The sequence below is a fragment of the Cronobacter malonaticus LMG 23826 genome (assembly GCF_001277215.2).
In the GTDB taxonomy this organism is placed as follows: Bacteria; Pseudomonadota; Gammaproteobacteria; order Enterobacterales; family Enterobacteriaceae; genus Cronobacter; species Cronobacter malonaticus.
Map to the genome: position 1 here is coordinate 911626 of NZ_CP013940.1, position 461373 is coordinate 1372998.

Genomic DNA, 461373 nt, shown 5'->3' on the forward strand with positions numbered 1-461373 from the left:
GCTGTTGCAGCGCGTTCGGCGTAAAACCAGTGATGGCGAGAATACGCGCGCCCACGCGCAGCGCTTCGTCGGCGGCGAGATTGATTTCGCGCCGCTCGCCGGAGTAAGAAAGCGCCACCAGCAAATCTTCCGGCTCCATCGCCTGCACGGTGGCCAGCAGCGCATGCATATCCTGTTCGGCTACGGCGTTAAGGCCAATTTTCATCAGCTTCCAGGAGAAATTTTTCGCCACCAGCCCCGACGCGCCGATGCCGGTCAGCACGATGCGCCGCGCGTTGCGCAGCAGCCCGACGCTCGCCAGCAGTTTCTCTTCCGGGTTGATATCCAGCGACGCGTGCATCGCCGCGACATTCTCTTTGATGAGCTTTTCGCCCACCAGACGCAGCGGGTCATCGCCCAGGATCTCATTATGCACTGCCACCGAGTGAATGTTGCTTTGGCTCGCGAGCGCTTCGCTGATGGCGAGTTTCAGCGCCGGGAAGCCTTTATACCCGAGCTTCTGCGAAAACTTCACCACGCTCGACTGGCTGACACCCGCTTCCGCCGCCAGCTGCTGCGAGCTTAAATGGCGAGCGTAGTCGGGAAACTGAAGCAAAAAGTCGGCAAGCTTTCGGTCGCTTTGCGCCAGCGTCGGGTATCGCTGGCGGATAAGGATCAGGGTATTCATCAACGCCTCCGGCTGGATTAAGTGTGATCGGCTTTTCAATGCCGGGAAATTTACTCGCCACTTTGAATTTTATATTCCATTATAGCGCCATCATTATGAATTAAAAATTCAGAGGTGCAATATGAATCTTGGCTCGCTGGTCTCAGAAACCCGCAATCCCGATACGCTGGATCTCGACGCGCTCCCGACGCTTGAGATGCTGAGGCGTTTTAACGAAGAAGACAAGCGTGTGGCGCACGCCGTCAGTGAAACATTGCCGGATGTGGCGAAGGCGGTGGACGCGGCGGCGGCGGCGCTCACTCGCGGCGGGCGGCTCATCTATATGGGGGCAGGCACCAGCGGACGTCTTGGCGTGCTGGACGCCTCGGAATGCCCGCCAACGTTCGGCGTGCCGCATGGTGTGGTGGTCGGACTTATCGCAGGCGGCCCCGGCGCGCTGCTGAAAGCCGTCGAAGGCGCGGAAGATAACGCGCAGCTTGGGAAAGACGATCTCAAAGGCATCGGGCTTACCGCGCGCGATATGGTGGTGGGGCTGGCGGCATCGGGGCGCACGCCGTATGTCATCGGCGGCCTGAAGTACGCCCGCGCGCTGGGCTGTGCGACGGCGGCCATCTCCTGTAACCCCGGCTCGCCGATAGCCGAAGCGGCGGAAATCGCCATTTCGCCGGTGGTCGGCCCGGAGGCGCTCACTGGCTCCACCCGCCTGAAATCCGGTACGGCGCAGAAACTGGTGCTTAACATGATCTCCACCGGCGCGATGGTGAAGTGCGGCAAGGTCTACCAGAACCTGATGGTGGATATGAAAGCGACCAACGTCAAACTGGTGGATCGCGCCTGCCGGATGGTGATGGAAGCGACCGGCGTGACGCGTGAAGAGGCCGAAGCGGTGCTCACACAGACCGATTATGAAGTGAAACCCGCCATTTTAATGGTGCTGACCGGGCTGGACGCGCAGGCGGCCCATGCGCGTCTCGCGGCGCATAACGGCTTTTTAAGAGCGGCGTTGCAGCCGTAAGGGGACGTAACGTATGGAAAAATCAGCGACGCTCGCCACGCACATCCTCAACGGCGTGGGCGGCGAGGGCAATATTTTACGGCTGGAAAACTGCATGACGCGCGTACGCCTGGAGCTGCGCGACGAGAGCCTGATGGATCTCCCGGCGCTAAAGGCGCTGCCCGGCATCAGCGGCTATGTGAAACAGGGCGAACAGCATCAGCTGATTGCCGGCCCCGGACGCGCCGCGCAAATCGTCGATGCGATGCGCGCGCAGATGCAGGGCGCGACGTCCACCGAACCGGCGATTGATGACGCTGCACGCACGAAAGCCCAGGCGAAAGCGCGCTATAAAGCGCCGATGAGCGACGCGCTGCGCCAGCTTGCGAACGTGTTTATTCCGCTGATCCCGGCATTTATTGCCTCGGGGCTGATTACCGGGATTATCAATATCCTCAAACGCCCGGATATCGTCGGCGGCTTCGCCACCAGCTATCCGAACCTGCTGGGGTTGCTTGGCATTTTCGGCAGCGCCGTGTTCGCCATCATGAATATCCTGGTCGGCGTTAATGCCGCGCGGGTATTCGGCGGCTCGGTGGCGATGGGCGGCGTCATGGCGGGCATTCTCTCCAGCCCGCAGCTGGCGCAGATTACGCTCTTCGGCGAGCCGTTACAGCCGGGGCGCGGCGGTGTTATCGCCGTGCTGCTGGTGGTGATGCTGATGTGCTGGCTTGAGAAAAAACTGCGTAATCTGCTGCCGGTGTCGGTCGAACTCATCCTCAATCCGCTGCTGACGACGCTCATTACCGGCGCGGTCGCCATTGTGGCGCTGCAACCGCTCGGCGGCTGGATTTCGGAAACTATCGCGCATGGCGCGTCGCTCGCTATCGATAAAGGCGGGCTGCTGGTGGGCGCGGTGCTGGCGGGCACGTTTTTACCGCTGGTGCTCACTGGCCTGCATCAGGGGCTGGTGCCCATTCACGTCGAGCTGGTCCAGGCGCATGGCTATAACGCGCTGTTCCCGATCCTGGCGATGGCGGGCGTCGGGCAGATTGGCGCGTCGCTGGCGGTGCTGCTGAAAACCCGCAACGCCCGGCTGAAAAAGGTGATCAAAGGGGCGCTGCCGGTCGGTTTGCTCGGCATCGGTGAGCCGCTGATTTTCGGCGTGACGCTGCCGCTCGGCAAGCCGTTTATCGGCGCGTGCCTTGGCGGGGCGGCAGGTGGCGCGATTATCAGCTACTTTAAAGTGGCGACGGTTATCACTTTCGGCATCTCCGGGCTACCGCTGGCGCTTACCATCGTGACCGGAAAAGTGATGCTCTATCTGTTAGGCTATCTGGTAGCGGTGATCGCCGGTTTTCTGTTTACGTGGTTCCTGGGCTTTAACGATCCAGAGGAGTAAGGTTTGGCCAATAACGAGCGTCGGGTAGTGTTTTTCGATCTGGATGGCACATTGCATCAACAGGATATGTTCGGTACCTTTATGCGCTATCTGCTGCGGCGTCAGCCGCTCAACCTGCTGCTGGTTATTCCTCTGCTGCCCGTCATCCTGGGCGGGCTGTTAATCAAGGGGCGCGCCGCCCGCTGGCCGATGAGCCTGCTGCTGTGGGGCTGTACCTTCGGGCACAGCGAGGCGCGTCTGAAAACGCTGGAAAAATCCTTCGCCGGGTGGTTTCGCACCCATGTCGTCACCTTTCCGGTGGTGCATGAGCGCCTGACGGGCTACCTCACCAGCACCGACGCCGACGTCTGGCTCATCACCGGCTCCCCGCAGACGCTGGTGGAGCAGGTCTATTACGATACCCCGTGGCTGCCGCGCGTGAATGTTATCGCCAGTCAAATGGAGCGGCGCTTCGGCGGCTGGGTATTGACGCTGCGCTGCCTCGGCCATGAAAAAGTGGCGCAGCTGGAGCGCCAGATTGGCACGCCGCTGCGTCTCTACAGCGGCTACAGCGACAGCAAGCAAGACAACCCGCTGCTTTACTTCTGCCAGCACCGCTGGCGCGTCACCCCGCAGGGGCAGCTCCAGCAGCTCGAATAAGGCGCGTTTCGCAACCCATAAACGGTGTGTATAATGCCGCCCGCCTTATACTCCCGGAGAAGCTTGTGTCACAGACTGAACTCACCCATGAATACTGGATGCGCCACGCGCTGACGCTGGCGCAGCGCGCCTGGGACGAGGGGGAAGTGCCGGTAGGCGCGGTGCTGGTACACAACAATCAGGTCATTGGCGAAGGCTGGAACCGCCCGATTGGCCGCCACGATCCGACCGCACACGCCGAGATCATGGCGCTGCGCCAGGGCGGGCTGGTGCTGCAAAATTATCGTCTGCTGGATACCACGCTGTATGTCACGCTTGAGCCGTGCGTCATGTGCGCAGGCGCGATGGTACACGGGCGTATCGGCACGCTGGTGTTCGGCGCGCGCGATGCCAAAACCGGCGCGGTCGGTTCGCTGATGGATATCACCGGGCATCCCGGCATGAACCATCAGGTGCAGGTTATCGAGGGGATACTGGCGACAGAGTGTTCGGCAATGCTGAGTGCGTTTTTCCGCCAGCGCCGGCTTGAGAAAAAGGCCCTAAAGGAAGCGACGAAAAGGGCGACGGGAACAGACCCTGCGGCGTAATGTTCGTCGGGTAACTCTGTACAAGCTTAGGCTGCGCTGCCGCAGCGGCCTGTTTCTCCTTCTCCAGCAGATAACCGACCAGGCTTATCTGATACTTGCGGATATTCTCCACATAGGCGTAAGCCTCGTGCCCGCGTGCGTAGCCATAGGTGAGCTTGCTGTAATAGGGCCGCTGGCTTAACAGCGGCAGCCGCTGTTTTACGTCCGACCAGCTATCCGGGTTGCCTTTCTGTTTTGCCGTCAGCGCGCGGGCGTCCAGCATATGCGCGTAGCCCATGTTATACGCCGCCAGCGCAAACCAGATCCGCTCCTCTTCCGGTACGCTTTCCGGCACTTTGCTCATCATATCTTTCAGATAGCGCGCGCCGCCGCTGATGCTCTGTTCGGCATCGAGGCGATCGGTCAGCCCCAGGCTTTGCGCCGTATTGCGCGTCAGCATCATCAGACCGCGCACGCCGGTAGGTGAGGTGGCCTGGCTGTCCCAGTGGGATTCCTGATACGAGATGGCCGCCAGAAGCCGCCAGTCGATATCGGTCGCGTATTTCTCAAAGAGCGGCTGTAGTTCCGGCAGCACGCTGTCCACGGCGCGCAGGAAGCTGCGGGTGTCCACGTAATCGAAATCGTTGCCGTGGCCCAGATACTTCTCTTCCAGGCGTGCCAGCGTGCCGTCTTCGTTGATCTGATTATAGAAATCGAGCAGCGCGGCGGAGAGCGAGTTATCGCTGCTGCGGCGGCTGAACCACGTCACCGGCTGTTCATCGCTAAGGTCGAGCGCGACCGCAAGCTGCGGATGGACGCGCTGGAGCAGACCAATCGCCACCGAATCGGCGATGGTGTAATCCAGCGTGCCCTGCGCCACCTGCAACATCAGCTCGTTGCTGCTGAGCTTCGGGTCGACGCGCCAGCGTAAATCCGGGTATTTGCTCTTCTGAAGTTGTTCCAGCTCGCTTTGCGCCACGTGGCCAGGCGCAATCGTCAGTTGCCCCTCTTTGATACTGGCGAGGCTTCGCGGACGCAGGCTGCCGACGCGGTAAACCATCTGCTGCGAGACGGAATAATAGATAGGGCCAGCCTGATAGTGCTGGCTGCGCGCTTCGTTATACACCAGCCCCGCGGCGAGCAGATCGGCGTTGTTATTGTCGAGATCGTCAAAAAGCTGGCTGATGTTCTGGCGCACGGTGATTTTAAGCTTCACGCCCAGATAGTCGGCGAAGGCCTGGCTTAGCTCGTAATCAAGCCCGGACATGGTGTCACCGGCGCGGTACATGGTCAGCGGCGTGGCAATAGTACTGACGCGCAAAACCCCCCGCGCCTGAATCGCGGCGATACGGTTATCGGCTTTGCCGGACCAGGGAATGGCCGGCCATAAGGCCACTGCCAGCAGCAGGGTAACGACGCCGATGAGCAGATAATTAAGCTTTAATTTTTTCAATTAGTTAATTCTCTGCGTTGCCTTGTGGCTCAGCGAACAATCGTTAGTAAACCGTTTCGTTTGAATGGCATGGAGCGGCATTTTGCGTAACAAAGCGCCACTTGGCAACTAATTAGAGGAATCGGCCACACCAAACGTTAACGCGACGGCGGGATTTTATTTCTACGCAAACGGTTTCGTCAGCGCGCCGGATTCTCTATAATGACGCCCGTTTTCCCCCTTGCGCCCACTGAGGTGCCCTCCGGCGCTTCGAAGACGAGAGATTAGATGATGGAAATTCTGCGTGGTTCGCCCGCTCTGTCGGCATTTCGTATTAACAAACTGCTGGCTCGTTTCAAAGACGCTCACCTCCCGGTGAAAACCCTTTATGCCGAGTATGTTCATTTTGCTGACCTCGCCGCACCGCTGAATGCCGAAGAGCACGCGCGCCTTGAGCGCCTGCTGCAATATGGGCCGAGCCTTACTGGCCACGCGCCGTCGGGCCGCCTGCTGCTGGTGACGCCGCGCCCTGGCACCATCTCTCCCTGGTCCTCCAAAGCGACAGATATCGCCCATAACTGCGGGCTCGCCCAGGTGAAACGCCTGGAGCGTGGCGTGGCGTATTACCTTGACGTTGATCCGACCGCGGGCGACGACGCCTGCCGCCAGATTGCGGCAGAGCTGCATGACCGCATGATGGAGAGCGTGTTCGGCGCGCTGGAAGACGCCGCACAGCTTTTTGCGCACCACGACCCCGCGCCGGTACAGAGCGTGGATCTGCTGGGGCAGGGCCGTCAGGCGCTGGCGGACGCCAACGTGCGTCTGGGGCTGGCGCTGGCAGAAGATGAAATCGACTACCTGCATGACGCGTTTACCCGCCTGGGGCGCAACCCGAACGACATCGAACTCTACATGTTCGCGCAGGCCAACTCTGAGCACTGCCGCCACAAAATTTTTAACGCCGACTGGGTTATCGACGGCGAAAAACAGCCGAAGTCGCTGTTTAAAATGATTAAAAACACCTTCGAGAAGACCCCGAATTTCGTGCTCTCCGCGTATAAAGACAACGCAGCGGTTATGGAAGGCTCTTCCGTAGGCCGTTTCTACGCCGACCACGACGCGGGCCGCTACGCGTTCCATCAGGAACCGGCTCACATCCTGATGAAAGTGGAAACACACAACCACCCGACCGCCATTTCACCGTGGCCGGGTGCCGCGACAGGCTCCGGCGGCGAAATTCGTGACGAAGGCGCGACGGGCCGCGGCGCGAAGCCGAAAGCGGGCCTGGTGGGCTTTTCTGTTTCGAACCTGCGCATTCCGGGCTTTGAGCAGCCGTGGGAAGAAGATTTCGGCAAACCGGATCGTATCGTTACCGCGCTTGACATCATGACTGAAGGCCCGCTCGGCGGCGCGGCGTTCAACAACGAATTTGGTCGTCCGGCGCTGAACGGCTATTTCCGTACCTATGAAGAGAAAGTGCCCAGCCACAACGGCGAAGAGCTGCGCGGCTACCATAAGCCGATCATGCTGGCAGGCGGCATCGGCAACATTCGCGCTGACCATGTGCAGAAGGGCGAAATTCCGCCAGGCGCGAAGCTGATTGTGCTCGGCGGCCCGGCGATGAATATCGGTCTTGGCGGCGGCGCGGCGTCCTCGATGGCGTCCGGCCAGTCTGACGCCGATCTCGATTTCGCCTCGGTACAGCGCGACAACCCGGAAATGGAGCGCCGCTGCCAGGAAGTGATCGACCGCTGCTGGCAGCTTGGCGAGGCCAACCCGATCCTCTTTATTCATGACGTTGGCGCGGGCGGCCTTTCCAACGCCATGCCGGAGCTAGTGAGCGACGGCGGACGCGGCGGGCGTTTTGAACTGCGCGACATTTTAAGTGACGAGCCGGGCATGAGCCCGCTGGAAGTCTGGTGTAACGAATCCCAGGAGCGTTACGTGCTGGCCGTGGCGCCTGAACAGCTGGCGCTGTTTGACGAACTGTGCCGCCGCGAGCGCGCGCCGTACGCCGTCATTGGCGAGGCGACTGAAGCGCAGCACCTGACGCTTAACGACAGCCACTTCGACAACCAGCCGGTGGATATGCCGCTTGACGTTCTGCTCGGCAAAACCCCGAAAATGACCCGCGACGTCACGCGTTTACAGGCCGAAGGCCAGCCGTTTGACCGTACAGGCATCACGCTTGCCGACGCGGTGAAGCGCGTGCTGCATCTGCCGACAGTCGCGGAGAAAACCTTCCTGGTGACCATCGGCGATCGCACCGTGACCGGCATGGTGGCGCGCGATCAGATGGTCGGCCCGTGGCAGGTGCCGGTGGCGAACTGCGCGGTCACGACCGCAAGTCTCGACAGCTACTACGGCGAAGCGATGGCGATGGGCGAGCGCGCGCCGGTGGCGCTGCTGGACTTCGCGGCCTCCGCCCGTCTGGCGGTGGGTGAAGCGCTCACTAACATCGCGGCGACCCAAATCGGCGATATCAAACGCCTGAAACTTTCCGCCAACTGGATGGCTGCGGCGGGGCACCCTGGCGAAGACGCCGGTCTCTATGCTGCCGTCAAAGCGGTGGGCGAGGAACTCTGCCCGCAGCTCGGCCTGACCATTCCGGTCGGTAAAGATTCGATGTCGATGAAAACCCGCTGGCAGCAGGATGGCGAACAGCGCGAGATGACCTCGCCGCTGTCGCTGGTGATCTCCGCCTTCGCCCGCGTGGAAGATGTGCGCCGCACCGTGACGCCGGAACTCACTACCGAAGATAACGCGCTGCTGTTAATCGATCTCGGCAACGGCCAGAACGCGCTGGGCGCGACGGCGCTGGCGCAGGTTTATCGTCAGCTTGGCGACAAGCCTGCCGACGTGCGCGACGCCGGGCAACTGAAATGCTTCTACGACGCTATCCAGGCGCTGGTGGCGCAGCGTAAACTGCTGGCCTACCACGACCGCTCCGACGGCGGCCTGCTGGTGACGCTCGCGGAGATGGCGTTTGCCGGTCACTGCGGTATTGACGCTGATATCGCCGCCCTCGGCGACGACGCCCTGGCGGCGCTGTTTAATGAAGAGCTGGGCGCGGTGATTCAGATTGCCGCCGCCGAGCGCGAGCAGGTAGAGCGGGTGCTGAAAGATCACGGTCTTGGCGAATGCACGCACTATCTCGGCAAGGCGGTCGCGGGCGATCGCTTCACGCTGACGGCGGGCGACAACGTGGTGTACAGCGAAAGCCGCACCCAGCTTCGCATGTGGTGGGCGGAAACCACCTGGCAGATGCAGCGCCTGCGCGACAACCCGGCGTGTGCCGATCAGGAACACCAGGCGAAAGCCAACGACAGCGATCCGGGCCTCAATGTGAAGCTGACGTTCGATATCAAAGAAGATATCGCCGCGCCGTTTATCGCCACCGGCGCGCGCCCGAAAGTCGCGGTACTGCGCGAGCAGGGCGTGAACTCCCATGTGGAGATGGCGGCCGCGTTCCACCGCGCGGGCTTTGACGCTATCGACGTGCATATGAGCGATCTGCTCACCGGTCGTCGTGGCCTCGGCGATTTCCACACGCTCGTCGCCTGCGGCGGCTTCTCTTACGGCGACGTGCTGGGCGCGGGCGAGGGCTGGGCGAAGTCCATTCTCTTCAACGACCGCGTGCGTGACGAGTTCACCGAGTTCTTCCACCGTCCGCAGACGCTGGCGCTCGGCGTCTGTAATGGCTGCCAGATGATGTCCAACCTGCGCGAGCTGATCCCGGGCAGCGAACTGTGGCCGCGCTTTGTGCGTAACCAGTCCGATCGCTTTGAAGCGCGCTTCAGCCTGGTGGAAGTGACCGCCAGCCCGTCGCTGCTGCTGGACGGCATGACCGGCTCCCATATGCCGATTGCGGTTTCCCACGGCGAAGGCCGCGTGGAAGTTCGCGACGACGCGCATCTGGCGGCGCTTGAAAGCAAAGGCCTGGTGGCGCTGCGCTATATCGATAACTTCGGCGCGGTAACGGAAACCTACCCGGCGAACCCGAACGGTTCACCGAACGGCATTACTGCCGTGACCAGCGAAAGCGGGCGCGTCACTATCATGATGCCGCACCCGGAGCGCGTCTTCCGCACGGTGGCGAACTCCTGGCACCCGGCGAACTGGGGCGAGGACAGCCCGTGGATGCGCATTTTCCGCAATGCGCGTAAGCAGCTCGGTTAATCTTGTTCGTTTTATCCTGATAAAGGCCTCGCAAGAGGCCTTTTTTCTTATAAGCGTTTTTCCCGGTGAGTATGAATCCGGCATGTGTCGGTAAATTGCGACAGCGGCATAATCGTGGTGTCGCTGATTTGCGACACTTAACTCATTGATTTATATGACACCTAAAAAGCTACACAGGAAGTGTTGGGGTTTAGCGACACTATGGTGAAAAATAACGCAAAAGTTTGAAGCATCTCATATAATTAAATTTGTTATATAACAGGTGTTTATGATTTATGTGGTAAACCTGGCACGGTTACTGCATAATAATACCCAGTGGCTCATTCACCTTCTTATGTCAGCCCCATTGCGAGCGCTACATAAACTTCGAATGACGCACTCAAAGGTGCCTGCCGTCCAACTGCTGATCATAGCGCTGCTATTTCAGAACCCGGGCGACACGTTGAGTAAGGCACCGCCTGATTCCATCACAAAGGCAGGGTTAATCCCCTGCCTTTGTTGTTTTTTGCGTTTGGCTTTGCTCCGGCGCGGCTGTCGGTTAGCATCAGGCTTTTGCAATCACTTCGGAATAACGCCGTGAAACGCTGGCCTGCTTTTCCCCGCTCGCTTCGCCAACTGGTGATGATGGCTTTCTTACTGGTGATGGTGCCGCTGCTCTTTCTCGCCTGGCAGGCCTGGCAGAGCCTGAATACGTTAAGCGCCCAGGCCGCGCAGTCCAACACGCTCACCCAGATGGATGCCCGGCGCAGCGAGGCGATGACCAATATCGCGCTCGAAATGGAGCGCAGCTACCGGCAGTACTGCGTGCTGGATGACGTTACGCTGGCGAAAGTTTATGAAAGCCAGCGCCAGCGCTATTCCCGAATGCTGGAGGCGCAGGCGAGCGTGCTGCCTGACGCGAGACTCTATAAAGCCCTGCGCCAGAGCCTGGTGGATCTGGCGCAACTGGAGTGTCATAACAGCGGCCCGAAGCCGGGTGCCGCCGCGCGTCTGGAAGCCTTCGCGGACACCAACACCCGGCTGGTGCAGGCCACCCGCGCGGTGATTTACGCCCGCGGCCAGCAGCTTCAGCAGGAAATCGCCTCGCGCGGGCGACTGTTCGGCTGGCAGGCGCTGGCGCTGTTTCTGGCAAGCCTTGCGCTGGTGCTGCTCTTCACGCGGATGATTATCGGCCCGGTAAAAGGCATCGAGCGGATGATCAACCGGCTGGGCGAAGGGAAATCGCTCGGCACTGCCATGATGTTTAAAGGCCCGCGCGAACTGCGATCGGTAGGCCAGCGAATCATCTGGCTCAGCGAGCGTCTCGCCTGGCTTGAATCCCAACGTCATCAATTCTTGCGCCATATCTCCCATGAATTAAAAACGCCGCTCGCCAGTATGCGTGAGGGCACCGAACTGCTCGCCGATCAGGTCGTCGGGCCGCTGACTGCGGAGCAGCGCGAGGTGGTGGAAATTCTCGATACCAGCAGCCGCAACCTGCAAACGCTGATAGAGCAACTGCTTGATTACAACCGTAAACTGGCGGGCGGCGCGGTAGAGCTTGAGAAAGTAGAGCTGGCGCCGCTGGTGGATATTGTCATCGCCTCACACAGTCTGCCAGCGCGGGCTAAAATGATGCATACCGAGGTGTCGCTTGCCGATGCGCCTTGCCTCGCGGAGCCGATGCTGCTGATGAGCGTGCTGGATAATCTCTACTCCAATGCGGTGCACTACGGACGCGAATCCGGTACCATTTATCTGCGAAGCCGCCGCCTTGCCAGTACGTTATGTATTGAGGTGGCGAATACCGGCACGCCCATTCCTGAGGCGGAACGGCAAATGATTTTCGAGCCCTTTTATCAGGGAAGCCATCAACGTAAAGGGGCGGTGAAAGGCAGCGGCCTGGGCCTGAGCATTGCACAGGACTGCATCCGGCGTATGCACGGCGAACTGCGTCTGGTTGAAGATGACACCGCCGACGTCTGTTTTCGTATCGAATTACCGCTCTTTGACCCGGAACGATTAAAAAAATGAATTCACGTCTGGTAAGCGCATGGCGCAGCCTGCGCTCGCGCGGCACACGGTTTTTCTCTCTTCGCTCGCGGGCCTGTTCCGTGCTGTTGCCATGCCTTCTGGCCGGTTGCGTGCAAAGCCCGGTTTCCAGCCATATCAAACAAACGCATGACCCAAAGCTGCCCGAACAGCAACTGGCGGATTTTCTCTTTACCGACTGTTCAGGCATCTGGCAGCTCTCCGGCACCAGTGTCGAAAATAACCCGCTGTTCTGGCTGCGCGGCATGGACTGCGCGGAACGCCTTTCGCCCGCCGAGGCGCGCGCGCAGGCGCGTCGTTTCCCGGACGACACCTGGCAGCATGCCTTCCGGCGTGGCATTTTGCTGGCTAACGCCCGCATTACGCCTGCTGAACGCCGCAGCTATCTTACCACGCTCAGCACTACCTCCGGCGCGATCCCGGCGCACGTGCGCCCGCTGTATGAGGCCTGGCGTGACGGGCAGGCGGCGCAGCTTGCACTCTCAGAAGAGCGTGGCCGCTACAGCAAGCTTCAGGAAAGCACTGACAGCGAACTCGATGCCCTGCGCGAGCAGCAGCGGCACCTGCGCACTGAGCTTGAACTCACCACCCGCAAGCTGGAAAACCTGACCGATATTGAACGCCAGCTCTCCACGCGTAAAAGCGCGGGCGGCTATATTCAGGACAACAGCCACAGCCCGGATGCCGAGAAAGAGGGCGCCGCGCCGGCTGATAAGGACACCGCACCCACGCAGGAGGAGACCAAACCATGACGCAGCATAAACCCGCGCGCCTGTTGCTGGTGGATGACGATCCGGGCCTGCTGAAACTGCTGGGCCTGCGGCTCACCAGCGAAGGATTTACCGTTGAGACCGCCGAAAGCGGTCATGAAGGGCTGCGCATTTTAGCGCGTGAGAAGATCGATCTGGTGATTAGCGATCTGCGGATGGATGAAATGGACGGCATGCAGCTTTTCGCCGAGATCCAGAAGCTCCAGCCGGGCATGCCGGTGATCATTCTGACCGCGCATGGCTCGATCCCTGATGCGGTGGCGGCGACCCAGCAGGGTGTGTTCAGTTTTCTTACCAAACCGGTGGATAAAGACGCGCTGTATAAAGCTATCGATGATGCGCTGGCGCATGCCGCGCCCGCAGGCGACGAACAGTGGCGCGAGACGATTGTCACCCGCAGCCCCGTGATGCTGCGGCTGCTTGAGCAGGCGCACATGGTGGCGCAGTCGGACGTTAGCGTCCTGATTAACGGCCAGAGCGGCACCGGCAAAGAGATTCTGGCGCAGGCCATCCATAACGCCAGCCCGCGCGCCAAAAACGCCTTTATCGCCATTAACTGCGGCGCGCTGCCGGAACAGCTGCTGGAATCCGAGCTGTTCGGCCATGCGCGCGGCGCGTTTACCGGCGCGGTCAGCAGCCGTGAAGGGCTTTTTCAGGCAGCCGAAGGCGGCACGCTGTTTCTCGATGAAATCGGTGATATGCCGGTACCGTTGCAGGTAAAACTGCTGCGCGTCCTGCAGGAGCGCAAAGTGCGCCCGCTCGGCAGCAACCGCGATATCGAAATCAACGTGCGGATTATCTCCGCCACTCATCGCGATCTGCCGAAGGCGATGGCGCGCGGCGAGTTCCGCGAAGATCTCTTTTATCGCCTGAACGTGGTGAATTTAAAGATCCCGGCATTGCAGGAGCGCGCCGAAGATATTCCGCTGCTCGCGAACCATCTGCTGCGTCAGGCGGCGGACCGGCATAAGCCGTTCGTACGCAGCTTTTCTACCGATGCGATGAAGCGACTGATGGCGGCGAGCTGGCCGGGCAACGTGCGCCAGCTGGTGAACGTGATTGAGCAGTGCGTGGCGCTGACCTCCGCGCCGGTCATTAGCGAGGCGCTGGTAGAGCAGGCGCTGGAGGGCGAAAACACCGTGCTGCCAACGTTTGTCGAGGCGCGCAATCAGTTTGAGCTCAACTATCTGCGCAAGCTGCTGCAAATCACCAAAGGCAACGTGACCCACGCCGCGCGTATGGCAGGGCGTAACCGTACCGAATTCTATAAACTGCTGGCCCGCCACGAGCTTGAGGCGAATGATTTTAAAGAGTAGTTTTTGGTGCCCAAACCGCTGCAAGGTATGGTAATTTGAGCAACCGATTTCGCGAACTGAATCGCCGTGCAGGCGCTGGCAGGAATTAAGGATCCACCATGAAAAAGATTGATGCGATTATTAAACCCTTCAAACTCGATGACGTACGTGAAGCGCTGGCGGAAGTCGGGATCACCGGGATGACGGTGACCGAGGTGAAAGGGTTTGGTCGTCAGAAAGGCCATACCGAGCTCTATCGCGGCGCAGAGTATATGGTGGATTTCCTGCCGAAGGTGAAAATAGAGATCGTGGTGACCGACGATATCGTCGATACCTGTGTGGATACGATTATCCGTACCGCTCAGACCGGTAAAATCGGCGACGGGAAGATTTTCGTTTTCGATGTGGCGCGCGTGGTGCGTATCCGCACCGGCGAGGAAGACGACGCCGCGATTTAAGCGTGCGCGATGGACAAAAAAGCAGGTCAGTGGACCTGCTTTTTTTATGCCCGGCGTTCATGGGGCGCGCAAGTAAATGGTGGGTGCGCTTCGCTTACCCACCCTACATAAAACCGCAAATCTCTATCGTAGGGCGGGTAAGCGCAGCGTACCCGCCGAACCGCTCTCAAAACAGCCGGACGCTTACAACACCTTGTGCGGGCCGAAACATTCGTAATGAATGTTCTCTTTATTCACGCCCATGCTCACTAACTGCTCCGCGGCGAACTGCATAAATTTCACCGGGCCGCAGACATAAAACTGCATGCCGGGCGTGGTCACATGTGCCTCGCGATCGCGAAGCGCCATCAACCCTTCACTGTCATAACGGCCCGCGCTGCGATCGGCGTCGGTCGGCACGCGGTACCAGACGTGGCGGGTAAAGCGGGGGAGCTTCGCGCCGAGCTGCGCCACTTCATCGGTAAACGCATGTACATCGCCGCTTTCCGCCGCGTGATACCAGTTCACCTGCGCCGGATGCTGCGCGCTTGCCAGCGTATCAAGCATCGCCAGCATCGGCGTCTGGCCCACACCCGCCGAGATAAGCGTCACCGGCGTCTGCGGCTCGACATCCATAAAGAAATCGCCCGCAGGCGCGGCAAGATTAACCACATCGCCCGGCTGCGCATGCTGATGCAGCCAGTTCGACACCTGGCCTTCGCCTTCGCGTTTCACCGCGATGCGATAGCTTTTGCCGTTCGGCTTGCGTGTGAGCGAATATTGGCGAATCTCCTGGTGCGCAAACTCCTGCGGTTTGATCCAGACGGCGGTGTACTGGCCGGGCAGGTAATCAGCAACCGGGCCGCCATCTACCGGCTCCAGCTCAAAGCTTGTGACAATCGCGCTCTGCGGCGTTTTACTCACGATGCGGAATTCGCGCGTGCCTTCCCAGCCGCCGGTTTTCTGCGCGTTGCTCTGGTAAATCTCGGCTTCGCGGTTAATAAACACGCCCGCCAGCACGCCATAGGCTTTACCCCAGGCGTCCAGCACTTCCTGGCCTGGGCTGAACATCTCGTCGAGCGTCGCCAGCAGGTGCTCGCCCACAATGTTGTACTGCTCCGGTTTGATATTAAAGCTGGTGTGCTTCTGGGCGATTTTCTCCACCGCCGGCAGCAGGGCCGCGAGGTTTTCGATATTGGTGGCGTAGGCGCAGATGGCGTTGAACAGCGCTTCACGCTGATCGCCATTGCGCTGGTTACTCATGTTGAAAATCTCTTTGAGTTCCGGGTTGTGCGTAAACATCCGGTCATAAAAGTGCGCGGTGAGTTTCGGGCCAGTCTGCGCCAGCAGCGGGATGGTGGATTTCACGACGGCGATGGTTTGACTATCCAGCATGGTTGCTTCCTTCCGTTTTTCTATAAAATGTATTTTAAATGCATCTTATAAAAAATACCTGCACGCTGTAAATGGTTTTATCAAGCAGGAGAAAACGGTCGCGTATGAAAAAAAGACAGGTTGAAAATGAAAATAAGTCGCGTAAAGCGCGCGTTTGCTTAATCGTTCAAACCCTTGCGCCACGCCATGCCAAACGTTTGCGTAAAAACCTCTGTCAAGCCCTATCTTCACGCTGCCAATCGGTTTACACTGTTGGCCGTCGCCCAAAAGGGCCCCTAATTGCAGTACATTTTATTGTCAGCTGAGTCAGGAGATGCGGATGTTAAAGCGTGAAATGAACATTGCCGATTATGATGCCGAACTGTGGCAGGCTATGGAGCAGGAAAAAGTACGTCAGGAAGAGCACATCGAACTGATCGCCTCCGAAAACTACACCAGCCCGCGCGTCATGCAGGCGCAGGGCTCTCAGCTGACCAACAAATATGCCGAAGGTTATCCGGGCAAGCGCTACTACGGCGGCTGCGAATATGTGGATATCGTTGAACAACTGGCGATTGACCGCGCGAAAGAACTCTTCGGCGCTGACTACGCCAACGTGCAGCCGCACTCCGGCTCCCAGGCCAACTTCGCGGTCTACACCGCGCTGCTGCAGCCGGGCGATACCGTTCTTGGTATGAACCTGGCGCAGGGCGGCCACCTGACTCACGGCTCTCCGGTCAACTTCTCCGGTAAGCTCTACAACATCATTCCTTACGGTATCGACGAGTCCGGCAAAATCGATTACGACGATATGGCGAAGCAGGCGAAAGAGCACAAGCCGAAGATGATCATCGGTGGCTTCTCCGCTTACTCCGGCATCGTTGACTGGGCAAAAATGCGTGAAATCGCCGACAGCATCGGCGCATACCTGTTCGTCGATATGGCGCACGTGGCGGGCCTGATTGCCGCAGGTGTTTACCCGAACCCGGTTCCGCACGCGCACGTCGTGACTACGACCACCCATAAAACGCTGGCTGGCCCGCGCGGTGGTCTGATCCTCGCCAAAGGCGGCAGCGAAGAGCTGTACAAAAAACTGAACTCTGCCGTGTTCCCGAGCGCGCAGGGCGGCCCGCTGATGCACGTTATCGCGGCGAAAGCGGTCGCGCTGAAAGAAGCGATGGAGCCGGAGTTCAAAACCTACCAGCAGCAGGTGGCCAAAAACGCCAAAGCGATGGTGGAAGTGTTCCTGAACCGCGGCTACAAAGTGGTCTCCGGCGGTACGGAAAACCACCTGTTCCTGCTGGATCTGGTCGATAAAAACCTGACCGGTAAAGAAGCGGACGCCGCACTTGGCCGCGCCAACATCACCGTTAACAAAAACAGCGTGCCGAACGATCCGAAAAGCCCGTTCGTCACCTCCGGCATCCGTATCGGTTCTCCGGCGGTTACGCGTCGCGGCTTCAAAGAAGCGGAAGTTAAAGAGCTGGCCGGCTGGATGTGCGACATCCTGGACAACATCAATGACGAAGCGGTTATCGAGCGCGTCAAAGGTAAAGTACTGGATATCTGCGCACGCTTCCCGGTTTACGCGTAAGCGTTCACATCTCTCAGAAGGCCGCCTCGCGCGGCCTTTTTTTATGGGGCAACGGTAGACAGGAGGCGGCCATGCGTATTCAGGCATTCGCGACGCTGACGGGGCTTGGCGTTCATACGCTGCGCTATTACGAAAAGCTGGGGCTGCTGGTGCCGGCGCGCAACGCCAGCGGGCATCGCGACTATTCTCGTTCGGATCTCGACTGGGCGGCGTTTATTAAACGTCTGAAAGTGACCGATATGCCGCTGGAGGAGATCCAGCGCTACGCCAGGCTGCGCGCACAAGGGGAATCGACCGCTGGCGCACGCCGTGAACTGCTGGCGCATCACGCGCAGCGGCTCGAAGCCCGGCTCGCGGAGCAGGCTGACCATCTGGCGCGCCTGAAAGAGAAAATGGCGTACTACGATGAAACGCTGTTAAAAAACAGCGCTTGACCTGGAGTTAACTCGAAGTCTTACCGTTATCTCAACCACACAAAAGGAGAACGGTATGACCTCATCACGTTATGAAGCAGGCCTTGCGCGACTGTCGGAAATCGACGGCGCGGCAGGAGAAAATGTCATTAAAGCGCTGGCCGATATCGCGCCGGATCTGGGGCGCTACGTCATAGAATTCGGGTTTGGCGATGTTTACAGCAGGCCAGGTCTGTCGCTAAAAAGCCGGGAGCTCGCGACCGTCGCGGCGCTCACCGCGCTTGGGCACGCGCAGCCGCAGCTGGCGGTGCATCTACATGCCGCGCTGAACGTCGGCTGCACCCGCGAAGAGATTATTGAAGTCATCATCCAGATGGCGCTCTATGCCGGTTTTCCGGCGGCGCTGAATGCGATGTTCACCGCCAAAAAGGTCTTTGCCGAGGCGGGCGTCTGACAGGACAGGCCGCCGTGGCGGCCTCATTACACAGTAAAAGCGAATTGTTATTAACGTGTTATGCATCGCTTGCAACCCCTGCGCTTTCCCGCCAGACTAACGCCTGCGAAACGGGAGGGACTCATGGTGTTGCAATCCACGCGCTGGCTGGCGCTCAGCTATTTCACCTATTTTTTCAGCTACGGTATTTTCCTGCCGTTCTGGAGCGTCTGGCTCGCAGGCGTTGGCGTCGCGCCGGAAACTATCGGCCTTTTGCTCGGCTCCGGGCTGATCGCACGTTTTCTTGGTAGCCTGCTGCTGGCGCCCCGCGTCAAAGACCCTTCCCGTTTAGTGTTTGCGCTGCGCCTGCTTGCGCTGCTGACGCTCGTTTTCGCGCTTGGCTTCTGGTTCGGGCATCAGACCGCCTGGCTGTTTGTCGTGCTGGTGGGCTTTAACCTCTTTTTCTCGCCGCTGGTGCCGCTCACCGACGCGCTCGCCGCCACCTGGCAGCGCCAGATAGCGATGGACTACGGGCGCGTGCGCCTGTGGGGATCGCTGGCGTTTGTGATTGGCTCGGCGCTCACCGGCAAGCTGGTGAGCGTCTACGATTACCGCGCCATTCTGGCGCTGCTGTCGCTCGGCGTGGCGTCAATGCTTATCGGGATGCTGCTGAAACCCTCGGTCATGCCGCAGGGCGAAGCGCGTCATAACGAGGCCGCCGGCTGGCCGGTATGGCGCAGGTTGATCGTTGAAAACTGGCGTTTTCTCGCCTGCGTAAGCCTGCTTCAGGGGGCGCACGCTGCCTATTACGGTTTCAGCGCCATTTACTGGCAGAGCAAAGGCTATTCCGCCTCGGTCGTGGGATATCTCTGGTCGCTCGGCGTGGTAGCGGAAATTATTATCTTCGCGCTCAGTAAACGGCTGTTCAGCCGGTTTGGCGCGCGCGATCTGCTGCTGCTCTCCGGCGTGCTGGGGATTATCCGCTGGGGAATGATGGGCTGGACGACCGCGCTGCCGTGGCTCATCGTGGCGCAGATCCTGCACTGCGGGAGCTTCTCCATCTGTCATCTGGCGGCGATGCGCTATATCGCCGCCCGCGAAGGCTCGGAAGTCATCCGGCTACAGTCGGTCTACTCCGCCGTCGCGATGGGCGGCGGGATTGCGGTGATGACCGTCTTCGCAGGCTTCCTGTATCAACACCTTGCAGGCGGCGTCTTCTGGGTGATGGCGCTGGTTGCGCTGCCCGCGCTCTTCCTGCGCCCGAAAGTCGTGGCGCGCGCTTAAGCTTCCAGAATCTCGCGTATCCGCTGCTGCTGGTGTTCACCGAACGGCAGCGTCGCGTGAATGAGCGGCGGCGAGAAGAGCGGCAGCGAGGTGGTGTATGGCGTCACAATCAGCGCCACCTCTTTCGGCGCGCCTTCCTGCTGGAAGGTATGCAGCGTGAGGTGTTTAATGTTGAGCGGCAGCAGGGTGAGTTCCCGTAGCTGCTGCTCGATTTCTGCCTCAAGCGCAGGGTCGTTGCCCGTCAGCAGCAGCACCTGTTTTTCATGCAGATCCGCCTCCTGCATCAGCCACGCGCCGAAAATCACCGCCACAAGCCCCACTTCTTCATCAGAAAACGTCACCCGGTACTCTTCTTCAAAGCTATCAAACGCTTTGCGCGTGGTGCGCATCAGGCGCGGATAGAGACGGTTAATCTCTTCCGGCAGCGCGTTATCGATACCGATGCCGAACAGGCTGCGGTCAAGCGCCTGGCAGAGATGAATATAGAGCTGATCCGCAAGCCCTTGTTCATCGCTGAACGCCATGCCGGAGAGCTCGCGAAAGCGGGCAATCAGCGAAAGCACGGCGTGACGCAGACGATGATCTTCCGGGTGTGCGTCGCGCAGCGGATCGGGCGTGCGCAGCATCATAAACAGCAGTGCCAGGAAGCAGTGTTCGTTCACGTGCGGCGACTGGGCGACGCGGCGCTGCCAGTGGCGGACTATCTCCTGCGCGGCGAGAAACTCGGCGCGGGCGCGCATCCAGAGCTGTTGTGGTTCGGTGAATTCCGGCGTCTGGCCGTAATGATGCTGCACCAGGCAGTATTGCAGGTAGAGACGCAGGAACTGCACGTCGCGCGGCTCGAACTGTCGGTTCAGACGGCGCGCGCAGAGGTTGACCAGCGCGTGTAAATTCGTATCGTCATACAGCGCCGTCGCGATGCCGTGCTGGCGCAGTTCGTTTTTCAGCGCGGGCGTGAAATGCTGCTGGATAAACTCGGGGCACAGGCGCAGCGCCCGGCGCAACCAGTGCAGCAGGCAAAGGCGTCTGTCTAACGCTGTGCCTTCAATCCGGTAGCTGCCGTCCTGCTGGGTGATAATACTCAGGCGGTGATACCGCTTAATTTCGTCGTCGGTTTCGGCAATGTCCTGACGGGCGATGGCGCCGTCAACGCCATTCAGCCGGCCTAACATTTCCGGCGTGATGGTTTGCCCCGGCAGATAGAGCATTAAAAGTACCTGGCAGCGGCGCTGCGGACTGGAAAGCACAGATGGTGGAGGGCAGAGCAGAGTCATCATCCGTTTAGTCCAGTGAGTGAGAATATTGCTAAGAATAGCTAAAGGATTATTGAATGCCGTTCAGGGTGCCCAGTTTGATCGCGGAATTCTGGCTGGCTCACAGAATTTTTCGCCAGAGGAAGATAATGAGCGCTCGTCTTTACCGGTTAATGTGTGCTGCGGCTGTAGTATCGCTGGTTCCGGCGCGGGAGGCGCTGGCACATCCGCACAGCTTTATCTCGTTGAAAACCGACATCGTCAGCGAAGCGGGACAGATAACGGCGCTGAAAATGCGCTGGAAAATGGATGAAATCACTTCAGCGGATCTACTGTATGACGCAGGCGACGCCGCGCCCGGTTCGCCGGTGTGGAAAAAGCTGGCGGCGGAAGTGATGGCGAATGTGATCGGACAGCACTATTTCACCGAGTTCTGGCATAACGGGCAGAAGGTGAAATTCGCCGCCACGCCGCTGGCGTATGGTCTGGCGCGGGAGGGGCATCAGGCGGTACTGACCTTTACGCTGCCGCTTGCGCATCCGCAAAAAGCCTCGGGCGCGCGCTATACGTTCGCCACGTTTGATCCCACCTATTATGTGTCGATGAGTTATGACGCACCAGGCGATGTGACGCTCAGTGATGAACTGCGGGAGCGCTGCAACGTGGCGGTGAAAACGCCGCAGCCGGATGCGGCCGTGCAGGATTTCGCGCTGTCGCTCGATAAATCCGATGCGCCGCCGGAAGATATGGATTTGGGTAAACAATTCGCTCAGGAGGTGACGTTGCAATGTCAGTGATTTCAACGCCGCTCGCGACCCGCCGCTGGCTGCACTTCTGGCCGCTGGCGCTGTTTGTTGTGCTGGCGATCGGCGCGGGCGCCTGGCTGTGGCTTGAATGGCCGCAGGTACTGATGAAAAGCACCGTCTGGCAGCGCGATATTAATCGCGAGATGAGTGCACTGCTTCAACAGGTGGCGGAAAACCCGACGCGCGCGGGCAGTTCGCTGCTGCTGTTTAGCTTTGTTTATGGTGTGCTGCACGCGCTGGGGCCGGGCCATGGCAAAGTCGTGATCGCCACCTGGCTTGCCACGCATCCGTCGCGCCTGAAAACCAGCCTGCAACTGACGTTCGCGTCGTCATTGCTGCAGGGGCTGGTGGCGATTGCGCTGGTGACGGTAGTGCTGACGGTGCTGGCTCTGCCCGCGCGGCAACTGCATCTGAGCGGCTACTGGCTGGAGAAGGGGAGCTATCTGATGGTCGGCGCGCTGGGGTTGCTGCTTTGCTGGCGTGCGGTGAAAACGCTGCGCGGGCTGGTGCGGCGTCCGGTGTTTACCGCGTTTACGCCACACCATACGCACAGCAACACCTGCGGCTGCGGGCATCAGCATGTGCCGTCGCAGGCGCAGCTTGAGCGCGGTGAGGACTGGCGCGCGAGGCTGATGGTGGTGCTCTCGATGGGGATGCGGCCCTGTTCCGGCGCGCTGATGGTGCTGTTGTTCAGTAAAGTGATTGGGGTGTTTAGCTGGGGTGTGGCGTCAGCGCTGGCGATGGCGGCGGGAACGTCATTAACTATCTCAGCCATCGCGCTGTTTGTGCACAGCTTCCGGCATCTGGCGGCGCGGCTTGGCGGGCAGAAAACGCCCCCGTTGTGGCGGCGAACGGGCGGGGCGACGCTGGCGCTCGCCGGCGGCGTGGTGTTGGTTGTCGCCGCGCTGGTGATGTGGTCAGGCGCAGCGCCCGTCGCGCAAGGGTTACGGCCGTTTTAAACGCGGCACGGCGGGTGCGCATTCGCTTACCCGCCCTACGAGATTAGCGGGTTGAATGTAGGGTGGGTAAGCGCGGCGCACCGGTCAGTAAGTAGGGTGGGTAAGCGTAGCGCACCGGTCAGTAAGTAGGGTGGGTAAGCGTAGCGCACCCACCGGGTCACGAAATCTCACGCGCCATAAAAAAACCAACAAAAAAGGCAGGCCGCTCTCGCGTACCTGCCTTTTTCTTGCCGGGAAGCGATTAACGCTTCAGCGCTTCGCTCAGCTCATCGCGCATATTGCTAAGCATCGCTTTCACGACGCGCGGGTTGCCAGCCACGATGTTGCCGGTCGTCAGGTAGTTATGACCACCGACGAAATCGCATACCAGACCGCCAGCCTCACGCACCAGCAGCTCGCCTGCGGCGAAATCCCATGGCTTCAGGCCAATCTCAAAGTAACCATCCACACGGCCTGCGGCCACATAGGACAGATCCAGCGCGGCAGAGCCGGTGCGGCGGAAATCAGCGCACTGGGTAAACAGTTTGGTCACGATATTCATGTACGGCGTGGCGTGCTGTTTGGCTTTGAACGGGAAGCCGGTCGCCAGAATGGTGCCGTCCAGATCGCGAGCGGTGCTGCCGCGCAGACGGTAGCCGTTAAGCTGCGCGCCCTGGCCGCGAACGGCGGTGAAGAGTTCGTTACGCATCGGATCGTAAACCACGGCGACTTCCGCGCGGCCTTTAATGCGTACAGCGATAGAAACCGCGAAGTGCGGGAGACGTTTAACGAAGTTGGTGGTGCCATCCAGCGGATCGATAACCCATTGAATATCCTGCTCGGTGCCGGCGTGTTCACCGCTTTCTTCGGTGATGATGGTGTGTTGCGGGTAGGACTGGCGAATGGTGTCGATAATAATGCGCTCTGCGCCTTTATCCACGTTCGTCACAAAGTCGTTGCTGCCTTTCTGGCTGGTCTCTACGGCGTCCGGGGTTTCGTAGTTTTTGGCGATAAAATTTCCGGCCTTGCGCGCAGCACGCACGGCGATGTTGAGCATCGGATGCATCAGGTTTCTCTCACTGGATGTTAAAGAACGGGAAAACGGCGCGGATTATAGCAGAGGGTTCGGAATATGTCTCAGGTTTATGATAAGATGCGTGGATATTCTTTTCGGATACTGAGTCGCTATGCTGCAAAACATTCGTATCGTGCTGGTTGAAACCTCACACACCGGCAACATGGGTTCTGTTGCCCGCGCCATGAAAACCATGGGCCTCACCAACCTGTGGCTGGTTAATCCGCTGGTGAAACCGGATTCCCAGGCCATCGCGCTCGCCGCCGGTGCCAGCGATGTGATTGGCAACGCCAGCATCGTCGATACGCTGGATGAAGCGCTGGCGGGGTGCAGCCTGGTCGTTGGTACCAGCGCGCGTTCGCGCACGCTGCCATGGCCGATGCTCGATCCGCGCGAATGCGGGCTGAAAAGCGTCTCTGAAGCGGCGCACGCGCCGGTGGCGATTGTGTTTGGCCGCGAGCGCGTGGGGCTGACTAACGACGAACTGCAAAAGTGCCACTATCACGTGGCAATCGCGGCGAACCCGGAGTACAGCTCGCTCAATCTCGCGATGGCGGTGCAGGTAATCGCCTACGAAGTGCGCATGGCGTGGCTCGCCACGCAGGACGCCCAAACGCCTGCGCATAATGAAGAAGAAACCCCGTATCCGCTGGTGGACGATCTGGAGCGTTTTTACGGTCATCTTGAGCAAGTTTTGCTCTCAACTGGCTTCATTCGCCCGAATCATCCCGGCCAGGTGATGAACAAATTACGCCGTCTTTTTACCCGCGCACGCCCGGAAAGTCAGGAACTTAACATCCTGCGCGGCATGCTGGCGTCGATAGAAAGCAGCCGTAATGAGAAGCCGTAATACTTGAGTAAAATACTCGGGTAAATAGTTGACCATTTTACTCGGGAATGTCAGACTTGCGCCTGCTATGCAATACCCCCATTTTCATAAAAACCCCCGCGTCGAGGGGCGAGCTTGAGGTTAAGTAAGACATGAGACTGACATCTAAAGGGCGCTATGCCGTGACCGCAATGCTTGACGTTGCGCTCAACTCCGAATCCGGTCCGGTACCGTTGGCAGATATTTCTGAACGTCAGGGTATCTCCCTTTCTTATCTGGAGCAGCTGTTCTCTCGTCTGCGTAAAAATGGCCTGGTGGCCAGCGTGCGTGGTCCGGGCGGCGGTTATCTGCTGGGTAAAGACGCGGGCCAGATTGCGGTTGGTGAAGTGATTAGCGCCGTTGATGAGTCTGTCGATGCGACCCGTTGTCAGGGCAAAGGCGGCTGCCAGGGCGGCGATAAATGCCTGACCCACGCGCTATGGCGCGATCTGAGCGACCGCCTGACCGGTTTTCTGAACAACATTACCTTAGGTGAACTGGTGAACAACCAGGAAGTGCTGGACGTCTCTGACCGTCAGCATAATGAAGCCCATCGCCCGACCCGCGCTCAGGACGCTATCGACGTCAAACTGCGCGCTTAAAAAAATAATACGCTTTTCCCGAATCAGGCCAGGAAGCTCCGGCATCCTGTAGACTGCGGCGTACATCCAGCCGGCTGCCTGATTCACCGCTTTGAGATGTACGGAGCTTAAGAGCAATGAAATTACCGATTTACCTCGATTACTCCGCGACCACGCCGGTGGACCCGCGCGTCGCCGAGAAAATGATGCAGTTTTTAACGATGGACGGAACCTTCGGTAACCCGGCCTCCCGCTCCCACCGTTTCGGCTGGCAGGCGGAAGAGGCGGTGGATATCGCCCGTAACCAGGTGGCCGATCTGATTGGCGCCGACCCGCGTGAAATCGTCTTTACCTCTGGCGCGACCGAATCCGACAACCTCGCTATCAAAGGTGCGGCTAATTTCTACCAGAAAAAAGGCAAGCACATCATCACCAGCAAAACCGAGCATAAAGCGGTGCTGGATACCTGCCGTCAGCTGGAGCGCGAAGGCTTTGAGGTGACTTACCTCGCCCCGCAGAGCAACGGCATTATCGATCTTAAAGAACTCGAAGCCGCGATGCGTGACGACACCATCCTGGTGTCCATCATGCACGTGAACAACGAAATCGGCGTGGTGCAGGATATCGCGACCATCGGCGAAATGTGCCGCGCGCGCGGTATCATCTATCACGTTGACGCTACTCAGAGCGTGGGCAAACTGCCTATCGACCTGACCCAGCTGAAAGTGGATCTGATGTCCTTCACTGGTCACAAAATCTATGGCCCGAAAGGCATCGGCGCGCTCTACGTGCGTCGTAAACCGCGTATCCGCATCGAAGCGCAGATGCACGGCGGCGGTCACGAGCGCGGTATGCGTTCCGGTACGCTGCCGGTTCACCAGATAGTCGGCATGGGCGAAGCCTATCGTATCGCGAAAGAAGAGATGGCGAGCGAAATGGAACGTCTGCGCGGTCTGCGTAACCGTCTGTGGAACGGCATCAAAGATATCGAAGAAGTTTACCTGAACGGCGATCTTGAGCAGGGCGTTCCGACCATCCTGAACGTGAGCTTCAACTATGTTGAAGGCGAGTCGCTGATCATGGCGCTGAAAGACCTGGCGGTATCCTCAGGTTCCGCCTGTACCTCTGCGAGCCTCGAGCCGTCTTACGTGCTGCGCGCGCTGGGTATGAATGACGAACTGGCGCACAGCTCTATCCGTTTCTCTCTGGGCCGTTTCACGACTGAAGAAGAGATCGACTACACCATCGAACTGGTTCGCAAATCTATCGGCCGTCTGCGCGACCTCTCTCCGCTGTGGGAGATGTTTAAGCAGGGCGTGGATTTAACCACCATCGAATGGGCTCATCATTAATCGGTATCGGATTCAGGAGAAATAACACATGGCATACAGCGAAAAAGTCATCGATCATTACGAAAACCCGCGCAACGTCGGCTCTTTTGATAACAACGACGACAACGTCGGCAGCGGCATGGTCGGCGCGCCGGCGTGCGGCGACGTGATGAAGTTGCAGATCAAAGTCAACAATGAAGGTATCATTGAAGACGCACGCTTCAAAACCTACGGCTGCGGCTCCGCTATCGCGTCCAGCTCGCTGGTCACCGAGTGGGTCAAAGGCAAATCCCTGGACGAAGCGCAGGCAATTAAAAATACCGACATCGCAGACGAACTCGAACTGCCGCCGGTAAAAATTCACTGCTCTATCCTGGCGGAAGACGCCATCAAAGCCGCTATTGCGGACTATAAAAGCAAACGTGAAGCAAAATAATCATTGATGAGTTGAGGTTGTAGTATGTCGATTACCCTTAGCGACACCGCCGCCGCGCGCGTCAACGCTTTCCTGGCCAACCGCGGTAAAGGTTTTGGCCTGCGTCTTGGCGTGCGTACGTCCGGCTGTTCCGGCATGGCCTATGTGCTGGAATTTGTTGACGCGCCGCAGCCAGAAGATACGGTGTTCGAAGACAAGGGCGTGAAGGTGGTGGTCGATGGTAAAAGCCTGCAATTCCTTAATGGCACTCAGCTGGACTTCGTCAAAGAAGGCCTGAACGAAGGGTTTAAATTCACCAACCCGAACGTTAAAGATGAGTGCGGCTGCGGCGAAAGCTTTAACGTCTGATAATCTTTCCCGCCTCTCCCCGTCTGCACCAGCCGCAGGCGGGGTATTTGCTTTATCACGTTGACTGACCCCGAGACTGTTATGGATTACTTCACCCTCTTTGGGCTGCAGGCCCGTTATGCGCTGGACAGTGCCCAACTGGCGGCTCGTTACCAGGATCTGCAACGTCAGTATCACCCCGATAAATACGCCAGCCGCTCCCAGGCCGAACAACTGGCGGCGCTCTCGCAATCCGCCACTATCAATCAGGCATGGCAAACGCTGCGCCATCCGCTGACGCGCGCGGAATATCTGCTCTCTCTGCACGGCTTTGATCTGGCGAATGAACAGCACACCGTGCGCGACACCGCGTTTCTGATGGAGCAACTGGAGCTTCGCGAAGCGCTGGATGAGATTGAGCAGGCCAAAGACGCCGACCGCCTCGAAGCCTTCGTCCGTAACGTCAAAGCAATGTATCAGGAACGCCATCAGCATATGGTCACGGAGCTGGATGACGGCGCGTGGGCGCAGGCGGCCGATACGGTACGCAAGCTGCGTTTTCTCGACAAGCTGTTAAGCCAGTCAGAACAACTCGAAGAAAAGTGGCTCGATTTTTAATTCTGGAAGCTCAACATGGCCTTATTACAAATCAGTGAGCCCGGCATGAGTAGCGCGCCGCACCAGCGCAGACTGGCGGCGGGCATCGATCTTGGCACCACGCATTCGCTGGTCGCAACGGTTCGCAGCGGCCAGCCGGAAACGCTGGCCGACCATCAGGGGCGTCACCTGCTGCCGTCCGTGGTGCACTACCAGGCACAGGGCTATAACGTAGGTTATGACGCCCGCGCCCAGGCGGCGGACGATCCGGTAAACACCATCAGCTCCGTGAAGCGTCTGATGGGCCGCTCCCTCGCCGACATTCAGGCGCGCTACCCGCATCTGCCGTATCAGCTGCGCGCGAGCGAAAACGGCCTGCCGATGATCGATACCCCGGCAGGGCTGTTGAACCCGGTACGCGTCTCCGCCGATATTCTCAAAGCCCTGGCCGAACGCGCGCGTGAAGCGCTGGCGGGCGATCTCGACGGCGTAGTCATCACCGTTCCGGCCTACTTTGACGATGCGCAGCGCCAGGGCACCAAAGACGCCGCGCGTCTTGCCGGGCTGCATGTGCTGCGCCTGCTGAATGAACCGACCGCGGCGGCGATCGCCTACGGCCTCGATTCCGGTCAGGAAGGCGTTATCGCCGTCTACGATTTAGGCGGCGGCACGTTTGATATCTCCGTGCTGCGCTTAAGCCGCGGCGTGTTTGAAGTGCTGGCGACGGGCGGCGATTCCGCGCTCGGCGGCGACGATTTCGACCATCTGCTGGCGGATTATATTCGCGAGCAGGCGGGTATCACCGATCGCAGCGACAACCGCATTCAGCGCCAGCTGCTCGACGCCGCCACCCAGGCGAAAATCGAACTCAGCGACGCCGATGTCGCGCAGGTGAACGTGGCAGGCTGGCAGGGCAGTATTACCCGCGAGCAGTTCAATGAACTTATCGCGCCGCTGGTCAAGCGCACGCTGCTCTCATGCCGTCGCGCGCTGAAAGACGCGGGCGTGGAAGCAAGCGACGTGCTGGAAGTGGTCATGGTAGGCGGTTCAACCCGCGTGCCGCTGGTGCGCGAGCGCGTCGGCGAGTTTTTTGGCCGCACGCCGCTTACCTCCATAGACCCGGATCGTGTGGTCGCCATTGGCGCGGCTATCCAGGCCGATATTCTGGTGGGCAACAAGCCGGACAGCGAAATGCTGCTGCTGGACGTTATCCCGCTGTCGCTCGGTCTTGAAACCATGGGCGGCCTGGTGGAGAAAGTCATCCCGCGCAATACCACGATCCCGGTGGCGCGCGCGCAGGAGTTCACCACCTTTAAAGATGGCCAGACCGCGATGGCGATTCACGTCATGCAGGGCGAGCGTGAACTGGTGCAGGATTGCCGATCGCTTGCGCGCTTTACGCTGCGCGGCATCCCGGCGATGCCAGCAGGCGGCGCGCATATCCGCGTCACCTTCCAGGTAGATGCTGATGGCCTGCTGAGCGTGACGGCGATGGAGAAATCCACCGGTGTGGAAGCCTCCATTCAGGTGAAACCGTCCTACGGGCTGACCGACGGCGAAATCGCCAGCATGATTCAGGACTCCATGAGCTTTGCCGAGCAGGACGTGCAGGCACGTATGCTCGCCGAGCAGAAAGTGGAAGCCGCACGAGTGCTGGAAAGTCTCGACGGCGCGCTGAAAAGCGACGGTGCGCTGCTTAGCGCGACCGAGCGCGCCGCCATTGATGACGCGATGGCGCAGTTGCGCGCCGCCGCGGAAGGCGACGACGCCAGCGCCATTGAAGACGCCATAAAAAATACAGATAAACAGACCCAGGAGTTTGCCGCTCGCCGCATGGATGAATCCATCCGTCAGGCGCTGAAAGGCCACTCCGTTGACGAGGTTTAATAATGCCTAAGATTGTTTTTTTGCCTCATCAGGATCTTTGCCCTGATGGCGCAGTACTGGAAGCGCAAAGCGGTGAAACCATTCTTGACGTTGCGCTGCGCAACGGCATTGAAATTGAACACGCCTGTGAGAAATCGTGCGCCTGCACCACCTGCCACTGCATCGTGCGTGAAGGTTTCGATTCGCTGCCGGAAAGCACCGAAGATGAAGACGACATGCTGGATAAAGCGTGGGGTCTGGAGCCGGAAAGCCGTCTGAGCTGCCAGGCGCGCGTCACGGACGAAGATCTGGTGGTGGAGATGCCGCGTTACACCATCAACCACGCCAGGGAGCATTAATATGGGACTGAAATGGACCGACAGCCGCGAAATCGGCGAGGCGCTGTATGACAGCCGCCCGGACGTGGATCCGAAAACCGTGCGTTTTACCGATATGCACCAGTGGATCTGCGACCTCGAAGATTTCGATGACGATCCACAGGCCTCTAATGAAAAGATTTTAGAGGCTATACTGCTGGTCTGGTTAGACGAAGCAGAATAACGCAACGGGCTGCCAGAAGGCGGCCCGTTTTCGTTGCGCATCAGGCAATATAAGGAAAATAAAATGACCGAAGCCATGAAGATTACCCTTTCCCGTGAGCCTGCCGATGCTCGCTGGGGCGAAAAAGCACTGTACAGTTTTACGCAAGACGGTATCGCTCTGCACCTGACGGGCAAAGACGATCTCGGTTTGATTCAGCGCGCCGGGCGAAAAATCGACGGCCAGGGGCTCAAGCACGTTGAGCTTGCCGGCGATGGCTGGGATGTGGAGAAAAGCTGGGCGTTCTGGATGGGCTATCGCGGCCCGAAAGGCAAACGCACCGTCACCTGGGCGCCGCTTGACGACGCGCAGCAGAAAGAGCTGAACAACCGCCTGAAAGTCATCGACTGGGTGCGCGATGTTATCAACGCCCCGGCGGAAGAGATGGGGCCAGAACACCTGGCGCAGCGCGCGGTTGATCTGCTGGCGGATGTCGGCGGCGAGCGCGTGAGCTACCGCATCACCAAAGGCGAGGATCTGCGCGAGCAGAACTACATGGGCCTGCACACCGTAGGCCGCGGCTCTGAACGCCCGCCGGTACTGCTGGCGCTCGATTTTAACCCGACGGGCGATGCGAACGCGCCGGTCTATGCCTGCCTCGTCGGCAAAGGCATTACGTTTGACTCCGGCGGTTACAGCATCAAGCAGACCGCGTTTATGGATTCGATGAAGTCCGATATGGGCGGCGCGGCGCTGGTGACCGGCTCGCTGGCGTTCGCCATTACGCGCGGCCTGAACAAGCGCGTGAAGCTTATCCTCTGCTGCGCGGATAACATGATTAGCGGCAACGCCTTCCGTCTGGGCGATATCATTCGCTACCGCAACGGCAAAACCGTGGAAGTGATGAACACCGACGCGGAAGGGCGTCTGGTGCTGGCGGACGGGCTGATCGACGCCAGCGCTCAGAAGCCGGAGCTAATTATCGACGCCGCGACGCTGACCGGTGCTGCCAAAACGGCGCTCGGCAACGATTACCATGCGCTGTTTAGCTTTGACGACGCGCTGGCGAACCGTCTGCTGCAAAGCGCGCAGGCTGAAAACGAAGCCTTCTGGCGTCTGCCGCTGGCGGAGTTTCACCGCAACCAGTTGCCGTCGAACTTTGCCGAGCTCAACAACACGGCGGGCGGCGCGTATCCGGCGGGCGCCAGCACCGCGGCGGGTTTCCTGTCGCACTTTGTCGAAAACTACCAGCAGGGCTGGCTGCATATCGACTGTTCCGCCACGTATCGTAAAGCGGCGGTGGAGCAGTGGGCGGCGGGCGCGACCGGCATCGGCGTGCGCACGCTGGCGAATCTGCTGACCGGCGAGTAAGGGCGGGCGTGGCGGGTACCCGCCCTGCAAACAACGTGTTATTCCTGTAGGGTGGGTAAGCGAAGCGCACCCACCAACGCGATAATAATGTGAAGCGATGATTGCGCTGCTTTATCCGCCTTACATCACCATTAACGCTTCCCCCTCTCCGGCAGGAGAGGGCCGGAGCGAGAGGCTTTCCTCTCGCTCATCAATGACAAATTAAAAGCTATGTCCGAAACGAAAAACGAAAACAACGCAGAAAAAAACGAACTCGAAATCCTGCTGGAAAAGGCCGCGGCGGAGCCTGCGTTCCGTCCGGCGTTTTTCCGCACGCTGCTGGAATCCACCGTCTGGGTGCCAGGCGAAGCGGCGGATGGCGAAGCGGTGGTCGCTGAAAGCGCGGTGGATCTTCAGCACTGGGAAAAAGACGACGGCACGTCGGTGATCCCTTTCTTTAGCTCTCCTGCTGCGCTGGAACAGGCGGTGGAAGGCGAGCAGGCTTTCGTGGCGATGCCGGTGCGCACGCTCTTTGAAATGACGCTTGGCGAAACGCTGTTCCTTAACGCCAAACTGCCAACCGGCAAAGAGTTTACGCCCAATGAGATTCGCCACCTGATAAGCCCGGAAGGTTCGGCGCTCAGCCAGCAGGAAGTGCTGGAAGGCGGCGCGTCGCTGCTGCTTTCCGAAGTGGCCGAACCGCCTGCGCAAATGATCGAATCATTGACCGTACTGTTCAAAGAGATGAAAACGGTAAAACGCGCGTATTTGTGCCTTTTAAAAGAGCACGCCGACGAGCCCGCGAACTATCTTATCGGCATTGAGGCGGACGGCGACATCGAGCCGGTGATTAACGCCGCTGGCAGCGTAGCGACCGACACCCTGCCCGGCGACGAGCCGGTGGATATCTGCCAGGTGGTGGAAGGTGAGAAGGGCATCAGCCACTTTATGATGGCGCACCTGACGCCGTTCTACGAACGCCGCTGGGGCAGCTTCCTGCGCGATTTCAAACAAAACCGCATTATCTGACATACCCTTCACGCGGCACTCAATGCCGCGTTTTTCTTTCCCGTTAACACATTGTTTTTAGTAGCAAGCCAAATTCTGGTAGGCCGCGCCTGCGGGCTCGCTTTGTTAAGCTTTCCCGTTCGTATCCTCCCTGCGAATGCAATCTCGTTAACTGTGTTAATCACAGGCAGGGAACTATTCTCTCAATTAATGGATTAATGCCGGGATCGCCATCATGACCAAAAAGAGTTTCGCTTATCTCTTTTTATTGCCCCTCGCTATTTTACTGTTTGCCGTTTTGCAATATCACCGTGTCGCCACACTTCTGGACCGGGCAGAATATGAACAAGAGATTCTCGTTAAAGCAGAAAAGCTCGTAAACCATAACTTTACCGGGCCGACAGAAATAGAGTACCAACGCGAAGGCGCGGATAAAGCCGAACTGATAGATGCAGGCAATGCGCAGACAGATGCCTCGATTTTTCTGTCGCAAAACAAAAAAGCGCTCTCTGTTGCCAGACCGATGCTTTATCTGGCTTACGCGGGGCTCGGCCTATCCTTGCTTTATTTACTGATCAATAGCGCCCTGATAGCGCTGGGCTATCTGGGAGCGAAAAAAGGAAGACGTTCCCAGCACGATCTTGTCCAGGCCTTTGATTTTTGCCGAACCTGGCTGCCATTTATGCTGGCGGCGCAGGTGCTTTTTCTTACGCTTTCAATAAGCTGTCTGATTTTTTATGAATTAACCGGCTTGATGAGCACCGCGAAGGATGGCGGCGATATTCTGGCGGGCGGTTACTTCTTCCTGCTGGGGATCGGATATATTATTTTTATTATCTGGCGGCTGGTGAAAATGCTGTCAAAAAGCTTCTCGCTTTTTCAGCCTGAACCTAAGCCGGTGATGGGACGTAACCTCAGCCGCGACGATGCGCCAGCATTATGGGCCAGGGTGGAAAGGCTCGCTCTCAGGCTTGAAACCATTACGCCGGATAATATCGTGGCAGGGTTAACAGAGAATTTTTATGTAACGGCCAACCCTGTCCGGCTGAATACAGGCGAAATACTGACGGGACAGACGCTTTATTTTTCACTCCCGTGGGCATCGTTACTGAATGAAGCGGAAATTGACGCCGTGTTAGGGCATGAGCTTGGGCATTTTGCCGGGAAAGATACGGAATATAGCCTTCGCTTTGCGCCGCTTTACGCGCGATTTAGCAGCAGTATTGACGCTGTGTTCGGCTTAAGAAAAAACGCGCCCGGATATATGAATGTCGATTTTAATACGGCGATGAGTAGTTGCTACTATGTGCTCGGACAGTTCCACGATACGGTCATGTACTGGCGCCAGCGCCGCGAGCATGGGGCCGATGAAATGGGCGCGAAGGCAAGCACGCCGCTGGCGCTCTCCTCATCGCTGCTGCGTATCGCTGCACTCAGCAATCCGGTAGATGAATATCTGAATGAGGTTTATCACGCGCGTGTTGCGCCTGATGACGTTGTCGCCGCTTTGCTCGCCCATCTTCAGACGTTGCCCTTGCCCGATCCGCGGGCATTTCTTGAGAACGAAACGGCGCATCCCTACGACACGCACCCCAGCTGTCGGGCGCGTATTGAGGCGTTAGGCTGCACAACCGATGAGGCGGCCTTGATTGCCGCGCGTCCGGTGACAGGCGATTCCTTCGCGCATTTATTTCTGCTGGTTAATGATTTTCAGGCGCTTTGCCGCACCCTTAGCGCTGAACTGACCGGCGAAATCACGCAATACCGCGATAACTATAAACAGTCTCTGGAAACCGTTTTAAACCGTGCCGCCAAAGAGACTGTCATCTACGCACGCCCTAAAATTGCTATCGGGGGAGTGCTGGTCTTTTTGTACTTCCTGTACGCCACGCTGAGCGGACTGTTTAATCCCGACCTGACATTCCCCCCCAATGACAAGAGTTATACCCTGATGGGACTGTTGCTGGCGTGTGCTGTCATCGCCGGGCTTGGCCTGCGTCGCGTCATAAAGGTCTGGAAGCGAGGCAAGCAGCCCGTCATGGTTCTGCGCCACGGTAGTGTCAGCTTTCATATGCTGGGCGCTCCGGTGCCGTTGGCAGCGCTCACGGGCTATGCGTTTTTTAAAACCCGCCGCGGCTTGCGGATTGGTTTTACCTATAAGGAAGGCTATGAGCCGCCGAAGCGTACTGATAATCGCTGGCTTACCTATACGCACTGCTCCTCGACCGAACCTTTCTTTTACGTGACGGCTTACGGCAAGCTCAGAGACGCCAGCGGCGCGCCTGTTTCGCAAGAACAACTCGCTGAACTGCTGGATACTTATCTCAGCGCTTCTGTCGCCGAGCATGAAATCAAAGACTTTCAATAAAAATCAGGGGGCCACAAAGGCCCCGTTCACCTGAGGCCATACCTCAATTCTGGATGGATTAACAAGGAAACGACGTAACAATGAACAGGAAGCATCTCGCTTATCTTTTTCTGGTGCCGCTGCTGGTGGCCTGCTATGCGGTCTGGCAGCACTGGCGCGTCAGCGACATTCTGGAGAGCGTCGACAGCTCCAACAGCCTGATCCAGACGGCGAGCGACGCGCTGAAGCAGGACCCGAAAGCGATCATTGAATTCACCAGCGACGGGAAAAACTACCGCGTTCCCGCGACAGAAGTCATTGAGAGCGAACGGAGCGTTCAGAACGAATACGCGGGCCAGATCATGCTGGCGCGCACCCAGAGCGGGCTGGCGTCTTTCGCCGTCGGGCTGGCGCTGCTGTGCATGGTGCTGAACGCCGGAGCGATCGCGCTGTGTCGGCGCAGCGTGACCATCGCGAAGCAGTCGCAGGATGCGCTGGTACAGGCATTTGATAAGTGCCGCAAACTGCTGCCGTGGCTGATGGTGTCGCAGATTGTCTGCTGCGGCCTGGCGCTGTTCGCGGTCGTCGGGTATGAGACGCTCTGGTTCGCCACGCATTACAAAATGAACGCCGGCGGCATCAAAGTGATGCTGTTCGCGCTGGTGATCCTGTTCGGTATTCTCTGGGTGCTTTATAAAAGCCTCGGCAGCATTCGCCGCTGCTTCGCGCTATTCCAGCCGGAGCCGAATCACGTGGTGGGCTATAACCTGACCCGCGAGCAGGCACCCGCCCTCTGGAGCATGGTGGAAGCGCTGTCGCAGAAAACCGGGGCGATGATGCCGGATAACATCGTGGTCGGGATGCTGGAAGGCTTTTATGTCACCGCCAACAGCGTGCAGCTGGAAGACGGCCCGCTGCTGACCGGCCAGACGCTCTATTTTCCGCTCACCTGGGCGGCGCTGCTCGATAAAGACGAAACCTGCGCGGTCATCGGCCACGAACTGGGCCACTTCGCAGGCCAGGATACGCAATACAGCCTGCGCTTCGCGCCGCTGTACGCGGGGATTACCAACAGCATCAATACCATGGCGCAAAACCAGCAGAGCGCGCCGTTTATCGATCACGTGGTGCTTTACCCGTCGCTCTATATGGGCGTCTATTTTATCGAGCAACTGCATGAAACGGTGAGCCACTGGAGCCGCATCCGCGAACACGCCGCCGATGAGATGGGCGCGCGCGCCAGCTCCCCGCAGGCGCTGGCGTCATCGCTGCTGCGTATTTCCGCCGTCAGTGAGCCGCTGAACAATACGCTTGAGGATTTCTTTAACGGCAAACCGGGCTTTGAGGATCTGGTGGCCGCGCTGGTGACCCGCCTGCGCGAAGAGGGCTTTGGCGATATCCAGGCTTATCTGGAGCACAAAGCCGCGCACCCGACCGACAGCCATCCGCCGTCACGCGCGCGTATCGAAGCGCTTGGCTGCGCCATCGACGACACGCTGATTCAGCACGCGACCCGCGCGGTGCCGCAGGACCCGTGGGAAAATCTGCGCCTGTGGTTCGCGCAGCCTGAGGCGCTTTCCGGCAAAATGACTGGCGAGCTGGCCGGGAAAGCCGCCGAGCATCGCGAAGAGTTCCGCCGCGAGCTGGAAGAGGTGGTGCAGCAGTCTGGCGAGACCGTCACGCTCTACTCCGGCAAAAAAGTCTTTTTCGTCGGCGGGATTCTGGCGGTGGTGCTGTTTATCGCCACGGTCGCCATGCTGAAAATCGTGGATCCGTTTAATATTCAGGGCATTGCCGACGGTAAAATCGTCGCCATCGCGATTGGCACAGGCTTGCTGGGCTTACTGACCTGTTACGTGCTCTGGCAGCAGTGGCAGAAGCGTGAGATCCCGTTCCTGACGATGACGCCCGATTCGCTGCACTGCCGTCAGTTCACCGCGGGTATTCCGCTGAGCGCCATTGAAGATTTCTCGGTGCAGACCGCCAACGACACCACCACCGTGACGCTGATTTATCGCGAAGGGTTTGAGCCGCCTCGCGCCGTCGGCGGCCGCTGGAAAAACTACACCCGCGTGAAACGCGGCAAGCGTAAGCTGGCGTTTGTGTTTATCGGCGGGCTTCGCGAAGGGGAGAGCCGTAAGGCGTACTCCGCCGATATGCTGGTGGAGCTGCTGGTGCGTAACCTTAACGCTATCCACGCGCGCGACGCGCTGTCGCGTTTCTCCTAAGAGAGGCGGCGCGGCCTGCGGGCCGCGCCGTTACGCCTGCGCCTGTAACAGCAGCAGGTCGATAAGCATCACCAGATTGGATTCAAACGAGGTGATCCCCGCCGCTTCGGCGGCGAAATGGATAGCCTCGTCATAGAGTGGAAAATGCAGCCCGGACAGTGCCGCCAGCGGATTTGGCGACGCGCGGGTAAACGCCACCACCTCCATACCGACATTGCGGGCGATGCGCGCTTTGTCGAGTACCTGCTCCGTTTCGCCGCTGCGCGATACCGCAATAAACACTTCATAGCGCGCCGCGTTGCTGAGAAAAATATTACGGCTGTCGCCGGGGCCGGAGATAAACGCCGTCTTGCCGAGCACCTGTAGCTTTTTGGTCAGATATTCCGCGAAGAGATACGAAAACCCCGCGCCGTAGAGAAAAAAACGCTCCTTTTCCCGCAACAGTTCGCTGAAAGCCGCGATCTTTTCGGGCGTCACCCAGCGAAAGGTCTGCTGATAATTGCCGACAAAGCGGTTAAACAGGGCGGGCAGGGCGTCGGGCGCGGCATCGGGTTTGATGGCGAGATGGGGCGTATCAGTGAGCAGTTGCTTACAGTGCCAGATAAGCTCACTGTAACCGCTGAAGCCAAGCTTATGGCACAGCCGCATGATGGTGGCGGTGGAGACAAACGTCTCCTGCGCCAGCGCCCGCACCGTGATATTCCCCACCCGCAGCGGATGCGCCGTCAGGTGGGAAAGCACGCGATACTCGGCGCGCGTCAGCGACTCGCCGCGCATCAGCAGCGGGGTCAGGCGGTTATCCATTATGACGCCGGTTCGATGGGCAGATCGTCGCGCGCGCCCCATTCACTCCAGGAGCCGTCATAGAGCTTCACATCGCTGGCCTCAAGGGTGGCGAGAGCGAGCATCACGACCGCCGCCGTCACGCCGGAGCCGCAGCTGGCGATAATCGGGCGATGCAGATCCACGCCCTGGGCCGCGAATATTTCGCGCAGTTCGTCGGTGGTTTTCAGCTGGCCTTTGACCACCAGATCGGTCCACGGCACGTTCAGCGCGCCGGGAATATGGCCGCGCCGCAGGCCCGGTCGCGGCTCGTCGGCTTCGGCGTTAAAGCGCGCCGCCGGACGGGCGTCAACAAGCTGTGCGGTTTTCTCATGGCTTGCCAGTAAGACATCCGTCAGGCGTTTGACCAGCCCGTCGTCAAATTTGGCTTCAAAGTCGCCTTCCGGCGCGTCGACCATACCCTCTTCCAGCGGAAAACCGTCGCGCTGCCATTCGGCAAGGCCGCCCGCCAGAATCGACACATTTTGTACGCCGAAGGCGCGCAGCATCCACCAGGCGCGCGGTGCCGAGAAGAGGTTGCCTTCGTCATAAACAATCAAATGTTTGTCGTGGCTGACGCCCAGCTCGCGCATCGCGACCGCGAACGCTTCCGGGCGCGGCATCATATGGGGCAGGGGCGTTGAATGATCGGACAGCGCCTCGATATCGAAAAAGCGCGCACCGGGAAGATGGCCCGCGCGATACTCTTGCGCCATATTGCGCAGGTGCTCCTGGCCCGCAGGGGCCATACGGGCGTCGAGGATCTGAATTTCCGGGTCGTCGATATGCTCTGCAAGCCAGTGGCTCGCGACAAAAAAGGATGTGGACATGGCGTTCTCCGTGTCATCGCTGAGAAACGGATTGTCAGCGCTTTTTCACCTCGCCACAAGCCATCATTATTGATGTCGCGAGCAGGCTCCGGTTATGACGCCGCTTCTCCGTTCACCCAGGCTTTTTGCAGCGCCGGCCAGTAATCGCGGTTCGCCTCGATCATGTCGTCAAGGATCGCTTTGGCGTGCTGCATCGTGGGGACAGTACGGTTAAGTGTAAACGCCTGCAGCGCTTTTTCGTAACTGCCTTCCAGTGTGGCTTCTACCAGCAGTTGCTCGGAGGCGAGCTGCTGCATCAGCAGCGTCTGGTGGAACAGCGGCACCGCGCCCATACGCACCGGCTCCGGCCCGGCGGCGGTGATATACGCCGGCACTTCCACCATCGCGTCGTAAGGCAGGTTGGCGATAGCGCCTTTGTTTTCGACAATCACCAGATGCCGCTGGCGTAAATCAAACGCCAGCGAGCAGGCGACATCAACAATAAACGCGCCGTGGACGCCCACATGGAACGCATCCGGCAGGATACCGGTACGCTTGTACTCTTCCGCCGCCGCGAACAGTTTTTTCTCGCGCCCGTCCATCACTTCATTAGCGCGGGTGTAATCCGGGTTCTGATTCTCGACGATGTCGTTTGGCATCAGGTAATACTGTAAATATGGGTTCGGCAGATAATCCGGGAAGTGATCCATAATCGGCTTAATGTTGCGCCAGGTTTTCACCCATGACGGATCGGAGTGCTGCGGATCGGTCTGCGCCGCGTCTTCGGTCAGCAGGCCGAATCTCGCGATATGACGGCGCAGCGCGGGCAGTTGATCCTCGCCATCCACCAGCACGCGGGTGAACCAGCCGAAGTGGTTCAGGCCGAAGTAATCCACTTCAAGCTTATGGCGGTCGACCCCGAGAATCGCGCCCATGTTGCGCATCGCCGCCACCGGCATGTCGCAGATATTCAGCACGCGGGCGGTGGGGCGCAGGCGTCGCACGCCTTCCGCCACAATCGCCGCCGGGTTGGAGTAGTTCACAATCCAGGCCTTGCTGTCGGCGTAGCGTTCCACCATGTCGATAAGTTCTACCATCGGCAGAATGGTGCGCAGGCCGTAAGCGAGGCCGCCAGGTCCGCAGGTTTCCTGGCCCACCACGCCGTGACGCAGCGGGATTTTTTCATCCTGCTCGCGCATTTTGTACTGGCCGACGCGCATCTGGGCGAAGACAAAATGCGCGCCGCTGAACGCCACTTCCGGGGCGCTGGTGGTGGTGAATTTAATGGTCTGGCTGTGATCGCGGATCACTTTCTCCACCACTGGCGCGATCGTCTCCTGACGCGCGCTGTCGATGTCATAGAGACGAATTTCGGCAAGCGGAAAATCGCTTAAGCGCACCATCAGGCTTTTCACAATACCCGGCGTATAGGTGCTGCCGCCGCCGGCGATAGCAAGAATAAAGGGAGGTTTCAACATCATCAGCTCCTGTCAGAGAAACATTTCAACGGCTTCACGCATTTTTTTCACATGCAGCCCGTAGACCACCTGAACGTTATTACCTTGTTTTATCACCGCTTTCGCGCCGGTCGCTTTCAGACGCGGTTCATCGATAACGGCCACGTCGCGCACCGTGACGCGCAGACGGGTGTAACAGTTATCCACCACTTCGATATTGGCCCGGCCGCCCAGCCCTTCGATAATCGCTTCGCCCAGACCGTCGTTTGTGCCCTTCGCCTGGTATTCCTGTTTGCTGTAGAGGCGCGTCTCCTGGTCGTCATCCTCGCGGCCCGGCGTTTTCATGTTGAAGCGCAGGATCAGGAAGCGGAACACGGTGAAGTAGAGCACCGCCATAATCAGCCCCACCAGCAGATACATCGGCCAGTTCGATTTCGTCGTGCCGAGCGGCAGGTTGTAGAGAATGAAATCGATAATGCCGTTAGCGCCGATGGCGTGAACGTCCAGCAGATAAAACAGCATCATGCCGATGCCGGTCAGCACCGCGTGCACCACAAACAGCAGCGGGGCGATAAACAGGAATGAAAATTCGATAGGTTCGGTAACGCCGACCAAAAGCGACGTCAGCGCCGCCGGGATCAGAATCGCTTTAGCGGCGGCTCTGCGCTCTGGTTTGGCCGTCATATACATCGCCAGCGCCGCCGCGGGCAGGCCGAACATTTTGCTGATGCCGCGCGCGTCCCAGACCACGGTTGGGCTTAACTGCGTGACGGAAGGGCAGGCCATCTCGGCAAAGTAGATGTTGCGCGCGCCCTGGTAGACCGTACCGCAGACCTCCTGGGTGCCGCCGAGTTCGGTATAGAGAAACGGGGTATAGACAAGGTGATGCAGGCCGGTGGGAACCAGAATGCGCTCCAGGAAGCCATACACCGCCACGCCAAACGGGCCTGCGCCTTTAATCGCCAGCGCCATCGCGCTGATGCCGTGCTGGGCGAAGGGCCAGATCTCACTCATCACTACGCCTAATACCATCGAGACCGGCAGCATAATGATGGCGACAAAGCAGTGGCCGGAGTAAATCGCCATCGCGCCCGAGAACTGCACGCCGGAGTAGCGGTTATAGAGCCAGCCGGAGAGCGCGCCAGTCAGAATGCCCGCGAACACGCCCATCTCCAGCACCTGCACGCCAAGCACCATGCTTTGCCCGGCCGCGCGCATCTGATCGGCCGGTGCCAGTTCGCCCTGCAACTGTAACGTCACATTCATGGCGTTGATAAAAACAATAAACGTCACCAGCCCTGTCAGCGCCGCGTAGCCTTTGTCGCGCGCCGCGAGACCAATGGGAATGCCGACGGCGAAGACCAGCGCCAGGTTCGCCAGCACCGAGACCGCCGATTTGGCGATAAGCTGGCCGGTGTGCTGCAGCGCCGGATGGCCGAGAAACGGCAGATAACCCGCCAGGCTGCCGTTGCCGAGTACGTTACCGAAGGCGATAAACAGGCCGACAATCGGCAGGATTAATACCGGTCCGTAAAGGGACTTGCCAAAGTTTTGTAGGGCGTTTACGGCGTATCTCATTTAGCTCTCTCTTTTTTATCGTCTGGCTAAACCACCTGATGTGCAGAGGCACCGCTCAAAGGTAGCAACCCGCCGCCTTCAAAATCCAGTTATCTGATTGTTTTAAAAACAAATAACTCCAAAAGTAACATGTAACGTTATGCACTGTGATCGCGGTAACATCCGGGGGCAGGTGAAGAGAAAGGCAGCGTTTTGCAGGTCGTTGCAAGGAATTTGCAAAGCATCTTCCGCTATTCATTTTTGGTGGTTTTTTTTTGTCACAGCTTTTAAGCATAATAGCCGCCGTTACCGGCAACCGACGGCCACTACGGCCAGGGAAAACTATGAAATCATTGCGTCTGGCTGTCATCGCGACAGCGTTACTGGCGTCTTTCACTCTCGGCGGGTGCGACGACAAGGAGAGTGCTTCCGCCGATTCCACCGCGCCTGCGGCCCAGAGCAGCGCTCCGGCGTCCCAGGCAAAGCCCCAGGCGGCTGACCTGCAAAAACTGGCGCAGCAAAGCGCTGGCAAACCGCTCAAATTACTGGACGCCTCCGAGGTTCAGCTTGATGGTGCCAGTACGATGGTGCTCACCTTCTCTGTGCCGCTCGATCCCAACCAGGATTTCGGCCGCGTGGTGCATCTTGTCGATAAGAAAGAGGGCAAGGTGGACGGCGCGTGGGAGCTTGCGCCGAATTTAAAAGAGCTGCGCCTGCGCCATCTGGAGCCGAACCGTGAACTGGTGCTGAGCGTCGATCGTGAACTGCTGGCGCTCAATAAAGCCACTTTCGGCATAGCGTATGAAAAAAACCTGACCACGCGCGATATCGCGCCAAGCGTCGGGTTTGCCAGCCGCGGCTCGCTGCTGCCGACCAAAGTCGTGCAGGGGCTGCCGGTGATGGCGCTCAATATCTCAAGCGTTGACGTTAACTTTTACCGGGTGAAACCGGAATCGCTGGCGGCGATGGTGAGCCAGTGGGAATACCGTAATTCACTCAGCAACTGGGAATCAGACCAGCTGCTGAAAATGGCGGATCTGGTCTACACCGGGCGTTTTGATCTCAACCCGGCCCGCAACACGCGCGAAAAACTGCTGCTGCCGTTAAGCGACATCAAGCCGCTGCAACAGCCGGGCGTCTATCTGGCGGTGATGAACCAGGCGGGGCACTACAACTACAGCAACGCCGCGACGCTCTTTACGCTAAGCGACGTCGGTCTTTCGCTGCACCGCTACCACGACCGCATGGATATCTTCACCCAGAGCCTGGAGAACGGTGCGGCGCAAAGCGGCGTTGAAGTGCGTCTGCTGAATGACAAAGGGCAGACGCTGGCGCAAGCGACCAGTGACGGCACCGGACACGTGCGTCTGGATAACCCGAAAGAGGCGGCGCTGGTGCTGGCCCGTATGGGCGAGCAGACCACGATGCTCGATCTCAACCTGCCAGCGCTGGATCTGGCGGAGTTTGATATTGACGGCGATCGCGGCTACAGCAAACAGTTCTTTATGTTCGGCCCGCGCGATCTTTACCGCCCAGGCGAGACGGTGATCGTCAATGCACTGCTGCGCGACAGCGACGGCAAGCCGCTGACGGCGCAGCCGGTGAAATTCGAAGTGGTGCGCCCGGACGGCCAGGTGGCGCGCACGCAGGTGGTGGAGCCGAATAACGGGCTTTATCAACTGACCTGGAAACTGGATGCTCAGGCCGCCACCGGCCAGTGGGTGATCCGCGCCAATACCGGCGACAACCAGAACCGCAACTGGCTCTTCCATGTGGAAGACTTTATGCCGGAGCGGATGGCGCTCAACCTCAACGTGCAGAAAACGCCGCTGGCACCTTCTGATGCTGTTAATTTCGGTATCGAAGGTCATTACCTCTACGGCGCGCCTGCGGCGGGCAACAGCCTGCAGGGCCAACTCTATCTGCGTCCGCTGCGTGACGCGGTGGCGCAACTGCCGGGCTTCCAGTTCGGCAATATCGCGGAAGAAAACCTCTCCCGCAGCCTGGATGAAGTGCAGCTCAATCTTGACGATGCGGGTGTCGCGCAGGTCGCTACCGAAAGCCAATGGCAGGATGTACGTTCGCCGCTGCGTCTGATTTTGCAGGCGAGCCTGCTGGAATCAGGCGGTCGCCCGGTGACGCGTCGCGTTGAACAGGCCATCTGGCCTGCCGATGCGCTGGTGGGCATTCGCCCGCAGTTTGGTGAGAAAGCCGTCTACGACTACCGTACCGACGATACCGTCAGTCAGCCGATGGTCGATGAAAACGGCAATGCCGGTTTCGATATCGTCTATGCCAACGCGCAGGGTGAAAAAGTCGCGGTCAAAGGGCTCAAAGTGCGCCTGGTGCGTGAGCGCCGCGATTACTACTGGAACTGGTCAGATTCTGAAGGCTGGCTGTCGCAGTTCGATCAGAAAGATCTGGTGGAAGCCGAGCAGACTATCGATCTGGCAGCAGGTGAAACCGGCAAAGTCAGCTTCCCGGTGGAGTGGGGTTCCTATCGTCTGGAAGTCGTCTCGCCTGACGATCTCGTCAGCAGCGTGCGCTTCTGGGCGGGTTACAGCTGGCAGGATAACAACGACGGTGCCAGCGCGCCGCGCCCGGACCGTGTGACGCTGAAAATTGATAAGCCGTTCTATCAGCCTGGCGACACTATCAAGCTGCACATCGCCGCGCCAGCCGCAGGCAAAGGCTATGCGATGGTGGAATCCTCTGAAGGCCCGCTGTGGTGGCAGGAGATCGACGTGCCGGAGAAAGGGCTCGATCTGGACATTCCGGTGGATAAAGCCTGGAAGCGCCACGATCTCTATCTCAGCACGCTGGTGGTGCGTCCGGGCGATAAATCCCGCTCCGCGACGCAAAAACGCGCGGTCGGCCTGCTGCATCTGCCGATGGGTGATGAAAACCGTCGTCTCAATTTGTCGCTGGAAACCCCCGCGAAGATGCGCCCGGACAGCACGCTGTCGGTGAAAGTGAAAGCCAGCGTGAAAAACGGCGAGCTGCCGAAGCAGATCAACGTGCTGGTTTCCGCCGTAGACAGCGGCGTGCTTAACATCACCGACTACGTCACGCCGGATCCGTGGCGTGGCTTCTTTGGCAAGAAACGCTATGGCGCGGATATCTACGATATCTACGGCCAGGTCATTGAAGGACAGGGCCGTCTGGCGGCACTGCGCTTTGGTGGCGACGGCGATGAGCTGAACCGCGGCGGCAAACCGCCGGTCAACCATGTGACTATCATCGCTGAACAGGCGGTGCCGGTGCAGTTGAACGACCAGGGTGAAGGTACGATTACGCTGCCTGTCGGCGACTTTAACGGCGAACTGCGCGTGATGGCGCAGGCCTGGAGCGACGACCGCTTCGGCAGCGGTGAAAGCAAAGTGATTGTGGCGGCACCGGTGATTGCCGAGATGAGCACGCCGCGTTTCCTGGCGGGCGGCGATACCTCGCGCCTGGCGCTGGATGTCACAAACCTGACCGAACAGCCGCAGCAGCTTAACGTCACCTTTAGCGCCAGCGGGCTGGTGCGCCTGGACGCACAGTCGACCCAGCAGGTGAACCTGAGAGCGGGCGGGCGCACAACGCTGTTCGTGCCGGTCGCTGCCAGCAACGGGTTTGGCGACGGCGCGGTGCAGGCCCAGATCACGGGCCTTTCGCTGCCGGGCGAGCGTTTCGCGCCCATCAACCGCGAGTGGAAAATCGGCGTGCGTCCGGCGTATCCGGCGCAGACTATCAACAGCGGCGCGATGCTGCGCGCAGGCGAGATCTGGACCGTACCCGCCTCGCATCTGCAGGGGCTTAACACCTCCACGCTGGAAGGCCGGTTGCTGTTAAGCGGTCGTCCTCCGCTTAACATTGCCCGATACATTGAGGAGCTGCGCGCGTATCCGTACGGCTGCCTTGAGCAGACCACCAGCGGCCTGTTCCCGTCGCTTTATACTAACGCCGCGCAGCTTAAAGCGCTCGGCATCAAAGGCGACACCGATGAACAGCGCCGCGCGGCGGTGGATATCGGCATTGCGCGCCTGCTGGAGATGCAGCGTGAAGAGGGCGGTTTCGGGCTGTGGGATAAAGAAAGCCCGGAAGAGTACTGGGCGACGGCCTATGTGACCGACTTCATGGTGCGCGCCGGCGAACAGGGCTACAGCGTGCCGGCTGACGCTTTAAATAAAGCTAACGCGCGCCTGCTGCGTTATCTCCAGGATCCGGCCACCATCGCGCTGCGCTACAGCGAAAATAACGCGGCCTCGCGCTTTGCGGTGCAGTCCTATGCCGGACTGGTGCTGGCTCGTCAGCAGAAAGCGCCGCTCGGCGCGCTGCGCGACCTCTGGGAGCATCGCGCGCAAGCGGGCGGCGGTCTGCCGCTGGTGCAGCTTGGCGTGGCACTGAAACTGATGGGCGATGCGCCGCGCAGTAAAGCCGCGCTGGATCTGGGGCTTAAAACCGAGCGGCCACACAACGACGTCTGGATTGGCGACTACGGCAGCGACCTGCGTGACGATGCGCTCAAGCTGAGTCTGTTGCAGGAATATAACCTGCAGGCTGACACACAGAGCACGCTGCTTAACGCGCTCTCCGATGAAGCGTATGGCAAGCGTTGGCTCTCGACTCAGGAAAGCAACGCGCTGTTCCTGGCGGGCCGCAATCTGGTAAACCAGCCGGGGAACTGGCAGGCGCAAACCACGCTGGCAGGACAGTTCATGAGCGGCGACAAAGCGCAGAGCGTGGTGCTCAACGCCGATCAGCTTGGCGCGTTGCAGGTCACCAACACGGCGCAGACCCCGCTCTGGCTGCGTCTTGACAGCCAGGGTTACCCGGACGTCGCGCCGCAGCCATCGAGCAACGTATTGCATATTGAGCGTCACTACCTCAACAGCAAAGGCGAGTCGATTTCGCTCTCAAATCTCAAGAGCGGCGAACTGGTACTGGTGTGGCTTGAAGTTTCAGCCAGCAAAACGGTGCCTGACGCGCTGGTGGTCGATCTTCTCCCGGCCGGGCTGGAGCTTGAAAACCAGAACCTGGCGAACGCCAGCGCCAGCCTGAGCAGCGCGGGTGAGGCGAGCGATCTCATTAACCGGATGCAGCAGATGGATATTCAGCATATGGAGTTCCGTGACGACCGCTTCGTTGCGGCGCTGCCGGTAAACGAAGGCGTTAACGCTACGCTGGTCTACATGGCGCGCGCCGTGACGCCGGGCACCTATAAAGTGCCCGCGCCGCAGGTCGAGTCGATGTATGTGCCGCAATGGCGTTCGACCGGTGCGACGATTCCTGCGCTGACCATCAACCCCTGACAGGTGAGCTGTGATTAAAAGCCTGTGTAAAAGGCGCCGCCGCTGGATAATTCTGGCGGCGGCGCCGCTTTTATTGTGCGCTGCGCTGTGGCTTGCCGATAAGTGCTGGCCGCTGCCGTTGTATGAAGTGCAGCCCGCGCGCGTAGTGGTGGCCCAGGACGGCACGCCGCTGTGGCGCTTCGCCGATAAAAACGGCATCTGGCGCTACCCGGTCACCATTAACGATGTCTCGCCGCGCTATCTCGAGGCACTGCTGAACTACGAAGACCGCTGGTTCTGGCGTCATCCGGGCATTAACCCGCTCGCGATCGCGCGCGCGGCCTGGCAGGATTTGCGCTCCGGCTCGGTTGTCTCCGGTGGCAGTACGCTCACCATGCAGGTGGCGCGACTGCTGGATCCGCATCCGCGTACCTTTGGCGGCAAGCTGCGCCAGGTATGGCGGGCGATGCAGCTCGAATGGCATCTCTCCAAAACCGAGATCCTCACGCTCTATCTGAATCGCGCGCCGTTTGGCGGCACGCTACAGGGAATCGGGGCCGCCAGCTGGGTATATCTCGGCAAGCCGCCTTCGCACCTGAGCTATTCCGATGCTGCGCTGCTGGCGGTGCTTCCACAGGCCCCGAGCAGGCTCCGGCCTGACCGCTGGCCGGATCGCGCGCAGGCAGCGCGCGACAAAGTGCTGCGCCGCATGGCGACGCAGGGCGTCTGGAGTGAAAAACAGGTACGCGAGTCGCTGGAAGAACCGGTCTGGCTGGCTCCGCGTCAGATGCCGCAGCTGGCGCCGCTGCTCTCGCGGCGGCTGGTGACGCAGCGTCGCGACACCAAAATCACCACTACGCTTGACGCCGCTTTACAGCGCCAGCTTGAAGATCTCGCGCTGAACTGGAAAGGCCGCCTCCCGGCGCGGACGTCGCTGGCTATCCTGGTGGTCGATCACACCACCATGGAAGTGCGCGGCTGGGTTGGTTCAGCGGATATCAACGATGATGCGCGCTTTGGTCATGTCGATATGGTGACGGCGATTCGTTCACCCGGTTCGGTGCTTAAGCCGTTTGTCTACGGACTGGCGCTGGATGAAGGGCTTATTCATCCGGCGTCGCTGTTACAGGATGTGCCCCGTCGCTTCGGTGATTACCGGCCTGGCAATTTCGATAGCGGTTTTAACGGGCCGGTGAGCATGAGCGAGGCGCTGGTGCGGTCGTTGAACCTGCCCGCCGTTCAGGTGCTGGAAGCCTACGGGCCGAAACGCTTTACGGCGAAGCTGCGTAATATCGGGCTGGCGCTGCGTTTTCCGCCGACGGCGCAGCCAAGCCTCGCGGTGATCTTGGGCGGCGCGGGCGCAAGACTTGATGAGATTGTGGCGGCCTACAGCGCCTTCGCCCGTCACGGTCAGGCGGCGCGTCTGCGCGTGGTCAAAGGCGATCCGCTGGTGGAGCGTCCGCTGATGTCGCCGGGCGCGGCCTGGATTATCCGCCGCATCCTTGCGAACGAGGCGCAGCCGCTGCCGGACGGTTCGCTGCCGCAGGTGGTGCCGCTCGCCTGGAAAACCGGTACCAGCTACGGCTACCGTGACGCCTGGGCCGTGGGCGTGACGTCGCGCTATCTGATTGGCGTATGGACCGGTCGCCCGGATGCGACGCCGGTCGCCGGACAGTTTGGTTTTGCAAGCGCCGTGCCGGTGCTGAATCAGGTCAATAACCTGTTACAGGCGGGGGCCGCCTCGGCGGTGCAGCAGGCGAGACAGCCTGTCGATCCGCGCCCGGCCTCGGTGTCCGCTGGCACCATCTGCTGGCCGGGCGGGCAGCATTTACCGGCGGGAGACAGCAACTGCCGCCGCCGGTTATCGACGTGGCTTCTTGATAACAGCGAACCGCTAACGCTGCTTGCCGAAGGGCAGGAAGGAAGCCGGGGCATTCAGTTCCCGCTGTGGCTGAATGCGAAGGGCGAGCGGGTGGCGGCGGATTGTCCGCATGTTTCCGAAAGCCGCCTGTTGCTCTGGCCGTTGCCGCTTGAACCGTGGCTGCCGCCCGCCGAGCGGCGGGCTGCCCGCCTGCCGCCGGTTTCCGCCCAGTGTCCGCCAGTTCATCAGCAGGATCAGGTGCCGCTGCTGCTTACCGGCGTGCGCGAAGGGGCGGTGCTGAAACGGCTGCCGGGGCAAGCCGCGCTGTCGTTGCCGCTGCGCAGTCAGGGCGGCGGTGGACGCCACTGGTGGTTTTTAAACGGCGAACCGCTCGATAAAGAAGGCGATAGCGTGACGCTGACCTTTGATAAAAGCGGGGATTATCAGGTCTTGCTGATGGATGAAGCCGGGCAGATTGCCGCCGCGCAGTTTAGGGTGGAATAAGAAAAGACGCCTGAAAAGCACGCTTTTGGCATGAAGTGTTGCCGAAGCTCATATTATTTTAAAAAAATGTTATCCCCGAAGGTAGGCAAGGCTTTCGATGCTCATTATAATCGCCGCCAATTCTAAACTTGCCTGTCGGGCAAACAGAACAACTTACAGAGGTAATCATGGCAATCGAGCGTACTTTTTCCATCATCAAACCGAATGCAGTCGCTAAAAACGTTATCGGCAGCATTTTCGCGCGTTTTGAATCCGCTGGCTTCAAAATCATCGGCACCAAAATGCTGCACCTGACCGTTGAGCAGGCGCGCGGTTTCTATGCCGAGCACGAAGGCAAGCCGTTCTTTGACGGTCTGGTGGAATTCATGACCTCTGGCCCGATCGTGGTTTCCGTACTGGAAAGCGAAAACGCGGTACAGCGTCACCGTGACCTGCTGGGCGCGACCAACCCGGCCAACGCGCTGGCAGGCACCCTGCGTGCTGACTACGCAGACAGCTTCACCGAAAACGGCACCCACGGTTCCGATTCCGTTGAGTCCGCTAACCGCGAAATCGCGTACTTCTTCGGCGAAGGCGAAATCTGCCCGCGCACTCGCTAATAAGCGAAACGGCAAAGAGACATTTACATTTTATTTTCATGATGTCGCTTTAAGCCGTGGCGTCACTGCCATAGAATTTGTACAATGCTGCGCCCCGGATGAGCCTGCTCTGACCGGGGCGTTTCTTTTTTATCAACCCTCCAGAGGCCGTAACGTGTAACAACGAGGCCAGGATCGAATATGTCTGAACACATTGTCACGCCTGAGGATGCCTCAGCGGCGCCTGCTATTAAATCTGAAAAAATTAACCTCCTCGATCTGAACCGCCAGGCGATGCGCGAGTTCTTCAAAACGCTGGGTGAAAAGCCGTTTCGCGCCGACCAGGTGATGAAATGGATGTATCACTACTGCTGTGATGATTTCGATGAGATGACCGACATCAACAAAGTGCTGCGCGGCAAGCTCAAGGAAGTGGCGGAAATCCGGGCACCGGAAGTGGTAGAAGAGCAGCGCTCTTCCGACGGCACGATTAAGTGGGCGATTGCGGTCGGCGATCAGCGCGTCGAGACGGTTTATATTCCTGAAGATGACCGCGCCACGCTGTGCGTTTCTTCCCAGGTAGGCTGTGCGCTGGAGTGCAAATTCTGTTCGACGGCGCAGCAGGGCTTTAACCGCAACCTGCGCGTATCAGAAATTATCGGCCAGGTGTGGCGCGCGGCAAAAATCATCGGCGCGGCGAAAGTGACCGGCCAGCGTCCTATCACTAACGTGGTGATGATGGGCATGGGCGAGCCGCTGCTGAACCTGACCAACGTCGTTCCGGCGATGGAAATCATGCTCGACGATTTCGGCTTTGGGCTGTCTAAACGCCGCGTCACGCTCTCTACCTCCGGCGTTGTGCCGGCGCTGGATAAGCTTGGCGATATGATTGACGTTGCGCTGGCTATCTCCCTGCATGCGCCGAACGATGAAATTCGCGATGAAATTGTGCCTATCAACAAAAAGTACAATATCGAAACGTTCCTGTCGGCCGTGCGTCGTTATCTCGATAAATCCAATGCCAACCAGGGCCGCGTGACTATTGAATACGTCATGCTGGATCACGTTAACGACGGCACCGAGCATGCGCATCAGCTGGCGGAACTGCTGAAAGATACGCCGTGCAAAATCAACCTGATCCCGTGGAACCCCTTCCCGGGCGCGCCGTATGGCCGCAGCTCCAACAGCCGTATCGATCGCTTCTCTAAAGTGCTAATGAGCTACGGTTTCACCACCATCGTGCGTAAAACGCGCGGTGATGATATCGACGCGGCCTGCGGACAGCTGGCGGGCGATGTTATCGACCGTACCAAACGCACTATGCGCAAGCGTATGCAGGGTGAGCCGATCGCCATTAAGGCCGTCTGACACCGAGCCAAAAAGCCGGTAAGGTCACGCGGGCAGGCTATCGCGTGACCACTTATCGCACAGGCGCAGCAATTGCTGCGTAAAGAAGCGTGCAGGGTAAATAATTACGGTGCGTTTCTCTGTGCTTTGAGGCAGTATGTAGCGTTGCAACAACATGTTAGCTGGGGCTTTCTGGCTTATCTGGCGTCACTTAACAGACACCGGATAAAAAGCTGGCTATGGTTAACTAACGTTTCTGATTATCGCCTGCGGTATTATGCCGTCTCAGGCGTTAAAATACGAAAACGGGTAACGGATGACGCGCAGCGCGTGCGTCCGATGAGAATGATTTCGCGGTATGGGCAGACAGGGCAGCGAAACGTTGTCTTATTCCTGCCGGTGCCAGTTCCTAATGAAAACAGTACCAGCAGTTGTAGCTAATGAATACTGAAGCCACTCACGAAGAAAATGCACCACACACCACGGGTGAGCGTCTGCGCCTGGCCCGTGAACAACTGGGACTCAGCCAACAGGTTGTGGCGGAACGTTTATGCCTGAAGGTATCGACTGTTCGCGACATTGAAGAGGACAAAGCGCCTGCCGATCTGGCTTCCACATTCCTGCGCGGCTATATCCGTTCTTATGCGCGTCTGGTGCACGTTCCGGAAGAGGAACTGCTGCCGATGCTCGCCAAACAGGCACCGGTGAGAACCGCTCAGGTCGCGCCGATGCAGACCTACGCGCTTGGCAAAAGCCGTAAAAAACGTGACGGCTGGCTGATGAGTTTCACCTGGCTTGTGCTTTTTGTGGTGGTTGGCCTGACAGGCGCCTGGTGGTGGCAAAACCACAAAGCGCAGCAGGAAGAGATCAGCACCATGGCGGATCAGTCCAGCGCCGAGCTGAGCCAGAACGCAGCCAACAACCCGCAATCCGTTCCTCTGAATACCGATACTACCGCTGACGCATCGCAGGATCAGGCAACGCCGCCTGCCGATCTGCCGTCTGGCGATACGCAAAGCACCGCGTCTAATAACTCACAGCCGACGCCGATGCCGTCGCCGAATACGGCAAGCCAGCAGCCAGTGGTGGTGCCGCCGAGCCAGGCGAACACTGACACCGCGGCGCAGCAGAATACGACGCAGCCGGCACAAAGCCAGCTGCCGGTAGGCCAGGCTTCCACTGCGCCTGCGGCGGACGCCAACGCGCTGGTGATGAATTTCACCGCCGATTGCTGGCTTGAAGTGACTGACGCGACCGGTAAGAAATTATTCAGCGGTCTGCAACGTAAAGATACTAATCTGAATCTGTCCGGTCAGGCGCCGTACCGCCTTAAAATCGGCGCGCCGTCGGCAGTGCAGATTAAGTACCAAGGCAAACCGGTGGATTTGAGCCGTTTTATCAGAACTAACCAGGTTGCACGTCTGACCCTCAATGCCGAACAATCAGTAGCGCAGTAACAGACGGGCAATGAGGGAGATTTGTCATGCATAATGAAGCGCCCATTCAGCGTAGAAAATCGAAACGGATATACGTCGGTAACGTCCCCATCGGCGATGGCGCCCCCATCGCCGTGCAGTCGATGACCAATACCCGCACGACGGATGTCGAGGCGACGGTAAACCAAATCAAAGCGCTGGAACGCGTGGGCGCGGATATCGTTCGCGTCTCGGTGCCGACGATGGATGCCGCCGAGGCGTTTCGTCTCATCAAGCAGCAAGTCAGTGTGCCGCTGGTCGCGGATATTCACTTTGACTACCGCATCGCGCTTAAAGTCGCGGAATACGGTGTCGATTGCCTGCGTATTAACCCCGGCAATATCGGCAATGAAGAGCGCATTCGCACCGTCGTGGATTGCGCGCGCGATAAAAACATTCCGATCCGCATCGGCGTGAACGCCGGATCGCTTGAGAAAGATCTTCAGGAAAAATACGGCGAGCCGACGCCGCAGGCGCTGCTGGAATCCGCCATGCGCCATGTCGATCATCTCGACAGGCTGAACTTCGATCAGTTTAAAGTGAGCGTGAAAGCCTCTGACGTTTTCCTGGCGGTCGAGTCTTACCGCCTGCTGGCGAAACAGATCGATCAGCCTCTGCATCTGGGGATCACCGAGGCGGGTGGCGCCCGTGCTGGCGCGGTGAAATCCGCGATCGGTCTTGGGCTGCTGCTCTCTGAAGGGATCGGCGATACATTGCGTGTTTCGCTCGCGGCCGATCCGGTGGAAGAGATCAAAGTCGGTTTCGACATTCTGAAATCCCTGCGTATTCGTTCGCGCGGCATTAACTTCATCGCCTGCCCGACCTGTTCCCGCCAGGAGTTCGATGTTATCGGCACCGTGAATGCGCTGGAGCAGCGCCTGGAAGATATCATCACGCCGATGGATGTTTCTATCATCGGCTGCGTGGTGAATGGCCCGGGTGAAGCGCTGGTTTCCACACTTGGCGTCACTGGTGGCAACAAGAAAAGCGGCTTCTATGAAGAAGGCGTGCGCAAAGACCGCCTCGATAACGACGACATGATTACGCAACTCGAAGCGCGCATTCGCGCTAAGGCGTCAATGCTCGACGAGAGCCGTCGTATCAGCGTGCAGCAGCTGGAAAAATAACGCAAACGTGGGAAGCGGCGTGCTTCCCGTGTATGATTGAACCCGCGAACCGCCCCAGCCACACCGGAGCGGTCTGTTTCGGGTTCATTTTTTGTATAGAAAAAGAGAATAAACGTGGCAAAAAACATTCAAGCCATCCGCGGCATGAACGATTACCTGCCGGGCGATACCGCCATCTGGCAGCGCATTGAAGGCACTCTCAAGCAGGTGCTCGGCAGCTACGGTTACAGCGAAATCCGTTTGCCGATTGTAGAGCAGACCCCGTTGTTCAAACGCGCTATCGGTGAAGTGACCGACGTGGTTGAAAAAGAGATGTATACCTTTGAGGACCGCAACGGCGACAGCCTGACCCTGCGTCCTGAAGGCACCGCGGGCTGCGTGCGCGCCGGCATCGAACATGGTCTGCTGTACAATCAGGAACAGCGCTTGTGGTACATCGGCCCGATGTTCCGTCACGAACGTCCGCAGAAAGGGCGTTACCGTCAGTTCCATCAGCTGGGTGCCGAAGTTTTTGGCCTGCAAGGCCCGGATATCGACGCCGAACTCATTATGCTGACGGCTCGCTGGTGGCGAGCGCTGGGCATCGCCGAGCACGTGTCGCTGGAGCTGAACTCTATCGGTTCGCTGGAAGCGCGTGCTAACTATCGCGATGCGCTGGTTGCCTTCCTTGAGCAGCACATCGATAAGCTTGATGAAGACTGCAAACGCCGCATGTATTCGAACCCGCTGCGCGTGCTCGACTCCAAAAACCCGGACGTACAGGCGCTGTTAAACGACGCGCCAGCGCTCGGCGATTATCTGGATGAAGAGTCCCGCGAACATTTCGCGGGCCTGTGCGCGTTCCTTGATGATGCCGGTATCGCTTATACGGTCAACCAGCGCCTCGTGCGCGGCCTCGACTACTACAACCGCACCGTGTTTGAGTGGGTGACCACGAGCCTCGGCTCGCAGGGGACGGTGTGCGCGGGCGGTCGTTACGATGGTCTGGTTGAGCAGTTAGGCGGCCGCGCGACTCCGGCAGTGGGCTTCGCGATGGGCCTTGAGCGCCTCGTTTTACTCGTTCAGGCGGTTAATCCGGAATTTACGGCGGATCCTGTTGTCGATATATACCTGATTGCGTCCGGCAACGGCGCGCAGTCGGCGGCAATGCAACTGGCCGAGCGGGTTCGTGACGCGCTGCCGGGCTGCAAGCTGATGACCAACTATGGCGGCGGCAACTTTAAGAAACAGTTCGCGCGTGCGGACAAATGGGGCGCACGCATCGCGCTGGTTCTTGGCGAGGACGAAGTCGCCAACCGTCAGGTTGTGGTGAAAGATTTGCGCTCAGGTGAGCAGCAGGCGCTTGCGCAAAGCGAGCTGGCCGCGCATCTGCAGACGCTGCTGGGCTGATTTCCCGGCGATATATCGTTAAGGAGAAGGACTGCGTGGAAATTTACGAGAACGAAAACGAGCAGCTCGACGCGGTAAAGCGTTTCTTTGCTGAAAATGGCAAAGCGCTGGCGGTGGGTGTGGTATTAGGGATTGGCGCGCTGGTCGGCTGGCGTTTCTGGAACGGTTCGCAGGTCGATTCCGCCCGTGAAGCTTCGCTGCATTATCAGAATGTAATGACTGATGTGCGCGCAGACGATCCGAAAACCCTGAGCGCGGCGCAGCAGTTCGTCGCCCAGAATCAAAACAGCTACGGCGCGCTGGCCGCGCTGGAACTGGCGCAGCGTTATGTGGATAAAAACGATCTCACCAACGCGGCGCAACAGTTACAAAAGGGCCTTGAGAACACGAAGGACGAGAATCTGCGCTCGCTGATTAATCTGCGCCTGGCGCGCATTCAGATCCAGCAGAAACAGGCGGATGCCGCGCTGAAAACCCTGGAAAGCGTCAAAGGCGAAAACTGGTCGGCGATGGTGGCCGATCTGCGTGGCGATGCGCTGCTGAGCAAAGGTGATAAGCAGGGCGCGCGCGATGCCTGGAGCAAAGGGGCGGACGATAAAAATTCTCCGGCGCTTGGCGATATGATGCAGATGAAAATCAATAACTTGTCCATCTGAGAGGGACCCGATGCAATTGCGTAAATTAGTTCTGCCAGCGATGCTTTCCGTCACGCTGTTAAGCGGTTGCTCACTGTTTAGCGGTGAAGAAGACGTGGTGAAAATGTCGCCGCTGCCGACCGTCGAAAACCAGTTCTCGCCGGAAGTGGCGTGGGATACCTCCGTGGGCAGCGGGATTGGCGATTTTTATTCCAACCTGCACCCGGCGTTTCTTGATGGCAACGTCTACGCGGCCGATCGTCGCGGTACGGTGAAAGCCGTGAATTCGCAGGATGGCAAAGAAATCTGGAGCATCGATCTCTCTGAGAAAACCGGCTTCTTCTCCCGTAACCGCCCGGCGCTGCTCTCAGGCGGCCTGACCGCGGTCGGCGCGCACGTTTACGTGGGCAGCGAAAAAGCGCAGGTTTACGCGCTGAATACGTCTGACGGCTCCATCGCCTGGCAGACCAAAGTGGCGGGCGAAGCGCTTTCCCGCCCGGTGGTCAGCGACGGCCTGGTGCTGATTCATACCAGCAACGGTATGCTGCAGGCGCTGAACGAAAGCGACGGTGCGATTAAGTGGACCGTCAACCTGGATATGCCGTCGCTCTCGCTGCGCGGCGAATCTGCACCGGCGTCGGCCTTTGGCGCAGCCATTGTCGGCGGTGATAACGGCCGCGTCAGCGCGGTGCTGATGCAGCGCGGCCAGATGATTTGGCAGCAGCGTATTTCGCAGGCGACAGGTGCGACCGAAATCGATCGTCTGAGCGACGTCGACACAACGCCGGTTGTCGTCAACGGCGTGGTTTACGCATTGGCATATAACGGCAACCTGACCGCGCTGGATCTGCGCTCCGGTCAGATTATGTGGAAACGCGAGCTGGGCTCGGTGAATGATTTCATCGTTGATGGCGGGCGTATCTACCTGGTGGACCAGAGCGATAACGTGCTGGCGCTGAACGTGGAAGGCGGCGTAACGCTCTGGACACAGACGCAGTTGCTGCACCGTAATCTGACCGCGCCGGTGCTCTATAATGGATCGCTGGTGGTCGGCGACAGCGAAGGTTACCTGCACTGGATGGACACCGATAACGGCCGTTTCGTGGCTCAGCAAAAAGTGGACAGCTCCGGCTTCCAGACCGAGCCGGTCGTGGCGGATAACAAGATCCTTATCCAGGCCAAAGACGGTACGCTTTACGCGATTACGCGTTAACAGACAGGCGTAGCACAGCTAAAACGGCTCCTGATTATCGCAGGGGCCGTTTCCTGTTTTCTGAAGCCCGTGGATTTTCTGCGGGTTTAACAATGATTTATCAGTAATGAGGCTTTAAGAATGATACCTGTGGTCGCGCTGGTCGGGCGCCCTAACGTCGGAAAATCCACGTTGTTCAACCGTTTAACCCGCACCCGGGATGCGCTGGTAGCGGATTTCCCGGGGCTGACGCGTGACCGCAAATATGGTCGTGCCGAAGTGGAAGGACGTGAATTTATCTGTATCGATACCGGCGGTATCGACGGCTCGGAAGAGGGCGTGGAAACCCGCATGGCGGAACAGTCGCTGCTGGCGATTGAAGAAGCCGATGTGGTGCTTTTCATGGTGGATGCCCGCGCTGGCCTGATGCCGGCGGATGAGGCCATCGCCAAACATCTGCGCAGCCGCCAGAAACCGACCTTCCTGGTCGCCAACAAAACCGATGGTCTCGATCCGGATCAGGCGGTCTCGGATTTCTACTCGCTTGGCCTGGGTGAAATTCATCCGATTGCGGCTTCTCACGGCCGCGGCGTGACGTCACTGCTGGAGCATGTGCTAGTGCCGTGGATGGACGATGTCGATCCGCCGGAAGAAGTGGATGAAGAAGCCGAATACTGGGCGCAGTTTGAAGCCGAGCAGAACGGTGAACTCGTCGAAGAAGAAGAGGACGATTTCAACCCGCAGGATCTGCCGATTAAACTGGCTATTGTTGGTCGTCCGAACGTAGGTAAGTCCACACTTACCAACCGTATTCTGGGCGAAGACCGCGTTGTGGTCTTTGACATGCCGGGCACTACGCGCGACAGCATCTACATTCCGATGGAGCGTGACGGACGCGAGTTTGTTCTCATCGATACCGCGGGTGTGCGTAAACGCGGCAAAATTACCGATGTGGTAGAGAAATTCTCGGTTATCAAAACGCTGCAGGCGATTGAAGACGCCAACGTGGTGCTGCTGGTTATTGATGCGCGTGAAGGCATTTCCGATCAGGATCTCTCGCTGCTGGGCTTTATTCTCAACAGCGGCCGCTCGCTGGTTATCGTCGTCAACAAGTGGGACGGCCTGAGCCAGGAAGTGAAAGAGGAAGTAAAAGAGACGCTGGATTACCGTCTCGGCTTTATCGACTTCGCCCGCGTACACTTCATCTCCGCGCTGCACGGCAGCGGCGTTGGCAACCTGTTTGAATCGGTACGCGAAGCTTATGACAGCTCCACGCGCCGTGTCAGCACAGCGCTGCTGACCCGCATCATGAAAATGGCGGAAGAAGACCATCAGCCGCCGATGGTACGTGGCCGCCGCGTGAAGCTGAAGTATGCGCATGCGGGCGGTTATAACCCGCCGATTGTGGTGATTCACGGCACTCAGGTGAAAGACCTGCCGGATTCCTACAAGCGTTATCTGATGAACTACTTCCGCAAATCGCTGGATGTGATGGGCACGCCGATTCGCATTCAGTTTAAGGAAGGCGCGAACCCGTTCGCCAACAAGCGCAACACGCTGACGCCAAACCAGCTGCGTAAGCGTAAACGCCTGATTAAGCACATCAAGAAAAGTAAATAACCGAAGCGGGAGTCATCATGACTCCCGCTGTGTTTTTAAGGAGGTCTCACGTGGAATTACGTTGTCCGAACTGTCAGAACGATCTTGAACAAAGCGAGCACGGCGCGCACTGTGCTGTCTGCCATCAGGATTACCAGGTCGAGGCGCGCTGCCCGGAGTGCCATCAGCCGCTGGAAGTACTGAAAGCGTGTGGCGCGGTGGACTATTTCTGCCGTAACGGCCACGGTCTGATTTCCCGTAAACGCGTGGAATTTACGCTGCAGGCGCACTAGTCGCAGATGCAGTCTTCGCCGTTTTTCCACAGCTCGCGTAGCCCTTCCGGCGCGGCGTTTTCCGGCACCAGCAGAACGATGTCGGCGTAGCCCGCCTGATTATGCTGCGTCCAGAGGATCTGGATGCGGAAGTAGCGCTGATCGCCGCGCCCGGGCGAATCGGCCTGTCCGGGCGGGAACGCCTCGGGCAGAGCCTGATGCAGAATATCGATAAGCCGTTGACGCTGCTGTGCGTTTAACTCAGCGACGGCGATGCGCCGCTGACCGGCCAGGCGTGGCATATACGCCACGCCGCCTTCACGCGCCAGCTCCACGACGGCGTCATCCGTCAGATCTGGCAAATCCATCACAACACCCCTGTGGTTTTCCACGCCTGTTCAATCGCCTTCGCCACGCTGTCGCCGGAGCGTTTACGCCCATGCTCGATAGTCAGCTTTGCGAAGCTGGCAAAATCCGCATTTTGCGAGAGTGAGCGGTCACAAACCGTGTCATACCACGCATAACCGGCTTTTTCCCAGGCGTAACCGCCGATGGCTGTCGCTGCGAGATAAAACGCGCGGTTCGGAATGCCGGAGTTAATATGCACGCCGCCGTTATCCTCGCGGGTTTTCACATAGTCTCTCATGTGGCCGGGCTGCGGATCTTTACCGAGCAGCGGGTCGTCATACGCGGTGCCAGGCTCTGACATCGAGCGCAGCCCTTTGCCGTTGATGCCTTCCGCCAGCAGCCCTTCGCCGATGATCCAGTCCGCCTGATCTGCCGTCTGCTGGCGCTGATATTGTTTCACCAGCGAGCCGAAGACGTCAGAAAGCGATTCGTTGAGCGCGCCGGCCTGCTCGAAGTAAATAAGCCCGGCTTCGGTTTCCGTCACGCCGTGGCTAAGCTCATGGCCCACCACGTCAATGGCGATAGTAAAGCGATTAAATATTTCGCCATCGCCGTCGCCAAAGACCATCTGCTGGCCGTTCCAGAAGGCGTTCTGGTATTCCTGTCCGTAATGGACCGTACCGCTGAGCACGAGGCCTTTGTTGTCGAGCGAATCGCGCTTATACGCTTTCCAGAAGAAATCGTGCGTCACGCCCAGATAGTCGTAGGCTTCGTCCACGGCGACGTCGCCGTTGGATGGCGCGCCTTCGCGGCGCACAAGCTCGCCTGGCAGCGTTTCGCGGTTCTGCGCGTCATAGATATCGCGCTCCAGCTTGCCTTTGGCAGAGACGTGCGCGGCAGCGGTCTCTTTGGGCTGATGCGCCATCAGGGTCTGGACGTGGGTGAGAGTCTGGCGCGCTTTCTGCTGCTGTGGCTCTGAGCCATGATCGATAATACGGCGCAGGATGTACGGGGGAATAACGGTTGGATAACGTGACTGGTTCATTAGGGTCTCCTTACACGGCAAGTGCCGTTGAAAAAACCAACACTTGCAGTATAGTTCGCGACCAGCCCGGTGCTCCTGAGGTTTATCCGGTTTTCTTTTTGCGCGTTTTTTTGGCGGGCGTAATCAGGCGGACTTCGCTTTCCACCCAGCCGTCGGCAAGCCGCGTAGTCAGCGTATCGCCGGGCTGCACCTGCTTCGTCGCTTTCAGTACGTTGCCATCCTGTGCCGTGGTGACGCTGTAGCCGCGTGCGAGCGTCGCGAGCGGGCTGACGGCTTCCAGGTGTGTGATGGCGTTGCCGAAGCGCTCACGCGTGTGGCTAAGGCGGGCCGCGACAATCTGCCCGAGGCGATATTCCAGCTGCTGAACGCGGGCCGAGGCGCGATGCAGGCGCGGCAACGGCTGCTGCTGGTTCAGGCGTTGCATCAGGCGGGTCTGACGCTGCGTTGCCTGGCGCATCCGGCTGTCCAGCGCGTTGTCCATACGCTGGCGCAGGCGCATCAACAGCGTTTGCTGGCGGGCAAGACGTAACTGCGGGTGTTGCTGCTCAAGGCGGTGATGCAGGCGCGTAAAGCGCTGCTGGCGGTTAGCCAGCGAGTAATCCATCGCCATTTCCAGACGCTGCTGTAATGCCTGCACCTGACGCAGCAGTTCAAGCTGGTTGCGGCTGACGATCTCGGCGGCGGCAGACGGCGTCGGCGCGCGCAGATCCGCGACGAAATCGGCAATAGTGACGTCGGTTTCATGGCCGACCGCGCTGACGACCGGAATGCGGCTTGCGAAAATCGCCCGCGCGACGCGCTCGTCGTTAAAGCTCCATAAATCTTCCAGCGAGCCGCCGCCGCGCCCGACGATTAACACGTCGCATTCGTCACGCAGGTTGGCAAGCTCAATGGCGCGCACAATCTGTGCAGGCGCGTCGTCGCCCTGTACCGCTGTGGGGTAGATAACCACCGGCAGCGACGGATCGCGACGGCGTAAGACATTCAGCACATCATGCAGCGCCGCGCCGGTTTTCGACGTAATCACGCCCACCTGGCGCGCCGGGGAGGGCAGCGGCTTTTTCAGCGCCGGATCGAATAACCCTTCGGTGGCGAGCTGCTGCTTGAGCTGTTCATAGCGCTGTTGCAACAGGCCTTCACCGGCAGGCTGCATGCTTTCGACGATGATTTGATAGTCGCCGCGCGGCTCGTAGAGGGTGATATTGGCGCGCACCAGTACCTGCTGACCGTGCTGCGGCCGAAACGTCACGCGGCGGTTGCTGTTGCGGAACATCGCACAGCGCACCTGGGCGGTGTCGTCTTTCAGCGTAAAGTACCAGTGACCGGACGCGGGCTGGGTGAAGTTAGAGATTTCGCCGCTGATCCAGACCTGGCCCATCTCCTGCTCAAGCAGCAGACGCACGCTCTGGTTAAGGCGGCTGACGGTAAAAATTGAGGGTGTCTGAGTAAGCGGCATGTGAGCTGGATCAAATTTTAAATCAGCGGGTTATTCAATCGATAGTAACCTGCGCGCAGGCCAGCGCAACCTTTTTTCGCAAAAAAATGTAGAAGCAATCGGTTACGCTCTGTATAATGCCGCGGCAATATTTTATCTGTTCTCATTCACCCCAGGTTGAGATATTGCCCATGCTACGTATCGCTAAAGAAGCACTGACGTTTGACGACGTCCTCCTCGTTCCCGCTCACTCTACCGTTCTGCCGAACACCGCAGATCTCAGCACGCAACTGACCAAAACCATCCGCCTGAACATCCCGATGCTTTCAGCGGCGATGGATACCGTCACGGAAGCGCGTCTGGCGATTGCCCTGGCGCAGGAAGGCGGCATCGGCTTTATCCACAAAAACATGTCTATTGAGCGCCAGGCAGAAGAAGTTCGCCGCGTGAAAAAACATGAATCCGGCGTCGTGACTGACCCGCAGACTGTTCTGCCGACCACCACCCTGCGTGAAGTGAAAGAGCTGACCGAGCGCAACGGCTTTGCAGGCTACCCGGTTGTGACCGAAGAGAACGAACTGGTGGGTATCATCACCGGCCGCGACGTGCGCTTCGTGACCGATCTGAACCAGCCGGTCAGCGTTTACATGACGCCGAAAGCGCGTCTGGTGACCGTTCGCGAAGGCGAATCCCGCGACGTCGTGCTGGCGAAAATGCACGAAAAGCGCGTTGAGAAGGCGCTGGTTGTGGATGAGAGCTTCCACCTGCGCGGCATGATTACCGTAAAAGATTTCCAGAAAGCCGAACGTAAACCGAACGCCTGTAAAGACGAGCAGGGCCGTCTGCGCGTGGGCGCGGCGGTGGGCGCGGGCGCCGGTAACGAAGAGCGTGTTGACGCGCTGGTTGCCGCAGGCGTTGACGTGCTGCTGATTGACTCCTCCCACGGCCACTCCGAAGGCGTGCTGCAGCGCATTCGCGAAACCCGTGCGAAATACCCGGATCTGCAAATCATCGGCGGTAACGTTGCGACGGCCGCAGGCGCGAAAGCCCTGGCGGATGCGGGCGTCAGCGCGGTGAAAGTGGGTATCGGTCCTGGCTCCATCTGTACCACCCGTATCGTCACCGGCGTGGGCGTACCGCAGATCACCGCCGTGGCGGACGCGGTAGAAGCGCTGGAAGGCACCGGCATTCCGGTAATCGCTGACGGCGGCATTCGTTTCTCGGGCGATATCGCCAAAGCGATCGCGGCGGGCGCAAGCGTCGTGATGGTTGGCTCTATGCTGGCTGGTACGGATGAATCCCCGGGTGAAATCGAGCTGTACCAGGGCCGTGCGTATAAATCCTATCGCGGCATGGGCTCGCTCGGCGCGATGTCCAAAGGCTCTTCCGACCGCTACTTCCAGACTGATAACGCCGCTGACAAGCTGGTGCCGGAAGGCATCGAAGGCCGCGTGGCGTATAAAGGCCGTCTGAAAGAGATTATTCACCAACAGATGGGCGGTCTGCGCTCCTGCATGGGGCTGACCGGCTGCGCCACGATCGACGAGCTGCGTACCAAAGCGGAATTCGTGCGCATCAGCGGCGCGGGCATTCAGGAAAGCCACGTTCACGATGTGACCATCACTAAAGAGTCTCCGAACTACCGTATGGGTTCTTAATTTTCTTCGCCCGGCGTTCGCGCCGGGCGTTTACTTTGTATCAGCTACTTTCTGGAAAACGCGTCAATGACGGACAACATTCATAAGCATCGTATCCTTATCCTCGACTTCGGTTCTCAGTACACCCAACTGGTGGCCCGCCGCGTGCGTGAGCTGGGCGTTTACTGTGAACTGTGGGCCTGGGACGTGACGGAAGAGCAAATCCGCGGCTTTAACCCGAACGGGATTATCCTTTCCGGCGGCCCGGAGAGCACCACTGAAGAAAACAGCCCGCGCGCGCCGGAATATGTCTTTAACGCCGGTGTGCCGGTGCTTGGCGTTTGCTACGGTATGCAGACCATGGCGATGCAGCTGGGCGGCCATGTGGAAGGTTCTAACGAGCGTGAATTCGGGTATGCGCAGGTAGAAGTTAAAACCGACAGCGCGCTGGTGCGTGGTATTGAAGATGCGCTGAGCGCCGACGGCAACCCGCTGCTGGATGTCTGGATGAGCCACGGCGATAAAGTGACCGCCATTCCTTCCGATTTCGTGACCGTCGCCAGCACCGAAACCTGTCCGTTCGCGATTATGGCGAACGAAGAAAAACGCTTCTACGGCGTGCAGTTCCACCCGGAAGTGACCCACACCCGCCAGGGCCTGCGTATGCTGGAGCGCTTCGTGCGCGACATCTGCGAGTGCGAAGCGCTGTGGACGCCGGCGAAAATCATCGACGACGCGGTTGAGCGCATTCGTCAGCAGGTGGGCAACGATCGCGTGATCCTGGGCCTCTCGGGCGGTGTGGATTCCTCCGTGACCGCGATGCTGCTGCACCGCGCGATTGGCGACCGTCTGACCTGCGTCTTCGTTGATAACGGCCTGCTGCGCCTGAATGAAGCCGAGCAGGTGATGGATATGTTCGGCGACCATTTCGGCCTTAACATCGTTCACGTCCCGGCGGAAGCGCGCTTCCTTGACGCGCTGGCGGGCATCGACGAGCCGGAAGCCAAGCGTAAAACCATTGGTCGCGTGTTCGTAGAAGTGTTCGACGAAGAAGCGCTGAAGCTGGAAGATGTGAAGTGGCTGGCGCAGGGCACCATCTACCCGGATGTGATTGAATCTGCGGCATCTGCCACCGGCAAAGCGCACGTAATCAAATCTCACCACAACGTGGGCGGCTTGCCGAAAGAGATGAAAATGGGCCTCGTTGAGCCGCTCAAAGAGCTGTTTAAAGACGAAGTGCGCAAGATTGGTCTGGAGCTGGGTCTGCCGTATGACATGCTCTATCGCCACCCATTCCCGGGGCCGGGTCTCGGTGTGCGCGTACTGGGCGAAGTGAAAAAAGAGTACTGTGACCTGCTGCGCCGCGCCGACGCTATCTTCATCGAAGAGCTGCGCCGTGCGGATCTGTACGACAAAGTGAGCCAGGCATTCGCAGTGTTCCTGCCGGTGCGCTCTGTCGGCGTCATGGGCGATGGCCGTAAGTATGACTGGGTCGTCTCACTGCGCGCGGTCGAAACCATCGACTTTATGACCGCTCACTGGGCGCATCTGCCATACGATTTCCTGGGCCGCGTTTCCAACCGTATTATCAATGAAATCAACGGTATTTCCCGTGTGGTTTATGATATCAGCGGTAAACCGCCCGCGACGATTGAGTGGGAATGATTCCCGGCAACGCTTTCTGCTGTATGTAACGTTACAAGCAGGACACGACTTCTGAACCCGCATCGCTGCGGGTTTTTTTATTTCTTAATTATCATGCCCACTGCGATAAAGCTTTTCATCAACCTTACCCTGGGCCATCTGCACAATGCGCGGTATTGCATCAGATGAGCCATTATTTGTAGCGTTGGCAGACACTTTTTCTGAACACTAATGAAGCCTTCTCATTATGCAGGAATAGGTCGTTATGCATGAGGACGTTTGATCCCGGATGACGCGGCATAAACTTTCGTCGGATGCAGAATATTCTGTCTGGCGGGATCTAAGATAACGCCCGCTCATCATCGATTGCGGGCGTTTCTGGCGTCGCAAGGGGAGCTTAAGACACTAGCGCTGCTGCTGTTGTTGCGAGGAGACGTCAAGAGGCATGCTGATTTGCTGGGCCTGGACTTTATCCTGGTGGTGGTACCACGCGCCGATGGCGGAGTAGATAAAGCGACCAAAGAAGAAAAGAAAACTGATAAGCAGTACAATACGGGTCATTCGACCGTTGAATCTGTCCCGTCTTCGTATGCTGGTGGCCTGTGACACGCCTTTACCCTTCAGATTTACCCGTCAACTGCGGGCGACGTAAATATTAAGGCATAGCGAGACGAAGAGGTCAATTATTCATCATGTAAAATTCCGTACGAATCTGCTGAATCTGTTTTTTATTAATATATTTAAGCAGTTGATGCATAAAGCGATAAAGGTCTTTTTCTGCAAATGCCGGTTCGCGTCTGGTGCGGTCGTATTACTTGATGTATATCAAAGGAAAGCGGTTTCCTGTGGCTAAGATTGGCTAACCGCGCCGCGTCCGGCCCAGGTCTGTCGCGCTTCTCAACAGCCAGGTCGGATGCCTGCCTGAAATTCTTGCCCGGGAACGGGAATCTGGTATTGAGCATCTATGTTATCGGTTGAAACACTCAAGAAAAATAAAGACCAATGGTGGGCACTGCCGCTGGTGTTACCGCTGTTGTTATTACCGCTCGCGCGTGTTGGTAATACCTACGTGCATATTGAAGGCGGTTTGGTGGTGCTTTATTACCTGCCGCTGTCGCTGTTTAGCGCCTTCATCATGATGTATGGCCGTCGCGCGCTGCCCGGTATCGCGCTTGGCGTCGTGGTCTATTACCACCGCAACGTCGGGCTGTTAGATCTCACTGTTACGCTGCTCAATTTCTTTGTGCCGACTACGCTGAGCTGGGCAGGCTACCGTATCTTCGCGCCGGGCCAGCATGCGGTTTCCTGGTGGCACGCTCGCAGCGGCGCGCAGCGTATGTTCTGGCTGGTATTCTTTAACGCCACGGTGTTTATGCTGTTTTACCAGATAGCCGCGTTTCTCGGGCTGTATGAACGGCCGACATCACTGACGGGCGAGAATCCTTTTACCGTACTGACGCTTATCAGTTATCAGGCTGTGCTGGTCGGCTGCCTTACGGGGACGCCGGTTTTCTATCTGCTTATCCGTGTGCTGCGCCACCCGCGCTATCTGAAGAGCTTTCTCTCGCAGGCGCGTGCGCAGCGCGATAAGAAAGTCAGTAAAGTCGAAGTGGCCGTCTGGCTTGGCATTATTCTGTTCCTGCTCGGCTGTCTGATGCAGCCAACGGGCGATAGCAGTTCGCTGTTCAGCACCACGTATACGCTCTCGCTGCTGTTGCCGGTGATGCTGTGGGGCGCGATGCGGTTTGGCTATTTCTTTATCACTACCGTCTGGACGCCAGTACTGGCGCTGTTATGCCATTACTACTATCTCTATTTTCCGTCGGTGCCCGGCTACGAAACCCAGATGGTGATAAATACTTCCAGCTACGGCGTCTTTTCGCTGGTAATCGTCTTTATGGCGTTAACCGCCACCCGCCAGCGCATAATGCATCTGCGCGGCCGTCGTCTGGCGTTAATCGACCCGTTAAGCCACATGCCGAATCTGCGTGCGCTGAACCGGGATCTTGGCAAAGCGCCCTGGTCGGTGCTCTGTTTTATGCGTATTCCGGAGCTTGAGCTGCTCGGGCGTAATTATGGCGTCATGCTGCGCATCCTCTATAAGCAGCAGATGGCGGCGTGGTTGCGCCAGATCCTGCTGCCGGATGAGCTGGCGTATCAACTTTCCGGGCACGATTTGGTGCTGCGCATTCATACCGAATCGTACCTTGAGCGCATCGACGCGTTGGATAAACGCGTGCGGCAGTTTCGCTTTATGTGGGACGGCATGCCGTTGCAGCCGCAGGTTGGCATCAGCTACAGCTTCGTGCGTTCGCCGGTCACGCATCTGCATCTGCTGCTTGGCGAAATGAGCACCATGGCGGATCTGTCGCTCGCCACCAATCAGCCCGAAAGTCTCCAGTGTCGCGGTGCAAACCACGTGCAGAAAGCCGTTAAGCTCAAAGTAGATATGCTCAATCGCTTGCAGCAGGCGCTGGATAATCATCATTTCCGATTGATGGCACAGCGTATCGAAGGGATGCGCGGCGACAGCTACTACGAGATCCTGCTGCGTATGCGCGGTGATGATGGCGAACTGATCGCGCCGGAGATTTTCCTGCCGGTAGCGCATGAGTTCGGCCTCTCGTCGCGCATCGATCTGATGGTGCTGGAAAGCACGCTGCAATTTATGGACGAGTGGCGTGAACAACTCCCCGCCAGCCGTTTCTCTATCAACCTGACACCCGCCACCGTCTGTCGTGTGCCGTTTCCAGGCGAGGTACAGCGGCTACTGGCGCGTTATCACGTTGAGCCATGGCAGCTAATTTTTGAAATCACCGAAAGCCAGTCGTTTACCAACGTGGAACAGACGCAGGTGACGCTCTCGCGACTGCGTGCGATGGGGTGTCGCATTGCGATTGACGATTTCGGCACCGGCTACGCCAGCTACGCGCGGCTGAAAAGCATCAACGCCGATATTTTAAAAATCGACGGCAGTTTTATTCGCAATATCGTGACCAGCAGCCTGGATTATCAGATTGTTGAATCAATGTGCCATCTGGCGCGGATGAAAAATATGCAGGTGGTGGCGGAATATGTCGAAAGCGAAGAGATAAAAAACGTCGCCTGTTCGCTGGGTATCGACTATCTGCAGGGCTATGTGATTGGTAAGCCGCAACCGCTGGAGTCGCTAATCGCGACGAAACCGGAGAGGACAGCGCAGGCATAAAAAAACGGTGAGCCAGGCTCACCGTTTCGCGTTTCAGGCGGCCACTTCCGGGCTCGCTTCTTCTTCAATATTCAGCTTCCAGCCGGTGACGCCTTCCCAGTATTGCTGCTCGCGTTCGAGATCCAGCAGCACCAGCGCGTTCTGGCTGAACCAGTCGTGCGGGAAACGCAGAGTCCAGTGATTCTCATCGGTGTTCAGCACCAGCGTCGGCGGCGTGGTGGTCGCCTGGCGCTGATTATTCAGCAGCACGCCGAGGCGCAGCAGCTGGATCAGCGGCAGGAACTGCTTTTTCTTATACAGCGTAAAGCGCGGCAGCTCGTCGAGCTTAATCGCCTTACGGTGATAGCGCACCATCGTCGCCATCATCATCTGCTGCTCCTGGTTAAAGCCCGGCAGATCGCTGTTCTGGAGGATATACGCCGAATGGCGGTGCAGGCCGCTGTGGTTAATGCCAAGCCCGACTTCATGCAGCATCGCCGCCCATTTCAGGAGCGCCGCCAGCGACGGGTTCGCAAGCTTAGGGTTCTGCTGCTCCCACTGTTCATACATCAGCATCGTGGTATCCAACACCCGGTGCGCCTGCTCTCTGTCGATATGGTACTGGTTAGCGAGGCTCTGTGCTGTACGAATGCGGATATCCTGATGGCGGAAACGGCCTTCCATCTCATACAGCACGCCTTCGCGCAGCGCGCCGTCTGACAGACGCAGCTCGCGAATAGCCAGCGCGTCAAACACGCCGCAGAGAATAGCCAGCCCAGGCACGAAGACGACTTTGCGCTCTTCCGACAGGCCCGGCAGGGTAAGCGCGGAGAAGTGGCCGAATTTCAGCACTTCATCGCGCAGCATATCGAGACGATCCGGCGTGATAAAACCGTCTTTCTCGCCCATCTCTACCAGCACTTCATGCGCGGCTTTAATGGTGCCGGAGGCGCCCAGTGCCACGGTCCAGCCTTTCAGGCGGTACTGCCAGGCGAGGCTTTCAAGCTTTTGTACGGCGGCGAGGCGTGCGCGGCGGAAATTATCCGGCGTGATTTCACCGTTCGGGAAGAAATGCTGCCCGAAGCTGACGCAGCCCATACGGCGGCTTTCGACCAGCTGCGGCTCGAAATCTTCGCCGATCACCAGCTCCGTCGAGCCGCCGCCGATATCAATAACCAGCTTGCGTCCGCGTTCCGGCTGCGTATGTTCCACGCCCATAAAAATCAGGCGCGCTTCTTCATTGCCGGAGATAATTTCGATTGGGTAAGGGATAACCTTTTCCGCGCGACGCAGGAAATCCGTCGCGTTAGACGCCTGGCGCAGCGTGTGGGTGCCCACGATGCAGACGTTAGCCGCGGAAAAGCCCTGCAGGCGCTCGGCGAACAGGGAAAGACAGGCGAGGCCGCGCTCCATGGCCTCTTCGGTCAGCATATTGTTTTCATCCAGCCCATCGGCCAGGTGTACGCGTTGTTTCAGACGACCAATGATTTGCATGGCGCCATCCACCACACGGGCAATCACCATATGGAAGCTGTTAGAGCCGAGATCGACCGCAGCAAATTCCTCCGGTCGTGGAGCATCAGAAGTTATCGGCATAGATTATTCAGGCTGTTCCAGAGATTTTATGTAATCGTAAATCGCCAATTGTGCGCGAACTTTGCGGCGATTACCACGCGGCACATAGCGATTACTCAGTTCTTTATCCACATAACGGGCTTTTACCGTATCACTGAACAGGATATCAATAATATCCAGAATGCGCTGTTTCAGGCGCGGGTCCAGCAGCGGCGCGGCCACCTCAATGCGGTAGTCGATATTACGCGTCATCCAGTCGGCAGACGACAAATAAACGCGTTTATCGCCGCCGTTTTCGAAAATATAGACCCGGTCATGTTCAAGATAGCGGTCAACGATACTGATGACCTGAATATTATCGCTCAGGCCCTCAAGCTGCGGGATAAGCGAACACATGCCGCGGATCAACAGGTTGACTTTTACGCCGGAGCCGGACGCCGCGTAGAGGCGATCCACCAGACCTTTATCGACGAGGTTATTGAGCTTAAGCGTGATCCCTGACGGCAGCCCCTGCTGCGCGTTGGCGATCTCCTGGTCGATCATCTCGTAAAGCAGGCGGCGCGAGTTTTGCGGCGACACCAGCAGGTAATCGAAGCTCACCGGCCGGTAAGGGTTCTCGATAAAGTTAAACACACGGCGCACTTCATTGGTGATACGCGCGTCGGCGGTCAGCAGCGAGTAGTCGGTATAGAGGCGCGCGGTTTTCTCGTTAAAGTTGCCGGTGCCGATATGCGCGTAGCGCACCACGTCGTCACCCTCTTTACGCGAGATGAGAAACAGCTTGGCGTGAATCTTAAGGCCAGGCGCTGAGAAGATCACATGCACGCCCGCTTCGGTGAGGCGTTTCGCCCAGTGAATATTCGCCTCTTCATCGAAGCGCGCCTGTAACTCCACCACCACGGTTACTTTCTTGCCGTTGTGCGCGGCGTGGATCATCGAGTCGATAATGCGCGAGTCTTTCGCCACGCGATAGATATTGATTTTGATGGCCAGCACGCTCGGGTCGAACGACGCCTGGCGCAGCAGTTCCAGCACATGCTCGAACGTGTGATACGGGTAGTAGAGCAGCACGTCGCGCTCGCGAATAGCGTCAAAGCCGTTGCGGAATTGATCGAACCAGATGTGGCGCAGGCGCGGCAGCGGTTTGTTGATCAGATTCGCTTTCCCGACATTCGGGAAGCTAATGAAATCTTTAAAGTTATGGTAGCGACCGCCCGGCACGATGGAGTCATAGCGCGAGATAGAGAGCTTCTCGCGCAGCATCTGCACCATCGCGTCCGGCATGTCGCGCTGGTAGACGAAACGCACCGGTTCGGCGGTGAGGCGCTGCTTGAGGCTTGAAGACATCAGCTCCAGCAGGCTCGATTCCATCTCATGCACCAGATCGTATTCCGCATCGCGCGTCATCTTCATGGAATAGGCGTTCAGCGCGTCGTAATCGAAAAAGCCTTTGAAAATGTCATCCAGGCAGAAGCGCAGAATGTTATCCAGCAAGATCATCGGTTTGCGGCGGCGCGGGGTTTCGGGCGGGAGATTCACGAAGCGCGGCACTTTATCGGCCGGGATCTCCAGCAGCGCGTAGCGAATCGATTCGCCGCGGATAATTTCGACCGCCAGATAGGTGTAATCGTCTTTCAGGAACTGCACCAGATCGGTGTCGCGATTAATCAGCGTCGGGGTGACGTGCTGGCGCAGATAGTGTTTGAAGTAGTGGCGCAGCCACACCTGCTGGTTTTCAGAAAGCTGGCGTTCGTTAATCAGGAAGATTTGGTTACGCGCCATCTCCAGCAGCAGATCGTTATACAGGCCGTCAAACTCCTGATCCGCTTTCAACACCCGCGACTGGATCTTGCCCAGCAGGTGGCGCGAATGGGAGTTAGAACCCTGCTCTTCGCTGATGATAATGCGCCGCTTAAGCTCGGCAAACCGGACCTTATAAAATTCATCAAGGTTATTGGAGTAGATGCCCAGAAAGCGCATGCGCTCGATAAGCGGGTTGGTTTTATCCGCCGCCTCCTGCAATACGCGTTCGTTGAACGATAACCAGCTCAGTTCTTTTTCGATATAAAGCTTTTCCTGACCCATTACTACTCACACTCCGGTTGATTAACTCGGGACGTGTCAAATCCGTCTCGGGGTTATTATGGCGAGCTTTGTCATGCTCTGTCCAACTGTGCCAGAAAAGTATGACAGTTATCCGCAGGCTTTCGAGAAAGCGGCAAAAAAGCCTGTGAAACCGTGAAGTTGCCGGACAAGTTTTCCGTGCCGATGATGGAATTAACGGCCGGGGAGAGAAAAAATAAAGGGCCTTTCGGCCCTTTAATCACTCGTCAGAAGCGTAACCCTGCGGCGGGAGCGGCTGCCCGTCCAGCCAGGCGCGGCCCTCGCGCATCGCGAGGCGGCCATCGATAAACCAGCTCACCACCAGCGGGTAGATGGCGTGCTCTTGCGCCTGAACGCGCGCGGTGACGTCTTCTTCGCTGTCGCCGGGAAAGACCGGGACGCGGGCCTGTAAAATCACCGGGCCGCCGTCCAGCTCGTCCGTGACGAAATGCACCGACGTGCCGTGCTCGTCATCGCCATTAGCGAGCGCCTGGCGGTGCGTATGCAGCCCCGGATATTTCGGCAGCAGGGAAGGGTGAATATTCAGCAGCCGTCCTTCATAGTGCGCCACAAAGGCCGGGCTCAGAATACGCATGTAACCCGCCAGCACCACCAAGTCCGGTGCGTAGGCGTCTATCTCCTGCATCAGCTCGCGGTCAAACGCCTCGCGGCTGGCAAAATCGGCTGCGCTTAACGCATGGGCGGGAATATCGGCCTCGCGGGCGCGCTCGAGGCCGAACGCGTCGGCCTTGTTGCTGAAAACGGCACTAATCACACCGTTGATTTTCTTCTGCGCGCAGGCGTCGATAATCGCCTGTAAATTACTGCCGCTGCCGGAAATCAGCACTACGATGCGCTTCATTACGCAATAACCACGCGTTCCTGGGCATCGGAGGCTTTAATCGCGCCGATTTTCCATGCGGTTTCGCCGAGGCTGTTGAGCAGGGCTACCGCGTTATCCGCTTCTGCGGCTGGCAGGGCGATGACCATGCCAACGCCGCAGTTAAAGGTACGGTACATTTCATGACGGCTGACGTTGCCCGCCTGTTGCAGCCAGTTGAAGACCGCCGGCCACTGCCAGGAGGCCTCATCAATCACCGCCTGGGTGTTGTCCGGCAGCACGCGCGGAATGTTTTCCCAGAAGCCGCCGCCGGTCAGGTGGGCGATGGCGTGAACTTCAAGCTTCTCAATCAGCTCCAGCACCGGTTTTACATAGATGCGGGTAGGGGCCAGCAGGTGATCGGCGAGCGGTTTGCCGTCAAGCTCGGTGGTTTGCGGGTCCGCGCCGCTCACTTCAAGAATTTTACGCACCAGCGAATAGCCGTTGGAGTGCGGGCCGCTGGAGGCCAGCGCCACCAGCACGTCGCCGTCGGCGACTTTCGAGCCGTCGATAATCTCTGATTTTTCCACTACGCCGACACAGAAACCGGCCACGTCGTAATCGTCGCCGTGATACATGCCCGGCATTTCCGCCGTTTCGCCGCCCACCAGCGCGCAGCCGGATTGCAGGCAGCCTTCGGCGATGCCGTTAATCACGCTTGCCGCGGTATCCACATCCAGCTTGCCGGTCGCGTAGTAATCGAGGAAGAACAGCGGCTCGGCGCCCTGTACCACCAGATCGTTCACGCACATCGCCACCAGGTCGATGCCAATCGTGTCGTGACGTTTCAGATCCATCGCCAGACGCAGCTTGGTGCCGACGCCGTCCGTCCCGGAGACCAGCACCGGCTCGCGGTATTTCTGCGGCAGCGCGCAGAGGGCGCCGAAGCCGCCCAGGCCACCCATCACTTCCGGGCGACGGGTTTTTTTCACGACGCCTTTGATTCGGTCGACCAGAGCGTTACCAGCATCAATATCAACACCGGCATCTTTATAGCTGAGAGAGGTTTTGTCGGTCACTGCTAAGTCCCCACGCGGTTGCGGTTGGTGGTAGTAGAGAAAACGCGGCAATTCTAACAGTCCAGGCAAACGTTTGCGAGCCCTTGTTGCGTTGAATAAAACACACTAATAAGATGACTGACTTCTGTTCGGTTGATCCCGATCAAGCCCATTACGTATGGCGCGGCCCGCAAAAAGCGGTATAATCCGGCGATTTTTTTTGTGGCTGCCATCTTGCTGGGGAGAAAGAGAATGAAGATCGTTGAAGTGAAGCACCCGCTGGTTAAACACAAGCTGGGCCTGATGCGCGAGCATGACATCAGCACCAAGCGTTTTCGTGAACTCGCCTCTGAAGTGGGCAGCCTGCTGACCTATGAAGCCACGGCGGATCTGCTGACGGAAAAAGTGACCATCGAAGGCTGGAACGGCCCGGTGGAAATCGAGCAGATCAAAGGCAAGAAAATTACCGTTGTGCCTATTCTGCGCGCCGGTCTCGGCATGATGGAAGGGGTGCTGGAGAACGTACCGAGCGCGCGCATCAGCGTGGTTGGCGTTTATCGCGATGAAGAAACCCTGGAGCCGGTGCCGTATTTCCAGAAGCTGGTTTCTAATATCGACGAGCGCATGGCGCTGGTTGTCGACCCGATGCTGGCGACAGGCGGCTCGATGATCGCCACCATCGACCTGCTGAAAAAAGCTGGCTGCACCAGCATCAAAGTGCTGGTTCTGGTTGCCGCGCCGGAAGGCATCAAGGCGCTGGAGAAAGCGCACCCGGACATTGAGCTTTATACCGCGTCTATCGACAAGGGGCTGAACGAGCACGGGTACATCATCCCGGGCCTCGGCGATGCGGGCGATAAAATATTTGGTACGAAATAAACATTAAGCCGACTTATTAGTCGGCTTTTTTTTGGTCTCACACTTAAACATCACACATCAACACTCTTGAGGAAAACGCTATGACGCGCCGTGCTATCGGGGTAAGTGAACGTCCGCCGCTCTTACAGACTATCCCGCTTAGTTTGCAGCACCTGTTCGCCATGTTTGGCGCAACTGTGCTGGTGCCCATCCTGTTTCATATCAACCCGGCCACCGTACTGCTGTTTAACGGCATCGGAACGCTGCTGTATCTCTTTATCTGTAAAGGCAAAATCCCGGCGTATCTGGGTTCAAGCTTTGCCTTTATCTCACCCGTGTTGCTGTTGTTGCCACTCGGTTATGAGATGGCACTTGGCGGGTTTATCGTCTGCGGCGCGCTGTTTTGCATCGTGGCGCTGATTGTCAAAAAAGCAGGCACCGGCTGGCTCGACGTGATGTTCCCGCCTGCGGCGATGGGCGCGATTGTCGCCGTTATCGGCCTGGAGCTTGCGGGCGTCGCCGCCAATATGGCGGGCCTGCTGCCGGCGGAAGGCCAGACGGCGGATTCTACCACTATTACGATTTCGCTGGTGACGCTGGCGGTGACGGTGTTTGGCTCGGTGCTGTTCCGTGGTTTTCTCGCGATCATCCCGATTCTTATCGGCGTGCTGGCGGGCTATGCGCTCTCCTTCGCGATGGGCGTCGTGGATACCACGCCGATTGCCAATGCCCACTGGTTCGCGCTGCCGACGTTCTACACGCCGCGCTTTGAATGGTTTGCCATCTTCACCATTCTGCCTGCGGCGCTGGTGGTAATAGCCGAGCACGTCGGGCATCTGGTGGTGACGGCGAATATCGTGAAAAAAGATCTGATCCGCGATCCGGGCCTGCACCGCTCGATGTTCGCGAACGGTTTCTCGACGATGATTTCCGGTTTCTTCGGCTCCACGCCGAACACGACCTATGGCGAAAACATCGGCGTGATGGCGATCACCCGCGTCTACAGCACCTGGGTTATCGGCGGCGCTGCGATCATCGCGATTTTGCTCTCCTGCGTTGGCAAACTGGCGGCGGCGATCCAGATTATCCCGGTACCGGTGATGGGGGGCGTTTCGCTGCTGCTGTACGGCGTGATCGGCGCTTCCGGTATTCGCGTGCTGATTGAATCCAAAGTGGATTACAGCAAGGCGCAGAACCTGATCCTGACGTCAGTCATCCTGATCATCGGCGTCAGCGGCGCGAAAGTGCATATTGGCGCGGCCGAGCTCAAAGGTATGGCGCTGGCGACGATAGTCGGCGTGGCGCTGAGCCTGATTTTCAAACTTATCAACGTATTGCGCCCGGAAGAGACGGTGCTTGACGCTGACGAGCACGAAAAATCGCCACACTGATCCGCCTGCCGGGCGGCGCTGTCCGCCCGGTTCAACAGCGAAGCGATTGTGTGATAGACTCAATGCGTTTTTTCGTATGTCCTTGAAGAGGTCCTTCTGAACACACCGGCACAGCTCTCCTTGCCGCTCTGGCTGCCCGATGACGAAACGTTTGCCAGCTTCTGGCCGGGCGACAACCCCTCTTTATTAGCCGCACTCCAGACGATGCTACGTCACGACCGCAGCGGCTACATCTATTTCTGGTCCCGGGAGGGAGGTGGGCGAAGCCATCTGCTGCATGCCGCCTGCGCTGAGCTTTCGCAACGCGGAGACGCGGTCGGTTATGTGCCGCTCGATAAACGCACCTGGTTTGTCCCGGAGGTGCTGGAGGGTATGGAGCAACTCTCGCTGGTGTGCATCGATAATATCGAATGCATCGCAGGCGATGAGCTGTGGGAAATGGCTATCTTCAATCTCTATAACCGCATTCTGGAATCGGGCAATACCCGGCTGCTCATTACCGGCGACAGGCCGCCGCGCCAGCTCAACCTGAAGCTGCCCGATCTCGCCTCGCGACTCGACTGGGGGCAAATCTACCGGCTCCAGCCGCTTTCCGATGACGATAAGCTCCAGGCGCTGCAATTGCGCGCGCGGATGCGCGGGTTCGAGCTGCCGGAAGATGTGGGGCGTTTTCTGTTAAAACGGCTCGATCGCGAAATGCGCACGCTGTTCCTGACGCTCGATCAGCTCGATCGCGCCTCGATCAGCGCCCAGCGTAAGCTGACGATCCCGTTTGTGAAAGACACGCTCGGGCTGTAAAAGCCTCGCAGAAAGAAGAACGCCGCGAGGAGTGCCCGCGGCGTTTTTTTTAGAGGATCTCCAGCACCTGTTCCGGCGGGCGCCCCAGTCGCGCTTTGCCGTGGCTAATCACAATCGGGCGCTCAATCAGTTTCGGGTTATCCACCATCGCCTGAATCAGCGCCTCTTCGCTAAGCGACGGGTCAGCCAGATTCAGTGTCTTATAGAGATCTTCTTTCGTGCGCATCAGCTCGCGCGCCTCGCTGAAACCGAGCTGGTTCAGCAGCGTTTTGATTGTCGCCGCATCCGGCGGCGTCTCCAGATACAGCACGACATCCGGCTCAATGCCGCGTTCGGTCAGCAGGCTCAGGGTTTCGCGGCTCTTTGAGCAGCGTGGGTTATGGTAAATCGTCACGTCCCGGGACATGGTCTCTCCTGTTACATTTTTTCGTAAGGGCGGAAGCGCTGTTGCAGCTGGCGGATCTGGTCGATACGGGCGTCATAACGCGCCTGTTGCAGACTGCCAAGCTTCACCTGCGAACTGGCGCTGCTGAGGAGCGTTATCGCCTGATCAAGTTTACCCAAAAGCGCCATCACTTCGGCGCGTGCCGCCAGCTCCTGATCGCGATTGCCGAGCGCCGCCTGCGCCTGCGCCAGCAGATCCCAGCCGTTGGTGTCATCCGGCCAGGTGAAGGTGTAGCGGTTGAGGATAGTCACCGCCTGCGCCGGCTGGCTGCCTTCCAGATACGCGTTAGCGAGGTTCAACTGCAACACCGGGTTGGTTTTCAGATCCGGCGCGCTTTTCAGACGGTCAATCGCCTCCTGCGCTTTGTGCTCGCCAAGCGAAATATCGGTGGCGAGGTCGAGATACCAGGCGTTGCCCGGCTGCGCGCGTAACAGCGGTTCCAGCTGCTGGCGGGCTTCGGCGAAGCGTTTATCCTGCATCGCCTGCAGGGCGCGGCCATATTGCGCGGCGTGCTGTTCACGCTGGTTGCCTTTGGCGAGTGAATCCAGAATATCGCTGGTGAGCTGGTTGCGCCCGGAGTTATACATGCCCAGCGTGCGCACTTTCGCCATGTAGAACGCTTCCGAGGATTGCGATACGACGGGGCGCATCTGGTTCGCGCGGTTACGGGCATCCGACAGACGGCTTTCCGGTAGCGGGTGAGTCAGCAGAATTTCCGGCGGGCGCGTGGAGTAGCGCGCCTGGTCGAGGAGTTTCTCAAGGAAAGTCGGCATCGCCTGCGGATCAAAACCCGAGCGTTGCAGCACCTGAATACCGATGCGGTCGGCTTCCTGTTCATTCTGTTGAGTAAACGTGATAACGCCCTGCTGCGTACCGGCGAGCGTGCCGGTCAGCGCCGCCATACCCGCCTGCGGGCTTGCCATCGCGAGCAGTATGGAGCCGAGCGCGCCGACCCAGGTGAGCGGGGCGCTGCGCTTTTGATCTTCCATCGCACGCGCCAGGTGACGCTGGGTGACGTGGGAGATTTCGTGGGCCATTACCGAGGCGAGCTGGCTTTCGTTATCGGCATAGCGGAACAGCGCCGAGTGCAGCACCACGTTGCCGCCGAAAAAGGCGAAGGCGTTAATTTCATCGTTATTAATGAGATAAAAGTGGAAAGGGGTTTTTACCGAATCGGCGTGCGAGACCAGGCGCATACCCAGCCCGTTGATATATTGCACCAGCAGCGGGTCGTTGATCAGGGGCGCGCTGCCGCGCAGCTGACGGACATAGTAATCGCCCATCTGAAGCTCCTGACCAATAGAGAGCGTGCTGCCCGCCGAGGTGCCCATATCCGGCAAACCGTCGGCCGGGTCCGCTGCAAAGGCGGGCGCAAGCGGGCCTGCCAGCATGCCGCCGATAAGCGTTGCAACCAGTGTCGTTTTCAACTGCCTGAACATAGCCTCTTTCCCGTCTGTATAGAGTCTCTTTTGACCCGCCCGGCATCGCTTTGTTCAGTCCGCGCGCCTGGCTGGGAAGTCCGTTTTACAAATGCGTCGGGAAATCATATTCATCCGGTGACGGGTTGTCTTGCGGGGGGCACAAAAATCACGGTCTTTTTTGTGACATTTCGATACAATTCGCCCTCACGCCCGTGCCGTAACCCGTAAGGGAAGGTTTTTTATGCTTGAAATGTTAACCCAGTGGTATCGTCGTCGCTTCAGCGATCCGGAGGCGATAGCGCTGCTGGCGATTCTGGTCGCCGGTTTTTGTATCCTCTTCTTCCTGCATGGTTTGCTGGCACCGCTGCTGGTCGCTATCGTCCTCGCTTATCTGCTGGAGTGGCCGACGTCGCGGCTGCAGCGCATCGGCTGTTCGCGCGGCCTTGCCGCAACGCTGGTGCTGGTGCTCTTTATCGGTATTGTGCTGGTGATGGCGTTTGTCGTGGTGCCGGTGGCCTGGCAGCAGGGGATTTACCTGATCCGCGATATTCCCGGCATGCTCAATAAGCTCTCCGATTTTGCGGCGACGCTGCCGAAGCGCTTTCCGGCGCTGATGGACGCGGGCATTATCGACGCCATCGCCGAAAATATGCGCACCCGCATCATCACGCTTGGCGATTCCGTCGTGAAATATTCGCTCGCCTCGCTGGTGGGGCTGCTGACGCTCGCCATCTACCTGATTCTGGTGCCGCTGATGGTGTTCTTTTTAGTCAAAGATAAAGAACAACTGCTGAACGCGGTGCGGCGTGTGCTGCCGCGTAACCGCGGTCTCGCAGGACAGGTGTGGGTGGAGATGAACCAGCAGATCACCAATTATATTCGCGGCAAAGTGCTGGAGATGATTGTGGTCGGCGTCGCGACCTGGATAGGCTTCCTGATTTTCGGCCTTAACTACTCGCTGTTGCTGGCGGTGCTGGTCGGCATCTCTGTACTGATTCCGTATATCGGCGCGTTTATGGTGACTATCCCGGTCGTGTGCGTGGCGCTGTTTCAGTTCGGCATGGGCACGGAGTTCTGGAGCTGCTTTGCGGTCTATCTGATCATTCAGGGGCTGGATGGCAACGTGCTGGTGCCGGTGCTGTTCTCCGAAGCGGTCAATCTGCATCCACTGGTGATTATTCTCTCGGTGGTGATTTTCGGGGGGCTGTGGGGCTTCTGGGGGATTTTCTTCGCCATTCCGCTGGCGACGCTGATTAAAGCGGTGGTTCACGCCTGGCCGGAAACCACGCCGACGGCACAAGAGTAACGTCATACGGGCCGGGCAGGCGTTACGCCTCCCGGCAATTTGTCTTCAGGCGTGTTCTTTCAGCCAGGCCAGCACCACATCGTGGTGATTACTGGTTTTGAAATCGTTGAACACATGCTCGATTTTTCCTTCGGCATCGATCAAAAAGCTGATGCGATGAATGCCGTCGTAGGTTTTCCCCATAAAGGATTTTTCACCCCAGACGCCAAACTGGTCGCTCACCTGATGATCTTCATCCGAGAGCAGCGTGAAATTAAGCAGCTCTTTTTCAGCGAAACGCGAGAGCTTTTCAGGTTTGTCGGTGCTGATGCCCAGCACTTCCACACCCGCTTTTTTCAGGTCATCCATATTATCGCGCAGCCCGCATGCCTGGACGGTGCAGCCCGGCGTCATGGCTTTGGGATAGAAATAAACCAGAACACGCTGTCCCTGGAAGTCGGTCAAATTTACTTGTTCACCGTCCTGATCGGGCAAGCTAAATTTCGGTGCGATATCACCGGCTTTCAGTGGATTCATCACTACACTCCATCCTGTTCATCTTGCTGTGGATAATTAACCACGCTAATAGTGCCTTGCGCGCCCAGCTCTGTACAGAGTTGACGGAAAGGCTGTTCGATAATCGTCGCATCCTGTGTAGCCGGACTGTGCGCCGTTATCTGAATATAGAGCTGTGCGGACTTATTTTCCTGCGCAGGCTGCGTGCGCGAGATAAGTTCAGCGATATTCATATCGTGGGAATGGAACAGCTCGGTGAAGCGCTCAATAAGGTGTGGCGAGTCTTCCACCTCGACCTGCACCCAGACGGACGCCGGCATCGCCTGGCGCGGGCGGGCGGTGGTGCGTTTCATCACAATCAGCAAATCCAGCTCGGCGCCCTTGAGCGGCAGCGTGGATTCAATCAGCGTAATCGCGTTCCAGCTCCCGGACAGCAGCATGATGAACGTGAACTCCTCTCCCAGCATCGCCAGACGGCTATCTTCGATATTGCAGCCGCAACTGCTGACATGGCGGGTGATAGTGTTAACGATACCCGAGCGGTCGGCTCCCAGCGCGGTAATCACCAGATAATGGGGGGATGAGGATGTCAAACCTGTGCTTCCTGTTGAAACGATGAATTATTCCTTAGGAAACCATAAAAAAATCCGCCATACAACCGCATAGCGCGCCCTGGCCGCTTGCTTTTATTACGGCACCAAACGTACCATTGAGGCTCTTGTTTGCACAGAGGATGGCCAATGTTCACGGGAAGTATTGTCGCGCTTATCACGCCGATGGATGAAAAAGGTAATGTCTGCCGGGCGAGCCTGAAAAAACTGATTGATTACCATGTCGCTAATGGAACGTCGGCGATTGTATCGGTAGGGACGACCGGGGAATCCGCTACGCTTAGCCATGACGAACATGCTGACGTGGTGATGATGACGCTGGAACTTGCCGACGGCCGCATCCCGGTTATCGCAGGCACGGGCGCGAACGCCACTTCCGAGGCCATCAGCCTGACTCAGCGTTTCAACGACAGCGGCATCGCAGGCTGTCTGACCGTTACGCCGTATTACAACCGTCCGACCCAGGAAGGCCTGTTCCAGCATTTTAAAGCTATCGCGGAGCATACCGACCTGCCGCAGATCCTCTATAATGTGCCGTCCCGTACCGGTTGCGATATGCTGCCGGAGACCGTGGGCCGTCTGTCGAAAATTAAAAATATTGTCGGTGTCAAAGAAGCGACCGGGAACTTAAGCCGCGTTCATCTGATCAAAGAGCTGGTCAGTGATGATTTCGCGCTGTTAAGCGGCGACGACGCCACAGCGATGGATTTCATGCAGCTTGGCGGTCACGGGGTGATTTCTGTTACCACCAACGTCGCGGCGCGCGATATGGCCGATATGTGCCGGCTCGCGGCGGAAGGGAAGTTTGACGATGCGCGCATCATCAATCGTCGCCTGATGCCTTTGCACCATAAATTATTTGTCGAACCCAATCCTGTCCCGGTGAAATGGGCCTGTAAGGAGTTGGGACTTGTGGCGACCGATACGCTGCGCCTGCCAATGACGCCGATTACCGATGCCGGTCGCGACATTGTTGGCTCCGCGCTTAAGCATGCCGGCCTGCTGTAAAGTTTAGGGAGATTTGATGGCTTACTCAGTACAGAAGTCGCGTGTGGCGAAAGTAGCAACCGTATCGCTGGTGATGCTGCTCGCCGCCTGTAGTTCCGATTCGCGCTACAAGCGTCAGGTGAGCGGCGATGAGTCCTATCTGGACGCGGCTCCGCTGGCAGAACTGCACGCGCCGGCCGGTATGATCCTGCCGGTGCAGAACGGCGACTATAACATCCCGACCCCGCTTACCAACGGCCCGGTTGGCAAACAGCTTGATATTCGCCCGCCCACGCAGCCGCTGGCGCTGGTCAGCGGCGCGCGTACGCAGTTCACGGGTGATACCGCCACGCTGCTGCTGGAAAGTGGCCGCAACGGTGCGCTCTGGCCGCAGGTGGTCAGCGTCGTACAGTCGCTCAACTACACCATTGAAAAACGCGACGACGCCGCTCAGACGCTCAACACCGACTGGGTACAGTGGAACCGCGCCGATGAAGACCAACAGTATCGTGGTCGCTATCAGGTCAGCGTGAAGCCGCAAGGCTATCAGCAGGCGCTGGTGGTGAAGCTCGTCAATCTTGAGCAGGATGGCAAACCGGTGGCGGATACTGCCTCATTGCAGCGTTACAGCGCCGAAATGCTGAACGCGATCGCCTCCGGTCTTGATAAAAACGAAACCGCGCGCCAGAACGCCGCCGACAACCGCAGCGCGTCGCAAATCGACGTGACCAGCGGTTCCGACGATGTTGGCCTGCCGGTACTGGTGGTGCGCGCGCCGTTCAACGCCGTGTGGAACCGCCTGCCGGATACGCTCGCCAAAGTGGGCATGAAAGTGACCGACTCCACCCGTTCAACGGGCAGCGTCGCCGTGACCTACAAAGCGCTGTCTGACAGCGACTGGCAGGCGCTGGGCGCACGCGATCCGGGCCTCTCTAACGGCGATTACAAACTTCAGGTCGGCGATCTCGACAACCGCACCAGCCTGCAGTTTATCGACCCGAAAGGCCATACGCTGACCCAGTCGCAGAACGATGCGCTGGTCGCCGCCTTCCAGGCTGCATTCAGCAAGTAATACGCAGGGCCGGATCACTCCGGCCCTTTTTTCTGTGGTAGACGCAAACGTGTGCGTCGCCGGAAAATGGCAAGTTTTGTGATAAATCCTCAGGCCGCGCGAGCGGTCACCACACCTGGAGTAATAAAGATGCAAAAGCAAGCTGAGTTGTATCGTGGCAAAGCGAAAACCGTATACAGCACGGAAAATCCGGATCTGTTGGTGCTCGAGTTCCGCAATGATACGTCAGCAGGCGACGGCGCCCGCATTGAGCAGTTTGACCGTAAGGGAATGGTGAACAACAAGTTTAACTATTTCATCATGAGCAAACTGGCCGAAGCGGGTATCCCGACGCAAATGGAACGGCTGCTTTCTGATACCGAAGCGCTGGTGAAAAAGCTCGATATGGTGCCGGTGGAGTGCGTTATCCGCAACCGCGCGGCGGGATCGCTGGTGAAGCGTCTCGGCATTGAAGAGGGCATCGAACTCAATCCGCCGCTGTTCGATCTGTTCCTGAAAAACGACGCGATGCACGACCCGATGGTTAACGAATCCTACTGCGAAACCTTCGGCTGGGTGAGCCAGGAAAACCTCGCGCGCATGAAAGAGCTGACCTACAAAGCCAACGATGTGCTGAAAAAGCTCTTTGACGACGCGGGGCTCATTCTGGTCGACTTCAAGCTGGAGTTTGGTCTTTTCAACGGCGAAGTGACGCTGGGCGATGAGTTCTCGCCGGACGGCGCGCGTCTGTGGGATAAACAAACCATGGACAAAATGGACAAAGACCGCTTCCGTCAGAGCCTGGGCGGCCTTATCGAAGCCTATGAAGAAGTCGCGCGCCGTCTTGGCGTGAATCTCGACTAACCGCTTTTTCCTTCGCATTTCGCAGGGTATGGCTTTCATACCCTGCGCCTTCCCCCGTTTTCTTATGGTAAAGCGCGCCTGAACCACCTACGATCATTATCATAAAAATTGAGAGTGATGAGGTCAGAGTATGCGTTGGCAAGGACGTCGCGAAAGCGACAACGTTGAAGACAGAAGAAACAGCAGTTCGCCGATGATGGGCGGGCGCGGATTCCGCCTGCCTGCCGGGAAGGGCGGGCTGGTACTGCTGGTGGTGGTCGTCGTCGCGAGTTATTACGGTGTCGATCTCACCGGGCTTCTCACCGGCGGCGCGCCGGTCAGCCAGCAGGCGTCGCGCTCCATCAGCCCGAACGAAGACGAAGCGGCGAAATTCACCTCGGTTATTCTCGGCACCACCGAAGAGAGCTGGGGCCAGCAGTTCCAGAAAATGGGCCGTACTTATCAGGAGCCGAAACTGGTGATGTACCGCGGTGCCACCCGCACCGGCTGCGGCACCGGCCAGTCGGTGATGGGCCCGTTCTACTGCCCGGCGGACAGCACCGTGTATATCGATCTCTCCTTCTATGACGAAATGAAAGAGAAACTTGGCGCGGGCGGCGATTTCGCGCAGGGCTACGTCATCGCTCACGAAGTGGGCCACCATGTGCAGAAGCTGCTCGGCATTGAGCCGAAAGTGCGTCAGCTTCAGCAAAACGCCTCTCAGACCGAAGTGAACCGCCTCTCGGTGCGCCTGGAGTTACAGGCGGACTGTTTTGCGGGCGTCTGGGGCAATGCGATGCAGAAAGAGGGCGTGCTGGAAACCGGCGATTTGCAGGAGGCGCTGAACGCCGCGCAGGCGATCGGCGATGACCGCCTTCAGCAGCAGAGCCAGGGGCGCGTGGTACCGGACAGCTTTACCCACGGCACATCCGAGCAGCGTTATAGCTGGTTTAAACGCGGTTTTGACAGCGGCGACCCGGCCCAGTGCAACACCTTTGGCAATGCGCTGTAACGCAGGCAGGCTGACGTGAATGAAAGCTTCGCCACGCTGACGGCGCAGATGGCGGCGGCGGGCATTCGTCGCCTGCTGGTGCTAAGCGGCGATGAGTTCTGGTGCTCGCAGCAGGCGCAACAGCTGGCGAATGCTCTCCCTGGCGACTGGCTGTGGGTAGGCACCGCGCCGGAGATGGCGCTCAAAGGCGCGCCTGGCGCTATCAATACGCTGCTCGGGCGCGAATACCTGCATGCGGTCTTTGACGCCCGCAGCGGTTTTGACGCCGCGGCGTTTGCCGCGCTCGCCGGCACGTTGAAAGCCGGCAGCTGGCTGGTGCTGCTGGCACCACCGTGGAAGGCCTGGCCCGCGCGCGTGGATAACGACTCCTGCCGCTGGAGCGACAGCCGGGAGCCCATCGCCACCCCGCATTTTATTCATCATCTTCAGCGGCTTTTTCTTGATGATCCGGACGTGATTTGCTGGCGTCAGGAGCAGCCGTTACCGTTAAGCCCGTCTGCGCCGCGCCCACGCTGGCACCCGGCCTGCGGCGAGCCGCAGCAGGAGCAGGCGCGGCTACTGGATGAGCTGTTAACCACCACTAATGGCGTGACGGCAATCACCGCCGCGCGCGGTCGCGGCAAATCGGCCCTCGCCGGCATGTTTATTCGCGCGCTGCCGGGCAGAGCGCTGGTAACCGCGCCGTCGCGCGCCTCGGCGGACGTTATCGCCGTACACGCGGGCGAGAAATTTGTCTTCATGGCACCAGACGCGCTGCTGGCTGCGCTTGAGGATGGCACGCTCACTCCCTGCGACTGGCTGGTCATTGATGAAGCCGCGGCGCTCCCGGGCCCGGTGCTGCAAAAGCTGGTGCGGGCGTTTCCCGCCACGCTTCTGACCAGTACCGTGCAGGGCTATGAAGGCACCGGGCGCGGTTTCTTGCTGAAATTCTGCGCGGGCATCGACGGCCTGCGCTACCGCACGCTGAGTACGCCGGTGCGCTGGGCGCAGGACGATCCGCTGGAGCGGCTGGTCAGTCAGGCGCTGCTGTTTGACGATGACGATTTTGCGCACACGCCCGCAGGCGACGTTCGCTTTTATCCGGTTTATCAGGACGATTGGCACACCCGGCCCGATCGCGCGGCCGCGCTGTATCGGCTGCTGGCAGGCGCTCACTATCGCACCTCGCCGCTCGATCTGCGCCGGATGATGGATGCGCCGAATCAATCTTTCATCGCCGCCGAAGCGGGCGGCGAGGCCGTCGGCGCGCTGTGGTTAGTGGCGGAAGGCGGTCTTGATACGGCGCTGAGCCAGGCGGTGTGGGCCGGTTATCGCCGTCCGCGCGGCAACCTGGTGGCGCAGTCGCTGGCGGCGCACGGCGGCGATCCGCTCGCGGCCACGCTTGTTGGTCTTCGCGTTAGCCGCGTGGCGGTGCATCCGGGTCGCCAGCGTGAAGGCACCGGACGCCAGTTGATTGAGCAGGCGCGCGCGCAGGCGCCTGACGGCTGTGATTATCTTTCCGTGAGTTTTGGTTATACGCCTGCGCTGTGGCGCTTCTGGCAGCGCTGCGGTTTTACGCTGGTGCGTTTTGGCAGCCATCGCGAGGCCAGCAGCGGCTGCTATAACGCGATGGCGCTCGTGGCGCTGAGTGAGGCGGGCGCGCGGCTTGTGCGTGAAGAACACCAGCGGCTGGGGCGCGATGCGGCGATGCTTCAGCGCTGGGTGGATGAAACGCTGCCGCTAACGCCCGTCCCCCAGGCTACCCTTAATGATGATGACTGGTTAGCGCTCGCGGGATTCGCGTTCGCGCATCGTCCGCTGGAAACCTCTTTCGGTCCGCTCTACCGGCTGCTTGAGGCGAGCCCGCAGACGTTGCAGGCGCTGCGCGGGCGGCTGGAGCTGCAAATGCCGGTGGACGCGCTCTGCCGTAAGCTCGGGCTTTCCGGGCGTAAAGCGTTGCTCGCCGCGCTGCGTCAGGAAACCGCGCTGGCGCTGGATTCGCTTGATGCGCCGCGTGCCGCGACCTTAAACGCGCAACTTATGCAATGGCAATTTTTCCACTAAGTCCATCAATGAATTGCGATGGTCATCTGTTCAGGCCGGCGTAAACTGGCTGTAACCCATGAAGGAGAGTGCCATGAGACATGATCATTTTGTGGTTCAGAGCCCTGAACTGCCTGCCAGACAACTGCTGCTGCTGTTCCACGGCGTCGGGGATAACCCGGTGGCCATGGGCGAAATAGGCAGCTATTTCGCGCCGCTGTTCCCGGATGCGCTGGTGGTGAGCGTGGGCGGCCCTGCGCCGAGCGGTCCGGCACCGGGAAGAGAGTGGTTTTCCGTGCAGGGCGTCACCGAATCCAACCGCCAGCAGCGGGTGGATGAGATAATGCCTACATTCATCGACACCGTGCGCCACTGGCAGCGTGAAAGCGGCGTCGGCCCGGCCGCCACAGCGCTGATCGGCTTTTCACAGGGCGCGATTATGGTGCTGGAAGGGGTAAAAGCCGCGCCTGGCCTGGCTTCTCGCGTCATCGCGTTTAACGGACGCTTCGCTGAGCTGCCGACGGCGGCGACAACCGCCACCACGGTGCATCTGATCCACGGCGAAGAGGATGAAGTGATCGATTCCCGCTACGCTCAGGCGGCGGCGGATGCGCTGCTGCGCGCCGGTGGCGACGTCACGCTCGACATCGTTGAGGATCTGGGGCATGCAATCGATAACCGCAGCATGCAATTAGCGCTCGATCATCTGCGCTATACCGTGCCGAAGCACTATTTTGATGAGGCGTTAAGCGGCGGTAAGCCTGGCGATGACGATGTGATTCAGATGATGTAACGCGGGGGGCTCCGTCAGGCGGGCTGCCTGACGGAGAGGCTGGAGAGAATAAGCAGGCGCTTACTTCTTCTTCGGCCAGTCGTCTTCGTCGTCCCACTTATCGTTAAAATCGCGGTGGGGCGGGAGTTCCGGGCGGTTGTCCATAAACTTCTTATGATCCACCCGTTTTAAATCTTTAATCACGTTCAGCAGGACGCCGAGCAGAAACACCAGCACCAGCACCCACCAATATTTTCCAAGCCATTCCATGACGTTATCCTCGTCTTGAGAGCGCGCGTCAGGCGACGAGCTGCTCCATAATGCGTTGATACATACGAGCCAGCAGCTGCAGGTCGGACGCTTTCACGCATTCGTTAATCTTGTGAATCGTCGCGTTGACCGGCCCAAGCTCAACCACCTGCGCGCCCATGCGGGCGATAAAGCGTCCGTCGGACGTGCCGCCGGTGGTCAGCAGTTGCGGTTTAATTTCATTATAGTGGTGAACGGCGTTCACCACCGCATCGACCAGTTTACCGCGCGCGGTTAAGAACGGCTGGCCAGAGAGCCACCAGTCCAGCGTATAGCGCAGCTGATATTTCTCAAGCAGCGCCACCACGCGCTGTTTAATCATCTCGTCGGTCAGCTCGGTGCTGAAGCGGAAGTTAAACTGCACATGGAGATCGCCCGGAATCACGTTATTGCTGCCGGTGCCCGCCTGAATATTGGCGATCTGCATGCTGGTGGGCGGGAAAAATTCATTGCCGCGATCCCACTCAATACCGACCAGCTCATTGAGCATCGGCGCGGCGCGGTGTACCGGGTTATCCGCCAGATGCGGGTACGCCACGTGGCCCTGCACGCCGTGAATGGTCAGGTTGCAGGTGAGCGAGCCGCGACGGCCGTTTTTCACCACATCGCCGACCACTTCGCTGCTGGAAGGCTCGCCCACCAGGCAGTAATCGAGACGTTCGCCGCGCGCCATCAGCGCTTCGACCACTTTCACGGTGCCGTTGGTGGCGCTCGCTTCTTCATCAGAGGTGATCAGAAATGCCAGACGCCCGCGATGGTGCGGATGCTGCGCCACAAAACGCTCCGCCGCGACAACCATCGCCGCCAGGGAGCCTTTCATGTCCGCCGCGCCGCGGCCAAACAGCATCCCGTCACGAATGGTCGGTTCAAACGGCGGATTGATCCAACGATCGACATCGCCCGCCGGCACCACATCGGTATGCCCCGCGAAGGCCAGCGTTTCGCCGGTTCCTCGCCATGCCCAGAAGTTCTGCGTGTCGCCAATATTCATCGGCTCTACCGTAAACCCTACCGCACGCAGCCGCTCGATCAGCAGCGCCTGGCAGCCCGCGTCATCGGGGCTAAGAGAAGGGCGACGAATAAGCTGCTGCGTCAGCTCAATAACCGGGCAAGACATAACACTAGACCTCGTTAAAATAGTGCTGGTAAGTGGATTCGCTAAAACCAAGCAGCATAGGCTTACCCGGCGCGCAGAGCAATGGTCGTTTGATGATTGCCGGCATTTCCAGCATCAGCGCGGCCGCGCTGTCGGCGTCGGTAATCGTCGCGCGTTGCGCCTCGTCGAGCTTGCGCCAGGTGGTGCCGCGGGTATTCAGCAACGCCTCCCAGCCCAGCTCTGCGATAAATTTATGCATTAATTGTGCATCAAGGCCGTCGGCGCGGTAGTCGTGAAATTGATAATCTACGTGATTATTTTCAAGCCAGCGGCGGGCTTTTTTGATGGTGTCGCAGTTTTTTATGCCGTACATCACGACCATAATTGAATCCTTTTGTCCAAAACCGGTTCAGTTAAACAAATTATCCGAACAGATAATAGGGTAAATAATAGCCTGCTAATATAACGTATCACTGACAATTATGGTTAGCGTATATATCCCTGTTCGTGCATTTTGAATAATTTTTCATCGGTGGCGCACACCATTCCGCTGGTTAATTCGCGGAATTGATATTTTTTATAAAAAGCGACCTTATCTAAAACTGCATAGATAAAAACTTTACCAAAAGGTAAAAGCGTTGCGAGGATCTCGTCCATTAATTGATTCCCGAATCCCCGGCCCTGGTAATCGGGATCGACAACAATATCGGCGACGTAACTGGACCATGTCAGATCGCTAATCGCATGCGCGGTCGCGACCAGCTTTCCCTCGTGAAATCCGTACCAGCAGAAGGTGCTATTGCGGTAGCAGCGTTCGACCTCCTGCGGGTCACGCGCGCCCAGCCCTGCGCGTTCAATTAGCGTCGCCAGCGCCTGCCAGTCGGGCGTTTCATGGTTTTGATTTGTGATGATGCGCATGCCAGGTTGCCTCTTTTTCAGTAAAAATTTCCCGAATATTGCCAGCCGTCACACAACAGAAAACTTATCCTCGTCATATTGAACTGTAAGCCGATAAGAAATACATGAGGGAGGCTTATCAATTCGATTGGTTAAATTGTCTTCACTCCGCGTCATTATTTTTGTACCATGCAAACAATAATAAGAGAGGTCATTATGATTGAACATGAACTGGGGAACTGGAAAGATTTTATTGAAGCGATGCTTCGTAAATAAGTCCAGCAATAAGCAAGAGCACATCGCTTTAATAGACACACAGCAGTGATTTTGCTCACTGAACATGCCAAAAGGCGACCTTAACGGTCGCCTTTTTTCTTTCACGATTATTCTTCCGGTGCTGGCTTAAGCGGAAAACGTCTGCGGATCAGCACAAAAAACAGCGGCACGAAGAAAACTGCCAGCAGCGTTGCGGAGATCATCCCGCCCATCACGCCGGTGCCGACCGCGTGCTGGCTGGCGGAGCCTGCGCCGCTGCTGGTCGCCATCGGCAAAACGCCGAAAATAAACGCCAGCGACGTCATTAAAATCGGCCGCAGGCGCTGGCGGCAGGCGTCGAGCGTCGCGGCGATAAGCTCGTGGCCTTTACTGTTCATCTCGTTGGCGAATTCGACGATCAGTATCGCGTTCTTGGCGGAAAGCCCGATGACCGTCAGCAGCCCCACCTGGAAATAGACGTCGTTCTCAAGCCCGCGCAGCCAGGTGGCGAGCAGCGCGCCAATCACGCCGAGCGGCACCACCAGCATGACCGAGAACGGCACCGTCCAGCTCTCATACAGCGCGGCGAGGCACAGGAACACCACCAGCAGCGAGAGCGCGTAAAGGGCCGGTGCCTGCGAGCCGGAGAGCCGCTCCTGGTACGACATCGCCGTCCACTCAAGGCCAAAGCCGGTCGGCAACTGGCTCACCAGTTTTTCCATGATGTCCATCGCGGTGCCGGTACTGACGCCCGGCGCCGCCTCGCCGACAATCTCCAGCGCCGAATAGCCGTTGTAGCGTTCAAGGCGCGGCGAACCGGTTTCCCAGCGCGACGTTGCAAAGGCCGAGAACGGCACCATCGTGCCCGCCTGGTTGCGCACATACCAGCGCGTAATATCTTCCGGCAGCATCCGGTATTTCGCGGCGGACTGCACATAGACCTTTTTCACGCGCCCGCGATCCATAAAGTCATTCACATAGCTTGAGCCCCACGCGGTTTGTAGCGTGTCGTTAATATCGTCGATGGAAACGCCAAGCGCCTGTGCTTTGCGCTGGTCAATGTCTATCTGCAACTGCGGGCTGTCATCTAGGCCGTTGTGGCGCACGCGGGTCAGCGCAGGCTCCTGGCTTGCCATGTCGAGCAGGCGATCGCGCGCCTGCATCAGCGCGTCATGCCCAAGCCCGGCGTGATCCTGAAGCTCCATATCAAACCCGGCGGAGCTGCCAAGGCCGCTGATGGCAGGCGGGCTGCTCGCGAACACGCGCGCCTCTTTAATATGGCGAAAAGCCTGCGTGGCGCGCTCAATGATGGCATCCGCGCTGCCGGTGTCCGGGTCGCGTTCCTCCCAGGGTTTCAGGCGTACAAACATACGCGCCACGTTCTGACCGTTGCCGCCGGGGCCGGAGCCGACGGTGGCGAACACCGAGGTCACGTTGGCTTTTTCTTTCTCAAAGAAATAACGCTCCACATGCTGTACCACTTTCAGCGTCTGCTGCTGGGGGGAGCCAGAGGGCAACTGAACCGACGTAATAAACATGCCGCGATCTTCCTGCGGCAGAAACGAGGTAGGCAGGCGCAAAAAGAGAAACACCATGCCGCCGAGCAGCAGGGCGTAGAGCAAAATCCAGCGCAGGCTGCGCTGCAAAATCTTCCCGACGGCGGATTCATAACGCAGCGCGCTGCGCTCAAAGGTGCGGTTAAACCAGCTGAAAAAGCCGCGCGAGCCGTGATGTTCGCCTTTTTTCAGCGGCTTAAGCAGCGTGGCGCACAGGGCAGGAGTGAGGATCATCGCGACGAGCACCGACAGTACCATCGATGAGACAATCGTGATGGAGAACTGGCGGTAAATCGCGCCAGTGGTGCCGCCGAAAAACGCCATCGGGATAAACACCGCCGAGAGCACCATCGCAATGCCCACCAGCGCACCCTGGATCTGGCCCATTGATTTACGGGTGGCGGCGCGCGGCGACAGCCCCTCTTCGCTCATAATGCGCTCGACGTTTTCCACAACCACGATAGCGTCATCCACCAGCAGACCTATCGCCAGCACCATTGCGAACATCGTCAGCGTATTAATGCTGTAGCCGAAGCTGTAGAGCACCGCGAAAGTGCCGAGCAGCACCACTGGCACCGCGATGGTCGGGATCAGCGTGGCGCGGAAATTCTGCAAAAAGAGATACATCACCAGAAATACCAGCGCGATAGCTTCGAGCAGCGTTTTTACCACGTCGATAATCGAGGCTTTCACGAACGAGGTTGTCTCATACGCGACTTTATATTCCAGCCCGTGCGGGAAATAGTGCGACAACTCGTCGAGCCGGTTGAGCACCAGCTGTGCCGTTTCCATTTCATTCGCGCCTGAGGCAAGCTTCACGCCAAGCCCCGACGCCGCTTTGCCGTTATAGCGGCTCAGATAGTCATATTTTTCGGCGCCCATTTCGACGGTCGCCACGTCGCCAAGCGTCACGGTCGAGCCGTCCTGATTCACGCGCAGCGTAATGGCGCGAAACTGCTCCGGCGTCTGTAACAACGACTGCGCGTTAATGGTGGCGTTCAGCGCCTGATTATCCACAGACGGCGTGCCGCCGAGCTGGCCGACCGCTATCTGGCTGTTCTGCGATTTAATCGCCGCCACCACATCCGCCGTGGTGAGCTGAAAGCTGGTGAGTTTGTCCGGGTCAAGCCAGATGCGCATGGCGTACTGCGAGCCGTAAGCGTCGATATCCCCGACGCCGTTGATACGGCTCAGCGGCTCCTGAATATTACTCGCCACGTAGTCGGCGATATCCTGCTTATCCATGCTGCCGTCGGTGGAGACAAACGCGATGGTCAGAATGTTGGTATCGCCGGTTTTACGCACCGTCACGCCCTGTGTCTGTACGGCCTGGGGGAGCTTGCGCAGCGCCGATTGCAGCTGGTTTTGCACCTGCTGGACCGCTTCATCCGGGTCGGTGCCCGCCTTGAAGTTCAGCGTGACGGTCGCCTGGCCGGTGGCGCTGCTCTGTGACGACATATACATCAGGTTATCGAGGCCGGTCATGTTCTGCTCGATAACCTGAGTGACGGTATTTTCCAGCGTCTGGGCCGAGGCGCCAGGGTAGTTTGCCGTGATGCGTACGTTAGGCGGCGCCAGTTCGGGATATTGCTCAACGGGAAGTGAAAAGATCGCCAGCGTGCCGGTCAGGCAGATGAGAATGGCCAGCACCCAGGCAAAAATCGGGCGATCGATAAAAAAATTCGCCATGCGAGTCAGAACCTCTTACATGCTTAGCATCGTTATTATTGGTAGCCGCAATCACTGTAGCCTCAGGGGGCACAACAAACGTGGAGAAAATAAGGAGATAATGTAAATTATCTCGCGCCACTTCCTGCAACACATCAGGCACGCGCGCCCGCACCCCGGCACGGTATACGCCCGTACCCGCCGCACCAGCGGATAGTCCGCGCCAGGTTTACGCACGCCCGGGGCTGCGATTTGTTCGCTGTGGCTGGATAAACCATAGCCTGTGCGTAAGCTTAACCGCCAGAGGCCGCACGCAATAACGGAAATTCCGGCGGCGCGCCGGGGGCGACAAATGACGTTTCGGGTCGTACTATTCACCCACACCAGGCGTTTATGGAGTCGCTATGTCGTTAAATGTCGAACTGATAAAAGATAAAATTCTGTCGGAAAACTACTTTGTTTTGCGCAATATTACCTACGATCTGACGCGAAAAGATGGCGAAGTCGTTCGCCACAAGCGTGAAGTCTACGATCGCGGCAATGGCGCTGCGGTGCTGCTATATAACCGCGAGAAGAAAAGCGTGGTGCTGATTCGTCAGTTTCGCGTTGCCACCTGGGTGAACGGTAACCCGGACGGGATGTTGATTGAGGCCTGCGCGGGTCTTCTTGACGATGACGAGCCGGAAGTCTGCATTCGCAAAGAGGCCATCGAAGAGACCGGCTATCGCGTGAACGCGGCGGAAAAAGTCTTTGAGCTTTATACCTCGCCTGGCGGCGTTACCGAGCTTATCCATCTGTTTATCGCGGAATATGACGATGCCTCACGCGCTAACGAAGGCGGCGGCGTGGAAGATGAAGAGATTGAAGTGCTGGAAATGCCCTTTAGCGAAGCCCTGGAAAAGGTAAAACAGGGCGTTATTCGCGATGCGAAAACGGTGCTGCTGCTTCAGCATCTTCAGCTACGCGGAATAATGGACTGATTTCCCTCACAATGAGAGGCGGTATTACGGATATTGCTATCCGATAAATCCGATTGAGCCGCCCGTGCAGGGCAACGAAGATAGGCGCGTTTCTTCTTACCGCTGTTTACGCCCGGGATACGCGCCGTTCATGCTTTTTCGTCTGCTGTCACTGCTTAGCTGTTCTCTGCTGCTCGCCTCGCCGCTGTATGCCGCGCCCGCGCAGAAGATCTTCAGTGACTGGCAGGTGACCTGCAATAACCAGAATTTCTGCACTGCCCGTAACGTGGGCAATCATCAGGAGCTTGTCATGACGCTGTCGCGCAGCGCCGGTGCCAAAACCGACGCGTCGCTGCGCATCGAGACAGGCAAGCCGGAGGCTGCCGTAAGCAAAGCGCCGCCGCTTGCGCCGCGCCTGCTGCTGGATGGCAAAACGCTGGTGCCGGCGGGCAGCAAATGGCGCGCCGCGCCGCGCCGCCTGCTGACGGACGATCCGGCCACCATCATCGATTTTCTCGATCAGATTAAAGAGTCGTCGGTCATTACGCTGAAAGACGGGCCGGGGCGTTTGTCGCTCGACGGGCTAAAAGCCGCGCTGCTGTTTATCGACGCCCAGCAAAAGCGCGTCGGTAGCGAAACCGCCTGGATTAAAAAGGGCAACAACCCGCCGCTCAGCGTGCCGCCTGCGCCTGCTATCCGGGGCGTTAAAATCACCAACCCGACGCCGACGCCGCTCTCTCACGACGAGCTGAACGAGCTGCTCGATTACGGCACCTGGCGGATGACTAACAGCCAGTGCTCGCTCGACCCGATGCGCCGCGAAGTGCGTATTTCCGCACTCTCCGACGACACGGCGCTGATGATAATCAGCTGCGAAGCGGGCGCTTACAACACGGTGGATCTCGCCTGGCTGGTATCGCGCCAGAAGCCGTTTGCCTCGCGCATGGTGCGCCTGCGCCTGCCTTTTGTGCCTGCCGATAAAGAGCAGGAACTGGAGCTGATGAACGCGAGCTTTGATGAAAAAACCAAAGAGCTGATCACGCTTTCCAAAGGCCGGGGCCTTGGCGACTGCGGCGTCGCGACGCGCTGGCGCTTCGACGGGCAGCGGTTTCGCCTGGTGCGCTACGCCGAAGAGCCAAGCTGCGACAACTGGCACGGCCCGGACGCCTGGCCGACGCTCTGGGTGACTCAATAATCCCGCTTCTGGCGGCGCGCGTTTTTGCGTATATTCCTGTGGCTTAATATAACCAATAACAATGGCAGGGAATGTATGGCTTACACACAGGGGCTGCGCGCGGTTCTCGGGCTGGCGCTGGCAGGGCTTGCGCTCAGCGTCAGCGCCGCGATGACATCGCAGGACGAGCGCGACGCGAACGCGCTGGTCGCGCGCTGGAACGAGTTTAAAAATCATCCCTCCGCCCAGGCAGGCGCGGCGCTTTATGGCGAACAGGTAAGCTGGTACGGCAAAGCGCTCGCGCGCGATGTGGTTATCCAGGAAAACGCCGCCTTCGTGCAAAAACATCCGCACTACGCGCAGACTATCATCAGCAATATTACGCTCACCGAACAGGACGGGCAGCCGCTTGCCGTACAGGCCACGTTTGTGAAACAGGCGGGGCTTGAGCCGCAAACGCCGCGCAACTACCCGGCGCAGCTCACCTTAACGAAACAAGCCGCAGGCTGGCGCATCAGCGAAGAAACCGACTGGATAACCGAGGCGAACCGCCAGAAAACGCGCGATTACCGGCTGGCGGGAGGGCGGTTTAACGGCACGGCAAAAAGTTATGCCTGGCTTACGGCGCACGACCCGAAAACCAACGGCGTCTGCGATGAGAGCGGTGACTGCGAGTGCCAGCTCTGGAACAGCGATCCGGCGATCAACCCTGCGTCCATTCCCTCCTGCATCGGCGGCGGCGTGGAGACGCTCTCACACCTTGACGACAGCGGACGCGACCGCGCGCTGATTTATCCCGAATGGTGGAGCAGCGCCTGGCGGGCGACCTATCTTTATGACGTGCAGCAACAGCAGTGGGTAAAAGCGATTCCCTCGTTTTCCATGAACCTGAACGTGCAGGAAGATGTGGACGGCATGTCGCTGATAGCGCGCGATCCGCAGCATCCGGGGCAGGTGATTGTCGCGCAGGCGCAGTGGGATGAGAAAACGGAAGATATCGTGATAAACAAAAGCGCCGAGACGCTGAAAGTCCTGAAATAACACCGCGCCGGAAATAAAAAAGCCAGCCCGTTAAGGCTAATTTAAAGCCCTTGCGCCGAGGGGCGAGTGGCACCCGTTCGATCCTGTTTGCTTGCAGGCGAATTTTGCCGAGCCGAATCCGGAAATAATCATTTTACGTGGGATAATTTCAGCATTTTTTATCCCACAAAATATTTATGGTTAACGCAATAATTCCATTTTTCATGCTTAAAGGAACTAAGAATGAACTGGAATAAAGACGTTGCTATTTCGCATCTCCGGTCCCGCGCGCTCGGCCATTCACATAATGAATGTGCGACCTTTACAAGGGAGGCTATAGCTGCTGGCGGCATACGGCTGGAGAGAACGCTAAACGCAAAAGATTACGGGCCTGCATTACTGCGCGCTGGATTTCATGAAGTCCCGCCGGGCTCAACATTATTGAGCGGTGATGTTGCTGTGATTCAGCCGTATCCTGGAGGAAACCCGAGCGGGCATATGACGATGTATGATGGCACGCAGTGGATCTCCGATTTCAGACAGCGCAGCATGTACCCGGGCCCAGGGTATCGCGCCGCTCAACCGGCTTTCAAAATATACAGGATGAATTGATGCGAACTGCAATAGTGTTATGCGCTTTCTTGCTCTCCGCTTGCGCAGTTAAGCCGGATCAGAGCGCGCCGACGCGAGTACATTCTTTTTATTCCACTTATTTGATGTCTCTAACGAGTAGCGATAATCAATATTCGCCGTCTGATTTGCGCGAATATGTTTCTGCCGACACGCTCAAGAGACTGGAGGATATCGAGTCGATATCAGAACAAGACCTGATTGGATCGGATTACTTCGCTTATGCACAGGACTATGATCCATCATGGATATCGGCGCTAACTGTCGGTGCCGCCAGACCGTTCATGGGGGGCGAGGTAATGCCGGTATGGATTGGCAGGGAGGGCGGGAAAAAATTAGAGCTGGAAGTTTTTGTTCGTCGAGAGTCAGACATCTGGAAGATATACCGAGTCCGTGATGTCACCGATAACTATGAGCATCCAATATTTAACGCCGGCGCCATCACTCGCGCGAAGTCTGCTGCGGAAGGCGGCCTGTAAAGAATAACCCCTGGCATCTGCCGCAATGCCGCTCACTTAAGCTTTATGTGATTTAAAGCTGAACGGTTAACGAAATCCATATCGTGTTCAGACATAAAAAAGCCAGAATCAGGAAACGGACTCTGGCTGGTTTCTTACTGGCAGGCTCGTTCAGGTATGCTTAAACGCCCGGCTTAGCCCGTTAAGGCTGGCTTATTTGCCAAGCACGTTGCGGGCTTTTTCCACCACGTTTTCGACGGTAAAGCCGAAGTACGGGAAGAGTTTCTCCGCAGGCGCGGATTCGCCATAGCCGGTCATGCCGACGATAGCGCCTTTCAGGCCGACATATTTGTACCAGTAGTCGGCGATGCCCGCTTCCACCGCCACGCGCGCGCTGACGTCAGACGGCAGCACCGATTCACGGTAGGCTTCATCCTGCGCGTCAAACACATCGGTCGACGGCAGCGACACTACACGCACCGCCACGCCGTCGCCACGCAGTTTTTCGGCCGCCTGAACGGCGATTTCCACTTCCGAACCGGTGGCAATCAGGATCAGATCCGGTTTGCCGCCCGCGTCTTTCAGGATATAACCGCCGCGCGCCACATCTTTTAGCTGCTGCGGCGAGCGCTCAATTTGCGCCAGGTTCTGACGGGAGAGGATCAGCGCCGTCGGGCCGTTGTGACGCTCGATAGCGGCTTTCCACGCCACCGCGGTTTCCACCTGGTCACACGGACGCCAGGTGCTGAAGTTCGGCGTCAGGCGCAGGCTCGCGAGCTGCTCCACCGCCTGGTGCGTCGGGCCATCTTCCCCTAAGCCGATAGAGTCATGGGTGTAGACCATAATCTGCCGCGCCTTCATCAGCGCCGCCATGCGCGCCGCGTTGCGGGCATATTCGACGAACATCAGGAAGGTGGCGGTGTAGGGCACAAAGCCGCCGTGGTGGGCGATGCCGTTGGCGATGGCCGTCATGCCGAATTCGCGCACGCCATAGTGAATGTAGTTGCCCGCCGGATCTTCTTTCAGCGATGTCGAGCCTGACCAGATAGTCAGGTTGCTCGGTGCGAGGTCTGCCGAACCGCCGAGCAACTCCGGCAGTACCGGACCATAGACGTTCAGCGCGTTCTGGGACGCCTTACGGGAGGCGATTTTCGCCGGTTCCGCCTGGAGTTTTTCAATGTACTCCTGCGTCACCTGCTGCCAGTTTTCCGGCATTTCACCGCCCATACGGCGGTTAAACTCTGCCGCCAGCTCCGGGTAGGCTTCCTGATACGCGGCGAATTTCTCGTTCCAGCTCGCTTCAACCTGGCGGCCTTTTTCTTTCGCATCCCAGCCTTTGTAGACTTCATCCGGAATTTCAAACGGCGGATAGTTCCAGCCGAGCTGTTTGCGGGTCAGCGCCACTTCTTCTTCGCCAAGCGCCGCGCCGTGGGATTCCTCTTTACCCGCTTTGTTCGGCGAGCCGAAGCCAATGACGGTGCGACAGATAATCAGCGACGGTTTATCGGTAACCTGTTTCGCCTCTTCGATAGCGCGTTTGATAGCCTCTGGATCGTGGCCGTCAATCTCATGCACTACGTGCCAGTGGTAGGCTTCGAAACGTTTGGCGGTGTCATCGGTAAACCAGCCTTCGGTTTCGCCATCAATGGAGATGCCGTTGTGATCGTAGAAGCCAATGAGCTTGCCAAGACCCAACGTGCCCGCGAGCGAGCAGACCTCATGGGAGATGCCTTCCATCAGGCAGCCGTCGCCCATAAACACATAGGTATTATGATCCACAATCTCATGGCCCGGGCGGTTGAACTGCGCCGCGAGCGTTTTCTCGGCAATCGCCAGACCAACAGCGTTCGCCAGCCCCTGGCCGAGCGGCCCGGTGGTGGTTTCCACGCCCGGCGTATAGCCGATTTCCGGGTGGCCCGGCGTTTTGGAGTGCAGCTGGCGGAAGTTTTTCAGCTCTTCCATCGGCAGGTCGTAGCCTGAGAGGTGCAGCAGGCTATAGAGCAGCATCGAGGCGTGGCCGTTGGAAAGAATAAAGCGGTCGCGGTCATACCACGTCGGGTTTGTCGGGTTGTGCTTGAGGAAATCATTCCACAACACTTCGGCGATATCCGCCATCCCCATCGGCGCGCCGGGGTGACCGGATTTGGCTTTCTGAACCGCATCCATGCTCAGCGCACGGATGGCGTTGGCTAAAAGCTGACGAGACATGTTTCTCTCCATGGCAAAAGTTAAAGTTTGGCGGCAAGCAGATCTTCAAGTGAGCGCTGGTCGACGGCGAACTGGCGAATGCCTTCGGCCAGTTTTTCGACCGCCATCGCGTCCTGGTTATGCTCCCAGCGGAATTCGGCTTCGGTCATCGGCTGCGGACGGTTAAAGCCCTGAGACGCCGGAATCAGCTTACGCGCCACCGGCGCATCGCTCTCCTGCAACTCTTTCAGCAGGTTAGGGGAGATGGTCAGACGGTCGCAGCCCGCCAGCGCCAGGATCTGCTCGGTACGGCGGAAGCTCGCGCCCATGACGATGGTCTGGTAGTTATGCTGCTTGTAGTAGTCGTAGATGTTACGCACCGACTTCACGCCGGGATCTTCATCGACCACATACGGGTCCATCGGTTTGCGGGTGTTGTACCAGTCATAGATACGGCCCACGAACGGGGAGATCAGATACACCCCCGCTTCGGCACAGGCGCGCGCCTGGGCGAAGGAGAACAGCAGCGTCAGGTTGCAGTGAATGCCTTCTTTTTCCAGTTCTTCTGCGGCGCGAATGCCTTCCCAGGTAGAGGCGAGCTTAATCAGAATGCGCGATTTATCGATGCCCTGTTCCTGATACAGCTCCACCAGGCGACGCGCTTTGGCGATGCTTTTTTCTTTGTCGAACGACAGGCGGGCGTCCACTTCGGTTGAGACGCGCCCCGGAATGCTTTTCAGAATTTCCGCACCCACATTGACAGCCAGTTTGTCGCTCGCTTCCGCCACCTGCTCTTTTTGCGTGCTGCCGCGTTTTTTGCCGTATTCCAGCGCATCGGTGAACAGATGCTGGTAATGCTCAAGGCTTGCGGCCTTCAGCAGCAGAGAGGGGTTGGTGGTCGCGTCCTGGGGCTGATAGTTACGAATGGATTCAATATCGCCGCTGTCGGCGACTACTGTTGTGAATTGTTTAATGCCATCGAGTTGGTTCATTTTGCTACTCCTTGAAAAGCAAAGATTTTATGGGGCGCTGTCAGTGTCGCCCGCCGGGATCTCATCAGGGACATAACAAAAAAGCATAGCAGACGCGCATAGCAATGCTTTCCCGAACCGGCAACATCGCTGCTATAAATTGATAACATCAAAGGGTTGCATGACTCAGAGTTTGGCGGTCTTCAAAGTTTAGCCGCCGCTAACGGGCGATACTGACGGCCTGGTTAAACGAGCGTGCGACACGCCGCTTCATACCCTGCAGAAGAAAAAGGATCAGTAAAATGGATGAGCAATTAAAACAGAGCGCCCTCGATTTTCACGAATTCCCGGTACCAGGCAAAATTCAGGTTTCTCCGACCAAACCGCTGGCGACCCAGCGCGATCTGGCGCTGGCGTATTCGCCAGGCGTAGCCGCGCCCTGTCTGGAAATCGCCGCCGACCCGCTGGCCGCCTATAAATACACCGCGCGCGGCAACCTCGTGGCGGTTATCTCCAACGGCACCGCGGTGCTGGGGCTTGGCAATATCGGCGCGCTGGCCGGTAAACCGGTGATGGAAGGCAAGGGCGTCCTGTTTAAGAAATTCGCCGGTATTGATGTGTTTGATATCGAAATCGACGAGCACGATCCCGATAAAGTGGTTGATGTGGTGGCGGCGCTGGAGCCGACCTTCGGCGGTATCAACCTGGAAGATATCAAAGCGCCGGAATGTTTTTATATCGAAAAGAAACTGCGCGAGCGCATGAACATTCCGGTGTTCCATGACGATCAGCACGGCACCGCCATCATCTGTACCGCCGCGGTGTTAAACGGCCTGCGCGTGGTGCAGAAAAATATCTCCGACGTGCGCCTCGTGGTTTCCGGTGCGGGCGCGTCCGCTATCGCCTGTATGAACCTGCTGGTGGCGCTTGGCATGCAGAAGCACAACATCGTGGTGTGCGACTCCAAAGGCGTTATCTACAAAGGCCGTGAAGAGAACATGGCGGAAACCAAAGCCGCCTACGCGATTGACGACAACGGCAAGCGCACGCTCGGTGAAGTGATCGAAGGCGCGGATATCTTCCTTGGCTGCTCCGGCCCGAAAGTCATGACCCAGGAGATGGTCAAAAAGATGGCGGATTCGCCGCTCATCCTGGCGCTCGCCAACCCGGAGCCGGAAATCATGCCGCCGCTCGCCAAAGCGGTGCGCCCGGATGCGATCATCTGCACCGGCCGTTCAGATTTCCCGAACCAGGTGAACAATGTCCTCTGCTTCCCGTTCATCTTCCGTGGCGCGCTGGATGTGGGCGCGACCGCCATCAACGAAGAGATGAAGCTCGCGGCGGTGCATGCCATCGCTGAACTGGCGCACGCCGAGCAGAGCGAAGTGGTGGCCTCGGCCTATGAAGATCAGGAGCTGTCGTTCGGCCCGGATTACATCATTCCGAAACCGTTCGACCCGCGCCTTATCGTGACTATCGCGCCTGCGGTGGCGAAAGCGGCGATGGATTCCGGCGTGGCGACCCGCCCGATTGAGGATTTCGACGCGTACAGAGACAAGCTCACCGAATTTGTCTACAAAACCAACCTGTTCATGAAGCCGGTCTTCAACCAGGCGCGCAAAGATCCGAAGCGCGTGGTGCTGACCGAAGGCGAAGAGCCGCGCGTGCTGCATGCGACCCAGGAGCTGATTACGCTTGGCCTGGCGAAGCCTGTGCTGGTGGGGCGTCCTGGCGTTATCGAGATGCGCCTGAAAAAACTCGGTCTGCAAATCGAGGCGGGCAAAGATTTCGAAATCGTGAATAACGAGTCGGACCCGCGCTTTAAGGAGTACTGGAACGAGTATTACAGCATCATGAAGCGCCGTGGCATCACCCAGGAGCAGGCCCAGCGCGCCGTTATTGGCAACAGTACGGTGATTGGCGCCATCATGGTGCATCGCGGCGAAGCCGACGCGATGATTTGCGGCACAATTGGCGACTATCATGAGCATTTCAGCGTGGTTCAGCAGATTTTCGGCTATCGCGACGGCGTAAAAGCCGCGGGCGCGATGAACGCGCTGCTGCTGCCGAGCGGCAACACGTTTATCGCCGACATGTACGTGAACGACGATCCGACGCCGGAACAGCTGGCGGAGATCACCGTCATGGCGGCGGAAACGGTGCGTCGCTTTGGGATCGAGCCGAAAGTGGCGTTGTTGTCGCATTCCAACTTTGGTTCTTCCGATTCGCCCGCCGCCAGCAAAATGCGCGAGACGCTACAGCTGGTGCGTGAGCGCGCCCCGGATCTGATGATCGACGGTGAGATGCACGGCGACGCGGCGCTGGTAGAGAGCATCCGTAACGATCGTATGCCGGACAGCCCGCTGAAAGGCTCGGCCAACATCCTGATTATGCCGAACGTGGAAGCGGCGCGTATCAGTTATAACCTGCTGCGTGTATCAAGCTCCGAGGGCGTGACCGTGGGGCCGGTGCTGATGGGCGTTGCGAAACCAGTGCACGTGTTGACGCCGATCGCCTCGGTTCGCCGTATCGTGAATATGGTGGCGCTGGCGGTGGTCGAAGCACAAACCAACCCGCTGTAAGTTGTTAACGGCGGGTGCGCAGGCTTACCCGCCCTGCATTGAAGTGCTTTTTCGTAGGTTTTGTAGGGTGGGTAAGCGCAGCGCACCCACCCGACGTTAACGGCGGGTGCGCAGGCTTACCCGCCCTACAAGGGAGTGGTTGTTCGTAGGTTTTGTAGGGTGGGTAAGCGTAGCGCACCCACCATTTACCCTGACGCCTCATTGCCCACTACCGCCGCCCGAGCGGCACCACCAGCGGCGTACCCGCCACCGGATCCTCAATAATCATGCACCGCAATCCGTAAATCGCCTCGATAAGCGCCGCGTCCACAATCTCTGACGGCGCGCCCTCGGCGATAATCTTCCCGTCCCGCAACGCAATCAGATGGTTCGCGTAGCGGCACGCCTGGTTTAAATCGTGCAGCACCGCGGCAAGCGTATACCCCTGCTCGCGGTTGAGCGTACAGAGCAGTTCCAGCAGATCAATCTGATGGCTGATATCAAGCCAGGTGGTCGGCTCGTCGAGCAGCAAAATAGAGGTTTCCTGCGCTAACACCATCGCAATCCAGGCGCGCTGGCGCTGGCCGCCGGAGAGCGTATCGACGCTCTGGTCGGCAAGCGCGGTCACGCCGGTCGCCGCCATCGCCTTTTGCACCGCGCGCTCGTCCTCGTCGCGCCAGCGGGTAAACAGCGGCTGATGCGGATAACGCCCGCGCGCTACCAACTCCGCAACGGTGATATCCCCCGGCGCGCTGGCGTTCTGCGCGAGCAGGCCAATGCGCCGCGCCACCTCTTTGGTGGCGAAGTGCTGAATAGCCTGGCCGTCGAGCCGCACCTGCCCGCCGAGCGGCTTCATCAGACGGCTCAGCGTGCGCAGCAGCGTCGATTTGCCGCAGCCGTTCGGGCCGATAATCGCGGTGAATTTGCCATCCGGGATCGCCACGTTAAGCCCGTCGGCGACGCGAAAATCGCCGTAGCCCAGCGTCAGCGCTTCGCCGGTTAAGCGTGAAGTCATTGTCATCTCCTGCGTGACTCCTGTATCAACAAGGCGATGAGATAAATGCCGCCGAGGCAGACGGTCACGGTGCCCACCGGCAGCTGATAAGGCGTAAACAGATATTGCGCGCACAGATCGGCGGCCAGCAGCAGCAGCGCGCCGCAGAGCGCCGCCTGGGTCAGCCCAAAGCGCGCGGTGCCGCTTAAGCGACGCGCGATATGCGGGGCCACCAGCGCCACAAAGGAAATCGGCCCGGCCATCGCCGTCGCGCCTGCGGTCAGCACCACGCCGGTCAGCATCAGCAGCAGGCGGGAGCGTTCCACCGCCACCCCCAGCGCGCAGGCGCTGTCGTCGCCCATCTCCAGCAGCCGCATCCGGCGCACCAGCAGCGCGCTCGCCAGCAGCGCCAGCACAAGCAGCGGGGCGGCGGGCAGCGTTTTTCCCCAGGTCATGCCATTCAGTGAACCGGCGTTCCACAGGCCCGCCGACAGCGCCGTCTCAAGCGACGCCTGCAACAGCAGCCACGTATTGAACGCCACCAGCATCGCGCGCACGCCAATGCCGATAATAATCAGCCGGAAGGTGTCGATGCCGTTGCGCCAGGCGAGCAGCCAGACGACAAACGCCGTCAGCGTACCGCCCGCGATGGCGGCGAACGCGATAGCGGACTGGTGCTGACCTGCCAGCACCATCGCCACCAGCACGCCGCTCCACGCGCCGGTGTTAAAGCCCATGACATCGGGGCTGCCCAGGGGGTTGCGCATCAGCGACTGAAAAATCGCGCCGCTCACGCCGAGCGCGGCACCCAACAGCAGCGCCATCGCCACGCGCGGCAGCCGCCATTCGGTGACGATAAGCGAGACATTGCGCGGCGCGAGGCCGGTCAGCGCGTCCAGCACCTTGCGGGCCTCAAGCGTTACCGCGCCCTGCGTCAGCGCCCAGAGGCTGAGACCTGTACACAGGCTCAACATGAGCAGGCAAAAAAGCCATAAACGGGGGGAGACGGATTTCATAGCGACGCTCCGCCGCGCCGCTGGCGCACCAGGTAAATGAGCGCGGGCGCGCCGATAAACGCGCTGACCACCGAGACCCGCAGCTCGCCCGGCACTACCAGCCGGCCAATGATATCCGCCAGCAGCAGCAGCGACGGCGTGGCGAGCAGCGTCACCGGGAGCGACCAGCGGTGATCCGCGCCCACCAGCCAGCGCGCCAGGTGCGGCATCATCAGGCCGATAAAGGCGATGGGGCCGACCACGGCGGTGGCGCTGGCGCACAGGAGCGTAATGGCGATAAGCCCGAACACCTGCGTGCGCGCCACGCGGCTGCCGAGCGCCGTGGCCGTGTCGGCTCCCATACTGAGACTGTTCAGCGCGCGCCCCAGCAGCAGCGCGATAACTGCGCCCGTGAGCACGACTGGCGCAATGGCTTTGAGCGTCGTCAGGGTGCGGATATCAAGCGAGCCTGCCTGCCAGAAGCGCAGTTGGTCATACACCACCGGGTTTAAGAGCGCGATGCCGCCGGAAAGCCCTTCCAGCACCGCGGCCAGCGCCACGCCCGCGAGCGTCAGGCGCACCGGGCTAAGCTGCCCGCCGCCCGCGCTGCCGGTAAACGCCACCACGAGCGTGGCGGCCAGCGCGCCGCACAGCGCCAGCGCGAGAATATGCAGCGGCTCGCTCACGCCCCACAGCGCCGCGCCCAGCACAATGGCGAAGCTGGCACCAGAGTTCACGCCTAACAGGCCGGGGTCGGCGAGCGGGTTGCGGGTCAGCGTTTGCATCAGCGCGCCGGCAAGCCCGAGCGACAGCCCGGCGACAATCCCCGCAAGGGTACGCGGCAGGCGTGCGTCAAGCACGATAGTGCAGTCCGCGTCGCGGCAGGTGCCGGTGAGAGCGTCCATCACAAGAGAGAAGGGCAGGGATTTGGCACCCACCAGCAGGCTGAGGGCGACCATCAACAGCAGCAACAATGAGAGAGACCCCAGGACAACCACCCTGGAGGAAAGGCGCGAGGCCGACATAACGCACATCCTGGAATCGATAATGATAGTTATTATCACTCTTGGCTGGCTATGTTAGCATGGCCGTCCCGTTATCCGGCAAGGAAAATTCGCGTTAAGGCCCTGTAATGAACCGACATTCGCTGTTGCTCAACCTCTCCTTATTGAAAACCCATCCCGCGTATCGCGCCGTCTTTCTGGCGCGCTTTATCTCCATTCTCGGCCTTGGTCTGCTTGGCGTGGCGGTGCCGGTACAGATCCAGACGCTCACCGGCTCGCCCTTCCAGGTGGGGCTGGCGGTCACGCTGACGGGTGCCGCGATGTTTATCGGGCTGATGACGGGCGGCGTACTGGCCGACCGCTACGAGCGCAAAACGCTCATTCTGCTGGCGCGTTCCACTTGCGGACTCGGGTTTATCGGGCTTTGGATCAACGCCATGCTGCCCGCGCCGTCGGTTATTGCGATTTACGCGCTCGGGCTGTGGGACGGGTTTTTCGGGGCGATCGGCGTGACGGCGCTGCTGGCGGCGACGCCCGCTATTGTCGGGCGTGAAAACCTGATGCAGGCGGGCGCGATCACCATGTTGACGGTGCGCCTGGGATCGGTGATTTCGCCGCTGCTCGGCGGCGTGCTGCTCGCCTGGGGCGGCGTGGCCTGGAACTACGCGCTGGCGGCGCTCGGCACCTTTCTCACGCTCCTGCCGCTGCTGACCCTTCCGGCATTGCCCGCGCCGCAGATGCAGCGCCAGCATCCACTGCGCGCGCTGGCCGACGGGCTGCGCTTTCTTGCGGCAAGCCCGGTAGTAGGCGGCGTGGCGCTGATCGGCGCGCTGCTGACGATGGCGAGCGCGGTGCGCGTGCTTTATCCCGCGCTTGCAAACCACTGGCAGATGACGAGCGGCGAAATCGGCGTATTGTACGCCGCGGTGCCGCTTGGCGCGGCGCTCGGGGCGCTCACCAGCGGCGGGCTGGCACATGCGCCACGCCCCGGCCGCACGCTGCTGGCTTCTTCGGTGCTGGCGCTGGCGGCGGTTAGCGTGTTCAGCCTGATGCCGTTCTGGCCGCTGGCGTTTATCTGCCTGACGCTGTTCGGCTACCTGAGCGGTGTAAGCTCGCTGATCCAGTACCAGCTTATCCAGACCCGCACGCCGGATCACATGCTCGGGCGCATTAACGGGCTGTGGACGGCGCAAAACGTGACGGGCGACGCCATCGGCGCGGCGGCGCTCGGTGGGATGGGCGCGTGGCTGTCGCCGGTAAGTGCGGCGAGCGTGGGCGGGATTGGGCTTGCGATCGTTACCCTTGCGCTGGCGCTGCTGCTGGCGGAACTGCGCCGTCTACGCCAGCCGCCGCCGGAACCCGCGCCGCATTAAAAAAGGGGCCATCCGGCCCCGTCTTTTACTGTTTAAATAACGCTTCAAGCCGTTTCAGCAACAGGCTGGCGCTGTAGTAATCGAGCCGGAAAGTCTCGGTGCCGAGCGCGTAAACCCGTTTATTTTCCACGGCCGGCAGGTGGGCCAGCAGCGGATCGCGCATCAGCGCCGCCGCGTCTTTATCATCAGCCGCGAACAAAAACAGCGTCTCGCCGTTCAGCCCCGCTGCCAGATTTTCCCCGCCAAGCTGAATAATATCGTGGCGTTTGCCCATACTGGTGAGGCCATGCGCGGCGGGCGGCGGCGCAAGCGTAAAACCAAGCTGGCCGAGCAGTTTCCCCTGCGCCGATTCGGCGGTCCAGAGATTCGCGCCGTGCGCGGCGGGGTTGTAAACCAGCGCGCTCACGGGCTGCGGCGGCAGCTTCATCTGCGCTTTTGCCTGCGCGAGCTGCTGGTCAAACTGCGCGATGCGTTCGGCGGCCTGCTTCTCATGGCCTGTTATCTCACCAAGCTGCGTCAACAACGCCTGCCAGCTTTTATCGTCGTAATTGATGATTAATGTCGGGGCGATAGCGGAAAACTGTTCATACAGCGCCTGCGCCGAATCGCCGCCGGTCGCGCTCACCAGAATGAGATCCGGCATCTGCGCGGCGACAGCTTCAGCGTTCGGTTCGCCGATGTAAAGCCGTTCGACGTGACGCGCTTTGGCGATGTCACCCCACTGGCGCAAAAACCCCTGGTCGTCGGCGACGCGGTTGCCGGGAGAGGTGGCTCCGCTGGCCACCACCGGCGCGTCAATCGCCAGCAGCGAACCGGTCAGCGTGACGCTGGTGGAGACGATGCGCTGCGGCGCTTTTTCAAGCGTATGCACACCGCGGCTGTCGGTCACCTGACGCGGCCACGCCGCCGCCTGTGAGACTGAGGATATTCCTAAAAGCAGCAGGCTGGCGGCAAATGCGGCGCGCAGGGCAGATGTAAACGTCACGGCAACGATTCCTGTAAGATGAGTTAATAATGCTTCTCATTTTCATCATTTGCCGACAGGATGCAAGCGGCGCTGTCGCCTCTGTTTCGCCCCTGTGGTTGACATCCCCGTCATTTCGCCTTAGGTTACGCCTCCAAATACAAATGATAACAATTATCAGTTCACTTTTTTTGGTACAGGAGGAGCGCATGGATACGTCACTGGCCGGGGAACGCTGCGACGCTGCCGCAACCCTTTCATCTGACAGTTTTTTCTACATGTCGCCTTATCGCAGCTTTACCACCCGCGGCTGTTTCACGCGGCTGGAGACGCCCGCCGCCGACGGCGCAGAGCGTTATAGCGTATTTCAGACGGCGCTGCGTAACGCGTTCGACCGCGCCCGCAGGCAGGGCATCGCGCGCCCGATAGTCGTCGGCGCTATTCCGTTCGATACGCGCAAGCCGTCCGCGCTGTTTATTCCCGAAAGCTACAGTGAGACCGCCCGCGGCGGTTATTCGCTTATTGAAAATAGCGCCGCGCCGCGTGTGCTGAGCCGTAAGCCGCTCCCGGATGAAGAGACGTTTATGGCGATGGTGGCGCGCGCCGCCGCGCTGACCGCGACGCCTGCGGTCAGTAAAATCGTGCTCTCACGCCTTATCGACATCACCACCGAACAGAAGCCGGACAGCCTCGCGCTGCTGGCGCGTCTGGTGGCGCAAAACCCCGCGAGTTTTAACTTTCACGTGCCGCTGCCGGACGGCGGCGCGCTGCTCGGCGCAAGCCCGGAACTGCTGCTGCGCAAAGATGGCAATACGTTCAGTTCGCTGCCGCTGGCGGGCTCCGCGCGCCGCCATGCCGACGCGGCGCAGGATAAAAGCGCAGGCCAGGCGCTGCTCTGTTCGGCCAAAGATCGCCACGAGCATGAGCTGGTGACGCAGGCGATGCGCGACGTACTCGCGCCGCGCAGCCAGCGCCTCGCGATGCCGGGCGCGCCGGAGCTGATTACCACACCGACGCTCTGGCATCTCGCGACGCCCGTCGAAGGCGAAACGCGCTTTGCGGATGACAACGCGCTGTCGCTCGCCTGCCTGCTGCACCCGACGCCCGCGCTGAGCGGTTACCCGCATGAAGCGGCGAAAGCGTATATCGCTGAGCTGGAGCCGTTCGATCGCGAGCTGTTCGGCGGGATCGTCGGCTGGTGCGATGCCGACGGCAACGGCGAATGGGCGGTGACTATCCGCTGCGCGCGTCTGCGGGAAAACCAGGTACGGCTGTTTGCGGGCGCGGGGATTGTTCCGGCGTCCGACCCGGCTTCGGAGTGGCGCGAAACCGGCGTCAAGCTCTCCACCATGCTCCACGTTTTAGGTCTTCACTGAGGTTTTACGCATGACGATCCCTTACACCCGCTGGCCAGACGATCTCGCCGTACGCTACCGCGCCCGCGGCTACTGGCTTGATCTGCCGCTCACCGATATTTTAAGCCGCCACGCGCAGAGTGCCGCGACGGCGCTTATCGACGGCGAGCGCCGCTACAGCTACCGCGAGCTGGACGCGGCGGCCACACGCCTTGCAGGCGCGCTGGCGCGTCGCGGGCTTCAGCGTGGCGATACCGCGCTGGTGCAGCTTGGCAACGTGGCGGAGTTTTATATCGTGTTCTTCGCGCTGCTGAAAATTGGCGTGGCGCCGGTTAACGCGCTGTTTAGTCATCAACGCACCGAGCTTGACGCGTACGCGCGCCAGATTGCGCCCGCGCTGCTGATTGCCGACCGCGAGCACGCGCTCTTTAGCGACGATGCGTATATCACGGCACTGCAAGCGCAGCATTCGTCGCTGCGCATGACGCTTCTGCGTGGCGATGGGCTGGAGGCGCTGATTTCAGAGACTGAAGCGGATTTCACTCCCACGCCGTCCGCCGCCGATGAAGTGGCGTTTTTCCAGCTCTCCGGCGGCAGTACCGGCACGCCGAAGCTCATCCCGCGCACGCACAACGACTACTACTACAGCATTCGCCGCAGCGTGGAGATTTGCGAATTCAGCCGCGAAACGCGCTACCTCTGCGCGCTGCCCGCGGCGCACAACTACCCGTTAAGCTCCCCCGGCGCGCTCGGCGTCTTCTTCGCCGAAGGCTGCGTGGTGCTGGCGCGCGACCCGAGCGCGACGCTCTGCTTCCCGCTGATTGAGGCGCACCAGATTAACGTCACCGCGCTGGTGCCGCCCGCCGTCAGCCTCTGGCTACAGGCCATTCAGGAGTGGGGCGATAACCGCCAGCTGGCGTCGCTGAAACTCTTGCAGGTCGGTGGCGCGCGGCTTTCCGACACGCTCGCCGCGCGCATTCCTGCGGAGATCGGCTGCCAGCTTCAGCAGGTGTTCGGCATGGCCGAAGGGCTGGTCAACTACACCCGTCTGGACGACCCGGACGAGCGCATCTTCACCACCCAGGGCCGCCCGATGAGCCCGGACGATGAAGTCTGGGTAGCCGATGAAAACGGCAATCCGCTGCCGCGCGGTGAAACAGGACGGCTAATGACGCGCGGCCCGTATACCTTCCGCGGCTATTACAACAGCCCGGAACACAACGCCAGCGCCTTTGATGAGAACGGTTTTTACTGCTCCGGCGATCTCGTAGCCATTGATGAACAGGGCTACATCACCGTTCAGGGGCGCGAGAAAGATCAGATCAACCGCGGGGGCGAGAAGATCGCCGCGGAAGAGATCGAGAACCTGCTGCTCGGCCACGAGGCCATTGTGCACGCGGGGCTGGTCTCGATGGAAGACAGCCTGCTTGGCGAAAAAAGCTGCGCGTATATCGTCACCACCCGCCCGGTCAAGGCGGTGGAGATCCGCCGCTTTTTACGCGAGCTGGGCGTCGCCGATTTCAAACTGCCGGATCGCGTGGAGCGCGTCGATGCGCTGCCGCTCACGCCGGTCGGCAAAGTGGATAAAAAACAACTGCGTTTGTGGCTGGCCGCGCGTCAGCCCGTCTCTGAGTAAGGAAAGAAAATGGCTATCCCAAAACTGAACGCCTATACGCTGCCCACGGCGGCGGATCTCCCGCAAAATAAAGTGAGCTGGGCGCTGGAGCCGCCGCGCGCGGCGCTGCTCATTCATGACATGCAGGAGTATTTCCTTAATTTCTGGGGCGAAAACTGCCCGATGATCGAGCCGGTGGTGGCGAACATCGCCGCGCTGCGAGCGTACTGCAAGGCGCAGGGCATTCCGGTTTATTACACCGCGCAGCCCAATAATCAGAGCGACGCCGACCGCGCGCTGCTGAACGACATGTGGGGGCCGGGGCTGAATAACCATCCTGATAAACAAAAGGTGGTCGCGGCGCTGACGCCGGATGCCGACGACACCGTGCTGGTGAAATGGCGCTACAGCGCGTTTCACCGCTCGCCGCTTGAGCACGCGCTGAAAGAGACGGGACGCGATCAGCTCATTATCTGCGGGGTGTATGCGCACATCGGCTGCATGATCACCGCCACCGACGCGTTCATGCGTGATATTCAACCGTTTATGGTGGCCGACGCGCTGGCGGATTTCAGCCGGGATGAACATCTGATGGCGCTTAATTACGTCGCGGGCCGCGCCGGGCGCGTGGTAATGACCGCCGATCTGCTGCCTGCCAGTGAGCCGGACGCGCCGGGCAGCAAAGCGGCGCTGCGCGCGCTGGTGCTGCCGCTGCTGGATGAGTCCGACGAGCCGGAAGATGACGAAAACCTGATCGACTACGGTCTCGACTCGGTGCGCATGATGGCGCTGGCGGCGCGCTGGCGCAAAGTGCATGGCGATATCGACTTCGTGATGCTCGCAAAGAACCCGACCATTGATGCCTGGTGGGCGCTGCTAAGCCGGGAGCCGCAGGCATGACGCTCGATTTCCAGGGAAAAAATGTCTGGGTGACCGGCGCGGGCAAAGGGATTGGCTACACCACCGCGCTGGCGTTTGCCGGGGCGGGCGCGAACGTGACTGGTTTTGATCTCGCGTTTTCGCAGGCTGATTATCCGTTCGCATGTGAAACACTGGATGTGGCGGACGCCGCGGCGGTGGCAGGCGTTTGCGAGCGGTTGCTCGGCAATAACCCGCGCCTTGACGTGCTGGTGAACGCGGCGGGCATTCTGCGTATGGGCGCGACGGATGAACTCGCTCCCGACGACTGGCAGCAGACGTTCGCGGTAAACGTGGGCGGCGCGTTTAACTTCTTTCAGCAGACGATGGCGCAGTTTCGTGCGCAGAAGGGCGGGGCAATCGTCACCGTCGCCTCCGACGCCGCACATACGCCGCGCATCGGGATGTCGGCGTATGGCGCGTCGAAAGCGGCGCTCAAAAGCCTGGCGCTGACCGTGGGGCTGGAGCTGGCCTCCTCTGGCGTGCGTGCAAACCTGGTGTCACCGGGTTCGACCGACACCGATATGCAGCGCACGCTCTGGAAAAGCGAGGATGCCGAACAGCAGCGTATTCGCGGTTTCGCGGAGCAATTTAAGCTCGGCATTCCGCTTGGGAAGATTGCGCAGCCGCAGGAGGTAGCGAACACCATCCTGTTTCTCGCTTCGGATCTCGCAAGTCACATTACGCTGCAGGATATCGTCATCGACGGCGGCTCAACGCTTGGAGCATAGATGATCTGGAAACGACACATGACGCTTGAGGCGCTGAACGCGACCAGCGTCGGCACGATGGTGGAACATCTTGGGATTGTTTATACCCGTCTCGGTGACGATCTGCTGGAGGCGACGATGCCGGTTGATACGCGCACGCATCAGCCGTTCGGTCTCCTGCACGGCGGCGCCTCCGCGGCGCTTGCCGAAACGCTCGGCTCGATGGCCGGTTATCTGACCACCCGCGACGGGCAGTGCGTGGTGGGCACCGAGATCAGCGCGTCTCATCACCGCGCGGTGTCGCAGGGGCAGGTGCGCGGCGTCTGCCAGCCGCTGCATCTGGGGCGCCAAAGCCAGTGCTGGGAAATCGTGATTTATGACGAACAGGGGCGGCGCTGCTGTACCAGCCGGTTAAGTACGGCGATTCTGGGGTAGGCGATTTTTAACATGGCAGGTGCGCTGCGCTTACCCGACCTACGGAAACCGAATGTATACGCGGATGTCGGATGTTTTCCCTGCGGCTGCCATTTTGCCGCGAGCCGGGATTGTTAAGGGGGCGACGGCGAGCCCCCTTAACACGTTCGCGTGAGGGTAGGTTGCAAAGAAAGGCATCGTGCTGGCGAACGGAACCGTTCACCGTGCGTAAATATTTGCCCCTCAACGCCATAGGGCGACGCTTTTTTGCAATGGCGGGTGCGCTGCGCTTACCCGCCCTACGGAAACAACTTCTCTGAAGCCGAACGATGATGTGAGGTGTTTTTATTGCGGCTGCCCTTTTGCCGCGAGCCGGGATTGTTTAGGGGGCGGCGGCGAGCCCCCTTAACACGTTCGCGTGAGGAAAGGTTGCAAAGAAAGGCTACTTGCTGGCGAACGGAACCATTCACCGGGCGTGCATATTCGCCCCTCAACGCCATACGGGCGACGCTTTTTTGCAATGGCGGGTGCGCTTCGCTTACCCGCCCTACGGAAAATCCGACACCTGAAGGATGTAGGGCGGGTAAGCGAAGCGCACCCGCCATGTACACAACCTTCAAAGCTCACCCCATTAAACCACCGACACCGCGCAGCCCCGCCATCATCCCGTGATCTCGTTAACAGACTCACGTAAATCCCTGACGCCATCCCGCGTTTCTCGGGTGGTCAAGTTGTTAAATTCATTTTGGTGATATAGAAACAAAATGTAACACCTCTGTTTCACTCACTGTTTCACTGAATGGATAACTATTATGACGAACTCAGGGAAATACCTTATCTGGGCAGCGCTCTCTGTTGTGGGCGCATTTGCGCTGGGCTATATCGCCCTTAACCGCGGCGAGCAGATCAACGCGCTCTGGATCGTGGTTGCCGCCGTCTGTATCTATCTCATCGCTTACCGTTTTTATGGTTTGTACATCGCGAAAAAGGTGCTGGCCGTCGACCCGACGCGCATGACGCCCGCAGTGCGCCACAACGACGGGCTTGATTATGTTCCCACCGATAAAAAAGTGCTGTTCGGTCATCATTTTGCGGCGATTGCCGGTGCCGGGCCGCTGGTCGGGCCGGTGCTGGCGGCGCAGATGGGGTATCTGCCGGGCATGATCTGGATCCTCGCAGGCGTCGTGCTGGCAGGGGCGGTGCAGGATTTCATGGTGCTGTTTGTCTCCACCCGCCGTGACGGGCGCTCGCTCGGCGAACTGGTGAAAGAGGAGATGGGCAACACGGCGGGCGTCATCGCGCTCGTCGCCTGCTTTATGATTATGATAATCATCCTGGCGGTGCTGGCGATGATTGTAGTGAAAGCGCTGACTCACAGCCCGTGGGGCACTTATACCGTCGCCTTTACCATTCCGCTCGCGCTCTTTATGGGCATCTATATTCGTTATCTGCGGCCAGGGCGCATTGGCGAAGTGTCGGTCATCGGCCTTGTGATGCTGGTGTTTGCGATTGTTTCCGGCGGCTGGGTGGCGGAGAGCCCGACCTGGGCACCGTGGTTTGATTTCACCGGCGTGCAATTGACCTGGATGCTGGTCGGCTACGGGTTTGTCGCGGCGGTTCTCCCGGTCTGGCTGCTGCTGGCACCGCGCGATTACCTCTCTACCTTCCTGAAAATCGGCACTATTGTCGGTCTCGCCATCGGCATTTTGATCATGCGCCCGACGCTGACGATGCCCGCGATGACAAAATTTATCGACGGCACCGGGCCGGTCTGGACCGGTAATCTCTTCCCGTTCCTGTTTATCACTATCGCCTGTGGCGCGGTGTCGGGCTTCCATGCGCTTATCGCCTCCGGTACCACACCGAAAATGCTCGCCAATGAAAACCAGGCCTGCTTTATCGGCTACGGCGGCATGTTGATGGAATCATTCGTTGCCATCATGGCGCTGGTGTCGGCCTGCGTTATTGACCCCGGCGTTTATTTTGCGATGAACAGCCCGATGGCGGTGCTGGCGCCGGCTGGTACGGCGGATGTGGTCGCGTCGGCCGCCCAGGTGGTGAGCGGCTGGGGCTTCCAGATAACGCCGGATACGCTGAACCAGATTGCGAATGAAGTCGGCGAGCAGACGATTATCTCGCGTGCGGGCGGCGCGCCGACGCTTGCGGTCGGCATGGCGTATATTCTCCACGGGGCGCTCGGCGGCCTGATGGATGTCTCGTTCTGGTATCACTTCGCCATTCTGTTTGAGGCGCTGTTTATCCTGACGGCGGTGGATGCAGGCACCCGCGCCGCGCGCTTTATGCTGCAGGATCTGCTGGGCGTGATTTCGCCCGGCCTCAAACGCACGGATTCACTGCCCGCGAACCTGCTGGCGACGGCGCTGTGCGTGCTGGCATGGGGTTATTTCCTGCATCAGGGTGTCGTGGATCCGCTCGGCGGTATTAACACCCTCTGGCCGCTGTTTGGCATCGCCAACCAGATGCTGGCGGGCATGGCGCTGATGCTCTGCGCGGTGGTGCTGTTTAAGATGAAGCGCCAGCGTTATGCGTGGGTGGCGCTGGTGCCGACCGCGTGGCTGCTGGTCTGTACGCTCACCGCCGGCTGGCAGAAGGCGTTCAGCCCGGATAATAAAGTGGGGTTCCTCGCTATCGCCAATAAGTTCCAGGCGATTCTGGAAAGCGGCACCATTCCGCCGCAGTACACCGAGGCGCAACTGAGCCAGCTGGTGTTCAATAACCGCCTCGACGCGGGCCTGACCATTTTCTTTATGGTGGTGGTCGTGGTGCTGGCGGTGTTCTCGATTAAAACGGCGCTGGCGGCGCTGAAGCAGGATAAGCCGACCGCCAACGAGACGCCGTATGAGCCGATGCCTGCCAGTGCGGAGCAAGTAGTGGCGCAGGCGAAAAACGCGCATTGATTGAGGCTGTTGGGACAGAGGGATGCCGACAGGGTGGATGACGGAAAGGTGGGTGCGCTGCGCTTACCCACCCTACGTGCGGCAATCGCGCCCTGTTCGTTGTTGTAGGGCGGGTAAGCAAAGCGCACCCGCCGTCCAGACCCCGGCCACAGGTCACAATGAATCACATCGGCTCTCTCTCCCGCCGGGAGAAAGCCAACGCATAAGGATAAATAAATGTTCGATTCCCTCGCCAAAGCCGGGAAATATCTCGGTCAGGCCGCGAAAATGATGATCGGCGTGCCCGACTACGACAACTACGTCGAGCACATGCGTGTGAACCACCCGGACCAGACGCCGATGACTTATGAAGAGTTCTTCCGCGAACGCCAGGACGCCCGCTACGGCGCAAAAGGCGGCGCGAAGTGCTGTTAAACGTCTGTCAGCGGTACTGCACCAGCTGTTCAGGCTGGCAACCATAGAGCGCCGCCAGTTTTTCGCGGGTGCGTTTTTGCGGACGCGAGTCAGGCGATTCCAGCTGTGAAACGGCAGACTGGCTGATACCGAGTTTTTCCGCCACTTCCTGTTGAGAGAGACCGCGCCAGATGCGCCAGGCGGCCTGTAAACTCACATTCTGCTCGACGGAAATCGCCACCACTTCATGCGGCAGCGTTACGTCATCATCGCTGTCCGGCTCATAAGGCAATGACGCCAGCGTCTCGTCATCTTCCAGCTGCGCCAGCACGGACAGATAGAGTTCATAAGGGATGACCGCATATTCGGGTTTGCCCTGTTTATCATGAATAATTTGTGCATTGAGCATATCTAACCCCCCGTTAATTAAGGTAAGTGGTCGTGGTCCTGCGTTTAACTTCCAGAATGAGGCAGACAACCGGAACGCCCGCTACGCGCTCGTAAATAACCCGATAGCTCCCCACGCGCAGCCGGTAACGGGGTTTGAGCCCCGCCAGTTTTACGATGTCCAGGCTGGCGTCTTCGGTGGCGAGCGCGGCAACCTTCTTATAGATAGTGAGCCTGTCGCTTTCCGGTATGGCGCCGAGTTGCTTGTACGCCCGCTTCGTCCATCTCATCTCCATGGCGTTCCCTCACTTTATCTGTTTCTGTGATATAAGTAAAATATAAGAACATAAGCTTTTATCTGAAAAGCATTCTCTTATGCGGAAACGTTAAACCGGGTAAAAACGGGAGGAAAGCGGCAGGGGAAGGTTCTTCGTGACTTCTCGCAAAAACGCCTTCCGGAGAAGGCGTTGCGTGGGATCAGGCGGCTGTTTCTTCAAGACGCTGGCGTTTACGCAGCGACGGGAACAGGCGCATCCAGAGCCCGACTACTACCAGCGTGCCGATACCGCCGATGGCCGCAGCGGGCACGGTGCCCAGCAGCGCGGCCAGCATGCCGGATTCAAATTCGCCAAGCTGGTTCGAGGTATTAATAAATATTGAGTTAACGGCGTTCACGCGCCCGAGCATGTCGTTGGGCGTATCGAGCTGCACCAGCGCGCCGCGGATAACCATGCTCACCATATCAAACCCGCCTGTTGCGAAAAGCGCGATAAGCGAGAGCCACAGGTTGCTTGAGAGCGCAAACACCAGCGTTGCCACGCCAAAGCCCGCCACCGACAAAAACATAATCATCCCGACATGTTTCTCAAGCGACCGTCGGCTTAGCCAGAAGCCCACCAGCAGCGCGCCCACGGCAGGCGCGGCGCGCAGCAGCCCCAGCCCCCACGGGCCGATGTGCAGAATATCGTGCGCGTAAATCGGCAGCAGCGCAGTGGCGCCGCCCAGCAGCACCGCAAAGAGATCGAGCGAAATCACGCCCAGCACGTCCGGGCGCTCGCGGATAAACTTCACGCCTGCAAAGAGCGTGGCGAGACTCGCGGGCTGGCGCGCAGGCGGTGCCTGTTCATAGCGCAGGCGGCTCACCATCACGACCGAAATGAGATACAGCACGGCGGTCAGCGCATAAACCACCTGCGCGCCGAAGACATACAGCAGGCCGCCCAGCGCAGGCCCCATAATCATCGCCGCCTGGCTTGATACCGCGCTCGCCGCCGTGGCGCGCGCCAGCAGAGCAGGCGGAACCAGCGCCGGCAGCATCGACTGCAACGACGGCGCTTCCATCACTTTGGCGACGGAAATAATAAAAATCAGCCCGAGGATAATCTTCACATCGGCGAGATGCGCCACCGTGGCGGCGGCCAGCGCGGCGATGGCGAGCCACTCCACCAGTTGGCCAATTAACACCACCCGGCGGCGATCGCGCTGATCGGCAATGTGCCCCGCCCAGAGCGCCAGCGTCACGGATGGAAGAAACTGCACCAGGCCTATCAGGCCGAGATAAAACGCGCTGTGGGTAAGGGCGTAAATCTGCCAGCCCACAACGATAGACAACATCTGGAAACCAAAGCCGGAGCAGGTTCGCGCCAGCCAGAATGCGACAAACGAACGGTGCGCCAGCAGCGACGCGCCACCATCAGAGTGTACAGAAGCCATAAACCATCCCGAACGTATAAAAACGCGGCGTGAAAGAATAGTTATCGCCGCGTGAGCGAGGTTTAAGCCTACAGGGATTTCGCAAAAAGTGGCATCGCACCCTGTGCGATTTAGTTAGCGGGCGAAGGTTTCCACTTTTTCAAAGGCCGAGCGCAGTGTCGCGGGCGACAGCGCCACCGGAAGGGCGTGAATGGATTCCACCGGGCGCAGCGTGTGGGCGATAACGCGCTCCAGCTCCGCCGCGTTATGAATATCGACATCCAGCTCTGCAAGCGTGGTAGGCAGCCTGAAGCGCCGCCAGGCGTCAATGAGCTGCGCCAGCACCTCGTCCTGGCCGAGCAGAGCGCTCTGCACCAGGATGCCGTAAGCCACTTTGGTGCCGTGCAGATATTTTTCCGTCTGCGGCAGTACGGTCAGGCCGTTGTGTACCGCATGCGCCGCCGCCACGCGCGTATAGCGCTCGCCAAGTCCGCCGACCATGCCGCCGCCCGCAATAATGGCATCCACCACATCGCGGAAATCCTGCGTCAGCGCGCCGCGTTGTTGACTGGCGAGCGCCGCTTCGCTCTGCTCCAGCAGCACGTCACGAATAGCGAGCGCGGCGTTGAGGCCAAGCCGTACGGTAAGCGGCAGGGTGGCGGGCGCAGGTGCCAGTACCACGGCTTCATACCATTTGGCGAGCGTGTCGCCGATGCCCGCGAGCAGATATTCCGCTGGCGCGCGCAGGATAATCTCCGGCTCCACCAGCACCAGATGGTTGGCGTCGTCGAAAATCTCAAAATGCAGCGCCTGACCGGCGTCGTTGTACCAGACGGAGAGCGGCGTCCAGGCAGCGCAGGTGGCGGCGATGGTGGGAATGGCGACCACCGGCAGGCCAAGGCGTCGCGCCAGCGCTTTGGCGGTATCCAGCAGCGCGCCGCCGCCGACGCCAATCACCACCGCCCGATCGTCACCCGCCTCTGCCGCAAGCGCGTTGACATCGCTTTCGCTGCAATGCCCGCGAAACAAAATCCGCGTAGCGCCGGGCGCATCAATGGCGTCAGTAAGAAAAGGGCGCGCGGCGGCAATAGCGCGTTCGCCATAGACCCAGACGGCGCGTGCGAGTTGCGCCGGGGTATAGAAATCGTGCAGGCGCGCCAGCGCACCTGGGTGAGAGTAGTAATTTGCCGGGCCGGGAACCACGCGGATGTCGGTATCGCTCATGAGAGTTGTCCTTGTCTTTTTTTCCATCCTGCCACAGAAAGCCGTCCGGACGTCTGATTATTCTCGCCCGCGCGCATGCAATTTTTTCACGTTGGCGGCGAAACGCAGCGGCAACCTGAAAAATTCTAATACTACGTCCAGACATCTGGACGGCTAATAATTTTTTGCTTTATCTTATGCCGATTCATTCATTGCAAGCGGATATATCCGCATGAATGATTGACTTAACTGATTAATCATTCGTGTGGAGACGGCCCGCCATGTCCCTGAACCTGCGCCTTGAGATGCGCGCAATATCTTTGGCCTTTAGCGGCTTTCCGGCGCTGACGCAGGTGGATTTCACTCTGCGGGCAGGTTCCGTACACGCGCTCACCGGCGCGAACGGTGCCGGAAAATCGACGCTAATGGCGGTGCTCTCCGGTGCCTGGGATCACTATCAGGGCCAGATCCTGCTGGATGGCGAACCCGTACACATCCGCTCGCCGCGCGACGCCAAAGCGCTCGGCATTCATCTGGTGCAGCAGGAGGTGGACGCCGCGCTGGTGCCGGGGCTGAGCGTCGCGGAAAACATTATGCTCGACAGCCTGCGCGAGGGCGGCCTGCGCTACCGCTGGGGCGAAATCCGCCGCCGCGCCCGAGCGGCGCTGGCGCAGCTCGATGTAGAAATGGACGTTAACCGCCGCATCGACAGCTGCTCGCTTGCCGAAAAACAGCATGTGCTGCTGGCGCGTGCGCTCTCGCATCACTGCCGTTATCTGATCCTTGATGAACCGACCGCGCCGCTCGATCAGCATGAAAGCGAACGCCTGTTCGCAGTGGTCAGACGCCTCCAGGCGCAGGGCATGGGCGTAGTGTTTATCTCTCACCGTATTCATGAGCTGAAAGCCATCTGCGACACCCTGACGGTGCTGCGCGACGGCAGGCTGATTGAGAGCGGGCCGATGGCGTCACTCTCTGGCCCGCAGATCGTCGAGAAAATGCTGGGACATGCGCTCGACACGCTCTACCCGCCGCGCCGCCCCACGCCTGGCGATGCCGTATTGCTGGCGGTGGACGGGCTGCATGACGACACGCTGCTACAGGATATTTCGCTGCGCCTGCGCAAAGGGGAGATCCTGGGTATCGCCGGGCTGGCGGGGGCCGGCAAAACGGAGCTGTGCAAGGCGCTTTTTGGCGCGAGCAAAAGCACGCTGCGCGAGGGCGAGCTTGCGGGACGTCCGTGGCGGCCCACCGATCCGGCCGATTCGGTGGCGCGCGGGCTGGCGCTGGTGCCGGAAGAGCGGCGCAAAGAGGGCATTTTTATCGACGAGCCGATCGCCATGAATCTCGCCGCCAGCGCTGATGGCAGCTTTACCCGCTGGGGGCTGTTTGGTCACCGCGACGCCTGGCGCTGGGCGCAGGAGGTGATTTCGCGTCTCGGTATTCGCGCCAGCGGGCCAGAGCAGCGGCTCCGCAGGCTTTCCGGCGGTAACCAGCAGAAAGTGGCTATCGGCAAATGGCTGCGCGGCAATAGCGACGTGCTGATTTTCGATGAGCCGACGAAAGGCGTAGACGTCAAAGCCAAAACCGATCTTTTCAACCTGATTGACGGGCTCGCCCGTCAGGGCAAGGGCATTATTTACGCCTCCGGCGAGTTCGCCGAGCTGGTGGGCCTGTGCGACCGCATCTGTGTGTTGTGGGACGGGCGCATCGTGGCGGAGCTGGATGGTAGCGACGCCAGCGAAGAAACCTTATTACTCTATTCCACCGGAGGAACCCCCGCGTGAACAAGGCCGCAATCCTGAAGAGCACGCCGTCGGCGCGCCACCAGCTGTTTGAGTTTTTCTATAAGTGGGGGATGTTGCTGACGGTTGTGGCGCTGGTCGCGCTGTTCGGCATCGCCTCGGACAACTTTCTCGATCCGTTCAACATCATCAACATTCTGCGCTCCATCGCAATCGTGACGGTGATCGCTATCGGCGTCTCCATCTCGCTGACCATCGGCGGGTTCGATCTTTCGGTGGGATCGACGGCGTCGCTGGCCAATGCGCTGGTGATCTCGCTGTTCGTCTGGCACGGCTTCGGCACAACGGAGGCGATCGTCATCACGCTTGCGCTCTGCACGCTGGTCGGGCTGTTTAACGCGTTTCTGATTGTGGTGCTGAAAATCCCCGACATGCTCGCCACGCTTGCCAGCCTGTTTGTAATTCAGGGCGTTGCGATGACCTACAGCTACGGCGGTTCGATCACCCAGAACATGGTTCTGCCGAGCGGCGAGATGGCGGAGGGCGTGATTCCTGATGCCTTCAGCCTGCTCGGCCAGGTGCCGGTGATTGTGATTGTGATGCTAGTGGTAACGGTCGTGGCGCAGCTTGGGCTGTCGCTGACCACCCACGGGCGGCGCATGTACGCCATCGGCGGCAACCCGGAGGCGGCGCACCTCTCCGGCATTCGCATTACGCGCTACAAAGTGGCGGCATATGTCATCGCCTCGCTGCTGGCGGGTCTTGGCGGCATTCTGCTTGCTTCGCGCATTGGTTCCTCGCAGGTAAACGCGGGCAGCGGTTATCTGATGGACGCCGTCGCGGCGGCGTGGATTGGCTTTTCGCTGGCCGGCTCCGGCAAGCCGAACGCGCTCGGCACGTTAGTGGGCGCGGTGATCCTGGGCGTGCTTTCCAACGGCCTGGTGATGCTCTCGGTGCCGTATTACGCGATGGACATTATCAAAGGGCTGGTGCTCGCTGGGGCGCTTGCCATCACTTACATCCAGCGACGTTAATCACAGACAGGGAAATAAACAGAATGAAAAAACTGACGCTCTCTTTACTGGCGCTGGGCCTGCTCTCATCGCTCCCCGGTTTCGCCGCCACGCCCGCGCCGGTGCCGGACGCCATCGCCAGTCACAACGGGCCGGTGCGCATCGCCGTGATCCGCAACCTGGGCTCAGACGATAACACCACGCAGTTTGTGGCGGGCGCAATCCAGGAAGGCAAAAAGCTCGGCTTTAAGGTCAGCACCTTTTTAAGCAACGGCGACGACGCGAAATTCCAGGATTTCGTCAATCAGGCCATCAGCCAGAAATATGACGGCATTATTCTCTCTCAGGGGCGCGATCCGTACTCCACCGAACTGGTGAAGCGTATTGTGGACGCGGGCATTAAAGTCTCAGTGTTTGATACCGCCGTGAAAGGCGAGATCCCGGGCGTCACCGTCACCCAGCAGGATGACGCGTCGCTCACGCAGCTCTCCGCGGGCCAGTTGGTGAAAGATTTCAACGGCAAGGCGAACATTATCAAGCTGTGGGTGGCGGGCTTCCCGCCGATGGAGCGTCGCCAGGCGGCGTACCAGGAGATCCTGAAGCAAAACCCCGGCATTAAAGAGCTGGAATCGATAGGCGCGGTCTCCTCGGACGTGCAGGGCGATACCGCCAACAAAGTGGGCGCGGTGCTGGCGAAATACCCGAAAGGCCAGATTGACGCCATCTGGGGCACCTGGGACGCCTTCAGCCAGGGCGCTTACAAGGCGCTGAAAGAGAATGGCCGCACCGAGATCAAGCTCTACAGCATCGATATCTCCAACCAGGATTTGCAACTGATGCGCGAAGCGGGCAGCCCGTGGAAAGTGAGCGTGGCGGTGGATCCGAAGCTGATTGGCGCAACCAACGTGCGGCTTATCGCCAATAAAATCGCCGGCGAGCCGACGCCGGCCACCTATGATTTTAAAGCCGCGGCCATCCCGCAGGCATTGCTGGCAAGCCAGAGCGGGCCGGTGAACGTGGCGGCGCTCGGTAAAATCATTCCGGGCTGGGGCCAGACCGAGGATTTCATCGCGCCGTGGTTTGCGACGCTTGAAGCGAAGCACAAATAATGGCGGGCGAGTTACCGCGCCCGGACTACAGCCGCAATATGCGGCTGATTGGCCACTCCGACCAGGGCGGCCGCCCGGACGGCGTGCAGGTGATGGTGCACCGGGGATTTGCGTATATCGGCCATATGGTGTCGCAGGGGTTTTCCATCGTTGACGTGCGCGACCCGAAGCACCCGAAAGCGGCGGGCTATGTGCCCGCGCCGCCCGGCACCTGGAATGTGCATTTACAGGCGCACGATGACCTGCTGCTGGTGATCAACGCCCGCGATCTCTTTGCCGATGCGCGCTTCGCCGACGAAAAAGTCTATTACACCCGTTCGGTCGGCGAGACGGTGCGCGATGTCCACGACAAAGGCTGGAGCGCGGGGCTTCGCGTGTTTGATATCGCCACACCCGATAAACCGCGCGAAATCGGCTTTCTGCCGCTTAACGGCATCGGCATTCACCGCATCTGGTATGTCGGCGGGCGCTGGGCGTATGTCTCGGCGCTTCTTGATGGCTTTACCGATTACATTTTCCTCACCATCGACCTGGCCGACCCGCGCAAACCGGAAGTGGCGGGGCGCTGGTGGCTGCCGGGGATGCATCAGGCGGCGGGGGAGACACCCGGCTGGCCCGAAGGCAAACGCTATGCGCTGCACCATGCGATTATCGCGGGCGATACCGCCTACGGGAGCTGGCGCGACGGTGGGCTGACGATTCTCGATGTAAAAGACCGCAGCCAGCCGACACTTATTGCGCACCGTAACTGGAGCCCGCCGTTTGGCGGCGGCACGCATACCGCGCTGCCGCTGCCGGATCGCAATCTGCTGGTGGTGCTGGATGAAGCCGTGCTGGATAACCAGCAGGATGGCGAAAAGCATATCTGGCTGTTTGATATCCGCGAGCCGTCGAACCCGGTGAGTATTTCGACCTTCCCGCAGCCGGATGAAACCGACTACGTGGCGAAAGGCGCGCACTTCGGGCCGCATAATCTGCACGAGAACCGCCCCGGCAGTTTTGTGAGTTCGACGCTGATTTTTGCCACCTGGCAGAACGCGGGTGTGCGCGCTTACGATATCTCGAACCCGTACCGGCCAGTAGAGACTGGCGCGCTGGTGCCCGCCGCGCCAGAGCGAATGATGGATACGCGGCCCGGACGCCCGCCGGTGATTCAGTCATGCGATGTGTTTGTGGATGCGCAGGGGATTATTTACAGCACGGATTATAACGGCGGGTTGTCGGTGATTGAGTATCAGGGGTAAAGCGACGGCGGGTGGGGACAGGATGATGGCGGGTGCGCTTTGCTTACCCGCCCTACAAACCCGACGTTGGCCTTCTTCCCTGTAAGGTGGGTAAGCGCAGCGCACCCACCGGGGCCGATTAACCGTACTGCCGCACGCGGGCGATAAACTCGTCGGCGCTCTCGATACGCGGGGCAAGGAGGATCAGCGCCTTGCCAAGCCCGATGGCGTGGCGCAGGCACGAAAGCTTCATCTCTTCATCCCGAATGGTATCGATATCCGCTACGTGAGACAGCCCGACGCTTCGGCGGATAAGTTCCGTACCGGCAAAACCAATGGCGTCCGCCCACACCTTTTTCAAAAACTCGCTGGCGTAACCTGGCTCGGCCAGCGCCGCGTCGCGGGTTTTCTCGCGCGCCAGCGTCTGGAAACGCTCGGCGAAGGTGTGCCACAGCGTGGCGATATCGGTCAGGCGCTGCTCGCGCGCGTCGGCGGCTTCGCGGATGCCAAGCTGGCCCGGCGCGCCGCAGTAGTTCAGCAGCAGATTGCCGATGGCCGTCCCAACGTCAAAGCCCACCGGGCCGAAATACCCGAACTCGGCGTCGATCGCCTTCAGGCTGCCGTCGGCGACAAAAATCGAGCCGCTGTGAATATCGCCGTGCAGCAGCGCTTCGGCATGGGAGAAAAAGCGGTGCTTGAGCGCAGCCACAGCGCACTTCAGCGCGGCATCGTCGCGCAGCGCGGCGACCTCGGCTTCAAGTTCAGCCGGGTAGTTATTGCGCTCATGAACCTGATACGGATCGTTAAAGAAGAGATCTTCGGTGATCTCACACATCTCCGGGTTGATAAAGCGCGCCACTTCGGCCTTTTTCGCATGGGGATGCAGATAAAAATCGCTGGTATGAAACAGCGTCTGCGCCAGATATTCGCCAAGCTGTCGCGCAGCCTGCGGATAGTGCGCGCCTTTGATGAGTTCACCGCGCCAGATGCGGTGATCGGAGAGATCTTCCATCACCATGACGGCAAGCGTGGGATCGTAATGATGAATTTTAACCGTGTGCGCCGGGCAGTGCTGATAGTGCGCCACCAGCGTCTGGGCTTCGAGGCGCGCGCGATCGAGCGTCAGCGGCCAGGATTCCCCCACGCAGCGCACATAGGGCAGCGCCTGTTTCACGATAATGCGGCTGACGCCCTGTTTATCAAAGATTTTAAAGACCAGATTGAGATTGCCGTCGCCGATCTCCTGCGCGCTCACCAGTTCTTCCGGCGCGCTGAGTCCGCCAAATTGTTGCGCATAAGCCACCGCATCGCTGGCCGTAAAGGTTCGGTATTGCGACATTGCTGATATCCTCATTCAATCTGGTTATAAAGACGTACGGACGTCTATACATCTGGATTTCATCCTGACACAATAGAACACAATAACGCAACAAGGATTTAACGCATGCAGACACTTCAGACGACCAGCCTGCGGGTGGTGGATAACAAGCTCTGGATCCTCGACCAGCAGGCGCTACCGCAGCAGAAAAACTGGCTACCCGCCGATAACACAGAGGCGCTGGTGGGGCACATTCACGCGCTGCGTGTGCGCGGCGCGCCGTTGATTGGGCTTTCGGCAAGCCTGTTGCTGGCGTTGCTGGCCGAACATGGCATGACGCGCGACGCGCTTGGCCAGGCGCTGGAGGTACTGCGTGCGGCACGCCCGACGGCGGTGAACCTGATGAACAATCTCGACCGCATGAAACAGGCGCTCACGCAGCCGGATTTCGTGGCGGCGCTGGGCGCGGAAGCCTTACGCCTGGTGCAGGAAGATCGCGAGCTGTGCGAGCGCATCGCGCGCGCCGGGAGTGAACTCGTGACGCCGGGCAGCCGCCTGCTTACCCACTGCAATACCGGCGGGCTGGCGACGGCGGGCGTCGGGACGGCGCTGGGCGTGATTGCGCGCGCGCATGAAGCGGGCAAAGTAGCGAACGTCTGGGTCGATGAAACCCGGCCGCTGTTGCAGGGCGGGCGCTTAACCGCCTGGGAGCTTGGCGAGCTTGGCGTGCCGTATCAGCTGATTACCGATTCGATGGCGGCGAGCCTGATGGCGCAGGGGCAGGTGGACGCCGTCTGGGTGGGCGCGGATCGCATCGCGGCCAATGGCGACGTGGCGAATAAAATCGGCACCTATTCGCTTGCCGTACTGGCGAAATTCCACCACGTACCGTTTTACGTGGCGGCCCCGCAGACCACGCTCGATCCGGCATGCCCGAACGGTGCGGCGATCCCGATTGAGCAGCGCGCAGCGGCGGAAGTGACCGGCGTGGCGGGCAGCTTCGGCGCGGTACAGTGGGCGCCGGAAGACGCGCGCGTCTATAACCCGGCGTTTGACGTGACCCCCGCCGCGCTGATTAGCGGCTGGGTGCTGGACAGCGGCGTGGTGACGCCGGAGGATGTGGCGAACGGGCGTTTCGCCGGGTAAAAAGGGCGTCCGCGCGAGGCGGACGCTGCGTTATTTCACCCAGTCGCGCACCGGCAGGAAATCGCGGTACAGCGCTGCCTCCGGGCTGTTTTCTTCCGGCTGATAGCCATATTCCCAGCGCACCAGCGGCGGCATCGACATCAGTATCGACTCGGTGCGCCCGCCGGTTTGCAGACCAAACAGCGTGCCGCGGTCCCATACCAGGTTGAACTCCACATAGCGGCCGCGACGATACAGCTGGAATTCGCGCTCGCGCTCGCCCCAGGGCAGCGTTTTGCGACGTTCCATGATGGGCAAATAAGCGTTGAGATAGCCGTCGCCCACCGCCTGCATAAACGAAAAGCAGGTGTCGAAATCGGGCGTGTTCAGATCGTCAAAGAACAGCCCGCCGATGCCGCGCGCCTCCTGGCGATGCTTCAGATAGAAATAGTCGTCGCACCACTTTTTATAACGCGGGTAGACGTCATCGCCGAAAGGCGCGCAGAGATCCCGCGCGGTGCGGTGCCAGTGCACCGCGTCCTCTTCAAAGCCGTAAAACGGCGTTAAATCGAAGCCGCCGCCAAACCACCAGACCGGATCGGCACCCGGTTTTTCGGCAATGAAAAAGCGCACGTTGGCGTGGCTGGTCGGTACATACGGGTTGCGCGGATGCACAACCAGCGACACGCCCATCGCTTCAAAGCTGCGGCCTGCCAGCTCCGGGCGGTGCGCGGTGGCGGACGCGGGCATGGCGTCGCCATGCACGTGGGAGAAGTTGACGCCCGCCTGCTCGAACACCACGCCGTCGCGCAGTACGCGGCTGCGACCGCCGCCGCCGCCCTCGCGCTGCCAGGCGTCTTCGACGAACTCATCGCCATCCACCGCCGACAACTGCTGGCAGATACGGTCCTGTAAATCGATCAGGAAAGCTTTTACGCGCTGAATATCGGGTGCCATCGTTAGCCTCGTTTCGAGTGGGCTTTATGGTTATCAAACCAGTTGAAATAGCTGATGACCCCATTGGCGATGGCGGTCGCTATTTTCTGGCGGAAGGCGGCCGTGCCCAGCAGCTTTTCTTCCTGCGGGTTGGTGATAAACGAGGTTTCCACCAGCACGGACGGGATCGACGGCGATTTCAGCACCACGAACGCCGCCTGTTCCGTGTTGCGGCTGTGCAGGCGGTGAACCGGTTTTATCTGGCGCAGGATATGCGAGCCGAGCGTCAGGCTATTTTTAATGGTGTCGGTCTGCACCAGATCGAACAGCACCTGTTGCAAATAGTGATCTTTATTTTTGACCTTGCTGCCCGCCACGTCGTCGGCGGCGTTCTCGCGCTCGGAGAGATATTTCGCCATGGCGCTACTGGCACCGCGGTTGGAGAGCGCAAAGACTGACGCGCCCGCGGCGCTGGGGCTGGTAAAGCCGTCGGCGTGAATCGACATAAACAGATCCGCGCCGTGCTTGTGCGCGATTTCAACGCGATCGTAGAGCGGGATAAAAGTGTCGTTGCTGCGCGTCAGTTTGGCGTCGATGCCGTGGGCGCGCAGAATGGCGCGCACGTTTTTCGCGATGGCGAGCACGACGTGTTTTTCTTTCGAGCCGTTATGGCCGATAGCGCCGGTATCGATGCCGCCGTGGCCCGGATCGAGCATCACGAGGCGGCGCGCGCCCGCTTTTTTCGCTTTAGGCTTGCTGTGGCTGTTACGCGTGCTGAGCGCCGGGCTTTCTTCTTTCGCCAGCGCCTGGTTAAGACCGGTCAGCGCCAGCGCGGCAAGGCCGGTACGCAGCAGCTGACGTCGCGAGGTGAGTTTTTTTAAGGGTTTGAAAGTGCTCATGCGTCCTGACTTCTGATTTTACTGTCCTGGAGTGTTATAACCTGGCGTAACGGGGTGGAACGACACCCTGTTGCAACAAAAGTTTTACTATTCATTTCAGGGCGTGATGATTCATCAGTATGCCATTTTCAGCGAACTTTTGCCGGAGATATTGGCTATTGGCGTCGGTAGCGCCATAATCGGAGTTTTTACGCCATAAAAGACGGGGAATACCATGGAGATACGCGTTTTTCGCCAGGCCGACTTTGAAGAAGTCATTACCCTGTGGGAGCGCTGCGATCTGCTGCGTTCGTGGAACGATCCTGAAATGGATATCGAACGTAAACTTAACCATGACCCGGATCTTTTCCTGGTGGCGGAAGTAAGCGGCGAAATCGTCGGCTCCATTATGGGCGGCTATGACGGCCATCGCGGTTCGGCGTATTACCTGGGCGTGCACCCGGAGTTTCGCGGCCGCGGCATTGCTAACGCGCTGTTAAACCGTCTTGAGAAGAAGCTCATCGCGCGCGGCTGCCCGAAAATCAATATCCAGATCCGCGAAGAGAACGACGTTGTGCTCGGCATGTACGAGCGGCTGGGCTATGAACACCAGGATGTGATTAGCCTTGGCAAACGGCTCATTGAGGATCAGGAGTATTGATTACCTTTTCACCCGGCCGCGGCCGGGTGAACCAGGCGTTTAGCCTTTGGTGATTTTCTTCACGTCGATTTCGACGGAATTCCAGTCTTTATCCACTTCACCTTCGATGCGCACTTTGTCTTTCGGCGTGCGGTGACGCCATTCCAGACGTGGTCGTCGATGTCTACGTTGATGCTGCCGCTGGCGTCGCGGAACTCATAAAGCTCTTTGCCCATCTTGCGCACGATGTTCCCTTCCAGCACCACCCATGCGTCATCGCGCAGGTTTTTCGCTTCGCTGACGGTTGTGCTTGCGGCGTCCGGCCCCTGGAAACCGCCTTTGGTGGCCGTTGCGCTGGCGCTGTTATCCGGGCCGGAGAAGCCGCCTTCCTGCGCCATGACAGGCGTGGCGGACAGCGCGCAAGCGGCGATACACAGAGCAATAAGCTGTTTTTTCATTTCCATCTCCTTGGGTTACGAACGACGAAGACCTTTCTTCGTCTGATAAGACAAGACATAATTTTGGATCTAATACCGAAAGAGTCCAGGGTTTATACGTGTATTTACCTTCCGATTACGATAGCCGCGGCTGGCTTAAACCCCCGTTGCTGTTCTGTGCGGTGCTGTTATTACAGGCGCGCACCTGGGCGCTGTTTGTGCTGGCGGGCGCGTCGCGCGGGCAGGGCGAGGCATTACTGGGCCTGTTTTACCCTGACCGTCAGAGCTTCTGGCTGGGCCTGGCCGCGGGGCTGCCTGCGATGCTGACGTTTTTATTAAGCGGGCGGCGGCACGATTACCCGCGCCTGTGGCGTGGCGCGCGTTATGTGCTCATGCTGACGCAGGCCGTGATGCTGATATCGCAGGCGCTGCTGCTCTGGCGCGACACGCCGGGCGGCATCGCGCTGACCCTGCTCGTGCTGGACGCCTGGGCGCTCTGGCTGCTGGCCTCGCATCGCCGTTTGCGCGCCTGTTTTGCAACGCCGCAACCGTGAACGGCACTTTTTGCCGTCTTTACGCTCCAACGAGACATTGTCGACTGATAAAAGGAACCGGGATGAAGAAATTGCCTCTGCTGCTCTGCGGAACGTCGCTGTTACTGGGCGGCTGCTCAACGCTTTCAAACGTCAACTGGTCGGCGGCTGCGCCGTGGCACTGGTTTGACGGGTGGGGATCGTCGCTGGAAGTAACCGAAAAGGGCGTCGGCGATATCACGGCTGAGACGCCGCTTCAGGAAGCCGCGATAAGCGAGGCACTGGGCGACGATTATCGCCTGCGTAGTGGCATGCGCGTTAATGGCGGCACGATTGTGCGCTACTTCGAAGCGATGAAAGAGAATCAGCTGGCGCTGGTCATTGACGGCGAAAACGGCACGGTGAGCCGCATCGACGTGCTGGATAAAGCGATTCCCGCAGACAACGGTGTGGAGATCGGCACGCCGTTTGGCGATCTCTATAAAAAAGCGCAGGGCGTCTGCCAGAAAGCCAGCGCGCCGGATGATGAGGGCGTGGAGTGCAAAGCGCCCGGCAGCGAGCACATCAGCTATGTGTTTGGCGGCAACTGGCGCGGCCCGCAGGAGCTGATGCCGCCGGATGATACGCTCAAAGGCTGGACGCTGAAAAAGATTATCTGGCGTCGTTGAGTCTTGCGTAAACGCAACGCCTGAACCGCGAAATCGGGTACAATACGCCCGGTTTTGCCACTCTGTGGCAGCGGTTTATCAGGAGGAGTGATGTCTGTGGTTCAAAGCGGCATTTTGCCGGAGCATTGTCGTGCGGCTATCTGGCTTGAGGCGAGCGTTGATGAAAGCCAGCGTGAGGCGCTGCGCGCGGCGAGTAAAGTTTTCGCCGATAAAGTCGCGACCTTTCAGGCGCAGTTTCCCGAGGCGAATCTCGGCGTTGTCGTGGCGTTCGGCCACACCCTTTGGCGTGCGCTGACGAAGGATGACAGCGCGGCGGAGCTGAAAGGCTTCACGCCGCTTGGTAAAGGGCTTGCGCCCGCGACGCAGCATGACGTGCTGATCCACATTCTCTCTCTGCGCCACGATGTCAATTTCTCCGTGGCGCAGGCGGCGCTGGAGGCGTTCGGTGACGCGCTGAAAATCGAAGAGGAAACCCACGGTTTTCGCTGGGTGGAAGATCGCGACCTGAGCGGCTTTGTCGATGGCACCGAAAACCCGGCGGGCGAAGAGACGCGCCGCGAGGTGGCGGTGATTCAGGACGGCATCGACGCGGGCGGCAGCTACGTATTCGTACAGCGCTGGGAGCATAACCTGAAGCAGCTCAACCGTATGAGCGTGCCGGATCAGGAGATGATGATAGGACGCACCAAAGTCGCTAACGAAGAGATCGACGGCGACGCGCGTCCTGTTACGTCGCACCTTTCACGCGTTGACCTAAAAGAAGACGGCAAAGGGCTGAAGATTGTGCGCCAGAGCCTGCCTTATGGCACCGTCAGCGGCGTGCATGGCCTTTACTTCTGCGCCTACTGCGCGCGTCTTTATAACATTGAGCAGCAGCTGCTGAGCATGTTTGGCGACACCGATGGCAAGCGCGACGCTATGCTGCGCTTCACCCGTCCGGTGACTGGCGGCTACTATTTCGCGCCTTCGCTGACCCGCCTGCTTAACCTCTGATCCCCTTCGCGCGCGGCCTTGCGGGCCGCGCCGTCACGCCAGTCGTCTTATATCCTTTTGCGCTTGCAAATCACTAAACGGTATATAAAAGCGGTATAGCTTTCTCACCCGTATAAATACACTGATGGCTCGATCGTTATCACATTTATAAGGTGCAAAATGGCCGTGAAATCAGTGAAAAAAGCATGGGGCACGCTGGCGATTTCTCTGCTGATGGCGGGTTCCGCGCAGGCGACTGAATTGCTTAACAGCTCTTATGATGTTTCGCGCGAGCTGTTCGCTGCCCTGAACCCACCGTTTGAACAGCAGTGGGCGAAGGAGAACAACGGCGACAAGCTGACGATCAAACAGTCTCATGCTGGCTCCTCAAAGCAGGCGCTCGCGATTTTACAGGGCTTAAAAGCAGACGTTGTAACTTATAACCAGGTGACTGACGTTCAGATCCTGCACGACAAAGGCAATCTGATCCCGGCCGACTGGCAGGCGCGTCTGCCGAACAATAGCTCGCCGTTTTACTCCACCATGGCGTTCCTGGTCCGTAAAGGGAACCCGAAAAACATTCACGACTGGAGCGATCTGGTGCGCCCGGACGTGAAGCTGATTTTCCCGAACCCGAAAACCTCCGGCAACGCGCGCTATACCTATCTGGCGGCCTGGGGCGCGGCGGACAAAGCCGACGGTGGTGATAAAGCCAAAACCCAGCAGTTTATGACCCAGTTCCTGAGAAACGTAGAGGTGTTCGACACCGGCGGTCGCGGCGCGACCACCACGTTTGTGGAGCGCGGCCTGGGTGACGTGTTGATTAGCTTTGAATCGGAAGTGAATAACATCCGTAACCAGTACGCCAAAGAAGGCTACGAAGTGGTCGTGCCGAAGGTGAATATCCTGGCGGAGTTCCCGGTGGCGTGGGTCGATAAAAACGTGAAGGCCAACGGCACGGAAAAAGCGGCCAAAGCCTACCTGAACTGGCTCTATACGCCACAGGCGCAGCAGATTATCACCAGCTATTACTACCGTGTGAATAACCCGCAGGTAATGGAATCGCTGAAAGATAAATTCCCGCAAACCGAGCTGTTTCGCGTGGAAGACGCCTTCGGCAAATGGCCGGACGTGATGAAAACCCATTTCGCCAGCGGCGGTGAGTTCGACAAGCTGGTGGCGGCGGGGCGTAAGTGATGTTTGCTGTGTCTAAACGCGTGCTGCCGGGGTTTACCTTAAGCCTCGGCACCAGTTTGTTGTTTGTCTGCCTTGTTCTGCTGCTGCCGCTGAGCGCGCTGGTAATACAGCTCTCCCAGATGACCTGGGCGCAGTACTGGGACGTGATTTCTAATCCGCAGGTGGTGGCAGCGTACAAAGTGACGCTGCTCTCCGCGGCGGTCGCCTCACTCTTTAACGGCGCGTTTGGCCTGCTGATGGCCTGGATTTTAACGCGTTACCGTTTTCCGGGCCGCACGCTGCTCGACGCGCTGATGGATCTGCCGTTCGCGCTGCCGACCGCCGTGGCTGGCCTGACGCTCGCTTCGCTGTTCTCGGTCAATGGTTTTTACGGCGAATGGCTGGCGAAGTTTGATATCAAAGTGACCTACACCTGGCTTGGCATCGCGGTGGCGATGGCGTTCACCAGTATTCCTTTTGTGGTGCGTACCGTTCAGCCGGTGCTCGAAGAGCTGGGCCCGGAGTATGAAGAGGCGGCGGAAACCTTAGGTGCCACGCGCCTGCAAAGTTTTCGCAAAGTGGTGCTGCCGGAGCTTTCGCCAGCGCTGATGGCGGGCGTGGCGCTCTCCTTTACCCGCAGCCTCGGCGAGTTCGGCGCGGTGATTTTTATCGCGGGCAATATCGCCTGGAAAACCGAAGTGACCTCGCTGATGATTTTTGTGCGTTTGCAGGAGTTCGACTACCCGGCCGCGAGCGCCATCGCCTCCGTTATTCTTGCCGCGTCGCTGCTGCTGCTGTTTGCGATTAACACGCTGCAAAGCCGGTTTGGACGCAGGGTGGTGGGACACTGATGACAATGATGACGCAGGCGCGCGCAGAGGCGCGCATAAACTGGGGTAAATGGCTGCTTATCGGCACTGGCATGCTGTTGTCGGCATTTATTCTCGTGGTGCCGATGATTTACATCTTCGCCAAAGCCTTTTCCGACGGCCTGATGCCGGTGCTGGAGAATATCGCTAACCCGGATATGCTGCACGCGATCTGGCTGACGGTGCTGATCGCGCTGATTACCGTGCCGGTTAACCTGGTCTTCGGCACGCTGCTGGCCTGGCTGGTAACGCGCTTTAACTTCCCTGGCCGTCAGTTGCTGCTGACGCTGCTGGACATTCCTTTTGCCGTCTCGCCTGTAGTAGCGGGGCTGGTTTACCTGCTGTTTTACGGCTCCAACGGCCCGCTCGGCGGCTGGCTGGACGCGCACGATATGCAGATTATGTTCGCCTGGCCTGGCATGGCGCTGGTAACGATATTTGTGACCTGTCCGTTCGTCGTGCGCGAACTGGTGCCGGTGATGTTAAGCCAGGGCAGCCATGAGGACGAGGCGGCGATTTTGCTGGGCGCTTCGGGATGGCAGATGTTCCGCCGCGTGACGCTGCCGAATATTCGCTGGGCGCTGCTCTACGGCGTGGTGCTGACTAACGCCCGCGCCATCGGCGAATTCGGCGCGGTGTCGGTGGTGTCTGGCTCTATCCGCGGCGAGACGCTCTCGCTGCCGTTACAGATTGAGCTGCTGGAGCAGGACTACAACACCGTCGGCGCGTTTACCGCCGCCGCGCTGCTGACGCTGATGGCGATTCTGACACTGTTTTTAAAGAGTGCGTTGCAATGGCGCCTGAATAATCAGGAGAAACGCGTGCAACAGGAGGGAAATCATGAGCATTGAGATTGCCAATATTAAGAAATCTTTTGGTCGCACCCAGGTGCTTAATGATATCTCTCTGGATATCCCTTCCGGCCAGATGGTGGCGCTGCTGGGGCCGTCCGGCTCCGGGAAAACCACGCTGCTGCGCATTATCGCCGGGCTTGAACACCAGACCAGCGGGCAGATCCGCTTTCACGGCACCGACGTAAGCCGCCTGCATGCGCGCGAGCGTAAAGTCGGGTTCGTGTTCCAGCATTACGCGCTGTTTCGCCATATGACGGTGTTTGACAACATCGCGTTCGGCCTGAGCGTTCTGCCGCGCCGCGAGCGTCCGAACGCGGCCGCGATTAAACAAAAAGTGACGCAGCTTCTGGAAATGGTACAACTGGCGCATCTGGCCGACCGCTACCCGGCACAGCTTTCAGGCGGGCAGAAACAGCGCGTGGCGCTGGCGCGCGCGCTCGCGGTAGAGCCGCAAATCCTGCTGCTGGATGAACCCTTCGGCGCGCTCGACGCCCAGGTGCGTAAAGAGCTCAGACGCTGGCTGCGTCAGTTGCATGAAGAGCTGAAATTCACCAGCGTCTTCGTCACGCATGATCAGGAAGAGGCGATGGAAGTGGCCGACCGCGTGGTGGTGATGAGCCAGGGCGATATCGAACAGGCCGATGCGCCGGAACAGGTCTGGCGTGAACCGGCGACCCGCTTCGTGCTGGAGTTTTTAGGCGAAGTGAATCGGCTGAAAGGCACCGTGCGCGGCGGGCAGTTCCACGTCGGCGCGCATCGCTGGCCGCTCGGTTTTACGCCTGCGTACCAGGGGCCGGTGGATCTCTTCTTACGCCCCTGGGAAGTAGACGTGAGCCGCCGTACGAGCCTTGATTCGCCGCTGCCGGTGCACGTGCTGGAAGTGAGTCCGAAAGGCCACTACATGCAGCTGGTGGTGCAGCCGCAGGGCTGGTATGACGAACCGCTCACCGTGGTGCTGCGTGAGGATTATGTACCGCAGCGCGGGGAACGGCTGTTTGTCGGCCTGCAGCACGCGCGTATTTATCACGGCAACGAGCGTATCGAGACGCGCGAGAATATTGCTCTGGCGAAGTCTGCCTGATAGCTTATTGCGCAGGTTTATCGCCCGGTGGCGCTACGCTTGCCGTGCCGACAGTCATCACCGCATTTTTCAGGCCGGGTAAGCGAAGCGATACCCGGCTTTTTTATTGAGTAAACATTGTGAACACACTCGAACAAACGATCGGCAATACGCCTCTGGTGAAGCTCCAGCGCCTCGCGCCGGACAACGGCAGCGAAATCTGGGTCAAACTCGAAGGCAATAACCCGGCGGGCTCCGTCAAGGACAGGGCGGCGCTGGCGATGATTGCCCGCGCCGAGGCGCGTGGCGACATCAAACCTGGCGACACGTTGATTGAAGCCACCAGCGGCAATACCGGCATTGCGCTGGCGATGATTGCCGCTGTTAAAGGGTATCGCATGACGCTGTTGATGCCCGATAATATGAGCATGGAGCGCAAGGCGGCCATGCAGGCGTATGGCGCGAAGCTGGTGCTGGTGAGCCGCGAGCAGGGAATGGAAGGCGCGCGCGATCTGGCCGCAGAGATGGCGAAGCGTGGCGAAGGCATTATTCTCGATCAGTTCAACAACCCTGATAATCCCTGGGCGCACTACACGACCACCGGACCTGAGATCTGGCGCCAGACTGACGGGCGGCTTACCCATTTCGTCTCCAGCATGGGCACGACCGGCACGATCACCGGCGTCAGCCGCTTTTTGCGCGAGCAGACAAAACCGGTAACCGTGGTCGGGCTACAGCCGGAAGAGGGCAGCAGTATTCCGGGCATCCGCCGCTGGCCTGCAGAGTATCTGCCGGGAATTTTTGACGCGTCGCTGGTGGACGAGGTGCTGGATATTCATCACCGTGATGCGGAAAACACGATGCGCGATCTGGCGCGCAAAGAAGGTATTTTCTGCGGCGTCAGTTCCGGCGGCGCGGTATGCGGCGCGCTGCGCGTGGCGCACGCTAACCCCGGCGCTGTCGTGGTGGCGATTATCTGCGACCGGGGCGACCGTTATCTCTCTACAGGCATTTTTAGCGAAGAGAATAGCTACAGTCAGGGCGCGGGCATTTAATGCGATAACGGCGGGCATACGCCAGATGGGGATTTAAGCCGCCGCGTCTTCCGGTACGCATCCAGCCCGGTAGCCGCAGGGCGAGGAACAGGCAGAGGAAACGCCAGTGGCGCATGGTCCGGAGTCCGTGGTCAGGTTCAGATAAAAAAATGGCGCCTTGCGGCGCCATTTTTGTACACGAGTCAGTCTTATTTTTTGATACGGATAACCGGCGTTTCACCGACGGTCACGCTACCAGAAAGCTTGGTCAGCTCTTTGATTTCGTCCATATTGGAAATAACAACCGGCGTCAGCGTGGATTTTGCTTTCTCTTCCAGCAGCGGCAGATCGAATTCGATAACCGGATCGCCTTTCTTCACGCGCTGGCCTTCTTCAGCGATGCGTTTGAAGCCTTCGCCTTTCAGCTCAACGGTATCAATACCGAAGTGGACGAACAGCTCAATGCCACTGTCCGATTCGATAGAGAAAGCGTGGTTAGTTTCGAAAATTTTACCGATGGTGCCATCAACCGGCGCAACCATTTTGTTACCGGTCGGTTTGATAGCGATGCCATCACCAACGATTTTCTCTGCGAACACTACATCCGGCACGTCTTCAATATTAACGATTTCACCAGACAGTGGAGCAACGATCTCAATGGTTCCGGTGTCGCTATTGCCTTTATCACCGAACAGTTTACTAAATAACCCCATTAGCCTTCTCTCCTAAGCAGTAATTTGGGCCGCATCTCGTGGATTAGCAGATTGTTTTTTCTTCAATGAACTTGTTAACCAGCGTCATTAACTCGTCCGTTGTCGGTTGAGCAAGAGCCTGCTCTGCTAAAACCTTCGCATCTTCGAAGTTCGTGTTACGGATAATCTTCTTAATGCGCGGGATAGAAATGGCACTCATACTGAATTCATCCAGACCCATCCCCAGCAACAGAAGTGTAGCACGTTCGTCGCCAGCAAGCTCACCACACATGCCGGTCCACTTACCTTCAGCATGAGATGCATCAATAACTTGCTTGATGAGGTTCAGGACAGACGGCGACATCGGCTGGTAAAGATGCGATATCATATCATTACCGCGGTCAACCGCCAGGGTGTACTGCGTCAGATCGTTGGTACCAATACTGAAGAAATCAACTTCTTTGGCGAGGTGGCGCGCGATAGTCGCGGCCGCCGGGGTTTCCACCATGACGCCGATTTCAATCGTTTCGTCGAACGCTTTGCCTTCGTTACGCAGTTCTTGTTTGAAAATCTCGATCTCTTTTTTCAGCGCGCGCACTTCTTCAACCGAAATAATCATCGGGAACATGATACGCAGTTTGCCGAACGCGGAGGCGCGCAGGATGGCACGCAGCTGATCGCGCAGGATCTCTTTACGATCCATCGCGATGCGGATTGCACGCCAGCCGAGGAACGGGTTTTCTTCTTTCGGGAAGTTCATGTACGGCAGCTCTTTGTCGCCGCCGATGTCCATGGTACGCACGATAACCGCCTGCGAGCCGCACGCTTCAGCGACAGCTTTATACGCCTGGAACTGCTCTTCTTCAGTTGGCAGTGAATCGCGATCCATGAACAGGAATTCGGTACGGTAGAGGCCTACGCCTTCTGCGCCGTTACGCTCAGCGCCAGCGACATCGCGCACAGTACCGATGTTCGCGCAGACTTCAACCTGGTGGCCGTCAAGAGTGATGGCCGGCAGATCTTTGAGCTTCGCAAGCTCTGCTTTTTCTTCAGCAACCTGAGTCTGAATCGCGCGCAGGGATTCAATCTCTTCGTTCGTCGGGTTAACGTAAACTTTATTGTTAACCGCATCGAGGATCAGGTAGTCGTCGTTTTTCACCTGAGTGGTGACGTTGCCGGTGCCCACAATCGCTGGCAGCTCAAGAGAGCGCGCCATGATGGAGGTGTGGGAAGTACGGCCGCCCAGATCGGTAATAAAGCCCAGCACCTTTTTCAGGTTCAGCTGTGCGGTTTCCGACGGAGTTAAATCGGCTGCCACCAGAATCACTTCGTCCTGGATGGAGCTTAAATCAATGATGGCCAGGCCCAGAATGTTGCGCAGCAGACGCTTACCGATATCGCGCACGTCAGCGGCGCGCTCTTTCAGGTATTCATCGTCCAGCTCTTCCAGGGCGGTCGCCTGACCTTCGATAACCTCATGCGCTGCCGCGTCGGCAGTGATGTGCTTATCTTTAATCAGGGCTATGATTTCCTGCTCCAGCTCTTCATCTTCCAGCAACATGATGTGGCCTTCGAAGATAGCTTCCTTTTCTTCACCGAAAGTTTCGCCGGCCTTGATCTTGATAGCTTCCAGCTGAGCGGAGGCTTTGGCGCGACCACTCAGGAAACGTTCTACTTCCTGATCAACCTTATCGGCAGAAATTTTTTTCCGGTCGATGACAATTTCATCTTCTTTCAGCAGCAATGCTTTGCCGAAAGCGATACCCGGAGACGCTAAAATGCCTGAAATCATAACCCTACCTTACTTGTGACTGATTTTAATAAGAACCCAGAACTTACTCGAGTTCAGCCATCAGTTTTACCAGATGCTCTACTGCTTTCTGCTCATCTTCGCCTTCTGCGGAGATGGTCACAACGGTGCCCTGAGTCAGGCCCAGAGTCTGCAGTTTAAACAGGCTTTTTGCGCTGGCGCTTTTGCCGTTGGAAGTCACAGTGATCTCGGAGGTGAAGCCTTTCGCTTCTTTTACAAACTGAGCAGCAGGGCGGGTATGCAGACCGTTCGGAGCGGTAATAGTCACTTCTTGCTGGAACATTGTATTTCCCCAACTTATAGGTTTAGTTTGTGGAACTAAAGTCTAGCCTGGCGGCGTGACTTTAGCCTGTATAGTTAGCGTCGGCGTAACGGAACGCAGCACGGATGCCAGAACCACGAAAAACGCATGGCGTTTAATTCCATGCGGCTCGCGTTTCGCTCGTCATTAATCATTATGACGCGATCGAAGTAGCATAACCAAATCGTTAAATCGATTCAGCACGTATCAATTCGTCTCGGGATTAATTTCACGCATCGAAATAATTGCTGGTTAAATACCAGACCCGGCCGATGCAGGCAATGCCATACAAGACAAAAGTTTGATGCACGCCACAAAAAAGCACCCCTTTGGGTGCTTTTTTGCGCATATTTAACAATCTGGCATCACTGTTGCAGTTCTTTCTCAGTGAAGAGATCGGCGAACAGCGCGGTGCTTAAATAACGCTCACCCGAGGACGGCAGGATAACCACAATATTCTTGTTGGTAAAGGTTTCATCTTCCTGAAGTTTGAGCGCGGCGGCAACGGCGGCACCGGAAGAGATACCGGCCAGAATGCCTTCTTCTTCCATCAGGCGGCGCGCGGTGGAAATGGCTTCTTCATTGGTAATGCCGATAACTTTATCAACCAGTTTCAAGTCCAGGTTGCCTGGAATAAAGCCTGCGCCGATGCCCTGAATTTTATGCGGGCCCGGTTTCAGCTCCTGACCTGCTATCGCCTGGGCAATCACCGGGGAATCGGTCGGCTCAACCGCGACGGTAATCAGCTCGGTTTTGCCTTTGGTGTTTTTGATATAGCGGCTCACGCCGGTCAACGTACCGCCAGTACCGACGCCCGCGATAAACACATCAACCTGGCCGTCGGTATCTTCCCAGATTTCCGGGCCGGTGGTTTTTTCGTGAATCTCCGGGTTAGCCGGGTTGCTGAACTGCTGCAACAGCAGATATTTCGACGGATCGCTTGCGACAATCTCTTCCGCTTTCTGGATAGCGCCTTTCATGCCTTTAGCGCCTTCGGTCAGCACCAGATTTGCGCCCAGCGCTTTCAGCAGTTTGCGGCGCTCAACGCTCATGGTTTCAGGCATGGTCAGCGTCAGCTTATAACCCCGCGCGGCGGCGACATAAGCCAGCGCGATGCCGGTGTTACCACTGGTCGGCTCGACCAGCTCCACGCCCGGCTTCAGTACGCCGCGCTTTTCAGCATCCCAAATCATATTGGCACCGATACGGCACTTAACGCTGAAGCTTGGGTTACGTGACTCCACCTTCGCCAGAATGCGTCCGTTACCGATGCGGTTCAGTCGAACCAGCGGCGTATGGCCAATAGTCAACGAGTTGTCTTCAAAAATCTTGCTCATAGCCCGTCCTTAACTGTATGAAATTTGGGAACCGCACCAGCATACCCGCTCAACGCGCCTGAGGAAGTAAGGATTTCGTATATCGTTATGCCCATGCGAAATAATGCTTAAGAGTATGGAATAAGCCCGGTTATATGGCCAGCGAACCTAGCGCCAGCTGGCGTGTTTACCGCGATAGCAATCCACCCACATCGCCGTTGCGCCGCAGACCGCGACGGGCATGATCGCAAGATTCAGTACCGGCACCAGCGTAAAAAGGCTGACCAGCGCGCCGAACTGCATATTTAAGCTCTTACGTTCGCGCAGCGCCGCGCGCATGGTTTTAAACGGCACTTTATGGTTGTCGAAGGGGTAATCGCAGTACTGGATTGAGAGCATCCAGGCGCTGAAGAGAAACCACAGCACGGGCGCGACGGTCTGGCCGATACCCGGAATAAAATAGAGCAGCAACAGCACCAGCGCGCGGGGCAGATACCAGGCGAGCTTTTGCCATTCGCGCTTCATAATGCGCGGTAAATCTTTCATGATGCCGAAAACACCCGTATCCGGCGGCGTGGCGCCGGTGAGGCGTGCCTCGAGTTGTTCGGCCAGCAGGCCGTTAAACGGCGCGGCTATCCAGTTGGCCACCGTCGAAAAGAAATAGCCGAAAACAAGCACGATGGAGATAACCGCAAGGGGCCAGAGCAGATAGTTGAGCCATTGCAGCCAGTCTGGTACATGGGACATCAGTTGCGGTATCCAGTTATCAAGGCGGGTAAACAGCCACCAGAACGCGCCGCCCATCAGCAGGAAATTGACCAGCAGAGGAAGGATAACGAAGCGCCGAATGCCGGGCTGGCTTATAAGCCTGAAGCCCTCTGAAAGGTAGAACAGACCGCTGCGCGAACCCGCGCCTGTGTTTGAAACCATAGTTCCGCAAAGCTCCTTATTAGCCTCCCCGAACCGGGGCCTGGTTATCTTAACCGAGAGGGAAATTTGCGCCACCCGAGAAATGGTCGAAAAAACAGCAAAAAGCACGATTTCTTTCATCTTTCTGTCCGGAAAACCGAGCGCGCACTTGCACTTGCCGTAATGGGCAAATACTCTTAGTGAGTAAATGTTTGCCGTCATGGCAAGGTGTTAGAACAACAGAGAATATAATGATGCAGGATTTGCGTCTGATATTAATCATTGTTGGCGCGATCGCCATAATCGCCTTACTGGTGCACGGTCTGTGGACCAGCCGTAAGGAGCGTTCTTCTATGTTCCGCGATCGTCCGATGAAGCGCATGAAATCGAAGCGCGATGAGGATGACGACGAAGATGACGTCGACGAGCCGGATGACGACGGCGTTGGCGAAGTTCGCGTGCGCCGCAGCGCGCCGGTACCGGAAAGCGCGCCTGTTCGCCAGCCTCAGCACAACTATCAGCCGCCTTACGCGCCTTCTCAGCCGCGTCAGCCTGTTCGCGAGCCGGTAGAGCCGGAGCCAGAAGTGGCTTACAGAGAAGCTCCGCAAGCGCCCCTGCATCAGCCGCATCAGCCGCAACAGCCGCAGCCTGTTCGCCAGACCGCGCCGCAACCCCAGCAGCCCGCACCGGCACAGCCTGCCATGCATCAACCCGCGCCGCAGCCAGTGGCCGAGCCTGCACCGCAGCCAGAGCCGGTTTCCGAACCCGCGCCCGCGAGCGCACCGGAAAAACCGCAGCCGAAAGAAACCGTGATTATCATGAACGTTGCGGCTCACGCAGGCAGCCAGCTCAATGGTGATGTGCTGTTTAATAGCATCCAGCAGGCCGGTTTTAAATTTGGCGACATGAATATTTTCCATCGTCACCTGAGCCCGGACGGCAGCGGCCCTGTGCTGTTCAGCCTGGCCAATATGGTTAAGCCTGGTTCGTTTGATCCAGAAACCATGACTGATTTCACCACGCCGGGCATCACCATTTTCATGCAGGTGCCGGGCTTTGGCGATGAACTGCAAAACTTCAAACTGATGCTGCAGTCGGCGCAGCATATCGCCGATGAAGTCGGCGGCGTGGTGCTGGACGATCAGCGCCGTATGATGACGCCGCAGAAGCTACGTGAATATCAGGACAGAATTCGCGATGTGAAAGAGGCGAATGGCTAACCGCCCGCCGTTAAGTTTTCTCCCATAACCCCCGCCTGTCGGGGGTTTTTTATCATTGATGGTGCGTTATGGAATCAATCGAAGAAAAACTGACTCAACTGCGAACCACGCTTCGCCATCATGAATTTCTCTACCACGTTATGGACGCGCCGGAAGTGCCGGATGCCGAATACGATCGCCTGATGCGCGAGCTGCGCGCGCTGGAAGAGGCGCATCCGGAACTGGTGACGCCCGATTCGCCTACCCAACGCGTTGGCGCCGCGCCGCTGACCGAGTTCAGCCAGGTGCGGCATGAAGTGCCGATGCTCTCGCTGGATAACGTGTTTGACGAGGCGAGTTTCCTGGCGTTCAACAAACGCGTACAGGATCGCCTGAAAAGCACCGATGCGCTGGTGTACTGCTGCGAGCTGAAACTCGATGGCCTGGCGGTCAGCCTGCTGTATGAAAATGGGCTGCTGGTCCGCGCCGCCACTCGCGGCGACGGCACCACCGGCGAAGATATCACGCTCAACGTGCGCACCATTCGCGCCATTCCGCTGAAGCTTCGCGGTGACAACATTCCGGCGCGCCTCGAAGTGCGCGGTGAAGTGTTTCTGCCGCAGGCGGGCTTTGAAAAAATTAACGAAGAAGCCCGGCGCACGGGTGGGAAAGTTTTCGCCAACCCGCGCAACGCGGCGGCGGGATCGCTGCGTCAGCTCGATCCGCGCGTCACGGCCAAACGTCCGCTGACATTTTTCTGTTATGGCGTTGGGTTGCTGGAAGGCGGCGAGCTGCCGCGCAGCCATATGGAACGTCTGCAACAGTTTAAAGCCTGGGGACTGCCGGTGAGCGAGCGTATTCGTCTCGTGAAAACGCCGGAAGAGGTACTGGCGTTTTACCATCAGGTCGAGGCCGACAGGCCGACGCTCGGGTTTGATATTGATGGCGTGGTGATTAAAGTCGATTCGCTTGAGCTTCAGGAACAGCTTGGCTTCGTGGCGCGCGCGCCACGCTGGGCCGTGGCGTTTAAGTTCCCGGCCCAGGAGCAGATGACGACCGTTCGCGATGTGGAGTTCCAGGTCGGGCGCACCGGCGCTATCACGCCTGTCGCGCGCCTTGAGCCGGTGCAGGTGGCAGGTGTGCTGGTGAGCAACGCGACGCTGCATAATGCCGATGAAATAGCCCGCCTCGGGCTGCGCATCGGCGATAAAGTGGTGATTCGCCGCGCGGGGGATGTTATTCCGCAGGTGGTCAACGTGGTGCTCTCTGAGCGCCCGCAAGAGACGCGGCCGGTTGTATTCCCGGCGCACTGCCCGGTCTGCGGCTCGGACGTTGAGCGCGTTGAAGGCGAGGCCGTAACGCGCTGCACCGGCGGGCTTATTTGCGGCGCGCAGCGCAAAGAGGCGCTCAAGCATTTTGTTTCCCGCCGTGCGATGGATGTGGACGGCATGGGCGATAAAATCATCGATCAGCTGGTTGAGAAAGAATATGTGCATACGCCTGCCGATCTGTTCCGTCTGACCGCAGGTAAGCTGACCGGTCTGGATCGTATGGGGCCGAAATCGGCGCAGAATCTGGTCAATGCGCTGGAGAAAGCCAAAGAAACCACTTTCGCGCGTTTCCTGTATGCCCTTGGCATCAGGGAAGTGGGGGAGGCAACCGCCGCCGGGCTTGCGGCGCATTTCGGCACGCTGGAGGCGCTGATTAACGCCTCGATCGACGACCTGCTGAAAGTGCCGGATGTCGGTATCGTGGTCGCGACGCATGTGTTCAATTTCTTTGAAGAAGAGAGCAACCGCGCCGTCATTCGCGATCTCACCGAAGAAGTAGGCATTCACTGGCCTGCGCCGCAGGTGGTAAAAGCCGAAGAGATAGACAGCCCGTTCGCCGGGAAAACGGTGGTGCTGACCGGTACGTTAAGCCAGATGTCGCGCGATGACGCTAAAGCCCGGCTTGCCGCGCTGGGCGCGAAGGTCAGCGGCAGCGTGTCGAAGAAAACCGATCTGCTTATTGCCGGTGAAGCGGCAGGCTCCAAGCTTGCGAAAGCGCAGGAGCTGGGCATTGAGGTCATCGACGAGGCAGAAATGCTGCGTTTGCTAGGTGAGTAATATGGAAAAAGAGCAACTCATCGCTATCGCTAATACGGAAATGCCGTTTGGTAAATACAAAGGTCGTCGGCTTATCGACTTACCCGAAGAGTATCTGTTGTGGTTCGCCCGCAAGGATGAATTTCCCGCCGGGAAACTTGGCGAGCTGATGGCGGTGACGCTGCTTATCAAATCCGAAGGGTTGGGCCATCTGGTTCAGCCGCTGAAAAAGCCCTGAAAAAAACGGCGCGAACCTCGCGCCGTGATTTTTCCTGCCATTTCACCATGGCCCTGTTACCGGCCGGTGAGAACGTTTTTTCTTATACGTAGATATCAATCTGATGGTCGCCGGAAGCCTGCTTCACGGCTTCCACCTGCTTGCTTTCCTGTTTTTTCTGCGCCTGTTCAGCCTGCTCACGCTGTAACTGAGCCAGCTGTGCCTGCAACATTTTGATCTGGTTCTGAATAAGCTGCTGCTGTTTCTGCTTCTCTTCCGCGCTGCCTTCGCTGGTCGCGAGATCTTTAAGCTTGGTTGTGAGCTTAGTGATCTGCTGGGTCAGGCGGGCGATCTGCGACGCGATATCATTGCCGGTGGGCGCGCTGCTGCTGCTCGTCTGTACTGACGGGGTTGAAGCAGTAATGGTAGTCGACATCATGTTCTCCTTTGTTATAGGCCTGGAAAAGGTATCGGCACCGGAACGGGAAAACTGAGTGTTTAATGAAGAAATCGCGGATTAAAGCGAAGCGGGGCGGGTGAATACGGGAAGAACGTGAGCGATGAGGATAACGCGCATAGCAAAAAGGCGCCTTTAGGGCGCCTTTTTACATTGGTGGGTCGTGCAGGATGACTCGCTTCGCTCGCCCTTCGGGCCGTCGCCGCAAGCGGCTCCGTTGTCTCGCCATAAATGGCTCGACTCAAACCTGCAGCAGGTTCGAATCTTTCTTACGTTCAGATAAGCAAAAAGGCACCTTTAGGGTGCCTTTTTACATTGGTGGGTCGTGCAGGATTCGAACCTGCGACCAATTGATTAAAAGTCAACTGCTCTACCAACTGAGCTAACGACCCGAAGTGGTGGGTGATGACGGGATCGAACCGCCGACCCCCTCCTTGTAAGGGAGGTGCTCTCCCAGCTGAGCTAATCACCCACTTCAGTACTTCTGTTACTAATGACAAGAAATTCGCTGGCGAGAAAGTGGTGGGTGATGACGGGATCGAACCGCCGACCCCCTCCTTGTAAGGGAGGTGCTCTCCCAGCTGAGCTAATCACCCACTTCTCATTTCTTATCTACACTGCGGGAACCACGTTAAGTGGTGGGTGATGACGGGATCGAACCGCCGACCCCCTCCTTGTAAGGGAGGTGCTCTCCCAGCTGAGCTAATCACCCCCGCTGTGTGGAGTCGCATTATAGGGAGAGTTGAAAATGAGTCAACGCCTTTTCCAAAGTTTTTGTTTGTTCGTCGTAAAATTAGACAGTGCGCTGGTTTTCTGGTCGTTAAGGTATGATTTATCAACAGATAACGCCTGAAAAGAACGGGCGAAAGGTATCAACATTGAGGAATCAGCGCAGGGTGGTAGAATATTGCCCACTTTGTCACTCCCTGGCATGTGCCGCTTAATGGCATTGTTTAACACTAAGGCCAATCAATGAAAATCAAAACCCGCTTCGCGCCAAGCCCGACCGGCTATCTGCACGTCGGTGGCGCCCGTACCGCTCTTTATTCCTGGCTTTTCGCCCGCAATCAGGGTGGCGAATTTGTGCTGCGTATTGAAGACACCGATCTTGAGCGCTCCACGCCGGAAGCCATCGAAGCCATTATGGATGGGATGAACTGGCTGAGCCTGGAGTGGGATGAAGGCCCGTATTTCCAGACCAAACGCTTCGATCGCTACAACGCGGTGATTGATGAAATGCTGGCGGCGGGTACGGCATATAAATGCTATTGCTCGAAAGAGCGTCTGGAAGCGCTGCGCGAAGAGCAGATGGCGAAGGGCGAAAAGCCGCGTTATGACGGCCGTTGCCGCCACAGCCATGAGCATCATGCTGACGATGAGCCTTGCGTCGTGCGTTTTGCGAACCCGCAGGATGGTTCTGTCGTGTTTGACGATCAGATCCGCGGCCCGATTGAATTCAGCAACCTGGAACTTGACGACCTGATCATTCGTCGTACTGATGGCTCCCCGACCTATAACTTCTGTGTGGTGGTGGACGACTGGGATATGGAAATCACGCACGTGATCCGTGGTGAAGACCATATCAACAACACGCCGCGTCAGATCAACATCCTGAAAGCGCTGGGCGCGCCGGTGCCGCTGTACGCGCACGTCTCCATGATCAATGGCGATGACGGTAAAAAGCTCTCCAAACGTCACGGCGCGGTGAGCGTCATGCAGTATCGCGACGACGGCTATCTGCCGGAAGCGCTGCTGAACTATCTGGTGCGTCTGGGCTGGTCTCACGGCGATCAGGAGATCTTCTCGCGTGAAGAGATGATTAAATTCTTCGCGCTTGATGCGGTCAGCAAATCGGCGAGCGCGTTCAACACCGATAAACTGCTGTGGCTGAACCACCACTACATTAATACGCTGGCACCGGAGTATGTGGCGACGCACCTGCAGTGGCATATCGAGCAGGAAAATATCGATACCCGCAACGGCCCGCAGCTGGCGGAGCTGGTGAAACTGCTGGGCGAGCGCTGCAAAACCCTTAAAGAGATGGCGCAGACCTGCCGCTATTTCTACGAAGATTTCAGCGAGTTTGACGCCGACGCGGCGAAAAAACATCTGCGCCCGGTGGCGCGCCAGCCGCTGGAAGTGGTGCGCGATAAACTCGCCGCCCTGACCGACTGGACTGCCGAAAACGTGCATCACGCGATTCAGGCGACCGCCGATGAGCTGGAAGTGGGCATGGGTAAAGTGGGTATGCCGCTGCGCGTCGCGGTGACCGGGGCAGGGCAGTCGCCAGGCCTGGACGTCACCGTTCACGCGATTGGTAAATCCCGAAGCGTGGAGCGTATCAACAAAGCGCTGGCGTTTATCGCCGAGCGTGAAAACCAGCAGTAATAAAAAAGCCGGCGCAAGCCGGCTTTATTTTTCCTCGCGAAGACCAAGCCTTTTCACCAGACCCGCCGTACCTTCTTCGTTAATCAGTTCACTAAGACGTGCCTGCTCCTGCGGATCCAGCATTTCCAGCGTGCGGATAAACTGCGCCATCATTTCGTTATCCCAGGTCACATAAGGCACATCGTTCTCTTCGACACGGCTGTAAAGGTGCGCGGAATAGCGCAGCTTATCGGTGGAAAGAAAATAGTCATACACCTGCTGCGTGATAAGGATCAACAGCGCGCCGCCTTTGCGTCCTTTCAGCGGAATGCGCTTCCAGCCATATTTTCGCGCCCAGCCGCTGATGGTCTGGGCGGTGTATCCCGACAGCTCGCCCAGCTCTCCCGCTGTCATCCAGCGTGTAAATCGGTTCATGACTTAATCCGTATGGCGAATATCCAGACGCTGCAACAGGCCAGCAATGCCTTCGCGCAGCAGTAATGAGGTCAGCTGCTTTTGCTCTGATTGGCTCATCTCTTTCAGGGAGTTCAGCAGCAGATTCTCCAGCGGCGCATCGACAGAGGCCGTATAAGGGGCCACGTTGTCAGAGACGCGGCGGGCGCTGCGGATAAATGTCAGCACTGCTTCATCAACATGAATCACGCGCGCTTTACCACCCTGCACGCCAGGCTTGGGCGATGTATGCCAGCCTTCTCTTCGCACCCACTTATTGATCGTCTGGCGGCTGTATCCGGTGTAGTGCGCCAGCTCGTCCGGGGTCATTCGATCCTTGACCATGACTAATCCTTACGAAATGTAAACCTGTTAGTGGCTAATCGTACAAGAACACAGTACAGGAAACTGTGACGGGAATAACTAGCGTATCGGGAGGACGGGGTTTTTGGAACCTTTTTGCTGCCTTTTTCGGCACTTGAAAGGCAAAGATGAATTTGGCGTTGACACTGTCCGGTGGAATTCTTATTATCCCGCCCGTCAACGCGACAAGGTGTTCCGACGGGGCTATAGCTCAGCTGGGAGAGCGCTTGCATGGCATGCAAGAGGTCAGCGGTTCGATCCCGCTTAGCTCCACCAAACCTACATCCCATCAGGTTTGGTCAGTAACACCAGAATCTCGTGGGGCTATAGCTCAGCTGGGAGAGCGCTTGCATGGCATGCAAGAGGTCAGCGGTTCGATCCCGCTTAGCTCCACCAAAATTGAAACCCTCGCCTTATGGCGGGGGTTTTTGCTTTTGCAGTTGCCGTATGCTGTTAACCGCTCGTGCTTCACCCTCCGCCATTTTCTTGCCAGCCTCGCGAAAGGTTTTTATCATTAAAGTCTGTAGAAACGCCGCCATGCCTGTAAGAAGCTTCTTATGAATTATCGTCAGGGTTTGCGTAAGTCAGGCATCGCGTTATTGCTTTGCGTCCTGTTGTTGCCGCTAGCGCGCCTGTTATCGCCAAAGGCTATTGTCGATGGCGAAGGAATATATTTAACATTTTTACCGCTCAGCCTGACGCTGGCGATGATTTATCTTTTCGGCCGCTATGCGCTACTTCCCCTGGCTGTTACTTTTTTATTTTTCTATGGCTGGTTTTTTCCGTTAAATAGCTCACAACTGCTGGCTTTTATTGCCAGCTTTTTATTACCCGTGATTGCAGCCTGCGCTATTTTTCGGGCGGTAAAAGGCCCGCGCTGGAGATTTGCCATAGCTCGTCACAGCACAGGGTTGCGGCTGTTTCTGCTTGGTTTGCTGGTACCCTGTCTGATTAAGATTTTGATGATTATCTCTGGGTACTGGTTTGATTATCCTGAAGTTATCGCGTCTTATTTCGGTGAGAGCACCTCATTTTACAGCATTGTCACCGTCCAGGGGTTAATGGCGGCTTCGGTGATTTTCGTCGATATATTTTATTATCCCGTCCGTATGGCGTTAAGCCCTGTATTCACCCGCGCGTTATGGCGTCGATGCATTATTCCGCTGCTGGCACCCGAAAAGAAACTGCTGGCCGCAGGCTGGTTTGCTGCGATGTTCATTCTGCTGACGCTCTTTCTGCTGCCGGTGAAACTCTTTTTAATTTCAATTTATACCCTGCCTGCCATTTTCGTTTTATTCACCAGCGGGATTTTTCTTATCGGGCCAGTGCTTATTACGCTGCTCTGGTCGTTTTCCTTATTATTATTGCTGGGCAACACCGATAGCTTTTTACCCACCGAAAAAAACGGTTTTTTACTGGCGTTTATGCTGTCTGGCTTTATCGCATTTACGGTTTCAATGCGTTTTATGACGGTCATTTTTAACAAGAATGAATGGATGAAACGGCAGTACCGTATGCTCGCATTAACCGACCCGCTCACCCGTCTGCCCAACCTGCGCGCCCTGGAGCGCCACCTGCAAAATGTTTCAGGCGGCGCGCTCTGCTGTCTGCGCGTGACCAACCTTGAGTTTCTGAGCCGCCACTACGGCCTGATGATGCGAATCCAGTGCAAAAAAGAGGTGACAACGCTGCTGCTGCCCTGGCTTAACGCAGGCGAGAAAGTCTTTCAGTTGCCCGACAGCGACCTGCTGATTTATCTGGCTGGCCCGGAGCCGCAGGACAGGCTGCGGCATATGGTGGATCTCCTGAACAGTAAACGTATCCAGTGGAACGGCGCGCAGCTCGATCTCGATTATGGCGCCGCCTGGGCGCTGGTGCATCAGGCGCAGGCACCCGATGAGCTATACCGCACCATCGGGCAACTCAGTTATCTGGCTGAAGTTGCCGGGCCGGGCGAGCCGGTCGTGGCGCTGGAGAGCCGTGGCCCAGGACTTTCCGGGCAAACCAGCGAGCCGGTGCTGATGCTGCAAAAGGTCAAACAGGCGCTCTCACAGGATGGCGTTACGCTTTTTGCGCAGCCGATACGCAATGCGCAGGGCGAGGGTTATGCAGAGATCCTGGCGCGTCTTGAGTGCGATGGCGAGCTTATTATGCCCGCGAAATTTATCCCGCTGATTGCCCGATTCAACCTCAGCGCCCGTTTCGATATGCCGGTGCTTGAGAAACTCCTGAAGTATCTGCATGCCCACCCGCAAACGCGCCCGGGGGCGCGTTTTTCCGTCAACCTGATGCCCTTAACGCTGGAACAGCAGGGCATCGCCCAGCAGGCTATTGCGTTGTTCGAGCGTTATCGGGTGCCGGTCAGCGCGGTGATTCTGGAGGTGACGGAAGAGCAGGCGCTCTCCGGGTCGGAAAACACGGTGCAAAACATCGCGCTGTTACAAGCGCGAGGATTTTGCATCGCTATTGATGATTTTGGCACTGGCTACGCCAACTTCGAGCGGCTTAAAAATTTACAGGCCGATATTATTAAAATCGACGGCTGTTTTATACGTAACGTGGTGAGTAATACCTTTGACGCGCTGGTGGTGAAGTCGATTTGCGATCTGGCGAAGGCGCGTTCGCTGACGGTAGTGGCGGAATTCGTTGAAACCACGGCGCAGCGCGATCTGCTCTTCGCGCTTGGGGTGGAATACATTCAGGGCTATCTGCCGGGGCGGCCAGAACGGCTTGAGCACGAGGCATAAAAAAACCGGGGCTGGCCCCGGTTTTTAACGCGTCGTGTTTGATTACAGCACGAGTGCGGCGATAGAGGCGGAGAGCACACTCACAAGCGTAGAGCCGTACACCAGCTTCAGGCCAAAACGAGAGACCACGTTGCCTTGCTCTTCGTTCAGGCCTTTGATAGCGCCCGCGATAATGCCGATAGACGAGAAGTTTGCGAAGGAAACCAGGAACACCGACAGAATGCCTTCCGCGCGCGGAGAAATGGTGCCCGCCAGTTTCTGCAGATCCATCATCGCGACGAATTCGTTGGAGACCAGTTTGGTCGCCATAATACTGCCCACCTGCAGCGCTTCGTTAGCCGGCACACCCATCACCCAGGCAACCGGGTAGAAGATGTAACCCAGAATGCCCTGGAAGGAGATGCCCAGCACTGCGGCGAACAGCGCGTTCAGGCCGGAGATCAGCGCGATAAAGCCAATCAGCATCGCGGCCACGATAATCGCCACTTTGAAACCTGCCAGAATGTACTCGCCCAGCATCTCGAAGAAGCTCTGACCTTCATGCAGGTTAGACATCTGCAGATCTTCTTCATTTTCAACGCGGTACGGGTTGATGATGGAGAGGACGATAAAGGTACTGAACATGTTCAGGATCAGCGCCGCCACCACGTACTGCGGTTTCAGCATGGTCATGTACGCGCCGACGATAGACATGGACACCGTGGACATCGCAGTTGCGGCCATGGTGTACATACGGTTGCGCGACATCTTGCCGAGAATATCCTTATAGGCGATAAAGTTTTCTGATTGTCCCAGAATCAGCGAGCTTACCGCGTTAAAGGATTCCAGTTTACCCATACCGTTCACTTTAGAGAGAACCGTACCGATAGCCCGGATAACAATCGGCAGTACGCGAATGTGTTGCAGAATACCGATTAACGCAGAGATAAAGACGATAGGGCATAGCACTTTCAGGAAGAAGAAGGCCAGACCTTCATCGTTCATTTTGCCGAAGACAAAGTTTGTCCCTTCGTTAGCAAAGCCGAGCAGTTTTTCAAACATATCGGCAAAGCCTTTAACAAAGCCAAGGCCAATATTTGAATTAAGGAAGAACCAGGCCAGCAGCACTTCGATAACCAGCAGCAGGCCAATATAAGGCAGACGAATTTTTTTGCGGTCGTGGCTGACCAGCAAAGCAAGCAGCGCTACAACGGCGAGCGCTAAAACGAAATGAAGGACGCGGGACATATTTGCTCCAAATATGAGGCAGGTTTAATTTCGGTGCACATTCTATGCAACAACCAATTAGAAAACGAGATCTGCAACACACTATAGTTACGTCATGTGACCAAATGCCAAAAGAGTGATCAAACATACAAAAATGTTATGTTGCGTAAAGCAGTGAAAGGTTATCTTTCCCTGCTACACTTTTAACATACGTGGCCGCACGGCATAGTGTTTTCCGCGTGTTCCTCGATCTTAACCCACCTTTCATTGATTTCAGCTATCAGAGCCATCAAAGATTGTCCGGTTTAATGAACTTGATAATCATTCTCATTTTGATAGCATGAAACATAGCAAAGGCTATATTTCAGAGGCAGAGAATGAACCACAGTCGCGTTGAGCAAAATCGTGGCCGTACAGCGCGGAAGTTAAGGCTGGCGCTGATGGGGCCAGCTTTCATTGCTGCCATTGGCTATATCGATCCGGGTAACTTTGCGACCAACATTCAGGCAGGCGCGAGCTTCGGCTATCAATTGTTATGGGTCGTCGTCTGGGCGAACCTGATGGCGATGCTGATTCAGGTGCTCTCGGCCAAGCTTGGCATCGCCACCGGTAAAAACCTGGCGGAGCAGATCCGCGATCATTACCCGCGCCCGGTCGTCTGGTTTTACTGGGTACAGGCGGAGATCATCGCGATGGCGACCGATCTCGCGGAATTTATCGGCGCGGCGATAGGCTTTAAGCTGATCCTCGGCGTCTCGCTCCTGCAGGGCGCGGTGCTGACGGGTATCGCCACGTTTCTGATCCTGATGCTGCAAAAGCGCGGGCAAAAGCCGCTGGAGAAAGTGATCGGCGGGCTGCTGCTGTTTGTGGCGGCGGCGTATATTGTCGAGCTTTTCTTCTCGCAGCCGAAATTGGCGGAACTCGGTAAAGGGATGCTGATCCCAAACCTGCCGACATCCGAAGCGGTGTTCCTGGCCGCAGGCGTGCTGGGTGCGACCATCATGCCGCACGTTATCTATCTGCATTCGTCGCTCACGCAAAACCTGCATGACGGTTCTCGCAAAGAACGCTACTCGGCGACCAAATGGGACGTGGCGATCGCCATGACCATCGCCGGTTTTGTGAATCTGGCGATGATGGCGACCGCCGCGGCGGCGTTCCACTTCAGCGGACACACCAAAGTGGCGGAGCTCGATCAGGCGTACCTGACGCTCGAACCGCTGCTGAGCCACGCGGCGGCGACCATTTTTGGTTTAAGCCTGGTGGCGGCGGGGCTTTCCTCTACGGTTGTGGGCACGCTGGCCGGACAGGTAGTCATGCAGGGGTTTGTGCGCTTCAGCATTCCGCTCTGGGTGCGTCGCGCGGTCACCATGGCACCGTCGTTTATTGTCATTCTGATGGGCCTTGATCCGACGCGTATTCTGGTGATGAGCCAGGTGCTGCTGAGCTTTGGTATCGCGCTGGCGCTGGTGCCGCTGCTCTTTTTTACCAGCAACAAAATGTTGATGGGCGAACTGGTGAACACGCCATGGGTAAAACGTACAGGCTGGGCGATTGTCGTACTGGTGGTGGCACTCAATATCTGGCTGCTGGTGGGCACGGCGCTCGGATTATAGCGACGTAAAAGACGTAAAAAAGGCAGGCGCGGAGCCTGCCTTTTTCGTTATTCAGCATGAGAAATCAGTGGTGATGCCCGCGGCCATGTTTACCCCAGCCGCGATGGTCGTCGCGATCGTTCCAGCCTTCACGATAGCCGCGCTCATACGCCCGGCGGTCATCCCAGCCGCGATGCTTATCCCAGCCGCGATGACGGCCATTGTCATGACGCCACCAGCGGTCGCCGCGCCACTCGTAATGGTTACGCCAGTAGTCGCGGTCGCGCCAGCGGCCGCCGTCCCAGTAGTTACCGTAATTGTCGCGATCGCCAATTTGTAATTTGATGGATGGCAACAGGGTGATTTCACCAGCGCTGGCGATAAGCGGCGCGGTGCCCGCCAGTAACGCTGCTGCAAGAATCAGTGACCTGAACATACTTATCTCCTTCACGATCGGGGCCGTAGTGGCCTGTTGCAGTAATATTACGGACCTGTAAATCCCTGCAGCATCGCTCCGACTCTGAAAACAGGTATGACCGCACTTTTTGCTAAAGCCGCGTCGTCCCATGCACTATGAGAGTATCGCCTCGATCGCCTGCCGCTCTTCTGCGGTAAAGGTGCGCTTCGCCAGCATTCCCACCGCATCGTCTATCTGGCTGGTCTTGCTGGCACCAATCAACACTGACGTCACTTTCTCATCGCGCAGCACCCAGGCGAGCGCCATCTGTGACAGCTTCTGCCCGCGCTTTACCGCGAGATCGTTTAGCTTGCGCACTTTCTCGAGTTTCTCGGGCGTTATCTGGTCCGGGTTCAGGAAGCGGCTGCCGCTGGCGGCGCGCGAATCCGCCGGAATGCCGTTCAGGTAGCGGTCCGTCAGCTGTCCGCCCGCCAGCGGCGAGAACGCAATACTGCCGACGCCTTTTTCCTGCAAGAGATCCAACAGGCCATCTTCCACCCAGCGCTCAAACATCGAATATTTGGGCTGGTGGATAACGCACGGCGTGCCAAGCTGCGCCAGCAGATCGATAGCCTCGCGCGCCCGATCCGCCGGGTAGTTAGAGATGCCGACATACAGCGCTTTACCCTGACGCACAATATGATCCAGCGCGCGCATGGTCTCTTCGAGCGGCGTCTCCGGGTCCGGGCGGTGGTGATAGAAAATATCGACATACTCCAGGCCCATGCGCTTCAGGCTCTGGTCGAGGCTTGAAATCAGGTATTTGCGCGAGCCCCAGTCGCCGTAAGGACCGTCCCACATGGTGTAACCCGCTTTGGTGGAGATAATCAGCTCGTCGCGGTACGGCAGAAAATCCTCTTTCAGAATGCGACCAAAATGGCTTTCGGCGGAGCCCGGCGGCGGCCCGTAATTATTAGCGAGATCAAAATGGGTAATGCCGAGATCAAACGACCGGCGCAGAAGCTGGCGGCTGGTCTCCACCAGTGTGGCGTCGCCGAAATTATGCCACAGGCCGAGCGAAATGGCCGGAAGCTTCAGGCCGCTGTGTCCGCAGCGGCGGTATTCCATCGTGGCGTAGCGCGCAGGATCTGCCTGATAAATCATGCTTATTCACCTCTGTACGTGGTTGCTGCACTGTTGGAGTATCGCGTTAAGACGCAAAGCGATACCGCAAGTGTATACGGTTACACCGGGTACGAAAGCTGACAGCCTACACGCCCGACGTGCGTAAATCTTGCTTGCCACCGCTTTTTGCTGCCGCATTCTGGACAGCGATCACACTTCATTAATACTCACTACAGGCCCCTCAAAAAGGATGGCAAAAATGCCAGCTTACTATTGTATTGCTGATTATCTGCTGGACCGTCTGGCGGGATGTGGTGTTAAGCACCTGTTTGGCGTGCCTGGGGATTACAATCTGCTGTTCCTTGATAATGTCATCGCCCACCCGCGTATCACCTGGGTCGGCTGCGCGAATGAGCTAAACGGCGCTTACGCCGCCGATGGGTACGCCCGCTGCAACGGCATTGGCGCGCTGCTGACGACCTATGGCGTCGGCGAGCTCAGCGCGCTTAATGCTATTGCCGGTAGTTACGCTGAGGCGGTGCCGGTGCTGCATATCGTCGGCGCGCCGTGTCAGTCGGCGCAGCGTAAGGGCGAAGTGCTGCATCACACGCTGGGCGACGGCGATTTTCATCACTTTATGCGTATCGCCCGCGAAGTGACCGCCGCTCAGGGCTGGCTCACGCCCGCGAATGCCTGTAGCGAAATCGACAGGGTAATTGCTGAAATGCTGCGTACCCGCCGCCCCGGATATCTGGTGCTGCCCACCGACGTGGCAAGCGCGCCGGCGGTTTCGCCTGTAAACGCTATCACCGTATCGCGGCCACAGGGCGACGACGCGCAGCTGGCCGCGTTTCGCGAGGCGGCGCAGGCGCGCTTCGCCAAAGGCGGGCGCGTGGCGCTGCTGGCGGATTTCCTGGCGCAGCGCTTCGGCGTGCAAAACGCGCTGCATCAGTGGCTGGACGACACGCCAATGCCGCACAGCTCGCTGCTGATGGGCAAAGGCGTGCTGGATGAAACAACGCCTGGCTTTACGGGCACCTACAGCGGCGCGGCGAGCGATCCGGCGGTCTGCCGGGCGATAGAAGAGGCGGATCTGGTCATCTGCGTCGGCGTGCAGTTCGCCGATACCATCACCGCCGGGTTTACCCAGCGCCTGACGCGCGATCAGACCATTGACGTCCAGCCCTGGGCGACGCGCGTGGGCGACCGCTGGTTCAGCGGGATCGCGATGGATCAGGCGGTGGCGATTCTGCATGACATCGCCAGACGCCACAGCGCGCGGCTCGCGCCGCCAGACATCACGCCGCCTGCAACCAAAACCGCCGCCGCGGGCGCGCTTAACCAGCAAAACTTCTGGCCGCTGATTGAGGCATTTTTACAGCCCGGCGATATCATCGCCGTCGATCAGGGTACCGCCGCGTTTGGTGCCGCCGCGCTGCGTCTGCCCGCTGGCTGTGATTTTCTGGTGCAGCCGCTCTGGGGTTCGATAGGCTACGCCTTGCCCGCCGCGTTCGGCGCGCAGACCGCCTGCCCGAACCGCCGCGTGGTGCTGATCACCGGCGATGGCGCGGCGCAGCTCTCCATTCAGGAAATGGGTTCCATGCTGCGCGACGGCCAGGCGCCGGTGGTGATTGTGCTCAATAACGACGGCTACACGGTGGAGCGCGCCATCCACGGCGCGACGCAGCGTTATAACGACATCGCCCCGTGGCAGTGGACGAAACTGCCGCACGCGCTGCATGCCGCCAGCCAGGCGCAAAGCTGGCGCGTCAGCGACGCGGCGCAGCTAAAAGAGGTGCTGGAGCGTCTCTCGCGGCCCGAGCGGTTGTCGTTAATTGAGGTAATGCTGCCGCGCGACGATGTGCCGCCGCTACTCGATGCCGTCAGCCGTGCGCTGGAGGCCCGCAACGGCGCGCAGGACGAATAAGCGCCTTTCGATACAGAAGATGCTGAAACGTTCAAGGTAATCTGTGATGTAAGTCTCTAAACGCGGGGCACTTATGCTATGGTCATTGTTGTTCAGGCGCCGTGAATTTAGAGTGTGCCAAGATTATTTTGTATTTAGCGGAGCAGCAACAGAATGACCAAATATGCTTTGGTGGGAGACGTAGGCGGCACCAACGCACGCTTAGCGCTGTGCGACGTAGACAGCGGCGAGATACTCAAGGCGAAAACCTATTCCGGCCTTGATTATCCGAGCCTGGAAGCGGTGGTGCGGGTGTATCTGGAAGAGCATAACGTCACGGTGACGGATGGCTGTATCGCCATTGCGTGTCCGATTACCGGCGACTGGGTGGCGATGACCAACCACGTCTGGGCGTTTTCTGTCGCCGAAATGAAAAAGAATCTCGGCTTCGATCATCTGGAAATTATTAACGATTTCACCGCCGTTTCTATGGCGATCCCGATGCTCAAAACCGACCATCTGATCCAGTTTGGCGGCGGCGAGCCGCAGCCCAATAAACCGATCGCCGTTTATGGCGCGGGCACCGGGCTTGGAGTCGCGCACCTCGTGCATGTCGATAAGCGCTGGGTGAGCCTGCCGGGCGAGGGCGGTCACGTCGATTTCGCGCCGAACAGCGAAGAAGAGGCCATTATTCTTGAACAGCTGCGCGCCGAAGTCGGCCACGTCTCCGCCGAGCGCGTACTGTCAGGGCCGGGGCTTGTGAATCTCTACCGCGCCATTGTCAAAGCCGATGGCCGTCTGCCGGATAACCTGCGTCCGAAAGACATCACCGAACGCGCGCTGGATGACAGCTGCACCGACTGCCGTCGCGCGCTGTCGCTCTTCTGCGTCATCATGGGCCGTTTCGGCGGCAACCTGGCGCTAACGCTCGGCACTTTCGGCGGCGTCTATATCGCAGGCGGTATCGTGCCGCGCTTCCTGGATTTCTTCACTTCCAGCGGTTTCCGCGGCGGGTTTGAAGATAAAGGCCGCTTTAAATCTTACGTGCAGGATATTCCGGTCTATCTGATTGTTCACGACCAGCCTGGGCTGCTCGGCGCGGGCGCGCATCTGCGCCAGACGCTCGGACAGATCCTCTGAGAAAAAAGGCGCCGCGCGGTGCCTTTTCTTTTTCCTTCACAGCCGCATCAGCTGGCGGAATGCTTTAACCCGGCTGCGGCTCACCGGCACCTGAAAATCGAGATCGCGCAGGCGCAGCACATAAGTGTTGTTAAACCACGGCTCAATCTCGCGGATTTTATTGAGGTTCACGCAGTAGGAGCGGTGGCAGCGGAAGAAATGCGCCTCCGGCAGACGGCTGCAAAACTCGGTGATATTCATCGGCATCACATACGCCTCTTTGCGCGTATAGACGAACGTCATCTTCTCGTGCGCTTCGGCATAATAGATATCGTTAATATCGGTGACGATAATCCGCTCATCCTTGATGAGATTAATGGTCGCGTTTTCGCGCCCGGCGGGAGCGGCGGCGTGCGGCGCGCTCTGCTGCGCAAAAGCGGCTTCCAGCTTTTGCAGCATGCCGATAATGCGCGACTCCTGATACGGTTTCAGAATGTAGTCGAACGCTTCCAGTTCGAACGCCTCTACCGCATGCTCTTTCCAGGCGGTGATAAACACGATAAACGGTTTGCGGGCGAATTTACTGATGTTCTGCGCCAGCAGCACGCCGTCCAGAGACGGAATATTAATATCGAGAAAAATGGCGTCCACATCGTGCTGCTGCAGATATTTCAGCACATCCAGCCCGTCTTCGAACGTGGCGACCACGTCCATCTGGCTGTGCGTTTTAATCAGCCAGTTCAGCTCCTGCTGCGCGAGGACTTCATCCTCAACGATAATGACTTTCATCGCATTCCCTCTCTACAACAGCATCGCAGCGCCAGGGCGCGGCGGTTGATTGGGCACGTAAAACGCAATCTCGGTGCCTGGCTCCAGGCGGCGAATATGCAGCCCTTCGCCATATAACAGCTTCACGCGGTGATGCACATTAACCAGCCCGATTTTATTGACCGGCATCTCGTTGGTATCCAGCTGTTCGACAATCTTTGGATCGATGCCGTGGCCGGTATCGCGCACCGCGATGCGCACCCGGCTGCCGCTTTGCGCGATGCTAATCGTCACCACGCCTTTGCCGCGACATGGCTGGATGCCATGCACAATGGCGTTCTCCACCAGCGGCTGAATAAGCAGGCTGGCGACGCGGCAGTTCACCTCGTCGTCGATATCGTAAATCACGGTCAGTTTGTCGCCAAAGCGCGCCTGTTCGATCGCGATATAATCCTTAATCTGGTACAGCTCTTTTTTAATGTCGATCTGCTCGTCGTCGTTCAGTTCGATGTTATAGCGCAGGTAGCGCGAGAGATTAAAAATCAGCTGGCGCGCGGTATCCGGGTTCAGGCGGATCGACGAAGAAATGGCGTTCAGCGCGTTAAACAGAAAATGTGGGTTAATTTTGCTCTGTAACGCGCGCAGCTCCGCTTTGTTCGCCATCTCGCGTAACTGCTCGGCGCGCGACACTTCAAGCTGCGTGGAGATAATCTGCGACAGACCGATGGCCATCTCCTGTAGCGACGAGGTTATCTGATGCGCGTGGCAGTAGTAGATTTTCAGCGTTCCGGTGACGACGCCTTTCTCCCACAGCGGGATCACCAGCATGGAGTGGATCTCCGGTGTGCGATGGGCTTCGTCGTTATTTTTGATAATAATTTTACCGTAACGGAGAGCCTGCTGCGTGGTGGGGCTTAGCGCGTCGCTGTTATCCTGATAGTTATGCTCGCCCACGCCGACATAGGCCTGCACCTTTTCAGTATTGGTGATGGCGACCGCGTCGGCGTTGATATCGCGGCGGATAATATCGCACACCTGGCGCAGGGATTCGCTGTTCACATGGCGAAACAGCGGCAGCGTTTTGTTGGCGATATCCAGGGCCAGTTTGGCCTGACGCGCGGCGCTGGCCTCTTTCTCGCCCTCAACGCTTCGCACCAGTAGCACAATTAAACCGATTGAGACGGTGCCTAAAATCATCGGCACGCCGATTTTCGAGACGATATCCAGCCCGAGCGCCGTGGTCGGCGCCCAGACCACCACCAGAATCATGGTCAGCGTTTCGCACAGCATGCCGCCAAGAATACCCGCGCGCCAGTGCTGCGCCTTCGGCACCCGGCGGCTGATAAAGCCGGAGATCACGCCCGCGACAATGCTGGTGATAAAACAGGGAATGGCGGTAATGCCGCCAATATCAATCAGGTAACGGTGCAGCCCGGCGATAACGCCGGTAATGATGCCGACCCACGGGCCAAAGAGAATACCGCCGGACATCACGGCGATAATGCGCACGTTCACCAGCGAGCCTTCCACCGGCACGCCGGACCACGTACTGAACAGCGCGAACATCGAAAAGATCGCAGTCACCGCCAGCAGCTCTTTTGGCGTGTGGGCGCTCTTATGCAGCAGCTCGCGGAACAGGCGGATGCGAATCAGGAAAAAGAGGCAAATCAGCATTAGCGCCGCGCGGTCGAAGACCGCCAGCAGCATGTCGAAAATCTCGTGCACGGAAAACCCGAAGTCTGGCAGGAAAGCGCACATGATAGAAAACCTGACGGCCCTTGACCAGCCGCCAGGTGTTGCCGGTTATGCGCCTTTGAGCTGTTCGCGTCCGGCAGGGGTGAGATCCGCTTCGGTGGCGCGCCCGCTGAAATCGACTTCGAAATCATCCGGCGCGAAGTCCGGCGGCGAGCGGCCTTCCACAAACGCCGGCCACTGGCGCTTCAGATAGGCGTCGTTTTTCTCACACCACGGGGCGGCGGCGATATACATCACGTTGCTGTCAAACTCGCCCTGATGCTCGTTTTCTACCGCGTGAATAACGTCGCAGTGCCAGAACACGGTATCGCCCGGCTCCATATCGGGAATTGAGGAAATCCCGGTCAGTAAAAGGGGATGCCAGCGTTCGTTAATGGATAACGCGCGGCCAGGCTTCGCGTCGCACAGCGAATCCTCCGGCACGTCGTCCTGTAATGCGCGCAGCAGGATATACGCCATCGCGTTGGCGACCGGCAGCAGCGTCAGCGTACCGCCGTGCTTGCGCTGCTCGGAGAGCGCCGTCCAGCCCTGGAAGGTACGGAACATGGAGCAGACGGCGGGCGAGGGGATTTCCCGCGCCTCGACGCGGCCCTCGGCTTCAAACGGGTTGTAGCGCTGCCACTCGCCGCTGAAAACGTGACGGTAAACGTGACGGAAGTTCTCATCAAGCCAGCGCTCTACCGAGCCGCCGTCGACATGCGGCGACAGGCCAAGCGACGACGAGCGCGGCGGTCGGCGGCGGGTGCGGTCGGCGTACGTCACCACGCGATTCGGGTCGAAATGCTGTTTGCCGTGGCTTTCGGTCTGCCAGAGATTATTGAGAAACACCTGCGCGGCTTTCATGCGCTCATGCTGGCGCGCCTCCACCTGCGGCTTCGACCAGTAAATGCCGTAAATCTGCGGCTTGCTGTCGGCAAGCGTGCCGAAATAGTTATCTTCCGCCGCGTTCTTGAGCTTTTCGACAAAATCGTTGCGCTCAAGATAATCGCCAATCTCCTGGTTCCAGGCGCGCGCCTGGCTTTCCGGGAAGACGCCTTTAATCACGCAGCAGCCGCGCTCGCGAATGCGGGCTTTCTGCGCGTCGCTAATGCGGCCGTTAATAATGTCGTCGGCCTGGATCTGCGGCACCGGGCTTTCGCCGCGCGCGGTTTCGCTTTTGATCGTTTCTATCTGGCGCGCGATGTCGGCTTCCAGTTCGGCAAACACCGCCTGATAGTTTGGCAGCGCCTGGCGCAGCTGCTGTTTTATCTCACGGATAGCGCTGGGAAGATCGGATATGTGCAGGGTCATAGCGTGTACTCCGGCAATCGGGAACAGGGTTATTGTTTTGTTGCGTCAAAGTTAATATAGCCACGCGGCGTCAAATAAAACAGGGTTAACTTTCAAATGAAAGTTCCCGTTTTTTGTTCCGTAAATTATTTTTGCGATTGCCTCTCGACAGCAGAAAATTTTCCAGGCTATGTTCTTAGAGCCGCATCAGCGGCAGCGTCGCTCGGACGGTCCGGGCGCTTACGTCACATCGAGGAACCTATGGCTGACTTCAGTCCCAAACGCCGTTTTTCGCGTATCGAACGCCTTCCCCCTTACGTTTTTAACATCACTGCTGAGCTGAAAATGGCTGCGCGTCGGCGCGGCGAAGATATTATCGATTTCAGCATGGGCAACCCGGACGGCCCCACGCCGCCGCATATCGTCGAAAAACTCTGCACCGTGGCCCAGCGGCCGGATACGCATGGCTACTCCACCTCGCGCGGCATTCCGCGCCTGCGCCGCGCCATTTCGCGCTGGTATCAGGAACGTTACGAGGTGGAGATCGACCCGGAAACCGAAGCTATCGTCACTATCGGGTCGAAAGAGGGGCTGGCGCACCTGATGCTCGCTACGCTCGATCACGGCGACACGGTGCTGGTGCCGAACCCAAGCTACCCGATCCACATCTACGGCGCGGTGATCGCCGGGGCGCAGGTGCGTTCGGTGCCGCTGGTGGAGGGCGTGGATTTCTTCAACGAGCTGGAGCGCGCTATCCGCGAAAGCTATCCGAAGCCGAAAATGATGATTTTAGGCTTCCCGTCAAACCCGACGGCGCAGTGCGTGGAGCTGGAGTTTTTCGAGAAAGTCGTGGCGCTGGCGAAGCGCTATGACGTGCTGGTGGTGCACGATCTGGCTTACGCGGATATCGTCTACGACGGCTGGAAAGCGCCGTCTATCATGCAGGTGCCGGGCGCGCGCGATGTCGCCGTGGAGTTCTTTACGCTCTCCAAAAGCTACAACATGGCGGGCTGGCGCATCGGCTTTATGGTGGGCAACCAGGAGCTGGTCAGCGCGCTGGCGCGCATCAAAAGCTATCACGACTACGGCACCTTTACGCCGCTTCAGGTGGCGGCCATCGCCGCGCTGGAAGGCGATCAGCAGTGCGTGCGCGATATCGCGGAGCAGTATAAACGCCGCCGCGACGTGCTGGTAAAAGGGCTGCACGAGGCGGGCTGGATGGTGGAATGCCCGAAAGCGTCGATGTATGTCTGGGCGAAAATCCCGGAGCCTTACGCGGCGATGGGTTCGCTGGAATTTGCCAAAAAGCTGCTGCAGGACGCGAAAGTCTGCGTGTCGCCGGGGATTGGTTTTGGCGACTACGGCGACACCCACGTGCGTTTCGCGCTGATTGAAAACCGCGATCGCATTCGCCAGGCGGTGCGCGGCATTAAAGCGATGTTCCGCGCCGACGGGCTGTTGCCGGCAAGCGCGAAGAGCGCCGCGGCGCAGGACGCCGAATAAAAAAACAGGAGCCACTGGCTCCTGTTTTTTTTACTCAGGTATTTTACTAAATCATCAGGGCAAACGTGCCGGCCCACAACAGTAAAATCACCGAGACGCCCATAAAGAAATATTTCACGTTACATCGCTCCGCATGTCTTAAAACACGCCTGAATCAATACGCAAGGTCACAGTATACAAAGTTGACGCTGCAGCCGAATCATTTTGGGACTATTCCTCAAACCGGCTGCCGCTCTCTAAAATCATGCGCGTCAAATGACGTCAGCGAGCGCTAATGTAATCCTTTATTTCAGAGGTGACAAGCGACGCGCGGGCTCGTTGAAAGAAATTTTTTCATCCTGCTTTTTCCTTAAAAAACAATTAAAAAGAAATTAATTACGGTGCGTAATTCCCGATTCCTGGTGCTTGCCAGCGGCTTCGCTAACGGCCACTCTGGAAGGGGTAAAAACAGGAGCATGTATGAAAATCAGCAAGGCAAATGCGGAACATTATCTGTGGGGCGGTGACTGCGACGGCTGGCATCTGGTCAAAAACCAAAATCTTAGCGTTATTCATGAGCGGATGCCCGTCGGGCGGGCGGAACAGCGCCACTATCACGAGCAGGCGCGCCAGTGCTTTTTTGTGCTAAGTGGGCAACTGACGATGGCGCTGAACGGCGAGCGCGTGACGCTCACCGCTGGCGAGGCGATAGAAATTCCGCCGCTGGCGCCGCACCAGGCGCGTAACGACGGGCAGGAGGCGGTGGAATTTCTGGTTATCTCCCAGCCGACCACGCGGGGCGACCGGGTGGATCTTACAACCAGCCCGAACGCTTAAGCTTCCAGTAAAGCAAATAACAGACGGCAATGGTGCCGCCGATGGTCACCGGATAGCCGAACGCCGAGCGTATCTCCGGCATGTTTTCAAAGTTCATGCCGTACATGCTGAAGATGACCGTCGGCACTACCAGAATCGCCCCCCAGCCTGCGAGCTTTTTCACCACCTCGTTTTGCTGCACGGTCACCAGCGCCAGGTTCACATGCATGGCGCTGGTCAGCATTTCACGCATATCTTCGGCATCCATCACCACGTGATGCGCGTGATCCTGAACGTCGCGCAGGTAAGGGCGTAGCGTTTTCGGCACGATATCTTCATGCAGGCGAATCAATTGGTTGCAGATTTCATCCACCGGCAGCGCGGCGTTACGGATAGCCAGCAGCTGACGGCGCAGCGTATAGACCTGCTGCACGGCTTGCTTGTCGAACTCGGTGCGGAACATCGTGTTTTCCATCTCGCCGATGCGGCTGGTCAGCGACGAGGTGATTTCAAGATAGTTATCGACGATAAAATCGAGCAGGCAGTAGAGCGCGTACCCCGGCCCGATGGCCAGCATGTCAGGCTTTTCCTCGGCGCGCGCGCGAATGGGCGCATAGCTTTCAGAGGCACCGTGGCGCAGCGTTATCAGAAAGTTTTTGCCGATGAACAGGTGAGTTTCGCCAAATTCAATCTGCTCCTGGCGATTCATCCACGCGGTTTTCACCACCATAAACAGCGATTCGCCATACTGTTCGATTTTCGGGCGCTGATGGGCGGTGAGCGCATCTTCGATGGCGAGTTCGTGCAGGCCGAACTCCTGCTGAATGATATGCATAAACGGCGCGTCGGGCTGCCACAACCCCAGCCAGATAAAGGCGTCAGGATCTTCAATCGCTTCGCTGATATCTTCGAGGTTAATCACTTCCGGCTTTTTGTCGCGCCGGTACACCATACTGTTAACAATCATTTTCTCATCCCTGGCGGTACGCTTATCGGGTAACTATAAACACCGCGCGTGCCGTCTTCCTCTTTTTCGCGTGAATTCAGGCGATTCTGGCGCTCAGAACATCTCCACCAGGCGGCGCACCGACGGCGAGCGCTCAAACTTACGCCAGGCCAGCGCGATATCGGTTTTCAGCGTCTGATCGCTTAACCGGTGAAACGTCACCTCCGGGTGCCCGATGCACTGCATCGACACCGGCACCAGCGCGAAACCAAACCCGGCCGCCACCATGCTGAGTGAGGAGGAGAGCTGCGACGCCTGCTGGCTGTCGGCAGGCGCAAGCCCCGCGCGCAGGCAGGCGTTAAACACCAGTTCATACAGCCCAGGCGCCACCTCGTGCGGGAAGAGAACCAGCGGCGTGCCGACCAGTTCGCTCAGCGCCACTTCATCACGCTCGCTCAGAGGATGGCTGCGGTGCAGCGCGGCCACCATCGGCTCCACGTCAATCAGGCGCAGGTTAAACGCCTTGCTGCTCTCGCACGGCAGGCGGACAAACGCGGCGTCCAGCAATCCTTCCTGCAAGTCGTGCATCAGCGAGGCCATATTCGCCTCCTGTTGCAGCAGCGTAATCGCCGGATAGCGGTGCTGAAATTCATGCAGCAGGGAGAAAATACGGGGATGAAAAGCATTAGAACTGCTGATACCGACCGAGAGCGTGCCGTTGACGCCGCGCGCGATGCCGCGGGTTTTCTCCAGCGCCGCGTCGCTGAGCGCCAGTATCTGGCACGCGTCCTGATAAAAGGCTTCGCCGGCCTCGGTAAGCTCCACGCCGCGCGTCAGGCGACGCAGCAGCGGCGTGCCCACTTCGCGCTCAAGGCGCTGGATCTGCTGGCTGAGCGGCGGCTGAGAAATACCCAGCAATTCAGCGGCACGGGTGAAGTGTCGCGTCTGGGCTACCGCCACGAAATAACGCAAATATCGAAGTTCCATATCAAATACGACTCAAACCGGGATGCTTTCTATATTGGAACCCTGCGCTGAATCGCGTCAACATTTGATTAATCTTTCTTACGAAATATGAGTGAGGATCAGTGCGATGAGCCATGCAACCGATTGTTCTTGCGAGGAAAGCTTGCTGGAAACCGTGCGGGCGCTGCGGGATAAAGATACAGAATGTGTGATATATCAAACATCCATGATGAGCGCATTGCTCAGTGGGGTTTACGAAGGAAATACCACCATTGCTGATCTCCTGACCAAAGGCGATTTTGGCCTTGGCACCTTTAACGAGCTGGACGGCGAACTTATCGCCTTCAGCCATGAAGTTCACCAGCTGCGCGCCGACGGCAGCGCCCGCGAAGCGCAGCCTGACCAGAAAACGCCGTTCGCGGTAATGACCTGGTTTAAACCGCACTACCGCCAGCGCTTCGACCGGCCGATGAGCCGCCAGCAGATCCATGATGTGATCGACCGCCAGGTGCCGTCCGATAACGTTTTCTGCGCGCTGCGCATCGACGGCCACTTCCGCCATGCCCACACCCGCACCGTACCGCGCCAGACGCCGCCGTACCGCGCGATGACCGACGTGCTGGACGACCAGCCGGTATTCCGCTTCGACGGCCGCGACGGCGTGTTAGTCGGATTCCGCACGCCGCAGCATATGCAGGGCATTAACGTCGCGGGCTACCACGAACATTTCATTACCGACGATCGTCAGGGCGGCGGACACCTGCTCGACTACCAGTTAGAGCATGGTGTTCTCACTTTCGGGGAGATCCACAAGCTGATGATCGATCTGCCGTCGGACCCGGCGTTCCTCAACGCCAATCTGCATCCCGACAATCTTGATGCGGCTATCCGTTCGGTTGAAAACTAACAGTCAGAAAGGGGAAATATCATGGATAACGAAAACCGGATGCGCCAGTGGGCGCACGGCGCCGACATGGTGGTCGGCCAGCTTGAGGCCCAGGGCGTAAAACAGGTCTTCGGCATTCCCGGCGCGAAAATCGATAAAGTTTTCGACTCTCTGCTGGATTCCACTATCCAGATTATTCCGGTGCGCCACGAGGCGAACGCGGCGTTTATGGCTGCTGCCGTCGGGCGTATCACCGGCAAAGCCGGGGTGGCGCTGGTCACCTCCGGGCCGGGGTGCAGCAATCTCATCACCGGCATGGCGACTGCCAACAGCGAAGGCGACCCGGTAGTCGCGCTCGGCGGGGCGGTGAAGCGCGCGGATAAAGCGCGCCTGGTGCACCAGAGTATGGATACCGTGGCGATGTTCAGCCCGGTCACTAAATATTCGGTTGAAGTCTCGTCGTCGGACGCTATCGCGGAAGTGGTTTCCAACGCCTTTCGCGTGGCGGAACACGGCAGACCGGGCAGCGCCTTTGTCAGCCTGCCGCAGGATATCGTCGATCAACCGGCGCAGGGCAATATTCTGCCTGCGGGCAACGCGCCGAAGCTGGGGCCAGCGCCGGATGCGTGTATCGACCACGTCGCCGGGCTGATTCGCAACGCCAAAAACCCGGTCATCCTGCTGGGCCTGATGGCGAGCCAGCCGGAGAACAGCCGCGCGCTGCACCGTCTGCTGGAGAAAAGCCATATTCCCGTCACCAGCACTTACCAGGCGGCGGGCGCGGTCAATCAGGAGCATTTCACGCGCTTTGCGGGCCGCGTCGGGCTTTTCAACAACCAGGCGGGCGACCGGCTGCTGCATCTGGCGGATCTCATTATCTGTATCGGCTACAGCCCGGTGGAATATGAACCCGCCATGTGGAACCGCGGCAACGCGACGCTGGTGCATATCGACGTGCTACCGGCGTATGAAGAGAGCCACTACGCGCCGGAAATCGAGCTGGTGGGGGATATCGCGGGCACGCTGGAGAAACTGGCCGGGCGCATCGAACAGCCGCTGGTGTTAAGCGATCGCGCGTCTGAAATTCTCGTTGACCGTCAGAACCAGCGCGAGCTGCTGGCGCGCCGGGGCGCGCAGTTAAACCAGTTCGCCCTGCATCCGCTGCGTATCGTGCGCGCCATGCAGGACATCATTAACAACGACGTGACGCTGACCGTAGATATGGGCAGTTTCCATATCTGGATCGCCCGCTATCTCTACAGCTTCCGCGCCCGCCAGGTAATGATTTCCAACGGTCAGCAGACCATGGGCGTGGCGCTGCCGTGGGCCATCGGCGCATGGCTGGTGGATCCGTCGCGCAAAGTGGTTTCTGTTTCCGGCGACGGCGGTTTCCTGCAATCGAGCATGGAGCTGGAAACCGCGGTGCGCCTCAAAGCCAACGTATTGCACATCATCTGGGTGGATAACGCTTACAACATGGTAGCGATTCAGGAAGAGAAAAAATACCAGCGGCTTTCAGGGGTTAGCTTCGGGCCGGTGGATTTCAAAGTTTACGCCGAAGCGTTCGGCGCGGCCGGGTTCGCAGTGGAAAGCGCCGAGGCGCTGGAGCCGACGCTGCGCGCCGCGATGGATGTCGACGGGCCGGCGGTGGTCGCCATTCCGGTGGACTACAGCGATAACCCGCTGCTGATGGGCCAGCTCCATCTCAGCCAGATTCTCTGACTTACCAAAAGGAACGGATTATGAAAAAAGTAGCACTGGTGACCGGCGCAGGGCAGGGGATTGGTAAAGCCATCGCCCTTCGACTGGTCAAAGACGGTTTTGCGGTCGCGATTGCCGATTACAACGCTGAAACGGCCAATGCCGTGGCGCAGGAAATTAACGAGCAGGGCGGCAGCGCCGTGGCGGTGACCGTGGATGTCTCGAAACGCGACCAGGTGTTCGCCGCAGTAGAGCAGACCCGTAAAGCGCTCGGCGGCTTCGATGTTATCGTCAACAACGCCGGCATCGCGCCGTCAACGCCGATTGAAACCATCACCGAAGAGGTGATCGACAGGGTCTATAACATTAACGTTAAAGGCGTTATCTGGGGCATGCAGGCGGCGATTGAAGCGTTCAAAGCCGAAGGCCACGGCGGGAAAATCATCAACGCCTGTTCGCAGGCGGGACACGTCGGCAACCCGGAACTGGCGGTTTACAGCTCCAGTAAATTCGCGGTGCGCGGCCTGACCCAGACCGCCGCGCGCGATTTAGCGCCGCTCGGCATCACCGTCAACGGCTTTTGCCCTGGCATTGTGAAAACCCCGATGTGGGCGGAAATCGACCGTCAGATCTCCGAAGCCGCCGGCAAACCGCTCGGCTACGGCACTGAAGAGTTCGCCAAACGCATCACGCTTGGCCGCCTCTCCGAGCCGGAAGATGTCGCCGCCTGCGTCTCGTTCCTGGCAGGCCCGGATTCCGACTACATGACCGGTCAGTCACTGCTGATCGACGGCGGTATGGTATTCAGTTAATTCTTATCATCTATCTTTTCGGACATGCCGAAAGCCCACCGTTACTGCGGTGGGTTTTTTTATGGCGATACAGGCAGGTTTATTAGTGGTGTTTTTCGATGGTATCGTGGCTGTCTGTTTGCCAGGTTTCATTATTAATATCGAACTGCGTATGACCATCTTTGTGTTCACGGACAATCATCAGGATGTGTTTATCGAGGCAATTATCAGGGCTTTGATTTTGGTGAGCAGAGACGATCTTCTTGACCCAGCGTCTGATAACCTTTGCCGAAATCGTAAGTATAATAGTTTCTGAAAATCGCAACAGATTTATTTTTCAGCGAATAGCGAGCCAGAAGATTCGACCTTTGCTTAACCCACCATGTGATTTTTCTTCAGGCGATGAGGGGAAGTTTTTAACCACTATCACAGGCGCAAAATCGTCGCGATGCACGTCCACAACGTCAACTTTCTCGTTACCCTGCATGGAATACAAGACGGTAGCCAGTATGACTGTGAGATTTATAATAATCACTGCCTTTAATTTCTTTTCAACGATCCTTCAGCGTAATAGTGGTTACATTTATTTTATTTCCGGACTTTAATTATGCGGTATGTTTTTAATGTTCGTTATGCTGTGCAGGCACTAACTGTATTCAAATCGGAATATATTTATACCGTTGCGCTTGTTTTCAGTGATTGACTTCTGGATTCTAAGATGGATGTTGAAGTTATTCGATTATGCAAGCATGTTCCATCTTTACGTAAAAGGATTTATGAAAATGAGAAATAGTAATTTCGACATCAGGGAGGGAACCCTCCGGCTGATGACGCTGGGCGAAATAGCGATGGCCCGACGCGTGTTTGGTAATAGCATTGTGTATAGCCGTGTCTGGATACATTGTGACAGCTATTTTCCGTTTGGCTTACAAAGTAAAGGCGTTGCAATGGCACCCAATGGAGAGTTGTGGTTCAGGAAGGAGGGCTATAAGCCTGATTTTTCTGCCAGCAATGTGTTAATTCAGTCGAGGCATGTCTTTATCCATGAACTTGGCCATGTCTGGCAACATCAACATGGACAATCGGTACGAACCCGGGGATTGTTCAGTTGGGCCGCCAATTATTACTATCAGCTTGATAAAAGTACGCTTATCGATTATTCACTTGAGCAGCAGGCTTCGATTATTGCTGACTACTGGTTACTTCTTGTTTATGGTATGCAAACCTGGTTGGCTTTCCAGGTCGAAGGAAAACAGGGCAGGTACAGAGGTAAAGACCGGCTTGCCGATATTCCCCGTCTTTACCAGAAAATTGCCACCGGACGAGGCTGACAGATGAAAGAACATCTCCTGAAATTTTCATTAGTACTGCTGGCAGGCTGCGCAGGGCCAGGGGATCGTTTACCGGATATCCAGCCGGGTCATGTAGAAATGAACGGCAATACGCCCTGCATCACTTATGTGGTTAAGCCTGGCGATCGTCTCTCATTCATTGAAATCGCTAATCACAGCAGCGCGGGTGACAGTTTTCAAAAAATCGTGCGTGAAGATGCGCTGTATCCGCAGCAGGGCGAGTGTCTGCCGACGCTTGGTTATCATTTCGAAAGCGGCAATACGTATGTGGCGTATTACAGCGTGGATAATCCGCGTGATGAACGAGAACGCATTATTGAAGTAACCTTTTCGACGCCATAAATTCACCACAGCAAAGATTCCCGAACAATAAAAAGCCCCTGTCGGGGCTTTTAAATAAAGACGCGTAGCGTTTATACCGGGCGCTCAATAATACCGATTTGCCCGCAGCAAATGACAGTAATCAGTCTTTGCCCTGCAACAGGAAGCGATAAATCAGACCGCCCACTACGCCGCCCACAATCGGTACGAGCCAGAAAACCCACAGTTGTTGTAAAGCCCAGCTGCCCTGGAAAATAGCGACAGCGGTGCTTCGCGCTGGGTTCACCGACGTGTTGGTGACAGGAATGCTGATGAGATGAATCAGCGTCAGGGCGAGGCCAATCGCCAGCGGCGCAAATTTCGCCGGTGCGTTTTTATCCGTGACGCCGTGGATAATCAGCAGGAAGAACGCCGTCAGCACCAGTTCAGTCAGGATAGCTGCCGAAAGGCTGTAACCATCCGGCGAGTGTTCGCCATAGCCGTTGGCGGCAAAACCGCTTGCAACAGCGTCAAAGCCCGGTTTACCGCTGGCAATGGCATACAGCACGCCCGCCGCGGCAATACCGCCGATGACCTGGGAAATGATGTAAGGAATCACATCCTGAAAGGTAATACGTCCACCTGCCCATAAACCCAGCGTGACGGCCGGATTAAAATGACCGCCGGAAATATGCCCTACGGCATACGCCATGGTCAGGACGGTCAGACCAAACGCCAGCGCAACCCCTGTAAAACCAATGCCCAGTTCAGGATACGCCGCAGCAAGCACCGCGCTCCCGCAACCACCAAATACCAGCCAGAATGTGCCGAAAAATTCAGCCGCACTTTTTCTCAACATATTATTTGTCCTTATTTACACTATGACCGCTACGTATTTATTTAGCGGCGGAATATCATAGCGTTTAAAATTGAGAACGGAATCGGTCGAAAGTATTAATCAGAAATTAAATATTATGAACTGTGCATAATTGATTATTTGTGTGAGTAAAATGATTTCGAATTAATAATCTGTGAGTGTATTGTTGTTTTAATGTGTAATATGTTTTGAGAAATTAAAAATCCTGATTCTCCAGTGGCTTTCTCGGCCTTTTACTACTGACTGGTGATTATATGGGCATAATATTACATCTCTTTCTGACTATGCCCACAATATGCCCACAAAAGTTGGCGAAGTTAATAGATGTCAGATAACGCTCAGTAACGTTAAGTTAGCGAGAGCCGCATTTTTTATGGGGAGTGAAGAGGACGGGAAAAGTCAGGTAATGCCTGTATGGCGTCCCCTGCAGACGTCTAACATACCGTCTAAGGGGTTGCGCCATATAGATATTTTTTATGTTGGTAAATAATTTACCCAGGGTTTTACCCATTGTGGCGGGAGATGAGTTTGTTTTTGAATGCCTGATGGTCACGATATAGCCAACGTGACCGGCCGTGAATTTTCTGAGGTTTTGGCAGGGTGCCGTCTTTGATTCTGTCATAGATGAAGGTTTTGCCGAAACCAGTATCAGCCATGATGAATTTCAGGTCAATGAGCGTGTCGTCGCGCAGTTCTCTCATATCATTATCTCCAGGCGTAAAAAAGCCGCCATCAGGCGGCCTTGAGTAGTTCTTGCATGAGCGCATAAGTTTCTGGCGCGCGTCCGTCTGGTCGCTTTAACTCCTCCTTTAGCAGCCCTGTCAGCCGATCCCATTCGCGCAGAATTGGAGAAAAACTCTTAACCTTCTTCGCTATTGCGGAAAAGCTATCTTTAATCTCAGGGATATCCTCAACCAGAAGCATGCATCTGTGCAGGTCTGCCGGGTCGGATGGAGCATCGAAACGACCATGATAAAAGTTCTTTTCCAGGCCAAGTGCAATTGATGCCATCGTCGCACTGCTTATTCCAACGCGACCCTTTGCCTGCCACTCCAGAACCTTCATTGCCAAATCAGACATAAATTTCTCCAATAAAAAACCCGCGCTCGGCGGGTCACTGTGTTAACTCAAATACATCGTCCCACGGCGGGAATGTGCTCATCCGTCTGTGCGACATGATGTACTCCGACGCTACGGTCATCGAGCATGGCTTCTCGAACTCCAGCATAAAAACATCATCGTACGCTTTCCCAAGCCACCAACCGCCGCCGTATTCCTTTGCGCGCTGAATGAGCACCCATCTACCTGGCGTGATGCGATGATGCACCTCGCCTCTGTAGATAATCAGATAGTCCTAGTCTTTGCTCATGACGCACCCCAAAATAACTGTATTTATATACAGTAAATTGAGGTGGGCGGGCTGTCAATTCTTGCCCGGAGCTGCCGGTAGAGGCATCCAGTGGGTTATGTTGAGTCCAGCGCTATCAAACTTCTTATGCGCAGCGAGATACTCAAAGCAGAAATAGCTGATGTCGAACTCGTATTCGTCCTGTACATAGCACAAGTAAAGACCTCCATTTTCCGGCATCTGCTCGCTGCAAGCTATCCAGCCCTCCGGCAACTTGTAAGGCTGGCTTACAGGTTCAGCAACAACCGACGCGGGCTTGAAGGGCTTCCTGTCTTTCACCCATGTAACCAACATCTGGATATAGTCTTGCTGTGAAGCCCACAGCATCTCATCAGACTCCGGCGCTGCGATGCCAGCATTACTTAAAGCTATTCGCAGGCCCTCAGGCACAACCGGCGCAGGCGGCGCGAGCAGCTCCATCACTTCGTCTAACGCGAACTCGGCAGCGTTGTAGAACGTTGCGCCTGGCGAACGCGCGCACAGCCAGTGGGCTTTGTTGCAAATTGCTTTACGGTCGATTTTCGGCACAACCGTCGCGGGCGGTGCGGTGTAGAGCACTCGGCATCTGATACCGCGATCTAGCGCTTCATCGTAGAGGTATTTTTCAACGTCGTGCCAGTCCATGGCCTGCACCTGATAAACAGGCTCCGCCCGCTCCCGCATCAAATCACTTTCCAGCGGTGGTAGGTCGGGAGTGGTCACTCCAAACAACGCGGCCAGCGCGCGGTAGTTTTGCTCGCTGTGATAGCGGCCTTTGCAGCGAACCAGTTTTTCTGCCGCGGCCACAATCTGAATCAGCCTCTCTTGGCTTTTTTCGCTCACGCCTCACCCCCTGTCTCAAGATTGATGCCCGCCGCCGCTTTCAGTTTTGCTGTGTTCATGCGGCACCGCCTTGACGCAGCTCGACTGCGAAATCGCTGGCAATATTTACTGCCTCATCAAGTCCTATCATTTCGTCTTGACGGCAACTTACGATTGAATTGCTAATTTTCAGGCAAACAGCATCAACAGCGCTGGCCCGCACTTCGCTCAGGAATGCGTCAGTGGCCGGGGTTTCGATTTCTGGCTTGGCATATACCGGCCAGCAATCAGTTCCATCGGAATTTTTGTATCCTGCCTCGTTATGAACATCAAGATATTCACCACATGGGAGAGGGTCTTCCCATGTTGGTGGAATAGCGTGCCAGGATAGATAGGCTTGAGGCTTGTCAAACGCAGCCTTCAGCCCCGCATTCTCCGCCGCCAACTCTTCGCACTGCTTCGTCTTTTCGCGCAGCGCCAGAGTGGTAACGTCGAGCTTATCCGCCAGTCGGACAATCATCTTCGCGATATCCAGCAGCGGCGTATTGCTGTCGAGGCACTTCGCCAGCTCATGGCCGGCTGCGATTAATTCGTCGTTGTTCATTTCTTCGCTCCCAGCCAGCGGTTGAGGTATTTGTTGTTATTCACAGAGCCGAAGCTGTTGCGTTTCATAAGCTCTTCGCGGCTCGGCATCGGAGTGTGTTTGCGGTCAGACTTACCGCCGACGGTTACGGTTAAATAATTTGCCTGGTCTCTGGACATGGTTAACTCCTTAATCGTTACGAACGTGCCCGTAGCGACCAAGGAAGCGGCGCATACGGTTATCTGTTTCTTCAGGGCGGCGCGGGCCTGTAGTGACGAATCCGGGTCGGCATGACGCGGAGCTGTTTTTGTCCCACAGCAATCGGTCGGCCAGCGCATCAGCCTGCCGGGTCATGCGAGCTTCCTTGCTCTCAGTTTCGTACGACTTTCCCAGCGTCTCTTGCAGGTGTGCTTTGATGCGCGCCAGCACCTCTTCTTTGGTGCCGGAGCGTTTTGGTGGGCGTGCGTATCCCGCCCCGGGAAGAGGTGTTGACATTTGGTTGGCCTTATTGGGTTAAATCAGAAGGTGATGGAATGGTTAAAAGGGAATGTCATCGTCGAAATCCTGATATCCATCACTGGAGTGTGAAGCTGTAGATTGCTTCTTACGGTTGTCCTTATCCTTCATCGTTGAAACCATGTGCTGCACGGTTTCCGCCTGCTTGCCTTCGGCTTTTTCCTTCAGCGTCTGGCCTGTCTGCGCAATGAAAGGCAGCCTGATTTCCATCTGATAGCTGTCAGAGCCATCGCGCTTGGTTGTAAGCACCTTCTGAAGCACCAGGCCGATTTTCTTTCCGTGAAACTCGGGAGCGACAAAGCTGTTCACCGACTGCATATGCTGAGTTAACTGGCGCACTCCAGCGCAACCCATCATTGCGTGAATGACGTTAGCGCCGAATTTGTTTTCAGTGCCGTCGTTCTTGGTGGTGCACACGCTGAGATACTGAACCTTCTTGCCGTCATCAGACTCTCCAGAGAACTCAATAAATCGCGCACCTTTCTCCGACTGCTTCAGCGCAGCTTCGGTGATAGTCAGGACGTATGCGCCAGACTCGTTAATAAAACCGCCCTGACCGGCGGTTAATGCTGCTTCTTCGTTGTAGGTGAAAATAACGTTGCTCATGCGGCGTTTTCCTTAATGTTATGGATGTTAGACAGCCCCCAGTAGTCACAAATGGTTGCGTCAACCATCGCCAGGTCGTTGTCAATTTCGTTGGTTTCGAACATGCCCATCGGCGACTTAACGGTGTCAGCGCCGTTGTTTTTGGTGGTGAAGAAGAACTGGTCGTCACGAGTTAGTGTGCGGAGGACGATGGTAAACATGCCTTCAACGGTGATTTTCTCGTCGAGCATCTTCCCGATCGTCTTCATCTTTACGCGACCCATTGCCGTCTCTTCCGTGTGAGCAAGGAAGTAGACTCGAAGGTCGTCGGGCGCGTCTTGTGCTGCCTTGATGACCTCCCATGCGTGCCGGCCGATTTCAGTGAACTTGTCGAAGGACTTCTCTTCAGATCGGCGCATAAACTCGTTGCTCATGACGTACTGAAAATCGTCGACAACGACTATGCGCTTACCGTAGTTAACGGCATTCTGAATGACCTTAACGATTACATCCCACCTGTCACTGCTTACCACCACGCCCTGCTTAGATTTGGCATCCCACGGCTTCCATTCGCGGGATTTAAAGGGCAGGGGTTTTCCGACAGGTTTAACCAGAATCACCTCTTCAGGATTCAGGTTGCGCAAGCTGGTAGATTTACCGGTGCCAGACTCGCCAAGAATTAACGTTGCAGTACCCATTATGAAAAATCCCCCGCGAATTCCTGCCACGTGATTGGCTGATTCATGCGCTCAGCCGCCAGGTTAATTTGCTGCTCAACCTCTTCTTCAATTTCAGGAGAGATGAGAGCGATGAAATCGTCGTCTTCTAATTCATGCAGCATGTTTTTTGTTCCAGTCGTCGTCCTGAATATCATTCCATCCCATCGCGATTTCCCACGCCCATTCATATGCTGAGTGGCGTCCGTCAACCGTATCCGGGAATGCAGCTTCATAGAGCTTGTTGAACTCGCGATTACCTTGCTGAACCAGAATGGTTCCGTTAACAGGCAAAATATTCATAACTTGGCACTCCGGGTTGAGAGAGGATGTCGGCCAGCTTTTTCCAGCCAGTGCGTAACTTGCGTGTGATGAGGTCGAGTAGCGATTCAGAGCAGCCCACAACAGGCCACCCTGCAAAAGCGAACTGTTGCATGGTGTTATCCTTGGTTAATTGGCATAGCGAAAACGCCTCGAATGAAGCGCTGTTGATATGCGGGATTTAAAAAGCCGCGCTTAGGCGGCCTTTGTCAGATCAGCCCTTTTACGATTTCTTCGGCGATTTCTTCCGCGTCGTCTTCGCCATAATTTTCGGCGAGCTTATCTACGAAATCGTCCCAGTTATCTTCCAGAAAGTTGCGGACATACGGCGCATAGCAATCTTCAATTTTCTTTGACATGGCATTCTCCAGGCGAAAAAAAGCCCTCCGGAGAGGGCGAACAGACAACAAGGGTTGCCGGGATGTTTAGCCACGCCCGGCGCGTGATTTCCTTCACTTTCCACAGCCAAGGAAGGGGGTAGACTGTCTTTTCCACAGTCAAAAAGGATTTATTTCATGGCGGATTATCTGGTCAGGGTCGAATTATTCGATGCCGATGGTGAAGATTATGAAAAACTGCATGAGGCCATGCAGTCGATTGGTTTCAGAAAGACAATTCAGGCTCCTGGCTCTACGGTAAGAAAGTTACCAACCGGAACATATGTTGGGGCTAGCCCTTCTGAAGTTTCAGATATCAGAGACGCAGTCAGAAGAATATCAGACCCATTATCAAGTAAGAGCGCGGCAGTTTTTGTCTGCGAATTTACCAACTGGGCATCATACTTGTATTCCGACGCCTGAATCACTGCCAGCACAGGTAAGTGATTCCTTCATTTCCTCTGGTGGGAGTCCTTTTTTGAGCATTTCCACCATCTTTGTTAGTGGTACGTTAGCGACAAATTCCTTCCCTGAAACAAGGACAACAATGGTATTGCCGGTGTTTCTCTCATCCCTCAGCAAAGCCGCAATGGCGCTTTCATTTACGGCGATGCCGTGGTCAATATCAACAATTAACTCCATATCTCACCTCAGATAAGTGGCTTGCTGCCAAAAAGAAAGGCCGACTATGCGGCCTCAGTAGGAAGTCCAATCATCTTGTTCAGGTCATCTACTCGCAGAGCTGGGAGTGCAGAGCCTGGCTTATCTGCTTCTGTCGGTAGCAGTTCTTTGCTTTCAGGCCAAACTTCGATGAGTCGTTTAACTGTTGTTACTGAATTAAGCGCTGCCCAGACGTTTGACTCGATATCCTTTTTCTTTGCTTCCAGCTTGGTTTGAAGTGCGCAAATATCATCAAAACGTTTTGTTATTTCGTGTTCTGCGCCGAACATACATTTATCTTTTTCCGGAGTAGGAAGTGATATCTCCTTTCCATTGCTGTCATTTCCATATGAGTACCATCCAAGTCTGCGGCCCGATACAGTAAGGTAAATGGAGGTGGAGTTAACATCACGCGAGTAAAACGAAACGCCAAGCTTTTCAAGCTCTTCACATAGAGCGTTAATCTGCGAAGATAATCCGTCAACTTTGTCTACTTTCTTTTTCCCGCCCAGCGCATATACCCTTGCGTCGAGAGCAAGCTGATGCTTGAGCTTTGCAATCTCCTCAAGCTCGGCAAATACTCCTGACTTAATCAGGGCGTTTCTAGCGATTTTCTCTCTGATATTCGTTGTTAAGCGGATTGACGACATATTTGTAACCCTCAAATAAGTGGCTTGCTGCCAAGTTTCATTTTCTGCCGGCCGACACAGGTGACACCCATGTCAGTCCGCGGCTTGCTGTAGAAAACGCGATTCGGTTTGTTCTCTGTAACTGGCTCCTGGTAATCGCGGAGAGCTACGAGCGAAGTGGCTCGCGATGCTCTGACGCAACCAGAGAGCTAATTTTCAGCAATAAAAAACCCGCCTAAGCGGGTTCATCTTTTCTTTCCTAGTGATGGCAATCCTCCAGAGTAATCAGGACCTGAAGACCAGTAAGGCTGACAAAGAATTGAGCTTTTTGTTGCCCTCACTGGTTTCGTAGCGAACGGTACTTTCTCTCTTTTGGCGTCACGGATAATTTTAAGCTCTTTCTCTGAAGCTTTAGGATGGTAATCATTAATATGTTTCCATGCTGCCCTTGCATTAAACTTTTTGCCGCACAGAGGACAAAAGCAGGCATCTGGAGAGAAATACGCTGGCATACTTACCTCGCTGTGACATTTTTTGAGTTACGGTATCCCGCAGAGTACAACGCAACATTAGGCAGGCAAACAGAGCCCTGGTACTGGCGTGTAATAGTTGTGATCGCCACCACCTCAGCTCTCATAGACACCTTGCGCTTACATTGCAGTTCAACCTTGCTAGGTGTTGGGCGATGCATTACTTCGCTGCTGATGCTGTCAGCGCTTTGCATATGTGCTCTGCGCTCACGACGACGAGCTGCTGATGAACCTTTGAACTCTGTTCTGCGTGACATAGTGACCTCCTGGTGATCTTTGGTGGTGAACGCAGCCGGGCGACTAACTCCGGTCGCGTACTCACTGCCAAGCGCCTCCGCCGAGAAGGTTAGCTTCTGCGTTCACCCCAAAGTTCACTTTGGTCGTTAGGCTTTTCAGCCTCGTAGTCGATTCATTCGACGTTGTAGAAAGAGCGATGCCAATCTGTTCCGTTTGGCTACCAGCGTCCTGCTGATGGCTTAAATGTACCTGTGGGTAAAAGATTTGTCTATACCTATAGGTAAACATTTTTGGCAAAAAAGATTACCTGATTGAATTTTCAGGTAATTAATTTTTTATAGGAGAAGCCTGGAGGCTATTTTTGATGAGGATTTGACGGCCAGTCTGGTAGCTTTCTGTCTAAGTGGGTGTGTTTTTTGGGAATGGATTGGAGATAGGAAAGGCGCTGCATAGCGCACTGGTACATCGCCTGATCATCCTCTTTCATCTCTTCCCATGAGACTCCAGAGTATCGTTCTTTGACCGATAAAGCTTCGGCAATAAGCATCTGCTTCCTGCTCAACTCTGCCGAATGCGCACTATTTGACTTCGATATTATTTGGTAGAAAAAATACGCTACTACAAGAAGAATCAATGTGCCTGGTATGTACATTCAATTCACCACTTGCGTTGCTTATATAAATAAAATCAATTAAATACCCATGCCATCTATCCGTGGAACATCATCCTGATCCACGTACCTGGTATGTTTCACTATTGCTGAAACGTAATGCATCTTCTCGACAAGATCAGGGCTAAGAGTGATAGGTCGATGATCACTATTAACGCTTGTAAACTGATAATCACCATCACGGGTTTTGTTCATGATTTTAATCATGTTGTGACCATCTTTCGTTCTTACAAACACCTCATCGCCAATATGCACACAGGTGTTCGGCTCTATCACAACATACTCACCGGACTGTATGCGGGGCCACATGCTATCGCCTTTTACCTTCAGTCCGTAAGCGTCCTTATCCCCGCTATAAATGCGCAACCATCCTGCGCGAAACTCAATCATATCCACTGATCCATCAACCCCTAAGATGGCTTCGCCTACCACCGGAACATAACCATCCCGGACATTCCCTGCAAATTCTATTTCATCATTGGTAATTGGGTCTTCAGTGGCGATAGAGTCCAGCCAGCCGCGAGGCAATCCAAAAGCGGTTTCTATAACCTCCATCATGTCATCAGCAATACGCTTCTTCCCGTTCTTTCCTTCTGGATAAAGCATGCGTGAAACGTAGGATGGCTCTCTTTCAATTCGGCGCGCAAGCTCAGATGCCTTTCCATTACAGAAAGTGTCTCTGATCTCAATGAGGCGCAGCCTTCTCTTTTCATATTTGTCCATGTTCACATTTTTATCTCAATTTACCTGCCGGTAAATAACCTATGGGTATTGCTAAAATCGTTACCTATAGGTAAACTTAATCTCAAGACATACCTCGAAAGGAGATTGGATATGGAAGAGCTACGAAAGTATCTCAATTCCCTTTCACTGGATGAGCAGCGCAAATTTGCTGCCGACTGCGGGACGACTATTGGCTACATGCGTAAGGCATTAAGCCGGAATCACGATTTAGGCGCCGCGCTATGCGTGCTTATTGAGAAGGCCAGCAACGGCGCAGTAACCCGCAAAGACTTACATCCTAGTGATTGGGTAAGCATCTGGCCTGAACTAACTGAAAAGGCCGCCTAAGCAGTACCCGCTCTTTTCAAAATGGACATTCGTCCTACGTCGCTGCAAAGCGAGTATTAATTCAAACAAATGGCAATGCATTGGTTTGCATAGCCACGTTTAACTATTCAACAAAGGAAGAATACCGAATGGAACTTACAAGCACACGCAAGAGAGCCAACGCAATTACCAGCAACATTTTCAACCGCATTGCTATTCGCGGTCAGAGAAATATCGCATCGCAGCTGGGCGTTGATGAGTCGCAAATTACCCGTTGGAAATCCAGCATGATCCCGAAGATGTCGATGCTGTTGGCAATTCTGGAATGGGGAGTGGAAGACGAGGAATTATCGAGTCTTGCAAAGCAGGTAGCACTGCTTCTCACAAAAGATAAAGCCCCGATGAGCGGTAACTCATTCGAGGCTTAGCACACTGTGTTTCGCCAACAACAGTACAGGAGACATTCTAATGGTTAAGCAACGATTTATCCAGGACGAAGTACACAAAAATGTAGCTCGTGAAAGGTTTATCCGAACGTTTAGCCGGGAAGCTGCTGAGAAGCTGAAACAGGCGCTTGAAGTAAGTAAACGTAGACTGGAGAAACCCGAATGAGCAACGTCGCATACGCAGATTTCGGGGCGGTAAAAGCCCCGGTGGAGAGAAAAGTGGCAGAGCTGGAAGATGGCTATGCCAAGCTGTCCAACATGCTTCTTGAAGCCTACGCCGGAGCTGACCTTACCAAGCGTCAATTCAAAGTCCTCCTGGCTATTATGAGAAAAACTTATGGGTGGAATAAGCCCATGGACAGAATCAGTGATTCTCAGATATCGGAGATCGCCAAATTACCCGTTAAGCGTTGCAACGAAGCCAAACTTGAACTGGTAAGAATGGGTCTCATCAAGCAGCAGGGCGGTATGTTTGGCCCCAACAAAAACATCGACGAATGGTGCATCCCTCAAAACGAGGGAATATCCCTCAAAACAGGGGATAAAACATCCCTCAAATTGAGGGAGTCGTATCCCTCAAAACAGGGGGACACAAAAGACACTATTCAAAAGAAAGAAAGACAATATAAAAACACTATGCCTGAACAGGTTCAGGCGAAGCAGGAAAAAGCACCTTCCCGGCACGAAGAAACGGACAAGGCTTTCGAGAATATTTTCTGGCGTGCAGGCATGGTAAAAAAGGGCAAGCAGAAAGCCATCTCTGCATTCAGATATCAGTTTCAGGAGTGGCGGAAAGAATCACGCGGAACGCCGGAGCAGTTTGCTCAGATGCTGGCAGAAGACATCGCCTGCCGGAAGGGTAAGCAGTTCGGCTTCGATAATCTGCATCCTGCGACGTACCTTAACGGGAAGCGCTGGAACGACGAAAAGCCGATTCCCGAAACCCCGCAGGCCAAATCATCTTCCCCGATCACCGTGTCGAAAACCGGTTATGTATTCTTCGACAGGTGAGCCATGAAATCCAGAATCAAAGCGTTACTCATCGCTGGCTATAACCATGGCCGGCTAAGTCCTGCGTTCGTTGAATTCTGGTTTAACCGTCTGGATCTGAGGTCAACCTAATGACACCTAGCGAACTAAGTGACCTGCTGTGGTCGCAGGTCGACAGGGTAGCGCCGCACCTGTTGCCGAACGGCAAGAAAGACGGGCATGAATGGGTGGCGGGCAATGTCCATGGCGACAAAGGCTCCAGCCTGAAAGTAAACCTCAACGGCAAAAAGAAATGGGCTGACTTCGCTGAAGGCGATGGCGGTGACATGCTTGACCTGTGGATGGCGTGTCGTGGTATCAGCCTCCATCAGGCGATGCAGGAGGCCAAAGCGTTTCTCGGCATCCGCGATGACGACCACCATTTCGACGCAAAGCGCGAAAAGAAATTCTCCCGTCCTGACCGAAAGAAAGTCGCCCGATACTGCAACAAAACCGAGCATCACATCGAATACCTCAAATCACGTGGCATCTCTCCAGAAACGGCGAAAGCGTTTGAAGTCGTCAGCGGCAAGGTGTGGAACGGCGAGAGAGATCTGGACGCTCTGGTATTCCCGTACAAGCGCGATGGCGAGCTGATTCAGGTAAAACGCATTAGTACCGAGCGACCGAATGGCAAGAAGGTCATCATGGCCGAAGGAGACTGCGAGCCTTGCCTGTTTGGATGGCAGGCGCTGGACAGCAAGGTACGCTCTGTTGTTCTGTGCGAGGGTGAAATCGACTGCATGAGCTACTCACAGTATGGCATCAACGCACTGTCAGTACCGTTCGGCGGCGGCAAGGGGGCTAAGCAGCAATGGATTGAGTTTGAGTTTCACAACCTTGATCGCTTCGAAGAAATCTGGATATCGATGGACAACGACGAAGTAGGACAGGAAGCCGCCAGAGAGATAGCCAGCCGTCTCGGTGAGCATCGCTGCCGGATGGTCAAGCTGCCACGCAAGGACATCAACGAGTGCCTGATGGACGGCATCTCCGAAGATGAAATCTGGCAGTGTCTTGGCGGTGCCGCATTCTTCGACCCGGAAGAGCTCTACAGCGCGCGTGAGTTTTACCAGGACACCATCAACGCGTTCTACGGTAAGCAGCAATATCTGTTTAACCCGCCATGGGAATCTCTGGCCTATAACTTCCAGTTTCGAGAAGCAGAGTTGACGCTTGTCAACGGCGTTAACGGACATGGAAAAACGGAAGTTGTCGGTCATATGGCTCTGGAAGCTATGAGGCAGGGCGTAAAAACATGCGTTGCTTCGCTGGAGCTTAAGCCCGGCATACTGCTTAAGCGTCTTACCCGCCAGGCCACATGCTGCAAGATGCCTCCCGTTCTGGAAATTGAGTCGGCATTCAACTTCTACGATGACCGGTTATGGTTATTCGGTCTGACTGGAACGGCGAAAGCTGAACGCCTGATTGAGATATTCACCTATGCCCGCCGCCGATATGGAATCCGGCTTTTCATCATCGACAGCCTCATGAAGTGCGGCATCGGCGATGACGATTACAACGGACAGAAGGCGTTTGTCGACGCGCTGTGCGACTTCAAGAACAAGACCAACTCTCACATCATCCTCGTTACTCACTCCCGCAAAGGAGACAGTGAGGAAAAGCCCACCGGCAAAATGGATGTGAAAGGCTCTGGTGCCATCACCGACCTCACGGACAACCTGTTTATCATCTGGCGCAACAAAGGCCGGGAGAGGGCACTACAGCGCGTCCAGGCAGGTGAGCAACTCAACGATAAAGACCAGCAACTGTTAGCCGCGCCGGCATCTGTTCTGATGCTGGAAAAGCAGCGAAACGGAGAAGGCTGGGAAGGTGGCGTACCGCTGTTTCTCGACGACCAGTCTCACCAGTTTCTGCAGGTCGAAGGTGCATCCCCATACAACTACGTCGCTAACATGCCTAAGTCGGAATATGACGAGGTGTGGCAGCAGGAAAATGTTTCTCAAATCTGACATCACAAGGATTAACCATGAGCACTATTAGCACAGAACAGGCCAAAGACCTGCGTAACGCATTTAAATGCTGGCAGCAGGACTATGACCCGGTAGAAGACAAAGAACAGTACGACATGTTTGGCCTCGGCGTTGTGGCGATGGATGAGCTTCTGGCGCTGCGCAAAGAGCGGGAGCGGGCAGAGCCTGCATATTACCTGAATCAGATTGATTATGGCGATGGGGAAAGTTTCGAGCTAAGAGCTTACTTTCGCGAACTTGACGCCATGAAATCTAAAGATGACTTTGGCGGCGTTGTCATCCCCGCCTACACCGCACCGCCCGCTACAGACAAAGTTGCGGAGACGGCAGTTTGTCCAAAATGTGGAAACACTGGTTTAGCAGATAGCGGCGGGGTGCAGCCATGGGGAGAGCCAATTCTCATTGAATGTGATTGCACAGCACCGCCCGCGCCTGGTGCTGATGACGACTCTCTGCCGTATGACCCACAGATTGCTGAGTATGAGCAAATGATGGAAGCCGAGCAGGCTCAAGCCGACACCACATCGCAGCAGTTCGAATCGCGGGCAGGTAAGGCGGTTGTGCCAGAAGGTTGGAAACTGGTGCCGGTTGAGCTAACGAAAGAAATGCGCGGAAAGATTCATCCCTTCGCGGAGGCAACCTGTCTTGACTGCGGCCGCCAGGTGGTAGCCGATTGCGAAGACAATGTTACAGCGTCATGGAATGACATGCTCGCGGCAGCACCCGCACCGGTCGGCAAACAGTCATCAACAGCAGAGGGCAACGATGATGGATTCGAGTGTACGCCTGTAGCTGACCTGTATGAGCTTCTGACCAAGTGCGGAGAATGTTACGACTATACAACCTCGGCCAGAGTCGCCGCTGACTGGATTAAAGAAGGATATTCAGCGCGGGAATACGTGAAGCTTGACCGTCTGCAGGAAGCTCTCCTTTTTGCGGCACCCGAGCCATGCAAATAACCCTCGACGACATAGACACCATCGCCAGATACACCGGCACTCCTCGCCTCATCGACATCGAAACACTCACCAAACGATATCTCTTTACCAGCCAGCTGATAATGCTTCAGGCAATCAGTAAGGCTAGGTATTGAGCGGAGCAATCCCATGAAAACGATACGAGCCAAAATTCTCGCCATCATGAATGTCGGGATGGTTTTAACCACGAACGAAATATCCAGACGAACAGGGAACACACTCGAAGCAGTGCGCGTCGTACTTAACCGCATGCAGAAAGACGGCGAGCTAACCGGAACAAGCCAGAAGCCCCGACGCTGGCGCCTGGTCGATTCCGTTAATCACAGAGCCGAGCTTATCCGCTGCGTGAAAACCTTCGGCGCGCTCACTGCGATTCAGGCCAGCGAAATAACCGGACTGTCTCCGGCGTACTGCATCAACACCATGCGGGTACTGGAGATGAACGGCGAGCTGACACGTAAGTACATCCACACAGAGCTATCAGATGGGCGCAAGACACGCTGCTACGAGTATTACCCGGCACCTGAGCGCAAGCCCATAAACCAGACGGCGCAGTTAAGTTCGTTTGCAAAACTCATTACCTCACGAATCGGAGCCTGATATGAGCGATTCAACTAGTGAGCCATCAAAAGATGCGCACTACTGTCCTTTCTGCCAGCGACACATTGACCCAGCTCGCAATGATTTCGGAGTCCCTTACAGGGCTGAAGATGGCGGCTTTATCTATCTCCATGACCCCGTCATGCACGATGACGAATACACCTTTACCCCACTCAATTAACCATCAGTGGAGCATGATATGAGCATTATAATGCTGGTCTTTATAGGCATGTGCTTCATGTTCGCGGCCATCGTTAAGCAGGATGGTCTGATGTTCACAGACGCACTGATTCTGCTGTGCAGTGCATTCGTATTGGCTAAAGAGGAGAAGCGCCGTGGATAAGAGCAGAGAGCAGTTTGAGGCGTGGTTTCGACGGTTTGGTTCGGAAGATGAATGCACCAACATGCTTCAGCTAAATAGCTACGGGACAAACTACTTGCATCCTCATGCAGACCTCGCATGGATTGCATGGCAGGCATCCCGCGCAGCGGTGGAGATTGATGTTCCTGATGCCAGCGGTTATTGGAACGGATCGCAAGGGCAAGAGGTATTAAACCATCGACAACTGATTGCGGATATATGCGACTCCATCCGCGCCGCCGGTCTCAAGGTTAAGGGGGAGTGATGACTAAAGAAGAGCAAGCAAAGTTCATTATGAACCTGTGCGATCAAATGAGAAGCCGTCAAATCCCTGACCTGATGGAGTTGTGGCGGAAAACTGAGGAAGGATATCGTCGACAGCTAAGCCAGTCTGGATATTCAAATTGCACATCAGCATACAGAACAGGATATAGCCTATACACATATTGAGGCGCGCCATGAGGAAACAAACGTTTGAAATCCGCACCCCGCTAGTCCAGCAAAACGCCATCCGAGCTATCCAGCAGCTTTACCCCGACCCCGAAAGACCTCTCATCGTGACCATTCAGGAAATGACGCGCTCAGTAGAGCAGAACAAGCGTCTTTGGGCCACGCTGCGCGATGTGTCTGAGCAAGTCGTCTGGCATGGCATGAAGCTGGATAGCGAAGACTGGAAACACATCTTCACGGCGGCGCTTAAAGGCCAACGCTCAGCGCCTGGCATCAACGGCGGCCTTGTCGTACTCGGGCAGTCGACCTCAAAGATGCGCGTGAGCGAGTTCAGCGGGCTTCTGGAGCTGATTTACGCATTCGGTGCAGAGAGAGACGTCCGGTGGAGCGAGGACGCTCAGGAGGCGATTGAGTGGGCTAAGCGAACAGGAAGAAGGGTGGCAGCATGAGGCGACAGCGACGAAGCATCACCGACATAGTCTGCGAAAACTGCATCTACCGCGTTACCCACCGAAAGAAACGAAAGCCAGAAGTATCCCCGTCCGACATACCTTCATTCCACTACACCGCGGACCTGACCGACATCCGTTGGTTGCGTAGTCGCGCCAGGAGAAAACATGACTGATTATTCCAAGCTTAGCGATGGGGAAATAAGCGTGAGATTAGCCTATTTCCTCAAACCAAAATACAGCGCAGTGATTAGCCCAATTGACGAGACAGGCGCTCAACTATCATGGAATTGGTTCAACACGGTGCAGACCACAGGGTACTTCCCATTGCGCAGAGCAGAGGATTTATTTGCGGTTCTCAAAAAACACAAAATAGGCATTTCCCCCGCCGGGAAGACAGTCTGGAAGGCCAGCCACGAATCTGGAGTTTCAGCAACTCACAGAAACCCTTTACGGGCAGTGGCAATAGTCTTCCTCATGATGCAGGAAGGCCAACATGCTTAATCCCATCCAATCACAAGCCTACGAACAGCAGAGCATAGCCAGAGCTCTCTGCGCAGGATGCAGCAAGCAACTGGAGCCGGATGAAACCTATGCATGCGGCGATTGCATCAAAGAATGGCTTGTATATCGAGACCCGAACGGAGATATCGCAAATGACGATATTCAGGAGCAATAAATGGCTTCAGGCAGTCAGGGAAATAGATTGCTGCGTTCTGTGTGGAAGGTATGGAGTTCAGGCTGCGCACCGAAATGAAGGGAAGGGAATCGGCCTCAAGGTCGACGACAGCTTAACAGCGGCGCTTTGTCCGTCATGTCATGAGCGAATCGACAACGGCAAAGACCTCAGCCGGGAAGAAAGGCGATCTGAAATGGACCGCGCCATTGTCCTGACGCTGCAAAAGCTAACGCGAGAAGGGAGGGTGACGGTCCGATGAATCAATACCGAATAGTCCTGCCCTGGCCGCCTTCCAATAATCGGTACTGGCGTCACTCAAGAGGAATCCACTACATCAGCGATTGGGGTAAGCGATACCGACGAGAAGTAATCGAAATTATTCAGCAGCACAAGTTAGACATCAAAATCCAACCCCGCATCAGAATCACCATCCACGCAGCGCCTCCCGATAACCGCAAACGCGATTTGGACAATCTACCCAAAGCCGTTTTTGACGCACTCACCAGTGCGGGCTTCTGGCTGGATGACGGTCAGGTAGACGATATGCGCATCAAGCGCTGTCAGGCGGTTAAAGGCGGAATGCTCGTTTTGGTGGTGACAGAGCTGGGCGGAAAGTTACCCGATATAGCCGAGTTAATGGAGGCAGCATGATTATCGTTCAGACAGTTCCTCGCTTACTTCAGGAGTGCAACGGATGCCTCAGTGAGGTAGCCCGTAAGCTTTCATGCCATCGTGATACCGTCAGGAAGTACATCGGTGACACTAACGCCCAGCGTCACGCAGTGATTAATGGCGTTCTGATGACCATCGCCCGCTCACATGAGGAGGCATCATCGTGACCACAGTAACCAACATCGCATTAGCTCAGCAGCGCCAGAAAGATAAGGAGATGCTTGAGGCTATCGAGTGGCAGCTTAACAACATTCACGAGACGGAAAAGCGTTTGATGGAAATGCGTCGGGGACTGGTAAACCGGCTTGGCATCAACAAACCAGAGGGAGGCGATGCAGCATGAGTTTATTTCAGTGTGAAAAGTGCGGGTGCGTTGAAAATACTGCCCTTTCATCGCAAGGGTTCAATGGGATATTTGAAATGTTTTTTGACTGGTCTTATTCGCCAGAATCGAAAGGTAAAAAACTTTGTAGCGCATGCGGGCCAACGCATTACAGCGACGGAACCGAAACTGAATATGGCAGATGGCATAATCAGTTCCCTCGTCAGTATTTGCCGCTTGGTATGTTCAAAACAAATCGACAGGGAAATCTTTCTCATGTTGAAACAGGAAGCGATGATTTTCGGCCATACATAATCAGGCAGGATGGCGAATGGGCTGATGGAGGCGATGCAGCATGAGGCTTGAAAGCACGATTAAGTTTCACTCACCTAAGTCACCGCAGTTGACAGACTCACCCAGAGCAACAGCTTCAGAGGCGTTAACGGGTACGGATGTGATGGCGGCATTCGGCATGGTTCAGAGTCGTGCATCGCTCGGGTTCAGTGCTTTCAGCGGCAAGATGAACCTGAGCGACAACGACAAAAGGAAAGCAATCCAGTTATTGACACAGCATGGAATGAAGCACTGCGACAGGGTGGCAGCCCTGCGCAAACTTGAGACCAATGTTAAAGGTAAGGTTGTGCAAACGCTCGCAATTTTCGCTTACCAGGATTACTGCCGCTCAGCAGCGAGCCATGTAACGTGCCCTTGCTGCAAAGGCCATGGCGTGCTTAGAAAAAATGAGATGGTCGTTAAACACCCTGGCTGTGGAAAGAATACGCCTCCAAAGATGGCTAAGGAGGTAGTGGAAACGCTCTGCACTAAATGCAAGGGCGCAGGAGTCATTTCCACTTCCTGCGTTAAATGCCGCGGGCGTGGCGTCGCCATGGACAGAAAGAAGACTGAAGAGCAGGGCGTGCCGGTTATGAGTTCCTGCAAGCAATGCTCAGGGCGCGGGTATGAAAGATTGCCAGCATCCGCATGTTACAGAGCAATTTGTCAGTTTACCGACGCTATCTCTGCTGGCGTGTGGGATAAGGCAGTAAAGCCATTCTATGAGTCATTAATTCTGGAACTCGAAAAGGAGGAATCAGCAGCAGATGCTATTTTGTCGAAAGTTACCAGCAAAGTTTGATTCCGGTAACGATTGTATCTTGCAAAATGACGAAAGCTAGAATATCATAAGCCTAACACTACAAATCCGCCTGAATGTTACGGTGGTTTTGATGGAAGCCCTGAGTAATAGCTCGGGGCTTTTATATTTCCACAACAGGTGAGAGCATTTAGCTGGGTGATAAACACCAAGCGCCACCCGAAAGGGAAAAGAGAGACGATAAGCCGTCTCAGGCTGAATGCTCTGACCGTTATGGTGAATGCGCAGGCTGATGCGCTATAGCTGTATATCTCTATGTGGGGTCATCGTAAGCGGGTCACGGAAACCACTGAGGAGTTGCGACCTCGGTAATAAATCGCGATATACAGGAAACGCTATGACCGGAGATCAGCACCGGCCACCACAATCAAATAACTCCAAATATTTAAGGCTCGCTTCGGCGGGCCTTTTTCGTATTAGGCCACAGGCAATCAATCACAGATGAACCCTCGCATCCGATGCCTCGCTGGCCTTTCCTAACTACACCACAGCACTTCCTATCGGAGGTGTGAGATGTCACATATGAGCAAATTAGCTTCTGGCGCAGCTTATGGCGCATCTGCCGGGACGGTGGCTAATGGGTTGTTGACCCGGCTAAGTCCTGACGAGTGGAGCGCAGTAGGCGTTATCGCCGGTATTGTTGTGGCGCTACTGACGTTCGGTATCAACTGGTATTACAAACGCAAAACCACGCTGGCGCAGATTCAGGCGTACGAGCGATGGCCTTCCGCAGCCGGGCAGTTATCAAAGGAGGACTAACGATGGCTATCCCGTCCTCACTGAGAAATAAACTGATTGCCGCAGCGGGCGCGGGCTCTATGGTCATCGCCACGATTTTCATCGGTGGCAAGGATGGCGTAGAGGGTCGCAAGTATCAGGCCTACAAAGATGTCGCTGGCGTCTGGACTGTCTGCGATGGCCACACTGGCAACGACATCATTCGCGGCAAGACCTACACCGACAAAGAATGTGATCGGCTTTTGTGGAAAGACCTGCAGCCCGCTAAAGCGACCGTCGACAAGCTGGTTAAGGTTCCTCTGAACGAATACCAGCGCGCCTCCCTCTACAGCTTCGTGTTCAACGTAGGCAGTGATGCATTCGCTAAGTCGACTCTTCTTCGCAAGCTCAACAAGGGCGACAAGGAAGGGGCGTGTGAAGAAATGCGCCGCTGGGTCTACGCCGGTGGAATGAAGTGGAAGGGATTGCAGAACCGGCGAGAGATGGAGCGCTCTATGTGCCTGGCGGAAAGCGAAAATGACCTTTAGCCTGCGAACAATCCTGATTGTCATCTTATCTCTGACTCTGCTGGCTGTTGGTTACGGCGAAATCAGATACCGCAACGGATGGTACGCACACGCTGACCACATCAACTCACTGGCTGCGAAGAAGAAAGACAGGGCAGCTAAAGCTGTTCAGGCTGGAGAGCAGAAAGGCGCGCAGGCTGCCAGTGAGGGAAGAGTTATCTACCGAACCATAACGCGAGACGTGGTGAGATATGTTCAAGATCCGAATCGTACCCGCTGTGATTTTGATGATGAGTCTGTCAGGTTGCGGCAGCGTGCAATCGACGCTGCCAACACCATCAGCGGATTTGATGCAGCCCCCATGCAAGGCAAGTGATGCGGGAGCCAACAGTGACGCTGATTTGCAGGCAGACGTCGAGACAACTAAATGCCTGCGTCAGTTGCGGCTGGATAAGTACCGCTGGCAGGCCTGGTATAACGCAGTTAAATGAAACCCTACATGCAGGACTACATCCGGCAGCAGTGCCTTAAATAACCAATGCGAGCAAATCATGGCAAAGTCCAAATGGCCTAAGCTCCCGCGATATTTCGTTCCACTGTTCCACTCGGCAAATGTTTACCTTGCCAGAAGTAGAGAAGAATACGCGCAAGCCTGTGAGCATCTGAATGTTGATGTCGGACCGATAAACAGTCTGGCCGGAACATGCCGTCACTACCAGAACGAAAACACAAACGAAAATCTGTACCTCATCGGCGTCTTTAACGGTGACATCGCAACTCTTGTCCATGAGTGTGCTCACGCGACGTTCTACTGTTGCCACGATGTTGGCGTAGTTATCGAAACCCACAAGGCAAACGAAACCTATTGCTACCTCCTGGACAGAATGTTCAGCCACTTCCTACCGCACATTAAGCAGGAATAAAAAAAATGGCAGAAGTAACACAAATGACCGATACGCAGCTGCTCAATCTCGATCTGTATCGACTGGTAATGAAAGACACCGCCGCAGCTAAAAAGGCTATCGCGTTCGTTGGCGGCAATCAGCTCAAGGCTGAACTATTCAAAGACGCCTATACGCTGGCAACCGCTGAGTCTGGCGTAGTTGGCCGCACCGATAAAGCAATCCAGACCGCAACCGAAGCGCTCGCGCTGTTTGAAGGAGCCCAGTAATGAAGCAATCATGGCCTCAGTATGCCGACGCTAACGGCGTTTATGTGTCCGCACTGCCCATCAAGTCTCTCAAGCAGACCATTGAGGGTTATGCGATTGCCAGCTTCGACGGCAATTACAAAGACCAGAACCTATCAAGCCACTTCATGAGCATCTTCCGACCGGTGGTTGGAGGGTATCTGTTTACCAGTGCATCCGGCGAGCTGCTCTACATGAGCAAGACTGCATTCGAAGCTCAGTACAGTGCGGCCGGTGCAGCAGTAACCTGGGCATCAGTAACTGGCAAGCCGTCAACATTTGCTCCAACTATCGGCACCACAGCCACTACCGCAATGGCCGGTAACAAAGTGCCGACCAGCACAGATCGCGGCGGCGTTCTTCAGCAGGCAGCGATTACAGCTATCACCGACTCATCCGGTGGCACATCAGGCGGTAACACGGTAGCAGCAGTACCAGCAGCCACAGCAGCAACCACTGACACATCAGCCGCATCCCTGACGTCGACTAACTCAGCTCTCACTGCGATTAAGAACGACTTCGCAACTCTGTCAGCCAAATACAACGCGCTTCTGGCAGCGGTGAAAGCAGCAGGCATTACTGCTTAATGCAATACACAGCTCATTCACTGAGTGGGCTGAATAATGCAACAAAGAGGAAATGTTATGGCAGCACCCAAAGACAATAAGTTTGCCGAAGGGAATAGTGGCAAGCCATCTCAGTATAAGCCTGAGTATGCAGCACAGGCTGAGAAGCTTTGTTTGCTGGGTGCTACAGACGATGAAATGGCTGATTTCTTCGGAGTCCATCGCTCAACCATCTACAGGTGGAAGCTTGAGCATGAAGAGTTTTGCAACTCCATAAAAACGGCGAAGGATGTAGCTGACGCAAGGGTTGAAAGGAGTCTTTATCAGAAAGCCACCGGTTACAACTTCAAGGAGCAGCAGGCTTTCAAAATCAAGGTAGACCAGCATGAAGAAGAGATAGAGGTCGTGGAAGTTGAAAAGCATGCTCCCGCCGATACGACCGCAGCCATCTTCTGGCTAAAGAACAGACAGAAAGACAAGTGGCGAGATAAGCAAGAAATTGAACACACTGGAGAGGTTAACCTGATTCAGCGTATTCAGGAGGCCAGAAAACGCGCGAGAGGTGAGTAATGTCATCAGAATTTGAGGCAATGCTTGCCGATGATATGGGTCGATTCTTTTACGATCCGCTTGGCTTCGTCATGTATGCGTTCGATTGGGGAGCCGGTGAGCTTGAAGGCTTCGATGGCCCTGATGACTGGCAGAAAGAGTTTCTTACCGATTGGGGTGAGGCAATCAGGACTAACAACTTCGACGGCGTTAAACCTGTTGAAGCCTATCGCTGCGCTACCAGCTCTGGTCACGGTATCGGTAAGAGCGCGCTGACTGCGTGGGTCATTTTGTACATCCTCAGCACTCGGCCATTCTGCAAAGGGGTCGTAACAGCTAACACCTCTGAGCAGCTTCGTACCAAAACATGGGGTGAGCTTGGGAAGTGGAAGAAGCGGTGCATTACCGGCCACTGGTTCGAGTACAACAACGGCAAAGGCAACATGAACATCTACCATGTGGATCACATGGAGTCATGGCGCTGTGACGGTCAGACATGCCGCGAAGAAAACAGCGAGTCATTCGCTGGTCTGCATGCTGCGAACTCAAGCCCGTTCTACATCTTCGATGAAGCCTCAGCGGTTCCTGACAAAATTTGGGAAGTAGCAGAGGGCGGCCTTACAGATGGCGAGCCTTTCTGGTTCGCATTTGGTAACCCGACGCGTAACACCGGGCGCTTCAGAGAGTGCTTCCGCAAGTTCAAACACCGCTGGCGTCGACGTCAAATTGACAGCCGCCTGGCAAAGATGACCAACAAGGAACTCATCGAAGAGTGGCGAAAGGATTACGGTGAAGACAGCGACTTCTTCAAGGTGCGTGTTCGCGGCCTATTCCCATCGACATCAGAAGTCCAGTTCATACCTCAGGCATATGTGGATGAGGCAATGTCTCGCACGCTTGAGCCCGGGTCTTACACATTCGCATCCAAAATAATCGGCGTTGACCCTGCTTACACTGGAACTGACGAGGCGTCAATTTACCTTCGCCAGGGTCTTCATGCGCGCCTGCTGGGCACCTACCCGAAAACAGATGACGACGTTAAGTTCGCGCAAATCGTCGCAGGATTTGAGGATGAGCATAAGGCCGATGCGGTGTTTATAGACTTCGGCTATGGCACCGGCATTCACTCAATAGGTAGATCGTGGGGCAGGAAGTGGCAACTGGTTAACTTTGGCGGTGAATCCAAAGACCCAGGCATGCTGAACAAGCGCGGTGAGATGTGGAACTCAATGAAGTCATGGCTCAAAGAAGGGGGCAGTATCGATGACCAGCAAACAGCTGACGAAATCGTTGCTCCTGAGTACAGGGTTAAGCTCGATGGGCGCATCGTCCTGGAGGCCAAAGAGGACATGAAGCGCCGCGGGGTTCCTTCACCAAACCGCGCTGATGCGTTAGCCCTGACGTTTGCATTCCCGGTAGTCAAAAACAAACCAACTAAGCCATTACCGGCTCCAATTCGTCCAATTTCCCGAGGTAGATAATGGCCGACCAAGACGACAAATTGCGAACCATTCTCCTTCGGTTTGACAGGGATTGGGCAGCAAGCGATGAGGCCAGAAATGAGGCGATTAACGACCTCTTCTTTAGCCGAATTAGTCAGTGGGATGACTGGCTTTCACAATACACCACACTGCAATATCGCGGACAGTTCGATGTAGTCCGCCCGGTTGTTCGTAAGCTCGTAGCAGAGATGCGCAAGAACCCGGTAGACGTTCTGTTTAAGCCGAAAGATGGCGCGTCACCAGATGCTGCCGATATCCTCATGGGTATGTACCGGACAGACATGAGGCATAACACTGCGAAGATATCGGTTAACGTCGCAGTCCGTGAGCAGATTGAAGCCGGTGTCGGCGCCTGGCGACTGGTGACGGAATACGAAGACCAGAACCCAACCAGCAATAACCAGATTATCCGCCGACTTCCCATTCATGAGGCGTGCTCACATGTTGTTTGGGATGCCAACGCCAAGCAGATGGACAAGAGTGACGCGAAGCATTGCACAGTCATCTCGGCGATGAGTAAAGATGGATGGGAGGAATTCGCTAAAGAGCAGGGCCTCGATGAAGATGATTTGCCAGACTTCCAGTCGCCCGCCTCTAACTGGATATTCCCGTGGACGACCAACGAGGTCTACTACATAGCGGAATACTACGAGGTCGAGGAGAAGAAAGAGGTTGCTTTCATCTATCAAGATCCTCTTACCGGCGAGCCTGTCAGCTACTTCAAGAAAGACATCGCTGATGTGATTGATGAGCTGGCCGACAGGGGCATGGTTAAAATCGGTGAGCGCAAGGTTAAACGCCGCCGTGTCTACAAGACGCTCCTTACTCAGACGCAAATCCTCAAAGACCGCGAACGCATCGCCGGTGAACATATCCCTATTGTTCCGGTGTTCGGTGAATGGTCATTTGCCGGTGACAAGGAGGTCTACGAAGGTGTTGTGCGCCTGACTAAAGACGGCCAGCGCCTGCGCAACATGATTATGAGCTTCAACGCCGATACGGTAGCCAGAACGCCGAAGAAGAAACCTTTCTTCACGCCTGAGCAGATCGCCGGTTACGAGTTCATGTACAACGGCAACGACGACTACCAGTACTACCTGCTGAACAGCAAGGACGAGAACGGCAATGATCTGCCAGTTCAGCCATTGGCCTACATGGAGAACCCCGAAGTCCCGCAGGCTAACGCATACATGCTTGAGGCGGCCACCACCGCAGTTAATCAGGTGGCAACCATGGGCGTCGATGCGGAATCAGCGAATGGGCAGGTGGCTTTTGACACAGTCAATCAGCTGAACATGCGCGCTGACCTTGAGACGTATGTTTTCCAGGACAACCTCGCTACCGCAATGCGTCGTGATGGCGAGATTTATGCCTCAATGGTCAATGACATCTACGATATTCCCCGGCGCGTCACGGTAACGCTGGAAGATGGCGGCGAGAAAGAGGTTCAGCTCTATACGCAGGTCGTCGACCTCCAGACCGGCAATACAATTACCCTGAACGATATCCGCGGGCGCTATGAGTGCTACACGGATGTCGGCCCGAGCTTCCAGAGCATGAAGGAGCAAAACCGGGCAGAGATTCAGGAGTTGTTATCTAAGACCCCCGCCGGCACGACCGAGTATCAACTGTTCCTCCTGTACTACTTAACGCTTCTTGACGGCAAGGGAATCGAGACGATTCGCGAGTACGCCAACAAGCAGCTTGTGTTGATGGGCATCAAACCACCGGAAACGCCGGAAGAGCAGCAGGCTGTCGCGGAAGCTCAACAGCAGCAACAGCAGCCGAATCCGGAAATGCTGGTAGCTCAGGGTCAGTATCTTGCCGGTCAGGCTGAGCTTCTTAAAGCGCAGAACCAACAGCAGCAAATCGCTGTTGAGGCAGGCAAGGTTGAAGCTCAGAACCAGCTCACAGCAGCCAAAATCGCAGAAATCTTCAACGGTATGGACCTCGATAAGCAGAAAGAGCTTCGCGAAGTTCTCAAGACCGTTGGTCAATTCCAGCAGCAGCGCAGCGAAGACGCTCGCGCCAATGCTGAGTTACTTCTCAAAAGCAACGACCAGCGCCACAAACAAGGCATGGACGTAGCAAACCACCTGCAATCGCAGAGACAAAATACCCCCACCGGCGGTGTAGCCGAGATTCCTCAATAAGAGAGAGTTAATCATGACCGATACCACCGAAATTCAGGCTTCTGAAGAATCAAACCTGTCCGGCAATCATGCAGCGGCATCTGCTGATGGCTTAGTTGTTGATAATGCCAACGACAACGCAGGTCAGGAAGAAGGCTTCGAGATTGTCCTGAACGACGATGAGACCAAACCAAAACAAGACCCGGCAACTAACGCGCGCTTTGCAGCAAAGCGCCTGGAGCGCAAGCGCCAGCGTGAGCTTGAGCAAAGGATGGAAGCAGTAAAGCGCGGCGAGCTGCCGGAGGACTTACGGGTAAGCCCTGAACTCCCGCCCCAGCCGGATATAAACGCCTTTCTCTCAGACGAAGGTCTGGCTAAGTACGATTACGACCAGAGCCGCGCGCTTGCCGCTTTCAATGCCGCTAATACTGAATGGCTAATGAAAGCACAGGACGCGCGCAGCAATGCCGTAGCCGAACAGGGACGCAAGACGCAGGAGTTTACTCAGCAGTCAGCGCAATACGTCGAGGCTGCTCGTAAACACTATGACGCCGCAGAGAAGCTCAATATCCCTGATTACCAGGATAAAGAGGATGCATTCATGCAACTCGTTCCGCCCCAGGTAGGCGCGGACATCATGATGCTCTTCCCGGAGAAATCTGCAGCGCTCATCTATCACCTGGGTGCCAATCCAGAGAAAACCCGGCAGCTACTGTCGATGAACGGGCAGCAGGCGCTGATTGAACTCACTCGACTATCCGAACGCTTAACTCTCAAGCCTCGTGCTAACCAGGTATCCAGCGCACCACCGGCAGATGAGCCAGTCACGGCATCCGTTGCGGCGGCCAATGTGTCTGCAATTCAAAAGCAGATGGAAAAGGCGGCCGCAAAAGGTGACACGGAAACCTATCGCAAGCTCAAGGCTCAACTTAAAGGAATTAGATAATGGCATTATCCGAAGGCCAACTGGTCACCTACGCTATCGACGAAGTGATCGAAACCGTTCAGAACCTCACTCCGATGGCTGAGCGTGTCAGCAAATACACCCCTCCGGCAGCGTCTATGCAGCGCTCTGGTAATACCGTGTGGATGCCGCTGGAGCAGGAAGCGCCGACTCAGCGCGGCTGGGATTTGACCGGCAAAGAGACCGATATTCTGGAGCTCTCTGTTAAGGTCAACCTGAACGATCCTGATAACGACTTCTTCGCGCTTCGTGCCGATGACGTGCGTGACGAAACCTCCTACCGCCGCCGCATTCAGGCATCAGCCAAGAAGCTGGCGAACAACGTCGAAGCGGAAATCGCCCGCCAGGCTGTTGAGATGGGTTCTCTGGTTGTAACCAGCACCGCACCCATCGGCAGTGCAACATCTGGCTGGGACTTCATCTCTGAAGCTGAATCTCTGATGTTTGCCCGCGAGCTGAACCGCGACGCAGGTCTGTCGTTCTTCTTCAACCCGAACGATTACCGTGGCGCTGGCCGAGATCTGGCAGGCAAAGACTTCTACGGCCGCATTCAGGACGACGCTTACAGCAAAGGCGTAATCCAGAAACAGGTTGCAGGCTTCAACGATGTTCTGCGCTCTCCGAAGCTCCCTTCGCTGGCCGCATCTACCGCAACTGGCGTCACCGTTTCCGGTGCGCAGAAGTTCAAGCCGGAAGCGTGGCAGGTTGACGTAACCGGGCATCGCGAGAACGTCGACAACCGCACCGCAGTAGTCGCTGTCAGCTCCGGCACCGGCTTCAAGCGCGGCGATAAGATTTCTTTCGCTGGCGTGAAATTCCTGTCGCAGATGGCGAAAAACGTGCTGACACAGGACGCTACCTTCTCCGTAGTTGCGGTGAACGGCAACAACCTGACCATCACACCGAAGCCGATTGCGCTCGACGATACCAGCCTGACAGCTGAACAGCGCGCTTACGCCAACGTGAACACCTCGCTGGCTAACAACGCTGCTGTGACTGTGTGGAACACCGACACTGTGTCCGCAAACGTGTTCTGGGCAGATGATTCTATCCGTCTGGTATCCCAGCCAATCCCGCTGAACCATGACCTGTTCTCCGGCATGAAGTCTCAGAGCTTCAGCGTGCCTGGCACCGGCCTGAACGGTGTGATCGCCTTCCAGGGTGATATCGATCAGCTCGGCGGTAAGTGCCGTATCGCGCTGTGGTACGCAGCGTCAGCGGTCCGCCCGGAAGCTATCGGCGTCGGTCTGGCAAGCCAGAACGTAGCCACCACTCCGTCTGCATAACCATAAGGGGCTTCGGCCCCTTTCTTAATGGAGGTACGACATGAGCACTATGTTATATCGAGAAGGTCGTGGCACCCGCGTATGGGGCAAAGAGTACGAGACTAAAATCGTCGCCGACGAAGAGGTAAGCAAGTACCTCAAAGAAGGCTGGAGCGAGCACCCTGACGACGTAAAGACCAGCACAACCAACCAGCGCGGCCGCAAACCTAAGGCGGGCAGCGATGAATCTGACGACTAAAGGTGATTTGGCTCTCGCCGCATTACGCAAGTTGGGCGTCGCCTCAAGTGCCACACTCACAGACGTTGAGCCGCAATCACTGGAGGACGCGGTTAACGACCTTGAGATGATGATGGCGGAGTGGTCAGGCAATGAGGCAGGGAAGGTTATCGATGTTGGTTACACCTTTGCAGCCGACGATGAGCCTGTTATCCCAGGCGACGCCCACGGGCTGGCGCGAAACGCACTAAATGCCGTCATCCTTAATCTTGCCTGCCGAATTGCTCCAGATTACGCCGTCGAGCCTACGGCGAAACTCATTACCGGCGCAAGGTACGGTAAAGAGCAACTCTATCGCTCGTCTGCTATCAAGCGCGCCAAAGACGGTTACGGCATTTATCCATCGCGTATGCCTGTAGGCTCAGGTAATCGATGGGCCAATCTGAACAACATCAACTATTACCCCGGGAGAGAGAAAATTGCCGATCCAACAACTCCCACTGATGAAGGGAACGGGTAAAGACTACCGCAACGTCGATTATGTCGACCTTCTTCCTGTTAATATGCTGGCTACGCCGAAAGAGGTGCTTGGTGCTAACGGCTATCTGCGCTCATTCCCTGGCATCGTAAAAGTAAACGATGTTGCTGGAGCTTCACGTGGAGCGATGTATAACTCGCATGAAAGCGCAGTATACCGAGTGCTTGGCACGAAACTTTATCGATCTGGAGTGGAGATTGGCGAGGTGCTTGGCAGCAAGCGAGTCAGCATGGCATGCAGCTATAACAGCCAGGCCATAGGCGCTAACGGGTTGTTAATGCTTTTCAGGTACGACGGCGACATTAAGTACATGGCCAACTGGCCAACAAGCTCAGGATATACGCAGTACGAGCTTGGAACACTGCGGGACCTGTGCCGTAACCGCTCGCGATATATATGGAGCAAGGACGGAAGCGACTCATTCTTCATCAGTGACCTTGAGGATGAATCCAAGCCGGACCGATACGCGGCCGAGTACCGGGCTGAGAGTCAGCCAGACGGCATTATAGGTATCGATGACTGGCGCGACTTCGTTGTGTGTTTTGGCACCAAAACGACCGAGTATTTTTCTCTTACCGGTAATGCCAGCGCAGTTGGGGTAGCAATTTACCAGGCTCAGCCATCAATGATGGTTCAGAAAGGTATCGCCGGCACCTACTGCAAAACCAAATATGCAGATACCCACGCAATCATCAGCCATCCAGCCACCGGGGCCCCGTCCGTGTATCTGATTAATTCAGGCTCGGTTCAACAGATAGCCACGGCGTCAATTGAAAGAATACTTCAGGATTATACGGAAGAAGAGCTTTCAACGGGGGTTATGGAGTCAACCAGGTTTGAAGCACATGAGCTACTGATAATTCACCTCCCCCGCCACGTGCTTGTATATGACGGATCAGTTAATCAGGGTGGCATGCAGTGGACGGTTCTCAAAACCGGGCTGGGTGATGACGTTCATTCAGCTATCGATTACGTGTATGAAGGCAACCAAATCACATGCGCAGACAAATTTTCCCCGGTAGTTGGCGTGCTTGATAAATCACTAACCAGCCAGTACGGGCAACAGCAGGAGCATTTGCTATACACGCCGCTGTTTAAAGCTGATAACGCACGTGCATTCGATTTCGAACTGGAATCGGCTACGGGGGTGTCGCAATTCGCTGAGCAGATGTTCATCTCTGCTACCACTGACGGAATCAACTACGGTAAAGAGCAGCTCATTCCATGGAACTCTCCATTCCGTTACGACCAGCGCGCAATTCTGCAACGTATAGGGCGCATACGCAGAAATATCGGTTTCAAAATACGCATCGTCACATCATCACCCGTCACGCTTAGCGGGTGCCAGGTGAGGTTAGAGTAATGGCAGGACCGCAAAAAGTAACAGTCCAGTCAAACAGGGTTGATGCATCAATTCTGCCACCAGGATTCTCTCAGGCATATCGTCTTTATGTGATACAGCAGGGAAGTGACCTGAACAAAATTGCTGACGCTTCAAATGGTGCGAATGAACTCGCGTACCAGGCGACAGTCACCAATCAGGCTCAAGATGCAACCCTTAGTAATCATGAGTCGCGCATAACGACGTTACGTAGTGAAGTTGACAACCACGAGACGAGGATTACAGGCAATACCAACGCAATAACAGCGCTGGACGGAAGGGTAACTTCCGCTGAGGGTTCGATTACAAACCTTGCGGGACGCATGAGCACCGCAGAGGGCAATATCACTAACTTGCAGGGTGATTATGTTTCTAAGTCTGCCGCAGCATCACAAACCCTTTCATCTCCATTAAGTGTGTCGACATCTTACTCCGTCAACGGCACTAAAGTTGTCGGTGCGCGGCAAACAGGATGGACTGCATCAACCGGTTCGACACTGCTAGGTGCCTTCAATGCCAGTCAGACCTATTCAGTCAGCGCCACATATACGCAGTCTGAAGTTAGCGCTCTTGCAACAGGTCTTGTTCAGGCAAGACAAAGAATTAAGGCTCTTGAGGATGCGCTTCGAGCGCACGGGCTGATTAACTGATGATCACCTTTATCCCAACACGAAACATCGACCTCATAGAGGCGGTAGGAAACCACCCGGCCATCATTGCTGGCAGTAACAACGGTGACGGTTACGATTACCGGCCTGAGTGTCGATACTTCGAAGTCAGTGTACACGGTAATTTTGGTGGCATCGTTTATTACAGCGAAATCCAGCCCATGTCCTTTGACTGCCACGCGATGTATCTGCCAGAAGCTCGCGGCTTCAGTAAGGAAATAGGTCTCGCATTCTGGCGTTATCTGCTTACAGAAACCAACGTTCAGTGCGTCGTCTCGTTCGCGGCTCGTAAATTCCGCCACGGCCAGATGTATTGCGCCATGATTGGGCTAAATCGCGTTGGCACTATCAAGAAGTATTTCAAAGGGGTTGATGACGTAACTTTTTACTCCGCGACCCGCGAAGAACTTCAGGAATTCCTCTCCCGTCAGAAATAGGTAAAAACATGCTCATTTTTCAATTAGCGAGTAAGCATCTCGAGAATCGCCTGTACCTGAAAGGCGGGAAGGGCGGAGGCGGAGATAATGGCGCAGCCGCGCAAGCTGATGCTATTAACAAGCAGACTGACCTTCAGCGACAGCAGTGGCAGACGGTCATGAATAATCTCGCTCCATTTACCCCTCTTGCAAAGCAATACGTTAGTCAGCTTCAGAATCTTTCATCACTACAAGGGCAGGGGCAGGCTCTTAACCAGTATTACAATTCTCAACAATATCAAGATCTGTCAGGACAAGCCAGGTATCAAGCCTTGCAGGCGGCGGAGGCTACCGGGGGGCTTGGTTCAACGGCTACAAGCAATCAACTGGCAACAATCGCTCCGACGCTTGGTCAATCATGGCTTAGCGGGCAGATGCAGAACTACAACAACCTTGCAAACATCGGCCTCGGGGCGCTGCAAGGTCAGGCCAACGCTGGACAGACATACGCCAACAACATGGGGTCGCTATACCAGCAGCGGGCCAATCTGGCGGCGGCAAATGCTAACCGCCCGTCAGGATTCCAGTCAGCATTAAGTGGCGGACTTGGTGGGGCGGAAGCTGGCGCTGCCATAGGCTCTGCTTTTGGTGGCCCGGGCATTGGTACAGCAATTGGTGCGGGTATCGGCGTTCTTGGCTCGCTGTTTTAAGGGGGATTCATGGCTACATGGGATATGGGTAATGGTGGGAGTCTCCTTGCAGGCCTTGGCGGAATTAACTCCAACGCGCCATCAGTGACGGACTCAAACACCGCGCTTGGACTGATTCGTGATAACAACGAGATTCAGCGCTCAGGCGCAAACAATATCGGCCTTCAGGCATTGCAGGGCATCGGTAACGTAATGCAGGTTCAGAAACAGGCGCAACAGCAGCAGCGCCAGAAGGCGTTCCAACAGGCATACTCAACCGCATACGCAACAGGTGATCGCAACGCTATGCGTAAACTGGCTGTGCAATACCCTGAACAGTTTGACGCAGTGCGGAATGGCATGGGTTTCATTGATGAAGACCAGCGAAACACCGTGGGGAATCTTGCGGCAGGCGCGCGTCTTGCGTCTTCATCGCCTGATGCGATGGCTAACTGGCTGCAATCTAACGCCGGTGAGTTAGCTCGCGTTGGCGTTAATCCACAGGATGTTGCTCAGATGTACCAACAGAACCCGCAGCAGTTCGGCGAGTTTGTCGATCACCTCGGTCTTACCAGCCTTGGACCAGAAAAGTATTTTGATGCCGTAGATAAGATGGCAGGGCGTGAAATTGACAAGGGCAAGCTTGCGGAACAAATTCGCAGCAACAAAGCCGGTGAAGGATTGCAGGCTCAACAGATCGCAGTTAGCCGTCAAAACGCGTTAACATCTGCATATGCGCCGACATCTGCAATGCAAAACTATGCACAATATGCCCAGATGCTCAAAACAGACCCTGCGGCGGCCGCTATTTTTGCGCAGGCAGCAGGCATAAACACCGGCCCCGAAGGGTCTAACCGCCTGGTTCAGCTTTCTGATGGTCGGACAGTGAAAGTCAGCGGCAAGGTGCATGGTGCTGGAGCCAATGCATTTTATGAGGGCGTTGATGACAACGGGAACATGGTCCGCGTTCCTACCAGTGCTATATCTGCTCCACCAAGTTCTGCTACTTCAGCGCAAAACTACGCCATGAAAAAAGACCTAGACGCCATCGAGGCTGCAAGCGCAGATCAGCTTGAATTCATGACTGGTGTTACCGGTGGGAATGGTGCGCCTGCATTTGGAGCTGATGTCAGGAGCAGAATTGGTGGTAAGGAGCAGCGGCAGCTTTATAACGCCACTCAACGCATCCAGGGGCGCATGCAGAACCAAGGCATTGCAGCGGCAAGGGATATGGGAGCCAGTGGTATTAACACAGTTGCAGAAGCAAAGATGTATTTTCAGGGAATGCCACAGCTTGACTTCTCATCTCCTGATGCCGCGCAGCAGTCTGTGCGTGCTATTCGTGAGTACACCGATAACTATAACCAGCAATACAACGTAAGCGTTGGTGGCAAAACGCGACCGCAAGCCGCGGTTCAGGCTACACCAAAGCAAACAAGCTCCGGTTATTCATCATTGTGGGGTGATTAATGGCTAAGGCATGGAAAGATGTTATCGCCTCCGAACAGTACCAGGCGCTGGCACCAGATCAGAAAGCTCAGGCTCAAGAGCAGTATTTCAATGAAGTAGTTGCACCGCAAGCTGGCGATCAGGCTGAGCAAGCCAGACAAGCTTTCTATGCTGCATACCCTGCGCCTTTGGTATCGAATCAGCAGCCGTCTCAACCAGCTTCTCAGGAAGCTGTTCAGCCGCAGCAGCAAGGCGGAATTATGTCTGATATAGGTAATGGACTTGCTGAAACCGGGCGTGGCTTGCTACAGGCTGGAATTAACGTAGCGAATATACCTGCTGAACTCACTGATGCGGTAACGAGCGCAGCAGCGTGGGCTGGTAATAAGCTCGGAATAGGTGACGGAACATATCAGCCAGCGCCGCGTGTAACCACTCAAGGGCTTGAACAGGACTTCGGACTTCAGCCCGGTACACTAACCCCTCAAACAACCGAGGGGCGTATTTTTGCTGAAGCCCTGCCTTATCTGACGCCTGTAGGGATTGAGCGCGCAGCGACAGCGGCCCCCACTCTTGCTGGCCGAATTGCTGAAGGTGGTTCGCGCCTGTTGGCGGAGAATGCTGTTGGTTCACTTGCCGCCAACAGCGATAAGAACGACGCTGGCGCGCTCGCTACTGACTTAGGGCTGGGCGTTGGTTTAGGCGCTGCCGCAAATGGCGTAGTTAAAGCTGCCGGAGCGGGTTATCGAGCCCTTTCTGGTTCAATGGCACCCGAAGCCGTGCAAGCTATCCGCTTTGCTGAGCAGAATAACGTTCCGCTAACCACCACGGACGTAATCCCTCCAGCATCGCGTGTTGGTCGGGCTGCACAGACGACAGCAGAGAACATCCCTTTCGTTGGCACATCAGGAATGCGGGCCGCGCAGCAGGAGTCACGCAGCCAACTGGTGCAAAACTTTGCCAATAAGTTTGGCGAGTACAATCCAGCGGAAGTGGTAAATAGCCTTAAGTCAAAAACATCTGGCATTAAGCAGGCTGCCGGCCGCCGTCTTGAACAGGTGCAGAGCGCAATGTCTGGCGTAAATATCCAGCCGTCTCGTGCGATTCAACAGATTGATGATGAGGTATCCAGGCTGCAAAAGCTTGGCGGGGTTGCCGACACTGACACCATCGGCAAGCTACAGGCTTACCGTGATGAGTTGGCGAAAGGAAATGTAGACCTTGAACAGCTAAGCAATCTGCGTAGTCAGTTCAGGATGGATGTGAAGGGTGAGCGTCCGGTAATGCCTACGCGCTCAGATGCCGCAGTACAGCGCGTCTATCGAGCCATGACAGGAGATATCGATAGCGCCATAGGCCAGAGCCTTGGTAACGACGTTCTTCGTCGTTATCGGCAGGCTAACGCGGTATACGCTGACGAAGCCGCCAAACTCCAGAACACACGCCTGAAGAATGTACTGATGAAAGGTGACCTGACACCGGAAGTCGTGAACAACATGCTGTTCAGCAAGAACAAGTCGGAGATTCAGAGCCTGTATAACTCTGTCGGTCAGGCAGGGCGCGTGCAAATGCGTAACGGAATCATCGGCAAGGCAATGGAAAAATCTGGAGGCTCTCCAGACCAGTTCCTCCGCCAGTTGAATATCATGTCTAATCAGACCGGTATCGCGTTCAAAGGCGAGGATGCGGCCTATATCCGCGGTCTCAAGAACTATCTGGAGTCAACGAAGCAGGCAGCACGCGCCGGAGTAAGCACGCCGACGGGACAGCAAGCGGTTCCTCTTATTATTGGCTTTGGTACAGCAATAAACCCAAAAGCAGCGGCCATAGGTGCTGGCTACGGTCTCTTAGCCCGCATGTACGAAAGTAAGGCTGTGCGCAATGCGATGCTTCGCCTGGCGAATACGCCGCGTGGGAGCTCTGCATTTGAAAAGGCAGCTTCCGATGTTGCTGCGGCAATTAATGCAGTATCTCAAGGCGCAAAATCAGACGCGTTAGCTCAGTAAATATTTACCAACACAATACGCGAATATCATTAGCGCCAGATTCATTAAATCACGGTCCATTAATACCTCACTTTTTACCCAATTATAACTAACGCCATCGCAACGCTGCGCAAGTTTAGTTTGTGCGGCTTTGCCACGCCCGGAGCTTATCAATGGCTGACATTACAGCGAATGTAGTCGTAACAAACCCGCGCCCGGTATTTACCGACTCGCGAACTTTCAAGGCCGTTGCTAATGGCCGCGTCTATATTGGCTTGGTAGATACAGACCCAACCATCCCTGCCAATCAAATTCCTGTCTATATTGAGAATGAAGACGGAAGTCACGTTCAAATTCCCCAGCCAGTTATTATCAATGGCGCTGGCAAGCTGGTTTACAATGGACAACTGGTAAAAGTTGTAACAGGCAAAGGCCATTCAATGGCCATCTATGACGCATATGGCGCTCAGGTTGATTATATTGCCGATGTGCTCAAATACGACCCAGATCAGTTTCCTCAGCAACTTGCCGGAGGAGATGGCTCCCTTGTCGGAGTTTATCCTCAGGGTAACTTGAAACAGGCTATTACTTCGGTTTCGGTCGATCAGTTTGGTGCTAAAGGTGATGGAACAACAAATGACACCGCTGCCATTCAGGCTGCTATCGACTGGTCATTCAACAACGGTGGCGGGGTTGTTCGCTTGGGGCCAAAGGTTTACCGGGCAGCGAACTTAACACTGAAACCGCGCGTTTTTCTTTCTGGCTCTGGCATTGTAGCAACAGTTATAAAGGCGCCGGATAACTGGACTGGTAATGCAGTGATTATGGGGGAGGGCTACCTGACCTACACCCAAGACTCAACAGCAGCCGGTGGTAATGTTCCAGCATGTTTCAATGCCGGAGTTACTGACCTACTGGTACATGCAAATAAAGACAAGTTCTCAGGCACTCCAGCCAAAGATTTTGGTTGCGGGATATTGATTGCAGGTGAAAACATCACCATCAAGAGTGTGAAGATAATCTACGCACCCTCAGTGGGCTTAGTAACTATTAACCGGGGAACGAAGCGCGAATTATACGCGGCAGTCGAACCAGGCAAGGGGTGGGGTATAATTGGCGTCTTACAGAATATTCGAATTCAGTTCTGCGGCAATGATTGCTGGCATTGCGAAATGGCTGATTGCTATATAGACGACGTTGAAATAGCCGAAGCGGGCTACGGATTCGCGTCAAGTGATATGGTCAAGTCATTTTATGACCCGTCAGAATTGGTTTCCTGTTTCAGAGTATGGGAAAATATTGAGATAGGCTTCATGCACGTGTACGGAAACTGGCGTGGATTTGGATTTGTGGCGGGCGGCAACAATGTATTAAAGCTACATCGTGTAAAAATTCAGCATTTGGTGGCTGAAAGTTGCCAGGTTGGCGTATATTTTAAAGCCAAGACGTATGTTCAGGCTGCTATCGTTGATATTCATGAATGCTCAGGCATGAACGGCAACGGAATATATGACACTGCAACATTTCCTAATAAGTCACCTGTTGCTATTTTCGCTAGTGAACAACCGTCTACTTTCAGTAGCGTGCAGTTATGGCAGACTACTAGCAATTATAATGGTACGCACATACTTATCTCAGGCTCTAGGAATACCTTTGGCAGTATCGATTGCTACAGGGGATTCCTTAGTGACAATAGGGGCGGGACAGCGATAGCCCTAACTGGTACAGATAACAAGATACTTGGGGGCACCGTCTCAGGCTATGCAGCTTTAAATATAGATGGGCTTGGCAGCACGGGGCTGCACGTCATTCGCGGCGCAAGAAATCATGTGAATCTGCAAATAACTCTTGGCAATGTTGGTGTTAGGTTCGATGGCTCTGCAGATTCTGTCACATCAGGAAGGATTGCCGCAGACTCGGCTATCACTATACCATTTTTGAATGCTGGTAATTTATCAACTTACATAAAGAGCGGGCTGGAGCTTGTTTCAGCACTGGGTAGTAATCACCAAGTTGTGCGGGGGGCGTCGGGGGCGGTAAACACCTCATCTACTTCCGAGCAAACAGTCACCATTACTGGCTTGAATCTTCCATACGTGCCGCATAGTTCAGAGGTTAACCCACATCTTATTATTGATGCGACCAACGGTAGCTCAATATATCCTCAATTGGACTATATTATGTACACCCCGGCAGGCTCATCTACAAAGGAATTAGCCTTTGTCGTCAAACTAAAAAACAGCAATAGCCCGATGCAGGTTACCATTGGCGCTAAGTTAAACTAATTAAAAAGCCCCTTACAGGGGCTTTTTGCATGGGCTTTTTTTAAAGTCAATTACCAAGTTTTGGTCATTTCCAAGCAATTTGAAGTGATTTGTTTCCTTCAAGACTTCCATTGAACACTTTGAATTTATAACCTTTTCTCTTTTGCCAAAAAGAAGGTACTGTTCACGGTTGATGAATGCATGTCTGGCTAAAAAATGACCTCCCCAGCTCCATCCATTTTTCATGTAAGGGGTTGCTATTGCTCCTATTATGGGGAGTTTATGTTCTGCTATTTTAAGCTCTTCTGATTTTGGGCTTACTCCATCTACTGCTATATTCCGCTCTTTTATATTGACACCACTAAAGGCAGAGTTAGCTATGTACCCTTCGTAATCATTCTGTGATTTAAGCGCGTTCGCATATATAGCCATCAATGGCATTGAGGTAAATATAAGAAAGAAACATATCACCTTAGCTGTCTTTTTATTTAGCATTTCTATGCATAACAAGAAAGACAATATAGCAAAAGGGAACCCTATAAAGGTTCTTGCTGTCCACCATGGAGAAAGTAAAAGAATGTTTATTAATGGAGTCAGTGCAAGTGATGCAATTATGAAAATGAATCCAAGGGATGTTTTGATGTAACTACTGCTCTTGTAAGTGAGGTAGATGATGGAAATTAAAGAGATGAGTATTATTGCAGTGTAGGCAATCTTAAATGGTCCATGGTAGACTAGCTCAAAATAATTTATTGCATTTTCTACGTTTTTTGATAACGCACCTGCCACATCATTAGATGAAAATACTAATGAGTCTCTACCTGAGTAATTGGGGGGGTAAAATAAGTTCACTATCTTTGTCAGAACCAACCCCAAGATGATGCCCACTAAACATTTTATGGCAAATGATAATGAATCCTTATATCCTTTATGAATTAACAATATGCCGAATAGTGATGACGACATGATGAGGTAGACTACAATAGATGCTTGATAAGTTTGCATTGTTATGCAAAAGCCTGCTCCAGCAAGCAAAGGAAACCATCTATTTTGGCGAATCATAAATGGCGCAACAACTGACATGACTGATATTGCCATAGGTACACAATCGTATTTATATGTCAGGTTCTCCAACATGTAAGGGCTTATCAAAACCATCAGCGCTGATAATTTTATCTTAGAGTCTTTTTCTATGCCGAAAACTACGCAAGCTATGTATCCAGTGATAGCAAGCGTTGCGCTTGCTATGATGTTTGAGTATGGAGATATATTTGAAATTAGACTTCCAAATGTGAGCATTTGCATAATTAATGTGGCAAACGTCCTACCATCTCTTTGCCATGCGTATCCATACAAAGATCTGGCCATATCATCAATGAAGTAGGCGTTGGATAGTAGTATTGGTAGGATGTAAAGCAAAGAGAATGCTAAGCAGAATATAATTCCTTTTTTGTGATCTCTTATAGCTTGCATTTTAATTGTTTCCTTTCTTCAGAAGGTATTTAGGCCTGCGTTTGGTCTCAATGTAAATCCTGCCGATGTACTCACCCAGTACGCCAATCCCGATAAGCTGCACGCCGCCAAGGAACAGGATAGAAACCATGATTGACGGGTAGCCGCGCACAGGGTTTCCCCAGATGACTTTATCCACAATCATCCATGCGCCATAGAGGAACGAAAGCCCGGCCACGATAAGGCCGATATACGTCCACATGCGCAGCGGGAAAGTTGAGAAGCTGGTAATCCCTTCCAGAGCAAGGTTCCAGAGCTTCCACCCATTGAATTTGGTACTTCCTGCCACGCGTTCTGCGCGAGAATACTCAACCACATCAGTGCGCCCACCTACCCATGACAGCACTCCTTTCATGAACAGGTTTCGCTCAGGAAGCAGCTTGATATTCTCTACAACCTCCCGAGACATCAGGCGAAAGTCGCCGACATTCTCTTCAATCTGCGGATTGCTGATTTTGTTGTGAAGTTTATAGAACATTTCAGCGCTCTTGCGCTTCAGCCTACCGTCTGTGGAGCGGTCTGTGCGCTTAGCCAGCACGACATCTGCGCCAGCCTGCCAGCGTTCTATCAGTTGCGGGATAACTTCAATCGGGTCCTGCAAATCGACGTCGATAGGAATCACCGCGTCGCCGGTAGCATGGTCAAGGCCTGCAAACAGCGCTGGCTCTTTGCCAAAATTGCGAGTGAAAGATAAAGGCACGACAAGCGGATCTGACACGGCCAGCGCGTTGATAATCGACTCTGTGGCGTCTTTACTACCGTCATTAATGAATATGATTTCCACCTCAAGCGATTTAAGTGGCTCATATTCTCTGACGGTTTTATAGAAAATAGGTATTGTGTCTTCTTCATTGAAGACAGGAACCACAAGTGAAATCTTCATTTTGCTTCCCTGAAGACGATGTATTTCGAATAGATAAACCCGCACACCAGGCTGATTGCGGAGAATACGACCAGAGTCACTAACGGTGGAAGAGAGCATTCATCTGCCGCCCATCCCACAGCCGCGCTCAGAGACCCCATAAACCCAACATAAAGCACATAGCGCGTCGTTGTTGTAGAACTGTTGAACGTAAAGCGAGCGTTTGCAAAAAAGCTAAAGCTTACGGCAACAACGAATCCGCTGAAGTTCGCCAGTGCCTGGCTTGTACCTAGTGCATAGAAGCACGCGGCAAATACCACCCAATGAATTAGCGTATTGAGCACGCCAACAGATGCGTACTTCGTGAAGAGCTTGAGCATATCTAAGTCCGTTAGATTTGAAGGGGAAGAGTCTATCATTGGCCGCGGCATCGATCGACGGTGAGTGGGACAGAAGTGAGACACGCAAGGCTTTGCACCGGTTTGCGTGCCTCCTATTAATTAAGAGGCTGTGCCGTCGATATAATCTGCCCACCACTGCATCATCTCTTTCCGCTTTTCCAGATATTGCGCATGGTTATAGATTCCTCGAATGTTATTTCGGTCCACGTGTGCCAGTTGGCGTTCGATGGCATCGTGAGGCCATCCATGTTCGTTTAGAATTGTGCTGAACTGATGCCGGAAGCCATGACCGCTTGCCAGACCTTCATATCCTATCTGTCGGATTACTAGCAGGACGGCGTTTTCGCTAATTGATTTCTTTTTGTCGTTACGTCCGGCGAAAACAAAATCGGAGATAGACGTGATCGGCTGAAGTTGTCTAAGTAGGTCATAAACCTGTCGGGACATTGGCACCAGATGCTGCTTGCGGTTCTTCATTACCTCAGCATCAATTGTGATAACCCTGTTTTCAAAATCGACGTTCGCCCATTGCATGGACCGAAGCTCTTTTGTTCGCATTGCAGTGTACTGCAAAACCTGAGTCGCTATTTTGGACACGATACTTCCAGAGTAACCGGCAAGCGCCCGGTTGAAAGCAGGTATCTGTTCTGCTGGCAGGAAAGGGAAGTTCTTCTTACGGTATCCCTTCATTGCATCGGCCAGGTCAGGGGCGGGATTATATTTAGCTCGCCCCGTCACTACGGCATATCGAAATACTTCACCACAGCGTCGTCGTGCTTTATTTGCTCTCTCCATTGCGCCGCGCTCTTCAAACCTGCGAAGTACCTTCAGCAGCGTCATTGGCTCAATGTCATCCATAGTCATCTTGCCTATATATGGAAGGATGTCTGCCTCGAACATGCGCTGTAGCTCTACAGCATACCCCTCAGACCATACCTGCCTTTTGTGCTTATACCACTCTTCATAGATTGACCCGAATGTATCTGGAACCTTTTCCTGCTGCTTTTTCTTTGCTGCGGGATTCAGGCCAATAGCGAGATCGCGCTTTACTTCAAAGGCGATGTTTCGCGCCTCAGCCGGGCCAATTTCAGGATACTTGCCTACCGTGTGAATCTTTTCCTTCCCTTCAAACTGATACCGCAACTGCCAAACCTTCTTCCCTGAGGCAGGGATGTAAACATATAGCCCGTTACCGTCTGAAATCCTGTAAGGCTTATCCTTGGGCTTTGCGGCATCAATCTGTTTAACGGTGAGCATTGGGTAAAATCCAAATGGGTAAAGTTGGTTTACCCGGAATTTACCCAGTTAAAAGTCTGGCTGTCAACGAACTAGGGCGAACACGTGCGAACGATGATTTAGCGCGAGGCTTGGGGGTAAGGGGTATTTGCGAACTTTAACGGAGGAGGGCGAACTATGAAATGGCGTCCCCTGCAGGAATCGAACCTGCAACTAGCCCTTAGGAGGGGCTCGTTATATCCATTTAACTAAGGGGACGAGGCGGCGTCAGTATACCGATTTTTACACCGCCGTTAAGGGCTTAGCCGCCTGTTCGGTTAAACAATCGCCATCGTCAGCCTTTTTGTGAGCCGCGCCCGGTTTCGTTTTCACGCGCGGCCTTTTCCTTTTTCAGGCGCGCTTTCTCTTCCGATTTCTTCTTATTGCTCATGTCGTTACGGATCTGCGCATGGCTTAACAGCGCGAAGATAAACGTACCGCCGATGATGTTGCCTGCAAGCGTCGGCAGGGCGAACGGCCAGAAGAATTCGCTCCAGTGAATGGTGCCGTTAAACACGAGATAGAGGATCTCGACGGTGCCGACCACGATATGCGTTGTGTTACCGAGCGCGATGAGCCAGGTCATCAGGATGATTACCACGATCTTCGCCGACCCTGCAGACGGGAACATCCACACCATCGTCGCGATGATCCAGCCGGAGATAATCGCATTCGCGAACATTTCGCCCGGCGTGTTGTGCATCACTTCCATGCCGATGGTCACAAACGCGTCGCGCGTCGCCTCGTCAAAAATCGGCATAAATTCAAACGCCAGCGCCGCAAGGCCGGTACCGATGATATTCCCGAGCAGCACCACGCCCCAGAGCCGCAGCAACAGCCGCATATTGGTGCCAGTCGGGTTTTGCATCACCGGCAGCACCGCCGTGACGGTGTTCTCGGTAAAGAGCTGCTGGCGCGCCATGATGACGATGATAAAACCAAAGGTGTAGCCGAGGTTTTCCAGCAAAAATCCGCCGGGAATGCCTTCCAGGTGGACGTGGAAAATGCCTTTGGCCAGCAGCGACGCGCCCATCGACAGCCCGGCGGCGATGGCCGACCAGAACAGCGCCATCGCGTCGCGCTCCATCTCTTTCTCGCCGTCCTGGCGAATATGTTCGTGGATGGCCATCGCGCGCGACGGCAGTTCCTCTTCATCCACTTCTATCTCTTCACCGCTCTTTTTTTCTTCGCTTTCGACTTCCAGCTCATCCGCCTCGCCGATTTTTTCCTCGCCAGGTTTACCCATCTCGCGCTCCAGTCAAATAAGAGAATGCATTAAGCGTAGCGCGTCGACGGACGTTATCAGGAAAAACAGATAATTCCCCTGCGTGATGAATATTTTGCGCGCCATCGCGCAGGGTTTCGCCGTCTGCGCGGTGCGTGGGGTGGTTGCGTCATTGCCCTGTGGTACTATTCCCGACTCGCCTGAAAGGAGCCGCCCCATGTTAGAAGCCCGGAATCTTACCTGCCTGCGCGACGAGCGGCTGCTGTTTCGCGCGCTCTCGTTTCGCGTGTCGCCGGGCGAGATTGTGCACCTGACCGGCGCGAACGGGGCCGGGAAAACCTCACTGTTGCGCCTGCTGATCGGGCTGGCGCGCCCGGAAGAGGGCGAGGTGTACTGGCGCGGCGAACCGCTTGCGCATCAGCGCTCTGCCTTTCATCAGGAACTCCTGTGGCTCGGCCATCTGCCGGGCATTAAAGCGGCGCTCACCGCTGATGAAAATCTCGCGTTTTATCACCCCGAGACCCGGCGCGAGGCGCGCTGGCAGGCGCTCGCCGCCATCGGGCTTGGCGGGTATGAGGATCTCCCGGTTGAACAGCTCTCAGCAGGCCAGCAGCGCCGCGTGGCGCTGGCGCGTCTGTGGCTCAGCGACGCATCACTGTGGGTGCTGGATGAGCCGCTGACGGCGCTTGATGCCGCAGGCGTGGCGACGCTAATGGCGCGTCTTGAGGCGCACGCGGCACGTGGCGGCGCAGCGATAGTCACCACTCACCAGCCGCTGGCGCTTAACGTTGCGCACCGCACATTAACCCTGACGCCGGAGCCTGGCGCATGATGGGCCGCATTATCCGCCGCGAGCTGCGTCTCGCCGCGCGCCACCAGGCTGAACTCCTCAACCCGCTGTGGTTCTTTCTGGTGGTGATTGTATTGTTCGCGCTCGGCGCAGGCCCGGAGCCGCAACTGCTCGCGCGCATCGCGCCAGGCGTGGTGTGGGTCGCGGCGCTGCTCGCCTCGCTGCTGGCGATGGACCGGCTGTTTCGCGACGACGCGCGCGACGGCGCGCTGGAACAGCTCATGCTTTTGCCAACGCCGCTGCCAGTCGTGGTTATCGCGAAAGTGACCGCTCACTGGGTGGCGACCGGGCTGCCGCTGGTCGTGCTCTCGCCGCTGGCGGCGCTGCTGATGGGACTGAACGGCCATGCGGCGCTGACGCTGCTGTTGACGCTGTTGCTCGGCACGCCGACGCTGAGCTTTTTCGGCGCGCTGGGCGCGGCGCTAACGGCCGGGCTGCGTCGCGGCGGTATCCTGTTGAGCCTGATTATTTTGCCGCTCGCGATCCCGCTGCTCATTTTCTCCACCGCCGCGGTGGACGCCGCCGTAATGCAGTTGCCGGTCGGCGGATTTTTCGCGCTCTCCGGCGCGTTTTTAACAGCAAGCGTCACGCTAATGCCGTTCGCGACGGCGGCGGCGCTGCGTATCACTATTCAGTAGGCCCGGTTTCGCGGGCGATAATTTTATGTGAGCAATAGCATGTGGAAATTCTTACACCCCTGGGCGCGGCCTGAACGGCTTTACGGCCTCTGCCAGCGGCTCACGCCGTGGTTCGCGTGGCCGGGCGCCGTGATGCTCGCGACGGGCTGTATCTGGGGTTTTGTTTTTGCGCCGCCCGATTACCAGCAGGGCGACAGCTACCGCATCATGTATCTGCACATTCCGGCGGCGATGGGCTCGATGGGCATTTACGCCTCAATGGCGGTCGCGGCGTTTATCGGGCTGGTGTGGCAGAACCGGGCGGCCAATCTCGCCGTGATGGCGATGGCCCCGGTGGGCGCGGTCTATACCTTTATTGCACTGACAACCGGTTCCGCCTGGGGGAAACCGATGTGGGGCACCTGGTGGATCTGGGATGCGCGGCTTACCTCCGAGCTGGTGCTGCTGTTTTTATACGCGGGCGTCATCGCGCTCTGGCACGCCTTTGATGACCGCCGCCTCGCGGGCCGCGCTGCGAGCATACTGGTGCTGGTGGGCGTGGTGAATCTGCCCATCATTCACTACTCGGTAGAGTGGTGGAATACACTGCATCAGGGCTCCACCAATATGCAGCAGAGCATCGACCCGAGCATGCGCGCGCCGCTGCGCTGGAATCTCGCCGGTTTTCTGTGCCTGTTTGTCACGCTCACGCTGATGCGCCTCGGCAACCTGTTGTTGCTTCAGGAGCGCCATCGCCCGTGGGTGGCGGCAGTACTGGAGAAAAAATCATGACCGCCGCGCTGACCACGTTTTTCCTGATGGGCGGCTACGCCTTTTACGTCTGGCTGGCGGTGGCGATGACGGTGATTCCGCTGGCGCTGCTGATAGCGCATACGCGTCTGGCGCGCCGCGCGCTGCGTCGGGATATCGCGAAACGTCAGGCGCGCGAGCGCCGACGCCAGGGCGCGGAGGTGTCGCGATGAACCCGCGTCGTAAAACGCGCCTGTGGGTCGCGCTCGCGGTGCTGGCAGGCCTTGGGCTGACGATGGCGCTGGTGCTCTACGCGCTGCGCGCCAATATCGATCTCTTCTATACGCCGGGTGAAATTCTCTACGGCAAAGGCGCCTCGCGGGAGAAACCGGAGCCGGGCCAGCGGCTGCGCGTCGGCGGCATGGTGATGCCAGGCAGCGTTAAGCGCGACAGCCAGAGCCTGAAAGTGAGCTTCCGGCTCTACGACGCGCGCGGCGTGGTGGATGTCGATTACGACGGCATTTTGCCCGATCTCTTTCGTGAAGGGCAGGGCGTAGTGGCGCAGGGCGTGCTGGGCGACGATCGCCTCATTCACGCCCACGAAGTGCTGGCAAAACATGACGAAAACTACACGCCGCCGGAGGTGAAAGCGGCGATGGACGCCAACCACTCGCGCCCGCCGCAGGCATATAAGGACAACCGCCCATGATGCCGGAAATCGGGAATTTCTTGCTGTGCCTCGCCGCAGGCCTCGCGCTGCTGCTCACGCTGTGGCCGCAGTGGGGCGCGATGCGTCAGGCACCGCGACTGATGGCGCTGGCGCGCCCGCTCGCCTGCGCGCTTTTCGCCTGCCTGCTGGGCGCGTTTCTTATCCTCGTGCACGCCTTTGTGGTGAACGATTTCACGGTGCTCTATGTGGCGAGCAACTCCAACACCGAGTTACCGGTCTGGTATCGCGTGGCCGCGACCTGGGGCGCGCACGAAGGCTCACTGCTGCTGTGGGTGCTGCTGATGGGCGCGTGGACGCTGGCGGTCGCGATGTTCAGCCGCGCCATGCCGCAGGAGGCGATCGCCCGCGTGCTGTCGGTGATGGGCGGGATCAATTTCTGCTTCCTGCTCTTTATTCTGCTGACCTCAAACCCTTTTACGCGCACGCTGCCGGAATACCCGATTGAAGGGCGCGATCTCAACCCGCTGCTGCAGGATATCGGGCTGATTTTCCATCCGCCGCTGCTGTATATGGGCTATGTCGGGTTTTCGGTCGCGTTCGCCTTTGCCGTGGCGTCGCTCTTAACCGGGCGGCTCGACACCGCCTGGGCGCGCAGGTCGCGCCCCTGGACGCAGGCGGCGTGGGTGTTTCTGACCATCGGCATTGTGCTTGGCTCCGCCTGGGCCTATTACGAACTCGGCTGGGGCGGCTGGTGGTTCTGGGACCCGGTAGAAAACGCCTCGCTGATGCCGTGGCTCGCAGGCACCGCGCTGATGCACTCGCTGGCGATCACGGAAAAGCGCGGCAGCTTCCGCGCCTGGACGGTGCTGCTCGCCATTACCGCGTTTTCGCTCTGCCTGCTCGGCACGTTCCTGGTGCGTTCCGGCGTGCTGGTCTCCGTGCACGCGTTCGCCTCCGATCCGGCGCGCGGTATGTTTATTCTGGCGCTGCTGGTGATTGTTATCGGCGGCTCGCTGCTGCTCTATGCCGTAAAAGGCGGCAGCGTCAGGGCGCGGGTGGGCAATGCGCTCTGGTCGCGCGAAAGTTTTCTGCTCGGCAATAATATTTTGCTTATCACCGCCATGCTGGTGGTGCTGCTCGGCACGCTGCTGCCGCTGGTGCATAAGGCACTGGGGCTGGGGTCGATTTCCGTCGGCGCGCCGTTTTTCAATGTGCTGTTCAGCGCGCTGATGGTGCCGTTCGCGCTGTTGCTCGGCGTCGGGCCATTGGTGCGCTGGCGGCGCGATGAGCCGCAAAAGCTGCGCCGTCGCCTGCTGGTGGCGCTGGTCGTTACGCTCGCGGCCTCGCTGATGCTGCCCTGGCTTTTGCAGGACAGCATTAACGCAATGACGGTCGCCGGGCTGATGATGGCGGTCTGGGTACTGGTGTTAACGCTGATGGAACTGCTCGAGCGCGCCACGCACCGCCACAGCCTGTGGCGCGGGTTAGTGAAATTAAGCCGCAGCCAGTGGGGAATGACGCTCGGGCATGTGGGGCTTGCGGTAACGGTTATCGGCATCGCGTTTAGCCAGAACTACAGCGTGGAGCGCGACGTGCGCATGACGGCGGGCGACAGCGTTGATATTCATCATTACCGTTTTGTGTTCCGCGAAGTGCGCGACGCGCAGGGGCCGAACTGGCGCGGCGCGGTCGGGATTATCGATGTGCTGCGCGACGGTAAACCCGAGGCGACGCTGCGCGCCGAAAAACGCGCCTATAACAGCAACCGCGTGGTAATGACCGAAGCCGCCATCGACGGCGGGCTGACGCGCGATCTCTACGCGGCGCTTGGTGAAGAGCTGGATGACGGCAGCTGGGCGGTGCGGCTTTATTACAAACCGTTTGTCCGCTGGATCTGGTTCGGCGGGCTACTGATGGCGCTTGGCGGGCTGCTTTGTCTGCTCGACCCGCGTTACCGGCTGAAAAAAATCCAGGAGGCCGCATGAAACGCCGCATATTACTTCTCCCGCTGGCGCTGTTTCTGCTGCTCGCCGCCGTGCTGTTCTGGCAACTCACGCGCAACGCGGCGGGTGACGATCCGTCTCAGCTCGAATCCACGCTGGTGGGCAAACCGCTGCCCGCGTTCCGGCTCGCCGCGCTTGATGACCCGAACGTAACTTACGAGCGCGCCGCCCTTCTGAACGGCAAACCGCTGCTGCTTAACGTCTGGGCGACCTGGTGCCCGACGTGCCGCGCCGAGCATCAGTTTCTCGACGGGCTGGCCGCGAACGGCGTGCGGATCGTCGGGCTTAACTATAAAGACGATCGCGCTAAAGCCGTGGCGTGGCTCAATACGCTCGGCAACCCTTACGCGCTGAGCCTGTTTGACGGCAGCGGAATGCTGGGGCTGGATCTGGGCGTGTATGGCGCGCCGGAGACGTTTGTTATCGACGGGCGCGGCGTAATTCGATATCGCCACGCGGGCGAGCTGAATGGCCAGGTGTGGCGTCAGGACGTCAAACCGCTGTGGGATGCGCTGAATCAGGAGGTCGAGCCGTGAAACGTCTGTTAAGCCTGCTGACCGGTCTGCTGCTGGCGTGTCATGTTTCTGCCGCCATCGAGGCGTACCCTTTCCAGAGCGAGGCGCAGGAGCAGCAGTTCCGCGAGCTGACCAGCGCGCTGCGCTGCCCGAAATGCCAGAACAACAGCATTGCTGATTCCGGCTCGATGATCGCGGCCGATATGCGCCAGAAGGTCTATGAACTGATGCAGCAGGGGCAGAGCCGCGAGCAGATTGTGGCGTATATGGTGGCGCGCTACGGGAATTTCGTGACCTACGATCCGCCCGTTACGCCCGGCACGATCCTGCTCTGGCTGCTGCCCGCGCTCTTTGCGGCTGGCGGCGTTGCCGTACTGGTGGCGCGCGCGCGTCGCACCCGCCGCGAGCCGCCCGCGCTCAATGAAGACGAACAGCAGCGGCTGCGCGCGCTACTTAATGAAGAAGGAAAACGCCCGTGAGCGCGTTGGTTATTGTTATCGTCATGCTGCTGGCGGGCGTGGCGGCGCTGGTTTTCTGGCCGTGGCGCGAACGGGGCGCGGTTAGCCGCGATGCGCTGAACCGCACGCTCTATTATTCGCGCCTGCGGGAGCTTGACGAGGAGCCGCCCGAGGCCCGTCAGGCGCTGGAGGTGGAGTTGCAGCACAGCCTGCTGGCGGATATTCCCGAGCCGCGCGGGCAGAAAACGAGTCATACGGGTAATGGTGCGTTGCTGGCGGGCGTGCTGCTGGTCGTGGCGGTGAGCGGCGGGCTGTTCATGGCGACGCATAGCCTTAAACAGGTGAATGACTGGCAGGCGGCGGCGCGCGAGACGCCGGCGCTTGTGGCGCGCGTGATGGACCCGCACGCGGCGCCGCTCACGGTGGAGGAGCTGACGCGCCTCGGGCTTGGGCTGCGCACGCGTTTGCAGGAAGAGCCCGGCAACGGCGCGGGCTGGGCGATGCTGGGGCGCATCGGTATGGTGCTCAATAACGCCGATACCGCCACAGAAGCGTTTAAACGCGCCTGGCAGCTCAATTCGCAAAGCACCGAAGCGCGGCTCGACTATGCTGAAGTGCTGGCGCGAGCGCCGCAGCCGGACGATAACCGCCTCGGCGAGCAAATGCTCAAAGACGTCGCGGCGCTGGAGCCTGATAATCTGCGCGCGCAGGGGCTGCTTGCCTTCAGCGCGTTTCGCCAGCAGCGCTATACAGAGGCGATTGCCGTCTGGCAGTCGATGCTGACGCGCCTGCCGCAGGGCGATGCGCGCCGGGCGGTGGTAATGCGTGGCATTGCGCAGGCGCGGGTAGACAGCGGCATGGACAACGCGAGACTGGCTGTTAAAATCACGCTCTCACCCGTTTCGAAAAAAGCCTTGCCGGATAAAGGGATACTCTTTATCAGCGTGACGGATGGCGCATCAAAGGTGCCGGTGTTGGTGAAAAAATTGCCGCTGGGGCATTTTCCGCTGACAATTACGCTTGATGACGCCGACGCGATGCTCCCCGAACGGGGGCTTGAACATGTCACGCAGGGCATCGTGAAGGTGCATATTTCCCGGGACGGCAATGCGACCGTACAGCCCGGAGACTGGACAGGCGAGCGCCGCTTCACCACGCTCAACCCGGCCTTGCCGGTGGACGTCCTGGTCGCGCCTTCGCCATCAGGAGCGGGTTAGTTACCATTTACAGGGAGACTGCTATGAACTTTCGCCTTACCGGGCTTGCGCTGGCGGCCACGCTTTTAGTGGGCTGCGCCAGTTCGTCAGAGCCGCAGCAAGGGCGTTCCGACCCCTTTGAAGGGTTCAACCGCACTATGTTTGCCTTTAACTATGACGTGGTGGACCCTTATGTGCTGCGCCCGGTGGCTGTCGCCTGGCGCGACTACGTGCCGCAACCGGCGCGCAACGGGCTGGGCAACTTCACCAGCAACCTGGAAGAACCCGCTTCGATGCTTAATAAATTTCTGCAGGGCGACCCCTACCAGGGGATGGTGCACTTTACCCGTTTCTTCCTGAACACCCTGCTGGGGATGGGCGGTTTCATCGACGTGGCCGGTATGGCGAACCCGAAACTGCAGCGCGAAGAGCCGCACCGTTTCGGCAGCACGCTCGGCACCTATGGCGTCGGTTACGGGCCGTATGTGCAGTTGCCGTTCTACGGCAGCTTTACGCTGCGTGAAGATGTCGGCGATATGGCGGACACCACTTATCCGGTGCTCTCCTGGCTGACCTGGCCGCTGTCGCTCGGCAAATGGGCGGTGGAAGGCGTGGAGACCCGCGCGCAACTGCTGGATTCCGACGGCCTGCTGCGCCAGTCTTCCGATCCTTACATTCTGGTGCGTGAGGCCTACTTCCAGCGTCACGACTTTATCGCCAATGGCGGTAAGCTCAAGCCGAATGAAAACCCGAACGCGCAGGCGATCGAAGGGGATCTGAAGGATATCGATTCGGAATAAAACGCCGGATGCGATCATTCTTAAGGTAAATAAAAAAAGCGGGCCGGGGCTCGCTTTTTTATTTCTGAACGACAAGGCGCAATAAAAAAGGCGAGCCGCAGCTCGCCTTTGTCGTGATATTTCTATCAGAAACGGTAGTTAAAGTTCACGCCATACAGCCAGGCTTTACCTTCAGATTTGAAGGTGTATGGGCCTTCGGTGAACTCCACGTGCTGGCCGTGCATGTAAGACACACCGGCATCCACGGAGGCGTCTTCATTAAAGGCGTAAGTGGTACCGGCGCTCAGCCAGAGACGGTCCTGGTCAGGAATCGAGATAGAACGCTGCTGCTCTGGCACCGGGCTGTCATCAAAGGCGATACCGGTACGGAAGGTCCAGTTGTCGTCCATATAATAGGTGGTGCCGAGGGCGATACGGTACGCGTCCCGGTATTTTTCTTCTTTCTTAAACAGCGTATCGCCGTTGTTGTTGGTCGCTTTCAGCTCCTGGAACTGGCTCCAGCTGGTATAGGTCAGGCTATAGTGAACGGCCCACTGCGGCGCGATACGGTTATAACCAGAGATCTCCCACATTTCAGGCAGGTTCAGGGTCAGCGAGCCCGGAATGGTTTCTCCACCCGTACCGAACAGACCAAATTGGCCTAACAGCGGGTTAAAGGCGCCCGGGAGGCTACTTTTATAGTCGCCGTCAAAGTCAATTTTCACTTCAGAGCGGTAAGTAAAGCCGTAGCGGTTGTTCTTATCCAGCTCATAAAGAATACCGGCGTTCCAGCCAAAGCCCCACTCGTCGCCTTTCAGATAGGAGATTTGCGTATCAGCCGGAATACCTGCGACGGTCGGAACTAACGCAGGCGGGACCCGGCCAGAGCCAGCAAGGATTGGGCCCAGATCGCCCGCATAACGCTCGATTTTCGCGCGCGCATATACGGCGTCGAAGCCTACACCGAAGCTCCAGTGGTTATCGAGACGATACGCGCCGCTGAGGTTCAGGTTCAGCGTTTCCAGGTCGGTTTTACCGCCGACGGAACCCGCGGTATAGCCGTTGTTATATTCTGTGGCGAGGCCATAGTTGGAGGTAACGGACGCCCCCCAGCCAAACTGTTCGTTAATCGGCGCAACAAAGTGCAGGTTCGGCACCCAGGCGGTCGGCGCGATGTTATCAGCGTCAAGGCTGCGGCCCGTACGGGATTGCCCGGACACATTCACATCCGGGTCAACGAAAATCGCGCCGCCGGAGAATGTCGGGCGATCGAACATGGTAATCAGCGCCGGGTTACGGCTGACGTTGCCTGCGTCATCCGCCATAGCGCCTTCACCGGAATAGGCACGGCCCAGACCGGAGGCAGAGAATTCGTTTAACTGGAAACCTGCGGACCAGGCCTGAGAAGACACGATTGCCACTGCGACTGCTAAAGCAGATTTGGTAAACAGGGTTTTCTGGCGCATGACCATAACCTCATCCATTTATTTTTATTCAAATAATGTTACGTGACGTAACAGGAGCGCGGAGTGTAGGGTCTGAGGTACGGCATGGAAATCAGACCAGTGGCGAGAGTATAGGTCCGACCAGCAGAGATGTTGCAAGTATGTTTATAAGTTTTTTCAATTGTGATCTAAGAAACGCGATCCGTTTAGCAAAATTCCGGGGTTCAGAAATTCATCAATCTGGTGATTATTGTTTTAGATCATTTTTAAGTGTGATTTCGGTCACTTATAAGCGTAAACGGGAAGAACAGGTAGAGCGGTGGCGGCGCGGGGCGTAAAATAGCCTTATCTCTTTTCAGGAAATACAGAGGAAATCACCATGACCAAATGCAGTGCTGATGAAACCCCGGTTTGCTGCTGTATTGATGTAGGCACCATTATTGATAACACCGACTGCGTCGCCTCTTACAGCCGCGTGTTTGAAAACCGCGCCGACGCCGAAGCCACGCTCGCGGCGCTCACCGCCAAAGCGCGTGAAGTGGAATCCGAGCCGTGCCAGATCACCCCGCGCTTCACTGAAGAAGCCGATGGCGTGCGCCTGGATATCGATTTTGTTTTCGCCTGCCAGGCAGAAACCGTTATTTTCCAGTTAGGTCTGCGTTAATCCTGCCGCTTACGCCCCGGCCTGGCCGGGGCGCATTTCTTGTTACGTAATTCGTGTTTTGCCTCGCAATTTTTCCTTTATGTGATTGGCTGAATGTAAAATTCTGGTTAAAACTGTTATCAGGTCAGACCACTTAATTCATCTTTAGCCTTTTCACAGGGGAACGTTATGAGTCAGGCACTACCGCTGGTCACCCGGCAGGGGGATCGTATTGCCATAGTCAGTGGGTTACGCACGCCTTTCGCTCGTCAGGCGACGGCGTACCACGGCGTTCCGGCGGTCGATCTCGGTAAAATGGTGGTCGGCGAACTGCTGGCCCGCAGCGAAATCCCGCCTGAAGTTATTGAACAGCTCGTCTTCGGCCAGGTGGTGCAGATGCCGGAAGCGCCGAATATCGCGCGCGAAATCGTGCTCGGCACCGGCATGAGCGTCCATACCGACGCCTACAGCGTCAGCCGCGCCTGCGCCACCAGTTTTCAGGCGGTGGCGAACGTCGCCGAAAGCCTGATGGCGGGCACTATCCGCGCCGGGATCGCCGGCGGGGCCGATTCCTCTTCTGTGCTGCCAATTGGCGTCAGTAAAAAACTGGCGCGCACCCTGGTGGACGCGAATAAAGCCCGCACCGCCGGGCAGCGCCTGAAGCTCTTCTCGCGCCTGCGTCTGCGTGACCTGCTGCCGGTGCCGCCCGCCGTGGCGGAATATTCCACCGGGCTTCGCATGGGCGACACCGCCGAACAGATGGCGAAAACGCACGGCATCACCCGCGAACAGCAGGACGCGCTGGCGCATCGTTCACATCAGCTGGCGGCGCAGGCGTGGGCGGAGGGCAAATTGCGCGAAGAAGTCATGACCGCTTACACGCCGCCATACCGCGAGCCGCTCAGCGAAGACAACAATATCCGCAAAACCTCGTCGCTGGCCGATTACGCGAAACTGCGCCCGGCGTTCGACCGTAAACATGGCACCGTGACCGCCGCCAACAGTACGCCGCTTACCGACGGCGCGGCGGCGGTCATTCTGATGACGGAATCCCGCGCCCGCGAACTCGGCCTGACGCCGCTTGGCTACCTGCGCAGCTACGCTTTTACCGCGATCGATGTCTGGCAGGACATGCTGCTCGGCCCCGCCTGGTCGACGCCGCTGGCGCTTGAGCGTGCCGGACTGACGATGGCCGATCTCACGCTTATTGATATGCATGAGGCGTTCGCCTCGCAAACGCTCACCAACCTGAAGCTGATGGCGAGCGACCGTTTCGCCCTTGAGGTGCTGGGCCGCAGCCAGGCCACCGGCGAGGTGGATGAGAGCAAATTTAACGTGCTCGGTGGCTCTATCGCTTACGGACACCCGTTCGCGGCCACCGGCGCGCGAATGATCACCCAGACGCTCAATGAACTGCGCCGCCGCGGCGGCGGTTTCGGGCTGGTTACCGCCTGCGCGGCGGGCGGGCTCGGTGCGGCAATGGTACTGGAGGCCGAATAATGGAATCGACATCCGCATTTAATTTACAGATGCGCCCGGACAATGTGGCGGTGGTCACTATCGACGTACCGGGCGAGAAAATGAACACGCTGAAGGCGGAGTTTGCCCGCGACGTTCGCGCCATCGTGAAAACGCTGCGGGAAAACCGCGATCTCGCGGGCGTGGTGTTTATCTCCGCCAAGCCGGATAACTTTATCGCCGGCGCGGATATTAACATGATCGCCCATTGCCAGAGCGCGCAGGAGGCTGAAGCGCTGGCAAGCCAGGGGCAGCAGATCATGGCGGAGATCCGCGCGCTGCCGGTGCATGTGGTCGCAGCTATTCACGGCGCGTGCCTCGGCGGTGGGCTGGAGCTGGCGCTCGCCTGCCACAGCCGCATCTGTACCGACGATGCGAAAACGCTGCTCGGGCTGCCGGAAGTCCAGCTGGGGCTGCTGCCGGGCTCCGGCGGCACGCAGCGGCTGCCACGCCTCATTGGCGTCAGCACCGCGCTTGAGATGATCCTTGCGGGCAAACAGCTGAGACCGCGTCAGGCACTGAAAGCCGGGCTGGTGGATGATGTGGTGCCACAATCTATTTTGCTGGAAGCCGCTGCCGAACTGGCGAAAAAGCGCCGTCCCGCGCCGCGCCGTCTGCCGGTGCGCGAGCGTCTGCTCGCAGGCCCGCTTGGTCGTGCGCTGCTGTTTCGCATGGTCACGCAGAAAACGCACCAAAAAACCCACAGTAACTATCCGGCGGCGCAGCGCATTATTGACGTGGTGCGCACCGGCCTTGAGCAGGGCAGCGCCAGCGGTTATCAGGCCGAGGCCCGCGCCTTTGGCGAGCTGGCGATGACGCCGGAATCCGCCGCGCTGCGAGGGCTCTTTTTCGCCACCACCGAGCTTAAAAAAGAGACCGGCAGCGAGGCAGCCCCGCGCGCGCTGCATTCTGTCGGCGTGCTGGGCGGCGGGTTGATGGGCGGCGGGATCGCCTATGTCACCGCCACCAAAGCCCGGCTACCGGTACGCATTAAAGACATCAACGAGAAGGGCATTAACCACGCGCTGAAATACAGCTGGGATCTGCTTGAGAAAAAAGTGCGCCGCCGTCACCTGCGCGCCAGCGAGCGCGACGCGCAGATGGCGCTCATCTCCGCCAGCACCGATTACCGTGGGTTTCACCAGCGCGATATCGTGGTGGAAGCGGTTTTCGAAGATTTAACGCTCAAACAAAACATGGTGGCGGAGATCGAAGCGCATACCGCGCCGCATACGATTTTCGCGTCTAACACCTCGTCGCTGCCTATTGGCGATATCGCCGCAGGCGCTACGCGCCCGGAGCAGGTCATCGGCCTGCACTACTTCAGCCCGGTGGATAAAATGCCGCTGGTAGAAGTTATCCCGCACGCGGGCACCAGCGCGGAAACCATTGCCACCACCGTTCAGCTTGCCAAAAAGCAGGGCAAAACGCCGATCGTGGTGGCCGACTGCGCCGGGTTTTATGTTAACCGTATTCTGGCACCCTACATCAATGAGGCGATGCGTTGCCTGATGGAAGGGGAGAGCATTGAGAAAATCGACGAGGCGCTGGTCAAAAGAGGCTTTCCTGTGGGGCCGATTCAGTTGCTGGATGAAGTGGGCATTGATGTCGGCACCAAAATTATGCCTGTGCTGGAGCGCGCTTACGGGCCGCGATTCAGCGCGCCGGGAGACGCCGTTGCAGCAATTTTGAATGACGATCGCAAAGGCAGAAAAAATGGCCGCGGTTTCTATCTTTATCCGGCGAAAGGGCGTAAAAGCAAAAAGCAGGTTGACCCTGCGGTTTACGGGCTTATTGGCGTTAAACCGGGCGGTAAACTGAGCGGCGAAGAGATTGCCGAGCGCTGCGTCATGATGATGCTTAACGAGGCGGCGCGGTGTCTGGATGAAGGCGTGGTGCGTTCCGCGCGCGACGGCGATATCGGCGCGGTGTTTGGCATCGGTTTTCCGCCGTTTCTTGGCGGACCGTTCCGCTATATGGATACGCTCGGCGCGGCAGCCGTAGTGGCGACGCTCACGCGTCTTGCCACCCGTTACGGAGATCGTTTTACCCCGTGCGACAGGCTGTTGCGCATGGCGCAGACCGGACAAACATTTTGGCACGCGGGGAACCCGCAGGCTAAAACGACGGTCTGATATAGCGTAGTTCCTGGCTTCGAAAACGCAGCGCTGGCTAATTTGTAAACAGTGATTGACTATACTTACGTCAATAAGGTAAAAAACAGCGTTTCATTCGAAGTACGGATCAGGCACAATGCCCGACCGCCAGACGATACCCTTAAAAAGCGCGCTGCTTTTTAAGCTCTCGCTGGCGCTTCTGGTCAACAAAAGCGGTGCAATATGCAAGTTTTTATCATGCGTCACGGCGACGCAGCACTCGATGCCGCCAGTGATTCGGTTCGTCCTCTGACCGCGTGCGGTTGTGATGAATCCCGTCAAATGGCGACCTGGTTAAAAGGTCAAAAGGTGGATATCGAACGTGTTCTGGTGAGCCCTTTCCTGCGAGCCGAACAGACACTGGACGTCGTGAAAGAGGCCATGAGCCTGCCTGTCAAAACCGAAGTCCTGCCGGAACTCACGCCGTGCGGCGATGTCGGTCTGGTGAGCGATTACCTCCACGTTCTGGCCCGTGATGGCGTCAGCGCGGTCATGGTTATCTCCCACCTGCCGCTGGTCGGTTATCTGGTGGCGGAACTCTGCCCTGGCGAAACGCCGCCGATGTTCTCCACCTCCGCTATCGCCTGCGTGACGGTTGAGGGCGATAACGATAAGGGCGTCTTTAACTGGCAGATGAGCCCCTGCAATCTCAAAATGGCGAAAGCGATTTAACGTAAGCCTGACCCATAAAAGAAAAGAGCCGCTGATGCGGCTCTTTCTGTTTCTGCTATCCGGTTCGATGCGCTTAAGGCAACTGCGGCGGCTGCCACTCTTCCACTTCTATTAACACCAGCAGCGCGGCGTCGCCGCCATACTCTTTCGGTGCCTGATGGAACGCCATCACGTGCGGGTGCTGGGCCAGCCACAGCGGCGTCTGCTGTTTAAGAATATGTTTACCGTGGCCATGCATCACGCAGGCGCAGAACACATGTTCGCGACGGCAGGCGGCGATAAGTGCGCCCAGCTCCTGTTTGGCCTGCATCTGCGTCAGGCCGTGGAGATCGAGAAACAGCTCGGGCGAATAGTCGCCGCGGCGCAGTTTTTTCAGCTCGAAGTGATCCACGCCGGGGCGCACATAGCGCATCGGCCCGTCGCTGTTCAGAAGCGGCTGGAATTCATCAGAAAAATAGTGGCTCGCGTCCACCTGCTCCTGTAACAGGCGTTTTGGCGGCACTTCGCGCAGCTTTTTACGCGCGGGCGGATGCACGATGGTGTCCTGTTTCAGCTCGCGCGTTCCGCTCATCAGCGCGCGAAACAGCGACTTTTCTTCTTCGCTTAGCGATGGCTTCTTTTTCATCTTCTTCTCTTCTTTCTCTTTGCGCAGGCAGTGTACCCGAGTTTGGCGCGTCGCCAAACAAAAGCCATTTTTCCGGGATGACGCGCCGGTTGCTGATTTATCGCCGTCTTCATGGCAAACTAGCCGCCGAATTTAACGCGGAGCGTCATGCGGAGGGCAGTGTGGATAAAATTTTCGTCGATGAGGCAGTCAGTGAACTGCATACCATTCAGGATATGTTGCGTTGGGCGGTGAGCCGTTTCAGCGCGGCCGGCATCTGGTATGGTCACGGCACGGATAACCCCTGGGATGAGGCTGTGCAGCTGGTGCTGCCGTCGCTCTACCTGCCGCTCGATATCCCGGAAGATATGCGCACCGCGCGCCTGACCTCCAGCGAGCGTCACCGTATCGTCGAGCGGGTGATCCGCCGCGTTAACGAGCGTATTCCCGTAGCGTATCTCACCAACAAAGCCTGGTTCTGCGGCCACGAATTTTATGTCGATGAGCGCGTGCTGGTGCCGCGTTCGCCGATTGGCGAGTTAATCAATAACCGCTTCGCCGGGCTTATCGACCACGAGCCGCAGCACATTCTCGATATGTGCACCGGCAGCGGCTGTATCGCTATCGCCTGCGCGTATGCCTTCCCGAACGCGGAAGTCGACGCGGTGGATATCTCTGCCGACGCGCTGGCTGTAACCGAGCACAACATTGAAGAGCACGGGCTTATCCATCACGTCACGCCTATCCGCTCAGACTTGTTCCGCGACCTGCCGAAAGTGCAGTACGACATTATCGTTACTAATCCGCCGTACGTGGATGAAGAAGATATGTCCGATCTGCCGAACGAATACCGCCACGAGCCGGAACTCGGCCTGGCAGCGGGCAGCGACGGGCTGAAGCTTGCGCGCCGCATTCTCGCCTGCTCGCCGGACTACCTGACCGACAACGGTATTCTGATTTGTGAAGTCGGTAACAGCATGGTACATCTGATGGAGCAGTACCCGGACGTGCCGTTTACCTGGCTTGAGTTCGACAACGGCGGCGACGGCGTCTTTATGCTGACCAAAGCGCAGCTCATCAGCGCCCGCGAACATTTCAGCATCTACAAAGATTAACAACAGGCGGGCGCAGGCCCGCTGAATCATAAAAACACCACAACGACACGACAACGGAGCCGTGATGGCAGGCAACACTCTTGGACAACTCTTTCGCGTAACCACTTTCGGCGAGTCGCATGGTCTGGCGCTCGGCTGCATCATTGACGGCGTGCCGCCGGGCATTGCGCTGAGCGAAGCCGACCTGCAACACGATCTCGACCGCCGCCGTCCTGGCACCTCCCGTTACACCACGCAGCGCCGCGAGCCGGATCAGGTGAAAATTCTCTCCGGCGTGTTTGAGGGCGTGACCACCGGCACCAGCATCGGCCTGCTGATTGAAAATACCGATCAGCGCTCCCAGGATTACAGCGCGATCAAAGATGTGTTCCGTCCAGGACATGCCGATTACACCTACGAACAGAAATATGGCCTGCGTGATTATCGCGGCGGCGGGCGCTCGTCGGCGCGTGAAACCGCCATGCGCGTGGCGGCAGGCGCCATTGCTAAAAAGTATCTGGCGCAAAAATTCGGTATCGTCATCCGCGCCTGCCTGACCCAGATGGGCGATATTCCGCTGGAGATCAAAGACTGGACGCAGGTGGAGCAGAACCCGTTCTTCTCCCCGGATGCGGATAAGCTGGAAGCGCTGGACGAACTGATGCGCGCGCTGAAAAAAGAGGGCGACTCTATCGGCGCGAAAGTGACGGTGGTGGCGGATAACGTGCCGCCGGGCCTCGGTGAGCCGGTATTTGACCGTCTCGATGCCGACATCGCCCACGCGCTGATGAGCATCAACGCCGTTAAGGGTGTTGAGATTGGCGAAGGCTTTGGCGTCGTGGCGCTGAAAGGCAGCGAAAACCGCGACGAAATCACCAAAGAGGGTTTTCAGAGCAACCATGCGGGCGGCATTCTCGGCGGCATCAGCAGCGGCCAGCAGATTGTCGCGAATATCGCGCTGAAGCCGACCTCCAGCATCACCGTACCGGGCCGTACCGTTAACCGCTTTGGCGAGGAAGTCGAGATGATCACCCGCGGGCGTCACGATCCGTGCGTGGGTATTCGCGCCGTGCCGATCGCCGAGGCGATGATGGCTATCGTGCTGATGGATCACCTGCTGCGTCACCGCGCCCAGAACGCGGATGTCACCACCACGCTTCCTCGCTGGTAACGTCATGAAAAAACTCTGCTTAGCCTTGCTGGCGCTGCTTGCCTGCAGCGCGGCAAGCGCTGCCACGCCGTGGCAGAAAATCACCCAGCCGATCCCGGGCGCGGCCCAGTCGATCGGCACTTTTTCCAATGGCTGTATCGTCGGCGCGCAGCCGCTGCCGATCGAGTCAGAGCACTATCAAATCATGCGCACCGACCAGCGCCGCTATTTTGGTCATCCGGAGCTGGTGCGCTTTATCGAGCGCCTGAGCAACCAGGTGAGCGAGTTGCAGCTCGGCACCGTGCTGGTGGGCGATATGGGAATGCCTGCGGGCGGGCGCTTTAACGGCGGTCACGCCAGCCACCAGACGGGCCTCGATGTCGATATTTTCCTGCAACTGCCGAAAACGCGCTGGAGCGCGGCGCAGCTGCGTCGTCCGCAGGCGCTGGATTTAGTCTCAAGCGACGGGAAATCGGTGGTGCAGTCACTCTGGAAGCCGGAGATCGGCGGGCTGATTAAGCTTGCGGCGCTTGATGATGAAGTTACGCGTATTTTCGTAAACCCGGCGATTAAACAGCAGCTCTGCCTGGATGCCGGGCCGGATCGCGACTGGCTGCGTAAAGTGCGCCCGTGGTTCCAGCATCGCGCCCATATGCACGTGCGTCTGCGCTGCCCGCCGGACAGCCTGGAGTGCGTGGAGCAGGATCCGCCGCCGCCGGGGGATGGCTGTGGCGAAGAGTTGCAAAGCTGGTTTAAGCCTGCTGCGCCTGGCAGCAGCAAGCCTGAGAAAACCACGCCGCCGCCGCTGCCGCCGTCGTGTCAGGCGCTGCTCGACAAACACGTTCTTTAACACCGACTAAGGATGGCCGTGATGGACTGGTTTATGGTTTCGCCGCTGTTGCTGACAGCGCTCTTTTTTGTCGCGATGCTGGCAGGATTTATCGATGCCCTCGCAGGCGGCGGCGGGTTGCTGACTGTGCCTGCGCTGCTGGCGGCGGGCATGTCGCCTGCCCAGGCGCTGGCGACCAATAAACTGCAGGCCTGCGGCGGCTCGCTGTCGGCCTCGCTCTATTTTATCCGTCGCGGCGTGGTTAGCCTGCGCGACCAGAAGCTCAATATCCTGATGACGTTTATCGGCTCCACCAGCGGCGCGCTGCTGGTGCAGCATGTGCAGTCCGATATTCTGCGCCAGATCCTGCCGGTGCTGGTGATTGCCATCGGCCTCTATTTTTTGCTGATGCCGCGCCTGGGCGAAGACGATCGCCAGCGCAGGCTTTATGGCCTGCCGTTCGCGCTGGTGGCGGGCGGCTGCGTCGGCTTTTATGACGGCTTTTTCGGCCCCGGCGCAGGTTCGTTTTACGCGCTGGCGTTTGTGACGCTCGCCGGTTTTGGTCTCGCCAAATCCACCGCGCACGCCAAAGTGCTTAACGCCACATCTAACGTCGGCGGTTTGCTGCTCTTTATCATTGGCGGCAAAGTTATCTGGGGCACCGGCTTTGTCATGCTCGCCGGACAATTTCTCGGCGCGCGCTTAGGCTCGCGTCTGGTATTAAGTAAAGGACAGCGCCTGATCCGCCCGATGATCGTTATCGTGTCGGCGGTGATGAGCGCCAAATTGTTATATGACAGCCACGGACAGGAGATCCTCCACTGGCTGGGGATAGCGTAATGCGTGAACACCACTATCAGGATTTAATTACTATTTTCGACGGCTGTTTTGCCGGTGATTTTAATACCCGTCTGATTAAAGGCGACGACGAACCGATCTATCTTCCGGCAGATGCCGATGCGCCTTATCACCGCGTGGTGTTTGCACACGGCTTTTACGCCAGCGCCCTGCATGAGATTTCGCACTGGTGTATCGCGGGCAAAGCGCGGCGCGAGCTGGTGGATTTTGGCTACTGGTACTGTCCGGACGGACGCGATGCGCAGACACAGAGCCAGTTTGAAGATGTGGAAGTGAAACCGCAGGCGCTGGAGTGGCTGTTCTGCGTGGCGGCGGGCTTTCCGTTTAACGTCAGCTGCGACAACCTTAACGGCGATTTCGATCCGGATCGCATCGCGTTTCAGCGCCGGGTGCACGCGCAGGTTATGCAATATCTGACCAACGGCATTCCCGAACGTCCGGCGCGCTTTATCGCGGCCTTACAGGATTTTTACCAGACGCCGCCGCTGGCGGCGCAACAGTTCCCATGGCCGGAAGACTTGTGCTAATCGCCATGTTATTAACCGAGGAAAACGAATGATTGCCGAATTTGAAGCACGTATTCTGGCGCTGATAGATGAGATGGTGGAGCACGCGAGCGACGACGAACTGTTCGCCAGCGGCTACCTGCGCGGGCACCTGACGCTTGCCGTCGCGGCGCTGGAGCAGGGCGACGACCACTCGCCGCAGGCGGTATACACCAAAGTGACGAACAGCCTCGAAACGGCGATCCACGCGGGCGAACTCTCGCCGCGTGACCAGGCGCTGGTGCTGGGCATGTGGGATAACCTGTTCCAGCAGGCGAAGCTCAACTAAGGCCTCACAGCCTGCGCGCCGCCGGGTGCGCAGGTTTTTCTTTTTAGCGCCTTGCGCTTCCCGCCGAACCTGCCTTTACGTATTCCTGCTTTCAGCAGCGTTATCTCATTCCCTGCCGCCACAGCGTTAACCCGCCGCCCGGCCTTTGAGGAGCTTACGCACCCACAGCCGGTTGGGATTCAGCGCCGCGAGCGTCGCGCCATCAAGCGGCAGCGGTTCACCACTCATTTGCGAAGCTAAAACTTCAGCGGCCAGCGGCGCGCTGCACAGCCCGCGCGAGCCGAGCGCGCCCAGCACAAAGAGATTCTCCAGCACCGGCGCGGGCATGACCGCTTCGGGCACTTCAGCATCCTGAGAGAGCGTCGCGTAATCGCGAAGCGTTGCGGCGTGATCCGGCGCGTTGCCGACCATCGGCAGGTGATCGCGCGTGGCGCAACGCACGCCGCAGCGCGCGTCGCCCGCGCTCACGTCCACCTCCTGCGCCCATTCTGCCGCGGGCAGGCAGTCGAGAAGCCGCTGGCGGTTGTGCTGCTGGTCTTCTTCCTGATAGCGCATCTCGCTCACGCCACGGTGATAGCTGGCACCGATGCAGTGCATGCCGTTCGCCGGGTTTTGCGGCGTCAGATAGCCGTCATAACAGAGCACCTGGCGCAGCGCGCCGAGGCCCGGCGTGGTGGGAATATGGCTTACCTGGCCGCCGACCGGGTAGACCGGCAGCTTTTCGGTTTGCGGGAAGCCGCTGAGTTGATGCCCGTTCGCCAGTACCACGGCGGCGTGACGCGCCTGCGCGCCGCTCGCGAAATCGAGTTGCCAGTCCTGGTCTTCCCGATGCAGCGCGCTCACCCTGTGCCCGTAATGCACCCGCAGACCGTGCGCCTGCGCAAGCTTCAGCACGCCCGCAGTCAGTTGCGCCGGGCAGAGCCAGCCGCCCTGCGGATATTCAATGCCGCCACAGCCGGTCTCCACGCCGCAGCGTTCGCGCACTTCTCGCGCGTCAACGCCGCGCGCAAGAGATTCTGGCAGGCCGGGCTCCAGCATCTGGTTGATTTTCGTCTGGCTCTTTTCATCCCAGCCAAGCTGCGTCACGCCGCACCAGTCTTTATCGAAACTGACCGGCAGCGCGTCATAGAGTCTGCGCGCGAAGGTAAAAGCGGCCGGGAAGAAGGCGGCCAGCGCGGCGTCGTGGTGGCTTAACAGAGGATAGAGCGCGCCCTGGCGGTTGCCTGAAGCCCCCTGCGCCGGCGCGCCATCCGCGCAGTAGAGCGTCACCCGCCAGCCGCGTCTTAATAAGCCGAGTGCGAGCAGCGCGCTGGCGATGCCGCCGCCGATAATCGCCACGTCTTTATCACCGCTTGCCGGACGACGCGCATACCAGGGGGCGCGGGCAGACGGCGGAGCATCATGGCTGAGCGCGCCCGTCAGCATTTCGCGCTTGCGCCCGAAGCCTTTGCGCTTCACCACGTTAAAACCAGCTTCAATCAGCCCACGGCGCACAAAGCCTGCGGAGGTGAATGTTGCGAGCGTACCGCCGGGGCGGGCGAGGCGCGCCATCGCAGCAAACAGGCCGCGCGTCCACATCTCCGGGTTTTTCGACGGCGCGAAGCCATCCAGAAACCAGGCATCCACCTGGCGGTTATGCGTGTCATCCAGCGTATCGACCAGTTCGTTGATATCGCCAAGCCAGAGATCGAGCGTCACGCGTCCGCCATCCAGTACCAGCCGCTGACAGCCAGGCAGCGCCTCGGCCACTGCGCCTGGAGCTGTTGCGCCCACGGCGCGAGTTCCGGCCAGTGGGCGTGCGCGCTTTTAAGATCCGCATCCGTCAGCGGGAATTTCTCAAAACTGATGAAGTGCAGGCGTTGCAGCGTGGCGTCCGGGTGCGCGTCGCGAAACGCCGCGAACGCCTGCCAGAGCGTCAGGAAATTCAGCCCGGTGCCAAATCCGCTTTCGGCGACAATAAAGCTGTCACGCGGGTGTGTCATAAAGCGCTCGGGGAGCTGATTACCGTCCAGAAAAACGTAGCGGGTCTCTTCCAGACCGTCATCATTGGAAAAATAAACGTCATCAAAATCTCGGGAAACAGGTGTACCCTCATTATTAAACGTCAGGGAGGCGGGCTGTATGGCGATAGGTTTCACGTAAATTGCTCGAATGACAGGCAGTCGCACGATCTTAGCGAGCCAGGTCAGACAGCGCAAATTTCTTGCCAATCTGGCTGATCGGACTTGTTCGGCGTACAACTGTACGCTATCTTGCGACACGACACTTACTTAGCGTACTCGAAGAGGTATTGAATGAAACGTGCAGTAATTACTGGCCTGGGCATCGTTTCCAGCATCGGTAATAACCAGCAGGAAGTCCTGGCATCCCTGCGTGAAGGACGCTCGGGGATCACTTTCTCTCAAGAATTTCTCGACGCTGGTATGCGTAGCCACGTCTGGGGCAACGTGAAGCTCGACACCACCGGTCTTATCGACCGTAAAGTGGTTCGCTTCATGAATGACGCCTCAATTTATGCTTACCTCTCCATGCAGGAAGCGGTTAAAGATGCCGGCCTGAGCGACGAGGTGTATCAGAACAACCCGCGCGTCGGTATCGTTGCCGGCTCCGGCGGCTCGTCCAAAGCACAGGTGTTCGGCGCTGACGCGATGCGTAGTCCGCGCGGCCTGAAAGCGGTCGGCCCTTACGTGGTCACTAAAGCGATGGCTTCTGCGGTTTCTGCCTGCCTCGCCACCCCGTTTAAAATCCACGGCGTTAACTACTCCATCAGCTCCGCGTGTGCGACTTCCGCGCACTGCATCGGCAACGCGGTTGAGCAGATCCAGCTTGGCAAACAGGACATCGTGTTTGCAGGCGGCGGTGAAGAGCTGGGCTGGGAAATGGCGTGTGAGTTCGACGCGATGGGCGCGCTCTCCACTAAATACAATGAGACTCCGGAAAAAGCGTCCCGTACTTACGACGCGAGCCGTGACGGCTTCGTTATCGCAGGCGGCGGCGGTATGGTCGTGGTGGAAGAGCTGGAGCACGCGCTGGCGCGCGGCGCGCACATCTATGCGGAAATCGTTGGCTACGGCGCGACCTCCGATGGTGCTGACATGGTCGCCCCGTCTGGCGAAGGCGCGGTGCGCTGCATGAAGATGGCGATGCACGGTGTAGATACCCCGATTGACTATCTGAACTCCCACGGTACGTCTACGCCGGTTGGCGACGTGAAAGAGCTGGGCGCTATTCGTGAAGTCTTCGGCGACAACACGCCGGCTATCTCCGCGACCAAAGCGATGACCGGCCACTCGCTGGGTGCCGCAGGCGTTCAGGAAGCTATCTACTCGCTGCTGATGCTGGAGCACGGCTTTATCGCGCCGAGCATCAACATTGAAGAGCTGGACGAGCAGGCGAAAGGCATGAACATCATCACCGCGCCGGTTGAGCGTGAGCTGACCACCGTGATGTCCAACAGCTTTGGCTTTGGCGGCACCAACGCGACGCTGGTCATGCGTAAATACCAGGCGTAACGTCTCTTTAAAAGAAATGGAGCCGAAAGGCTCCTTTTTTTTATATTTATTTTCCACTCACGCTTTTTTTGTTTCTTTATCCGAAACACACCCGGTCACGCTATTCCCTTTCTGTTTTAATCCATTCTCGCTTTGATAGTAATAACCTGTTGTTTTAATAGTTATTATCTTTATATTCCGGTCAGGCCTGCTATCGCAAAAAACCTTTATTTTACCAGTGCTTACATCTTGCTATTTTTATTAAATTTCACTTAAGTCAGTGAAATTTAATTTAGCTTAAAATTAAGATGCTGATAAATAATGATTATTCCAATAAAAATGCTTTTATCGTCTTCTTCTTTAAAGTTATCGCATTTTTTGACGATATATCCGTATATATCGGAGCGGCCGTTTTGTTCATCATGACGGTACCTCTTAGCGGAAACGCATATCAAATAATGCCATTCTTAATCTTTTCAGAAAGATAGGGATGAAGGACGCAGCATAAAAGAAATCCGAAATCAGTTTGCGGAATTCAGGGAAAAGTTGTTTGCCTCTTACGAGGCGTTGCCAGCCGGGGAAACCAACCATGCCCAAAGACGCATCTCTGGGTAAAGGGATTTTATTAACCACAGGAAACGTGATTCCACTTATTATTCTGTCCTGCTCAGGGGCTGCCTCTGCCAGTGGAAACAAGGATGTGGATGATACCTTCATGTATGTGCCTTTTGTGGCGGCAACGGATGTTGTCACGCGCACCAACTATAATCGCCCGTTGTTTGTCACCAGCGCCGCGACAGCGCGAGCGGCAGGCATTAACGGTGCCGGGGTTAAAGTCGGCGTAGCGGATACCGGTATTCTGACAACGCATCCGGCGCTGTTGGGGGTGGTGAAAGGCACGCTAAACTATGTCGACGCGAGCGCCAATAATCTGAGCGTCGGCGATGTCCGCGGCCACGGCACGATGGTCGCCCAGACGCTCGCGGGCCGCGCCACAGGACTGTTCACCGGCGGTACTGCGCCGGGCGCGACGCTTATCAGCGCGCGTATCATTCCTGATGTCGCTAATACCCGCCAGAGCCTGAATTTCGGGCAGATCAACTACGATCTCGCGCGTGCTGGCGCGAAAATTATCAATAACTCCTGGGGTATTCCTGACTGGAACCCGACCAGCACCGCCACGACTACCTATTTTGTAAACGCCTGGAAGCCCTTTATCTCGTCCTATAACGGACTGATTGTGTTTGCGAGCGGCAACGATGGCGCGGCGAATCCGGTAGGCGTTGCGAAACTGCCGTCGCTGGCCCCCGCCTCCGGGCTGGATAAGGGCTGGCTGGTGGCCACGGCGGTCGATACTTTTAACCCGAGCTATATCGCGAGCTACGCCAACCGCTGCGGTGTGATGAAAAACAGCTGCCTCGCGGCACCCGGCAGCGTTTACGTGCAGTCGACAGACAGTACCGGTAAAGCGGTGCTGCGCCTGGTGAGCGGCACTTCATTTGCCGCGCCGCAGGTTTCCGGCGTGGCGGCGATGGTCTGGCAGAAATACCCTTATTTCACGAACGATCTGGTTCGCCAGACGGTGCTCGGCACCGCGACCGATATCGGCGCACCGGGTGTGGACGCGGTATTTGGTTACGGCCTGCTGAACGCCGCGAAGGCGATTAACGGCCCGGCGAAGTTTAACTGGGGCACCGTGAGCGTCGCGTTTAACAGCTATACCTCGACCTGGAGCAACGCCATCAGCGGCAGCGGCGGGTTGATTAAAAGCGGTACCGGCAAGCTAGTGCTGACGCAGGACGCCAGCTATACCGGCACTACGCAGGTGCTGGGCGGCAGCCTGTCATCGGCGAAAAGTCTGGCCTCCGCGGTGAACATTGGCCGCGCGGGTACGCTGGATGTGCGCACGGTAAAAGGTAATGTCGATAACAGCGGTTTTGTGCTGCTGCGCGACGGCAAAACGCGCTTTATGACCAACTATACGCAGCGCACCACCGGCAGTCTGGCGTTTATGCTCGGCTCGACGCTGGATGTGGCAGGGCGCGCGACGATCGCCGGTAATTTGCATCTGCTTGGCGTACCGGCAGGCTACATCACCCAGGCGCGTCAGCCTGTCGTCAACGCGGGCGCGGTGTCCGGCAAATTCAGCCGCTTTACGCAGTCGGCGGGCGTGTTCCTGACAGGTTCACTGGGCTATAGCACGAAGCAGGTATGGCTGAACATCAAACGTTTGCAGGTGACGCAGACCAAAGTCGCCAGCACGTCTGCGGCCACGCAATCCGCCGCTGTGCGTCTGGAACAGGCGTTTACGCAGCTTGATAAGCAAGTGGCGACCGGCGTGGCGGTGCGCGCCAGTTCGTTTGCGTCCGCGGCGGGCGAGTTGCAGCACATCTCGAATAACACGTCTGCCCGCGCGGCGCTGGAGAGCCTCTCCGGCCAGCTTCCGGCAGCGACGGCGGCGCTCACCTGGCAGGCGATTAATGTGAATCAGCGCAGCAGCGCGACTCACATCAACGCGCTGCTGGACGCGCCGCAAAGCCGCAGCTGGAGCGATACGCTCTCCTGGAACGGCAGCCTCGGACGCAGCGGGTATTCGCCGGTGAGCTACTCCATGAAAGGGTGGGTGACAGGTCAGGACCGGTTTATTGATGAGCACACGTTTATCGGCACGTCGCTGTCGCGCACCGACACGTTCAGCGCGCTGAGCAGCGGCGGCGAGCGCAACACCGGCACGCTGAGCGAAGCGGCGCTGTACGGCGGCAAGATCTACGGCGGCTACTACCTGACTGGTCGCCTGGCGTCCGGGTATTATGACGGCCAGCAGCACCGTATGCTGTGGCTCGGCAGTCGTTCCGAGCGCGTCAGCAGCCGTCAGAGCGGCAGCTGGATGTCGCTTGGCAGCGAGACCGGCTATCGCTTTAACCTGGACGGTTTCGCCGTAACGCCATTTATCGATACGCAATACATCACGCTGAAGCAGGATGCGTTTAGCGAGAAGAGCGGCTCTGGCTTTGGCCTGCGCGCCGACAACCAGACCACCACGCGCTGGCAGGCTGGCGCGGGGCTGCGTGCGGCGTACACGTTCGATCTGCAAACCCACGGGCGGCTGGATCTGAGCTTCCAGACCCACCTGCAACGCGCGTTAAGCCAGGATGAAGGACGCTATCAGGCAAGCTTTACCGGCGTGGATCAGCCAGTGCCGCTGCACGGCGTGACGGCACCTGAGAAAACGCTGACCAGCGCAGTGTCGCTCGGCTGGCAGGTGAATCCGGCGCTGAATCTGAATCTGACGGGCGAGCAGGAGACCAGCGACGGGCGCAACAGCAACCGCAGCGTGATGGCCGGCGTGTCGTTAAGTTTCTGATACAGGGATTTAAGAAAAAGAAAAGGCGTCGCAAGACGCCTTTTTGCTGCCTGTCAGATAACCAGCCAGAGCAGAAGGAGAACCAGCACCAGCAGGAACATCGCAAGGCCGGGCTTCGCGGAAATCTGCTTCACCGGCTGGGTGAAAAACGCGATAAGCGGGCTGTAGATCGGCTGAATATGGCGCACTTCAAGCGTCTCCGGCGACCCTTCCGAGCGACGAATAAACACCTGATTGAGAATATCCTGTACCTGCGCGGTGGTTAACACCGTTTGCGGCGTCGCCTGGAAGCGCTGCTGCGCGTAGTCGCTAATCTCCTGCCATTCGCGCGACTCCAGCGGCTGGCGTAGCGCGGCCTGAATGCTGTGTAGCGTTGGCGCGGGCTGGTCGGCGAGGGTCTGGCGCGCGACAAGCCAGGTCGAGAGCGCCGCGAAATGCTTCGCCGGAATCAGCTCACCGCTTTTCACGCCAGAAAGCTCCAGCATCGACTGCCAGATAAGCTTCGGCGATTCGCCGGTGGCCGCCGCAAGCTTCGTCACCTGCTGGTTGAGCGTATTATGCTCCGCGGGCTGCATCGGGCGGTCGGTCGCCGGGCGCTGCTGCGGTTGCGGAATACTCAGCTGCGCGTTTTGCAGCAGCGTCAGCACGCTTTTGAGCTGCTCGCCGGAGAGCTGGTTCAGCGCGGTGTGCCCGAACTGCTGGCGGATATAATCGCTCACCGCCTGGCGGTTGTTGCCGACGTTCAGAAGCTCGGTCAGTTGCGACAATACCTGGCGCTGGGTATGGGTCTGCTGCGCCTGGCCTAACCGCTGGTTAAGGTTCTGCTCGGCGGCGGGGAAGTGGCGCGAAAGCAGCGGCGCATCGCTCTTTAAGCCCAGATCGTGCTTCATGCCGGCCCAGACTTCGGCGCTTTGCTGTTGGGTTAGCGCCACAAGCCGGGTGATAAGCCGCTCAAGCACCGTGCGCTGCTGAGTGGAAAGCGGCTGTTCGCCTGCGGAGTGGGGCGATGTGGGAGGCTCCCCCGCCGGGCGGGGCGTGGCGCCATGAATGGGTTGCATCATCAATAATCCTTAACCTGACCGGACGGTGCCGCGAAACTAACCACGCTGTTAAGTATGCCTGGCGGCGAGATTATGGCACACTTAACGGCTATCTCCCGCACATAAACAGGTAGAGAAACGTGAAAATCCTCGTTGATGAAAATATGCCTTACGCACGCGAGCTGTTCAGCCGTCTTGGCGAGGTGCAGGCCGTGCCTGGCCGCCCGATTCCAAAGGCGGAACTGAACGACGCCAACGCACTGATGGTGCGCTCTGTCACCCAGGTGAATTGCGATTTGCTGGCAGGCAAAAACATCCGGTTTGTCGGTACCGCCACGGCGGGCACCGATCACGTTGATGAAGATTACTTACGCGAGGCGGGCATCGGGTTTTCCGGCGCGCCCGGCTGCAACGCTATCGCGGTCGTTGAATATGTGTTCTCCGCGCTGCTGATGCTTGCCGAGCGCGACGGCTTCGCGCTTACCGACCGCACTGTCGGCATCGTCGGCGTGGGTAACGTCGGCTCTCGTTTGCAGGCGCGGCTGGAGGCGCTCGGCGTGCGCACGCTGCTGTGCGATCCGCCGCGTGCCGATCGCGGCGACAGCGGCGATTTCCGCTCGCTCGACGAGCTGGTGCGCGAGGCAGACATTCTCACGTTCCACACGCCGCTCTTTAAAAACGGGCCGTACAAAACGCTGCATCTGGCTGACGAGGCGCTCATCGCGCGCCTGAAGCCAGGCGCTATTCTGATTAACGCCTGCCGCGGTCCGGTGGTCGATAACGACGCGCTGCTGGCGCGCCTTGAGGCGGGGCAGCCGCTCAGCGTTGTGCTGGACGTCTGGGAGCCGGAGCCAGCGCTGAATGTCGAGCTTTTAAAGCGTGTTGATATCGGTACCGCGCATATCGCGGGCTATACGCTGGAAGGCAAAGCGCGCGGCACCACGCAGGTCTTTGAGGCGTACAGCCAGTTCCTCGGCACGCCGCAGCAGGTGGCGCTTGCCACGTTGCTGCCGCCGCCGGAGTTTGGCCGCATCACGCTTCAGGGGCCGCTCGATCAGGCGACGCTGAAACGGCTGGTGCATCTGGTGTATGATGTGCGCCGCGACGACGCGCCGCTTCGCCGCGTGGCGGGCATGCCGGGCGAGTTTGATAAGCTTCGCAAAAATTATCAGGAGCGCCGCGAATGGTCGTCGCTCTATGTGCAGTGCGATGACGAAGCCGCCGCCGCGCTGCTGCAAAAGCTGGGTTTTAACGCGACCCATCATCCGATCCGTTAATCACTGATTCTCTTATTCCCCGCAAACGGGCGGGGAAGGCATTTTATTTTCTGGAGTAAAACCACCATGTCTGAAGGCTGGAATATCGCCATACTGGGCGCGACGGGCGCCGTGGGAGAGGCCCTGCTTGAGCAACTCGCCGAGCGTCAGTTCCCGGTGGGTGAACTTTATGCGCTGGCGCGCAATGAAAGCGCGGGTGAAACGCTGCGCTTCAACGGTAAAAGCGTGCAGGTACAGGACGCCGACGCGTTCGACTGGACTCAGGCGCAGCTCGCCTTTTTCGTCGCAGGCCAGGAAGCGAGCGCCCGCTACGTGGATGACGCGACCAACGCCGGTTGTCTGGTTATCGACTCAAGCGGCCTGTTCGCGCTGGAGCCGGACGTGCCGCTGGTGGTGCCGGACGTCAACCCGTATGTGCTGGCAGATTACCGCAATCGTAACGTCGTCGCGGTGGCCGACAGCCTGACCAGCCAGCTTCTGACGGCACTGCGTCCGCTGATGGAAGCAGGCGGGCTGTCGCGCATTCAGGTGACGAACCTGTTATCTGTTTCCGCGCAGGGTAAAACGGCGGTGGACGCGCTGGCGGGCCAGAGCGCGCGCCTGCTGAACGGGATGCCGGTCGATGAAGACGATCACTTTGGCCGCCAGCTGGCGTTCAACATGCTGCCGCTGCTGCCGGACCGCGAAGGCAGCGTGCGTCAGGATCGCCGTCTGGTGGATGAAGTGCGCAAGATATTGCAGGACGAAGGCTTGATGATTTCCGTCACCAGCGTACAGGCACCGGTGTTTTACGGCCATGCTCAGATGGTGAATTTCGAAGCGCTGCGCCCGCTCGCGGCAGAAGAAGCCCGCGACGCGCTGGAGCGCGATCAGGACATCGCGCTCTCTGAGGAGAACGACTATCCGACGCAGGTGGGCGACGCCTCCGGCAGCGTGCATCTTTCCATCGGCTGCGTGCGTAACGATTACGGCATGCCGGAGCAGATCCAGTTCTGGTCGGTCGCCGATAACGTGCGCTTCGGCGGCGCGCTGATGGCCATCAAAACGGCGGAAAAACTGCTGCAGGAGTACCTGTACTGATGTCGGAGAGTCTGGAAAAGCCGGTCGTTAAAATCGCGCTTGGCATTGAGTACGACGGCAGTAAATATTACGGCTGGCAGCGTCAGCAGGAAGTGCGCAGCGTCCAGGAAAAGCTTGAAAAGGCGCTATCGCAGGTGGCGAACGAACCAATTAACGTCTTCTGCGCGGGCCGTACCGACGCGGGCGTGCATGCCACCGGACAGGTGGTGCATTTTGAAACCACCGCCATCCGCAAGGATGCCGCCTGGACGCTCGGCGTAAATGCGAATTTACCTGGTGACATCGCGGTACGCTGGGTGAAAGATGTGCCCGCGGAGTTTCACGCCCGGTTCAGCGCGACGGCTCGCCGTTACCGCTACGTTATCTATAATCACCGTTTGCGACCGGCGGTGCTCTCGCAGGGAGTGACACATTACCACCTGCCGCTGGACGCAGAGCGTATGCACCGGGCGGCGCAGTGTCTTATCGGCGAAAACGACTTCACTTCGTTTCGCGCGGTGCAGTGCCAGTCCCGCACGCCCTGGCGCAACCTGATGCATATCAACGTTGAGCGCTTCGGGGCGTACATTGTGGTGGATATCAAGGCAAACGCCTTTGTGCATCATATGGTGCGCAATATCGTTGGCAGCCTGATGGAAATAGGCTGCGGTAACCAGCCGGAGAGCTGGATGGCAGAACTGCTGGCGGCTAAGGACAGAACGCTTGCGGCAGCGACGGCGAAGGCGGAAGGGCTGTATCTGGTGTCGGTGGATTACCCGGCGCAGTTTGAGCTTCCGAAGCCGCCGATGGGCCCACTTTTTTTAGCTGACTGACAGCAGTCGGGGAAGAAGAACCAGTATGGACATTATTCGCTTTCTGATTGATTTTATTTTACATATCGACGTGCACCTGGCGGAGCTGGTGGCGCAGTACGGAATCTGGGTTTACGCGATCCTGTTCCTGATCCTGTTCTGCGAAACGGGGCTTGTCGTGACGCCGTTTTTGCCGGGCGATTCGCTGCTGTTCGTGGCGGGCGCGCTCTCCTCGCTGCCGTCCAACGATCTCAATGTGCACCTGATGGCCCTTTTAATGGTTATTGCGGCGATACTCGGCGACGCGGTGAACTACACTATAGGCCGACTCTTTGGCGCGCGGCTTTTCAGCAACCCGGATTCGAAAATCTTCCGCCAGAGCTATCTTGATAAAACGCATGCGTTTTATGAGCGTCACGGCGGTAAAACGATTATCCTCGCCCGTTTCGTGCCGATCGTGCGCACCTTCGCGCCGTTCGTCGCCGGGATGGGGCATATGTCCTATCGTCATTTTGCCCTGTATAACGTGGTGGGCGCGCTGTTGTGGGTTCTGCTGTTTACCTATACGGGCTACTTCTTTGGCGCGATGCCGTTTATTCAGGACAATCTGAAGTTGCTGATCGTCGCTATTATCGTCCTCTCGGTATTGCCGGGCGTATATGAAGTGGTGCGTCACAAACGCGCCGCGGCGCGCCAGACAAAATAAGCCCTCTGGCGGTTCGACCACTTTTTTATCCAAAGTTGCGGGCCGTTATGGTTTAATGAGCACCATTTATGGTCTGTGGAAGGCAATAATGGCATTATGCGCCCCCACAGAAAAACTGGCATCGACCAGGTTCAGGCAGAAAGGTTATCAATGAGCTGGATTGAACGAATTCTCAATAAAAGCAATATTACTCCCACTCGCAGGGCAAACATCCCGGAAGGGGTGTGGACCAAGTGCGACAGCTGCGGCCAGGTACTCTACCGCGCCGAACTGGAGCGTAACCTTGAGGTTTGCCCGAAATGCGATCACCACATGCGCATGGCGGCGCGCGACCGTCTGCACAGCCTGTTAGACGAAGGGTCGCTGGTGGAACTGGGCAGTGAGCTTGAGCCGAAAGATGTGCTGAAGTTCCGTGATTCCAAAAAATACAAGGATCGTCTGGCTACCGCCCAGAAGGAAACCGGCGAGAAAGACGCGCTGGTGGTGATGAAAGGCACCCTGCACGGTATGCCGGTTGTTGCGGCGGCGTTCGAGTTCGCCTTTATGGGCGGCTCCATGGGTTCCGTCGTGGGCGCGCGTTTCGTACGTGCGGTTGAGCAGGCGCTGGAAGACAACTGCCCGCTTATCTGCTTCTCCGCCTCCGGCGGCGCGCGTATGCAGGAAGCGCTGATGTCGCTGATGCAGATGGCGAAAACCTCCGCGGCACTTGCAAAAATGCAGGAGCGTGGACTGCCGTATATCTCCGTGCTGACCGACCCGACCATGGGCGGCGTTTCCGCGAGCTTCGCGATGCTTGGCGATCTCAACATCGCCGAGCCGAAAGCGCTGATCGGCTTCGCCGGCCCGCGCGTTATCGAGCAGACCGTACGTGAAAAACTCCCGGCTGGCTTCCAGCGCAGTGAGTTCCTCATCGAAAAAGGCGCTATCGATATGATCGTGCGTCGCCCGGAGCTGCGCCTCAAACTTGCCAGCATTCTGGCGAAGCTGATGAACCTCCCGGCGCCAAGCCCGGACGCGCCGCGTGAAGCGGTGGTGGTGCCGCCGGTACCGGACCAGGATCACGAGGCCTGATAGTCATGAAGGGCAGGGCCATAAGGCGCTGCCCTTCTTGTTTATGAACCGTAACCAGGATACGGGCATCATGGAAAAGCAACACCTTCCCCAAGCCACGTCGCCTCTGGCCACGTGGCTTTCTTATCTGGAAAACCTGCACGGTAAGACCATCGACATGGGCCTTGAGCGCGTCTCGCGCGTGGCGGCATTGCTTGATGTAGTAAAACCCGCGCCGTTTGTCTTCACCGTCGCGGGCACTAACGGCAAAGGCACCACCTGCCGCACGCTCGAAGCGGTGCTGATGGCGGCAGGCTATCGCGTGGGCGTCTACAGTTCGCCGCACCTGGTGCGCTACACCGAGCGCGTGCGCGTGCAGGGCGAAGAGCTTGCGGAAAGCCAACACACCGCCGCGTTTGCGGAGATTGAAGCCGTGCGTGGTGAAACGTCCCTCACGTACTTTGAATACGGCACGCTGTCCGCATTGTGGCTCTTTAAGCAGGCGCAGCTGGATGTCGTTATTCTCGAAGTCGGGCTCGGCGGGCGACTGGACGCCACCAACCTGGTGGATTGCGATGTGGCGGTCATCACCAGTATCGCGCTCGATCACACCGACTGGCTGGGGCCGGATCGTGAAAGCATCGGGCGCGAGAAAGCCGGTATTTTCCGTGCGGGCAAACCGGCGGTGGTGGGCGAGCCCGATATGCCGCACACCATCGCGCAGGTGGCGCAGGAGAAGGGCGCGCGGCTGCTTTGTGTGAACGACGCCTGGCGCTATGAGGCGGAACGCGACGGCTGGCGCTTTAGTGACGGCGATGGCGAACTGACTCATCTTCCGCTGCCGCAGGTGCCGCAGCCTAACGCGGCGACGGCGCTCGCCGCGCTTCGCGTAAGCGGCCTTGCGATCAGCGAGCAGGCTTACCGCGACGGCATCGCGCGCGCCACGCTGCCGGGGCGTTTCCAGATTGTGAGCGAGGCCCCGCGCATCATTCTGGATGTGGCCCATAATCCGCACGCGGCGGGCTATCTGGCGCAGCGGCTCGCGCAGTCGCCATCCGCCGGGCGCGTGCTGGCGGTTATCGGTATGCTGCATGATAAAGATATCGCCGGAACGCTCGCCTGTCTGGAGAGGGTCGTGGATAGCTGGTATTGTGCCCCTCTGGACGGGCCGCGCGGCGCCCGCGCCGAAGAGCTTGCGGAACATCTGCAGGCCAGCGCTGTCTTTGATAGCGTGGCGCAGGCCTGGCACGCGGCGCTGGCCGATGCGCAGCCTGCTGATACGGTGCTGGTATGCGGGTCGTTTCATACCGTCGCAGCGGTAATGGAAGAGATGGACGCGGGGAGACGAGGTGGCGAGTAAGTTTCAGAACCGATTAGTCGGCACAATTGTGCTGGTGGCGCTGGGGGTTATCGTGCTGCCAGGGCTGCTGGACGGCCAGAAAAAACATTATCAGGATGAGTTCGCGGCGATCCCGCTGGTGCCGAAGCCTGGCGATCGCGACGAGCCGGATATGCTGCCGGCCGCGACGCAGGCGCTGCCGTCTCAGCCGCCGGAAGGCGCGGCGGAAGAGGTTCGGGCGGGTAACGCGGCGGCGACGTCGATAGACACCACGCGGCTGCCTGCCGATACCGGCGCGGATCTGGATGAAGTGCCGGTGACGCCTGCGAAGCCGAAAGCGACAGAGCCTGCGAAAACACGGACTGCCGATAAGCCCCAGAGCAAGCCGCAGCGCGATAAAACCGATGAGCAGCTGGCGATGGTGAGCGAGGCCGAAGCGCCCGCGCCTGTGAAAAACACGCCGCCGGAGAAACCGCAAACGCCGCCTGCGGGCAAAGCGTATGTCGTGCAGCTCGGCGCGCTGAAAAATGCCGATAAAGTCAACGAAATCGTCGGCAAACTACGCTCGGCGGGTTACCGGGCGTATACGTCGCCATCCACGCCGGTGCAGGGGAAAATCACCCGCATTCTGGTAGGGCCGGAGGCGTCGAAGGATAAGTTAAAATCGTCGCTGGGCGAGCTGAACAGCCTGTCGGGGCTGAACGGCGTGATAATGAATTACAGCGTGAATTAAGCGGTCTGGCGTCTTTTTAAAGGCGCACCGAGAAACCGCATCGCGCCACAGACGGCCCGCATACGGCGCTTTTTTGCTGCCTGCGGGCGTAACGGACGGATGGCGTTGAAGATTTTTTCAACGCCATTTTTTATTAACGCGTGGAAAGGAAATCCCTACGCAAACGTTTTCTTTTTCTGTTAGAATGCGCCCCGAACCGGATGTCAGGGCGTTTTATCGTGGGACACATTCATGGTCTGGATAGATTACGCCATCATTGCAGTAGTGGGTTTCTCGTGCCTGGTCAGCCTCATCCGCGGGTTCGTGAGAGAGGCGCTGTCGCTGGTCACCTGGGGCTGTGCTTTCTTTGTCGCCAGTCATTACTACACTTACCTGGCAGTCTGGTTCACCGGCTTTGAAGACGAACTGGTACGTAATGGGATAGCTATCGCGGTGCTGTTTATCGCGACGCTTATCGTCGGTGCGATAGTCAACTATGTGATTGGCGCGCTGGTGGAGAAAACCGGCCTGTCGGGTACAGACAGGGTGTTGGGGATCTGTTTCGGCGCCTTGCGGGGCGTGCTGATTGTCGCCGCCATTCTGTTCTTTCTTGATACCTTCACGGGCCTGTCCAAAAGCGAGGACTGGCAAAAGTCGCAGCTCATCCCGCAGTTCAGTTTCATCATCAGATGGTTCTTTGACTATCTGCAAAGCTCGTCAAGTTTCCTGCCCCGGTAATCGTGCCGGGGGCGGTCTTTGAATTGAGGAAAAGACAACATGTGCGGTATTGTCGGGATCGCCGGTGTTATGCCGGTCAACCAGTCGATTTATGACGCGTTAACGGTGCTTCAGCACCGCGGGCAGGATGCCGCAGGCATCATCACCATCGATGCGAATAATTGCTTCCGTCTGCGTAAAGCGAACGGCCTGGTGAATGATGTATTCGAAGCCCGCCACATGCAGCGTCTGCAGGGCAATATGGGTATCGGTCATGTGCGCTACCCGACGGCAGGCAGCTCCAGCGCCTCCGAAGCCCAGCCGTTCTATGTGAACTCGCCCTACGGTATTACGCTTGCCCACAACGGCAACCTGACGAACGCCCATGAACTGCGCAAAATGCTCTTTGAAGAGAAGCGCCGTCATATCAACACCACCTCAGATTCTGAAATCCTGCTCAATATTTTCGCCAGCGAGCTGGATAACTTCCGTCACTACCCGCTGGAAGCGGACAACATTTTCGCGGCCATCGCGGCGATGAACCGCCTGATCCGCGGCGCTTACGCGTGCGTAGCGATGATCATCGGCCACGGCATGGTGGCGTTCCGCGACCCTAACGGTATTCGCCCGCTGGTGCTTGGCAAACGCGACGCCGGTAACGGCCGCGCCGAGTACATGGTGGCGTCCGAGAGCGTGGCGCTCGATACGCTGGGCTTTGAGTTCCTGCGCGACGTAGCGCCTGGCGAAGCGGTGTACATCAGCGAGAAAGGCCAGCTCTTTACGCGCCAGTGCGCCGACAATCCGGTCAGCAACCCGTGCCTGTTTGAGTATGTTTACTTCGCGCGCCCGGACTCCTTTATCGACAAGATTTCCGTCTACAGCGCTCGCGTGGAAATGGGCAAAAAGCTCGGCGAGAAAATCGCCCGCGAATGGGAAGATCTGGATATCGACGTGGTGATCCCGATTCCGGAAACCTCCTGCGATATCGCCCTTGAAATCGCACGCATTCTTAACAAACCCTATCGTCAGGGCTTTGTGAAAAACCGCTACGTCGGACGTACCTTTATCATGCCGGGGCAACACCTGCGCCGTAAGTCGGTGCGCCGCAAACTGAACGCTAACCGCGCCGAGTTCCGCGATAAAAACGTGCTGCTGGTGGATGACTCCATCGTGCGCGGCACCACCTCTGAGCAGATTATCGAGATGGCCCGCGAGGCGGGCGCGAAGAAGGTCTATCTGGCCTCTGCCGCGCCGGAAATTCGCTTCCCGAACGTCTACGGTATCGACATGCCGAGCGCCAACGAGCTCATCGCTCACGGTCGCGAAGTGGACGAAATCCGCCAGATAATCGGCGCAGACGGCCTGATTTTCCAGGATCTCGACGATCTTATCGAAGCCGTGCGTGCCGAGAACCCGGATATTCAGCAGTTCGAATGCTCGGTCTTTAATGGCGTTTACGTCACCAAAGATGTCGATCACCAGTACCTGGAATACCTCGAATCCCTGCGTAACGATGACGCCAAAGCGGTCATGCGCCAGAACGAAGTCGAAAACTTAGAGATGCATAACGAAGGTTAATCTTCCTGCCTGCCGTCGCCCCTTGCGCAATGCGAGGGGCGAAATCCCCGTTTGCATCTCGTCGCGTCTTGCGGCAAAGTCTCGCTCAGTGCTCCTTTTCCTGATAACTCCATGAAAAAAATCATTGTCGGCATCTCTGGCGCCAGCGGCGCGATTTACGGCATTCGCCTGTTGCAGACGCTACACGCGGTGCCGGATGTGGAAACGCATCTCATCATGAGCCAGGCGGCGCGCCAGACGCTGTCGCTTGAAACCGACATGAGCGTGCGCGACGTTCAGGCGCTGGCTGATGTAAACCACGACGCGCGCGATATCGCCGCCAGCGTTTCTTCCGGCTCGTTTAAAACCGACGGGATGATTATCCTGCCGTGTTCGATTAAAACGCTCTCCGGCATCGTGAACAGCTATACCGACGGGCTGCTGACCCGCGCGGCGGATGTGGTGTTAAAAGAGCGTCGCAGGCTGGTGTTGTGCGTACGGGAAACGCCGCTGCATCTCGGCCATTTACGTCTGATGACGCAGGCTGCGGAACTCGGCGCGATTATCATGCCGCCGATGCCCGCGTTTTATCATCGCCCGCAGACGCTGGATGATGTGATTAACCAGACGGTAAACCGCGCGCTCGATCAGCTTGATATCACGCTTCCCGCCGACCTTTTCACCCGCTGGCCAGGCGCGTAATGCACGCCACCCTGGGGCAAAGCGCAGCGCGGTGCCTCATTATGGGGCAATTCTGCAAGCGCGATCATATCCTCGACATTTAATCCCGCCTTTTGCGATTTCACGCTCAGCGTCTGCTGCGCGGAATGCTATCTTCATTCACACAACTTCATTGCAACCATTTTTTAACAAATCATGGCGGCGTATGCGGCGACGCAAAGCTGGCATGGGAAGTGCAACGTCTGGTTGCAACACACAACGCAACAGATAATAAAACAGAAAACTTGAGGGTAATGTATGAAGAAGAAGGTGCTCGCGTTCTCCTTACTGCTTGGCCTTTCCACCAGCGCCAGCGTTTTCGCCGCGCTCCCCCAGACGGTACGCATCGGTACGGATGCCACCTACGCGCCGTTCTCTTCAAAAGACGCCAAAGGCGATTTTGTCGGGTTTGATATCGATCTCGGCAACGAGATGTGTAAACGCATGCAGGTGAAATGCACCTGGGTTGGCAGCGATTTCGATTCCCTGATCCCGTCGCTTAAGGCGAAAAAAATCGACGCGATTATCTCTTCGCTCTCTATTACCGAAAAGCGCCAGAAAGAGATCGCCTTCTCTGACAAGCTTTACGCTGCAGACTCCCGCCTGATCGCCGCCAAAGGCGCGACCATTCAGCCGACCATTGAATCGCTGAAAGGCAAACATGTGGGCGTGCTCCAGGGCTCCACGCAGGAAGCCTACGCCAATGAAAAATGGCACGGGAAGGGCGTTGATGTCGTGGCGTACCAGAACCAGGATCTGATCTACTCGGATCTCTCGGCGGGCCGTCTCGATGCAGCGCTGCAGGATGAAGTGGCCGCCAGCGAAGGCTTCCTCAAACAGCCTGCCGGGAAGGATTACGCGTTTGCCGGCCCGTCGGTGAAAGACAAAAACTACTTTGGCGACGGTACCGGCGTTGGCCTGCGTAAAGAAGACGCCGAGCTGAAAGCCGCGTTCGACAAAGCGCTCGGCGAAATCCGCAAAGACGGCACCTACGACAAAATGGCGAAGAAATATTTCGACTTTAACGTCTACGGCGACTGATTGCCCGTAAGGCATTCGCCAGCCGGTCACCATGATAGTGCGTGGCTGGCTGGCGTGACGCAATCTGGTGCATCTTATGCACCAGAAAAGGGCGTAAGCGCATTTCTACGCACCGAAAATGAAAATAAATCTATCTCAGCGCGCATAAAGTTTTGATTACGAGGCGGCAGTGATGGCACGATAAGTGCAGTTTTTCCGCCTGACATTTAAATATGCGCGTCTGATGAGGATAGTTATGAAAAAAAGGCTGTTAGCACTTTCTCTGGGGCTGGCGCTGTCCAGCATTTCTGGGGCTTTCGCAGCAATTCCGCAGCACTTACGTATCGGCACTGACCCTACCTATGCGCCGTTTGAATCGAAAAACGCGCAGGGCGAACTGGTCGGTTTCGACATCGATCTGGCCAAAGAGCTGTGCAAACGCATTCAGACGCAATGTTCGTTCACTGAACAGCCGCTGGATGCACTGATCCCGTCGCTGAAAGCGAAGAAAATCGACGCGATTATGTCGTCGCTGTCGATCACCGAAAAACGCCAGCAGGAAATCGCCTTTACCGACAAGCTCTACGCCGCGGATTCGCGCCTCGTGGTAGCGAAAGGCTCGCCCATTCAGCCGACGCTGGAGTCGCTGAAGGGCAAACGCGTGGGCGTGTTGCAGGGCACCACTCAGGAAACCTACGGTAACGAGCACTGGGCGCCGAAAGGCGTGGAAATTGTCTCTTATCAGGGCCAGGACAATATCTATTCCGACCTGACCGCGGGCCGTATCGACGCCGCGTTTCAGGATGAAGTGGCCGCCAGCGAAGGCTTTCTGAAGCAGCCAGTGGGCAAGGGCTATCAGTTCGGCGGCCCGTCGATTAAGGATGAAAAACTCTTTGGCGTCGGCACCGGCATGGGTATTCGCAAAGAGGATAACGAACTGCGCGAGGCGCTGAACAAGGCGTTTGCCGACATGCGCGCCGACGGCACCTACGAGAAGCTTGCCAAAAAGTATTTCGATTTTAACGTCTACGGCGATTAATCCGCACGCGTTTGCACGGCGCCCTGCGGGGCGCCGATGGGCCGTGCGCACGCTGAGTACAGGATAAGTCACCATGCTGTATGGGTTTTCACAGGTAATACTCCAGGGCGCGCTCGTCACCCTGGAGCTGGCGCTCAGCGCCGTTGTCCTCTCGGTGGCGATTGGTCTGGTCGGCGCGGGGGCGAAGCTCTCACGCAACCGCCCGCTGGCGCTGATTTTTGAAGCGTACACGACGCTGATTCGCGGCGTGCCCGATCTCGTTCTGATGCTGCTGATTTTTTACGGTTTGCAGATCGCGCTGAACGCCATTACCGACGCGCTGGGATTCAGCCAGTTTGATATCGACCCGATGATCGCGGGTATCATTACGCTTGGGTTTATCTACGGCGCTTATTTCACCGAAACCTTCCGCGGCGCGTATCTCGCCGTGCCGAAAGGCCATATCGAGGCGGCGACCGCGTTTGGTTTTACCGGCTCGCAAACCTTCCGCCGGATTCTGTTTCCTTCCATGATGCGCTATGCGCTGCCGGGCATCGGCAACAACTGGCAGGTGATTTTAAAAGCCACCGCGCTGGTGTCGTTACTGGGGCTGGAAGATGTCGTGAAAGCGACGCAGCTTGCCGGGAAAAGCACCTGGCAGCCGTTTTACTTCGCGATTGTCTGCGGGCTGATTTATCTGGTGTTTACCACGCTCTCCAACGGCGTTCTGCTGCTGCTTGAGCGCCGCTATACCGTGGGCGTGAAGAGGGCCGACCTGTGATCGAGATTATTCAGGAGTACTGGAAATCCCTGCTGTGGACCGACGGCTATCGCTTTACGGGTGTGGCGATTACGCTCTGGCTGCTTATCGCCTCGGTGGTGATGGGCGGCGTGCTGGCGGTTTTTCTCGCCATTGGCCGCGTTTCGGAAAACAAGCTGGTCTGGTTCCCTATCTGGCTGTTTACTTATATCTTTCGCGGCACGCCGCTCTATGTGCAACTGCTGGTGTTTTACTCCGGCATGTACACGCTGGACGTGGTGAAAGGCACCCAGTTACTCAATGAGTTTTTCCGCAGCGGCCTCAACTGTACCGTGCTGGCGCTGACGCTCAACACCTGCGCGTACACCACCGAGATCTTCGCGGGCGCCATTCGTGCCGTGCCGCATGGCGAAATCGAGGCGGCGCGCGCTTATGGCTTTTCACGCTTTAAAATGTACCGCTGCATTATTCTGCCGTCGGCGCTTCGCATCGCGCTGCCTGCCTACAGCAATGAGGTGATCCTGATGCTGCACTCCACGGCGCTGGCGTTTACCGCGACCGTGCCGGATCTGCTGAAGATCGCCCGCGACATTAACGCCGCCACTTACCAGCCGTTTACGGCATTTGGCATCGCGGCGGTGCTGTACCTGATTATCTCTTATGTGCTGATAAGCCTGTTCCGCAAGGCGGAAAAGCGCTGGCTGCGGCACCTGAAACCGGCTTCAACGCACTGAGTGGCTATGCATGTCTGAAAATAAATTAAACGTTACCGATCTGCACAAGCGCTACGGCGAACATGAAGTGCTTAAAGGGGTATCGCTGAAGGCGAACGCCGGCGATGTCATCAGCATTATCGGCTCTTCCGGCTCCGGCAAGAGCACCTTCCTGCGCTGCATTAATTTTCTCGAAAAGCCCAGCGAAGGCACTATTGTGGTGAACAACCAGAACATCACGCTGGTGCGCGATAAAGACGGCCAGCTCAAGGTGGCTGATAAAAAACAGCTGCGCCTTCTGCGCACGCGCCTGACGATGGTGTTCCAGCACTTTAACCTGTGGAGCCACATGACGGTGCTGGAGAACGTGATGGAAGCGCCGATTCAGGTGCTGGGCTTAAGCAAACAGGATGCGCGCGAGCGGGCGGTGAAATACCTCGCCAAAGTGGGCATCGATGAGCGCGCGCAGGGCAAATACCCGGTGCATCTCTCCGGCGGTCAGCAGCAGCGCGTATCGATTGCCCGCGCGCTGGCGATGGAGCCGGATGTCTTGCTGTTCGACGAACCGACCTCCGCGCTGGACCCGGAACTGGTGGGCGAAGTGCTGCGCATTATGCAGAAGCTCGCCGAAGAGGGCAAAACGATGGTGGTGGTGACGCACGAAATGGAGTTTGCCCGCCACGTTTCCTCGCATGTGATTTTCCTGCATCAGGGCAAAATCGAAGAAGAAGGGCCGCCGGACGCGCTCTTTAACAACCCGCAAAGCCCGCGTCTGCAGCAGTTTTTGAAGGGATCGCTGAAGTAATGCACAACAGACCGGCAGGGACGCCGGTCACGCTTAATCGTCTATCAGTATTAACCCCATCTCATCGGCCAGCCGGTAAATTTCGGTCAGCGCTCCCTGCATCAGCGGCAGGCTCTCATGCAGCGTAAGGCGGTTAATGCGATCCCCGAAGAGCATCAGCGCTTTGCCGCCGTGCTGGCGCGACGCCCAGCTAATACCGTGAAGGCGCGGATTCGCGGCGTGAATGGCCGCCGCCCACAGGCGCGTTTGCGGATAACACTGCGGAGAGCTGCCGGTCAGCGCCGCCTGCGTGACGCCCCAGCGGCGCAGCAGCACCGGCGTCAGGTTCGCCAGCTCAAGCGCCACGTCCGGCGTTAACGTGCTGATACAGAGTTCGCGAGCCTTGCGCAGATCGAAGCTGGCGCCTGAGGCATCTGGCGGAACATCGTGAAACAGCGATTCCATAATCGCCACTTCGGCGTCGATACCGCCATAAAGCGTGGGAATAAGACGGCCATCGGCGCGCTGTAGCGGGCTGAAACGCGCGTTACCATAACCGGGGTTGAACGCGTCGCCCGCGAACTGGCGGCTGTGAACGCGAACTATCCGCTTCCCTGCGGGCCATACCGTGACGCGCGGCACCTGCATATCCGCAGGCGGCGCAGGCAGGCGTTCATCCCTGAAATCAACCATGCATCGGCCCTTCGGCTTCCGCTTTTGCGGCGTCCAGCACCGCCTGCGGATCGGCTTTCAGCCGGTCTTTGGGTTTTGCGCCGCCAAGCCAGGCATTGGGTGAATGGAACCACAGGGCGATAGTCCAGGGTGTTTTCTCGCGAAACAGAGCAAGAATGGGTTTGAGCGATGGCAGCGGCTGACCGCCTTCGTCAAACGCCCAGGCAGGGTAGCGATCTTTGCCATTGACCGGCAGCGCGAAGACTTTACCCGCCTGTTTCCAGCGGTTCGCGGTCGCGCTCGGATTTTTCAGCGCGGCACCGGCGGCAAGGCTCACTTCGCCTGCGGACAGCCACTGGCCTTCATCAAGCACGGTCTGGCGCAGCGCGTCAAGCCGCTCACGGTTACGGGCCTGCAACGGCGCGGCGTGCGCGGGCTCGCTGTTATGCCCGGCGCGCTTCATTTGCGACACGGCCGTGACGGCGCTGACAATCGCAAGCCGCAGATCGTTATCCAGCGTCTCTTCGTTTACATCATCCGGCATTTTAAGCATCAGATAACGCCCGGCGTCTTCACCTGGTATATCGGAAAGCTGAATACGCCCCCAGGGCGCAGGCGTCTCGTGAAGGGACGTCACCAGATGCTCAACGTCGACAAACTCGACGCTGACATCCAGCGGATACTCTTTCAGTTTTACGTGGCGTGAACGAGAAGTCATAGCGCCCCTCTTCGTGATATAAATGATATTCGTGATATTGATTATAACGTAATCAAGTGAGGGAATGCCAGCGGTGGGTGAAACGTTTAAAAAATAGCGTCACGCGGGCAACGTTGCTGCCCGCTTAGCCAAAAACACATTAACGCGCCCGGGCGACGATATCCGCCAGCGCCTCTTCCAGCTCAAACCAGCGGAAGCCGAAGCCCGATTCCTCAAGGCGTTTAGGCAGCGCGCGCTGGCCGCCCAGAACGAGAACGGCGGATTCGCCCATCAGCAGGCGTACGGCGGTCGCCGGGGTGCGTATAAACGCGGGGCGGCGCAGCGCATGGCCTAGCGCGTGGGCGAAGCGCTCGTTGCGCACCGGGTAAGGGGCCACCATATTAAACGGCCCACGCAGATCGATATCCAGCAGCCAGATAATTGCGTTCACCATGTCGTCGATATGGATCCAGGAGAGATACTGACGTCCGCTGCCAATCGGCCCGCCAAGCCCCAGACGAAACAGCGGCAGCAGTTTGCTCATCATGCCGCCATCCGGCGCGAGCACCGCGCCGGTGCGCAGCAGGCAGACGCGGGTTTTATCGCTTTGCGCGCCTTCGGCTATCTGCTCCCAGCGGGCGCAAAGCTTATGGGTAAATTCGCTGTGCGGCGGTTCGTCTTCCGTTACCACCACCTCGCCGAGATCGCCGTAATAACCGACCGCAGAGCCGGAGAGAAAAACCGCGGGCGGATTGCTGCCTGCCTGCATCAGCGCCACCAGTTGCTGGGTTATCTGCCAGCGGCTCTGGCACAGACGTTCTTTCTGCGTGGCCGTCCAGCGCTTATCGGCAATAGGTTCGCCCGCGAGGTTAATCACCGCGTCGAACGCGTCGAGATCGCTAAACAGATCCAGCCCCGGCGCCAGCGTAACGCCAGCGTCGAGCCGCGCGCGGGCGCGCTCAGGGTTGCGGGTCACGACCGTGACGTGATGACCTAACGCCAGCAGGCGTGATGTCAGCGTGCGGCCAATCAGGCCAGTACCGCCAGTTACCAGAATCTCCATAATTGCCTCCTGCGTGCGTGTTGCGCCGCCCGCGCATGACGTAGTGTTGTCTTTTCTTCAGCATAGGCGACCCGGCGGCGATTGCCTGCGATATGGCGCACGCCGGGCATTATTTTTCCAGTAAAGAGAAGCGGTTATCGGCGCGTTTATGCAGATTTACTGCTGGCGAGCTGGTACGCACGTTCGGTTGCAGGGCGATTTTTGATGCGCTCAAACCAGTTGCTGACCGCCGGGAAATTATCCAGATCGATTCGCTGGCGTTCGTGCGACACCACCCACGGATAGGTGGCGATATCAGCGATGCTGTATCGCTCGCCGCCAAGCCACGGGCATTTCTCCAGACGCTTATTCAGCACGCCGTAGAGACGCTGTGTCTCCACCTGATAGCGTTCAATGGCGTAAGGCACCGCCTGGGGCGCGAAATGGTTAAAGTGGTGGTTCTGGCCAAGCATCGGCCCGAATCCGGCAACCTGCCAGAACAGCCACTGTAACGTCACCTGACGCTCGCGCAGTTCGCCGCTCAACAGCTTGCCGCTTTTCTCGGCGAGATAGAGCAAAATCGCGCCCGATTCAAACAAACTCAGCGGCGCGCCGCCGTCGGAGGGCGCATGGTCGATAATGGCGGGAATTTTATTGTTCGGGGCAATGGCGAGAAACTCTGGCTTAAACTGCTCGCCCTTGCTGATGTCAACGCGGTGGAGGCGATACTCAAGCCCGGCCTCTTCAAGAAACAGCGTAATTTTGTGGCCGTTGGGCGTCGGGGCGTAGTAGAGATCCAGCATGACAGCGTCCTTCAGATGGGGATGTGGCGTGCTCAAAGTATAGGCGGTTTGCTGAATAATGCGGCGGCTCCTGGATTCGGCGGCATGACAGAAAACGGTTTACGGTATAGTTTTAGCTATTCGCCCGTAGAGATGAGAATTGCTATGTCGCAACCCGCCATTACGCTTTGGTCCGATGCCAGTTTCTTTAGCCCTTACGTGATGTCCGTATGGGTGGCGCTTCAGGAAAAAGGCTTGCAGTTTCAGCTGCAAACCCGCGATTTATCGCGCGGCGAACATTTACAGGCCGACTGGCAGGGCTTCGCCCTGACGCGCCGTGTGCCGCTGCTGGTGATTGACGATTTCGCGCTGAGCGAATCCTCCGCTATTACGGAATACCTTGAAGAACGCTTCGCGCCGCCGGTGTGGGAGAGGCTTTATCCGCATGATATCGAAAAACGCGCCCGCGCCCGTCAGGTGCAGGCGTGGCTGCGCAGCGATCTGGGCGCGTTACGTGCCGAACGTCCGACTGACGTTATCTTCGGCGCGGCCTGCTACGCGCCACTGAGCACCGAGGGTCAGGCCGCGGCAGATAAGCTTATCGCCTGCGCGCAGGCGATACTCCCGCACGGACAACAAAATCTGTTCGGGGAATGGTCGCTCGCAGATACCGATCTGGCGCTGATGATTAACCGGCTTGTCATGCATGGCGATCCGGTGCCGGAAGCGCTTGCCGATTACGCCACATTCCAGTGGCAGCGCGCGTCGGTACAGCGTTATATCGCACTTTCTGCCAGGCGTTCTGGCTGATAAGCCTGGCGCGATCCGTTATCATGCGTGCACCACAATTTTCATTCGGAAGGTGAGTAATGAAGCTGATGTTTGCTTCGGATATTCACGGCTCGCTGCCTGCCACAGAACTTCTGCTGGCGCGCTTTGCCGACAGCGACGCCCGCTGGCTGGTATTGCTGGGGGATTTCTTAAACCACGGGCCGCGAAACCCGCTCCCTGAGGGCTATGCGCCAGGTGAGGTGGCGAAACGGCTTAATACCGTGGCTGACCGCATTATCGCGGTGCGCGGCAACTGCGACAGCGAAGTTGACCAGATGCTGCTGGAATTTCCCGTCACCGCGCCCTGGCAGCAGGTGTTGCTCGCCAGACAGCGGCTCTTTTTGACCCACGGTCATCTCTACAGCCCCGATAACCTGCCGCCGCTCGCCGCAGGCGATGTCCTGGTCTACGGCCACACGCATATTCCGGTGGCGGCGCGCCACGGCGAGCAGATCCATTTTAATCCGGGTTCCATTAGCATGCCGAAAGGCGGGTATCCGGCAAGCTACGGGTTCCTGAATGACGATACGCTGAGCGTTATCACCCTGGAAACCTCGCAGGTTATTGCACAGATCGCGATTTCCCCTTAATTTACCGAACAACCAGAACGCGCCGTAAGAGCGCTTATTGAAGAAGGTTTCCTGATGGTGGAGCAGAATCATTTGGCAGACATGGAATGGGTGGACATTGTCAGTGAGGACAATGAGGTGATAGCGCAGTCCAGCCGGGCGCAGATGCGCGCCGAGCGCCTGCGTCACCGCGCGACCTATATCGTGGTGCATGATGGCATGGGCAAAATCCTGGTGCAGCGCCGCACCGATATCAAAGACTTTATGCCGGGCATGCTCGACGCCACCGCAGGCGGCGTAGTGCAGGCGGGCGAAGCGCTGCTTGAGAGCGCACGTCGTGAGGCGGAAGAAGAGCTGGGCATTGCAGGCGTTCCTTTCGCCGAGCATGGCCAGTTCTACTTTGAAGATGAGCATTGCCGCGTCTGGGGCGGGCTGTTCAGCTGCGTCTCCCACGGCCCGTTCGCGCTCCAGGAGAGCGAAATCAGCGAAGTGTGCTGGATGGAGCCGGAAGAGATAACGGCGCGTTGCGATGAGTTCACGCCAGACACGTTAAAAGCGCTTTCGCTCTGGCTGAGCCGTAACGCGGGTCAGGAGAGTGGCAGTCACAGTAAAGACAGTAAAGAAAAAGAGCAGGAAGAGAAAAACCCTACGCTCAGCTAAGCGTCGCGGCCCCGCCAACGTCAGCGACGCGCGGGGCGGCTTTTACGCGATACGCTTAAACCTGCTGGTTGTCGCACATCGCGCGCCACAACGTGTCAAATCCCACCGCTTTAAATTCGTCAGAACGTGCCGGTTCGCGCGTGGCGAAATCCATGGTTGTCTGCGCCAGCGCGAAAAAGATCTCATCGCCAAACGCGCGAAACTCACGTGAGCGAAACAGCGGCGAAATACACTTTTCGCACAGCTCGTGCAGCTCCGGATAGATATCGGTGACAAGCTTTTCGCTTTCATCGGTAATGCGGCTGCTGACTTCAAGCTTACGCACGGCCTGATTCGCCTCCGGTTTGGTCAGTCCCCAGTCAATAAAACTGTTCCAGACGTGCCGGATGTTTTCTTTGTGATCGCTGTTAATATCGAGCTTGCCTATCATTGAATGGCAGAAGTCCTGCTTCAGATGGACATAGAGCGCGTTATACAGATCGTCCTTGGTGGCGAAATAGCGAAACACCGTCCCTTCAGCCACGCCCGCTTTACGCGCGATAAGCGCGGTTGACGCTCCAAGGCCCGCCTCGGCTATCGCTTCGGTGGCGGCTTCGAGAATCGCCATTCTTTTATCTTCACTGCGGGGACGCGCCACGGACTTTGCTCTCCTGTAAAAAGGGCTGATTGAATCACGACTCGCCGATCCGCTGCAAGGCTTGCGATCACAGGAAAAAACAGAGTTGACGAATCGGCTGACATTCCTATAATGAGTGTTTACTCACTCATTATCAAGTTTCACTGGCTACCATTTTTCATGGTGCTGCGGGCGGGACTATTGCGCCCGGAAAATGAGCAGAGCGCTCATGCGAGCCTGAATTCAGGGCAGGCGAACGCCTGAAACATCACCGCGATTACCACTACTGGAGGGATTCTATGGAACTTCCCGCTCAGGTTATTGAAACGCTGACCGACTGGATTGACGACAACCTTCACAAGCCGCTGCGCATTGACGATATCGCGCGCCACGCGGGTTATTCAAAATGGCATTTGCAGCGGCTTTTTCACCACCACAAAGGGGAGAGCATCGGGCGTTATATTCGCGAGAAAAAGCTGCGGCTGGCGGCGCAGGATCTGCGTGCCACCAACGATCGCGTGCTGGATATCTCCATGAAATATGGCTTTGACTCCCAGCAAACCTTCACCCGGCTTTTCACGCGTAAGTTTCAGATGTCGCCAGGCACCTGGCGCAAGCAGGGCGACGCGCCAACGAATCACTGAAGGTGCCCGGTTTGCATAGCGCGTCAAATTCCCTGACAATGCGCTTTTGAACAGACCGAAAGCCTCTCATGAAGCATCCTCTTGAAACGCTGATCACCGCTGGTGGCATTCTGCTGCTGGCGTTTCTCTCCTGCCTGCTGCTGCCGGCACCGAGACTCACGCTGACGCTGGCGCAGCACCTGATGACGATGTTCCATCTGGTCGATCTTAACCAGCTCTATACCATTATTTTCTGCATCTGGTTTTTACTGCTCGGCGCGGTGGAGTATTACGTGATTCGCTTTGTATGGCGGCGGTGGTTTTCGCTGGAGCGCGCATAAGCGCGTAACGGGCAGGGTATAAAAAAGGCCGCATCGCGCGGCCTTTTTGCTTTCTTTCAGGCGGCGCTTACTGCTGGGTTGCCTGAATCGCCGTCAGAGCGATGGTGTAGACGATATCGTCTACCAGCGCGCCGCGGGACAGGTCGTTAACCGGTTTACGCATACCCTGCAGCATCGGCCCGATGGAGATCAGATCGGCAGAGCGCTGTACCGCTTTGTACGTGGTGTTACCGGTGTTCAGATCCGGGAAGATGAACACGGTAGCGCGGCCGGCAACCGGTGAGTTCGGCGCTTTGGATTTCGCCACGTCAGCCATAACGGCAGCGTCATACTGCAGCGGGCCGTCGATAACGAGATCCGGGCGTTTTTCCTGCGCCAGTTTGGTCGCTTCACGCACTTTTTCAACATCGCTGCCCGCACCGGAGGTGCCGGTGGAGTAGGAGAGCATCGCCACGCGCGGTTCGATGCCGAAAGCGGCAGCGGAATCGGCGGACTGGATGGCGATTTCGGCCAGCTGTTCTGCAGTCGGGTCCGGGTTGATCGCGCAGTCGCCGTAAACATAAACCTGTTCCGGCAGCAGCATGAAGAACACAGAAGACACCAGCGAGCTGCCCGGTGCCGTTTTGATGAGCTGCAGCGGCGGACGGATGGTATTCGCGGTGGTGTGAACCGCGCCAGATACCAGACCGTCGACTTCGTCCTGCTCCAGCATCAGCGTGCCGAGTACCACGTTATCTTCCAACTGCTCGCGGGCGACCGCTTCGGTCATGCCTTTGTTTTTACGCAGTTCAACCAGACGCGCCACGTAGCTTTCACGCACGACTTCCGGATCGACGATTTCGATGCCTGCGCCAAGTTCAACGCCCTGTGCGGCGGCAACGCGCGCGATTTCATCCGGGTTGCCCAGCAGTACGCAGGTCGCGATGCCGCGCTCGGCACAGATGGCCGCGGCTTTCACGGTACGCGGCTCGTCGCCTTCCGGCAGCACGACGCGTTTGCCCGCTTTACGCGCAAGCTCGGTCAGCTGGTAGCGGAACGCTGGAGGAGAGAGACGACGGCTGCGCTCGGAGGCGGCAGTCAGAGAGTCGATCCACTCGGCGCTAACGTGGCTTGCCACATATTCCTGTACTTTTTCGATACGCTCGTGGTCGTCTGCCGGTACTTCAAGGTTGAAGCTCTGCAGGCTGAGCGAGGTCTGCCAGGTGTTAGTGTTGACCATAAATACCGGCAGGCCGGTAGCGAAAGCACGTTCGCACAGCTTGCTGATGCGCTCGTCCATTTCATAGCCGCCGGTCAGCAGGATGGCGCCAATTTCCACGCCGTTCATTGCGGCGAGGCAGGCGGCTACTAACACATCAGGACGATCCGCAGAGGTCACCAGCAGGGAGCCCGGACGGAAATGTTCCAGCATGTGCGGAATGCTGCGTGCGCAGAACGTCACAGACTTCACGCGGCGGGTTTTGATATCGCCTTCGTTAACGATGGTCGCGTTCAGGTGACGGGCCATATCGATAGCGCGGGTAGCGATAAGATCAAAGCTCCACGGCACCGCGCCGAGAACCGGCAGCGGGCTGATAGCCTGCAGATGCTGCGCGTCGATGTTGATGACTTTCGCTTTGGTGGAGTCATCGAAAATCTCGGAGAGATCCGGGCGCGTGCGGCCCTGCTCGTCCACGGGCGCGTTCAGTTTGTTGACGATAACGCCGGTGATGTTGGCGTTTTTGCTGCCGCCAAAGCTGCTGCGGGTCAGTTCGATACGCTCTTTCAACTGTTCCGGGGTATCGGTGCCCTGAGACATTACAAACACGATTTCCGCGTTCAGAGTCTTCGCGATTTCATAGTTCAGCGACTGGGCGAACTGATGCTTACGGGTCGGCACCAGGCCTTCCACCAACACCACTTCGGCATCTTTAGTGTTCTCATGGAAGCGAGCAATGATCTCTTCCATCAGCACGTCTTTCTGGTTGCTGGAGAGCAGCGACTCGACGTGGCTCATGCGCAGCGGCTCAGCGGCTGGCAGATTGGTGTTAGCACGCACAATCGTCGTGGTCTGGTCCGGGGTATCGCCGCCAGTACGTGGCTGGGCGATAGGTTTGAAGACGCTCAAACGAACGCCTTTACGTTCCATAGCGCGGATTACGCCGAGGCTGACGCTGGTCAGGCCGACGCTGGTTCCGGTAGGAATAAGCATAATGATACGGGACACGGTTTATCCTCTTTTTGTTGCAGCCAGCCGCGCGGCTGGCACCACATAAAACAACACCGCCAGCGAGGCTGGCGGTGAGGGATCAGGCGGTCAGGCGGCAGGCGTCCTGCGCGATAACCAGTTCTTCGTTGGTCGGAATGACCATCGCGAGGGTGGTGCCTTCTTTATTGATGAAGCCGGATTTGCCGAAACGCGCGGCCAGGTTGCGCTCGTGGTCAACCTCGAAGCCCAGCACGCCCAGTTTACCCAGGGAGAGTTCGCGAACCATCGCCGCGTTCTCGCCGATGCCGCCGGTGAAGACGACTGCGTCCAGACGACCTTCCATCAGCGCGGTGTAGGAGCCGATGTATTTCGCCAGGCGATGGCAGTAAACGTCCATCGCGCGCTTCGCGTCTTCTTTGGTCGCGTAGTTGTCTTCAACATAACGGCAGTCGCTGGTGACTTCGGTCAGGCCCAGCAGACCGGACTCTTTAGTCAGCAGTTTGTTGATGTCATCAACGCTCATACCCAGCGCGTCGTGCAGATGGAAGACGATAGCCGGGTCGATGTCGCCGGAGCGGGTGCCCATGACCAGACCTTCCAGCGGGGTCAGACCCATGGAGGTGTCAACGCATTTGCCGTTACGGATAGCGGAAACAGAACCACCGTTGCCCAGGTGGCAAGTGATGATGTTCACTTCTTCCACCGGCTTGTTCAGCATTTTCGCGGCTTCCTGGGTCACGTAGAAGTGGCTGGTGCCGTGAGCGCCATAGCGACGGATGCCGTGTTCTTTGTACAGTTTGTACGGCAGGGCATAGAGGTAAGACTCTTCCGGCATGGTCTGGTGGAACGCGGTATCGAACACGGCCACGTTTTTATCCGCCAGGTGCGGGAAGGATTTCAGCGCTTCGGCGATACCGATCAGGTGAGCCGGGTTGTGCAGCGGCGCAAAGGAGGCGGAATCTTTGATGCCCTGAATAACAGTCTCATCAATAACAACGGAACTGGTATACTTTTCGCCACCATGCACGATACGATGACCAATCGCGGTCAGCTGTGCAGACAGCTCTGGTTTTTGTGCCAGAATAGTATTAACGATGAAGTTCAGCGCTTCGCTGTGAGCCGCACCGGCGCCAAGCGCCGCTTCGTGTTTGCCGCCGTCCATTTTCCATTTGATACGTGCTTCTGGAAGATGGAAACATTCGGCCAGACCGGACAGGTACTCTTCACCGTTCAGTGCATCGATGATGGCAAATTTCAGTGAGGAGCTACCGCAGTTGAGAACCAGTACTAACTTACTCGACATGGAAGTACCTATTAATGATACGTGGCTAAAAAAACGTCAGTGAGTCTCTCAGCGTAGCGTAAGATGACGCCGACATTTATGATTAACGTCATAGCGAAGAGAGATTCTGCTGTGACGAAGAAATAAACAGAGTTTACGCCATTTTGCGCAAATTTCCGGCGCGAAAGGCGGCCTTAAAGATTTGACAGCGCGAGCTTTGCCTTCTACGCCATCGCAGGCGCGCACAGGATAACTGATTGCGACTTGTATTGACAAAATATTTTGAACGTTGTCATGGAGAGTTGTTATCTTGCAGGAAAATTTTATTTTTTATTAATGAAGTTGAGGTAAGGCCATGTCGACACCTGAAAATCGCCCCGTAAGCTTTTTTGGCCTGTTTCGTCGTGGGCAACACTATTCGAAGACCTGGCCGATTGATAAGCGCCTTGCGCCGGTCTTTATTGAAAACCGCGTGATCCGCGCCACGCGCTTTGCGATACGCATCATGCCGCCCGTCGCCGTGTTTACGCTCTGCTGGCAGATTGCGCTCGGCGGTCAGCTCGGGCCTGCCGTTGCCACGGCGCTTTTCGCGCTGAGTATGCCGATGCAGGGTCTGTGGTGGCTTGGCAAGCGCTCCGTCACGCCGCTGCCGCCCGGCACGCTGAGCTGGTTTTATGAAGTGCGCACGAAATTGCAGGAGGCGGGGCAGGCGCTCGCGCCGGTGGAAGGCAAGCCCGATTATCAGGCGCTGGCCGACACCTTAAAACGTGCGTTTAAGCAACTTGATAAAACTTTTCTTGATGACTTGTAATTGATCAAAAGACGTTTGGGCAAAAAAAGGCAAAGTAAGGGCAGTATCCCACTTTGATCGGGCTTCGCCTGAAACAGGAGCACACCATGGAAATGACCCATGCCCAGCGTCTTATTCTCTCCAACCAGTACAAAATGATGACCCTGCTCGATCCGGAAAATGGCGAGCGCTATCGCCGCCTGCAAACCATTATTGAGCGCGGTTACGGGTTACAGATGCGCGAACTCGACCGCGATTTTGGCGAGCTCAGCGAAGAAACCTGCCGCACCGTCATCGACATCATGGAGATGTATCACGCCCTCCAGGTCTCCAGATCAAACATGAAAGACGGCCATACCATTGATGAGCGTCGCGTGACTTTCCTGGGCTTCGACGCGGCGACTGAAGCCCGCTTTCTGGGTTACGTGCGGTTCCTCGTCAATACCGAAGGGCGTTACACCCATTTCGACGCCGGTACGCACGGCTTTAACGCGCAAACGCCGATGTGGGAAAAATACCAGCGGATGCTGAAAGTGTGGCAGGCGTGCCCGCGGCAGTACCATTTATGCGCCAACGAAATTATGCAAATTATTAACGCCTGACGGGAGAAGGCTGTGGAATGTAAAGGGTTTTTGTTCGATCTTGACGGTACGCTGGTGGATTCTCTGCCCGCCGTTGAACGCGCCTGGTGTCACTGGGCAGATCGCTTTGGCATCGCGCATGACGAGGTGCTGGGCTTTATTCACGGTAAGCAAGCGATCACGTCGCTGCGTCATTTTATGGCGGGGCACAGCGAAGACGAGATTATGGCTGAGTTTCATCGTCTGGAACAAATAGAAGCGAGCGATACCGAAGGCATCGTCGCGCTGCCGGGCGCGCTGGAGCTGCTGAACCATCTGAACGAGGCCCGCATTCCCTGGGCTATTGTCACCTCTGGCTCTATGCCCGTTGCCTCCGCGCGTCGTGGTGCTACGGGGCTGCCGGAGCCGGAAGTCTTCGTCACCGCCGAGCGTGTGAAGCGTGGCAAACCAGAGCCGGATGCCTATCTGCTCGGTGCTGAGCTGCTGGGCCTTGCGCCTCATGAGTGTGCTGTCGTGGAAGACGCGCCGGCGGGCATTCTCTCTGGCCTTGCGGCGGGTTGCTCGGTGATTGCCGCTAACCCGCCTGCCGATACGCCGCGTCTTGATGAGGCGGCGCTGGTCATAAAATCCCTTACCGAACTGGTACTGGAAAAAGGAGCGGATGGCTGGGTAAGCGTTAAAAAGCAGCCGTAACGGCTCTCCGCCCTCAGGCGCTCTCGCGCCACCTCTCTTTTACGGCGGGTTGCATCCCGCCGTTTTCGTTTCCTCAGGCCGTGATGACAACAAAAGGATACGTTGTGAATGGTGAATTAATCTGGGTTCTGACGCTGTTAGGGGTGGCGGTTTTACTGTTCGCCACCGGGAAAATCCGTATGGACGCCGTGGCGCTGCTGGTGATTGTGGCGTTCATCCTCAGCGGGACGCTGACCGTTAACGAAGCGTTTGCGGGCTTTAGCGATCCCAACGTCATTCTTATCGCCGCGCTGTTTGTGATTGGTGACGGGCTGGTGCGTACCGGTGTCGCGACGAAAATGGGCGCCTGGCTGGTGCAGATGGCGGGCAGTAGCGAAACCCGTATGTTAATCCTTCTGATGCTCACCGTTGCCGGACTCGGCGCGTTTATGAGTTCCACCGGCGTGGTGGCGATTTTTATTCCGGTGGTGATAAGCGTCTGCGCGCGAATGAAAATCGCCCCGTCGCGGTTGATGATGCCGTTGAGCTTCGCCGGGCTTATCAGCGGCATGATGACGCTGGTGGCGACGCCGCCAAACCTGGTGGTGAACAGCGAGCTGCTGCGTGAAGGGCATCCGGGATTTAGCTTCTTTAGCGTGACGCCTCTAGGCCTGGCAATCCTCGCGCTTGGCATCCTCTATATGCTCCTGATGCGTTTTATGCTCGGCTCCGGTGACAGCCGCGAAAAGCCGCAGGCGTGGAACCGCCGCACCTTCCGCGATTTTATCCGCGATTATCATCTCACCGGGCGGGCGCGCCGCCTCGCCATTCGCCCCGGCTCGCCGCTTATCGGCCACCGGCTTGACGATTTAAAGCTCCGTGAGCGCTACGGCGCGAATGTGATAGGCGTTGAGCGCTGGCGTCGTTTTCGCCGTGTCATTGTGGACGTTAACGGTGTGACGGAGTTTCGCGCGCGGGACGTATTGCTTATAGATATTTCCGCATCTGATATCGATTTGCGCCAGTTTTGCAGCGAGCAGCAGCTGGAGCCGATGATCCTGCGCGGCGACTATTTTTCCGATCAGGCGCTGGATGTCGGTATGGCCGAGTTGTCGCTGACGCCGGAAGGAACCATGGTCGGGAAAACGGTACGCGAACTGAATTTCCGCAGCCGCTACGGGTTGAATGTGGTCGGCATTAAACGTGAAGGAAAAGCCCTGCCGGGCGCGATAGTGGACGAGCCGCTGGAGCTTGGCGATTTACTCTTAGTGGTCGGTACCTGGAAGCTTATCAGCCAGCTCGGGCAGAAAAGCCGCGATGTCGTGGTGCTCAATCTGCCGGTGGAAGAGAGCGACGCTTCGCCCGCTCACAGTCAGGCACCGCACGCCATCTTCTGCCTGGCGCTGATGGTGGCGATGATGCTGACGGATGAAATCCCGAACCCCGTCGCCGCGATTATAGCGTGCCTGCTGATGGGCAAGTTTCGCTGCATAAACCCCGAAAGCGCGTGGAAAGCCATTCACTGGCCAAGCATTATTCTTATTGTCGGTATGATGCCATTCGCGCAGGCGCTACAAAAAACCGGCGGGGTGGCGCTTATCGTTGACGGCCTGATGCGCGTCGGCGGCGGCTATGGCCCTCACATGATGCTGGGCTGCCTGTTTATGATGTGCGCGGTTATTGGGCTGTTTATTTCCAATACCGCGACGGCGGTGTTGATGGCACCGATCGCGCTGGCGGCGGCGAAAACCATGGGCGTGTCGCCGTATCCGTTCGCTATGGGCATCGCGATGGCGGCGTCAGCGGCCTTTATGACGCCGGTGTCCTCGCCGGTCAACACGCTGGTACTGGGGCCGGGGAACTACCGCTTCAGCGATTTCGTGAAAACCGGCGTGCCGTTCACGCTTATCGTGATGGTGGTCTGCGTGCTGTTAATTCCTGTGCTTTTCCCGTTCTGAACCGCTCAGAGCGGGGAATCCTAGCTGATTTCATCTAAAGAAAGATGGAAGCTCGGCACGAAAACCTGCATGAAGTAGTCCATTTCGGCGCTGTGCCGCTGTGCCAGCGTTTTTTCCAGACGGCTTTTGGCGAGCAGAAATTCATTGTTGCCCGCCGAAAGCTCTTCCAGACATTTCAGATAGGCGCACAGCGCATCGGCCTGTTTCACCAGCGATTTCTCATCTTCGGTGTAGTGGTGCTCATCAAGCAGCGGGGCGAAGATGTCCTGTAACTCTTCCGGCACCATCGCAATCAGTTTCTGCTGGGCGATTTTCTCGATGGCCTTATATTCATGGGCTATCTGGGAATTGAAATATTTCACCGGCGTGGGCAGATCGCCCGTCAGCACTTCACTCGCATCATGGTACATCGCCAGCAGCGCGATACGCTCGGGGTTCACATTGCCCTGAAATTTGCGGTTTTTAATCACTGCGAGCGCATGGGCGACCATCGCCACCTGCAGACTGTGTTCAGAGACATTTTCAGTGCGCACATTGCGCATGAGCGGCCAGCGATTGATTAACTTCAGGCGAGAGAGGTAGGCGAAAAAATGACTCTGACTCATAAAGATCCCTTGTCTGTAACTGCGACAAAAAACCATTGTGAGGGGAGCGGGGGGAAGATGCAAATCTCCCCCCGAATCGGTTACTGATGGTAGCCGGAAAGGAAGCGGCCCAGCTTGTTAATGGCGAGATCGAGTTCGTCGATGCGCGGCAGCGTTACGATGCGCACGTGATCCGGCCACGGCCAGTTGAATGCGGTGCCCTGAACGAGCAGCACTTTTTCCTGAAGCAGGAAATCAAGCACCATTTTCTGATCGTCGTGAATATTAAAACGCTTTGCGTCGATTTTCGGGAACATATAGAGCGCGCCGCGCGGTTTGACGCAGCTAACGCCCGGAATCTCATTGATTAGTTCCCAGGCGCGGTTGCGCTGCTCATAGAGCCGCCCGCCGGGTACGATAAATTCGCTGATGCTCTGGTAGCCGCCAAGCGCCGTCTGAATGGCATGCTGCGCCGGGACATTGGCGCACAGGCGCATCGAGGCGAGCATTTCCAGCCCTTCGATATACCCTTTGGCGTGTTTTTTCGGCCCGTTCAGTACCATCCAGCCCTGACGGAAACCCGCCACGCGGTAGGTTTTAGAAAGGCCGTTAAAGGTGACGGTGAGCAGATCCGGCGCCAGCGCGGCGATCGAGTGGTGCTGGGCGTCATCGTAGAGGATCTTGTCGTAAATTTCGTCGGCGAAAATGATGAGATTGTGCTGGCGGGCAATCTCAACGATATCCAGCAGCAGTTCTTTCGAATAGACCGCGCCGGTCGGGTTGTTCGGGTTAATGATGACAATCCCACGAGTGCGCGGCGTGATTTTGGCGCGGATGTCATCGAGATCCGGGAACCAGTCTGAGGATTCATCGCAAAGGTAGTGCACCGCTTTGCCGCCGGAGAGCGACACCGCCGCCGTCCACAGCGGATAATCGGGCGCGGGAACCAGCATTTCATCGCCAGTGTTCAGTAGCGCCTGCATTGCCTGGACTATCAGTTCTGACACGCCATTGCCGATATAAATATCTTCTACCGTTACATCGCGCATGTCGCGCGCCTGGTAGTGCTGCATGATGGCTTTGCGTGCGGAATATAGCCCTTTGGAATCGCAATAGCCCTGCGCGGTCGGCAGGTTGCGGATGACATCGACAAGAATTTCGTCGGGCGCGTCAAAGCCGAAAGGCGCCGGGTTGCCGATATTCAGCTTAAGAACTTTTTGACCTTCTTCTTCAAGGCGTTTGGCCTCTTTAAGCACCGGGCCGCGGATGTCATAACAGACATTGTCGAGCTTACTGGATTTTTCGATGGGCGACATAACGTCAGAACCTTACTTGTTTTGCGCTTCCTGCCATGGAAGCCGATGGCCGACAATTTACTCCTCCCGTTCATGCTTTTAAAGCCTTGCCTGAAGACGTCATCTGGTAGTAAAGCTCTACCGGCCTGGCGTTATGTTCCATATAGATTGCTTTTTATTTTATAAAATAGTGTAAAACTAAGTGAGTTGTGCTTTTTGTGCTGGTATAAGTTTTAACTATGGTTGATGCCACCATAAGCGAAAACGTACAACATTAGCGCGTTAATTAATTCACGCGATATGAAATGTACCCCACAGAAAATAGCGAGGGTTTATCACTACGCTTATTGATGCGAAAAGGGTGCGGTATAACGCGCTTTGTAACGATCTTGTTATATGAAAAGACGGAGAAATAATGAATTATTAAATAATATTAATTATTGGTTTTGGCAATGTCTGTAATAGAGTTACGAAAATTTAGAAATTTGCTGGCTTGTATAAGTAAAATCGCATGGAGTCTTAAAAAAAGAACAATTTTGCGATATTATAAACCCCCTGGCGCGAGACGTTTCGCCAGCGCAGCCAGGCCGAAAGGCATCTTTCGGGCAACTGGTTGTTTCCAGAGTCATTCAGGACACAAGTCAGGCATAGTTATATACTCTTCTTTTTCTTTTGTCAGAGTATGTTAAGGTCGCAAAGTCGTTGCTTTTCGCCTTAGCCAACGTAGCCAGATTTTTAATTCAAATCACGGGTCCGCTGTGCAGAATATTTGACATAAAGGCACAACGATAGCAGAAAAAATACCCTTTTACTGTTTTAATAACCAGGGGTTTGAATTAGAAAAGCGCATGGCGGTCTTCCGACGCGGGTTGTGTTAGCCCGGAAGCATGCTTCAAAAGGAATTGCTTTCTTTCCTTTACACATAGCAACAGACGGTGCCCGCTGTGTGCGGTTACCTGAAAGTGATAACAATATGATTAACGCAAATCGTCCGATCTTAAACCTCGACCTCGATCTGCTGAGAACGTTTGTCGCAGTCGCCGATCTGAACACCTTTGCCGCCGCCGCGGCAGCGGTATGCCGTACGCAGTCGGCCGTCAGCCAGCAGATGCAGCGCCTGGAGCAACTGGTCGGTAAAGAGCTGTTTGCCCGCCACGGGCGTAATAAGCTTTTAACCGAACACGGCATTCAGTTGCTGGGTTATGCACGTAAAATTTTGCGCTTCAACGACGAAGCATGCACTTCGTTAATGTATAGCAATCTGCAGGGCGTCCTGACCATTGGCGCTTCTGACGAATCGGCAGATACCATCCTGCCGTATCTTCTCAATCGTATCAGCTCGGTTTATCCGAAACTGGCGATTGACGTGCGCGTTCAGCGTAACCCGTACATTATTGAGATGCTCAACCAGCAGGAGATAGACCTGGTTGTCACCACGCACCAGCCGGAGAATCTGGATTCGCTGGTGTTGCGTACGTCGCCCACGCTCTGGTATTGCGCGGCGGATTACACGCTGCATAAAAATGAAGCAGTGCCGCTGGTGATGCTCGATGAGCCAAGCCCGCACCGTGAAGTGATTATTGAGCAACTCAACGCAGCGAACGTACCGTGGCGTATCTCTTATGTTGCTTCCACGCTGCCTGCTGTCCGTGCAGCCGTTAAAGCGGGCCTTGGGATTACCGCGCGCCCGGTTGAGATGATGAGTCCGGAGCTGCGCGTGCTTGGCGCTTCAGACGGCTTGCCCGTATTGCCGGAGACGCAGTACATGCTCTGTCGCAACACAAATAGCAAGAACGAAATGGCGGAAGTCATCTTCCAGGCGATGGAAAGCCACTATCAACCGTGGCGTTACACCGCAGCGCTTGAAGGCGGCGACGATACGCTGCTGGTACAGGGCGATCTGGAATAAGTTTTCCTGTTTTGTTAAAACGTTGTTAATAAAGCCTCTGGCGGTCGTTCGATCCTCAGAGGCTTTTTTTATACACTTTTAAAACTTAAGTGCTTGTAATTACCACTAATCAAAACACCATTTCATCTGCTCTTTCCTTCAAATAGCCCGCCAGTACGCCCTCACAGTCAGCAGAAAATTTTACTTTTGTTGTTAAAAAGTGAGCGATTTTGTTGTCTTTTTTGCCGGTCAATTAACAAAAGCGTGTCTCAGATCAAGAAAATACTCCCGAGGAGGGGGAGGAATAGTCAGAAATTCCTGCCAAAATAAGGGGTGTTTATGTCTCCTCACTTTTAACGGACACGATTCACCCGCCGGGCTCCGTAGTCTCGCACGCGGCTCACAGGACGCTTAAAGCATCAAATGTTAAGGGTCTTGGGGAGATGTAAACTAATGTTAGGTTTCTTTTGTTAAAGTTGACAAAAGGTTATAGAAAGGAGTAAAAAACCCCATCAATTTGCTGCCTAAGTTATAATTCCGGCAGTTATTGTACGGTTGATTGTTCCTCCCCTTGAATCGATGTGGCGTTCATCTGCCAGCAAGAGCAGAGGCTTTAGCGCCACTTTTGATGAGTAAGCAATGAGTATGTCAACATCCACTGAAGTTATCGCTCATCACTGGGCGTTCGGTATCTTTCTTATTGTTGCCATTGGCCTGTGTTGTCTGATGCTGGTCGGCGCCTGGTTCCTCGGCGGACGCGCCCGCGCCAGGTACAAAAACACCCCGTTCGAATCGGGGATCGACTCGGTCGGCACCGCCCGCTTACGACTTTCTGCGAAGTTCTACCTGGTAGCGATGTTTTTCGTCATCTTCGACGTGGAAGCGCTCTATCTCTTCGCCTGGTCAACGTCAGTTCGTGAAGTCGGCTGGCTCGGCTTTATCGAGGCCGCAATTTTCATTTTAGTGCTACTGGCTGGTCTGGTTTATCTGGTGCGCATCGGCGCGCTGGAGTGGACGCCTTCGCGCTCACGTCGCGAACGTCTTAACACCGAAGAAGCTGGCAGTCTCACTAATCGTCATACGCAGTAACAGCGAGGCAATAAGATGGACTATACGCTCACCCGCATAGATCCCGACGGTGAGAATGACCGTTACCCCCTGCAAAAACAGGAGATTGTGACTGATCCTCTGGAACAGCATGTACACCGCAGCGTCTACATGGGCAAGCTCGAGCATGCCCTGCATGACATGGTGAACTGGGGGCGTAAAAACTCCCTGTGGCCTTACAACTTTGGCCTTTCCTGCTGCTACGTGGAGATGGTGACCTCGTTCACCGCGGTTCATGACGTTGCGCGTTTCGGCGCGGAAGTACTGCGTGCTTCCCCGCGTCAGGCGGATTTCATGGTGGTTGCCGGTACGCCCTTTACCAAAATGGCTCCGGTGATTCAGCGTCTGTATGACCAGATGCTGGAGCCGAAATGGGTTATTTCCATGGGCGCCTGTGCGAACTCCGGCGGCATGTACGATATTTATTCCGTCGTACAGGGCGTGGATAAATTCCTGCCCGTGGATGTGTATATCCCAGGCTGTCCGCCGCGCCCGGAAGCGTATATGCAGGCGCTGATGCTGCTGCAGGAATCGATTGGCAAAGAGCGCCGTCCGCTTTCGTGGGTGGTTGGCGATCAGGGCGTTTATCGCGCCAACATGCAGTCAGAGCGTGAGCGTAAACGCGGCGAACGTATCGCAGTCACTAACCTGCGTACGCCGGACGAAATTTAATTTGCGCCTGCGGGAGGTCGCTTCTCACGTATACCAATAAACGACAGCGAGAAGCCGCCGCCCGACAGTCATCACAGACCATTGGCAATGGTGAACAATATGACCGATTTAACTGCGCAAGACGCCGTTTTGCCTGTGTGGCAGACCAGGGATCACCTCGACGACCCGGTGATTGGCGAACTGCGTAACCGTTTTGGGCCGGATGCCTTTACTGTTCAGGCCACCCGCACCGGTGTTCCGGTTGTCTGGGTCAAGCGTGAACAATTACTGGAAGTTGGCGAATTTTTAAGAAAGCTGCCGAAACCCTACGTCATGCTGTATGACCTGCATGGCATGGACGAGCGCCTTCGCACCCACCGCAACGGTTTACCGGCTGCGGATTTTTCCGTTTTCTACCACCTGCTTTCCATCGATCGCAACCGCGACATCATGCTGAAAGTGGCGCTGTCGGAAAACGATCTCAACGTGCCGACCTTTACCCGTCTCTTCCCGAACGCCAACTGGTATGAGCGTGAAACCTGGGAGATGTTCGGTATTACCTTTACCGGCCACCCGAACCTGCGCCGCATCATGATGCCGCCGACCTGGGAAGGGCACCCGCTGCGTAAAGACTACCCGGCGCGCGCGACGGAATTCGATCCATTTACGCTCACTAAGCAAAAAGAAGAGCTGGAAATGGAAGCGCTGACCTTCAAGCCCGAAGAGTGGGGCATGAAGCGCGGCAACGACACTGAAGATTTCATGTTCCTGAACCTCGGCCCGAACCATCCGTCGGCTCACGGTGCGTTCCGTATCATCCTGCAACTGGACGGCGAAGAGATCGTCGACTGCGTGCCGGATATCGGTTACCACCACCGCGGCGCGGAGAAAATGGGCGAGCGTCAGTCCTGGCACAGCTACATTCCTTACACTGACCGCATCGAATATCTCGGCGGCTGCGTAAACGAAATGCCGTACGTGCTGGCCGTGGAAAAACTGGCGGGGATTCAGGTGCCGGAGCGCGTGGAAGTTATCCGCGTGATGCTCTCTGAACTGTTCCGCATCAACAGCCACCTGCTGTACATCTCGACGTTTATTCAGGACGTCGGCGCCATGACGCCGGTCTTCTTCGCGTTCACCGATCGTCAGAAAATCTACGATCTGGTTGAAGCGATTACCGGTTTCCGTATGCACCCGGCCTGGTTCCGCATCGGCGGCGTCGCGCACGACCTGCCGCGCGGCTGGGATCGCCTGCTGAAAGAGTTCCTCGAGTGGATGCCGAAACGCCTCGACTCCTATGTCAAAGCGGCGCTGAAAAACACCATCCTGAAAGGCCGTTCCCAGGGCGTGGCGGCGTATGACGCCAAAGAAGCGCTGGCATGGGGCACCACCGGCGCTGGCCTTCGTGCCACCGGTATCGATTTCGACGTGCGTAAAGCGCGCCCGTACTCTGGCTATCAGAACTTTGAGTTCGAAGTGCCGGTCGGCGGCGGCATCAGCGACTGCTACACCCGCGTGATGCTGAAAGTCGAAGAAGTGCGCCAGTCGCTGCGTATCCTTGAGCAGTGCCTGAAAAACATGCCGGAAGGCCCGTTCAAGGCGGATCACCCGCTGACCACGCCGCCGCCGAAAGAGCGCACGCTGCAACATATCGAAACCCTGATTACTCACTTCCTGCAGGTTTCCTGGGGCCCGGTCATGCCGGCCAACGAATCCTTCCAGATGATTGAGGCAACCAAGGGGATTAACAGTTACTACCTGACCAGCGACGGCAGCACTATGAGCTACCGTACCCGCGTCCGTACACCGAGCTTCCCGCATCTTCAGCAGATCCCGTCGGTGATCCGCGGCAGCCTGGTGTCCGACCTGATTGTCTATCTGGGTAGTATCGATTTTGTAATGTCTGATGTGGATCGCTAACTATGCACGAGAATCAACAACCACAGAACGAGGCTTTTGAGCTGAGTGCGGCAGAGCGTGAGGCGATTGAGCACGAGAAGCACCACTACGAAGACCCGCGTGCGGCGTCCATTGAAGCGCTGAAAATCGTTCAGAAGCAGCGTGGCTGGGTGCCGGACGGCGCTATCTATGCGATAGCGGAAGTCCTGGGCATTCCGGCGAGCGACGTCGAAGGGGTCGCGACCTTCTACAGCCAGATCTTCCGCCAGCCGGTTGGCCGTCACGTCATTCGCTACTGCGACAGCGTGGTGTGCCATATTACCGGCTATCAGGGGATTCAGTCCGCGATTGAAAAACACCTGAGCATCAAACCGGGCCAGACCACGTTTGACGGACGCTTCACCCTGCTGCCGACCTGCTGCCTTGGCAACTGCGACAAAGGGCCGACCATGATGATTGATGAGGACACTCACAGTTATCTGACGCCGGAAGGGATCCCTGAACTTCTGGAGCAGTACAAATGAAACAGATTATTCGTACTGCCGAAACGCATCCGCTAACCTGGCGTATGCGCGACGACAAGCAGCCGGTCTGGCTTGAAGAATACCGCAGCAAAAACGGCTACGAAGGCGCGCGTAAAGCGCTCACCGGCATGGCGCCGGATGAAATCGTCAATGCCGTGAAAGACGCTGGCCTGAAAGGGCGCGGCGGCGCGGGCTTCTCCACCGGTCTGAAATGGAGCCTGATGCCGAAAGACGAATCCATGAACATCCGTTACCTGCTGTGTAACGCCGATGAAATGGAGCCAGGCACCTATAAAGACCGCATGCTGATGGAACAGCTGCCGCACCTGCTGGTGGAAGGCATGCTGATCTCCGCGTTCGCGCTGAAAGCGTACCGCGGTTACATCTTCCTGCGCGGCGAGTATATCGAAGCCGCCGAGCGTCTGCGCCGCGCTATCGCGGAAGCGACCGAAGCCGGGCTGCTGGGTAAAAACATTCTCGGTTCAGGGTTCGATTTTGAACTCTTCGTGCATACCGGCGCGGGCCGCTACATCTGTGGTGAAGAGACGGCGCTTATCAACTCGCTGGAAGGCCGCCGCGCCAACCCGCGTTCCAAGCCGCCGTTCCCGGCATCCAGCGGTGTGTGGGGTAAACCGACCTGCGTTAACAACGTAGAAACCCTGTGCAACGTGCCGGCCATTCTCGCCAACGGCGTGGAGTGGTATCAGGGCCTGTCAACCAGCGAAGACAAAGGCACCAAGCTGATGGGCTTCTCCGGGCGCGTGAAAAACCCGGGCGTCTGGGAGCTGCCGTTCGGCACCACCGCGCGTGAAATCCTCGAAGAGTACGCGGGCGGCATGCGCGACGGCCTGAAATTCAAAGCCTGGCAGCCGGGCGGCGCGGGGACAGACTTCCTGACCGACGCGCACCTCGATCTGCCGATGGAATTCGCCAGTATCGGTAAAGCGGGCAGCCGTCTCGGCACCGCGCTGGCGATGGCCGTCGACCACGAAATCAATATGGTGTCGCTGGTACGTAACCTGGAAGAGTTCTTCGCGCGCGAGTCCTGCGGGTGGTGTACGCCATGCCGTGACGGGCTGCCGTGGAGCGTTAAAATCCTGCGCGCGCTGGAGCGCGGCGAAGGGCAACCGGGGGATATCGAAACCCTGGAGCAGCTCTGCCGCTTCCTGGGCCCGGGTAAAACGTTCTGCGCCCATGCGCCAGGTGCCGTAGAGCCACTTCAGAGCGCCATTAAATATTTCCGTGACGAATTCGAAGCGGGCATTAAGCAGAGCCCCGGCAACACCCGTGCCATTAATGGTATTCAGCCGAACCTGCTCAAGACGCGCTGGTAAAAGCATTTTGATTAACGCCTGGCTCGCGCCAGGCCAACTGGAAGCATGCTGACTATGGCTACGATTCATGTAGACGGCAAAGAATATGAGGTAGACGGCGCGGACAACCTGCTGCAGGCGTGTCTGTCGCTCGGCCTCGATATTCCTTATTTTTGCTGGCATCCGGCGCTGGGTAGCGTTGGTGCCTGCCGCCAGTGCGCGGTGAAGCAATATCAGAACGCGGAAGATACCCGTGGTCGCCTGGTGATGTCCTGCATGACGCCGGCATCCGATGGCACCTTTATTTCTATTGACGACAACGAAGCGAAACAGTTCCGCGAAAGCGTTGTGGAGTGGCTGATGACCAACCACCCGCACGACTGTCCGGTCTGTGAAGAGGGCGGCAACTGCCACCTGCAGGATATGACCGTGATGACCGGCCATAGCTTCCGTCGCTACCGCTTCACCAAACGTACTCACCGCAATCAGGATCTGGGGCCGTTCATCAATCATGAGATGAACCGCTGCATCGCCTGCTATCGCTGCGTGCGTTACTACAAAGATTACGCTGACGGCACCGATCTTGGTGTGTACGGCGCGCATGACAACGTCTATTTCGGTCGCCCGGAAGACGGTACGCTTGAGAGCGAATTCTCCGGTAACCTGGTCGAAATTTGCCCGACCGGCGTTTTCACCGATAAAACGCACTCCGAGCGCTACAACCGTAAATGGGACATGCAGTTTGCGCCGAGCATCTGCCAGCAGTGCTCGCTGGGCTGTAACACCAGCCCTGGCGAACGTTATGGCGAACTGCGTCGTATCGAAAACCGCTACAACGGTACCGTTAACCACTACTTCCTGTGCGACCGCGGCCGTTTTGGCTACGGCTACGTCAACCTGAAAGACCGTCCGCGTCGTCCGGTTCAGCGCCGTGGCGATGACCTGATCACCCTGAACGCCGAACAGGCGATGCAGGGCGCGGCGGATATTCTGCGCCAGTCGAAGAAAGTCATCGGTATCGGCTCCCCGCGCGCGAGCGTCGAAAGCAACTTCGCGCTGCGTGAACTGGTCGGTGTGGAAAACTTCTATACCGGCATTGCGGCGGGTGAGCAGGAACGTCTGCAACTGATGCTGAAAGTGCTGCGTGAAAGCGGCATCCGCACACCGGCGCTGCGTGAGATTGAATCTTACGATGCCGTGCTGGTGCTGGGCGAAGACATCACCCAGACCGGTGCGCGTGTGGCGCTGGCGGTACGTCAGGCGGTGAAAGGCAAAGCGCGTGAAATGGCGGCGGCCCAGAAAGTGGCTGACTGGCAGATCGCGGCCATCCTGAACATCGGCCAGCGCGCCAAACATCCGCTGTTTGTGACCAATGTTGACAGCACCCGCCTGGACGACATCGCCGCGTGGACTTATCGTGCGCCGGTGGAAGATCAGGCGCGCCTCGGGTTTGCCATCGCTAACGCGCTGGACGCCGCATCGCCTGCGGTGGAAGGGCTGGATCGCGACCTGCAAAACAAAGTGGACGTGATTGTGCAGGCGCTGGCAGGGGCGAAGAAGCCGCTGATTATCTCCGGCACCAACGCCGGCAGCGTGGAAGTGATTGAGGCGGCCGCAAACGTGGCGAAGGCTCTGAAAGGCCGCGGCGCGGATGTCGGTATCACCATGATCGCCCGCGCGGTTAACAGCGTCGGTCTCGGCATGATTGGCGGCGGTTCGCTTGACGACGCGCTGAACGAGCTGGAAACCGGCAGCGCTGACGCCGTTATCGTGCTGGAAAACGATCTGCACCGTCACGCCTCGGCGGCACGTGTGGACGCAGCGCTGGCGAAAGCGCCGCTGGTGATGGTGATTGACCATCAGCGCACCGCGATTATGGATCACGCGCATCTTGTGCTCTCCACCGCGAGCTTCGCCGAAAGCGACGGTACGGTCATCAACAACGAAGGCCGCGCGCAGCGCTTCTTCCAGGTGTATGACCCGTCTTACTACGACAACACCGTGACCATGCTGGAAAGCTGGCGCTGGCTGCATTCGCTGCACAGCACGCTGGAAAACCGTCATCCGGACTGGACGCAGCTCGATCACGTAATCGACGCCTGCATCGAAAAACTGCCGCACCTGGCGGGCATTAAAAACGCCGCGCCGGACGCGACGTTCCGCATCCGCGGCCAGAAACTGGCGCGCGAACCGCATCGTTACAGCGGTCGCACTGCGATGCGCGCGAACATCAGCGTTCACGAGCCGCGCCAGCCGCAGGATAAAGACACCATGTTCGCCTTCTCCATGGAAGGGAACAACCATCCGGACGCGCCGCGTTCTCAGGTGCCGTTTGCCTGGGCGCCAGGCTGGAACTCCCCGCAGGCCTGGAACAAATTCCAGGACGAAGTGGGTGGCCACCTACGTCATGGCGATCCGGGCGTGCGTCTCATTGAGGCGGGCGAGGGCGCTATCGACTACTTCACGACCGTACCGCAGCGTTTCGCGCCGCAGGATGGTCAGTGGCGTATCGCGCCTTACTACCATCTGTTTGGCAGCGACGAGCTGTCGCAGCGCTCACCGGTCTTCCAGAGCCGCATGCCGCAGCCGTACATCCGCCTGAATCCGGCCGATGCCGCGAAGCTCGGCGTCAACGCGGGCGCGAAGGTCTCCTTCAATTACGAAGGCCAGACCATCACGCTGCCGTTGCAGCTCTCTGAAGGGCTGACGGAAGGGCAGGTCGGTCTGCCGATGGGCATGCCGGGCATCGCGCCTGTCATGGCTGGCGCTCGTCTTGAAAATCTGCAGGAGGCTGCGCAATGAGTTGGTTGACACCGGATGTTATCGAGATCCTGCTCAGCATCCTGAAAGCGGTGGTCATTCTGCTGGTGGTCGTGAGCTGCGGCGCGTTCATGAGTTTTGGCGAGCGCCGCCTGCTCGGCCTCTTCCAGAACCGTTACGGGCCGAACCGTGTAGGCTGGGGCGGTTCGCTCCAGCTGGTCGCGGACATGATCAAGATGTTCTTTAAAGAGGACTGGATCCCGCGCTTCTCCGACCGCGTTATCTTTACGCTGGCACCGATGATTGCGTTCACCTCGCTGCTGCTGGCGTTCGCGATTGTGCCTGTCAGCCCGACCTGGGTCGTGGCGGATCTCAATATCGGGATCCTCTTCTTCCTGATGATGGCGGGCCTTGGCGTTTACGCGGTGCTGTTCGCAGGCTGGTCGAGCAACAACAAATACTCGCTGCTGGGCGCAATGCGCGCCTCCGCGCAGACGCTGAGCTACGAAGTGTTCCTCGGCCTCTCCCTGATGGGTGTTGTTGCGCAGGCCGGGTCGTTCAATATGACCGACATCGTCAACAACCAGGCGCACCTCTGGAACGTTGTTCCGCAGTTCTTCGGCTTTATCACTTTCGCTATCGCGGGCGTTGCGGTGTGTCACCGTCACCCGTTTGACCAGCCGGAAGCAGAGCAGGAACTGGCTGACGGTTACCACATCGAATATTCCGGCATGAAGTTCGGTCTGTTCTTCGTGGGCGAATATATCGGGATTGTGACCGTTTCTGCGCTGATCGTGACGCTGTTCTTTGGCGGCTGGCAGGGCCCCTGGTTACCGCCTTTCATCTGGTTCGCGCTGAAAACCGCGTTCTTTATGATGATGTTTATTTTGATTCGCGCCGCATTACCGCGTCCTCGTTATGACCAGGTAATGTCCTTCGGCTGGAAAGTGTGCCTGCCGCTGACGCTTATCAATCTGCTGGTAACCGCGGCTGTCATTCTCTGGCAGACAGCGGCATAAGGGGTGAGAAAACCATGACATTGAAAGACATAGTGGTTGGTTTCGGCACCCAACTACGCAGTATCTGGATGATTGGCCTGCACGCGTTTTCCAAACGCGAAACGCGCATGTATCCGGAAGAGCCGGTTTATCTGCCGCCGCGCTACCGCGGCCGTATCGTGCTGACGCGCGATCCGGACGGTCAGGAGCGTTGTGTGGCCTGTAACCTCTGTGCGGTCGCCTGCCCGGTGGGCTGTATCTCTCTGCAAAAAGCGGAGACCGTAGACGGTCGCTGGTATCCGGAGTTTTTCCGCATCAACTTCTCACGCTGCATTTTCTGCGGCATGTGCGAAGAGGCTTGCCCGACCACCGCTATCCAGCTGACGCCGGATTTCGAGCTGGGCGAGTTTAAGCGCCAGGATCTGGTGTATGAAAAAGAGGACCTGCTGATCTCCGGTCCGGGCAAATACCCGGAATATAACTTCTACCGGATGGCGGGTATGGCAATCGACGGCAAAGATAAAGGCGACGCGGAAAACGAAGCCAAACCTATCGACGTCAAAGGCCTGTTACCTTAAGGAGTCAGGAATGGAATTCGCTTTTTATATCTGCGCCCTTGTGGCGGTCCTGACCACCGCCCGGGTGATCACCCACAGCAATCCGGTACACGCGCTGCTGTACCTGATTATCTCGCTGCTGGCGATCGCAGGCGTCTTTTTCTCACTCGGCGCTTACTTCGCCGGTGCGCTGGAGATCATCGTCTACGCAGGCGCCATCATGGTGCTCTTCGTGTTCGTGGTCATGATGCTGAACCTCGGCGATTCCGTGGTGCGTCAGGAGCGCGAGTGGCTCAAACCGCAAATCTGGATTGGCCCTGGCATTCTCTCGGCGGTTCTGCTGGTGGTGATTGTCTACGCCATTCTGGGCGTCAACGATCAGGGCATTGAAGGCAACCCGATTAGCGCGAAAGCCGTCGGTAAAGACCTGTTCCAGACTTACGTACTGGCGGTCGAACTGGCTTCCATGCTGTTGCTGGCGGGCCTGGTCGTGGCCTTCCATCTTGGCCGCGAAGAGAAAGCGGGCGATGTGGTAAGCGTGCGCGGCGGGGCTCCGTCGGACGCATCGAAAAGAAAAACGGAGGAGCGCGCATGATCCCGTTACAACATGGACTGATCCTGGCGGCTATTCTGTTCGTCCTGGGTCTGACCGGTCTGGTTATCCGCCGCAATCTGCTGTTTATGCTGATTGGGCTGGAAATCATGATTAACGCCGCCGCGCTGGCCTTTGTGGTCGCTGGCAGCTACTGGGGTCAGACCGACGGTCAGATAATGTATATCCTGGCGATTAGCTTAGCCGCGGCAGAAGCCAGTATCGGCCTTGCGCTGCTGCTGCAACTCCATCGTCGTCGCCAGAACCTGAATATCGATTCAGTAAGTGAGATGCGTGGATGAACCTGCTCGCATTAACCATTATTTTGCCATTGATTGGCTATATTCTGCTTGCCTTCTCCCGTGGTCGCTGGTCGGAAAACCTCTCCGCGACGGTTGGAGTCGGCTCTGTGGGACTGGCGGCGCTGGTCACCGCTTACGCTGGCATTGATTTCTTTAATAACGGCAAGCAGGCGTTTTCTCTGCCGCTGTGGACCTGGATGTCAGTTGGCGATTTCAACATCGGCGTCAACCTGGTGCTGGATGGCCTTTCGCTGACCATGCTCTCCGTGGTCACCGGCGTAGGCTTCCTGATCCACATGTTCGCGTCCTGGTATATGCGCGGCGAAGAGGGCTATTCCCGCTTTTTCGCGTACACCAACCTGTTTATCGCGAGCATGGTTGTGCTGGTGCTCTCCGATAACCTGCTGCTGATGTACCTCGGCTGGGAAGGCGTGGGCCTGTGCTCCTATCTGCTGATCGGTTTCTACTATACCGATCCGAAGAACGGAGCCGCCGCGATGAAAGCGTTTGTCGTGACCCGTGTAGGTGACGTCTTCCTCGCGTTCGCGCTGTTCATCCTCTACAACGAACTGGGCACGCTGAACTTCCGTGAAATGGTTGAACTGGCACCGCAGCATTTTGCCAACGGCAATGAAATGCTGCGTTGGGCAACGCTGATGCTGCTTGGCGGCGCGGTCGGTAAATCCGCACAGCTTCCGCTCCAGACCTGGCTTGCGGACGCGATGGCAGGCCCGACGCCGGTTTCCGCGCTGATCCACGCGGCGACCATGGTGACCGCGGGCGTTTACCTGATCGCCCGTACCCACGGCCTGTTCCTGCTGACGCCGGACGTGTTGCATCTGGTTGGTATCGTAGGTGCCATTACGCTGGTGCTGGCGGGTTTCGCCGCGCTGGTGCAGACCGACATCAAACGTGTTCTCGCGTATTCCACCATGAGCCAGATTGGCTACATGTTCCTGGCGCTTGGCGTTCAGGCGTGGGATGCGGCGATTTTCCACCTGATGACGCACGCGTTCTTTAAAGCGCTGCTGTTCCTCTCGTCCGGTTCCGTCATTCTGGCGTGCCACCACGAGCAGAACATCTTCAAAATGGGCGGCCTGCGTAAATCCATTCCGCTGGTTTACGCCTGCTTCCTGGTGGGCGGCGCGGCGCTTGCGGCACTGCCGGTCGTGACCGCAGGCTTCTACAGTAAAGATGAAATTCTGTGGGGCGCTGCTGCCAACGGCCATAACTACTTAATGCTGGCGGGTCTGGTTGGCGCGTTCCTGACGTCCATCTATACCTTCCGCATGATTTTCATCGTGTTCCACGGCGAAGAAAAAATTCACGCACACGCAGGGAAGGGGATTACCCATCATCTGCCGCTTATCGTGCTGCTGGTGCTTTCGACCTTTGTCGGCGCGCTGATTACGCCGCCGCTGGCGGGCGTATTGCCGGAAAACCACTTCGGTCACGACGGCAAAATGGCGCTGGAAATCACCTCTGGCGTAGTGGCGATTGTCGGTATCCTGATCGCCGCCTGGCTGTGGCTTGGCAAGCGTACGCTGGTCACCGCCGTCGCCAAAAGCGCGCCGGGTCGTTTCTTCGGCACCTGGTGGTATCACGCCTGGGGCTTCGACTGGCTGTATGACAAAGTCTTCGTTAAGCCTTTCCTGGGTATCGCCTGGCTGCTGCAACGCGATCCGCTGAATGCGCTGATGAACATTCCGGCCATCCTGTCCCGCTACGCAGGCCGCGGTCTGCTGCTGAGCGAGAACGGCTACCTGCGCTGGTATGTGGCGTCCATGAGCGTCGGTGCGGTAGTCGTACTGGTGTTGCTGATGGTGTTGCGTTGATTCATAAGTGAATTTTAAAAGAATTCGTTGAAAATCAAGTCCGAAAGGACAGGCCTTATCAGCGAAGCCACCGTGGAAACTCTCTGCGCGCAGCGGGATTCACGGTGGCGAGTAAGATAGCCTGAGCTGGACTTAAACAAGGAACAAAAATCGCCATGTTACTACCCTGGCTAATACTGATTCCCTTTATCGGCGGCTTCCTGTGCTGGCAGACCGAACGCTTCGGCGTCAAGGTGCCGCGCTGGATTGCGCTGATCACGATGGGACTGACGCTGGCGCTCGGCCTGCAACTCTGGTTGCAGGGCGGCTACTCCCTGACGCAATCCAGTGAGTTTCCGAAGTGGCAGGACCAGTTCATTCTCGACTGGATCCCGCGTTTTGGGATCACCATCCATTTAGCCATCGACGGGCTGTCGCTGCTGATGGTGGTACTGACGGGCCTGCTCGGCGTGCTGGCGGTGCTCTGCTCCTGGAATGAAATTGAAAAATATCAGGGCTTCTTCCATCTCAACCTGATGTGGATCCTGGGCGGCGTGATCGGCGTGTTCCTCGCCATCGACATGTTCCTGTTCTTCTTCTTCTGGGAAATGATGCTGGTGCCGATGTACTTCCTGATTGCCCTATGGGGTCATAAGGCATCGGACGGTAAAACGCGTATCACCGCGGCGACCAAATTCTTCATCTATACCCAGGCGAGCGGTCTGGTGATGTTGATTGCCATCCTGGCGCTGGTATTTGTGCACTACAACGCCACTGGCGAGTGGACGTTCAACTACGAACGCCTGCTGAAAACGCCGATGTCTCACGGTGTCGAATACCTGCTGATGCTCGGCTTCTTCATCGCGTTTGCGGTGAAAATGCCGGTGGTGCCGCTGCATGGCTGGCTGCCGGACGCGCACTCTCAGGCGCCGACCGCGGGCTCCGTTGACCTTGCGGGTATTCTTCTGAAAACCGCGGCCTACGGTCTGCTGCGCTTCTCGCTGCCGCTGTTCCCGAACGCTTCCGCAGAGTTCGCCCCGATCGCCATGTGGCTTGGCGTGATCGGCATCTTCTACGGCGCGTGGATGGCCTTTACCCAGTACGACATCAAACGTCTTATCGCATACACCTCCGTTTCCCACATGGGCTTTGTGCTAATCGCCATCTACACTGGCAGCCAGCTCGCTTATCAGGGCGCGGTGATCCAGATGATCGCTCACGGTCTTTCCGCGGCGGGTCTGTTTATTCTGTGCGGCCAGCTTTATGAGCGCCTGCATACCCGCGATATGCGCCAGATGGGCGGTCTGTGGAGCAAAATCAGATGGCTGCCGGCGCTGTCGATGTTCTTCGCCGTGGCGACGCTCGGTATGCCGGGCACCGGTAACTTCGTCGGCGAGTTCATGATCCTGTTCGGCAGCTTCCAGGTGGTGCCGGTGATTACCGTCATCTCGACCTTCGGTCTGGTGTTCGCGTCTGTTTACTCGCTGGCGATGCTGCATCGCGCGTACTTCGGTCAGCCGAAGAGCGAAGCGGCGCGTCAGGAGATTCGCGGTCTGTCGCCGCGCGAGCTGTTTATGATCCTGCTGCTGGTGGTGCTTCTGGTACTGCTGGGCTTCTATCCCCAGCCAATTCTGGATACATCCCATTCGGCGATGAGCAATATTCAGCAGTGGTTTACCGATTCTGTTTCAACTACAAGGCCGTAATTCGCCATGACAATAACTACTCAACAATTGATCGCGCTGCTACCGCTGCTGATCGTCGGATTGACGGTGGTAGTTGTGATGCTCTCCATTGCGTGGCGACGTAATCACTTCCTCAATGCCACGCTGTCTGTTGTTGGCCTGAACGCCGCGCTGCTGTCGCTGTGGTTCGTGGGTCAGGCGGGAGCGATGGACGTCACGCCGCTGATGCGCGTGGACGGTTACGCCATGCTGTATACCGGCCTGGTGCTGCTGGCGAGCCTCGCCACCTGTACCTTCGCCTATCCGTGGCTGCAGGGCTACAACGATAACAAGGAAGAGTTTTATCTGCTGGTGCTGATCGCAGCGCTGGGCGGTATTCTTCTGGCGAACGCCAATCATCTGGCGTCGCTGTTCCTGGGTATCGAGCTTATCTCTCTGCCGCTGTTTGGTCTGGTCGGTTACGCATTTCGTCAGAAACGCTCGCTGGAAGCGGCCATCAAATACACCATTCTGTCTGCCGCAGCGTCGTCCTTTCTGCTGTTTGGTATGGCGCTGGTGTACGCGCAGTCCGGCAGCCTGTCGTTCGTCACGCTCGGTAAGAGCCTCGCGGACAACATGCTGAGCGAGCCGCTGCTGCTGGCGGGTCTGGGCCTGATGATTGTCGGCCTGGGCTTTAAACTCTCTCTGGTGCCGTTCCATCTCTGGACGCCGGATGTCTACCAGGGCGCGCCTGCGCCGGTTTCCACCTTCCTGGCGACCGCGAGCAAAATCGCTATCTTCGGTGTGGTGATGCGTCTGTTCCTCTATGCGCCGGTAGGTGACAGCGAGGCGGTGCGCGTGGTGTTAGGCGTGCTCGCCTTCGCCTCCATCATCTTCGGTAACCTGATGGCGCTGACCCAGACCAACATTAAGCGTCTGCTCGGTTATTCATCCATCTCCCATCTGGGCTACCTGCTGGTCGCGCTGATTGCGCTGAAAAGCGGCGATATGTCGATGGAAACCGTGGGCGTTTACCTGGCAGGTTATCTCTTCAGCAGCCTCGGCGCGTTTGGCGTGGTGAGTCTGATGTCCAGCCCGTATCGCGGCCCGGACGCGGATTCGCTCTACTCCTACCGCGGCCTGTTCTGGCACCGTCCGATTCTCTCGGCCGTAATGACCGTGATGATGCTGTCGCTGGCGGGTATCCCGATGACGCTCGGCTTTATCGGTAAATTCTACGTGCTGGCCGTCGGTGTACAGTCCAACCTGTGGTGGCTGACCGGTGCGGTAGTCGTGGGTTCGGCGATTGGTCTCTACTACTACCTGCGCGTGGCGGTGAGTCTGTATCTGAACGCGCCGCAGCAGCTCAACCGCGATGCGCCGTCTAACTGGGCATACAGCGCGGGCGGCGTCGTGGTGCTGATTTCCGCACTGCTGGTGCTGGTGCTGGGTGTCTGGCCGCAGCCGCTGATTACGCTGGTGCAGCTGGCGAAACCGCTGATGTAAGCTTTGTGCTTTAGCTAAAAACCGCCGTTTACCGGCGGTTTTTTTATGGGCGCTATACCGTGATAGTCAGGAAATCTTCCGCCAGCTCGCTTGCCGGAAAAATGGTCTGGCACTCGGCGAGCAGCCTCTGACAGTCTTCCGCGCTATAGCGTGAACTAAAGTGCGTCATCAACAGGCGCTTCGCGCCCGCGTCTCTGGCAACCGCGGCCGCCTGCTGCGTGGTCGAATGCCCGCGCCCGTTGGCTTTCTCCGCCATCGCCGCTTCAAGCGTGGTTTCATGGACCATCACATCCACATCACGGGCGAGATTAACCGCCTGCGGCGTCGGGCCGGTATCACCGAAAATGGCTATTTTTTTGCCGGGGCGGGGCGCGCTCAGGTAATCGGCGCCGCACACCGTGCGCCCGTCAGGGAGCGTCACCGTCTCGCCGCGCTTGAGCTGCTGAAACAGCGGCCCTGGTGTGACGCCTGCCGCTTTAAGACGCGCGGCGTCCAGCGCGCCTGGTTTGTCATGCTCTTCAATCCGGTAGCCGTAACATTCCACCGGGTGTGTCAGCGGGTACGCGGTCACGATAATTTCGCCGTCGTCTGATAGCTGTCCTTCGGTAATTTCATGCACGTGTAACGGATAGCTGGTCCAGGAGCCGCTCAGGCGCAACGTAGTTTCGACAAATTCCGCTATGCCCTTTGGGCCGTAAATCTCAAGCGGCGTCTCACAGCCTGCCATAGAGCGGCTGCACAGCAGGCCTGGTAGCCCGAAGATATGATCGCCGTGCAGGTGCGTGATAAAGATTTTCTCTATTTTGCCGGGGTTAGCCGTAGCGCGCAGCATCTGGTGCTGGGTGCCTTCGCCGCAGTCAAAAAGCCACAATCCGGAGCGATTATTCTGCGGGTTCAGGACAATGGCCGTCACGTTGCGGGTGGTGGACGGCAGCCCGGCGCTGGTGCCTAAAAATGTCAGTTCCATGAGGAATTTACTCTGTACGATTGCGCGAAAGCTTTTAGTATAACGAGGATCGCCGCACATTCTGGAGGCCAATATGATCGACTGGCAGGATAAACATCACGCCGAGCTGGATGTCCCGACGCTGTACGCACTGCTGAAGCTGCGCTGTGAAGTGTTTGTGGTGGAACAAACGTGTCCTTATCTGGATGTGGACGGCGAAGATCTGGTGGGCGAGAACCGGCATCTGCTCGCCTGGCGCGATAATCAGCTGATTGCTTATGCGAGGATTCTGAAAAGTGACGATCCACACGCGCCCGTCGCGATAGGGCGGGTCATTGTTTCAGGTGCCGCACGGGGCGAAAAGCTGGGTGTTGAACTCATGAAACGCGCGGTTGAGAGCTGCGAGCGCAACTGGCCGCAAAGCCCGTTATACCTGAGCGCGCAGGCGCATCTGCAGGCGTTTTACGCGCAGTTTGGTTTTGTCCCGGCCACAGAAATCTATGATGAAGACGGCATCCCGCACATCGGGATGCGGCGCGAACCGCGTCCAGGCAAAAAAGCGTGAGTGTGTCTATAGTTAGCAAACCGGTAACTTGATAACACGGAGACCAGTTATGCCTTTATCTTCACAACCTTATGAAACGCGTGTCGACGATGACCTGACTCTGCTGAGCGATACTCTGGAAGAGATCCTGCGTTCGTCCGGCGATCCGGCGGATCAGAAATATGTTGAGCTGAAAGCGCGTGCCGAGCAGGCGCTGCATGACGTGAAAAACCGCGTCAGCACCGCGTCCGACAATTATTACTTCCGCGCCAAACAGGCGGTCTATCGTGCCGATGACTATGTGCATGAAAAACCGTGGCAGGGCGTTGGTATCGGTGCCGCCGCAGGTCTGGTGCTGGGCCTGCTGTTAGCCCGCCGTTAATTCTCCGCACATCGCGCACCGGCGCATCCGTTTAGGGTGCGCCATTTTTTTTACCTGCAAGACCTTGTAGAATGCAGGGTTTTAAGCAGAGGAAAGGAAATCTGTGAATACCCTCGCCGCCGCGCAGGCGTTGGCTGAAAAGGCACTTGCCGACGTGCCGGATATCCCCGGTCTCTGGCGCTGTGCCTTTGAATTCTCCCCTGAAAGTAACGATTTTCTCGCCTGGCTTGGCGCACAGCCGGGTTATCCGCAGTTTTACTGGCGCTCGCGCGAGGGGCATGAAGAAGCCGCCACCCTTGGCGCGGCGTGCACATTCTTAAGCCTTAACGAGGCGCAGGCGTTTTTACGCCAGTATGCCGATACGCCAGGCCTGCGCGCCTGGGGACTGAACGCGTTCGATCCGCAAACCGGGCTTTTCTTCATTCCGCGTCTGGAGCTGCGTCGGGAAGGCGATCGCGCCTGGCTGATGGTGAACCTTTACAGCGCCTGCTCGCAACGCAAGGCGGCCCAGGCGTTAAAACCGCTTATCCACAATCTGCAACCGGCGCGGCAAACGCTGCTACAACCTGCACCGCGTCGCGTCAGCCGCTGCGATACTCCTCAGGCGCAGCAGTGGGCGCAACTGGTTGGCGCGGCGACACACGCCATCGAGCGCGGCGATTTCGCTAAAGTTGTGCTGGCGCGTGCCACCGATTTGCGCTTTGTCGCACCGCCTGATGCGACTGCGCTAATGGCCGCCAGCCGTGAGGCCAATCACCACTGCTACCACTTTTATCTGGCCTTCAGCGCGCGCGAGGTGTTTCTTGGCTCGACGCCGGAACGCTTGTGGCGGCGCAATGGCCTGGCGCTGGATACCGAGGCGCTGGCGGGGACGGTGGAGAATCTCTCTGACGACGGTCTGGCGCAGGCGCGCGCTATCTGGCTGCTCAATGATGATAAAAACCGCCGTGAAAACGCGTTAGTGGTCGAAGATATTCGCGAGCGGCTACAGGCGATTGCGCACAGCATCACGGCGCGTCTGCCGGAAGTGGTGCGGTTGCGGCGGGTGCAGCATCTCAGGTGCGCCATCTCCGCGCGGCTTTTCGCGCCGGACGACGGGGCATGCCTGCATCAGTTACAGCCGACTGCCGCGGTGGCCGGGCTGCCGCGCGAGGCGGCGCGTCGTTTTATCGCTGACCACGAGCCGTTCGATCGCGAATGGTACGCCGGCTCTGCCGGTTTTCTGTCGCTGGAAAGCGCAGAGTTTTGCGTCAGCCTGCGCTCGGCGCGCCTGAAGGATAAGACTATCCGCATTTACGCGGGTGCAGGGCTAGTGGCAGGTTCGCAGGCCGCGCTGGAGTGGCAGGAAATCGAGAACAAAGCGGAGGCGCTGCTTACGCTTCTAACGGACTGAGCATCGCCACAACCCGACCCATATCAAAATTCGGTTTCGACGAGGCTTTATAATAAACCGGCTAAATTGATACCGGACAAGCTTATGTCGACAAGCACGTTTAACCGCCGCTGGGCAGGCGTCATTCTCGAAGCGCTGAGCCGCCACGGCGTGCGCCATCTTTGCATCGCGCCGGGCTCGCGCTCCACGCCGCTCACGGTCGCTGCCGCGCAAAACCCGGCGTTTATGCTGCATACGCATTTCGACGAGCGCGGTCTTGGCCATCTGGCGCTCGGGCTTGCCAAAGCAAGCGGCGAGCCGGTGGCGGTGATTGTGACATCCGGTACGGCGGTCGCGAACCTTTATCCGGCGGTGATAGAAGCCGGACTGACGGGTGAAAAACTGGTGGCGATCACCGCCGACCGCCCGCCGGAGCTGATTGACTGCGGCGCGAACCAGGCGATTCGTCAGCACGCCATTTTTGGCTCACACCCTGCCGCCACGCTCGATCTCCCGCGCCCCACACCGTCCATTCCCGCCGCCTGGCTTATCAGCGCCATCGATGAAAAGATGGGAGTGCTAAAAGCAGGCGCGCTGCATATCAACGTACCGTTCGCCGAACCACTCTATGGGGAGCTGGACGAAACCGATCTTGCGTGGCAGCAGGCGCCGGGCGAATGGTGGCAGACGAAAACGCCCTGGCTACATTATGAGAATACGCAGGCCGTCAGCGCGCAGGCGGACTGGCCTTTCTGGCGCGAACAGCGCGGCGTGGTGCTGGCAGGCAGGCTGACGGCGCAGGAGGGCGAAGCCGTTGCGCAGTGGGCGGCGCATCTTGGCTGGCCGCTCATTGGTGATGTGCTCTCGCAAACCGGCCAGCCGCTGCCGTGTGCCGATCTCTGGCTCGCGCACCCGCGCGCCGCCGCGCTGCTCGCGCAGGCGCAGATTGTCGCGCAGTTTGGCGGCAGCCTGACGGGTAAACGCGTATTGCAGTGGCAAAGTGAATGTCGCCCGCAGGAGTACTGGGTTGTTGACCCGCTGCCAGGGCGGCTCGATCCGGCGCACCACCGCGGACGTCGGATTGTGGCGGATATCTCCGCCTGGCTTGAACAGCATCCGGCGCGCCCGGCGATGCCGTGGGCAGAGCCACTGGAAGGACTGGCGGCGCAGACGCAGCACATCGTGGCGCGCGAACTCACTGAGTGGGGCGAGGCGCAGGTGGCGCACCGGCTGCCGGAGCTGCTGCCAGCAGACGGTCAGCTTTTTCTCGGCAACAGCCTGACGGTGCGGCTGGTGGATGCGCTGGCGCAGTTGCCTGCCGGATACCCGGTGTACGGCAACCGCGGCGCGAGCGGCATCGACGGGCTGGTTTCTACCGCCGCGGGCGTGCAGCGGGCCACCGGCAAGCCCACGCTGGCGGTGCTGGGCGATCTCTCCACGCTTTACGATCTCAACGCGCTGGCGCTGCTGCGCGACGTGCCCGCGCCTTTCGTGCTGATCGTCGTGAACAACAACGGCGGACAGATCTTCTCCATGCTCCCGACCCCCGCCCGCGAGCGCGAAAAATTTTACTGTATGCCGCAAAACGTCAGCTTTGCGCCCGCGGCGGCGATGTTTTCGCTGAACTACGACGCGCCCGAGAGCCTGGCAGCGCTTAAAGAAACGATGACGCGCGCGTGGCGCTCCTCGGTCGCGACCGTCATTGAGCTGCGTGTCCCGGAAACCGCGGGCGCGCAGGTGTTTCAGCGCTTACTCAAAGCGGTGTGCGCCTGATGCCGCTGGCCGCGCATTTTCAGCCAGCCCGCGTCGCCGCGCGGGGTACTGTCGTCTGGCTGCACGGCTTTCTCGGCGACCATCGCGAATGGCAGACGGTCGCCTCGGCCTGCGTTGAGCATGACCATCTGTTTATCGATCTGCCGGGTCACGGCGGCTCGGCGCCCCTTAGCGCTCTGGATTTTGCGCACGTCAACGAACAGCTTATCGCAACGCTGAATAGTTACAACATACTTGACTACTGGCTGGTGGGATACTCGCTCGGCGGGCGGATAGCGATGTTTCACGCCTCGCAGGGGAATACGCCCGGCCTGCGCGGTCTGGTGGTGGAAGGCGGCCATCCGGGGCTTTTGAATGCCGATGAACGCGACGCGCGTTTCGTTGCGGACAAAAAATGGGCGCAGCGGTTTCGTGATGAACCGATAGAAACGGTGCTGGACGACTGGTATCGCCAGCCCGTTTTCGCCACGCTGACAGATGAACAGCGCCGGGAATTAATCACGCTGCGCGCCCGCAATCAACCCGCCGCTCTGGCCACGATGCTGGAAGCCACGTCGCTCGGCCGCCAGCCGCCGCTGTATGAGTCTTTAGCGCGGCTCTCTGTACCGTTTCATTACCTGTGCGGGGAGCGCGATGCAAAATTCCGCGCGCTCGCCGCCACGCTCAATGTGCCTTTGCATGTCATTACTGGCGCGGGCCATAACGCGCACCGGGAAAATCCGGCTGCGGTAGCCCGCTGTCTTAACGCGATTTTGCGCCCCTAATGGAGAACTCCCATGATTTATCCTGATGAAGCGATGCTTTATGCGCCTGTCGAATGGCTCGACTGTTCGGAAGGTTACACCGATATCCGCTATCAGAAATCCACTGACGGCATCGCTAAAATCACCATCAACCGCCCGCAGGTGCGCAACGCGTTTCGCCCGCTCACCGTTAAAGAGATGATCCAGGCGCTGGCGAATGCACGCTATGACGACAATATCGGCGTCATTATCCTCACCGGCGAAGGCGATAAAGCCTTCTGCGCGGGCGGTGACCAGAAAGTGCGCGGCGACTACGGCGGCTATCAGGACGACTCCGGCGTGCATCATCTCAACGTGCTCGATTTCCAGCGTCAGATCCGTACCTGCCCGAAACCGGTGGTGGCGATGGTGGCGGGCTTTGCGATTGGCGGCGGCCACGTGCTGCATATGATGTGCGATCTCACGATTGCGGCGGAAAACGCCGTCTTCGGCCAGACCGGCCCGAAAGTCGGTTCGTTTGACGGCGGCTGGGGGGCGTCTTATATGGCGCGCATCGTCGGCCAGAAAAAGGCGCGTGAAATCTGGTTCCTGTGCCGTCAGTACGACGCGCAGCAGGCGCTGGATATGGGGCTGGTGAACACCGTCGTCCCGCTGGCGGAGCTTGAGAGAGAAACGGTGCGCTGGTGCCGCGAGATGCTGCAAAACAGCCCAATGGCGCTGCGCTGCCTGAAGGCGGCGCTCAACGCCGACTGCGACGGCCAGGCGGGGCTTCAGGAGTTGGCGGGCAATGCCACCATGCTCTTTTATATGACCGAAGAGGGTCAGGAAGGGCGCAACGCGTTCAACCAGAAGCGCCAGCCAGATTTCAGCAAATTCAAGCGTAACCCATAATGCGCGCGGCTCAGCTTTATCGTTATCAGGTGCCGATGGACGCTGGCGTGGTGCTGCGGGAGCGGCGCCTGAAAACCCGCGACGGCCTGCTGGTGCGCCTCTCTGACAACGGGGGCGAAGGGTGGGGCGAAGTTGCGCCGCTGCCTGGGTTTAGCGACGAGACGCTGGACACTGCGCTTGCCGCCGCGCGCGACTGGCTTCTGGCATGGCAGCGGGGTGATTCGCTGCCGCTGCCGGAGGTGGCGAGCGTCGCGTTTGGTTTAAGCATGGCGCTGGCGGAGCTTCACGGCACGCTGCCCGAGGCCGGGAATTACCACGCTGCGCCGCTATGTACGGGCGATCCGGATGAACTCTTCGCACGCCTCGGCGGGCTGCACGGTGAGAAAGTCGCCAAAGTTAAAGTGGGGCTGCACGGTGAGAAAGTCGCCAAAGTTAAAGTGGGGCTGTATGAGGCGGTGCGCGACGGCATGGTGGTCAACCTGCTGCTGGAGGCGATTCCCGATCTCACGCTGCGGCTCGACGCGAATCGCGCCTGGACGCCGCTGAAAGCGCAGCTGTTCGCGAAATACGTCAACCCGGCGTACCGCCCGCGCATTGCGTTTATCGAAGAACCCTGCAAAACCCCCGATGATTCCCGCGCCTTCGCCGCCGAAACCGGCATCGCCATCGCCTGGGATGAAAGCCTGCGCGAGCGCGATTTTTCCATTACAGCGGAGCCTGGCCTGCGGGCGGTGGTGATAAAACCAATGCTCACCGGCAGCCTGCAAACGGTACAGCAACAGGTGGCGCAGGCTCACGCGCTGGGTCTGACGGCGGTCATCAGTTCCTCCATTGAGTCAAGCCTCGGCCTGACCCAGCTTGCGCGGCTTGCCGCCTGGCTGACACCGGGCATCACGCCGGGGCTCGATACGCTCGCGCTGATGCAGGCTCAGCTGGTGCGCCCGTGGCCTGACAGCCCGCTGCCGTGCTGGCCTGTGGATGCGCTGGAGCCGCTGCTGTGAGTTTCTTCGACTGGCCGTGGCGTCATTGGGCGAGCGTGCGGCCGGATGACATCGCGCTGCGCGCCGACAATGGCGATATTACCTGGCGCGCGCTCTGCAGGCGGATTGATGCTCTCGCTGCGGGTTTTCACCAGCAGGGCGTGCGCGACGGCGACGGTGTGGCGCTGTGCGCGAAAAACAGCGAGCGAACGCTGCTCGCCTGGCTTGCGCTGTTGCAGTGCGGCGCGCGTATTTTGCCGCTTAATCCGCAACTTCCGGCGCCGTTAATCAACGCGCTGCTGCCGTCGCTCACGTTGCGTTATGTGGTTCGTATCGGTGATGCGCCCGCGCTGCCGGGCCTTACGTTGCTCGACTGGCGCGAGCCTGCGGTGGCTCATGCCGCGGCGTGGCAGGCCGATCGTCTGGTGTCCATGACGCTGACGTCCGGCTCCAGCGGACTGCCGAAAGCCGCCGTTCATACGGCGTTCGCGCATCTGGAGAACGCGAGGGGCGTGCTGAGCCTGATCCCGTTTCATGCCAGCGACTGCTGGCTGCTCTCGCTGCCGCTGTTTCACGTCTCCGGGCAGGGGATTTTCTGGCGCTGGCTGTGGGCAGGTGCGCAGCTTGCGGTGCGTGATTCCCTGCCGCTTTACGAGGCGCTGGAAGGCTGCACGCACGCCTCGCTGGTGCCGACCCAGCTCTGGCGGCTGTTAGCGATGCCGGAGCGTCGCCTGAGCCTCAAAGCCGTGTTGCTCGGCGGTGCTGCGATCCCGGTTGCGCTGACGCAAGCGGCGGCGCAGCGTGATATCGCCTGCTGGTGCGGTTACGGACTGACGGAGTTTGCCTCCACGGTGTGCGCGAAGCGCGCCGACGGCGAGGCTGATGTAGGTACGGCGCTGCCGGGGCGCGAGGTGATGCTCGCGGGCGATGAGATCTGGTTGCGCGGCAGCAGCATGGCCGCAGGCTACTGGCGCGACGGCGAACTGATGCCGCTCACCAATGCGCAGGGCTGGTTCGCCACCCGCGACCGCGGCGCGTGGCGCGACGGTAAATTACTGGTGCCCGGACGGCTGGATAATCTTTTTTTCTGCGGTGGGGAAGGCGTTCAGCCGGAGGCGGTCGAGCGCGTGCTGAGCCAGCATCCGCAGGTGCGACAGGCGTTTGTCGTCCCGCTGGAGGATGACGAGTTCGGCGCGCGGCCGGTGGCAGTCATCGAGTGTGAGGCGTCGTTTGAGCCGCAGGCGCTGCGCCTGTGGGCAAACGACAAGCTGGCGCGATTTGAGCAGCCGGTCGCCTGGCTTCGGTTGCCTGAAGCGCTTAAAAACGGCGGGATTAAAATTTCCCGCCGTGACGTTACGCAATGGGCGACAAATACGCTCCGCCCGCAAACATAACGCGGCCCTTCACGTGAAGGGCCGTGGGGGTTAGCCGGCATCAACGGCCGCTTTCCGCTTTTGCTGGCGCTTACGCAGTCGCTTCACCAGCGGCGGTACGACAATCACCAGCGTTGCCATGATGAGCAGGGTTTTGGTGACGCCGCTCTGCCAGAGAATACCGAGCTCGCCGTTGCTGATAGAGAGCGCGCGGCGCAGGTTCTGCTCCAGCATTTCGCCCAGCACAAAGCCCAGAATCAGTGGCGACATCGGGAAGTGCATTTTACGCAGGATATAACCCAGCACGCCAAGGCCCACCATCAGCAGCAGATCAAACGTGGTGCTGTGCACCGCGTAAACGCCCACCGCCGAGACAGCCGCAATCGCTGGCACCAGGAACCACAGCGGAATGGTCAGCATGCGGGTGAACAGTCCGATCAGCGGAATGTTCATGATAAGCAGCATCACGTTGGCAATCAGCAGCGCCGCGATAAGCCCCCAGACGATGTCCGGCTGTTCGGTGAACATTGCAGGCCCCGGCGTGATGTTATAGAGCGTCAGCGCGCCCATCATCACCGCCGTGGTGCCGGAGCCGGGCACGCCTAAGGTCAGCATCGGGATAAACGAGCCGCAGGCCGAGGCGTTGTTCGCCGCCTCCGGCGCCGCCACGCCGCGAATATCGCCTTTACCGAACGAGCCGTCTTTATCGCCGAGCTTTTTCTCGGTCATATAGGTAATGGCGCTGGCGATAGTCGCCCCCGCGCCCGGCAGAATGCCAACAAAAAAGCCAATTACTGACGAGCGCAGCGTCGCGCCGGTACAGGCAGCCGCTTCTTTGGCGTTAAACAGCATGCGCCCGGTTTTGCGCACCAGCGTCTGGCCGCTACTGGTGCTCTCCAGCATCAGCAGGATTTCAGAGACCGAGAACAGACCAATCACCACCACGATAAACTGCACGCCGTCAGAAAGGTGCACGCTGTCAAACGTAAAGCGATACACGCCGGTGTTGGCGTCCACGCCGACCGTCGCAAGCCCGAGGCCAATCAGCGCGGCCAGGAACGACTTCAGCGGGTTTTGCGCCATCATGCTGCCGAGACAGGCGATGGCAAACACCATCAGCGCGAAATATTCCGCCGGGCCGAACGCCAGAGACCACTCCGCCAGCACGGGTGCAAAAAGGATAATGCCGAAAATTGCGATAAACGAGCCAACGAACGAGCTGACGGCGGAGATAGAGAGCGCCACGCCGCCGCGCCCCTGCTGCGCCATCGGGTAGCCGTCCAGCGCCGTCATGATCGCTGCCGCATCGCCCGGCACATTAAGCAGTATCGATGAAATGCGCCCGCCATACTCACAGCCGATATAGACCGTGGCAAGCAGGATCAGCGCCGATTCCGCCGGCAGATGAATTGCGAACGCCAGCGGCAGCAGAATGGCGACGCCGTTAATCGGTCCGAGGCCTGGCAGCAGCCCGACGATGGTACCGACGAAACAGCCAATCAGCGCAATCAGCAGATTGGTGGGCGTCAGCGCGACGGCGAAGCCCTGTGAGAGATAAAGCCAGGTATCCATAAAAGCTCCCGTTAATTAAGCCAGGCCCCGAGAGGCAGCGTCACGTCAAGCAGGCGGTCAAAGGCGTACCAGAGCACGCCGCCCATCACCACGCCGGATACCAGCGCCGCCGGTAGCTGCGCGCCGAAAAGCATGCCGATGACCGCCGTCAGCAGCGCGGTGGCGAGCGGAAAGCCGAGCCATTCAAAGCCCCCGGCGTAGAGCAACAGCACAATCACCATCACTACCAGCCGTTGCAGCACGGCGTGATGCGGCCAGTCCACGACATCCGGGCGGCGCAGCAGTAACAGCACCGCGCACAGCAGCATCAGCGCGATAATGCCCATCGGGAAAGGGCGCGGCCCGACCGGTTCGTAGGCATACTCGCTGTGGATCTGCCAGCCCACAAACAGCCCGCCGATACAGAGCAGGATCCAGATCCCCGCAAAAATGCGATCGCTCATCACATCCTCCTGCGCTATTTCGCAAGCCCAAAGGCTTTGGCTTTTTCGCGGTAGTCGTTGACCTGATTTTTCACATATTCATCCAGCGCTTTGCCGGTCAGGTTGAATTCAAACAGGCCGCGCAGATCGCGCTGCTTTTTGAATTCATCGGTTTGCTGGAGTTTTTCGAAAGTCTGGACCCACCACTGGTAATCGGCGTCGCTGACTTTAGGGCCGACATAGAAGCCGCGAATAATAGGCCACACCAGGTCATAGCCCTGCTCTTTAGCGGTGGGTACCTGGGCGAGCTGGCCGGGCAGGCGTTCGCTCGCGAAGACCGCCAGCACCCGCAGTTTATTGCCGGTAAGGTAGGGCACCATCTCGCTGAGATCGCCGGATACCGCCTGCACGTGATTGCCCATCAGCGCGGTCACCGGCTCGCCGCCGCCTTCAAAGGCTACGTAGCGCATCTTGTGCGGGTCGACGCCCGCTTTCTGGGCCAGCAGCGCGGTTTTCATCCAGTCCTGGCTGCCGATGGACGCGCCCGCGCCAAACACCACGCTGTTCGGATCTTTTTCCAGCGCTTTCATCAGATCGCCGAGCGTTTTCCACGGCGAATCGGCGCGCACCGCGATCATGCCGTAATCGGTGCCGACGCTCGCGAGCCAGCGCACGTCATCGACGTTATAGCGGCCAAATTTGCCCTGCGAGAGATTGAGCAGCGAGCCGCCGGAAAACGCCACCACGGTGCCCGGCTCGCCGGGGCGCTGGGCCACAATCGCGTTATAGGCCACCGCGCCGACGCCGCCTGGCATGTACGTCACGCGCATCGGTTTTTCCAGCGCGCCGGTTTCCTGGAGGCTCACCTGGATGAGTTTGCAGGTTAAATCGAAGCCGCCGCCGGGCTTGGCAGGCGCGATGCACTCGGGGCGCGACGGCGCTTCAGCCGCCTGGGCTGCGGTAAAAGAGAAAGCCAGAGACGTTGCTAACAGGGTAGAGAGAAGTGATGTTTTCATTTTCATCCTCATGCATGACTGCCGTGATGTTTCTGATTATGTGAACTGCTTTGTAGCGTATCAGTTGCATGATTGTTAAAACTAAAGCCTTTCAGTTTCCTTTCATCGCGACAGAAACTTTACTGGATGTGATATGCGTCTCTTACTGGCGGAAGATAACCGTGAGCTGGCTCACTGGCTGGAGAAAGCGCTGGCGAACACCGGCTTTGCGGTGGACTGCGTCGGCGATGGCCTGGCGGCGGATCACCTGCTGCAAAACGAGCGCTACGCCGTGGCGGTGCTGGATATTGAAATGCCGCGCATGAGCGGGCTGGAGGTGCTAAGCCGTCTGCGTCGTCGCGGGCAGGCGGTGCCGGTGCTGCTGCTCACCGCGCATGGCGCGGTGGCCGACCGGGTGAAAGGACTTAACGAGGGCGCTGATGATTATCTGCCAAAGCCGTTTGAGCTGAGCGAGCTGGAGGCGCGGCTGCGCGCGCTGGTACGCCGCAGCGAAGGGCAGCTGCAGGAGGCCCAGCGGCTCGGCGAACTGACTTTTCACGATGAAGGCTATTTTGAGCTACAGGGCAGGCCGCTTGCGCTCACGCCGCGCGAACATGCGCTCTTAACGGTGCTGATGTACCGCCGTCGCCGCCCGGTCACGCGTCAGCAACTCTTCGAACAGGTGTTCAGCTTAAGTGACGACGTCAGCCCGGAAAGCATTGAGATCTATATTCACCGGCTGCGTAAAAAACTGCTGGCGAGCAATGTTCAAATCACCACGCTGCGCGGCCTGGGCTATGTGCTGGAGTGCAGCGATGAGCTGGTGGCGCCCTGAATCCCTGCTCGGAAAACTGCTGCTGTTTCTCGGCCTGCCGCTCTCGCTGCTGTGGGCGTTTTCGGCGTTAAACAGCTATGTCAGCGCGCTGAACGCCGCAACCCAGGCCTACGATCGCACGCTGCTGGCCTCGGCGCGTATTGTCGCCGAGCGCCTCAACGTGCATCACGGCGAATTACAGGCGGACGTGCCCTGGGTGGTGCTCGATAGCGTCGAGCGCAACATGAATGACCGGCTCTACTACAAAGTGAAAGATACGCGCGGGCGGGTTATCTCCGGCTATGACGATCTGCCCGCGATGCCGCGCGGGGTGGCGCGTACCGACCTTTACCCGGCGCTGGCGTGGTTTTATCACGCGACTTATCAGGGCCAGCGGCTGCGGGTGGCGCGGCTGTTGCAGCCGGTTAACGAAGGCGGCGTGGTCGGTATGGCGGAGATTTATGTCGCCGAGACGTTGCAGTCGCGTCATCTGCTGGCGCGGCAGTTGCTTATCTCATCGGCGCTTTCGCAGGGCGGACTGGTGCTGTTAACGCTGGTGCTCGCCGGGCTGCTGCTGCGTCGCGTACTCAAGCCGATGCGCAAGCTGTCGCGCCTGATGGTCAGGCGCTCGCCCGGCGAACTGACGCCGCTGCCCGATCTGCTGCCGTGGTCGGAAACGCGCCTGCTGATTATCGCTTTCAACCGCTATATGAGCCGCCTGCGTGCGCTCATCGCCCGCCAGGAGCGCTTCAGCGCCGACGCCTCTCATCAGTTAAAAACGCCGCTGGCCGTGCTGAAAACCCAGGCGGCCGTGGCGCTGGCAAGCCCCGATCCGGCGCAGTGGCGCGAAAGCCTTCAGGCAATGAGCGCGACGCTCGATCAGACTATCGATCTGACCGAGCGGTTGTTGCAGCTGGCGACGCTGCGGCGGGCGGAGCCGGGCGATACGCGCACGCTCGATGTGGTGGATCTGGTGGCGGCGGCGCGGGAAAGCTGTTTCTCCCGGCTGCCGCAGGCGCGCAGCAAGCCGGTCGATCTTGGTTATGAAGGCGAAGAGGGGCCGGTATGGGTCGCTGCTGAACCGCTGCTGCTGGCGGAGCTGTGCGCCAATTTGCTGGATAACGCGCTGAAATATACGCCCGCAGGCGGCGTGGTGACGGTGCGCGTCTGCGTTGAGGCGGACGGAGCGCGTCTTGAGGTGGAAGATAGCGGCCCGGGGATTGACGCCGCGCAGCGCGACCAGGCGCTGACGCCGTTTCGCCGTCTCGATAACGCCAGCGCGCACCCCGGCGCCGGGCTGGGGCTGGCGCTGGTTAATGATATCGCCCGCTGGCACCGCACCCGCGCCGAACTGCTGAAAGGCGAGCAGCTCGGCGGATTGCTGGTGCGCGTGCGTCTGCCGCTTCATCCTCCGCCGGGTCAAAGCGGCGTTTAATGCTGTTGTGCATAGATGTTTTCTCCTTTTTCGCGCCTCGCCGGTGTTGCGCGGCCGCATCACGTTGATTGCCGCCCCGATACAGGTACAATGCCGCGTTGCCCTTTGCAGGGCACTTTTTCTTTTTTTGAGATACATGGAATGAAAAACACACTTCGTTTAGCAATGGCCGGCCTGCTGCTGGCTGCCACCCAGGCGAGCGCTATCAGCGTCAACGGCTCCGTGGGCGAGCATTACACCAATATGGGCGTGGGTCTCGGCACCGAAAGCAGCGGTCTGCAGCTCACCGGCAACTGGGCGCACAATGACGATCACGGTGATATCGTGGGCGCGGGACTGGGCTTCAATATGCCGCTCGGGCCGTTTATGGTCACGCCTGGCGTGAAGGCGGTTTACCTGAACCCGAAAGAGGGCAGTGAAGGCTACGCGGCGGCGGTCGGCGGCGGCGTGCGCTGGGATCTCGGCCAGCATCTTTCGCTGTTTGGCGACTACTACTACTCGCCGGATTCGCTCTCCAGCGGCGTGAATGATTATCAGGAAGCCAGCGCAGGCGCGCGTTTCTCTCTGTTCCGCCCGATTAGCGTCGAAGCCGGTTATCGCTACATCAACCTGACCGGTAAAGATGGCGATCGCGACAGCAAAGTGGCCGATGGCCCATACCTGGGCGTCAGCGCAGGGTTCTGATTTTCCGGGCGCAGTGTTCCGCTGCGCCTGTTTTTCTCCTTCTTCTTTTCTCTGCGCGCTATAGTAAAGCGTTCCCTTCTTGCGGAGAAAATAATGCTACAGACAGAAATGCTCTCGACCGGCGATGAGGTGTTGCACGGTCAGATTGTCGATACCAACGCCGCCTGGCTTGCCGATCTGTTTTTTAATCAGGGATTGCCGCTGACCCGCCGTAACACCGTGGGTGATAGCCTCGAATCGCTGGTGTCCGCGCTGACCGAACGCAGCCAGCACGCCGATATTTTAATCGTCAACGGCGGCCTCGGGCCGACCAGCGACGATCTCAGTGCCGAAGCGGCGGCCCGCGCGGCGGGCGTGGAGCTGGTGCTGCATGAAGGCTGGCTCGCGCAGATGGAGCGTTTTTTCGAAGCGCGCGGGCGCGTGATGGCCGCGAGTAACCGTAAACAGGCGCTGCTGCCAGCGGGCAGTGAAATGATCGACAACCCGGTCGGCACCGCCTGCGGGTTTGCCATCAAGCTCAACCGCTGTCTGATTTTCTTCACGCCGGGCGTGCCGTCTGAATTTAAGCGCATGGTGGAGCATGAGATCCTGCCGCGCCTGCGCGAGCGCTTTACGCTCCCTGAGCCGCCGCTCTGCCTGCGTCTGACCACGTTTGGCCGCTCTGAAAGCGATCTCGCCGCCGCACTCGATTCGCTGACGCTACCGCCGGACGTCGTGATGGGCTATCGTTCCTCCACGCCGATTATCGAACTCAAACTGACCGGGCCTGCGTCGCGGCGCGCGGAGATGGAAGCCGTCTGGCCGAAAGTGCGTGAAGTGGCGGGCGACAGCCTGATTTTTGAAGGCACCGAAACGCTGCCTGCCCAGATTGCCCGCTGCCTGCGCGAGCAGCAGCTCAGCATTACGTTAAGCGAGCAGTTCACCGCGGGCCTGCTGGCGCTGCAACTGTCGGGTGCCGACGCGCCGCTGCTGGCAAGCGAAGTGCTGCCCGCCCAGGTGGAGACGCTGGCGCAGACCGCCCACTGGAACGTGGATCGTCGCAGCCGTCATCTAGCCGACCTGGCGCTGAGCATCGCGAGCGTGGAAGACGACGAGATTAACATCGCGCTCACCACGCCGCAGGGCACGCACGCCGTGCGCCTGCGCTTTAACGCCAGCCGCTATGCGCTGCATATCCGCCAGGAAATTTGCGCCATGATGGCGCTGACGCTGGTGCGCCGCTGGCTTAACGGCCAGGACGTGACGGCAAGCCAGGGCTGGGTGCAGGTAGTCGAAACACACACGGTCTGACACTGCAACGGGGCGCCTGTGCAGAGCCGGGCGTCCGTTATCTGCTGAACATCCAGACGCGCTGCTCTGCGCTCTATTCCCCTCTCTGTTTTCCATTTAGCGTACTGGCGCTCACACCGCGCATTTTCCTTCTCTTTTATGCGCTTAATCGAAAGTAAACGCGCACCATTCGAAAATAAATGGCAAAAATTTGCGCTTTTGTTTTCGAATGTCATATTTCTGTAACATTTTGTGCGACGTTTCACAGCATAAATAATCCATTTTGCCTACTATCACGCTCGCAAAGGAAACATAAGTAAAACGAATAGATATAAACCTCATCAGCAGGAGACAGAGATGTTAAGTATTTTTAAACCCGCCCCGCATCGCGCAAGGCTGCCTGACGGCGAGATAGATCCGCTCTATCGTCGCCTGCGCTGGCAGATTTTTATGGGGATTTTCTTCGGCTATGCCGCTTACTATCTGGTGCGTAAAAACTTTGCCCTCGCGATGCCGTATCTGGTGGAGCAGGGCTTCTCGCGCGGCGATCTCGGTTTTGCGCTTTCGGGCATTTCCATCGCTTATGGATTCTCAAAGTTCATCATGGGTTCAGTGTCTGACCGCTCGAATCCGCGGGTCTTCCTGCCCGCGGGTTTGATCCTCGCGGCGGCGGTGATGCTGTTTATGGGCTTCGTTCCCTGGGCGACATCGAGCATTATGGTGATGTTTGTGCTGCTGTTCCTGTGCGGTTGGTTCCAGGGCATGGGGTGGCCGCCGTGCGGGCGCACGATGGTGCACTGGTGGTCGCAGAAAGAGCGCGGCCGGATTGTCTCCGTGTGGAACTGCGCCCATAACGTGGGCGGCGGGATCCCGCCGCTGCTGTTTTTGCTCGGCATGGCATGGTTCAACGACTGGCACGCCGCGCTCTATATGCCCGCGTTCGCAGCAATTCTGGTAGCGATTATCGCCTTCGCCCTGATGCGCGATACGCCGCAGTCCTGCGGCCTGCCACCCATCGAAGCGTATAAAAATGATTACCCGGACGACTATAACGAGAAGCACGAAGAAGAGCTGACCGCGAAGCAGATCTTCATGCAATACGTGCTGCCGAATAAGCTGCTGTGGTACATCGCTATCGCGAACGTGTTCGTTTACCTGCTGCGCTACGGCATCCTCGACTGGTCGCCGACCTATTTAAAAGAGGTGAAGCATTTCGCGCTGGATAAATCGTCCTGGGCGTATTTCTTCTATGAATACGCGGGCATCCCCGGCACGCTGATTTGCGGCTGGATGTCGGACAAGGTTTTCCGTGGCAACCGCGGCGCGACCGGCGTGTTCTTTATGACGCTGGTGACCATCGCCACTATCGTTTACTGGCTCAACCCGCCGGGCAACCCACACATTGATATGGTGTGCATGATTGTCATCGGCTTTCTGATTTACGGCCCGGTGATGCTGATTGGTCTGCATGCGCTGGAACTGGCACCGAAAAAGGCGGCGGGCACCGCGGCGGGCTTTACCGGCCTGTTCGGCTACCTCGGCGGCTCGGTGGCGGCGAGCGCTATCGTGGGCTACACCGTCGATTTCTTTGGCTGGGATGGCGGCTTTATGGTGATGATTGGCGGCAGCATTCTGGCGGTATTACTGCTGATTATCGTGATGGTCGGTGAGCATAAACACCACCATGCAACGCTTGCGAAACGCGGATAAGGAGCACCCATGAAACTGAAAATGACGCTGGCGGCGCTGGCGATTGGCGTGATGTCGGCAAGCGCGCTGGCGGCGGATAAACTGGTGATCGCGCATCGCGGTGCCAGCGGATATCTGCCAGAGCATACGCTGCCTGCCAAAGCGATGGCCTATGCGCAGGGCGCGGATTACCTGGAGCAGGATCTGGTGATGACCAAAGATGACCAGCTGGTGGTGCTGCATGACCACTACCTGGATCGCGTCACCGACGTGGCGGAGCGCTTCCCCGACCGCGCGCGTAAAGATGGCCGTTACTACGCGATCGATTTCACGCTCGCGGAGATCAAATCGCTGAAATTCAGCGAAGGCTTTGAACTGGAAAACGGCAAAAAGGTGCAGACCTTCCCTGGTCGCTTCCCGATGGGTAAATCCGATTTCCGGGTGCATACCTTTGAAGAAGAGATCGAGTTTGTGCAGGGACTGAACCACTCCACCGGTAAAAACATCGGTATTTACCCGGAGATCAAAGCGCCGTGGTTCCATCATCAGGAAGGCAAGGATATCGCCGCGAAGACGCTGGAAACCCTGAAAAAATATGGCTATACCACGAAGCAGGATAAGGTCTATCTGCAATGTTTCGACGCCAACGAGCTTAAGCGCATTAAAAATGAGCTGGAGCCGAAAATGGGGATGGATCTGAAGCTGGTGCAGCTTATCGCTTACACCGACTGGAACGAAACCCAGGAGAAGCAGGCCGATGGCAAATGGGTAAACTATCGCTATGACTGGATGTTTAAACCGGGCGCCATGAAGCAGATTGCGCAGTACGCCGACGGCATCGGGCCGGATTACCATATGCTGGTGGCGGAAGGCTCGACCAAGGACCACGTGACGCTGACCGATATGGCGAAAGAGGCGCACGCCAGCCATTTGCAGGTGCACCCGTATACGGTGCGCGCCGACCAGTTGCCGGTATACGCCACGGATGTGAATCAGCTTTATGACGTGCTGTATAACAAGGCGGAAGTGGACGGGCTGTTTACCGATTTCCCGGATAAAGCGGTGAGTTTTTTGAAAGATAATCGCTGATATTGCCGGTTGGCGGTTTCGCCTGATCCGGCCTGGTACCAGGGGTTGCCAGGCCGGGTATGCGTCGCGCCACCCGACAATACGGCGTTGTTACATCTCTATTTCGATATCGCCCTGCGGTTTACAGCAGCAGGGCAAAATCTCGCCCTCCTGAATAAACGCCAGCGGTTTCGTCAGCCACTGCACCTGGCCTGCGACCAGTTTGCAGCGGCACGAGCCGCAATAGCCTTCACGGCATTGGTACTCCACCGTCACCGCGTGTGACTCCAGCGCCGCCAGCAGGGAAGGGTGCTCATCCGGGCACGACAGCTCGGTGCCCGTCACGCGAAGCGTAATACGACCCATATCAGAGCTGGAAGCTGCTCAGATCGTCATGGTCGATTTCCGAATCGATCTGGCCGACCAGATAAGAGCTCACTTCCACTTCCTGCGGCGCTACCTGTACGTTATCAGACACCAGCCAGGTGTTGATCCAGGGAATCGGGTTGGAGCGGGTTTTGAACGGCAGATCCAGACCGACAGCCTGCATACGGATGTTGGTGATGTACTCAACGTACTGGCAGAGAATATCTTTGTTCAGACCGATCATGGAACCGCCCTGGAACAGATATTCCGCCCACTCTTTCTCCTGCTGCGCCGCCAGCACGAACAGGTCGTAGCACTCCTGTTTGCACTCTTCGGCAATCGCGGCCATTTCCGGATCGTCTTCGCCGCTGCGCATCAGGTTCAGCATGTGCTGGGTGCCGGTCAGGTGCAGCGCTTCGTCACGCGCGATAAGGCGGATGATTTTGGCGTTGCCTTCCATCAGTTCGCGCTCGGCGAACGCGAAGGAGCAGGCGAAGCTGACGTAGAAGCGAATCGCTTCCAGCGCGTTGACGCTCATCAGGCACAGGTAGAGTTTTTTCTTAAGCTCGTGCAGGTTCACGGTCACGGTTTTGCCGTTAACGCTGTGGGTGCCTTCGCCCAGCAGGTGCCAGTAGCTGGTCATCTCGATCAGATCGTCGTAGTAGTGCGAGATGCCTTCGGCGCGCTTTAAGATCTGCTCGTTGGTGACGATATCGTCAAACACCACCGCCGGATCGTTGACGATATTGCGGATGATGTGGGTGTAAGAGCGCGAGTGGATGGTCTCGGAAAACGCCCAGGTTTCGACCCACGTTTCCAGCTCCGGGATGGAGATCAGCGGCAGCAGCGCGACGTTCGGGCTGCGGCCCTGGATTGAGTCGAGCAGCGTCTGGTATTTCAGGTTGCTGATGAAAATATGTTTTTCATGCTCCGGCAGCGCCTGGAAATCGATGCGGTCGCGGGAAACGTCCACTTCTTCAGGACGCCAGAAGAATGACAGCTGCTTTTCGATAAGCTTTTCGAAAATTTCATATTTTTGCTGATCGTAACGCGCCACGTTGACCGGTTGGCCAAAAAACATGGGTTCAAGGAGCTGGTCGTTTTTCGTCTGTGAAAATGTGGTGTAGGCCATGACGTAAATCCTGTCTGCAAACAATATCGGCTGTTAACGGTGGGTGCGCTTCGCTTACCCACCCTACGGCCAACGGTTCGGCTGTTAACGGTGGGTGCGCTTTGCTTACCCACCCTACGGCCAACGGTTCGGCTGTTAAGGGTGGGGCGCTTTGCTTACCCACCTTACGGCCAACGGTTCGGCTGTTAAGGGTTCGGCTGTAAATGGTGGGTGTGCTTCGCTTACCCACCCTACGGCCTTAACAACAAGAGGGCGGGTTTCCCCGCCCTGCGTGTTAGATTTTACATGCGCCGCTTTCGCAGCCGTCATCCTGAATGGATGGCGCCAGGTCATCCTGGGCATCTTCCGCGCCGTCGCGGGTGTTCTGATAATACAGCGTCTTCACACCGAGCTTATAGGCGGTGAGCAGGTCTTTCAGGAGCTGCTGCATCGGCACTTTGCCTGACGGGAAGCGCGTCGGATCGTAGTTGGTGTTGGCAGAAATCGACTGGTCGATAAATTTCTGCATGATGCCCACCAGCTGCAGATAGCCGTCGTTGCCCGGCATTTCCCACAGCAGCTCGTACTGATCTTTGAGCTGTTCGTAGTCCGGCACCACCTGACGCAGGATACCGTCTTTCGAGGCTTTGATGCTGATGTGGCCGCGCGGCGGCTCAATGCCGTTGGTGGCGTTAGAGATCTGCGAAGAGGTCTCGGACGGCATCAACGCAGACAGCGTGGAGTTACGCAGGCCGTGCGTCTTGATGGATTCGCGCAGGCTTTCCCAGTCGTAGTGCAGCGGCTCGCTGGCGATCGCATCCAGGTCTTTCTTATAGGTGTCGATCGGCAGGATGCCTTTACTGTAGGTGGTTTCATTGAACCACGGGCATGCGCCTTGCTCTTTCGCCAGCTCGTTAGAGGCTTTCAGCAGATAGTACTGAATCGCTTCGAACGTTTTGTGCGTCAGGTTGTTGGCGCTGCCGTCGGAGTAACGCACGCCGTGCTTCGCGAGATAGTAAGCGAAGTTAATCACGCCGATGCCGAGGGTGCGACGACCCATCGCGCCGCGTTTCGCCGCCGGGATCGGGTAATCCTGGTAGTCCAGCAGGGCGTCCAGCGCGCGAACGGCCAGCGTGGAAAGCTCTTCCAGCTCGTCCAGGCTCTCGATAGCGCCCAGGTTGAAAGCAGACAGGGTGCAAAGCGCGATTTCGCCGTTTTCGTCGTTTACATCATCCAGCGGTTTGGTCGGCAGCGCGATTTCCAGGCACAGGTTAGACTGGCGCACCGGCGCGACAACCGGATCGAACGGGCTGTGGGTGTTGCAGTGATCCACGTTCTGGATGTAGATACGGCCGGTAGAGGCGCGCTCCTGCATCATCAGCGAGAACAGCTCAGAGGCTTTAATGCGCTGTTTGCGGATGTTCTCGTCCTGCTCATATTTGGTGTACAGACGCTCGAACTCGTCCTGATCAGCGAAGAATGCGTCATACAGGCCCGGCACGTCGGACGGGCTGAACAGCGTGATGTCTTCGCCTTTCAGCAGGCGCTGGTACATGAGCTTGTTGATCTGTACGCCGTAGTCCATGTGACGCACGCGGTTCGCTTCGGTACCGCGGTTGTTTTTCAGCACCAGCAGGCTTTCGACTTCCAGATGCCACATCGGGTAGAAGAGGGTGGCCGCGCCGCCGCGAACGCCGCCCTGCGAGCAGGATTTCACCGCGGTCTGGAAATGCTTGTAGAATGGAATGCAACCGGTGTGGAACGCTTCGCCGCCACGAATCGGGCTGCCGAGTGCACGGATGCGGCCCGCGTTAATGCCGATACCGGCGCGCTGGGAAACGTATTTCACGATGGCGCTGGAGGTGGCGTTGATGGAATCCAGGCTGTCGCCGCACTCGATCAGTACGCAGGAGCTGAACTGACGGGTCGGGGTGCGCACGCCGGACATGATCGGCGTCGGCAGTGAAATTTTAAACGTAGAGACCGCATCATAGAAACGCTTCACGTAATCCAGACGGGTTTCGCGCGGGTAGTTAGAGAACAGGCACGCTGCGACCAGAATGTAGAGGAACTGCGCGCTTTCGTAGATCTCGCCGGTAACGCGGTTCTGAACGAGGTATTTCCCTTCGAGCTGCTTCACGGCGGCGTAGGAGAAGTTCATATCGCGCCAGTGGTCGATGAAGCCGTCCATCTGCGCAAACTCTTCTTCGCTGTAATCCTGCAGCAGGTGGTGGTCATATTTACCCAGCTCCACCATCTTCACGACGTGGTCGTACAGTTTCGGCGGCTCGAACTGACCGTAGGCTTTTTTGCGCAGGTGGAAAATCGCCAGGCGCGCGGCCAGGTACTGGTAATCCGGCGCGTCGCGGGAGATAAGATCCGCCGCCGCCTTGATGATGGTTTCATGAATATCGGAGGTTTTGATGCCGTCGTAGAACTGAATGTGAGAACGCAGCTCTACCTGGGAGATGGAGACGTTATGCAGACCTTCCGCAGCCCAGTCCAGAACACGATGAATTTTATCCAGGTTAATGCGTTCCTGGCTGCCATCTCGTTTTGTTACCAGCAGACTCTGATTCATGGGTAATACCTGTCCGTGAAATCCGTGAAAATAGAAATATCCCCCGCTTATCCACAAGTGACTAACTCTGTGGATAAATACTATATATAGGGGGTTTGAGATAAGTGAAACGCTATATGGTGAGTATTCTAGTCCGGATTCTTTTGAGAACAAGGCTTGATTTCGATGTTAATTTGCGGTTGCAAAATCTCAAAATTAAGTAAGTCCTCATCGCATAAGGGCTTGAGGGCTTGTCAAGGCGGCAGGAAAAAAAATGAAAATTTGATCGAACGCTGATTTCCTGGTCAGGAAAAAAATGGCGCAACAGAACGTTGCGCAATTTTTAATACGAAAAGCTTCTGACAGGACGGTTTTCAGACAGGTTTCTTAGCCTGTGTATGCAACATATAGTTAACATCAACGCCTGGCGCGAGCTTGAAACGGTTGGTCAGCGGATTGTAATGCAGGCCGATGATATGACGCTCTTCCAGCGGCGTTTCGTCCACCCAGCCCAGCAGTTCGGAAGGGCGGATGAACTTTTTGGCGTCGTGCGTGCCTTTCGGCACCATGCGCAGCACATACTCCGCGCCCACCACCGCCATCAGCCAGGATTTGGCGTTGCGGTTAAGCGTGGAGAAAAAGACGTGACCGCCGGGCTTCACGAGTTGTGCACAGGCCTGTACTACCGAGCGCGGGTCCGGCACGTGTTCGAGCATCTCCATGCAGGTCACAACGTCATAGGCACCGGCATTCTGCGCGGCGTGCTCTTCCACGGTCTGCTGAACGTAGGTAAGCTCAACGCCGCTTTCCAGCGCGTGCAGACGCGCCACTGCCAGCGGCTCCGCGCCCATATCGAGCCCCGTGACGTTCGCCCCTTCGCGCGCCATGCTCTCAGAGAGAATGCCGCCGCCGCAGCCGACATCCAGCACCTTTTTCCCGAACAGACCGCCGGCGCGCTCGGCAATATAGCCAAGACGCAGCGGGTTAATGCGATGCAGCGGTTTAAATTCCCCTTCAGTGTCCCACCAGCGCGAAGCGACAGCTTCAAATTTGGCGATTTCTTCTAAGTCTACGTTGTGCGCAACGGGCGGTTTTTCAGCATTCATGGACGCCTCTACTCCTTTCTTCGCAAGAGCGTCGAGTATAACAGGCGTTAGTGGGGAATAAAGCGGCCTGACGGGGCTATTCGGTTTACCGAACAGGCCGCGGCTGTGTTATAATTTGCGACCTTTGAATCCGGGACACAGTAGAGGGATAACGGTCAGATGAGCGACCTTGCCAGAGAAATTACACCGGTCAACATTGAGGAAGAGTTAAAGAACTCCTATCTGGATTACGCGATGTCGGTTATTGTCGGCCGCGCGCTTCCGGATGTCCGAGATGGCCTCAAGCCGGTACACCGTCGCGTACTTTACGCCATGAACGTATTGGGCAATGACTGGAATAAAGCCTACAAAAAATCCGCCCGTGTCGTTGGTGACGTAATCGGTAAATACCATCCCCACGGTGATTCCGCCGTCTACGATACCATTGTACGTATGGCTCAGCCGTTCTCGCTGCGCTATACGCTGGTGGATGGTCAGGGCAACTTCGGTTCTATCGACGGCGACTCCGCTGCGGCGATGCGTTATACGGAAATCCGTCTGGCGAAAATCGCCCATGAACTGATGGCCGACCTCGACAAAGAAACCGTTGATTTTGTCGATAACTATGACGGCACGGAAAAGATCCCGGACGTCATGCCGACTAAAATCCCGAACCTGCTGGTAAACGGGGCTTCCGGTATCGCGGTCGGGATGGCAACCAACATTCCGCCGCATAACCTGACGGAAGTCATCAACGGCTGCCTCGCCTATATCGATGATGAAGATATCAGCATCGAAGGGCTGATGGAGCATATCCCCGGCCCGGATTTCCCGACTGCCGCTATCATTAATGGCCGTCGCGGCATTGAAGAGGCGTACCGCACCGGGCGCGGCAAAATCTACATTCGCGCGCGCGCGGAAGTGGAAGTCGATCCGAAAAACGGCCGCGAAACCATCATCGTGCACGAAATTCCGTATCAGGTGAACAAAGCGCGCCTGATCGAGAAAATCGCCGAGCTGGTGAAAGAGAAACGCGTCGAAGGCATCAGCGCGCTGCGCGACGAGTCTGATAAAGACGGTATGCGCATTGTTATTGAGATCAAACGCGACGCCGTGGGCGAAGTGGTGCTCAATAACCTCTATTCCCAGACGCAGCTGCAGGTGTCTTTCGGTATCAACATGGTCGCGCTGCACCACGGTCAGCCGAAGATCATGACGCTGAAAGAGATTCTGGCGGCGTTTGTTCGCCACCGTCGTGAAGTCGTGACCCGCCGCACCATCTTCGAACTGCGCAAAGCCCGCGAGCGCGCGCATATCTTAGAAGGTCTGGCGATTGCGCTGGCCAACATCGATCCGATTATCGAGCTGATTCGCCGCGCGCCGACCCCGTCGGAAGCAAAAGCGGGCCTCATCGCGCAGGCGTGGGAGCTTGGCACCGTTTCTGCGATGCTGGAGCGCGCCGGTGATGACGCCGCGCGTCCGGAGTGGCTGGAGCCGGAGTTCGGTATTCGCGATGGCAAATACTGGCTGACCGAGCAACAGGCGCAGGCGATCCTCGATCTGCGTCTGCAAAAGCTCACCGGCCTTGAGCATGAAAAACTGCTCGACGAGTATAAAGAGCTGCTGGAGCAAATCGCAGAGCTGCTGCATATCCTCGGCAGCGCCGACCGTCTGATGGAAGTGATCCGCGAAGAGCTGGAGCTTATCCGCGATCAGTTCGGCGACGAGCGCCGCACCGAAATTACCGCTAACAGCGCCGATATCAACATCGAAGATCTGATCAACCAGGAAGATGTGGTGGTCACCCTGTCTCACCAGGGCTATGTGAAATATCAGCCGCTGACGGATTACGAAGCGCAGCGCCGCGGTGGTAAAGGCAAATCCGCCGCACGTATTAAAGAAGAAGACTTTATCGACCGCCTGCTGGTGGCCAACACCCACGATACGATCCTCTGCTTCTCCAGCCGTGGTCGTCTCTACTGGATGAAAGTCTACCAGTTGCCGGAAGCGAGCCGTGGCGCGCGTGGACGTCCTATCGTCAACCTGCTGCCGCTGGAAGCGAACGAGCGTATCACCGCGATCCTGCCGGTACGCGAGTATGAAGAAGGCGTTAACGTCTTTATGGCGACCGCGAGCGGCACCGTGAAGAAAACGGCGCTGACCGAATTCAGCCGTCCGCGTACCGCCGGTATCATCGCGGTGAACCTGAACGAAGGCGATGAGCTTATCGGCGTCGACCTGACCGCAGGGAAAGACGAAGTGATGCTGTTCTCCGCGCAGGGCAAAGTGGTGCGCTTTAAAGAAGACGCGGTGCGTCCGATGGGCCGTACCGCCACCGGCGTGCGCGGTATTCGCCTCGGCGAAGGCGACAGCGTGGTGTCGCTTATCGTTCCGCGCGGCGAAGGCGCTATCCTGACGGCCACCCAGAACGGTTACGGTAAGCGTACCGCGGTGGAAGAGTACCCGACCAAGTCGCGTGCGACGAAAGGGGTTATCTCCATCAAAGTGACCGATCGCAACGGGCCGGTGGTCGGCGCGGTGCAGGTCGATGACGCTGACCAGATCATGATGATCACCGACGCCGGTACGCTTGTGCGTACGCGCGTGTCGGAAATTAGCGTGGTAGGCCGTAACACCCAGGGCGTTATCCTCATCCGTACTGCGGAAGATGAAAACGTGGTGGGTCTGCAGCGTGTCGCTGAACCGGTGGATGACGAAGAGCTCGACTCTATCGACGGCAGCGTGGCGGAAGGCGATGACGACATCGCGCCGGAAACCGACGCCGACGACGATGCGGCGGACGACGCAGACGAGTAATCGTCACGCGGCTTTCGCACACCGTGTTTTCTCCTGTAAAAGGGCCGGTCTGACCGGCCCTTTCTTTTTGCGGCGCAGGCTGCTCTGAATATCGCCGGATAATCGCGTTGCCGTTGCGGCACAAGGGTTTTGCGGCTACCTTAACGGCATTCCTTTTTCATACCTCACGGCTGGCTGGTGCCCCTTTGAAATACTTCGTCTCTTTCCGCTCGACGCTTAAAGTGTCTCGCTATCTTTTCCGGGCGCTGGCGCTGCTGCTCTGGCTGCTTATCGCCCTGTTTTCGGTGTTTTACATCGTAAGCGCGCTGCATGTGAAAGAGTCGGAAATTCGTCAGGAATTTAACCTGAGCTACGATCAGGCTCAGCGCTATATTCAGCGCACCTCTGATGTGATGAAAGAGCTGAAGTATGTGGCTGAAAACCGGCTGGAGAATATCGACGCGCTGATGAAAAGCGGACGCGCGCAAAACGAAGCGCTCACCGCGCCGTCGTTTGTACCGCTGTTTGCCGACTCCGACTGTAATACGCTCGGCACCAGCTGGCGCGGCTCGTTACAATCGCTCTCCTGGTTTTTACGCTACTGGCACGACAACTTCTCCGCCGCCTACGACTTAAACCGCGTGTTTCTGATAGGCTCCGATAACCTCTGTATGGCGGATTTCGGCCTGCGGGAGATCCCGCTTGAGCGCGACAAAACTCTCCAGGCGCTGCATGAGCGCATTATTAAGTATCGCAACGCGCCGCAGGACGAGCGCGGCAACAGCCTGTTCTGGGTATCGCCTGGCCCGCGTCCGGGCATCGGTAATTTCTACTCCCTGACGCCGGTCTACCTGGCGAACCGCCTGCAGGGGCTGCTGGGTATTGAGCAGACCATCCGCATTGAAAACTTCTTTACCCCTGGCAGCATGCCGATGGGTGTGACGATCCTGGATGAAAACGATCGACCACTCTTTTCGCTCACCGGTTCGGAAACGCGTCTTGAGCGTAACGGTGAGTGGGAGCAGGAGCGCGCGTGGTTTGGCTATACGTCTGGCTTTAAGCAGCTGATCCTGAAAAAAAGCCTGCCGCCGTCGTCGCTCAGCATTGTCTATTCCGTGCCGGTCGATCTGGTGCTGGAGCGTATCCGGATGCTTATCCTCAACGCCGTACTGCTCAATGTGCTGGTGGGGATTGTATTGTTTACGCTGGCGCGCATGTATGAGCGGCGCATCTTTATTCCGGCGGAAAACGACGCCCAGCGTCTGGAAGAGCATGAGCAGTTTAACCGTAAAATCGTCGCCTCGGCGCCGGTCGGGATCTGTATTCTGCGCACCCAGGACGGGACCAATATTATCTCCAACGAGCTGGCGCATAACTATCTGAACATGCTGACGCATGAAGACCGCCAGCGGCTTACGCAGATTATCTGCGGACAGCAGGTGAATTTCGTCGATGTGCTCACCAGCAACAACACCAACCTGCAAATCAGCTTCGTGCATTCGCGCTATCGCAATGAAAACGTGGCGATCTGCGTGCTGGTCGATGTCTCGGCGCGCGTCAAAATGGAAGAGTCGCTGCAGGAGATGGCTCAGGCGGCCGAACAGGCGAGCCAGTCGAAATCAATGTTCCTCGCGACTGTCAGCCATGAGCTGCGCACGCCGCTGTACGGGATTATCGGTAACCTTGATCTCCTGCAAACGCAGGAGCTGCCGAAAGGCGTCGATCGTCTGGTGACGGCGATGCACAACTCCTCAAGCCTGCTGCTGAAAATCATCAGCGATATTCTCGACTTCTCGAAAATCGAATCGGAACAGCTCAAGATCGAGCCGCGCGAGTTTTCACCACGCGAAGTGATGAGCCATATCACCGCCAACTATCAGCCACTAGTGGTGCGTAAACAGCTCGGCCTCTACTGCTTTATCGAGCCGGACGTGCCGATGACGCTGCTGGGCGACCCGATGCGTCTGCAACAGGTCATCTCCAACCTGCTGAGCAACGCCATTAAGTTCACCGATATCGGCTGCATTATTCTGCATGTGGGCACCCAGGGTGATTATCTCTGCTTCCGCGTACGCGACACCGGCGTCGGTATTCCGGCGAAAGAGGTGGTGCGGCTCTTCGATCCGTTCTTCCAGGTCGGCACTGGCGTGCAGCGCAACTTCCAGGGTACAGGGCTTGGGCTTGCTATCTGCGAAAAACTCATCAACATGATGGACGGCGATATCTCAGTCGATACCGAGCCGGGCATGGGCAGCCAGTTTACGATTCGTATTCCGCTCTGGCAGGCGCAGCTGCCGCCGAAGCCCAACGTCGACGGGCTTTCCAATAAGCGCTGCTGGCTGGCGGTACGCAACGCGTCGCTGTGCGAATATTTGCAGGGCTTGCTCTCGCGCAACAATATTCGCGTACAAAATCATCACGGCGAAACGCCGGATAAAGACGATATCCTGATTACCGACGATGAAAACTGCGTCGAGTGGCAGGGCAGAGGGGTCATCTTCTTCTGCCGCCGCCATATCGGGATGCCAGTGGAGCGCAGTCCGGGCGTCTGGATGCACAGCGTTGCCGCGCCGCATGAGCTTCTGACGTTGCTGGGCCGCATTTACAGCATTAATGTCGATGTGCCGGGCAGCGAGCCTGTGCTGCCGGCCGCCGCTACCAGCGCCGAACAGAACGAAGATATGATGATCCTGGTGGTGGATGACCACCCGATTAACCGCAGGTTGCTTGCCGATCAGCTCGGTACGCTGGGTTACCAGTGCCGCACCGCGAATGACGGCGTGGACGCGCTCAACGTGCTCAGCAAAAATCATATCGATATCGTGTTAAGCGACGTCAACATGCCAAATATGGACGGTTATCGCCTGACGCAGCGCATTCGCGAGCTTGGCATGACGCTGCCGGTCGTGGGCGTGACTGCCAACGCGCTGGCGGAAGAGAAGCAGCGCTGTCTGGAATCCGGGATGGACAGCTGTCTGTCGAAACCGGTGACGCTGGATGTGCTGAAGCAGACGCTGGCGGTGTATGCCGACCGGGTTCGTAAGACGCGCGGCTAATCGTGACGCGCGTCGTCATGCATGAGCGGCGCGCGATGGTTTACGCGTGTGAGGATAAAAACACATGGCGTGTCATCATTAGCGGCATTAATTGATTACGTAAAAAATGGCAGGAAAGCAGGGCGGGAACAACGGTGTGTCCCTGCCCGGCGGGCAGGGACAGCGAGAATTACTCTTTATCCGCAGGCGTCAGGCTTACGGAAGAGAGGTAGTTCAGCAGCGCGATATCGTTATCCACGCCGAGTTTCATCATCGCCGATTTCTTCTGGCTACTTATGGTTTTAATACTGCGGTTCAGCTTCTTGGCAATTTCAGTCACCAGGAAACCTTCGGCGAACAGACGCAGTACTTCGCTCTCTTTCGGCGACAGGCGTTTATCGCCATAGCCGCCTGCGCTAATCTTCTCAAGCAGACGGGAGACGCTTTCCGGGGTAAATTTCTTACCTTTTTGCAGCGCAGCCAGCGCTTTCGGCAGATCGGTCGGCGCGCCTTGCTTGAGAACAATCCCTTCGATATCGAGATCTAACACGGCGCTCAGAATCGCCGGGTTATTGTTCATCGTCAGCACGATAATAGACAAGGTCGGGAAATGACGCTTAATGTATTTAATAAGCGTAATGCCATCGCCGTATTTATCGCCCGGCATGGAGAGGTCGGTGATAAGAACGTGTGCGTCTAACTTCGGCAAATTGTTAATTAATGCTGTGGAATCTTCGAACTCACCGACAACATTCACCCACTCGATTTGTTCAAGAGATTTGCGAATGCCGAACAGAACAATCGGATGGTCATCGGCAATAATTACGTTCATATTGTTCATGTATTAGGCTACCTTGCTACAGCAGGCTCTTGACGTAAACGTCAATGTCGCTGATATATTTTTCTATGGCTGTGGCATCCTTCTCGCGAATAAGATGCTCCAGTGTTTCACATAACTGTTTGCCGGGAACCAGATTCAGCATGGCGAACACCCCCTTCAGGCGGTGCGCCGTCTGCGCCAGCGCAGCAAAATCGCCGGCGGACGATTCAGTATACAATCTCTGAACATCATCCGGTACCGTATCGACGAACAGCGCATAATAGCCGCTGGCATGAAGCTGCGCATTTTCATCGCCGCCCATTGGTGATTCAGGAATATCTTCCTGCGCCAGTTGCTCTTCAATTAGTTGTAGCACTGCTTCCTGCATCGCGTGACTAATATTAAAGTTGACGCGCAGCTGTCCTGGTCCGATGCGTCGTACGCCGGCCTCATCATCGCTTAAAAGCAGGCCGTTGGCAGTAAGATTAGACGGATTATCAGTCAAAAATATATCGTACTCTTGACTTGATAATCTTTCGTCCGGCGTGATGCAGGACGCGCCCCACTGTTCGAGCTGGCGCACCACCACATTACGGACTTCGTTCGACGTAATATCGATCATCGCGATAACGTCATCCAGCAGGCGCTCGTCGCTCTCTTCAGTCTCCAGCGGCTCTACCGGCATCGTCACATGCAGGGAATAGCGCGTGCCCAGCTCTTTGCGGGCTTTGATATTCAGATGCCCGCCGAGGCGGCGCGCCAGTTGGTTGCACAGATAGAAGGTGAGGCCGTTGGCTTTGCCGAACTGATCGGTGGACGTGCCGTTCAGGAACGGGAAGTGCAGGTTGTCGATTTCGCTGTTGCTGATGCCTTCGCCGGTATCGAGCACGCGGAACAGCAGACGCTCGCGCGCGCCTTCTTCCGCCATAATCTCCAGCGTGATTTTGCCAATCTGCGTGGTGGTGACGGAGTAGTGCAGCAGCATCAGCAGCACTTTGCGCAGCGCCTCGCGATCGCCGTGGCGCTCTTCATTAGCGGCGAGCTGGTTATTAATCAGCAGTTGCAGACCCTTGCGTTTAATAACCGGCAGCACTTCCGGCACCACTTCGTCGATCAACTCCTGAATGGTGAAATCGGTCGGCGTCGGGCGCCAGAAATCCGCTTCCAGCTGGTTCACCAGCTGAATTTCATCCACCAGGCGCGCGATGCGTTCGGCCTGTTCAGCCAGCACCTGGCTTTCCGGTGCCTCAATCAGCGCCGCCTGCTGCGCCAGCTGTTGCGTCGGCTCTTTCAGCGCCGCGCCGATATTCTGCATAAACGCGGAGCGGCCTTGCTGGTTTTTCTCATACAAACGCTGCGCCTGCTTGAGTTTCTTATTCACCAGGATTTCACGATCCTGATCGCGAATAATGAAAATCTGGGTGCGCGGCACGACCTGGCTTCGGAACAACCGGATCTCGTACAGCTCGTTATTGACCGTCGCCTGAATAATGCCCTGATGCTGATCCGCCATTGACGTGATGTTTTGCAGATTCAGATGCGGCAGCAGGTGGTCGGCGATTTTGTTGCTCATGATAGTGCGGCTGGATTCCTGGTCGTGAACCAGCAGCCCCAGCGGCAGCACGCTTAAAATCTCTTCATTCAGCGCGCGCAGCATTTGCAGTTCAGCATTGTTCGCGCTGCTGGTGACGGTTTCCACCGGGCGGCTCGGCTGGTGGCGGAACGTGGTATAGCCAAACAGCGCCAGCGCCAGCAGGCCGATATTGAGCAGCAGCGGCAGCAAGATATTTTGCAGGGTTTCCATCAGCAGAGAGCCGAACGGCACTTCCCAGATGATGCGCAGCTGCGTGCTGGTCAGCGCGGAGGAGATCTCAATGCGGTTGCTGTTGAAATTAATGGTGACGCTGTCCGGATCGTCTTTATTCTGGCCTGTAAGCGCGTTCTGGCTGCTGTCCGGCTCCAGGCGGAAGCTCTCAAGCGGCATGCCTGGCGGGATCAGATCGTTAATCGGCACGTCGAACGCAACCACCGTCGCCAGATGGCCCGGCTGATTAAAGGTGGTGCGCAGCGTGAAGTAATAACCGTTCTGCCAGGCGAGTTTACGTAGCGGGGAGAAACTTTCGCGCTCGTCCAGCGCATTCGCCTGCTGGAGCATCTCGGCGCGGCGCGAATCGGCAATCGCGTTAATGGAATTCTCTTTAAAACCGGAGGAGAGATCTTTTAACGGTAGCGTGGAGACCAGGATCATACTGTTGTCCTGGCCATTCAGATAATACATCGACCACGGTGCGCCTTCCGCGCCCCACAGCGTGTCGAGATAACTCGAAATGCGCTGTGTCATATCGAGCGTCGAGCTGTCGTGCGAGCCGAAAATCAGCGCTTCGGTTTTACGGTGCGGTTTTTCCAGATAATAGACGTCCTGGCGCAGACGCGTTTCCTGTAACCCTTCGCCGTTCTGGCCTGCGGCGCTGGCGCCGATGTTGTCATAAATCTGCCAGGTGGCGTAACGGTAGGTGTCGACCCGTTTATGCAGCGCGTGGGAGATATCGACTATCTGGTAGCTCTTGTCTTTCAGCCAGGCGTTGACGGCGCTCTGGACCATCACGCCCATCGTCACCAGCAACACCACAATCAGTAAAAGGAAGAAACGGGTAATACTGCCCGGCATAAGGGAAAATTTATTGGGGATCATTGCGTCTGGCTGACTCATTATTGTGCGTAATCCACCGGCCTGCGCCGTGTAAAGAATAAAGAACCGTGCTGCGCCGGCGGCAGCTATCCATTTTTTTGCCTTCTTGTCCTGCAACGTCGCGGTGAAGCCAGCGCGCGACGCCCGTAGCACAGGGCTTGTCGGGGGCGACAACTGTCGTTTTAACAGTATCGCAAACAATGAAGTATAAAGCGAAACGTATGATTTACCAGATGGTGAGAACGGTCTGAAACTGCGCCATAAGCGGCGGCTGGTCAGGCTGAGGCGGAGGGATTTTATAGCCTTTTAATGAGGAATGATAATTCGCAGGCGAACAAAATAACGACAATGTGATTAATTAATAGTCGTTAACTTTACGCTAATTTACCCTGAAATAGTTGAAACTGAAATTTCAGGTAAAAAAATGCCGGATGCGAGCATCCGGCGGTAATAGGGGTAAAACGAACATTCAGATCTGAATGACGGTAATAAATAAAGTTAATGATGATAGCGGGATTAATTCTAGTGGACTCTTCTTATTTGGTTTTGGCATTCAGTGCGGTAAATAATCTGAATGGTTAAGTGTTTGATTTAAATGATTAAAATAAGTTTTCTTGATAATTAGTGCGAATATATTTAGCGATTAGTGCGGAAAAAAGTTCCCTTTCATTAATGATTTCTTACATTTTGTAGGCATTATGAAACACCTAAAAAGTTTTCGTATCATAATCCTGTTGGATTATTCGGCTCCGGTTTCGGACAATGGATTCGCCCACTGGTTCCCTGAATTAGTGAGCAGTGGCAATAATAATATAAAGGCATATAACAGAGGGTTAATATAATGAAAGTTAAAGTTCTCTCCCTGCTGGTCCCGGCTCTGCTGGTCGCAGGCAGTGTACATGCGGCAGAAATTTATAATAAAAATGGCAACAAATTAGACCTGTTCGGTAAAGTTGACGCCGAGCACTACTTCTCTGATAACAACAGCGACGATGGTGATAAGACCTACATGCGTATCGGCTTCAAAGGCGAAACGCAGGTAAACGATCAGATCACCGGTTACGGCCAGTGGGAATATCAGATTCAGGGCAATACTGCTGAAAGTGATAATAAATCCTGGACCCGTGTGGCGTTCGCTGGTCTGAAATTCGGTGACGCAGGTTCTTTCGATTACGGTCGTAACTACGGCGTTATCTACGACGTGACCTCCTGGACCGACGTGCTGCCGGAATTCGGCGGCGACACCTACGGCGCGGACAACTTCCTGCAGTCTCGTGCAACTGGCGTAGCTACCTATCGCAACACTGACTTCTTCGGTCTGGTTGACGGCCTGAACTTTGCCCTGCAGTACCAGGGTAAAAACGGCAGCACCAAAGGTGAAGATGACAACGGTCGCGGTGTTCTTAATCAGAACGGCGACGGCTATGGTATGTCTCTGACCTACGATCTGGGCGAAGGCTTCAGCGTGGGTGGTGCGATGGCGACTTCCAAACGTACCTATGATCAGAACAACCTGGCGGGTATTTATGGCGAAGGCGACCACGCGGAAGTTTACTCCGGCGGCCTGAAATACGACGCGAACAACATCTACCTGGCGGCGCAGTACTCCCAGACCTACAACGCGACCCGTTTCGGTTCTGATTCCGACTCAAATGCTTACGGCTTCGCTGACAAAGCGCAGAACTTCGAAGTGGTTGCACAGTACCAGTTCGACTTCGGCCTGCGTCCGTCCGTGGCTTACCTGCAGTCCCGCGGTAAAGACATCGCCAACAAAACCACTGGCGAATCTTTCGGCGACCAGGATCTGCTGAAATATGTTGATGTTGGCGCGACTTACTACTTCAACAAAAACATGTCCACCTTCGTGGATTACAAAATCAACCTGCTGGATGACAACAAATTCACCCGTCAGGCTGGTATCGGCACGGATGACGTCGTAGCGGTAGGCCTGGTTTACCAGTTCTAATCCCCGACCTGATGTGCAAAAGGAGCCTGCGGGCTCCTTTTTTTATGTCTGAAGAAAATAGGGTAACCTGTCGCCGCCGTTACAGAGGAGAAACGCGTGAAATTACTGGCTTTACGAACCCTGCTGCTGACTGCTGTCTTGATGGTTGCAGGTTGTGACACCGCTCCGCAGGCGCTGGTGCTGGAAGGCAAAACGATGGGGACGTCGTGGCGCGTCAGTCTGGCGGACGTTGATGCGGCGCGCGCAAGCGAACTGCGTGAAAAAATCCAGGCGCGCCTCGACGCCGACGACCGGCTCCTTTCCACCTGGAAAGACGACTCCGCGCTGATGCGCTTTAACCACGCCCGCACCACGGCGCCCTGGCCGGTGGACGAGGCGATGGCGGATATCGTCACCGAATCGCTGCGCGTCGGCGCGAAAACCGATAACGCGATGGATATCACCATCGGGCCGCTGGTTAACCTGTGGGGCTTCGGGCCGGATAAACAGCCGGTGAAAACGCCGGATCAGGCGCAGATTGACGCGGCCCGCGCGCGTACCGGCCTGTCGCACCTGAAAGTCATCAACGGTTCCGGGCAGCAGTGGCTGCAAAAAGATCTGCCCGACCTCTATGTCGATCTCTCCACCGTCGGCGAAGGTTACGCCGCCGATCATCTGGCGCGCCTGATGGAAGAAGAGGGCATCAGCCGCTATCTGGTATCGGTGGGCGGCGCGCTCGCAAGCCGCGGCATGAACCCCGGCGGGCAGCCGTGGCGCGTGGCTATCCAGAAGCCAACCGATCAGGAAAACGCCGTCCAGGCGGTGGTGGATATTAACGGCCACGGCATCAGCACCTCCGGCAGCTACCGCAACTATTATGAGCTTGACGGCAAACGCCTGTCGCACGTGATCGACCCGGCGACCGGACGGCCCATCACGCATAAGCTGGTCTCAGTGACGGTCATTTCGCCGACGGCGCTGGAAGCAGACGCCTGGGACACCGGCCTGATGGTGCTCGGCCCGGAAAAAGCGAAAGCCGTGGCGCTGCGTGAGAAGCTCGCGGTCTATTTGATCACCCGCGAGGGCGACGGCTTCGCGACCTGGATGTCGCCGCAGTTCGCAAGCTTCATTGAGAAAACCGAAAATTAAAAAGCAAGAAGATGCGTTTTCGCAGGCGGCTGGTCGGGCAAACTCACGCTAACCTGTAAGAAGGAGAGCGCCATGAACGTAGCAGATTTTACCAGCGAACACGCCCGCTGGCAGGCGGTGGAAAACCGCGACGCGCGTGCCGATAACGCTTTTGTGTTTGCGGTAGTGACCACCGGGATTTTCTGTCGCCCGTCGTGCCGGGCGCGCAGGCCGCTTCGCGAAAACGTGCGTTTTTACCCGGATGCCAGCGCCGCCAGCGCGGCAGGCTTTCGCCCCTGCAAACGCTGCCAGCCGGCAGGGCTGCCGCCGCAGGCGCAAAAAGCGCAGCGCATCGCGGCGGCCTGTCGGCTCATGGAGCAGAGCGACACGCCGCTGACGCTGGCAGCACTTGCTGAAAGCGCCACCATGAGCCCGTACCATTTTCACCGTGAATTTAAAGCGGTCACCGGCCTGACGCCGAAAGCCTGGCAACATGCCCTGCGCGCGCAAAAGCTCCAGGCGGCGCTGCGTGGCGGCATGAGCGTTACGGATTCGCTCTGGGAAGCCGGGTTTTCCTCCGACAGCGCGCTCTACCGCGACGCCGACCGCGCGCTCGGCATGCGACCGCGCCAGTACCGGCGTGGCGGCGAAAAAATAGCAATTCGCTACGCCATCACGCCCTGCGAGGCCGGGTTGTGTCTGGTGGCGACCAGCGATCGCGGACTCTGCGCGGTGCTGCTGGCAGATGACGCCGCGGCGCTTGAAGCGGAGCTTGCGACCATTTTCCCTCATGCGGAGCGTCTCGCGCCGGATGAAACCTTTCGCGCGCAGGTGGCGCAGGTCATCGCGTGGCTCGATGCGCCGCAGGGCGAACTGGCGCTGCCGCTCGATTTACGCGGCACCGCGTTTCAGCTGCGCGTCTGGCAGGCGCTACAGTCGGTGCCGCCCGGCAGCACGATCAGCTATCAGGCACTCGCGGAGCGCACCGGCAATCCGCAGGCGGTGCGCGCTGTCGCCAGCGCCTGCGCGGCAAACAAGCTCGCAATTGTCGTACCGTGTCACCGGGTAGTGCGCCGCGACGGGGCGCTCTCCGGCTATCGCTGGGGCGCTGACCGCAAGGCGCGGCTGCTTGCCCGCGAACGTGAACAGGAGAAATAATGCTCGATCTTTTTGCCGATGCCGAACCCTGGCAGGAGCCGCTCGCCGACGGTGCCGTGGTGCTGCGCCGTTTCGCGCTCGCTTCTGCACCGGCGCTGATGGCGGGCATCGAGGCCGTCGCGGCCCGCTCGCCGTTTCGCCATATGGTGACGCCCGGCGGTTATACCATGTCGGTCGCGATGACCAACTGCGGCGAGGTGGGCTGGAGCACCAACCTGAAGGGCTATCTTTACGCCCAGGTCGACCCGCAAACCGGCGCGCCGTGGCCCGCGATGCCGGATGCCTTTCGCACGCTGTGCGACGCGGCCGCGAGCGCGGCGGGCTACCCCGATTTCAGGCCGGACGCCTGTCTTATCAACCGCTACGCGCCCGGCGCGAAACTGTCGCTGCATCAGGATAAAGACGAGCCGGATCTGCGCGCGCCGATTGTATCCGTTTCGCTTGGGCTGCCCGCCGTGTTTCAGTTCGGCGGCCTGAAACGTAACGATCCGCTGAAGCGTCTGTTGCTTGAGCATGGCGATGTGGTGGTGTGGGGCGGGCCGTCGCGGCTTTTTTACCACGGTATACAGCCGCTTAAGCCCGGTCAGCACCCGGCGACCGGAGAATATCGCTACAATCTTACCTTCCGCCAGGCGCGCGGATAAAAATAAGAATTATTCTTGATGTGACCGCGCAGCCGTTTAAACTGCTCGCTGTTTTCACAGCCTGAGTCATGTTTAGTTATGGAACTTCTGCGTCTCGTCTGGCGCCAGTATCGCTGGCCGTTTTCTCTGGTGCTCGCGCTGAGCCTCGCCAGCGCGGCGCTCGGCATCGGGCTTATCGCCTTTATCAATCAGCGCCTGATTGCTACTGTCGATCTGAATGCCTCGGTGCTGCCGGAATTTCTCGGCCTGCTGGTGCTTCTGATGGCGGTGACGCTCGGCTCCCAGCTGGCGCTGACCATGCTCGGCCACCACTTCGTCTACCGGCTGCGCGGTGAGTTTATCAAACGCATTATGGATACGCCGGTCGGACAGATTGAAAAGCTCGGCAGCGCCACGCTGCTGGCGGGGCTGGCAAGTGATGTTCGCAATATTACCGTCGCGTTTGTGCGCCTGCCGGAGCTGGTGCAGGGCGTTATTCTGACGCTTGGCAGCGCCGTCTACCTTGGCTGGCTGTCCGGCAAAATGCTTGTGGTCACCGCGCTGTGGATAGCGGTGACAATGTGGACTGGCTACCTGCTGGTGCAGCGGGTTTATAAGCACCTCGCCACGCTTCGTGAGGTAGAAGACAGCCTGTATGAAGATTTCCAGACCGTGCTGGAAGGGCGCAAAGAGCTGGCGCTCAACCGCGAGCGCGCGGAGTACATCTTCGATAAGATCTACACGCCGGACGCGCAGCGCTACCGCGAACAGATTATCCGCGCCGACACTTTCCATCTGAGCGCCGTTAACTGGTCGAATATCATGATGCTTGGCGTGATTGGCCTGGTATTCTGGATGGCGAACGGGCTTGGCTGGGCGGATACCACCGTCGCGGCTACCTATTCACTGGCGCTGCTCTTTTTGCGCACGCCGCTGCTTGCGGCGATGGGCGCGCTGCCGACGCTGCTCTCCGCTCAGGTGGCGTTTAACAAGCTCAAACAGTTTCAGCTCGCGCCCTATGAGGCTGCGTTTGAACGCCCGGCGCGCAATGACGGCTGGCAGCAGTTGGAATTACGCAGCGTCACCTTTATCTATCACGACGGCAGTTTCAGCGTCGGGCCGATTAATCTCGCTATCAATCGCGGCGAACTGCTGTTCCTGATTGGCGGCAACGGCAGCGGCAAATCGACGCTCGCCATGCTCTTAACCGGGCTGTATGAACCCGCATCCGGCGAAATCCTGATCGACGGCAAACCGCTCGCCGCAGGCGACATGGCCGCATATCGCCAGCATTTCTCGGCGGTATTCACCGATGTCTGGCTGTTTGACAAACTGCTCGGCCCTGGCGGTGAAGAGGCGGACCCGGCGCTGGTGGAAATCTGGCTGCATCGCCTGAAAATGGTCAATAAACTGACGCTTGAGAACGGCAAAATCCTCAACCTGAAACTCTCGAAAGGGCAGAAAAAGCGCGTGGCGCTGCTGCTGGCGCTGGCGGAAGGGCGCGATATCATCCTGCTTGATGAATGGGCCGCCGATCAGGACCCGCATTTCCGCCGCGAGTTTTATCAGGTGCTGCTGCCGCTGATGAAAGAGATGGGCAAAACCGTGTTCGCCATCAGCCATGACGATCACTACTTCATCCATGCCGACCGGCTGCTGGAGATGCGCCAGGGCGTGTTGTCTGAGCTCACCGGCGAAGAGCGCCAGCTCGCGAGCCGCGACGTGCTGGCGCGCACCGGCAGTTAAGCCGCGCACATCAAAAAGGCGGAAACGTTCTTCCGCCTTGCAGAGCCTGAAACCACCGCGCTGACGGTGGTTTTTTTCAGAGCTTGCCGCTCAGCCGCTGGTGGAATTCGTGGCTGCGCATATCCAGCCCTTCAATTTCCACTTTTGCGTTATAGCGCTGATAGTGCGTTTCGATGGCGTCCAGCGCCGCGACGGTCGAAGCGTCCCAGATCTGCGCGTGGGTTAAATCGATAATCACCCGCGCCGGATCGTCGGCGTAGCGGAAATGCTCGTAGAGATCGTTGCTGCTTGCGAAAAACAGCGGGCCGCGCACCCGGTAGCGCACCGCGTTACCGTTATCGATAACCTCGCGCTCGGCGCGCACCACGTGGGCGACACGACGCGCGAAAAGCATCATCGCAAACAGTACGCCGCCCGCGACGCCAATGGCGAGGTTGCCGGTCCAGACGGTGGCGATGACGGTAACGACCATCACCAGCGTTTCAGAGACCGGCATGCGTTTGAGCGTGGCAGGCGCGATGCTGTGCCAGTTCAACGTTTTCGCCGCCACCACCATCATAATGCCCGCCAGCACGACCATCGGGATCTGCGCCATCACGGCGCTCAGCCCGGTCACCATCAGCAACAGCACCAGCGCGGCGGCGATAGTGGAAAAGCGCGAGCGGGCGCGGCCCAGCTCCACATTCACCACAGTCTGGCCGATCATCGCGCAGCCGCCGATGCCGCCATAAAACCCGCTCAGGATATTGGCGACACCCAACCCCCAGCATTCGCGGCGCTTGCTGGACGGCGTGTCGGTGATGTCATCCACCAGACGCGCCGTTAAGAGCGACTCCATCAGCCCGACAAACGCGATGCTCAGCGCGCAGGGCCAGACGATACGCAGAGTGTCCAGGTTAAGCGGCACCAGCAATTGCGTGAAGCCCGGCAGGCCCGGCGTCATCGGGCCTTCATCGCCGACCGTCGGCGGCGTCAGGCCGCACGCCCAGGCGATGACGGTCACCGCGACAATCGCTACCAGCGGCGACGGCACGCTTTTAGTAACGCGCGGCAGAAGAAGCACGATGGCGAGCGTGGCGGCAAACAGCAGCCAGACCATCTGACTCTGCCCCCAGACGTGCGGCACCTGCGCCATAAAAATCAGAATGCCGAGCGCATTCACGAAGCCGGTCATTACCGAGCGCGGGATGTAACGCATCATGCGTGCCAGCCCCAGCAGCCCGAAGAGGATCTGGATAATGCCGCCCAGCACCAGGGCAGGCAGAATGTAGCCAACGCCGTGCTGATGCACCATCGGGCCAATAACCAGCGCCACCGAACCCGCCGCCGCTGTGACCATCGCCGGACGCCCGCCAAGCAGGGACATGCTGAAGCACAGCACAATGGACGCCACCAGGCTTACTTTCGGGTCAACGCCCGCAATGACAGAGAACGAAATCACTTCCGGGATCAGCGCCAGCGCAGTCAGAATGCCCGCCAGCGTTTCGCGCATCAGCAGGCGCGGCGTGCGCAGTACATGCGCGACAGAAAGCTCAGGCACCGCCCGAGCCGCAGTTTGAGTATCAGACATGAGTATTTGCAGGTGTTTTATAATGAGCGCTGCCTTTTGCGGGCAGCAGGGACGGCCGATGGTACAGAGCAAGGCGGCAAAACGCCAGCCTTGTGGCCGCAGCCATCACTCCACGCGCTGGTAAGGAAAGCGGTCCTGAATGGCTTTACGGAAGTAGCGGCCCTTTGATGGCGCGCGCGCCAGCGCGAGCCACACCTGTTCCGGCACGTTCTGGTAGTGATAGACCGCGCCGCTGTGAAAGGCGATCTCCAGCACCCGACGGTCCAGGTCATAGCCGACCGACGCCAGGCTTCTGGAGACGACATCTTCTCGTTGCATACATCCTCGCGGCAAAGGTGAAGTTGCGTTAAGTATAGCGCTCTGCGACGCTCACCCAGCCTTATCGACGCTGCCCGTTTACCGCTCCATCACGCCGGGGCTGACTTTCGGTTCATTGCGGTACGAACAACAGATGATGCCAAACACGATCAGTATCATCGTAATGATGTGATAGCTTCTGAGTTCGTTGCCTAAAAACACAATACCCATAATGCCCCCTGAAACAGGAATGAGGTGGGTATAAATTTCACTGCGCGTGGTGCCTATCAGCGAAACGCCCTTATTCCAGAACACATACGACAGCCAGGAAGGAAAAATAATGAGGTACAGGATGCCAGCGATAACGGTGGGTGAAAATGTATAAATCACGCCGCGATAATCTGGCGCGAATACCGCATGCAGCAGAAACATCGGCAGCAGAATTATCGTACCGATGAGCGAACTGAACGCGACGAAAGACGTGTTTTTCACCGTTTTATCTTTCAGGCGTAAAAACGCGCAGTAAAACGCCCTGCTCAGCGCGGAAATAATCGTTAATACATCACCTAAACCAAAAGTCTTAATATTTCCGCCTGAGCTGGAAAATGCCAGATATAATACCCCGCCCGTACTGGATATCACGCCGATAATGTTGCGTGCCGAAATGCGCTCGTGAAAAATAAAATGGTTAATCAGCAGCACCAGACACGGCGTGCTGGAGATATAAATGGCGGCGTTGAGTGAGGTGGTATATTGCAGCCCGATGTATAAGCTTAATGGAAAACTAACCTGACCCAGAAAAGACAGCAGCGTATTAATGCCGAGGTTTTTCCTGAGCGCGGAGAAATCGACAGAACACCGACGCCAGTAAAGCGCGAGCATCAGCGCGGAGGTAGCTCCCCAGCGAATAAGGCTTAACCCGTAAGGATCCACATACTGAACCAGGATATGCCCAACAACATAATTTCCACCCCAGAAAATCGCGGCAAGCGCGAGCAGTAAATACGCCACAGATTACCTCTTCTTCAGCATAAATAAAAACCCGGAGAACCTGTCCGGGCTGACGTCTTTATCAGAGCGCGAGTAATTTTTGCATGAGTTGATCGTAATACCGCTCGGCGGTTCGCAAGCGTAATAAGCTGCCCAGATAAAACTCTCTGCGGGTGGCCGGGTCGCGATTAGCTATCACATCGATGACGTTATAAAGCCAGTCGTCACCGTGTTTGATATCAATAGTAATATGCTCGGTATAGTACTTCACATCGCGATCGATAAGCCCGAGACGCAGGCAACCATTAACCAGCTTGGTATATTGCGGTGGGTCTAACACCTCCGTCATCGCCATCACGCCTAACAGTTTGTAGTAGTGTTTGCGGTTGACGCAGCCCAGCATAAACGCATTATGGCCGGCGAGCGCTTCCGTGCCGTACATATCAATATAGTGGTTGGTGGGCAGGGTGATATCCTGGCGCGCCAGCACATCTTTATAGAGATTGACGTGCGTGAAGACGTTGTCGCCGTGGCCTGTTTCATCCCACAGATTTTCGCTGATGGTGCCGCGTGTTTCCGGCTGCGAGCCAATCAGGGTGTACGCCACCAGATCAAAGAAAATTAAGTTAAGGGCGCTGTCGCTTTTAAAAAAATAATAAAGCTGTTGGGTGGAAGCGTCCTTTTCAAGAAACTCGAAAAGAGGGTGATGTGATGCATTATGCGTCTGCCAGACTGTCTTTAAATAATCGCCGTAATTCTTCGAGGTATTCACTTCATCAGGAATAACCAGCCCGACAAATTCATGCGCCATCCACTGCTGTTCGATGATGTTTTTTATTTCCAGCACGGCAGAATCGTATTGTCTGGCGGCGGGTGTTGATAAAGGATGAGACAATACGCTCTGATAAATTATAAATAATGTATGTTGAGCTATTTTTTCATCGGCCGCCGAGTGCTCCTGCCTGGCGCGCCGGACGATTTCACCAGGCGTGTGAAGCGCGGGAGAATTATCGCTGTCGCCATTGATATAGGCGAGCAAGCTCTGAGTAAAACCATAACTATCTTCCGTAAATGCGGGTTCAATTCTTTGAAGGTTAAACATGGCAGTTTCCTTGTTTTAGGCGCGTTTATTGTGTGGTTATTTCCGGCCTCCTATTTGTGATGAATGTCACATAAAAAAGGATATATTTTATGAAAAAGCGCGTAAAAAACGGTATGACGATGCGCTGCTCCAGACAAATCTATATTCTCCGGCACCTTGATAGTGATACCTTCATGAAATAATGTATGCCTGAAAAGTAAACAAGGTGGATTATAAAATAAGGAATACAATATCTCTTAACATAATACGATGAGAGATGGTCGAGTAAAGCGCGTTATTTCCCGGGATAATCCAGCTAAACCCTTCCTCCTGATACGTTAAAAAAGAAGTGATGCATCACGTCAGAATAATAGATTTCTGCCAATCGCCGTAAAGGGAAGGCCTGTTTAACGCGTAAACCAGAATATGCCATTACAATTTACACCGCTGCCACGAACTCTTCCGCTTCGTTTATGCTGTCTTCGCTTCGTTTGAGCGCGAAAGACCCTGGCGTAAACGGCTATCTCAAATTGTTATCCTATACTGAACGTTGTAGTTGTCATTTACCTCTGAGGCTGGGCACGGGTTATGACCTTGTATCAGCTTTAATCATGGCCATATGGAGAACACAATGCAGAAGAGTAAAACCCTGAAAGGGCTGCTGGTTGCATCGGCAGTCGCAGCGATGTTCAGCACCGCAGGCGTGCAGGCCGAGACGCCGAAGACCACCACGCAAAATGAAGCCGCAGGCCAGACCACATCGGGTGCGAAACTCGGCGCGGGCGATGAAAAGGCGTTAAAAGACATGGCGCAGGCCAATATCAATGAAGTTGCCGCCGCGAAGATTGCGCTGGAGAAAGCGCAGAACAGCGACGTCAAAGCCTTTGCGCAGAAGATGGTCGACGACCATAGCGCTGCCCTGACAAAAGTCCAGACGGTTGCCCAGCAAAAAGGCGTGACGCTGCCGACGGAGCCGGACGCCAAACACAAAGCCATTGCCGCTAAGCTTGAAAAGGAAAGTGGCGACGCCTTTGACAAAATGTATATGAAGGATGCTGGTACTAAAGATCACAAAATGGTGCTCTCGAAACTGCAAAGCGACGCTAAAAACATCAAAGATCCCGATGTGAAAGCGCTGGCCGATGCGCATACGCCGGTTGTTGAGGAGCACCTGAAATCCGCCGAACAATGGTCGAAGCATTCAGCTAAGTAAACGAGTCACTGAATAAGCACAGGGCTCTGCAACGTGGGATGCCTGTATTCTGAATAGTAAAAAACGCCACGAACACCGTGGCGTTATCGTAGTGATGAATAACTGGGACGTTATCTTCACCCAATTGCAGGCATAAAAAAACCAACCGCAACGGGTTGGTTTTTTTGGGATTTTTTGGTCGGCACGAGAGGATTTGAACCTCCGACCCCTGACACCCCATGACAGTGCGCTACCAGGCTGCGCTACGTGCCGACGTGGAGGCTTATACTACCCGTTTTCACGCTGATTGCAAGCCACGCCAGGCCGAGTGATTTATAAATAATCAATCAGTTAGCAATGAAGCGTTTTTCATCCGTCAGCACCTGCAGCAGCAGGCTGAGCTGCGGTTTATCGTCCTTCATTCGATCGCCGCGCAGGTCGTACATCCGGTAATTGCCGTTGTTGTCCAGCACCAGCGTCATCTGCGGCGTTGTCACTGCCAGCGTGTTGTTATCAGCGCTCACCACCCAGTTGTTACGGCGGGTAGGGGAGAAGAGATCTTCGCCCTGCGAATATTCATAGGCTGGCGTGCGCACGTGCAACAGACGCTGCATCAGGGTCGTCATCACGTCCTGATGATCGGTCAGTTTCGTCACGCGCTGCGCAGGCGTGCCAGGCCAGTGAATAACCAGCGGCACCTGAATGCGTGAGCGATCCCAGCCGAAGCTCTCCTGCTGCTGGCCTAACGGAATGCCGCGGCCTGCGGTGATAATCACAACGGTATTGTCCAGCTTGCCACTCGCTTTCAGTGCCGCCAGCACGCGGTCAATCTGCGCGTCTACATTCCCGGCTGCGCGGGCGTAGCGGCGCGTAAAGGCCGCCTGCTGGGTGTCTTCATCAATACTGGTGCCATTGAAGGAGACCCATGAGAACCAGCGGTTATCTTCCGAGGAGTACTTATTCAGCCAGCTAATCCACTGCGAGGCGGTCTGGTCATCGCTCTGCGGCTGCGCCGAAGGAAGCGAGAAGTCGGACAGCAGCGCCTGACGATACAGCGAACTGCTGAAACCATCTGACGCGAACAGGCCTAACTGATAACCCTGCTGATTCAGCGCGGTGATCAGCGCCGCCGGAATACGGGCGGCCAGCACCCCATCCATATAGCCCGGCGAAATCCCGTAGAACAGGCCGAAAATGCCGTTATCCGACAGATTCCCGGAGCTGAAATGCTGCGTGAAATTCACGTTGTCGCGCGCGAACTGCGCCAGCGACGGCATCTGTTTTTCAAAGCGCGAGTAGTTAAGCCCATCGACCGTAATTAGCAGCACATTATGGCCGGAGCCCATATCGCTGTAACGCAGATCGCTCAGCGGATATTGCACGCTCACCGCCTCCGGATCGCCCTGCTCCACCAGCCGGCGCTGATACTCCTGCGCATCCAGCAGACCATGTTTTTCCAGGAAGCGGCGCGCCGTCATCGGGTAAGAGAGCGGCAGGTTCGCGCGCTGCATCGTGACCGGACGATAGAAATTCGCGTCGGCCCAGATATACATCACATGTGTGGTCACAAATGAGGCGAAAAAGAGTGCCGCCACGGGGCGCGCGTAGCGGCGGCGGCGCGTCAGGCTGCGCAGCTTCTGCCAGCTCCAGGTGGCGAACAGCATCTCGATAAGCAAAATCACCGGCACCGCGATAAACATCAGCTGCCAGTCGCGGGCCATTTCGCTTTGATCGGGGTTAATCACCACCTGCCAGACCACCGGGTTAATGTGCAGGTGGAAGCGGGTAAAGACTTCACTGTCGACCAGCAGCAGCGTCATGCCGACGGTCGCGAGAATCGCCGACAGGAATCGCATCAGCCGCTGCGACATCACGATAAACGTGAGCGGGAACAGGATCAGCAGATACGCGGCAAACACCAGAAAGCTAAAGTGGCCCACCAGACTCACGTAAGAGTAAATCCGGCCCGTCAGGGTCGTGGGCCAGTCGGCGATAAACAGATAGCGGCTACCGAGGACAATGGAGAAGAGAATATTGAACAGGGCGAACCAGTGCCCCCAGCTGATCATCTGGGAGACTTTTTCGCGGTAGCGCTGACGGTTAGTCACCATAGCTTTTTAACGTTCTTCCTTAATGCGCGTTATCGTCGCGAATGGAGGACTGCAACGCCTCCGCGAAGGAGCGCGCCAGCGTCTTGCGCTGCGCGGGAGCCACGCTGTTATTGATAACATTGGTGACCATATTCCCAAGTACCATCAGGGAAAGGTCGGTTGGCGCCTTGTGCTTTGACAGCACGCTCGCCAGTTCAGTCAGTAATTCTTCAACGCGTTCGTCACTATAGCGGGATAGTTGTGGCATAAATCAACATCAGTTTGTTCAGGAAAGTCCAATATCTTACCGTAGCAGTGGCTTTATTTCCGCTTTTTTATCAGCGGTTGCGCAGGACGGCAGGCAGTGGTTGAATACGCCCCTGCCCAACAGGAGAGTTTATCATGAGTCTGGATATCAACCAGATTGCCTTACATCAGTTAATTAAGCGCGATGAGCAGAATCTGGAGCTTATCCTGCGCGACTCGCTGCTTGAACCTGGCAATACGGTCACGGAAATGATGGCCGAGCTGCATCGCGTCTACAGCGCGAAAAGCAAAGCCTACGGCCTTTTTAACGAAGAAAGCGAGCTTGCCGAGGCGCTGCGCCAGTGCCGCCGCGGCGATGAGGATTTCCTGGCGTTCAGCCGCGCGGCCACCGGCCGTCTGCGTGACGAGCTTGCGAAATACCCGTTCGCGGATGGCGGCATCGTGCTGTTTTGTCACTATCGTTATCTCGCGGTCGAATACCTGCTGGTGGCGGTGCTGAACAACTTAAGCAGCATGCGCGTTAACGAGCAGCTGGACATCAGCACCACGCACTATCTGGATATCAACCACGCTGATATCGTTGCGCGCATCGATCTGACCGAATGGGAAACCAACCCGGAATCGACCCGCTACTTAACCTTTCTGAAAGGCCGGGTAGGGCGCAAGGTCGCCGATTTCTTTATGGATTTTCTGGGCGCGAGCGTGGGGCTCGATACGAAAGCGCAGAACCGCGGGCTGTTGCAGGCGCTGGATGATTTCACCGCCGAGGCGCAGCTCGATAAAGCCGAGCGCCAGAACGTGCGCGCGCAGGTCTACAGCTACTGCAATGAGCAGTTGCAGGCGGGCGAAGAGATTGCGCTGTCTGAGCTTTCCAAAGAGCTGCCGAATTTTGGCGAGAAAAGCTTCCAGGAGTTTACGGCGGAGCAGGGCTACGAGCTGGAAGAGACGTTCCCGGCGGATCGCAGCACGCTGCGTCAGCTGACCAAATACGCCGGCAGCGGCGGCGGGCTTACGATTAACTTCGACGCCATGCTGCTTGGCGAGCGTATTTTCTGGGATCCGGCGACCGACACGCTGACCATTAAAGGCACGCCGCCGAACCTGCGCGATCAGCTGCAGCGCCGCACGTCAGGCAAATAAATGTGAAATGAAAAAGGGCGGAATCTCCGCCCTTAATTTTTGTGCCTGAATGAGAGGCAAAAAAAACGCCGCATAGCGCGGCGTTTTTTCTTCATTGCACTTACGCGCGAACGAAGTCGATGTGGTGCAGTTTCGGTTTGTACGGGTGACGCTGTACAGCCTGAACTTTTACTTTAACTTCTTTGCCATCGATAGCCAGAGTCAGCACTTCGCTGTAGAACTCCGGTTTAGCCTGCATGTTCATCACTTTGTCGTGGTCCAGTTCGATTGCAACCGGAGCCTCGGTGCCACCGTAAACGATAGCCGGGAACTTGTTGGCGTGACGCAGGCGGCGGCTCGCACCCTTACCCTGCTCTTTACGTACTTCAGCGTTGATAGTAAACATTGACATCTCTCTTAATAAAGAAACCTGTTACAGGCGACCCAGCAACAGGCAAATGACTGGCTTTGCGGATGCAAAAGCGGGCGGCATTATAGCTATTCGAGCGCGCAGGGGCAACGAAAACCGCCGCTAACCGCGTAATTCATTGGCGCGGCGGAACCGCCCGTTATAATCGAACACCTTTTCACGCACCTGCCAGTACTGGCCTTTGAGCCTGGCCACCACGAAATCGGGGTGACGCAGCAGCGCCTGCTGGGCGATGATATCGTTAACGGTAATCCAGCGCAGCGGCACGCCCGGCGTGCGGGTGTGCGGGCGAATAAAAAGCTGTTCGAAGGCGGTGCGCTGCGCGGGCGTGTGCAGGCGAAAGCGTTCGCTGACGTCCGCGCCGTCTTCATCGTAATAGGTCACTTTCAGCCATTCGCCTTTCTCATCGGCGCCCGGCTGAAGTTGCATCCCGCCGCAGCGCAGCACCAGCGCGTCTTTAAGCTTCAGCGCCGCTTTCAGCATGTCGTCCGGGTCCACCAGCACGTTGTCGCATTCGCGGCAGCGCCGCGCGGCGATATCGTTTTCCGCGTTGCAGTGCGGGCAGTTTTTAAAACGAAAGCGGTAGTCGCACTGTTCGCGGTGGCCCTCGTCATCTTCGAACCAGCCCTGACAGCGGCGGCCGAAATGTTCGATCAGCGTGCCGTCCGCCGTGGTTTTGCCCCAGAAGGTATTAGCGAAACCGCAGGCGGGGCAGAAGACCTGCACCGGTACGTTGTCGCTTTTGCCCTTCGGCGCGCCCACTTCAGGCGCGTAGAGATCGTGCGGGTTGCCCGCGTAATCAAGGATCAGGCAATCTTTTTTGCCCGGTGACAATCGCAGCCCGCGCCCGACAATCTGCTGATAGAGGCTGACCGATTCAGTCGGGCGCAGAATAGCGATGAGATCCACATGTGGCGCGTCAAAGCCGGTGGTGAGTACCGCCACGTTGACGAGAAAACGCAGTTGCTGAGCTTTAAACGCCTCAATGATCGCGTCGCGTTCGCGTCCTGGCGTTTCGCCGGTGATAAGCGCCGCTTCGCCCGCAGGCAGCAGGCCGGTGATTTCACGCGCGTGCTCGACGGTCGCGGCGAAAATCATCGCGCCGCGGCGGTCAGCGGCGAATTCGACTATCTGGCTTACGATATGCGGCGTGATGCGCTGCTGTTGTTTCAGCTCGCGGTTAAGGTCAGCCTCGCTGAACAGCCCGTTGCTCTGGGCCTGCAAACGGCTGAAATCATATTGCACGACAGGCATATCAAGACGCTCCGGCGGCGTCAGGTAACCGTGTTTAATCATGTAGCGCAGCGGCAGCTCGTAAATGCAGTCGCGAAACAGCGCTTTTTCATCGCCGCGCACCATGCCGTGATAATGGAACTGGTAAATCCAGCCTTTGCCGAGGCGAAACGGTGTCGCGGTCAGCCCCAGTAAGCGCAGGCGCGGGTTCTGCTTACGCAGGTGCGTAAGAATTTGCTGATACTGGCTGTCGTCGTCATCGCTGATGCGATGGCACTCATCGACAATCACCAGCGAGAATTCTCCCTGAAAATGGTCGAGGTTCCGCGCCACCGACTGCACGCTGCCGAACACGACCTTGCCATGGCTCTCTTTGCGCGCGAGACCGGCCGCGTAAATATCCGCCTCAAGCCCGAGCGCCAGATATTTGGCATGGTTTTGCGCCACCAGCTCTTTTACGTGGGCGAGCACCAGCACGCGGCCGCGCGCGAGCCGCGCCAGTTCGGCGATAACCAGGCTTTTGCCTGCGCCGGTCGGCAGAACGATCGCCGCTGGCGCGTCGTGGCGGCGAAAATGGTTAAGGGTGGCATCCACCGCTTCGCGCTGGTAGGGACGTAAAGTAAAGGACATGGGGCCTGCAGAAATAGGGATCACGCTAATATTATGCCACGAATCATTTTCATCTTGTGAGCGGGCCATTGCCCGTTATACTGACGGCTCTGATTCCGCTTCAAGAACATTGACGGGCGCTTTGCCCGCCCCCGCGTCGGAACTGCATCAACAACAGGCTAATAAACGTAATGCGACTTGATAAATTTATCGCCCAGCAGCTTGGCGTCAGCCGCGCTATTGCTGGCCGCGAAATTCGCGCCAGCCGGGTCACGGTGGATGGCGACATTGTAAAAGACAGCGCTTTTAAACTGCTGCCAAATCACGACGTCGAATATGACGGCAATCCGCTGACTCAGCAGAATGGCCCGCGCTATTTTATGCTGAATAAACCGCAGGGCTACGTCTGCTCCACCGACGATCCGGATCATCCGACGGTGCTCTACTTTCTGGACGAGCCGGTCGCGCATAAGCTGCACGCCGCAGGACGGCTGGATATCGACACCACCGGCCTTGTGCTGATGACTGACGACGGCCAGTGGTCGCACCGCATCACCTCGCCGCGCCACCACTGCGAGAAAACCTATCTGGTGACGCTGGAATCGCCGGTGGCTGATGACACCGCGGCGCTGTTTGCCAAAGGCGTACAGCTCAACAATGAAAAAGATCTCACCAAACCGGCGCAGCTTGAAGTGATCACCCCGACCGAAGTGCGTCTCACCATCAGCGAAGGGCGCTACCACCAGGTGAAGCGTATGTTCGCGGCGGTGGGTAACCACGTTGTCGGTCTGCATCGCGAACGCATCGGGGCCATTGAACTCGATCCTGAGCTGGCGCCTGGCGAATACCGCCCGTTAACCGAAGACGAAATTGCCAGCGTTGGCATGCCGTCACGCTAATTTCAGGAGTCAACTGTGACCACCAGGCAGAATTCGTCTCTGGGTATTGTGTTTATTCTTGGCCTGCTGGCCATGCTGATGCCGCTCTCAATCGATATGTATCTCCCGGCGCTGCCGGTTATCGCCAGCGAGTTTGGCGTCGAGGCGGGCAGCGCCCAGATGACGCTCAGCACTTATATTCTGGGTTTTGCTATCGGCCAGCTTTTTTATGGGCCGATGGCCGACAGTCTGGGGCGCAAGCCGGTTATTCTCGGCGGCACGCTAATTTTCGCGGCGGCCGCCATCGCCTGCGCGCTGGCCCAGACGATCGATCAGCTTATTTATATGCGTTTTCTGCACGGGCTTTCCGCCGCGGCGGCAAGCGTGGTGATCAATGCCCTGATGCGTGATATCTACCCGAAGGAAGAGTTCTCGCGCATGATGTCGTTCGTGATGCTGGTGACCACCATCGCGCCGCTGCTGGCGCCGATGGCGGGCGGGGCGGTGCTGGTCTGGTTTAACTGGCACGTGATCTTCTGGATCCTCGCGGTGCTGGCGCTGCTCGCCTGCGCCATGATTTTCTTTCTTATCCGCGAAACGCTGCCGGTGGAGCGCCGCCAGAAGTTTCACTTTCGCACCACGCTTGGCAACTTCGCCACGCTGTTTCGCCATAAGCGCGTCCTGAGCTATATGCTGGCGAGCGGCTTCAGCTTTGCGGGCATGTTCTCGTTTTTAAGCGCCGGGCCGTTTGTCTATATCGAGCTGAACCATGTTTCGCCGCAGCATTTTGGCTATTACTTCGCGCTGAATATCGTGTTTCTGTTCGTGATGACCATTATCAACAGCCGCTTTGTGCGCCGCGTGGGCGCGCTGAAAATGTTCCGCGCCGGGTTGTTTATTCAGTTCGCGATGGCCGTGTGGCTGGTGATTAGCGCGCAGTTTGATATCGGCTTCTGGTCGCTGGTGCTGGGTGTGGCGGCGTTTGTCGGCTGCGTGTCGCTGGTGGCATCCAATGCGATGGCGGTGATCCTGGATGAGTTTCCGCATATGGCGGGGACGGCGTCGTCGCTCGCGGGCACGTTCCGCTTCGGGATCGGGGCGATTATGGGCGCGCTGCTGTCAACGGCGACGTTCAATTCCGCCTGGCCGATGCTGCTTTCCATCTTTTTCTGCGCTACCTGCTCCATTCTCTTCTATCTCTACGCCAGCCGCCCTCGCCGGCGCGCTGTCTGATCTCTCGCGGGAGGATCACTCCCGCCTTTTACTCACGCATTACGTCCCTCTGGCGCGCTTTCCTGAGTCATTTTCGTTTCCTGAATGTAAAAATATATCGTGTAAAAAGTCACGGTAATGTATTAAAAAAGGTTGTGTCACGACGCGTAACGGGGTACATATAGCGCCAAAATGCGAGCCAACGCACAAAATAACCGCCTCGCTGATGAGGAAATAACCTGTGGCCGCTTGCAATGAAACCGTTTTCTTTGTTGGTACGATCACTTTTTGTCAACATGTGTTAATCTTTATGTGAATGACTTGTAAAATTTATGTTTCCGGGGACGCTATCTTGAATACGCTACAACTCTCTATCGTTCATCGCTTGCCGCAGAGCTATCGGTGGCGGGCGGGTTTCGCCGGTTCAAAAGTTGAACCGATTCCGCATCAGGGCCGGGACTGCGACAACTGTCTCGTTGGCCTGCGCCTGTTAAGCCCGGACGGCGAAAAAGCCTGGCCGGTAATGCAGAAGCTCAGCCAGGCGCTGAGCGACATCTCGGTGGATTGTTCTGTTCTGGAGTGCGAAGGTGAGCCGTGTCTGTTCGTGAGCCATCAGGATGAGTTCGCGGCCACCTGTCGGCTGAAGAATTTCGGCGTGGCGATTGCCGAGCCGTTTTCCGGCCAGAATCCTTTCTGAGCCTCAGCGCAGCGTTAACAGCTCGCGCGTATAAGCCTCACGCGGGGCGGCGAAGACTGTCTGACAGTCGCCCTGCTCAATCACTTCTCCCTGACGCAACACCACCACCTGATGACACAGCGAGCGCACCACCTGGAGATCGTGGCTGATAAACAGGTAAGCGAGCTGATGCTCTTGCTGTAGCCTTTTCAACAGTGAAAGGATTTGCGCCTGTACGGTGCGATCGAGCGACGACGTCGGTTCATCGAGGATAAGCAGCTCAGGTTTGAGGATCAGCGCGCGCGCAATGGCGATACGCTGACGCTGGCCGCCGGAAAATTCGCTCGGGTAGCGGTGGCGCGTTTCGGGATCCAGTCCCACCTCGCGCATGGCGTCAATCACCTGCGCCTCACGCTCCGCCGGGGTCAGCGCTGGCTGATGGACGCGCAGCCCTTCGGCGATAATGCTTTGTACGTCAAGACGCGGGTTGAGCGACGAGTTCGGATCCTGAAATACCACCTGGATGCGGCGGCGCAGCGGCAGCAGCGCGCGGCGGTTGAGTGCGTGCAACGGATGCCCGTCGAAAACAATCTCGCCTTGTGAGGCGATAAGGCGCAGCAGTGCCAGCCCTGATGTACTCTTGCCAGACCCTGACTCGCCTACCAGCCCCAGGCTTTCGCCCGCATGCAGCGTAAAGCTTAAGTCTTTAAGCGCATGATGATAGCCCGCGACGCGCCGCAACAGCCCGCGGCGCTTCTCAAACGCTACGCTCAATCCTCGCACGGTCAGTAAAGGTGCGGCAGGCTCAGGAAGCGGCACCGGAGAGCCGTCCGGCTCGGCGTTAATCAGGCGACGGGTGTAGTCATGCGCGGGCGCGGCGAACAGCACCGGGGCGCGGTTTTGCTCCACGCAGCGCCCGTTCTGCATCACCGCCACGTTATCCGCGAGCCGTTTGACGATATTCAGGTTATGGGTGATGAACAGCAGCCCCATATTGAGTTCGCGCTTCAGCTCCGCCAGCAGTTGCAGGATTTGCGCCTGCACCGTGACGTCCAGCGCGGTGGTCGGTTCATCGGCGATGAGCAGCGCCGGGCGGGTCAGCAGCGCCATGGCGATCATCACGCGCTGCCGTTCGCCGCCGGAAAGCTGGTGCGGAAAATCGTTCAGCCGCTGAGAGGCGTTGCGGATGCCGACGCGCTCAAGACAAGTAATGATCTCGGCGCGCGCGGGCTCGCGACGCATGCCACGGTGCAGCGACAGCACTTCATAGAGCTGTTTTTCTACGCTATGCAGCGGGTTTAAGGAGACCATTGGCTCCTGAAAAATCATCGCTATCTGGTTGCCGCGCACCGCGCGCAGTTCGCGTTCGCTGGCGTTCAGCAGCGACTGGCCCTGAAAGCGGATATCGCCCTGCGGGTAGACGACCGGCGGCGATGGCAGCAGGCGCAGCACGGAAAGCGCTGTGACGCTTTTGCCGGATCCGGATTCACCCACCAGCGCCAGCGTTTCGCCCGGCTCAATAGCCAGCGACAGCGAATCCACCACCTGACGTTCAACGCCCTGCTGGCGAAACGCGATAGAAAGATTGTCGATGGAAAGCAGGGGGTGCGCCATATCAGACCGCCTTACCGGGATCGAAGGCGTCGCGAACCGCTTCGCCGATAAAAATGAGTAACGACAGTAAAATCGCCAGCGAGAAAAAGGCGGTGAGGCCAAGCCAGGGCGCTTCGAGGTTATTCTTGCCCTGCAAAAGCAGCTCGCCGAGCGAAGGCGAGCCGAGCGGCAGCCCGAAGCCCAGGAAATCCAGCTCCGTCAGCACGGTAATCGAGCCGCAGAGAATAAACGGCAGAAATGTCAGCGTCGCCACCATCGCGTTCGGCAGCATGTGGCGCCAGATAATCGCGCGGTCGCTGACGCCAAGCGCCTGGGCGGCGCGGATATAGTCAAAATTGCGGGTACGCAGAAACTCGGCGCGCACCACGCCCACCAGCGTCATCCAGCCGAACAGCACGGTTATCAAAAGCAGCCACCAGAAGCCTGGCTGCACCACGCTTGAGAGGATAATGATCAGAAACAGCGTCGGCATGCCGGACCAGATCTCAATAAAGCGCTGGCCGAACAGATCGATTCTGCCGCCGTAGTAGCCCTGGATTGCGCCAACGGTAATGCCGATGGCGCTGGCGCAGAGCGTCAGCATTATCCCGAACAGCAAGGAGATGCGCGTGCCATACAGAATGCGCGCCAGCACATCGCCGCCGTTGGCATCGGTGCCCAACCAGTTTTGCGCCGACGGCGGGGCAGGGAAGGGGTGATCCGACGCGAAATTAATCGCAGTGCCGCTAAAACGCACCGGCGCCCAGAGCACCCAGCCGTTTTCCTTAAGCCGCTGTTGCAGCCACGGGTCCTGATAATCAGCAGGCGTGGCGAGCGGGCCGCCGAAATCGCTTTCGCTGTAGTTATGGATAAGCGGGAAATACCAGCGGTCCTGATAGTGCACCGCCAGCGGTTTATCGTTGGCGATAAGCTCGGCACCGAGGCTTAAGGCAAAAATTATCGCGAAAATCCACAGCGACCAGTAGCCGCGCCGGTTATGGCGAAACCGCGCCCAGCGCGCCTGATTGACCGGATTGAGTCTTCTCATCCGCGCCTCTCGAAATCAATGCGTGGGTCGACAAGCGTATAAGTGATATCGCTCAGGATATTCAGCAGCAGGCCGACCAGGGTGAAAATATAGAGCGTGCCAAACATCACCGGATAATCGCGCGATACGGTGGCTTCATAGCCCAGCAGCCCGAGGCCGTTGAGCGAGAAAATCACCTCAATCAACACTGAACCGGTGAAAAACATGCTGATAAACGTCGCCGGGAATCCGGCAATCACCAGCAGCATGGCGTTGCGAAACACGTGACGCCAGAGGATCTGCTGCTCGCCAAGCCCTTTAGCGCGGGCCGTTACCACATACTGCTTGCGGATCTCATCGAGAAACGCGTTGCGGGTAAGAATGGTGAGCGTCGCGAAACCGCCAATCACTGTCGCCAGCACCGGCAGTGTGATATGCCAGAGATAGTCAGTGATTTTCTGATACCACGGCAGCGTGTCGAAATTGGCTGAGACCAGCCCGCGCAGCGGGAAGAGATCGAACCAGGTGCCGCCGGCGAAAACGACAATCAGTAATATGGCGAACAAAAAGGCAGGCACGGCGTAGCCGGTGATAATCGCCACGCTGCTCCAGACGTCGAAGCGGCTGCCGCTGTTCACCGCCTTGCGAATGCCGAGCGGAATCGACACCAGATAAATTATCAGCGTGCTCCAGAGGCCAAGCGTGACCGAGACCGGCAGGCTGTTTTTAATCAAATCGATGACCGACGCGCTGCGAAACAGGCTGTTGCCAAAATCGAAACGCGCATAATCCCACAGCATTTTCAGGTACCGCTCATGCAGCGGTTTGTCGAACCCGTAACGGTGGGTGATTTCGGCGACCACTTCCGGATCGAGCCCGCGAGCGCCGCGGTAGTGGCTCTCGTTTACGTTCAGCACGCCGTTTTGCGGGCGGCTGCTCTGCATCCCGCCGTTCTGAACGCCAGGGATGCCGCTGGCGCTGCCAAACTGGATAGCGGCGAGCGCCTGATCCACCGGGCCGCCGGGCGCTATCTGTACGATGAAAAAGTTAAGCGTGATGATGGCCCAGAGTGTCGGGATCAGCAGCAGTAAGCGGCGAAGCAGGTAAGCGCCCATAATTTTCCTCAGCGCCGCGCTTCTGGCAGCGTGGCGGCTTTATTGACGTCATACCACCACGTATCAAAGCCAATCGTGTACAGCGGGCTGGTGGCGGGGCGCGAGAATTTGTTCCACATCGCCACGCGATCCGCCGCGGCGTACCACATCGGGATCATGTAGTAGTTCCAGGTTAGCACGCGGTCGAGCGCACGGCCTAGCGGCAGCAGCTTCTGCTGATTGCCCTGGTTTGCGATGATCTGCGCTATCAGTTTATCCACCGCCGGGTTCTGCACGCCGGGAGTGTTCCAGGAAGAATCGATATAGTCTGACGCCCAGCTTATCTGCAATCCGGTATCGGGCCAGGGCGCGGCGCGATAGAGCGTCGGCATCATGTCGAAATCGCGTTTGCGCAGCCGGTTGGTGAGCTGTGAGTTATCCACCTGACGGATGTTCATCGTGATGCCCAGACGCGCCAGGCTGTGCTGGAAGGGTAATACCCACTGGTTATTCCCTTCTGAACCGAGCAGCAGTTCAAACGTAAACGGCCTGCCAGTTTCGCGGTTCACCAGCTTGTTATTTTTAAGCTCCCAGCCGGCTTCTTTGAGCAGCGCCAGCGCTTTGATGAGATTTTCTCTGTCAAAGCCGTCGCCGCGCGACACTGGCGGCTCGTAGATGCGGGTAAAGACTTCAGGCGGCACCTCTTTTTTGAGCGGCGCGAGCAAGGTGAGCTCGTCGGCGTCAGGATAGTGGCGCGCCGCGTATTCGGTATTCAGAAAATAGCTGTTCGGCCGCCGCCAGGCTTTATAGAACAACACTTTATTCATCCACTCGAAATCGAAGGCGAGCGAAATCGCCTCGCGCACGCGTCGGTCGGCAAAGAAAGGCCGCTGAATGTTGAACGCCAGCCAGCGCGCGTCCTGAGCAGTGGTTTTTTCAAACTCGTCTTTGACGATATAGCCGCGATTAAAATTACTGCCGGTATAGCGTGTCGCCCAGTTTTTCGGGCTGCTTTCCGGGCGGAAGTCATACGCGCCCGCTTTAAACGCCTCAAAAGCGACGTTGTCATCCAGATAGTAGTCGTAGCGAATAGTGTCGAAATTCCAGCGGCCGCGGTTCACGGGCAGGTTAGCGGCCCAGTAATCCTTTACGCGGGAGTAGACGATATACTGCCCCATTCGCCACTGGGTAGCGCGATAAGGGCCGTTCGCGAGCGGCGGTGTGGAGAGCGGATCGCTAAGCTTATGGTCGCGCCAGAATTTCTCCGGCATTACCGGCAGCGTCAGCAGCCCCAGCATATTTTCTTTGCCAGGCTGCGCCAGCTCAATGCGTACCGTCAGCGGCGCGATGGCCTTCATCGTCGCGCCTTTATAGTAGAGCCGGAACTGCGGCACGCCTTCGGTCATAAATTTATGGAAGGTAAACGCCACATCTTTCGCGGTAATGGGGGAGCCGTCGTGGTTACGCGCCTGCGGGTTTATCGTCACCTCTGCCCATGAAAAGTCGTCCGGGTAGCGGATCATTTCGGCAATCAGCGGGTAGTAGCTGCCCGGCTCGTCGTCGGAGCTGGTAAAGAGCGAGTCGTAGAGCGCTTCGGTGCGCACGCCAGGGTTACCGCGCAGTGCGTAACGGTTGAAGTTATCAAATGTGCCGATGGCGGCAAGCGTGATACTGCCGCCTTTCGGGGCTGCCGGGTTGACGTAATCGAAATGATTAAAGTTAACGACATATTTCGGCTCCCCAAGTACCGCCAGGGAGTAGCTTTCATGAATGGTCTGCGCCTGGCAAACAGCGCTGAACATAAGAGCGAGCAAAACGAACGCGCGTGCAATCATTGAGGTGGTGTGTCCTTCTCCGGGGCCTGAACGGGCGCGATAACCGCATGGCAGCATAATAAGGGAGCCGCGCGGGATTGTGAAATAGCCCCGCGTTATGCGTCAGCTTCTTTCATGCTGGCAGGCAGGTCAGCGGCACGTACCGGACGGCTGAAATAGTAGCCCTGTAAAAAATTGACGCCGCGCACGGTTAGCCATTTCGCCTGCTCCTGTGTCTCTACCCCCTCGGCTACCGTTACCATATTCAGGCGTTTCGCAAGGGTAATGACGGCATCCAGCACCGGCGATGTGATCGTTTCAGTGCCGATCGCACTCACAAAGCCGCGATCGATCTTCAGATAATCCAGGGTGAAACGCTCAAGATAGATAAGCGCGCTGTGGCCGGTGCCGAAGTCATCCACTGCGATCTCATGACCCTGCTCATGCAGCCACTGAAAAAGATCCAGCGCTTCTTCTTCGCGGATCATGTCGCGCTCGGTAATTTCAAAGACGAGCTGGAAATAATCCGGCGGCAGCGAGGCACGTAGCTTCTGAATATCGGCTTTGAAGTGTTCGGAATGGAGATGACCGGGCGCAATATTAATCCCCAGCTTGGCGCCGGGCGGCAGCGACTGCTGGAGACGCGGCACATCCTGGGCGATGAGTTTAAACAGGTGACGGGTTAAGGGAACGATAAGCCCCTGCGCTTCGGCAAAATTGATAAAGGCGTCCGGCGGAATCATCCCGGCATTCGGGTGCTTCCACCGCATAAGCGCTTCGACGCCGCGGATCTGGCGCGTGGCCGCGTCCACCACGGGCTGATAGACCACAAAGAACTGGTTGCGCTTAATGGCGCTGACGATCTCTCGCCCGGATCGCGCGCGCAGCGCCAGCAAAATGACCGTCAGCACGCCGCCCAGTACGCCAATTAATAAACCCAGCAGCAGCGCCAGATGGCGGTCTTCGGCGGGCATAGTATCGCCATACAGATAAAGCTTCAGCGGATAGCCCTGCACGCTTTCGCTGCGTAGCGGTTCCGCGGGCAGTTCGTCCGGCGTCAAGACCTTGCCGGAAAATGTCGTCAGCGCCCGGTCTTTCGCCACCAGCGCCAGGCCGTTGAGATCGTTCTGGCGCGCGGTATAGACCAGATACGGCGTGAGATTAACGTTAAGGGTTGTGACGATGCCGCGGCCTTCCATCAGCGGGTTGCCGAACCACATCACCATGGACGGTTTATCCGGCATCATCGGCGTGCCGGGAATAATACTGATATCCACCGTTTTACGGGTGTCGATATCCGGGGCGAGTTCGCGAAGCGGCAGGTGAAGCTTGCCGGTGGCAGATGAGCAGTAAGCGGCGTTGTCTCTTATCAGCAAAAAGGCGCGCACGTTGAGGTTAAACGCCGCGCGTGAGGTCAGCTCAGATGACACGGTGCCGCATTCAGCGAGTGTAAGCGGTTGCAGCGCGTCGGCGGACGATTTCAGCTGCGCAAAATAGGTGTTCAGATAATGATGAATATCCCGCGCCAGCATGTCGTACTGGTTTTCACGCTGCTCATGCAGCCAGCCGCGGGCAGCGAGCGTGATAATCAACGTCAGAGCCAGGCCTGCCGCAATACCGGCAAGAATAATTTTACGGGGCGTGGACAGCGTTGATGCAAAAGGCGGACTGGATAACATCCTTTTTAGTTCCTGTGCGAGCAACTGGCGTGAAACCAGCTTAACAGAAATCCCGCATAAGGTGAGGGGTCAGGAAAATGTCAGAGGCAGAGAGACAGACGAAAAAAACGCTGCACCAGCAGCGTTTTTTAACGTTCAGCAAAGACGATCAAGGGAAATCGTCATACCGGAATTAACTACGGCTCAGTACGCGACGCGCTTCGTTGTAGCGCTTCTTCCAGTATGGTTCGTCCATATTGGAAATCATCACGCCGCTGCGTGTTGACGCATGCACAAACTGATTATTACCGATGTAAATGCCTACATGACGGCCGGTGGAGCCAGCGCGGAACAGCACCAGATCGCCGGAGCGCAACCGGGTACGATCGACCGGTTTGCCCATTTCCTGCTGCTCATACGTAGAGCGCGGGAGTTCTAAACCAAACTGTTCACGGAAAGTACGCTGCACAAAGCCGGAACAATCGATGCCGGTTTTGGTGCTGCCGCCGAGGCGATAGCGCACGCCTTTCCAGTCAGCATATTGGTCCATAATGCGGGATTTTACATCCAGCGTACGAACCATCTGTTCGAATTCATCCTGAGAGGCTTGCAGTAACAGCCCGTCGTTTTCACCTACTGCATGCGTCTCAGAATGCATGTTTTTTGCGGTATTGGTGGAGCTACATGCTGAAAGCAAAACTGCCACAGCGACAGCGGGGATAGCCCGCATGATATATCTCAGGATTGGTTGAGATTTGACCATTATGTTTGTTTTCCCTTGAAGTCCTTAACGATAAAAATCGTTATAAAAAATGCTAAACGTGCCGAGACTAATGAGCTCTGGGGGGTAAGACAATTCCTGGTGAGCTAAATTGTGTGTCAGGCCACACTTTTTATTTGCATTACCAATAAATGCCCTTAAACCGCAAAACGCTCCCGAGATTACCCTAACAAACCCCATATGGCGAGTGGTTTTATTTATTTTTTTATAAGAAATTGTAATGCCCGGTATAGCATTTGCAGATAAGGGAGAAGGATCGGAGAGTTGACGCAAAAATAGTCAACTTATTCATTTTTATGACGAATATATGAAAGTCGCGGGAAAAGCGTGGAGAAGAGTGTGTCTATAAAATAAACAGGGACCCTTAACGATCCCTGTTGGTGATACTTTTATTCTATTAATTAATTGTTATGAGCTTGTTTTTTTTTTACCGGGCAGATGATTATTAAGCCAGGTAATTATTTTATCGCTAAGCGGTGTCAATAAAATCCACGGAAGACCAACAAAAATGATTGACAAAGAGCCAACGGCAATATCCGTAAACCAGTGCGCGCCAATCATCATACGCGGCAGCGCGAAAACGCAGAATATCAACAGGCCAAGCGCGAAAGCTTTCCCACCAAAATAGCGCCACATAAATCCGGCAAATATAAGCAGCATCATGCCGTGGTCGCCTGGAAAACTGTCGGTCGAGGCGTCTTTGGTGGAAATCCCTGTGATTTTACCTACGCGCAGACTGTCTTCAAAGGTCAGGGTAGGGCTTGGGCGCGACACCGGCAGCAGGTGCCCAAGCTGATTGAGCACTACGGCGGAGAGCAGCATCACCACGCCCATAATAAAAATGTGGCGGCGGCCCGCCGGTGTGGCTTTACGCCAGTACCAGAGCAGCAACAGGCCCATCGCCAGCAGCGAGCAGCCGTCAAAGGCGCGATTATTGGTGATCGCAAGGAACCATAAAAAACTGTGGCTGGCGGCGGCCAGATGATTAAAAAAGTAGAAAATCCCGGCATCGAGAGTGAACCAGAAGCCGGTCTTCGCTGGCGGATACCAGGAAAGAAAAAGTACGGCGCCTGCAAGGTTAAGCAGCAGGATCGCGGGTAAACGGGACTTGATCATGGGCGTCTGAATTTTCATAAAAGGGTAACGTTAAAGCGACGTGTCTAAACGAAGCTTCAACAAGGCGGACTGAAGCGCATTCCAGTCGGTTTCCGCGGCGGTAATCAGTTCGATACGGCTGTCCGGCGGCGGTGCGCTCTGGGTTTCGATATGAAAATCCTGTCCCTGGCGGTTAATGCGCACCAGCCCTTCAGGAATGCGCAGCACGCCTTTTACGCGCTCAGCTGGCGCGAGCCGCGCCCACTCCAGTATGCCGATTGTATCGAACACCGTATCGGCATCGAAAATCCAGCCGCAGGCGTGATGCCCCTGGCCGCTGTTCAGACTACGACGCCAGCGCTGATTGCCCGGTAGGTTCAGCGCCGCAAGCCCGCTGCGTGCGGCATGTGAATGGTTATGATGCGCGCTGGCGGGCAGCTCACGCAGGTTAAGGCGCGGCTTATCAAGCAACGCCGGGTCGATTTCACCCTGTGTCGCGAACACCAGTTCCCGGTCGGCGGCGTATTCGTCGCGCCAGGCGTTTAGTGCCGCAAGGCTTGCTGCATCGCTGCGATCCTGTTTATTGGCGACAATAATATCTGCCGCCGCCAGCTGGTCGCGGAAATTCTCATTGGTGACATATTTCTCATCCAGCAACTGACGCGGGTCGAGCAGGCAGAGCGTGGCGCGCAGGTCGATATACGGTTCATACACCTCTGAGGTCAGCATATCCAGGATTTGCTTCGGGTGGCCAAGCCCGGTCGGTTCAATCAGCAGGCGATCGGGTTTTCCCTGGCGCAGCAGGGTATTCAGTCCAACCTGCATCGGCAGGCCGTTAACGCAGCACATGCAGCCGCCAGGGATCTCTTTTAGCAACGCGCCGCTGTCGGCCATCAGCGCGCCGTCGATGCCGACTTCGCCAAATTCGTTGACCAGAACGGCCCACTTTTCCGCCGGATCTTTATGGGCCAGCAGATGACGGATCGTGGTGGTTTTACCGCTGCCAAGAAAACCGGTAATAAGACTGGTACGGGTCACATGCGCTCCTGATAAATATCTGACGGGAATAAATCATCAGGCGACATTCTGGATAAAAATAATGGGCATGAGAAGAGAAAACGCGGACGGGCAGGGCGCGCGTCCGCGTTAACAGCATTCAGGGTTAAAAATCAGCGACGCGCGAGCCGGGCGACCGCCTCTTTCGCGCCCAGACGGCACAGCGACTGCCAGGCGGCGTTCAGCGTATGGATAAACAGCGGATGCTGCGGCAGATCTTCGCCGAAAACCTCTTTCAGCGCCAGAAGAGCGCCGACGCGCTCTTCTTCGCTGCTCGAGCGCACCAGCGCCGCGATTTTTTCAGCAAGCGGATCGCGCACGTCGATGGGCGCTCCGCTGTCATCCACACCGCTGACGTAGCGCATCCAGCCCGCTACGCCGAGCGCCAGCAGCGACCACTCGCCTCCGTGCTGCAAATGCCAGCGCACCGAATCCAGCATACGCTGGGGCAGTTTCTGGCTGCCGTCCATAGCAATTTGCCAGGTGCGGTGCTTCAGCGCCGGGTTGGCGAAACGCGTAACCAGGCTGTCGGCATAGCCGGTGAGATCGACGCCGGTAATGCGCAGCGTCGGCGCCTGCTCGCGCAGCATCAGCTGGCGCGCCGCGTCGCGAAAGTGTGTGTCGTTCATGCAATCGCTGATGTGCGCATAGCCCGCCAGATAGCCGAGATAGGCGAGAAAAGAGTGGCTGCCGTTCAGCATTCTTAACTTCATCTGCTCCCAGGGCAGCACGTCGCCCACCATCTGCACGCCCGCGTCCTCCCAGGCCGGGCGGCCCGCGACGAAATTATCTTCAATCACCCACTGAATGAATGGCTCACAGCTGATGGCACACGGATCGGCAACGCCTATGGCGTCGGCGATTTCCTCCAGCGATTCCGGCGTCGCGGCGGGCACGATACGGTCCACCATCGTACCGGGAAACGTCACGTGGTCGGCTATCCACTGCGCAAGAGCGGGGTCGCGCTGATGCGCCATGCCGAGCACCGCTTCGCGCACCACATGGCCATTATCAGGAATATTATCGCAGGAGAGCACGGTAAACGGCGCGTGCCCGCGTTCGCGGCGGCGATGCAGCGCCTCAACCAGCAGCCCCGGCGCGGACTGCGGCTGATGTGGGGTTTCCAGATCGTGCGCGATACGGCTGTTTTGCGTATCAAGCTGGCCGGTCGCGGGATCGATGCAGTAGCCTTTTTCGGTAATGGTTAATGAGACGATAGCGACCTGCGGCTCGCAGAATTTCTCGATAATCGCGTCCATCCCGTCGAGCTTCGCGTTGAGGCATTCATTGACAGCGCCAATAATAATGGCCTGATTACCGTCAGCGCCTTTTTCCAGCACGGTATAGAGATGATCCTGAGCGCGCAGCGCGCTCATCAGCTCATCGCCGCTGAAAAGGCTTATCTCGCAGATGCCCCAGTCGCCGCCGTTCAGGTTAAGCACCCGATCAGTCAGCAGCGCCTGATGTGCGCGGTGAAACGCGCCGAAACCGAAATGCACGATGCGGGTTTGCAGGGCACGGCGGTCATAAGTGGGGCGTTGAACCGAAGCAGGCAGCGTGGCGGAAGCGATATTATTCATTTCTCACATATCCTGATAACCATTATTTAACAAAACCAGTGTAAAGTTATATGACAGCAAATTGAATTGGTGTGCCGTAAATATCCGGGGTTTGTGAGCTGGATCAATAGCAGGCAGCATGTGGTTTGACGGCCTCAGGTAAACATGTATGGTAGTCATCATAGAGGTTAGCGATATTGGTATAACAACTTTTTAAGGAGAGGGCGATGGAACAAACCTGGCGTTGGTATGGGCCGAACGATCCGGTTTCGCTGGATGACATCAGGCAGGCCGGAGCGACCGGCATCGTCACTGCGCTGCACCATATTCCTAACGGCGAGGTCTGGCCGGTGGAGGAGATCAAAAAACGTCAGGCGGAGCTGGCGCAAAAAGGCCTGACCTGGTCGGTGGTCGAAAGTATTCCGGTGCATGAAGATATTAAAACTCATACCGGCCAGTACGATCGCTATATCGCAAGCTACCAGCAGAGCATCCGCAATCTGGCGGTCTGCGGTATCGACACCGTCTGCTATAACTTCATGCCCATTCTTGACTGGACGCGTACCGATCTGGAATACACGCTGCCGGACGGCTCAAAAGCGCTGCGTTTCGATCACATCGCCTTCGCGGCCTTTGAACTGCATATCTTAAAGCGCGACGGCGCGCGTCATGATTACACCGACGATGAACAACGCCAGGCGCAGGATTATTTTAGCGCCATGAGCGAGGCGCAGATTGAGACGCTGACGCGCAATATCATCGCCGGTCTGCCGGGCGCAGAAGAGGGCTATACGCTGGATCAGTTCCGCGCCCGCCTGAGCGAATATGACCATATCGATAAAGCCGCGCTGCGCGACAACATGGCGTATTTCCTGAAAGCGATTGTCCCGGTGGCCGAAGAAGCGGGCGTGCGCCTGGCGGTTCACCCGGACGACCCGCCGCGCCCGATCCTCGGCCTGCCGCGCATTGTCTCCACCATTGAAGATATGCAGTGGCTGAAAGAAACCGTTGACAGCATCTATAACGGTTTCACCATGTGTACCGGCTCTTACGGCGTGCGTGCGGATAACGATCTGGTGCGGATGGTAGAAACGTTCGCCGATCGCATTCATTTCACGCATCTGCGCTCCACCTGTCGCGAGGCGAACCCGAAAACCTTCCACGAAGCCGCGCATCTGTATGGCGACGTCGATATGGTCGCGGTGGTGAAAGCGATCCTGACCGAAGAGCAGCGCCGTAAAAAAGCAGGCGATCTGCGCCCGATCCCGTTCCGCCCGGATCATGGCCACCAGATGCTTGACGATCTGCGTAAGAAAACCAACCCCGGCTATTCGGCAATTGGCCGTCTGAAAGGGCTTGCGGAAGTGCGCGGCGTGGAGCTGGCGCTGAAAAAAGTGCTGTTCCCGGATTTGCTGTAACCGTCAGCACCCTATAAAAAAAGCCCCGCACTGGCGGGGCTTTTTCTTTTTACCGAACGGGGATTACTCAGCGCGGCCCATATAGCGGCGCTCGGCGATATGCACGCGGATTTTCTCACCGGCGCTCAGGTATTCCGGCACCTGAATTACCACGCCCGTGGAGAGCGTGGCAGGCTTGGAGCGGGCGCTGGCAGAGGCACCTTTGATGCCCGGCGCGGTTTCGACGATTTCCAGATCTACCGTCTGCGGCAGTTCGAGCGCCAGCAGCTGGCCGTCCCAGGTCAGCACCTGCATATCTGGCATACCGCCTTCCGGCATAAACAGCAGCTCTTCTTCAATCTGGTCTTTGGTAAAGGTATATGGCGTATAGTCTTCTTTATCCATAAAGACGTACTCGTTGCCGTCGACATAAGAGAAATCGACAAAGCGACGGGTCAGCGTGATGGTGTCCAGGATATCGTCGCCTTTGAAACGCTCTTCCACTTTTTGCCCGGTGCGGACATCGGAAAAACGCATTTTGTACAGCGTAGCCGCGCCGCGCGCGCTCGGCGACTGAATATCGATATCTTTCACAATCAGCAGTTTACCGTTGTAATTCAGCACCATACCTTTTTTAATTTCATTCGCTCTTGGCATCGACGTGTCCTGTTAAGCTGGAATATGCAAAATATCGCGACAAGTTACTCGCCAGGCACGCACCAGGCAAGCGGAATTACGCACATTGCGAGACGTACCGAAAAAGTCGCGCGCGGTGTCTTTTCGCCATCAGTGCTGTACCTGGCGAGGCAAAACGCTACAATGCCCGGCTTTCATGCGAGGAGCCGCCATGCCGATTTCCATCCGTCACGTCCTGCCTGAAGAAACGGCTACCGTTTATCGTCTGATCCCGGAGTTCGCCGGACTGCATGATGCGCAGGCTATCCGCCAGCGTATTGGCGAGCGCGTCGCCTGCGCGCTGGTGGCGTATGACGGTGCAGAGCCGGTGGGCTTTAAGCTCGGCTATGAATCGGCGCCAGGCGAGTTTTACAGCTGGCTCAACGGCGTCGTGCCTGCATACCGACGCGACGGCGTGGCGCAGCAACTGCTGGAAACGCAGGAGTGCTGGGCCAGGGAAAACGGCTACCAGCGCCTTTACGTGAAAACGCGTAATCAGTTTCGCGCCATGCTGATGCTGCTTGTCCGCAACGGTTACCAGGTCATCAGGCTGGAAAAGAAGGGCGAGGCGGCAGACTACCGGCTGCTGCTTGAAAAATCACTGACCGACGCCTGAGCGTCGTCACGGAGAATGTATGGAATGTCGCCCCGACTGCGGTGCCTGCTGCACCGCACCGTCGATCTCAAGCCCCATCCCGGGCATGCCCGACGGCAAACCGGCCAATACGCCCTGCGTCCAGCTTGACGAACGCCTGCGCTGTAAGCTCTTTGGCTCGCCGCTGCGCCCGAACGTTTGCGGCGGCCTGCAGCCTTCGAAAGAGATGTGCGGCGAAAGCCGCCACGACGCGATGACCTTTTTGATTCACCTTGAGGCGCTGACCGCGCCTTAAACGTCCTTAATGCGCCACAAACACCAGACCGCGCCTGCGGTCATCGCCAGCGCCACGTAAAACACCGCGTGGTAGTTGAGTAGCTCCGCAATCACGCCCGCAAGCGACCCGGCGATGATCCAGCCCACGCGCGTGGTGTTGGTATACAGCGTGGTCGCCGCACCCGCCTGGCCTGGCATCAGATCCTGGAAATAGAGCATGCCGATACCGGCCAGAATGCCGATATAAATGGCGTTCAGCAGCTGTAAAGCCAGCAGCAGCGCCGGGCTGTGCAGCGTCAGCATGCCGAGATAAAACAGCACGCCTGCCGCCACCGCGACCCGCATCAGAAAGCGTTTGCCAAATTTACGGGCGTAGAAGCCTGCAATCAGCATCACCGGGATCTCAAGCCCGGCGGCCGCGCCCATCATCACACCCGCCAGTTTTTCCGGCAGGCGCAGCTCGTTAATCAGATACAGCGGCATATTAATAATGTAGAGGCTGTTGGTGCCCCACATTAGCGTACACACCGAAAAGAGTAACAGCGCGTCGCGCCGGTTGCGGCGCGGGGCTTCCAGCGGAGCGGCGGTGGCGAGCGGCTCTTTGCGCATGGAGGGCAAAAAGCACCAGACCATCAGCGCGCACAGCACAAACGCCGCAGCCGCGCTGATATACATCACCTGAAAGCCGAACCCCATCGCCAGCGCGTACGCCAGCGGCGGGCCCACCACCCAGGCGAGCGATACCTGCGCGCGCAGCACCGAGCTGAACATTACCGCCTCGCGCCCGGTGCGATCGGCATGCTCGCGCGCCAGCGCGAACATCTGCGGGTTGGCGGTCGAGCCAAAACTGCTCAGGAAAACGCCGACAAACAGCAAAATGAAATAGTTGCGATTCCAGGCAAATAACAGGCACGCCAGCGCACCCAGCAGGCAGCAGGCGAAAATCAGGGATTTACGGTCGCCCTTGCGATCCGAACGCCCGGCCAGAAACTGGCTGACGAGAATGCCGATGATCGCGCTGCCGGTAAAAAAGAAGCCGACCATCGCCGGACGTGCGTGTACCTCTTCCGTCAGAAACAGGCTGAGCGTCGGGGTTTGCAGCGCGCCCGCGATACCGGTGAGAAAAGCAACGATCAGAAACGAGGCTGACGTGAAATCGAGCGGTCGCCGCGGCGCCGCGAGGGAGTCGTTTTGCATAAGCAGAGCAGTGTCGGTAAAGAAGGGGCGGAGTTTACGCCTCTTGTCATTATTTGAACAGCAACCCGGTGCGGCGACGCCACAAAAAATCAAAATAGCATTTCAGAATGTCTCTGCCGCTTTGCTGAAGCGAGCTGAAGGCCAGTTGAAATTTGCTGAATCTGCTCCCCGCTGCGTTTCACTAAGGGGTGAAATGTGCGGGATCTCTAATATTCAACACGTCAATAACGGCTTTTCTTGCGCGCAGAGCGCGGAGAATGCAGACTTTCTTGAAACGTTTCAGCGTTGTCGCGTTTTGCTCATTTGGCGTGGCAACGCTCTTTTTCTCACAACGGCTGAAACGATTCGGGTTCAGCAAGCGAGGAGACTATGTTCCAGTTATCTGTTCAGGATATCCATCCCGGCGCTCATGCCGGAGATAAAGAAGCTGCGATTCGTCAGGTTGCTGACGCGCTGGTGAAAGCGGGCAACGTCAGCGCCGGTTATGTTGACGGCATGCTGGCTCGCGAGCAGCAAACCTCCACCTTCTTAGGCAACGGCATCGCCATTCCCCACGGCACCACCGACACGCGCGATCAGGTGCTGAAAACCGGCGTGCAGGTGTTTCAGTTCCCGCAGGGCGTCGCCTGGGGCGACGATCAGGTGGCGTACGTTGCCATCGGCATCGCGGCCAGCTCCGATGAACACTTAGGCCTGCTGCGTCAGCTCACCCATGTGCTGAGCGACGATGCGATTGCTGAACAGCTGAAAACCGCGACCACCGCCGAAGAGCTGCGTGCGCTGCTGATGGGCGAGAAACAAAGCGCGGGGATGAAGCTGGACAACGACACCCTCACGCTTGATGTTGCGGCCACGAGCCTCGTGACGTTGCAGGCGCTGAACGCTGGTCGTCTCAGCGAAGCGGGCGCGGTGGATGCGGAGTTCGTGAGCCACGTCATTAACGCTAAACCGCTGAATCTCGGCCAGGGCGTCTGGCTTGCTGACAGCGTGCAGGGCAATCTCGCCAGCGCAGTCGCGGTGAGCCGTCCGGCGCAGCCGTTCACGCAGGATGGCGAAAACGTCGGTCTGTTGCTGACGGTTGCGGTTGCTGACGATCAGCCACTGCAGGTGCTGGGCCGCGTCAGCGAATTGCTGATGGCGAACAAAGCTGACCGTCTGCTGAACGCCGACGCCGCCACGCTGCTGACGCTGCTGACCAGCGACGACGCGCCGGGCGAAGACGTGCTGAGCGCGGAATTCACCGTTCGTAACGAGCACGGCCTGCACGCGCGTCCTGGCACCGTGCTGGTGAACACCATCAAACAGTTCAACAGCGATGTGACCGTCACCAACCTCGACGGCACCGGTAAACCGGCGAACGGCCGCAGCCTGATGAAAGTCGTGGCGCTGGGCGTTAAGAAAGGCCATCGCCTGCGCTTTACCGCGCAGGGCGACGATGCGCAGGCGGCCCTGGACGCCATCGGCGAAGCCATCAACGCGGGTCTTGGGGAGGGCGCAGCATGAGCAGACGTGTCGCCACTATTACTCTCAACCCGGCATATGACCTGGTAGGTTACTGCGCAGAGATTGAGCGCGGCGAAGTTAACCTCGTGCGGACCACTGGCCTGCACGCTGCGGGTAAAGGCATTAACGTCGCCAAAGTGCTCAAAGATTTAGGTATCGACGTCACCGTGGGCGGTTTTCTCGGTAAAGATAACCAGGACGGCTTTCAGCAGCTGTTCAGCGAACTTGGCATCGCCAACCGTTTCCAGGTGGTGCAGGGCCGTACCCGCATTAACGTCAAACTGACGGAAAAAGACGGCGAAGTGACCGACCTTAATTTCTCCGGTTTTGAAGTGACGCCTGCCGACTGGGAGCGTTTCGTTAATGACTCCTTAACCTGGCTTGGCCAGTTCGACATGGTCTGCGTCAGCGGTAGCCTGCCATCGGGCGTTTCCCCGGAAGCGTTCACCGACTGGATGACCCGTCTGCGCAGCCAGTGTCCGTGCATTATTTTCGACAGCAGCCGTGAGGCGCTGGTCGCGGGGCTGAAAGCCGCACCGTGGCTGGTGAAGCCGAACCGCCGCGAGCTGGAGATCTGGGCCGGCCGCAAACTGCCGGAACTGAAAGATGTTATCGAGGCGGCTCACGCGCTTCGCGAACAGGGTATCGCCCATGTGGTGATCTCTCTGGGCGCGGAAGGGGCGCTGTGGGTAAACGCGTCGGGTGAATGGATCGCCAAACCACCGTCCTGTGACGTCGTCAGTACGGTCGGGGCAGGGGATTCCATGGTCGGCGGCCTCATTTATGGCTTGCTGATGCGTGAATCCAGTGAACATACCCTACGTCTTGCAACGGCGGTGGCGGCGCTGGCAGTCAGCCAGAGCAACGTCGGCATCACCGACAGGACACAGTTGGCCGCAATGATGGCGCGTGTCGACTTAAAACCCTTCCACTAACAGCAGGAGAGGCATAATGAAAACGCTGCTGATTATCGAGCCCGGGTGTGGACAGGCCCGCGCTTATATGGCGAAAACGCTGCTTGGTGCCGCTGCGCAAAAAGCACAGCTGGAATTAACCGATAACCCGAACGATGCGGAACTGGCGATTGTTATCGGCAGTGCCGTACCGGCAGACGCATCCCTGAACGGCAAAAAAGTTTACCTCGGCGATATTAATCGCGCCGTGGCGCACCCGGAGCTGTTTTTAAGCGAAGCGAAATCGAATGCAAAGGCGTATACCGCGCCTGCCGCCGCCGCACCTGCGGCAACTGCAAACGCCAGTGGTCCGAAACGCATCGTGGCGGTCACGGCCTGCCCGACCGGCGTGGCGCACACCTTTATGGCGGCGGAAGCGATTGAAACCGAAGCCAAAAAACGCGGCTGGTGGGTGAAAGTGGAAACGCGCGGCTCTGTCGGCGCGGGTAATGCGATTACGCCGGAAGAAGTGGCGCAGGCGGATCTGGTCATTGTGGCGGCGGATATTGAAGTGGATCTGGCGAAATTCGCCGGGAAGCCGATGTATCGCACCTCGACCGGCCTCGCGCTGAAGAAAACCGCGCAGGAGTTCGACAAAGCGGTGGCGGAAGCCAAACCGTATCAGCCCGCAGGCGCTGGCACTGTGGCGACCGATAAGAAAGAACAGGGCGGTGCAGGTCCGTACCGTCATCTGTTGACCGGCGTCTCCTATATGCTGCCGATGGTGGTGGCAGGGGGTCTGCTGATTGCGCTCTCGTTTGTGTTCGGTATTGAAGCCTTTAAACAGGAAGGGACGCTGGCGGCAGCGCTGATGAAAATCGGCGGCGGCTCCGCGTTCGCCCTGATGGTGCCGGTACTGGCCGGTTATATCGCGTTCTCCATCGCCGACCGTCCGGGCCTCACGCCGGGTCTTATCGGCGGTATGCTGGCGGTCAGCACCGGCTCCGGCTTTATCGGCGGCATCATCGCCGGTTTCCTGGCCGGTTACGTGGCGAAAGCCATCAGCGGTAAAGTGAAGCTGCCGCAGAGCATGGAAGCGCTGAAGCCAATCCTTATCATTCCGCTGTTCTCCAGCCTGATTGTCGGTCTGGCGATGATTTACGTAATCGGTACGCCGGTTGCCAAAATCCTGGCGGGCCTGACCGCATGGCTGCAGGGCATGGGTACGGCGAACGCCGTCCTGCTGGGCGCTATCCTCGGTGCCATGATGTGTACCGATATGGGCGGCCCGGTGAACAAAGCGGCGTATGCGTTTGGCGTGGGGCTGCTGAGTTCTCAGGTCTATGCGCCGATGGCGGCAATTATGGCGGCCGGTATGGTTCCGCCGCTGGCGATGGGTATCGCTACCCTGGTGGCGCGTCGTAAATTCGACAAAGGCCAGCAGGAAGGCGGTAAAGCGGCGCTGGTGCTGGGCCTGTGCTTTATCTCCGAAGGCGCAATCCCGTTCGCGGCGCGTGACCCGATGCGTGTGATCCCCTGCTGTATCGTGGGCGGCGCGCTGACCGGCGCTATCTCCATGGCGATTGGCGCGAAACTGATGGCACCGCACGGCGGGCTGTTCGTCCTGCTGATCCCTGGCGCTATCAGCCCGGTGCTGGGCTACCTGCTCGCCATCGTGGCCGGTTCGCTGCTGGCGGGTCTGGTGTATGCCTTCCTGAAGCGTCCGGAAAGCGAACTGGCGGCGAAAGCGGCCTGATGCTGATAACTCCCTGCCCCGGCAGGGAGTTTTTTTATCCTTTCTGTTACTCCCCGTTACACGCCTTTTTTGCCCTCTGCGCCATTTGCGTCAACACTTAAGTCTTTGTATCGCTTAAAGGAGGACGCTGTGCTGCGCTCAATCGCCACGCTGTGTGTCGCCGGAACCCTGCCGGAAAAGCTGCGCGCCATCGCGCAGGCCGGTTTCGACGGCGTCGAGATATTTGAACCCGATTTCACGGAGTGGGGCCAAAGCCCGGCGCGGTTGGCTACGCTGTGCCGGGAGCTGGGCTTAACCATTTTTCTTTATCAGCCGCTGCGTAACGTCGACGGCGTGCCGCCTGAGGCGTGGCCGCAAACGCGTGAGCGCGCGTACCGCACGTTTGAGACGATGCGCGAAATGGGCTGCCACAGTCTGCTGGCGTGCAGCAATCTGGAGGCGAACAGCAGCGCCGATCCGGCGCGGCAAACGGAAGATTTAGCGCGTCTTGCGGAGATCGCCGCGGAGTTTGACGCGCGGGTGGGGTATGAGGCGCTCGCCTGGGGCCGCCATGTGAACCGCTATACGCAGGCCTGGGAGCGGGTAAAATCCGTGGATCATCCGGCGTTCGGCCTGGTGTTAGACAGCTTTCACGTGCTGGCGCGCGGAGATACGCTGGCGCTTGAGGGCATTGCGCCTGAGAAAATCTTCTTTACACAGTTCGCCGATGCGCCGCATAAGGATTTACCGCTGGAGGCGTGGAGCCGCCACTTTCGCGCGTATCCGGGCGAAGGCAGCCTGCCGGTGGTGGATTTCGCGGGCACACTCATGGAGAGCGGATATCAGGGCCCGTGGTCGCTGGAGGTGTTCAGCGATGCCTGGCAGCGGGCACCTGCTGAAGAGAGCGCCCGCGCCGGGTTGGCCTCGCTAGACTGGCTTGCGGCGCAGCTTAACGCGCCGCGCGGCGAGGGGTATGCGTAATTATGCCTCTGCGCCACCCGTTTGCTGAGCCTTCAGCCAGGCGATTTCCTCATTCCAGATATCCGGATTAATGGTTTCCAGAATCAGCGGAATGTTGTCGAAATGCGACTGCTGCATGATCCAGCGAAACGGCGTAAAGCCGATGTTGCCTTCGCCTAAGCTGTGGTGACGGTCGACCCGGCTCGCGAAGGTACTTTTAGCGTCATTGAGGTGCATGCCGCGCAGATACTGAAAACCGACGATGCGGTCGAATTCGGCGAAGGTATTCTCGCAATCTTCTTCGGTGCGCAGATCGTAACCCGCGGCGAAGGCGTGGCAGGTATCAATGCAGACGCCGACGCGGGATTTATCTTCCACCTGGTCGATAATCGCCGCCAGATGCTCGAAGCGGAAGCCGAGGTTACTGCCCTGACCTGCGGTGTTTTCAATCACCGCTGTGACGCCTTCGGTTTTATCGAGCGCGATATTTACCGACTCGGCGATGCGCGACAAACACGCCTCTTCGCTTAACTGCTGGAGGTGGCTGCCGGGGTGGAAGTTCAGCAGCGTCAGGCCGAGTTGCGCGCAGCGCTCCAGCTCGTCGATAAACGCCGCGCGGGATTTCTCCAGCGCTTCCGGCTCCGGGTGGCCTAAGTTAATCAGAAAACTGTCGTGCGGCAGGATCTGACCGGGGCCGTAACCATGCTGGCGGCAGGCGGCTTTGAACTCGTCGATGACGGCAGGCGTCAGCGCCGCCGCGCGCCACTGGCGCTGGTTTTTGGTAAACAGCGCAAAGGCTGTCGCGCCAATTTCCGCCGCGCGGGCCGGGGCGTTCGCCACCCCGCCCGATGCGCTGACGTGCGCGCCTATAAACTTCATCGTTTTCTCCTGTCATACCCGCAAAAGGGGGAACGTTTTATCATAGCGGACAGAGCAGGGAAAGGCGTGCCGCTTTATGCCAGCAGATGCGTGACCGCGAGATTAATCGCGCCACCGCCCACAATCAGCCAGACGAAGAGCACCAGCGCCATCAGTAGCGGACGCACACCAGCATTTTTCAGCGCGCTGACGTGGGTCGTCAGGCCGAGCGCCGCCATCGCCATCGCCAGCAGAATGGTGTCGAGCGTCACCAGCGTCTGCACGACCGCCTGCGGCAGCAGATGCAGGGAGTTAAACGCCGCGACCACAATAAACAGCAGGGCGAACCACGGAATGGTAATCTTGCCCGCTTTCTCGCCATTGCGTGGAGAGAGCTGTTTTACCCGGCCTGCCAGCAGCAGAAGGAACGGAGCCAGCATCATCACGCGGAGCATTTTGGCAATCACCGCCGCGTTTTCGGTGTCCGCGCTGACCGCATGGCCTGCCGCGACCACCTGCGCCACTTCATGCACCGTTGAGCCGATATACACGCCAAAGGTCTGTTCGCTAAACCACGGCGAAAGCCATGGCCACAGCAGCGGGTAGACAAAAATCGCGAGCGTACCGAAAATCACGACCGTCGCGACCGCCACGGTGACTTTGCTCGCCTGCGCTTTCACCACCGGCTCGGTCGCCAGCACTGCGGCGGCACCGCAGATGCTGCTGCCCGCGCCAATCAGCCAGCTGGTTTCACGGTCAAGCTTGAACACTTTCTGCCCGAGCCAGCAGGCGAGGGTAAAGGTGCTGGCGAGCGTCAGGATGTCCACCAGAATGCCGCTGGCACCCACATCGGCTATCTGCCAGAAGGTGAGACGAAACCCGTACAGAATAATGCCCAGGCGCAGCAGATGCTGTTTGGCGAACAGCACGCCGCCGTCGCAGTGGGTATGGATTTTCGGGTACAGCGTGTTGCCGATAATCATCCCGCCGAGAATAGCTACGGTCAGCGCGCTGAAACCCGCGTTACCGACTGCCGGGATCGCGCCGACCCAGATAGCGGCGGCCGTCAGCAGGCCGGTCAGCGCCAGACCCGGCAAGAAATGCATAAGCCCATGATGGCGTTCGGAATAAGTCAGTGTGGTCATAGCGTCCTCCTGTTATGGAATAAGCTTATGCCGTTCTGGTATAAAATTAAAATTGATTATATATTTATAATTAATCTTAATAAGTGGTAAGCACGGTTGCGTTCGCACGAGGTCATCATGCACATCACCTTACGCCAGCTGGAAGTGTTCGCCGAAGTCCTGAAAAGCGGCTCGACGACCCAGGCCTCTCAGATGTTGTCCCTCTCCCAGTCCGCCGTCAGCGCGGCGCTCACCGATCTGGAAGGCCAGCTCGGCGTGCAGCTTTTTGACCGCGTCGGCAAGCGGCTGGTTGTCAATGAACACGGGCGGCTGTTATATCCGCGTACCGTGGCGCTGCTGGAACAGGCGGGCGAAATCGAACGGCTGTTTCGCAATGACAATGGCGCTATCCGCGTTTATGCCAGCAGCACTATCGGCAACTATATTCTGCCGGAGATAATCGCCCGCTATCGCCGCGACTTCCCGGATCTGCCGCTGGAGATGAGCGTCGGCAACAGCCTCGACGCGGTGCAGGCGGTCTGCGATTTCCGCGTAGACATCGGGCTTATCGAAGGGCCGTGCCATATGGCGGAGATTGTGGCGCAGCCGTGGCTTGAGGATGAGCTGGTGGTGTTCGCCTCGCCTGCCAGCCCTTTGCTGGAAGGCGAAGTCACGCTGGAGCGGCTTTCGGCGATGCCGTGGATTTTGCGCGAGAAAGGCTCCGGTACGCGCGAAATTGTCGATTATCTGCTGCTGTCACATTTGCCGCAGTTTCGCCTCAGCATGGAGCTTGGCAACTCGGAGGCCATTAAACACGCGGTACGCCACGGGCTTGGCGTGAGCTGCCTGTCGCGGCGGGTGATCGCAGAGCAGCTGGAAACCGGCTCGCTGGTGGAGGTGAAAGTGCCGCTGCCGCCGCTGGTGCGCACGCTTTATCGCATCCATCACCGTCAAAAACATCTCTCCAGCGCGCTGGCGCGTTTTTTGCGCTATTGCGAACTCTGATTTCGCGGAGCGCGTCACACGGCGCGCTCATCATCAGTTTTTTTCCTCTCAACGCTCCGATTCGCTGCTTTACTTATAATCCTCGAGCGATCATGAAGCTCTCTTATAACCGCGTATTTCCACCAGGCGCTTAGCGGCAACTCTGCTACAATCGCGCCTCTTTTGATGGATGGGCATTATTTTTATATGGTTTCCGAATCTAAAACCACACAAGCGCCTGCGCTGCGTCGCGAACTGAAGGCGCGCCACCTGACCATGATCGCCATTGGCGGCTCCATCGGCACAGGACTTTTTGTCGCTTCCGGTGCGACCATTTCTCAGGCGGGCCCGGGTGGCGCGCTGTTGTCCTATATTCTCATCGGTCTGATGGTCTATTTCCTGATGACGAGCCTCGGCGAGCTGGCAGCCTATATGCCGGTCTCCGGCTCGTTTTCCACCTACGGCCAGAAATATGTCGAAGAAGGCTTCGGCTTCGCGCTCGGCTGGAACTACTGGTACAACTGGGCGGTGACCATCGCGGTTGACCTCGTGGCGTCACAGCTGGTGATGAGCTACTGGTTCCCGGACACGCCCGGCTGGATCTGGAGCGCGCTGTTCCTCGGCATTATGTTCCTGCTGAACGTCATCTCCGTGAAAGGCTTTGGCGAAGCGGAATACTGGTTCTCGTTAATCAAAGTCGCCACCGTGATTATCTTTATCCTGGTGGGCGTCGCGATGATCGTCGGGATTTTCAAAGGGGCAGCGCCGGCCGGCTGGAGCAACTGGGCTATCGGCGATGCGCCGTTCGCGGGCGGTTTCTCGGCGATGATAGGCGTGGCGATGATTGTCGGCTTCTCCTTCCAGGGCACCGAGCTTATCGGCATCGCGGCGGGTGAATCCGAGGAGCCGGAGAAAAACATTCCGCGCGCGGTGCGTCAGGTATTCTGGCGTATCCTGCTGTTCTATGTGTTCGCGATTCTGATTATCAGCCTGATTATTCCGTACACCGATCCGAGCCTTTTGCGTAACGACGTGAAAGATATCAGCGTCAGCCCGTTTACGCTGGTGTTCCAGCATGCCGGTCTGCTGGGCGCAGCGGCGATTATGAACGCGGTGATTTTGACGGCGGTGCTGTCTGCGGGTAACTCCGGGATGTATGCCTCCACGCGTATGCTCTATACGCTCGCCTGTGACGGCAAAGCGCCGCGCATTTTCGCGAAGCTGTCGAAAGGCGGCGTGCCGCGCAACGCGCTGTACGCGACGACGGTTATCGCCGGTCTGTGCTTCCTGACGTCGATGTTTGGTAACCAGACGGTCTATCTGTGGCTGCTGAACACCTCCGGCATGACGGGCTTTATCGCCTGGCTGGGTATCGCCATCAGTCATTACCGTTTCCGCCGCGGCTATGTGTTGCAGGGCAACGATATTAATGACCTGCCATATCGTTCCGGTTTCTTCCCGCTCGGCCCGATTTTCGCCTTTGTGCTGTGCCTGATCATTACGCTCGGCCAGAACTACCAGGCGTTCCTTGCGGACACCATCGACTGGGCAGCCGTTGCGGCGACCTACATCGGTATTCCGCTGTTCCTGATTATCTGGTTTGGCTACAAGCTGGTGAAAGGCTCCCGTTTCGTGCGTTACCGCGATATGGAATTCCCTGAACATCTGAAGAAATAAAAAAAAGGCCGCGCGATGCGGCCTTTTTTATGGGGTTTTTCTGTGGGACGGCGGGTGCGCTTACGCTTACCCGCCCTACACACCTGTCGCACCTTTATCGTAGGGTGGGTAAGCGTAGCGCACCCACCGCGTACCGTATTACGACCGTTGAATCACACCCACCACGCCCCGTTAACGCAAATGCTGCGCGTGGAAACGCAAATGCTCTTCAATAAACGTGGCGATAAAATAATAGCTGTGGTCGTAACCCGGCTGCATACGCAACGTTAACGGCCAGCCCGCCTCCCGCGCCGTTTCATCAAGCCGCTCAGGCTGAAGCTGCTCGCCGAAAAACGGATCGCTGTCGCCCTGATCGATAAGCGTCGGGATCGCGTTTTCCGCTGAAGCCTGTTCCATCAGCGCGCAGCTGTCCCACGCGCGCCACAGATTTTCGTCATCACCCAGATACGCGGTAAACGCTTTTTTGCCCCACGGCACCCCGGCCGGGTTCACAATCGGCGCAAACGCCGACACTGAGCTAAAACGCCCCGGATTTTTCAGCGCCATGATAAGCGCGCCGTGGCCCCCCATCGAATGTCCGCTAATCGCCGCCTTCGGCGCCAGCGTAAAGTTCTCCGCCAGCACCTGCGGTAATTCCTCGCTGAGGTAATCAAACATCCGGTAATGCGCGGCCCACGGCGCTTCGGTGGCGTTCAGGTAAAAGCCTGCGCCTTTGCCGAGATCGTAACCGTCATCATCCGCCACCGCGTCGCCGCGCGGGCTGGTATCCGGCATTACCAGCGCCAGCCCCAGCTCAGCGGCGACCCGCTGCGCGCCCGCTTTGGTGGTGAAATTCTCATCGCTACAGGTCAGCCCGGACAGCCACCACACCACCGGCGGCGGCGTCTGCGCGTCGGGCGGGAGATAGATGCTGAACGTCATCGGGCAGTTAAGCACGCGGGAGTCGTGACGCCAGCGCTGTTGTAAACCGCCAAAACAGCGGTGTTCTTCGAGCAGTTCCATAGTGGCTCCTTTTGTTCAAACCCGGATAGTGCAGTCTAACCGTCAGGTGAGCAAGTTTCACTTCACCGGGCCGGAATCATAGCGCATCATATTGATAACTTTATTTTAACAAATGGAGGCGGCGTGGCGCTGCGTATCGCATTAACCGGCTTTCTGGCTCTGGTGGTGGCAATGGGAATAGGGCGGTTCGCGTTCACGCCCCAGGTGCCGCTTATGGTGGGCGAGGGCGAGCTGACGCTGACCAGCGCGGGGCTTGTGGCCGCCGCTAACTATCTTGGCTATCTGGTAGGTGCCTGGGATGCTATGCGCGCGCATCGCCATGTGGAATACCGGCTGCATATGGGCGTCTGGGGCGCGGTGCTGCTGACGCTGGTTTCCGCGCTGGCGGAAGGCCCGTGGTCGCACGGCGTGGTGCGCTTCGTGATTGGCTGCATGAGCGGCTGGGCGCTGGTGATGGCCGCAGGCTGGACGAACGAACAGCTCGCGCACCACGGCAGGCCGGGCTTAAGCGCAGCGGTCTTCGCAGGCCCCGGCGTCGGCATTACACTCAGCGGCCTGCTGGCGGTCTGGATCCACGGCGCTGCGCTCAGCGCAGCACAGGGATGGGTGATTTACGGCACGCTGGCGTTTGCGCTGATTGCGCTTATCGCCCGTTATTTACCCCGCAAAGGCGAGCTGCACCGGGCGGATACACCGCCTGCGCTGCTGGAACTGACGCCCGCGCTGAAAAGACTGGTCTGGAGCTACAGTCTGGCGGGCTATGGCTATATTCTGCCCGCTACGTTTTTATCGCAGATGGCGGCGGCACGCTTTCCCGGCAGCCTGTTCGCGCAGTTTGTCTGGCCGGTGTTCGGCGCGGCGTCGGTTGTGGGCATTGCGCTCAGCATTCTCTGGCGCACACGCGGTACGGCATCGCAGCGGCTGGCGATTGTCCTCTGGCTCCAGGGGCTCGGCGTACTGGCGGCGGCGCTGCTGCCAGGATTATCGGGGCTTGTGATCGGCTCACTGCTGGTGGGCGGCGGGTTCCTGTGCGCGGTGCAGCTTTCTTTGCAGTGCGGGCGCGAGCTGGCGCCTTCGCACACCCGCTATCTTGCGGGCCTGCTGACTACCGGCTATGCGGTAGGCCAGCTTGTCGGGCCAGTCACTTCAGCGCTCTCAAGCCACTTCACCGGCCAGCTTGAGCCCGCGTTGTGGCTCGCGGGCGTGGCGCTGTTTATCGGCGGCGCGCTGGTCTTCCGGCGCGCCTGAAAGGCAGCGACGATTTCAACAATTTCGCCCCGGCCACTGGATTATGTGCGTTAGCTCACGCACAATGAGCCACGCTCAGCCCCGGCTGGGCAGAGTCTGGTTACACCTGCAGGAGAAAATAACGATGCCATCACTCAGTAAAGAAGCGGCCCTGGTTCATGAAGCGCTGGTCGCGCGCGGTCTGGAGACGCCGCTGCGTCCGCCGGTCAACGAGCTGGATAACGAAACCCGCAAGCGCCTCATCGCCGGTCATATGACTGAAATCATGCAGCTGCTTAACCTGGATCTGAGCGATGACAGCCTGATGGAAACGCCGCATCGCATCGCCAAGATGTATGTGGATGAGATTTTCTCCGGCCTCGATTACGCGAATTTCCCGAAGATCACCGTCATTGAGAACAAAATGAAGGTGGATGAAATGGTCACGGTGCGCGACATCACCCTGACCAGCACCTGCGAACATCACTTCGTGACCATCGACGGTAAAGCGACCGTCGCGTATATCCCGAAAGATGCGGTGATTGGCCTTTCAAAAATCAACCGCATCGTACAGTTCTTCGCCCAGCGCCCGCAGGTGCAGGAGCGACTGACGCAGCAGGTACTGGTGGCACTGCAAACGCTGCTTGGCACGAACAACGTGGCGGTCTCCATCGACGCGGTGCATTACTGCGTGAAAGCGCGCGGCATCCGCGACGCCACCAGCGCGACCACCACGACGTCGCTCGGCGGGCTGTTTAAATCCAGCCAGAACACGCGCCAGGAGTTTCTGCGCGCCGTGCGCCACCACAACGGCTAAGACCCAGGATGACGAGAAATATCACCCTCGACGCGGTACGCGGCCTGGCAATACTCGGCATCCTTCTGCTCAACATTACCGCCTTTGGGCTTCCGAAGGCGGCTTATCTGAACCCCGCCTGGTATGGCGATATCACCTCCCGCGACGCCTGGACATGGGCGCTGCTCGATCTCTTCGCCCAGGTCAAATTCCTCACGCTGTTCGCGCTGCTGTTCGGGGCTGGTCTGCAAATGCTGCTGCCGCGCGGCAAACGCTGGATCCAGGCAAGGCTCACACTACTGGCGCTGCTCGGTTTTCTGCATGCGATTTTCATCTGGGATGGCGATATCCTGCTGGCTTATGGGCTGGTGGGACTTGTCTGCTGGCGCATGGTGCGCGACGCCCCGAGTGTGAAATCGCTGTTTAAAACCGGCGTGGTGCTTTATCTCATCGGGATTGCGGTGCTGCTGCTGCTCGGCATGATGTCCGGCGAGCACATGAGCCGCTCCTGGACGCCGCAGGCGGCCGATCTCTTCTATGAAAAATTCTGGCGTCTGGAAGGGGGAATGGAGGCCGTGCGCAGCCGGCTCGATCTGCTCTCTTCCATGCTGCTGGCGCTCGGCGCGCAATATGGCTGGCAGCTGGCGGGCATGATGCTGACCGGCGCGGCGCTGATGCGCAGCGGCTGGCTGCGCGGCGAATTCAGCCTGCGCCACTACCGGCGCACCGGTTTCGGGCTGGTGGCGCTGGGCGTGCTGATTAACCTGCCCGCGATAGTCGTTCAGTGGCAACTCGGCTGGGATTACCGCTGGTGCGCGTTTCTGCTTCAGGCGCCGCGCGAACTGGGCGCGCCGTTGCAGGCGCTCGGCTATACGGCGCTGGTTTTCGGCTACTGGCCGTGTCTGGCGCGCCTGAAACTGATGACCGCCGTAGCCTGCGTCGGGCGCATGGCGCTCACCAACTATCTGCTGCAAAGCCTGATCTGCACGATGCTCTTCAACCGCTTCGGCCTGTTTATGCAGTTTGACCGGCTCTCGCTGCTGGCGTTTGTTCCGGCGGTCTGGGCCGTAAACCTCGCGTTCTCCGTGCTCTGGCTGCGTTATTTCCGCCAGGGGCCGCTGGAGTGGCTATGGCGTCGTCTGACGCGCCTCGCCGCAGGCGCACCGCAATCCGTATCATCCAGATAACGATCTGGATCACAATCGTTAACAAATTGGATGTAACCGTTTCCAGCGCTGTGATGTGCTTCACGCAGCACATTCAGGCGCACTGCCAGAATAGCCACCTGACTTAACACAGGGGGTTTCTGTGAGACGCATTTCAGCTCTTCAGGGTGGTCGCCATGATCACCATTCGTGACGTTGCCCGTCTGGCAGGGGTTTCTGTCGCGACGGTCTCCCGCGTTCTCAATAACAGCGCGCTGGTCAGCCCGGAAACGCGTGAAACCGTCATGCAGGCGGTTACGCAGCTTGGCTACCGCCCGAACGCGAACGCCCAGGCGCTGGCCACCCAGGTCAGCGACACGATAGGCGTCGTGGTGATGGATGTCTCCGATCCCTTCTTCGGCGCGCTGGTAAAAGCCGTCGATGTCGTGGCGCAGCAGCACGGGAAATATGTGCTTATCGGCAACAGCTATCACGAGGCGGAAAAAGAGCGTCACGCCATTGAAGTGTTGATCCGCCAGCGTTGCAGCGCGCTTATCGTGCATGCCAAATCCCTTTGCGATGAAGAACTTGCCGCCTTTCTTGAACAGGTGCCTGGCATGGTGCTGATTAACCGCATCGTGCCGGGTTACGCGCATCGCTGCGTTGGTCTTGATAACGTCACCGGCGCGATGATGGCGACGCGGATGCTGCAAAGCAGCGGCCATCAGCGCATCGGCTATCTCGCCTCCAGCCACCAGATTGATGATAACGACAAGCGCCGCGAAGGGTGGCAACGGGCGCTGGCCGATGAAGGCGTTCAGCCCCCGGAGGCCTGGGTTGGCACCGGCAGCCCGGATATGCAGGGCGGGGAGGCGGCGATGGTGGAACTCTTAGGCCGCAATCTGCATCTCACCGCCGTGTTTGCTTACAACGACAGCATGGCGGCAGGCGCGCTGACGGCGCTGAAAGATAACGGCATTCTGGTGCCGCAGCATCTTTCAGTTATTGGTTTCGATGATATTCCGATCGCCCGTTACACCGATCCTCAACTGACGACCGTGCGTTATCCGGTGGTCTCCATGGCGCGGCTCGCCACAGAGCTGGCATTGCAGGGAGCCGCAGGAGAGCTGGATCCAACGGCCACCCACTGTTTTATGCCAACGCTGGTGCGACGCCATTCCGTGGCGGCGCGGCAAAATGTGGCCCCGATCACTAGTTTATAAACGAGCGTGATGTAACCGCTTTCAATCTGTGAGTAAATTCACAGTATATTAACATTGCGCTGACTATGATGACGGCGTCTCATGGGCCTGAAACATAATGTAACGGCGATTTAACACTGACGTTATCTGCCGCCCCTGAACGATAAAAAAGCTTTACTGGAAGCATTACCGAGCAAGGAAGAGTTTTTTATTAGTGAACTTCGGCATTCAGTAAGGTTTTTCTCCTTACCGTCCTGCCGCCCGTTTTTCACGATTGCTACCCTGCATAAAAACCGGAGATACCATGAATAAGAAGGTGTTGACCCTCTCTGCCGTTATGTCCTGCATGCTTTTTGGCACCGCGGCTCAGGCAGCCGACCGTATTGGCGTAACCATTTATAAATATGACGACAACTTTATGTCCGTCGTGCGCAAGGCAATTGAAAAAGACGCTTCTGCTTCGCCTGACGTTCAGCTGCTGATGAACGACTCCCAGAACGACCAGTCCAAGCAGAACGATCAGATTGACGTGCTGCTGGCGAAAGGCGTCAAATCTCTGGCGATCAACCTGGTTGACCCGGCCGCCGCAGGCACCGTTATTGAAAAAGCGCGCGGTCAGAACATCCCCATCGTGTTCTTCAACAAAGAGCCGTCCCGTAAAGCGCTGGACAGCTATGACAAAGCCTATTACGTAGGCACCGACTCCAAAGAATCCGGCATTATCCAGGGCGATCTGATTGCCAAACACTGGAAAGCCAACGCGGGCTGGGATCTGAACAAAGATGGTCAGATCCAGTATGTGCTGCTGAAAGGCGAACCGGGCCACCCGGATGCTGAAGCGCGTACCACTTACGTTATCAAAGAGCTGAACGACAAAGGCATCAAAACCCAGCAGTTACAGCTGGATACCGCGATGTGGGATACCGCTCAGGCGAAAGATAAAATGGACGCCTGGCTCTCCGGCCCGAACGCTAACAAAATCGAAGTGGTTATCGCGAACAACGACGCCATGGCGATGGGCGCGGTAGAAGCGCTGAAAGCGCACAACAAATCCTCCATTCCGGTCTTCGGCGTGGATGCGCTCCCTGAAGCGCTGGCGCTGGTGAAATCTGGCGCGCTGGCCGGTACCGTGCTGAACGATGCCAACAACCAGGCGAAAGCGACCTTTGACCTTGCTAAAAATCTGGCAGCCGGTAAAGGCGCGGCAGACGGCACTGACTGGAAAATTGAAAACAAAGTGGTGCGTATTCCTTACGTAGGTGTTGATAAAGACAACCTGGCGGAAATCACCAGCAAAAAATAATTGCAATGTATTTACGGGGCGCATTTTGCGCCCCCTTTAGCGTGCCATGCTCAGCCAACACACTCGCAGCCAGGTATAAATATGGTCAGCAATAATACGCAGTCGTCAGGCGAATACTTGTTGGAAATGACGAATATCAACAAGAGTTTTCCGGGCGTTAAGGCACTCGATAACGTTAATTTAAAAGTTCGTCCTCATTCTATTCATGCTCTGATGGGTGAGAATGGCGCGGGCAAATCAACGTTATTAAAATGTCTTTTCGGGATCTATCAAAAAGATTCCGGCAGTATTCTTTTCCAGGGGAAAGAAATTGATTTCCATTCGGCCAAAGAGGCGCTGGAGAATGGAATATCGATGGTGCATCAGGAATTAAACCTGGTATTACAACGTTCCGTGATGGATAACATGTGGCTTGGCCGTTATCCGACCAAAGGCGTGTTTGTTGACCAGGAAAAAATGTATCTTGATACCAAAGCGATTTTCGACGAGCTCGATATTGATATCGACCCTAAAGCTCGCGTGGGTACGCTTTCCGTATCGCAGATGCAGATGATTGAAATCGCCAAAGCGTTCTCCTACGACGCGAAAATCGTCATCATGGATGAACCGACATCTTCTCTGACCGAGAAAGAAGTCAATCACCTCTTTAAGATTATCCGCAAGCTGAAAGAGCGCGGCTGCGGTATTGTTTATATTTCCCACAAAATGGAAGAGATCTTCCAGCTGTGCGATGAAATCACTATCCTGCGCGACGGGCAGTGGATCGCCACCCAGTCGCTGGAAGGGCTGGATATGGATAAGATCATCGCCATGATGGTGGGCCGTTCGCTGAACCAGCGCTTCCCGGATCGTGAAAACAAACCCGGTGAAGTGATCCTGGAAGTGCGCAACCTGACCTCGCTACGCCAGCCTTCTATTCGCGATGTCTCCTTTGATTTGCATAAAGGCGAGATCCTGGGCATTGCCGGTCTGGTGGGCGCGAAGCGCACGGATATTGTGGAAACGTTATTTGGTATCCGCGAGAAATCTGGCGGTACCATTAGTCTGCACGGTAAAAAGATCAATAACCATAGCGCTAATGAAGCCATTAATAACGGCTTTGCGCTGGTGACCGAGGAGCGCCGCTCAACGGGGATCTACGCTTATCTGGATATCGGTTTTAACTCCCTGATTTCCAATATTCGCAACTACAAAAGCAAAATCGGCTTGCTGGATAATTCCCGCATGAAAAGCGATACCCAGTGGGTGATTGACTCTATGCGTGTTAAAACGCCGGGTCATCGCACACAAATTGGTTCGCTTTCCGGCGGTAACCAGCAGAAAGTGATTATCGGGCGCTGGCTGCTCACCCAGCCGGAAATATTAATGCTTGATGAGCCGACGCGCGGTATCGACGTAGGCGCTAAATTCGAAATCTACCAGCTTATTGCCGAACTGGCGAAAAAGGGTAAGGGGATCATTATTATCTCCTCCGAAATGCCTGAGCTGTTAGGGATAACTGACCGTATTCTGGTTATGAGCAATGGCCTCGTCTCCGGAATTGTTGACACCAAAACGACGACGCAAAATGAAATTCTGCGTCTTGCGTCTTTGCACCTTTAATATCAGGGGCTCCTCATGAGTGCGTTAAATAAGAAGAGTTTTCTCACTTATCTGAAAGAGGGCGGTATTTACGTCGTTCTTTTAGTGCTGCTGGCCATTATTATTTTCCAGGACCCGACGTTTTTAAGCCTGCTGAACTTAAGTAATATTCTGACCCAGTCATCGGTGCGTATTATTATCGCGCTCGGCGTGGCGGGGCTGATTGTCACCCAGGGGACCGACCTTTCCGCAGGGCGTCAGGTGGGCCTTGCGGCGGTGGTGGCCGCAACGCTGCTGCAATCGATGGAAAACGCCAACAAGGTGTTTCCGGAAATGGCGACCATGCCGATTGCGCTGGTGATCCTGATTGTTTGCGCCATCGGTGCCGTGATTGGTCTGGTGAACGGCATTATCATCGCGTACCTGAACGTGACGCCGTTTATTACCACGCTTGGCACGATGATTATCGTTTACGGTATCAACTCCCTGTATTACGACTTCGTGGGCGCGTCGCCGATTTCCGGCTTCGATTCCGGCTTCTCGACGTTTACGCAGGGGTTTGTGGCGCTCGGCGGCTTCAGGCTTTCCTACATTACGTTCTACGCGCTGATTGCCGTGGCGTTCGTCTGGATCCTGTGGAATAAAACCCGCTTTGGTAAAAACATTTTCGCTATCGGCGGCAACCCGGAAGCGGCGAAAGTCTCCGGCGTGAACGTGGCGCTGAACCTGCTGATGATTTATGCGCTCTCCGGCGTGTTCTACGCCTTCGGCGGGATGCTGGAAGCGGGCCGTATCGGTTCTGCCACCAACAACCTGGGCTTTATGTATGAGCTCGACGCCATCGCGGCGTGTGTGGTGGGCGGCGTCTCCTTCAGCGGCGGTGTGGGTACGGTGCTTGGCGTGGTGACCGGTGTGATTATCTTCACCGTTATCAACTACGGCCTGACCTATATCGGCATTAACCCGTACTGGCAGTACATCATCAAGGGCGCGATTATTATCTTCGCGGTTGCCCTGGATTCCCTGAAATACGCGCGTAAGAAATAAGCGCGGTTACACCAGAAAAGCCTCCGCCTGCGGGGGCTTTTTTTATGGGGCGGGGAAAGGGGGGAATGGCGGGTGCGCTACGCTTACCCGCCCTACGGTGAAGAAAGGAATTTGTAGGGTGGGTAAGCGCCAGCGCACCCACCACGTATAAAGATGAAAAGGAATTTACAGGGTGGGTAAGCGCAGCACACCCACCGCACCTGCCACCACGACGCTTACTTCTTCTTCTGCAATTCCAGCATCTGCTCGGGCGTCACGGCAGGGTAACCCTGCGCGTCGTCAGGCACTTCGTTAAGGGCGGGGATCGGCACCAGCGGGCCGAGAAAACGCGGTTCGCGCTTAAAGATATAGAGATCCGCCAGCGCCCCTAAACGCGCGCCAAACTCACGCACGCGCACCGACAGCATGTTTTTCGGCGACGGCACGGCGTAACACTGCGCCTGAATGCCCATATGCAGCGCGATAAACAGCGCGCGCTCGCAATGGAAACGCTGGGTAATAATGATGAAATCGTTGGTATCAAACACCCGACGGGTGCGGACGATAGAATCGAGCGTGCGAAAGCCCGCGTAATCCAGCACGATATCCGCCGGATCAACGCCTGCGGCAATCAAATCCTTGCGCATCGTCATCGGCTCGTTATAGCTCTGCTGGGCATTACGCCACTCAACAGCAGGTAATTCACCTTGCCGCTGTTATAGGCGTTCAGCGCGCCCTGAATGCGGTAGCGGTAATACTGATTAATCACGCCGGTGCGATAATATTTGGCGGTGCCGAGCACGACACCTACCTGACGCCACGGTAAGTCCTGTAGCTCGTCATAGACGTAAGGCGCGGTTTTCCAGCTGATCCAGCGGTCGAGCAGCAGCGCCGTTAACAGCAATACGCCAATCAGGGCCAGCAGGCTGTATAACAAACGCTTTAACATTCAGGCAGCTCGAAGCAATAAGGAAAGAGACTCAAGGCTACTTTACCCGCCGGGCAAGAGCAAGAATCGAACGACCGGTTGAAGCATTTTTCGCCGCTGCGGGCAGGGCGCCCGCAGCGTTATTTCAGGCAAGCGTAACGAGTTCAAGGCCGGTGAAGCCCAGCGCCTTCAGCGTCGCGGCAGTAGCGTCCCGCTGAACAATCGTTGCATCGTCACGTTCGGCAAGCGCGACGCGCTTGATATCCGCCCACGCGTAACCGTTAAGGCTCAGCAGGTTCAGCGCGGCCTGCAGCGGCGGCAGGGAAGGGTTGAACGCCGCGTTCTCGGCATAGCTGCCGGTAAAGACTGTGCCGTCGCGGGTTTCAATGGCCAACCCGGAAGGGGACTGGCTGTAGGGCGCATGGCTGCGGTTGGCTGCCGCAATTGCAGCCTGCGTCAGCGCGTCGCCTTTCAGCGCATAGCCATGATTTTCTGTATCGAAAATCAGCGTTTTGATATCAAGATCGCGCGGGCCGAACGCGTCCGGCAGGTAATCGCCAAGCTGTGAAGGCGCGCGTCCAGGCAGGTTAATGCGAAGCGTCAGCCCGCTGTTAAGCTCGTTCATAAACTGACGGCAGTGGCCGCACGGCGTGTAGTTAACGGTAATCGCCGCAAGGCCGGTTTCGCCTCGCATCCAGGCGTGGGTGATGGCGCTCTGCTCGGCGTGAATCGTCTGCTGCATCGCCGCGCCGCGAAACTCCATATTACCGCCGAAATAGAGATTGCCGCTAAGACCACGGGCCACCGCGCCTACATTAAAGTGCGAAATCTCCGTCTGCGCGCAGGCAGCGGCTAAAGGCAGCAACGCAAACGCCAGCGCGTCGTCATCCAGCCCGCTCTGGCGGCGAATGTCAGCGACCTGTTCGGCGCTCAGCATCGCCGGAAAATGAGTATCAGCAATCAGTGGAGCCAGAGCGGCCTGTAGTGCCGCCGGCAGCTGTGCGAAGGCAGTTTCAAAACGTGGGTGCATGGCAAAGCCTCAAAAGAAGTAACAGGAAAAATAGTTTACGGCGCTCCTGAGGCTTTATATGTGATTTAGATCTCGCTGGCTATGCAACAAATGAAATTTAGAATGAAAATGCGCGACATATCGCAAGTTTTAGCGCCATATCGCCAGGATAATCGGGAACAGGAACGGGGCGACCAGCGACGTAATAATCCCGCAAATCACCAGCGCCAGCGAACTGAACGCGCCTTCCTGATAGTCCAGCTCCGCACAGCGCGCCGTTCCGAGGGCGTGCGAAGCAGTGCCCATCGCCAGCCCGCGCGCGGATTTGGTTTTTATCCGCATTATATTCAGCAGCGTATGGCCAAACACCGCACCGAGAATCCCGACGAAAATCACACACACGGCGCTGATAGCAGGGATGCCGCCGAGGCTTCCACCTACGGCCATCGCGATCGGCGTGGTAACGGATTTCGGCAGGACTGACGCCGCGATTTCCGGGCTGGCACCCATCAGCAGCGCAACGGAAGTGCCGGTGACCATCGCCACCACGCTGCCAGCGAAACAAATCGTGATAATTGACTTCCAGCGCGCGCGGATTTGGTGCAGTTGTTCATACAGCGGGAACGCCAGCGCCACCACGGCGGGTTGCAGCAAATCATTCAGAATGCGGCTGCCCTGGAAATAGCGCTCATAAGGAATATGAGCCAGCATCAGAAACGGGATCAGCACCACCATGCAGACCAGCAGCGGATTAAGCAGCGGGCTTTTGAGCCGCGCGGCAAGCTTGCGGGCCGCGAAAAACACCAGCAGCGTCAGCGGCAGCGACCACCAGATATTCTGCATCATTTTTCACTGCTCCTTTCCTGGCCCACCACTTTGCGCTCGCCGTGCGCGAGATGCGCACTCCAGCTCACCACCATAAACACTACCAGCGTGCTGATAAAGCAGGAGACCACCACCGGGCCAAACTGCGCCTGCAACACGTCGAAATATTGCATCACGCCAATGCCCACCGGCACGAACAGCAGCGCCATATAGCGGATCAGCAGATTACAGGCGGGCTGTACCCATTTCGCAGGCAGGATCTGAAACGCCAGCAGCACAAAAAGAATCAGCATGCCGATGATGCTGCCGGGGATCGTAATCGGCAGCAGCGCGGCGATCGCGATGCCTGCGTAGAGGCAGGCGTAAATCAAAATAAAAGCGCGTACCAGTTGCCAGAGAGAAGTCAGCATTGTGCTCATAGGAGGTCACCTTTAAACCGAACGCATTCATCATACAATTAAAATGAAAACTGTGCTACCGATCACAGGAGCCAGTTCAGCATACCTAAACTTTCGAGCCGCCGCTCAGGTTCGCAGTAAGCCTTTCCGGGCCGCAAAAATTTTTGGCGCAGCGTTACGCAAACCAGTAATGATCCTGTTGAAGCTATAGATTACAATCTATAAAACGCTCCTTGCCGTTCACGGTAGTCGCTAACGAACAGGGAGGAGCGCCATGTGGACTATTTACCTCACACACGAGTTTGAGTGCTGGCTCGCGAGGCAGCCGCAGCCGTTGCAGGAAGATGTGCTGGCGGCGCTGGGGCTTTTGAAAATCAAAGGCCCGCACCTCGGGCATCCGTATGCCGATACGCTCAAAGGCTCGCGTCACGCAGGCATGAAGGAATTACGGGTTCAGCACGCCGGGGGGCCCATACGTGCCTTTTACGCTTTTGATCCGCACCGTTACGCCATTGTGCTGTGCGCGGCAGAGAAAAAGGGCGATGAAAAGCGCTTTTACCGGGTCATGCTGCGCGTCGCTAACAAACTGTTTAGCCATTATCTGAACCACCGGGAGGTATAGATGAAGACGTTTGATGAGGTGCTGGCGGCGCAGACGCCGGAGGCCCGCGCGCGTATTGAAGAGAAAACGGCGCAGCTGCTGCTGGAAACCCACCTTTATGCGCTGCGCGAGGCGCTCAGCGTGTCGCAAACCGAGATGGCGCGCCAGATGGGTATCGCACAACCGTCGGTCGCGGCTATTGAACAGCGCGGCAACGAGATGAAAATCTCGACGCTGAAGCGCTATGTCGAAGCTCTGGGCGGCACGGTGCGGCTGGATGTCGAGCTGCCGGACGGCCAGCGTTTCGGTTTTACGCTCTGAGCGCGCTCGCGCATTCCTTTCACGGCGGCGAGGCGCTACCATAGCGCCTCTTTTTTTAGCGGGTAGCGTTATGCGTGTTTTACTGGCGCCGATGGAAGGCGTGCTTGATTCTCTGGTGCGTGAACTGCTCACCGGGGTGAATGATTACGATCTCTGCATCACCGAGTTTCTGCGCGTGGTGGACAGCCTCCTGCCGGTGAAATCGTTTTATAAACTCTGCCCGGAACTCCATAACGAGAGCCGCACGCCGTCCGGTACGCAGGTGCGTGTGCAACTGCTCGGCCAGCATCCGCAGTGGCTTGCCGAAAACGCCGCCCGCGCGGTGGAGCTTGGCTCTTGGGGCGTTGATCTTAACTGCGGCTGCCCGTCGAAGCTTGTGAACGGCAGCGGCGGCGGCGCGACGTTGCTGAAAGACCCGGATCTTATCTATCGCGGTGCGAAAGCGATGCGCGAAGCTGTACCCGCGCATCTGCCGGTCACGGTGAAAATTCGTCTCGGCTGGGACAGCGGCGCGCGGCGTTTTGAAATCGCGGATGCCGTCCAGCAGGCGGGCGCGACGGAGCTGGTGGTACACGGGCGCACCAAAGAAGATGGCTATAAAGCCGAGCGGATTAACTGGGCGGCGATTGGCGAAATCCGCGAGCGCCTGACGATCCCGGTTATCGCCAACGGTGAAATCTGGGATTACGCCAGCGCGCAGGCGTGCATGGCAGAGACGGGCTGTGACGCCGTCATGATAGGCCGCGGCGCGCTTAACGTGCCGAACTTAAGCCGCGTGATTAAATATAACGAGCCGCGTATGCCCTGGCCGGACGTGGTGCAACTGCTGCAACAGTACACCCGGCTTGAGAAACAGGGCGATACGGGCATGTACCATGTGGCGCGCATCAAGCAGTGGCTCGGTTATCTGCGCAAAGAGTACGCCGAGGCGTCCGAACTCTTCAGCGAGATCCGCGCGTTAACCACCTCGGCGGCCATCGCTGAAGCCATCAACCGCCACTGACGCTATTCGCCGTTCGCTACCAGCCGCTGAATAAATCCGCGTAACCACATCAACGCCGGATCGCTGTTATGGCGCTGATGCCAGAGCAGCGCCACCTCAAACGGCGGCACGTCGAGCGGCACCGGGCTTGCCGAAAGCCCCCAGGCCGTTTGCCACATATCACACAGCCCGGTGGGCACGGTCGCGAGCGCGGGCATCTGCATCAGAAGGCCCGGCAGGCCCGCGAAATGCGGCGTGGTGTAGCAAATGCTGCGGCGCGCTCCCTGGCGAGCCAGCAACGTATCAATGAGGCTGCTGGTCGCTTCGCGGTAAGTCACCATCAGGTGCGGTTCGCGCACGTAATCCTCAAGCGTCAGCGGGGCGGTGAGGCTGAGCTGCGAAGGGTGCCAGAGCGTCACAAACGGCATGCTCACTAACACGTCGCGCTCCTGCCAGCGTGGCCCGGCCTGCGCCACACTTATCGCCATATCCAGCTCGCCTTCCTCCAGACGGCGCGGATCGCTAAACGGTGAGCTTGCCACCACATTGAGCCGCACGCCGGGCGCGGCCTCGCGCAGTGCCGGGATCAGCTGCGGCATCAGCCACATCTCCACCCAGTCGGTCATGCCAAGCGTGATGGTGGCGCTCGCCTGCTGCGGATGAAATTCGGCCTGCTGGAACAGCGCCGACTGAAGCTGCTCCAGCAGCGGCATCAGCTCGCCATGCAGGGCGACGGCGCGCGCGGTCGGCTGCATCCGGTGGCCGCTGCGAATAAACAGCGGATCGTCGAACATATCGCGCAGGCGCGCGAGCGCGCCGCTGACCGCCGGCTGCCCGAGATGCAGTTTATCGGCCGCGAGCGACACGCTCTGCTCACGAAACAGCACGGCGAAAGCGATGAGCAGATTAAGGTCGATTTTGCGGAAATCGTTTTCTTTGATAGTCATTATGGCTCCAATCAATTGGAGTGATACTAGTGCGGCGTGGATACTTCAGCAAGATAAATCACCTGGAGAAACACCATGAAAACTGCTGCGACTTTAATGACGCTTTTCACTGTCGCGCTGGCCGCGCCGCTCGGCGCGGCTCCGATGGCCGTCAACAGCGCCCAGGCACCGGGTTATTACCGCATGATGCTTGGCGACTGGCAGATAACGGCCGTCTCTGACGGCACCGTGACCATTCCCGCCGACAAACTCCTGACCCGCATCACGCCTGACAATCTCAAAACGCGCCTTGCCGATGACGCGCTGACGCCGCAGGTCGAAACCTCCATTAACGCCTACGTTATTAACACTGGCGATAAACTCATCCTGGTGGACAGCGGCGCGGGCGCGTTACTTGGGAATAACGGCGGCCATCTGCCGGAAAACCTGCGCGCCGCCGGTATCGACCCGTCGCAAATCGACATGGTTTTGCTGACGCACGTTCACGCCGACCACTCCGGCGGCGTGCAGCGCGACGGTAAACCGGTGTTCCCGAACGCCACCGTGCGGGTGGACCAGCGCGACCTCGATTTCTGGCTCAACCCGGCGCATGAAAATGAAGTCGAAGCCAGCCAGCGCCATACGTTTGCGGAATCGGAACGGTCGCTGCGCCCGGTCATCAGCGCCGGAAAGCTGAACGCGTTCCGCGCGCCCGCGCAAATGATGCCCGGCATTGAAGCGCTGCCCGCGCCCGGCCACACGCCCGGCAGCGTTATCTACAAAGTGACCCGAAGCGGTGAAACGCTATTACTGTGGGGCGATATCATCCATGTGAAAGCGGTGCAGATGCCGCAGCCGAAAGTGGCGATTCATTTTGATGTCAATCAGGACGAGGCGGTGGCCATGCGGGAGAAAACGCTGAAAATGGCGGCGCAGAGCAACGCCTGGGTGGCATCGGCGCATATCGCGTTTCCGGGTATCGGCAAGATAAAAGCGCAGGGAGAGGGGTATCGCTGGGTGCCGGTCAACTACAGCAGCCACGGCGCGAAATAGCGTAAAGGGCGCCGCGGACAGGCGGCGCCCGGTACATCAAAAGATCATTTTAAATACGCCCGTCACCACTAACAGCCCAATCAGAAAAATAATCAGTACCGCCCACAGAATGATTTTCATCACTTACTCCTTATTGTCTTTGCGGGATCTCGTTGATCCATGAAGGTAATTATCAGTATAGAAGCTCCTGCGAAGGCGGCAGAAAAAAGTGAGGGAAGCGTTTTCGCCCACCGGGCGCTGATTTTTCAGGCCTCGCTATACTTAACGCTTTAACGCAACTCCCGGAGGCACCATGAGTTCTGCAAACAAAGTGGCGATCGTCACCGCGTCAGATTCAGGCATCGGCAAGAAGTGTGCGGTTTTTCTCGCAAGGCAAGGGTTCGATATCGGCATTACCTGGCACAGTGACGATAAAGGCGCGAAGGAGACTGCGCAGGAAGTGGAAAGCCTGGGTCGGCGCGCTGAACTTATCCAGCTCAACCTCAGCCATCTGCCGGAGGGCGCGAACGCCATTCAGCAGCTTATCGACCGCTTCGGGCGTATCGACGCGCTGGTGAATAACGCGGGCGCGATGATCAAAAAGCCGTTTCTGGAGATGACCTTCGACGAGTGGCGCAGCATTCAGACGGTGGATGTGGACGGCGCGTTTCTCTGCTCGCAAATCGCGGCCAAAGCGATGGTGAAACAGGGGCAGGGCGGGCGCATTGTGAATATCACCTCGGTGCATGAACACACGCCGCTGCCGGAGGCGAGCGCCTACACCGCCGCCAAACACGCGCTCGGCGGGCTGACCAAATCGATGGCGCTGGAGCTGGTGGAGCATAACATTCTGGTGAACGCCGTCGCGCCTGGCGCTATCGCCACGCCGATGAACGACATGGACGAGGGCGACGCGAAACCCGGCTCGATGCCGAATATCCCGATAGCGCGCCCCGGCGAAACCGATGAGATAGCCAGCATCGTCGCGTGGCTCTGCTCAGAGGGGGCCACGTACACCACCGGCCAGTCGTTTATCATCGACGGCGGCTTTACGCTTGCCAACCCGCAGTTTAAGCCGAAGGCTTAATCCTCTCTGCTGCTGCGTTTACGCCACAGCCAGCGCAGCAGCAGCACAATGCCCACCGCCAGTACGACCCACACCAGCTGTTTCAGATGATGATCGAGGCGATGCAGCCACGGCTCTATCACCTGGCCGCCCACGTAACCGATCGTGGTAAAGAGCGTCGCCCAGACCAGCGCCCCGAGGATATTCAGCGGCACAAAGAGCTTCGGCGGGACGCGGCTCGCGCCAATTAACAGCGGGCCGATAATACGAAAACCATACATAAAGCGGGTGCCGATGACAAACCACGCCGGGTGGCGCTGGATAAGCGCCTGCGCGCGGCCTATCTGCTTCTGCTTGCCGGAAAACCTCGCCAGCGCCCGGGTGCCGAACCGGCGGCCCACCAGATACAGCGCCTGGTCGCCTATCATGCCGCCGAGCGCCACCACCAGCACCACCAGCGGAAAGCGCAGCAGCCCTTCATGCGCGGCCACGCCGCCCAGCAGCGTGACGGTTTCCCCTTCGGCAAGGCTGCCCAGTAACAACGTCACATAACCGTACCGCTCAATCAGGTTATTGATATCCATAAATTCCACTTACTCCCGTTTGTCAGGCTTTCTTCGCGCTACGCGCGAAACCGAAAGTATAACGCGCTCGCCACGCCCTGCGCGCGCAACAGGCGACCTGTTTTTGTGCTGTTTACTTTTTAATCTACAGGGCTGAATTATACTTACAGTACCCGTTCCGGGCGGTCTGAGTCAGGGGGCGTTATGAACCATGTCTGGGGGCTTTTGTCCCATCCTTTCCGTGAAATGCAGGTGATTCGCCACGAAAACGAAACCGTGACGCATCACTATACCCACCACGTACTCATCATGGCGGCCATTCCCGTGCTGTGCGCGTTTATCGGCACCACCCAGATTGGCTGGGATTTCGGCGACGGCAACGTCGTGAAGCTGTCGCTCTTTACCGGTTTCTATCTGGCGGTACTGTTTTATGCGCTGATGCTGGCAGGCGTCGCGGTGATGGGGCGGGTTATCTGGTGGATGGCGCGTGATTATCCGCGTCGGCCGTCGCTCGCGGGCTGTATGGTGTTCGCGGGCTATGTGGCGACGCCGCTCTTTTTAAGCGGCGTGGTGGCGCTCTATCCGCTGGTGTGGCTCTGCGCGCTGGTGGGAACGCTGGCACTGCTCTACACCGGTTATCTGCTGTATGTCGGCATTCCGGCGTTTCTCAATATTAATCAGGAAGAAGGGCTGCGCTTTTCCGGCTCGACGCTCGCCATCGGCGTGCTGTTGCTGGAGGTGCTGCTGGCGCTGACGGTCCTGCTGTGGGGCTACGGTTATCGTCTCTTCTGACGTGTGCCGCCGGTGTAAAAACCGGCGGCGCTGCGCCCGGCGCAGAATCTTCTGTAGCGAGAAATGCGAAGGCCGGAGTATCATGCCCGCGCCAGCCATCAATAGCTTTCACCGTTGGTGGCGGTGCGTTTAATTACGCGCGTGAATTCTTTTCCGAACTTTCGCCATGCCGACAAAAATTCGTCTTTCCCTGTTAAGTCTCGCGCTGCTGCTGGCCGCGCCGCTTTCCGCTCCGGCGCTGGCCGCCGCGAAAGCCGCCGCGTCGCCGCTTGCCGCCGCTGAGCCGCAAATTGCCTCCGGCAGCGCCATGATTGTCGATCTGCGCACCAACGAAGTGCTGTTCTCAAGCCACCCGGATCTGGTGCGTCCGATAGCGTCAATTACCAAAGTGATGACCGCGATGGTGGTGCTCGACGCCAGCCTGCCGCTGGATGAGATGCTGACGGTGGATATCAGCCATACGCCGGAGATGAAAGGGATCTATTCGCGGGTGCGTTTAAACAGCCAGATCAGCCGTAAAAATATGCTGCTGCTGGCGCTGATGTCGTCGGAAAACCGCGCGGCGGCAAGCCTCGCGCACCATTATCCGGGCGGCTATGACGCGTTTATCCGCGCCATGAACGCCAAAGCGAAAGCGCTCGGCATGCGCAATACGCATTTTGTGGAGCCGACAGGGCTTTCCATCCACAACGTCTCGACCGCACGCGATCTCACGAAGCTGTTAATCGCGACCAAACAGTATCCGCTGATTGGCCAGCTCAGCACCACGCGTGAAGAGATGGCGACGTTTTCGAATCCGACGTACACGCTGCCGTTCCGTAACACCAACCATCTGGTTTACCGCGATAACTGGAATATCCAGCTGACCAAAACCGGCTTTACCAACGCGGCGGGGCACTGCCTGATGATGCGCACGCTGATTAAAAACCGTCCGGTGACGCTGGTGGTGATGGACGCCTTCGGCAAATATACCCACTTTGCCGACGCCAGCCGCCTGCGCACCTGGCTTGAAACCGGCAAGGTGCAACCGGTGCCTGAAGCGGCGCTGAGCTATAAGCGCCAGAAAGCGGCGCAAATGGCGAATAACAGCGTCGAATAAGCTATTCCGGCAGCGTCCAGTCTCCCTGGTTGAGCGGACGCTGCATAATCAGCGTGTCGCGCCAGCCGCCGAATTTAAACCCGACGCTGCGCAAACTGCCCACCACTTCAAACCCCAGCAGCCGGTGCAGACGCGTCGAGCCGCGATTATTCTCGCCATCGCCAATCACCGCCATTAGCTGACGCCACGGGCCTTGCTCGCAGCGCTCAATAAGAGCGTGTAACAGACGGCTACCTATACCGCGCCCGACCATGCTGGCATCGATATAAATCGATTCTTCGAGGGTATAGCGATACGTAGGGCGCGCACGCCAGGGCGAGGCGTAACAGTAGCCGACCACAATGCCGTCCATCTCCGCCACAAGCCAGGGCAAGCCCTGCGATGTGACGGCACTGACGCGCGCGGTCATCTCATCAAGCGTCGGGGGCGTTTCTTCAAAGGAGGCGCGGCCGTGTTCGACATGCCAGCCATAAATGGCGCGAATGGCGTCGATATCCCCCGGCGTAACGTCACGAATCGCGGCTTTTGTCGCCGTGAGATTTTCCACAACAGCCATACCTGTATCCTCAAAAGACATGCCGCCGGAGGGCTCCGGCGGCATGGAGGATATATTATGCCTGTGCTTAAAAAGAAAACAGCCTGCCAGAATCAGCGGGCGGTCTGCTCCCCTGGCGTTTGTGCGATCCCGTCCGGTTCACCCCAGTATTTCTGCTTTGAGGTTTTGCCGATGCCGGGGTTCATGCTGTTAGTCGGGTCATTGGCCTTATAAAACTGTTTTAAGCTCTCAGGCGCTTCGTAGAGATGGCCGACGTTATGCTCCGCCGGGTATTGCGCGCCGCGCTCGCGCAGCAGCGCCAGCATCTCTTCTTTTAGCGCATGGACATCCACGCCTTTTTTAACGATGTAATCCTGGTGGAACACATGGCAGAAGAAGTGGCCGTAATAGAGCTTGTGCACCAGTTTGCTGTCAATTTCCGGCGGCAGATGCTCGAACCACTCGGTGTCGTTGCGCCGCAGCGCGATATCGAGCGCCAGAATATCTTCCACCTCGTCAGCGTGAACCGCGTGATAACGCACCGCCGCGCCCGCCGCAGCAAAGCGGTGTAGAAACGCTTTGCTGCCTTCTTCCGCCGTACAGGCGAAGAAATCGCCTTCGGCCTCTTTAAAGAAGCTCGTCAGCCAGCTGCGCGCTTCTTCAATGCCGTCGCCCGCCATTTTCAGCAGCAGGTGATGCTCATATTTATCGCGCCAGCTTTTCATGCGCGGCGGCAAATGACCGGGGAAAAGCCCACTCAGTTTTTGCATCATGCGGTCGGTAAAGTGCGGTTTAACAAACGGCACTTTCTCAAGCCAGGCGTCGGTGCGGCCTTTGGTGGTAAAGAAGAACGGCATTTTGTCGGTGCCGAGCTTATTGATCATCAGGAACGTATCTTTCCCGTAGCGCTCGGCGATGTCGTAGATATCGCGGTGCATATACTCACCTGCGACCGGCAGGCTTTCAAAATTGGCGAGAATATGGCGGCGGATTCGGGTCAGTACGTCCGGCTGGTTGGTGCCGATATAAAACACCTCCTGGCGTTTTTCGGCTTCGAAAGTATCAAGACGCACCGCGAACACCGCGAGCTTACCGGCGCAGCCGGAGGCTTCAAAGAGCCGCTCCGGGTTGGCGTTGTAGCGCGCCGGGCTGTCGGCGTCGATATCGCGCACGCGCTCGATGTAATGACGGTCGGAGGCCTGGCGTTCGTCGTGGCGCACGGCGGTCGGATCAATGCGGTCATCATCAAGGCGGCCCAGGATCTGCTCCGGCGTCTGGCCGAGATCGATGCCCAGATGGTTCACCAGACGCAGCCGCCCGGTGTCGTCTATCTGCGCGAACAGCGCCATTTCGGTATAAGCGGGGCCGCGGTGCACCAGCGCGCCGCCGGAGTTATTACAGATACCGCCCATCACCGACGCGCCGATGCAGGAGGAGCCAATCACCGAGTGCGGCTCGCGGCCAAGCGGCTTGAGCGCGCGCTCCAGCTGCCAGAGCGTGGTGCCGGGATAAGCGAGGATCTGTTCGCCGTTATCCAGCAGGTGCAGCTTATCGAGGCGCAGCGTGCTGATGATGATAATGTCGCGATCGTAGTCGTTGCCGTTCGGCGTCGAGCCTTCCGTCAGGCCGGTGTTAGCCGCCTGCATCAGAATGATTTTGTCGGCGGCGACGCAAATTTCCAGCACGCGCCATAATTCCAGCAGCGTGCCGGGAAAAACGACGGCCAGCGCCTCGCCCTGGCCTGAGCGAAAGCCTTTGCGGTAACGGGCGGTTTTGGCCGGGTCGGTGAGAAGATGGCTGGCGCCGGTAATGCGGGTCAGCTCCGCGATAACCTCATGGTTACCGGAGGTTGGTGTCAGGATCATGTTCCACTCCTTGTGGCAGAGAAAACGCACGTCTCTAAGCATAGCCGCGAATTTCGCGACGAGTCCGAAAAGGTTGAAAAATCAGCGTATAAACTTGCGTTTGGCTTCTTCCCTGCTAAGGCTTATGGCACACTGCACACCTTATTCTTTGTGGCGGCAACGTTGCGGCTGCGTCTAAAAGAGAGTTAATCCTATGAAATGGCTTTGTTCTGTGGGTATGGCCGTGAGCCTTGCGCTGCAACCGGCCCTGGCGTCTGAACCGTTTGGCGAGCATCCGCTGACGCCCGAAGCGCGGGATGCGTTTGTCACCGATTTACTCAAAAAAATGACGGTCGATGAGAAAATCGGCCAGCTGCGTCTGATTAGCGTCGGGCCGGATAACCCGAAAGAAGCGATTCGGGACATGATCAAAGAAGGTCAGGTCGGCGCGATTTTCAACACCGTGACCCGCCCGGATATCCGCGCGATGCAGGATCAGGTGATGCAGTTAAGCCGCCTGAAAATTCCGCTGTTTTTCGCCTACGACGTGCTGCACGGCCAGCGCACCATTTTCCCGAACAGCCTCGGGCTCGCCTCCTCGTTTAACCTCGACGCGGTAAAAACCGTGGGCCGCGTGTCGGCATATGAAGCCGCCGACGACGGTCTGAACATGACCTGGGCGCCGATGGTGGACGTCACGCGCGACCCGCGCTGGGGCCGTGGTTCGGAAGGGTTCGGTGAAGATACTTATCTCACCAGCATGATGGGCAAAACGATGGTTGAGTCGATGCAGGGCAAAAGCCCGGCGGATCGCTACTCGGTGATGACCAGCGTGAAACACTTCGCCGCTTACGGCGCGGTGGAGGGTGGCAAAGAGTACAACACTGTTGATATGAGCTCTCAGCGTCTTTTCAACGACTACATGCCGCCATACAAAGAGGCGCTCGATGCGGGCAGCGGCGGCGTGATGATTGCGCTCAACTCCCTAAACGGTACGCCGGCGGCGTCCGATGGCTGGCTGCTGAAAGACTTGCTGCGCGGCGACTGGGGCTTTAAAGGCATCACCATTTCTGACCACGGCGCGATTAAAGAGCTGATTAAACACGGTACGGCGTCCGACCCGGAAGACGCGGTTCGCGTGGCGATCAAATCCGGCGTCGATATGAGTATGGCGGATGAGTACTACAGCAAATACCTGCCGAATCTTATCAAGAGCGGCAAAGTCACCATGGCAGAGCTTGATGACGCCACGCGTCACGTGCTGAACGTCAAATATGACATGGGGCTGTTTAACGATCCGTACAGCCATCTGGGACCGAAAGACTCCGACCCGCAAGACACCAACGCCGAAAGCCGTCTGCACCGCGACGACGCGCGTAAAGTGGCGCGCGAAAGCCTGGTGCTGCTGAAAAACCGTCTGGAGACGCTGCCGCTGAAAAAATCCGGCACCATCGCAGTGGTGGGGCCGCTCGCTGACAGCAAGCGCGACATGATGGGCAGCTGGTCTGCCGCAGGTGTGGCCGATCAGTCCGTCACGCTGCTGCAGGGTATGAAAAATGTCGCGGGCGATAAGGCCAAAATCCTCTACGCCAAAGGCGCTAACGTCACCGACGATAAGGGCATCGTAGACTTCCTGAATCTCTACGAGCCGGCGGTGGTGGTGGATAAACGCACGCCGAAAGAGATGATCGACGAGGCGGTAAACGTCGCGAAGCAGTCTGACGTGGTCGTGGCGGTCGTGGGTGAAGCGCAGGGCATGGCGCATGAGGCGTCCAGCCGTACCGATCTCACCATTCCGCAGAGTCAGCGCGACCTTATCAGCGCGCTGAAAGCGACCGGTAAACCGCTGGTGCTGGTGCTGATGAACGGTCGTCCGCTGGCGCTGGTGAAAGAAGACCAGCAGGCCGATGCGATTCTGGAGACCTGGTTTGCCGGGACCGAAGGCGGTAACGCCATCGCCGACGTGCTGTTTGGCGACTACAACCCGTCAGGCAAGCTGCCAATCTCCTTCCCGCGCTCGGTCGGGCAGATCCCGGTGTACTACAGCCACCTCAACACGGGCCGTCCGTACAACCCGGAAAAACCAAACAAATACACCTCGCGCTACTTTGACGAAGCCAACGGCCCGCTCTATCCGTTCGGTTACGGCCTGAGCTACACCACGTTCAGCGTTTCCGACGTGAAGCTCTCATCACCGACCATGAAGCGTGACGGCAAAGTGACCGCCAGCGTAACGGTGACCAACACCGGCAAGCGCGAAGGTGCTACCGCAGTGCAGATGTATCTCCAGGACGTCACGGCCTCTATGAGCCGTCCGGTGAAACAGCTGCGCGGCTTTGAGAAAATCACGCTGAAACCGGGCGAAAGCCAGACTGTCAGCTTCCCGATCGATATCGACGCGCTGAAATTCTGGAACCAGCGCATGAAATATGACGCGGAGCCTGGCAAATTCAACGTCTTCATCGGGCTGGATTCCGCCCGCGTGAAGCAGGGCGAATTCGAACTGCTGTAAGCGGTTGTCGATTGTCAGAGGGCCGGGAAACCGGCCCTTTTTTATGCTCATCGCCCGTTAAAAAATGCCATTTCCCGTCTTTTCCCTTTCCCCCTGAGATTTATCAACTACGCTTTTCTCTTAAGCCCTTAGCGAAGCGGATAAAAGAGGAAAATCATGAGGCTAAAACTCTGGAGCGCGGCAGGCCTGGTACTGCTGGCGGCAGGCGCGCAGGCGGCCGAGCCGGTGAAAGTGGGCTCGAAAATCGACACCGAAGGCGCGCTGCTTGGCAACGTGATTCTGCAGGTGCTGGAAAGCCACGGCGTGAAAACGGTCAACAAAATCCAGCTGGGCACCACGCCAGTCGTGCGCGGGGCGATCACCTCTGGCGAGCTGGATATCTACCCGGAATACACCGGCAACGGGGCGTTTTTCTTTAAGCAGGAGAACGATCCTGCGTGGAAGAACGCGCAGCAGGGCTATGAGAAAGTCAAAAAGCTCGACGCCGAACAGAACAAGCTTATCTGGCTGACGCCTGCGGCGGCGAACAACACCTGGACTATCGCGGTGCGTCAGGACCTGGCGCAGAAGAACAAGCTGACCTCGCTTGCCGACCTCAGCCGCTATCTGAAAGAGGGCGGGACGTTCAAACTCGCCGCCTCGGCGGAGTTTATCGAGCGCCCGGACGCGCTGCCGGCCTTTGAAAAAGCCTACCAGTTTAAACTTAACCAGGACCAGATGCTGTCGCTCGCGGGTGGTGACACCGCGGTGACTATCAAAGCGGCGGCCCAGCAGACCTCCGGCGTTAACGCCGCGATGGCCTATGGCACCGATGGCCCGGTGGCGGCGCTCGGCCTGCAAACGCTCACCGATCCGAAAGGCGTGCAGCCGGTTTACGCGCCCGCGCCGGTCGTGCGCGAAGCCGTGCTGAAAGCCTACCCGGAGATGCCGCAGTGGTTTGAGCCGGTCTTTAAGACGCTGGATGAGAAAACGCTTCAGGAGCTGAACGCGCAGATCGCAGTAGAAGGGCTGGATGCCGGTAAAGTGGCGTCACAGTGGCTTAAAGAAAAAGGACTGGTGAAATAACGCCTCCGGCGTTTGCCTCGGGACACGTTTTGTCAATCAGATGCCATAACCGGGTGCTGGTGCTGCTGGCGATCCTGCTGGCCGCCGCCGCCCTGTTGCCCTTTTTAAATTACGCGCCGAACCGGCTGGTCTCCGGCGCGCCGCTCGGTCTCTCCGGGCTTTTCCCTGCCGCCGCGCCCGCGTTATGGGCGCTGCCGGTCTTGCTCTGTTTACTCGCTTTTGTCCCCGGAAAACCGGGCGCGCTGCTGATTCTGATGGCGGCGCAGGCGCTCTTTATCATGCTGCTTTTTGTGACGGGCGCAGAGGCGGCGCGGCTTGCCGAAACCGGCAGTCGTCTGGCGCGCACCTCGCCCGGCAGCGGGCTGTGGCTGATGCTCGCGGTCTCCTTACTTGCCGCCAGCGACGCCATCGGCAGGCTGACGCGCCAGCCGCTCTGGCGCTGGCTTCTACAGGCGCAGATCTGGATTGCGCCGCTCTGGCTTTTGCTGAGCGGTCATTTTGATGCGCTGTCGCTGCTTAAAGAGTACGCCAACCGACAGACGGTATTTGATGACGCCACCGCGCGCCACCTGACGCTGCTTTTCGGCACGCTGGCACCTGCGGTCGTCATTGGTTTGCCGCTCGGCATTTTGTGTCACCGACGCCCGCGCTGGCAGCCGGGACTGTTCGCTGCGCTCAATATTATTCAGACTGTGCCGTCTGTGGCGCTCTTTGGTCTGCTGATGGCCCCGCTTGCCGGGCTCGCGCAGGCGTTTCCGGCGCTCGGCGCGTTGGGCATTTCCGGCACCGGGCTTGCGCCTGCGCTGATCGCGCTCACGCTTTACGCGCTGCTGCCGCTGGTGCGCGGCGTGGTGGCGGGGCTCGGGCAGGTGCCCGACGCGGTGCGTGAAAGCGCCCGCGGAGTGGGGATGTCCGCCTGGCAGCGCTTCTGGCATGTCGACGTACCGCTGGCGCTGCCCGTCTGGCTGCGCAGCCTGCGGGTGGTGGCAGTGCAGACAGTCGGTATGGCGGTGGTGGCCGCGCTGATTGGCGCAGGCGGTTTCGGGGCGCTGGTTTTTCAGGGGTTGCTTAGCAGCGCGCTCGATCTGGTGCTGCTCGGCGTTATCCCGGTCGTGGCGCTGGCGGTGGTGCTGGACGCGCTGTTTACGCTCGCCATCGGCGCGCTGGAGGCAAAAAGAAATGATTGAATTTAAGCAGGTCAGCAAGTTTTACAACGGCGGCGCGGCGGTAAAAGCGTTAAACCTGAGATTTGCCGAAGGCGCATTCTCGGTGCTTATCGGCACCTCCGGCTCCGGCAAATCCACCACGCTCAAAATGATTAACCGGCTGGTGGAGCACGACGAGGGCGAAATTCGCTTCGCGGGCGAGGAGATCCGCCAGTTTTCGCCCGAAGCGCTGCGCCGGCGCATGGGCTATGCGATCCAGTCGGTCGGGCTGTTTCCGCACTGGACGGTGGCGCAAAACGTCGCCACGGTGCCGCAGCTGCTGAAGTGGCCGAAGGCGCGCATACAGGCGCGGGTGGATGAACTGCTCGCGCTGCTTGGGCTCGCGCCTGACGCATTTCGCGACCGCTACCCGCATCAGCTCTCCGGCGGGCAGCAGCAGCGCGTCGGCGTGGCGCGCGCGCTGGCGGCCGACCCGGAAGTGTTGCTGATGGACGAGCCGTTCGGCGCGCTCGACCCGGTCACTCGCAGCGCGCTGCAACAGGAGATGCGCCGCATTCATCAACTGCTCGGGCGCACCATTGTGCTGGTGACGCACGATATCGACGAGGCGCTGGGGCTGGCTGAGCATCTGGTGCTGATGGATAACGGCGAAGTGGTGCAGCAGGGCACGCCGCTGGCGCTGCTCACCGCGCCGCGCAATGACTTCGTGCGTGACTTTTTCGGGCGCAGCGAGCTTGGCGTGCGGCTGTTGTCGCTTAAACAGGTAGGGGAGTTTATCGAGCCGGGCATGGCCGACGGCGCACCAGTGGCGGAAACCATAACGCTGCGTGAGGCGATGTCGGTGTTTGTTGAACGCCAGTGCGAGGCGCTGTCAGTGGTGGATACAAACGGCGCGCACCGCGGCGTACTGCGCTTTCGCCATCTGGTGAATCAGCGGGAGGCGCGGGGTGAGTAGACTGCGCGATCCGCTGCTCTGGCTGGCGCTGCTGTTTGTCGCGCTGCTGCTGGCGATGCCGCACAGCGAAGGACTGTTCCACTGGCTGTTTCCGGGGCTGGCGCGCCCGGTCTATCTTCAGGAGAGCTTTGTCGCGCTGACGCTTTCGCATCTCGGGCTGGTGGCGGCGGCAGGCGCGGTGTCGGTCGCCTGCGGCGTCGCGGTGGGGATTGCGGTGACGCGTCCGTGGGGGCGCGAGTTTCGCGCGCTTGCCGAAACGCTCGCCGCCGCCGGGCAGACGTTCCCACCGGTGGCGGTTTTGGCGATTGCGGTGCCGGTGATGGGCTTCGGGCGCGAGCCTGCAATTGTCGCGCTTATTCTTTATGGCCTGTTGCCGGTGTTGCAGGGCACGCTCGCGGGCTTAAGCGCAGTGCCGGAGGACGTGAAAGAGGTGGCGCGAGGCGTCGGCATGAGCCGCGCTCAGATCCTACGCAAAGTCGAGTTGCCGCTGGCGTCGGGAGTAATACTGGCAGGGATACGCACGTCGGTGATTATTAATATCGGCACCGCCACCATTGCCTCCACCGTAGGAGCCAGCACGCTCGGCACCCCGATTATCATCGGCCTGAGTGGGTTTAACACGGCGTATGTGATTCAGGGTGCGGTGCTGGTGGCGCTGGCGGCGGTCCTGGTGGACCGGCTCTTTGAGCGCCTGGCGCGGGTTATGAACCGGAATGCAGGATAACGGTGTAGCCGGCCAGCATAACGCCGCCGATACCGCCGATGGCCATCAGGACCATGCCGGTGATAAGCCCGATTCTGACAAATTTCATGCGTTGCTCCTTATGTTAACCGCGTAATTATACGGTGAAGCGCGTCTGTTAATGAACCTTTAAATGGTTTCCGGTTCATGGAGCGAAAAAATGGGGTGGCCCTGCGCATGCCAGGCGGCGATCTGCTCAAGCTGGCGCGCCGCGGGCGGCTCGCCGCACCATACCAGCAGCGTTTTACCAGGGAACAGCTCCGGGCGCAGCTGCACCAGCGGTTGCGCCAGCACATCCACCCGCCAGCCTTTCTGGACCGACACCCAGGCCGCGAGCCAGATTTGCGTCGCATCCTGATGATTCCAGCCGACCACCAGCGCGTCGTTGCCCGGCTTTTTCCATGCGGATTGAAGACAAAGCGCGATGTAGTTAATCAGAATGCCGTCCAGCAGGCTTAACAGCGCATGCAGCGTGGCGTGCTGTAACTGCATCCGGCGGCGCAGCGGGGTATAGAGATGACGCACCAGCATCTGGGCCGGGTAGTCGCGTCCTAATTCGCTTACCCAGTGCCGCACCTGGCCCGGGTTGCCGCTGCGCAGTTTCGCAAGCAGCATCTCCTGGCGCTCGCGCCAGCCTTCCGGCTCATCGGCGCTGTCCTGGCTTAACAGGGTTTTGACTTTACTGACCTGAACGCCTTGCTCAATCCAGTGTTTGATTTCGCGGATACGGTCGATATCCGCCTCGCTGAACAAACGGTGGCCGCCGTCGGTGCGCACGGGTTTAAGCAGTCCGTAACGGCGCTGCCACGCGCGCAGCGTCACGGGGTTAACTTCACAGAGATCGGCCACTTCGCCAATCGTATATAACGCCATACTGGTTCTCTTCGGGGAATGGTACCCATTAAATGTAGTAGGTGATGCACGAACCGGGAAAAAGAGTTTGTATCCTGTATCCCGCAGGCAACAAGGCGAAAACCACGACGCTGGACGAAAAAAGGGGAGATAAGCATCTCCCCTTTGGTTTATGGCGCTTCTGGCGCGTTGGGCGTCAGGTTATTTCACCTGCTGGCCCGGCTTCGCGCCGCTGTCCGGGCTTAACAGGAAGATATCTTTCCCGCCAGGGCCTGCGGCCATCACCATGCCTTCTGAGATACCGAAACGCATTTTACGCGGCGCGAGGTTCGCCACCATGACGGTCAGGCGGCCAATCAGCGCCTGCGGGTCCGGGTAGGCGGAGCGGATGCCGGAGAAGACGTTACGTTTTTCGCCGTCCAGATCCAGCGTCAGGCGCAGCAGTTTGTCAGAGCCTTCCACAAACTCCGCGTTTTCAATCAACGCCACGCGCAGGTCGATTTTCGCGAAATCGTCAAACGTGATGGTTTCCTGAATTGGGTTTTCCGCCAGCTCGCCGGTCACCGGCGCTGCCGCCGCTTTTACTTCTTCTTTGGACGCTTCCACTAACGCCTCCACCTGTTTCATCTCAATACGGTTATAGAGCGCTTTAAAGCTGTTCACTTTATGGCCGAGCAGCGGGGCGTTTACGCCATCCCAGGTCAGCTCAACATTCAGGAACGCTTCGGCGCGAGCGCACAGCTCCGGCAGTACCGGCTTCAGGTACGTCATCAGCACGCGGAACAGGTTGATGCCCATAGAGCAAATCGCCTGCAGATCGGCGTCGCGGCCTTCCTGTTTGGCAACCACCCACGGTGCCTGCTCGTCAACGTAGCGGTTCGCCAGATCGGCAAGCGCCATGATTTCGCGAATAGCCTTACCAAACTCACGGCTCTCCCACGCCTCACCAATGACGGCAGCGGCGTCGGTGAAGGTCTTGTAGAGCGCCGGGTCAGCCAGTTCAGCGGCTAACTGGCCGTCAAAACGTTTGGCGATAAAGCCCGCGTTGCGCGACGCCAGGTTGACCACTTTGTTGACGATGTCGGCGTTCACGCGCTGCACGAAATCTTCCAGGTTCAGGTCGATATCGTCGATGCGTGAGGAGAGCTTCGCCGCGTAGTAGTAGCGCAGGCTGTCGGCGTCGAAATGGTTCAGCCAGGTGCTGGCCTTGATGAACGTGCCGCGCGATTTGGACATCTTCGCGCCGTTCACCGTCACATAGCCGTGCACAAACAGGTTGGTCGGTTTACGAAAACCGCTGCCTTCGAGCATCGCCGGCCAGAACAGGCTGTGGAAGTAGACGATATCTTTACCGATGAAGTGATACAGCTCGGCGTCAGAATCTTTTTTCCAGTACTCGTCAAAGCTCACGGTATCGCCGCGCTTGTCGCACAGGTTTTTGAACGAGCCCATGTAGCCGATAGGCGCATCCAGCCAGACGTAAAAATATTTGCCCGGCGCGTTCGGGATTTCAAAGCCGAAGTAAGGCGCGTCGCGGGAGATATCCCACTGCTGCAGGCCGGATTCAAACCACTCCTGCATTTTGTTCGCCACCTGCTCCTGGAGCGCGCCGGAGCGGGTCCACGCCTGCAGCATTTCGCTGAAAGACGGCAAATCAAAGAAGAAGTGTTCAGAATCACGCATCACCGGCGTGGCGCCGGAGACCACCGATTTCGGCTCGATAAGCTCGGTCGGGCTGTAGGTCGCGCCGCAGACTTCGCAGTTATCGCCGTACTGATCCGGGGATTTACATTTCGGGCAGGTGCCTTTTACAAAACGGTCCGGCAGGAACATGCCTTTTTCCGGGTCGTAGAGCTGCGAAATGGTACGGTTTTTAATAAAGCCGTTTTCTTTAAGGCGCGTGTAAATCAGCTCCGACAGCACGCGGTTTTCGTCGCTGTGGGTAGAGTGATAGTTATCGTAGCTGATGTTAAAGCCCGCAAAATCGGTCTGATGCTCTTTGCTCATCTCGGCAATCATCTGCTCCGGCGTAATGCCAAGCTGCTGGGCCTTGAGCATGATGGGCGTGCCGTGGGCGTCGTCGGCGCAGATGAAATTAACCTCGTGGCCGCGCATTCGCTGGTAACGGACCCAGACATCAGCCTGGATGTGCTCCAGCATATGGCCGAGGTGGATGGAGCCGTTGGCGTACGGCAGCGCGCACGTTACCAGAATTTTCTTCGCGACTTGAGTCATAGTGAGTATTACGTCTTCTGTGGCAAATGGGGCAGTCATAGTACCCGAATCCACCCGCGTTGAGTACCGCGCGGCGGTAAAAGCGCGCAAAAAAGCAGAGGAAAGAGTGGCCTGCGGCGAGGCCGGGTATGGTCATGAATTCAGGGCTTGCAGCGGGCGATGGGCGTGTTCAGCGCGCCGGAGACGATCTTCAGGCCGTTGAATGAATGGGCGTCGCTCAGCACAAGCAGAAAATGCGCTGCCCCGCCTGGCGCTGTTTATCACCGTGCGAATATTCTTATGGCCGAACCGAAAACGTGCTGGCCTATTTCCACGACGAAGAAAAAATGAAATAATAAGCACCGGAAATTATTTATAATGTTAAATAGGGTGCGATGATCTTGTGCCACATTTATTTATAAACCTGTCAACACCAGACTCATATTGAGTCTATTTTTACACAGCTGTATTACACGTCACTCATATATCTAAATAATTATGCATCATTGATAACGTTTATCTTTTTATACATTCGGATTTTTTTGATTTGGTTCGGTTTTTGGGGTTTGAACAGGAGGTATTATTTACGATTGACCTGTATTGAGGAGAGGAAATGGTTTTTAACATTGGTAATACATTGATATTTCTATGTAGAACTAAGGAGAGGTTTAGAAATAATTTAATTTTTAATGGAGTCTACGCGTCATATATTGCTTATCGTCTGTCGCTGATGATGATGCAAAGCAATGCTTTCTGCCTGCGGGCTTTGATCTGTGGTTTATTACAAGGTTATACCACGCCGGCAAAGGACAATAAAAAAGCTCACGGCGAAGCGGAAATTACGCCGCTCAATATTGCGCAACGCGTGGAGCTGAGCGATTGCTCCGTTTTCGAGAGTTTTTCAACCCCGACACGTTATCGATTTTATGATTATGGAAATCTGAAAGCGTTAGATATTTCGCAGGAGGATGTTTTAATTTCTTCTGTTTTGAAGATAAGTAATGATTTTGACCTGTTTTTGCATAGAGCACGCTTGTATGAAAGATTAGAGAGCGAGCGAGGCTCTGCATTGCAGGCAAGTTCGTCATTCGATGAATTCGCCATAACCACGCGCGCAGAAAAATTCTATCCGGGCTTAATGGATGAACTAAGGAAATTAACTGAACTGGATGATTTTTGGTTTTATCTGCGTGCGGATTATATCGAAGGCATGATCAGAACAATTAATTTTGATAAATCATTGCCGGTAATGAATGATGAACATACGCTAAGTTTAGCGCGTCTGCTCTCCACCATTGTGGATATGAAAAATCCTCTTACCTATCATCACTCACTCAAAGTAGGCGAGTTAGCGAGTTTTATTGGTAAGAAGATGTACCTTGATGAAAGAACCTGCAACCGGTTATATCTTGCTGGCTTACTGCACGATCTCGGTAAAATCAATACTGCCGATGGCATATTGAATAAACGAGGGAAACTCACGCCAGGCGAATACCGAACGATTCAGCGCCACGTTACGGACACCCGTGGCATCCTTCGCAGCATCATCATTGATGAAAATGTAGTTGACTGGGCTGCTGAACATCATGAGCGTATTGACGGCTCAGGGTATCCCATGAAAAAGAGAGGGGAGCAACTCTCATTGCCCAGCAGAATCATGGCGATAGCAGATATATTTCAGGCGCTATGCCAGAAAAGAACTTATCGGGAAGCGCTTCCTCTCGATAAAGTTTTATCAATTATACGGACAGAATGCGCAAATGGAAAAATATGCTCGCGTACCTTTAGTGTTTTCGAAGAAAATGCTAAAGAGTGCTACGAAATCGCTAAATAAAAATTGGTTGTATGAAAATTTCAATGCTTGTTAATAAAAGAAAGAATAAACGATATATTATCGGTACTCTCGTTTTTGCCTGTGTTTCATTGATGATTATTGTAGCGCTCACGTTCAGCTATATGTGCGAAGTGTGTAACAACGCCATTGAATCCGTCACGGAAATTTTATTACGTGAGCAGGCGGTCAATGACAGCATTGCGTCGATGATTTCAACATCAACGATGTCACATATGAATACGAAATGTGAATCGAAAGAGCTTTTAGGTGCGCTTTATACTAACCGTAACTTTGATACGCAATCTTGCAGTAAAATCAATGCTGTGACTTTCGTTGAAAATTATCTGTCTAAAAAAACGCTGCAAAACAGATATTATTCTTCGCCGGAATATGGCTTTGTTTATTTTTTCAATGGTAAAAAATATAAAAAATTACAACCCGGAATGTATAGTCAGGTTATCAGCCTTACTGGTAATTTTGCAAGATTCCTTTCCTATGAAAAAAGGAAAAGAGACATTTTAGATTTTTGGGATAATCACCTTGAATTCAACGAGATTTATCGTGACTCAGTCAGTAAAAATCTGGTGATGACTATTGCAACGCCGGTCACTAACTCCTATACCCGGGAGGTCATTGGCGTCATGTACACGGATATTAGTGAAGATGAACTGCAGCAGCATGTGTTTAGCAGAAGCCCAGCCCCGAAGTGGGTTAGCGTTACTGCCAATAATATCTCATACGATCGGCCTGGCAGCCTGTGCGCCACACAACATTGTGAGACGCATGCATTATCCTTCAATATTCTTAGCCAGCCGCTGGCGGAAATTTTCATTCTGGAAGCCAATGTAGACCTCTACGCTTTTATTAAAGAAAATATAAAAATCTTTCTGGCGGTTTTGATGGCTTTTATCGTTATTGTTACCGCGGCTATAAAAGCAATTAATCTTTTCCTGAAGACGCAGAAACATGCTGTGATTGATTCACTGACGCAGGTCTATAACCGCCAGATTATCTCTCATCTTTCTGGCAAGGATTATAATAGCCTCGTTATTTTTGATTGTGATGAATTCAAGGTGATTAATGACACTCACGGACATCTGGTTGGCGATGCGGCCTTAACACATATCGCCAGTATAATTTCAGATAACGTCAGAAATGAGGATGTTGTCGTTCGCTACGGCGGCGATGAATTTATCGTGCTGTGCACCAATGAAAAAATACATGCGCGGAAAATGGCGGAAAGGATATGTTCAAAACTTAAAGTTAACCCTTTAGTTTTTGGCGATCTTACTCTGCCGCTATCGATCTCTTTTGGCGTGGCTGAATTTACTGACGATCTGCACACAGCGTTATACAAAGCTGATAAGGCGCTTTACGCGCAAAAACTGAAGAGTCGCTCGCAAAAGGTTGACGCGACAAATTAACCTAAAAAACCAGGTGCCTTTTAGCAAAAGGCACCGGTTATCAGTTCAGTAACGACACCGTAAAGGTCGGCTCAAGGGTATGCGTTACATTCGCGCCCTGAAGCCAGACGCCCACATGCCTGCTTTAGCGCACATCAGGCTAACCCCTGCGGGCGTTTAATGTCGTCTTACTCCCCGCGACTCTGTTATGATTCTATGACTGCAATTTATTAACATCAGAACAACAAAGGAGTCGGGATGAATTCGCAATCCCAGGCCAAATCCCCCGAGGCGCTGCGTGCGCTGGTCGCCGGGACGTTAGCCAATTTCCAGCACCCCACCCTGAAGCACAACCTCACGGCGCTGAAAGCGCTGCATCATGTCGCCTGGCTTGATGACACCATTCACGTCGAGTTACAGATGCCGTTTGCCTGGCGCAGCGGTTTCGAGGAGCTGAAAGAGCAGGTGAGCGCCGAGCTGCTGCGTTTAACCGGTGCCAGCGCCATCGACTGGAAACTGTCGCACAGTATCGCCACCTTAAAACGCGTGAAAAATCAGCCGGGCGTGAATGGCGTGAAAAACATTATCGCGATTAGTTCCGGTAAGGGCGGGGTAGGGAAATCCTCTACCGCCGTCAACCTGGCGCTGGCGCTGGCGGCGGAAGGTGCGAAAGTGGGCATTCTCGATGCTGATATTTACGGCCCGTCGGTGCCGACGATGCTCGGCGCGGAAGGCGAACGCCCGACCTCGCCAGACGGCACCCATATGGCACCGATTATCTCTCACGGTCTTGCCACTAACTCCATTGGTTATCTGGTGACCGACGATAACGCCATGGTGTGGCGCGGCCCGATGGCGAGCAAAGCGCTGCTGCAACTGCTGCAGGAAACCATGTGGCCGGATCTCGACTATCTGGTGCTGGATATGCCGCCGGGCACCGGCGACATCCAGCTGACGCTCGCCCAGAACATTCCGGTGACCGGCGCGGTGGTGGTGACCACACCGCAGGACATCGCGCTTATCGACGCCAAAAAAGGCATCGTGATGTTCGAGAAAGTGGAAGTGCCGGTACTCGGCATTGTCGAGAACATGAGTATGCACATTTGCAGTAATTGCGGTCATCACGAGCCGATTTTCGGCACCGGCGGCGCGCAGAAGCTCGCGGAAACTTATCATACTCAGCTGCTGGGCCAGATGCCGCTGCATATCTCGCTGCGTGAAGACCTCGACCGCGGCCAGCCGACCGTCGTCTCCCGCCCGGAGAGCGAATTCACCACGCTTTACCGCCAGCTGGCGGGACGTGTGGCGGCGCAGCTCTACTGGCAGGGCGAAGTGATCCCGGGCGATATCGCGTTTCGCGCGGTATAATGCCGGGTGCGTTTCGCGCCATGACAGACGCCTCCTCCGGGAGGCGTTTTTTATGGTCAGGATTTACGAAAATGCAGGAGCAGGTAAGCGCCTTCCGGGGCATCGCCGTGCCCCTCCTGCACCCAGCCGTGGCGGGCGTAAAAGCGCAGCGCGCGTTCGTTTTTTTCAAGACACTTAAGCGCGCCGGTGCCGGTAAACCGCGCCTGCACGGCCTCAAGCAGCGCCGCGCCGACGCCGCGCCCCTGAGCGTCCGGGGCGACAAACAGGTGATGCAGAAAATTGTCGTTTTCGGCGATGGACGCAAACCCGAGCCGGTGGCCGTCCGCCTGCGCCACCAGAATCGTTTCGCCGAGTGTGTCGGCGTCAAAATCCTCCAGTTGCCATTCGCTACCATCAAGCCACGGCCAGCCTTCGCGCCGGGCGTGTAAATAGATCGTGCGTAAAAACGGACGATCGCTCTCTTCCCAGGGCCTGATCTCCACTGCGTTTTTCTTCATTAACGACACTCACTTACCGTTTTTTGGGTTTCTTCATAGAAAGTTATGGCACAGCAGCGTATTTTACGCGCTCTTAATTGTCAGCGCGGAGCATGGGCATGTACGAGTTCAATCTGGTGTTGTTACTGCTCCAGCAGATGTGCGTATTTCTGGTGATCGCCTGGGTGATGAGTAAAACGCGGTTGTTTATCCCGCTGATTCAGGTCTCGATTCGCCTGCCGCATAAGCTGTTGTGCTACGTCACGTTCTCCGGTTTTTGCATTATGGGCACCTATTTCGGGCTGCATATTCAGGATTCCATCGCCAATACCCGCGCCATTGGCGCCGTCATGGGCGGGCTGCTCGGCGGGCCGCTGGTAGGCGGGCTGGTGGGGCTTACCGGCGGTCTGCATCGCTATTCGCTTGGCGGCATGACCGCGCTGAGCTGCATGGTGTCAACGATTGTCGAAGGGCTGCTCGGGGGCATCGTTCATAGCTGGCTGATTCGCCGCGGGCGCACCGATAAAATCTTCAACCCTTTTACCGCAGGCGCGATCACGCTGGTGGCGGAATTAGTGCAGATGGGCATTATTCTGCTGATCGCCCGCCCGTTCAGCGACGCGCTGCATCTGGTGCAAAACATCGCCGCGCCCATGGTCGTTACCAATACCATCGGGGCCGCGATGTTCATGCGTATTCTGCTCGACAAGCGCGCCATGTTTGAGAAATACACTACGGCGTTTTCGGCCACCGCGCTCAAGGTTGCCTCCGCGACGGAAGGCATTCTGCGCCAGGGGTTTAACGTCGAAAACAGCATGAAGGTGGCGCAGGTAATTCGCCAGGAGCTGGAGATAGGCGCGGTCGCCATTACCGATCGCGAACAGCTGCTGGCGTTTACCGGCATCGGTATGGATCACCATCTGCCCGGCAGCCCCATTTCGTCGCCCTGGACGCTGCGGGCGATTGAGTCCGGCGAAGTGGTCTACGCCGATGGCAACGAAGTGCCGTACCGCTGTTCGCTGCACCCGAACTGTAAGCTCGGCTCGACGCTCGTTATTCCGCTGCGCGGCGAGAACCGCAAGGTGGTGGGCACCATCAAGCTGTATGAACCAAAGCATCGCCTGTTCAGCTCGATCAACCGCACGCTGGGAGAAGGCATTGCGCAGCTGCTTTCCGCGCAGATCCTGGCGGGCCAGTATGAACGTCAGAAGCAGTTGCTCACCCAGTCGGAAATCAAACTGCTGCACGCCCAGGTGAATCCGCACTTTCTGTTTAACGCGCTGAACACGCTGATGGCGGTGATCCGCCGCGACAGCGAGCAGGCCTGCCAGTTAGTGCAGTACCTCTCGACGTTTTTCCGCAAAAACCTTAAGCGCCCGACGGATGTGGTGTCGCTCGCCGATGAAATCGACCATGTGAACGCCTATCTGCAAATTGAACAGGCGCGGTTTCAGTCCCATTTGCAAGTGAGCATGAACCTGCCCGATGAGTTGCGCCATATCCGGCTGCCCGCGTTTACGTTGCAGCCGATTGTCGAGAACGCTATCAAGCACGGCACGTCGCAGCTCTTGGGCCCCGGCGAAATCGCCCTGCGCGCCAGCCGCGACGATGATCATCTGGTGCTGGAAATTGAAGATAACGCCGGGCTTTATCAGCCTAACGCCGTCAGCAACGGCCTTGGCATGAGCCTGGTGGATAAACGACTGCGCGCGCGCTTCGGCGACGAGTGCGGCATTTCGGTCGCCTGTGAGCAGGACCGCTTTACCCGGATTACCTTACGTTTACCGCTGGAGGGAACGACATGATTAGCGTGCTGATTGTCGATGATGAGCCGCTGGCGCGGGAGAATCTGCGCCTGCTGCTGAAAGAGGAGGCCGACATCGAGGTAGTGGGCGAATGCGCCAACGCCGTCGAAGCCATCGGCGCGGTACACCGCTTGCGCCCGGATGTAGTCTTTCTCGATATCCAGATGCCGCGCATCTCCGGCCTTGAAATGGTCGGCATGCTCGACCCCGACACCCGCCCGTGGATTGTTTTTCTGACCGCGTTTGACGAATACGCCGTGAAGGCGTTTGAAGAGCACGCCTTTGATTATCTGCTCAAGCCTATTGAGACCGCGCGTCTGCAAAAGACGCTCGCGCGGATGCGTAATGAACGCCGCGAGCAGGATATGACGCCCATCACCGAGCGTCAGGAGGCATTGAAGTTTATTCCCTGCACCGGCCATAGCCGTATCTGGCTGCTGCAAATGGAGGACGTGGCGTTTGTCGCAAGCCGCCTGAGCGGCGTTTATGTCACCAGCAGCCAGGGGCAGGAGGGCTTCACGGAGCTGACGCTGCGCACGCTGGAGAGCCGCACGCCGCTGACGCGCTGTCACCGGCAGTATCTGGTCAATATGGCGCACATCAATGAAATTCGGCTGGAGGAGAATGGCCAGGCGGAACTGCTGCTGCGCCACGGCCAGACGGTGCCGGTTAGTCGCCGCTATCTCAAAACCCTGAAAGAGGCGCTCGGGCTGCGCGGATAAGTTTGCAATTATCACAGCGGTAAAATAAATGTTACCGCCCCGTACATCTTTTTCCTCGCTTGCCGATAACGGGAGGATATATCCGTATCAGGCAAAAAATGAGGACTTATTGATGGGCCTGCTTAAAGACTTTTCCATCCGCGCAGTGATGCTGACGGTGCTCGGCGTACTCTGTGTGTTATGGGCGGCCGTGGGCGTCTACAGCGTCTATTCGCTCTCGGCGATGGCCGATGGTAACCGCGTCGACCGCCAGCTTGTTTCACAGATGACCGTGCTCAGCAAAGGCAACGATCAGTATTTCCGCTTCGTCACCCGTCTGACCCGCGCCATGGAAAACGGCACGCCGGACGCCAAATCGCTCGAATCCGCGCAGCAGGCGCTCGACAATATGTCGCGCCAGCTCGACACGTTTAAACAGCTTTCTCCCGGCCCGCTCGATCCGGCCGTATCACAACAGGTGATCGCCGATTGGCAGAAGCTGCTGGATGACGGCGTGATCCCGCAGATGAAACTGGCGCGTGAAGGCACGTCGGACGCGTACCGCGCCCATGCCGGCAAAGTGACGCCGGTATTCAGCCGCGCGTTTGGCGCGAGCGCCGAGAAATTCAACGCCGCGGCGGGTGCCAAGCTTGATGCCACCCGCGAGCGCGTCGACAGCATGACCAGCACCACCAAAACCGTGATTATTATCGCGGTGATTATCGGCCTGCTGCTTCTGCTGCTGACCGACCGCTATCTGGTGGCGATGCTGGTGAAGCCGCTGGAGAAAATCCGCAACCACTTTACGCTTATCGCCGGTGGCGATCTCAGCCAGCCGGTGGAGCCGTTTGGCCGCAACTGCGTCGGTAAACTGGTGCCGCTGCTGACCGCGATGCAGGATCAGCTGCGTGAAGCGGTGAGCGCGATTCGCCACGGTAGCGAAAACATCTGGCGCGGCGCGTCGGAAATTTCGGCGGGCAATAATGACCTTTCGTCCCGTACCGAAGAGCAGGCCGCGGCGCTGGAGCAGACCGCCGCCAGCATGGAAGAGCTGACCTCCACCGTGCGCCTTAACGCCGAAAACGCCCGTCAGGCGAGCGAGCTGGCGCATGCCGCGTCAGAAAACGCCGGTAAAGGCGGCCAGCTGGCGCAAAATGTTATCGAGACCATGCAGGGTATTTCCGGCAGCTCGAAGAAAATCGCCGATATTACCAGCGTAATTAACAGCATTGCGTTCCAGACCAATATTCTGGCGCTCAACGCCGCCGTAGAAGCGGCGCGCGCAGGCGAACAGGGCCGCGGATTCGCGGTGGTCGCAGGCGAAGTGCGCAACCTCGCGAGCCGCAGCGCCGAAGCCGCCCGTGAAATCGAGGCGCTCATCACCGAATCGGTCGAGCGTATCGATAAAGGCTCTGAGCTGGTTAACGCGGCGGGCGATTCGATGGCGGAAATCTACCGCGGCGTCTCCAACGTCAGCACGATCATCAAGCAGATAGCCTCAGCGTCTGAAGAACAAAGCAAGGGCATCTCGCAGGTGGGCGTCGCCATCACTCAGATGGATACCGTTACCCAGCAGAACGCCTCGTTGGTGGAGCAGGTGTCCGCCGCCGCCGCCGCGCTGGAGCGCCAGACCGAAGAGCTGCAAAGCACCGTGCAGAAGTTCCGCCTCTCGGCCTGATATTCTCAGTCGCTGTATTAAAAAAGCCGCCTGTGAGGGCGGCTTTTTGGTTTATTCACTGAAAAACGTTTTTGCTTGTTAGTTTCAGATTAAGCTAATAATGATTTCAGGGAACCATTTTAGCTGACATGACGATATTAATTGTGGGTATTATCCAGCCTATCTCACTCGCCGGGAGCCGTTAGAACAGGGATGATTAATTATTTAAAAAGAAGCCTGCAACTGGGTCGCCTTGTAGAGCATGGTCTTCAAAACCAGCGGCCCGAGGCGCTGGAGCGGCTTAAAACACAGCTCAAAGAACAAGTTCGTCTGCCCACGGGGTGGCGGAGCCTTGGGATGCCACTGGTATTGGCAATGGTTATGGCTGTACTTAGCTTCGCCATTCCTCAGGTTTCTTTTTGGGTGGCTATTTCGCAGAGCTTAGGGTTAGCGGAAAGTGCATTCTTCATTGGCATGCTCTTCAGCAATTTTCTTTTTTGTGTGCTGATCATCCCTGCAATGATAGGGGTTGCAAGAGGGTATCTCCGCGCCTTGCAGTTATGGTTGGCATTGGTGGCGATAGCGGTATTCGTTAGCGCCCTATTTTTTATGAGCGTGCTTGTGTCTTTACTTTCCTCCGAAGGAGTTGTGCGCTGGGATATTATTGGCGCTCTGCTGGGTATAGTTTTTTCGGTATTCAGCGTGCGTTGTATCAATAGCAAGTTATTTATGGAAACCGTCGCGCTTGGCTTTTATAACCGTATTCTGCGTGAACAGGCTAAATATCAGGCTTACCAGCCAGGCGTAATGAAACGATAAACATCCATCTGCGTATCCTTTTACTTTTATATTAATAAGAAAGACTCTCCTTTATGGAGAGTCTTTCTTGCTGTTTTATTCCAGCCCCAGCGCGGCGCTGAGGTGCGCTATCTCCTTACGCCACTCGGCCTGCAGGGCAGGTTTCTGGTGGCGCGGTTTGCGTTCGAGATCGGCGTTGAGCCGCGCCTCCAGCTCAATCAGCCGTTCCAGCAGATGTGCGTCGCTGTTCGTCTCAGACGGCGCGGTGACTGCATCGGCCACATCCATCGCCTCCTGCATCGGCGCTGCGCGCAGGCGTGCCATCAGCGCTTCCATATTGTGCCACTCGCTCAAACCGCCATCTTCCACGAGCCAGAAGCGGTTACAGCTCGCCTCCATCAGCGTTCTGTCGTGCGTCACCAGCAGCAGCCCGCCTTCGAACGTTTGCAGGGTTTGCGCGAGCGCCTCTTTGCCTTCCATATCGAGATGGTTGGTCGGCTCATCGAGCATCAGCAGCGAATAGCGCGCAAGCGACAGGCCGACAAACAGCAGGCGCGAGCGCTCGCCGCCGCTCAGCGTGTCAACCCGCTGCCCGTGCCGCGCCCACGGGAAACCGGCGCTGATAAGCGCAAGCTTACGCTGTTGCAACTCAGGCGCGAACGGCTCCAGCGCCTCCAGCAGCGTGGCGTTATCCGGTAACTGATGCAGCGACTGATCGTAATACCCGAGCGACACGCGCGGATGGAAGGTGACGCCGGGAACCGTTTCCCCTGTTTGCCACTGTCGCCACAGCAGGCGCAGCAGCGACGACTTCCCGCAGCCGTTATGCCCAAGCAGCGCCACGCGATCCCCGCTTTTAAGCCGCGCCAGCGGCAGGGTAAAGAGCGTCGGCGCATCAGGTGCCGCGCTGACGGCCAGATTTTCCAGCTCAAGCAGGCGATCCGCCGCCAGCGCGTCGCCGGAGAGCGTCAGTCGCCAGCGGCTGCCCTGCGCCAGTTCGGTTTGCTCTTCTTTGAGCCGCGCCACCTGTTTTTCCATCTGTTTGGCTTTGCGCGCGAGATCTTCGTTGTCATAAACCTGTCCCCACGTGGCAAGCCGTTTCGCGCTCGCCGTCACGCGGTCTATCTCTTTTTGCTCCGCTTTATGGCGCAGGGCATCGCTCTCATCCCGCGCCGCCAGCGCCGCGCGTGCCTGCGTACAGGGGAGATCGAACGCCTGAAGCTGACCGTCGCGCAATATCCAGGTGCGGTTGGTTACGCTGTCCAGCAGCGCGCTGTCGTGGGAGACCAGAATAAAGCTGCCGTTCCAGCGGGCCAGAAACTGCTCCAGCCACAGCAGGGTGGGGAGATCGAGATGGTTGCCCGGCTCGTCGAGCAACAAGAGGTCAGGCGAGGTTATCAACGCCCGCGCCAGCAGCAGGCGGGTGTGCTGGCCGCCGCTGAGCGAGCCGGCCGTGAGTGACCAGGCCGCCTCGGCAAAGCCTATATTCGCCAGCAACGCCTGCGCCCGCCAGGCGCTGCTTTCACGCTCGGCCTCAGGCAGCCTGGCCAGCAGCGCTTCAAGTAGCGTCTGCTGATGCAGTTCGTCCGGCAGATGCTGCTCCACGCGCGCCAGCAGACAGCGCGCCGCGCGCGTCACAACGCCTTCGGCAGGCGCAAGCGTGCCGTCCAGCGCTTTCAGAAGCGTGCTTTTGCCGCAGCCGTTATGACCGATGAGGCCAATGCGGTCGCCTTTTTTCAGGGTAAAGGAAAGGGCGTTCAGCACCGGGCCAAACGGGGAATCAATGCGCAGAGAGTGCGCCGTCAGTAATGTGCTCATCGCTTACTCAGAATTTTCAGGCATAGCTATGCCTCGTCAAAAATCGCTGACGATAATCTGGTAAGCCCTGGAGAAGGGTTATGTGATGGGATCTTCGCTCAGGGTCCAGTTATCGCAGCACGATACCGGTAATGCCTGAGCTCTGGCGATCGCCAAAATGATGTGAATAGTCAAACAATTCACAGCACAGCATAAGAGTCCTCCTTTTATCTTCATCAGGTTGATGGGTAGGGCGAGTGTAGCGAGTGGCGCGTTTTTGCACCACTACGCGTATTAAGGGGTGTGAGCGAAAAAACGTTTTGGAAAGTGGAGATATAAGACGCGCCTGATCGCCGGGCGGCGTTTCAGGCGCAGAAGGATTAACGGTGGTAGAAAATGTCGCCGTTCATGGCGCGCACGACTTTGCCATCGGCGTCGGTGATAAGCACGTAATAGCCGCCCATGTAAGTCCAGTGTGTGCCAGCTTCCGGGGCGGGAAGGTTGCGGATCTGCCACTGTTTGATGTTGTACTGCTCGGTGCGGTAGAGATCCGGCACGATGTCGCCGATGGTGTATTTTTTGGAATCGGAGTGAAACTCTTTCACTTCATAGCTATCAATGGATTTGGGTTTTACCGCATCTGCGGCGAATGCAGAGGCCACCGACATCAACAGCACTCCCGCTACGATCATTCTGGTTTTCAACATACCTTCTCCACATGTCAGGGCGCTGCGCCCCGTTGATTTTGTTACCGTCAGGCCGCTATCTTCCTGCGCCATTCCCGGCCGGGCAAGGCTAATTATGTATAAAAAAATGAAGCGGATAGCAATCGGCGCGGGGCTGATTTGGTGGGGTGTGCTTATGGGCTGTCAGAAGTGGTGGGTTATACTTATGTCATGATTGCAGGGATAATGAGATTGTCATCCATTGGATTATTTATGATGAGTACAGAAGACGGCGTTCGTGCGCTAATAAAAAAGCATTTCTGGGAGATGGCAGATGAAGATTCGTTAAGCACCGGACAATATTGCGTCCTGCCAGAAGATGCGCTCGCCTTCTTCGAGGAATACTTTGCTGTGTTCAATCTGAATTATTCCTCTTTCGACTTCCGTAAATATTTTCCGCAAGAAGGGATATTTTTCCTGCCCAATGCGATGCTTCCCGACTATTTAAAAAGCGATAAACATCAACCTTCGCCGCTGACGGTGCAAATGCTGATTGCCTCAGCAAAGGCGGGGTGCTGGATTGATGATTAACGCATTGAACACCTGAGGTTGCAATGGCATTATCGGAAGTCATTTTAAGTGTCTCTGCGGGTTCTGTTAGATCGTAGTGATTCAGACATCCGCACCTCTCACTATCACCAGCGATTCGAGCAGGCTTGCGGATTACGTCGATTTACAAGCCAAAGACATTTTTTAGGCCTATTCGTTCCTATTATTTAAAAGTGGATTTGGCTTTTGCAATAGGCTTGCTTAATAGTAAATACTACTCTGCATTCAAAGCGATTGACAAAGTTAGAAATAATTATGCGCACAAACATGATTATAACGTCACTCTTGAAGAATTGAATGTTTTTAAATTAGATTGGGCAGACATAGACAATAAAGCATTTTCTGTCGCATGTAGAAAAAATTATTGGCGAGGGGGCAGGTATTGCCACAATTTTTTTATGCTGGAAAACAATACATCTTCTCGACAAACAAGAAGATGAAAAAAGGGGCTTGCGCCCCTTTTTTCATTTACGCCCTTTGTTGGACTGAGCCAGAACAGAAGCGGCAAGTTCTTTGGTCAATTCACTTGAGCGGGGGTTGTTGAGGGCAGCAGATGCTTTATGTTCCATTGCACCGCTTGTTTGATTCGAAGAACCCTTTTGAGACAGTGCTGAACCAGCAAGGCTCTTTTGGATTCCAGATGCGTTAGGGTTGTTCAAGGTTTGTGCTGCGACTGATGCGACTTTGCTTGATGTTTGCTTTGAATTATTAGCCATTCTCAACACCTATTCATGAAGTGAATTTATATACATGTTGTATTTGTTTTTTGAATAAACACAACATGTAGTATTAAGGATAATGATCCCCGCTTCGCTTTGCAATCATGCACAATCACTTTACTGGATAAATTCACAGTTAATAAAGCGTGCGAAATTTAATGCTGGATAACCAGTATAGAGATGTAATAAATCAGATGATCATACTGGTTTTTTTGACTGTTATTTGAGCGTGACAATGAATTTAGTGGGGTACAAACTGAGGCACAGCGTGAAGAAAGGATAACCATAAGTGCCAAGCTTGCATCCCCAAGCAACTTCCCCTAAGCTGGCAAAAAGTAAGCTATTTTGTACCAAATGACTCGGGGTGCCCTTCTACGTGAAGGCTGAGAAATACCCGTATTACCTGATCTGGATAATGCCAGCGTAGGGGGCCGAAATTCGGCCTACTCATCATGAGGTTGTCTCTCTTTTTGTCGGTGCGCAATGCACTTGAGGTACAAAAAGGGTGTATTTATGGGGTACAGAAATCTTCCATACACGTTTCAGAGAAATGGTAACTACTACCTGCAAATCCGGCTTTCCAATGGCAGGATATATAAGAAATCCCTCCTCACTGACAGCTATCGTGAAGCATCTGCTTTGATGATTGGCGTGACTCCGCATATTCCTTTTGTTAAATCATTAGCTACGCCGATCCTCGTGTTCGAATCATTTTTGTCTAATCTGATTGCGTCAGAACGTAAGGCTGCGAGAAATCCACTTTTGCCCCACCAGCAGATTGCTCCTCCTGTTGAAATCGTGGAATCTCAACCGCCAGCCGAACCGGAAAAAGTACTAACCCTCTCGGATGCGTGGGCGACGTATAAAGAGGAAAAGGGGCGAAACTGGACGAAATCGATCTCAATGGCAAATGAGCGCTACATGAAAGTGCTGCTAACAGTCTTGGGAGGGGAAACTGATGTAGCGACGATCACCAAGCAGGACATTAAGCAGGTGATGGAAGTGGTTGAAAATCTCCCTAAGCGCGTTGTTCAGCCCTACCGCTCAATGACCATTCAGCAACTGATTGAGTGCGATGATGTTCCACCTGAGCAACTGGTAGGCGTTGAGGCCATCCATAAGCACCTCAAGCTGTATAAATCACTCTTCAAAACCTTCCTCACAGAAAGCAAAGACATTTTATCTAAGTCGCCAACTGATGGCGTAGTGGCTGCACCATCGAAAGCGAGATTTGGTGCATACAGCACAGCGGAGATGAAAAAGTTTGTAGGGTGGGCGCTTAAGCAGCCCGACAACTGGCAAAAATGGATCACCTTGTTATTAGCATACACGGGAGCGAGAAGAGGCGAGATAGGAAGGCTGGAGAAGTCACAGATTAAATTCGACGAAGATAGCCAGCGTTACTATTTCCTGATTGCAGAGGGAGGGCAGGGTAAAACCGAAAATGCTACAAGACAGGTAGTCATTCACCCTAAGTTAATCGAATGGGGGTTCATGGAGTACGTTGATCGCCAGTGGAAAGAGCGGATTTTCTCGGAAGTGGCAGGTACGAACATGACAAAGATCGGTAAAGTGTTTGCAGATCTGCGTGATCAGCTTGGTATCCCTTATCTTGATGATTATGGGCAACGGCGATTATTGCATTCCATTCGTCACTCGGTCTGTTCTGCGGCAATGGCTGGTTGGGTATCGAACATTCTACATCTGCAACAGACGGTCGGACATGAGAAGAGCGGTGGAATTACTAAGCGTTATTTGCATACATTTCCGTTATCCACAGTCAGTTATGTTGTTGATGGTATAGATTGGGAATAAAATCTTCAGCGCTCCTTTTTTATTGAATGCATTGATTTTAATTATTATTTTTTGCTTTTCTTATTCTTGATATGGATGTTGTATATGCATCTTTTTTATATAAAATAATTTTTTTATTCCATTATGTTTTTAATGGATGCTATTCAGCGTTCAAAAATTAGATTGTTCTTATGGATAATGCTATGTTTGGCAAGGGGATTTTAAGGATGATTCTATGTTAAAAATATTTACTTTAGTTGTTGTGCTTTTTTCCACGTTTGCTTACGGGGAATCGATTACACAAGCTATGAAAACGCCTGGAGATACAAGTAAAGAGCTGCCAGCGAAAGGCTATCAAGACGTAAACCGGATAGAAAACCAACAACTGAGTTTGGCTGAGAGCGAAAAACAGGAACTCTACTCACTGATCAATAAAAATAGCCAGGCAATCGAACTCCTTGTAGCAAACCAAGAAAAACTAATCAATGAGGTTAATGGAGTTAAAGGAGATGCGAAAGTTGACTATTCAGGGTGGACGAGTGTTTTACTTGCTTGTGTCGGTATAATTATTACAGTTATGAGCGTTATATTGGCATTGATATCTATTATTGGTTATAGAAACTTCAGGAAAAGCATAGAGCTAAGTGTGAAAAAAACATCAACTGAAGTTGCTAAACAAGAAACCGTTATTCAGATAGATGCAGTTGCGAAAAAAGAATTGGTTCGTCTAATCGATGAGGGTGCTTTAGCGAAGCATCTTGAAAGTGCAGTTGATATGATTTTCCTTCGAAGAAAACCCGAATTAAAAGACATTGGATTTGATAAATATCCTGAGTTGGATAAAGAGGAAGGTGAATAATGAATCATTCACAAGAATGGGAACGGTTGCCAATTGAAAAGAAGAACGTGATAATTAAGTATCACTCTCAGTATCCAGTTAAATTAGGTGCACTTGCAAAGGAGCTTGGTCTGGTTGTTAGGTTAGCCACATTGCCTGCTAATATTTCTGGAGAAATTAAGGACTGTGATGGAGTAGTCACCATTCGAGTGAATAAGCATGATATGCAGGCAAGACGGCGTTATACTTTAGCCCATGAAATAGCGCATTTTCTGCTGCATAGGCATCTTCTCCGTGATGGTATTACAGATGATGTGTTGTACCGCTCATCGCAGTCAAATCAGATTGAGGCAGAGGCCAATCGTCTTGCCGCAGATATAATCATGCCTATGCATCACGTGGATGAATGCTACGCACGTCATTTCAAGGGTAAGAAAGATGCAGTATTATATGAAGCAATTGCTAAAGATCTCGACGTATCAACAATAGCGCTGAAATATAGACTGGGTGTGAATGGATAAGGGACTAACATGTTGATAAGTAACTACTCTTATATACCGATTCTCTCGTTGAAACCAGCGGAAATGGCTGCGTTGGAAGAATTGCCTGCTAAAGACAAACATTTGATGCTTCCTTTAATTTCGTTGAAAAAATGGGCGAATTCAAAGTCATTCATAAAATCTACAGAACGTATTGAAAAAGCGATAGGAAAAAATTATTGGATAGCCGATATCGATAAAGAGCATCTTTTAATGGCCAAGCAAAGACTCGCAGATGGGGATGATGGCGTTTCTGCGGAGATTGTCAGCCTCGCGGAGTCGAATAATGGATATGAGAATTGGGTTAATTTTATTTCAACTAATGAGAACATAATCCCAACTCTCCAGCTCAGTGACTTATCTGCATTAGATTTGCAATTGTCTAATTTTTCAAACATTAATAAAACAATAGTTGTAAGATTCGAGTTGTCAGGCTCTCATTCCATTGAGCTTAGAGACTTTTCTTTCGTTGTTAAGAAACTATCTGAAAGAAAGTTTCCGCAAGGAATATTGATCGTGTTAGATTATGGTGATGTTAATAGATTCAATTTGATTGAGTATTATAAAAACTCAAATTTAGTGAAGCAGTTAAATAATTTGATGCCAGAGGCCTATTTCTGCGTATCTGGAACGTCTTTTCCTTATTCTTTTGCAGGTTCCTATCGTGGAGAAATTCCAATTTTTGAGCGCCAAATTTATAATAAAGTTGTTGCAGATTGTCAGGGTGTAAAGTTTATTTACTCAGACCGTGGTAGTACCCGAGCTTCAGGCAATGATGGTGGAAGCGGGACACCACCACCACGCATTGATTACCCATTAAAAAATGAATGGCGATTCATTCGTAAAGAATTGGATGATACCATTGAAAAAGAGGTTCTTTATCAAGAGGCGGCTATCGAAGTAATGAACTCAGAATACTGGGACGCAGAGCTGAGATTATGGGGTACTCAGATGATCGAAAAGACAAGTTTGGGTGATCAATACGGAATCACTTCTGCTAATAGGGCTACTGCCGTCCGTATAAATTTACATCTTTACCAACAGTTACATTATTTTGACGTGTTAAAATCATTGGATACAGAAGAAGATTGGGTTGATTAATTTATAGCGATATTACTTCGTCAAAGTGATATCGCTTTTGAATTGAGTTTATAATTTTTCTATTGCGTGTATAAGCGAGTCTATATTTCTTGCGTGTAATATTTTTTTTCGAGGTTCTGCCTTACCGCTTTGACCATAATTATTATAATTATATGCATCGTAATAATTTATTTCTCTTTTACTGTACCTTTTTTTTAAATTGTTAATTGCTTCTTCTCTTAAGTATTTAGTCGGAATGGAAAGCAGGGATAATTCTACTATTTTTCTTTTTTTATCTTTAATTTCAATATTTGATTTTTTTGCTAAGCTCAATAATTCAATGAGTGTCATCATTCGGATGAATTTCATTTTATCGGTTATTGGTAATATTTTCCCTCTCCTAACTATTTTTAGCTTACTACCAGCAACTTCCCAAACAGCAACGTGTTTCGGTGTTAATAAAAGGACTTTATCGATGTGACGTGGAGCAGCGACAACCGTTACCTTATCAAAATGTGTAAGATATTCATCAACTTGTCCCTTTAGTCGACTGAGTGAGTCGAATTCACTTTTTATTTCGTATGCGAAAATTTTATCGTTTCTTGAATGAATTAAATCTACTCGTCTGCTGAAATTAGCGACACTGAATTCATCGATTACAAAATTATTAGAAATAGCTGTTGCGCTATTTTCTTTTAGAAAAATATCTTTAATAACTAATGCTTTTATAGCTGACTCAAGCATTTTTTCTGTACTGTTCATTCAAATAATCCTAATATGTTACTTGGACAGTATACACTATGACCATTTATTTAAAAAGCTCTTAGTTTTGTTTCATTTTTTAATATAAGACAAGTGTTGTTATGATTTTAATCTTTATGAAAAAAAGTGTGGGATTTCGATGGTTTAAGACAGGTGCTGCATATTCATAATAAAAATTGGATGCTGACTGAGTTAAAGATCTTACTGAAGAAGAATCACAGTAAAGTACGAAGGCGCATGTTATTAACGATTGCTTGGAGTACTAAGTGCCGTTATATTTGGCACTCTGAAGTACAATATTCAGAAATCTCAAATATCAACGAGGTTGTTCAGCTTCCTTTAAGCCGATAGAAGGTGGCTTTGCTGATCGCTAACATTTCTTGAACTGTTGTTGGTGGTAAACCCTGCGCTAATAACTCTCGTACTTGTTCTACGGTCGCTTTGATCGGTCTACCGCAATGCTTACCTTCAAACTGAGCTCGTTTGATTCCTGCGGCTCTACGCTCTGCGATTAGGTCTTTTTCCAGGCTGGCAAGTCCTGCCATCATAGTAAGCATCGCTCTACCCACTGGTGTTGAAAGATCAAACCCCTCTCGCAAGCTGATAACCTTTACGCCTTTCGTCTGCAACATTTCCACGGTGGAAAGAACATCAATCGTGTTACGTCCCAGGCGGTCTATAGCAATCACGATCAGCGTATCGCCTTCTCGCACATAACTTAGTAGTTCACCAAACCCTGGACGTTCTCCTGCCTTGACTGCACCACTCACTGCTTCATCGCTGAACCAGCGAGTAACGTTATAACCAGCATCGGCAATCTGCTGCTTCTGGTTTTCAATGTTCTGGTCGCTGGTGGAAACTCGCACGTATCCGATCACAGTAGTCATGATATCCTCTAAGTATCAAAAGGTAGTATCAAAATGATATCTGTCTCAAAATAAAATATCAACCTTTTGAGACAAGGAGAAGCCGCATTCTTTCGTTGTGTCAGTGTGGTCTTAAAAGGAGATGATTATGAGACTGGATAATCGAGGTTTAAGAATTTTGGTTTAGAACGGAGGCTTGTTGAGCTTAGATGGTTGCATCTTAAAAAACGGAGTAGGGCGTGATTGCTCACGCCTTCGTTTACTTCTCAGAACACAGGCTCAGCGTGTAGAGTGCCGTTTGACCATCGTTGTTAGTTGGGCGCATAACGAAAACAGGCTCACTGCCGTTGTCAATGTACGTGACGGCAATCCCACCGTCTGGGGTGGCGTACATCTTCGCAATACTTTTCTCTCCAATGAAACCCAGCCGCCAGGTTTTACCACCCATGCTCACCTTCATGCTTTTGTCCTGCACATCAAGGCGAGTTTCGACTGAAGATTTCTGGCTACCAGAATCGATCTGCCCTTCCTGAATGGCTTTACAGGTGAATGTGGTTGCACTTGAGGCGAAGGGGAGAACGATCAGCGTTGCGAGAATCAATTTTTTCATGGTCTTCCTTTTGGTTGTTAATTAAGAATTCATCGGGGACCATTATAAATTGTTAATTGATAAAAACGATCAATTTCTATTGTATCGATCGATAAAATTGATCAATATCGGAACTATAATCCGCGTGCACAGTTGCCATGGAGCGAGGGTTTTGGCTACAAAATCAACGGGAGGATGATATTAGAAGAGCAATGTTGGTGATATGTGGGCTACTGTTTTTACAGTTGGCAGCAGCAGGACAGATCACGATGACCGATCCCCAGCAGGAAAAGACGGAGAGCGGAAAGACACTTTGCACGTACGAGAACCGTCACTATGTTTTCACCTACGTCACTAAAGGGCAGTGTCCGTATGCAAAGACATTTGACACTGATGATTCTCAGTAGACGCTGGGATTAAACGCGCCTGGTATTTTAAATTCGAATCAAGGCAGGTTGCTTAACACCAGCATCATAATTATTTATATTATCACTTCTTCGAATACTGCACGACGCAAGGCTTTACGCAATGTGCGTGATAGTGTCAATTGCCACTATCATTGTTGGTTTGGCAACTTTACCCCGCTCAATAAAGCTTCTTTACCTGCCAATTACCACCGGATTTGATGCCTGTTTGATAGGGATAATCTCAGATTAATCTTAGGCTTTGCTGCATAGACGGTTCGGAGTGAGCAGGGCGACGGTCTACCGTTGGGTGAAGGGCTGAAAGTACCGTTTGTTACTCTCGTAATATACGGAAAAAACCCGTCTATCAAAATTAGCGGGATGAAGCATACACGGGAAAAACCCGACTGTTCAGAACGGAGACACGGGAATAACCCGAGTATTCGGCAATGATGCCAGGGAAAAACCCGTGCAATAGAAAGAGATTTTAGAAATCGATTCTAAAGAAAGAGATTTCTAAAAGATCTGCGTTTTGCGCTTGTCGCAAAGATCTTTGCTGGCGTGTATCGCCTGGCAAGTGACCTGTTTCGCCGTTGGGGGGCTCCTCGGTCAGCCGCTCACGACGCAGCAAAGCGTTACCTCTTTACAAGTTGGGATTGTGCCAGGCTTTGGCCTTGACGTGAGTCAGGCACAAGCATATTACGCCGTGGCGTAAATCACCTTTGCGCTGTGCGCGTAATTATCATCTGACCAACTACCGTTGACCATCTGATAAGCTGACTACCTTCAACCATCCATTCATGAACCATCGTTCACTCATGCCAGGTTTCAGCAAGTCAATGGTTCACCGTGCTACGGTTCATCCAGCAACCTAACCAATCACCACCCGTTAATAACTATCGTTATTCTCGTGCTAAGGCTCTTGGGGTTGGGGGATAAGAGCCAGATACAAGCAGAACGCATCAGACGCGCTGTGAGCGATTATAAGAGGGTAGGTGGTGCAATGGTAGCCTGAATGTGTTAGAACACCGTACAGGGCGTTACAGGAGGTTTTTACAAATTATGTATCGGTGAACTGCTCGGGTGTGGATCATATCATAAACTTAGCTTGACAGGTAGAATTCTTTTTTGATATAAAGCACGCAATGCACTTGACTTTTACTAACTAATTGAAAAGATGCTTGACATTAGGTGTCGTTTTAGTGTATTATTAGAAGTATAGCGATAATCATTATCACATAACTTTCATCCAACAACATTCCATCACGCATGAATTGCAGCCTCCACCGGGTAATCGGTGTGGGGGCTTTTTTGCGTCTGGAGAAAACCAAACAGGAGCAAATACAATGCGTTACTTCAACGTTGACCAAATCTACGCAGATTTGATAACAGGCCGAACAACACGAGGACTTGTTTACAGTTCCCTTGTTCGAGCGCGTAAGAGTGAACAGCTCGACAGGGTGGAGATGTTTGAAGAAGCGATCCGACGCTTTGACGAATGGCGAGCAACGCCAAACTTCACTCCCTTGACCAGCTAACCCAGGAGGAAACCAGAATGATCGAGAAGAAAACCGAACTACCGCCGTCCACATCGTTAATGATACCGGATGCCACATTTCAGATTTTGTTCAAAGAAGCGAAGCGCCGAAAAATGAGCGTAAGCGCACTCCTTCTTGAAGAATGCCAAAGTCTGGCGGTCAAATACTCGAAAGCTGACGCGTAATAACCACGCACCAGCATTAACGCCCACCTCACGAATGAGAAGCGGAGAAAACCAAATGAAGAGCATTCGTAATTTACTGAGCATACATAGGAGCAAACAACATTGGCAGAGAGAAAAATTATCAATGGGGATGTATACAAATACGCTTCAATCGAAGAAGCATTATTATCATCAACCCGAATTACAAACCTCAAAACTGGTGAGTCAGTAAAGCTAATCGGTAACGCCAAATTAGCATATATGATCCTCCGGAAGAGGTTCCATTTATTCACCGACCAATCAACAGACAATAAGTATTATACAACTGGTAAGCACTACGACACCATTGAAAGCATCGCTGAGGCAATCGGTGTTTCTGACGTTGGTACAGTGAGCAGTGCAATTGGCAGAATGGAAGCAGCCGGACTGCTAACCAAAAAGAAATTTGGAAAAACTTACGAATGGACTGTTATCGATCTCTCCCCAGAATTATTCCTTCTCGAACGTAACACCGGGACGACAAAAAAGCCTGTCTGGGTGGACTGCCTGAAACATCCAGTATTCGGTAACGCCAAAGAAGACATGCCAGCCGTACAGCAGGAGGAACAGGGCGAAGAGGCCAACGCCGATCCGATGTGCGAGCTTGACGAAGCACCGAAAGAAGAAGCGCAAACGCCGGAAAAGGTGAAGCCAACACCGAAGCCAAAGATAAAGAAACCTGTAACACCGTCAACCGCACCAAGCGACGATAAGGAATATTCTACCAAATTGCATCAATTCGAGAGTGCTGGACATTGGTATCAATTTTCTGAGTATCAGTTACCAGATTTGGAGCGCTTTAAATGTGACGGGAAACTAACGAACGAATACGCCTTGGCCTATCTTGATAAACACACGTCACAGCAAACTATGAATACCCAATAAACAGGAGGATTATGATTACCCAGCTCTACATCTTCTTATTCTTCCGTGCTGTTTGGTATATTGCCGCCCGCATCCAGAAAAGAAAAAAAACGAACACTTAAGGATTACATTGACGAAACTCTTCAGTGACGTTTTCTACGCCAGGCGTTTTAAGAAGCACGCCATTGAGATGAATCACAAATTTGTTATCGTGGCTGGCATATCCGGCAATTTGGCGACAAATACCCACAGGGACACGAACTGCCATCACTACTTCGGCATCTTCATTAAGCTGAATGCCGATCAGGTAATCGAAATCCCAGGAGCGAATTCCGCCTAACTGGGTTTTATTGACTCTGGTTTTGACCTGCAACAGCGTCCCATCGCTTAATCTTACATCGGCGCTTTTATGGGAGTTTGGCAATAATTCACCCCCATAAAGTTGCTTTACGAGATGTTCACCATAATCACCAGTGACATTACCACCTCGGGCAAAAAATGCCTTTGCAAGCAGCCACCGCTTCTCGATACTGCCGATATGCTTCACGTGCACCCATCTAACCTCGTTAACTAAACGTAGATACCGATGATCTTGTTAATCACAGCTTCGAGGTATCAAGCCCAGCGGCTTTAAGCCGCTCGGTGAGATTCCTCATTTTGCTGAATTCAGTACCAAAACTGGCTTTAAGTCCCACACCCTCGCAAAACTCTTTAGCAGTGACGTTTTTCAGGTGGTCGGCGTATTTGATCATCTGGAGGTGCATTTCAACCGTTTGACCATTTCGCGGTGCGCTGTTGATGGCTTGCTTAATGTTCTCGTAGATCTGGGTTTCTGTCATTTGCATATCTCACTTATCAAATTTAGATAAATAATATAAATTAGCTAATTTTGATAATCAAGGGGTTTTGTCATACAGATATGGGGTACAAACTGAGGTATAAGGTGGGGTACAGCGCGAAGAAGCGATAACCGGAAGGGCGGGCTTGCAACAGCAAGCAACTTACCCTAAGCTGGCAAAAAGTATAGAGATTCAATCTTCATGACTCGGGGTGCCCCATCACTGATGGGCTGAGAAATACCCGTACCACCTGATCTGGATAATGCCAGCGTAGGGAAGTCAGATGCCTGTCCGGTATCCCGTCTTCGCGCCTGGCAGGAGAGAACCATGTCTTCTGACCTGCTTTGCGGCTCAAACGCCGCGCCTGTTGTCACCCAACTTCGCCGTCACGCTCCGCTGGTGCACTGCATTACTAACGATGTGGTGCAAAATTTCACTGCCAATGTCCTGCTCGCGCTTGGCGCCTCGCCCGCGATGGTGGTGGATACTGAAGAAGCCGCGCAGTTCGCGGCCATCGCCGATGCCTTACTCATCAACCTCGGTACGCTCACACACCCGCAGCAGCAGGCGATGCGTGCGGCCATCGACGGCGCCTGCGCGGCGGGCAAGCCGTGGACGCTCGACCCGGTCGCCGTCGGCGCGCTCACGCTGCGCACGGAATTTGCGCGGGAGATCCTGGCGCGTCGCCCAGCCGCCATTCGCGGCAACGCCTCGGAAATTCGCGCGCTGGCAGGCGAGAGCGGCGGCGGGCGCGGCGTTGACGCGACCGAAAGCGCGCATCAGGCGCGTGAGGCGGCCCGCTTACTGGCGCGCCGCACCGGCGCAGTCGTCGCTGTGACCGGCGAGGTCGATTACATCACCGATGGCGAACGCACGGTCGCGGTCGAGGGCGGCACCGGGATGTTGACGCGCGTGGTGGGCACCGGCTGTGCGCTCTCGGCGGTCGTCGCTGCCTGCTGCGCGCTGCCGGGCGACCGTCTGGAGAATGTCGCAACGGCCTGCTGGCTGATGAAGCGGGCGGGCGAACAGGCGCTGACCGTCTCCCGTGGCCCCGGCAGTTTCGCCAGCGCGTTGCTGGATAATCTGCATGCGCAGGCGTTCGGAGGTGCTCATGAAACGCATTAACGCGCTCACCATCGCCGGCACCGATCCGAGCGGCGGCGCGGGGATTCAGGCCGATCTCAAAACGTTCTCGGCGCTCGGTGCTTACGGCACATCAGTGATTACGGCGCTGGTGGCGCAGAACACCCGCGGCGTGCAGTCGGTCTACCGCATCGAGCCGTCGTTCGTCGCCGCCCAGCTTGATTCAGTGTTAAGCGATGTGCGCATCGACACCACCAAAATCGGCATGCTGGCGGAAACGGATATCGTCGAGGCCGTAGCCGAGCGGCTCTCGCACTACCGGGTGCGTAATATCGTGCTGGATACGGTCATGCTCGCGAAAAGCGGCGATCCGCTTCTTAGCCCGTCAGCGGTGCGCACGCTGCGCGAAAGATTATTGCCGCAGGTGGCGATCATCACGCCGAATTTGCCGGAGGCGGCGGCGCTGCTGGAAACCACGCATGCCCGCAGCGAAACGGAGATGCGCCAGCAGGGTGAGGCGCTGCTGGCGCTCGGCTGCGGCGCGGTGCTGATGAAAGGCGGGCATCTGGATGACGCCGAAAGCCCCGACTGGCTCTTTACTCGCGAAGGGGCGACGCGCTTTACCGCTCCGCGTGTCATGACGAAAAATACCCACGGCACCGGCTGCACGCTCTCCAGCGCGCTCGCGGCGCTGCGCCCGCAGTATCCTGACTGGGTTGAAACAGTGACGGCGGCGAAGGCGTGGCTCACGAAAGCGCTGCAACAGGCGGATAGTCTGGAAGTAGGGGAGGGCATCGGGCCCGTCCATCATTTTCATGCATGGTGGTGAACCGTGCCAGCAGAATTAGCTGAAAATGCGCTCAGGTCTGGCAATCTGTGCTAATCAAGTCCAGGCTAAGAGGGCCCAGCTAAGGCGTGGGTAAGGAATCTTATCGTCCGGCAGGTTACTGCCTGCCGACCATAACGGGAGCGTATGATGACTGATATTGCGCAGTTGCTCGGCAACGATGCCGATAGCCTGTTACAGCACCGCTGTACGACCATTTCCTCCGACCAGCTCTATCTGCCAGGGCCGGATTATGTCGATCGCGTGATGATCGATAATAACCGTCCGCCCGCGGTGCTGCGAAATATGCAGACTCTCTACAACACCGGACGCCTTGCAGGCACCGGCTATCTGTCCATTCTGCCGGTGGACCAGGGCGTCGAGCATTCGGCGGGCGCGTCCTTCGCCGCTAATCCGATGTATTTCGACCCGAAAAATATCGTCGAGCTGGCGATTGAGGCGGGCTGTAACTGCGTGGCGTCGACCTACGGCGTGCTGGCGTCAGTCTCGCGCCGCTACGCGCACCGCATTCCGTTTCTGGTGAAACTCAATCACAACGAAACGCTCAGCTACCCTACGCAATATGACCAGACGCTGTACGCGAGTGTCGAGCAGGCGTTCAATATGGGCGCGGTGGCGGTCGGGGCGACTATCTATTTCGGCTCTGAAGAGTCGCGCCGCCAGATTGAAGAGATCTCCGCCGCGTTTGAGCGCGCGCACGAGCTTGGCATGGTGACGGTGCTGTGGGCGTATCTGCGTAACAGTAATTTCAAAAAAGATGGCGTGGATTACCACTCCAGCGCCGATTTAACCGGTCAGGCCAACCATCTTGCCGCCACCATCGGCGCGGATATCGTGAAGCAGAAGATGGCCGAGAATAACGGCGGCTATACCGCGCTGAAGTTCGGCTATACCGATGAGCGCGTGTACAGCAAGCTGACGAGCGATAACCCGATTGATCTGGTGCGCTACCAGCTCGCCAACTGCTATATGGGCCGCGCGGGGCTGATTAACTCCGGCGGCGCGTCCGGCGGCGAGGCGGATCTCACCGATGCGGTGCGCACGGCGGTGATCAACAAGCGCGCAGGCGGTATGGGGCTGATTTTGGGACGCAAGGCGTTTAAGAAAACCATGGCCGACGGCGTGAAGCTGATTAACGCAGTGCAGGATGTGTATCTGGACAAGAAAGTGACGATCGCCTGACGGCGGTGGCAGTTACGTATTAAAAACGCGCCCGCGGGCGCGTTTTTTGTGGGTGGGGTATATGGTGTGGCGAGGTAAACGGTGGGTGCGCTGCGCTTACCCACCCTACGAAACCACAAAAGCCACCACTGGTGCCGTATGTTTTCCCTTGCGGCTGCCCTCTGGCCGCGAACGTGACAGAGAGAATCTGCGTTGTGGCGAACGGAACAGGTTACCAGACGTACATATTCCCGGGTTCCACGGTTCACCTGTATTGAACAGGTAATGCCTTGCATTTGACGGCGGGTGCTGATGGTTGGTGCGCTACGCTTACTCACCCTGGAACGTTTCATACCTTTGCATCACTGGTAGGGCGGGTAAGCGTAGCGCACCCGCCGTCCCGCAATGCCATATATTCATTTATTTAAGCAACGGACAATCCGGCGGCAGACGGCAATGCAGCGCACCAGGCTCTACCACAATGCGGAAATGCTGTCCGCTCAGCGGCTCGCCGTCGAGGTTAAAGGTAATCTCATGCGGCGCAGTTATCTCAAACCAGGCCGACGCGCCGTCGATAATATTCGGGCTCTCTTCCGGCTGCGTCAGCGTGGTGAACAGCGCGGGCAGCAACTCTTCGCCAGTAAAAATACGCAAATGAAGCAGACCGTCGTTAATCAGCGCCCCCGGACACAGCTCCTGACCGCCGCCCGCCTGACGTCCGTTACCGATGCCGATAACCAGCGCGTCGCCCTGCCAGTGAAAATTCTCACCGCGAATTTCGCAGCGATCTGCTTTCAGGGCGTCCATACGCATCAGCCCGTGGATCAGATAGGAGACGCCGCCGAGCGCCGCTTTTAGCCGCTCGGGGGTTTCGGTGGTAATGCGCGTACCGAAACCGCCCGTCGCCATATTGATAAACCAGGTTTTATCGTTCACGTGCGCAATATCAATCGGCACCGCGCGGCCTTCAATGGCCAGCTTCAGCGCCAGTTCAATATCGTCCGGCACGGCCGCGCTGGTCGCGAAATCGTTCGCGGTGCCGAGCGGCAGCAGGCCGAGCGCCGGACGTTTTTCCTGCGTGACACAAGCCAGCGCCGCCGCCACTTCATTAATGGTGCCGTCGCCGCCTGCGGCGATCACCGTTTCCGCGCCCTGATCCGCCGCCTCACTGACATAGCGCGCCGCATCGCCTTTCTCCCAGGTTACGCGCACCTCTATCGGGTGGCCCTGGTCACGCAGCAGCTTCACGCTGCCGCGCAGGATCTCATTATCAGCGCTTTTACCATTTAATATCAGAAAAGAACCAGCGGAACGGGACATGAATACACTCCTTTGAATACGGATTCAGAGAGTTTATCGCAGAGTCTGGGGAGTCGCTTAAGAACTGGCTGAAAGGACAAAAAAATAAGCCTGCGTAAGGGAGATTACGCAGGCTGAAGGAGGTGGTTCCTGGTACAACGGGCATTTATGGATTATGTTTTTCAGCGCCGGGGATGATAACCGCTTTAAACATAACGGTTTGTGATCCCATTCGAAGAAACATTCGCGCGGTAAAAATAACCCCTTTAAATTATTTACCGTGTGGATTTCTGGTGGTCTGGCCAGAGAAATTACGCATTAACAGCGCATACTCCAGTGCTAAATCCTCAGGAACAGGCATCCAGATGGTATATCCGTCTCCCGGCGCCACGTCCATCTTCTCGCCTTTCGCGTTTTCCATATGCTCAAGCGTAAAGCTGACGTTGCCCTGCGGGGTCATCAGCTCCAGGCTGTCGCCGAGGGAAAATTTGTTTTTCACCGCCACCGCAGCCAGCGCGCCGTTGCGCTCGCCGGTAAATTCGCCGACAAACTGCTGGCGGTCTGAGACCGAGTAGCCATAGTCGTAGTTTTGATAATCATCGTGGGTGTGACGGCGCAGGAAACCTTCGGTATAGCCGCGATGCGCCAGCCCTTCGAGCGTCTCAAGAAGGCTCGGGTCGAACGGTTTACCGGCAGCGGCGTCGTCAATGGCGCGACGGTAAACCTGAGCGGTACGCGCGCAGTAGTAGAATGATTTGGTACGGCCTTCGATTTTCAGCGAATGAACGCCCATTTTCGTGAGCCGTTCGACGTGCTGAATGGCGCGCAGATCTTTGGAGTTCATGATGTAGGTGCCGTGTTCATCTTCAAACGCGGTCATGTATTCGCCAGGGCGCTGCGCCTCTTCAATCATAAAGACTTTATCGGTCGGCGCGCCGATGCCGAGCGTCGGCTCGACGGTCTGCACCGGGATAGGCTCATGGATATGTACGATATTGCCGATGCTGTCTTCTTTGCCTTCCTGCACTTTATATTCCCAGCGGCAGGCGTTGGTGCAGGTGCCCTGGTTCGGGTCGCGCTTGTTGATGTAGCCGGAAAGCAGGCAGCGGCCGGAATAGGCCATGCAGAGCGCGCCGTGGACGAAGATTTCAAGCTCCATCTCAGGCACCTGCTCGCGAATTTCTGCAATCTCTTCCAGCGACAGCTCGCGGGAGAGAATGACGCGCGTCAGGCCCATCTGCTGCCAGAATTTTACCGTCGCCCAGTTCACCGCGTTGGCCTGCACCGAAAGATGAATATCCATCTGCGGGAAGTGTTCGCGTACCAGCATGATAAGCCCCGGATCGGACATAATCAGCGCATCCGGGCCCATCTCCACCACGGGTTTGAGATCGCGGATAAAGGTTTTCAGCTTGGCGTTGTGCGGCGCGATGTTAACCACGACGTAGAATTTTTTGCCAAGCGCATGGGCTTCATTAATGCCGAGCTGCAAATTCTCGTGGTTGAATTCGTTATTGCGCACACGCAGCGAGTAGCGCGGCTGGCCGGCGTATACGGCGTCGGCACCATAGGCGAAGGCGTAACGCATATTTTTCAGCGTTCCCGCAGGCGACAGTAATTCTGGTTTAAACATGATGAACTCGTTCTGATGACAGGTCAGAGCCGCTTCAACGGTGAAGCGGTTGGGGGCACGTTTACCCCCACGTTAAGGGCGGGAATTGTAGCGCCCGCGGCCCGGGCGTGCAAACCGTTATGGGGAGGCTTGTGGAAGCAAGGCGGGTGCGCTGTGCTTACCCGCCCAACGAAAACCTGATTCACGTTCTGCGTAGGGTGGGTAAGCGCAGCGCACCCACCTGAGGAAAATTAAAAGCCATCGCTAATGCCGGGGTTCCCTTGTGGCTGCCCTCTGGCCGCGAGCCGGGATGGTTAAGGGGGCGGCGGCGAGCCCCTTAACACGTTCGCGTGAGTAAACGTGACAGAGAGAATCTGCGTTGTGGCGAACGGAGCCGTTCACCGGTCGCGCATATTCCTGGGTTCCACGGTTCACCCGTATTGAACAGGTAATGCTTTCATCGGGCAGCGGCGTTAACGGCCGGTGCGCTTCGCTTACCCGCCCTACGAAACCATAAAACCCAATTCCACCGCCGATGCCGTGTGTTTTCCCTTGCGGCTGCCCTTTGGCCGCGAGCCGGGATTGTTAAGGGGGCGGCGGCGAGCCCCCTTAACACGTTCGCGTAAATAAACGTGACAGAGAGAATCCACGTTGTGGCGAACGGAACAGATAGCCGGGCGTGCATATTCCCGGGTTCCACGGTTCACCCGTGTTGAACAGGTAATGCTTTCATCTGGCAGCGGCGCTGACGGCGGGTGCGCTTCGCTTACCCGCCCTACGAAACCATAAAACCCAATTCCACCGCCGATGCTGTGTGTTTTCCCTTGCGGCTGCCCTTTGGCCGCGAGCCGGGATTATTAAGGGGGCGGCGGCGAGCCCCCTTAACACATTCGCGTAAATAAACGTGACAGAGAGAATCCACGTTGTGGCGAACGGAACAGATAGCCGGGCGTGCATATTCCCGGGTTCCACGGTTCACCCGTGTTGAACAGGTAATGCTTTCATCGGGCAGCGGCGCTGACGGCGGGTACGCTTCGCTTACCCACCCTACGAAAAACCGGTTACGTGCAGCGCACCCGCCATGCAACCCGCACCCGCCAGCGGTTATCTCTACACCACCCGGCCGGCGTCGGCTTCCCAGCGGTAGCCCACGCCATACACGGCGCGGATAAACGGCTGTTCGTCGTCCAGCGCTTCCAGCTTGCGGCGCAGGTTTTTGATATGGCTGTCGATCGTGCGGTCAGTCACCACGCGGTAATCGTCATAAAGATGATTCAGCAACTGCTCACGTGAAAACACCTTGCCCGGCTCGCCCGAGAGCGTCTTCAGCAGCCGGAACTCGGCTGGCGTCAGATCGAGCGGTTTCTGCCGCCAGCTCGCCTGGAAACGTCCTTCGTCGATAACCAGCGGGCTTTGGGCATCCTGCGCCTGCAGATCGCGCTGCGGCTTGCAGCGGCGCAAAATGGTTTTCACGCGCGCCACCACCTCGCGCGGGCTAAACGGCTTGCAGATATAATCATCGGCACCGATCTCAAGCCCCAGCAGGCGGTCTATCTCTTCGATTCTGGCAGTCACCATCACAATCGGCACTTCCGAGAAGCGGCGAATTTCACGGCACAGCGTCAGGCCGTCGGTGCCCGGCAACATCAGATCCAACAGGATTAAATCCGGCGGCGTCTGGCGCACATAGGGTAACACCTGATCGCCATGGTTAATCAGCGTGGGTGCGTAGCTGGCTGCCCGCAGGTAATCCACCAGCAGCGCGCCGAGTTTTGGCTCATCCTCGACAACCAGAATGCGCGGGGTTTTGTCGTTAATCGGTAACTCTGTCATACGTCTCCCGGAAGTACGGCATCAAGCGGTAAGGATACGGTAATGCTAACACCGCCTGAGGGTGAATGATCGGCAGTAATCGTCCCGCCATGCGCCGCCACGATATTGGCGCAGATGGCAAGGCCGAGGCCCGAGCCGCCGCTGGCGCGGTTGCGCGAGCCTTCCGCGCGGTAGAAGCGCTCAAACAATTTCGCGAGCTGTTCATCGCTTACGCCCGGCGCGCTGTCGCTAAACCGCAGCACGAAACGCTGCGCCTGACGCTCGCCCTGAATCAGCAGCCCGCCACCCGCGTCGGTGTAGCGCAGGCTGTTTTCCAGCAGATTATTAAACAGCTGCATCAGCCGATCGCGGTCGCCAAAAAGCGTCACGTTTTCCGGCATCGACAGATTCAGCGTCAGCCCGCGCGCGGCAAAGCGCTCGCGAAACGCGCCCGCAGCCACTTCAATCAACGTCACAATCTCCAGCGGTTTTTTCTGGTAGGCGAGCGCGCCTTCGTCAGAGAGCGACAGCTGGTGCAGGTCATCCACCAGTTTGGTGAGCGTGCCCACTTCCGCCTGCAACGAGGCGACCGATTCCGGCGTAAACTGGCGCACGCCGTCCTGAATCGCCTCCAGCTCGCCGCGCAGCACCGCCAGCGGCGTGCGCAGCTCATGGGAGATATCCGCCATAAATGCCTGGCGCATCTGCTGGTTTTTCTCAAGCGTGCTGGCGAGCTGGTTGAAATCCTGCGCCAGTCGGCCCAGCTCATCCTGCCCGGTGGCGACGACGCGGGTGGTGAAATCGCCCGCCGCCAGACGATGGGTGCCTTCCACCAGCCGTTTCACCGGGGCCAGTAGCCCGCGCGCGAGCAGCAACGTGGCCGCTGCCGCCAGTAGCGTCGAGAGCGCGACGATAAGCCAGCTGGTGCGCCGCTGCTGTTTATCAAAGTTGATATCGGTGCTGCGCGTCAGCCGCTCCACCGGCGAGGCGATCACCCAGCCGACACGTTTGCCGTCAACGACAATCGCGCGGCGCGCGCCATCCTGCGGCACCGGTGAATGGGGGCCGACCAGCACATTCTGTTCGGCGTCCACCACCCAGAACTGCGTGCGCCAGCCGTGGGGCGGCATGTGGGGCGGCGGCCCTCTGTCCGGCGGCGGCGGGCCGTCGTGGGCGTTCTCCCGGTCAAAGGAGCGTAAAATCTGGAATATCATGCGATCGTTATGGCGCAGGAATCCCCAGTCGCCGTGTTGCTGGTACTGCTCGCTTAACGCGTCGCTTAACAGCGCCAGACGTTGTTCGTTGCCGTGTTTGATGTAGTCGATGAAACCGCGCTCGAAGCTAAAGCGCACCGCCCAGTGCATCGTAATCAACAGCAGAATACAGGTGGCGAAAATGGCCAGAAACAGCTTGCCCGTAATGCCGGGCCGCCAGAACCTCATGAAGCACTCCTTTTGCGCCGCGCGATGACGGCGTTTTTACTGATGTCGTCAGGGACGCGGGCGAACACCAGCGCCGGCAGGGCGATAATTAGCGCCATGCATAAATAGGTCCAGAAAAAGATGCCGTGGGCGTCGCTGCTGTCGGCGGCGAGCTGGTTATGCCCAAACGCACCGAGCAGCAGGCCCGCGATGCTCACCCCAAGGCTCATAGAGAGCTGCATCACCATCGACAGCAGGCTGTTGCCGCTGCTCGCCATCTCATCGGGCAGATCGCGCAGCGTCAGCGTGTTCATCGTCGAGAAACGCACCGAGTTCACCATCCCCTGAAAAAGCATGACTACCGGCAGCAGCCAGTACCAGCCCACCAGCGCCACGCCCATAAACAGCAGGGTCACGAGCGCGAGCGCAAGCGTGGAGGCCACCAGCACACGGCGGTAGCCAAAGCGGTTCACCACCTGTACCACAATGCGTTTGATCCCCATGCTGCCAAGCACCATCGGCATCATCATCAGCCCGGCGTGGAACGGGGAGAAGCCGAGGCCAATCTGTAAAAAGACCGGCGTCATAAACGGCAGCATCCCGCTGCCGATGCGCCCGCATAAGCTGCCAAACAGCCCCAGTGAAAAGGTACGGGTATGGAAAAGCCGCAGGCTGAACAGCGCCCGCTCGTTGCCGCGCGCATGCAAGAGGTAGAACAGCGTGGCCGCGCTGCCTCCCGCCACCAGCGCGCCAAGCCCGGCAGGGGAGAGACCAGTGCTGCGATAGCCGTCAAGCGCAATCGTCAGCGCCGCCATGCCGAAGGCGAGCAGCAGAAAACCGGAGAAATCGAAGCGTCGCGTCTGCATGGTGTAGTTCGGCATCAGCCAGAGCGTCGCGGCGGCACCGGCAATGCCTACGGGCAGGTTGATTAAAAAGATCCAGTGCCAGGAGGCGTATTCTACCAGCAGCCCACCGAGCGCCGGGCCAAGCAGCGGCCCTACCTGGCCGGGGAGCGTCACAAACGTCATCGCCGCCATATACTGATCGCGCGGGACGATTTTCATCACCGTCAGCCTGCCGACCGGCACCATCATCGCGCCGCCGATGCCCTGCAACACGCGCGCCGCCACCAGCTCATTGAGCGTCGAAGACTGCGCGCAAAACAGCGAGCCGAGCGTGAATAGCACAATCGCGGTGAAGAAGATGTTGCGCACCCCGACGCGGTCCGCCAGCCAGCCGCTCGCGGGCAGCATCACCGCCACCGTCAGCACATATGAGACGATGACCATGTGCATCCGCAGCGGGCTCTCCCCGAGGCTTGCAGCCATTGAGGGGAGGGCGGTATTGACGATAGTGGTATCCAGCGCCTGCATAAAAAAGCCGAAGGCGACGATCCACAATTGCCAGCGTACGTTCTGGGGCAGGTCGGTCATAAATTATTCGCTCGCGGTCAGGGTGTCCTCAGGTTTCGCCCGGCGCGTAAAACGCAGGCGCAGTCGGTCGAAGAAGAGATAGACCACCGGCGTGGTATAGAGCGTCAGCAACTGGCTCATGACCAGCCCGCCGACGATCGTAATGCCGAGCGGCTGGCGCAGCTCCGCGCCGTCGCCGCTTGCGATCATCAGCGGCAGCGCGCCGAACAGTGCCGCCAGCGTCGTCATCATGATCGGGCGAAAACGCAGCAGGCAGGCCTGGAAAATGGCGTCGCGGGCGCTGAGCTGGCCGTTGCGCTGGGCCTCCAGCGCGAAGTCCACCATCATTATCGCGTTCTTCTTCACGATACCAATCAATAGCATAATACCGATAAGCGCGATGAGGCTAAACGGGGCATCGAACGCCTCCAGCGCCAGCAGCGCGCCGACGCCCGCCGACGGCAGCGTGGAGAGAATGGTCAGCGGATGCACATAACTCTCATACAACATCCCCAGCACGATATAGACCGTGGCGATGGCCGCGAGAATTAAGATCACCTGCGAGTTCATCGTCTCCTGGAAAACCTGCGCCGTACCGGCGAAGCTGCCGCGCACCGACGACGGCACGCCAAGCGAGGTCATCGTACGAGTGATGGCGTCGCTGGCCTGCGAGAGCGACACGCCGGTCGGCAGGTTAAACGCGATGGTCGACGCCGCTGACAGCCCCTGATGGTTAACCGACAGCGGCGCGTTGGCGGGCAGCCATTTCGCGAACCACGAGAGCGGAATCGGCTTGCCTTCGCTGTTCATCACGAACATCTGATCGAGCGCGCTGATATCCTGGGTGTAACGCGGGTCGACCTCCATCACCACTTTGTACTGGTTAAGCGGCTGGTAGATGGTCGAAATCTGGCGCTGGCCAAAGGCGTTATTCAGCAGGCTATTGGCGTCCTGCACGCTGATGCCAAGCCGCGCCATCGATTCGCGGTCATACACCAGGCTCATCTCCGCGCCGTTGTCCTGCTGATCGGAGTTCACGTCGGCAAGCTGCGGCAGTTTAGCGAGCGCCTGGCGGATTTTCGGCTCCCATTCGCGCAGCGCCGCCAGATCGTCAGACAGTAAAGTGTACTGGTAGCTGGCGTTCGACTGCCGTCCGCCGACGCGGATATCCTGCACCGCCATCAGAAACAGGCTGGCCCCAGGCTCGCGCGCGAGTTTTTTGCGCAGCCGGTCAATCACCTGCTGAGCGCTTTCGGTACGCTCGCCGAGCGGTTTAAGCGAGATAAACATCATGCCGCTGTTCACCCGCGAGCCGCCGGTAAAGCCGGTAACGTTATCCACCGCCGGATCTTCACGAATGATTTTCATGAAATCCTGCAGTTTGCCGCGCATCGCCTGGAACGAGATGCTCTGGTCGGCCTGAATGCCGCCCATCAGCCTCCCGGTGTCCTGCTCCGGGAAAAAGGTTTTCGGAATGGAAATATAGAGCCAGACGTTCAGCGCGATGGTGGCCAGAAGCACCAGCCCGACCAGCCGGGCGTGGTTCAGCACCCAGCTGAGCGAGCGGGCGTATCCGCCCTGCAGCGCCAGCAACAGGCGATTGATGCCGACGCGACTGCGGGTCTCTTCACGCGGTTTGGCTTTTAACAGCCAGCCGCACATCATCGGCGTGAGCGTCAGCGACACCACCAGCGAAATCCCGATGGCGACCGAGAGCGTGATGGCAAACTCCCGGAACAGCCGCCCTGGCAGCCCGCCCATCAGCAGCAGCGGCAGAAAGACCGCCACCAGCGACAGGCTCATGGAGAGCACCGTAAAGCCCACTTCGCGCACGCCCTGAAGCGCCGCCTGGAGCGGTTTGACGCCCGCCTCAAGGTGGCGCGAGATATTCTCCAGCACCACGATGGCGTCATCCACCACAAAGCCAGTAGCGATAGTCAGCGCCATTAACGAGAGGTTATTGAGGCTGAAACCGCACAGATACATGGCGGCGAAGGTGCCGATTAGCGATACCGGCACCGCGACGGCAGGGATCAGCGTCGCGCGCCCGGAGCGCAGAAACAGGAACACCACCAGAATCACCAGGCCGACCGATATCGCCAGCGACTGCTCCACTTCCGCCAGCGACGCGCGAATGGTCGGCGAGCGATCCTGTGCGATTTGCATATCGATGGCGGCGGGGATGGTGTCACGCAGCTCCGGCAGCGCGGCGCGGATGCGGTCCACCGTCTCGATGATATTGGCTTCCGGGAGTTTGCGGATCATCAGCAAAATGGCCGGTTTGGCGTTAGTCATGCCCGCGTTGCGCACATCCTGCACCGAATCGGTCACCGTCGCCACATCACGCAGATGCACCGCCGCGCCGTTGTTATAGTGAACGATCAGCGGCTCATATTCCGCGGCGGTTTTGAGTTCATCGTTGGTCTGCAACTGCCAGCGGCGCTGCGCGTCTTCTATCGCGCCCTGCGGACGGCGCACGTTGGCGTTGCTGATGGCGCTGCGCACCGTATCCAGCGAGACGCCCTGGTTAAAGAGTGCCTGCGGGTTGAGCGCCACCCTGACCGCGGGCAGCGAGCTGCCGCCGACATCGACATCCCCCACGCCGTCAATCTGGGCGATGGTCTGGGCGAGCTGCGTCGAGGCGTAGTCATAAAGCTCGCCCTGGGAGAAGGTGTCCGAGGTGAGCGTGAGGATCATGATCGGCGCATCGGACGGGTTCGCTTTGCGGTACGTCGGGCGCGAAGGCATTCCGCTCGGCAACAGGCTTTGCGCGGCGTTGATCGCTGCCTGCACGTCACGCGCCGCGCCGTTGATATCGCGATCGAAATTAAACTCCAGAATAATGCGCGTGCTGCCAAGCGAGCTGGTGGAGGTCATCTCGTTGACGCCCGCGATGCGCCCGAGCGAGCGTTCAAGCGGTGTCGCGACCGACGACGCCATCGTCTCCGGCGACGCGCCCGGCAGCGACGCGCTGACCATAATGACCGGGAAATCGACCTGCGGCAGCGGGGCCACCGGCAGCAGCCGGAAGCCAAGCACGCCGCAGAGCGTCACGGCGATGGAGAGCAAAATCGTCGCTACCGGGCGGTAGATAAAGAGCGCGTAAAACTTCACTTACGCCTCCTCTTCACGCGCGGGCAGACGGCGGCGCACGGCGTGGCCGAGGCGGTCGAACAGCAGATAAATTACCGGCGTGGTAAAGAGCGTCAGCACCTGGCTTACCAGCAGGCCGCCGACCATGCCGATGCCGAGCGGACGGCGCAGCTCCGCGCCAACGCCGGTGCTGAGCATCAGCGGCAGCGCGCCGAGGAGCGCGGCGAGCGTGGTCATCAGGATAGGCCGGAAACGCAGCAGACACGCCTGGTAAATGGCCTCTCGCGGCGTCATGCCCTGTTCACGCTCGGCGGCCAGCGCAAAGTCGATCATCATGATGGCGTTTTTCTTGACGATGCCTATCAGCAGAATAATGCCTATGATGGCGATAACGTCCAGCTCGGCACCGGCGATAAGCAGCGCCAGCAGTGCGCCGACGCCCGCGGTGGGCAGCGTCGAGAGAATGGTAATCGGGTGGATAAAGCTCTCATACAGCACGCCGAGCACGATATACATCGCCACCACCGACGCCAGAATCAGCCAGAGCGTGCTGCCAAGCGCCGCCTGGAAGGCGAGGGTGCTGCCCTGGAACTGGGTCGTTATCTCGGTCGGGAACGCCAGATCGGCCTCTGCCTGGGTGATGGCGTCTACCGCGTCGCCCAGCGAATAGCCGTCCGGCACGTTAAACGAGATAGTCGTCGACGGGAACTGATCGAGATGGTTAATCGTAAGCGGCCCGAAGCGCTGCTCGACCTTCGCAATGGCGCTGAGCGGCACCATGCCGCCATCGCTGCTGGCAAGACGAATACCGTCAAGCGCCGACAGGCCCGGCGTGGCGGTGGTGTTATGCTCCAGCACCACGCGGTACTGGTTCGCCTGGGTATAAATGGTTGAGATAAGGCGCTGGCCAAAGGCGTTATAGAGCGCGTTATCGACATCGCTCATGCTGATGCCAAGACGGCTGGCGCTCGCGCGATCCACATTCACGTAAGCCACAAGACCGTTGTCCTGCCAGTCGCTGCTGACATCCGCCAGCTGCGGCAGCGTTTGCAGCCGGGCGATAAGCTTCGGCACCCAGGTGCTGAGCGCTTCCAGCGAATTGGCCTGGAGCGTGAACTGGTACTGCGTGCGGCTCACCTGGGTGTCGATGGTGAGATCCTGAATCGGTTGCAGGTAGAGTGTGGCACCCGGCACGCGGCTGGCGGCCTCCTGGAGGCGCGCAATCACCGTCTGCACGCGGTCATCACGGTCATCGAGCGGCTTTAAGTTGATTTGCAGCCGCGCGCTGTTCAGTGACGGGTTAGTGCCATCGACGCCGACAAACGAGGTGAGGCTCTCTACCGCCGGATCTTTCAAAATAACATCCGCCACCGCGCGCTGGCGTTCGGCCATGCTGGCGAACGACACCGACTGCGGCGCCTGCAACGTGCCCTGGATAATGCCGTTGTCCTGCACCGGGAAAAAGCCTTTCGGGATGACAATCCACAGCAGCACCGTCAGCGCCAGCGTGCCAAGCGCGACGCCGAGCGTCAGCCACGGGTGGTTCAGCACGCGCTTAAGCAACTGGCCATAGCGGTCAATCACCCGGTTGATCACGCGCTCCGAGGCGCGCGAGAAGCGGTTCTGCTTGCGCAGCGATTCATGGCTTAACATGCGCGCGCACATCATCGGCGTCAGCGTCAGCGAGACGACAGCGGAGATTAAAATCGCCACCGCCAGCGTCACTGCGAATTCGCGGAACAGACGGCCCACGATGTCGCCCATAAACAGCAGCGGGATCAGCACGGCTATCAGCGAGAACGTCAGCGAGATAATGGTAAAGCCGATTTCGCCTGCGCCCTTGAGCGCGGCGGCCAGCGGCTTTTCGCCTTTTTCGATATAGCGCGAGATGTTTTCAATCACCACAATGGCGTCATCCACCACAAACCCGGTGGCGATAGTCAGCGCCATCAGCGTCAGGTTGTTGATGGAGAAATCGAGAAACACCATCACCGCAAAGGTGCCGACCAGCGACAGCGGCACCGCCACCGCCGGGATAATGGTCGCCGGAATGTTGCGCAGGAACAGGTAGATGATCATCACCACCAGCGCTATCGCCAGCATCAGTTCAAACTGTGTGTCGTTGACCGACGCGCTGATATTGGTGGTCCGGTCGGTCAGCACTTTCACCTGCACCGATTTCGGCAGGCTTTCCGTAAGCTGCGGCAGCAGTTTCTGGATAGTTTCGGCGGTGGTGATGATATTGGCACCCGGCTGGCGCTGGACGTTCATCACAATCGCGGGCTGTTTATTAGCCCACGCGCCAAGCCAGGCGTTCTCCGCGCCTTGTTCGACCGTCGCCACGTCGCCAAGGCGCACCGGCGCGCCGTTTTTATAGGCGATGATCAGGTTGCGGTACTCGTCGGCGGATTTCATCTGATCGTTGGCGGAGAGCGTCACCGCGCGCTCCGGGCCGTCGAAACTGCCTTTCGCCGAGTTGACGTTCGCGCTGGTGATGGCGGTACGCACGGTTTCGCTGTCTATGCCCAGCGACGCCAGCGCCTGCGCATTCAGTTTCACCCGCACCGCCGGACGCTGGCCGCCGGAGAGCGTCACCAGCCCCACGCCGGTTACCTGCGAGATACGCTGCGCGACGCGGGTTTCCACCATATCTTCCACCTGGGTCATCGGCAGCGCCGATGAGGTGACCGCAAGCGTCATGATTGGCGGGTCCGCCGGGTTCACTTTGCTGTAGACGGGCGGGTTAGGGAGATCGTCCGGCAGCAGGTTAGTGGCGGCGTTAATGGCGGCCTGCACCTCCTGCTCGGCGACATCCAGCGGCAGCGTGAGCTGGAACTGTAACGTCACCACCGACGCGCCGCCCGCGCTTTGCGAGGCCATCTGCTTTAAGCCCGACATCTGGCCGAACTGGCGCTCAAGCGGCGCGGTGATAGCAGACGTCACGACATCCGGGCTGGCGCCAGGGTAGAGCGTCACCACCTGAATTGTCGGGTAGTCCACTTCCGGCAGGGCGGATACCGGCAAAAAGCGATAGCCGATGATGCCTGCAAGCAGGATAGCCACCATTAGCAGCGTGGTGGCGACGGGGCGCAGAATAAACAGGCGGGACGGGCCGCCGGTGGCGCTCGGAGGTAACACCTGCATCAGGAACGCGCTCCTTTGCCCGCGCGGGCGCTGTCGGTCGGGCTGCGCTCGCCGCGTTCAGGCTTCGCGTTATCCGTCGCCGTTTGCGCTTCCACGACATCCACCTTCGCGCCTTCGGTCAGGCGGTCGATGCCGTCCGTCACCACGCGATCGCCTGCGGAAAGGCCTGCGGTGATCACCACGGTTTCGCTGTTCTGAATGCCGGTCGTGACGGTGTGCTTACTCACTTTGTTGTCGTCGTTCAGCACCCAGACAAAGTGGCCTTCGTTGCCCATCTGCAACGCGGCGGTCGGGATAACGACCGCGTTCTGCTGGGTATCGATGAGCATGCGGGCGTTAACGAACTGGTTCGGGAACAGCGCGTCATCTTCATTGGCGAAGCGCGCCTTAAGCTTAATGGTGCCGGTGGTGGCGTCTATCTGATTATCAAGGCTTAGCAGTTCGCCGGTGCTGAGCTTCGTGCTGTTGGTGCGATCCCAGGCTTCCACCGTCAGGGTTTTCCCCGCCTTTTGCGCCTGCATCACGGCGGCGATGTCGTTCTCCGGCAGGGTAAAGACCAGATCGATCGGGTGTGTCTGGGTCAGCACCACGATGCCGGTGGTGTCGCCGCTGGAGATCTGGTTGCCGATATCGACCTGTTTTAAGCCGACGCGCCCGTCAATCGGCGCGGTGATGCGGCTCCAGTCGAGCTGCAACTGCGCGCTGGCGACGGCGGCTTCATCGGCTTTCAGCGTGCCTTCGGTTTCGCTGACCAGAGCCTGCTGGGCGTCCAGCTCCTGGCGTGAAACCAGGTTCGTTTTACCAAGCTGCTGATAGCGCGCCAGATCGCGACGGGCGTTGGCAAGCGTCGCGCGATCTTTAGCAAGCTGCCCCTGCGCCTGCGCGAGCGCCACTTTAAACTGGCTCGGATCGATTTCCGCGAGCAGATCGCCCGCTTTTACCTGCTGGCCTTCTTTAAAGTGAATCGCCATTAGCTGACCATCCACCCGGCTGCGCACCGTGACGGTGTTGGCGGCGGTAATAGTCCCAAGCCCTGTGAGATAGCGCGGCACCGCCTCGCTGCGTGCCGTGGCGGCCTGCACCGGGGCAGGGGCACCGCCCATGCGCATCGCGGCGCGCCCGCCTGCATGCGGCGCTTTACCTGAAGGAGCATTCGTTGCGGCGTTACGCCAGTAGAGGAGTGCGGCAACCACCACGACAACGATGCCAGCGATAACCCACCCGCGCTTTTTAACCGTGCTTTTCATAAGCAGTACGTCTTCTTTTCCTGAAACGATTAGGCGTAATGATACAAGTTTAGTAAGCCCTGACCGCAGAAAGATGGAGGAAATATGAAACACCGTTTAGAACTGTCTTAATCACGCAGGTTTTACGAGACCTCTCGCAGAGGCGCAATTCGTTGATGGAGAGAAAAAAATCCACTCGTAAAGTATGGTTTTATCGGCAGATATAAACTATAGTTTATGAGGGATGCGTATGACATGGACGGTGATTTTTACCGATCGTTTTAACGACTGGTATCAACAGCAGCCCGAAGGATTACAGGATCGTATCGCTGCGCTCTTATGGAACTTGCGTTATTCCGGCCCGCTTGTCGGACGCCCGCTGGTCGATACGGTCAAAGGTTCGCGTTATCCCAACCTGAAAGAGCTGCGTGTGCAGTATGGCGGCGAACCCTGGCGCGTCTTTTTTGCGTTTGACGCTGAACGTCAGGCCGTTGTGCTCTGTGCAGGCAATAAGCGCAGCCAGAAACATTTTTATGACGCCCTAATCAGGCAGGCTGAAGAAGAATTCTTCCTGCATGTGCAAGCAATGGAGAGACGAAATGAAAACTATTGATGACGTAATGGCGGGCTTTTCCCCGGAACGGCAGGCTGAAATCCTGCGCATGGCTGACGAAATCGCGCTGGAACACGGCCTGCCGCGCATTCGCGAAGCGCGGGCGTTTTCGCAGCAGCAGCTGGCGGAGATAATGGGCGTGACGCAGCCCGCTATCGCCGCCATTGAGCAGCGCGGCAAGGAGATCAAACTGCTGACGCTCAAGCGCTATGTCGAAGCGCTGGGCGGCAAGCTCTCTTTGCTGATAGAGCTGCCCGAAGGCAGCAAAGTGATCCCGGTCTGACTGCGCCGGTTACTGAAACACCACCTGCGCCCAGCGCGCAAGACCGGCGGTGACGGAGCCGAAATCGTCGCCGCCCTGCACCGGAATGCCCGGCAGTTGCGTTTGCAGCGCCTCGCGGATGAGCGGTGAACGCGCGCTGCCGCCGGTGAGGTAAATGACATCGGGGCGCGCGTTGCTTGCCTCAAGCGCCAGCGTCACCTGCTCAAGAATACGCTGTAGCGGCGGGTTGAGCGCCAGCGCGAGCGCCTGCTGAGTAATTTCCTGGCTCAGTTGTGGCTCAATAAACGGCAGCGCGGTCTGGCAGAGCGGGGCCTGCGAGAGCACGATTTTGCTCTCTTCCGCCGCGCGCACCAGACGGTAGCTCAGGCGTTGCCGCCACACTTTTTGCAGCAGCGCCACTTTTTGCGGCTCGCGGGCGTCGCGGGCTAAATCCGCCAGCAGGCGTCCGCAGGCGGCGCTGTAAAAATCGCTCTGCGCCGGCACGTCGTTAATCGCGCAGGCGTTCCACCACGGCAGCACCGGCAGCGCGGTGCCTTTTTCGGTTTCGCCGCCCATGCCGAGCAGCGGCATCAGCTGTTTAAACGCCAGCGCGATATCCAGATCGTTACCACCCACGCGGCAGCCGCTGTGGCCAAGAAGGCTTTGATCGCGGTCGCGGCGCGCGCGCCACTGCGGGCCCATCAGCAGCAGCGAACAGTCGGTAGTGCCGCCGCCGATATCCACCACCAGTACGCGCTGCTCTTCGCTCAATGTGGCTTCAAAATCCAGACCGGCTGCGACCGGCTCATACTGAAACACCACGTCGCGAAAACCGGCGCGGTGCGCCGCGCGCTCGAGGATCCCCTGCGCCTGACGGTTGGCGTCATCGCCGCCGAGTCCCTGGAAGTTGATCGGACGGCCAATGACCGCCTGGTCTATCTCCGCGTTTGCCTGTTGCTGCGCCGCCTGGCGAATGTGGACCATCATCGCGCAGACCAGATCTTCAAACAGCGCGACCTGCTGCGGCTTCAGCCCACTGGCGCCGAGAAACGACTTGGGCGACTTCACGAACCAGACCTCTTCCGGGTCGTCCATATACTGGCGCAGTGCGCTCAGGCCGAACTGTACGCTGCCCGGCGTGACGTCGATGCTCTCTTCGCGGTTATAGCTCACCGCGCGGCGCAGCAGCGCCTGCGTTTCCGCGCCGCTCGCCTCGACATTCTGATGACGATACAGCCATTCGCTTACCGCCTCGCGCACCGGCGCGCCAATCATGGACGGTAGCAGCGTCGAGCCCTGCTCAAGCGGCAGCATTTGTGGCACGCCGTCACGCATTATCGCGACAGAACAGTTGGCGGTGCCGTAGTCAAAACCGATAAACATTCACATATTCCCCATGCCGTGAAGAAGGGGGGCGACTTTAGCGAAATGTCGCGTCGGCGGCAAATGGAATAACTACGCAAGGCAAAAAAAGGCCGTAGCGATTAAGCTTTAGAAATCAAAAACAAAGGAGACGCTATGTTTACGCTTCGCTATCAGCCGCCTTACGACTGGCCGTGGATGTTACGCTTTCTGGGCGATCGTGCCGTGGCGGGCATTGAAGAGGTGAGCGAAAGCCGCTACCGGCGCACGCTGGCTATCGGCGGGCATCAGGGCTGGTTTAGCGTCACGCCGCACCCGGCGCACGCAACGGTGACGCTTGAGATGAGCGACGGCCTGCTGCCGGTGGCGGAAGAAGTACAGTCGCGCGTGATGCGGCTGTTCGATCTGCGTTTCGATCCGACGCCGATGCTGGAGACGCTCGGGCCGCTTGCCGCCGACAGACCAGGATTGCGGCTGCCGGGTTCGGTGGATGTGTTTGAGCAGGGCGTGCGCGCGATTCTCGGACAGCTGGTGAGCGTGGCGATGGCGGCGAAGCTAACCGGCAAAGTGGTGCAGGCGGTGGGGATGGAGCTTGAGGACGGCACTGGCTGGCGGTTTCCGACGCCCGAGGAGATAGCGCGCGCCGATCCTGCGACGCTGAAAGCGCTCGGGATGCCGCTGATGCGCGCCGGGGCGCTTATCCAGCTCGCCCATGAACATCTGGCCGGGCGGTTTCCGCTCACCTGCCCGGAAGATGTGGCGGCGGGCGTGAAAGCGCTGACGCAACTGCCGGGCATCGGCCCCTGGACGGCGAACTATTTCGCGATGCGCGGCTGGCAGGCACCGGATATTTTTCTGCCGGACGATTATCTGATTAAGCAGCGTTTCGCACCGATGACGCCCGCGCAGATCCGGCGCTATGCCGCACGCTGGCAGCCGTGGCGCACCTACGCGCTGTTGCACGTCTGGTACGCCACGGCGTGGCAGACGCCAGTCAGTGAATAGAGAAATAGCTGGTGGCGAGACGCGCGGTCAGCGGCTGCGTCTGGGCGACGGTTTCGCCATAAACCAGATCGATGCCGATATTTGCGAGCGTTTCCAGCAATGACTGCTGATCGGCAGGCCCGGCGATGGTTTGCAGGCCGAGGCGTCGCGCGTTGCCCAACACAATGGTCAGCAGCATTTCATCCATCAGGCTCGCATGGGCGTCGGCCACCAGATCGCTTGCCACCATAATGTAATCGGCGCAGGCGGCGGAGATGTGTTCAAAGACTTCCAGTTCGCGACCGATATGGCTCAGCACGACCCGGCAGCCCGCTTCCCGCAGGCGCGCCAGATGGCGGCGTGCCGTAGCGGCGTCCTGCATCAGTACTTCGCTATTGATAACCAGATGCAGCAGACGCGGCGGCAGCGGGCTCGCGGCGAGCTGCGCCAGCAGGGCATCAAGACGCTGCGCGTTTAACAGCGTCGCGCCGGAAAGCGTGAGCGCCACGCCGACGCCTTTTTGCGCCACGCTGGCGGCGTGATCCCGGAAGAAATCGGTGAGCATGCGGGTATCCAGCGCCTGCATCAGCTCAGGATCGTTAAGCCCCGCGCGGAAGCTGTGTTCTTCTATCATTTCGCCTTCGCTGGTCCACAGGCGCAGCGACAGCAGCCAGAAGCTGGCGCTTTCCGGCACGCGCGGCGAGGCGACCGGGCGTACCATCAGGACATGATGATGCTCATTGATCATACGCTGCTGCTCCTGGGCGGTCAGCGTGCCGCGGCCATTATGCAATTGCTGCTGGTGCGGCTCGTAGACCGTCACCACGCCACGCCCGGCGTTCTTCGAGGTGTAACAGGCGATATCCGCCTGCGACATCACGTCCTGCGCCTGATTATTCGAGGCATCGATAATAGTGATCCCCGCGCTGGCGCCGATACGGTGCAGGCGGCTTTCCCAGACAAACGGGTATTCGTTGATGGCCGCCACAATGCGCTCGCAGATGGTGCGGGCGTTCTCCAGGCTGCAATCCGGCAGCAGCAGGCCGAATTCATCGCCGCCCAGGCGCGCCAGCACGTCGGTGGTGCGCAGCATTCCCAGCATCAGCGAGGCGAGTTCGCGCAGCAGCGCGTCGCCCGCCGCATGCCCGGCGGTATCGTTCACCGCTTTAAAACGGTCGAGATCGATATAGACCAGCGCGTGGCGCTGATGGGTGTCGCTGACGCTTTGCAGCAGCCGCTTGAGGTGCGTCTCAAAACTGACGCGGTTAGCGAGATGGGTCAGGCCGTCATGTGAGGCGCTGTAGCTCAGCTGGCGCAGCATTTTGCGTGATTCGGTAACGTCATGGATAACCAGCACGGAGCCGATATTTTCCCCTTCGAGCGTGCTCAGCGGCGTGATGGTGTAGTGAATATCATAATTGCCGCCGCTGCGGCAGTGCAGCACCACGTCCTGTTCAATGCCGGCCCCGGCATGCGTGGCTTCACCACTGTGAACATCGTCCAGCAGCGGGCCGTTATCGCCAAAAGTGATGCGCAAAATCGCAAGGATTGACTGACCAATCGCCTCTTCCTGACGCCAGCCGCTCATCTTCTCAGCGACCGGGTTCATAAAGGTGACGTTCATATCGACATCGGTACAAATCACCGCTTCGCCGATGGAATCGAGCGTGATATGCAGGCGCTCTTTCTCCTGGAACAGCGCTTCATTGAGCTGTTTCACTTCGGTCATGTCCATATTCACGCCGAGCAGACGCTCCACTTCGCCCTGCTTATTGAGCACGCGGTTGGCGAGCGCACGAATGTGGCGCACGCCGTTTTTCACCTGAATGCGAAACTCAAGTTTAAACGGCATGCGCGCGCGCAGCGCCTCCTGAATCGTGGCTTCCGCGTGGGCGACATCTTCTTTCAGCAGCCGCGATTTCCAGAGCTGGTACGTCGGGCGCGTATGCGGTGGCACTTCGTAAAGCTCAAACATGCGCTGGTCCCACGCGAGCACGTCGGTGCCAAGCTCCCACTCCCAGATGCCGATGCCGCCCGCTTCGTTGGCAAGCGTGATGCGCTCCATCAGGCGCTTGTTTACCCATTCGGTGCGCTTGAGTTCGGTAATATCTTCCACCTGCGCGATAAAATAGAGCGGCGAGCCGTCGCGCTGGCGCACGATAGAGACTGCCAGTAGCGCCCACACCACATCCCCCGCGCGGGTGTAGTAGCGTTTTTCGAGGGAGTAATTGTTTGTTTCGCCGTTCAGCAGCTTCTCCACCTGTTCCATATCGGCATGCAGATCTTCCGGATAGGTGAGCTGCTGGAAGCTCATGTTCGCGAGCTGCTCCGGGGTGTAACCGAGAAACGTGCAGAGCGCTTTGTTGACCTGTAAAAAGCCGCCTTCGGTGGAAACCAGCGCCATGCCGATGGCGGAGTATTCCATCGCGTTGCGAAAGCGTGTTTCGCTCTCGGTAATCAGCTTGCGCTCTTCCCGCGAGGCGTACATCACCATCGTCATGACGTTCGCGGGCAACAGAATCATCAAAAAGGGCAGCCACGGCGCGTTGATCATCACGCCTTCGTGCGGCAAATCCAGCAGCGCGGGGTTTGTGGCGATAACAAAAGAGACCATCATGACGGTGGCGAGAAAGACGGTAAACGCCTCAAGGCGCGGCAGGCGAATCGCGCTCCACATCAGCAGCACAATGACGAAAGTAAACGGCCACGGCATATAGTGCAGCGCGAGCCAGCTACAGATAAGCGTGATACAGAGCGTCGCCAGGCTTTCGGCCAGCAGGCGCGGGCTGCGGTGGCGCAGCAGGTAGCGCGCTTTAAACAGCAGCCCGAGCGGCACCAGCGCCAGCGCGCCGATGGTTTCCGATAAAATCCACACCAGCGCCAGGCGCAGCGTCACGTGACCGTCACTGAGGGCCGTCAGCAAAAAACAGCCCACCAGCGGCGGTACCACGGCGCTGGCGAACGCCAGCCGCAGCCAGTTATTGAGGTTTTTAAGCGGGTTATACCAGGGCAGTAACTTGCGCAGCAGCACCGCGCCTACCAGCGCTTCGACAATGTTTATCGCGGTATACGATAGCTCAAGATGTGCAGGCGGGAAGAGCGTCAGCGTCGCGAGCACCGTGCCCGCGCCGCAAACAAGCGCAATCGGCACCCACAGGCGCAGGGCGTGGCGAAAGAACGCCACCATCATAATGGAGGTCGGGAACCACAGCGGGGCCAGCAGCGTGTCGAAAAGCGTCAGCTCAAGCGAGAAGAGCGTGAAAATATAAGTCAGCAAGCCGAGACTTGCTAAGCGCAGCAGTGGATGCGGCGTGGCCGCCAGCTCCTGCTTGTTCTTTTTTTTAATCATTACCACATAATCCGCATAGGCATTGCCGTCAGGTGCAATACCCGGACGCATCAGGAAAAATGTTTCGGTTATGCTAGTACAAACAATTTACAATTCCTATGGCGTCTGCTCATAAATTAACTGCGGTGAATGAATAAAAGCGCACCGACGCGCTGACATCTCGCTTAATGCCTGTTTACACGGCGAAAAACCGCGCTTTTCGCCTGCCATGCGCGACAGAATTTGCGCACTTATTCTCACGATTGCAGCATCGACTGGTATCAATTTCGTGAAATCCCTATAATTGCCGCGTCTGGCGCGACGGCGTCACCCTTCCTTTTCTCTTTATTATGTAAACCAGGTCGCTAATTTATGACTGACAAGTCCCATCAATGCGTCATCATCGGCATCGCCGGCGCATCGGCTTCAGGTAAAAGCCTTATCGCAAGTACCCTCTATCGGGAGCTGCGTGAGCAGGTCGGTGATGAACACATTGGTGTTATTCCGGAAGACAGCTATTACAAGGATCAAAGCCATCTGTCCATGGAGGAGCGGGTTAAAACCAACTATGACCATCCGAACGCGATGGATCACAACCTGCTGTTTCAACACCTGCAAATGCTGAAAGCAGGTAAACCCATCGAGCTGCCGGTTTACAGCTACGTGGAGCACACCCGTACCGCGCAGACGGTACATATCGAACCGAAAAAGGTGATTATTCTGGAAGGGATCCTGCTGCTCACCGACGCGCGTCTGCGCGAAGAGATGAATTTCTCGATTTTCGTCGATACCCCGCTGGATATCTGCCTGATGCGCCGCATTAAGCGTGACGTCAACGAGCGCGGCCGTTCTATGGATTCTGTGATGACGCAGTACCAGAAAACGGTGCGCCCGATGTTCCTGCAATTTATCGATCCGTCGAAGCAGTACGCCGACATCATCGTGCCGCGCGGAGGCAAAAACCGCATCGCTATCGATATTCTCAAGGCGAAAATCAGCCAGTTCTTTGAATAAGCTGCGTTTTGCGTGTACCGTTCCAGAAGTTACCCTCAGGCTTTCGGCAGATGCCGGAAGCCTGAACACATCAGGAGAGTGTAATGCGTCTTTGTGACCGAGATATTGAAGCCTGGCTGGATGAAGGCCGACTGGCGATTACCCCGCGTCCGCCGGTGGAGCGCATTAACGGCGCCACGGTGGATGTGCGTCTTGGCAATAAATTCCGCACCTTCCGCGGCCATACCGCCGCGTTTATCGATTTAAGCGGTCCGAAAGATGAGGTGAGCGCGGCGCTCGATCGCGTGATGAGCGATGAAATCGTGCTGAACGACGGCGAAGCGTTTTATCTTCATCCGGGCGAGCTGGCGCTGGCAGTGACCTATGAGTCCGTCACGCTGCCGGCGGATCTGGTGGGCTGGCTCGACGGTCGTTCGTCGCTGGCGCGGCTCGGGCTGATGGTGCACGTTACCGCGCACCGTATCGATCCAGGCTGGCAGGGCTGTATTGTGCTGGAGTTCTATAATTCAGGTAAGTTGCCCCTGGCGTTGCGCCCTGGCATGTTGATTGGCGCGCTGAGCTTCGAGCCGCTTTCCGGCCCGGCAGAGCGTCCTTACAACCGTCGTCAGGATGCGAAATACCGCGATCAGCAGGGTGCTGTCGCCAGCCGTATAGACAAAGACTAAGCGCCCGCGGGCCGGTCTGCAGAGGATGCCATGAGACGAGTTCTGACCACGCTGATGATCTTACTGGTGGTGTTTTTCGCCGGTCTCTCCGCGCTGGTGATGCTGGTAAATCCCAACGATTTTCGCAGTTACATGATAAGCCAGGTTGAACGGCGCAGCGGGTATCAGCTCAGGCTGGACGGTCCGCTGCGCTGGCACGTCTGGCCGCAACTTAGCATTCTCTCGGGCCGGATGAGCCTCACCGCGCCGGGCGCCAGCCAGCCGCTGGTGAGCGCCGATAACATGCGCCTCGACGTGGCGCTGTTTCCGCTGCTGTCGCACCAGCTCTCGGTGCGTCAGGTGATGCTGAAAGGCGCGGTCGTGCAGCTTACGCCTCAGAGCGAAGCGCGCCACGAACCCGGTGCGCCGGCCGGGCCGAAAAACAGCGCGCCGCCGGTGGAAGATACCCGCGGCTGGTCGTTCGATATCGCCCGGCTTAAAGTGGCCGACAGCGTACTGGTGTTCCAGCATAAAGATGATGAGCAAATCACCGTTCGCAACATCAATCTGCAAATGGAGCAGAACGAGCATCACGACGCGCAGCTTGAGCTGAGCGGCAAAGTGAGCCGCGACCAGCGCGATTTGACGCTTTCTCTCACCGCCGCGCTGAATGCGGCCGACTACCCGCAAACCCTGAACGCCACGGTTTCGCAACTCTCCTGGCAACTGCGCGGCGCGGATCTGCCGCGCGACGGCATCGCAGGCGAGGGCACGTTCCAGGCCCGCTGGCTTGAGCGTGATAAACGGCTGGAGTTCAGCGCGCTTAATCTTAAAGCCAACGACAGCCAGCTTGCCGGACAGGGGAGCGTGACGCTTGGCGACACGCCGGTCTGGGATCTCGATTTGCATTTCGGCGCGCTGGATCTTGAAAAGCTGCTCGCGCCCGATCCGGCCACCACGACTGCCGTCGCCCAGCAGGGCCAGCAGAATGCGCTGCCGCGCCCGGTGATCGCCTCCGAAGTGGAAGAGGCGCCCTACACGGGGCTGCGCGGTTTTAACGCCAGCGCCCGTATTAAGGCCGACAGCATACGCTGGCGCGGGCTGACGTTCAGCGATGTGAACGCGCAGATGCGCAATCAGGCGGGGCTGCTGACGCTCTCTGCGCTCAGCGGTAAGCTTGGCGCGGGCGAGCTGTCGCTGCCGGGAACGCTGGACGCGCGCGACGATGTGCCCGAGGCGCGCTTTACGGTTAACGCGAAAGAGATTGAAGTGGGCGATATCCTGCGCGCCTTTAATTACCCCATCGCGCTCACCGGTAAAATGAGCGTCAACGGTACGTTTGCGGGTGACCGTATCGACGCGCAGGCGTTCCGTGAAAACTGGGAAGGCGAGGCGACGCTTGCACTCAAGGGCAGCCGCATGGAAGGGCTGAACTTCCAGCAGCTGATCCAGCAGGCGGTGGAGCGCAGCGGCGGCGGCGTGAGCGCGCGTGAAGATTTCGACAACGCCACCACGCTCGACAGTTTCACCACGCACGCGACGCTCGACCACGGCGAGCTCACGCTTGATGAGATGCAGGGGCAATCCTCACTGCTGGCCTTAAGCGGCGAGGGCACGCTCGATCTGGTGCGCGAACAGTGCGACACCCGCTTTAAGGTGCAGGTGACGGACGGCTGGAAAGGCGACGATAAGCTGGTGCAGTGGCTGAAAACCACGCCGGTACCGCTGCGGGTTTACGGCCCGTGGAACGCGCTTAACTATAATCTGCAGGTTGATCAGTTACTGCGTAAACATCTGCAGGATGAAGCGAAGCGTCGTCTGAGCGACTGGAGCGAGCGCCACAAAGAGAGCAGTAACGGAAAGGACGTGAAAAAACTGCTCGATAAGCTGTAAGGCATTTCTCACAAAAAAAGCGGCCCTGGCGGCCGCTTTTTTTATGGCGCTACGCCGCGTCGGTCGGCGTTTCCTGAGTCACGGCCTGGGAGGTTATCTGCACCTTCTGGATGCGATGGTGTTCCACCTCCAGCGTTTTAAGCTGGTAATGACCCACCTGGAGCGTTTCGCCCACACCCGGAATGTGTTGCAGATATTCCATCATCAGCCCGGCGAGCGTGTGGTATTCGCGCTTCTCATCCAGCGGCAGCGGCACATACTGAACCAGATCCTCCAGCGGCATATGGCCGTTGGCGGTCCAGCTGCCGTCGGCGTTTTTCTGGATATCGTGGCGCGCGTCAATCTCTTCCACTTCGTTCGGCAGATTACCGGCGATGGTTTCCATGACGTCGCTTAACGTCACCACGCCTTCCACCGAGCCAAACTCATCGACCACAAACGCGAAGTGGGTACGTGCGTTACGGAACTGCTCCAGTGCTTTCAGGAGCGGCAGCCCTTCCGGGAAGACCAGCGGTTGTCGCACCAGCACGCGCAGATCGAGCGGCTCGCCGCGCAGCGACTGTTGCAGCAGGTCGATGATGTGCACCACGCCAAGCAGATCGTCTTCATCTTCGTCGCTGCGGATCACCACGCGGGTGTGCTGATTGCGCTCCAGCAGCGCGCGCACCTGCGCTTCGGGAGCGTTGATATCGATATGCTCGACGTCATGGCGGGACGTCATGATGCTGCTGACAGTGCGCTGGTTAAGATTCAGCACGCGCTCAATCATCAACTGCTCCTGACGGTTAAACAGCGGATGATTGTCGTAATCGGCAATCAGTGACGCCGTCTGCGGGTCGAGGTCGGCGTCTTCTTTCTTGCCGCTGATAAGGCGCATCACCGCTTCCGTGGTGCGCTGGCGCAGCGTCTGGTTGGCAGTGGAGAGAAAACGGCGGCGGTTGAAAATCGCCAGCTGGTTGAGCGCCTCGATAATAATGGAAAAGCCAATCGCCGCGTAAAGATAGCCTTTCGGGATATGGAAGCCGAAGCCGTCGGCTATCAGGCTAAAGCCAATCATCAGCAGGAAGCTGAGGCAGAGAATCACGATCGTCGGGTGATTATTCACAAAGCGCGTCAGCGCCTTGCTCGCCAGCAGCATCAGGGAGACCGCGATAATCACCGCCGCCATCATCACCGCCAGGTGATCCACCATGCCCACTGCGGTAATCACCGAATCGAGCGAGAACACGGCATCGAGAATGACAATTTGCGCCACCACCGCCCAGAAGCGTGCGCCGCGCCGCTGCGTCGGGTTTTCGGTATCTTTGCCTTCAAGCCGCTCGTTGAGTTCGACGGTCGCCTTAAACAGCAGGAACAGGCCGCCCAGCAGCATAATTAAATCGCGGGCGCTGAAGCTGAAGCTTTTTATCGTCAGCAGGGGCGTGGTGAGCGTCACCAGCCACGAGACGGAGGCCAGCAGGCCGAGCCGCATAATCATCGCCAGTATCAGGCCGGTGACGCGCGCGCGGTCGCGCTGGGCGGGAGGGAGTTTTTCAGCAAGGATGGCGATAAACACCAGGTTGTCGATTCCGAGCACCAGCTCCAGCACAATCAGCGTGGCCAGACCTGCCCAGATAGAGGGGTCGGCAATCCATTCCATATGAGGTCAGTTACCTTTTAAGATAAATAGCAGTCTGATGATCCTGGATAAGTCGCGCTTAAATTGCAACGCGAGACAGAATTATCTTAATGATGAAGTGTGGCTGGAAATTAACCAAAAATGGCAAATAAATGCTAATTAATAGCCAGATGCCATATTCTGGTCATAATGAAAAAGAATGAAATAATATTATTACCCGGATATTTCTTAATTAAATTATCTGCGTAGTTTAATCGCCCCTGCCTGTCAACATGAAGAAAATCCTAAAAGTAATAAAATGGGGCGTTCATATTATTCTTAAAAACAGCACTGTAACGGTGCGTTAACTTGCCTGCTAAAACTTTAGCTGCAACAATCCACTCAGCATTTCTTATTCCCACCGGCACACAAGGAGTTTTCTTTGTGCGTTCTGGATGAGCAGTGCGCCAGCGTAATGAACCGTCTCTTTCAATAAGATAAATCCAATTGGAAGAGGATTCACAGGGGTGTGTCAATATAACCGTCTGTTTTTGCAGTAGATTGGTAACTGAAAGCCAAGGGCGGTAGCGTGCCTGAAGTCTGTCAATTAGCCTCAATTATTCTGTCAATAGTATATGGGTAAATAAGCGACTTTTAGGAATGATTCCAGTTATATTCTGGCGCCTGACGCCGCATTCTTGATGCAGGAACAAGCGGTACGGTGGCTTATTTAAAGGGTCAGAATAATTACTCTGCCAAAGTGATAAAAATTCAATGATGAAATCCAGACTGAAATTGATGCCTTTATTGGTGTCTGTAACCTTGATGAGCGGTTGCACTGTTTTTCCCGGCAGCAATATGTCTACGATGGGAAAGGACGTGATCAAGCAACAGGATGCAGACTTTGATCTTGACCGGATGGTGAACGTATATCCGCTGACGCCGCGACTGGTAGAACAATTACGTCCCCGTCCGAATGTGGCTCAGCCGAATATGTCTCTCGACCAGGAGATTGCCAACTACCAGTATCGCGTAGGGCCGGGCGACGTACTGAACGTCACCGTCTGGGATCACCCGGAACTCACCACGCCTGCGGGCCAGTACCGTAGCTCCAGCGACACCGGTAACTGGGTCCAGCCGGACGGCACCATGTTCTATCCCTACATTGGTAAAGTCCACGTGGCAGGCAAAACGCTCGCCGAAATCCGCAGCGATATTACCGGCCGTTTAGCGCAGTACATCGCTGACCCGCAGGTGGACGTTAATATCGCCGCATTCCGCTCGCAGAAAGCGTATATCTCAGGCCAGGTGGCGAAATCGGGCCAGCAGGCGATTACCAACGTGCCGCTGACCGTACTGGACGCCATTAACGCCGCGGGTGGCCTGACCGACGCCGCCGACTGGCGCAACGTCGTGCTGACCCATAACGGCCAGGAGCGCCGCATCTCACTGCAGGCGCTGATGCAGAACGGCGATTTGAGCCAGAACCATCTGCTCTATCCGGGCGACATCTTATTCGTTCCACGTAACGACGATCTGAAAGTCTTCGTGATGGGCGAAGTGAAGAAACAAAGTACGCTCAAAATGGACTTCAGCGGCATGACGCTGACCGAAGCGCTCGGCCAGGCCGAAGGCATCGATCTGACGACGTCCAACGCGAGCGGCATCTTCGTTATCCGTCCTCTGCGCGGCGACAACCAGCGCGGCGGCAAGATTGCCAACATTTACCAGCTTGATATGTCTGATGCGACGTCGCTCATTATGGCGACGGAATTCCGTCTGCAACCGTATGACGTGGTCTATGTCACCACCGCACCGGTGGCGCGCTGGAACCGTCTTATCAACCAGTTGCTGCCGACCATCAGTGGCGTCCGTTATATGACGGATACGGCAAGCGACGTACACAACTGGTAATGCCTATGTTTAACAAAATTCTTGTGGTTTGCGTGGGGAACATCTGTCGTTCCCCCACGGCGGAGCGGCTGCTTAAGCGCTACCTGCCGGATGTGACGGTCGCGTCCGCAGGGCTTGGCGCGCTGGTCGGGAAGGGCGCGGACGCCAGCGCAGTCAGCGTGGCGGCTGCGCATGACCTCTCTCTGGAGGGCCATGAGGCCCGCCAGATAACCAGCGCCATGTGCCGCGACTACGACTTAATCCTCGCGATGGAAAAGCGCCATGTCGCCTCGATTTGCGAAATGGCGCCGGAGATGCGCGGCAAAGTGATGCTGTTCGGTCACTGGGACGACCAGCGCGATATTCCCGACCCGTATCGTAAGAGCCGGGACGCTTTTGAAGCGGTTTACGGACTTCTGGATCACTCTGCCCGCCAGTGGGCGCAGGCACTGAAAACGCAGCAGGGATAACGATGACTGAAAAAGTGAGACATTCTGCCGCCCCGGTGGAGGGCGGTGACGAAATAGATATCGGACGCCTGGTCGGCACCGTAGTGGAAGCGCGCTGGTGGGTGCTTGGCATTACGGCGCTGTTCGCGCTGGGCGCGCTGATTTATGTCATGTTCGCCACTCCCATCTACAGCGCCGACGCGCTGGTACAGATAGAGCAGAATCAGGGCAACTCGCTGGTGCAGGACATCAGCACGGCGCTTCAGAACAAGCCGCCCGCATCGGATGCGGAAATTCAGCTGATCCAGTCCCGTCTGGTGCTCGGCAAAACCGTTGACGATCTCGATCTCGACATCGCCGTTCAGAAAAAGACCTTCCCGCTGTTTGGTTCCGGCTGGGAACGTCTGATGGGGCGCGCCAACGAGACCATTAAAGTGACCACGTTCGAGCTGCCGAAAGGCATGGCGGAGGATGAGTTCACGGTCGCGGTGACAGGCCCCAACCAGTATCAGCTCACCAGCAGCGGCGGCTTTAGCGCTCGCGGCGAAGTGGGCAAACCGCTGAGCAAAGACGGCGTGAAAATGGTGGTGAGCGAGATCCACGCGCAGGAAGGCAGCGAGTTTACCGTCACCAAATACTCTACGCTCGGCATGATCAATCAGTTGCAGAACAACCTGACGGTCACCGAAACGGGGAAAGATACTGGCGTGCTGAGCCTCACCTATATGGGTGAAGATCGCGATCAGATCCGCGATATTCTCAACAGCATTACCCGCAATTACCTTGAACAGAACATCGAGCGTAAATCGGAAGAAGCGGCCAAAAGCCTGGCGTTCCTCGCCAAACAGCTTCCGGAAGTCCGCGCGCATCTGGACGTCGCTGAGAACAAACTCAACGCGTATCGCCAGCAGCAGGATTCAGTAGACCTGCCGCTGGAGGCCAAAGCGGTGCTGGATTCCATGGTGAACATTGACGCCCAGCTTAACGAGCTGACGTTCAAAGAGGCGGAAATCTCCAAGCTCTACACCAAAGCGCACCCGGCGTACCGCACGCTGCTTGAAAAACGTAAAGCGCTGGAAGACGAAAAGGCGAAGCTGAATAACCGCGTCACCGCGATGCCGAAAACCCAGCAGGAAATCGTTCGTCTGACCCGCGATGTGGAATCGGGCCAGCAGGTGTATATGCAACTGCTGAACAAACAGCAGGAGCTGAAAATCACCGAGGCGAGCACCGTGGGCGATGTGCGTATCGTCGACCCGGCGATTACGCAACCGGGCGTCGTGAAGCCGAAAAAAGCGCTGATCGTGCTTGGCAGCATTATTCTCGGTCTGCTGCTCTCTATCGTGATTGTGCTGCTGCGCTCGCTGTTTAACCGCGGTATCGAAAGCCCGCTGGCGCTGGAAGAGGCCGGTATCAACGTTTACGCGAGCATCCCGCTCTCTGAGTGGCAGAAATCGCGCGACAACGTGAAAACCGTCAAAGGCGTTAAGCGCTTTAAACAGAGCCAGCTGCTGGCGGTGGGCAACCCGACGGATCTCGCTATCGAGGCTATCCGCAGCCTGCGCACCAGCCTGCACTTCGCCATGATGCAGGCACCGAACAACGTTCTGATGCTGACCGGCGTAAGCCCGTCTATCGGTAAAACGTTTGTCTGCGCCAACCTGGCGGCGGTTATCAGCCAGACGCACAAACGCGTGCTGCTTATCGACTGCGATATGCGTAAGGGCTACACCCATGAACTGCTCGGCACCACCAACGTCAACGGGCTTTCCGATGTGCTGGCAGGCCAGGGCGATATCAGCCGCTGCGCGCAGAAAACCTCTGTGCC

General features: G+C 57.2%; 430 protein-coding genes, 8 tRNA genes, 5 pseudogenes and 2 riboswitches (2 of these 445 cut by a window edge). Of the genes and pseudogenes, 277 read left to right on the forward strand and 166 right to left on the reverse strand.

The annotated features are described in order from the left end of the window. Positions 1–667, reverse strand: the 5' portion of a protein-coding gene (locus tag AFK66_RS04230) for a MurR/RpiR family transcriptional regulator (RefSeq protein WP_004387386.1). The gene continues 182 nt to the left of window position 1, outside the view; the window shows 667 of its 849 coding nt (coding positions 1–667); its start codon is at positions 665–667; its stop codon lies off the left edge, out of view. A 121-nt stretch (positions 668–788) separates the two neighbouring features. On the opposite strand from AFK66_RS04230, the gene murQ reads away from it, so the two are divergent. The 4 genes and pseudogenes from murQ to tadA form a co-directional block, all read left to right on the forward strand. Beyond that, positions 789–1682 (forward strand): N-acetylmuramic acid 6-phosphate etherase, encoded by an 894-nt coding sequence (gene murQ, locus AFK66_RS04235; protein WP_007777349.1) that lies wholly within the window; start codon positions 789–791, stop codon positions 1680–1682. A gap of 13 nt (positions 1683–1695) precedes the next feature. Further along, positions 1696–3063 carry a PTS transporter subunit EIIC gene (locus AFK66_RS04240; protein WP_007777347.1) on the forward strand — a complete coding sequence of 456 codons (1368 nt, stop codon included), beginning with the start codon at positions 1696–1698 and terminating at the stop codon, positions 3061–3063. 3 nt (positions 3064–3066) lie between these two features. Further along, positions 3067–3702 (forward strand): phosphatidylglycerophosphatase C, encoded by a 636-nt coding sequence (yfhb, locus tag AFK66_RS04245; RefSeq protein ID WP_007700658.1) that lies wholly within the window; start codon positions 3067–3069, stop codon positions 3700–3702. A gap of 98 nt (positions 3703–3800) precedes the next feature. Beyond that, a pseudogene (gene tadA / locus AFK66_RS21095) lies at positions 3801–4202 on the forward strand (tRNA adenosine(34) deaminase TadA); the annotation flags it as partial. Here tadA and mltF read toward each other — a convergent pair. Then, on the reverse strand, positions 4162–5721 hold the full coding sequence (gene mltF / locus AFK66_RS04250) for a membrane-bound lytic murein transglycosylase MltF (RefSeq protein ID WP_023898187.1): 1560 nt from the start codon (positions 5719–5721) through the stop codon (positions 4162–4164). The pseudogene tadA and the gene mltF overlap by 41 nt on opposite strands. 267 nt (positions 5722–5988) lie before the next feature. On the opposite strand from mltF, the gene purL reads away from it, so the two are divergent. The 5 genes from purL to glnB all read left to right on the forward strand — a co-directional run bounded on the left by purL (position 5989) and on the right by glnB (position 14433). Further along, complete coding sequence (gene purL / locus AFK66_RS04255) at positions 5989–9879, forward strand: phosphoribosylformylglycinamidine synthase (RefSeq protein WP_023898188.1); 3891 nt, start codon at positions 5989–5991, stop codon at positions 9877–9879. Positions 9880–10455: 576 nt separating this feature from the next. Then, on the forward strand, positions 10456–11892 hold the full coding sequence (locus AFK66_RS04260) for a sensor histidine kinase (RefSeq protein WP_007777335.1): 1437 nt from the start codon (positions 10456–10458) through the stop codon (positions 11890–11892). Then, entirely contained in the window at positions 11889–12662 is a 774-nt protein-coding gene (qseG, locus tag AFK66_RS04265) for a two-component system QseEF-associated lipoprotein QseG (RefSeq protein ID WP_032970035.1), read from the forward strand. The genes AFK66_RS04260 and qseG overlap by 4 nt, the downstream gene beginning before the upstream one ends. After that, the gene (gene glrR / locus AFK66_RS04270; RefSeq protein ID WP_007777331.1) at positions 12659–13996 is read left to right on the forward strand and encodes a two-component system response regulator GlrR; all 1338 of its coding nucleotides are present in this window, start codon (positions 12659–12661) and stop codon (positions 13994–13996) included. The genes qseG and glrR overlap by 4 nt, the downstream gene beginning before the upstream one ends. Before the next feature lie 98 nt (positions 13997–14094). Then, positions 14095–14433, forward strand: coding sequence for a nitrogen regulatory protein P-II (gene glnB / locus AFK66_RS04275; protein WP_002438074.1), 339 nt, complete (start codon positions 14095–14097; stop codon positions 14431–14433). A 183-nt stretch (positions 14434–14616) separates the two neighbouring features. Here the strand turns inward: glnB and hmpA are convergent, their stop codons facing one another. Beyond that, a complete protein-coding gene (gene hmpA / locus AFK66_RS04280; RefSeq protein WP_007777328.1) occupies positions 14617–15807 on the reverse strand; it encodes an NO-inducible flavohemoprotein in 1191 nt (396 codons plus the stop codon). A 319-nt stretch (positions 15808–16126) separates the two neighbouring features. On the opposite strand from hmpA, the gene glyA reads away from it, so the two are divergent. From glyA to AFK66_RS04300, 4 genes are all read left to right on the forward strand, one after another. Beyond that, the gene (glyA, locus tag AFK66_RS04285) at positions 16127–17380 is read left to right on the forward strand and encodes a serine hydroxymethyltransferase (protein WP_007777321.1); all 1254 of its coding nucleotides are present in this window, start codon (positions 16127–16129) and stop codon (positions 17378–17380) included. 71 nt (positions 17381–17451) lie between these two features. Further along, positions 17452–17814: a MerR family transcriptional regulator gene (locus AFK66_RS04290; protein WP_007777318.1), complete on the forward strand. Its 363-nt coding sequence runs from the start codon at positions 17452–17454 to the stop codon at positions 17812–17814. Positions 17815–17869: 55 nt separating this feature from the next. Then, positions 17870–18247, forward strand: a complete 378-nt coding sequence (locus AFK66_RS04295; RefSeq protein ID WP_007777314.1) for a carboxymuconolactone decarboxylase family protein — start codon at positions 17870–17872, stop codon at positions 18245–18247. Between the two features lie 123 nt (positions 18248–18370). Beyond that, positions 18371–19510, forward strand: a complete 1140-nt coding sequence (locus AFK66_RS04300) for a 3-phenylpropionate MFS transporter (protein ID WP_007777310.1) — start codon at positions 18371–18373, stop codon at positions 19508–19510. Here the strand turns inward: AFK66_RS04300 and csiE are convergent. Next, positions 19507–20787, reverse strand: coding sequence for a stationary phase inducible protein CsiE (gene csiE / locus AFK66_RS04305; protein WP_032968354.1), 1281 nt, complete (start codon positions 20785–20787; stop codon positions 19507–19509). The genes AFK66_RS04300 and csiE overlap by 4 nt on opposite strands. Positions 20788–20912: 125 nt before the next feature. Between csiE and AFK66_RS04310 the strand changes: the two genes are divergently transcribed. Continuing rightward, the gene (locus AFK66_RS04310) at positions 20913–21560 is read left to right on the forward strand and encodes a DUF1007 family protein (RefSeq protein WP_007777306.1); all 648 of its coding nucleotides are present in this window, start codon (positions 20913–20915) and stop codon (positions 21558–21560) included. Then, positions 21551–22528, forward strand: coding sequence for a nickel/cobalt transporter (locus AFK66_RS04315; protein ID WP_023898192.1), 978 nt, complete (start codon positions 21551–21553; stop codon positions 22526–22528). Before AFK66_RS04310 ends, AFK66_RS04315 begins: the two co-directional genes overlap by 10 nt. A gap of 241 nt (positions 22529–22769) precedes the next feature. Here the strand turns inward: AFK66_RS04315 and suhB are convergent, their stop codons facing one another. Beyond that, positions 22770–23573 carry an inositol-1-monophosphatase gene (gene suhB / locus AFK66_RS04320; protein ID WP_004385922.1) on the reverse strand — a complete coding sequence of 268 codons (804 nt, stop codon included), beginning with the start codon at positions 23571–23573 and terminating at the stop codon, positions 22770–22772. A 121-nt stretch (positions 23574–23694) separates the two neighbouring features. Here suhB and trmJ point away from each other — a divergent pair, with 121 nt between their 5' ends. The 13 genes from trmJ to AFK66_RS04385 all read left to right on the forward strand — a co-directional run bounded on the left by trmJ (position 23695) and on the right by AFK66_RS04385 (position 37061). Further along, on the forward strand, positions 23695–24432 hold the full coding sequence (gene trmJ / locus AFK66_RS04325) for a tRNA (cytosine(32)/uridine(32)-2'-O)-methyltransferase TrmJ (RefSeq protein ID WP_007777303.1): 738 nt from the start codon (positions 23695–23697) through the stop codon (positions 24430–24432). Between the two features lie 131 nt (positions 24433–24563). Continuing rightward, a complete protein-coding gene (gene iscR / locus AFK66_RS04330) occupies positions 24564–25052 on the forward strand; it encodes a Fe-S cluster assembly transcriptional regulator IscR (protein WP_004385924.1) in 489 nt (162 codons plus the stop codon). Positions 25053–25168: 116 nt separating this feature from the next. Beyond that, positions 25169–26383, forward strand: coding sequence for a cysteine desulfurase (gene iscS / locus AFK66_RS04335; RefSeq protein ID WP_007777299.1), 1215 nt, complete (start codon positions 25169–25171; stop codon positions 26381–26383). Positions 26384–26411: 28 nt separating this feature from the next. Further along, on the forward strand, positions 26412–26798 hold the full coding sequence (gene iscU, locus AFK66_RS04340) for a Fe-S cluster assembly scaffold IscU (RefSeq protein ID WP_004385925.1): 387 nt from the start codon (positions 26412–26414) through the stop codon (positions 26796–26798). A 24-nt stretch (positions 26799–26822) separates the two neighbouring features. Further along, on the forward strand, positions 26823–27146 hold the full coding sequence (gene iscA / locus AFK66_RS04345; protein WP_004385926.1) for an iron-sulfur cluster assembly protein IscA: 324 nt from the start codon (positions 26823–26825) through the stop codon (positions 27144–27146). An 81-nt stretch (positions 27147–27227) separates the two neighbouring features. Then, positions 27228–27743, forward strand: coding sequence for a co-chaperone HscB (gene hscB, locus AFK66_RS04350; protein ID WP_007777296.1), 516 nt, complete (start codon positions 27228–27230; stop codon positions 27741–27743). Positions 27744–27758: 15 nt separating this feature from the next. Further along, entirely contained in the window at positions 27759–29609 is a 1851-nt protein-coding gene (hscA, locus tag AFK66_RS04355; RefSeq protein WP_007777291.1) for a Fe-S protein assembly chaperone HscA, read from the forward strand. A 2-nt stretch (positions 29610–29611) separates the two neighbouring features. After that, on the forward strand, positions 29612–29947 hold the full coding sequence (gene fdx / locus AFK66_RS04360; protein ID WP_004385928.1) for an ISC system 2Fe-2S type ferredoxin: 336 nt from the start codon (positions 29612–29614) through the stop codon (positions 29945–29947). 1 nt (position 29948) lies between these two features. After that, the gene (gene iscX, locus AFK66_RS04365; RefSeq protein WP_007777289.1) at positions 29949–30149 is read left to right on the forward strand and encodes a Fe-S cluster assembly protein IscX; all 201 of its coding nucleotides are present in this window, start codon (positions 29949–29951) and stop codon (positions 30147–30149) included. A gap of 63 nt (positions 30150–30212) precedes the next feature. After that, positions 30213–31499: an aminopeptidase PepB gene (gene pepB / locus AFK66_RS04370; RefSeq protein WP_032968353.1), complete on the forward strand. Its 1287-nt coding sequence runs from the start codon at positions 30213–30215 to the stop codon at positions 31497–31499. A 210-nt stretch (positions 31500–31709) separates the two neighbouring features. Further along, complete coding sequence (gene sseB / locus AFK66_RS04375; RefSeq protein ID WP_007777284.1) at positions 31710–32507, forward strand: enhanced serine sensitivity protein SseB; 798 nt, start codon at positions 31710–31712, stop codon at positions 32505–32507. 214 nt (positions 32508–32721) lie between these two features. Then, positions 32722–34854, forward strand: coding sequence for a M48 family metallopeptidase (locus tag AFK66_RS04380; protein ID WP_007777282.1), 2133 nt, complete (start codon positions 32722–32724; stop codon positions 34852–34854). An 80-nt stretch (positions 34855–34934) separates the two neighbouring features. Then, on the forward strand, positions 34935–37061 hold the full coding sequence (locus AFK66_RS04385) for a M48 family metallopeptidase (protein WP_007777278.1): 2127 nt from the start codon (positions 34935–34937) through the stop codon (positions 37059–37061). Positions 37062–37091: 30 nt separating this feature from the next. Here the strand turns inward: AFK66_RS04385 and AFK66_RS04390 are convergent, their stop codons facing one another. The 4 genes from AFK66_RS04390 to AFK66_RS04405 form a co-directional block, all read right to left on the reverse strand. Next, on the reverse strand, positions 37092–37865 hold the full coding sequence (locus AFK66_RS04390; RefSeq protein ID WP_007777275.1) for a MurR/RpiR family transcriptional regulator: 774 nt from the start codon (positions 37863–37865) through the stop codon (positions 37092–37094). Continuing rightward, complete coding sequence (gene sseA / locus AFK66_RS04395; RefSeq protein WP_007777274.1) at positions 37865–38713, reverse strand: 3-mercaptopyruvate sulfurtransferase; 849 nt, start codon at positions 38711–38713, stop codon at positions 37865–37867. The genes AFK66_RS04390 and sseA overlap by 1 nt, the downstream gene beginning before the upstream one ends. Positions 38714–38805: 92 nt before the next feature. After that, the gene (locus AFK66_RS04400; RefSeq protein ID WP_007777272.1) at positions 38806–40170 is read right to left on the reverse strand and encodes a 6-phospho-alpha-glucosidase; all 1365 of its coding nucleotides are present in this window, start codon (positions 40168–40170) and stop codon (positions 38806–38808) included. Positions 40171–40182: 12 nt separating this feature from the next. Continuing rightward, positions 40183–41727 (reverse strand): PTS transporter subunit EIIC, encoded by a 1545-nt coding sequence (locus AFK66_RS04405; RefSeq protein ID WP_007777270.1) that lies wholly within the window; start codon positions 41725–41727, stop codon positions 40183–40185. 323 nt (positions 41728–42050) lie between these two features. Here AFK66_RS04405 and AFK66_RS04410 point away from each other — a divergent pair, with 323 nt between their 5' ends. The 11 genes from AFK66_RS04410 (at position 42051) to AFK66_RS04460 (ending at position 58979) form a co-directional block, all read left to right on the forward strand. Next, positions 42051–47000, forward strand: coding sequence for an alpha-2-macroglobulin family protein (locus AFK66_RS04410; RefSeq protein WP_023898195.1), 4950 nt, complete (start codon positions 42051–42053; stop codon positions 46998–47000). Positions 47001–47010: 10 nt separating this feature from the next. Beyond that, positions 47011–49344 (forward strand): peptidoglycan glycosyltransferase PbpC, encoded by a 2334-nt coding sequence (pbpC, locus tag AFK66_RS04415; protein WP_023898196.1) that lies wholly within the window; start codon positions 47011–47013, stop codon positions 49342–49344. Positions 49345–49511: 167 nt separating this feature from the next. Continuing rightward, on the forward strand, positions 49512–49943 hold the full coding sequence (ndk, locus tag AFK66_RS04420; protein WP_004386973.1) for a nucleoside-diphosphate kinase: 432 nt from the start codon (positions 49512–49514) through the stop codon (positions 49941–49943). Positions 49944–50123: 180 nt separating this feature from the next. Continuing rightward, positions 50124–51290, forward strand: a complete 1167-nt coding sequence (gene rlmN / locus AFK66_RS04425; protein WP_007777224.1) for a dual-specificity RNA methyltransferase RlmN — start codon at positions 50124–50126, stop codon at positions 51288–51290. 419 nt (positions 51291–51709) lie between these two features. Further along, positions 51710–52726, forward strand: coding sequence for a cytoskeleton protein RodZ (gene rodZ, locus AFK66_RS04430; protein WP_023898198.1), 1017 nt, complete (start codon positions 51710–51712; stop codon positions 52724–52726). A 26-nt stretch (positions 52727–52752) separates the two neighbouring features. Further along, positions 52753–53871 (forward strand): flavodoxin-dependent (E)-4-hydroxy-3-methylbut-2-enyl-diphosphate synthase, encoded by a 1119-nt coding sequence (gene ispG, locus AFK66_RS04435; RefSeq protein WP_004386976.1) that lies wholly within the window; start codon positions 52753–52755, stop codon positions 53869–53871. A 114-nt stretch (positions 53872–53985) separates the two neighbouring features. Then, complete coding sequence (gene hisS, locus AFK66_RS04440) at positions 53986–55260, forward strand: histidine--tRNA ligase (RefSeq protein WP_007777220.1); 1275 nt, start codon at positions 53986–53988, stop codon at positions 55258–55260. A 35-nt stretch (positions 55261–55295) separates the two neighbouring features. Continuing rightward, positions 55296–55916, forward strand: a complete 621-nt coding sequence (locus AFK66_RS04445; protein WP_007777218.1) for a YfgM family protein — start codon at positions 55296–55298, stop codon at positions 55914–55916. Between the two features lie 10 nt (positions 55917–55926). Further along, a complete protein-coding gene (gene bamB, locus AFK66_RS04450; RefSeq protein ID WP_007777215.1) occupies positions 55927–57108 on the forward strand; it encodes an outer membrane protein assembly factor BamB in 1182 nt (393 codons plus the stop codon). Positions 57109–57228: 120 nt separating this feature from the next. Continuing rightward, a complete protein-coding gene (der, locus tag AFK66_RS04455) occupies positions 57229–58707 on the forward strand; it encodes a ribosome biogenesis GTPase Der (protein WP_004386980.1) in 1479 nt (492 codons plus the stop codon). Between the two features lie 50 nt (positions 58708–58757). Further along, on the forward strand, positions 58758–58979 hold the full coding sequence (locus tag AFK66_RS04460; protein WP_007777212.1) for a zinc ribbon domain-containing protein: 222 nt from the start codon (positions 58758–58760) through the stop codon (positions 58977–58979). Here AFK66_RS04460 and AFK66_RS04465 read toward each other — a convergent pair. The 3 genes from AFK66_RS04465 to xseA all read right to left on the reverse strand — a co-directional run bounded on the left by AFK66_RS04465 (position 58976) and on the right by xseA (position 61807). Then, positions 58976–59326 (reverse strand): protealysin inhibitor emfourin, encoded by a 351-nt coding sequence (locus tag AFK66_RS04465; RefSeq protein ID WP_023898201.1) that lies wholly within the window; start codon positions 59324–59326, stop codon positions 58976–58978. The genes AFK66_RS04460 and AFK66_RS04465 overlap by 4 nt on opposite strands. Beyond that, positions 59326–60351 carry a M4 family metallopeptidase gene (locus tag AFK66_RS04470; protein ID WP_023898202.1) on the reverse strand — a complete coding sequence of 342 codons (1026 nt, stop codon included), beginning with the start codon at positions 60349–60351 and terminating at the stop codon, positions 59326–59328. Before AFK66_RS04470 ends, AFK66_RS04465 begins: the two co-directional genes overlap by 1 nt. Positions 60352–60433: 82 nt before the next feature. After that, positions 60434–61807, reverse strand: a complete 1374-nt coding sequence (gene xseA, locus AFK66_RS04475) for an exodeoxyribonuclease VII large subunit (RefSeq protein ID WP_023898203.1) — start codon at positions 61805–61807, stop codon at positions 60434–60436. Between the two features lie 170 nt (positions 61808–61977). Here xseA and guaB point away from each other — a divergent pair, with 170 nt between their 5' ends. After that, positions 61978–63444: an IMP dehydrogenase gene (gene guaB / locus AFK66_RS04480; RefSeq protein WP_004386985.1), complete on the forward strand. Its 1467-nt coding sequence runs from the start codon at positions 61978–61980 to the stop codon at positions 63442–63444. 66 nt (positions 63445–63510) lie between these two features. Further along, on the forward strand, positions 63511–65088 hold the full coding sequence (guaA, locus tag AFK66_RS04485; protein ID WP_007897290.1) for a glutamine-hydrolyzing GMP synthase: 1578 nt from the start codon (positions 63511–63513) through the stop codon (positions 65086–65088). 384 nt (positions 65089–65472) lie between these two features. Here guaA and AFK66_RS21105 read toward each other — a convergent pair whose 3' ends face one another. Further along, the gene (locus tag AFK66_RS21105; RefSeq protein WP_071603000.1) at positions 65473–65676 is read right to left on the reverse strand and encodes a YfgG family protein; all 204 of its coding nucleotides are present in this window, start codon (positions 65674–65676) and stop codon (positions 65473–65475) included. Between the two features lie 355 nt (positions 65677–66031). On the opposite strand from AFK66_RS21105, the gene AFK66_RS04490 reads away from it, so the two are divergent. Continuing rightward, positions 66032–68275, forward strand: coding sequence for a sensor domain-containing phosphodiesterase (locus AFK66_RS04490; RefSeq protein WP_007777190.1), 2244 nt, complete (start codon positions 66032–66034; stop codon positions 68273–68275). 33 nt (positions 68276–68308) lie between these two features. Here the strand turns inward: AFK66_RS04490 and ppx are convergent, their stop codons facing one another. The 4 genes from ppx to purM form a co-directional block, all read right to left on the reverse strand. Then, positions 68309–69850, reverse strand: coding sequence for an exopolyphosphatase (gene ppx, locus AFK66_RS04495; RefSeq protein WP_007777188.1), 1542 nt, complete (start codon positions 69848–69850; stop codon positions 68309–68311). Positions 69851–69853: 3 nt separating this feature from the next. Further along, entirely contained in the window at positions 69854–71914 is a 2061-nt protein-coding gene (gene ppk1, locus AFK66_RS04500; RefSeq protein ID WP_023898204.1) for a polyphosphate kinase 1, read from the reverse strand. Positions 71915–72152: 238 nt separating this feature from the next. After that, positions 72153–72794, reverse strand: coding sequence for a phosphoribosylglycinamide formyltransferase (gene purN, locus AFK66_RS04505; protein WP_023898205.1), 642 nt, complete (start codon positions 72792–72794; stop codon positions 72153–72155). Beyond that, the gene (gene purM, locus AFK66_RS04510; RefSeq protein ID WP_007869947.1) at positions 72794–73831 is read right to left on the reverse strand and encodes a phosphoribosylformylglycinamidine cyclo-ligase; all 1038 of its coding nucleotides are present in this window, start codon (positions 73829–73831) and stop codon (positions 72794–72796) included. The genes purN and purM overlap by 1 nt, the downstream gene beginning before the upstream one ends. 231 nt (positions 73832–74062) lie before the next feature. Between purM and upp the strand changes: the two genes are divergently transcribed. From upp to AFK66_RS04525, 3 genes are all read left to right on the forward strand, one after another. Beyond that, on the forward strand, positions 74063–74689 hold the full coding sequence (gene upp, locus AFK66_RS04515; RefSeq protein WP_007763150.1) for a uracil phosphoribosyltransferase: 627 nt from the start codon (positions 74063–74065) through the stop codon (positions 74687–74689). A gap of 80 nt (positions 74690–74769) precedes the next feature. Then, positions 74770–76059, forward strand: coding sequence for a uracil permease (gene uraA / locus AFK66_RS04520; protein WP_004386993.1), 1290 nt, complete (start codon positions 74770–74772; stop codon positions 76057–76059). A gap of 96 nt (positions 76060–76155) precedes the next feature. Beyond that, the gene (locus AFK66_RS04525) at positions 76156–76857 is read left to right on the forward strand and encodes a DnaA inactivator Hda (protein WP_015742072.1); all 702 of its coding nucleotides are present in this window, start codon (positions 76156–76158) and stop codon (positions 76855–76857) included. A gap of 49 nt (positions 76858–76906) precedes the next feature. Here AFK66_RS04525 and arsC read toward each other — a convergent pair whose 3' ends face one another. Then, entirely contained in the window at positions 76907–77263 is a 357-nt protein-coding gene (gene arsC, locus AFK66_RS04530) for an arsenate reductase (glutaredoxin) (RefSeq protein WP_007777177.1), read from the reverse strand. Positions 77264–77274: 11 nt separating this feature from the next. Further along, a complete protein-coding gene (bepA, locus tag AFK66_RS04535) occupies positions 77275–78741 on the reverse strand; it encodes a beta-barrel assembly-enhancing protease (RefSeq protein WP_007777174.1) in 1467 nt (488 codons plus the stop codon). A gap of 223 nt (positions 78742–78964) precedes the next feature. On the opposite strand from bepA, the gene AFK66_RS04540 reads away from it, so the two are divergent. Next, a complete protein-coding gene (locus AFK66_RS04540; RefSeq protein WP_007777171.1) occupies positions 78965–80029 on the forward strand; it encodes an AI-2E family transporter in 1065 nt (354 codons plus the stop codon). 45 nt (positions 80030–80074) lie between these two features. On the opposite strand, the gene bcp is transcribed toward AFK66_RS04540, so the two are convergent. Beyond that, on the reverse strand, positions 80075–80545 hold the full coding sequence (gene bcp / locus AFK66_RS04545; RefSeq protein WP_004386998.1) for a thioredoxin-dependent thiol peroxidase: 471 nt from the start codon (positions 80543–80545) through the stop codon (positions 80075–80077). Positions 80546–80547: 2 nt separating this feature from the next. Further along, positions 80548–81117, reverse strand: coding sequence for a glycine cleavage system transcriptional repressor (locus AFK66_RS04550; protein ID WP_032982399.1), 570 nt, complete (start codon positions 81115–81117; stop codon positions 80548–80550). Between the two features lie 147 nt (positions 81118–81264). Here AFK66_RS04550 and dapA point away from each other — a divergent pair, with 147 nt between their 5' ends. From dapA to ypfH, 6 genes are all read left to right on the forward strand, one after another. Then, the gene (gene dapA, locus AFK66_RS04555; RefSeq protein WP_023898209.1) at positions 81265–82143 is read left to right on the forward strand and encodes a 4-hydroxy-tetrahydrodipicolinate synthase; all 879 of its coding nucleotides are present in this window, start codon (positions 81265–81267) and stop codon (positions 82141–82143) included. A gap of 16 nt (positions 82144–82159) precedes the next feature. Next, entirely contained in the window at positions 82160–83194 is a 1035-nt protein-coding gene (gene bamC / locus AFK66_RS04560) for an outer membrane protein assembly factor BamC (RefSeq protein WP_032983620.1), read from the forward strand. Positions 83195–83323: 129 nt separating this feature from the next. Further along, positions 83324–84037, forward strand: a complete 714-nt coding sequence (gene purC, locus AFK66_RS04565) for a phosphoribosylaminoimidazolesuccinocarboxamide synthase (protein ID WP_007700471.1) — start codon at positions 83324–83326, stop codon at positions 84035–84037. A gap of 130 nt (positions 84038–84167) precedes the next feature. Further along, positions 84168–85028 carry a KPN_02809 family neutral zinc metallopeptidase gene (ypfJ, locus tag AFK66_RS04570; protein WP_023898212.1) on the forward strand — a complete coding sequence of 287 codons (861 nt, stop codon included), beginning with the start codon at positions 84168–84170 and terminating at the stop codon, positions 85026–85028. Positions 85029–85076: 48 nt separating this feature from the next. Then, positions 85077–87071, forward strand: coding sequence for a tRNA(Met) cytidine acetyltransferase TmcA (locus AFK66_RS04575; protein ID WP_050500592.1), 1995 nt, complete (start codon positions 85077–85079; stop codon positions 87069–87071). Between the two features lie 73 nt (positions 87072–87144). Beyond that, a complete protein-coding gene (gene ypfH, locus AFK66_RS04580; RefSeq protein WP_007777149.1) occupies positions 87145–87843 on the forward strand; it encodes an esterase in 699 nt (232 codons plus the stop codon). 60 nt (positions 87844–87903) lie between these two features. Here the strand turns inward: ypfH and AFK66_RS04585 are convergent, their stop codons facing one another. The 4 genes from AFK66_RS04585 to AFK66_RS04600 all read right to left on the reverse strand — a co-directional run bounded on the left by AFK66_RS04585 (position 87904) and on the right by AFK66_RS04600 (position 90145). Next, on the reverse strand, positions 87904–88092 hold the full coding sequence (locus tag AFK66_RS04585; RefSeq protein ID WP_007700459.1) for a YpfN family protein: 189 nt from the start codon (positions 88090–88092) through the stop codon (positions 87904–87906). Positions 88093–88120: 28 nt separating this feature from the next. Continuing rightward, positions 88121–89248: a succinyl-diaminopimelate desuccinylase gene (gene dapE, locus AFK66_RS04590; protein WP_023898216.1), complete on the reverse strand. Its 1128-nt coding sequence runs from the start codon at positions 89246–89248 to the stop codon at positions 88121–88123. A 4-nt stretch (positions 89249–89252) separates the two neighbouring features. Further along, a complete protein-coding gene (locus tag AFK66_RS04595) occupies positions 89253–89609 on the reverse strand; it encodes an ArsC family reductase (protein ID WP_023898218.1) in 357 nt (118 codons plus the stop codon). Between the two features lie 104 nt (positions 89610–89713). Continuing rightward, entirely contained in the window at positions 89714–90145 is a 432-nt protein-coding gene (locus AFK66_RS04600) for a GNAT family N-acetyltransferase (RefSeq protein ID WP_007777145.1), read from the reverse strand. 195 nt (positions 90146–90340) lie between these two features. Here AFK66_RS04600 and ypfM point away from each other — a divergent pair, with 195 nt between their 5' ends. After that, positions 90341–90400: a protein YpfM gene (gene ypfM / locus AFK66_RS22240; protein WP_100207200.1), complete on the forward strand. Its 60-nt coding sequence runs from the start codon at positions 90341–90343 to the stop codon at positions 90398–90400. A 107-nt stretch (positions 90401–90507) separates the two neighbouring features. Here the strand turns inward: ypfM and acrD are convergent, their stop codons facing one another. Further along, positions 90508–93624, reverse strand: coding sequence for a multidrug efflux RND transporter permease AcrD (gene acrD / locus AFK66_RS04605; protein ID WP_023898220.1), 3117 nt, complete (start codon positions 93622–93624; stop codon positions 90508–90510). A gap of 383 nt (positions 93625–94007) precedes the next feature. Here acrD and nudK point away from each other — a divergent pair, with 383 nt between their 5' ends. From nudK to AFK66_RS04630, 5 genes are all read left to right on the forward strand, one after another. Beyond that, positions 94008–94583 carry a GDP-mannose pyrophosphatase NudK gene (gene nudK / locus AFK66_RS04610; protein WP_007777142.1) on the forward strand — a complete coding sequence of 192 codons (576 nt, stop codon included), beginning with the start codon at positions 94008–94010 and terminating at the stop codon, positions 94581–94583. 130 nt (positions 94584–94713) lie between these two features. Then, on the forward strand, positions 94714–95757 hold the full coding sequence (locus tag AFK66_RS04615) for a DUF1176 domain-containing protein (RefSeq protein ID WP_023898221.1): 1044 nt from the start codon (positions 94714–94716) through the stop codon (positions 95755–95757). Between the two features lie 75 nt (positions 95758–95832). Then, positions 95833–96777, forward strand: coding sequence for a hypothetical protein (locus tag AFK66_RS04620; RefSeq protein WP_007777138.1), 945 nt, complete (start codon positions 95833–95835; stop codon positions 96775–96777). Between the two features lie 222 nt (positions 96778–96999). Next, complete coding sequence (locus AFK66_RS04625) at positions 97000–97368, forward strand: hypothetical protein (RefSeq protein ID WP_032968345.1); 369 nt, start codon at positions 97000–97002, stop codon at positions 97366–97368. Then, positions 97368–97865, forward strand: a complete 498-nt coding sequence (locus AFK66_RS04630) for a YqhG/Tai3 family protein (protein WP_032968344.1) — start codon at positions 97368–97370, stop codon at positions 97863–97865. The genes AFK66_RS04625 and AFK66_RS04630 overlap by 1 nt, the downstream gene beginning before the upstream one ends. A gap of 192 nt (positions 97866–98057) precedes the next feature. Here the strand turns inward: AFK66_RS04630 and tkt are convergent, their stop codons facing one another. Both tkt and tal read right to left on the reverse strand, forming a co-directional pair. Continuing rightward, positions 98058–100052: a transketolase gene (tkt, locus tag AFK66_RS04635; RefSeq protein ID WP_023898223.1), complete on the reverse strand. Its 1995-nt coding sequence runs from the start codon at positions 100050–100052 to the stop codon at positions 98058–98060. A gap of 20 nt (positions 100053–100072) precedes the next feature. Continuing rightward, positions 100073–101023: a transaldolase gene (gene tal, locus AFK66_RS04640; RefSeq protein ID WP_007893829.1), complete on the reverse strand. Its 951-nt coding sequence runs from the start codon at positions 101021–101023 to the stop codon at positions 100073–100075. A 281-nt stretch (positions 101024–101304) separates the two neighbouring features. Between tal and maeB the strand changes: the two genes are divergently transcribed. Next, a complete protein-coding gene (gene maeB, locus AFK66_RS04645) occupies positions 101305–103584 on the forward strand; it encodes an NADP-dependent oxaloacetate-decarboxylating malate dehydrogenase (RefSeq protein WP_038882260.1) in 2280 nt (759 codons plus the stop codon). A gap of 208 nt (positions 103585–103792) precedes the next feature. On the opposite strand, the gene fepC is transcribed toward maeB, so the two are convergent. From fepC to fepD, 3 genes are read right to left on the reverse strand one after another with little or no spacing between them, the layout of a single operon-like run. Then, positions 103793–104584 (reverse strand): iron-enterobactin ABC transporter ATP-binding protein, encoded by a 792-nt coding sequence (gene fepC, locus AFK66_RS04650; RefSeq protein ID WP_012124074.1) that lies wholly within the window; start codon positions 104582–104584, stop codon positions 103793–103795. Further along, positions 104581–105573 (reverse strand): iron-enterobactin ABC transporter permease, encoded by a 993-nt coding sequence (gene fepG, locus AFK66_RS04655; RefSeq protein ID WP_032983623.1) that lies wholly within the window; start codon positions 105571–105573, stop codon positions 104581–104583. Before fepG ends, fepC begins: the two co-directional genes overlap by 4 nt. Continuing rightward, positions 105570–106577 carry a Fe(3+)-siderophore ABC transporter permease gene (gene fepD, locus AFK66_RS04660; protein WP_032970457.1) on the reverse strand — a complete coding sequence of 336 codons (1008 nt, stop codon included), beginning with the start codon at positions 106575–106577 and terminating at the stop codon, positions 105570–105572. The genes fepG and fepD overlap by 4 nt, the downstream gene beginning before the upstream one ends. A gap of 107 nt (positions 106578–106684) precedes the next feature. On the opposite strand from fepD, the gene entS reads away from it, so the two are divergent. Beyond that, positions 106685–107929, forward strand: a complete 1245-nt coding sequence (gene entS / locus AFK66_RS04665) for an enterobactin transporter EntS (protein WP_023898228.1) — start codon at positions 106685–106687, stop codon at positions 107927–107929. Positions 107930–107954: 25 nt separating this feature from the next. Here entS and fepB read toward each other — a convergent pair whose 3' ends face one another. Next, on the reverse strand, positions 107955–108914 hold the full coding sequence (gene fepB, locus AFK66_RS04670) for a Fe2+-enterobactin ABC transporter substrate-binding protein (protein ID WP_007777111.1): 960 nt from the start codon (positions 108912–108914) through the stop codon (positions 107955–107957). Positions 108915–109102: 188 nt separating this feature from the next. Between fepB and entC the strand changes: the two genes are divergently transcribed. From entC to AFK66_RS04705, 7 genes are all read left to right on the forward strand, one after another. Next, entirely contained in the window at positions 109103–110269 is a 1167-nt protein-coding gene (gene entC / locus AFK66_RS04675) for an isochorismate synthase EntC (RefSeq protein ID WP_032986327.1), read from the forward strand. Positions 110270–110279: 10 nt separating this feature from the next. After that, positions 110280–111884, forward strand: coding sequence for a (2,3-dihydroxybenzoyl)adenylate synthase (locus AFK66_RS04680; protein ID WP_023898231.1), 1605 nt, complete (start codon positions 110280–110282; stop codon positions 111882–111884). Positions 111885–111893: 9 nt separating this feature from the next. Then, positions 111894–112763 (forward strand): isochorismatase, encoded by an 870-nt coding sequence (locus tag AFK66_RS04685; protein ID WP_023898233.1) that lies wholly within the window; start codon positions 111894–111896, stop codon positions 112761–112763. Next, complete coding sequence (gene entA / locus AFK66_RS04690) at positions 112760–113512, forward strand: 2,3-dihydro-2,3-dihydroxybenzoate dehydrogenase EntA (protein ID WP_007777102.1); 753 nt, start codon at positions 112760–112762, stop codon at positions 113510–113512. Before AFK66_RS04685 ends, entA begins: the two co-directional genes overlap by 4 nt. After that, the gene (gene entH, locus AFK66_RS04695) at positions 113513–113926 is read left to right on the forward strand and encodes a proofreading thioesterase EntH (protein WP_012124082.1); all 414 of its coding nucleotides are present in this window, start codon (positions 113513–113515) and stop codon (positions 113924–113926) included. A 791-nt stretch (positions 113927–114717) separates the two neighbouring features. Continuing rightward, the gene (gene cstA / locus AFK66_RS04700; RefSeq protein WP_007777092.1) at positions 114718–116823 is read left to right on the forward strand and encodes a pyruvate/proton symporter CstA; all 2106 of its coding nucleotides are present in this window, start codon (positions 114718–114720) and stop codon (positions 116821–116823) included. A gap of 216 nt (positions 116824–117039) precedes the next feature. After that, on the forward strand, positions 117040–117237 hold the full coding sequence (locus AFK66_RS04705; RefSeq protein WP_007777089.1) for a YbdD/YjiX family protein: 198 nt from the start codon (positions 117040–117042) through the stop codon (positions 117235–117237). Positions 117238–117244: 7 nt separating this feature from the next. Here AFK66_RS04705 and AFK66_RS04710 read toward each other — a convergent pair whose 3' ends face one another. The 4 genes from AFK66_RS04710 to AFK66_RS04725 all read right to left on the reverse strand — a co-directional run bounded on the left by AFK66_RS04710 (position 117245) and on the right by AFK66_RS04725 (position 120519). Further along, positions 117245–117625 carry a helix-turn-helix domain-containing protein gene (locus AFK66_RS04710; RefSeq protein WP_007777087.1) on the reverse strand — a complete coding sequence of 127 codons (381 nt, stop codon included), beginning with the start codon at positions 117623–117625 and terminating at the stop codon, positions 117245–117247. Positions 117626–117638: 13 nt separating this feature from the next. Beyond that, a complete protein-coding gene (locus AFK66_RS04715; protein ID WP_007777085.1) occupies positions 117639–117899 on the reverse strand; it encodes a type II toxin-antitoxin system RelE family toxin in 261 nt (86 codons plus the stop codon). 181 nt (positions 117900–118080) lie between these two features. Next, positions 118081–119316 (reverse strand): MFS transporter, encoded by a 1236-nt coding sequence (locus tag AFK66_RS04720; protein WP_007777083.1) that lies wholly within the window; start codon positions 119314–119316, stop codon positions 118081–118083. 114 nt (positions 119317–119430) lie between these two features. After that, positions 119431–120519, reverse strand: coding sequence for an oxidoreductase (locus AFK66_RS04725; protein ID WP_023898237.1), 1089 nt, complete (start codon positions 120517–120519; stop codon positions 119431–119433). 260 nt (positions 120520–120779) lie between these two features. On the opposite strand from AFK66_RS04725, the gene AFK66_RS04730 reads away from it, so the two are divergent. From AFK66_RS04730 to AFK66_RS04745, 4 genes are read left to right on the forward strand one after another with little or no spacing between them, the layout of a single operon-like run. Then, on the forward strand, positions 120780–122285 hold the full coding sequence (locus AFK66_RS04730; protein WP_007777079.1) for a sugar ABC transporter ATP-binding protein: 1506 nt from the start codon (positions 120780–120782) through the stop codon (positions 122283–122285). Further along, positions 122282–123277 carry an ABC transporter permease gene (locus AFK66_RS04735; RefSeq protein ID WP_007777075.1) on the forward strand — a complete coding sequence of 332 codons (996 nt, stop codon included), beginning with the start codon at positions 122282–122284 and terminating at the stop codon, positions 123275–123277. The genes AFK66_RS04730 and AFK66_RS04735 overlap by 4 nt, the downstream gene beginning before the upstream one ends. Before the next feature lie 23 nt (positions 123278–123300). Further along, the gene (locus AFK66_RS04740) at positions 123301–124365 is read left to right on the forward strand and encodes a sugar ABC transporter substrate-binding protein (RefSeq protein ID WP_007777072.1); all 1065 of its coding nucleotides are present in this window, start codon (positions 123301–123303) and stop codon (positions 124363–124365) included. Then, the gene (locus AFK66_RS04745; protein ID WP_023898238.1) at positions 124365–125609 is read left to right on the forward strand and encodes an LVIVD repeat-containing protein; all 1245 of its coding nucleotides are present in this window, start codon (positions 124365–124367) and stop codon (positions 125607–125609) included. Before AFK66_RS04740 ends, AFK66_RS04745 begins: the two co-directional genes overlap by 1 nt. A gap of 118 nt (positions 125610–125727) precedes the next feature. On the opposite strand, the gene mtnK is transcribed toward AFK66_RS04745, so the two are convergent. After that, complete coding sequence (gene mtnK / locus AFK66_RS04750; protein ID WP_023898239.1) at positions 125728–126927, reverse strand: S-methyl-5-thioribose kinase; 1200 nt, start codon at positions 126925–126927, stop codon at positions 125728–125730. Between the two features lie 105 nt (positions 126928–127032). Here mtnK and mtnA point away from each other — a divergent pair, with 105 nt between their 5' ends. Beyond that, positions 127033–128052: an S-methyl-5-thioribose-1-phosphate isomerase gene (mtnA, locus tag AFK66_RS04755; protein ID WP_023898240.1), complete on the forward strand. Its 1020-nt coding sequence runs from the start codon at positions 127033–127035 to the stop codon at positions 128050–128052. Between the two features lie 30 nt (positions 128053–128082). Here the strand turns inward: mtnA and hemF are convergent, their stop codons facing one another. Together hemF and amiA are read right to left on the reverse strand one after the other, a co-directional pair. Next, positions 128083–128988, reverse strand: coding sequence for an oxygen-dependent coproporphyrinogen oxidase (gene hemF / locus AFK66_RS04760; protein ID WP_038882272.1), 906 nt, complete (start codon positions 128986–128988; stop codon positions 128083–128085). 2 nt (positions 128989–128990) lie between these two features. After that, complete coding sequence (gene amiA / locus AFK66_RS04765; protein WP_004388567.1) at positions 128991–129866, reverse strand: N-acetylmuramoyl-L-alanine amidase AmiA; 876 nt, start codon at positions 129864–129866, stop codon at positions 128991–128993. Positions 129867–130080: 214 nt separating this feature from the next. Here amiA and AFK66_RS04770 point away from each other — a divergent pair, with 214 nt between their 5' ends. After that, positions 130081–130506 (forward strand): GNAT family acetyltransferase, encoded by a 426-nt coding sequence (locus AFK66_RS04770; protein WP_004388568.1) that lies wholly within the window; start codon positions 130081–130083, stop codon positions 130504–130506. A 39-nt stretch (positions 130507–130545) separates the two neighbouring features. Here the strand turns inward: AFK66_RS04770 and AFK66_RS04775 are convergent. After that, positions 130546–130943, reverse strand: a pseudogene (locus AFK66_RS04775) (YgiW/YdeI family stress tolerance OB fold protein). A 98-nt stretch (positions 130944–131041) separates the two neighbouring features. On the opposite strand from AFK66_RS04775, the gene AFK66_RS04780 reads away from it, so the two are divergent. From AFK66_RS04780 to cysM, 8 genes are all read left to right on the forward strand, one after another. Then, positions 131042–131476 (forward strand): DUF2919 domain-containing protein, encoded by a 435-nt coding sequence (locus AFK66_RS04780; RefSeq protein WP_007777051.1) that lies wholly within the window; start codon positions 131042–131044, stop codon positions 131474–131476. A gap of 62 nt (positions 131477–131538) precedes the next feature. Next, positions 131539–132123, forward strand: coding sequence for an RpoE-regulated lipoprotein (locus tag AFK66_RS04785; RefSeq protein ID WP_007777048.1), 585 nt, complete (start codon positions 131539–131541; stop codon positions 132121–132123). 90 nt (positions 132124–132213) lie between these two features. Beyond that, positions 132214–133116 carry a Dyp-type peroxidase gene (locus AFK66_RS04790; protein WP_007777045.1) on the forward strand — a complete coding sequence of 301 codons (903 nt, stop codon included), beginning with the start codon at positions 132214–132216 and terminating at the stop codon, positions 133114–133116. Between the two features lie 159 nt (positions 133117–133275). Further along, entirely contained in the window at positions 133276–134292 is a 1017-nt protein-coding gene (locus AFK66_RS04795) for a sulfate ABC transporter substrate-binding protein (protein ID WP_007782697.1), read from the forward strand. Continuing rightward, entirely contained in the window at positions 134292–135122 is an 831-nt protein-coding gene (cysT, locus tag AFK66_RS04800) for a sulfate/thiosulfate ABC transporter permease CysT (RefSeq protein ID WP_007782700.1), read from the forward strand. The genes AFK66_RS04795 and cysT overlap by 1 nt, the downstream gene beginning before the upstream one ends. Continuing rightward, positions 135122–135991 (forward strand): sulfate/thiosulfate ABC transporter permease CysW, encoded by an 870-nt coding sequence (gene cysW, locus AFK66_RS04805; protein WP_007782703.1) that lies wholly within the window; start codon positions 135122–135124, stop codon positions 135989–135991. The genes cysT and cysW overlap by 1 nt, the downstream gene beginning before the upstream one ends. Then, positions 135981–137075, forward strand: a complete 1095-nt coding sequence (gene cysA, locus AFK66_RS04810) for a sulfate/thiosulfate ABC transporter ATP-binding protein CysA (RefSeq protein ID WP_007893753.1) — start codon at positions 135981–135983, stop codon at positions 137073–137075. Before cysW ends, cysA begins: the two co-directional genes overlap by 11 nt. A 119-nt stretch (positions 137076–137194) precedes the next feature. Then, entirely contained in the window at positions 137195–138109 is a 915-nt protein-coding gene (cysM, locus tag AFK66_RS04815) for a cysteine synthase CysM (RefSeq protein ID WP_023898244.1), read from the forward strand. A 188-nt stretch (positions 138110–138297) separates the two neighbouring features. On the opposite strand, the gene crr is transcribed toward cysM, so the two are convergent. The 5 genes from crr to cysZ all read right to left on the reverse strand — a co-directional run bounded on the left by crr (position 138298) and on the right by cysZ (position 143137). Then, positions 138298–138801 carry a PTS glucose transporter subunit IIA gene (crr, locus tag AFK66_RS04820; protein ID WP_004385842.1) on the reverse strand — a complete coding sequence of 168 codons (504 nt, stop codon included), beginning with the start codon at positions 138799–138801 and terminating at the stop codon, positions 138298–138300. A gap of 43 nt (positions 138802–138844) precedes the next feature. Next, positions 138845–140572, reverse strand: coding sequence for a phosphoenolpyruvate-protein phosphotransferase PtsI (ptsI, locus tag AFK66_RS04825; RefSeq protein ID WP_007777034.1), 1728 nt, complete (start codon positions 140570–140572; stop codon positions 138845–138847). A 43-nt stretch (positions 140573–140615) separates the two neighbouring features. Continuing rightward, positions 140616–140873 (reverse strand): phosphocarrier protein Hpr, encoded by a 258-nt coding sequence (gene ptsH / locus AFK66_RS04830; RefSeq protein WP_000487600.1) that lies wholly within the window; start codon positions 140871–140873, stop codon positions 140616–140618. A gap of 383 nt (positions 140874–141256) precedes the next feature. Next, positions 141257–142228, reverse strand: a complete 972-nt coding sequence (cysK, locus tag AFK66_RS04835; RefSeq protein WP_007777030.1) for a cysteine synthase A — start codon at positions 142226–142228, stop codon at positions 141257–141259. 147 nt (positions 142229–142375) lie between these two features. Further along, positions 142376–143137, reverse strand: coding sequence for a sulfate transporter CysZ (cysZ, locus tag AFK66_RS04840; protein WP_007777027.1), 762 nt, complete (start codon positions 143135–143137; stop codon positions 142376–142378). A gap of 230 nt (positions 143138–143367) precedes the next feature. Here cysZ and zipA point away from each other — a divergent pair, with 230 nt between their 5' ends. The 3 genes from zipA (at position 143368) to AFK66_RS04855 (ending at position 146640) form a co-directional block, all read left to right on the forward strand. After that, positions 143368–144336, forward strand: a complete 969-nt coding sequence (gene zipA / locus AFK66_RS04845) for a cell division protein ZipA (RefSeq protein WP_038882277.1) — start codon at positions 143368–143370, stop codon at positions 144334–144336. Positions 144337–144404: 68 nt separating this feature from the next. Next, positions 144405–146423, forward strand: coding sequence for an NAD-dependent DNA ligase LigA (ligA, locus tag AFK66_RS04850; RefSeq protein ID WP_038882279.1), 2019 nt, complete (start codon positions 144405–144407; stop codon positions 146421–146423). Between the two features lies 1 nt (position 146424). After that, positions 146425–146640 carry a DUF3820 family protein gene (locus AFK66_RS04855; protein ID WP_007700262.1) on the forward strand — a complete coding sequence of 72 codons (216 nt, stop codon included), beginning with the start codon at positions 146425–146427 and terminating at the stop codon, positions 146638–146640. A gap of 82 nt (positions 146641–146722) precedes the next feature. Here AFK66_RS04855 and AFK66_RS04860 read toward each other — a convergent pair whose 3' ends face one another. The 5 genes from AFK66_RS04860 to AFK66_RS04885 all read right to left on the reverse strand — a co-directional run bounded on the left by AFK66_RS04860 (position 146723) and on the right by AFK66_RS04885 (position 147788). Continuing rightward, positions 146723–147055: a FlxA-like family protein gene (locus AFK66_RS04860; protein WP_007777020.1), complete on the reverse strand. Its 333-nt coding sequence runs from the start codon at positions 147053–147055 to the stop codon at positions 146723–146725. Positions 147056–147392: 337 nt separating this feature from the next. Beyond that, positions 147393–147468 (reverse strand) — tRNA-Lys (locus tag AFK66_RS04870). A gap of 4 nt (positions 147469–147472) precedes the next feature. Continuing rightward, positions 147473–147548 (reverse strand) — tRNA-Val (locus AFK66_RS04875). A gap of 48 nt (positions 147549–147596) precedes the next feature. Next, a tRNA-Val gene (locus AFK66_RS04880) sits at positions 147597–147672 on the reverse strand. A gap of 40 nt (positions 147673–147712) precedes the next feature. Further along, positions 147713–147788 (reverse strand) — tRNA-Val (locus AFK66_RS04885). 260 nt (positions 147789–148048) lie between these two features. Here AFK66_RS04885 and gltX point away from each other — a divergent pair. Beyond that, positions 148049–149464 carry a glutamate--tRNA ligase gene (gltX, locus tag AFK66_RS04890; protein ID WP_007700256.1) on the forward strand — a complete coding sequence of 472 codons (1416 nt, stop codon included), beginning with the start codon at positions 148049–148051 and terminating at the stop codon, positions 149462–149464. A 24-nt stretch (positions 149465–149488) separates the two neighbouring features. Here the strand turns inward: gltX and AFK66_RS04895 are convergent, their stop codons facing one another. Beyond that, positions 149489–149878: a YfeC-like transcriptional regulator gene (locus AFK66_RS04895; protein WP_007777017.1), complete on the reverse strand. Its 390-nt coding sequence runs from the start codon at positions 149876–149878 to the stop codon at positions 149489–149491. Between the two features lie 3 nt (positions 149879–149881). Further along, entirely contained in the window at positions 149882–150241 is a 360-nt protein-coding gene (locus AFK66_RS04900; RefSeq protein ID WP_032968338.1) for a YfeC-like transcriptional regulator, read from the reverse strand. 218 nt (positions 150242–150459) lie between these two features. Here AFK66_RS04900 and AFK66_RS04905 point away from each other — a divergent pair. The 3 genes from AFK66_RS04905 to AFK66_RS04915 all read left to right on the forward strand — a co-directional run bounded on the left by AFK66_RS04905 (position 150460) and on the right by AFK66_RS04915 (position 153006). Beyond that, positions 150460–150535, forward strand: a tRNA-Ala gene (locus AFK66_RS04905). 44 nt (positions 150536–150579) lie between these two features. After that, positions 150580–150655, forward strand: a tRNA-Ala gene (locus tag AFK66_RS04910). A 161-nt stretch (positions 150656–150816) separates the two neighbouring features. Next, the gene (locus AFK66_RS04915; protein WP_007777011.1) at positions 150817–153006 is read left to right on the forward strand and encodes an EAL domain-containing protein; all 2190 of its coding nucleotides are present in this window, start codon (positions 150817–150819) and stop codon (positions 153004–153006) included. Between the two features lie 42 nt (positions 153007–153048). Here AFK66_RS04915 and AFK66_RS04920 read toward each other — a convergent pair whose 3' ends face one another. Then, positions 153049–154233 carry a NupC/NupG family nucleoside CNT transporter gene (locus AFK66_RS04920; protein ID WP_012124105.1) on the reverse strand — a complete coding sequence of 395 codons (1185 nt, stop codon included), beginning with the start codon at positions 154231–154233 and terminating at the stop codon, positions 153049–153051. Between the two features lie 356 nt (positions 154234–154589). On the opposite strand from AFK66_RS04920, the gene AFK66_RS04925 reads away from it, so the two are divergent. Further along, on the forward strand, positions 154590–155828 hold the full coding sequence (locus AFK66_RS04925; protein WP_032986328.1) for an Nramp family divalent metal transporter: 1239 nt from the start codon (positions 154590–154592) through the stop codon (positions 155826–155828). Between the two features lie 64 nt (positions 155829–155892). Here the strand turns inward: AFK66_RS04925 and AFK66_RS04930 are convergent, their stop codons facing one another. Then, positions 155893–156243 carry a DUF2502 domain-containing protein gene (locus tag AFK66_RS04930; RefSeq protein WP_007777007.1) on the reverse strand — a complete coding sequence of 117 codons (351 nt, stop codon included), beginning with the start codon at positions 156241–156243 and terminating at the stop codon, positions 155893–155895. 135 nt (positions 156244–156378) lie between these two features. Further along, on the reverse strand, positions 156379–157368 hold the full coding sequence (gene mgrA, locus AFK66_RS04935) for an L-glyceraldehyde 3-phosphate reductase (protein WP_007777005.1): 990 nt from the start codon (positions 157366–157368) through the stop codon (positions 156379–156381). 220 nt (positions 157369–157588) lie between these two features. Between mgrA and AFK66_RS04940 the strand changes: the two genes are divergently transcribed. After that, entirely contained in the window at positions 157589–159256 is a 1668-nt protein-coding gene (locus tag AFK66_RS04940) for an alpha-keto acid decarboxylase family protein (RefSeq protein WP_007777003.1), read from the forward strand. A 153-nt stretch (positions 159257–159409) separates the two neighbouring features. Continuing rightward, positions 159410–160375 (forward strand): glucokinase, encoded by a 966-nt coding sequence (gene glk, locus AFK66_RS04945; RefSeq protein ID WP_007777000.1) that lies wholly within the window; start codon positions 159410–159412, stop codon positions 160373–160375. A 36-nt stretch (positions 160376–160411) separates the two neighbouring features. On the opposite strand, the gene AFK66_RS04950 is transcribed toward glk, so the two are convergent. The 3 genes from AFK66_RS04950 to AFK66_RS04960 all read right to left on the reverse strand — a co-directional run bounded on the left by AFK66_RS04950 (position 160412) and on the right by AFK66_RS04960 (position 164167). Beyond that, a complete protein-coding gene (locus AFK66_RS04950; RefSeq protein WP_004388532.1) occupies positions 160412–161143 on the reverse strand; it encodes a LytR/AlgR family response regulator transcription factor in 732 nt (243 codons plus the stop codon). A 12-nt stretch (positions 161144–161155) separates the two neighbouring features. Continuing rightward, complete coding sequence (locus AFK66_RS04955) at positions 161156–162847, reverse strand: sensor histidine kinase (protein WP_023898255.1); 1692 nt, start codon at positions 162845–162847, stop codon at positions 161156–161158. Positions 162848–162925: 78 nt separating this feature from the next. Continuing rightward, entirely contained in the window at positions 162926–164167 is a 1242-nt protein-coding gene (locus AFK66_RS04960; RefSeq protein WP_032983541.1) for a DUF1479 domain-containing protein, read from the reverse strand. Positions 164168–164407: 240 nt separating this feature from the next. On the opposite strand from AFK66_RS04960, the gene alaC reads away from it, so the two are divergent. Further along, positions 164408–165649: an alanine transaminase gene (gene alaC, locus AFK66_RS04965; RefSeq protein ID WP_004388535.1), complete on the forward strand. Its 1242-nt coding sequence runs from the start codon at positions 164408–164410 to the stop codon at positions 165647–165649. 46 nt (positions 165650–165695) lie between these two features. Here alaC and ypdK read toward each other — a convergent pair whose 3' ends face one another. After that, complete coding sequence (gene ypdK, locus AFK66_RS23215; RefSeq protein WP_097566156.1) at positions 165696–165752, reverse strand: membrane protein YpdK; 57 nt, start codon at positions 165750–165752, stop codon at positions 165696–165698. Between the two features lie 356 nt (positions 165753–166108). Here ypdK and AFK66_RS04970 point away from each other — a divergent pair, with 356 nt between their 5' ends. Further along, a complete protein-coding gene (locus AFK66_RS04970; protein WP_007776971.1) occupies positions 166109–166465 on the forward strand; it encodes a cupin domain-containing protein in 357 nt (118 codons plus the stop codon). Here the strand turns inward: AFK66_RS04970 and AFK66_RS04975 are convergent. Both AFK66_RS04975 and AFK66_RS04980 read right to left on the reverse strand, forming a co-directional pair. Beyond that, on the reverse strand, positions 166443–167411 hold the full coding sequence (locus tag AFK66_RS04975; protein ID WP_007776967.1) for a magnesium and cobalt transport protein CorA: 969 nt from the start codon (positions 167409–167411) through the stop codon (positions 166443–166445). The two genes, AFK66_RS04970 and AFK66_RS04975, sit on opposite strands and share 23 nt — an antisense overlap. A 93-nt stretch (positions 167412–167504) precedes the next feature. After that, the gene (locus AFK66_RS04980; RefSeq protein WP_032968337.1) at positions 167505–168377 is read right to left on the reverse strand and encodes a LysR family transcriptional regulator; all 873 of its coding nucleotides are present in this window, start codon (positions 168375–168377) and stop codon (positions 167505–167507) included. A gap of 106 nt (positions 168378–168483) precedes the next feature. On the opposite strand from AFK66_RS04980, the gene budA reads away from it, so the two are divergent. Genes budA through AFK66_RS04995 form a run of 3 tightly spaced genes read left to right on the forward strand, consistent with a single transcriptional unit; the run spans position 168484 to position 171755 of the window. Continuing rightward, complete coding sequence (budA, locus tag AFK66_RS04985; protein WP_032968336.1) at positions 168484–169263, forward strand: acetolactate decarboxylase; 780 nt, start codon at positions 168484–168486, stop codon at positions 169261–169263. A 21-nt stretch (positions 169264–169284) separates the two neighbouring features. Beyond that, positions 169285–170964: an acetolactate synthase AlsS gene (alsS, locus tag AFK66_RS04990; RefSeq protein WP_023898257.1), complete on the forward strand. Its 1680-nt coding sequence runs from the start codon at positions 169285–169287 to the stop codon at positions 170962–170964. Between the two features lie 20 nt (positions 170965–170984). Continuing rightward, positions 170985–171755, forward strand: a complete 771-nt coding sequence (locus AFK66_RS04995) for a (S)-acetoin forming diacetyl reductase (RefSeq protein ID WP_007700187.1) — start codon at positions 170985–170987, stop codon at positions 171753–171755. 206 nt (positions 171756–171961) lie between these two features. Here AFK66_RS04995 and AFK66_RS22900 read toward each other — a convergent pair whose 3' ends face one another. Continuing rightward, complete coding sequence (locus tag AFK66_RS22900; RefSeq protein WP_312663026.1) at positions 171962–172123, reverse strand: DUF943 family protein; 162 nt, start codon at positions 172121–172123, stop codon at positions 171962–171964. 393 nt (positions 172124–172516) lie between these two features. Between AFK66_RS22900 and AFK66_RS22905 the strand changes: the two genes are divergently transcribed. Then, a complete protein-coding gene (locus AFK66_RS22905; RefSeq protein WP_032968957.1) occupies positions 172517–173065 on the forward strand; it encodes a hypothetical protein in 549 nt (182 codons plus the stop codon). 3 nt (positions 173066–173068) lie between these two features. Continuing rightward, positions 173069–173428, forward strand: coding sequence for a putative T6SS immunity periplasmic lipoprotein (locus AFK66_RS05010; RefSeq protein WP_007776951.1), 360 nt, complete (start codon positions 173069–173071; stop codon positions 173426–173428). 121 nt (positions 173429–173549) lie between these two features. Here AFK66_RS05010 and aqpZ read toward each other — a convergent pair whose 3' ends face one another. The 14 genes and pseudogenes from aqpZ to AFK66_RS22700 all read right to left on the reverse strand — a co-directional run bounded on the left by aqpZ (position 173550) and on the right by AFK66_RS22700 (position 179552). Continuing rightward, a complete protein-coding gene (gene aqpZ, locus AFK66_RS05015; RefSeq protein WP_007776950.1) occupies positions 173550–174245 on the reverse strand; it encodes an aquaporin Z in 696 nt (231 codons plus the stop codon). Between the two features lie 521 nt (positions 174246–174766). Continuing rightward, a complete protein-coding gene (locus tag AFK66_RS05020; RefSeq protein WP_007776948.1) occupies positions 174767–174964 on the reverse strand; it encodes a helix-turn-helix transcriptional regulator in 198 nt (65 codons plus the stop codon). 31 nt (positions 174965–174995) lie between these two features. Next, a complete protein-coding gene (locus AFK66_RS05025) occupies positions 174996–175343 on the reverse strand; it encodes a hypothetical protein (RefSeq protein ID WP_032968335.1) in 348 nt (115 codons plus the stop codon). 343 nt (positions 175344–175686) lie between these two features. After that, complete coding sequence (locus AFK66_RS23180) at positions 175687–176295, reverse strand: DUF551 domain-containing protein (protein ID WP_369832658.1); 609 nt, start codon at positions 176293–176295, stop codon at positions 175687–175689. After that, a pseudogene (locus AFK66_RS23220) lies at positions 176293–176490 on the reverse strand (ead/Ea22-like family protein); the annotation flags it as partial. The pseudogene AFK66_RS23220 and the gene AFK66_RS23180, both read right to left, overlap by 3 nt. Positions 176491–176548: 58 nt before the next feature. Then, the gene (locus AFK66_RS05040) at positions 176549–177076 is read right to left on the reverse strand and encodes a hypothetical protein (protein WP_007776945.1); all 528 of its coding nucleotides are present in this window, start codon (positions 177074–177076) and stop codon (positions 176549–176551) included. Continuing rightward, positions 177073–177234, reverse strand: a complete 162-nt coding sequence (locus tag AFK66_RS21130; RefSeq protein WP_007893381.1) for a DUF2737 family protein — start codon at positions 177232–177234, stop codon at positions 177073–177075. The genes AFK66_RS05040 and AFK66_RS21130 overlap by 4 nt, the downstream gene beginning before the upstream one ends. Positions 177235–177244: 10 nt before the next feature. Next, entirely contained in the window at positions 177245–177550 is a 306-nt protein-coding gene (locus AFK66_RS22250) for a hypothetical protein (protein WP_144432651.1), read from the reverse strand. A 42-nt stretch (positions 177551–177592) separates the two neighbouring features. Continuing rightward, positions 177593–178177, reverse strand: coding sequence for a hypothetical protein (locus AFK66_RS05045; protein WP_007776942.1), 585 nt, complete (start codon positions 178175–178177; stop codon positions 177593–177595). Next, positions 178174–178854, reverse strand: coding sequence for a P-loop NTPase family protein (locus tag AFK66_RS05050; protein ID WP_007776939.1), 681 nt, complete (start codon positions 178852–178854; stop codon positions 178174–178176). The genes AFK66_RS05045 and AFK66_RS05050 overlap by 4 nt, the downstream gene beginning before the upstream one ends. Next, a complete protein-coding gene (locus AFK66_RS22585; protein WP_038882282.1) occupies positions 178854–178997 on the reverse strand; it encodes a hypothetical protein in 144 nt (47 codons plus the stop codon). Before AFK66_RS22585 ends, AFK66_RS05050 begins: the two co-directional genes overlap by 1 nt. Next, positions 178987–179175: a DUF5444 family protein gene (locus tag AFK66_RS05060; RefSeq protein ID WP_007841606.1), complete on the reverse strand. Its 189-nt coding sequence runs from the start codon at positions 179173–179175 to the stop codon at positions 178987–178989. Before AFK66_RS05060 ends, AFK66_RS22585 begins: the two co-directional genes overlap by 11 nt. After that, on the reverse strand, positions 179156–179308 hold the full coding sequence (locus AFK66_RS21135; protein WP_071603002.1) for a protease FtsH-inhibitory lysogeny factor CIII: 153 nt from the start codon (positions 179306–179308) through the stop codon (positions 179156–179158). The genes AFK66_RS05060 and AFK66_RS21135 overlap by 20 nt, the downstream gene beginning before the upstream one ends. A gap of 94 nt (positions 179309–179402) precedes the next feature. Continuing rightward, on the reverse strand, positions 179403–179552 hold the full coding sequence (locus tag AFK66_RS22700) for a hypothetical protein (protein WP_007706462.1): 150 nt from the start codon (positions 179550–179552) through the stop codon (positions 179403–179405). 156 nt (positions 179553–179708) lie between these two features. Between AFK66_RS22700 and AFK66_RS21140 the strand changes: the two genes are divergently transcribed. Continuing rightward, entirely contained in the window at positions 179709–179993 is a 285-nt protein-coding gene (locus AFK66_RS21140) for a type V toxin-antitoxin system endoribonuclease antitoxin GhoS (RefSeq protein ID WP_071603003.1), read from the forward strand. Here the strand turns inward: AFK66_RS21140 and AFK66_RS05065 are convergent. The 4 genes from AFK66_RS05065 to AFK66_RS05080 form a co-directional block, all read right to left on the reverse strand. After that, positions 179970–180212 carry a hypothetical protein gene (locus tag AFK66_RS05065; protein ID WP_032967804.1) on the reverse strand — a complete coding sequence of 81 codons (243 nt, stop codon included), beginning with the start codon at positions 180210–180212 and terminating at the stop codon, positions 179970–179972. The two genes, AFK66_RS21140 and AFK66_RS05065, sit on opposite strands and share 24 nt — an antisense overlap. 44 nt (positions 180213–180256) lie before the next feature. After that, positions 180257–180880 carry an Nmad5 family putative nucleotide modification protein gene (locus AFK66_RS05070; RefSeq protein ID WP_032967803.1) on the reverse strand — a complete coding sequence of 208 codons (624 nt, stop codon included), beginning with the start codon at positions 180878–180880 and terminating at the stop codon, positions 180257–180259. A gap of 493 nt (positions 180881–181373) precedes the next feature. Next, the gene (locus AFK66_RS22925; RefSeq protein ID WP_071603004.1) at positions 181374–181646 is read right to left on the reverse strand and encodes a transcriptional antitermination N peptide; all 273 of its coding nucleotides are present in this window, start codon (positions 181644–181646) and stop codon (positions 181374–181376) included. Between the two features lie 671 nt (positions 181647–182317). Continuing rightward, positions 182318–183019 (reverse strand): S24 family peptidase, encoded by a 702-nt coding sequence (locus AFK66_RS05080; RefSeq protein WP_032967801.1) that lies wholly within the window; start codon positions 183017–183019, stop codon positions 182318–182320. 111 nt (positions 183020–183130) lie between these two features. On the opposite strand from AFK66_RS05080, the gene AFK66_RS05085 reads away from it, so the two are divergent. The 21 genes from AFK66_RS05085 to AFK66_RS05170 all read left to right on the forward strand — a co-directional run bounded on the left by AFK66_RS05085 (position 183131) and on the right by AFK66_RS05170 (position 194098). After that, a complete protein-coding gene (locus tag AFK66_RS05085) occupies positions 183131–183367 on the forward strand; it encodes a transcriptional regulator (RefSeq protein ID WP_032967800.1) in 237 nt (78 codons plus the stop codon). Between the two features lie 128 nt (positions 183368–183495). Continuing rightward, a complete protein-coding gene (locus AFK66_RS05090) occupies positions 183496–183774 on the forward strand; it encodes a CII family transcriptional regulator (protein ID WP_038882287.1) in 279 nt (92 codons plus the stop codon). A 40-nt stretch (positions 183775–183814) separates the two neighbouring features. After that, positions 183815–183958, forward strand: coding sequence for a hypothetical protein (locus AFK66_RS22705; protein ID WP_165688899.1), 144 nt, complete (start codon positions 183815–183817; stop codon positions 183956–183958). After that, entirely contained in the window at positions 183955–184803 is an 849-nt protein-coding gene (locus AFK66_RS05095; RefSeq protein WP_032967799.1) for a replication protein, read from the forward strand. Before AFK66_RS22705 ends, AFK66_RS05095 begins: the two co-directional genes overlap by 4 nt. A 110-nt stretch (positions 184804–184913) precedes the next feature. Then, the gene (locus AFK66_RS05100; RefSeq protein ID WP_038882290.1) at positions 184914–186794 is read left to right on the forward strand and encodes a toprim domain-containing protein; all 1881 of its coding nucleotides are present in this window, start codon (positions 184914–184916) and stop codon (positions 186792–186794) included. Positions 186795–186811: 17 nt separating this feature from the next. Continuing rightward, a complete protein-coding gene (locus AFK66_RS22815; protein WP_050570125.1) occupies positions 186812–187774 on the forward strand; it encodes a hypothetical protein in 963 nt (320 codons plus the stop codon). Between the two features lie 147 nt (positions 187775–187921). Next, positions 187922–188392: a winged helix-turn-helix domain-containing protein gene (locus AFK66_RS05110; protein ID WP_236610872.1), complete on the forward strand. Its 471-nt coding sequence runs from the start codon at positions 187922–187924 to the stop codon at positions 188390–188392. Between the two features lie 335 nt (positions 188393–188727). Further along, positions 188728–189018 (forward strand): phiTE_015 family protein, encoded by a 291-nt coding sequence (locus AFK66_RS05115; RefSeq protein ID WP_038882291.1) that lies wholly within the window; start codon positions 188728–188730, stop codon positions 189016–189018. 193 nt (positions 189019–189211) lie between these two features. Then, positions 189212–189652 carry a recombination protein NinB gene (locus tag AFK66_RS05120; RefSeq protein ID WP_059223195.1) on the forward strand — a complete coding sequence of 147 codons (441 nt, stop codon included), beginning with the start codon at positions 189212–189214 and terminating at the stop codon, positions 189650–189652. Then, positions 189649–189828 (forward strand): NinE family protein, encoded by a 180-nt coding sequence (locus AFK66_RS21155; RefSeq protein ID WP_032967878.1) that lies wholly within the window; start codon positions 189649–189651, stop codon positions 189826–189828. Before AFK66_RS05120 ends, AFK66_RS21155 begins: the two co-directional genes overlap by 4 nt. Next, positions 189821–190156 carry a phage protein NinX family protein gene (locus AFK66_RS05125; RefSeq protein ID WP_032967879.1) on the forward strand — a complete coding sequence of 112 codons (336 nt, stop codon included), beginning with the start codon at positions 189821–189823 and terminating at the stop codon, positions 190154–190156. Before AFK66_RS21155 ends, AFK66_RS05125 begins: the two co-directional genes overlap by 8 nt. After that, on the forward strand, positions 190149–190331 hold the full coding sequence (locus tag AFK66_RS21160) for a protein NinF (RefSeq protein ID WP_071603077.1): 183 nt from the start codon (positions 190149–190151) through the stop codon (positions 190329–190331). Before AFK66_RS05125 ends, AFK66_RS21160 begins: the two co-directional genes overlap by 8 nt. Beyond that, entirely contained in the window at positions 190309–190590 is a 282-nt protein-coding gene (locus AFK66_RS22930; protein ID WP_032968661.1) for a hypothetical protein, read from the forward strand. The genes AFK66_RS21160 and AFK66_RS22930 overlap by 23 nt, the downstream gene beginning before the upstream one ends. Beyond that, the gene (gene rusA, locus AFK66_RS05135; RefSeq protein WP_032967881.1) at positions 190587–190982 is read left to right on the forward strand and encodes a crossover junction endodeoxyribonuclease RusA; all 396 of its coding nucleotides are present in this window, start codon (positions 190587–190589) and stop codon (positions 190980–190982) included. The genes AFK66_RS22930 and rusA overlap by 4 nt, the downstream gene beginning before the upstream one ends. Beyond that, a complete protein-coding gene (locus AFK66_RS05140) occupies positions 190979–191170 on the forward strand; it encodes a hypothetical protein (RefSeq protein ID WP_032967882.1) in 192 nt (63 codons plus the stop codon). Before rusA ends, AFK66_RS05140 begins: the two co-directional genes overlap by 4 nt. Next, positions 191167–191346 (forward strand): hypothetical protein, encoded by a 180-nt coding sequence (locus AFK66_RS05145; protein WP_007779152.1) that lies wholly within the window; start codon positions 191167–191169, stop codon positions 191344–191346. The genes AFK66_RS05140 and AFK66_RS05145 overlap by 4 nt, the downstream gene beginning before the upstream one ends. Continuing rightward, the gene (locus AFK66_RS05150) at positions 191343–191684 is read left to right on the forward strand and encodes a hypothetical protein (protein WP_080629873.1); all 342 of its coding nucleotides are present in this window, start codon (positions 191343–191345) and stop codon (positions 191682–191684) included. Before AFK66_RS05145 ends, AFK66_RS05150 begins: the two co-directional genes overlap by 4 nt. Next, positions 191681–192460: an antitermination protein gene (locus AFK66_RS05155; protein WP_032967883.1), complete on the forward strand. Its 780-nt coding sequence runs from the start codon at positions 191681–191683 to the stop codon at positions 192458–192460. The genes AFK66_RS05150 and AFK66_RS05155 overlap by 4 nt, the downstream gene beginning before the upstream one ends. A 540-nt stretch (positions 192461–193000) precedes the next feature. Further along, positions 193001–193237: a phage holin gene (locus AFK66_RS05160; RefSeq protein ID WP_012125411.1), complete on the forward strand. Its 237-nt coding sequence runs from the start codon at positions 193001–193003 to the stop codon at positions 193235–193237. Between the two features lie 2 nt (positions 193238–193239). After that, positions 193240–193743 carry a lysozyme gene (locus tag AFK66_RS05165; protein ID WP_038882298.1) on the forward strand — a complete coding sequence of 168 codons (504 nt, stop codon included), beginning with the start codon at positions 193240–193242 and terminating at the stop codon, positions 193741–193743. After that, positions 193733–194098: a hypothetical protein gene (locus AFK66_RS05170; RefSeq protein ID WP_032967885.1), complete on the forward strand. Its 366-nt coding sequence runs from the start codon at positions 193733–193735 to the stop codon at positions 194096–194098. The genes AFK66_RS05165 and AFK66_RS05170 overlap by 11 nt, the downstream gene beginning before the upstream one ends. A gap of 151 nt (positions 194099–194249) precedes the next feature. On the opposite strand, the gene AFK66_RS22820 is transcribed toward AFK66_RS05170, so the two are convergent. After that, positions 194250–194618: a hypothetical protein gene (locus AFK66_RS22820; protein ID WP_155242689.1), complete on the reverse strand. Its 369-nt coding sequence runs from the start codon at positions 194616–194618 to the stop codon at positions 194250–194252. 32 nt (positions 194619–194650) lie between these two features. Between AFK66_RS22820 and AFK66_RS05180 the strand changes: the two genes are divergently transcribed. The 16 genes from AFK66_RS05180 to AFK66_RS22595 all read left to right on the forward strand — a co-directional run bounded on the left by AFK66_RS05180 (position 194651) and on the right by AFK66_RS22595 (position 211538). Then, entirely contained in the window at positions 194651–194893 is a 243-nt protein-coding gene (locus tag AFK66_RS05180) for a DUF2560 family protein (protein WP_007779445.1), read from the forward strand. Further along, on the forward strand, positions 194893–195498 hold the full coding sequence (locus AFK66_RS22935; protein ID WP_071603006.1) for a hypothetical protein: 606 nt from the start codon (positions 194893–194895) through the stop codon (positions 195496–195498). Before AFK66_RS05180 ends, AFK66_RS22935 begins: the two co-directional genes overlap by 1 nt. Before the next feature lie 57 nt (positions 195499–195555). After that, positions 195556–196047 (forward strand): terminase, encoded by a 492-nt coding sequence (locus tag AFK66_RS05190; protein ID WP_032967797.1) that lies wholly within the window; start codon positions 195556–195558, stop codon positions 196045–196047. Continuing rightward, positions 196047–197507, forward strand: coding sequence for a hypothetical protein (locus tag AFK66_RS05195; RefSeq protein ID WP_007770945.1), 1461 nt, complete (start codon positions 196047–196049; stop codon positions 197505–197507). Before AFK66_RS05190 ends, AFK66_RS05195 begins: the two co-directional genes overlap by 1 nt. Continuing rightward, positions 197507–199681 (forward strand): portal protein, encoded by a 2175-nt coding sequence (locus tag AFK66_RS05200; RefSeq protein WP_038882300.1) that lies wholly within the window; start codon positions 197507–197509, stop codon positions 199679–199681. The genes AFK66_RS05195 and AFK66_RS05200 overlap by 1 nt, the downstream gene beginning before the upstream one ends. A 13-nt stretch (positions 199682–199694) precedes the next feature. Next, positions 199695–200606, forward strand: a complete 912-nt coding sequence (locus AFK66_RS05205; protein WP_038882301.1) for a scaffolding protein — start codon at positions 199695–199697, stop codon at positions 200604–200606. Further along, entirely contained in the window at positions 200606–201910 is a 1305-nt protein-coding gene (locus AFK66_RS05210) for a P22 phage major capsid protein family protein (RefSeq protein WP_007773761.1), read from the forward strand. The genes AFK66_RS05205 and AFK66_RS05210 overlap by 1 nt, the downstream gene beginning before the upstream one ends. A gap of 40 nt (positions 201911–201950) precedes the next feature. Continuing rightward, entirely contained in the window at positions 201951–202148 is a 198-nt protein-coding gene (locus AFK66_RS05215; protein ID WP_032967824.1) for a hypothetical protein, read from the forward strand. Further along, on the forward strand, positions 202132–202647 hold the full coding sequence (locus AFK66_RS05220) for a packaged DNA stabilization gp4 family protein (RefSeq protein ID WP_038882302.1): 516 nt from the start codon (positions 202132–202134) through the stop codon (positions 202645–202647). Before AFK66_RS05215 ends, AFK66_RS05220 begins: the two co-directional genes overlap by 17 nt. Continuing rightward, complete coding sequence (locus tag AFK66_RS05225; protein WP_038882303.1) at positions 202607–204028, forward strand: packaged DNA stabilization protein; 1422 nt, start codon at positions 202607–202609, stop codon at positions 204026–204028. The genes AFK66_RS05220 and AFK66_RS05225 overlap by 41 nt, the downstream gene beginning before the upstream one ends. Continuing rightward, positions 204028–204696 (forward strand): hypothetical protein, encoded by a 669-nt coding sequence (locus AFK66_RS05230; RefSeq protein WP_038882304.1) that lies wholly within the window; start codon positions 204028–204030, stop codon positions 204694–204696. The genes AFK66_RS05225 and AFK66_RS05230 overlap by 1 nt, the downstream gene beginning before the upstream one ends. Then, on the forward strand, positions 204696–205151 hold the full coding sequence (locus AFK66_RS05235) for a DUF2824 family protein (protein ID WP_032969231.1): 456 nt from the start codon (positions 204696–204698) through the stop codon (positions 205149–205151). The genes AFK66_RS05230 and AFK66_RS05235 overlap by 1 nt, the downstream gene beginning before the upstream one ends. A gap of 8 nt (positions 205152–205159) precedes the next feature. Continuing rightward, positions 205160–205840 (forward strand): hypothetical protein, encoded by a 681-nt coding sequence (locus AFK66_RS05240; RefSeq protein ID WP_038882305.1) that lies wholly within the window; start codon positions 205160–205162, stop codon positions 205838–205840. A gap of 9 nt (positions 205841–205849) precedes the next feature. Beyond that, complete coding sequence (locus AFK66_RS05245; protein ID WP_038882306.1) at positions 205850–207289, forward strand: phage DNA ejection protein; 1440 nt, start codon at positions 205850–205852, stop codon at positions 207287–207289. After that, positions 207289–209274, forward strand: coding sequence for a hypothetical protein (locus tag AFK66_RS05250; protein WP_038882308.1), 1986 nt, complete (start codon positions 207289–207291; stop codon positions 209272–209274). Before AFK66_RS05245 ends, AFK66_RS05250 begins: the two co-directional genes overlap by 1 nt. Positions 209275–209426: 152 nt before the next feature. Further along, positions 209427–211538, forward strand: coding sequence for a phage tailspike protein (locus tag AFK66_RS22595; RefSeq protein ID WP_050570126.1), 2112 nt, complete (start codon positions 209427–209429; stop codon positions 211536–211538). Between the two features lie 12 nt (positions 211539–211550). On the opposite strand, the gene AFK66_RS05260 is transcribed toward AFK66_RS22595, so the two are convergent. The 6 genes from AFK66_RS05260 to AFK66_RS05285 all read right to left on the reverse strand — a co-directional run bounded on the left by AFK66_RS05260 (position 211551) and on the right by AFK66_RS05285 (position 216813). Then, the gene (locus AFK66_RS05260; protein WP_038882310.1) at positions 211551–212990 is read right to left on the reverse strand and encodes a glucosyltransferase domain-containing protein; all 1440 of its coding nucleotides are present in this window, start codon (positions 212988–212990) and stop codon (positions 211551–211553) included. A gap of 1 nt (position 212991) precedes the next feature. Continuing rightward, positions 212992–213912, reverse strand: coding sequence for a glycosyltransferase family 2 protein (locus AFK66_RS05265; RefSeq protein WP_007779916.1), 921 nt, complete (start codon positions 213910–213912; stop codon positions 212992–212994). Continuing rightward, entirely contained in the window at positions 213909–214271 is a 363-nt protein-coding gene (locus AFK66_RS05270; RefSeq protein ID WP_032967911.1) for a GtrA family protein, read from the reverse strand. The genes AFK66_RS05265 and AFK66_RS05270 overlap by 4 nt, the downstream gene beginning before the upstream one ends. Before the next feature lie 120 nt (positions 214272–214391). After that, positions 214392–215549, reverse strand: coding sequence for a tyrosine-type recombinase/integrase (locus tag AFK66_RS05275; RefSeq protein WP_007779919.1), 1158 nt, complete (start codon positions 215547–215549; stop codon positions 214392–214394). Positions 215550–215711: 162 nt separating this feature from the next. After that, positions 215712–215786: transfer RNA gene (locus tag AFK66_RS05280), tRNA-Arg, on the reverse strand. A gap of 76 nt (positions 215787–215862) precedes the next feature. Then, positions 215863–216813, reverse strand: coding sequence for a formate/nitrite transporter family protein (locus tag AFK66_RS05285; RefSeq protein WP_032983646.1), 951 nt, complete (start codon positions 216811–216813; stop codon positions 215863–215865). A 196-nt stretch (positions 216814–217009) separates the two neighbouring features. Here AFK66_RS05285 and ccmA point away from each other — a divergent pair, with 196 nt between their 5' ends. From ccmA to mlaA, 10 genes are read left to right on the forward strand one after another with little or no spacing between them, the layout of a single operon-like run. Continuing rightward, positions 217010–217624, forward strand: a complete 615-nt coding sequence (ccmA, locus tag AFK66_RS05295) for a cytochrome c biogenesis heme-transporting ATPase CcmA (protein ID WP_032983645.1) — start codon at positions 217010–217012, stop codon at positions 217622–217624. After that, complete coding sequence (ccmB, locus tag AFK66_RS05300) at positions 217621–218280, forward strand: heme exporter protein CcmB (RefSeq protein ID WP_023898329.1); 660 nt, start codon at positions 217621–217623, stop codon at positions 218278–218280. The genes ccmA and ccmB overlap by 4 nt, the downstream gene beginning before the upstream one ends. A 39-nt stretch (positions 218281–218319) precedes the next feature. Beyond that, entirely contained in the window at positions 218320–219051 is a 732-nt protein-coding gene (locus AFK66_RS05305) for a heme ABC transporter permease (protein ID WP_023898330.1), read from the forward strand. Next, entirely contained in the window at positions 219048–219242 is a 195-nt protein-coding gene (gene ccmD, locus AFK66_RS05310) for a heme exporter protein CcmD (RefSeq protein WP_023898331.1), read from the forward strand. Before AFK66_RS05305 ends, ccmD begins: the two co-directional genes overlap by 4 nt. Further along, entirely contained in the window at positions 219239–219718 is a 480-nt protein-coding gene (gene ccmE / locus AFK66_RS05315; RefSeq protein ID WP_023898332.1) for a cytochrome c maturation protein CcmE, read from the forward strand. The genes ccmD and ccmE overlap by 4 nt, the downstream gene beginning before the upstream one ends. After that, a complete protein-coding gene (locus tag AFK66_RS05320) occupies positions 219715–221664 on the forward strand; it encodes a heme lyase CcmF/NrfE family subunit (protein WP_038882322.1) in 1950 nt (649 codons plus the stop codon). Before ccmE ends, AFK66_RS05320 begins: the two co-directional genes overlap by 4 nt. Beyond that, on the forward strand, positions 221661–222218 hold the full coding sequence (locus AFK66_RS05325) for a DsbE family thiol:disulfide interchange protein (RefSeq protein ID WP_007776921.1): 558 nt from the start codon (positions 221661–221663) through the stop codon (positions 222216–222218). Before AFK66_RS05320 ends, AFK66_RS05325 begins: the two co-directional genes overlap by 4 nt. Further along, positions 222215–222676, forward strand: a complete 462-nt coding sequence (locus AFK66_RS05330; RefSeq protein ID WP_007776917.1) for a cytochrome c-type biogenesis protein — start codon at positions 222215–222217, stop codon at positions 222674–222676. The genes AFK66_RS05325 and AFK66_RS05330 overlap by 4 nt, the downstream gene beginning before the upstream one ends. Further along, on the forward strand, positions 222673–223872 hold the full coding sequence (ccmI, locus tag AFK66_RS05335; RefSeq protein WP_032983644.1) for a c-type cytochrome biogenesis protein CcmI: 1200 nt from the start codon (positions 222673–222675) through the stop codon (positions 223870–223872). Before AFK66_RS05330 ends, ccmI begins: the two co-directional genes overlap by 4 nt. Positions 223873–223895: 23 nt before the next feature. After that, on the forward strand, positions 223896–224651 hold the full coding sequence (gene mlaA / locus AFK66_RS05340) for a phospholipid-binding lipoprotein MlaA (protein WP_007700126.1): 756 nt from the start codon (positions 223896–223898) through the stop codon (positions 224649–224651). A gap of 125 nt (positions 224652–224776) precedes the next feature. On the opposite strand, the gene fadL is transcribed toward mlaA, so the two are convergent. Beyond that, on the reverse strand, positions 224777–226096 hold the full coding sequence (gene fadL / locus AFK66_RS05345) for a long-chain fatty acid transporter FadL (protein WP_165688897.1): 1320 nt from the start codon (positions 226094–226096) through the stop codon (positions 224777–224779). A 358-nt stretch (positions 226097–226454) separates the two neighbouring features. On the opposite strand from fadL, the gene AFK66_RS05350 reads away from it, so the two are divergent. The 4 genes from AFK66_RS05350 (at position 226455) to sixA (ending at position 231064) form a co-directional block, all read left to right on the forward strand. After that, a complete protein-coding gene (locus AFK66_RS05350; RefSeq protein ID WP_004387038.1) occupies positions 226455–226739 on the forward strand; it encodes a YfcZ/YiiS family protein in 285 nt (94 codons plus the stop codon). Positions 226740–226907: 168 nt separating this feature from the next. Then, positions 226908–228218: an acetyl-CoA C-acyltransferase FadI gene (gene fadI, locus AFK66_RS05355; protein WP_023898339.1), complete on the forward strand. Its 1311-nt coding sequence runs from the start codon at positions 226908–226910 to the stop codon at positions 228216–228218. After that, entirely contained in the window at positions 228218–230371 is a 2154-nt protein-coding gene (gene fadJ / locus AFK66_RS05360) for a fatty acid oxidation complex subunit alpha FadJ (RefSeq protein WP_023898340.1), read from the forward strand. The genes fadI and fadJ overlap by 1 nt, the downstream gene beginning before the upstream one ends. Before the next feature lie 204 nt (positions 230372–230575). Continuing rightward, positions 230576–231064 carry a phosphohistidine phosphatase SixA gene (gene sixA, locus AFK66_RS05365; RefSeq protein WP_014728374.1) on the forward strand — a complete coding sequence of 163 codons (489 nt, stop codon included), beginning with the start codon at positions 230576–230578 and terminating at the stop codon, positions 231062–231064. 73 nt (positions 231065–231137) lie between these two features. Here sixA and smrB read toward each other — a convergent pair whose 3' ends face one another. Then, on the reverse strand, positions 231138–231689 hold the full coding sequence (gene smrB, locus AFK66_RS05370) for an endonuclease SmrB (RefSeq protein WP_004387043.1): 552 nt from the start codon (positions 231687–231689) through the stop codon (positions 231138–231140). A 161-nt stretch (positions 231690–231850) separates the two neighbouring features. On the opposite strand from smrB, the gene prmB reads away from it, so the two are divergent. The 6 genes from prmB (at position 231851) to AFK66_RS05400 (ending at position 236433) form a co-directional block, all read left to right on the forward strand. Then, the gene (gene prmB / locus AFK66_RS05375; RefSeq protein ID WP_004387044.1) at positions 231851–232783 is read left to right on the forward strand and encodes a 50S ribosomal protein L3 N(5)-glutamine methyltransferase; all 933 of its coding nucleotides are present in this window, start codon (positions 231851–231853) and stop codon (positions 232781–232783) included. Positions 232784–232847: 64 nt separating this feature from the next. Continuing rightward, positions 232848–233933, forward strand: coding sequence for a chorismate synthase (gene aroC, locus AFK66_RS05380; RefSeq protein WP_007776899.1), 1086 nt, complete (start codon positions 232848–232850; stop codon positions 233931–233933). 4 nt (positions 233934–233937) lie between these two features. After that, the gene (mepA, locus tag AFK66_RS05385) at positions 233938–234762 is read left to right on the forward strand and encodes a penicillin-insensitive murein endopeptidase (RefSeq protein WP_007776897.1); all 825 of its coding nucleotides are present in this window, start codon (positions 233938–233940) and stop codon (positions 234760–234762) included. A 21-nt stretch (positions 234763–234783) separates the two neighbouring features. Then, positions 234784–235581, forward strand: coding sequence for a sulfite exporter TauE/SafE family protein (locus AFK66_RS05390; protein ID WP_007776893.1), 798 nt, complete (start codon positions 234784–234786; stop codon positions 235579–235581). Continuing rightward, a complete protein-coding gene (locus AFK66_RS05395) occupies positions 235581–236126 on the forward strand; it encodes an elongation factor P hydroxylase (RefSeq protein ID WP_004388548.1) in 546 nt (181 codons plus the stop codon). The genes AFK66_RS05390 and AFK66_RS05395 overlap by 1 nt, the downstream gene beginning before the upstream one ends. Before the next feature lie 28 nt (positions 236127–236154). After that, positions 236155–236433 carry a YfcL family protein gene (locus AFK66_RS05400; protein WP_004388549.1) on the forward strand — a complete coding sequence of 93 codons (279 nt, stop codon included), beginning with the start codon at positions 236155–236157 and terminating at the stop codon, positions 236431–236433. Positions 236434–236559: 126 nt separating this feature from the next. Here the strand turns inward: AFK66_RS05400 and mnmC are convergent. Continuing rightward, positions 236560–238571 (reverse strand): annotated as a pseudogene (gene mnmC / locus AFK66_RS05405) (bifunctional tRNA (5-methylaminomethyl-2-thiouridine)(34)-methyltransferase MnmC2/FAD-dependent 5-carboxymethylaminomethyl-2-thiouridine(34) oxidoreductase MnmC1). A 156-nt stretch (positions 238572–238727) separates the two neighbouring features. Between mnmC and fabB the strand changes: the two are divergent. After that, on the forward strand, positions 238728–239945 hold the full coding sequence (gene fabB / locus AFK66_RS05410) for a beta-ketoacyl-ACP synthase I (RefSeq protein WP_007776881.1): 1218 nt from the start codon (positions 238728–238730) through the stop codon (positions 239943–239945). A 414-nt stretch (positions 239946–240359) separates the two neighbouring features. Here the strand turns inward: fabB and AFK66_RS22940 are convergent, their stop codons facing one another. Beyond that, on the reverse strand, positions 240360–240641 hold the full coding sequence (locus AFK66_RS22940; RefSeq protein WP_032968330.1) for a hypothetical protein: 282 nt from the start codon (positions 240639–240641) through the stop codon (positions 240360–240362). Here AFK66_RS22940 and AFK66_RS05415 point away from each other — a divergent pair. Beyond that, entirely contained in the window at positions 240625–243288 is a 2664-nt protein-coding gene (locus AFK66_RS05415; protein ID WP_230582677.1) for an autotransporter serine protease, read from the forward strand. The genes AFK66_RS22940 and AFK66_RS05415 overlap by 17 nt on opposite strands. 53 nt (positions 243289–243341) lie before the next feature. On the opposite strand, the gene flk is transcribed toward AFK66_RS05415, so the two are convergent. Then, a complete protein-coding gene (gene flk / locus AFK66_RS05420) occupies positions 243342–244349 on the reverse strand; it encodes a flagella biosynthesis regulator Flk (RefSeq protein ID WP_007776871.1) in 1008 nt (335 codons plus the stop codon). A 119-nt stretch (positions 244350–244468) separates the two neighbouring features. On the opposite strand from flk, the gene pdxB reads away from it, so the two are divergent. The 15 genes from pdxB (at position 244469) to hisP (ending at position 258593) form a co-directional block, all read left to right on the forward strand. Beyond that, a complete protein-coding gene (gene pdxB, locus AFK66_RS05425; RefSeq protein WP_023898347.1) occupies positions 244469–245605 on the forward strand; it encodes a 4-phosphoerythronate dehydrogenase PdxB in 1137 nt (378 codons plus the stop codon). 66 nt (positions 245606–245671) lie between these two features. Further along, complete coding sequence (locus tag AFK66_RS05430) at positions 245672–246685, forward strand: aspartate-semialdehyde dehydrogenase (RefSeq protein ID WP_023898348.1); 1014 nt, start codon at positions 245672–245674, stop codon at positions 246683–246685. After that, positions 246685–247497, forward strand: a complete 813-nt coding sequence (gene truA / locus AFK66_RS05435; RefSeq protein WP_007776862.1) for a tRNA pseudouridine(38-40) synthase TruA — start codon at positions 246685–246687, stop codon at positions 247495–247497. Before AFK66_RS05430 ends, truA begins: the two co-directional genes overlap by 1 nt. A gap of 25 nt (positions 247498–247522) precedes the next feature. Beyond that, positions 247523–248182 (forward strand): DedA family protein, encoded by a 660-nt coding sequence (locus tag AFK66_RS05440; RefSeq protein WP_023898349.1) that lies wholly within the window; start codon positions 247523–247525, stop codon positions 248180–248182. A gap of 150 nt (positions 248183–248332) precedes the next feature. Beyond that, a complete protein-coding gene (gene accD, locus AFK66_RS05445; RefSeq protein ID WP_007892032.1) occupies positions 248333–249253 on the forward strand; it encodes an acetyl-CoA carboxylase, carboxyltransferase subunit beta in 921 nt (306 codons plus the stop codon). A 70-nt stretch (positions 249254–249323) separates the two neighbouring features. Further along, positions 249324–250592 (forward strand): bifunctional tetrahydrofolate synthase/dihydrofolate synthase, encoded by a 1269-nt coding sequence (folC, locus tag AFK66_RS05450; RefSeq protein ID WP_032983042.1) that lies wholly within the window; start codon positions 249324–249326, stop codon positions 250590–250592. Next, positions 250582–251304 (forward strand): cell division protein DedD, encoded by a 723-nt coding sequence (gene dedD, locus AFK66_RS05455; protein ID WP_007776856.1) that lies wholly within the window; start codon positions 250582–250584, stop codon positions 251302–251304. The genes folC and dedD overlap by 11 nt, the downstream gene beginning before the upstream one ends. Positions 251305–251535: 231 nt before the next feature. Then, positions 251536–252021, forward strand: coding sequence for a colicin V production protein (gene cvpA / locus AFK66_RS05460; RefSeq protein ID WP_004386645.1), 486 nt, complete (start codon positions 251536–251538; stop codon positions 252019–252021). A 39-nt stretch (positions 252022–252060) separates the two neighbouring features. Continuing rightward, positions 252061–253578, forward strand: coding sequence for an amidophosphoribosyltransferase (gene purF / locus AFK66_RS05465; protein ID WP_004386646.1), 1518 nt, complete (start codon positions 252061–252063; stop codon positions 253576–253578). Between the two features lie 111 nt (positions 253579–253689). Then, positions 253690–254259, forward strand: coding sequence for a UbiX family flavin prenyltransferase (locus AFK66_RS05470; protein WP_007776848.1), 570 nt, complete (start codon positions 253690–253692; stop codon positions 254257–254259). A gap of 276 nt (positions 254260–254535) precedes the next feature. Further along, complete coding sequence (argT, locus tag AFK66_RS05475) at positions 254536–255318, forward strand: lysine/arginine/ornithine ABC transporter substrate-binding protein ArgT (RefSeq protein ID WP_023898352.1); 783 nt, start codon at positions 254536–254538, stop codon at positions 255316–255318. Positions 255319–255553: 235 nt separating this feature from the next. Beyond that, positions 255554–256336, forward strand: coding sequence for a histidine ABC transporter substrate-binding protein HisJ (gene hisJ, locus AFK66_RS05480; protein ID WP_032968945.1), 783 nt, complete (start codon positions 255554–255556; stop codon positions 256334–256336). 73 nt (positions 256337–256409) lie between these two features. After that, positions 256410–257096: a histidine ABC transporter permease HisQ gene (locus tag AFK66_RS05485; RefSeq protein ID WP_007776841.1), complete on the forward strand. Its 687-nt coding sequence runs from the start codon at positions 256410–256412 to the stop codon at positions 257094–257096. Further along, a complete protein-coding gene (locus AFK66_RS05490; RefSeq protein ID WP_007776839.1) occupies positions 257093–257809 on the forward strand; it encodes an ABC transporter permease in 717 nt (238 codons plus the stop codon). The genes AFK66_RS05485 and AFK66_RS05490 overlap by 4 nt, the downstream gene beginning before the upstream one ends. A gap of 10 nt (positions 257810–257819) precedes the next feature. Then, complete coding sequence (hisP, locus tag AFK66_RS05495) at positions 257820–258593, forward strand: histidine ABC transporter ATP-binding protein HisP (protein ID WP_007776836.1); 774 nt, start codon at positions 257820–257822, stop codon at positions 258591–258593. A gap of 33 nt (positions 258594–258626) precedes the next feature. Here hisP and AFK66_RS05500 read toward each other — a convergent pair whose 3' ends face one another. From AFK66_RS05500 to yfcG, 4 genes are all read right to left on the reverse strand, one after another. Further along, on the reverse strand, positions 258627–259265 hold the full coding sequence (locus AFK66_RS05500; RefSeq protein ID WP_007776832.1) for an RES family NAD+ phosphorylase: 639 nt from the start codon (positions 259263–259265) through the stop codon (positions 258627–258629). Further along, on the reverse strand, positions 259258–259962 hold the full coding sequence (locus tag AFK66_RS05505) for a hypothetical protein (RefSeq protein WP_007776830.1): 705 nt from the start codon (positions 259960–259962) through the stop codon (positions 259258–259260). The genes AFK66_RS05500 and AFK66_RS05505 overlap by 8 nt, the downstream gene beginning before the upstream one ends. Before the next feature lie 139 nt (positions 259963–260101). Continuing rightward, the gene (locus tag AFK66_RS05510; RefSeq protein WP_023898353.1) at positions 260102–261004 is read right to left on the reverse strand and encodes a TIGR01777 family oxidoreductase; all 903 of its coding nucleotides are present in this window, start codon (positions 261002–261004) and stop codon (positions 260102–260104) included. Positions 261005–261150: 146 nt separating this feature from the next. Next, positions 261151–261786, reverse strand: a complete 636-nt coding sequence (gene yfcG, locus AFK66_RS05515; protein WP_023898354.1) for a GSH-dependent disulfide bond oxidoreductase — start codon at positions 261784–261786, stop codon at positions 261151–261153. A gap of 144 nt (positions 261787–261930) precedes the next feature. Between yfcG and yfcF the strand changes: the two genes are divergently transcribed. Genes yfcF through yfcD form a run of 3 tightly spaced genes read left to right on the forward strand, consistent with a single transcriptional unit; the run spans position 261931 to position 263825 of the window. After that, a complete protein-coding gene (gene yfcF, locus AFK66_RS05520; protein WP_023898355.1) occupies positions 261931–262575 on the forward strand; it encodes a glutathione transferase in 645 nt (214 codons plus the stop codon). Positions 262576–262634: 59 nt separating this feature from the next. Then, complete coding sequence (gene yfcE, locus AFK66_RS05525; protein WP_007776822.1) at positions 262635–263186, forward strand: phosphodiesterase; 552 nt, start codon at positions 262635–262637, stop codon at positions 263184–263186. 54 nt (positions 263187–263240) lie between these two features. After that, on the forward strand, positions 263241–263825 hold the full coding sequence (gene yfcD / locus AFK66_RS05530) for an NUDIX hydrolase YfcD (protein WP_004387823.1): 585 nt from the start codon (positions 263241–263243) through the stop codon (positions 263823–263825). A 55-nt stretch (positions 263826–263880) separates the two neighbouring features. Here yfcD and AFK66_RS05535 read toward each other — a convergent pair whose 3' ends face one another. Further along, complete coding sequence (locus AFK66_RS05535; protein WP_007776817.1) at positions 263881–264462, reverse strand: TetR/AcrR family transcriptional regulator; 582 nt, start codon at positions 264460–264462, stop codon at positions 263881–263883. Positions 264463–264740: 278 nt separating this feature from the next. On the opposite strand from AFK66_RS05535, the gene AFK66_RS05540 reads away from it, so the two are divergent. Next, positions 264741–265085: a RamA family antibiotic efflux transcriptional regulator gene (locus AFK66_RS05540; RefSeq protein WP_007700018.1), complete on the forward strand. Its 345-nt coding sequence runs from the start codon at positions 264741–264743 to the stop codon at positions 265083–265085. A 68-nt stretch (positions 265086–265153) separates the two neighbouring features. Continuing rightward, positions 265154–265405 carry a DUF1158 domain-containing protein gene (locus tag AFK66_RS05545; protein WP_007762836.1) on the forward strand — a complete coding sequence of 84 codons (252 nt, stop codon included), beginning with the start codon at positions 265154–265156 and terminating at the stop codon, positions 265403–265405. Positions 265406–265472: 67 nt separating this feature from the next. Here the strand turns inward: AFK66_RS05545 and pta are convergent, their stop codons facing one another. Both pta and ackA read right to left on the reverse strand, forming a co-directional pair. Then, positions 265473–267611 carry a phosphate acetyltransferase gene (gene pta / locus AFK66_RS05550; protein ID WP_023898358.1) on the reverse strand — a complete coding sequence of 713 codons (2139 nt, stop codon included), beginning with the start codon at positions 267609–267611 and terminating at the stop codon, positions 265473–265475. Positions 267612–267693: 82 nt separating this feature from the next. Next, a complete protein-coding gene (gene ackA / locus AFK66_RS05555; protein WP_007776802.1) occupies positions 267694–268896 on the reverse strand; it encodes an acetate kinase in 1203 nt (400 codons plus the stop codon). 334 nt (positions 268897–269230) lie between these two features. On the opposite strand from ackA, the gene yfbV reads away from it, so the two are divergent. The 4 genes from yfbV (at position 269231) to AFK66_RS05575 (ending at position 272876) form a co-directional block, all read left to right on the forward strand. After that, positions 269231–269686 carry a terminus macrodomain insulation protein YfbV gene (gene yfbV, locus AFK66_RS05560; RefSeq protein WP_007776800.1) on the forward strand — a complete coding sequence of 152 codons (456 nt, stop codon included), beginning with the start codon at positions 269231–269233 and terminating at the stop codon, positions 269684–269686. Positions 269687–269772: 86 nt separating this feature from the next. Then, positions 269773–270267 carry a YfbU family protein gene (locus AFK66_RS05565; RefSeq protein ID WP_007776798.1) on the forward strand — a complete coding sequence of 165 codons (495 nt, stop codon included), beginning with the start codon at positions 269773–269775 and terminating at the stop codon, positions 270265–270267. Positions 270268–270279: 12 nt separating this feature from the next. After that, positions 270280–270939 carry a sugar phosphatase gene (locus AFK66_RS05570; protein ID WP_007776794.1) on the forward strand — a complete coding sequence of 220 codons (660 nt, stop codon included), beginning with the start codon at positions 270280–270282 and terminating at the stop codon, positions 270937–270939. Between the two features lie 104 nt (positions 270940–271043). Then, complete coding sequence (locus AFK66_RS05575; RefSeq protein WP_007776791.1) at positions 271044–272876, forward strand: SLC13 family permease; 1833 nt, start codon at positions 271044–271046, stop codon at positions 272874–272876. A gap of 20 nt (positions 272877–272896) precedes the next feature. Here AFK66_RS05575 and yfbR read toward each other — a convergent pair whose 3' ends face one another. Together yfbR and alaA are read right to left on the reverse strand one after the other, a co-directional pair. Then, a complete protein-coding gene (gene yfbR, locus AFK66_RS05580; RefSeq protein ID WP_007776789.1) occupies positions 272897–273481 on the reverse strand; it encodes a 5'-deoxynucleotidase in 585 nt (194 codons plus the stop codon). A gap of 80 nt (positions 273482–273561) precedes the next feature. Beyond that, entirely contained in the window at positions 273562–274776 is a 1215-nt protein-coding gene (gene alaA, locus AFK66_RS05585) for an alanine transaminase AlaA (RefSeq protein WP_007776788.1), read from the reverse strand. A gap of 952 nt (positions 274777–275728) precedes the next feature. Here alaA and lrhA point away from each other — a divergent pair. From lrhA to nuoN, 14 genes are all read left to right on the forward strand, one after another. Continuing rightward, on the forward strand, positions 275729–276664 hold the full coding sequence (lrhA, locus tag AFK66_RS05590; RefSeq protein WP_032968327.1) for a transcriptional regulator LrhA: 936 nt from the start codon (positions 275729–275731) through the stop codon (positions 276662–276664). Positions 276665–277282: 618 nt separating this feature from the next. Beyond that, the gene (nuoA, locus tag AFK66_RS05595; RefSeq protein WP_007776781.1) at positions 277283–277732 is read left to right on the forward strand and encodes an NADH-quinone oxidoreductase subunit NuoA; all 450 of its coding nucleotides are present in this window, start codon (positions 277283–277285) and stop codon (positions 277730–277732) included. Between the two features lie 15 nt (positions 277733–277747). After that, positions 277748–278422, forward strand: a complete 675-nt coding sequence (locus AFK66_RS05600) for a NuoB/complex I 20 kDa subunit family protein (protein WP_004388648.1) — start codon at positions 277748–277750, stop codon at positions 278420–278422. Positions 278423–278509: 87 nt separating this feature from the next. Beyond that, on the forward strand, positions 278510–280321 hold the full coding sequence (nuoC, locus tag AFK66_RS05605) for an NADH-quinone oxidoreductase subunit C/D (RefSeq protein WP_023898361.1): 1812 nt from the start codon (positions 278510–278512) through the stop codon (positions 280319–280321). A gap of 2 nt (positions 280322–280323) precedes the next feature. Then, positions 280324–280824, forward strand: coding sequence for an NADH-quinone oxidoreductase subunit NuoE (nuoE, locus tag AFK66_RS05610; RefSeq protein WP_004388650.1), 501 nt, complete (start codon positions 280324–280326; stop codon positions 280822–280824). Further along, positions 280821–282158 (forward strand): NADH-quinone oxidoreductase subunit NuoF, encoded by a 1338-nt coding sequence (nuoF, locus tag AFK66_RS05615; RefSeq protein ID WP_004388651.1) that lies wholly within the window; start codon positions 280821–280823, stop codon positions 282156–282158. Before nuoE ends, nuoF begins: the two co-directional genes overlap by 4 nt. A gap of 54 nt (positions 282159–282212) precedes the next feature. Then, complete coding sequence (nuoG, locus tag AFK66_RS05620; protein ID WP_007776771.1) at positions 282213–284939, forward strand: NADH-quinone oxidoreductase subunit NuoG; 2727 nt, start codon at positions 282213–282215, stop codon at positions 284937–284939. Next, positions 284936–285916, forward strand: a complete 981-nt coding sequence (gene nuoH / locus AFK66_RS05625) for an NADH-quinone oxidoreductase subunit NuoH (protein WP_007699968.1) — start codon at positions 284936–284938, stop codon at positions 285914–285916. Before nuoG ends, nuoH begins: the two co-directional genes overlap by 4 nt. A 14-nt stretch (positions 285917–285930) precedes the next feature. Then, complete coding sequence (nuoI, locus tag AFK66_RS05630) at positions 285931–286473, forward strand: NADH-quinone oxidoreductase subunit NuoI (RefSeq protein WP_004388259.1); 543 nt, start codon at positions 285931–285933, stop codon at positions 286471–286473. 10 nt (positions 286474–286483) lie between these two features. Beyond that, positions 286484–287047 (forward strand): NADH-quinone oxidoreductase subunit J, encoded by a 564-nt coding sequence (gene nuoJ / locus AFK66_RS05635; RefSeq protein WP_007762766.1) that lies wholly within the window; start codon positions 286484–286486, stop codon positions 287045–287047. Then, positions 287044–287346: an NADH-quinone oxidoreductase subunit NuoK gene (gene nuoK / locus AFK66_RS05640; protein WP_004388260.1), complete on the forward strand. Its 303-nt coding sequence runs from the start codon at positions 287044–287046 to the stop codon at positions 287344–287346. The genes nuoJ and nuoK overlap by 4 nt, the downstream gene beginning before the upstream one ends. Continuing rightward, positions 287343–289181: an NADH-quinone oxidoreductase subunit L gene (gene nuoL, locus AFK66_RS05645; RefSeq protein WP_007699963.1), complete on the forward strand. Its 1839-nt coding sequence runs from the start codon at positions 287343–287345 to the stop codon at positions 289179–289181. Before nuoK ends, nuoL begins: the two co-directional genes overlap by 4 nt. Before the next feature lie 155 nt (positions 289182–289336). Further along, positions 289337–290866: an NADH-quinone oxidoreductase subunit M gene (gene nuoM / locus AFK66_RS05650; RefSeq protein WP_007776766.1), complete on the forward strand. Its 1530-nt coding sequence runs from the start codon at positions 289337–289339 to the stop codon at positions 290864–290866. Positions 290867–290872: 6 nt separating this feature from the next. Further along, positions 290873–292330 (forward strand): NADH-quinone oxidoreductase subunit NuoN, encoded by a 1458-nt coding sequence (gene nuoN / locus AFK66_RS05655; protein ID WP_007776765.1) that lies wholly within the window; start codon positions 290873–290875, stop codon positions 292328–292330. Between the two features lie 52 nt (positions 292331–292382). On the opposite strand, the gene rnz is transcribed toward nuoN, so the two are convergent. Next, positions 292383–293297: a ribonuclease Z gene (rnz, locus tag AFK66_RS05660; RefSeq protein WP_023898366.1), complete on the reverse strand. Its 915-nt coding sequence runs from the start codon at positions 293295–293297 to the stop codon at positions 292383–292385. 73 nt (positions 293298–293370) lie between these two features. Between rnz and AFK66_RS05665 the strand changes: the two genes are divergently transcribed. From AFK66_RS05665 to menE, 8 genes are all read left to right on the forward strand, one after another. Further along, on the forward strand, positions 293371–293841 hold the full coding sequence (locus AFK66_RS05665) for a GNAT family N-acetyltransferase (RefSeq protein WP_007776760.1): 471 nt from the start codon (positions 293371–293373) through the stop codon (positions 293839–293841). A 49-nt stretch (positions 293842–293890) separates the two neighbouring features. Beyond that, a complete protein-coding gene (gene elaB, locus AFK66_RS05670) occupies positions 293891–294202 on the forward strand; it encodes a stress response protein ElaB (RefSeq protein WP_004388266.1) in 312 nt (103 codons plus the stop codon). Positions 294203–294305: 103 nt separating this feature from the next. Continuing rightward, positions 294306–295595 (forward strand): isochorismate synthase MenF, encoded by a 1290-nt coding sequence (gene menF / locus AFK66_RS05675; protein WP_007776759.1) that lies wholly within the window; start codon positions 294306–294308, stop codon positions 295593–295595. 84 nt (positions 295596–295679) lie between these two features. Beyond that, complete coding sequence (gene menD, locus AFK66_RS05680) at positions 295680–297347, forward strand: 2-succinyl-5-enolpyruvyl-6-hydroxy-3-cyclohexene-1-carboxylic-acid synthase (protein ID WP_023898367.1); 1668 nt, start codon at positions 295680–295682, stop codon at positions 297345–297347. After that, positions 297347–298111, forward strand: a complete 765-nt coding sequence (gene menH / locus AFK66_RS05685) for a 2-succinyl-6-hydroxy-2,4-cyclohexadiene-1-carboxylate synthase (protein WP_032968939.1) — start codon at positions 297347–297349, stop codon at positions 298109–298111. The genes menD and menH overlap by 1 nt, the downstream gene beginning before the upstream one ends. Before the next feature lie 12 nt (positions 298112–298123). Then, positions 298124–298981, forward strand: a complete 858-nt coding sequence (gene menB / locus AFK66_RS05690) for a 1,4-dihydroxy-2-naphthoyl-CoA synthase (protein ID WP_007776752.1) — start codon at positions 298124–298126, stop codon at positions 298979–298981. After that, positions 298981–299982, forward strand: coding sequence for an o-succinylbenzoate synthase (gene menC, locus AFK66_RS05695; RefSeq protein ID WP_023898368.1), 1002 nt, complete (start codon positions 298981–298983; stop codon positions 299980–299982). The genes menB and menC overlap by 1 nt, the downstream gene beginning before the upstream one ends. Beyond that, a complete protein-coding gene (menE, locus tag AFK66_RS05700; protein WP_023898370.1) occupies positions 299979–301355 on the forward strand; it encodes an o-succinylbenzoate--CoA ligase in 1377 nt (458 codons plus the stop codon). Before menC ends, menE begins: the two co-directional genes overlap by 4 nt. Before the next feature lie 30 nt (positions 301356–301385). Here menE and AFK66_RS05705 read toward each other — a convergent pair whose 3' ends face one another. From AFK66_RS05705 to AFK66_RS05715, 3 genes are read right to left on the reverse strand one after another with little or no spacing between them, the layout of a single operon-like run. Next, complete coding sequence (locus AFK66_RS05705) at positions 301386–302906, reverse strand: tripartite tricarboxylate transporter permease (protein WP_007776746.1); 1521 nt, start codon at positions 302904–302906, stop codon at positions 301386–301388. 11 nt (positions 302907–302917) lie between these two features. Next, positions 302918–303349 carry a tripartite tricarboxylate transporter TctB family protein gene (locus AFK66_RS05710; RefSeq protein ID WP_007776742.1) on the reverse strand — a complete coding sequence of 144 codons (432 nt, stop codon included), beginning with the start codon at positions 303347–303349 and terminating at the stop codon, positions 302918–302920. Positions 303350–303363: 14 nt separating this feature from the next. After that, positions 303364–304344, reverse strand: a complete 981-nt coding sequence (locus AFK66_RS05715; RefSeq protein ID WP_007795085.1) for a Bug family tripartite tricarboxylate transporter substrate binding protein — start codon at positions 304342–304344, stop codon at positions 303364–303366. 133 nt (positions 304345–304477) lie between these two features. On the opposite strand from AFK66_RS05715, the gene tctD reads away from it, so the two are divergent. From tctD to glpQ, 6 genes are all read left to right on the forward strand, one after another. Continuing rightward, positions 304478–305158: a transcriptional regulator TctD gene (tctD, locus tag AFK66_RS05720; RefSeq protein ID WP_007776738.1), complete on the forward strand. Its 681-nt coding sequence runs from the start codon at positions 304478–304480 to the stop codon at positions 305156–305158. After that, positions 305139–306572, forward strand: a complete 1434-nt coding sequence (locus AFK66_RS05725) for a sensor histidine kinase (protein WP_023898373.1) — start codon at positions 305139–305141, stop codon at positions 306570–306572. Before tctD ends, AFK66_RS05725 begins: the two co-directional genes overlap by 20 nt. A gap of 141 nt (positions 306573–306713) precedes the next feature. Continuing rightward, positions 306714–307256, forward strand: a complete 543-nt coding sequence (locus tag AFK66_RS05730) for a YfaZ family outer membrane protein (RefSeq protein WP_032968326.1) — start codon at positions 306714–306716, stop codon at positions 307254–307256. A gap of 93 nt (positions 307257–307349) precedes the next feature. Further along, positions 307350–308546, forward strand: coding sequence for a nicotinamide mononucleotide deamidase-related protein YfaY (locus AFK66_RS05735; protein ID WP_007776730.1), 1197 nt, complete (start codon positions 307350–307352; stop codon positions 308544–308546). Between the two features lie 336 nt (positions 308547–308882). Then, positions 308883–310235, forward strand: a complete 1353-nt coding sequence (gene glpT, locus AFK66_RS05740; protein ID WP_023898376.1) for a glycerol-3-phosphate transporter — start codon at positions 308883–308885, stop codon at positions 310233–310235. 9 nt (positions 310236–310244) lie between these two features. Further along, positions 310245–311303, forward strand: coding sequence for a glycerophosphodiester phosphodiesterase (gene glpQ, locus AFK66_RS05745; RefSeq protein ID WP_007776725.1), 1059 nt, complete (start codon positions 310245–310247; stop codon positions 311301–311303). 90 nt (positions 311304–311393) lie between these two features. Here the strand turns inward: glpQ and yfaE are convergent, their stop codons facing one another. The 4 genes from yfaE to ubiG all read right to left on the reverse strand — a co-directional run bounded on the left by yfaE (position 311394) and on the right by ubiG (position 316425). Next, entirely contained in the window at positions 311394–311648 is a 255-nt protein-coding gene (gene yfaE, locus AFK66_RS05750; protein ID WP_004387471.1) for a class I ribonucleotide reductase maintenance protein YfaE, read from the reverse strand. Position 311649: 1 nt separating this feature from the next. Beyond that, positions 311650–312780, reverse strand: coding sequence for a class Ia ribonucleoside-diphosphate reductase subunit beta (gene nrdB / locus AFK66_RS05755; protein ID WP_004387472.1), 1131 nt, complete (start codon positions 312778–312780; stop codon positions 311650–311652). A gap of 274 nt (positions 312781–313054) precedes the next feature. Next, entirely contained in the window at positions 313055–315340 is a 2286-nt protein-coding gene (gene nrdA / locus AFK66_RS05760) for a class 1a ribonucleoside-diphosphate reductase subunit alpha (protein WP_007776723.1), read from the reverse strand. Positions 315341–315693: 353 nt separating this feature from the next. Beyond that, positions 315694–316425, reverse strand: a complete 732-nt coding sequence (ubiG, locus tag AFK66_RS05765; RefSeq protein WP_007776722.1) for a bifunctional 2-polyprenyl-6-hydroxyphenol methylase/3-demethylubiquinol 3-O-methyltransferase UbiG — start codon at positions 316423–316425, stop codon at positions 315694–315696. Positions 316426–316584: 159 nt separating this feature from the next. Here ubiG and gyrA point away from each other — a divergent pair, with 159 nt between their 5' ends. Next, a complete protein-coding gene (gene gyrA, locus AFK66_RS05770) occupies positions 316585–319221 on the forward strand; it encodes a DNA topoisomerase (ATP-hydrolyzing) subunit A (RefSeq protein ID WP_007897480.1) in 2637 nt (878 codons plus the stop codon). A 185-nt stretch (positions 319222–319406) separates the two neighbouring features. Continuing rightward, positions 319407–322256 carry a two-component system sensor histidine kinase RcsC gene (rcsC, locus tag AFK66_RS05775; protein WP_023898379.1) on the forward strand — a complete coding sequence of 950 codons (2850 nt, stop codon included), beginning with the start codon at positions 319407–319409 and terminating at the stop codon, positions 322254–322256. 169 nt (positions 322257–322425) lie between these two features. On the opposite strand, the gene rcsB is transcribed toward rcsC, so the two are convergent. Both rcsB and rcsD read right to left on the reverse strand, forming a co-directional pair. Next, positions 322426–323076, reverse strand: coding sequence for a response regulator transcription factor RcsB (gene rcsB, locus AFK66_RS05780; RefSeq protein ID WP_007676706.1), 651 nt, complete (start codon positions 323074–323076; stop codon positions 322426–322428). Positions 323077–323092: 16 nt separating this feature from the next. Then, positions 323093–325747: a phosphotransferase RcsD gene (gene rcsD, locus AFK66_RS05785; RefSeq protein ID WP_032983033.1), complete on the reverse strand. Its 2655-nt coding sequence runs from the start codon at positions 325745–325747 to the stop codon at positions 323093–323095. An 838-nt stretch (positions 325748–326585) separates the two neighbouring features. On the opposite strand from rcsD, the gene AFK66_RS05790 reads away from it, so the two are divergent. The 5 genes from AFK66_RS05790 to AFK66_RS05810 all read left to right on the forward strand — a co-directional run bounded on the left by AFK66_RS05790 (position 326586) and on the right by AFK66_RS05810 (position 332344). After that, the gene (locus tag AFK66_RS05790; RefSeq protein WP_007776703.1) at positions 326586–327710 is read left to right on the forward strand and encodes a porin OmpC; all 1125 of its coding nucleotides are present in this window, start codon (positions 326586–326588) and stop codon (positions 327708–327710) included. Between the two features lie 96 nt (positions 327711–327806). Then, entirely contained in the window at positions 327807–328838 is a 1032-nt protein-coding gene (apbE, locus tag AFK66_RS05795) for an FAD:protein FMN transferase ApbE (RefSeq protein ID WP_007776701.1), read from the forward strand. 72 nt (positions 328839–328910) lie between these two features. Continuing rightward, on the forward strand, positions 328911–329975 hold the full coding sequence (gene ada, locus AFK66_RS05800) for a bifunctional DNA-binding transcriptional regulator/O6-methylguanine-DNA methyltransferase Ada (RefSeq protein WP_007776698.1): 1065 nt from the start codon (positions 328911–328913) through the stop codon (positions 329973–329975). After that, on the forward strand, positions 329975–330619 hold the full coding sequence (gene alkB / locus AFK66_RS05805) for a DNA oxidative demethylase AlkB (RefSeq protein WP_023898382.1): 645 nt from the start codon (positions 329975–329977) through the stop codon (positions 330617–330619). Before ada ends, alkB begins: the two co-directional genes overlap by 1 nt. Positions 330620–330697: 78 nt before the next feature. Next, positions 330698–332344 (forward strand): multidrug ABC transporter permease/ATP-binding protein, encoded by a 1647-nt coding sequence (locus AFK66_RS05810; protein ID WP_023898383.1) that lies wholly within the window; start codon positions 330698–330700, stop codon positions 332342–332344. Positions 332345–332420: 76 nt separating this feature from the next. Here AFK66_RS05810 and AFK66_RS05815 read toward each other — a convergent pair whose 3' ends face one another. From AFK66_RS05815 to AFK66_RS05830, 4 genes are all read right to left on the reverse strand, one after another. Continuing rightward, positions 332421–333914, reverse strand: a complete 1494-nt coding sequence (locus AFK66_RS05815) for a SulP family inorganic anion transporter (protein ID WP_032968153.1) — start codon at positions 333912–333914, stop codon at positions 332421–332423. 105 nt (positions 333915–334019) lie between these two features. Next, positions 334020–334232: a KTSC domain-containing protein gene (locus tag AFK66_RS05820; RefSeq protein WP_007794706.1), complete on the reverse strand. Its 213-nt coding sequence runs from the start codon at positions 334230–334232 to the stop codon at positions 334020–334022. A 78-nt stretch (positions 334233–334310) separates the two neighbouring features. Next, complete coding sequence (locus tag AFK66_RS05825; protein WP_007774570.1) at positions 334311–335222, reverse strand: DMT family transporter; 912 nt, start codon at positions 335220–335222, stop codon at positions 334311–334313. A 61-nt stretch (positions 335223–335283) separates the two neighbouring features. Further along, complete coding sequence (locus tag AFK66_RS05830; RefSeq protein WP_023898384.1) at positions 335284–336303, reverse strand: iron-containing redox enzyme family protein; 1020 nt, start codon at positions 336301–336303, stop codon at positions 335284–335286. A gap of 610 nt (positions 336304–336913) precedes the next feature. Between AFK66_RS05830 and AFK66_RS05835 the strand changes: the two genes are divergently transcribed. Continuing rightward, a complete protein-coding gene (locus tag AFK66_RS05835; RefSeq protein ID WP_007776689.1) occupies positions 336914–337495 on the forward strand; it encodes a DUF4142 domain-containing protein in 582 nt (193 codons plus the stop codon). A gap of 175 nt (positions 337496–337670) precedes the next feature. Here AFK66_RS05835 and AFK66_RS05840 read toward each other — a convergent pair. The 3 genes from AFK66_RS05840 to AFK66_RS05850 form a co-directional block, all read right to left on the reverse strand. Next, positions 337671–337747, reverse strand: a tRNA-Pro gene (locus AFK66_RS05840). 74 nt (positions 337748–337821) lie between these two features. Further along, positions 337822–339585, reverse strand: coding sequence for an LPS biosynthesis-modulating metalloenzyme YejM (gene yejM, locus AFK66_RS05845; protein ID WP_007776686.1), 1764 nt, complete (start codon positions 339583–339585; stop codon positions 337822–337824). 19 nt (positions 339586–339604) lie between these two features. Then, on the reverse strand, positions 339605–339832 hold the full coding sequence (locus AFK66_RS05850) for a YejL family protein (protein WP_004387431.1): 228 nt from the start codon (positions 339830–339832) through the stop codon (positions 339605–339607). Positions 339833–339966: 134 nt separating this feature from the next. Between AFK66_RS05850 and yejK the strand changes: the two genes are divergently transcribed. Further along, positions 339967–340971 carry a nucleoid-associated protein YejK gene (gene yejK, locus AFK66_RS05855; RefSeq protein ID WP_007776685.1) on the forward strand — a complete coding sequence of 335 codons (1005 nt, stop codon included), beginning with the start codon at positions 339967–339969 and terminating at the stop codon, positions 340969–340971. 100 nt (positions 340972–341071) lie between these two features. Here the strand turns inward: yejK and rplY are convergent, their stop codons facing one another. Then, a complete protein-coding gene (rplY, locus tag AFK66_RS05860) occupies positions 341072–341356 on the reverse strand; it encodes a 50S ribosomal protein L25 (protein WP_004387433.1) in 285 nt (94 codons plus the stop codon). A 126-nt stretch (positions 341357–341482) separates the two neighbouring features. Continuing rightward, positions 341483–343243 (reverse strand): DNA repair helicase RadD, encoded by a 1761-nt coding sequence (gene radD / locus AFK66_RS05865; protein WP_023898386.1) that lies wholly within the window; start codon positions 343241–343243, stop codon positions 341483–341485. Positions 343244–343413: 170 nt separating this feature from the next. Between radD and rsuA the strand changes: the two genes are divergently transcribed. The 3 genes from rsuA to AFK66_RS05880 all read left to right on the forward strand — a co-directional run bounded on the left by rsuA (position 343414) and on the right by AFK66_RS05880 (position 346009). After that, on the forward strand, positions 343414–344121 hold the full coding sequence (rsuA, locus tag AFK66_RS05870) for a 16S rRNA pseudouridine(516) synthase RsuA (protein WP_023898387.1): 708 nt from the start codon (positions 343414–343416) through the stop codon (positions 344119–344121). A 15-nt stretch (positions 344122–344136) separates the two neighbouring features. Continuing rightward, positions 344137–345333, forward strand: coding sequence for a Bcr/CflA family multidrug efflux MFS transporter (locus AFK66_RS05875; RefSeq protein ID WP_032972121.1), 1197 nt, complete (start codon positions 344137–344139; stop codon positions 345331–345333). A gap of 331 nt (positions 345334–345664) precedes the next feature. Continuing rightward, positions 345665–346009, forward strand: a complete 345-nt coding sequence (locus tag AFK66_RS05880; protein ID WP_007776665.1) for a YejG family protein — start codon at positions 345665–345667, stop codon at positions 346007–346009. 3 nt (positions 346010–346012) lie between these two features. Here the strand turns inward: AFK66_RS05880 and yejF are convergent, their stop codons facing one another. From yejF to AFK66_RS05925, 9 genes are all read right to left on the reverse strand, one after another. Further along, positions 346013–347602 (reverse strand): microcin C ABC transporter ATP-binding protein YejF, encoded by a 1590-nt coding sequence (gene yejF, locus AFK66_RS05885; RefSeq protein WP_023898389.1) that lies wholly within the window; start codon positions 347600–347602, stop codon positions 346013–346015. A 1-nt stretch (position 347603) separates the two neighbouring features. Beyond that, complete coding sequence (locus AFK66_RS05890) at positions 347604–348629, reverse strand: microcin C ABC transporter permease (protein WP_007776658.1); 1026 nt, start codon at positions 348627–348629, stop codon at positions 347604–347606. Beyond that, the gene (locus tag AFK66_RS05895) at positions 348626–349723 is read right to left on the reverse strand and encodes a microcin C ABC transporter permease YejB (protein WP_007776656.1); all 1098 of its coding nucleotides are present in this window, start codon (positions 349721–349723) and stop codon (positions 348626–348628) included. The genes AFK66_RS05890 and AFK66_RS05895 overlap by 4 nt, the downstream gene beginning before the upstream one ends. 8 nt (positions 349724–349731) lie before the next feature. Beyond that, positions 349732–351537, reverse strand: a complete 1806-nt coding sequence (locus tag AFK66_RS05900; protein WP_007776654.1) for an extracellular solute-binding protein — start codon at positions 351535–351537, stop codon at positions 349732–349734. A 95-nt stretch (positions 351538–351632) separates the two neighbouring features. Beyond that, the gene (locus AFK66_RS05905; protein ID WP_007776652.1) at positions 351633–353195 is read right to left on the reverse strand and encodes a cyclic di-GMP phosphodiesterase; all 1563 of its coding nucleotides are present in this window, start codon (positions 353193–353195) and stop codon (positions 351633–351635) included. Between the two features lie 172 nt (positions 353196–353367). Beyond that, the gene (mepS, locus tag AFK66_RS05910) at positions 353368–353937 is read right to left on the reverse strand and encodes a bifunctional murein DD-endopeptidase/murein LD-carboxypeptidase (RefSeq protein WP_004387441.1); all 570 of its coding nucleotides are present in this window, start codon (positions 353935–353937) and stop codon (positions 353368–353370) included. Between the two features lie 426 nt (positions 353938–354363). Then, positions 354364–355071 carry a phosphatase PAP2 family protein gene (locus AFK66_RS05915; RefSeq protein ID WP_032968317.1) on the reverse strand — a complete coding sequence of 236 codons (708 nt, stop codon included), beginning with the start codon at positions 355069–355071 and terminating at the stop codon, positions 354364–354366. 30 nt (positions 355072–355101) lie between these two features. Next, positions 355102–356088: a CobW family GTP-binding protein gene (locus AFK66_RS05920; RefSeq protein WP_007776645.1), complete on the reverse strand. Its 987-nt coding sequence runs from the start codon at positions 356086–356088 to the stop codon at positions 355102–355104. A gap of 131 nt (positions 356089–356219) precedes the next feature. Then, the gene (locus tag AFK66_RS05925; RefSeq protein ID WP_007776643.1) at positions 356220–357686 is read right to left on the reverse strand and encodes a mannitol dehydrogenase family protein; all 1467 of its coding nucleotides are present in this window, start codon (positions 357684–357686) and stop codon (positions 356220–356222) included. Positions 357687–357892: 206 nt separating this feature from the next. Between AFK66_RS05925 and uxuA the strand changes: the two genes are divergently transcribed. Next, the gene (uxuA, locus tag AFK66_RS05930) at positions 357893–359083 is read left to right on the forward strand and encodes a mannonate dehydratase (protein WP_007776641.1); all 1191 of its coding nucleotides are present in this window, start codon (positions 357893–357895) and stop codon (positions 359081–359083) included. Between the two features lie 63 nt (positions 359084–359146). Here the strand turns inward: uxuA and yeiP are convergent, their stop codons facing one another. Continuing rightward, positions 359147–359719 carry an elongation factor P-like protein YeiP gene (gene yeiP, locus AFK66_RS05935; RefSeq protein WP_004387446.1) on the reverse strand — a complete coding sequence of 191 codons (573 nt, stop codon included), beginning with the start codon at positions 359717–359719 and terminating at the stop codon, positions 359147–359149. Between the two features lie 190 nt (positions 359720–359909). Here yeiP and AFK66_RS05940 point away from each other — a divergent pair, with 190 nt between their 5' ends. Both AFK66_RS05940 and AFK66_RS05945 read left to right on the forward strand, forming a co-directional pair. Further along, complete coding sequence (locus AFK66_RS05940; protein WP_023898391.1) at positions 359910–360353, forward strand: GNAT family N-acetyltransferase; 444 nt, start codon at positions 359910–359912, stop codon at positions 360351–360353. Positions 360354–360372: 19 nt separating this feature from the next. Next, positions 360373–360627: a YkgJ family cysteine cluster protein gene (locus tag AFK66_RS05945; protein ID WP_032968315.1), complete on the forward strand. Its 255-nt coding sequence runs from the start codon at positions 360373–360375 to the stop codon at positions 360625–360627. Here the strand turns inward: AFK66_RS05945 and setB are convergent. After that, positions 360624–361805: a sugar efflux transporter SetB gene (gene setB / locus AFK66_RS05950; RefSeq protein ID WP_023898392.1), complete on the reverse strand. Its 1182-nt coding sequence runs from the start codon at positions 361803–361805 to the stop codon at positions 360624–360626. The two genes, AFK66_RS05945 and setB, sit on opposite strands and share 4 nt — an antisense overlap. A 369-nt stretch (positions 361806–362174) precedes the next feature. Between setB and fruB the strand changes: the two genes are divergently transcribed. The 4 genes from fruB (at position 362175) to AFK66_RS05970 (ending at position 366917) form a co-directional block, all read left to right on the forward strand. Beyond that, positions 362175–363308 (forward strand): fused PTS fructose transporter subunit IIA/HPr protein, encoded by a 1134-nt coding sequence (fruB, locus tag AFK66_RS05955; protein ID WP_007776634.1) that lies wholly within the window; start codon positions 362175–362177, stop codon positions 363306–363308. Next, complete coding sequence (fruK, locus tag AFK66_RS05960; protein WP_004387452.1) at positions 363305–364243, forward strand: 1-phosphofructokinase; 939 nt, start codon at positions 363305–363307, stop codon at positions 364241–364243. The genes fruB and fruK overlap by 4 nt, the downstream gene beginning before the upstream one ends. 16 nt (positions 364244–364259) lie before the next feature. Beyond that, positions 364260–365957: a PTS fructose transporter subunit IIBC gene (gene fruA, locus AFK66_RS05965; protein WP_007776628.1), complete on the forward strand. Its 1698-nt coding sequence runs from the start codon at positions 364260–364262 to the stop codon at positions 365955–365957. 129 nt (positions 365958–366086) lie between these two features. After that, positions 366087–366917 (forward strand): sugar phosphate isomerase/epimerase family protein, encoded by an 831-nt coding sequence (locus AFK66_RS05970; RefSeq protein WP_023898393.1) that lies wholly within the window; start codon positions 366087–366089, stop codon positions 366915–366917. Here the strand turns inward: AFK66_RS05970 and nfo are convergent, their stop codons facing one another. Further along, a complete protein-coding gene (nfo, locus tag AFK66_RS05975) occupies positions 366918–367775 on the reverse strand; it encodes a deoxyribonuclease IV (RefSeq protein ID WP_023898394.1) in 858 nt (285 codons plus the stop codon). A 74-nt stretch (positions 367776–367849) separates the two neighbouring features. Continuing rightward, the gene (locus AFK66_RS05980) at positions 367850–368899 is read right to left on the reverse strand and encodes a YeiH family putative sulfate export transporter (protein ID WP_032983235.1); all 1050 of its coding nucleotides are present in this window, start codon (positions 368897–368899) and stop codon (positions 367850–367852) included. A gap of 117 nt (positions 368900–369016) precedes the next feature. Here AFK66_RS05980 and yieE point away from each other — a divergent pair, with 117 nt between their 5' ends. Then, positions 369017–369883 carry a DNA-binding transcriptional regulator YeiE gene (gene yieE, locus AFK66_RS05985; protein ID WP_007776614.1) on the forward strand — a complete coding sequence of 289 codons (867 nt, stop codon included), beginning with the start codon at positions 369017–369019 and terminating at the stop codon, positions 369881–369883. A 186-nt stretch (positions 369884–370069) separates the two neighbouring features. After that, positions 370070–371539: an amino acid permease gene (locus AFK66_RS05990; protein WP_032968931.1), complete on the forward strand. Its 1470-nt coding sequence runs from the start codon at positions 370070–370072 to the stop codon at positions 371537–371539. Positions 371540–371710: 171 nt separating this feature from the next. On the opposite strand, the gene fghA is transcribed toward AFK66_RS05990, so the two are convergent. Beyond that, entirely contained in the window at positions 371711–372541 is an 831-nt protein-coding gene (gene fghA, locus AFK66_RS05995) for an S-formylglutathione hydrolase (protein ID WP_007776605.1), read from the reverse strand. Between the two features lie 123 nt (positions 372542–372664). Between fghA and AFK66_RS06000 the strand changes: the two genes are divergently transcribed. The 7 genes from AFK66_RS06000 (at position 372665) to mglC (ending at position 380842) form a co-directional block, all read left to right on the forward strand. Beyond that, positions 372665–373789 carry a YbfB/YjiJ family MFS transporter gene (locus tag AFK66_RS06000; RefSeq protein WP_007776589.1) on the forward strand — a complete coding sequence of 375 codons (1125 nt, stop codon included), beginning with the start codon at positions 372665–372667 and terminating at the stop codon, positions 373787–373789. Positions 373790–373913: 124 nt separating this feature from the next. Beyond that, the gene (folE, locus tag AFK66_RS06005) at positions 373914–374585 is read left to right on the forward strand and encodes a GTP cyclohydrolase I FolE (protein WP_004387461.1); all 672 of its coding nucleotides are present in this window, start codon (positions 373914–373916) and stop codon (positions 374583–374585) included. A gap of 8 nt (positions 374586–374593) precedes the next feature. After that, positions 374594–375751, forward strand: coding sequence for a DUF418 domain-containing protein YeiB (gene yeiB, locus AFK66_RS06010; RefSeq protein WP_023898397.1), 1158 nt, complete (start codon positions 374594–374596; stop codon positions 375749–375751). Positions 375752–375906: 155 nt separating this feature from the next. Continuing rightward, on the forward strand, positions 375907–376932 hold the full coding sequence (gene galS, locus AFK66_RS06015; protein WP_007776582.1) for an HTH-type transcriptional regulator GalS: 1026 nt from the start codon (positions 375907–375909) through the stop codon (positions 376930–376932). Positions 376933–377215: 283 nt separating this feature from the next. Next, positions 377216–378214: a galactose/glucose ABC transporter substrate-binding protein MglB gene (gene mglB, locus AFK66_RS06020; RefSeq protein WP_007776580.1), complete on the forward strand. Its 999-nt coding sequence runs from the start codon at positions 377216–377218 to the stop codon at positions 378212–378214. 81 nt (positions 378215–378295) lie between these two features. Then, positions 378296–379816, forward strand: a complete 1521-nt coding sequence (gene mglA, locus AFK66_RS06025) for a galactose/methyl galactoside ABC transporter ATP-binding protein MglA (protein ID WP_007776574.1) — start codon at positions 378296–378298, stop codon at positions 379814–379816. A 15-nt stretch (positions 379817–379831) separates the two neighbouring features. Continuing rightward, positions 379832–380842, forward strand: coding sequence for a galactose/methyl galactoside ABC transporter permease MglC (gene mglC, locus AFK66_RS06030; RefSeq protein ID WP_004387466.1), 1011 nt, complete (start codon positions 379832–379834; stop codon positions 380840–380842). Positions 380843–381057: 215 nt separating this feature from the next. Here mglC and sanA read toward each other — a convergent pair. The 4 genes and pseudogenes from sanA to AFK66_RS06050 form a co-directional block, all read right to left on the reverse strand. Beyond that, positions 381058–381770: pseudogene (gene sanA, locus AFK66_RS06035) on the reverse strand (outer membrane permeability protein SanA). Positions 381771–381894: 124 nt separating this feature from the next. Further along, the gene (cdd, locus tag AFK66_RS06040) at positions 381895–382779 is read right to left on the reverse strand and encodes a cytidine deaminase (protein ID WP_007776555.1); all 885 of its coding nucleotides are present in this window, start codon (positions 382777–382779) and stop codon (positions 381895–381897) included. 129 nt (positions 382780–382908) lie between these two features. Beyond that, the gene (locus AFK66_RS06045; protein ID WP_007776554.1) at positions 382909–383604 is read right to left on the reverse strand and encodes a CidB/LrgB family autolysis modulator; all 696 of its coding nucleotides are present in this window, start codon (positions 383602–383604) and stop codon (positions 382909–382911) included. Then, on the reverse strand, positions 383601–384002 hold the full coding sequence (locus AFK66_RS06050) for a CidA/LrgA family protein (protein ID WP_007776553.1): 402 nt from the start codon (positions 384000–384002) through the stop codon (positions 383601–383603). Before AFK66_RS06050 ends, AFK66_RS06045 begins: the two co-directional genes overlap by 4 nt. Before the next feature lie 253 nt (positions 384003–384255). Here AFK66_RS06050 and AFK66_RS06055 point away from each other — a divergent pair, with 253 nt between their 5' ends. The 3 genes from AFK66_RS06055 (at position 384256) to dusC (ending at position 385906) form a co-directional block, all read left to right on the forward strand. Beyond that, positions 384256–384603 (forward strand): type II toxin-antitoxin system RelE/ParE family toxin, encoded by a 348-nt coding sequence (locus AFK66_RS06055; RefSeq protein ID WP_007776552.1) that lies wholly within the window; start codon positions 384256–384258, stop codon positions 384601–384603. After that, positions 384604–384903, forward strand: coding sequence for a helix-turn-helix domain-containing protein (locus AFK66_RS06060; RefSeq protein WP_007776551.1), 300 nt, complete (start codon positions 384604–384606; stop codon positions 384901–384903). Positions 384904–384973: 70 nt separating this feature from the next. Further along, entirely contained in the window at positions 384974–385906 is a 933-nt protein-coding gene (gene dusC, locus AFK66_RS06065) for a tRNA dihydrouridine(16) synthase DusC (RefSeq protein ID WP_007776525.1), read from the forward strand. A gap of 2 nt (positions 385907–385908) precedes the next feature. On the opposite strand, the gene AFK66_RS06070 is transcribed toward dusC, so the two are convergent. Next, the gene (locus AFK66_RS06070; RefSeq protein ID WP_007776522.1) at positions 385909–386832 is read right to left on the reverse strand and encodes a LysR family transcriptional regulator; all 924 of its coding nucleotides are present in this window, start codon (positions 386830–386832) and stop codon (positions 385909–385911) included. Between the two features lie 75 nt (positions 386833–386907). Between AFK66_RS06070 and AFK66_RS06075 the strand changes: the two genes are divergently transcribed. Next, positions 386908–387864 (forward strand): MBL fold metallo-hydrolase, encoded by a 957-nt coding sequence (locus tag AFK66_RS06075; protein WP_032983658.1) that lies wholly within the window; start codon positions 386908–386910, stop codon positions 387862–387864. A 36-nt stretch (positions 387865–387900) separates the two neighbouring features. Here AFK66_RS06075 and yohP read toward each other — a convergent pair whose 3' ends face one another. After that, the gene (yohP, locus tag AFK66_RS23225) at positions 387901–387984 is read right to left on the reverse strand and encodes a small membrane protein YohP (RefSeq protein ID WP_000691708.1); all 84 of its coding nucleotides are present in this window, start codon (positions 387982–387984) and stop codon (positions 387901–387903) included. A gap of 172 nt (positions 387985–388156) precedes the next feature. Between yohP and AFK66_RS06080 the strand changes: the two genes are divergently transcribed. Then, positions 388157–388930, forward strand: a complete 774-nt coding sequence (locus tag AFK66_RS06080; protein WP_007794933.1) for an SDR family oxidoreductase — start codon at positions 388157–388159, stop codon at positions 388928–388930. On the opposite strand, the gene AFK66_RS06085 is transcribed toward AFK66_RS06080, so the two are convergent. Continuing rightward, entirely contained in the window at positions 388927–389493 is a 567-nt protein-coding gene (locus AFK66_RS06085) for a DedA family protein (protein ID WP_032968930.1), read from the reverse strand. The two genes, AFK66_RS06080 and AFK66_RS06085, sit on opposite strands and share 4 nt — an antisense overlap. A gap of 183 nt (positions 389494–389676) precedes the next feature. Here AFK66_RS06085 and AFK66_RS06090 point away from each other — a divergent pair, with 183 nt between their 5' ends. Together AFK66_RS06090 and pbpG are read left to right on the forward strand one after the other, a co-directional pair. Continuing rightward, positions 389677–390264 (forward strand): Yip1 family protein, encoded by a 588-nt coding sequence (locus tag AFK66_RS06090; protein WP_007776512.1) that lies wholly within the window; start codon positions 389677–389679, stop codon positions 390262–390264. Between the two features lie 166 nt (positions 390265–390430). Beyond that, the gene (gene pbpG / locus AFK66_RS06095; protein ID WP_004387795.1) at positions 390431–391363 is read left to right on the forward strand and encodes a D-alanyl-D-alanine endopeptidase; all 933 of its coding nucleotides are present in this window, start codon (positions 390431–390433) and stop codon (positions 391361–391363) included. 1 nt (position 391364) lies between these two features. Here pbpG and AFK66_RS06100 read toward each other — a convergent pair whose 3' ends face one another. Next, a complete protein-coding gene (locus tag AFK66_RS06100; protein ID WP_007776507.1) occupies positions 391365–391919 on the reverse strand; it encodes a GNAT family N-acetyltransferase in 555 nt (184 codons plus the stop codon). 92 nt (positions 391920–392011) lie between these two features. Beyond that, a complete protein-coding gene (dld, locus tag AFK66_RS06105; protein WP_032971230.1) occupies positions 392012–393763 on the reverse strand; it encodes a D-lactate dehydrogenase in 1752 nt (583 codons plus the stop codon). 193 nt (positions 393764–393956) lie between these two features. On the opposite strand from dld, the gene bglX reads away from it, so the two are divergent. The 5 genes from bglX to AFK66_RS06130 all read left to right on the forward strand — a co-directional run bounded on the left by bglX (position 393957) and on the right by AFK66_RS06130 (position 400164). Beyond that, a complete protein-coding gene (gene bglX / locus AFK66_RS06110) occupies positions 393957–396254 on the forward strand; it encodes a beta-glucosidase BglX (protein ID WP_007776503.1) in 2298 nt (765 codons plus the stop codon). A 153-nt stretch (positions 396255–396407) separates the two neighbouring features. Next, entirely contained in the window at positions 396408–397319 is a 912-nt protein-coding gene (gene osmF / locus AFK66_RS06115) for a glycine betaine ABC transporter substrate-binding protein OsmF (RefSeq protein WP_179944223.1), read from the forward strand. 29 nt (positions 397320–397348) lie between these two features. Next, positions 397349–398506 carry an ABC transporter permease gene (locus AFK66_RS06120; protein WP_071603009.1) on the forward strand — a complete coding sequence of 386 codons (1158 nt, stop codon included), beginning with the start codon at positions 397349–397351 and terminating at the stop codon, positions 398504–398506. Further along, positions 398499–399440 (forward strand): ABC transporter ATP-binding protein, encoded by a 942-nt coding sequence (locus AFK66_RS06125; RefSeq protein WP_023898407.1) that lies wholly within the window; start codon positions 398499–398501, stop codon positions 399438–399440. Before AFK66_RS06120 ends, AFK66_RS06125 begins: the two co-directional genes overlap by 8 nt. After that, positions 399433–400164, forward strand: coding sequence for an ABC transporter permease (locus AFK66_RS06130; protein ID WP_007776493.1), 732 nt, complete (start codon positions 399433–399435; stop codon positions 400162–400164). The genes AFK66_RS06125 and AFK66_RS06130 overlap by 8 nt, the downstream gene beginning before the upstream one ends. Here the strand turns inward: AFK66_RS06130 and AFK66_RS22020 are convergent. From AFK66_RS22020 to metG, 3 genes are all read right to left on the reverse strand, one after another. After that, a complete protein-coding gene (locus AFK66_RS22020; RefSeq protein ID WP_004388656.1) occupies positions 400142–400252 on the reverse strand; it encodes a protein YohO in 111 nt (36 codons plus the stop codon). The two genes, AFK66_RS06130 and AFK66_RS22020, sit on opposite strands and share 23 nt — an antisense overlap. Positions 400253–400311: 59 nt before the next feature. After that, positions 400312–401055 carry a MerR family transcriptional regulator gene (locus AFK66_RS06135; RefSeq protein ID WP_007776488.1) on the reverse strand — a complete coding sequence of 248 codons (744 nt, stop codon included), beginning with the start codon at positions 401053–401055 and terminating at the stop codon, positions 400312–400314. 180 nt (positions 401056–401235) lie between these two features. Then, the gene (gene metG, locus AFK66_RS06140; RefSeq protein WP_023898408.1) at positions 401236–403269 is read right to left on the reverse strand and encodes a methionine--tRNA ligase; all 2034 of its coding nucleotides are present in this window, start codon (positions 403267–403269) and stop codon (positions 401236–401238) included. Between the two features lie 592 nt (positions 403270–403861). Here metG and AFK66_RS06145 point away from each other — a divergent pair. The 3 genes from AFK66_RS06145 (at position 403862) to apbC (ending at position 407853) form a co-directional block, all read left to right on the forward strand. Next, entirely contained in the window at positions 403862–405082 is a 1221-nt protein-coding gene (locus tag AFK66_RS06145) for an HD-GYP domain-containing protein (RefSeq protein ID WP_032983413.1), read from the forward strand. Positions 405083–405105: 23 nt separating this feature from the next. Next, positions 405106–406506 (forward strand): sensor domain-containing diguanylate cyclase, encoded by a 1401-nt coding sequence (locus AFK66_RS06150; protein ID WP_007776476.1) that lies wholly within the window; start codon positions 405106–405108, stop codon positions 406504–406506. A 237-nt stretch (positions 406507–406743) separates the two neighbouring features. Next, positions 406744–407853, forward strand: a complete 1110-nt coding sequence (apbC, locus tag AFK66_RS06155; protein WP_007776471.1) for an iron-sulfur cluster carrier protein ApbC — start codon at positions 406744–406746, stop codon at positions 407851–407853. 56 nt (positions 407854–407909) lie between these two features. Here apbC and AFK66_RS06160 read toward each other — a convergent pair whose 3' ends face one another. After that, positions 407910–408350, reverse strand: a complete 441-nt coding sequence (locus tag AFK66_RS06160; RefSeq protein ID WP_007776469.1) for a GNAT family N-acetyltransferase — start codon at positions 408348–408350, stop codon at positions 407910–407912. A 98-nt stretch (positions 408351–408448) separates the two neighbouring features. On the opposite strand from AFK66_RS06160, the gene AFK66_RS06165 reads away from it, so the two are divergent. From AFK66_RS06165 to AFK66_RS06180, 4 genes are all read left to right on the forward strand, one after another. After that, positions 408449–410134: a sensor histidine kinase gene (locus tag AFK66_RS06165; RefSeq protein ID WP_007776466.1), complete on the forward strand. Its 1686-nt coding sequence runs from the start codon at positions 408449–408451 to the stop codon at positions 410132–410134. Further along, positions 410131–410856, forward strand: a complete 726-nt coding sequence (gene btsR, locus AFK66_RS06170) for a two-component system response regulator BtsR (protein WP_007776463.1) — start codon at positions 410131–410133, stop codon at positions 410854–410856. The genes AFK66_RS06165 and btsR overlap by 4 nt, the downstream gene beginning before the upstream one ends. A gap of 112 nt (positions 410857–410968) precedes the next feature. Then, positions 410969–412513: a methyl-accepting chemotaxis protein gene (locus AFK66_RS06175; RefSeq protein ID WP_023898413.1), complete on the forward strand. Its 1545-nt coding sequence runs from the start codon at positions 410969–410971 to the stop codon at positions 412511–412513. A gap of 192 nt (positions 412514–412705) precedes the next feature. Next, positions 412706–413311 (forward strand): hypothetical protein, encoded by a 606-nt coding sequence (locus tag AFK66_RS06180; protein WP_032968307.1) that lies wholly within the window; start codon positions 412706–412708, stop codon positions 413309–413311. Between the two features lie 75 nt (positions 413312–413386). Here the strand turns inward: AFK66_RS06180 and AFK66_RS06185 are convergent, their stop codons facing one another. Together AFK66_RS06185 and AFK66_RS06190 are read right to left on the reverse strand one after the other, a co-directional pair. Next, positions 413387–415108, reverse strand: coding sequence for an ABC-F family ATP-binding cassette domain-containing protein (locus AFK66_RS06185; RefSeq protein ID WP_023898414.1), 1722 nt, complete (start codon positions 415106–415108; stop codon positions 413387–413389). A gap of 359 nt (positions 415109–415467) precedes the next feature. Next, on the reverse strand, positions 415468–415794 hold the full coding sequence (locus AFK66_RS06190) for an RcnB family protein (protein ID WP_032968305.1): 327 nt from the start codon (positions 415792–415794) through the stop codon (positions 415468–415470). 231 nt (positions 415795–416025) lie between these two features. Here AFK66_RS06190 and AFK66_RS06195 point away from each other — a divergent pair, with 231 nt between their 5' ends. Continuing rightward, on the forward strand, positions 416026–416343 hold the full coding sequence (locus AFK66_RS06195; protein ID WP_023898415.1) for a DUF1493 family protein: 318 nt from the start codon (positions 416026–416028) through the stop codon (positions 416341–416343). Between the two features lie 482 nt (positions 416344–416825). Here AFK66_RS06195 and AFK66_RS21210 read toward each other — a convergent pair whose 3' ends face one another. Next, a complete protein-coding gene (locus AFK66_RS21210; RefSeq protein WP_071603011.1) occupies positions 416826–417077 on the reverse strand; it encodes a hypothetical protein in 252 nt (83 codons plus the stop codon). A gap of 353 nt (positions 417078–417430) precedes the next feature. Continuing rightward, positions 417431–417526: riboswitch (TPP riboswitch) on the forward strand. 67 nt (positions 417527–417593) lie between these two features. Between AFK66_RS21210 and AFK66_RS06200 the strand changes: the two genes are divergently transcribed. The 4 genes from AFK66_RS06200 to AFK66_RS06215 all read left to right on the forward strand — a co-directional run bounded on the left by AFK66_RS06200 (position 417594) and on the right by AFK66_RS06215 (position 421352). Further along, entirely contained in the window at positions 417594–418895 is a 1302-nt protein-coding gene (locus AFK66_RS06200; protein ID WP_007776444.1) for a tyrosine-type recombinase/integrase, read from the forward strand. Positions 418896–419109: 214 nt separating this feature from the next. Further along, positions 419110–419733 (forward strand): hypothetical protein, encoded by a 624-nt coding sequence (locus AFK66_RS06205; RefSeq protein ID WP_032968304.1) that lies wholly within the window; start codon positions 419110–419112, stop codon positions 419731–419733. Next, positions 419733–420233: an ImmA/IrrE family metallo-endopeptidase gene (locus tag AFK66_RS06210; RefSeq protein ID WP_032968302.1), complete on the forward strand. Its 501-nt coding sequence runs from the start codon at positions 419733–419735 to the stop codon at positions 420231–420233. The genes AFK66_RS06205 and AFK66_RS06210 overlap by 1 nt, the downstream gene beginning before the upstream one ends. 9 nt (positions 420234–420242) lie before the next feature. Beyond that, positions 420243–421352, forward strand: coding sequence for a beta family protein (locus AFK66_RS06215; protein ID WP_007776441.1), 1110 nt, complete (start codon positions 420243–420245; stop codon positions 421350–421352). A gap of 48 nt (positions 421353–421400) precedes the next feature. Here the strand turns inward: AFK66_RS06215 and AFK66_RS06220 are convergent, their stop codons facing one another. The 3 genes from AFK66_RS06220 to AFK66_RS06230 all read right to left on the reverse strand — a co-directional run bounded on the left by AFK66_RS06220 (position 421401) and on the right by AFK66_RS06230 (position 423569). Continuing rightward, the gene (locus AFK66_RS06220) at positions 421401–422093 is read right to left on the reverse strand and encodes a sce7726 family protein (RefSeq protein ID WP_144432652.1); all 693 of its coding nucleotides are present in this window, start codon (positions 422091–422093) and stop codon (positions 421401–421403) included. Positions 422094–422422: 329 nt separating this feature from the next. After that, positions 422423–422980, reverse strand: coding sequence for a recombinase family protein (locus AFK66_RS06225; protein ID WP_032968301.1), 558 nt, complete (start codon positions 422978–422980; stop codon positions 422423–422425). 238 nt (positions 422981–423218) lie between these two features. After that, positions 423219–423569, reverse strand: coding sequence for a hypothetical protein (locus tag AFK66_RS06230; protein ID WP_007776437.1), 351 nt, complete (start codon positions 423567–423569; stop codon positions 423219–423221). A gap of 191 nt (positions 423570–423760) precedes the next feature. On the opposite strand from AFK66_RS06230, the gene AFK66_RS22945 reads away from it, so the two are divergent. The 3 genes from AFK66_RS22945 to AFK66_RS06245 all read left to right on the forward strand — a co-directional run bounded on the left by AFK66_RS22945 (position 423761) and on the right by AFK66_RS06245 (position 426578). Continuing rightward, positions 423761–423955 (forward strand): hypothetical protein, encoded by a 195-nt coding sequence (locus AFK66_RS22945; RefSeq protein WP_032968300.1) that lies wholly within the window; start codon positions 423761–423763, stop codon positions 423953–423955. A gap of 1552 nt (positions 423956–425507) precedes the next feature. Next, positions 425508–425675, forward strand: a complete 168-nt coding sequence (locus AFK66_RS22715; RefSeq protein WP_007776435.1) for a hypothetical protein — start codon at positions 425508–425510, stop codon at positions 425673–425675. Positions 425676–425777: 102 nt separating this feature from the next. Then, entirely contained in the window at positions 425778–426578 is an 801-nt protein-coding gene (locus AFK66_RS06245) for a helix-turn-helix domain-containing protein (RefSeq protein ID WP_050555962.1), read from the forward strand. Between the two features lie 97 nt (positions 426579–426675). On the opposite strand, the gene AFK66_RS21220 is transcribed toward AFK66_RS06245, so the two are convergent. Both AFK66_RS21220 and AFK66_RS06255 read right to left on the reverse strand, forming a co-directional pair. Continuing rightward, positions 426676–427104, reverse strand: a complete 429-nt coding sequence (locus AFK66_RS21220; RefSeq protein ID WP_236610874.1) for a DUF6998 domain-containing protein — start codon at positions 427102–427104, stop codon at positions 426676–426678. 52 nt (positions 427105–427156) lie between these two features. Next, the gene (locus AFK66_RS06255) at positions 427157–427396 is read right to left on the reverse strand and encodes an HTH-like domain-containing protein (RefSeq protein ID WP_001318412.1); all 240 of its coding nucleotides are present in this window, start codon (positions 427394–427396) and stop codon (positions 427157–427159) included. 197 nt (positions 427397–427593) lie between these two features. After that, positions 427594–427690, forward strand: a riboswitch (TPP riboswitch). 33 nt (positions 427691–427723) lie between these two features. Between AFK66_RS06255 and thiM the strand changes: the two genes are divergently transcribed. The 3 genes from thiM (at position 427724) to fbaB (ending at position 430508) form a co-directional block, all read left to right on the forward strand. Next, positions 427724–428521, forward strand: a complete 798-nt coding sequence (thiM, locus tag AFK66_RS06260; RefSeq protein ID WP_007776432.1) for a hydroxyethylthiazole kinase — start codon at positions 427724–427726, stop codon at positions 428519–428521. Continuing rightward, positions 428508–429308, forward strand: coding sequence for a bifunctional hydroxymethylpyrimidine kinase/phosphomethylpyrimidine kinase (gene thiD, locus AFK66_RS06265; protein WP_007776430.1), 801 nt, complete (start codon positions 428508–428510; stop codon positions 429306–429308). The genes thiM and thiD overlap by 14 nt, the downstream gene beginning before the upstream one ends. Positions 429309–429455: 147 nt before the next feature. Next, positions 429456–430508: a class I fructose-bisphosphate aldolase gene (fbaB, locus tag AFK66_RS06270; protein ID WP_007776428.1), complete on the forward strand. Its 1053-nt coding sequence runs from the start codon at positions 429456–429458 to the stop codon at positions 430506–430508. A 399-nt stretch (positions 430509–430907) separates the two neighbouring features. Here fbaB and yegS read toward each other — a convergent pair whose 3' ends face one another. The 8 genes from yegS to AFK66_RS06310 form a co-directional block, all read right to left on the reverse strand. Continuing rightward, positions 430908–431807, reverse strand: coding sequence for a lipid kinase YegS (gene yegS / locus AFK66_RS06275; protein ID WP_023898422.1), 900 nt, complete (start codon positions 431805–431807; stop codon positions 430908–430910). A gap of 250 nt (positions 431808–432057) precedes the next feature. Continuing rightward, complete coding sequence (gene trhP, locus AFK66_RS06280; RefSeq protein WP_014728520.1) at positions 432058–433419, reverse strand: prephenate-dependent tRNA uridine(34) hydroxylase TrhP; 1362 nt, start codon at positions 433417–433419, stop codon at positions 432058–432060. A gap of 1089 nt (positions 433420–434508) precedes the next feature. Continuing rightward, positions 434509–435231 (reverse strand): envelope stress response regulator BaeR, encoded by a 723-nt coding sequence (gene baeR / locus AFK66_RS06285; protein WP_007776419.1) that lies wholly within the window; start codon positions 435229–435231, stop codon positions 434509–434511. Beyond that, complete coding sequence (baeS, locus tag AFK66_RS06290; RefSeq protein WP_023898423.1) at positions 435228–436652, reverse strand: envelope stress sensor histidine kinase BaeS; 1425 nt, start codon at positions 436650–436652, stop codon at positions 435228–435230. The genes baeR and baeS overlap by 4 nt, the downstream gene beginning before the upstream one ends. Next, complete coding sequence (gene mdtD, locus AFK66_RS06295) at positions 436649–438064, reverse strand: MFS transporter (protein WP_007776413.1); 1416 nt, start codon at positions 438062–438064, stop codon at positions 436649–436651. The genes baeS and mdtD overlap by 4 nt, the downstream gene beginning before the upstream one ends. Before the next feature lie 3 nt (positions 438065–438067). Further along, positions 438068–441157 (reverse strand): multidrug efflux RND transporter permease subunit MdtC, encoded by a 3090-nt coding sequence (gene mdtC / locus AFK66_RS06300; RefSeq protein ID WP_032983386.1) that lies wholly within the window; start codon positions 441155–441157, stop codon positions 438068–438070. Next, complete coding sequence (locus AFK66_RS06305) at positions 441158–444280, reverse strand: MdtB/MuxB family multidrug efflux RND transporter permease subunit (protein WP_023898424.1); 3123 nt, start codon at positions 444278–444280, stop codon at positions 441158–441160. After that, positions 444280–445527 (reverse strand): MdtA/MuxA family multidrug efflux RND transporter periplasmic adaptor subunit, encoded by a 1248-nt coding sequence (locus AFK66_RS06310; protein WP_023898425.1) that lies wholly within the window; start codon positions 445525–445527, stop codon positions 444280–444282. The genes AFK66_RS06305 and AFK66_RS06310 overlap by 1 nt, the downstream gene beginning before the upstream one ends. A 229-nt stretch (positions 445528–445756) precedes the next feature. On the opposite strand from AFK66_RS06310, the gene AFK66_RS06315 reads away from it, so the two are divergent. Then, complete coding sequence (locus AFK66_RS06315; RefSeq protein ID WP_007776379.1) at positions 445757–446119, forward strand: type II toxin-antitoxin system RelE/ParE family toxin; 363 nt, start codon at positions 445757–445759, stop codon at positions 446117–446119. After that, on the forward strand, positions 446106–446402 hold the full coding sequence (locus tag AFK66_RS06320) for a helix-turn-helix domain-containing protein (RefSeq protein ID WP_007776376.1): 297 nt from the start codon (positions 446106–446108) through the stop codon (positions 446400–446402). Before AFK66_RS06315 ends, AFK66_RS06320 begins: the two co-directional genes overlap by 14 nt. 9 nt (positions 446403–446411) lie before the next feature. Here the strand turns inward: AFK66_RS06320 and yegD are convergent, their stop codons facing one another. Beyond that, on the reverse strand, positions 446412–447764 hold the full coding sequence (yegD, locus tag AFK66_RS06325; RefSeq protein ID WP_023898428.1) for a molecular chaperone: 1353 nt from the start codon (positions 447762–447764) through the stop codon (positions 446412–446414). Between the two features lie 135 nt (positions 447765–447899). On the opposite strand from yegD, the gene alkA reads away from it, so the two are divergent. Then, the gene (gene alkA, locus AFK66_RS06330; protein WP_007776367.1) at positions 447900–448748 is read left to right on the forward strand and encodes a DNA-3-methyladenine glycosylase 2; all 849 of its coding nucleotides are present in this window, start codon (positions 447900–447902) and stop codon (positions 448746–448748) included. Here the strand turns inward: alkA and AFK66_RS06335 are convergent. Continuing rightward, positions 448738–452127: a diguanylate cyclase gene (locus AFK66_RS06335; protein WP_007776365.1), complete on the reverse strand. Its 3390-nt coding sequence runs from the start codon at positions 452125–452127 to the stop codon at positions 448738–448740. The genes alkA and AFK66_RS06335 overlap by 11 nt on opposite strands. A 300-nt stretch (positions 452128–452427) precedes the next feature. On the opposite strand from AFK66_RS06335, the gene udk reads away from it, so the two are divergent. The 3 genes from udk to asmA all read left to right on the forward strand — a co-directional run bounded on the left by udk (position 452428) and on the right by asmA (position 455606). Beyond that, the gene (gene udk, locus AFK66_RS06340) at positions 452428–453069 is read left to right on the forward strand and encodes a uridine kinase (RefSeq protein WP_004386755.1); all 642 of its coding nucleotides are present in this window, start codon (positions 452428–452430) and stop codon (positions 453067–453069) included. 83 nt (positions 453070–453152) lie between these two features. Beyond that, entirely contained in the window at positions 453153–453734 is a 582-nt protein-coding gene (gene dcd / locus AFK66_RS06345) for a dCTP deaminase (RefSeq protein ID WP_007699522.1), read from the forward strand. Positions 453735–453764: 30 nt separating this feature from the next. Then, positions 453765–455606: an outer membrane assembly protein AsmA gene (asmA, locus tag AFK66_RS06350; RefSeq protein WP_007776361.1), complete on the forward strand. Its 1842-nt coding sequence runs from the start codon at positions 453765–453767 to the stop codon at positions 455604–455606. Positions 455607–455655: 49 nt separating this feature from the next. Here asmA and AFK66_RS06355 read toward each other — a convergent pair whose 3' ends face one another. After that, a complete protein-coding gene (locus AFK66_RS06355; protein ID WP_023898429.1) occupies positions 455656–457245 on the reverse strand; it encodes a TerC family protein in 1590 nt (529 codons plus the stop codon). Between the two features lie 732 nt (positions 457246–457977). Here AFK66_RS06355 and AFK66_RS06360 point away from each other — a divergent pair. The 3 genes in view from AFK66_RS06360 to wzc are tightly spaced (at most 5 nt apart) and all read left to right on the forward strand, a layout consistent with a single transcriptional unit that may run on beyond the window. After that, complete coding sequence (locus AFK66_RS06360; RefSeq protein ID WP_032969940.1) at positions 457978–459117, forward strand: polysaccharide export protein; 1140 nt, start codon at positions 457978–457980, stop codon at positions 459115–459117. A gap of 5 nt (positions 459118–459122) precedes the next feature. Next, on the forward strand, positions 459123–459566 hold the full coding sequence (gene wzb, locus AFK66_RS06365) for a low molecular weight protein-tyrosine-phosphatase Wzb (protein ID WP_004386760.1): 444 nt from the start codon (positions 459123–459125) through the stop codon (positions 459564–459566). Positions 459567–459568: 2 nt separating this feature from the next. Beyond that, positions 459569–461373, forward strand: partial view of a tyrosine-protein kinase Wzc gene (wzc, locus tag AFK66_RS06370; RefSeq protein WP_007776353.1) — the 5' portion only. 358 nt of this gene lie beyond the right edge of the window; only the first 1805 of its 2163 coding nucleotides appear in the window; the start codon lies at positions 459569–459571; its stop codon lies off the right edge, out of view.

Bases quoted from the DNA above. Each gene is read 5' to 3' on its own strand.
- yfcD (WP_004387823.1), top strand. From the start codon at position 263,241: ATGGTGGAGCAGAATCATTTGGCAGACATGGAATGGGTGGACATTGTC.
- AFK66_RS05925 (WP_007776643.1), bottom strand. From the start codon at position 357,686: ATGAATAATATCGCTTCCGCCACGCTGCCTGCTTCGGTTCAACGCCCC.
- nuoH (WP_007699968.1), top strand. From the start codon at position 284,936: ATGAGTTGGTTGACACCGGATGTTATCGAGATCCTGCTCAGCATCCTG.
- AFK66_RS05325 (WP_007776921.1), top strand. From the start codon at position 221,661: ATGAAACGCCGCATATTACTTCTCCCGCTGGCGCTGTTTCTGCTGCTC.
- asmA (WP_007776361.1), top strand. From the start codon at position 453,765: ATGAGACGAGTTCTGACCACGCTGATGATCTTACTGGTGGTGTTTTTC.
- AFK66_RS04860 (WP_007777020.1), bottom strand. From the start codon at position 147,055: ATGTCGACTACCATTACTGCTTCAACCCCGTCAGTACAGACGAGCAGC.
- AFK66_RS05010 (WP_007776951.1), top strand. From the start codon at position 173,069: ATGAAAGAACATCTCCTGAAATTTTCATTAGTACTGCTGGCAGGCTGC.
- ispG (WP_004386976.1), top strand. From the start codon at position 52,753: ATGCATAATGAAGCGCCCATTCAGCGTAGAAAATCGAAACGGATATAC.
- cysA (WP_007893753.1), top strand. From the start codon at position 135,981: ATGAGCATTGAGATTGCCAATATTAAGAAATCTTTTGGTCGCACCCAG.
- AFK66_RS05190 (WP_032967797.1), top strand. From the start codon at position 195,556: ATGGCAGCACCCAAAGACAATAAGTTTGCCGAAGGGAATAGTGGCAAG.
- upp (WP_007763150.1), top strand. From the start codon at position 74,063: ATGAAGATCGTTGAAGTGAAGCACCCGCTGGTTAAACACAAGCTGGGC.
- AFK66_RS04970 (WP_007776971.1), top strand. From the start codon at position 166,109: ATGAAAATCAGCAAGGCAAATGCGGAACATTATCTGTGGGGCGGTGAC.
- maeB (WP_038882260.1), top strand. From the start codon at position 101,305: ATGGATGAGCAATTAAAACAGAGCGCCCTCGATTTTCACGAATTCCCG.
- AFK66_RS06125 (WP_023898407.1), top strand. From the start codon at position 398,499: ATGATTGAATTTAAGCAGGTCAGCAAGTTTTACAACGGCGGCGCGGCG.
- AFK66_RS04995 (WP_007700187.1), top strand. From the start codon at position 170,985: ATGAAAAAAGTAGCACTGGTGACCGGCGCAGGGCAGGGGATTGGTAAA.
- iscU (WP_004385925.1), top strand. From the start codon at position 26,412: ATGGCATACAGCGAAAAAGTCATCGATCATTACGAAAACCCGCGCAAC.
- AFK66_RS05205 (WP_038882301.1), top strand. From the start codon at position 199,695: ATGACCGATACCACCGAAATTCAGGCTTCTGAAGAATCAAACCTGTCC.
- thiM (WP_007776432.1), top strand. From the start codon at position 427,724: ATGTCTTCTGACCTGCTTTGCGGCTCAAACGCCGCGCCTGTTGTCACC.
- glnB (WP_002438074.1), top strand. From the start codon at position 14,095: ATGAAAAAGATTGATGCGATTATTAAACCCTTCAAACTCGATGACGTA.
- cdd (WP_007776555.1), bottom strand. From the start codon at position 382,779: ATGCACCCACGTTTTGAAACTGCCTTCGCACAGCTGCCGGCGGCACTA.
- hisP (WP_007776836.1), top strand. From the start codon at position 257,820: ATGTCTGAAAATAAATTAAACGTTACCGATCTGCACAAGCGCTACGGC.
- fghA (WP_007776605.1), bottom strand. From the start codon at position 372,541: ATGGAACTGCTCGAAGAACACCGCTGTTTTGGCGGTTTACAACAGCGC.
- cysK (WP_007777030.1), bottom strand. From the start codon at position 142,228: ATGAGCAAGATTTTTGAAGACAACTCGTTGACTATTGGCCATACGCCG.
- AFK66_RS04770 (WP_004388568.1), top strand. From the start codon at position 130,081: ATGGAGATACGCGTTTTTCGCCAGGCCGACTTTGAAGAAGTCATTACC.
- AFK66_RS05215 (WP_032967824.1), top strand. From the start codon at position 201,951: ATGAGCACTATGTTATATCGAGAAGGTCGTGGCACCCGCGTATGGGGC.
- AFK66_RS06230 (WP_007776437.1), bottom strand. From the start codon at position 423,569: ATGAAAAAATTGATTCTCGCAACGCTGATCGTTCTCCCCTTCGCCTCA.
- hmpA (WP_007777328.1), bottom strand. From the start codon at position 15,807: ATGCTGGATAGTCAAACCATCGCCGTCGTGAAATCCACCATCCCGCTG.
- AFK66_RS05830 (WP_023898384.1), bottom strand. From the start codon at position 336,303: ATGTTTAACCTTCAAAGAATTGAACCCGCATTTACGGAAGATAGTTAT.
- menB (WP_007776752.1), top strand. From the start codon at position 298,124: ATGATTTATCCTGATGAAGCGATGCTTTATGCGCCTGTCGAATGGCTC.
- truA (WP_007776862.1), top strand. From the start codon at position 246,685: ATGTCGGAGAGTCTGGAAAAGCCGGTCGTTAAAATCGCGCTTGGCATT.
- fbaB (WP_007776428.1), top strand. From the start codon at position 429,456: ATGACTGATATTGCGCAGTTGCTCGGCAACGATGCCGATAGCCTGTTA.
- fepG (WP_032983623.1), bottom strand. From the start codon at position 105,573: ATGAAATCCGTCTCCCCCCGTTTATGGCTTTTTTGCCTGCTCATGTTG.
- AFK66_RS06150 (WP_007776476.1), top strand. From the start codon at position 405,106: ATGCTTGTTAATAAAAGAAAGAATAAACGATATATTATCGGTACTCTC.
- AFK66_RS04470 (WP_023898202.1), bottom strand. From the start codon at position 60,351: ATGAACCAGTCACGTTATCCAACCGTTATTCCCCCGTACATCCTGCGC.
- AFK66_RS05155 (WP_032967883.1), top strand. From the start codon at position 191,681: ATGAGGCTTGAAAGCACGATTAAGTTTCACTCACCTAAGTCACCGCAG.
- AFK66_RS05210 (WP_007773761.1), top strand. From the start codon at position 200,606: ATGGCATTATCCGAAGGCCAACTGGTCACCTACGCTATCGACGAAGTG.
- guaA (WP_007897290.1), top strand. From the start codon at position 63,511: ATGACGGACAACATTCATAAGCATCGTATCCTTATCCTCGACTTCGGT.
- cysT (WP_007782700.1), top strand. From the start codon at position 134,292: ATGTTTGCTGTGTCTAAACGCGTGCTGCCGGGGTTTACCTTAAGCCTC.
- AFK66_RS06200 (WP_007776444.1), top strand. From the start codon at position 417,594: ATGGGGTACAGAAATCTTCCATACACGTTTCAGAGAAATGGTAACTAC.
- murQ (WP_007777349.1), top strand. From the start codon at position 789: ATGAATCTTGGCTCGCTGGTCTCAGAAACCCGCAATCCCGATACGCTG.
- AFK66_RS05060 (WP_007841606.1), bottom strand. From the start codon at position 179,175: ATGAATATTTTGCCTGTTAACGGAACCATTCTGGTTCAGCAAGGTAAT.
- AFK66_RS04940 (WP_007777003.1), top strand. From the start codon at position 157,589: ATGCCAGCTTACTATTGTATTGCTGATTATCTGCTGGACCGTCTGGCG.
- AFK66_RS05240 (WP_038882305.1), top strand. From the start codon at position 205,160: ATGCTCATTTTTCAATTAGCGAGTAAGCATCTCGAGAATCGCCTGTAC.
- AFK66_RS04710 (WP_007777087.1), bottom strand. From the start codon at position 117,625: ATGCTCAATGCACAAATTATTCATGATAAACAGGGCAAACCCGAATAT.
- AFK66_RS04715 (WP_007777085.1), bottom strand. From the start codon at position 117,899: ATGGAGATGAGATGGACGAAGCGGGCGTACAAGCAACTCGGCGCCATA.
- AFK66_RS22940 (WP_032968330.1), bottom strand. From the start codon at position 240,641: ATGAAGGTATCATCCACATCCTTGTTTCCACTGGCAGAGGCAGCCCCT.
- AFK66_RS05485 (WP_007776841.1), top strand. From the start codon at position 256,410: ATGCTGTATGGGTTTTCACAGGTAATACTCCAGGGCGCGCTCGTCACC.
- mdtD (WP_007776413.1), bottom strand. From the start codon at position 438,064: ATGACCGACCTGCCCCAGAACGTACGCTGGCAATTGTGGATCGTCGCC.
- ppx (WP_007777188.1), bottom strand. From the start codon at position 69,850: ATGCCGATAACTTCTGATGCTCCACGACCGGAGGAATTTGCTGCGGTC.
- menH (WP_032968939.1), top strand. From the start codon at position 297,347: ATGCCGCTGGCCGCGCATTTTCAGCCAGCCCGCGTCGCCGCGCGGGGT.
- AFK66_RS06085 (WP_032968930.1), bottom strand. From the start codon at position 389,493: ATGGATATCAATAACCTGATTGAGCGGTACGGTTATGTGACGTTGTTA.
- AFK66_RS05160 (WP_012125411.1), top strand. From the start codon at position 193,001: ATGAGCAAATTAGCTTCTGGCGCAGCTTATGGCGCATCTGCCGGGACG.
- AFK66_RS05090 (WP_038882287.1), top strand. From the start codon at position 183,496: ATGGAACTTACAAGCACACGCAAGAGAGCCAACGCAATTACCAGCAAC.
- AFK66_RS05905 (WP_007776652.1), bottom strand. From the start codon at position 353,195: ATGTTATCCAGTCCGCCTTTTGCATCAACGCTGTCCACGCCCCGTAAA.
- AFK66_RS06180 (WP_032968307.1), top strand. From the start codon at position 412,706: ATGATTAATTATTTAAAAAGAAGCCTGCAACTGGGTCGCCTTGTAGAG.
- sseA (WP_007777274.1), bottom strand. From the start codon at position 38,713: ATGTCCACATCCTTTTTTGTCGCGAGCCACTGGCTTGCAGAGCATATC.
- AFK66_RS05100 (WP_038882290.1), top strand. From the start codon at position 184,914: ATGACACCTAGCGAACTAAGTGACCTGCTGTGGTCGCAGGTCGACAGG.
- AFK66_RS04685 (WP_023898233.1), top strand. From the start codon at position 111,894: ATGGCTATCCCAAAACTGAACGCCTATACGCTGCCCACGGCGGCGGAT.
- AFK66_RS22700 (WP_007706462.1), bottom strand. From the start codon at position 179,552: ATGTCAAAGAAAATTGAAGATTGCTATGCGCCGTATGTCCGCAACTTT.
- AFK66_RS04930 (WP_007777007.1), bottom strand. From the start codon at position 156,243: ATGTTCAGGTCACTGATTCTTGCAGCAGCGTTACTGGCGGGCACCGCG.
- AFK66_RS04400 (WP_007777272.1), bottom strand. From the start codon at position 40,170: ATGTTGAAACCTCCCTTTATTCTTGCTATCGCCGGCGGCGGCAGCACC.
- entS (WP_023898228.1), top strand. From the start codon at position 106,685: ATGAACCGACATTCGCTGTTGCTCAACCTCTCCTTATTGAAAACCCAT.
- gyrA (WP_007897480.1), top strand. From the start codon at position 316,585: ATGAGCGACCTTGCCAGAGAAATTACACCGGTCAACATTGAGGAAGAG.
- AFK66_RS06075 (WP_032983658.1), top strand. From the start codon at position 386,908: ATGAAAACTGCTGCGACTTTAATGACGCTTTTCACTGTCGCGCTGGCC.
- iscS (WP_007777299.1), top strand. From the start codon at position 25,169: ATGAAATTACCGATTTACCTCGATTACTCCGCGACCACGCCGGTGGAC.
- AFK66_RS05120 (WP_059223195.1), top strand. From the start codon at position 189,212: ATGAGGAAACAAACGTTTGAAATCCGCACCCCGCTAGTCCAGCAAAAC.
- purF (WP_004386646.1), top strand. From the start codon at position 252,061: ATGTGCGGTATTGTCGGGATCGCCGGTGTTATGCCGGTCAACCAGTCG.
- guaB (WP_004386985.1), top strand. From the start codon at position 61,978: ATGCTACGTATCGCTAAAGAAGCACTGACGTTTGACGACGTCCTCCTC.
- purL (WP_023898188.1), top strand. From the start codon at position 5,989: ATGATGGAAATTCTGCGTGGTTCGCCCGCTCTGTCGGCATTTCGTATT.
- AFK66_RS22925 (WP_071603004.1), bottom strand. From the start codon at position 181,646: ATGTCACGCAGAACAGAGTTCAAAGGTTCATCAGCAGCTCGTCGTCGT.
- alkA (WP_007776367.1), top strand. From the start codon at position 447,900: ATGTTTACGCTTCGCTATCAGCCGCCTTACGACTGGCCGTGGATGTTA.
- AFK66_RS06080 (WP_007794933.1), top strand. From the start codon at position 388,157: ATGAGTTCTGCAAACAAAGTGGCGATCGTCACCGCGTCAGATTCAGGC.
- pbpG (WP_004387795.1), top strand. From the start codon at position 390,431: ATGCCGACAAAAATTCGTCTTTCCCTGTTAAGTCTCGCGCTGCTGCTG.
- AFK66_RS04625 (WP_032968345.1), top strand. From the start codon at position 97,000: ATGAACTGGAATAAAGACGTTGCTATTTCGCATCTCCGGTCCCGCGCG.
- AFK66_RS04620 (WP_007777138.1), top strand. From the start codon at position 95,833: ATGGCTTACACACAGGGGCTGCGCGCGGTTCTCGGGCTGGCGCTGGCA.
- AFK66_RS06050 (WP_007776553.1), bottom strand. From the start codon at position 384,002: ATGAGCACAATGCTGACTTCTCTCTGGCAACTGGTACGCGCTTTTATT.
- sixA (WP_014728374.1), top strand. From the start codon at position 230,576: ATGCAAGTTTTTATCATGCGTCACGGCGACGCAGCACTCGATGCCGCC.
- bcp (WP_004386998.1), bottom strand. From the start codon at position 80,545: ATGAATCCACTGAAAGCCGGTGATATCGCACCGAAATTTAGCTTGCCC.
- yeiP (WP_004387446.1), bottom strand. From the start codon at position 359,719: ATGCCAAGAGCGAATGAAATTAAAAAAGGTATGGTGCTGAATTACAAC.
- ypfJ (WP_023898212.1), top strand. From the start codon at position 84,168: ATGCGTTGGCAAGGACGTCGCGAAAGCGACAACGTTGAAGACAGAAGA.
- menD (WP_023898367.1), top strand. From the start codon at position 295,680: ATGTCGACAAGCACGTTTAACCGCCGCTGGGCAGGCGTCATTCTCGAA.
- budA (WP_032968336.1), top strand. From the start codon at position 168,484: ATGAGCCATGCAACCGATTGTTCTTGCGAGGAAAGCTTGCTGGAAACC.
- AFK66_RS06070 (WP_007776522.1), bottom strand. From the start codon at position 386,832: ATGACTATCAAAGAAAACGATTTCCGCAAAATCGACCTTAATCTGCTC.
- dcd (WP_007699522.1), top strand. From the start codon at position 453,153: ATGCGTCTTTGTGACCGAGATATTGAAGCCTGGCTGGATGAAGGCCGA.
- radD (WP_023898386.1), bottom strand. From the start codon at position 343,243: ATGTCCTTTACTTTACGTCCCTACCAGCGCGAAGCGGTGGATGCCACC.
- apbC (WP_007776471.1), top strand. From the start codon at position 406,744: ATGAATTCGCAATCCCAGGCCAAATCCCCCGAGGCGCTGCGTGCGCTG.
- hscA (WP_007777291.1), top strand. From the start codon at position 27,759: ATGGCCTTATTACAAATCAGTGAGCCCGGCATGAGTAGCGCGCCGCAC.
- metG (WP_023898408.1), bottom strand. From the start codon at position 403,269: ATGACTCAAGTCGCGAAGAAAATTCTGGTAACGTGCGCGCTGCCGTAC.
- AFK66_RS22595 (WP_050570126.1), top strand. From the start codon at position 209,427: ATGGCTGACATTACAGCGAATGTAGTCGTAACAAACCCGCGCCCGGTA.
- AFK66_RS21160 (WP_071603077.1), top strand. From the start codon at position 190,149: ATGCTTAATCCCATCCAATCACAAGCCTACGAACAGCAGAGCATAGCC.
- yfaE (WP_004387471.1), bottom strand. From the start codon at position 311,648: ATGGGTCGTATTACGCTTCGCGTGACGGGCACCGAGCTGTCGTGCCCG.
- AFK66_RS05665 (WP_007776760.1), top strand. From the start codon at position 293,371: ATGATCGACTGGCAGGATAAACATCACGCCGAGCTGGATGTCCCGACG.
- AFK66_RS05110 (WP_236610872.1), top strand. From the start codon at position 187,922: ATGAAAACGATACGAGCCAAAATTCTCGCCATCATGAATGTCGGGATG.
- AFK66_RS05230 (WP_038882304.1), top strand. From the start codon at position 204,028: ATGGCAGGACCGCAAAAAGTAACAGTCCAGTCAAACAGGGTTGATGCA.
- alaC (WP_004388535.1), top strand. From the start codon at position 164,408: ATGGCTGACTTCAGTCCCAAACGCCGTTTTTCGCGTATCGAACGCCTT.
- AFK66_RS05940 (WP_023898391.1), top strand. From the start codon at position 359,910: ATGCCGATTTCCATCCGTCACGTCCTGCCTGAAGAAACGGCTACCGTT.
- glk (WP_007777000.1), top strand. From the start codon at position 159,410: ATGACCAAATATGCTTTGGTGGGAGACGTAGGCGGCACCAACGCACGC.
- AFK66_RS06360 (WP_032969940.1), top strand. From the start codon at position 457,978: ATGATGAAATCCAGACTGAAATTGATGCCTTTATTGGTGTCTGTAACC.
- AFK66_RS05505 (WP_007776830.1), bottom strand. From the start codon at position 259,962: ATGACTTCTCGTTCACGCCACGTAAAACTGAAAGAGTATCCGCTGGAT.
- AFK66_RS04630 (WP_032968344.1), top strand. From the start codon at position 97,368: ATGCGAACTGCAATAGTGTTATGCGCTTTCTTGCTCTCCGCTTGCGCA.
- cstA (WP_007777092.1), top strand. From the start codon at position 114,718: ATGACGAACTCAGGGAAATACCTTATCTGGGCAGCGCTCTCTGTTGTG.
- AFK66_RS04745 (WP_023898238.1), top strand. From the start codon at position 124,365: ATGGCGGGCGAGTTACCGCGCCCGGACTACAGCCGCAATATGCGGCTG.
- rlmN (WP_007777224.1), top strand. From the start codon at position 50,124: ATGTCTGAACACATTGTCACGCCTGAGGATGCCTCAGCGGCGCCTGCT.
- purC (WP_007700471.1), top strand. From the start codon at position 83,324: ATGCAAAAGCAAGCTGAGTTGTATCGTGGCAAAGCGAAAACCGTATAC.
- AFK66_RS21130 (WP_007893381.1), bottom strand. From the start codon at position 177,234: ATGTCCAGAGACCAGGCAAATTATTTAACCGTAACCGTCGGCGGTAAG.
- AFK66_RS05790 (WP_007776703.1), top strand. From the start codon at position 326,586: ATGAAAGTTAAAGTTCTCTCCCTGCTGGTCCCGGCTCTGCTGGTCGCA.
- AFK66_RS04300 (WP_007777310.1), top strand. From the start codon at position 18,371: ATGGTGTTGCAATCCACGCGCTGGCTGGCGCTCAGCTATTTCACCTAT.
- AFK66_RS04310 (WP_007777306.1), top strand. From the start codon at position 20,913: ATGAGCGCTCGTCTTTACCGGTTAATGTGTGCTGCGGCTGTAGTATCG.
- gltX (WP_007700256.1), top strand. From the start codon at position 148,049: ATGAAAATCAAAACCCGCTTCGCGCCAAGCCCGACCGGCTATCTGCAC.
- AFK66_RS05915 (WP_032968317.1), bottom strand. From the start codon at position 355,071: ATGATCAAGTCCCGTTTACCCGCGATCCTGCTGCTTAACCTTGCAGGC.
- glyA (WP_007777321.1), top strand. From the start codon at position 16,127: ATGTTAAAGCGTGAAATGAACATTGCCGATTATGATGCCGAACTGTGG.
- entH (WP_012124082.1), top strand. From the start codon at position 113,513: ATGATCTGGAAACGACACATGACGCTTGAGGCGCTGAACGCGACCAGC.
- yfcF (WP_023898355.1), top strand. From the start codon at position 261,931: ATGTCGCAACCCGCCATTACGCTTTGGTCCGATGCCAGTTTCTTTAGC.
- AFK66_RS06190 (WP_032968305.1), bottom strand. From the start codon at position 415,794: ATGTTGAAAACCAGAATGATCGTAGCGGGAGTGCTGTTGATGTCGGTG.
- AFK66_RS05200 (WP_038882300.1), top strand. From the start codon at position 197,507: ATGGCCGACCAAGACGACAAATTGCGAACCATTCTCCTTCGGTTTGAC.
- yegD (WP_023898428.1), bottom strand. From the start codon at position 447,764: ATGTTTATCGGTTTTGACTACGGCACCGCCAACTGTTCTGTCGCGATA.
- AFK66_RS05020 (WP_007776948.1), bottom strand. From the start codon at position 174,964: ATGAGAGAACTGCGCGACGACACGCTCATTGACCTGAAATTCATCATG.
- folE (WP_004387461.1), top strand. From the start codon at position 373,914: ATGCCATCACTCAGTAAAGAAGCGGCCCTGGTTCATGAAGCGCTGGTC.
- smrB (WP_004387043.1), bottom strand. From the start codon at position 231,689: ATGAAAAAGAAGCCATCGCTAAGCGAAGAAGAAAAGTCGCTGTTTCGC.
- AFK66_RS06210 (WP_032968302.1), top strand. From the start codon at position 419,733: ATGAATCATTCACAAGAATGGGAACGGTTGCCAATTGAAAAGAAGAAC.
- AFK66_RS06145 (WP_032983413.1), top strand. From the start codon at position 403,862: ATGGTTTTTAACATTGGTAATACATTGATATTTCTATGTAGAACTAAG.
- menC (WP_023898368.1), top strand. From the start codon at position 298,981: ATGCGCGCGGCTCAGCTTTATCGTTATCAGGTGCCGATGGACGCTGGC.
- baeS (WP_023898423.1), bottom strand. From the start codon at position 436,652: ATGAGGTTCTGGCGGCCCGGCATTACGGGCAAGCTGTTTCTGGCCATT.
- tkt (WP_023898223.1), bottom strand. From the start codon at position 100,052: ATGTCTCGTCAGCTTTTAGCCAACGCCATCCGTGCGCTGAGCATGGAT.
- AFK66_RS06215 (WP_007776441.1), top strand. From the start codon at position 420,243: ATGTTGATAAGTAACTACTCTTATATACCGATTCTCTCGTTGAAACCA.
- fepD (WP_032970457.1), bottom strand. From the start codon at position 106,577: ATGTCGGCCTCGCGCCTTTCCTCCAGGGTGGTTGTCCTGGGGTCTCTC.
- mglB (WP_007776580.1), top strand. From the start codon at position 377,216: ATGAATAAGAAGGTGTTGACCCTCTCTGCCGTTATGTCCTGCATGCTT.
- AFK66_RS04385 (WP_007777278.1), top strand. From the start codon at position 34,935: ATGAACAGGAAGCATCTCGCTTATCTTTTTCTGGTGCCGCTGCTGGTG.
- mglA (WP_007776574.1), top strand. From the start codon at position 378,296: ATGGTCAGCAATAATACGCAGTCGTCAGGCGAATACTTGTTGGAAATG.
- yejM (WP_007776686.1), bottom strand. From the start codon at position 339,585: ATGGTGACTAACCGTCAGCGCTACCGCGAAAAAGTCTCCCAGATGATC.
- hisJ (WP_032968945.1), top strand. From the start codon at position 255,554: ATGAAAAAAAGGCTGTTAGCACTTTCTCTGGGGCTGGCGCTGTCCAGC.
- sseB (WP_007777284.1), top strand. From the start codon at position 31,710: ATGTCCGAAACGAAAAACGAAAACAACGCAGAAAAAAACGAACTCGAA.
- mlaA (WP_007700126.1), top strand. From the start codon at position 223,896: ATGAACTTTCGCCTTACCGGGCTTGCGCTGGCGGCCACGCTTTTAGTG.
- bglX (WP_007776503.1), top strand. From the start codon at position 393,957: ATGAAATGGCTTTGTTCTGTGGGTATGGCCGTGAGCCTTGCGCTGCAA.
- bamB (WP_007777215.1), top strand. From the start codon at position 55,927: ATGCAATTGCGTAAATTAGTTCTGCCAGCGATGCTTTCCGTCACGCTG.
- mepS (WP_004387441.1), bottom strand. From the start codon at position 353,937: ATGGTCAAATCTCAACCAATCCTGAGATATATCATGCGGGCTATCCCC.
- trmJ (WP_007777303.1), top strand. From the start codon at position 23,695: ATGCTGCAAAACATTCGTATCGTGCTGGTTGAAACCTCACACACCGGC.
- AFK66_RS06310 (WP_023898425.1), bottom strand. From the start codon at position 445,527: ATGAAAAGCACGGTTAAAAAGCGCGGGTGGGTTATCGCTGGCATCGTT.
- crr (WP_004385842.1), bottom strand. From the start codon at position 138,801: ATGGGGTTATTTAGTAAACTGTTCGGTGATAAAGGCAATAGCGACACC.
- AFK66_RS04380 (WP_007777282.1), top strand. From the start codon at position 32,722: ATGACCAAAAAGAGTTTCGCTTATCTCTTTTTATTGCCCCTCGCTATT.
- cvpA (WP_004386645.1), top strand. From the start codon at position 251,536: ATGGTCTGGATAGATTACGCCATCATTGCAGTAGTGGGTTTCTCGTGC.
- ccmA (WP_032983645.1), top strand. From the start codon at position 217,010: ATGTTAGAAGCCCGGAATCTTACCTGCCTGCGCGACGAGCGGCTGCTG.
- AFK66_RS04950 (WP_004388532.1), bottom strand. From the start codon at position 161,143: ATGAAAGTCATTATCGTTGAGGATGAAGTCCTCGCGCAGCAGGAGCTG.
- yegS (WP_023898422.1), bottom strand. From the start codon at position 431,807: ATGTCCCGTTCCGCTGGTTCTTTTCTGATATTAAATGGTAAAAGCGCT.
- AFK66_RS05040 (WP_007776945.1), bottom strand. From the start codon at position 177,076: ATGAACAACGACGAATTAATCGCAGCCGGCCATGAGCTGGCGAAGTGC.
- nuoI (WP_004388259.1), top strand. From the start codon at position 285,931: ATGACATTGAAAGACATAGTGGTTGGTTTCGGCACCCAACTACGCAGT.
- AFK66_RS05245 (WP_038882306.1), top strand. From the start codon at position 205,850: ATGGCTACATGGGATATGGGTAATGGTGGGAGTCTCCTTGCAGGCCTT.
- AFK66_RS05125 (WP_032967879.1), top strand. From the start codon at position 189,821: ATGACTGATTATTCCAAGCTTAGCGATGGGGAAATAAGCGTGAGATTA.
- flk (WP_007776871.1), bottom strand. From the start codon at position 244,349: ATGATGCAACCCATTCATGGCGCCACGCCCCGCCCGGCGGGGGAGCCT.
- AFK66_RS04295 (WP_007777314.1), top strand. From the start codon at position 17,870: ATGACCTCATCACGTTATGAAGCAGGCCTTGCGCGACTGTCGGAAATC.
- AFK66_RS05725 (WP_023898373.1), top strand. From the start codon at position 305,139: ATGAGCTGGTGGCGCCCTGAATCCCTGCTCGGAAAACTGCTGCTGTTT.
- AFK66_RS04615 (WP_023898221.1), top strand. From the start codon at position 94,714: ATGCTTTTTCGTCTGCTGTCACTGCTTAGCTGTTCTCTGCTGCTCGCC.
- ypfH (WP_007777149.1), top strand. From the start codon at position 87,145: ATGAGACATGATCATTTTGTGGTTCAGAGCCCTGAACTGCCTGCCAGA.
- tctD (WP_007776738.1), top strand. From the start codon at position 304,478: ATGCGTCTCTTACTGGCGGAAGATAACCGTGAGCTGGCTCACTGGCTG.
- glpT (WP_023898376.1), top strand. From the start codon at position 308,883: ATGTTAAGTATTTTTAAACCCGCCCCGCATCGCGCAAGGCTGCCTGAC.
- AFK66_RS21155 (WP_032967878.1), top strand. From the start codon at position 189,649: ATGAGGCGACAGCGACGAAGCATCACCGACATAGTCTGCGAAAACTGC.
- nuoN (WP_007776765.1), top strand. From the start codon at position 290,873: ATGACAATAACTACTCAACAATTGATCGCGCTGCTACCGCTGCTGATC.
- fabB (WP_007776881.1), top strand. From the start codon at position 238,728: ATGAAACGTGCAGTAATTACTGGCCTGGGCATCGTTTCCAGCATCGGT.
- AFK66_RS06355 (WP_023898429.1), bottom strand. From the start codon at position 457,245: ATGGAATGGATTGCCGACCCCTCTATCTGGGCAGGTCTGGCCACGCTG.
- csiE (WP_032968354.1), bottom strand. From the start codon at position 20,787: ATGATGACTCTGCTCTGCCCTCCACCATCTGTGCTTTCCAGTCCGCAG.
- glpQ (WP_007776725.1), top strand. From the start codon at position 310,245: ATGAAACTGAAAATGACGCTGGCGGCGCTGGCGATTGGCGTGATGTCG.
- AFK66_RS06045 (WP_007776554.1), bottom strand. From the start codon at position 383,604: ATGATGCAGAATATCTGGTGGTCGCTGCCGCTGACGCTGCTGGTGTTT.
- hscB (WP_007777296.1), top strand. From the start codon at position 27,228: ATGGATTACTTCACCCTCTTTGGGCTGCAGGCCCGTTATGCGCTGGAC.
- udk (WP_004386755.1), top strand. From the start codon at position 452,428: ATGACTGACAAGTCCCATCAATGCGTCATCATCGGCATCGCCGGCGCA.
- AFK66_RS05430 (WP_023898348.1), top strand. From the start codon at position 245,672: ATGTCTGAAGGCTGGAATATCGCCATACTGGGCGCGACGGGCGCCGTG.
- AFK66_RS04540 (WP_007777171.1), top strand. From the start codon at position 78,965: ATGCTTGAAATGTTAACCCAGTGGTATCGTCGTCGCTTCAGCGATCCG.
- AFK66_RS04405 (WP_007777270.1), bottom strand. From the start codon at position 41,727: ATGAGATACGCCGTAAACGCCCTACAAAACTTTGGCAAGTCCCTTTAC.
- AFK66_RS05150 (WP_080629873.1), top strand. From the start codon at position 191,343: ATGAGTTTATTTCAGTGTGAAAAGTGCGGGTGCGTTGAAAATACTGCC.
- AFK66_RS06225 (WP_032968301.1), bottom strand. From the start codon at position 422,980: ATGACTACTGTGATCGGATACGTGCGAGTTTCCACCAGCGACCAGAAC.
- AFK66_RS04490 (WP_007777190.1), top strand. From the start codon at position 66,032: ATGTTATCGGTTGAAACACTCAAGAAAAATAAAGACCAATGGTGGGCA.
- AFK66_RS22585 (WP_038882282.1), bottom strand. From the start codon at position 178,997: ATGCTGCATGAATTAGAAGACGACGATTTCATCGCTCTCATCTCTCCT.
- AFK66_RS05835 (WP_007776689.1), top strand. From the start codon at position 336,914: ATGCAGAAGAGTAAAACCCTGAAAGGGCTGCTGGTTGCATCGGCAGTC.
- AFK66_RS06100 (WP_007776507.1), bottom strand. From the start codon at position 391,919: ATGGCTGTTGTGGAAAATCTCACGGCGACAAAAGCCGCGATTCGTGAC.
- rcsB (WP_007676706.1), bottom strand. From the start codon at position 323,076: ATGAACAATATGAACGTAATTATTGCCGATGACCATCCGATTGTTCTG.
- lrhA (WP_032968327.1), top strand. From the start codon at position 275,729: ATGATTAACGCAAATCGTCCGATCTTAAACCTCGACCTCGATCTGCTG.
- AFK66_RS22945 (WP_032968300.1), top strand. From the start codon at position 423,761: ATGTTGGTGATATGTGGGCTACTGTTTTTACAGTTGGCAGCAGCAGGA.
- AFK66_RS05390 (WP_007776893.1), top strand. From the start codon at position 234,784: ATGGACTGGTTTATGGTTTCGCCGCTGTTGCTGACAGCGCTCTTTTTT.
- folC (WP_032983042.1), top strand. From the start codon at position 249,324: ATGGAAAAGCAACACCTTCCCCAAGCCACGTCGCCTCTGGCCACGTGG.
- AFK66_RS05565 (WP_007776798.1), top strand. From the start codon at position 269,773: ATGGAAATGACCCATGCCCAGCGTCTTATTCTCTCCAACCAGTACAAA.
- AFK66_RS06335 (WP_007776365.1), bottom strand. From the start codon at position 452,127: ATGCGTCCGGGTATTGCACCTGACGGCAATGCCTATGCGGATTATGTG.
- mglC (WP_004387466.1), top strand. From the start codon at position 379,832: ATGAGTGCGTTAAATAAGAAGAGTTTTCTCACTTATCTGAAAGAGGGC.
- AFK66_RS21210 (WP_071603011.1), bottom strand. From the start codon at position 417,077: ATGGCTAATAATTCAAAGCAAACATCAAGCAAAGTCGCATCAGTCGCA.
- AFK66_RS05890 (WP_007776658.1), bottom strand. From the start codon at position 348,629: ATGAGAAGACTCAATCCGGTCAATCAGGCGCGCTGGGCGCGGTTTCGC.
- AFK66_RS04980 (WP_032968337.1), bottom strand. From the start codon at position 168,377: ATGGAACTTCGATATTTGCGTTATTTCGTGGCGGTAGCCCAGACGCGA.
- bamC (WP_032983620.1), top strand. From the start codon at position 82,160: ATGGCTTACTCAGTACAGAAGTCGCGTGTGGCGAAAGTAGCAACCGTA.
- AFK66_RS21135 (WP_071603002.1), bottom strand. From the start codon at position 179,308: ATGCAACAGTTCGCTTTTGCAGGGTGGCCTGTTGTGGGCTGCTCTGAA.
- AFK66_RS04730 (WP_007777079.1), top strand. From the start codon at position 120,780: ATGTCCCTGAACCTGCGCCTTGAGATGCGCGCAATATCTTTGGCCTTT.
- AFK66_RS04740 (WP_007777072.1), top strand. From the start codon at position 123,301: ATGAAAAAACTGACGCTCTCTTTACTGGCGCTGGGCCTGCTCTCATCG.
- AFK66_RS04240 (WP_007777347.1), top strand. From the start codon at position 1,696: ATGGAAAAATCAGCGACGCTCGCCACGCACATCCTCAACGGCGTGGGC.
- ubiG (WP_007776722.1), bottom strand. From the start codon at position 316,425: ATGAATGCTGAAAAACCGCCCGTTGCGCACAACGTAGACTTAGAAGAA.
- ccmD (WP_023898331.1), top strand. From the start codon at position 219,048: ATGACCGCCGCGCTGACCACGTTTTTCCTGATGGGCGGCTACGCCTTT.
- argT (WP_023898352.1), top strand. From the start codon at position 254,536: ATGAAGAAGAAGGTGCTCGCGTTCTCCTTACTGCTTGGCCTTTCCACC.
- AFK66_RS05025 (WP_032968335.1), bottom strand. From the start codon at position 175,343: ATGTCTGATTTGGCAATGAAGGTTCTGGAGTGGCAGGCAAAGGGTCGC.
- alkB (WP_023898382.1), top strand. From the start codon at position 329,975: ATGCTCGATCTTTTTGCCGATGCCGAACCCTGGCAGGAGCCGCTCGCC.
- AFK66_RS04585 (WP_007700459.1), bottom strand. From the start codon at position 88,092: ATGGAATGGCTTGGAAAATATTGGTGGGTGCTGGTGCTGGTGTTTCTG.
- hemF (WP_038882272.1), bottom strand. From the start codon at position 128,988: ATGGCACCCGATATTCAGCGCGTAAAAGCTTTCCTGATCGATTTACAG.
- accD (WP_007892032.1), top strand. From the start codon at position 248,333: ATGAGCTGGATTGAACGAATTCTCAATAAAAGCAATATTACTCCCACT.
- AFK66_RS06195 (WP_023898415.1), top strand. From the start codon at position 416,026: ATGATGAGTACAGAAGACGGCGTTCGTGCGCTAATAAAAAAGCATTTC.
- AFK66_RS05095 (WP_032967799.1), top strand. From the start codon at position 183,955: ATGAGCAACGTCGCATACGCAGATTTCGGGGCGGTAAAAGCCCCGGTG.
- AFK66_RS04465 (WP_023898201.1), bottom strand. From the start codon at position 59,326: ATGGATTTGCCAGATCTGACGGATGACGCCGTCGTGGAGCTGGCGCGT.
- rsuA (WP_023898387.1), top strand. From the start codon at position 343,414: ATGCGACTTGATAAATTTATCGCCCAGCAGCTTGGCGTCAGCCGCGCT.
- arsC (WP_007777177.1), bottom strand. From the start codon at position 77,263: ATGTCCCGGGACGTGACGATTTACCATAACCCACGCTGCTCAAAGAGC.
- btsR (WP_007776463.1), top strand. From the start codon at position 410,131: ATGATTAGCGTGCTGATTGTCGATGATGAGCCGCTGGCGCGGGAGAAT.
- AFK66_RS05275 (WP_007779919.1), bottom strand. From the start codon at position 215,549: ATGCTCACCGTTAAACAGATTGATGCCGCAAAGCCCAAGGATAAGCCT.
- nuoM (WP_007776766.1), top strand. From the start codon at position 289,337: ATGTTACTACCCTGGCTAATACTGATTCCCTTTATCGGCGGCTTCCTG.
- AFK66_RS05500 (WP_007776832.1), bottom strand. From the start codon at position 259,265: ATGGTTGATTTCAGGGATGAACGCCTGCCTGCGCCGCCTGCGGATATG.
- AFK66_RS21140 (WP_071603003.1), top strand. From the start codon at position 179,709: ATGGCGGATTATCTGGTCAGGGTCGAATTATTCGATGCCGATGGTGAA.
- AFK66_RS05320 (WP_038882322.1), top strand. From the start codon at position 219,715: ATGATGCCGGAAATCGGGAATTTCTTGCTGTGCCTCGCCGCAGGCCTC.
- AFK66_RS06320 (WP_007776376.1), top strand. From the start codon at position 446,106: ATGAAAACTATTGATGACGTAATGGCGGGCTTTTCCCCGGAACGGCAG.
- elaB (WP_004388266.1), top strand. From the start codon at position 293,891: ATGCCTTTATCTTCACAACCTTATGAAACGCGTGTCGACGATGACCTG.
- AFK66_RS04390 (WP_007777275.1), bottom strand. From the start codon at position 37,865: ATGGATAACCGCCTGACCCCGCTGCTGATGCGCGGCGAGTCGCTGACG.
- uraA (WP_004386993.1), top strand. From the start codon at position 74,770: ATGACGCGCCGTGCTATCGGGGTAAGTGAACGTCCGCCGCTCTTACAG.
- AFK66_RS04595 (WP_023898218.1), bottom strand. From the start codon at position 89,609: ATGGTCGTGATGTACGGCATAAAAAACTGCGACACCATCAAAAAAGCC.
- xseA (WP_023898203.1), bottom strand. From the start codon at position 61,807: ATGCCGCTTACTCAGACACCCTCAATTTTTACCGTCAGCCGCCTTAAC.
- nuoK (WP_004388260.1), top strand. From the start codon at position 287,044: ATGATCCCGTTACAACATGGACTGATCCTGGCGGCTATTCTGTTCGTC.
- AFK66_RS04680 (WP_023898231.1), top strand. From the start codon at position 110,280: ATGACGATCCCTTACACCCGCTGGCCAGACGATCTCGCCGTACGCTAC.
- AFK66_RS05260 (WP_038882310.1), bottom strand. From the start codon at position 212,990: ATGCAAGCTATAAGAGATCACAAAAAAGGAATTATATTCTGCTTAGCA.
- yfcE (WP_007776822.1), top strand. From the start codon at position 262,635: ATGAAGCTGATGTTTGCTTCGGATATTCACGGCTCGCTGCCTGCCACA.
- AFK66_RS06255 (WP_001318412.1), bottom strand. From the start codon at position 427,396: ATGACAGAAACCCAGATCTACGAGAACATTAAGCAAGCCATCAACAGC.
- ackA (WP_007776802.1), bottom strand. From the start codon at position 268,896: ATGTCGAGTAAGTTAGTACTGGTTCTCAACTGCGGTAGCTCCTCACTG.
- entC (WP_032986327.1), top strand. From the start codon at position 109,103: ATGGATACGTCACTGGCCGGGGAACGCTGCGACGCTGCCGCAACCCTT.
- AFK66_RS05235 (WP_032969231.1), top strand. From the start codon at position 204,696: ATGATCACCTTTATCCCAACACGAAACATCGACCTCATAGAGGCGGTA.
- yieE (WP_007776614.1), top strand. From the start codon at position 369,017: ATGCACATCACCTTACGCCAGCTGGAAGTGTTCGCCGAAGTCCTGAAA.
- AFK66_RS05980 (WP_032983235.1), bottom strand. From the start codon at position 368,899: ATGACCACACTGACTTATTCCGAACGCCATCATGGGCTTATGCATTTC.
- AFK66_RS05220 (WP_038882302.1), top strand. From the start codon at position 202,132: ATGAATCTGACGACTAAAGGTGATTTGGCTCTCGCCGCATTACGCAAG.
- dld (WP_032971230.1), bottom strand. From the start codon at position 393,763: ATGATCCTGACACCAACCTCCGGTAACCATGAGGTTATCGCGGAGCTG.
- AFK66_RS05710 (WP_007776742.1), bottom strand. From the start codon at position 303,349: ATGAGCGATCGCATTTTTGCGGGGATCTGGATCCTGCTCTGTATCGGC.
- AFK66_RS04915 (WP_007777011.1), top strand. From the start codon at position 150,817: ATGAATTATCGTCAGGGTTTGCGTAAGTCAGGCATCGCGTTATTGCTT.
- cysW (WP_007782703.1), top strand. From the start codon at position 135,122: ATGACAATGATGACGCAGGCGCGCGCAGAGGCGCGCATAAACTGGGGT.
- AFK66_RS04785 (WP_007777048.1), top strand. From the start codon at position 131,539: ATGAAGAAATTGCCTCTGCTGCTCTGCGGAACGTCGCTGTTACTGGGC.
- ccmE (WP_023898332.1), top strand. From the start codon at position 219,239: ATGAACCCGCGTCGTAAAACGCGCCTGTGGGTCGCGCTCGCGGTGCTG.
- mtnK (WP_023898239.1), bottom strand. From the start codon at position 126,927: ATGTCGCAATACCGAACCTTTACGGCCAGCGATGCGGTGGCTTATGCG.
- yejF (WP_023898389.1), bottom strand. From the start codon at position 347,602: ATGGCGCACCCCCTGCTTTCCATCGACAATCTTTCTATCGCGTTTCGC.
- AFK66_RS05395 (WP_004388548.1), top strand. From the start codon at position 235,581: ATGCGTGAACACCACTATCAGGATTTAATTACTATTTTCGACGGCTGT.
- rodZ (WP_023898198.1), top strand. From the start codon at position 51,710: ATGAATACTGAAGCCACTCACGAAGAAAATGCACCACACACCACGGGT.
- AFK66_RS05510 (WP_023898353.1), bottom strand. From the start codon at position 261,004: ATGGAGATTCTGGTAACTGGCGGTACTGGCCTGATTGGCCGCACGCTG.
- AFK66_RS04720 (WP_007777083.1), bottom strand. From the start codon at position 119,316: ATGGCTTCTGTACACTCTGATGGTGGCGCGTCGCTGCTGGCGCACCGT.
- AFK66_RS05400 (WP_004388549.1), top strand. From the start codon at position 236,155: ATGATTGCCGAATTTGAAGCACGTATTCTGGCGCTGATAGATGAGATG.
- AFK66_RS06165 (WP_007776466.1), top strand. From the start codon at position 408,449: ATGTACGAGTTCAATCTGGTGTTGTTACTGCTCCAGCAGATGTGCGTA.
- aroC (WP_007776899.1), top strand. From the start codon at position 232,848: ATGGCAGGCAACACTCTTGGACAACTCTTTCGCGTAACCACTTTCGGC.
- AFK66_RS05810 (WP_023898383.1), top strand. From the start codon at position 330,698: ATGGAACTTCTGCGTCTCGTCTGGCGCCAGTATCGCTGGCCGTTTTCT.
- AFK66_RS04855 (WP_007700262.1), top strand. From the start codon at position 146,425: ATGGAAAAAGAGCAACTCATCGCTATCGCTAATACGGAAATGCCGTTT.
- AFK66_RS06090 (WP_007776512.1), top strand. From the start codon at position 389,677: ATGAACCATGTCTGGGGGCTTTTGTCCCATCCTTTCCGTGAAATGCAG.
- ptsH (WP_000487600.1), bottom strand. From the start codon at position 140,873: ATGTTCCAGCAAGAAGTGACTATTACCGCTCCGAACGGTCTGCATACC.
- entA (WP_007777102.1), top strand. From the start codon at position 112,760: ATGACGCTCGATTTCCAGGGAAAAAATGTCTGGGTGACCGGCGCGGGC.
- baeR (WP_007776419.1), bottom strand. From the start codon at position 435,231: ATGACAGAGTTACCGATTAACGACAAAACCCCGCGCATTCTGGTTGTC.
- AFK66_RS04315 (WP_023898192.1), top strand. From the start codon at position 21,551: ATGTCAGTGATTTCAACGCCGCTCGCGACCCGCCGCTGGCTGCACTTC.
- nuoF (WP_004388651.1), top strand. From the start codon at position 280,821: ATGAAACAGATTATTCGTACTGCCGAAACGCATCCGCTAACCTGGCGT.
- qseG (WP_032970035.1), top strand. From the start codon at position 11,889: ATGAATTCACGTCTGGTAAGCGCATGGCGCAGCCTGCGCTCGCGCGGC.
- alsS (WP_023898257.1), top strand. From the start codon at position 169,285: ATGGATAACGAAAACCGGATGCGCCAGTGGGCGCACGGCGCCGACATG.
- AFK66_RS04900 (WP_032968338.1), bottom strand. From the start codon at position 150,241: ATGGTCAAGGATCGAATGACCCCGGACGAGCTGGCGCACTACACCGGA.
- rcsD (WP_032983033.1), bottom strand. From the start codon at position 325,747: ATGATCCCCAATAAATTTTCCCTTATGCCGGGCAGTATTACCCGTTTC.
- cysZ (WP_007777027.1), bottom strand. From the start codon at position 143,137: ATGGTTTCAAACACAGGCGCGGGTTCGCGCAGCGGTCTGTTCTACCTT.
- AFK66_RS06205 (WP_032968304.1), top strand. From the start codon at position 419,110: ATGTTAAAAATATTTACTTTAGTTGTTGTGCTTTTTTCCACGTTTGCT.
- AFK66_RS04895 (WP_007777017.1), bottom strand. From the start codon at position 149,878: ATGAACCGATTTACACGCTGGATGACAGCGGGAGAGCTGGGCGAGCTG.
- iscA (WP_004385926.1), top strand. From the start codon at position 26,823: ATGTCGATTACCCTTAGCGACACCGCCGCCGCGCGCGTCAACGCTTTC.
- AFK66_RS04290 (WP_007777318.1), top strand. From the start codon at position 17,452: ATGCGTATTCAGGCATTCGCGACGCTGACGGGGCTTGGCGTTCATACG.
- mepA (WP_007776897.1), top strand. From the start codon at position 233,938: ATGAAAAAACTCTGCTTAGCCTTGCTGGCGCTGCTTGCCTGCAGCGCG.
- AFK66_RS05285 (WP_032983646.1), bottom strand. From the start codon at position 216,813: ATGGGTAAACCTGGCGAGGAAAAAATCGGCGAGGCGGATGAGCTGGAA.
- AFK66_RS04575 (WP_050500592.1), top strand. From the start codon at position 85,077: ATGGCGGCGGCGGGCATTCGTCGCCTGCTGGTGCTAAGCGGCGATGAG.
- bepA (WP_007777174.1), bottom strand. From the start codon at position 78,741: ATGTTCAGGCAGTTGAAAACGACACTGGTTGCAACGCTTATCGGCGGC.
- AFK66_RS05730 (WP_032968326.1), top strand. From the start codon at position 306,714: ATGAAAAACACACTTCGTTTAGCAATGGCCGGCCTGCTGCTGGCTGCC.
- fruA (WP_007776628.1), top strand. From the start codon at position 364,260: ATGAAAACGCTGCTGATTATCGAGCCCGGGTGTGGACAGGCCCGCGCT.
- AFK66_RS22905 (WP_032968957.1), top strand. From the start codon at position 172,517: ATGAGAAATAGTAATTTCGACATCAGGGAGGGAACCCTCCGGCTGATG.
- AFK66_RS22020 (WP_004388656.1), bottom strand. From the start codon at position 400,252: ATGAAATTTGTCAGAATCGGGCTTATCACCGGCATGGTCCTGATGGCC.
- AFK66_RS05270 (WP_032967911.1), bottom strand. From the start codon at position 214,271: ATGCTCAAGCTCTTCACGAAGTACGCATCTGTTGGCGTGCTCAATACG.
- AFK66_RS05045 (WP_007776942.1), bottom strand. From the start codon at position 178,177: ATGAGCAACGTTATTTTCACCTACAACGAAGAAGCAGCATTAACCGCC.
- zipA (WP_038882277.1), top strand. From the start codon at position 143,368: ATGATGCAGGATTTGCGTCTGATATTAATCATTGTTGGCGCGATCGCC.
- AFK66_RS22815 (WP_050570125.1), top strand. From the start codon at position 186,812: ATGAGCACTATTAGCACAGAACAGGCCAAAGACCTGCGTAACGCATTT.
- AFK66_RS05065 (WP_032967804.1), bottom strand. From the start codon at position 180,212: ATGGAGTTAATTGTTGATATTGACCACGGCATCGCCGTAAATGAAAGC.
- AFK66_RS22935 (WP_071603006.1), top strand. From the start codon at position 194,893: ATGAAGCAATCATGGCCTCAGTATGCCGACGCTAACGGCGTTTATGTG.
- ccmB (WP_023898329.1), top strand. From the start codon at position 217,621: ATGATGGGCCGCATTATCCGCCGCGAGCTGCGTCTCGCCGCGCGCCAC.
- uxuA (WP_007776641.1), top strand. From the start codon at position 357,893: ATGGAACAAACCTGGCGTTGGTATGGGCCGAACGATCCGGTTTCGCTG.
- AFK66_RS05705 (WP_007776746.1), bottom strand. From the start codon at position 302,906: ATGGATACCTGGCTTTATCTCTCACAGGGCTTCGCCGTCGCGCTGACG.
- AFK66_RS04960 (WP_032983541.1), bottom strand. From the start codon at position 164,167: ATGACCCTGCACATATCCGATCTTCCCAGCGCTATCCGTGAGATAAAA.
- AFK66_RS22930 (WP_032968661.1), top strand. From the start codon at position 190,309: ATGACGATATTCAGGAGCAATAAATGGCTTCAGGCAGTCAGGGAAATA.
- AFK66_RS05085 (WP_032967800.1), top strand. From the start codon at position 183,131: ATGGAAGAGCTACGAAAGTATCTCAATTCCCTTTCACTGGATGAGCAG.
- nfo (WP_023898394.1), bottom strand. From the start codon at position 367,775: ATGAAGTTTATAGGCGCGCACGTCAGCGCATCGGGCGGGGTGGCGAAC.
- galS (WP_007776582.1), top strand. From the start codon at position 375,907: ATGATCACCATTCGTGACGTTGCCCGTCTGGCAGGGGTTTCTGTCGCG.
- fdx (WP_004385928.1), top strand. From the start codon at position 29,612: ATGCCTAAGATTGTTTTTTTGCCTCATCAGGATCTTTGCCCTGATGGC.
- mtnA (WP_023898240.1), top strand. From the start codon at position 127,033: ATGCAGACACTTCAGACGACCAGCCTGCGGGTGGTGGATAACAAGCTC.
- AFK66_RS05735 (WP_007776730.1), top strand. From the start codon at position 307,350: ATGCTACAGACAGAAATGCTCTCGACCGGCGATGAGGTGTTGCACGGT.
- AFK66_RS05440 (WP_023898349.1), top strand. From the start codon at position 247,523: ATGGACATTATTCGCTTTCTGATTGATTTTATTTTACATATCGACGTG.
- AFK66_RS06160 (WP_007776469.1), bottom strand. From the start codon at position 408,350: ATGAAGAAAAACGCAGTGGAGATCAGGCCCTGGGAAGAGAGCGATCGT.
- AFK66_RS05140 (WP_032967882.1), top strand. From the start codon at position 190,979: ATGATTATCGTTCAGACAGTTCCTCGCTTACTTCAGGAGTGCAACGGA.
- AFK66_RS05305 (WP_023898330.1), top strand. From the start codon at position 218,320: ATGTGGAAATTCTTACACCCCTGGGCGCGGCCTGAACGGCTTTACGGC.
- dapA (WP_023898209.1), top strand. From the start codon at position 81,265: ATGTTCACGGGAAGTATTGTCGCGCTTATCACGCCGATGGATGAAAAA.
- AFK66_RS05600 (WP_004388648.1), top strand. From the start codon at position 277,748: ATGGACTATACGCTCACCCGCATAGATCCCGACGGTGAGAATGACCGT.
- nuoE (WP_004388650.1), top strand. From the start codon at position 280,324: ATGCACGAGAATCAACAACCACAGAACGAGGCTTTTGAGCTGAGTGCG.
- AFK66_RS05250 (WP_038882308.1), top strand. From the start codon at position 207,289: ATGGCTAAGGCATGGAAAGATGTTATCGCCTCCGAACAGTACCAGGCG.
- AFK66_RS06135 (WP_007776488.1), bottom strand. From the start codon at position 401,055: ATGGCGTTATATACGATTGGCGAAGTGGCCGATCTCTGTGAAGTTAAC.
- AFK66_RS06060 (WP_007776551.1), top strand. From the start codon at position 384,604: ATGAAGACGTTTGATGAGGTGCTGGCGGCGCAGACGCCGGAGGCCCGC.
- ada (WP_007776698.1), top strand. From the start codon at position 328,911: ATGAACGTAGCAGATTTTACCAGCGAACACGCCCGCTGGCAGGCGGTG.
- yfbV (WP_007776800.1), top strand. From the start codon at position 269,231: ATGTCGACACCTGAAAATCGCCCCGTAAGCTTTTTTGGCCTGTTTCGT.
- rusA (WP_032967881.1), top strand. From the start codon at position 190,587: ATGAATCAATACCGAATAGTCCTGCCCTGGCCGCCTTCCAATAATCGG.
- AFK66_RS05850 (WP_004387431.1), bottom strand. From the start codon at position 339,832: ATGCCACAACTATCCCGCTATAGTGACGAACGCGTTGAAGAATTACTG.
- tal (WP_007893829.1), bottom strand. From the start codon at position 101,023: ATGAACCAACTCGATGGCATTAAACAATTCACAACAGTAGTCGCCGAC.
- yfbR (WP_007776789.1), bottom strand. From the start codon at position 273,481: ATGAGTCAGAGTCATTTTTTCGCCTACCTCTCTCGCCTGAAGTTAATC.
- iscX (WP_007777289.1), top strand. From the start codon at position 29,949: ATGGGACTGAAATGGACCGACAGCCGCGAAATCGGCGAGGCGCTGTAT.
- AFK66_RS05470 (WP_007776848.1), top strand. From the start codon at position 253,690: ATGAAAAAAATCATTGTCGGCATCTCTGGCGCCAGCGGCGCGATTTAC.
- AFK66_RS04725 (WP_023898237.1), bottom strand. From the start codon at position 120,519: ATGAGCGATACCGACATCCGCGTGGTTCCCGGCCCGGCAAATTACTAC.
- alaA (WP_007776788.1), bottom strand. From the start codon at position 274,776: ATGTCGCCCATCGAAAAATCCAGTAAGCTCGACAATGTCTGTTATGAC.
- AFK66_RS05540 (WP_007700018.1), top strand. From the start codon at position 264,741: ATGGAACTTCCCGCTCAGGTTATTGAAACGCTGACCGACTGGATTGAC.
- ligA (WP_038882279.1), top strand. From the start codon at position 144,405: ATGGAATCAATCGAAGAAAAACTGACTCAACTGCGAACCACGCTTCGC.
- dapE (WP_023898216.1), bottom strand. From the start codon at position 89,248: ATGTCTTGCCCGGTTATTGAGCTGACGCAGCAGCTTATTCGTCGCCCT.
- nudK (WP_007777142.1), top strand. From the start codon at position 94,008: ATGTCGTTAAATGTCGAACTGATAAAAGATAAAATTCTGTCGGAAAAC.
- AFK66_RS05350 (WP_004387038.1), top strand. From the start codon at position 226,455: ATGACCAAATGCAGTGCTGATGAAACCCCGGTTTGCTGCTGTATTGAT.
- AFK66_RS06315 (WP_007776379.1), top strand. From the start codon at position 445,757: ATGACATGGACGGTGATTTTTACCGATCGTTTTAACGACTGGTATCAA.
- AFK66_RS05820 (WP_007794706.1), bottom strand. From the start codon at position 334,232: ATGCAACGAGAAGATGTCGTCTCCAGAAGCCTGGCGTCGGTCGGCTAT.
- AFK66_RS04410 (WP_023898195.1), top strand. From the start codon at position 42,051: ATGAAATCATTGCGTCTGGCTGTCATCGCGACAGCGTTACTGGCGTCT.
- AFK66_RS23180 (WP_369832658.1), bottom strand. From the start codon at position 176,295: ATGGACTGGCACGACGTTGAAAAATACCTCTACGATGAAGCGCTAGAT.
- AFK66_RS05990 (WP_032968931.1), top strand. From the start codon at position 370,070: ATGGTTTCCGAATCTAAAACCACACAAGCGCCTGCGCTGCGTCGCGAA.
- trhP (WP_014728520.1), bottom strand. From the start codon at position 433,419: ATGTTTAAACCAGAATTACTGTCGCCTGCGGGAACGCTGAAAAATATG.
- amiA (WP_004388567.1), bottom strand. From the start codon at position 129,866: ATGAGCACTTTCAAACCCTTAAAAAAACTCACCTCGCGACGTCAGCTG.
- AFK66_RS05545 (WP_007762836.1), top strand. From the start codon at position 265,154: ATGAAGCATCCTCTTGAAACGCTGATCACCGCTGGTGGCATTCTGCTG.
- rnz (WP_023898366.1), bottom strand. From the start codon at position 293,297: ATGGAACTGACATTTTTAGGCACCAGCGCCGGGCTGCCGTCCACCACC.
- AFK66_RS06185 (WP_023898414.1), bottom strand. From the start codon at position 415,108: ATGAGCACATTACTGACGGCGCACTCTCTGCGCATTGATTCCCCGTTT.
- AFK66_RS05945 (WP_032968315.1), top strand. From the start codon at position 360,373: ATGGAATGTCGCCCCGACTGCGGTGCCTGCTGCACCGCACCGTCGATC.
- aqpZ (WP_007776950.1), bottom strand. From the start codon at position 174,245: ATGTTGAGAAAAAGTGCGGCTGAATTTTTCGGCACATTCTGGCTGGTA.
- AFK66_RS05715 (WP_007795085.1), bottom strand. From the start codon at position 304,344: ATGAAAACATCACTTCTCTCTACCCTGTTAGCAACGTCTCTGGCTTTC.
- nrdB (WP_004387472.1), bottom strand. From the start codon at position 312,780: ATGGCCTACACCACATTTTCACAGACGAAAAACGACCAGCTCCTTGAA.
- ppk1 (WP_023898204.1), bottom strand. From the start codon at position 71,914: ATGGGTCAGGAAAAGCTTTATATCGAAAAAGAACTGAGCTGGTTATCG.
- fadJ (WP_023898340.1), top strand. From the start codon at position 228,218: ATGGAATCGACATCCGCATTTAATTTACAGATGCGCCCGGACAATGTG.
- suhB (WP_004385922.1), bottom strand. From the start codon at position 23,573: ATGCATCCGATGCTCAACATCGCCGTGCGTGCTGCGCGCAAGGCCGGA.
- nuoL (WP_007699963.1), top strand. From the start codon at position 287,343: ATGAACCTGCTCGCATTAACCATTATTTTGCCATTGATTGGCTATATT.
- yfcG (WP_023898354.1), bottom strand. From the start codon at position 261,786: ATGCTGGATCTCTACTACGCCCCGACGCCCAACGGCCACAAAATTACG.
- AFK66_RS05170 (WP_032967885.1), top strand. From the start codon at position 193,733: ATGACCTTTAGCCTGCGAACAATCCTGATTGTCATCTTATCTCTGACT.
- fepC (WP_012124074.1), bottom strand. From the start codon at position 104,584: ATGACAATGACTTCACGCTTAACCGGCGAAGCGCTGACGCTGGGCTAC.
- AFK66_RS04790 (WP_007777045.1), top strand. From the start codon at position 132,214: ATGTCTGTGGTTCAAAGCGGCATTTTGCCGGAGCATTGTCGTGCGGCT.
- fadI (WP_023898339.1), top strand. From the start codon at position 226,908: ATGAGTCAGGCACTACCGCTGGTCACCCGGCAGGGGGATCGTATTGCC.
- ndk (WP_004386973.1), top strand. From the start codon at position 49,512: ATGGCAATCGAGCGTACTTTTTCCATCATCAAACCGAATGCAGTCGCT.
- AFK66_RS05900 (WP_007776654.1), bottom strand. From the start codon at position 351,537: ATGATTGCACGCGCGTTCGTTTTGCTCGCTCTTATGTTCAGCGCTGTT.
- AFK66_RS04705 (WP_007777089.1), top strand. From the start codon at position 117,040: ATGTTCGATTCCCTCGCCAAAGCCGGGAAATATCTCGGTCAGGCCGCG.
- setB (WP_023898392.1), bottom strand. From the start codon at position 361,805: ATGCAAAACGACTCCCTCGCGGCGCCGCGGCGACCGCTCGATTTCACG.
- AFK66_RS06175 (WP_023898413.1), top strand. From the start codon at position 410,969: ATGGGCCTGCTTAAAGACTTTTCCATCCGCGCAGTGATGCTGACGGTG.
- AFK66_RS06220 (WP_144432652.1), bottom strand. From the start codon at position 422,093: ATGAACAGTACAGAAAAAATGCTTGAGTCAGCTATAAAAGCATTAGTT.
- AFK66_RS04600 (WP_007777145.1), bottom strand. From the start codon at position 90,145: ATGCGCATCATCACAAATCAAAACCATGAAACGCCCGACTGGCAGGCG.
- ptsI (WP_007777034.1), bottom strand. From the start codon at position 140,572: ATGATTTCAGGCATTTTAGCGTCTCCGGGTATCGCTTTCGGCAAAGCA.
- rplY (WP_004387433.1), bottom strand. From the start codon at position 341,356: ATGTTTACTATCAACGCTGAAGTACGTAAAGAGCAGGGTAAGGGTGCG.
- nuoA (WP_007776781.1), top strand. From the start codon at position 277,283: ATGAGTATGTCAACATCCACTGAAGTTATCGCTCATCACTGGGCGTTC.
- pepB (WP_032968353.1), top strand. From the start codon at position 30,213: ATGACCGAAGCCATGAAGATTACCCTTTCCCGTGAGCCTGCCGATGCT.
- AFK66_RS05050 (WP_007776939.1), bottom strand. From the start codon at position 178,854: ATGGGTACTGCAACGTTAATTCTTGGCGAGTCTGGCACCGGTAAATCT.
- AFK66_RS05165 (WP_038882298.1), top strand. From the start codon at position 193,240: ATGGCTATCCCGTCCTCACTGAGAAATAAACTGATTGCCGCAGCGGGC.
- AFK66_RS05265 (WP_007779916.1), bottom strand. From the start codon at position 213,912: ATGAAGATTTCACTTGTGGTTCCTGTCTTCAATGAAGAAGACACAATA.
- AFK66_RS05815 (WP_032968153.1), bottom strand. From the start codon at position 333,914: ATGTCTGATACTCAAACTGCGGCTCGGGCGGTGCCTGAGCTTTCTGTC.
- AFK66_RS05195 (WP_007770945.1), top strand. From the start codon at position 196,047: ATGTCATCAGAATTTGAGGCAATGCTTGCCGATGATATGGGTCGATTC.
- nuoC (WP_023898361.1), top strand. From the start codon at position 278,510: ATGGTGAACAATATGACCGATTTAACTGCGCAAGACGCCGTTTTGCCT.
- AFK66_RS05180 (WP_007779445.1), top strand. From the start codon at position 194,651: ATGGCAGAAGTAACACAAATGACCGATACGCAGCTGCTCAATCTCGAT.
- mgrA (WP_007777005.1), bottom strand. From the start codon at position 157,368: ATGATTTATCAGGCAGATCCTGCGCGCTACGCCACGATGGAATACCGC.
- AFK66_RS04795 (WP_007782697.1), top strand. From the start codon at position 133,276: ATGGCCGTGAAATCAGTGAAAAAAGCATGGGGCACGCTGGCGATTTCT.
- nrdA (WP_007776723.1), bottom strand. From the start codon at position 315,340: ATGAATCAGAGTCTGCTGGTAACAAAACGAGATGGCAGCCAGGAACGC.
- AFK66_RS06305 (WP_023898424.1), bottom strand. From the start codon at position 444,280: ATGCAGGTGTTACCTCCGAGCGCCACCGGCGGCCCGTCCCGCCTGTTT.
- yohP (WP_000691708.1), bottom strand. From the start codon at position 387,984: ATGAAAATCATTCTGTGGGCGGTACTGATTATTTTTCTGATTGGGCTG.
- AFK66_RS04925 (WP_032986328.1), top strand. From the start codon at position 154,590: ATGAACCACAGTCGCGTTGAGCAAAATCGTGGCCGTACAGCGCGGAAG.
- fadL (WP_165688897.1), bottom strand. From the start codon at position 226,096: ATGCGCCAGAAAACCCTGTTTACCAAATCTGCTTTAGCAGTCGCAGTG.
- AFK66_RS22705 (WP_165688899.1), top strand. From the start codon at position 183,815: ATGGTTAAGCAACGATTTATCCAGGACGAAGTACACAAAAATGTAGCT.
- AFK66_RS06055 (WP_007776552.1), top strand. From the start codon at position 384,256: ATGTGGACTATTTACCTCACACACGAGTTTGAGTGCTGGCTCGCGAGG.
- yejK (WP_007776685.1), top strand. From the start codon at position 339,967: ATGAGTCTGGATATCAACCAGATTGCCTTACATCAGTTAATTAAGCGC.
- fruB (WP_007776634.1), top strand. From the start codon at position 362,175: ATGTTCCAGTTATCTGTTCAGGATATCCATCCCGGCGCTCATGCCGGA.
- AFK66_RS22250 (WP_144432651.1), bottom strand. From the start codon at position 177,550: ATGTCAACACCTCTTCCCGGGGCGGGATACGCACGCCCACCAAAACGC.
- thiD (WP_007776430.1), top strand. From the start codon at position 428,508: ATGAAACGCATTAACGCGCTCACCATCGCCGGCACCGATCCGAGCGGC.
- glrR (WP_007777331.1), top strand. From the start codon at position 12,659: ATGACGCAGCATAAACCCGCGCGCCTGTTGCTGGTGGATGACGATCCG.
- iscR (WP_004385924.1), top strand. From the start codon at position 24,564: ATGAGACTGACATCTAAAGGGCGCTATGCCGTGACCGCAATGCTTGAC.
- acrD (WP_023898220.1), bottom strand. From the start codon at position 93,624: ATGGCGAATTTTTTTATCGATCGCCCGATTTTTGCCTGGGTGCTGGCC.
- fruK (WP_004387452.1), top strand. From the start codon at position 363,305: ATGAGCAGACGTGTCGCCACTATTACTCTCAACCCGGCATATGACCTG.
- AFK66_RS04975 (WP_007776967.1), bottom strand. From the start codon at position 167,411: ATGATTGTTAACAGTATGGTGTACCGGCGCGACAAAAAGCCGGAAGTG.
- AFK66_RS05070 (WP_032967803.1), bottom strand. From the start codon at position 180,880: ATGTCGTCAATCCGCTTAACAACGAATATCAGAGAGAAAATCGCTAGA.
- purN (WP_023898205.1), bottom strand. From the start codon at position 72,794: ATGAAGCGCATCGTAGTGCTGATTTCCGGCAGCGGCAGTAATTTACAG.
- dusC (WP_007776525.1), top strand. From the start codon at position 384,974: ATGCGTGTTTTACTGGCGCCGATGGAAGGCGTGCTTGATTCTCTGGTG.
- der (WP_004386980.1), top strand. From the start codon at position 57,229: ATGATACCTGTGGTCGCGCTGGTCGGGCGCCCTAACGTCGGAAAATCC.
- AFK66_RS04920 (WP_012124105.1), bottom strand. From the start codon at position 154,233: ATGTCCCGCGTCCTTCATTTCGTTTTAGCGCTCGCCGTTGTAGCGCTG.
- AFK66_RS22715 (WP_007776435.1), top strand. From the start codon at position 425,508: ATGATCGAGAAGAAAACCGAACTACCGCCGTCCACATCGTTAATGATA.
- nuoJ (WP_007762766.1), top strand. From the start codon at position 286,484: ATGGAATTCGCTTTTTATATCTGCGCCCTTGTGGCGGTCCTGACCACC.
- AFK66_RS05080 (WP_032967801.1), bottom strand. From the start codon at position 183,019: ATGGACAAATATGAAAAGAGAAGGCTGCGCCTCATTGAGATCAGAGAC.
- wzb (WP_004386760.1), top strand. From the start codon at position 459,123: ATGTTTAACAAAATTCTTGTGGTTTGCGTGGGGAACATCTGTCGTTCC.
- nuoG (WP_007776771.1), top strand. From the start codon at position 282,213: ATGGCTACGATTCATGTAGACGGCAAAGAATATGAGGTAGACGGCGCG.
- AFK66_RS05895 (WP_007776656.1), bottom strand. From the start codon at position 349,723: ATGGGCGCTTACCTGCTTCGCCGCTTACTGCTGCTGATCCCGACACTC.
- yeiB (WP_023898397.1), top strand. From the start codon at position 374,594: ATGACGAGAAATATCACCCTCGACGCGGTACGCGGCCTGGCAATACTC.